We start from the raw sequence: 461,373 nt of genomic DNA on the forward strand, positions 1-461,373 counted from the left end.
ACTGCTTTAAATGATCGGACTCTTTTCCAAACTGGATAAACCTAAACGAACTGAAATTTGAGTCTTTGCCGATTTTACAGACTAGGACATTTTCGGAGGGATATTTAAAAGCACCATACCTGACTTTTATTTGTTTCAAGTATTTAATGGAAGGGTCTTTTTGACTTTCTCCTACAGCGAAACAAGAATCAATCAGATTAATAAAGCTCTTGCTGCCTTGGATATCGTTTCTATTGATCGGTGCAAACAGGTTCCTCTTTGGAGTATGGGCAATGAGCAAAATCGACCACCCATGAATCTTTTTCAGATTGTTGAGCCTTATTAAAAATGGAGTGGTATTCCTTGCCTTCTCATTATCTGAAATCACACAAGACAGATTATCTATTACGAGGATTTTAGCGCCGGACTTGGAGGCTTGAACCTCTATCTCTTTAAAAAGAAAGCTTTCATACTCTTCAAAAGCCTCATCAAATCCATATGGATTGATTTCTGCTCTCAGGAAAAGGTCACTGAATTCGAAATGATCAAAAAGGATATCTCTTTCCTTATCGTATTGAGCATATCTCATTTCAAATTGCTTGGCTGTCAATTCCAGGTCAAAGTAGATGACTTTAGATGCTTTCAGTTCCATCTCCAATCCCAGGGTTGGAACTCCTTTGGACACACTGTCGATAATTTGTACGGCAAGCAACGACTTACCTTGATTGGTATCAGCGAAGAGAATGCATAGCTCTTCCTCATACCAAAACGGGCCAAAGATCTTTTTGGGAATAGGCTTGGACTTGGCTTCATCCATCCATTCATTGGCGGATTTGATGATTAGGAATTCACCGGAACGGGAATCGTTCGATTTTGTATAATGATTTATTGAAGTCATATTTTTTAGGCAATAAGGTTTCGATTAGCATTTTGGGGTAAATACTACTTTGAATGATTTGTAAACTTTTGGAAATGATCCGGATGGTTATCAGGATCTAACTGGGAGGAGAGTCAGAGTGGTAAAAGTTCAATAAACCGCCTTACCTAGGTTGATTTTGATCAAAAGAATGTTCAACTTGGAATCATGTTTTTAATTGTGAAGAGGTTAAAAGCAAACCAAGGAACTGCTATTGCGCATTTTCAACAAAAGGAAAGGATGGTCATCCTTTCCTTTTTTAGTTCTCAAACTCCCCCTGAAAAAACCTATCCACCTCTCTCTGGTGAATAAATCGCCTTTTACCTCGGTACATGGAGCGAAACTCCTGCCCTTTGGACTCGGAAACGGATTCCATTTTTGAAATCGAGTAATGAGATTTAACGCCAGTTGCCTCCATGAATTCCTGAAGCGACAACCATTCATCTTTTACGGATTTACTAGCCGGATTAATGCTTGAGATTTTCTCTTCCAGATTCTTGAATTTCTCTTCCAGCCATTTTTGGCTAACAGCCGAAAACGGAATAAAAGTGTCTTGATTCATAATGATTTGAGTTTGATTTACTCAAATATAGAGAAAAATAATAAAATCGGTCACTGGTGTCCTTTTTTTTCAATGATTCAAATCAATTGGATTGAGTCGATAATAATGAAGCATTTCGGAATCAAAGCGATCATCCATCCATTTTTTTAAACCTGCAATATTCTGATTCTCATCAATTACCGCCATCCTAAATTGAAGCCTATTTACCTCCGGCCAATTAAATGATTTATAAATCCTGAAAAAATCGAATACCCGTCTGACTTCTTCAATTTCCATGAATCGCTGAAAAAGTGCTAGATCAAGATGCTTTAAACCTGACAAAAACCGGGTAGGACCGGCAGCATTTAACAAATCAATCAAGTCTTGATCAATTTCTGCAAGAATCTCTATCAATTCCTTTTCCTCAAAAACTTGATCAAAATAATCAATGACTTTCTCTAAGGCAGTATTCTCGAAGACCTCATTTACCACCATAGATGGCGTAAACTCAACCGCCAAGACATCCTCAAAATAGTCTCTAAGCAGTTCAATGTGCTTTACTTCGTCTTCAATTAGACTGATCACATCTCTATTGAATTTGCCAAGGATAGAGGACTCACCACCATTTTCATTCACAAATCGTATTCCCAACCTTGATGCAAATTTGGTTTTCGCATTCTTGTACCTTACCATGACATATAAAGGAAAGCTAGCAGATGATTTTCCAATCTTCTCAAGTTCCTTCCCGTGGTAATGTTTGATTGCCAGTTTAGTTTTCTTTTGCATACTTATCGCTGAATGAAGGAAAGGATTCTCTTATAGGTTTCCACGGTTCTTCTTTCGGTATAATATTTCTTAAGAACCGAGCCGGGCGAATGCCCAAATATCATTCTAATATCATTATCATCCATCCCCAGTCGATCTGTCCATGTTCCGAAAGTCTTTCTTCCTACCTTATTGGATAGCACATCAGGGAATTTAATCTTCTCTGCAAGGACTTTCAGGTTCTGATTAAACTTTTGCTCTGAAATAGCCACGCCTGCAGGAAACAAATATTCCCCCCCTTCTCGAAAGTACTTTTTGACGATCCTTTTTGCTGCGTCATTAAGCGGAATCCAAAACTCCTCTCCATTCTTCTTTCTTTCCCCCTGAAGCACCATGTGTTCAGGATTTTCTTTCAGCAAGTTCCAATCAAATCCATTTTCTGAACGAATTGCGATCAAATCATTATAATACAGGGCCGTATTGCAAAGCAAAAGAAAAAGATCCCTGGTGATTTCAAGTCTTCTCTCTTCAAGAGAAAATTTCATTTCAGACAGCAGTTCATACTGCTTATCATTAACGTATATGATTTTATCAGGCCTTTTGGTTGACTCGACATCCAGTCTTTCAAATATTCGCTTCTTAAAAAGAATCCCATACTGGTCACAATACTCTCGATAGATCACCTTCAAACGATCCACATATTTGGCAACCGTGGTATCGGAATTAATCTCCGTTGCATTGCTCCGCAAGAAATCTATGAATCCCAAAACATAGGCTTCATCTAAATCAGCCATCACAGCCTGGCTTTTGTAGCTATCAACCAAATTCTTTAAGGTCACATATACCTTTCTCGTTCCTTCAGCTTTCTTTTTGGTTGCTCCAAATTTGAGAGAGTAATCGATATAGGATGAAATTTTATCACTAGCCCCAGGAGCAATTGTTCCATTAACACCTTTTATTCTTTTGCCTTGGTGTTTTACCAGATATATGTTCTTCAGTTTATCAGCGGTCAGAACCTCACTCCGCTTATAAAAATCCTGGATGATTTCTTTGAGATGATGAATTTCCCTTGCAATTACCCGATTGTGAAAATCAGCATACAGATATTGACTATTGACCCATTTTAATGGTTTTCCTGACCAAGCATTTTTTGGAATCTTTTCAAGGTTGAGATTAAGGTAGTGCCTTCCTTTTCGATTAATGCACAAATAGATCGCTTCGCCGTCGGGCGACTTTTTACTTTTCGGATTCAAAACCGCGGAAATTTTGAAATCTATCATGGTTCAAAATACCGAAAAAATTCTAGGCGGACAAGAAGGGGGACAAATTGGGGGACAAAAAGGGGGACAAAATCATTAGAATTTATCAGAATCAAATAGATTCGAGATAGTTCTAAATGCCTGAAAAACAAAAAACTCCGAACAATTTTTACATTGTTCGGAGTCTAAAAGTAGCGGGAACAGGACTCGAACCTGTGACCTTCGGGTTATGAGCCCGACGAGCTACCAACTGCTCCATCCCGCGATATATCTTTTAAAGCTTAAAGCTTCTTTTTTCTTATCTAAATTTGCCCTTGCGGCTAATTGTGATACAAAAGTAGGTGTTTATTTTTGTAATGCAAACCTGTACACAAAAAAATATTTTAATGTTCATGCGAAAATTTGTCAGTTAAGTAATCTCTACTCATGAAGAACCCCATTTAAAACAAAGACAGCTATTTGTGTACCAATTGGTTATACCACATTATCTGATCATGGGACTTTAGCACTTAGCAAAGCCAAATTTTATTTCGCCAAATCACTTTAAACGTCAGGAGTGTCTAAAAATCAAGTACCTTTGTAAAAAATTTCTACAATGGATACACCAAAACATCAAGCAGGCTTTGTCAACATCATAGGAAAACCAAATGTGGGCAAGTCTACATTGATGAATATCCTTGTAGGTGAGCGACTTTCAATCATTACCTCTAAAGCTCAAACGACGAGGCATAGGATTATTGGTTTGACAAATGCCGATAATTATCAAATCGTTTTTTCCGATACTCCGGGAATGCTCAAGCCTCAGTACGAACTTCAGAAGAACATGATGAGCTTCGTGAACATCTCTTTGGAAGATGCTGACATCATTCTTTTCGTCACAGATCTATATGAGACAGATGCAGATATCGAGCATGTGATCGAGAAAATCAATGCGTCTGGTGTCCCTGTATTATTGGTTATCAACAAGATCGACCTTGCCAAACCAGGGCAATTGGAAGAAATAACTACTTATTGGACTTCTAGAATTAAGTCTGAGCTAGTCATTCCTATTTCCGCAGGCGAGAAGTTCAACACCGAGAAGATTATGCAGGAAATTCTGGATAGACTTCCTGAGCATCCTGCGTTCTATGACAAAGCGGAACTTTCTGATCGATCAGAACGGTTCTTTGCCTCTGAGATTATTCGTGAGAAAATCTTTGAGAATTATAAGAAAGAGATCCCATACAGCTCTGAAGTCTCTATCGAAGATTTCAAAGTGAAGAAAAATATAATCAGTGTTCGGGCTATCATCTACGTAGAAAGAGATAGCCAAAAAGGCATCATCATAGGCGACAAAGGTGCGGCATTGAAAAAAGTGGGAATACAAGCCCGTGAAGAACTTGAAAAGTTCTTTGGCAAAAAAGTCTTCCTCGAAACCTTCGTGAAGGTGGAGCAAGACTGGAGAAAAAATAAATTGAAACTGAAAAAATTTGGGTACGACCCAACCTAATCATGGCAAATATAGTAGCGATAGTAGGACGCCCTAACGTGGGCAAATCCACTCTTTTCAACCGACTGGTAGAAGAAAGAAAGGCGATTGAAGACAATATGAGTGGAGTAACCCGTGACCGTCACTACGGACATGCGCAGTGGGCAGGGAAATTCTACTCAGTAATTGACACTGGTGGATATGTAACTGGCTCAGACGACATGTACGAGGCAGAGATTCGCAAGCAAGTGAAACTTGCCATCGAGGAAGCAGACGTGATACTTTTCATTGTGGATTGTCACACTGGACTCACAGATTTGGATAGCGAATTCGCCAAAGAACTGAGAAGCAGCAAAAAGCCCATCTATGTAGTCGCTAATAAGGCTGACAACATGGAGAAAAGCTTTGCTGCCCATGAATTTTACGCTTTAGGTGTAAGTGACTTTGAAGTTTATCCAATCGCTTCTGCTAGTGGCAGTGGCACCGGGGAGCTTTTGGACGAAATGATCAAACATTTCGAAGATGAAGGAATAGAAGATCCAGACGCAGACACTCCTAAAATCTCAATTCTTGGTAGACCAAACGTAGGGAAATCTTCTTTCTTGAATGCCTTAATTGGTAAAGATCGCTCTATTGTAACTGATGAAGCAGGTACTACGAGAGACTCTATTCACACGCGTTACCAGCTTTTTGGACAAGATTTCATCATTACCGATACTGCTGGGATCAGAAAAAAATCCAAGGTGACTGAGGATGTGGAATTCTACTCCGTCATGAGGTCACTGAGAACATTGGAGGAGTCTGACGTTGTCATGGTCATGGTAGATGCCACCAGAGGTCTTGAATCGCAGGATATGAACTTGATTTCCTTAGCTATCAAGAATAACAAAGGTGTAATGATCATGGTGAACAAATGGGATTTGATCGAAAAGGATCATAAAACCATGGGAAAAATCAAAGATGATATGATAGAAAAATTGGGCGAAAATAAATGGATACCAATCATCTTCACATCTGTGCTTGAAAAGCAAAGAATCTTCCAAGCAATTGAGTTGGCCGTGAAGGTTTACGAAAACAAAACTCGACGTATCGCTACTTCAAAACTAAACGATGTCATGCTTGCTGAAATCGAAAGATATCCTCCGCCAGCATGGAAAGGAAAGTACATTAAGATAAAATATACTACCCAACTTCCTACCAGAAACCCAGTGTTTGCATTTTTCTGTAACCTGCCTCAATACATCAAATCGCCCTACACGAGATATCTGGAGAATCGTCTTCGTGAAAACTTTGATTTCGAGGGGGTTCCGGTAAAAATTATTTACAAAAACAAATAAAATATATTTGAACGGCTATTGTTTTATTGATCAAAACTGTAATACATTTGCGTTGTAATTAAGAAAACCACAAAAAATGAAAAAAGTATTTGCAATTTTCGCAATCGCTAGCATGTTCGCTGTAGCATCTTGCGGTAACAAAGAAGTAAAAGAAGAGACTGAAACTATCGAGGTAGTTGAAGAGCCAGTTGTAGAGGAAGTAATCATCATCGAAGCTGATACTACTGTAGTAGTTGAGACTGCTGAGGTTGTTGAGCCTGCTCAATAATTCTTCCTTTTCTAAATGTATTGAGTCCCGCACATGCGGGACTCTTTTTTTTGTACTTTTCTTTATGAGTAGCTCAGAACACCTGACGCAAATATTAGAACAAAAACTTCCCACCGCTGCTGTCGATTATGCGGTAGCACTTTGGGAAAAAGAACCTTTTTCATTTAAAACCACAGCGACCCGAAAATCAAAGCTTGGAGACTTCAGATACCGCAGGGATCGACAAATCCAAACTATTACGATCAACGCGGATCTCAATCCCTACCAATTCCTATTAACCTATATTCATGAAGTAGCGCATCTTCATGCCTTTGTCAAGTTCGGGATCGACATTCCTCCCCACGGAAATCAATGGAAATCAACTTTCCAACAATTAATGGCCCCAATTCTCTCAACCGCATTTTTCCCTATTGACTTGCTTATCCCTTTGCGCAAGCATATGAAAAGCCCAAAAGCAAGTTCAGCGGCGGATCTTTTTCTCATGAAAGAAATGAGCAAATACGATGAAAAAAGCCTCAACCAAGACATTATTTTCTTATCTGACCTGAAACCTGGAAATAGATTTTTACTCTCTGGTAGAGAATTTGAAAAGGGAGAAACACGAAGAACAAGAGTCTTATGTCACGAAGTCAAATCTGGCAAAAAGTACTTGATCGCCCAACTAGCTAAAGTAAAACTGATCGCTTAACTATTCACGCTCTTCTCCAATCTGGTTTTCAGGTTGAGAGAAATCTTTAGGCTGAGGAAGATCTTTAAGAGAATTTATCCCGAAGTACTCCATAAACTTATGGGATGTCCCATACAAAATCGGCCTACCAAGTCCTTCTGATTTTCCTTTGATGTCAACGAGCTCCTTTTCAAGCAATTTCTGCACAGAGTAATCACTATTTACACCTCTGATTTGCTCAATGTCTCCTTTGGTAACCGGTTGCTTGTAAGCAATAATCGACAAGGTCTCCAACTGAGCCGTAGACAATCTTTTCTGCGATTGCTGACGCAAAAGAATCCCTATGGAAATTTGATAAGCGGGTTTCGTCAAAAATTGATACCCTCCCCCCACGTGCTCGAGCTGAAAAGAAAACTCTTCAGATTGATATTTTTGGCTTATTTCATCAATTGCTTGAATCACATGCTCATCAGGAATGTCAGCTTCAAACATTTCACTCAAACACTTAACTATCTCCGCCTTCGGTAATGGTGAAGGAGCACAAAAAATCAATGCTTCAATATGCCTGTGGAGAAAATCCAAAGTTTACTTTTTTGAGAGTTTTGCTTCGATCGAATGCATGGTATGAGGGACAGCCATCAAACGCTCTTTAGAGATAAGCTTTCCAGTGTCTACACACACTCCATAGGTGCCATTTTTTATCCTGATTATTGCATTCTCCAAGTTGTAGATAAACTTCTGCTGTCTTGCAGCCAATTGGTTTTGGCTCTCACGCTCCAAAGTATCGGCTCCGTCTTCAAGCAATTTTGAAGTAGAAGCAGTGAAGTCTGTACCACTATCATTCTTTTTACTCAATGATTCTTTCAAGGAGAGTAACTCTTCCTTAGCGCTATCAAGTTTCTTCCGAATTATTACTTCGAATTCTTTCAATTCATCCTGTGAATATGCGGTCTTTTCTTCCTTGCTCATAGCCAGCTAAAATTAGGTAATAGTTTTGGGACGGTTCTTTTTAGAATTAGTTTCCTAAAATACAGGTACGCGTTGGATTTCCAAGAATTTCAACGTCGACTTTTAACCTAAAATCATGCCCTATCTTTTTAAAATTCAGGGTTTCCCCATTGAATTCAGACACCAACAAGTTCAGGAATGATTCTGTTTAATAAACAATACTTGGTTAAGAAAACACTTATACTTCATTTAAAAATCTGATAATCAAATCACTACAGTATTATCGTCGTATCACCTTATCAAAGCGAAAAAGAACCATATCAAATGATTAGAACTTTAACATCTTTAGCGAAGGATTAATCCAGTAATAAAAAATATATATCGCTAGTAATAATTTTTCCTCCAATTGAATCTGACTCCAAAAATTCTAGAATAAAAAAACCGTCATGCGACGGCTTTTTCTTCAAGTATCATTTTCTTTAATCTCGATTGGAGAACCAAAGGATCTATATCTATTCGATACTTCATATTTAAATACTGAGTAACCTCTTGAAGGTCTTTGCCATTCTGCAGATGAATTGTCTGCAGGGCTTGGGTGATAAGGTCTTTTTCCATGATTTTGGGGTGTTAAGCTTCTTAAGATACTATTTTCTGCTTTTGAAACCCGAAAATGAGCAGAAAAAATTAAAGCTTTGTCGCAATTACTACTGTTTTTCGAATTGTCTTTATCTGCCCAGACAAATCATATAACTCAATTAATAAAACATAATACCCTGGTCTTACGATATTTCCCTGACTATCCGTTCCTGTCCAGGTAAACAATCCAGAGGTGCCTAGTAATTCGTTTTGTGCTAACACCTGAACCAACATACCCGAAGTAGAATAAAGCCTAAAGCTTCCCATCCAGCCAGATTGATCAAGTTCATATCGGATAGTTGTAAATGTATTTCCATTACTTCCTTCTGGATCAAAAATGGCGGGATCAATTTGAATCAAATTCCCTTCAAATTCGCCGGAAATCACTTGAGAATTCTTTCTTCCTGGCGTCGCGTATTCTTCAATAGCCGAAGCAGAATGCCAATTAGCAGACAAAGAAGCCGGTGAAGCCGTAGAAAGCCGTTCAAGTGAAACACCCTTTGGGTCTCTCAATAACGGATGGTGAAGATCTTCCGAATAAGTGAATGAATCAGCAATAGCACCTGCAGAATCCAATAAAACTACCGTACCTCCAGCTATCGGGTAGCTGGGGAGCGTGGCCATACTGGCAAACTCCCCAAAAGCCGATTTAGGAAAATCTAGTTTTAGCATATCTGGATTAGTCGTGATGGCCAATAAACCTCTTGGGGCTAGAATCAACGAATTCAAACTGAGCTGCTTCACTTGATCAATTACACCAGAGTTATCAAGGTGAGCTAGCTTCCAGTGTTTGACTTCCAGGAAATTATCCGTCACATTGATCAATTCCACAAACTTAGATGAACCAATTTTCGGATTGAATAAAAGTTCGTTAATCAACACATCTCCGATTTTAGCTTGAACAGGCAAAACAAGCTTCAACGGCTCATCTTGGGTATATTCATTCCCTGAACAATCTATTAAGCCATTTATTTGCAGGCTATAACTTGTATTAGCAGCAACTTCCTCAGAAAAGAGAAGTTCAATCTGTTTGGAACCTAGCAGAGTGATAGAATCAATTTCCAAACTTGGCTCAAACACAAAATTTGTTTTATCAAAGACTGCTAGAATTGGTTTGGAAAAAATCAACAAAAGACTTTTCGGAGAAGTGAATTCTACCGAATTCAGAACTATTAGACTTACGTCAGGCGACAAATCGAATATAGAATTATGTCTGCCCGGAGTGCCTCTAAGCGGATCAACTGATGGCTTGATCAAATCGCTTTGCTCGCAAGCATAGAATGGGTTCGCAACTTCTAGGCTAAATCCTCCATTCGCAAACTCACTTCCTCTCCAGCTACTTGTTGAATAAGATACCTTATCAATTAGATTTCCTTGATCATTCTTTAGACTTAACTGATCAGCAGCGTTCAACAAGGTTGGCCAGCTTTTTATAGGAATTACTTTCCCAAAACCTTTCAAAAGCACAGCTTGATTCTCAGGTGCTAATAGCAAAAAATCTCCCGGCAAAACCCATTCATCCTGGAGATTTACAGAAGATCTGGAATTTGCCAAAGCAATTCCGCTAAGTCTGACAGGATATTCACCGGCATGAAAGACCTCCACATATTCCACATTTGGCAAATCCAAATCAGCTTTAGGAGCAGGCATGATTTCATTGATCACAAGTGTTTTGGGAGGTATGAATGTAGGATCAAAAAACTGAAAGGAAATCAGCGTGTCTAACAGGAAGTTTCCTTCCAAATCCGGTATTTGAGTTATCTGCAAATTATAATGTTTTCCTAATTCCAGTTTTTCCTGAAAAGTCAAGTACACCAAACTGTCTGCTTTCAGTTTAACTGAAACTGGTTCTTGTCCATCCAACTTATAGTTAATCAGAAACCCAGAAAAGACAGGATCAACTGCTTCATCAAACTGAACCTCTATTTCCCGCTCATCATACCCACGAATTCTAGTGACTTTTGGTGCAATTGTATCCACCACAAATTCACCAAACTCGAAATCATCCATCAACCATTTTGCGCAGCTACCAGAACCAGCACCGTAACGGATTTCCAAACGGAGATAAACTTCAGCATCCTCAGCAAATTCATCTGGCAAGAGCAGCTCAAATAATCTGAACTCCTGGTTCTCATTCCTAAATTCGTTTGCTCCACCCAAGATTTCTCGTCCAGAATAATTACCCTTCAACTCCTTCCCCCAACTATAATAAACTTGAGCGGCTCTATCACCAGTGCCATTTTTCAATGACTTCGCCCAAAAGTGGACTTTGGGATCAGTAAATTCTTGAGGAGAGAGCCGAATGATAACTTCCCCATCAAAAGTAGAAATTGGCTGCACTGCTAAGGCTTTGCTTCCATTTCTACCAAGCCCATTAGCCTGATAAATGCGAGATGAAGTCCCTCTTATCTCATTTGCATACCAGTTAGGCAAAAACTCATTAGGATAGTTTTCGATGATAAATACACTTTCAAAATCCTGAATCTGATTACTAGCATTGCCTCGCGAAGCCTCACTCACTGTGAAAACAGCTAAAACGATAAATTGCCAAATAAAAAATAAGCCAACCACAAGCATGTCAATTAAAAAGTCTACACTAAATATAATTATCAAAATGATCTCAAACCATCACTTTTATTGAGTTTTCTACAGTTTTGGCTAAAATATTTGAACGACAGGCCTGATAATGAATCTATAGCCCTTACTTTTGTGCTTCAAAAATTTTCAACAACTACTTTATATCTGAATATCTGATGAAATTAGCAGTGGTAGGAGCTACCGGCTTGGTAGGCTCAGAAATCCTAGAGGTGCTAGCAGAGCACAACTTCCCTTTTGACGAACTTCTATTAGTCGCCAGCGAGCGGTCTGTAGGTAAACAGATTGACTATAAGGGTAAACCTTACACTGTCATCGGACTTGCAGAAGCTGTTTCATTAAAACCAGAAGTAGCTATATTTTCTGCAGGCGGAGGCACTTCTACGGAATGGGCTCCAAAATTCGCTGAAGTAGGCACTATAGTAATCGATAATTCTTCAGCTTGGAGAATGGATCCGACCAAAAAACTGATCGTTCCAGAAATCAACGCCAAAGAACTTACTAAAGAAGATAAGATCATCGCCAACCCAAATTGCTCTACCATTCAAATGGTACTGGCTCTAGCCCCTTTACGTGAGCGCTACGGCATCAAAAGAGTAGTAGTGTCCACTTATCAGTCTGTGACTGGTACTGGCGTAGCAGCAGTAGAACAGATGATGGCTGAGCGTGCTGGTAAAAAGGCTGAAATGGTCTATCCTCACAAAATTGACATGAACGTACTTCCTCACATCGATGTGTTCCAAGAAAACGGCTACACGAAGGAGGAGATGAAAATGATAAAGGAGACTAAAAAAATCTTCAGCGACGATACAATCCAAGTAACTGCGACCACAGTGAGAATCCCAACTATGGGCGGCCACTCTGAATCAGTAAACGTAGAATTCAAAGAAGACTTTGACTTGGCAGAAGTGCGTGAGCTACTTGCGGCTGCTCCTGGCGTGATCGTGCAGGACGACCCAGCAAACAACATCTACCCTATGCCTATCACTGCTCATAAAAAAGACGAGGTATTCGTAGGTCGCTTGAGAAGAGATGAGTCTCAAGCAAATACGCTTAATATGTGGATTGTAGCTGACAACCTTAGAAAAGGAGCTGCAACCAATGCCGTGCAAATCGCTGAATACGCGTTGGCAAACGGTTTGATTTAATGGATTTGACCCACTATCATCGGGCCGACTTCCAACAATTTGTGCAGGATCATCTTACGGAAGATCCTGCACTTTTGCTTTTTAGATATCAGGGGAAAACTGATTTCGATCTAAAAGCTGCTGTGCAACAAATCTCTGCACGACAAAAAACAGCCAAGAAACTCCCTTCTTGGGCATCCAATCCTCAAGTGATTTTTCCAGCATCCATTTCTTTGGAGCAAAGTTCATCTGAGCAAACAGCAGAATTCAAGGCTAGAGACAGAAAAGGCAAACTCATGATAGACCTCACTGGTGGTTTTGGGGTTGACAGTTATTTTCTGAGCAACCATTTTGAGAAAGCCATTTACTGCGAACAGCAGGAGGAATTAGCTGAAATAGCAGAGCATAATTTAGAAGTGTTGGCACCTGAGAAATTCGACATTGTAAAAGGTGACGGCTTAGAATTTCTTGAGCAGACGGATAAGCACTTTGACCTAATCTATGCTGATCCTGCACGTAGGGGAAAAGGCAATCAGAAGCTATACAAACTTCAGGATTGTGAACCCGATGTGGTCAGTTCTTGGGAAATGATGAAAAGTAAGGCGGATTCGATCTTACTGAAAGTATCTCCTATGCTCGATATCTCTCAGGCGCTTACTGAGATTCCAGACATCCAGAAAGTGCAGGTGATCTCTGTAAAGAATGAAGTGAAAGAATTGCTTTTATATTGGAGCAAACGAGGAATCGAATCTCCTTTGAGCATAGCAGCTATTGATTTAGGAGCGAAAGAAACCAGTTTTTCATTTGAGCCAAGCGAGGAAGAGAGCATCAATTCTATAATTGGAGAAGTGGACAACTACTTGGTTGAGCCTTTTTCAGGAATATTGAAAGCTGGAGCATTTAAGACTTTTGGAGAGCGCTTTGGATTGAGCAAACTGGACCCAAATAGTCATTTGTACACTTCATCTGAAGTTCAGAATGATCTGCCAGCAAGAGTTTTTAAAGTAATTCAGGAAGTGCAGCCCAAAAAAGCTGAAATCAAAAAGCTATTTCCTGGTGGAAAAGTGAATGTGATCACACGTAATTATGCAACAGGCTCAGAAGCACTGAAGAAAAAACTAAGCGTAAAAGACGGTGGAGATGACTTTTTGATTGGAACCAAAACCCAAAGCGGATTTAAGGTTTTTTGGTGTAGTCTGGCTTAGCTAGAATTAAAATCCTGAGATTGGATTCGGGATTAAAAATCCTGAATAGTGTCAATATATATATACTAAAGTCCGAAAAAAGTCCAGCTTCTGGAGAAGCAGGACAACTATTAAAACTGTGCTCTCAGTGTAACCTCTGTGACCTTTGCGGTAAAAGAAAAATAAAAAAAAGTGAAGGATTACTCCTTCACTTCTTCATAATCGACGTATTCTCCGCCTTTGATATTGTTCGCTCGTTTTTCCTTTTGGTTCTGAGGGGCATAATCTACAATGATCTCATCTTTTGAAGCAGAAGCATGGCGCTGAGCGCGTTGCTCTTCTTTTGCAATATCATTCACATGCCTAGCAAATTTTGCCAATTTGCTTCTAAGAAAATATCGGATTAGTTGGCCAAGCAGCCAACCAACTCCGAGAACTATTACGAGAAATTTCCACACAATACTTTGTCGTTTTTTTAGTTTCTTATCTACTCAAATACAGATTTCTCTCTGCGTAGATTTTCAAGAAATAATCATCCATCAGATCATCTATAAAGTAGATCGACTCACCGGTAGACTTCATTTCAGGACCCAATTCCTTATTTACTTTCGGGAATTTATGGAAAGAGAAAACTGGTTCCTTGATAGCATAACCCTTTTTGTAAGGCTTGAATTCAAAATCAGTCACTTTTTTCTCTCCTAACATCACCTTTACGGCATAGTTTACATAAGGTTCTCTGTAAGCTTTGCAAATAAATGGCACCGTACGAGAAGCTCTTGGGTTTGCTTCGATGATGTAAACCTTGTCATTTTTGATCGCAAACTGAATATTGATCAAACCTACAGTTCTCAAAGCTAGGGCAATTTTCTCAGTGAAAATTTCAATCTGGCGAATCACCAAGTCTCCCAAATTATATGGAGGAAGCACAGCATAAGAATCGCCAGAGTGAATTCCCGCAGGCTCTATGTGCTGCATGATGCCGATGATATACACATTCTCACCATCACAGATCGCATCCGCTTCTGCTTCGATAGCACCTTCAAGAAAGTGATCGAGCAAGATCTCATTGTTAGGAATATCTCTCAAGACATCCACAACATGCTCTTCAAGCTCTTTCTCGTTAATCACGATCTTCATGCCTTGACCACCTAACACGTAGCTAGGACGAACCAAAAGCGGGAAACCAATAGTCTTACATAGCTCTAGCGCTTCGTCTGTATTGTGAATTGTACCAAACTCAGGATAAGGAACATCCAGGTCTTTCAAAAGAGAAGAGAATCTTCCTCTATCTTCTGCCAGATCCAGTGCTTCGTAGCTTGTTCCAATAATCTTGATTCCGTACTTCTCCAGCTTCTCAGCAAGTTTCAAGGCAGTCTGACCACCCAACTGAACAATTACGCCCTCAGGCTGCTCGTGAAGGATGATCTCGTAGATATGCTCCCAGAATACCGGCTCGAAATATAACTTGTCTGCAATATCAAAGTCTGTAGAAACTGTTTCAGGGTTACAGTTGATCATGATGGTCTCGTAGCCACACTCTTTGGCTGCCAACACTCCATGAACACAGGAATAATCAAACTCGATTCCTTGACCTACTCGGTTTGGACCTGATCCAAGTACCACTACTTTTTTACGATCAGATCTTACTGACTCATTTTCTGAGCCAAAAGAAGAGTAATAATAGGGTGTTTTCGCCTCAAATTCTGCTGCACAGGTATCTACCAATTTATACACTCGCTTGATTCCCATTTCCTTGTAGCGCTTGTCGAAGACTTCGCTTTCTAAGCAATCTAGCAAGTGTGCGATTTGACGGTCAGCATAGCCTTTACGCTTAGCCAGATCCATCAATTCAACAGGAATTGTAGCAAGTTTAAATTTCTCTATTTCTCTTTCCAGATGAATCAACTCCTCAATTTGCTTCAAGAACCACTTATCGATCTTGGTCAAATCTTGGATAGTTCTGAAAGAAATTCCGAGTTTGAATGCATCATAGATATGGAAAAGTCTATTCCAGCTAGGATTAGCTAAGGAATACAATATTTCTTCTTGGTTACGCAGTTCCTTTCCGTCTGCACCAAGACCATTTCTCTTGATCTCAAGTGACTGACAGGCTTTCTGAAGCGCTTCCTGGAAGTTGCGGCCTATACCCATCACCTCACCTACCGACTTCATGGATAGACCAAGTCTTCTGTCAGCTCCTTTGAATTTATCAAAGTTCCAACGAGGAACCTTTACGATTACATAATCAATCGTAGGCTCAAAAAATGCAGAGGTTGTGCCAGTAATGGAGTTTTTCAACTCATCCAAGTTATATCCTATCGCAAGTTTGGCCGCTACTTTTGCAATTGGGTAACCAGTTGCCTTTGATGCCAATGCTGAAGAGCGGGATACTCGTGGGTTGATCTCGATACCGATGATTTCAGAGTTATCAGGGCTTACTGAGAACTGTACGTTACAGCCTCCGGCAAAATTCCCGATGCTATTCATCATCGTGATCGCGAAGTTTCTCATGCGTTGATACGTCGTATCCGGCAAAGTCATCGCTGGTGCCACAGTGATGGAATCACCTGTGTGAACGCCCATAGGATCAAAGTTCTCGATAGAACAGATCACGATCATGTTGCCGATATTATCACGCATCACTTCCAGCTCGTATTCTTTCCAGCCAATGATACTCTGCTCGATCAATACTTCGTGAACTGGAGAAGCTTGAAGTCCATCGGAAAGTGCTTTTTCAAATTCTGCTGCAGTTTCCACGAATGCACCGCCAGCACCACCTAAAGTATAAGATGCTCTGATGATGAGTGGGAAACCAATTTCTTGTGCTATTTCATTTCCTTGGAGGAAAGAAGTGGCCGTAGCGCCTTTACATACGCCCACGCCGATTTTTTCCATCAGCGCTTTGAATTTTTCACGATTCTCGGCTGTATCGATGGCCTCGATGTCTACACCGATCATTTTTACTCCGTACTTGTCCCAGACACCACCTTTATCGCAATCAATGGCGAGATTCAATGCAGTCTGTCCGCCCATAGTTGGGAGAACTGCATCAATATCGGGGTGATCTTTAAGAATTTGTACGATGGATTTCTTTTCCAAAGGGAGCAAATACACATTATCTGCCGTGACCGGATCGGTCATGATCGTTGCAGGATTGGAATTGATCAGCGTCACAATGATGCCTTCTTCACGAAGAGACCTGGATGCTTGGGAACCTGCGTAATCAAATTCGCAAGCTTGACCAATAACGATGGGACCTGAACCAATGATGAGAACGTGCTTGATACTGCTATCTTTAGGCATTAGAGAGGGAGATTGAAGAGAAAGTTTTGCTTAAGTCCAAATTGGGGCAAAATTAAAAAAATAATCCGAAGGGGCATGGTAAAACGGTAAAGAAATCCAAAAAGCTTACTAAACACTGTGTAATAATAACCTGAATTTGTTTCGAAAAACGCAAAAAATTGAACACCAACAATTGGCAAACCAATAATTCACGTTTATTATTGTCGAATCATCAAGAACGCATAAAATATTATTAGCCTTCCTATTTTCCCAAAATAATCAACTTAGTAAACCATTCTATTGATGAACAAAAGAATAATCACACTTGGAGAAATCATGCTACGCCTATCCACACCTGGGCATGACCGCTTTATAAACACACAATCTTACGAAGTCAATTATGGCGGTGCAGAGGCAAATGTGGCTGTTTCTCTTGCTTTTTGGGGACTATCAGCGGCGCATGTCACTTCATTTCCAGACCATGAAATTGGAAAAGCAGCTGTAAACACATTGAGATTCTCGGGAGTGGACACTTCTTTTATTCGATTTAACGAAGGAAGAATGGGTGTTTACTTTGTAGAAAATGGTGCAATGCAACGCTCGTCAAAAATCATATACGACCGCTTTGATTCTGCTTTTGCTCAGGTCAACGTCAAAGATTTTAATTGGGAAAAGATATTCGAAGGAGCAGATTGGTTTCACTGGACAGGAATTACGCCTGCCATTTCCCAATCGGCTGCAGATCTCTGCAAAGCTGCAGTGCAAGCTGCTTCAAGGCTAGGTGTGAAAATCAGTGCTGACATCAATTATAGAAGAAATCTATGGCAATACGGCAAAGGTCCGATGGACATTATGCCTGAACTGATCAAACCATCTCATCTCATCATAGCTGGGCTTACAGACTTCGAAAACTGTATGGGAATCACAGAAACGGACTATTTGCAAGCTTGTGAAAAGGCAAAATCCATGTGTCCATCTTTAAAATATGTTTCGACCACACATCGTGATTCTATCAGCGCGTCTGAAAATGAGCTAAACGGAGTACTTTGGAATGTAGAATCTCTACTAGAATCCAAAACCTACGAAATGACTCATATCGTAGATAGAATCGGCGGTGGAGATGCTTATATGGCTGGGCTGATTTATGGCTTACTCCATTTGGATGATCAAAATGCGCTAGACTTTGCCATTGCGGCATCAGTACTGAAGCATTCTATACCAGGAGATGCAAACTTCGTCTCCATTGACGAAGTAAATCAGCTGGTGGAAGGAAAAAATGTAGGTAAACTTTTACGATAAAAATAAGTATGCGATTTTCAAACAGTGAAATGCTACAAGCCATGAGTGACACGGGGATGATCCCTGTTTTCAACCATGTAGATATAGAAGTGGCAAAAGGCGTACTTGACGCCTCATACAAAGCGGGAATTCGAGTTTTTGAATTCACTAATCGAGCGACAAATTCTCTGGAGGTTTTCAAAGAGTTATATGATTATGCTGGCAAATACTCAGATCTAGTGATGGGTATAGGTACTATTTTCACCACGGATGTTGCTTCAGACTTCATCGACGCTGGTGCGGATTTTATTGTTTCGCCAGCTTTGATCCCAGAGCTAGCCGTGTTCTGCAATTCAAAAGAAATTTTTTACGTTCCAGGTTGCGCTACGATGTCTGAGATATTTCAAGCGAAAAAACTCGGAGCTACACTGGTCAAAGCTTTTCCAGGAAATGTGGTAGGATCAGCATTTGTAGCTGCTGCTAAGTCTGTATATCCTGAGCTTCACATCATGCCAACAGGAGGTGTAGAACCTACGGTAGAAAACCTGAAAGAATGGTTTGATGCTGGTGTGTATTGCGTGGGAATGGGCTCTCAGCTATTCAAAAAAGACTGGATCAAGAATCAGCAATACGATCTCTTGCAAAATAAAATCGCAGAAACGCTGCAAGTGATTAAGAGCATTCGGTAAGAATTGTAAGTGGTAAGTAGTCACAGAACACTTCTTACCACTTACAAATTCTACTTTTTTGGGTGAGTGACTAACTCATAATACTGCTCTAGCATGGGCACTCCATAATTTTTTGATTTCATCTCACTGATCTTGCGGAAGCCCATCTTTTCATACAAACTAACGGCAGCTTCTAATCCTGAAGTAGTATACAAATAGGCTGCATCATAGTTACGATCATGATAGAAATCCATCCATTCCTTCATCAATCTGCTTCCGATTCCAAATCCACGAAATTCTTTCGCCAAGATAAAATACCTCAACTGCGCGCGGTTTGCAGGCCTATGCATGAGTAAAACAAAGCCCACCATTTTCCCTTCGCTCTCTACTACCCAAACTTTGTCTTTTTTCAAATTGTAAGCCCGATAGAATTCCAGCAAGCTTTCCATCACATAAGCTTCAAATCCAATCCCAAAATCATGCTCTTCTGAATAGACTTTGCCATGCAAAGCCGCCACCTGCCCAAGATCACCTGGCTCAAGTGTATTTCGTATTAAAAAATCAGGAGACTTTTGCATCCATTTAAAATAGGAAATAATGGTGGAAACTTAATCTTAGGAGCACTAAAAAAACCAAGTCCAGCTTCTGGAGAAGCAGGACAACCGCGAGCTTTGTGGTAAAACAAAAAAAATAGCCGCCCAAAATTGAACGGCTATGAATGTCTTAACCTTCGGAATAGTTGAAACTATCAACTTGCTCCTTGATCCAGTCGTAGTATTTTTCCTTGCGGAATTCTGTCCAATCCTTTTTGTATTTGGAATCTTCGATCAAAAACTTAAAGGCAGTATTTGCTTTTGGCTTGGTCAGCGAACTAACCAAATCATCAGCTAGATTTTTTTCTTTGACCCTCCGGTCAATAAAATCCTGCATCATCTGATGTTCTTGAGCAGGCTCCATTTGAGTAAACTCGGCATAATTGTCCGGGCTTTCTTCGATTTCATCCAAAACATCTTCTTCTGCCTCTGTCAGATCATAATTATAATAATCCTCATCATCCGGCATCTGATGAATTCTTTTCTTGTCGATCTGATAGAAACAGATCATTCCTTTGAGTAATTGGGTTGAGATAAGGTCTATCTCCTTTTCAGTAAGCGAAAGCATTGATGGTTTACAAAATTTTCAGAAAATAGTGAAAGTCGAATTCTGATCAAATTCTAGTTTAATAAAGCAATTGAAGCGCCAATATAGTTGGATTTAATCACTTGAATCAAGAATTATTGAAAGCATTTCACTATCAATTTCATGTCTACCCCGAAAAGTCAGCTTTTTCACTTCTTTCCCAAGGTTTTTGATCAAATCCTGCTGTATTTCAATACTTTCCGGAGTTACAAATTCATCCTGATCCCCCAAAACCAAGGAAAGTTTTGTTTGCGAAAATTTCTCCCGAGCATCTTCTAAAGCCATGTCCTGCGCAAATCCTCCTGCCCACAGGATCAATTGATCCACTTCTCCCGTCCATCTACTTGCCCAACGTGTGGCAGTAGCCGCTCCCTGAGAGAATCCCAGCAGATTGATTTTTGGCATATCCTGATACTGTGAAAGTAAATTCTCCATCAACAGATCTAGGTAATTATGGTTGTTTTGTATGGCTGTTTCCCGCTCATGCTTGGTCATCCAATTCGATCCTACTCTTCCCGAAAACCCAGTAAGATAGCCGTAATTCGTTGCTTCTGGAGCTATAAAAAGCCGATCGGAAGAATCGAAACCTTGAAACTTACGGATAAAAAACTCCGCTAACTGACCATATCCATGCAGCACCAGCCAGATTTCTTTCTCTTGAAAAGTAGGCTCATGTGAGACGGAATACTGCGCTTGATACTGAAAATTGATACTTTTCTTCAAAACTCTATATTTTGTCAGGTAGGTTATACTTAAATTCTTGGTATCAATAAATGAAATTAGATTTCGGCTTTTAACCTTTCTAAAAAGACTTTCCGATGTCAGCCTGAGCACTTGAGAGACGAGAGTCTCGAAATCGAAGGCCAGTTAAATAGAATAAAACAACATTTCGACTTCGCTCAATGTGACAAACGTCAATTATAAAAAAGCCTAGATACTCCATCAAGAAACTAACAGAATATTAAGCGTTCAGATCGTCAAATTTAAAAGGCAAAAGTGTCTGAATTCCTTGGAATCGGAATACGCTTCCATCAGGATTTTGAATCAGAATAGAAATTGGTCGATTAAATCGCATTTCCATTTCGTTGATCGTCTGTCGACAAAGCCCACAAGGCGAAACTCCAGCCCAAATTTCCTCGCCTTTTCTTCTCGCTACAATTGCGATTTCCTTCACTGCGAGATCTGGGAAATTGGCTCCGGCATAGCCAAGAACCAACCGTTCTGCACAAACTCCTACTGGAAAACTCACATTTTCCTGATTGCTGGACTGCAGGATTTCTCCTGACTCAAGTCGCACAGCAGCACCCACATGAAAGTCAGAATAGGGCGCATAGGCGCTTTCAGACACTTTTCTCGCCCGCATCATCAGCTGCTGCTCTTCTATTGTCAGTTCCTCCCAAGCCAGTTCTTCAAACTCAGCTTCAATTTTTATTTTCTTGCTCATCGTTGGTTAAATTGGAGTTTTCCTAACGATTAAGGTAGGGAATTGTTCCTTTTAATATTCTCACCATAATTTTTTACCCTAAAATATAATCTCCATTTTAGTCCGAGTAACTCCACATAACATGCATACAATTCTGATTTTAGGCGGCGGAAAATCGGCCATATTTCTACTAGATTTCCTGGCAAAAAGCTGTCAAACCAAATCCCGCAAATTGATTTTGGCGGACATCAATCTGGCTTCCGCTCAAGAAAAGCTTAAAAATCAACCAAATACCGAAGCTCGTCAGCTAGACATTGAAGATGTAGCTGCCCGGCAGGCGCTTATTAAAGAAACCGATCTGGTGATTTCCATGCTTCCTGCTTTTATGCATCCGCTGGTGGCTAAAGATTGCCTGGAATTCGGAAAGCACTTTTTCTCTGCTTCCTACGAGTCGGAGGAAATGCGTGAAATGAGATCAGGAATCGAAGCAAAGGGATTATTTTTTCTCAACGAATGTGGCTTAGATCCTGGAATCGATCACATGTCTGCCATGCAAATCATCAATCGGGCGAAGTCAAACGGTGAAGAAATCATCTCTTTCAAATCCTATTGTGGGGGCCTTCTCGCACCTGAATCAGAGGACAATCCCTGGAAATACAAGTTCACCTGGAATCCCCGAAATGTGGTGCTTGCAGGTCAGGGCACTTCACGCTACATAGAAAATGGCGATTTTAAGTTTGTCCCTTACCATCAGCTTTTCAACCGACTCGAGACAATCCAATTCCCGGGATTGGGAGATTTTGATGGCTATCCCAATCGGGATTCGCTCAGCTATAGAAAAGTGTATGGATTGGAAAATATCAGCACCATGCTACGCGGAACCCTAAGAAGAGATGGATACTGCAAAGCCTGGAATGTATTCGTCCAGCTGGGAATGTGTGATGATTCTTTCCAGATGAATCTGCCTAAAAGCACGACGCTGAGACAGTTTCTCAATTCATTTTTGCCTTACGACCCAGCCCTTTCTGTAGAAGAAAAACTGGGTAACTTGATCGCTGATTTTGATTTCCCTACTTGGGAGAAAATCCAGTGGCTGGGCTTTTTCGGGAATGATTTATTACCAAAAACAAGCGGCTCTCCGGCATCTATTCTTCAAGCTATTCTAGAGAAAAACTGGAAGCTTTACCCAGAAGACAAGGACATGATCGTGATGCAGCATCTTTTTGAAATCAAAACTCCAGAAGGCATCAAAGAAGTCCGATCAAGCTTAGTTTGCTTTGGGGAAGACGCTACCTATACAGCGATGGCGAAGACGGTGGGACTTCCGATGGCAATTGCTGTTGATCTATTTCTAGATGGAAAAATCAATTTAAAGGGCCTCCACGTTCCGGTAATCCCAGAAATTTACAATCCAGTTTTAGATGCGCTGAAAAGTCATGGAATTCGCTTCCGGGAAGAGGGGGAGCTATATAGCCCAACCTGAGTTTTTCAAACAACCCTATCCAAGCTGACTTATTTCACCCTTCCACTACTCTTCTGGGTTCCAATCTGCAGGAGGATTAACTACTGAATCATAGACTTCTCTGCAATCATCCGGAATAATCCCACGATTTTGTCTAAAATCCAGTTCTGCGCCCTTGATATACACACGACGGGAAGTCTCCCCTGCAGCAATAAAATAACCTAAGACCACCTCATTAGGATCATCCAAACTAATCATATTTCCCCGGATACTGGCCGGGGGCGGATCAAAGATAGAACCACTTGTCTCAGATTGCTGCTTTACCAGACGGAGAAATCGGTATGCCTCTGAGCTGATGCTTAATTGGCGCAAGTCAATCCGATACGTTTGTATGAATCTGACTCCATCGTCAGGAATATAAGCTACAGGAATTTTCGTGCTCAAGCCATTGAAATTATCATCCGTAGCAATGAAAATCGACTGATTTCCTACAAGCTCAGAGGTATAACAAATTGAGCAACAATCCTTAGGTGCTGGATCTCTGGTCTCTTTATTTACAAAGAGATCCGGCCTGGTCTCCAATACATAAGTAGCCTGTGCGTTTCTCCAGTAATAGAAATTATTCTCCTCGCCTGGATCATCTATATCTACAATCAATTGCACACCAGAGGCATTATTGATTTCTCCCTCCACCGGAGTAGTTACGGATTTATAGCTCAGTTTTTTGATCGCGGGTGGCTGTGTTACTTTTTCTGGAAAAGAAGTATACACCTTGCCATCGGAAAGCTGGATTTGCAAAGTATAAGAGCGACCAATAACTGCGAAAAAACTATCCGGTGCTTGATATTCCCCCCTGTTTTCGCTTTTTTCAGAAAAGAAGACCATATTGCCCAACTCATCCCTAGCAATCACCGTGGCGCCTGATACAGGCCTCACCAAGCCTTCAAAAATGCTTCCATAAGTGGCAGATTTGGAAAGGAAAATTCGATGTGGACCGGCTCCACTCGTGATCGTCCCATCCACAGTCAGAATCTGTGGACCTTCCTCCAGCTCAACCTCATAAGGTTGCACACAGCCAAAGCTGATCAGTAGTAATAGATAGAGTAATCTTTTCTGCATCATCTAGAATTTAATAGCGTAACTCAAACTAGGTAGCGGAACACCCAAAATTGATAATTGATTGGCTTGTGGAGGCGATCCTTGCTCATCCACGAAGAATAAAGAAAAGGCATTCTTTCTTCCATATACATTGAGCACAGAGAAGGTCCAATCCCCTTCAAAAAACCTCCCTGTACCATTTAGCTTGAAATTAAGAGCCAAATCTAACCGATGAAAATTCGGTAACCGCAGCTCATTTCTCCGATCAAAATAGGCAAGCGAAATTCCTGAATAATCAAATTTGGCTACTGGATAGGTCACCGGCCTTCCTGTGCTAAATCCAAAAGTAGCGGAAAGAGAAATATTGTTTCTAATCTTATAATTTCCGATGACAGTCACTTCATGCGGTTTATCGTAGTTGGAAGAATACCATTCGCCATCATTGATTGTATTTTCCTCAAAAGGAGTGATCACCCGACGCAAACTCCTCGAATAAGTATAGGCAACCCAGCCGGTCATTCTACCTAGATTTTTCTTGACATATACCTCCACACCGTAAGTTCTACCCTCAGCAGGCACCAGCTCAGTTTCCAAATGATCCTGCAAAATCAGGTTCACTCCGTCTTTATATTCCACCACATTCTGAATACCTTTGTAATAAACCTCCAGGGAAGTTTCGAAGATGTTCCCTTTCAGATTTTTATATAATCCCAGGGAATATTGATCCACTATCTGCGGCTCAATGAAATTATCACTCAGTTTCCACACATCGGTAGGTGCTATAGTTGCAGTATTTGAAATCAGATGGATAAACTGATACATACGATTATATCCAGCCTTGATAGAACTGCTTTTAGAAAGAGAATATCGCATGGAAACCCGTGGTCCCAAGCCATTATAATTGGTGATCTTTTCACCGTCAGTATAGGCTACTTCCCCTGTAGCTGTTCCTTCAGAAAGAGGTTTGTTCTCGTCGTATTGCTGCACTATCCTTGGCCCCAAATATTGAAACATGTCGTAGCGCAGTCCATAGGTAATCCCGAAACTTTCCCCAAGCTCAAATTCATGTTGAAAGAAAAGTCCTGATTCAATCCCTTGTTCATTCTGGACTTTTTTCGGTAAAATATCCTGCTCATCACCTGAAGGAGTAAGTTCACCTGGTTGAATTTCCAGACGCTTAAAATCCCCTCCGACATTTACTCTGTTCTTAGGAGAAAAGTCATAACTGAAGTTAAGCTTTGCGCCCAGATCTCTAATGTTAGATTTCAATTCAAAATCATTAAAGCCAGACTGGTTAAAAATTTCATAATCATACTGAGTAAAATATCCCAGCACATTCATAGCCAGTTTTTCAGTAAACTGACTCTTCCACTGTAAGGATTGGCTGGTGTTGGTCCAAGAAACTGTGGTATCTGAGGCAAATGCAAAATCATCGTAGCTACGGTAGAAGCTGTAAGTAAGCTCATTCTCATCTGAGATAGGGGCGCTTATGATCAGATTGGCATCGTTGAAGTTCGCTCGTGAATTCTTCAGATCTGGGTTTTTTAACGCCTTCAAAAACCAGTTAATATAAGAGCCTCGAATCCCACCTAAAACTGAAATCTTATCTTTTAGAATTGGACCGTTGATTGAAAGTTTGCCAGAAGTAGTCCCAACCATCAGATCTCCACCCCAGTTAGAAATACTTCCTGCTTTGGGTAAAATGTCTAAAATGGAAGATCCACGACCGCCATATTTGGACGGGATAAAGGATTTGTAAAGCGTGACATCATTCACAATATCAGCATTGAATGCTGTGAAAAGTCCAAAAAGGTGCGTAGGATTATAAATCGGAGCTCCGGCGAATTGCACCAAATTTTGATCTGGAGTACCACCTCGTACGTTCAATCCAGCAGCAGCTTCACCGACTTGACTTACACCAGGAAGTGTAGCCAAGGATCGGATGATATCCACTTCACCTAGAAAAGGAGGCAATTCCTTAATCGTATTCATACTTAGAGTGACCACTCCCATATCTGTAGAGCGAATGTTTTTCTCCGGATCTCTACCGAAAATCACCACATCATCCAGCTGGAAATCCTCCTGAATCATTCTGATTGCAATCCTGCCGTCTCCGACCGCAGTGATAGGAAAATCTATCGTCTGGTAGCCCACATAGCGGAATTGCAGATTGTACTCTGCCCTATCCAAAATCAGTTCGATGGTTCCGTTCGTATCTGTCACCTTGTTGATAGCCAATTCTGGGACAGTAGCTGTAGCTCCAATCAAAGGATCTCCAGTGATTTCATCTGTAATTCTCACCAAGATCTTCAGCCCTTTGATCTGTCCGATATCCCTCCCGATCACTTCTCTCTGAGTGGTCTGACCAAATGAAGCCTGAGTAGAAAGCAGAAATAAAATAAGTAAAAGTTTTTTCATAGATCCTGATTAAAATCCAGAAGGATTAAAGCGATACAGTTCCAGTGGGTAATTGCCAGGTAAAGTAATATCCGGAGCTCTCATGACGTAAATCTGATCGTCCTTGACAAAACTAGCGACCGTAATACTTTGGGAAACACCAGGAACTGAATTTTTGGAAGTCCAGGAAAAAGTCTCCAGATCAAGCTCCCAGAAATCACTAGCTCGTCTGTAGAGACCTACATACACCTTGGAACCAACCACTTTTGCAATGCCATACCCTTGCCCTATCGAGCCGGGATAGGTAGAAATAGTGTCCCAAGAAAGCTCCATTGGATCAAATCTCCACAGCACACCTTCCTTGCTGACGATGTAGGCATTGTTTTCATAAATAAAAATAGCATTTTCAGATGTGAAAGATTCCGGACTTGTACCGATGACTGTCCAGGATGCTGTGGCGGGGTTATACTTTCGAATGCTCAGGCCATCACCTTCCTTTCCACCCATCACATACAACTCACTTTTTATCTCAAAAGCCAGCGACTCCCTGCTGTCAAAAGGTAAATCCGCTAGTTGCTGGAAACCAGTTGTCGTGATTTTCCAAAAACTTCTAGTGATAGAAAAAGGCTCTCTGCTCAATACATCAATTCCCCCTCCTAGGTAATTTTCAGTGGCAAATGCAAAGGATCTAGGACTTCCCGGAAAGCTGATTTTATCCCAAGTTTCGGTACTGGGATTGTACCGTTGCAAGAATTCGTAGAACCGAGTTCTATTCACTGAGCCTAAGCCAACGTAGAATCCGGCAGAATTTTGAAAAGAAACGTTATCATAAATCCTGACCTCATCCGGAAATTTTCCAATCAAGGTATAATCTCCTGTTTGATATTCAAACGGTGAAGAGAACGTTAATTCTTGATCTTGGGTGGTGATTTTGATAGTCACTTTATCCGAATCTCCAATAGCTGGAACAACAACTTTTAGCCTGGATTCAAATAAGATTTCAGTGACAGTAGCCTCTACCTGACCAAAAAACACACGGGTATCTTTGTTGAAATTTCTTCCAATAATCAGTATTTCCATTCCCGGAGAACCAAAACTTGGGCTGTAACTCTCCAGTCCTGCACTTAGGGTATTAAGAGGGAGCACATTACCGAATAATATGCCATCACCTGTCTGGACGAATGACTTCACATAGTAACTTTGACCACTTTTTAGCTCGCTTACTTCACCAACAAATTTCCCAGGGCGTTTCTTTTCACCCAATGAAATAATGGTAGGCTGAGAAAAACTCTCCTCCTCCCCAATGTAGAACCCATGATCTGAAGCATTGATTGGTTGATTGGTGATTAATCTACCTAGTATTCGAGCCTGCTCTCCACTTGTGAAAAGGACCTCCTCTGTGACTATAATAGTGGTTCCGGAATCATCACTGCTGCAGGAGCACATCAAAAATGAAAGTGAAATAGCACACAGTAAAAAATATTTTTGCATAAACATCGGGTGACAGATTGGGTCAAAAATAGAAAAATTTGTTCTCAAACAACGAGGTCTATTTTTTTTACTAAAAAATCTGGTTAACAGCATAAAAAACACCCAAGAATTTCTAATTCAAACAAAATATGATTGAAATAAGAGATATAAGTAACCAGACTAGTTAAAATCTAAAAGAAATCCTCTGACGAGTTTGCAATAGCTTTCATGAGGAGTTCCATCTTCGTTTTTGATGAAAATAGCTGAAGTTTCTACCTCATTCTGATTTCTGGAAAAAGCACAAATCTCTCTTTGTATTCGTTTTCCGGGTTTGTCTTGCAGCGTGAATTTGATGCTAAGAAACAATCCATGCTTCTCCGCTTCTTTCTGAAAATCCTGCATTTGCCTTGGCGGAAGAATAATCCAAAACTTCCCATCATCTTTTAAATGCTGAATCACTTTTCCCAATAAATCATCAAAGGAAAGTTCGTCTGTGTGCAAAGCCATGTTACGCTGCACATCGGATGATTTCAAGTGATCAGGAAAATAGGGCGGATTGCTGACAATCAGATCATAGTTCTGCTGAGGTTCGAAGTCCTGAAATCTTCCCTTCCAAATTTCCATACGATCCGAAAAGGTATTGGAACGAAAATTCTCCAAAGCCTGAAAAGCAGCGTCCGAATCTATCTCAACCGCTTGAACTTTAGCTTCAGGAAAACGCTGAGCAAGCATCAAGGCAATGACTCCAGTACCAGTTCCAACATCTAAAATTTCTCCCGTAGAAATAGACGCAGCCAAAGTTCCAAGCATCACTGCATCTGTGCTGATTTTCATCGCACAGCGATCTTGATTAACTCGGAACTGCTGAAACTGGAACCAGGAATTGGCCATTTAAGTACGGGCTTTACTGAAGAAGCTCATGTTAAACCGAGGCTTATCATCCATCACGTTTACATCATCCTCCGATACCCGCTTCACACTCTCAATAGTATAGAATGCTTTCTCATCTATGCTTTTCACTTTGGCGATAAACTCCTTGAGACTATCTCTTTTCATCACGGTAAAAAGCAAATTCACCTTACCAAAACGTCCTTCTCCACCGACATTAGTAAAGCGGAAGTCACGGGCTTTCATGTACTCAATCAATTCCGGAAGTGGCTGTGGCGTGATTACACGAACCAACACTCTACCAAAAGCCAATTTCTCCTCAAAGTACATCCCCACATAAGTACCCATACCAAATCCACCAGCATAGGCTACATAGGACATAGGATTATCTATATTTTGAAAAATTTGCCCAATTGCAAGCAACCAAATCAAGGCCTCAAAAAAGCCAAGAACAGGAGCAATATTCTTTTTCCCATTCATCATAAACATAATCCGAAGCGTATTGATGGACACATCTCCCACTCTTGCACAGAAAATAAGCAAGGGCATGATCAGATAATCGAATAGTTGTTCAGAAATTCCGAAGGTTTGAAAGAATTCTTGCATGAGATTTGGTATTCAGATTGAACCCGCAAAACTACACCCTATTCCCAAGAGAGCGAAATAATATTTGGAATTAGATTTTACGATCTCTACCTGCCGACATTCCAAAGAATGTAAATACCAAAGCAAAGAATAAAAGGAAGAATATCAGGATGTTCCAATTGTCAAAAAGATCCAGCGATACCCCAAAAAGTAAGGGGCCCAAAGCCGCCAAATAATACCCTGAAGACTGCACCATGGCCGATAGTTTAGCCGTAGTATGATCCTCAGCTGTTCGCAAGGCTATCAGCGTATAGGCAATACTTAAGCTAGATCCCATACAAAAACCAACCACAGCTAGTGCTACATAGGTGATCAATTCATTATCTATAAACAGAGCCAAATAGCCAAACACATAGGCTATTCCTACAGCCAGAACGACCCAAGTTTGCTCCTTGAGTTTGATCAGAAAATTAGGCGCAAAATACGACCCAAAAAGAGAAACAACCTGCATGAGAGAAGACACTAAACCTGCCTGAGCAGGAGTCCAACCTCTGGAAATTAACATATCCGGAAGCCAGGTAATCAGGGTAAAATACATCACCGACTGCGAACCCATGAATATGGTGATCTGCCAGGCCAGTTTGGATTTCCATACATTTTTAGCAGGATCAGTCACCTGCTGCAAACTGGCTTTTGGTCTGCGAATCTGAGGAATCCACACAACCAGCGCGATCACCATGAACAGCGCCCAAAATGCAAGTGAGCCTCTCCATCCCCAGTTCCAGTCTACAGCCAATGGCACACTCACTCCTACCGCAATAGCCGCAAAGAGCGACATCATGGTCGCCAATAAAGCCGTCATCAAACCTAGCTTTTCGGGTAATCTGAATTTGATCAAAGGAATCAAAAGCACATTAGCAATTACAATTCCTATCCCAGTCAGAGCTGTTCCCAGAAACAACAGTTCTATTCCTCCCAAAACCCGCAGAATCACACCAAGCGTAAGTATCGAAATCCCCAGAAATATCGCTCTGCCCATTCCCAGACGCTTTCCAATCGCTGGCGCAAAAAGAGAAAAGGTGGCAAAAGTCAGCAAAGGAAGTGTGGTAAGAAATCCCGCGAGTCCATTGGACAATCCCAAATCCTCTCTGATAAATGGAATCAGTGGCCCCACTGAAGCAATGGAAGTTCGAAGGTTGATCGAAATCAAAAGGATTCCGGTGATAAGAATGGATTGAGAAGGAAGAGATTTAGTCAAGACTGAGTTGCAAAAATTAATGAAATAACATCGATGGCTTATGCTGGGAGAGCTAGAATAATTAAAAGTTGAAGATTTAAGTTCCAGAATTCAGGCTCGGTATAGAAAGTATCAATTTAGAAGTATCCATGGTTAATTCCCGCCCAGATCCACCTCGTTTCAGCTAGGTATTGCTTTAAGTAAATTTGTAGCTACCGCAATCAGAACAAAGAACTATCTCAATATAACTTATGCTTTTATGCGATACTGATTACAATGCCTGAAATTTTGAAATCGGCTGAGATGTAAACAGGAATATTTCACAATGACTGTTATGCCTTTCAATTAAAACATTGTTAATTTTTATAAATACCTGTCCTTCAGTGTTTCATTAGAAATTAAAAGTGATTAGATTTTAGTTCACAAAATCATTCCTGATATGAAATCGAGTACGGAAGCAACAAACACAGGGATGATTATCCTGCTTGCGAGATTCCATGTGACCATTGAAATCAAATTATAAACACATGAAAAAGTTGATCATTCTTGGGGCACTTGCTGCTTTTTCCCTTTCTCCAGAAGTAAATGCTCAATCTACTACTCAGCTCATTTCAGTAGCGGGAAAGCAAGTGAACACCAAAACTTCTGATTTAACCAAGCGAAAATCCCATCAGCCTATAGTTATTTTGGAAGCTGGAAACAGTGAAAGTCTAGCAGTTTGGGACAACCTGTTTGATCAGGTAGCTGAGTTTTCTCCTGTGTTAGCGTATGATCGACCTGGTTTAGGAAAGTCTTCGATTTCGGAAGGAACTCCTACTTTGGATGTTAGAGTGAAGGAGCTAGAATCTCTTTTAAAAAAAATGAATATTGAGCCACCTTATGTTTTGGTGGGCAACAACTGGGGAAATCTTTTGATTAGGGAATTTGCGGCAGCACATCCAAATGAAGTTGAGGGAATGGTGTATGTGGATCCCGTAATGGACACTGACAACCCAGACAAACTACGTGAATCACTTAACAGTCAAAACTTAGACGGCGAGCTCTTAGTCTCTGAATACCTAGCTTTTCAGCGTTTAAGTATGTCCAGAAGATCCCCAGGAGCTAAGCCGGAGAGTGACCTATTTTTGACTTTGCTAGCCACAAATCAATTGAATTGGTCATCCCAAGCTGTGCCTGAAGTAGCATCTCAGGTAATCATTGGAAGAAAAAATAATATCCAAACCATATTTGGACAGCAAACGGCCCATTACAAGGAAATAAAAGGCTTTCTAATTTCGAATAAGGTAGATTTCTTCGATCAGTACAGCCTTGAGAATCCTGAATATTCCTTGCTTTTGTCTTCTGGATCAATGAATTACCTGCCTATGCAAGAGCCTACACAAATCGCCCAGTCAATTCGTCAAGTGCTCTATGCCGATCCGATGACAAAAATCATAAAGGCTACACAAACCCTCAGTATAGAAGAGTTTGGTAGGTATGTATCTGACATGCAAACTTACATTCCTGCATCGCTTCTGAATGAGTATGAGATCAACATGCAAGCATACAATCTAATGCGATTTGATAAGTTCGAACATGCGTTGGTTCTCTTCAAAAACAACCTAGAAAACCATCCAAACTCCGCAAATGCTTACGATTCTATGGGCGATGGCTTGATGGCTCTGGGAAAAGTCGAAGAAGCTGTTCCGCTCTACAAAAAAGCAGTGGAGCTAGGCGCTCAACCTCAGCATAGTGATTTGGAACTTTTCAAAAAGAATCTCACCAAAGGAGAAGAAATGCTCACTGAGAAGGGAAAGTAGGTTTGGAGGATTAAATGATAAGGCATATAGGATTCATACCTACCATAAAACCGTTGAACTGTTAAAAGCTCGACACATCATGCATGAATTACCAATCCGAAGGTCTTTTGGCTTCATAGGCATCAATCTGATCCAGCAGATCTACAGGATCATCAGAGACAATTAATAATTCTTGCTGCTCAGGATACATAAAACCTTCCTTCATAGCATGGTCCAAAAAGTCAATCAATTTGTCGTAATAACCATTCACATTATAAAGAGCCAGCGGCTTTTGAATATAGTGCAGTTGATTGAGAGTCATGATTTCAAAAAGTTCTTCCAACGTGCCAATACCACCTGGCATAGCTATAAATGCATCTCCACGCTCTGCCATCAGCCACTTTCGGTCACGCATTGTCTCTACGATGATCAATTCTGTGCAGCCACGGTGCGCCACTTCTCTGTCAACCAATTTTTGAGGAATGATACCCAGAACTTCCTTGCCTGCTGCTAGCATTTCATCCGCAATCACTCCCATCAAGCCTACTCTTCCAGCCCCATAAACCAGCGACTGGTCACGTTTGATCATTTCCTGTGCCAGAGCTCTGGCACTTGCCTCATAGACTGTACTGTCTCCTTTTCGGGAACCGCAATAAATAGTGATTTTCTTCATGAGCTTGAAACAAAAGTAAAATCCAAAATTACGGGATTCCCTTTTTAATGCACAGGGAATAGGGAGGTTTTACAAAAGCTTAATGAGAAAGACTTGAATTGACTTAAGTTTTTATCAAATGAAATGTTGCCAAGAATCTTTAACCCCTATTTTTGAGTTATGAAAATTTGCTTTGCTACCAACAACCCCAAGAAAATCGAAGAAGTAAAAGCTGCGCTTGGCGATAGTTTCGAAATTGTGTCTCTGAAAGATATTGGTTGCTCTGCTGAGCTTCCGGAAACGGGTGACACGCTGGAGCATAATGCTTTTCAGAAGGCAAAGTATGTAAAAGAACATTTTGGAGTCGATTGCTTTGCTGATGATACTGGGCTGGAAGTAGATGCCCTAGAGGGAGAACCTGGAGTGTACTCCGGCAGATATGCCGGTGAGCCGCGAAGTGATGAGCGAAACATCGATCTCCTGCTCAAAAACATAGAAAATTCTTCTATCCGAACGGCTCGCTTTAAAACAGTCATCGCGCTTTTGGTGGGAGATGATGAATATAAATTTGAGGGAATTGCTGAGGGAGAAATATTGAAAACACGTACTGGAAATGGAGGTTTTGGATATGATCCAGTCTTTTCTCCGAAAGGATACACGCAGTCTTTTGCGGAGCTGACCATGGCCGAAAAGAACGCTATCTCTCATCGAGGAAAAGCCGTGAGTGAGCTTATTGCTTTTCTTAGCCATATATAATTCTGTATAAAAAAAGAAAATCAGTTTAACTTTGCCCCATGCAAAAACCATTCATCGTCGGCATTACAGGGGGCTCTGCTTCAGGTAAAACACTTTTTTTAGAACGATTGCTGAGTTCTTTTGAAGACGGTGAGGTTTGTTTGATTTCTCAGGACAACTATTACAAGCCAAGAGAATTGCAGCCGATCGATGATCACGGGGTACATAATTTTGACAGGCCTGAGAGTATAGACTTCGAAGGATATGCTTCTGATATCCGCAAAATCCAAGCTGGAGAAACGGTGCAGCGAGAAGAATACACTTTCAACAACTCTGCTAAAACACCTAAAATGCTGACTTTCAATTCTGCCCCAGTGGTAGTGGTGGAGGGTATTTTCGTTCTTTATTATCCTGAGTTGGCTAGCCTGCTAGATTTAAAGATTTTTATCGATGCGAAAGACCATATCAAATTAAAACGAAGGATCATCCGCGACAAAGTAGAACGTGGGTATGATTTGGATGATGTACTGTATCGTTACGAGCAGCATGTGATGCCTACTTACGAGAAATACATCAAGCCTTTTATGAATGATGCGGACCTGATCGTGCCGAATAATCACAATTTCGACAAAGCGTTAGAGGTCATTCGTACCTATCTTCGAGCTAAAACAACCTGAATAGCAATACATTAATTTTTCTAACTGATTGATTTCCAAATTATTGTTCTGAATACACTGTCTATAAACAGAAATTCCCGAATGAGAAACACTCATTTTAAATAATTGGCTATATTTGCGCCTCATGAAAGCAACTAATAGAAATAGCAACTTATTCCAGCAACGCCTCACGGTGATGCTTGCCTTGCTATTATGTTTGTTTATTTCAAGTGTAGAATATATCCCTGAAAATGGAGACTCTGCTAAAGTAGAGCAACAAGAAAAGCCAAATTCATCGGATCAAGATCAGACTTATCTAAATGTAGCTGTAGATGCTGTGGTACCCTTTGTGGTCAATGTAGCGCACAGCATTCTTTATCTTATTCATGATATAGTAAGTTTTGAAGGTTCTACTTTCATTACAGAGTCTACTTCAGTTGTTCAGCCAAATCAGCTCGTACAAATACTTTTTGAGCGAATCATATCCACCAAAGGACCCTAAGTTTCCTTCTATTTTCTGGTGAAATCCCGCTTCCTGATATTCAGGCAAGCCACAAATCTGTATTTATAATTAATTAATAATTTCAATTTCTCATGCAAAACAAAGGTGTCATTGTGTTTTTGACAGTGGTCGTTACAGCATTATGCCTGTACTATCTGTCATTCACATTTGTATCAAACAATATCCAGAAAGAAGCTCAGGAATACGCGACTGACGCGTCCGGCAATGTGGATTTTTCAAAAAGACAAAGCTATCTGGATTCTATCTGGAGAGCTCCGGTTTACAACTTCTTAGGTGCTGATTTTACTTTCCAGGAGGTAAAAGAAACAGAACTAGGACTAGGTCTTGACCTTCAAGGCGGTATGCATGTTACTTTGGCTGTTTCCCCTGTGGAAATTGTAAAAGGACTCGCTGGCAATCCAAAAGATGCTGCATTCAACACATCTGTAGAAGAAGCTCGTGAAGAGGCTAAAACTTCTTCCTCTAAGTATGTAGATTTATTTTATGCTGCTTTTCAGAAAAATAGCTCTGGCAAAAAGTTGAGTAGCATATTCGCTACAGCTGCAAACAGAGGCCGTATTTCTTTGGAAACTTCTGATTCCGAAATTCTTGAGATCATTGATAATGAAATTGAAAATGCGATCGAGCGTTCATTCAATATTCTAAGAACTCGTATTGATAGATTCGGTACTTCTCAGCCAAACATTCAAAGAATTCAAGGTTCTGGTCGTATTCAGATTGAATTACCTGGAGTAGACAACCAAGAGAGAGTAAGAAACCTCCTTCAGGGTGTGGCGAAGCTACAGTTCTGGGAAGTGGCTGAATCTAATGAAATTGGTGGAGCACTAGAAGCAGTAAACAATGCTTGGGTTGCTGCAAATGCTTCTTCGGAGACTGCTGCTGCCGACACTGTATCTACAGAGAATCTTACTGGTGAAGACTCTTTGAGAAATGCGCTTGAGAAGCAACTTGCTGAGATAGATCCTACTCAAGCTGGTGACAATAGCGTTTCGCCTTTGTTTAGCTTGCTTAAGCCTAACTATGGTTTGGCTTACGAACTACGAGACACGATGGCGATCAACCGTATCTTGAAAAATGAGGATTACAAAGCCTTGCTGCCAAGAGACATCAAATTGCTATGGGGTGTGAAGCCTTTTGCTGCAGAAGATGGCACTGAAACATTGGAGCTTTTCGCAATCAAAGTTGTTAGAGGGTCTGACGAAGCACCTTTAGAAGGTGATGTAGTAACAGACGCCCGTCAGGTGCTAGATCAAACTTCTAGACCTGCAGTATCCATGCAAATGAATGCTGATGGCGCTAGAAAATGGAGAAAACTGACTGCTGAAAATATCGGTAGAAGAATCGCTGTTGTTTTGGATGACTATGTATACACTGCTCCAGTAGTAAACGGCGAGATCCCAACGGGACAGTCTGAAATCTCTGGTAACTTCTCTCTTCAGGAGGCGCAAGATTTGGCTAACATCCTGAAATCAGGTTCTCTTCCAGCTCCTACTCAAATCGTAGAAGAAAGCATCATCGGCCCAACATTGGGTAAAGAAGCATTAAATCAAGGTTTGATTTCAATGGTAGCAGGTCTTGCTATTGTGGTTTTATTCATGATCGCATACTATGCTAAAGGTGGTTTTATAGCTATCGCTGCATTGATTTTCAACATCTTCTTCATCCTTGGCATCCTTGCACAGCTAGGAACGGCATTGACTTTGCCAGGTATCGCCGGTATCGTATTGACGATAGGTATGTCCATTGATGCGAACGTGCTGATTTTCGAACGTATTAAAGAGGAACTTCGAAATGGAGTAGGCCTGATGTCTGCAATCAGTGCAGGTTATGACAAAGCATTCTCTGCAATTCTAGATTCTAACGTAACTACTTTCCTTACAGGTGCTATCTTGTTTGCATTGGGTCAAGGACCTGTAAAAGGCTTCGCAATCGTATTGATGATTGGTATTGCTTCATCTTTCTTCTCTTCCGTATTTATCACACGAGTGATTGTATCATGGATGAGCAAAAAAGGAGATAAGAGTTCAATTAGCTTCGCTACTCCTTTTGCAAAAAATGCATTGGGCGCAATGAATCTTGATTTCTTAGGCAAGCGTAAAATTGCTTACATTGTCTCTACTTCAATTATTGTAATTGGTCTAGGTATAGCTGCTGTCAATGGATTGAAATTTGGCGTTGACTTTACTGGTGGTCGTTCATACATCGTAGCATTTGATGAGCCGATGGCTGCTTCTGATCTGAAATCAGGTTTAGATAGCGAGTTTGAAGGGTCAGTAGAAGTGAAAACTTATGGTTCTAATAATGTACTGAAAGTGACTACTTCTTACTTGGTAAATGAAGATGATGCTGCTTCGAATCTTGAAGTGGAAAGCAAAGTGAAAGAGGGTATAGCTTCTGTTACTGGATTAGCATTTACAGAAGATGCTGTATCATTAGCCGCTGGTCAATTCGCGATAACTGGATCTTCTAAAGTTGGGGCTACGGTAGCAGATGATATCAAAGCGTCTTCGGCTGAAGCGATGATTGTCGCATTGGTTGCGATTTTCTTGTACATCTTATTGAGATTCCGCAAGTGGCAGTTCTCCTTGGCAGCTATTATTGCCTTGATTCACGATACCTTGTTTGTAATTGCCGCCTTTGCGATCGCAAGTACATTTGGAGCTACGTTTGAGATCGACCAGGTGTTTATTGCAGCGGTATTGACCGTGATCGGTTACTCGATTAACGATACCGTGATTGTGTTTGACCGTATTCGTGAGAATATCGAAAATAGAGGTACAAACAAATTGGTGAAAGTCTTCAATGATGCCATCAACCAGACCTTAGGTCGTACATTGATCACTTCATTTACTACATTAATTGTTGTGATTGTACTATTAATATTTGGTGGTGAAGTATTGAGAGGATTCTCATTCGCACTATTCATCGGTATATTGGTAGGTACTTATTCTTCCATCTATATCGCTACTCCGATTGTAGTGGATTTGATGAAAAGAGAAATTGATAATGAGCATGCAGCTAAAGAGGCCAAAAAGCTTGCTTAAATAGCTATTCTCATTAATTATTTAAAGGAGCGGGTGTCATACTCGCTCCTTTTTTTTGCCTTATCGCAGATTAAAATCCTTATCTTTTGGGGAATTATTTCTACAAGTTTATTCCATTACTAAATTTTACAAAAATACTTTTCTATGAAAATATCTAAAGCAGACTTCGAAAGCATGAAAGCAAAATATGACAAAGAAGTCAAAAAAGGCAAGCCAGCTAAGGGCAAAAAAGGCAAAGACAAAGACAATCAGACTAGCTGGATATTTGTTGATAGAGGTACTTTAGAAGGATTATTAGCTAAAGCTGATGATAATCCAACAGTTGGCGGGGTTCAGTTTTACTTCACTGAATTTACCGAGGAAATGGCTGAAAAGGTTTACCCTGGTCAGGCTGTAGCCTATACAGGTCAGATGGCCCTGGTGATGCGTTCCGCCAATCTCAAAGAAAATAAATTAATAGGTGGAGAAGAGGATGAGTATGAAATAGGGGGGATGCTGTGCCCTTATATCTGCGAACCAGAACCTACAGATTCCTAGAAAATGGATAGCAGGTTCGTAGCGGCATTTCTAACTGAGTATTTGATTATAGTAGATCTAATCGGGCTATCAGGCATTTTCTTTTTTTTCCGACTATCAAATGATCAAAGGGTGCAAATGTACTTTTGGCTTCCCTTTATGATCTTGATTTTTACAGTGTTTTGTGAAAATATGGTAGCCTACACCTTGTATGATCATGAGTTTAATAAAACTATTAATGCCTATCTCGGAAATACAGAATTCCCCAGATACAATCTATGGTTACATAATATTACTAATTTGCTTGTATTAACGAGTCTCTACTTTTTTTTAATAAGGTACTGGATTGAGCCTTCTAAAAAGAAGTATATGAATTGGATGATTATTGGGTTTTTGATCAGCAACCAAATCTTACAATTTTCAGGAATAGAGCCTATTTTCTGGTTTCAACCTATAATTTTCTCCATAGGTGCAAATATGATTCTGGTGGGAAGCGGACTTTATTTTGTTGGATTTATGACAAACGATCTATACCTGAATTCAAATCCTCTGAGACTGATATCCTTTTGGCAGATGACGTTTATTCTCTTTACTTACTCTTTGACTTACATAAACTTTGTAGCCATGCCATTCTTGGTAACTCACAACTATGAACTTGGCAGATCTATGTTTCAGATCAATCTTATAATGAGTGTTTTTAATTTAGCAATACTATTGCTCACAATCGCTTCGCCTAAACTTCCTAAACTATTTGAGAAAGAGCCTTCTTATGGATTTAGTTGAAAGTCAGGTGTATATAATCATCTTTTCTACCTTATTTCTAGGAGGAATCATGTCCACTTTCGTGATTTCCATGGTGTTTATCCATAGGCAGCGTCAGGCGCAAAACCTCCAAAAAATGGATCAAGTCAAATCTGAACATGAGAAGACTTTGCTGAATATTGAAAATGAGATCCAACAAGAAACCCTGACTCATATAGGTAGGGAGCTTCACGACAATATTGGTCAATTACTTTCGCTGGCCAAGCTCAATTTTGGGTCAATAAAACCTGAAAAAATAGCCGAAGGAAGAGACATACTAGGTCAGGCAATACAAGAAGTACGTGGCTTATCTAAGCAATTAAATCTAGATTGGGTGGAGTCTATCAGTATCAATGAATTCATCGAGCAGCAGTTAGAAAGAATACAGAATACAGGTTTTTGCGAAACCTCTCTGGACGCAAATTTTGAACTTATCGACTTGCCAAAGGATCGGAAATTGGTGTTGATTCGCGTAATTCAGGAATCTCTTAACAATGCACTCAAACACGCTTCGCCGGAAAACATTCTAATTAGGATGCGTGAAAATGGAGAAATTAGACAAATTCTAATACAGGATGACGGTAAAGGATTTGACTCTTCTCAAAAATCCAATGGTAGCGGTATGTTCAATCTCAAGAAGAGAATGGAAACTATTGGTGGCGAATTTAACTTGACTTCTTCGGTCGGAAAAGGAACAGAAATAACTTTAACCTTGCCAAATTAGATTTTAGGGTATAATTTGAAGTTTAATCTTCCTAATACATTAATCCCTTCCACTAAATGATCAGGATCGCCCTGGCTGACGACCACAAATTATTTGCAAAAGGAATAGAAGGAATTCTTGAAGACGAGGATGACCTCCTTGTCGTCGGTGTCTTTCCCAATGGAAGAGAGCTCTGTGATTACCTAGCTGATCATGAGATCGATGTAGTGCTCACAGACCTTAATATGCCTATCATGGATGGATTTGGTGTGTTGGATCATTGCAAAGAAGTACACCCACATTTGAAGGTGATAGTTCTTTCTATGTATGATGAGGAGAAGATTTACAAAAAATGCATCAATCAAAAAGCCGATGCTTTTATACTCAAAGATGCAGATCCAGATGAATTGATTTTTACCGTTCATGAAGTTTATGAGGGTAGACACGTCCTGAATTTTGATCGGGTCAAAAAACAAGCTTTGCAAGGCGCCTATTTCGATGCGTTCAGAATGAAGTATAAACTTTCCCGCCGTGAAACAGAAATCATCCAACTGATTAGGGATGGAATTCAAAACAAAAGTATAGCTGAAATACTGAATCTTAGTAAGCAAACCGTCGAGACACATCGCAAAAACATACACCAGAAACTCCAAGTTAGTTCTCGAATTGAGCTGGTGAACAAGGCACACGAAATGAACCTATAATTATGAGTACTCCTATTAAAACAGCCATAGTAGGCTTCGGCTCTGTGGCTGAGAAAATGCATGCACCCCTGATAGCTGTATGTCCAGACCTTGATCTGGTAGCATCTGTGGAACGCCACACCAATCGCTGCGAAGAATTGTATTCTGGCATAACGACCTATAGGAGTTTGGATGAATTGCTAGCCGCTGATGTGGCTGATCTGATCGTGATCACTACTCCAAATGAGTATCACTTCCCGATGGCAATGCAGTGTCTGGAAGCCGGAAAGCATGTGGTGGTAGATAAACCGGTAACTATCTTCTCTCATGAAGCTGAAACACTAAATAAGCTCGCAGAAGAGAAAGGCTTGATTTGTTCCGTCTTTCACAACCGACGATACGACGGGGACTTCATGACCTTACAGAAGTTGGTTCGAAAAGGAGATCTTGGCGATCTTGTCTATTTAGAGTCTCATTTTGATCGCTTCCGCCCGGATGTTTCAGAGAATTGGAGAGAAAAGGAAGTGCCTGGCAATGGTATCACCTATGACCTTGGGGCGCATTTGATCGATCAAGTAGTATTGCTTTTTGGCTTGCCAAACTGGATTCAGGCAGATATTCGCAAACAAAGAACTGGTGCTGTGGCTGACGATTACTTCGATATTACTTTGGACTATGGATCTCTCAAAGCTAAAGTGACAGCAGGAGTGTTAGTCAATGTTGCTACTCCGAAGTTTTTGCTTTTGGGTAAAAATGGATCTTATCAAAAGTTCGGTTTGGATGTACAAGAAGCAGAATTCAAGCTGGGACATAAGCCCGAAGGCGCAAGTTGGGGTGTGGAAACTGAGGAGAAGTGGGGGAAAATTTTCCTCAATGAAGAAACCAAAGCATATGAGACCATCCCTGGGAATTACAGAATTCTATACCAAAATGTCGCAGATGCCATTTCAAAAGGCACTTCGCTAGACATCACGATTCCTCAGACTATCAGCGTCTTGAAGATAATTGAGGCATCTTTTAAAAGTGCAGAAGAGAAACGCACAATTTCAAAAGCAGAAGGGAATTGGTAATAGTTTAAGTTTGGCTCTTTTTTGGGGTAAGGGATTAGAAATAATTCAATACACATGAAAAAAGTATTCTTATTAGCATTCGCGCTTTTTGCTTTTATATCGATTTCTCAAGCTCAAGTAGCTGTAGGTATCAACTTCCAGAGTTCTGATACATTTATCACCGTAGGAACTGACCCTAACAATGAATTTTTCGGAGAAGCTAGACTTGGTATCGGACACGACATCGGGCTAGAATTGATGGGAGCCTATAATTTTGTGAGAAAAAGTGAAGTAAATGCCTATGTAGGCGTAGGATTGGGCTTATTAGGAGATCATCATCACAAGCATCACGACGATCATAACGATATTTATGTGGCTATTCCTGTAGGTGTATTGATTACACCATTCAACACTAAAAACTTGGGCTTTTTAGTAGAAGCAGCACCGGTTTTTGCAAATCACAATGACAGTTACCTCAGAGGGGGTGTCGGGGTTAAATATACTTTTAGATAATACCAATTTAACGACTGTTAATCAGGCCAAGATTCCTTGAAGAATCTTGGCCTTTTTTGTTTTCATTGAAAATTGGGCTAGTTCAGAATAAATTGAAAATTTGTCCGCCCTGAGATTTCAATTAGTTTCCCTATTTTTGCGCCTATGGCAAAAACAGAAACTCCTGCGGAAAACACGCAATTGAAAGATATTATTTCCCATGCCAAAGAGTATGGATTTGTTTACCCTAGTTCTGAGATCTACGACGGCCTTCAGGCAGTTTATGATTATGGTGCTTATGGCGTAGAGTTAAAAAACAACTTGAAGCGTCTGTGGTGGGAAACCATGACTCGCGTACAAGACAATATTGTCGGTATCGATGCGTCGATTTTTATGCATCCTACCACCTGGAAAGCTTCTGGTCACGTAGATAGCTTCAATGATCCAATGATCGACAACAAGGACTCTAAGAAGCGCTACCGTGCGGATGTGCTTGTAGAAGAGTATGCGGCAGTGTTCGAAAGAGCTGGAGATATAGAAAGAGCAAATGCTCTTACGGGTGCATTGGCGAGATTGCTGGAAGCAGAAGATCTAGCTGGAGTAAGAGATTTGATCACCAATGAAGGTATTAAGTGCCCTATCTCTGGCACGTCCAACTGGACAGATGTTCGTCAGTTCAACTTGATGTTCTCTACCCAAGTGGGCTCTGTGGCTGAGGATTCTACCACTATTTACCTGAGACCTGAGACTGCCCAGGGTATCTTTGTGAACTTCCTGAATGTGCAGAAAACTGCCAGAATGAAAGTTCCTTTTGGAATTGCTCAGATCGGTAAAGCCTTCAGAAATGAAATCGTAGCCCGTCAGTTTATCTTCAGAATGCGTGAGTTTGAGCAAATGGAGATGCAATTTTTTGTACGTCCTGGCACTGAACTGGAATGGTATCAGAATTGGGCAGACACTAGAATGAAATGGCATTTGGCATTGGGAACACCTGCTGAAAAGCTGAGAAAGCACGATCACGAGAAGCTTGCTCACTATGCAAATGCGGCTATGGATATCGAATTTGATTTCCCATTTGGCTTCAAAGAAGTGGAAGGAATCCATTCCAGAACTGATTTTGATTTGAAATCACATCAGGAATTCTCCAGAAAGAAGCAGCAGTATTTCGATCCGGAAGTGAATCAAAATTACATCCCTTTTGTAGTAGAGACTTCTATAGGAGCAGATCGATTGTTTTTGCTAACGCTTTGCAATGCTTATACCGAAGAGAAAACTGAGGAGAAAAGCAGAACATACTTAAAACTTCACCCAGCGATTGCGCCTGTGAAAGCAGCTATTCTTCCAATCACGAAGAAAGACGGCTTGCCAGAAAAAGGGAAAGAGATTGTTGAGTTGCTGAAATATGATTTCAACATTATCTATGAAGATGCTTCTTCCATCGGTAAAAGATATGCGCGTCAGGATCTGATCGGTACGCCATTCTGTATCGCGGTAGATCATCAGACGCTTGAGGATAATACGGTAACAATACGCCATCGTGATACTACCGAGCAGGAGAGAGTTCCAATTTCTGAGCTTCATGGAAGAATCGCTGAGGCAACTAGCTTTAGAAGGATATTTGAAAAGCTTTGATGTCGGATGCTTATTGTCCGATGACCGATGCAAAAAGCCCGTTTTGATTCGTCAGACGGGCTTTTTTCGGTTTCGTAGGCTCATGCTTAGCCTCCTGTCCCGATAGCTATCCGGACTGGGGGATAGATAAAAAGGTAAAAAGAAATTTGGGCTTTAGCCCAATCTTATCAATCCTGACTTGGGCTAAAGCCCATGAGGTTTTGGAATCCCTTTCAGGAATGGGCTAAAGCCACATTCCTATTCAAGTTGTGTACCGATTATGCTTTTCCTCCAGTTTTAGCTGAGGCATCAGCAGATACTACGGAGTAGTCTCATGCTTTGCCTCCTGCTTTAGCAGGGGGATAGATAAAAAGGTAAAAAGAATTTTGGGCTTTAGCCCAATCTTCTCATTCCCGACTTGGGCTAAAGCCCATGAGGTTTTGGAATCCCTTTCAGGAATGTGCTAAAGCCACATTCCTATTCAAGTTGTGTACCGATTATGCTTTGCCTCTTGTTTTAGCTGAGTCATCAGCAGATACTACCGAGCAGGAGAGAGTTCCAATTTCTGAGCTTCATGGAAGAATCGCTGAGGCGACTAGCTTTAGAAGGATCTTTGAGAAGTTGTAGGAAGACCAAAAAAATAGCCCTCTGAAAGAATTTAACCTTCAGGGGGCATTTTTTATACACTATTAACAGAGTTTATTAATTACAGCTTTCTGTAATGTTTGATAACGTTCCTTTTTTAGAGACAGTGTTCACTTTGAAATCAGTCCAAACATTGCTATTTGCAGATGAACCAGAACAATCAGGTGTCAAATCTACTGTCCAAGTATATTCTTGACAAGCAACCAAATCCATAGTGATTTGTCTAGTAGAACCATTTGTAGCCCATCCGTCCAAACCTGTTGCGGATGCAGCAACTCCTTGAGCAAATGTGAACACTAACGCAGCTGCTGACATATCTTCAGATGGAATGTAAGTAAAGACATATGCTGCATTATCACCATTATCTACATAAGAGAAGCTCTCTTCGCAATCTTCCGAGCAATACTCATAAATAGCATATGAAGTTGATTTTGAAAGGGATCCTCCAGGACCTCCGTTAGAAGCAAAGCTTACAGAATAGGAAGTGCAAGCAGTTTTGACATTCAAAGGATGGGTCACTTTATAAGAACGAATCTTACCATTTGTTGAAACTACAACATCACTAATACCTGCAGAAACAGCACCATCTTTTACCCAAGAATAAACTGTACTACCAATAGTAATTGAAGAACCATCAGCCCCATCCGTGCCATAAAAAGCATAAGTCACAACCAAGTCAGTTTCTGTATTCCATACTGAAAGGTCACCGTAATTTGTAGTTGTTGGTCCGGCTGTTTTTGAAACAACACTAGTTGCTACTTCAGGTACTTCAATGCACTCTGCACAAGAAAGTAAAGCCGCATTCTCATTTCCACCAGTACCATAAGGAGTCAGATTGAATCCGTTTTTAGCAGCAACCTCTTGATTAGACAAAAGGTCTTCATTTTCGTAAGTAGCCATTTGGCTACAGGCTCCTAAGAGCAATACCGAGGTCACTAACGCCAGCATTTTGGTTGTAAAAATTTTCATAGATGTATAAAGTTTTAGATTTATGATCGAATATAAATGTTTTTCAAATACAAATTAACGTTGTTGAAAATATATTTATACAAATATTTAAATCAGCTATGGATTTAATACAACCAATACGGATCGTATCTCCATAAAACCTAATTTATGATAGACTAATTATTTAGAAATTATAAGATTCAGCAGTGGTCCTTCTATTGATAGAGGTATCCTTTTAGGCATCAATAACTGCCATATTGATATTTTGAAGTCATTTATTTACTTCATTGATCTCTAATAAAGAGCAATTTATATGAACACCATAGGGAAACTAGAATAAAGTCTTTTTTCGAATCAACTAACCTGTAATCAAGTTTAAAACTTAAAAAAATAAAATATGATTATTTGAAGTATTCAATACTTACTAACGAATCTGGAGTTTGCGTTTTGGGTGAGTCCTTACCGCGAGGAGAAAAAATAGTCACAATCCATTTTCCAGTTCTATTCTTTTCATGAAAAAATCACTGAAGCTCCTAGCTTTAAAAGAGTTTTCGCAAAGCATAAAAAAACTTCTGAGAGCGACCTCAGAAATTTTTTAAGTTTTAATCGAAATCTACTGGATACCATATTGATTTATCACTTTCCTCTCTCAGTGTGCCATCATCCAGTTGTTTAAAAGTCAACTCTAAACCAAACTGATCGCTTTTTTCAATCTTGATTTTCTGTCCTTTGATCTTATAAGAAGTCCTGGAAATCACATCTCCCCCATACAAAACATCAGCTACTCCACCAGCAGATAGCGTAATAAATCTGCCACATCCAAACATTGGATCATTGTTAGAAGTACAACCTTCAGGAGTATTCGCGTACGACCCCAAAATATCCGGTTCGTCTAATTTGTCACAAGAAATAAAAACAAGTGCGACAAGAGCAAGTAGTAATAAGTTTTTCATAAAAAAGAAGTTAGATATAACATATATACGAATGTGAACTAATGATTGCTACAACGAGGCTAACATTTTCAAAAAATGCTAGTTTAGCGTATGAATAAAAGTTCATGACAAAGAAAGCACTCATCATAGGTTCAGGTATTGCAGGCATTGGTTCGGCTATCCGATTAGCGGTGAAAGGTTACGATGTGGAAGTATTTGAAGCTAATTCCTATCCCGGTGGAAAACTTAGTGAGATTCAACTTGGTGCATATCGCTTTGATGCTGGACCATCGCTTTTCACACTTCCCGAACAGGTAGATGAGCTTTTTCGCTTAGCGGGAAAAGATCCGAAGGGTTACTTTGCGTATGACAAGCTGAATGTCGCCTGCAAATATTTTTGGGAAGACGGCACCAGATTAAATGCTTATTCCGATCTCAATCAATTTGCGGAAGAAGTACAGAACAAGCTGGGCGAACCTACATCAACAATCAAAGAAGCACTCAAACAATCCGCTTTTATATACGATAGTCTAGCACCACTCTTTATGAACCGCTCACTTCATAAGTTGGACACCTGGACGAATCCTCAAGCGCTAAAATCCTATCTGAGGATGGGAAAGCTTGGGATTTTCTCGACCATGAACGAAGCAAATCAGAAGCAATTCACTCATCCAAAACTGGTACAGCTCTTCAATCGCTACGCGACTTACAATGGTTCAAATCCTTTTGAAACTCCTGCTACACTTAATATAATCCCTCATCTGGAATTTAATATAGGTGCCTTTTTCCCCAAAAAAGGTATGCATGACATCACGCTAAGCTTATTCAAGCTGTCTGAAGATCTTGGGGTAAGGTATCATTTTGGCCAGAAAGTAGAAAAGGTCTTAGTGGAAAATGGAAAAGCGAAAGGCATACGAGTAAAAGGTCAAGATCACTATGCTGACCTCGTAGTGAACAATATGGATATGGTCAATGCCTACAAGACTATCCTCAAAGATCAGAAGCAGCCCAAGCTTTTACTCAAGCAGCCCAAATCGAGCTCTGCGTTGATTTTCTATTGGGGAATCAAGCGTGATTTTCCTGAGCTGGATCTGCATAATATTTTTTTCTCTGATAATTACCCCTTGGAATTTGAGCATATTTTCAAAAAAGGGACGATATACGATGACCCTACTATCTATGTGAACATCACTTCTACTCATAAAGCTGATGATGCTCCAGCGGGATGCATGAATTGGTTTACGATGATCAATGTACCCAATAACCAAGGCCAGGATTGGGATCAGATAATTGCTGAAGCTAAAAGAAATATCATTCATAAGCTGAATCGCATATTAAAGACTGATGTGGAATCCTTGATAGAAGTAGAGGAAATCCTAGATCCTCGAACGATAGAGTCCAAGACTTCTTCAGCTCAAGGTGCCCTCTATGGCAATAGCTCAAACAATAAGTTTGCTGCTTTCCTACGTCATGCAAATTATTCCTCCTCGATAAAAAATCTCTACTTCTGTGGCGGATCTGTTCACCCTGGAGGTGGGATTCCCCTATGCTTACTTTCAGCGAAAATTATGAGTGATATGATTGAAGGATAGTCATGAGTGATCAGTATTCAGTCTCAGTTTTCAGATGATATTCGCAGCATGCCGCAATCCTGATAGTTATCGGGATCAGACTTGAACTAGGGCATTCATATAATAAACGCACCACTACGACTGATCCCTGCGACTGACCACTCACCCCTCCCTACTCATGATGATAAGGCTCGTTTCTTAAAATAGTGAAAGCTCTATACAGCTGCTCTATGAAAAATGGACGGATCATTTGATGTGAAAAAGTCATCTTTGAAATGGATATTTTGCCATTTGCTCTAGCATAGACTTCATCTGAGAATCCATAAGGGCCTCCAATCACGAAAATCAATTGCTTCAATCCTGAATTCATCTTCTTTTGGACATAACTAGAAAAATCGACAGAACTATAACTTTTTCCACGCTCATCCAACAAAATCAGCTCGTCTGAGGCAATCACTTTCTTTAAAATCAATTCCCCCTCTTTTTGCTTTTGGATGGCTTCCGAAAGGGATTTCGTGTTTTTCAGATCTGGAATGATTTCTATTTCAAACTTGATGTAAAAGTTCAACCTTTTCGCATACTCGTCTATAAGTTCTACAATTGCCTTATTGTCAGTTTTACCGATTGCGATCAATTTGATTTGCATGATCAAATATCTGAAAATTCTTTTTAACGGTTCCTGCTAAACACACTGCAAAATTATTTTAGGACAATTCGAATACGTAGCGGAGACCGAAAGCATAGAAAACATAATGCTTTTAGAAATTGACAAACAATTACTTACAAAGAATGTTGTAAGAACATAAACCAATTTCAACTAAAACAATTTACGAATATGAAAAAATTAGGAGTAGTATTTATGATGGCAATACTTGTAGTAGCTTCATCATTTAGCCCAAAATCAAATCCAATTCATGAAACAAGAATGGATGCGGACATAGTAGATTTGGCTATATCTCAAGATTTCCTAACCACATTGGTAGCAGCTGTGAAAGCTGGTGATTTGGTAGAAACCTTGAAAGGAGACGGCCCATTTACAGTATTTGCACCGACAAATGAGGCTTTTGCAAAGCTTCCTGCAGGCACAATTGAAAACTTGTTGAAGCCAGAGAACAAAGCTCAATTGGTGAAAATTCTAACCTACCACGTTGTCCCTGGGAAGATATTGTCTTCAGATCTCAAAAATGGTCAAGTGGCAAAAACTGCTGAAGGAAGTTCTATTAAAGTGACATTAATGGATGGCAAGGCGATGATTAATAATGCAACGGTAACTACCGCTGATATCATGGCAGATAATGGTGTAGTACATATCATTGACACGGTTATCATGCCTCCAATGTAATCGGAATCAATAGCTTGAATACTAGCCTGTCTTTTGGACAGGCTTTTTTTTTATTCGGGGTTGGTTAACTTTAGAATACTATTTCTAACCTCCACCCTTCTATGAAAAAGATATTTATCGCATTACTTTTAATCGTTGGCTTTTCCGAAGTTAAAGCACAAGCACTAACTTCTCCTTTTTTCCTTTCTGACCCGACACTTACTCCTGATGGAGAAACAATAATTTTCAGCTATGAAGGTGACCTGTGGAAAGTACCTACCGCTGGTGGGCAATCGACTAGGCTTACTGCCATGGAAGGCATGGAAAGTAAGCCTTCCGTATCTCCCGATGGCATATGGCTAGCTTTTTCGGCGGAGCAATTTGGCAATACCGATGTGTTCCTGATGCCGATTGGTGGTGGAGAGATCAAACAGTTGACCTTCCATGAGGCAACAGATGAGGTGGAATCCTGGAGCTGGGAAAGCGACAAAATCTATTTCACTTCAGATCGATACAATAGATTCTCAGCGTATGAAATTGATTTGGCTGGCTCCACGCCTAAGCGACTTTTTCCTCACTACTTCAATACTATTCACAATACCGTAATCAATCCTAAAACAGGTGAGATCTACTTTAATGAAACCTGGGAAAGCAAAAACTTTGCACATCGTAAGCGCTACAAAGGCGAATACAATCCAGATATAAAATCTTACAATCCGACCACAAAAGCCTTTACCCAATACACCGACTACGAAGGCAAAGACTTCGGCGCTACGATAGATCAGAACGGTGCCGTTTTTTTCATGTCTGATGAGGCAAATGGAGAGTATAATCTTTATACGTTCAAGGGAAAAACAAAAACTCAACTGACCGATTTCCCTACTTCTATCATGTGGCCTAAAGTGAGCGCTAACGGAAAGAAAATCGTTTTCAGAAAAGACTATCAGGTATTTGTTTACGATGTGGCATCAGGTCAAACCGCCAAGCCTGAGATCAGTGTTTTTCAAAATCAGACCTTAAGCAAGCAGATTTCCAGAAAGGTGGATGGAAATATGAGCTATTTTGATATTTCCCAGGACGGTGAAAAAATGGCTTTTGTGTCACGAGGTATTCTTTTCATCTCAGATGTGAAAGGAAAGTTTGTCAAACAAATCCCCACCGATCCAAAGGAAGCTGTGGAAGAAGTGAAGTGGTTGGCGGATAATAAAACCTTGTTGTATTCACGCACGGTGAAAGGCTACCATAATTGGTTTACGATCTCTGCTCAGAATCCTGGCAAGGAAAAGCAGTTGACAGAAGATAAAAACAAGAACAGAGAATTAACGCTGAACAAAGATCGTAGCCTCGGAGTCTATGTGAGTGGAAGAAATGAAATCCGTGAGATAGACCTGAAAACATTGGAAAGCAAGACGCTTGTGGAAGATGAGTTATGGGGGCTTTATACGCCTAGAGCTTTTTTCTCACCAGACGACCAATACGTTGTATTTTCTCCAATTCGCAATTTCGAGCGTGAAATAATGATCTATGACAGATCATCTAAGAAAACGCTGAACCTTACTGAGACTTTGGTGACAGAGACAAGCCCGGTTTGGTCGCCAGATGGCAAATACATTTATTTCATCACGGACCGCACGCATGCTAGCTATCCCTTCGGAACTACCGACGCGCATCTCTACCGAATGAAGTTGGACAAATTTGCTGACCTCTTTAAATCGGATAAAGTGGATGAGCTTTTCGTAGAAAAATCAAAAGATGAGAAGGAGAAAAAACCAGAAGTAACAGTAAAAGTAACAGCAGGTGATTTCATGGATAGACTGGAGCAAATCGGGCCGGGGTTCGGTCAGCAGTCATCTCCTTACCTTTTTCAAAAGGATGGAAAAACTCATGTTTTCTTTATCTCGAATCATGATGAAGGAACTCCAAAATTGTGGAAAACTACACTGGAAGATTTCGAGAAGTCAAAGACTGAGAAAGTAAGCGATGAGCAAATGGGCGGCTATGAAATCGTAGAAGCAAAAGATAAGCTCTACCTCCTGGCTGGTGGAAAGGTGAGTACGCTGGATCCAAACTCGAACAAAACAGAAGAGATCAAGGTCTCCGAAACATTTGCTAAAAATCTTCGAGACGAATTTGAACAAATGTACTATGAAGCTTGGGCAGGCATGGAACAGAACTTCTATGATGGTGATTTCCATGGACAAAACTGGCAGGAACTCAGGGATCGCTATGCTAAATATTTACCATATGTACATAGTCGTGAAAATCTTCGTGAGATTTTCAATGACATGCTTGGTGAGTTGAACACCTCACACTTTGGATTTTCATCCAATGGTGCTGAAGAAGAAATCTACTTGGGAAGTAAGACAATGGTCACAGGAGTGGTCTTCAATGAAGATGCGCCATTTGTTGTGGATAAAGTGCTCAAGGATAGTCCTGTGGATTTGGAGCCTCAACCAATTTTGCCTGGCGATGAATTGATCGCAGTGAATGGTATAACTGTGGATAAGTCCAAGAATCGGGAGACGTATTTTATCGCACCGACTATCGCTGAAGAGCTAGAACTTACTTTCACTAGAAAGGGGCAAACTATAAAAGTGAAGCTACATCCCACTTCCTATGGAGAGATGAAAACCTGGATGTACGATGAGTGGATGGACGAGAACGAAGCTTATGTCGATGAGAAAACGGAGAATCGCATTTCCTATGTACACATGAAGAATATGAGTGGTGGTGAACTAGATCATTTCCTACAATACATGGTTTCTAACAAAGCAAATCGAGATGGCTTGATACTGGATCTTCGGTACAATACTGGCGGAAATGTCCATGATGAAGTATTGAAATTCCTAAGTCAGAAAAGCTATCTCCAGTGGAAATACCGTGACGGAGCACTAACTAACCAACCAAACTTCTCTCCATCAGATAAACCGATTGTACTGCTGATCAATGAGCAATCTCTCTCCGATGCAGAGATGACTGCGGCTGGGTTCAAAGAGTTGGGTTTAGGGACTATTATTGGCACTGAGACTTATCGCTGGATCATCTTCACTTCAGGTCAGGGATTAGTAGATGGTTCTTTCTACAGACTTCCCGCTTGGGGATGCTACACGCTGGATGGCAGGAATCTGGAAAAAGATGGCGTAGAGCCAGATATCCGTGTGGATGAAGGATTTGTAGACAGACTTGAAGGAAACCAAAAGCAACTGGATAAAGCGATAGAGGTGATTTTGGGAAAGGTGAAGTAATACAAATTGAAATGATGCTAACTACAAAAACAATTAGTAAGGGATTTGTAACTGCTGGATTAATGAATATGGCAGTACTAGTCTTTTCAAGATTCTTCACCAACCCTGTCATTCCTGAATTTGATCCGGTTGTTATGTCAAATTTCGGATTGTTGATGATTGTTGTTTGGGGATTAGCCTATATATCAGTCGCAAAAAATTACCACCAGGTGAAATGGCTGGTGGGAGTCTTTGCCATTGAAAAACTCATTTATGGCTTTATTTGGATAAAATGGATGCTCAACAATAACGTTTCAGATGTTTTCGAAAAAGACATAATGGCTGGTATATTTTATTCTGTTTATGGGGTAAATGACTGGATATTTTTCATCTTTTTTTCATTCGTTTTCATCCGTTTGATTAAATCTGTAAACAGTTAATCAAACTCAGTGCATAACTCGCGTTATGACAATCAGCCGCTCAGCAAGACCAAGGTTGGCGTTTACTGAAAGGTTAACAGTGAACGAAAAAGCATCCGAACTACATCCCTTATGAAAAAAAAATTAGCTGTGTTTTTTGCTTTGATTGGATGGTTTGCAGTAATAACGCAATTCATCTTAATGCTTGAAAATAGAGTCACCTCTCTTCCAGAAACCGTGATTAGGTTTTTTAGTTTTTTCACCATTTTAACTAACACACTGGTAGCAATCTATTTTACTTTGGTTTCTATTGCTAAGAATCAAGAATCTAAACCGATTAATGCCCCTGGAATTCTTACCGCGATAACAGTCTATATCATCATTGTTGGTTTGGTGTACCAGCTTGTACTAAGGCAAGTTTGGGATCCTCAAGGATTGCAGATGATAGTGGATGAATTACTTCATACCGTCATTCCAATTCTAGTAATTATATTTTGGTCTATATATGAAAGAACTAAATCTATTAATTACTCTCAGATATTGAAATGGGCTATTTACCCATTAACATACTTACTATATGTCTTAATACTAGGAAGCTTTTCTAATTTCTATCCCTACCCATTTATCGATGTTGCCACTATAGGAATGACAAAAACTCTTCTTAATTCGACGGTCTTACTGTTGATTTTTTTAATGATCTCTGCCTTCCTGCTTATGGTAGGCAAATCAATTATTAAGCGATAAAGAGATTGCAGAATTGATTTCTAAAATCTCTACAGAACCTTATCTTATTCAGACCTAATGAGATGTACAAAAAAGAGGGGAGACTATCTATGATAATCTCCCCTCTTTTTATGATGTTATTTCCCTAAAGCTGATGGCAATTTACCAAGTTCTTCCTCCTCTTGGAGGGCCTCCTCTTTGCCAAGGCTGCTCAGTTTGCTCAGGCTGCTTGAAATTGCCCAATATGTAAGTGAATGTCAGCAAGCCGTAGCGCGTCAATACATTCGTATATACATCGGATACAGATACCGCTGAAATAGTACGTGAGATGCTATTATTCTGATTCAGCAAATCAAAGATTACAACCTTCATCTCTGCCTTATTATTTTTGGCAAATCTGTAGCCAGCCTCCATATTCCAAAGCCATACTGACTGATCAAATCCTTCGGAAAGTCCACGATATAGACTGTTGCTGACCGTATTTCCAACAAATAGCTTTCCACCATTAGGTGAGTAATACAAGCGTAGATTTGACTCTTGGATGTAATAGTTATTGTTCAAATTCTCTTGCAAGCTTGAATTTACAATCGTGTACGTTCCTGTAGTACTAATGGTAAAGTCAACATCCTTACTGATGTTAGAAGTAAAGGTGACACCCTGACCTAGATTAATGTTGTCATTGATGTTTTTCTCGCCATTGATAATACCTGGAGATCTGTTAAATCCAACTCGTGTGTTCAAGTTGATATTAGTCTTGATTCCTTTAATTGGAGCTCCATATGTCATAAACATCGTGCTGTTAAAGTTTCCGTCCAAGTTGACCGGCTGGGAAATCTGTCCTCCTGGACGCAATAATATTTCTCCATTGATCAAGGTATCCTGGGCAGCAATGTATGTAGCGCTACCAATGTAATTCTTGGTTGCAGATACGTTGGCAAATATGAAGAAGGTACGGTTTTTCTCCATGTTGAATTTGCCGATGTTTGCGAATATGCTGTTTTGGAAACTCTGCGCCAAATTAGGATTACCTACACTTAGGCTAAGTGGGTTTTGATTATTCACCACATTTTGAAGCTGACTTACTGAAGGTTCGTCCGTGCTTGTTCTATACCTTAAGCGGAAATTCAGTCCACTTTCTCTATTTCTAAAGCTAACACTTGCGCTAGGTAAGATATTATTGAAATCACGTACGAAAACACCCTCCGTCGGGAAGAAAGCCTCATTATCCAGTTTGGCATATTGGTAATCCAAATTGGCACTCAAATTCCAACCTGCACTATTATAAGCATAGCCTGTTCTTAATCTCTGTGTGATGAACTTGTTATTAAATTCATTACTCAACGCGGTATCCAAAACGGAAATATTCTCATCGTTCAGAACTCTTGTCTTTTGATTTGAATCAGTTTTATTGTTCCCCACCTGATAGCCAATAGTAGCAATTGATTTTTCGCTTAAAGGCTCTGTCAAGGTCGCATTTACTCTATAGTTGAATCCCTGGGAGAGTAGATATGTTTCTTGCAGTGTAGTATCTAATTGGTTCCTTCGATAATCTATACTAGCTCCTGATAGCTCGGAATCTTGGTTTCTATTGTTCCAAGATGTATTTACATCCGTAGAAAAAGTCCTCCCCTTCTTATCAAACTTATATCGGTAAGTCAAGTTGTTTCCGATATTATAGGAATTAGTCTTGGCATTCGTGATAGAGCGAAGCGAGGAAAGTGAATCTGTGCCGTTTGACAAAGTCAAGGCATCTCTATCACTGTATGTTTTGTTTGTTTGGAATGAAATATTCGGTGTAATAATTAATGAGTTTTTTTCATTCAGATCAGCTTCGATTCGGGCATTGGCTCTGTGATTGAAATTTTCCACAGAATTGATCAGGTTTTCCTGATAATTCTGAGTGGTTGTTTCATTGATTACAGTTTGACGATTGGTGATTTGTCTAAGGGTATTCTGTGTGTTATTGAAAAAGTAACTTCCTGTAAAGTTGACCTTAGTGCCCAATTTGTCACTATAGTTTAGACCCATAGCATTGGTAGTAATTGTACCAATGTCGTTACCTCCGTAAAAGTTGTTATTGCCACCGCCGAAACCTCCACGACCTCTACCGCCACCCCCGCCAGAAGAGTTTGCATTTACTCCGGCAAGATCATCGCTGGAGAAATTTTGTTGATTGATATTGTTGAAAAGCCCAAGGATAGAAACTCTTCTATCTCCGCTGAAGAGGTTTAAACTTCCTCCAGCATTGTATTTATTATCTGTACCATAACCCGCATATGCTCTACCGAACTGGCCGTTTTTACTGTCCTCTCTCAAAATTATATTGATAGTCTTCGTATATGTCCCGTCATCAAAGCCAGTCAATCGACTTTGATCAGATTTTTGATCTAATATCTCCACACGGTCGATGGCATCAGCAGGGAGATTTCTCAAAGCAATATTTGGGTCTGAGCCGAAGAATTCTCTTCCGTCTACCAATATTTTTTGCACTGCTTCACCTTGCGCTTGTACTTCGCCATTTGCAATAGTAATACCTGGCATTTTCCTTACGAGGTCTTCAGCCATTCCATTTTCCTTGGTTTTGAATGCGCTGGCATTGAAAGAAGTGGTATCTCCTCTCATTTCGCCAAGAGGATTCTGACCTTCTATTATCACTTCTCCCAGTACTTGAGCATCTTCTACAAGAGTAAACACGCCCAGATCAATTGGATCTCTTCCCGTATGAGTTTTAGTGATTGTTTCGTAACCAATAAATTTGATTTCGATTTTTACCGATGGAATTGCAGGTCTAACAATTTCAAAATAGCCTTTTCCATCCGTCACAGTACCGACCAAAAGAGAATCTGTAACTGTTTTGATGAGCACGTTGGCGCCCGCCATTGGAGTTTTTGTGACTCCATCCATGACGGTTCCTGTTAATTTTCTTTCTGGACGGCCTTCGCCCGTTGGTCGCTGTCCAAATGCTGATGAGCCAATTAATAGGCAAAAAATCAGTAAAATAAAGTGGTAGTTTTTCTTCATGTCGATGCAAATTTCTACTACTTTGACTTATTAAGAATGTCAAAGGTTTATTCTACATCTAAGGAAAAATAAGAATGGGGTTTGGGTTGGATAAATGGTATAAAAACCATTTAAAAATCATTACAACTAAACTTTACCCATCAGGTCAGCATAAGAGATTCCAAAATGACTGTTGTCGTAAATGACATCACCATTTTTAATCAATAGTACCTGAGGAGATTGATGAGGAACACGAAATTCTTTTGCCACCAAATCCGAGATTTCACGGCCTGCAATCAAATCTAAGTAATAGGGCTCCACTTTCTCAGCATCAGCGTCTTTCCACTTCCGGAGTAAACGATCCAAAGACATACTACTGATTGAGCATCTGGTACTATGTTTGAAAATCATCACAGGCTTTTCTTCGCTCAGCAATTTGATTTCCTGAATTTGTTCGGCATTAGTCAGTTTTTTCCAATTCATTTTATCGAATTCTTATTTTTGGGGCAATAGTTGCTGAGACTACTTAGGTTCTCAGCAAAACAAACTTGATTTATGAAAATACAGTTCCTTGGGCGGTCTATAAAAATTCAATTATCAGTTGTACTGCTATGCCTCGTTTTATATTCTTGTAAAAGCATAAACCCTGCCATTGACCCAGGACAACCTTCCACGCCTCCGCCGGCTACTGCGGAAATGAATGTGCCTCTCAAAATACCCAAAGCAACTTTGGATAAATTACTAAACGGTCAAATCCCTTCAATCCTGCTTCAGGAGAAAGGAATGGATATGGGAAGTGGAATTAAAGGAGATTTGCTGCTGAAAAGAAATGGAAAAATCAGCTGGACTGCTCTTGATAGCCAGCGGATACAGCTTACTGTTCCGATAAATATTACAGGAGAAGTGGGACTAAAGCCCAAAGGGCTGGGAAGTTTGTTTCAATCTAAACTGCCACTGAATGAGGATTTTTCACCGGTATTTGTGATAGATCCTGTAATCAATTCCAATTGGGGAATTGGAGCTGAGAGTTTCGAACTTGTAGATTTGGGCGGGAACCTGGCAGTGGAAGTACTGGGAATGCAAGTGGATCTAAGTGGACTATTGAGTAAAGAAATACGAAAATGGGGAAATGAAAATCTAACGGGAGGAAAAGAAATTGCAAGTTTAAAAACGTTGGTGGACCTGGCTTGGTCACAAGTAGGAAAACCATTTGAAGTAGATTGGACAGCTGGAAAAACGGCCTTTTCCATACAGCCTGAGCAAGTAAGATTACGTGAGTTTTTTGATAAAGAGGAGAATTTCAATCTATGGCTAGGTATGGATGGTAAGATTAATTCTCACCCAGTAGATGCGGCACCTTCCCGACCTTTCCCATTGCCGAAACTCAGCTCAAACCCAAACTCAGCAAATAGTCTTGAAATGCTGCTACCCTTGACGATCAGTTACGATAGATTGGATGCTATACTTAAAGAGAATGTGGAAGGGAAGCAATTTCGTGCAGATAGAAAGACTACACTGATTCCATCAAATATTAAAACCAAAGCATTTGGCGATTTGCTTGCAATCAGCATGGATTTCATTGCTGAGCAATCGAACGGAAAGTCTCTAAACGGAACCTTGTTCGCAGTGGGTAAACCAACCTACGATGAAACGACACAAAGTCTGATTTTCACTGACGTAAATTTCAAAATGGAAAGCGGAAGTCTAGGAGCTCAAACTAGCATTGGTCTTAAAAAGGGTAAAATCATTCGTCAGATAGAAAAGAAGGCTGTTTTTCCGATTGGAGATTTATTGGATGAAAGTGTCGGAAGTATTAAAGTCCGCTTGGGCCTGAGCACACCGATTTCAAATATGAATATTACTGATTTGGAAATAGCTCCAGATGGTTTTTATCCTACTGCCTATGGCTTAATGATTCAGATGAAAGCAAGTGGTAAAGTGAGTGTGGACTGGAAATAGATCCTATTTTACAATCACTTTTCTCACCAACACGTTCGATCCGGTGGATAATTGAATCAATATCATTCCTTTAGGTAGATGTTCTAACCTGACTTCTTTTGATCCATTGATCAGGTCAAGGGACTGAATCACTTGACCAAATGCATTGATGACTTGGAGGCTTTGATAATTTGCATCCCCTAGCTCCAAAGTTAAAGTGCCTGAAGAAGGATTTGGAAATATCCGAACAGTTAGATCCTCTTTCTCAGGCAAACCGGTAATCACATTGACATTCACATTGAGGATTCTGGCTTCACCCTCATTGCATTCATTTTCAGGAGTGACACTTAGCTGGAAATCGCCTTCTTTTTCCCAAAGAACTGTTACCTTTTCTGTCCCTTGACCTTGAAGGATTTTACCCCCTTCGCTAGAGATTACCCATTTAAAATTTACTCCCTCCTGCGCAGGAACCTCATAGTTTGTTTCCCAAAGTCCAGTTTGGGCCTCACCTGCGATTTCTCCAGGTTGATCTGGAGCCAAGTTCACCGAAATAGGTTTTAGAACAGCAGCAGCTTTTCCGCATGCATTTTCCTGAATCACAGAGATTTTTTGACTACCTGAGGTATTCCATTTTACCTGAATCTGAGAAGTACCTTGACCATCAAGCACTTCTCCCCCGCTTGTCTCCCAAGTATAAACTACCCCAGCTAGGTTTGGTAGGGTGTAAGTCTCAATTTCATGTAAACAAACGGAGCCATTTCCTTCAATTTGAATAGTAGAAGACGGAATAGCCGATACAATTACTTCCAGTGAGGAAGTTTTGCCGTTGCCGCAAAAATTCTCCATGCTTACATAGACACCATTTCTTCCAGGTTTATTCCATAGTACTTCCACCTGACTGGTTCCTTGCCCTGAGATAATCTCGCCGCCATCTGCACGCCAGACTAATTGGGCACCCGGGACCGAAGAACTTGAAATAGAATAGTTGCCGACCGTCAGACATAGCTGATTCTCTCCGGTAATCTCACTCAGTGATGTGGGTGGAATACATTCATACCTTAGAATCGTACCATCTTCTCCTACGGCAAAAGCAATAGTTGGAGTTCCTACACTTATGCCTGTTAGATTTCGGCTTGTTCCACTTGGGATTTTAACCCAAGATTCTCCCCCATCTTTTGTCTGAAGTACCTGACCATTGTCACCTGAGATAAATCCCAAATTCTTGTTCCAAAAGTCTACCGAAGTGAAATTCTCAGTAAAGGGAACATCAATCTTTCTCCAAGTCTTTGCCATGTCCACAGACTTGAGAATGACCCCTGCATTGCCTACGATCACAGCAGAATTCGAGTCTAGTTTCGCTAGGGCATTCAAATCTTCTGAAGTCAATTTTGGTAGATTCTCCCAAGTATTACCACCACTGGTCCAGCTTATCTGCCCATTATCTCCCATCGCAAAACCCACTTGGTAGTCAAAAAAGGTGATATCTCTGAGATTTTCGGTTGTGTTGGTGACAATACCAGCACGGTCCCAAGTGCCTCCTGAGTCAAAAGACCTCGCGATGTAGCCATTTGTTCCCGTGATGTAAAGTACTGACGGAGCAAAAAGATAAAATCCAGTGATTGTTTCTGGTGTTTGGGCATGTACAGGAACCCAAGTAGAACCGCTATTTGATGTTCGAAACATTTTTCCTGAATAGGATCCCACATAGCCAAAAGCTGTATTCCAATAGTCCAATCCTACAATATCAATTTCTTCTGGAACTGGTCGATACACCACACTGGTGGCACCATTGCTAGTGATATAATCAGCGCCTTTCTGACCGATAATGTGACCAACTCGGTCAGATTTAAAGTCGGTACCAGAGAAGTCATTTCGAATCCCTGCCAATCGCTGTATATAGGTACTTCCTGCATTGGTGGAAGAAATGAGATAGCCTTCCTGACCAACTGCAAACACAAGATTGCTTGCTGGCTTAAAAGCTAAGGCTTTGATGTTTCGAGTATTTGTAGCGCCTAAATTGGCTTTGCCAAACGTTGCTGCAGAGTTAGTAGATCGAAGAGCGGTAGCTAAATCACCAACTATGGTGACTATGCGTATGTCCAAAGGACTGATAGCTACTTTCTTTAAATCCGTAGTCACAGGAGAAATCTGCGGCAGCCAAGAATTACCTCCATCCAAGGTTTTGAGGATGATCCCTTCGTCTCCAACTGCATATCCTATAAGAGGAGTAGAGAAAGCAATCCCATTTATATTTGTCGATTGCCCAGAATTCAAAGAACTCCATTGATTACCTCCATCGTAGCTTCTTAAAATTACGCCTTGATTTCCTGCTACATAAGCAGTGTCAGCATTGATAAAACTTATGTCATTCAGACTTTGATTAGTACCAGAAGTAAGCTTGGTCCAAGTCTCTCCCTGATTGGTGGAAAGCAAGATTTGGCCACCACCTGATGTTGCGAGCAATCTATTCTCAGAGGATTTCGCTATGCTTTTCAGAGTTTGTGTGGTACCTGATGTTTTTTGACTCCAGGTATATCCTCCATCTTGGGTTTTAAGTATTAATCCAATATCCCCCACCGCTACTCCAGTATTTGCGTCCCAAAAGACTACATCCAATAACTTTCCTTCAAAACTTATAGGAAGCTCTTCCCAAGTAAGGCCACCATCTGACGTACGGATAATGAGATTTTCTCCTACGCTAAAACCCACATTACCATCCACCCAGGCGATAGCTTCAAGGTCTAGGCCCCAGCTTTGCATTCTGGCCCAGGTTTGGGAAAAAAGCTGAGTGCTAATCACCATCCCGATTAAAAATAGACCTAAGGTTTTTTGCATGAGCTTATATCGTTAAACAAAAATAAGTTATTTCAGGTCTTGTCAAAGAGAAGTGAACTACTTAAGCTAATTACACAGCTTAGAATACAAGGAATTCAGGGAAATCTAAGCTGTGATTTGTAGTTTTATCTTCTCTTAACTGCAAAATCTCATGAAGAACTTCCTATACTTTCTAATCCCAGCAGTACTTTTCTTGGCTTGCGGTCCACAAGAGCGTATTTCTAAGAGTGTTTTTGATGAGGTAAATAAAGGTATGGAGGCCAAGAAGCTTTCTGAAGCTCAAATTACTCAGGAGGCGATGATTTGGGGAGACTCCATAAGTAATGATGCACAACAGCAATTAATGGCAAATCTTCATAAAGCTGTGAACGAACAAGGAGCTGCAGGAGCTCTGGAATTTTGTAATGTAAATGCTGCCCCAATAATTAAGGAATTGAGCGAGAAATATGGAGTTTCAATTAGACGAACTTCATCTCGCGCAAGAAATCAAGACAATTTACCTACGGAAGAAGAATTCCCAATTCTGGATGCCTACCTGTTTAATGCTGAGAACGGCATCGAAAACGAACCAAACATTCAGACCATCGAAGGTGGGGATGTTTTGCTGTACACTAAAGCAATTGTCATTTCTACCGAATTTTGTTTGGCGTGTCATGGGTACCCTCAAAAGGATATAGAAATAGGTGTCTTAAGTAAGATAGATTCTCTTTATCCACGAGATCTTGCGCGTGGATTTGAAGTTGGAGATTTGCGAGGAATGTGGTCTTTGAAAATTCCAAAAAAAGCTGTAGTCCTACGTTTTTAGCAAACGATTGCAACTCCATTTTGAGGCATTTTTTAACTTTTTAGATACAAAATAATATTTCGTTATTCTTTAAATTATCTATTTTTTCATGAAATAATGCTATTATGTACGGTTAATTATATAGTTACAACTCCCATATGTCAAAATTCAGTCAATTATCAGCATTAAACAGTTTGCTTTTGCAAAAGCATTGGTGGAAATTGAATTGTTAAAATCTATTAAATATCAATAAACCCCTATGCCAATGAGAAACTTTACTCATTTTAAGCTTTTCAGCTTGACAATAATATTTTGTCTAGGACTGATTAGCACAGGATTCGCACAGACCCAGGAGGTGTCTGGTGTGATAATTTCAGGAGAGGATAATCTACCTCTGCCTGGTGCCTCCGTCCTTGTGAAAGGCACCACAAATGGTACCGTCACTGACATTGACGGTAGGTTTGCGCTCAATGTATCCGGTCCTTCAGATGTCTTAGTGATATCATTTATCGGTTTCACTCAAATGGAAGTTGCAGTTGGTTCTAGAACTGTATTTGATCTCACTTTGTCGCCTGACACAAAATCACTAGAAGAAGTGATTGTTGTAGGTTACGGTGAGCAGAAAAAAGAGACTATTACTGGTGCCGTTGCTACTGTAAAAGGTAAGGAACTAACCAAGTCTCCAGCTATGAACTTATCCAACTCCATTGCTGGCCGTATGGCAGGTGTGGTAGCGGTAAACAGAAGCGGTGAACCAGGTTATGACGGATCAAGTATCCGAATCCGTGGTTCCAATACACTAGGTAACAACAGTGCATTGGTAGTAATCGATGGTATTCCTGCAAGAGCGGGTGGTTTGGAACGATTGAATCCAAATGATATCGAAAGTATCTCTGTATTGAAGGATGCATCTGCTGCGATCTACGGATCAAGAGCAGCAAACGGTGTAATTCTAGTAACTACTAAAAGAGGTTCTGTTGGTGCACCGGAATTAACCTTCCAAGTGAATCAAGGACTTGCTCAGCCTGCACTGCTTCCTAAGTTGGCAAATTCCGCTGAGTATGCAAATGCGCTGAATGATTTGGATATCTATGCTCTTCCTACTTCAGAATGGGCTGCAGCAAATGAGGCGTATAAGCAGAATGGACAATACACTAGACCAAATGGTCAGGTGAGATCTGCTCCTTATACTCCTGCTGAGATTGAGCTTTATAAGAATGGTTCTGATCCTTGGAACTATCCTAATACAGACTGGTATGGCGAAACTCTAAAAACATGGTCTCCTCAGAGCATGTATAACCTACAGTTAGTAGGTGGTAGTGAGAACGTGAAGTATTTGACTTCTTTGGGCTATCAAAATCAGGATGGTTACTACAAGAATTCTGCAACAGGCTACAAGCAGTATGATTTCAGAATCAACTTAGATGCAAATGTGAATAAGTACGTTAAGGTAGGATTGGGAATTTTAGCGAGAGAGGAATCTAGATTCTTCCCTACTAGAGGTGCCAATGCAATTTTCCGTATGCAGATGAGAGGTAAGCCTAATCAGCCAGCTTACTGGCCAAATGGTAAGCCAGGTCCAGATATCGAAAACGGTGAAAACCCTGTGGTAATTACCACTGATCAGACTGGATATAGCACTGATAAAAGAGACTACATTCAAACTACAGGTACTTTGGAAATCAAAATACCAGGAGTGGAAGGTTTGAAGTTTACAGGAACAGCAGCTATAGATAAGTATATCAGAGCGACAAAAACATGGCAGATTCCATGGACTCTATATGAGAGAGGAAAAGGGTTCGAAGCAGACGGAGTCACTCCGGTATTGGTTCCAAGTAAAAGAGGTCCAGCTGAACCGCGTCTAAATGAAGGCAGCGAACAACAGTTAAACATTCTACTTGGTGGAGTGTTGAATTACGACAAGAAGTTCAATGACGTTCATACACTAAACATAGTAGCCGGTGTTAACCGTGAGACTATTGAGGGAAACAACTTCAATGCGTATAGAAGATTCTTTATATCTACTGCGATTGATCAGATGTTTGCCGGTGGTGATCTTCAGAAAGATAACGGTGGTGGAGCTTTCAATAGAGCTCGTCTGAACTACTTCGGTAGAGTGGCTTATAACTACAAGGAGAAATATCTTGCAGAATTCCTATGGAGAAATGATGGTTCTTACATCTTCCCTGAAGCTACACGCTTTGGTTTCTTCCCAGGTGTGATGCTAGGATGGGTTGTATCTGAAGAAAGCTTCTGGAAAAACTCATTAGGCAAGACTTTCGACTTCTTCAAAGTAAGAGGCTCTTGGGGACAGTTAGGTAATGATCAGATTGGTGAATATCAGTTCCTATCTACTTATGGATTTAGCTCCTATATCGTCGGTGGTGCTGAGACAAAAACTCTTTATGAAACAAGAGTTCCAAATACAGCTATTACTTGGGAAGTTGCGAATAACTCTAACTTAGGTTTTGAAGGTCAATTCCTTCAGGGCAAAGTTTTCTTCGAGTTTGATTTGTTTTACAACAAGCGTACAAATATCCTTTGGCAGAGAAATGCTTCCGTTCCACAATCTACTGGACTTAACCTTCCTGCAGAAAACATAGGCGAGGTAGAGAATAAAGGATTTGACTTGAACCTTGGTATTAGAGGTGGTAAAGGAGAATTCAAATATTCTGCAAGTGTAAATGGAGGCTATGCCAAGAATAATATTTTATTCTGGGATGAATCTCCAGGAGCTCCTGAATGGCAAAGATCAACCGGCCGACCTATGAACACTGGCTTAGTTTATCTATATGATGGTGTTTTCAAAGATCAGCAAACAATCGATGCTGAGACGATTGACTATACTTCTATTACAAATAACCTACGTCCGGGTGATATGAAATATAAAGATTACGATGGTGATGGTAAAATCACTCCGGATGATAGAGTTCGTTTGGATAATAACACTGTACCTACTTTCCAAGGAGGTATTAACTTATCCGCAAACTGGAAAGGTTTTGACGTCTCTGTTTTATTGCAAGGAGCAGCAGGAGCTAGACAGTACATCAGTGCAGGTGAGTCTGGAAATATTGGTAACTACCTATCTGATATCTATGACAACAGATGGACTATTGATAATCCTAGCAGCACTGATCCAAGAATTGCCAACAGAAATGATCAGTATTACTCTTCAGGAAACGATTATTGGTTTAGAAGTTCTGATTACTTGAGACTGAAAAACTTGGAGGTCGGATATAACATTCCTGCACATCTTACCGAGAAAATCGGAGTTAAGAATGCACGTTTTTATGTGAATGGTCTAAACCTGATCACATGGAGCAAGTCGAAAGTATATGATCCTGAGTCTGAGGCTTCTACTGGACAGTACTATCCACAAGCTAGAGTACTCAACACCGGTCTTTCTGTTTCATTCTAAATAACACGACATAATGAAAAGAAATATAAAACACTTAGTAATATTATTTGCAGCGAGCTTAACAATCGCCAGCTGTAATAGTGATTTCCTAAATACAGAGCCGCTTGGTGAAATATCCCAGTCTGCTGTATGGTCTGACCCTGCTTTGGCAGAGGCATTTGTAACTGGTACATATCAGGGATTTGGAAATGGAGGATTTGATGAGCAAATGCTTGCTTCATTGACAGATGAGGCGATGTTTACTCACCCTGGACGTGGTATCACTACAGTAACGGAGGCAAGAGTTAACTCTGCTGATCAGGGCTGGATAAACAACACCTACAGCTGGAGTAACATGTATAGCTACATTCGTAGAACGAACATAGCAATCGAAAACCTTTCTGATCCTCAATTCCCAAATGATGGTGGAATCGCGGATAGATTGCTTGGTGAAGCTAAATTCATGAGAGCTTATTACTATCACCAGTTGGCGAGATATTTTGGAGGAGTTCCATTAATTGATCGACCATACGGATTAGGTGAAGATACTTATGAGGAAGCAAGAGCTACTTGGGAGGAAACTGTAAACTTCATTGTTGCTGATTTGAACGAAGCAGCAACTTTATTAGAAGGAAAGAACATGGCTAAAGGCAGAGCAAATCAATTAGCTGCTTTGGCTCTGAAGTCAAGAATCCTACTTTATGCAGCAAGTGATCTTCATGATGGACCTACTGCTAAAGCTAATTCTGCAACTCTTTCAGGTTATACCAACTTGGATTTGGTCGCATATAGCGGAGGTAACAGAGCCGAAAGATGGCAAAAAGCTCAAGCTGCTGCTATGGAAGTAATTCAAAAAGGATCTGGTAACCTGTACGGTTTATCTGCTCCAGTTTCACATGAAGCAGGTATTACTAACTACATGAATAACTCTTTAGCCAGAAATGGTGGTGAAAAAGAGCTTATCATGGCTAGATACTTCATTAATGCAAAACTAGAGAACGGTGGACGTCAAGGTCTTTTCAATGGACCTAATGGCTATAACAACTGGGCAGGAAATAGCCCTGTTCAATTGCTAGTAGATGATTATGAAATGATGGATGGAACTGAGTTTGACTGGTCAAATTCAGCACATGCTTCTGCTCCATATGAAAACAGAGATGCCCGATTCTATGCTTCTATCCTTTATGATGGAGCTCAGTGGAAGCCAAGATCCAATGCAAACAAGCCTAAGGATCCACTTGGACAAATTCAGGCCGGTAAATATGAAGTAACTGATGCCTCTGGTGCTAAAGTGACTCACTTCGGATTGGATACTAGAAACAGTTCTATAGAAGATTGGAATGGTAGCTATACTGGTTACTATATCAGAAAGTTCACTGATCCAAATCCTGCAATTGTAGATCAAAACACTTGGCAAGAAATTCCTTGGCCTTTATTAAGATATACTGAGGCAGTATTGAATTACGTCGAAGCATCTATCGAACTAGGTCAGGAAGATGTAGCTCGTACCTATTTGAATCAAATCAGATTTAGAGTAGGTCAGCCAGCTATTACGGCTACTGGTGCTGCATTGAAAGATGCTTACCGAAATGAAAGACGTGTTGAGATGGCTTACGAGGAGCAAAGATACCATGATGCACGTAGATGGATGATTGCTAACGAGACTTTAGGAAGAAAAGCGAATATCATAAATATCACTGGTACACTTAAGCCAGGAAAGACGCTTTCTACTTATCGTTATGATACAGACGTTTATAACTATGTATACAAAGTTCTTCCAATTGATCCAGGAAAAGAAAACAGAACTTGGTTGGATAAAATGTATTTCGTTCCTATTGATAGAAATGAGATTAACAGAAACTCAAATCTGATCCAGAATCCTGGAATAGAATAAAAAGTAAGAATTCTATTAAATTTGATCTAAGCCATTCCATTTGGGGTGGCTTAGATTATTTATATTATGATCAACAGAAAGCTACTTTCAGCCTTTGCAATCAGTTTAATGGCTATTTCCTGCTCTGAGTCGGATAAAATAGCAAATACTGAATCCCTCAGCGAATCAAATACTCCTATCTTATTCCATTTGTTGGCTCCGGAACAGACGGGGATAACTTTTTCCAATAAAATCGAAGAAACTCTCAATCTCAACGTCCTCATGTACGAGTACCTCTACAATGGCGGCGGCGTTGCTGTAGGGGATCTTAACAGTGATGGACTGGAGGATATATATTTTTCTGCCAATGTAAGTGGCAATCAGCTTTACCTAAATCAAGGTGACCTCAAATTCAAAGAAACAGCTCAAGCTTCCGGAGCAACGGGAAGGTCTGGTCCCTGGAAGACCGGAGTTGTTTTCGTCGATATAAACGGCGACAAAAAATTAGACATTTATCAGTGCTACTCAGGCAATCTACCAACTGAGAAAAGAACCAATCAACTTTTTGTTAATCAAGGAAATGATGAAAATGGCATTCCTATTTTCAAGGAAATGGCCGAAGATTATGGCATAGCTTCAAATGCGCCAAGTACTTCAGCAAGCTTTTTTGACTACGATCTAGACGGTGATCTAGATCTTTTTATCCTAAATCATAACACTAAGTCCATCCAAAATCAGGATGTGAATTTGACCAAAGTATTACTTAAGGAAAAGCACGAAGCAGGATCACAATTTTTCGAGAACAGAGATGGAAAGTTTGTAGAGATTACACAGAAAGCAGGTATTTCTAGCTCTAGCCTTTCGTATGGTCTAGGAGTAGCGGTATCAGATATCAATCAAGATGGATGGCCGGATATTTACATTGGCAATGATTACTCCATGCCTGATTATCTCTACATCAATCAGAAAGACGGAACATTTAAGGATGAGATTTTAGCCCGACTGGGACATACTTCTCATTTCTCTATGGGAAATGATATTGCCGATTTCAACAATGATGGCTTGCCGGATATTTTTACGTTGGACATGCTTCCTGAAGGAAATGAAAGACAAAAACTTCTGCTCGCCCCTGATAATTTTGAACTCTTCCAACTGAATGTAAGCAAGGGATTTCATCACCAATACATGCGAAATATGCTCCATGTGAATTCTGGAGATGGCACTTTCCAGGAGATAGGACAACTGGCTGGCGTGTCAAATACCGATTGGAGTTGGTCTTCTTTGTTCGCTGATTTTGATAATGACGGTTGGAAAGACCTCTTCATCACCAACGGCTATTTGAGAGATTATAACAATCAGGACTTTCTGAAGTACATGGACAATTATGTTCGTACTTCGGGCGGTAAGCTAAAGCGAGAGGACTTGCTGAATATGGTGAAGAACATGCCTTCCTCTAATCTGACTAATTATATTTTTCAAAATAACGAAAACCTAACCTTCAAAAATCAAACCGACGCATGGGGAATAAGTCATGTGGCAAACAGCAGTGGAGCTGCTTATAGTGATCTGGACAACGACGGAGATCTTGACCTCATCGTCAATAATATCAATTCGCCTGCTTTTATCTACGAGAATCAAACCTCTCAGCAAAAAGCTGGGAATTACTTGAATTTGAAGCTTTCTGGATCAGGAACCAACTCTTCAGCATTTGGAGCTAAAGTAACAGTCTACTCTGGAGGTTCCATTCAGATTTTGGAACAAAATCCGTATCGTGGTTACCAGTCTTCTGTGTCTACTACCTTACATTTTGGACTGGGAGACGTTAAGGAAATTGATTCCCTTCAAGTCACTTGGCCTGGCGGAAAAACAACCACAGAGTATGGAGTTGCTACAAATCAAACATTAGAATTAATTGAAGAGGAAGCAGTCAATTCATCTGTCCCCAAGTCAAAACCCAGTAATTTTTTCCTAAGTGAAAAAGCAAAACTGACAACTGAAAAAGGTCGGGAGTTTAACGATTATAAGAGACAACCATTATTGATAAATCCTGTTTCTGGAAATGGTAAGGCGATGGTATTCGCAGATTTTACTGGCGATGGACGTGAAGATTTGTTTGTAGGTGCAGGCTCAAATGCCAGTGCTTCCTTATATACTCAAAGCTCTAGCGGATCATTTGCCAAGCAGAATACTAGTGTTTTTGCATCTTTCGCAAAATCAGAAGATTCAGACGCAGTGGCTTTTGATGCAAATGGCGATGGAAGTTTAGACTTATATGTGGCAAGCGGAGGGATGTATGACTTCAATGTCGGCGACAATGCACTTCGAGATCGACTCTATCTGAATGACGGAAAAGGCAACTTCAGTATAGCCTCAGAAGCACTACCGAGTGAAGCTTTTCCTACTGGCACAGTTCAAGTCTCGGATTTAAATTTCGATGGGAAGCCTGACTTATTTGTGGGGTGTAGAATCGACCCAGGGCAATTCCCAACTTCTCTAGGAGCTAGGATCTGGATCAATGACGGCAAAGGAAACTTCACAGATCAGACTAAGCAACTAGCTCCTACATTTGTCAATTTGGGTATGTTGACTGATTCTGGTTTTGCAGATTTGGATCAGGATGGAAAGCCAGAATTGATCGTAGTAGGAGAAGCAATGCCAATTCAGATTTTTTCATTTCAAAATGGCTCCTGGCAAGAAACTACGCTAAATTTCTTCGAAAAACACGAATTTGGCTTTTGGAATAACTTGACTTTAGCTGATTGGGATGGCGACGGAAATGTCGAGATTTTGGCAGGGAACCTCGGGACAAACTCACAAATCAAAGCTAGCAGTACTGAACCAGCGGAGATTTTATATAAAGATTTTGACAGAAATGGATCTACAGATGCCTTTCTTGGATACTATGTACAGGGAGAAAGGTATCCTGCTGCCAGCAGAGATGAGATACTTGGTCAAGTGCTTTTCCTCAAAAAGAGATACCTTGATTTTAAATCTTTTTCTAATGTAAAAATGAGTGAACTATTTACAGCTGAAGAACGGCAGGGTTCTAGCTCTATCTACATCAATCGTTTAGAGACTAGCTATTTTGTAAGATCTGTAAATGGAAAATTTGAGGCTAAAGAACTTCCAATTCAAACTCAATTCTCTCCGGTATTTGCTTCTGAAGCAGTAGATGTAAATGGAGACGGAAATTTGGACATGGTGCTTGGCGGAAATACCAGATACGGAAAGCTCTACTTTGGTAAATATGACGCTAGTCAAGGCGTGGTTTTACTTGGGAATGGCAAAGGACAATTCACTAATGCCAATAAATCCAAAAGTGGGCTCAACCTCACTGGAAATACTCGCAAAATCATAAAAGGCAATGGCCTTTTACTTATCTATTTGGATGAATCTACGGTGAACATTTATTCACTCCTTCCATCAAAAACGGACTAACTTTCAAACCCTATACTATTATATTTAATGCTAAAGATTTTTTCCTTAAACATGTTTAAGACAAAAACAAAATACACAGTGATTGGCGCTTTGATGCTGATGAGCTTTGATGTCAATGACGCAAATTTTGAATCCTATACCCAGAAAATTCCTGGGACTGAAGTAGCGTTTCAAATGACGCCAATTCCTGAAGGGACCTTCCTAATGGGCTCTGAAAATTCTGCGGACGAAAAGCCAGTGCACGAAGTGAAGATCGCCCCTTTTTGGATGGGAACACATGAAGTAACTTGGGATGCTTTTGAGCTTTTCCTGGATAAAAATTACGAGTTAGCCATTTCTGAAGGCCCGATCGGGGAGATCGTAGATGGTTTGACCAGACCAAGTATGCCCTATTTGGATATGACTTTCGGGATGGGCAAAGAAGGTAAGCCGGCTATCGGTATGACTCAGTACGGAGCCATCCAGTTTTGCCATTGGCTTTATTTGAAAACTGGCATTTTCTACAGACTTCCTACAGAAGCAGAATGGGAATATGCAGCGAAAGCAGGAACTGACACTAAGTACTTCTTTGGAAATGATGCATCTGCCATTGGAGACTATGCTTGGACCAGAGAAAATTCTGCAGAGACTACCCATCTTATTGGCAAAAAGAAGCCAAACCCTTGGGGACTTTACGATATTTATGGAAATGTGCTAGAATGGACTTCAGATCAATATGATGATGAATTCTACGCTAAATCTCCTTCAGTGAATCCTACTAATCCTTCAACAGAACTCTATCCAAGAGTGGTAAGAGGAGGCAGCTACGATACAGAAGCTTCTGAATTAAGCTCGACCAAGCGTTTTGTAAGCTCGGCAGACTGGAAGAGAATCGATCCACAGATACCTAAAAGTCAGTGGTGGTTTCCAGAAGCACCTTTCTTAGGATTGAGACTTGTTAGGCCTCAAATCCCGCCTAGTCCAGAAGAAATTATGGCTTATTATCAAGCCAAACCAATTACCGATTACTAACCCTTAATACCTATACTTATGAAAAACGAAAACTCTCGCAGAGATTTCATCAAAACTTCCGCTCTGGTTACAGGCGGATTGGTGGCCTCTAATTTTGTGTTGCCAGGTGCATATGCTGCTCCTGTCAATGAGTTGAAACTAGCATTAATCGGCTGTGGTGGTCGAGGAACCGGAGCTGCTTTTCAAGCCTTAGCAACGGGGCACAACATCAAAATTGTCGCTATGGCGGATGCCTTCAGAGACCGCTTAGACACAGCATACAATGCATTGAATGAGAAGTACGGAGATAAACTTGCTGTTTCTGAGGACATGAAATTTGTGGGATTTGATGGTTATAAGAATGCTATCGCTCAAGCAGATGTAGTTATTCTTGCTACACCTCCAGGCTTCCGTCCTATGCATTTCGAAGAAGCTGTGAAGCAGGGCAAGCAGATTTTTATGGAAAAGCCAGTAGCGGTAGATGCTGCAGGAATCAGAAAAGTATTGAAAGCAGCTGAAGAAGCAAAAGCTAAGAAATTGAACGTAGTAGTAGGTCTTCAAAGACACTACCAGGCGAACTATATAGAGACAATCAAGCGTATTCACGATGGCGAAATTGGAGACATCATCAATGGTCAAGTCTATTGGAATGACGGTGGCGTTTGGGTAAGAGAGCGTCAGCCAGGCCAAACTGAGATGGAATACCAAATGAGAAACTGGTACTATTTCAACTGGCTTTGTGGTGATCATATCAATGAGCAACACGTGCACAATATTGACGTGGCGAACTGGGTGAAGAAAGGACCACCAGTGAAAGCTGAAGGTACCGGCGGTAGACTTATTCGTACAGGTAAGGAAAACGGGGAAATCTTTGATCACCATGTACTGACTTACACCTATGCTGATGGATCTGTGATTCACAGTGAGTGTCGTCACTTCCCAGGAGCTCAAAACCGTGTGGATGAAAGCTTCCAAGGAACCAAGGGAACTGCTTATCTAAGTGCAGGAAATTACGGTACTCTGAAAGATTGGAAAGGCAATGTTCTTTATGATCACGACCGTAAGAATCAGCCAAATCCATATCAAGTAGAACATGATCAGCTTTGGGCAACGTTGTTCAAAGGAGATTATAAATTTGCAGATGCAGAAAACGCAGCAAATAGTACCATGACTGCGATAATGGGTAGATATGCTACTTATTCTGGCAAGCCATTGACGTTCGAAGAAGCCTTGAACGGACAAGTTGAGTTGATGCCAGAGAAATTAGCTTGGGATGCTATGCCTAAGGTATTGCCTGGTGCAGACATGTATTATCCTCATGCTATTCCTGGTAAAACTAAAGTAGTTTAATCATGGAAAGAAGAGGCTTTATAAAAAAAGTTGGCTTAGGAAGCACCCTATTGGGTGTTTCTGGAGCTATGAGTATGCCTTCATTTGCCGCTGGCAAAGCTGAGCCTACGTTCCATATGGATTTTGCACCTCACTTCGGAATGTTCAGAAATTCTGCCCCAGGTGGAATTGTTGATGAATTGAAGTTTATGGCGGATCAGGGTTTCAGGTCTCTAGAAGACAATGGAATGCTGGGACGATCAGTAGAAGAACAGACGCTTATCGGCAAAACACTTGAATCCCTAGGGATGAGAATGGGCGTATTTGTCATAGAAGGAGGCGAAAACTGGAAAACTGCGCTGACCACAGGTAAAAAAGAGCATTCGGATCTATTTGTAGATACCTGTAAGAAATCTGTGGAAGTGGCAAAGCGTGTGGGAGCAAAATGGATGACTGTAGTACCAGGGTATTTCGAAAGAAATCTTCCTATGGGAGTACAGACAGGCAATGTCATTGAAGCCTACAAACGTGGAGCTGAAGTATTGGAAAAAGAGGGATTGGTGATGGTAATGGAACCATTGAGTGATAATCCTGATCTTTTCCTCCGTCATGCTGATCAGTCCTATATGATTTGCAAGGCTGTAGATAGCCCTGCTTGTAAAATTCTCTACGATATCTACCACATGCAACGCAATGAAGGCAACTTGATTGCCACCATGCAGAAAACCTGGGATGAGATCGCTTACATTCAAATCGGAGATAATCCTGGCAGAAAGGAACCAGGAACAGGAGAAATCAATTATAGCAATGTATTCAAATTCATCCACGAAAAAGGTTTCAAGGGTGTAATGGGTATGGAACATGGAAATGCCTCTCCAGGAGTAGAAGGAGAGAAAGCCTTAATCCAAGCCTACAGAAAAGTTGACATAGTCTGATTTTAAAATTTATATGATTAAGAGAAAGTTACTAGCGCTATCATTATTGGTAGCGCTTTTTTCCTGCAAAAAATCTGAGGAAAACCTAGCAGGTAGCCCAACCGGTTGGGACATTCTTGAGACTCCTGTTGAATCATCGTTACGAGGTCTTTCTCCGTTAACAGTTGAAATAGCATGGGCAAGTGGAAGCGAAGGCACTTGGCTTAGAACAATTGATGGAGGTAAGACATGGGATCATGGAGTGATAGCTGGGCTCGATACGGTGGACTTTAGATCTATTCATGCCTTTGACGCAATGACTGCGATAGTTGTCTCAGCTGGTCAGCCAGCTGTCATTTATAAAACGATAGACGGAGGAAAAACCTGGGATCTGAAGCATCAGGAGAATGAATTCGCTTTTCTGGATGGTATTAGTTTCGCCTCATCTTCCCAAGGTTTTGTCATTGGAGATCCTGAAGGTGGAAAGTGGACTATTCTTCAAACTGCCAACCAAGGCAATACTTGGTACCCTTTAGACTCCTTGCCAGGTGCGGTGGACGGAGAAGCTGCTTTCGCGGCGAGCGCTACTTCTCTTCTCGCTGAGGGGAACGAACTTTGGCTGGGAACTGGTGGTACTGAGTCCAATCTTCATTTCTCAAAAGATATGGGTGCAAGTTGGGAAAAGTATAGTTCGCCTTTTATTCAAGGTGAATCCTCACAAGGCATTTTCTCTATCGCAAGTATGGGCAAAGGAGAAATTATCGCAGTAGGTGGAGATTATTTGAATGAAGGAATACAGGAAGGGAACGCAGGTATTTTTATTTCTAGCAAAAAAGAGTGGATAAAACCTCAGCAAGGACCAGGAGGATATCGATCTGGAGTTGTTTATTTTTCTCAGCAAAAATGGTTGATCGCCGTAGGGCCTGCAGGGTCAGATTATTCCATTGATGGCGGCATTACCTGGCAGCCGATTTCAGCAGATGGTTTTCATGCTGTAAAAAAGGGGCATGCAGATGGCTCGGTATGGGCGTCTGGAGCTAAGGGAAAAATAGCTAAATTGAAATATTAAAACAGCAGATTGGCTTTCTCGTAGATTAGTACCTATAGTCTTTGTACTAAAAGATTTGCATCTTGGTTAAGATTTATAGTGCCGGCGTGTACTATCTTTAACCTGAATCATAAAACCGATAAACCTGAATTTTATTAAACATGTTTGAAATTGTTCCTTCTATATGGCTAATCAATGGTAAATGTGTCCGTCTCAAGAGAGGGGATTTTTCCACTGAAGAAGTGATATCCAATAATCCATTGGAGATTGCTCAAGCTTTTGAAGCTATAGGATTGAAAAGAGTCCACTTGGTAGATTTGGACGGAGCACGTAGAGGGGAGCCTAAAAATTACCACATTCTAGAAGCCATTGCAGGATATACTGACCTGAAAGTTGATTTCACAGGAGGTATTTCTACAGATGGAGATGTGATCAAATGTTTTGAATTTGGCGCCAGTACGATCACAGTGAGTTCAGCGGCAGCGAATCATCCCGAGCGTTTCGCTCAATTCATACTTTCTTATGGCCGTGAGAAAATCAATCTGGCTGCTGATACAAACCCCGCTGATAATAAAATCAAAATCAGAGGCTGGTTAAAGAAAACTGAAATTGACCTGTTCGATCATATCGAATTTTTCTACGAAAGAGGTTTGAAATATCTAAAATGTTCTGATGTCTCAAGAGATGGAGTAATGGAAGGACCTAATTTCGCGCTATTTCAAAGTGTCAGAGATAAATTCCCTGAGATAAACCTAGCTGCAAGCGGTGGTGTGAGAGGGGTAGATGACTTCAGACGATTAAGAGACATGGGTGTGTCTGCTACAGTTTTTGGTAGAGCTTATTATGAAGGTATGATCAGCCTTCAAGACTTAGAAAAATTTATAGCAGAAGGTTGATTCAAACTGTTTGGCTAGACCTTGTCAGTGAGATACAAACCCAGAGAATTTAAGAATCAGAGATTTTCTTCCAATCCCAATATTTCTTCCAGATATTCTCTGGAATTAGACAACCTGGGCACTTTATGCTGTCCTCCTAGTTTACCTCTTTTACGCATCCACTTTTCGAATAGCCCGGATGGTGCATGATGAATTATTGGTTCTATCAAAGCCAATCCCTTGTGACGTTTGGCATCGTAATCAGAGTTGATTTCTCGCAAGTGCACGTCTAAAAGTCTGTCAAATTCTTTTGGATCTGAAGGTTCCTTCTGAAACTCTATAATCCACTCATGAGCTCCTTTTGATCCTGACCCGTCAAAATACACAGGAGCCGCCGTGAAGTTGGCAATTCTGGCATCAGTCTGTTCAGCGGCAAATTGAACTGCTTTTTCAGCATTTTCTACTATCACTTCCTCTCCGAATGCATTCAGAAAATGCCTTGTACGACCTGATATCCTGAATCGATAAGGCGAGGTGGAAGTAAACTTCACCGTATCACCGATTTTATATCTCCACAATCCACCATTAGTAGTGATCACTAAGGCGTAATTTTTATCCAGCTCCACCTGAGACAAAGGAATTACTTCTGGATCTTCATTGTCCCACTCTTCCATGGAAATGAATTCATAGAAAATTCCATAATCCAAAAGCAAAAGCAACTCATCAGAATCCTTCTGATCCTGTATCCCAAAGAATCCTTCGGATGCATTATATGTCTCCATATAGCGCATTTTTTCTGAAGGAATAAGTTCTTTGAAAAGACTTCTATAAGGCCCAAAAGCAACTGCCCCGTGGAAAAAGATCTCCAGATTAGGCCAAACTTCAGTAATGTTCTTAGCTTTCTTTAATTCAAGGACTTTTTGCAACAGCACAATAGTCCATGTCGGAACTCCAGCCATGCAGGTCACATCTTCGTCCATGGTCTCACGAGCCATTTTCTCAATCTTCGCCTCCCATTCGCCCATCAGTGCAGTTTCCTTAGAAGGAGTCCTAACAAAATATGCCCAAAAAGGCAAATTCTCCATGATCACCGCTGAGATATCACCTGCTCTAGCCGATCCTAGGGGATTGAGCGGATTGTTCTCTAAAGTACCGCCAATGGTGAGAATTTTCCCTGCAAAAAGTCTTGAATCTGGATAATTGGCCATATAAAGCGCGACCATATCCTTACCTCCCTTGTAATGACATTCCTCCAGGCTTTCGTGTGTTACGGGGATGTATTTACTACGGCTTGAAGTGGTGCCTGATGACTTGGCAAACCATTCTATTTCGGTATTCCAGATTACATCTTCGCTTCCTGCCATCGCTTTGTCGATGTAGGGTTTAAACTTATCATAATTCCGTATGGGTATTCTACTTGCAAAATCTGCATAGCTTTGAATTTCTGAGAATCCATGCTCAATACCAAAATCCGTTTTCTTACCTGCTTCTATTAACTCATGGAAAATAGTGTCTTGCACAGAAATAGGATTACGCTTGAAATTATCGATTTGACCTAGGCGGCTTTTAAAAATCCAGGTCATAAAAGAATTCAGAACCTCCATTAATTAAAAACTTTTCGTTTCAACTCAAAATTAGATCCCAAATATACTTTTCTAACCTGTTCATCGGCAGCTAGCTCTTCAGCTGTTCCAGCTTTCAGCAGTTTTCCTTCGAACATCAAATATGCTCTGTCAGTGATAGAAAGTGTTTCATTCACATTGTGATCAGTGATCAGAATGCCAATATTTTTTGTTTTTAGCTTAGCTACAATGGCCTGGATTTCCTCCACAGCTATCGGGTCCACACCTGCAAATGGCTCATCTAGCAAGACGAATTTTGGGTCTACCGCTAAAGCTCTAGCTATCTCTGTTCTTCTTCTTTCTCCACCCGAAAGTACCACTCCGAGGTTTTTGCGCACGTGTGTCAAGCTGAACTCTTCTAGAAGACTTTCCACTTTTTCTTTACGCTCCTGCTTCGGCATCTTGGTCATCTCCAGTACAGCCATGATATTTTCCTCTACTGAAAGTTTTCTGAAAACTGAGGCTTCCTGAGCTAAGTATCCTATGCCCAATTGAGCTCGCTTATACATGGGGAGGCTGGTGATTTTCTCTTGCTCCAAAAAAATATTGCCTTCATTAGGCTGAATCAAACCTACGATCATGTAGAATGAAGTAGTTTTTCCTGCTCCATTTGGCCCTAAGAGCCCGACGATCTCACCTTGGCTTACCTCCACGGAGATGTCATTCACCACCCGGCGACCTTTGTAGATTTTTACTAAATTTTCGGCTCGAAGAATCATATCAGTCAAATTTTATGTCTTTCACGTAGAGTTGCAAACTGCTCTTATCGCGAAATACATTTTCTCTCATTTCTGCAACTATATCAAATCGCATTTTCCCACGAAGCATATTTACTGTGGTCAAATCCGGATCTTTTGCCCGATCCGCCATCCCAAATCCAAGGCAAACTGGCGTGGTCACCTGACCATCTTGGACGATTTTGAATCGCAGATGTTTATCCTTCAGCACAGTCACATCCTCCGCATATACATTTGCTATTTGGAAGACCGGCTCCGTATTTCCTGGACCAAAAGGAGCCATTTGCTTCAAGATATTATAAAACTTGTAATTAATCTGATCTAAAAGCAATTCATCGTCAACTTCTATCACTGGCTTGCGATGAACTTCCTGAATTCTGCTCTTTACTACCGCCTCAAATTTCTCCTGAAAAGCAGGGACATTCTCCACAGGAAGCGTCAATCCAGCAGCATACATATGCCCTCCAAATTGATCTAGTAGATCAGTACATTCTTCTATAGCTTCATAAATATTGAAGTCCACTACTGATCTAGCGCTACCAGTTGCTTTTCCATTTGACTCCGTCAAAATGATGGTAGGTCTATAATATTTCTCAATACAGCGACTTGCCACGATTCCGATTACTCCTTTGTGCCAATCATCTTTGAAAAGTACTGTAGAATTCCACTCCGCTAACTCCTCACGAGAAGCGATCATTTCAAAAGCTTCCTTGGTGATGTTCTCGTCAAAATTCCTTCGGGTAGCATTCACCTCATCTACCACTTTGGCTCGCTCCATCGCGCCTTCCAAGTCTGAAGAAATCAGTAATTCCACAGATGCTTTCGCGTGCTCTAGTCTTCCAGACGCATTGATTCTCGGCCCAATTTTGAAAACTACATCCGAAATACCGATGTCCTTTTCCAAATTACTGCTTAGCATCAAGGCTTTCAAACCAGGCCTTGGCGTATTATTAAGTCGATCAAGTCCGTAATAGGCAAGAATCCTGTTTTCACCTGTAATAGGAACAATATCTGCGGCGATACTCACTGCCACCAAATCCAAATAAGCATCCAACAGAGAACTGTCCATTCCGCGTTTGATTGCAATCGCCTGAATCAGCTTGAAGCCAACTCCTGCCCCACTCAATTCTTTGTATGGATAATTGCAGTCACTACGCTTGGAGTCCAATACGGCTATGGCAGCAGGAAGCTCATCTCCGGGAGTATGGTGATCACAAATAATAAAATCAACACCTAACTCCGTGGCCAAAGCCACTTTTTCTATCGCCTTAATCCCACAATCCAACGCGATAATCAATTTGATATCATTTTCAGCTGCGAATCTTACTCCTTTTTCAGAAATACCGTAGCCCTCTTTGTAGCGATCGGGAATATAGAAAACTACATCTGGATAGAAGGTTTTTAGAAAACCGTACATCAGCGCTACAGCAGTCGTGCCATCTACATCATAGTCTCCATAGACCATAATCTTTTCGTCGCTGGCTATCGCAGCTTGAATTCTATCTACAGCCTCAGTCATATCCTTCATCAGAAAAGGATCGTGAAGGGAGGTAAGGGAAGGACGGAAGTAACTCTTCGCCTGCTCAAAACTCTCCACCCCTCGATTAATCAGCATGTTGGCCAATGTCAAATTGACATTGATCTCTTTGCTCAGCTGATCTATTGCTGGTTGTGAGGTTTTAGGCTTTTGTTTCCAGAGGTACTCCATGAAGCTAATTTAGTAAACTAAGTTTCTTGTGATTTTATTAATTAAAAGTATTGGTTCTATAATCGACTATAGAAGCCAAAAAGTTTACTTGAAGGCAAAAAAAGCTAGCCTTTTGTCTTTCTATATTTTCCCCAAAAATAAACCGGGAAAATAAGCGCTTTGAGCTTCCAATCATTTTTCTCAAACAAAGTCAAACTGGAATCCTCATGCACAGCACGATACATTTTTCCTGCAAACAGACAATGTCCAATCAGCAATACGAAAACGATGGCATAAATAATCAGTTCAGTCATGAAGGTTATATGTTGCAGTCATAAAGTTTGTCAGGCACTGGTGTTTCTTGACACTTCCTACTCCTATTTACGATTTTCGAATTTCGATATACGGCGACAAAGCAGAGTTGAACCCTGTGAGCAATCAGAACCATTCCACTTACAAATCCTACCACTTACTTTTTTTACTTCCGTCATCGGTCTTCAGACTTCAAGCCTTTTTCTGTAAAATTAAAGCTGCCCAATTATCCTTGCTTTGTTGAGAAATCAATTCTAATCCCAACGGCTTAGCACAGTTAGTCAAATCTTCAATGTCTTCTGTGTAGAATCCACTGATCAAAAGAAAACCATTATCCTTGAGCAAATCAGTGTAAATGTTCATCTCATCCAAGAGTACATTTTTATTGATATTGGCCAAGACGATATCAAATTCACCTTGTGGATTCACTTCTCGTATCGTGCCTAAGTCCATTCGGGTAGTCAATCCGTTCAGATCAAAGTTCTCGTTGCCATTGTCCACACACCAATCATCGATATCGAATGCTTCGACCTGGCTAGCTCCGAGTAAGTGCGCCATGATGGCAAGAATTCCAGTTCCAGAACCCACATCTAATACTCTTTTACCTTGGTGATCGATTTCGCCCTGATGGCGAAGCATCTGGAAAGTAGTCGCATGATGCCCCGTGCCAAATGACATTTTGGGATTGATCACAATCTCATGCTTAAACTCGGGTTGTGAGGAGTGAAAAGATGCTCGAACATAGACTAGATCATCCACAGCAATGGGGTCGTAATTTTTCTCCCACTCTTCGTTCCAGTTGACCTTAGGCATGATGCCTTCTTCCAACGTGATGTAGGCATCCACTTTATATTGAGCTATCACTTCATCGAAAGCCACTCGATCGAAATCTGATTCCAGCGTATAAGCATCGATTCCCTCCTCAGTTTCGAGGAAGGAATCAAAGCCTATCATGGATAGTTCAGCTATAAGGATTTCCCGGAATTGTTCCAGGCACTTGATTTTAAACTCCAGGTAATCCATTTTATATTAGAATGATTTGATAATGTCTACGAAATCACGAGACTTCAAAGATGCTCCACCGATTAATCCTCCGTCTACGTCAGGCTTTGCGAAAAGCTCCTGTGCATTTTTTGGGTTACAGCTACCACCATAAAGGATAGAAGTGTTTTCTGCGATGTCTTTTCCATATTTAGAAGCCACATGTCTTCTCAAGGCAGCATGCATGTCCTGCGCTTCCTCGGAGCTTGCAGTCTTACCTGTTCCAATTGCCCAGATCGGTTCATAAGCAATCACGATCTTAGAGAAATCCTCAGGACTCAAGTCAAAAAGACCTTCAGTCAACTGAAATTTCACGTTTGGCTCATGCGTGCCTGCAGTTCTGATCTCAAGAGATTCTCCACAGCAGAAGATTGGAGTCAAGCCATTTGCTAGCGCAAGCTTCACTTTTGTAGCAAGCACTTCATTGTTTTCTTTGAAATATTCACGACGTTCGCTGTGGCCGATGATCACATATTGAACTCCGAAGGAAGCAAGAATCTTAGCAGAAACTTCTCCTGTAAATGCTCCAGCTTCTTTATCAGAACAGTTTTGAGCTCCGATAAACACACCTTTTGCTTCTCCGATCAGTTTTTTAACTGGGAAAATATGAGGAAAAGGAGGATTAAGCACAGCGATAGCATCGCCAGAATGCTCGTCCTTCATCATATTCAATATTTCGGAAGTAAGAGTCTGACCTTCTTCGAAAGTCATGTTCATTTTCCAGTTGCCGGCTACGATTTTCTTACGCATAATGTGTTTTGAAAATTTAATAAGGTTTGATAAAAAAGAAACTAGGGATATTTTGGTCTAAAATTACGGAAAATGTCCAGTTGGGGAAAATATAAGCCAAATGAGTCAGGAAAAAACTCCTGGTCACAAGAAGAAGCTTTTGAAAAGCTTACCACCTTCTGTGCCTATCAGGAACGCTGTCCATGGGAAATCAGACGAAAACTCTACGATAAAGGCATATCTGATGAACCTGCAGAGCGATTGATAGCAGAATTGATCGCCGCAGAATTTGTAAACGAAGAGCGCTATGCAAGAGCCTTTGCCAGAGGAAAATTCAGACTAAAAAAATGGGGAAGAAACCGTATCCGGATGGAGCTGAAAATGCGGGAAGTTTCTGAAGAACTCATCCGAAAAGGCCTTTCTGAAATTGACCCTGAGGAGTATTACGATACACTTTTAACTCAAGCAGAAAAGAAGTGGGAGAATACTCACGAATCTGACACCTACAAAAAGAAGTTCAAAGTCACCCAATACCTGATGAACAAGGGCTTTGAGATGGATCTGATCAAAGATGCGATTGAGAGTTTGATTAGTGATCAGTCGTAGTAATCAAACACAATCATCAACCATTGGTGCAATCCCGATATCGGGATCAGACTTGTGCCTATTGAAATGCAGTCATCAGACTGCCTACTTATATCTAACCTGATAGAAGTATGAAGACTTCATTATGTTAGGTCCAAGTCACGAAACTTGAACCTAACATAACACTTACACCAAAGGTATTCTGCGACCGCGACTGATCTTTGCGACTGAAAACTCAATACTAATATCATCCCAATGTTAAGTTTTGGATTACTATATGTTTTAATGTTACCAAATTGTTAACTTTACGTAACACTGACCGTAACATTAGTAACATTAGCTTCATCCGAGATGAAAAAAGCATTACTCACATTTATTCTAATCTTTGCATTCGGCTTCCTAGCCATGGCACAAGAGGCCGTGGGAATGTTGGAAGAGTTAAGCTTTGATAGCAATTCAGAAAAGGCTCTTTGGGAAGCTGGTCAGCAGAATCCATATTTACTTTTTAGAGCAGTTCAAGCGGAAAAAGCCCCGTCAGATGAAAAATGGAATGAATTACTCGCTGAATTGGACAAGAAATTTAGTAGGAAAGGCACTCACCTGACTGTACTCCGCCAGGTTTTCGAAAAGTCACATCAGCAATTATTTAAGACGTATGAGCAACATTCCACCTTTAATGACATGTTGGAGCAAGGCAAGTTTGACTGTGTTAGCGGGTCTGCTGCCTTAGCATTGCTTTTGGATCGTTACAAATTTGAATACAAAGTAGTAGAGACTGATTATCACGTCTTCATAGTGGTGAATTATGAAGGAAAGGATATCATTTTGGAAAGCACGCTTCAAATAGGCGGAATGATCACAGCGCCATCAGAAGTCGCTTCATACCTTGAGGGATATAAGGCTGATGATTCGGTTAAGCTAAAATCTCTCAATCAAAGATTGGGCGCACCAAAAATAGATTTATCAGATAATGCAATTTTCAGAAAAGTCAACCTGACCCAGTTGGCAGGTTTGCAATATTACAATGATGCAATCTCACTTTTTAATGATCAGAGTTTCCAAAGAGCTTCACTGCAATTACATAAAGCACTTAAGCTTTACAACTCTGAGCGTATCGATGGACTTAAGGAATTAGCAGATAAGCAGGCAAATTTGTTAGCTAGCTCAAAATAAAAATGGCCTCCGTTGTATAGGAGGCCAAGATCCGTTGGAACAATCACCCCTATTGTCCAATCAGTCTCTCGAAAAATAACCTTATCAAAGTTTCCTAGGTAATTCAGGCCATTAATGCGGCAAAGAACCCTATAAGCAATGCTTTTCTAATCAAATCAATTATAACATCCTTTGTCATAGGTAGAAATACTTGTTCTCTCAAAAGTATCCTAACTTATCTAAGTGCGCTATACGACAAATGCCCTATTCTGAGAACAGGGCATTGTAAATAATTAGTGATGATGATGTCCATCTGGACCGTGCGCATGACCATGTTCGAGCTCTACGGGTAGTGCATCTCGTACGGAGATTATTTTACCAGCAAAGGATAAATCGTATCCCGCCAATGGAGGATTAAAATCCATATGAACTCCAGTGTAATCTATCTTGGTTATCTCACCACGAATCTGACCACCCTTATTGTCTTGCATAGGAATCACATTTCCGACACGTAAGAGATCCTTATTTACCTTTCCTTTTTCTTTGAAATTGGCTTTTGGAATAATGGTCTTTTTCTCCTCCATGTAATCTCCATAAGCATCATCAAAACCAAGATCTGCAGTAAATTCATCCCCGGCAGATTTACCTAGCAATGCTTCTTCGAATTTCGGAAATACCTCGCCTGCATTAAATAGAAAGTAAAAAGGCTTATCCTCAGGTACAGTCTCATAAGGAACCATTCCTGTCTCACCATCATCTACCTTCAGGTCGTAGCATACCGCTACCACTTTGTTCTTTTCTACTTTCATATCGTTATTTAATCTTTCTTCTAGCGGAATATATAAGCCAAACCTACTTGACCTACGAAATTCTTTCGGTCATATCCTGGAATAAAGTACTGATCTGGGCTGTTCTCCAAGTACCATTTATAATTCAGGGTATTTACATATTGTAGTCGTGCATTAACCAAAATACTTCCAATCTTCCAATCTCCGATCAAGGAAGGAACCAGATCCACATATTTGTTTCTCCAATCTTTAGAAGCCTCGTATCTGTAATAATAGAAGTCATTGTTATAAACAATCCTTTCCATCTGGAAACCAATTCTATTCATTTTATTCACCCAGGCAAATTCCATGAAAATCATATTACTAGCTGGGCCATTTCCAACTCCAAGCACCTGTCCATTGTGAGTATATCCATCCCTGACATAATCATGAATGTACCACGTATTTAAAGCTTTGATATCATCTCTGATAGTCTGTCCTGTTTGGGTCATTTCTGAACTGATCTGGAAATAATGCCCTGGCTTTTTTAAGCTCATTAAGTGTGAAAATCCAAAAGTAAATGCTCGCCCAGATTCTGGAGTAATCATAAAGTCACTCAACTTGCGATCATTATCACGCGTGCCATATTCTCCATAGAATTCAAAGTGACCTTCTGGACTTAGCCATCTGAAAAACCCGGAACTAAACTGCTGCCTCTTTTCTTGGATAGGATCCACGATATTCTGGGCTTTCTTTCTACCATTGAAAACTGGAAGTATATCAGCTAATGATGAAACATCTCTACGGTACATCTGGCTGGTAGATCCGTAGCCAAGAAAAAGGCCCGGGACCCATTTCGGCTGGTAAGTCAAAACTAATCCGGACATAAATCGCTTACTATTCTCAGGTTTTGGACTGTAGACGTTATTTTCTTGAATCCTGTAATCAGGCCATGGAGGCAAAAATCCAGAAGATTTCAAGAATCCACCAATCAGCTGTCCTTCAAAGGATCCAATTCCTGTTTTTACAGGTTTGCGTGTATTTGCTGTAAAGTGAATAAATCCTGGAGCATTATTTCCAAGTAGCAGTGAGCTCCTTCTTCCAGGCCCCCACCACAGATTTTCGGAAGAAATACCAAGTGAATACTCCTGAAAATTATAGCGTATACTGGACTGGCCTAAATACGCCCGTGTATATGAATCCTCGCCAAATCGCTCGGGCATATCTATTCGATTCATGTAGTCGTAATAGAAAAGAATCGTAGCCTGATGTTCAATAGGAAAGCCGTCATAGTCCTGGTTTTGAGCCATCAACAATTCCGGTTGAAACTGTAAACTAAAAGAACCATACTCCAAATATGCTCCAGGGCTAAGTATAGCCTGTATACCTCGATTTGGAATAAAAGCGCCATCGTTCACTCCAAAAGCATAGGTAGAGTTGTATTGAAACTTTGCAACGGCAGGCATCATCATGAATTTGCCTTTGTTATCCTTTCCGAAAATCTTATGAATTGTAGTAGCATTCATATCTACTACTGAACTATCTAAATCAAAACCATATTTTATCCCGAAGGCCGAAACTGGATAAAGAGGCCGAATCATAAATGAGGAAGCGGAATCTATATCCCCCAAAAGTTGAGCTCTTCGCAGATAATCATCTAAAACTGGTGTACCAACAGGCACAGTCTGTCCCACCGAATAATTGCTTAATAAAAGAATCAGCAACCATGTCCCAAAAAAGCTAGTTAGAATATTCCTTGTCTTCATTATTCTCATTTCAAAGTAAGGGCTTCAACAGTTACTTCTGCTAGGGACCAAGATTCGTCACATAAAGGATCTGGTGAGTTTTTGGAGACTAAGTCTGAATTCATATAGATCCTTGTACTAGTATTACTATGTTCAATTATTTTAGAAATACTATATCTAGTAGTATAATTTGGGAATGCTCCAAAGAGACAAAGACCAGGCATGTTTGTTTGAATTGCGCCAGATTTAGGTCTATTCTGTTTGAAATAGGTATCTGGATACGATTGATATAGACAATAAGTGGATTCACAAGGCGAATTAGAAAAGGATGTCCTGAAAACCTCTTCATTATCTACACCAAAGAACCATTGATCTGGACCTCCAAGCCCGTCAGATGGATTTCCATCCCAGCTGTCATGGATGAGAATTTCTAGTGTTACTTTCAGTAGATTGTGAGAGGGCAATCCAGTAAGATTAACCGCTATTTCTTCATTATGATAATAGCCGACTACCGTATCATTTTGAAAAATAAAAAGCCTTGCATTTTCAAAACCCTCTAGATTTAAGTCTGAAAAGTTATTGGTATAGACCACTTTTTCTGATTCCAGCGTATCGGTACAAGAGAAAAATGAAACTACGGTCGTAAGAAGTAAAAGGGCTTTCACTGCTTTTGGCCACTTATTGCAATCCATCAAATTCAGTTAGTTAAGAAAATATAGCATTGCAAAGAAACAAAAAAGGAGCCAAAACAGACTTACCTAAAGAAAGCTTATTTCGGCCGAAATCTCCAAAAGGATTTGTTATTTTTGGACTGAAACTAACAACAAGCGATGGCTACTTTTACCATAGTTGCAGGTGCACGACCCAATTTCATGAAAATCGCACCTATTATTCATCAATTTATCAAAAAGCAACAGGAGGGAATTCAAGTCAAATACAGACTGGTACATACTGGACAGCATTACGATAAGAAGATGTCTGGTGACTTTTTTGAGCAACTGAATATCCCTGAGCCAAATGCAAATCTCGGTGGAGGCGGAGGAACTCAAGCTGAGCAGACTGCAGCTATTATGGTCGCGTTTGAAAAGGAATTGTTAGAGAACAGACCTGATTTAGTATTGGTTGTTGGAGATGTCACCAGCACACTTTCTTGTTCTATAGCAGCCAAAAAGCTGCAGATAGACGTGGCGCACGTAGAAGGTGGAATCAGATCCGGTGATTTAAGTATGCCTGAGGAAATCAACCGTATGGTAACCGACAGTATCACGGACCATTTTTTCACTACTTCTGAGATAGCCAATTCTAACCTTCGTAAATGTGGTTTTGCAGAGGAAAAGATTCACTATGTTGGCAATACGATGATCGATACCCTCATGGCTCAGATGCCTAGATTTCAGAAACCAGAAGGTGAGATTTTTGATAAACTAATCTCAGGACAATTCTTTGTCATGACTATGCACCGTCCAGCTAATGTGGATCAGGAACATAAGCTAAAAGCTATGATTGAAGCCATATTGGAAGGAACAAAAGGGCTTCCAATCATTTTCCCTGTTCATCCAAGAACTGCCAAAAACTTACAATCCCTAGGAATAGATGCTCCGAACTTGCATATGAGTGATCCTTTGGGCTATCTGGAATTCAATTACCTAGTGAAAAATGCGAAAGGCGTAATCACAGACTCTGGTGGAATTACTGAGGAAGCTTCTGTGATGAATGTCCCTTGTATCACACTGCGAGACAATACCGAACGTGCGGAAACCATACATCTTGGCACAAATGAACTAGCAGGGACAGATCCTGCCAAGCTAAAGCCTTTCTTGGAAAAAATCATGAATGGTGAATGGAAGCAATATCAGGGAATTCCGCTTTGGGATGGAAAAACTGCTGAACGAATTGTGGACATATTGATTAGATCTTACCCAAATTCATAGAATGAAAACTCAAAGACGCATCGATTACCTAGTGAAAAGTCTACACCTTCTTCCACATCCAGAAGGAGGTTTTTACAGGGAAACTTATCGATCATCTGAAACTTTAAACACAGAGTATGGCAGTAGAAATCTAGCTACATCGATCTATTTTCTTTTGACTTCGGCCGATGTCTCAAGATTCCACCGTATCAAAAGCGACGAACTTTGGTTTTTTCATGAAGGGTCTGCGCTAACGATTCACTTGCTAAATGACACTGGTCATCAGGAACTAAGACTAGGATTGCCATATGAAAATGAAGAACAGCTACCCTATCAGCTGGTAAAGGCAAATACAATTTTTGGAAGTACCATTGATAGTCAGGATAGTTATGCACTAGTTTCCTGTGTAGTCTCTCCTGGATTTGATTTTAATGATTTTGAGCTTTTTGATAAAGAAACTTTAGCGAAAAAATATCCTGAAGCAATCCAAATTATCTCAAGGCTGACTTAACCCTACTTCCTAACTATTGAGATTAATCAAACTAATAAGCTTAATAATGCAAAAGGCTCCTTTCAGGAGCCTTATACTTTTTTGCAAATTTCACTTAGAAGCCTACATAAGCAGGAGGCTCTACACCTTCAGATCTAAGGTAAGCAATCGCCGCACCTCTGTGATGAGTAGAGTGATCCATCAGCAAAGCCATCACCTGACGTCTTGTCACATTGTTTCCAAAAACTTCAATAGTTTCTCCTGCATCAGCATCAGAAAGGGCCTTCATTGTAGCGGTTCCGTAGTCATAACTTTTGCTTACAAAGGCAGCCAGATCTTCTTTAGACGCCGTGGCAAGATCAATTGTAAATCCAGGGTCCCCTCCTTTAAGGTATCCTTGAGAGATGCCTGTGATTGCTGTTCCAATGTGATGAATTTGTTCTTTGAAGGACATTGCTGCTGGATCCGATTTATAATCCATACCTGAATCTGGCATTTTATTCAGCACGTCTATAGTGAATTGCTTACTATTTTGCCATTTGCTCAAAAACTCATCTTTTGTAGTTTGTGCTGTTGTGGCTAACGAAGCCATCATAAAGATGGCAACCATAAAGAAGCCTGATAGGAATTGTAGTGGATTTTTCATGTGTTTATAATTTATTTTCAATAGTCACATGGAATCTCGCAAATAGACATCACAGTATGTGACTCTTGGGTCATGCTCGATTTCATTTGAATAGAGATTGGTTATTTGGTTAAATTTCATTTATTCCCAAGCCAAATCAAACACTTTGTCTAATTTTAAAGCATGAGAAAACATCTTTGGATAGGTATATTGATAGTGGGAATAGCAGGTTGTGATGATACATATTTGCCAAAACCACCCGGTTACAATCGAATTGATTTACCTGCTCATTCTTTTGAGAAACTATCTGAGGGATACCCCTATCAAATTGACTATTCTACCTATTCTATAGTTGAAGCCGACTCTTTTAATATTGATGAAGAGGCTTGGCTCAATTTGAACTATGTGGATTTTGGTGCCAAAGTGCACTTGACTTATAAGCGAATCGATGGAGATAAGGTCAATTTTAAAAAATTGTCCAATGATGCTTTTAAGCTAACCTCCCAACATCAGGTAAAAGCCTATGGGATTGAGGAAGGGGTTCTAGTAACGCCAGAAGGATATACTGGGGTAGTCGCGGAATTGACTGGTGAGGTACCAACTCAGTTCCAGTTCTTTGTTACTGACTCTACCAAAAACTTTCTTCGAGGAGCTTTGTATTTCAACACTGCAATGAAAAATGATTCTCTTGCACCAGTAATAGAATTCATCAAAGTGGACATGGCCCACCTGATGAATTCCGTGAAATTTGAAGATTAACTAAGGTTTTTCCAGGATCTGATAATAATAATTCCTCCACCTAGTGCTATTGCTGCAGCAATAAACCCTCCAAGCATATTGCCATAAATGAAGAATCCTGTGGAGAATAAAGCGGCATATACCATCGCTGATCCTATCATCATCAACCCGATTTCTTTAGGCAATTGACCTATTACTTGTCTTTCCTCAGGATATCTGTCTAGCACTTTTTTCCATCCAAAAGCTGCAGGAGTTACTTTTCTATAGAAGGAAAGTAATACTTCGTCTTTTTCCGGAGCAGTAATGAAGGTCACAATCAACCATCCAATCGTAGTGATACTAACACTATATACTAATTTCAAATAAGCCTGATTTTCAGGGATCATTATCCAGTTTACTTTAGGATTGATCACTTCGAAAAATATAGCAACCACGAAAGAAATTGCCATTGCAGAGATTTCAGTGTATGCGTTTATTCTCCACCAAAACCATCTTAGGATAAAGATTAAGCCTGTTCCCGCACCAATTTGAAGTAGAATATTGAATGCATCCAAAGCACTGGAAAGGGCCAATGCGAGAATGGCAGAAAGACACATTAGAACAACCGTAGAGATTCTACCCACTGCTACCAATTCCTTATCCGAAGCTTCAGGCTTCAAAAACCTTAAATAGAAATCATTCACGATGTAAGAAGACCCCCAGTTCAAGTGAGTAGAAAGTGTGGACATCACCGCTGCTATCAAAGATGCCAGTACAAGACCGATCAAACCTGTTGGAAGAAAGGTCAACATAGCTGAATAAGCTAAATCATCTCCCAATTTATCCGCTGGGATGTTAGGAAATGCTGTTTGTAAATCAGAGATGTTTGGGTAAACAATCAGTGATGCAAGTGCTATCAAGATCCAAGGCCAAGGACGCAATGCGTAATGAGCGATGTTGAAAAACAAAGTTGCACCAATTGCATGCTTTTCATCTTTTGCAGAAAGCATACGCTGTGCAATGTATCCGCCTCCTCCAGGCTCAGCTCCTGGATACCAAGTAGCCCACCACTGAATTGCTATTGGCATTAAAAATAGTGGAATATATGCGTTTGGATCCGAGAAATCAGGAAGGAAGTCAAGCTTTCCAGAAACATTCTCATGAGTCAACAGACTGTTGATACTTCCAATCTCAGGTAGACCTATTATATAGTACGCTGCTCCAAATGAACCTATAATAGCGATGAAGAACTGAAAAAAGTCAGTTAATAAAACTCCTTTTAACCCACCTAGAGAACTATAAACTACCGTCACTACGGAAGCTATAAGTAAGGTTTGAACTGGAGTTAGGCCTAGCATTACACCACCGATTTTGATGGCGGCGAGGGATACTGTTGCCATAATCACCACATTGAAGAATACACCTAAGTAAATAGCGCGGAAAGCTCTTAAGAATGCTGCGCCTTTGCCAGAATACCTCAACTCATAGAATTCCAAATCTGTCGTTACTTCAGATCTTCTCCAAAGTTTGGCATAAACGAATACCGTGAGCATACCTGTAAGCAAGAAAGCCCACCAAGCCCAGTTACCAGCAACACCATTTTTTCTAACTATATCCGTCACCAAGTTTGGTGTATCTGCAGAGAAAGTAGTTGCTACCATAGATACTCCGAGCAACCACCAAGGCATGTTTCTACCTGAGAGAAAAAATTCTTTGGCTGAGGAACCAGCTTTTTTCGATGTATATAGCCCTATTAAGAGGGAAATGACAAAGAAAGCGGCAATGATAGCCCAGTCAATGGAGGTTACATTCATAGTATTTGGGATTAATGTATTCTTTAATTTTTTTGATAAAACGCCTTCTACTTAAATAATAAATTTCGCTAATGTATTTATTTTCTGCGAAATGGGAAAAGACTGACTCAGAAGTTTACTCAGTTTTTTGCCTTATTCCGTCAATTTCAAAATAAAAGGTATGGAAAAGATTATTTTTTTGGTTGGACGGACTGATTTCAATATGAATTCAATATGTTTTATTTTTTGCTCTCTAATTCTTTTGTGAGAATATCTTAATTCAAGCCCAATTTCTAATTCATGTTATGGAAGAACGTCCAAATGGAAAACCTTTGGATTCCTGAGGATTCCTGAGGATTTATCAAAATGACTAATTTTAGGGTATAATCTTAAAAACCGATCTAATTGGTCGGTTTTTTTTGTGGCAAATAATTCGGTTTTGGTCGCGATACTATAGCTTTGGGCCATGATTAAGGAACACATCGCAGGCATTCTGTCTAATTATACGTTTGAATCATTCGAAAATTTTGAATTCCAAGCCTTCGGAGCGGGTCTGATCCATGGCACGTATTTGATAGAAGCTGGAGATTCGAAATTCATTTTGCAGGAATTCAACAATGGCGTGTTTCAATATCCTGAGCGAATTTCTCACAATCAGCGCTTGGTCAAATCCCAAGGAGATGGTAATCTGCTGCCTTTTCAATTGCCTCTGCCTATACTCAACTCGGATAAAAAGCTGATTACTGATTGGGATGGAAAATTATTCCGTCTATTCGAATTCGTTTCTGGCCAGACGATCCAGCAAATTTCAGAATTGGATCAGGCTTATTTAGCAGCAAAAGCCTATGGAGTTTTTGCGGAATGGGGAAAAGTAGTCGATACATCCCAATTGCAAGAGTGTATCCCAAATTTCCATCGATTGGATTTGCGCTTCGCAAAGCTTGAGGAAGTTGCTACAGGAAAAGGAGCCCTTTCAAAAGAAAATCAGGAAGTATTGGATTTTTATCTTGGCCAAAAAGAATTGATTGCAGCCTATCAGAAATTCCAGGCAATTCTTCCTGCTCGTCTCACCCACAACGACACCAAAATCAACAATCTGATTTTTTCGCATGATCTTCAAAAAGTGGAAGCTTTGGTCGATTTAGACACCCTTATGAGTGGATACTTGATGTATGACTTTGGTGATTTGGTGCGCACCGTTGCATGTTCTGAGTCAGAGAGTAGCCAAAATTGGGGCGCTATTAAATTAGAAATTCCTGTTTTCGAGCAATTACTAAATGGCTACTGGGAAGGTATCAAATCCTTATCTACGGAAGAGGAAACGAAATCCTTGCTTTTATCGGGAGAAGTAATGACCTGCATTATGGGACTTCGATTTTTCGCGGATCACCTTCAAGGTAATGTGTATTATAAAGTGCAGTATCCTGAGCAGAATTTTCATAGAGCAAAAAATCAGATGCTTTTATTACAAAGTATTCAGGCAAATAAATCTGAATTAGAAGAAATCTGGAAGTCTGTCACGCAATCCTAAAATTGATTTCAGACAATTCCAGTCATTTTTTATTGGCATTTGGGCTGAGTGGGTTTAATTTGTCCTAACCCAAAAATCAATTTTCCTTGTCCGGTTTTTTTGACACCAAAATAGAATTTCTCAAAGGAGTAGGTCCACAGCGCGCCGCTCTGATTAACAAGGAGTTGAATATTTTCACCTTCGGGGAATTGCTACAGCATTATCCGTTTCGGTACGAGGACAGGACGAAGTTTTTTAAAATCCGAGAGCTGCATTCCGATATGGAATCAGTCCAGGTAATTGCCAAAATTCGAAAGGTAGAACTCGTAGGTATGGGGAATAAAAAGCGGCTCGTGGCTCAGGTAGCGGACGAAACTGGGGAGATGGAGATGACCTGGTTCAAAGGAATCGCTTGGGTTCAAAAAAATATTGCTCCAGGCGCTGCTTATGTTTTTTTGGGGAAACCTGCCCAGTTTGGCAGAAAGTGGAGCATCGCTCATCCTGAGATGGAGCCACTGACCACAGCAAATGAAAAAAGAAATAATTTCCAGCCAATATATTCTACAACTGAAAAGCTGAGAGCTCGATTTTTGGATTCTAGAGGGATTTCCAAAATCATGGAGCAATTGGTTCAGGTTTGCTACCCGCACATTCAGGAGACGATGTCTATTGAGATTTTGGAGCAATACCAACTCATTGGAAAAAAGGAATCTATTAGACAAATCCACTTCCCTACCAAGCCAGATTTGCTTCAGCGTGCTCGAAAGCGTTTGAAATTCGAGGAGTTTTTCTATTTACAACTTCGCCTACTCATGCTGAAAGTGGCTCGAGTGGAGAAGTATCGCGGTCAAATCCTCAACAATACAGAATTACTCACCGAGTTTTATACCAATCATATTCCTTTCGAATTGACCAATGCGCAAAAGCGGGTAATTCGTGAATCGTACGGTGACTTGAAGTCTGGCAAGCAAATGAATCGTCTGATTCAGGGAGATGTGGGAAGCGGAAAGACGATGGTAGCATTTATTTGCGCTCTGATAGCGATTAGCTCTGGAGCACAAGCTTGCCTGATGGCTCCGACGGAGATTTTGGCTACTCAGCATTATTCAGGTTTGAAAGAATTCGCTGATATGATGGGGCTGAAAATTGCTTTGCTCACCGGCTCCACAAAAAAGGCAGCGAGAAGAATCATTCACGAAGAATTGCTTTCCGGTGAACTCAAAATTCTAATTGGAACGCATGCGCTTTTGGAAGATATTGTGCAGTTTCAAAATCTTGCGCTGGCAATCGTCGATGAACAGCATCGCTTTGGCGTAGCTCAGCGAGCCAAGCTTTGGGCGAAGAATGAACAATTTATCCCGCACGTGTTGGTCATGACGGCGACTCCGATCCCACGGACGCTGGCGATGACACTTTACGGCGATTTGGATGTATCAGTGATAGATGAGATGCCTGCAGGGAGGAAGCCTATTCAGACAGTGCATCGCTATGATAAAGACCGTCTGAAGGTTTTTGGCTTTATCAACGAAGAGGTAAAAAAGGGAAGGCAAGTTTACATCGTTTACCCGCTCATCGAAGAATCTGCAAAGATGGATCTGAAGAATGTCATGGATGGCTACGAAAGTATCTCCCGTGCTTTTCCCAATTATCCGATCAGCATAGTGAATGGCAGCATGAAAGCTGACGCAAAGGAATACGAAATGCAACGCTTCGTGAAAGGGGAAACAAAGATCATGGTAGCAACTACGGTGATCGAAGTAGGCGTGAATGTGCCCAATGCTTCGGTGATGATCATTGAGAACGCTGAGCGATTTGGGCTGTCTCAGTTGCATCAGCTGCGTGGAAGAGTAGGAAGAGGTGCTGAGCAGAGTTATTGCATCCTGATGAGCAAGTATGAGCTATCGAAGGATTCCCGAGTAAGACTGGAAACGATGGTGCGAACCAACGACGGTTTTGAGATCGCTGATGTGGATTTGAGATTGCGTGGCCCAGGAGACTTGATGGGAACGCAACAAAGTGGAATTACGGATTTACTGATTGCTGATCTGAGCAAGGATGCTCCGATTTTGACTTTGGCGAGAGATGCTGCCCAGCAGGTTTTGGCTAGTGACCCTGAATTGAATCAGCCTGAAAATTTGCCGATACTCCGACAAATCAAGCAGCAAAAGAAGCATGCGGTAAATTGGAGCAGGATTTCATAGTGGATTGAAAGATTGCAATATTTGAAAATTGAAAAATTGAGCGTCAGCTTGTTTTTGAACAGCCTGACAAGTTACGCCCTCTGTGAAAATCTCTGTGCACACTGTGGTTAAAACAGTTTTGAGAATAAATTTTTACTTTTTCTTCGAAAAAACTTGGCCAATCCTCCTGAAAATCTGCTTCTCTTTTTCCCAGAAAAACTTAAACTGGCCGAAAATAAAGCCATAGATCAGCAAAATGATTTGGTATAACGGTAAGACTAATAGTAAGTAGAGGACAGTATTTAGAAATCCACCTTTCTCAACTCCAAAAAAATCTAAGATGGGATTTTTAATGAAAAGAATAGTGAAACCTGTACAGGCAAAAACTACCAAAACCAGAACCACCTGAAGAAGGCTTTCTAATTTCCACTTTGTTTGTAGGCGCTGAAGAAAGCCTGGCTTACCATTTTCTGCTGACATCCATCAAAAGTAATAAGAATCATTCTAAATAAAATAGCCGGCGCTAGGCCGGCTATCATTTTACCAAGTAAATAAGTCCTGATTGAGACTTTGGAGAGCCTCTTTTTTGAATTTGGAATCTACCAAAACAGAAACATTATGGCGACTACCTCCGAAAGAAACCATCCTTACAGGATATTCTATCAACGAATCGATGACGGATTGTATAGCACCTTTGCTTTCCGACACCATGTTCCCAACGATACAGATGATCGTCTGATCTCGGTCGATCTCTACAGTACAGAACGTGCTTAGCTCTTCCAAAATATGCTCCAAGTGACTCAAATCATCAATTGTCACTGATACCGCCACTTCAGAAGTAGTGATCATATCGATAGGAGTTTTATATTTCTCAAAAATCTCAAACACCTTTCTCAAGAAACCATAAGCCAAGAGCATACGGCTGGATTTTATTTTGATAGCAGTGATGCCGTCTTTAGCAGCAATTGCTTTTACCCCAATAGTCTCTACATCAGCCTTGATTAAAGTGCCGTGCGCTTCAGGCTGCATGGTGTTAAGCAGTTTCACAGGTACGTTGAATTGCTGAGCGGGCCAGATAGATGCTGGATGAAGAATTTTGGCTCCAAAATAAGCAAGCTCGGCCGCCTCGTCGAAAGACATCTCGGCGATTGGACGGGTTTTGTCTACGATTCTAGGGTCATTATTGTGCATGCCGTCGATATCTGTCCAGATCTCGCAAGCTGTAGCTTGAATGGCTGCAGCTACCAAAGACGCAGTATAATCACTGCCTCCACGCTTCAGATTATCCACTTCATTCAGGTGATTTTTGCAAATAAATCCCTGAGTTATAAAAATTGTGTCATCTGGGTGCTGAGCAAGAATTGCTTTAAGTTTATCAGATATTTTCTGTAATTCCGGCTCCGAATTTTCATCAATACTCATGAAATCAAACGCAGATAGAAATACTGCTGGTATCTCCAGTTCTTCCAAAAGTGTATGAAACAACTTAGTAGAAAGTAATTCTCCTTGAGCTAGAATATCACGATTGATTGCCTCATTGAAGGAGATTTTCAACAGAATATTCAAAAATTCAAAATGCTCCTTGATGATTTCCTGTGCTTTTTCTCTCGCCGATTCAGACTTCAACAGCTGAGGATAAAACTGATTATAATGTGCATGAAGCTCATCAATTCTTGATTTTGCCAGTGCTTTGTCAGCAGAAGCTAATGCCTCACCAATACTAACCAAAGAATTAGTCGTGCCGGAAAGAGCAGAAAGAACTACGATTTTTGATTCATCACCACTGGTGATCAGGTCTTTTACCTGGTGCATGCGTTCTGGACGGCCCACAGAGGTGCCTCCAAATTTCATGATTTTCATAGGGTCTATGCTTAAAAGGTTAATAGGTTTTTTCTTAGAATCCAAGCATTTTCACTGCTGTGATAGCTGCTTCGTCGCCTTTGTTACCATGTTTTCCTCCAGCGCGATCCATGGCTTGCTGCTGAGTATTGGGCGTCAATACTCCAAAAATTACTGGCTTATTGTATTTCAAGCCTACATTAGTAATTCCATGTGCAACTGCGTCACAGATGAAATCAAAATGCTTGGTCTCTCCTTGAATCACACATCCAAGACAGATTACAGCATCAATGCTTTCTTCTTGTGCTAGCCATTGAGCAGCGAGTGTAAGTTCAAATGAGCCTGGAACATTTCTACGAATGATGTTTTCTTTTTTTGCTCCATTTTCCAATAGTGTTTGGTATGCACCGGAATAAAGTGCTTCGGTCACATCTTCATTCCATTCGGATACGATGATTCCAAAAGTTTTATTACTGATATCCTGGATATTTTTGGAGGAATGAGCACTTAGACTTTTAAGGGAAGTTGCCATTGATAAGTTCTTTATGAAAATGTTTTAAACAAAAAAAGAGTAAGACCACAAGGCCTTACTCTTCTTAGTATGCTATTCAAGAAAGCATTACTTAGAGGCAAGACCTTCTAAGCGAGCTTTATGTTTTCGTGCTGAAGAAAATTCGAAAGACTCGAAATACTTGTCTTCGATCTCACCATAAGTAGCGATTGCCTCAGGGATTTTACCTGCTGCTTCGTATGCAATAGCAAGTTTGGTCAAATACTTAGGAGTGAAATACTTGTTTTCATCGTATTCAGCTGCTTTTTTGTAGCTAGAGATAGCTTTGTCTGTATTGCCAAGCTCCATGTTAGCATCTCCGATAAGAGAATAAGCTTTTGCCTGTACCAAGAAATCATCAGCTGAGAATTGTTCCAATTCTGTCAATGCTTCTTCGTATTTTCTCTCTGAAAGATAGATTGAGCCAATGTAGAAATGCGCCAAGTTAGCAGCATCTGTACGTGGATAGTCATCTGCAATGCTAATGAGTCCAGCATTAATACCGTCTCCATTCAATGCTAGTTGAACACTATCTTGCTCGAAGAAATACACAGCTTGGAACATCTCCTTCTGTGCTTTCTCATTTTGGTTCTGGGTATTGATCTGGAAAAACAAGATTCCTCCAATCAAAACCACTGCTGCGATTAATACACCAGCTAGTACCTTACTATTCTGCTTCAAAAAAGCTTCACCTCTACCAAGTCTTGTTGCTATCTCAGAAGGATCTTCCAAAATATCATTGTGATGATCAGGGTGTACTCTTTTACTTTGTTTCGTTGCCATGCTACTCAAATTTCAGCCGCAAATATACGGTTTTTATACTTTCTACAAAGCCCAATAAAAAAGCCATGAAAGCTTTCTGTCTTCATGGCTTTTAAGACGTTATGTTTTTCTTATTTATTCCATTACAAAAGGATAGTCTTCCTGGATGTAAACATCCTTGAAAGCATCCTGTCCGTCAGGCCAAGGTGATTCTTCAGCGAATTTCACTGCATCCGTCACCTTTTGTTTCACTCCTTTGATTATTTCCTCAATCTCTTCCTCGCTGAGGATCTTATTTTCTTTGATAGTAGCAAGTACCTGCTCCATTGGATCACGTTGCTTGTATTCCTCTACCTCCTCTTTGGTTCTGTATTTCTGAGGATCAGACATGGAGTGCCCTTTGTACCGGTAGGTTCTCATTTCAAGCAAAGTAGGCCCATCGCCTCTTCTTGCTCTATCTGCCGCTTCTGCTACTGCTTCGTGTACGGCTTCTACATTCATTCCGTCTACAGCAAAAGATGGCATATCGTAAGATTCACCCAAAGTAGAAAGGTCTTCCACATTAGATGATCTCTTTACTGCCGTACCCATTGCGTAGCCATTGTTCTCGATAACGAAAATCACTGGAGTTTTGTAAAGCATAGCCAAATTCAACGATTCGTGAAAAGCTCCCTGACGCACCGCACCATCACCCATATAGCAAATTGCCAGGTTTTTGGTGCCTTTATATTTTTCTGCGAAGCCCATTCCAAGACCCATAGGAATTTGTGCTCCTACGATTCCGTGACCTCCCATGAAATTTTTCTCTTTATCGAAAATGTGCATAGAACCACCTTTTCCTTTGGTAGTTCCAGTCGCTTTACCGAAAAGCTCAGCCATGATCGCTCCTGGATCAGTACCCAACCCAAGTGGGTGAGCATGACAACGATAAGCGGTAATCCACTTGTCGTCTTTGGTCAAAGCAGAAATAGCCCCAGAAGCACAAGCCTCCTGACCAATATATAAATGACAGAATCCTCTGATTTTTTGTTGACCGTAAAGTTGCCCCGCTTTCTCCTCGAACCTCCTCATTAAGAGCATGCTCTCGTACCAGAAAGTGTAAGTTTCCTTCGAATATTTTACTTTAGACTTAGTTGCTACTGTTCTCTTTGCCATATCGTAATGATGAAAATATGCTAATTTTAGGTCTCAAATATAATCAACCCACCCTAAATAACAGGCTACCGCCGAAATAATTACCCAATCTCATGCACTTGAAGTCTCTAGAACTCTTACAATTCAAAAATCATGAGAAGACCCGACTCCAATTTTCAAGCGAGATTAACTGCTTTGTGGGACTGAATGGTAGTGGAAAAACCAACGTATTGGACGGTATTCATTATTTGTCATTGACCAAAAGTGCCGTTCAGTCCAGCGATAGCCTGAATGTGCAGCACGAGAAGGATTTCTTTGCGATCAAAGGGCAATTTGAACTAGCTGAAGCAAAGCCGTTGGAAGTGAGATGTACAGTAGAATTGGGTAAAAAGAAGCAGATCTATCAAAATGGAAAGGCACTTGCCAAAACTTCCGAGCATGTAGGGATGATTCCTTTGGTCTTAATAGCTCCTGATGATACGGAGTTGATTAAAGGTGGAAGCGATGGACGAAGAAAGTTTTTTGATGGTTTGATATCCCAGCTTGATCATGCTTATTTGGATCAATTGATTCGATACCATCACTTTTTAAAGCAACGAAATGCTTTGCTGAAGAAGTTCGCCGAAACTGGAAGACGAGATTTAACGCTTTTGGATAATTATGATACAGAGTTAATAGAACTTAGCGTGAAACTTTCAGCTAGGAGAAATGAGCTTCTGACAGAAATGGCTCCTTTATTACAAAGTCATTATTCTGAGATCTCTCAGGGTCAAGAGCTAGTCAGTGTGATCTATGAAACGGAAGCATTGCGGGAGGACTTCAGTGCCTATTTTAAAAGCCTTCGGAAAAAAGATCTGATCACCAAAAATAGTAATGCGGGAATCCATAAAGACGATTTCGGTTTTATAATAGGAGAGCACCCTATCCGGAAAATTGGTAGTCAAGGACAGCAGAAGTCCTACATCATATCGCTTAAACTGGCTCAGTTCCAGATTTTCGAGATAGAAAAAGGCGAAAAGCCAATTCTCTTATTGGACGACATCTTTGACAAACTCGATGATCTGCGGATTGCCCAACTCATGAAGTTGATTTCTCAGCACACCTTTGGACAGATATTTTTGACGGATGCTAGACCAGAGCGGTCAAAGAAGATACTTTCGGAATTAGATTCGGAGGTGGCTTTCTTTTCGATAAAAGAGGGAGTTATTAATATCGAGATATAAAAAAAGGAGCCGAAGCTCCTTTATCTTATTTCCATAGATCAGCCGGATATTCTCCAGCATCATGTAGCTTCTTAAGTGAATCGATCACCACAGGCTTATCTTCTGTGTAGGTGACGCCAAACCAGATTTTTCCGCCTTCCAATATTTCAAAAGCAGCTTCATCAGCTTTGATGAGATTGTTGGCTACCGTTGGGATGTAGAATTCAGATTTTAGATTTTCAAGATTTGCCGGAAGGAATTCATTCCACATTTTCTCGATATCAGCAAAGACATCTTGATGAAAGCCCCAGAAATTCATACTTACCGGTGTGTCTTCAGAGATTTCCAACACTTCGTTTTCTCCTTTACTTATTATTTTCTCGCCTTCACGAGCGATAGAAGTTCTTTCTACCATGCCGATCAGATGACCTTTCTCATTGGTTTCGCAGACTCCACGGCTTACTGTGCCATTTTCAGAAAGCACATTCTGGATCGCATAGCCTACCATCGCATGGAGGTCAGATTTTACTTCAGTAGTCAGGAATTTCCCGATTGCATTAAAAGCTTCTTTGCCGTAAAAATCATCTGCATTGATTACAGCGAATGGCTCTTTGATTGCATCCTTTGCGCAAAGTACAGCATGAGCTGTTCCAAAAGGTTTCTTACGCTCTGCTTGCTTCAATTCAGCAGGTACAAAGCTATCAAGTGACTGGATTACAAAGTCAACTTCAATCTTGCCTTCGAGCTTTGGTAGGAATAAGTCTTTTGATTCTTCGAGAATTTCTTGGCGAACGATAAGAACAACTTTGCCAAATCCTGCTCTGATGGCATCAAAAATAGAATACTCAAGAATAGTTTCTCCGCTAGGTCCAAATCCATCGATCTGCTTATTTCCGCCATATCGGCTTCCCATTCCGGCTGCAAGTACTAGTAAGGTAGGTTTCTGGTTCATAGTAGGTTTATAAAACGATGGCAAAAATAAGTCTTTATGTCAGCAGGACAAGAGAATACCCATGTTTCTAAAAAAGCCATTGGTCTATATTTAAACCATATTATGAATTATATACATCAAATTTATCACCTAATGGTTTTATAAATGTCTTTAAGCTAAATATTAGATACAAAATCGTAGCAGACTAGATAAATTTTCAACCATAATAGGAATTAATTTAATTTTCTGTTTAGTTTTATGCCATAATCTCAAAAAACCATTAGACCCATTGAAAAAATGAAAAAAATTGAAGCGATTATCAGGACTTCCCGCTTTGACCAGATCCACTCCTGTGTGGCTGCGCTCGGTGTGAAGTTTCTCACTTTTTACGAAGTGAAAGGAATGGGCTTGGAGCATGCCAGGCTTGAAATGTATCGTGGGGTACCTTATGAGCCTGCATACATTCCAAGAACTAAGATTGAAATCGTCACGGTAGAAGAATTGGTGGAGCCAGTGATCAACTGTATCCTAACTGAGGGTAAAACAGGTCAAATCGGGGATGGGAAAATCTTCGTCTACGACGTGTTGGAAGCTCATCGTATCAGAAATAGCGATACAGGAGAACAGGCACTTTAATCTTATTCACTTATTCACCGAACCTATTTTATCAAATGCAAGACTTATTTACCGTCAATAACTTATGGATGATGATCGCCACTACCATGGTTTTCATTATGCACCTGGGCTTTGCCAGCTTGGAAGCTGGGCTTACGCGCTCAAAAAATACCGTTAACATTCTGTTCAAAAACACAATCATTCCTGCGATTGGGCTTTTGACTTATGCCTTTGTTGGCTTTAACCTAATGTACCCTGGTGCAGAATATGCTGGCTCATTCTTCGGCTTTGCAGGTTTTGGACTTACCCTTCCTGATGGATGGGATACCAGCGAGTATAATGCAGGGTATACCTTCTTTACCGATTTTATTTTCCAAGCTATGTTTGCTGCCACAGCAGCTACAATCGTTTCTGGAGCAGTAGCTGAGCGAGTGAAACTTGGGCCATTTATCTTTTTCTCCTTCTTATACGTAGGCATATGCTATCCAATCGTAGGAATGTGGAAATGGGGTGGTGGATTCCTTAATACACTTGAAACACCATTTTATGACTTCGCAGGATCCACGATTGTACATTCTGTCGGTGGATGGGGAGCCTTAATTGGCGCAGCTCTTTTAGGCCCTAGAATTGGCAAATATACCTCTAGAGGCATGACAGCGATTCCTGGCCATAATATTCCCTTGGCCACTTTCGGCGTATTCTTATTATGGTTCGGATGGTTTGGATTCAATGGTGGCTCAGTGCTTAGTGCCGATCCGGGATTGGTATCCAAAGTTTTCGTAACAACTTCGATGGCAGCTGCAGCCGGAGCTTTTGGGGCTCTGATCGTTTCTTACATAATGTTCAAAACATACGATATCACCATGGTATTGAATGGTATTTTGGCAGGCTTAGTGGGAATCACCGCTGGAGCAGATCAAATGAGTGTCAATTCTTCGATTATCATTGGACTGATTGGCGGTGGCTTAATCGTCTTGGCAGTAGTTTTCTTTGATAAAATCAAAGTGGATGACCCTGTAGGGGCGATTTCAGTTCACCTTGTTGGTGGGATCTGGGGTACTTTGGCTGTTGGGATCTTCGGCGATCTGGCAAGCGTTAGTCAGTTTTTCTCTCAGTTGATTGGAGTGGCAGCAGTAGGTGCGTTCTGTGTAATTTTTGCAGGAGTGATCTTCTTTGTCATGAAAAAGACCATCGGTATCCGAGTAGATGAAGCTGAAGAAACTGAAGGCCTGGATATCAATGAGCACAGTATGCGTGCATATCCTGACTTTGCTACGAAAGATTAATTAAAGAAAACCAACTACCATAATTGAAAAAGCCCCGTTCCAAAATTGGTCGGGGCTTCTTTTTAGTCAAAATGCTGGTTCGAAATATCTATTGAGAATTACATGATGGACTTTGCCAAACATTTGATAACACCAGTCTTTGAATTCTTGAATCTCTGTGGGTAAAATTAACCTTAGTCCTTTTCTCAGCTCACGTTCAAACAAATACTTGGAAAAGCTGACCTTTTGTAAGATAGTCTTCACATATTCGATCATAGTCTAAAGAGTTTAGGGTTTTAACTGATTTTAAGTTTCAATACGGAGGCTTTTCTATAGATGTTGCGTTATTTTAGAAATCAAAGAGTAGAATATTTCCTATTTTCGCAACCATGATTAAAACGCTTGCCCAATTCATTTTCGTATGTGGCCTCTTCCTAATTTCAGGATGGGCTATAGCTCAGGATGTTCAAATTGAGCTTGGACCTGCTGAGATCGGGTTGAATGAAACTTTCACAATCAAAGTAACACTCAGCAACGAGAAGATCAAATCCTACGACCAGTTTCCAGAGATTCCAAGTTTCCAAAAACAAGGAATCTCTCAATCTTCTTCGATGAACCTCATTAATGGACAGATGAGTAGTTCCAATAGTATTATTCAATACTACAAGCCTAGCAGAAAAGGAGATTTTACTTTGCCTTCTTTTGAGCTTAATATCAATGGACAAGCTTATTCTTCTGTTGGAAAAAAAATCACTGTAGGAGATGCTGCAAGTGCAAACAGCGGGAGTAATAATCTTTCTGATCCCTTTGCAGATTTCTTTGGACGTTCGGCTGTTGAAGACCCCGAGTATGTAGAAATGGATGACGATGCCTTTTTCTCCATTTCAGTAGACAAAGAGGAGATATATCAAGGCGAAGGATTTAATCTGAGCTTGGCATTTTATATGTCTGAGTCCAATCAAGCTCAGTTCAATTTTTACGAGCCCGGCAGACAGCTAGATGATATTCTAAAGAAAATAAAGCCCACAAATGCCTGGGAAGAAAACTTCAACATCAGCAATATTGATCCGGAACAAGTTACGATCAATGGCAAAAGGTGGACAAAATATAAGGTGTATGAAGCTACATTTTTCCCTTTTTCCGAAGGAGAAATAGCAATCCCAAGAATCCCATGGGAAATGATTAAATACAAAATTGCCAAAAACCCAACTTTCTTCGGGGCAAATAGACAGGAGGACTTTAAAACGTTCTATTCTAATGCAAAAACGATTAAAGTTAAGCCACTACCTCCACATCCATTGAAAAATGAAGTCAGTGTGGGACAGTTTCAAATCAGAGAAAACATCAAAAGTATAGACGTAGAGACTGGTCAGGGCTTTGACTACAACTTCGGTATCAGTGGAGTAGGAAATATCAATGCAGTATCAGCTCCTAAAAGACTTCCTATCGCCAATTTAAATACCTATGACCCAAACGTTCGTCAGCAGATTAATCGAGGATATGGTAGGGTCTCCGGAATCAAGGAATTCAATTATTACATTACAATCAACGAGGCTGGAGAAGTAGATCTTGGGAAGAATTTTGAATGGGTATATTTTGATCCAGAGCGTGCAGTCTATGATACGCTGCGACCTCAGGCAAAAATTACAGTCGTTGGAGAGAGTAAAGTCAATCAAGCAATCTCCAGTCAGCGACTAGGTGGGCTGTATGATCGAATTTCCACCGAAGACAACAGGTTTTTAAACGAGAAATATAAATACTATTTTACAGTCTCAATCAACGTGTTGTTGCTCCTAGCAGTGGCATTACTGGCTGTATTGATAATTAGAAAGAGATAATGGGCAATTCATTTGGAAAGCTATTCAAGATCACCACGTTTGGTGAATCGCATGGACTAGCTTTAGGGGTAATCATCGAAGGATGCCCAGCAGGACTGAAAATAGACGAGGCTAAACTTATCGCAGAGATGCAGCGAAGGAAGCCAGGTCAGTCCAAAATTACCACACAGCGTAAGGAGGAGGATGAATTTGAGATCAAATCCGGAGTTTTTGAAGGAGTGACCACAGGTACTCCTATCGGAATTGTGATCAATAATTCTGATCAAAAAAGTAAAGATTACTCTCACATCTCAGATAAATTTCGTCCTTCCCATGCAGATTTCACCTACTTCGAAAAGTATGGCTTGAGAGATTATCGTGGAGGCGGAAGAAGCTCTGCAAGAGAAACAGCCGCTCGTGTAGTAGCTGGAGCTATCGCCAAACAACTTTTGGAAACAAAGGGGATTAGCATCCAAGCTTACGTTTCTCAGGTAGGTGATTTGAAATTGGAGAAATATCATACTGAATTAGATCTGACTAAGGCAGAAGAAAACATCGTGAGATGTCCTGACCCAGTAATAGCTGAAGAGATGATCGAATTAATCGATTCGGTGAGGAAAGATCGGGATACAATCGGAGGTGTGGTTAGCTGCGTGATCAAAAACACTCCAGTAGGAATCGGCGAACCAGTATTCGATAGATTGCACGCGGAGCTTGGTAAGGCTATGCTAAGCATCAATGCTGTAAAAGGTTTTGAATACGGAAGTGGCTTCGAAGGTGTGAAAATGCGCGGATCAGCCCATAACGACACATTTGTTCGAGACGGAGATAAAGTGCGCACTTTGACCAATCATTCTGGTGGAATTCAAGGTGGCATATCCAACGGAGAAGATATTTATTTCAATGTGGCTTTCAAACCAGTAGCTACCATCATGACAGATCAAGAATCAGTGAATGAGGCTGGTGAAACTGTGGTAGTTTCAGGAAAAGGACGTCACGATCCTTGCGTGGTGCCTAGAGCTGTACCGATTGTGGAAGCAATGGCGGCTTTGGTCATAGCTGATTATATTTTATTGTCAAAAAGCAATAAACTGCAAGACTTCTAACCCAAATATGATGTTTAAAAAGATACCCTTACATACCCAAATTATCATCGGACTTGTTCTGGGGTTGATTTTTGGCTTAGTGGTCATCAAAACGACCATACCGAATTCCTTTACGATTGATTACATCAAGCCGATAGGGACAATTTTTATAAACTCTCTCAAAATGATAGCTGTGCCTTTAGTCTTGGCATCCTTGATTGTTGGAGTTTCTAATCTTGGGGATGTTTCCAAATTGAGTCGCATTGGAGGAAAAACAATAGGAACCTATTTGATCACAACTGTGATCGCTGTGACAATTGGGCTAGTCCTTGTGAATGTTTTCCAGCCAGGCAAAAGCTTGCCTCCAGAAACGAGGGAGAGTTTGATGAGCTTATACGAAGGGGATGCAGGATCACGGGTAGGTCAGGCTGCTGAATTACAGAAGCAAAGTCCTTTACAGCCTTTGGTCGATATAGTTCCGGATAACGTTTTCCAAGCCACCACTAATAATGCAGCGATGCTACAGGTAGTTTTCTTCGCTATTCTTGTAGGAATTGCTCTATTGCAAGTACAAAAAAGTAAGGCAGACCCCGTGATTGCGTTTTTCGATGGAATGAACGAAGTAATTATCCAGATAGTAAATTATATCATGATGATCGCTCCATATGGAGTATTTGCCTTGATGGCCTCCTTGATTGTGGAGATTGCAGGAGACAATCCCGATTCCGCAGTTCAGCTATTGATGGCTTTATTGAAATATAGTTTGGTCGTTCTCGGCGGTCTATTAATTATGATATTGGTCGTTTATCCATTGATTTTGATGGCTTTCACCAAGGTGAAATACAAGGACTTTTTCAAGGCAATCAGACCAGCTCAATTACTGGCTTTCTCTACTAGTTCAAGCTCTGCAACTCTTCCAGTGACAATGAAGCAAGTAGAAGAAGAATTAGGTGTCTCCGAAGAGATTTCCAGCTTTGTGCTTCCATTGGGAGCAACAGTCAATATGGATGGAACTAGCCTTTACCAAGGTGTAGCTGCGGTATTTATCGCGCAGGCTTTAGGGATGGAATTGAGTTTAACGCAGCAGCTGATGATAGTCTTGACAGCTACATTAGCTTCTATCGGTTCAGCCGGAGTACCTGGAGCCGGACTGATTATGTTGATTATCGTATTGGAATCTATTGGTGTTCCTGCTGCCGGTATAGCATTGATTATCGCTCCGGACAGAATATTGGATATGTTCCGAACAGTGGTGAACGTGACTGGTGATGCTACTGTGTGTACTATTGTAGCAAGTACAGAAGGTGAATTGCCAGATGGTTTGATAAGAAAGTCAAATCCATTGACGCCGAATGAATAGAAAACGTTAAGTACAAAAAAGGCTCCGTCATTAAATTGTGACGGAGCCTTTTTTGGTTATTGCCACATTCGCTTATATCCTAATTGGCTAACCCATTAAACATAGTGAACGTCTGCATCTACTATTCGTTGAATGTGAAGATGACATTGTCCATTACATCAAATTATTATTTAACTTAATACCATGGAAACCATTGTAATAGAAGTGGAAAATAGCAAGCAATCCAAGGAAATCAAGTCAGCATTAAATGTGAAATTTATTACTTCCGAAGGAGTCGAGAAATGTAAAGAAATCGCAGAAAGTGTGGCTCAGGGTTATAAAGAAATGCTTGACATAAAATCAGGCAAATTGAAAGCAAAAGATGCTAGGGATTTAATTGGCTAATTGTGACCTATAAAGTTAAATCTGTTCCTGAATTTGAGAAAGAGCTTAAAAAGCTATTTAAGAAGTATCATTCTCTTAGATCAGAATATATTAAACTCATAGAAAAACTTGAAATTAACCCTAGGCAAGGAACTCCACTTTTTAAGAACTGCTATAAAATCAGATTGTCAATTGCTTCAAAAGGGAAAGGTAAGTCAGGCGACGCTAGAGTAATAACTAATTTTGCTATTTCTGAAGACACGGTTTATTTACTTTCCATCTATGATAAATCTAACCAGGAGAACATAACAGATTCATACATAAAATCTTTACTTAAAGATCTTGATTAATGAAATTTTAGATCACAAAAAAGGCTCCGTCATAAATGTGACGGAGCCTTTTTTGGTTTAAATGAAATGTGACTTTTACTTCAAACCTCCAGTCATTTCTTCAGGTTTTACCCATTCAGTGAATTGTTCGGAAGTAAGCAAGTTAAGTGCGATAGCCGCTTCTCTTAGGCTAGTACCTTCTTTGTGCGCTTTCTTGGCAATTGCAGCAGCATTTTCATAACCTATATGTGGATTCAGAGCTGTCACCAGCATCAATGAATTCTCCAAATGTCTCTGGATCATCGCTGTATTAGGTTCAATTCCTACTGCGCAATGGTCGTTGAATGACACACATGCATCACCGATCAAGCGAGCTGAACTAAGGAAGTTAGAAGCTATCAATGGTTTAAATACGTTCAATTCAAAATGACCATTTGATCCACCAATTGAGATAGCAACATCATTTCCCATCACCTGAGCAGCGACCATAGTCAAAGCCTCCACTTGGGTTGGATTGACTTTACCTGGCATAATAGAAGATCCTGGCTCATTTTCAGGGATCAAAATCTCACCGATTCCAGATCTTGGCCCTGAGGAAAGCATTCGCACATCATTGGCGATTTTCATCAGGGAAACGGCCAATTGCTTCAATGCTCCATGAGTTTCTACCATGGCATCGTGAGCCGCCAATGCTTCAAACTTATTTTCTGCAGTCACAAATGGCTGCCCTGAAAGTTCAGCAATCTTCTTTGCCACCAGCTCAGAGTATCCTTTTGGAGTATTCAGGCCTGTTCCTACTGCCGTCCCTCCCAGAGCTAATTCTGAAAGATGTGATAAGGTGTTTTTCAAGGCTTTTAAGCCGTGATTAAGCTGGGCTACATACCCACTAAACTCTTGGCCCAGCGTAAGCGGAGTAGCATCCATAAAGTGAGTACGCCCAATTTTCACCACATCCTTGAAAGCTTCCACTTTCTCGGCTAGCGTATCTCTGAGCTTCTCCACACCTGGAATAGTAGTCTCCATCACCATCTTGTATGCAGCGATATGCATCGCCGTAGGATAAGTGTCATTTGAAGACTGAGACTTATTTACATCATCATTTGGGTGGATTTTCTTTTTGGCATCCTCCAAAGAACCACCAAGAAGAACATGTGCACGGTAAGCAATTACCTCATTAGAATTCATGTTAGACTGCGTGCCGGAACCTGTCTGCCAAATCACAAGAGGAAATTGATCGTCGTGCTGACCGTCCAAAATCTCATCACATACTTTGCCGATTATATCAGCTTTGTCCTGATCCAAAACACCCAGTTCAGCATTTGTCTGAGCAGCCGCTTTTTTCAAAATTGCAAAAGCTCTTGTGATTTCAATGGGCATGCGATTTTTCTCACCCCCGATTTTAAAGTTATTAATTGACCTTTGGGTCTGTGCGCCCCAGTATTTGTCAGCAGGCACCTCTACAGGTCCCATGGTGTCTTTTTCTATGCGGATGCTCATATGATATGTTTTATTGAATCTTTTTTACAGCGCTAAATTACGCCCAAAAGCCATTTTTCCCTAAAAATAGAAGGGTTAATCCTTCATTTGGAAATTGATCAACTGGTGAAAAACTTTACGTGTAGCTTTCACCTGCCTATTGAAGAAATACATGGCTACTACATAATTGGCTATACCTAATAAAAAACAGATAATGGCATAGCTGAAATTGGGAAGCAGAAATGAATAGAATGCCGTAAAAGCGAGCAAAATGATAGACCAAAACGCTATAAAAAAAAGTGCGCCAGGAAATAATCGGTAATTGATAAATAGGATACATCCTCGCGGAGTTGCTTCAATTTTCCCCAAAATCAAGGGGAGAAATGTATCTCCTTTGTCCACAACTTTTGAGATCCTGAACCCTTTTTGCCCAACTAAACCATTGAAAACTATATCTCCTCTGACTTGGGTTCTTTGATCTAAGAAATTAACCTCTCGTGTCACACGATTCAAGTGACTTAGCACTTCTTCTTTGGAAAGAGCGCTAACTAAGGTTTCGCTATCGTAGGGCAAAAGGTTCAAAATTGATTATTTAACGGCGATGCAGGAGATTTCTACATTTACATTTTTAGGAAGCTTACTTACTTCTACTGTTTCTCTAGCGGGAGGGTTCGATTTGAAGTACTGACCATACGCCTCATTGATCGTAGCAAATTCATCCATGCTTTTGATGAAAATACTGCATTTGACGATATCGCTGAACGTGAAATCAGCTGCTCTAAGAACGGCCTCCAGGTTTTTCATGACCGCATGAGTTTCCTCGGTGATATTCTCATTGATCAGTTCGCCAGTCTCAGCGTCTAGTGCAATTTGACCCGAAACATAAAGAGTATTTCCTGCCAAAACAGCCTGAGAATATGGCCCAATTGGTGCTGGAGATTCTTTTGTGAAAATGATTGTGTTCATTTGATTCTTGTTTATGCTTTTTACTACTAATATCTTATAAGTTTTTACTTCTTCTTCGCTTCATTCCAATACACATCCATTTCAGCCAAGGTCATATCGCTCAGGTTTTTTCCAGAGGTCTTCGCTGCTTCCTCCAAATACTGAAAACGTTTGATGAATTTCTTATTTGTTCGCTCCAAAGCTTCCTCAGGATTGATATCTATAAAACGAGCGTAATTAATTAGAGAAAATAGCAAGTCACCGAATTCTCCACTGGCTTTTTCTTGGTCGATTTCTTTATCTTCCGCTACATTAAATTCATCCTTGAATTCCTGCATTTCTTCCTCTACTTTCTCCCAAACTTGATGCTTTTCTTCCCAGTCAAACCCTACTCCACGAGCCTTTTCCTGGATACGCATTGCTTTGATCAGTGCTGGAAGTGATTTTGGGACGCCGCCAAGCACAGATTTATTTCCTTTCTCAGTCAGTTTTATTTTCTCCCAATTCTGCTTCACTGCTTCTTCATCCTCAGCGAGCGTGTCTCCATAAATATGAGGATGGCGACGGATTAGCTTTTCGCAGAGCGAATCGATCATCGTTTTCATATCAAAGTTGCCTTCTTCTGATCCGATTCGTGCGTAAAAAACAATATGTAGAAGTATATCGCCTAGTTCCTTTTTGATTTCGTCTGCATCACCTTCAAGAATTGCGTCAGAAAGCTCAAATGTTTCCTCAATAGTCAAATGTCTAAGACTTTCTGTCGTTTGTTTTTTATCCCAAGGACATTGTTCCCTGAGTTCATCCATTATTGTTAACAATCTGTCAAAAGCTGCCAATTTCTCGGCTCGGGTACTCAAATTTATCATGGGGGAGGAAACTATGCTAGGATTGTGAACGTTTTCAAAGTAAAGCCTTAAATTTGCGCAAATTTATCCGTTATGACAACCGTATTTCTTACACTAGGTTTTGTTGCACTATTCTTCATTTTGATGTCGGTAAGGCTTCTATTCCTCAAAAACGGCCAATTCAAGGGCACTTGTGCCTCACAAAGTCCCTTCTTAAATAAAGAAGGAGCCACCTGTGGGTTTTGTGGTAAGACCATGGACGGCGAAGCCGAATGTGGAAACCCTGACAACGAAGTAGACAAAGTCCTCGCTAAATTCAAGTAATAGTATTTCTGTCAATTGACTGGAATCATCTGTTTTTCACCTAATTATTAATTTTAAGTGTCACTAATAAAATCAATCTCTGGTATCAGAGGTACCATCGGTGGTAAGGCCGGCGATGGATTAACTCCCATTGATATTGTCAAGTTTGCTTCGGCTTACGGAGCTTGGGTACTAGAGAAAACAAACAATCCTAAAGTAATTATTGGTAGAGATGCTCGTCTTTCAGGTGAAATGGTCTCTGGATTGGTATCCGCTACGCTGCAAGGCATGGGAATCCACGTGATCGACTTAGGCTTGAGTACTACTCCTACTGTAGAATTTGCTGTTCCGTTGGAAAAAGCCGGTGGAGGAATTATCCTTACAGCTAGTCACAATCCAATTCAATGGAATGCTTTGAAGCTTTTAAATGCAAAGGGTGAGTTTATCTCTGATGCTGAAGGAAAAGATATTTTAGAGAAAGCTGAGAACGAAGATTTTTCTTTCGCGGAAGTAAAAAAACTTGGAAGATATTCTCAAATCAACGATTACATAGAGCGCCATATTCAGCATGTGTTGGATCTGGAATTGGTAGATGTTGAAGCGATTAAAGCCAGAAATTTCAAAGTAGTTGTGGATGGAGTGAATTCCACTGGTGGAATTGCAGTGCCTATGCTTCTAAGAGCCTTAGGAGTAACTGAGATTGAAGAAATGTACTGTACGCCTGATGGTCATTTTCCTCACAATCCTGAACCGCTTCCTGAAAATCTAAGAGATATTTCTCAGAAATTAGAAAGAGGAAATTATGATTTAGGTATCGTGGTAGATCCTGATGTGGATCGTTTGGCCTTCATCAATGAAGACGGATCTACATTCGGCGAAGAATATACCTTGGTCGCAGTCGCCGATTATGTGTTGTCAAAGACACCAGGAAATACAGTTTCAAATCTAAGTTCTACTCGTGCACTTCGTGATGTGACTGAGAAAAGAGCGGGTGTATACACCGCTTCAGCTGTGGGAGAAGTGAATGTAGTCAATCAGATGAAAGCTGTGGATGCAGTTATCGGTGGTGAAGGTAACGGTGGAATTATCTACCCAACTTCTCATTACGGCCGTGACGCTTTGGTAGGAATAGGATTGTTTTTGACACACCTAGCCAACTTCGGCAAAAGCATTTCAAGATTGAGAGCAACTTACCCTAGTTATCATATTTCAAAAAACAAAATAGAACTCACGCCTGAGATTGACGTGGATAATATTTTGCTTGAAATCAAAAAGAAGTATAAAAACCATCCAATCAACGATATAGACGGCGTAAAAATCGAATTTGAAAAGGAATGGGTACATTTACGTAAGTCAAATACGGAGCCAATTATACGGATCTACTCCGAGTCTGAGTCAGAAGCTACGGCTGAGCATCTTGCCAAAAAACTGATGCAAGACATCAAAGAAGTGGTAAACGCTTCGATGATTTAAGCCTTTGGCTGAAAGAATAAACAACACAAAATAGAGTGCCATGAAAGTTTATTTAGACAACGCCGCCACTACCGCCATGGACGATCGTGTGATCGATGCCATGATTCCATTTATGAGAAATCATTACGGCAACCCTTCCTCTGTCCATAGTTTTGGCAGGGAGGTTAGGTCAGCCATTGAGAGATCTCGAAAAAAGGTGGCTGAGTTGATAAATGCTACTCCAGCAGAAATTTTCTTCACTTCAGGTGGAACCGAAGCAGATAACACTGCGATAGTTTGCGGAATCGAAAGTCATGGAATCACTCATGCGATCACTTCCCCACTAGAGCATCATGCTGTGCTACACACGCTAGAAATGTGTGCAAAAAAAGGGCATATCAAACTTAGCATTCTGGATGTGAATGAAAAAGGTGAATTGGATATGAATCAGCTGGAAGAATTGCTGAAAGCTAATCCAAAGAGCCTAGTGTCTCTGATGCATGCAAACAATGAGATCGGAAACTTGAATGATCTAAATCACATCGGATCTCTTGCAAAAGAATACAGTGCATTTTTCCATTCTGATACTGTCCAAACCATGGGGCATTATGTTCATGATATGAAATCCTTTCCTGTGGATGCCATGGTGGCTGGTGGGCATAAATTTCACGGCCCGAAAGGTTCTGGGTTTTTATATGTGAAAAAGGATAAGAAAATCCATCCTTTGATTCTTGGTGGAGCGCAGGAGAGAAATATGCGTGGAGGAACTGAGAATGTCATTGGCATTATCGGAATTACAAAAGCATTGGAAATCGCCTATGAAGACATGGCTGAGCATCAAACTCATGTGGAATCAATCAAAAAGCATTTCATCCAAAGCCTAACTCAGGAGATTCCAGGAGTAGATTTCAATGGACTTTCTGCTGATCTGGATAAGAGTCTTTACACCGTTTTGAGTGTGAGCTTACCTCCTTCTGAAGTGAATAGTGGTATGTTGCTCTTCAATCTTGACCTGGAAGGTGTTTTAGCTTCTGGCGGATCTGCATGCAGTTCTGGAGCCACAGTGGGTTCCCACGTGCTAAGAGCGATTAATCACACACCAGAGCGAGATACCGTAAGGTTCTCATTCAGCCGATTTAATACAATAGAAGAAGTTGACTATACAGTCGGAAAGTTGAAAGAACTTTACGCGGTAGAAGCATAAAAAATAGGAAAGGAGCTCAAAAGGCTCCTTTTTCATTTGATTTTAGCTTTAAGAACTTCAGAATTCTCACTTCCCCTTGTACCCAATCGCATACCGCGTCCAAATCTCATAGATGGGATCACCTTTGGAACTGAGCCCGCTATGATGCCATTCTCCATCGATTACCTCATAGTTGAAGTCCAGATTAGCGCCTACTCGGCTGTCATCTCGGGAAAAGAAGGTGATGTTCTCGATGTATTTCCCGCCTTTTCCAGTGTAAGTTCCTCCACCAGTTCCCGAGAATTCTTTGGTCTCTGAGTTAAAAGCAATCCACTGAAATCTACCACCACTTAGGATTTTTACAGTTCTCCGAGCTCCGGGTGTAGATCGTGATATCTCACCATCTCTTTTTCTGCCCGTGATCACCCAGTTTCCTGTTAGCTCATCTTTTTGGTCAGATACTTTTTCCCAGATTTCCACGAGCATTTTTCCATTGATTTCTGAGGAGATTACCATCTTGTCATTTACCCAGTCTAAGGTGTACTTATTGGAAGTCCCTACTTGAAAAGGATCCAACGTAAAGAAATCTAAGGTTTCCATATATTTCCCATCATCGTAAGAAAACGGCCCACCGCCTGCACTTATAAAGTGGTTGTCAGCGACTTGTTTAGCTCCATAAGCGAAATAATCATCTTGATATACTTTGATGTATTCGATGTCTTTCACTTCTTGTCCATCTTGGTGCGTCAGTTTCCACGCTCCATCTAAGCTTTGTGCATCGACCAAACTGAAGAAGAATAGGCTTACAAAAAAAAGTACAGTTGCTTTCATGGTTTTTGAGAATTTTATTCACCTATTAATTTGAGCAAGATTCGGCAGAAAACCAATGGTTTCTTTATGTTACGGCTTGATCTTCTTTTAAATAGATAAGATTTTATACTATGAAAACATTTACGCTAGGAACTTCGAAAAGCCAAGTTTTGGAAATGATTCCTGAGCGGTCCATTCATAAAATCCACCTAGATGAGAAAGTAATAGCTCTAGTAAGACTAGGCGAAATTTTCTATGCCTTCCAAGCCGACTGTCCACACCGTGGGACGTCATTGATTGAGGGAACACTTACAAACCGAGGGGAAATCATTTGTCCATTGCATAAATACAGGTTTGAAATCAAATCGGGGAAAGTGAAAGTCGGCTCTTGTGGTGATTTGGAAATTTATCAAAATGAGCTTACTGAAGTAGGACTGAAAATTTGGCTCCCTTAGGCATAAGATAAAATATGCCACACATCACTTTTTTGACTTGAAAAATGAGTTTGTGAATCAGAATTTGAATTTTCTATCTACTTTATACATTCAATCACCCAAGTTCACATTATGTTAAAGAGAGGGATCCGCAAATGGGATCTGGTTTTTCTGATTATTAATTCTGTGATTGGAGCAGGGATTTTTGGTCTTCCTGCTAAAGCTTTCGCCCTATCCGGCCCATATTCTTTGTTGGCTTTTGGAGTTTGTGCAGTGGTAATGCTGGTGCTTATCTTGGTTTTCATGGAAGTGAGTTCACGCTTTGATAAAACTGGCGGACCATACCTGTACATCAAGGAAGCTTTTGGTTCCATGCCAGCCTTTGCTGTTGGATGGATTTTGATGCTCACACGACTTTTTAGCTATGCTACGCTGATCAATCTTCTGGTGATTTACATGGCATTTTTCTCTCCTATCTTCCAGGAAGAATGGATGCGAATTCTGATGATTGTGGGGATCACTGGAGTTTTGACTGGCATCAACTTGCTAGGTATCAAAGACTCAACTAGGACGACCAACATTCTGACTATATCGAAATTGGTGCCTTTGACACTATTTATAGTAATAGGTCTCTTCTTTCTAAATCAGGAAGCATTTGACTTCAGTGCTCCACCTCCCATGCCTGAGTTTGCAAATACGGCTTTGCTCTTGATTTTTGCTTTTGGAGGTTTTGAAGCTGGTCTTGTTATCTCTGGTGAAGTGGAAAATCCTCGCAAAAACCTGCCTTTTGCCCTGATGACCGGAGCATTGATTATTACGGTTTTCTATGTACTGATTCAAGTGGTAGCCATCGGGACACTTCCTGATTTGGCTACATCTGATAAGCCCCTTGCTGACGCTGCCACTCGCGTAATGGGATATGGTGGTGGATTATTTATCACAATAGGCGCAATAGTATCCATTCTAGGGACGCTGAATGTGCAGATCCTGAGTGGTTCGAGATTGCCTTTTGCACTCAGTGAATCTCAACAATTCCCGAAGATATTTTCCTTCATTCATCCCCGTTTCCGCACGCCCACGGTGGCGGTTTTATTCTTTGCATTCCTAATCATCATCGTCGCAACTGTCTGGGATTTCATGGGTTCGTTGGCAATCTCAGTCATCGCCCGATTACTGATTTACCTGTTGGTTTGTGGATCGCTGATTCGCTTACGCAAAAGCCAACCAGATGCTGATTATTATAAAGTAAAGTTCGGAATCCCACTTGCCATCGCTGGAATCGGCGCAACTATCTGGCTACTCAGCAGCACACAACTAGAAGAAATCACCGACATGGCACTGTGGACTGCCCTGGGTTTTGTGATCTATGGAGTGCATAAGATTTTCTCTAGAAAATTAGAACAGTAGTAAATCACCAACATTCTAGAATATTCCTACGCTTTTCTATCTCCGCTATCTTTGCATTTTTCAAAGAAGTATTCTACTTCCTTACTTTCTATCAGAAATCCCACCATACGGGAACAATTCCCTATCTTTGCACCCCTGATAAAAAAATCAAAACATGCCCATAAAATCGATGATTCAAAGGCATAGACATAGAAATCCATGAGTAAAGAAGTTCGCGTAAGATTCGCTCCATCACCTACGGGGCCATTGCATATCGGCGGAGTGAGAACCGCACTATATAATTACCTTTTTGCCCGAAAAATGGGAGGTAAGTTCCTCCTCAGAATAGAGGATACTGACCAAACTCGATTTGTGCCAGGCGCTGAAGATTACATTCAGGAGTCTCTGGCATGGCTGGGAATATCTCCTGACGAAAGCCCATGGAACCCTGGTGACTGTGGACCCTATCGCCAGTCTGAGCGAAAGCCTAGTTACATGCAGTATGCTCTTGACTTGGTAGAAGCTGGACATGCCTACTATGCTTTTGATACCTCAGAAGAATTAGAAGCCATGCGTGAGCGATTGGAGGCTGCACGAGTAGTTCAGCCGCAATACAATAATATCACCAGAACGCAGATGAAAAATTCACTGACGCTTTCGGAGGATGAAGTAAAGGCAAAATTAGCTGCTGGAGATCCTTATGTGATTCGAGTGAAAATCCCTCGCAATGAGGAAGTTCGCCTGAACGATATGATCCGCGGCTGGGTGATGGTTCACACCTCCACGCTGGATGATAAAGTGCTGATGAAATCTGACGGGATGCCTACTTACCACTTGGCGAATATCGTGGATGATCACCTAATGAAAATCACACACGTGATCCGTGGAGAGGAATGGCTTCCATCTGCTCCATTGCACGTATTGCTATACAAGTATTTTGGCTGGGAAGATACCATGCCTGAGTTTGCTCACTTACCGTTGCTTCTGAAGCCTGACGGAAATGGAAAGCTTTCCAAGCGGGATGGAGATAAGTTAGGATTCCCTGTTTTCCCTATCAACTGGGAAAATAAAGAGAATGGTGAAACTGCCGCTGGCTTCCGTGAGCAAGGATATTTGCCTGATGCGTTCTTAAACTTCTTGTCATTCCTTGGCTGGAACCCGGGTGATGCACGTGAAATTTTCTCTTTGGATGAATTGATCAAAGCTTTCTCCGTAGAAAGAATTGGCAAGTCAGGTACTAAGTTTGACATTGCGAAAGCTAAATGGTACAACGAGCAATACCTACGAGCCAAATCCAATTCAGAATTAGCAGAGTATGTAATCTCTGGTGCTTCTGCAGATGGAATCACTATCCTTCCAGAAACTGCCGAAGCCATTGTATCTCTTACTAAGGAGCGTGTGACTTTCCCTGCCGATCTATGGCAAGAATGTAAATTCTTGGTGACACCCCCTACTGAATTCGATGAAGCTATCGCAAGTAAAAGATGGAATGCCGATGCTGTTACAGTTCTAACGGGCTACGCAGAATTATTAGAAGGATATACTGGAGCATACGATGCTGAAAAGGCGAAGGCAATGCTGGGTGAAACCGCTGAAGCGAAAGAAATAAAATTAGGAAAAGTGATGCAGGCTGTGCGACTTGCCATAACTGGAGTTGGTGTTGGTCCTGATTTGATGGAGATTTTTGCTATTTTAGGGACTGAAGAAGTGGCCAAGCGTATCAGGTTTGCGTTAGCTTCTCTAGAGGTAATCGGCTAAAAACGTAAGCTATGACTAAGAAGAAAAAGAAAAATGAAGATCCGAAGGTTCATGAAGAATTGAACGGCTTCAAAATGGATATCAATTCCTTTGGTGAGATTTCTTCTTCCTTTTCTATTGATAAAATCAACGAATTTCTCAATAAGAATGTAGAGGATAAGAAGTTAAAAGATCGGGATGATTTGAAATCGGATGAAAAAGAGAAAAAATCCTAATATCATCAGTTCTGTATAATTACTAGAAGAGCTCCCAAAGTGGAGCTCTTTTTCTTTGATTTCCATATAGTAGCGTGACAAACTACGCTGACCAATGTATAATAGCTCATAAAAACATTACCTATTGATTGTGGAAACTAACATTCAATTCAAAATAAACTCAGAGCAAATCTATAATTCTTTACTTTTGAGCATGAATAGAATTTTCCTTACGGGTATTTTCATGTTAGCCTCCTTTGTAGCCTTGGCTCAGACAAGCGTCGGAATCCGTGGGGGCTATGCAACTTCTACCTATTCTTATCGAGCCACACCCTCCAACAGAGTAGCTTCTGTTGATGGAATCGGTGCGCCAACATTTGCCTTAGTATTTGAACATTTTAATTCAAAAAATGCCGGAATCGAGATAAATCTTCAATTTCTAAGAATAGGATTCAGTCAAATTGAAGATGTGGATATAGACCCTATCCTAACAAATGAAACTCAATTTGATTACTTAAAAGTCCCTATTCTTTCTAGTTTTTTCTTAGGAAGATCAGGAAGATTTCAAATTAAGGCAGGTCCACATCTGGGCTACATGCTCCAAGCGAAAGACATCAAACGAGAGTTTTCCGACACTACACCTTTAGAAATCCCTACCTATGGAGGTTCTGATGACAAACCCAGAAAAATCATGTATGGCCTCACGGCAGGAGCAGGAATTTCCAAACTTTTTGGCAAAAGCACATTGACTGGAGAAGTTCGATTCGCTTACGATTTCACCAATCCTGAAGGCCAAGAGCGTATTTTCGATATGAGTTCGACCAACTTGGAGTTTACTTTAGCCTATCTTTTTAGAATTAAAGATTCGAAAATTGAAAAATTGAAAGATTAAAAGATCCCAACTCGTAATTTTTCAATCTTATAATTTTCGAATTTTTCAATTCACTCTGTCATATATTGGAGTCATTGCCCGACTAACCTATGTAAATGAATCGCAGCCAGCTTGATCATATCTTAAAAGCCCACCATAGGGATGCATACCTTTGGGCTAGGCAATGTTGCTCTTTTGAGGATGAAATGGCCAAGGATGTGCTTCAACTGTCATACTTGAAGATATTAGAAGGACAGGCGAAGCTAAAGGATGCATCAAAGGCAAAGACCTGGCTCTTTTCTATCATCAGATATACTGCGATTGATGAGCTAAGAAAGGCTGGAAAAGTGGTTTCACTCATGGATTCGTACGATCCAATTGAAATCATAGAGGAAGTGGATGGCACTAACTACGAGGAAATAATCAAGCTACTTCCCGAAATGCAACGCGAAGTGATTTTGATGGTTTTTTATCATCAGATGACCATCGCTCAAAGTGCCGAGATCCTCCAAATCGGCCTAGGAACTGCGAGAACACATTACGATCGCGGGAAAAAGAAACTCAAAGAATTAATAACGAAAGTTCAAATCCAGGAAGAATATGGGAAATAACGAACAATTAGAACGGTTTTTTGACCAGATGAAAAAGCAGGATGAACAGTTAGAAATCCCAGCTTTTCCAGAAGTCAAAACAAGGAAATTCAGTTTTTGGATTCCTGCAGGGATAGCTGCATCTATGGCATTTGCCTTCCTATTTATCCAAAAACCTGAGCCTATCGAACCTGTATCTCCTGAAGTGGTGATCATTACGCTACAGGAAGACGAGAATCAAAATCAACATTTCACAATAGAAGAAAGCACATTTCTAGAAACCTGGGAATCACCTACTGCTTCTTTATTGACTGAATATTAAACTAATTAAAAATGAAAAAAATACTCATTTTATTTCTTACGCTGTTTGTAGGCTTTGCAAATGCACAAGACCTCTTTCAGAAAAATCTATACTCTGCCGACAGAGTGATGGAGCTGCGCAAGGAGCTAGAACTTACAGATGCTCAAGCAACCAAAATCAAAAAAATACATAGCGAAAATGCAGGCAAATTCAGCACCATGAAATGGGATCTAGATGATGCTACCGAGAAGCTCAAATTCCTTTTGGATGAATCCAAAATCAATGAGACTATTGTTCAAAAACAAATGGATCAGGTGCTAGCCTTAGAAAATTCCCTGAAGAAGCAGCAACTCAGCACCATGGTGTCCATCAAAAATGAACTGAGTCCAGAGCAGCAGGAGATTTTGCAATCGCATAGGTTTCACACAGTTTCGGATGTTAAGGTAGTCGGATATGGAGCAAACTCGGTTAGCTCGGCAAAAGTCCTACAAGGATATGCAAGAAATTACAAAATCGGTACTTCAAATAATATTGGATTACAAAATGTAGCCATTGCTACAAGCCCAAAAGTATCCGTACAAGTGGCTGGCACGAGTGCATCAGCACAGCCTCTGTATTACTTGGACACCAAAGATGGCATGAAACAATTGAAGGATTTTTCGTCCATTGACCCTGATAATATCGAAAGTATCAATGTCCTAAAAGACAAAGCCGCTGTAAATGCATTCGGTGAAAACGCCAAAAATGGAGTGATCGTTATCAAGCTAAAGGATGGCACTAAAAAGTAATTTTGATTATTGGTTTATATAAAAAAGGAGTCCGGTTTTCGGACTCCTTTTTTATGTTGATCTGATTTTGGCGGGATTCATCTTGGTTGGAAAAAAATCTGTGACGAATACACGATTAGAGACTTCATCAATAAAGAACATAATCTTAAGTTCAAATTGGCTACTAGCTCGGTAGAGAAGAAATCGAACAGCTTTGGTATCATCTATCAACATCTGCTCCCTCGAACAGCGATGTGGTTGATGGTGCAGTGAGTCTACTTTTTCAAAAATTTCAGTGTCAATTTCGAAAACTCGCCGAGGACTAAAGTTTGAATTCAGGTAAGGGTAGATTTCATCTTGGAATCTCAAGATTGAAGACCTAGTAAGGACTATTTCATATCTCTCTCCTTGAAACATTTTTCATTCATTTGTCTAAATTCCTCTAACGAATGAACCCTGCCCTCTTTAATATCCTCTAAAGATTCCTTCAATCTAACCTTCATTTCATCTTGGATGATTATATCCTCTATTCTTTCTAGGGTGGCGGTTTTTTCAATCTTCATCACACGTTGGATAAGATTCAGCTTGAGTTTTTCTGCGTTCACAAGTGTACCATTTAAAATTAAGAACTATCGAAATTACATTTTTTCCTGCAAATTATTTTTAATCCAAAAACTTCCAACTCGCTTTATGATCTTTTTTCAATGGATTTCCAGTGACTTTAGCACGAAGAATTTCTATCGGCATAGCGTTTTGGCTCATAATCAGATCGTGGTATTCTTTCTCTGTCATCTTACCTGAGTCCACCATTTCCTCACGCATCGCATATATTTCCAGTGCACCAATCATATAGGCAATCTGATACAATGGCCCGTAGCTTCCTTCAAAAGACCGGCGAACTTCCGCTTCAGCATTTGCACGCTCATGACCAACCTTGTCTACTAGCAAGTCTATGCATTCCTGTGGAGTCATATTTTCCAAGTGATAACTCAGTGAGAAAATGATCCGAGCACAGCGGTGCATTCTCCAGAAAAGCATCCCAACCTTATCTTTTGCATCTCTCGGAAAGCCTTTGTCCCAAAGAACAAATTCCCAATATAACGCCCAGCCTTCAGTCCAAAACGGAGTTCCAAACATGCGCCTATGAGTCATATTCCGTTGGTTCATAAACTGCTGTAAGTGATGGCCTGGAATCAACTCATGTTGAACAGTAGCTCTAGAAAAATGCGGATTATTGCCACGCATGCTCATCATCTTATCCTCATGGCTCATCTCAGAAGTAGGGTAAGCAATCTGAATTACTTCTCCTCCCAGAAAGAAAGGGCTAACTCGTTGGCGCTCGGCTGAGATCATGATGGTTCTCCAAGATTCCTTGGCCAAAGGCGGTACCGTGATCAGGTCATTGTCCTCCACGTAAGCAGTAGCTTCCTCAGCCAATCGAATAACTTCTGCAGGCCACTCTCCCGCTGGCAAATAAGTTTCCTTCACCATTTCCAGCGCAGCTTTCCAGTCATTCCCAAAACCCAATTCATTCGATGCTTTGAGCATTTCTTTCTCACACCAAGCAAATTGCTTTTCGGCTTCCTTTATTAATTCCTCAGGAGAATAGGCGATCATCTCAAATGCCAATTGCTTTTCCAAGGCATCTCTACCTATCGGCCTTCCTATAATTCCACTTCCATCGTCTTTCACAGAATTCGTATAATGCTCACGAAGGCCTTTTGCATAAGCTTTCATGCTTGCATCCAGTTTTTTCCAAGGCTCAGGCATCCACCAAGTAAACATCGGGTCATAGTCAAAATAATAGCCATAAGCTTCACCCGTCGTTCTACTCATAGCTTCTACTGCACTTGCCGCTAGATCCGCTTTCTGCCAGCTCGTATATTTTGGGGTTGAAGCAAGATTTTTCAATTGTGAGTCAACTTGCTTCGCAACCTCATTCCAAGTGGCTGCGAGTTGTTGAGGTTCTGGTATCACCGCTCTGCGCCTTCCCTGATAGAATTCTTCCAAAGGCTGAGCAAAAGCCAAAACTCCTTCGACTTCATCGAAGGAAGTCTTTTCTATAGCTAGTTCAGCAAGCTCTTTTTCCAGATAATTTCGGAAAAGCACATAATCGATTTTCCCATCTTCAGACAGAGAACCATAATTCACTTTACCGAGGTCAGTCAGATACTCCTGATTGAGTTTTTGAATTCTGGAAAAATATTCTTCAGAAAGTGAGTTGGAATACAACCTCCTTAGGGTGCCATAATCGGCCTGATACGTTAGGATCGTTTGCACTAATTCGGTCGAAAATCCATAAGTCGAGATTAGACACAAAATCAGAAATAAATAGATTTTTTTCATGTGTTTATATTTTCTTTTAAAATCCACATAGCCTGTCCCGAACTGCTTTCGGGAGAATCTCACATGGCTAATAATCATCCTAGTGTGTGACGTTTTCGGCATGTTCGATTTCATAAGACTAAGGAAAAGTGGAACCTTAAATTAAATCTTTTGTGTCTAAATACTTGAAATAGCCACCTCATAATTCTGCGTCAGAATAATTCTTTGATCAGCGGCAAAATTGATTTTTGACAAATTACCCAACCATTTTGTAATCAATTACTTATATTGAAGCAGATCAAAACCCATAATTTTCTAGAATTGAACCAAACAGCAATTTTTGAAAGTCATTAGGCTAATGATCTACCATTTAATTTTTACTCGTTGCTCCTTCTATGCACGGCAATTTTTTGGCCTGAGAAGGAGCGATTCCACCAAAAACTCACCATTATGGAATTAAAGATTAGTAATCTGTCAAAGACCTATCCGAACGGAGTTAGGGCTTTGCATGATGTTTCACTGAGTGTTCCTCAAGGGATGTTCGGTTTGCTCGGACCAAACGGAGCAGGCAAATCCACCCTCATGCGTACGATTGCAACACTACAAGATGTCGACAGCGGTAGTATTATGCTTGATGACATTAATGTCTTGGAAGACAAACAAACTGTAAGAGAACGCCTTGGTTATTTGCCTCAGGATTTTGGTCTATATCCTCGGATCAATGCCGAAGTAATGCTGGATCACATTGCCCAAATGAAAGGAATAGGCAAGAAATCTGAGAGAAAGGTCTTAGTAGAGAGTTTGCTGCAAAAAGTAAATCTCTTCAAAGACCGTAAAAAAGGGCTTGGTACTTTTTCAGGAGGAATGCGCCAGCGTTTTGGAATTGCTCAGGCGTTAGTCGGCAGTCCTTCACTGATCATTGTGGATGAGCCTACTGCCGGACTTGACCCTTCTGAGAGAAACAGATTCTACAATTTACTATCGGAAATCGGAGAAAATACCATCGTGATTCTATCTACACATATCGTAGAGGATGTAAATACACTTTGCTCCAACATGGCCATCATCTGCCAAGGCGAAGTACTGATGCAATGCAAACCAAAGGAGGGAATAGCTACGGTACAGGGAAAAATCTACAAAAAAGCCATCAACAAAGATGAGCTCGAAAGCTATAGAAATGGCTATCAAGTGATCTCTACGAAACTAATAGAAGGACGGCTGAGCTTGCGAATTCAAGCTGATACTGATCCTGCAAATGGTTTTGAGGCAGTGCCTGCGGATCTGGAAGACGTGTACTTCAGTAATATTTCGAAGAAAGTAGATCCTATTACTATCTAAGGTTTCAGATATGTTTTTAGACATCTTCATTTTTGAACTGAGATACCGGTTTAGTCGGCCGGCTACCTATATCTACTTTGGACTATTGCTGGTCGTAGCCATGCTGCTGATCGGGTTCGGAAATACTCCTGCTTCCGAAAAAGTTTTTCACAATGCTCCCATAGTCATCGCTAATCTGCAGCTTTTGATTTCTCTGTTTGGAATCTTGATAGCCTCTGCGGTGATGGGAGTTCCGCTTTATCGGGACTTGGAGCATAAGACGGGCACATTCCTATTCAGTTATCCCATTTCCAAATTCGCCTATTTCATGGGTAGATTCTGGGGCTCCTTTGTCACACTATTGTTTATTTCTTTGGGGAGTTTATTTGGGATCTTTCTGGGGAGTTTACTCGGTCCTACTTTCGGCACCGATGCTTTACGCTACGGACCCAATGAACTGATGAACTATCTTCATCCTTGGCTGACATTGACGCTCCCGAACTTATGGTTTGCAGCAACTTTATTCTTTGCCTTAATCGTTTTCACAAGAAACATCAAATCGATTTACTCGGGTGGAATCATAGTATTCATAGCTTATTTGCTGGCTAATTTCCTGGCAAGAGATATCGAAAACAAAGATCTCGTACAGCTCTTGGATCCGTTTGGGCTCAATACTTTCGATTATCAAACTCGTTATTTGACTCCATTTGAGCAGAATAATTTCATTCTGCCATTATCTGGAAATCTGCTCTGGAACAGGCTACTCTGGTCAGGCATAGGCTTGACTTTGTTTATTGCAGCTTATTTTAGATTCAGCTTTAGCTATTTCTTCAAAACTGTCCAGAAAAAATCTAAAAAAGAGGTTGAGAAGGCCTTCGTCCCAAACCTTTCTCAGGTGATTTCCAAAGCCAGTTTTGCAGGAAATTATCAGTGGAATAGCTTCCTCACACTCACGAAGATTGAGGTCCAAAATATCACGAAGGATATTTATTTCAGGTCTATTCTATTAGGTGGAATGGTCTTTTTGATACTGGATTTTTGGATCGGAAACACACTGTACAGTGTCCCGAACTTCCCTTCCACCGCCTTTCTGATGGAGTACAAGACCTTTGATTACAATCTCTTCGTCTTCATCATCATAGTATTTTTCACAGGAGAAACACTCCACCGAGACAAGGCTTCAGGGTATTCTGTCATCAATGATACTTTCCCTGTGAAAGACGGAGCTGTGATCGCTTCCAAGTTTTCCGGGATGGCGTTTGTTTGTCTGCTATTGACTACGCTTCCAATTATCGTAGGCATCATCATCCAGACGTTGAAGGGCTATTTTGACTATAACCTCGGGATTTATTTGGTAGATAGCTACCTCATCTCTCTTCCTGATTACCTACAAATGGTCATGCTGGTATTTGCAGTGCATCTTGTGGTGAATAACAAATTCGCCGGACATGCCGCTGCTATTGGAGTCTGGGTATTGATTATTGTTCTGCGAGACTTCGCCAATTATGATTTCAATCTTTTCTTTTTCTCCTATAAACCAGGATACCGATGGAGCGACATGAATGGATTGGGTCACTTTGGAGAGCCACTATTCTGGTTCAATCTGTATTGGACAGCTTTTGGAATCTTCCTGATCTTATTCTTCAGTATTTTCTTCAGCCGAGGCACGGAGAATTCAGTGAAAAGCAGATTCAAAACAGCCCGTAAAAAACTAGGCAAAAAGACCGCACTAGTTTCCTATGCATTTCTACTGGTAGCAATACTAACAGGAGCATATATCTACAATTCTACCGTATATGTCAATGCCTACCGGACTTCCAAGGAAGGAGAGCTCAGACAGGTAGCCTATGAGAAGCAACTGAAGCAATATGAATTTCTACCTCAGCCAAAAGTCACCAAAGTCAATCTCAAAGCTGACCTCTATCCACTGGAAAGAGATGCCTATTTCGAAGCTCAAGTAGAGTTGGTAAATAAGACCGATGTACCAATTGATTCTATACATTTCAATAGCACGGGGTTGACATCTTTTGAAATTTTATACAAGGGTACTGAATTACCTTACCGTTTCCCATTGGTATATGAGCCAGCCAAGTTTCAGATTTTTGGCAAAAAACAAGAGCGGGAATGGTACAAGATCACTGCACTCCCTAAAACCATGATGCCTGGCGATACGCTGGAGTTAGTCATCAAAAGCAAAGTGACCAACGATGAATTCCCAAATTCAGGTTTCGGAAGAGAGTTGGTTTACAACGGTACATTCCTCGCTGGAGGCATGCCTGATATAGGTTATTCATCAGGCAACGAGATGGACAGCGATGAAAAACGAAGGGAATATGAGCTACCAGAAAAACCGGAAGATCTACCTCCACATGACGATCCTTATGGACGAAGAACACTCTTATTCTCAGATGAAGCTGACTTTATCCAATTTGAAGCCACTGTAAGCACCATTCCAAGTCAAATTGCTGTGGCACCAGGATATCTTCAAAAAGAGTGGACCGAAGATGACCGACGATATTTCCACTACGTACAGGATACTCCGATTCAGGCATTTTTCTCTGTGCTTTCTGCCGAATATGAAATTCTAAGGGACAAAGCGTCTTTGCCTAATGGGCAGGAAATTGATATAGAGATCTATTATCAAAAAGGCCATGAATACAATCTGGATCGCTTTGTACAATCTTACAAAGATGGACTCACTTACTATTCAGAGACCTATGGTCCTTTTCAGTACAAACAAATGCGGATCTTGGAATTTCCGCGATACGCAGGTTTTGCTCAGTCATTCCCCAATACAGTGCCCTTTAGTGAGGACTTTGGTTGGGTAGCTGATTTCTCCGATCCAAATAGCTTTGACTATGTGTATTATGTAACGGCTCACGAGCTTGCCCATCAGTGGTGGGGGCATCAGATTACACCTAATTATACGCGTGGATCCAATTTGATCTCAGAGGCGTTGGCCGAATATTCTGCATTGGTACTTACTGAAAGAAAATACGGTAAAGAGAATATGAAGCGCTTTCTGAAGGATGAACTAGATGGATATCTGCGTGGAAGATCCAATGAGAGTAAAAAAGAAAATCTCTTTATCAACACTAATCGCTCCTACCAATGGTACCAAAAGGGAAGCTTGATTTTATACGGTTTGAGGGATTTGATTGGAGCAGAAGCGATAGATAGCGCCCTGTATAATTTCAATGCTGAGTTTGGCTTGAAGCTTACTCCTCCATTTCCAGGAAGTGCCGACTTATATAGGCATTTGGATGCTCATACACCTGATAGTTTGAAATACTACTTGGATGATACTTGGAACAAGATTACTCTTTATGACAACAAAGTCGAAGAAGTAACTGCAACGAAAATTTCCGATGGAGAATACGATGTTACTCTCAAATTGAAATCTCAGAAACTCTATGCAGACTCAGCTGGACAAGAATCTGATGCCAAATACGAAGGAGATTACATTGATATTGGAATCTTCGCAGCAGATGATCAAGATGAAAATGGAAAAGATCGGGTGAACCCATTATATGTTCAGAAATACAAAATTTCGCCTGGCGAAACGACTCTGACTATACGGGTGAAAGGCGAGCCGTCAAAAGCAGGCATTGATCCTTACAATAAACTCATTGATCGAATTCCTGACGATAACACTACGAGCGTAGAATTCAAGTAAAACAAAAAAGGTCGTTTCGAATTGAAACGACCTTTTTTACTATTTCCTCTTTCGAAGTAGTGCTACAAGTATCAAAACAAATATAGCTCCACCTACTACCCAAGCCCATGGCTGTTGGTACCATTCTTCTTTACCTATATTGACATCGATATCTAATCCGCCATCTTGTGCAAATGCCGCGACCGAAAAGAACATAGTCATTAAAAATAAAAATAGACTCTGCGAATACTTTTTCAGTTGATTTTTCATGGTTATCTGGTTTTTATTTGAATCTAATATTATAAGTCGCTGCTACACCGATAGTCTGAATATCAGCAGCAGGATCGGAAGTAAATACTTGATTATAAAAAGCGAAAATATTCCAATCATAATTATGATAACCTACTTGGGGACGGATATAAAAACCACCGTCACTAATTACATCACCCGTTAAAAATGTGTAACCCACGTCAGTTCCCACAAAGAATCCAGTAGGCTCAGGATAATATCTAAGCATTAGTCCTAGTGGAATAGCACCGAAGTCTTGAGCGCCTACTACATCCGAATTCTTAAAATACTTGGTAAAACCAGTCGCCACTCCAAGTCCGAAATTATCTGTCCTCATAAATTGACCTGCTACATCAAGTCCAAAAGCAAAGGAGGAATAATCTCCAATATCCCCAACAGGGATTCCCATATTAAGACCTAGTTTAAGCCAAGAGTTATCTTCATTGATATCTTCAATGTCTCTTGTTGTCTGTGCATATGTAGCAAATCCGACAACCATTAGCGTAAGTGATAAAATTAGTTTTTTCATAATTGGTTTGTTTTTCTTCTCTTGTAGCCAAACCGAGTGCCATGAGCGAAAATTATTTATTTCAACCTCCTCTAAAAGTAGCTTAATGGCTTCTATAGAGCTATTTAACAGTTTTTCACAAACCATAAGAAACGGAATAGGACTAAGATTACGACTTATCTCCGCGCCCTATTTCGGGTAATTATCTCCTCAATTATTGGGAAATAATTGAATCATATGTTCATATACGCCCCCTTTTGGTATCCTTTCCATTCGAATGGTGGAATGATTGATTGAACGAGTAGGCTTTCATCTTTTTTATAATCTAGAGGATGAAGTCTAAGTCATTAGTCTTATACAGATACAGTAGAAAGTACCGATCTCGGCGGCACCTCCTTCTTATCCTTCAGTCCCACTTTCCACATGGCGTGTACATCTAGCGCAAAGGCACCAAATTCCTCTATGACTTTGCCGCGCATTTTGTAAAAACCCTTGCCTTGAAATGGGTAACGCCTTAGAGAATTGGGGAAATGAACGGTATCCAGCCAATCACCTTTTGCATCGAGAAAAGTCCCAAAAGCCATATGCTCTCGCTTGATCGTACGCACATCTTTAGTAGTGACGAGCTGGCCGAGAACCTCAATTTGTTTCCCAAGTAAGCTTGGAAACTGATCCGCCAGCGTCATTCCTTTGCCGTCATTGGCTGCAAGCCGAAACATATCCGTCAGCGCAAACCCCAATACATTGATCTCGTCAAGCGCGTCTTCCAGCGGGTAATCCGGGAAATCCGGTAAAGTGAAGTCTATCGCAGGCTCTTTGAAAAGCGCAGGAGAATCTGGAAGAGCTGTCATATGCTTTTGCGCGAAATTGGCTTTCCAAAGCAGTTTTTTCTTTCCCAGTCCTGTAAATCCAAAAGCTCCCACACTGATCAGGATGTTCAGTTGCTCCGGTCCTGCATGCGTGCGCTCGATGAAGTCTTCCAAACTCAGGTAGGCGCCATTGGCATGTCTTTCTTCCAGGATTAAGTCACAAAGCTTCTTTTCCAGTTGCTGCACATGGATCAAGCCTACAAAAACCTCTTCGCCACGTATGTTGGTGAGGTAGTCGCTGCGATTCATACAAGGCGGATTTACCTTTGCACCGGTGCGTTTAAGTTCGTGGAAATAGAATTCCGTGCTGTAAAAACCTCCGAAATTATTGATCACCGCCACCATAAATTCCATGGGGAAATAGGTTTTCAGATACAGACTCTGGTAGCTTTCCACTGCGAAAGAAGCTGAGTGTGCCTTGGAAAAGGAATAGCCTCCGAAAGATTCCATTTGTCGCCAGACTTCGGCTGCGACAGTTTCTTCATGTCCGAGTTCCTTACAGTTTTTGAAGAATTTTTCACGGATCTCATTAAAGCGATTATGTGATCTGTACTTGCCGGACATGGCACGACGAAGAATATCCGCCTCGCCCATGTCCAAGCCAGCAAAGTGATGGGCTACCTTAATCACATCTTCCTGATACACCATCACGCCGAAGGTTTCCTCCAGCAGTTCCTTCATCTTGGGATGCAGATAGATGATCTTTTCTGGATCATGAAATCGCTCGATGTATTGCTTCATCATCCCTGACTGCGACACGCCCGGACGGATAATGGAGCTTGCAGCTACCAGCGTGAGGTAATCGTCACATTTCAACTTGGTGAGGAGCTGCCGCATGGCCGGACTCTCGATGTAGAAGCATCCGATGGTATCTGCTTTTCGGATTTGCTCCGCCACCTTAGGATCGCTCATGAACTCCTCTACTCGATGGATATCGATGTCAATCCCCCGGTTTTTCTTTACCAGCCGAATTGCTTCCTTGATATGTCCCAACCCGCGCTGACTGAGGATATCGAGCTTGAACAAGCCGATTTTCTCTGCCAAAAACATATCTATCTGCGCTGTGCAAAAGCCCTTTGGCGGCAGATCATTTACAGTGTATTGGTAAATAGGCTTCTCGGAAATCAGCATCCCGCCAGGGTGAATGGAAAGATGATTCGGGAAATTCTCCAACAGCTGTCCGTACTTCAGAATCGTTCGCTGGATTTTATCCTCATTCATCGGCTGATCCTTGCCTCGGACGAGCTGGTCGATTTCTTCTTTTGGTAGCCCAAATACTTTTCCCAGCTCACGGATTACCGCTCTGCGCTGAAAGGTGCTGTACATTCCCAGCAGGGAGACATGATCTTTGCCGTAGCGCTTGAAAATGTAATCGATGACTTCATCCCGGTCTTTCCAGGAGAAATCTATGTCAAAATCCGGCGGGGAAGTCCGGTGTGGATTCAGAAATCGCTCGAAATACAAATCGAGTTTGATAGGATCCACATCGGTGATTTTCAGGCAATAAGCCACAATAGAATTGGCACCGCTTCCTCGGCCTACGTAGTAAAAACCACGGTTTTGGGCATAGCGAATCACGTCCCAGACGATCAGAAAATACGCATTGAAATTCAGGTCGTTGATGATTTTCAGTTCTTTGACCACACGGGCTTTGGCTGTAGGGTTGTTCCCATAGCGGTAGTGAAGGCCTTCGAAGGCTAGCTTTTCCAGCAAAACCCGATCGTCTTCCCCGCTGGCACTGTAGTGCTTTTTGTTTTTGTCAGTGTGGAGTTCGGTTTTGATTTCACAGGCATCGATCAGCTGTAGCGTGTTGCTGATCATGCCGGGGAAATTCCGAAAAGCACTCATCAACGCTGCTTCCGAAACGAACATTTCATCCGGCGAAGCAAAGTCCTTTTCTCCCAACTTACTGATCAGCGTATTTTTGCCAATGGCTCGAAGCAGACGATGGATGTTGAAAGCCGTTTTGTCCTGAAAAGTCACCGGGTGGCGGATGATCCATTTCTTCGGAAAGGCTTCCACTTCCTGCTTTTTGATGCGATTCAGCTCGCTGGCCAGTACACCGATGAACTCATGTTCTTTTAGATTTTGCGCAGTAAAGCTTCCAAAAGGATAAATAATCAGCACTTGGGAAAAGCAATCCGGACGCTCAGGGAAAATCAAGTCTTGCTGTAAATGCTGAGACAAAAATCGATTGATTTCGAGTAGACCCGCGTCATTTTTCGCCAGTAACACATAGCAGAGCGTATCCTCGTTCCGGATCTCAGTTCCGACGATGGGTTTGATTTTCCTTTCCCTACAAAAATCCACAAAATCCCAGAGATCGGCCGTGCTATTGATATTGGTGAGGCCAAGGGAAGATAGGCCGCGCTCGGCTGCAGCATTCACGAGTTTCTCGGTGCTAAAGGTGCCGTAGCGATAGCTAAACCAGGTTTTACAAGTAATAAACATCTTAGGCGCGGGTTAGGGTGATGGCTCGGGTTAGGCTTTTTTCGCCGTAGCGGTTTTTGATCCAGTCGATGGCTTGGTACAGGTTTACACCTTCTTCGGTGTCTTGGAAAATGTCGATTTGCTGATGGCCTTGTACGAGGTGACTGACTTTCACTCCGACGAGACGTACGAGCATTCGCTTTTCATAGAGCTTCGCAAAGAGTTCCTTGGCTCTTTCTAGAAGTACCTCATCGGAACTGGTGTAGGAAATAATGCACTGACGGCTGACTGTGTCGAAATTGGCATAGCGGAGCTTCACCGTGATACAGCCACAGAGCTTTCGTTTTTGGCGAAGCTCAAATCCTACTTTCTCCGTCATCCGTACGAGTTGGCTATTCAGAAAAGCCATGTCGATGGTGTCCGATTCGAAGGTGTTTTCGGTGCCTATGCTCTTCTGCTCGGTGTAGGGAATCACAGGGGATTCATCAATTCCATTAGCTTTTCGGGAAAGGTCGATTCCTGATTTTCCTAGGAGATTTTGCATCATCCGTGGAGGAATCTCGCTCAGCAGTTTGATACTTTCCACGCCCATCCGCTCCAGCAGTGCGGAGGTTTTTTCGCCCACTCCCGGCATTCTTCGGATGGGAAGTGGCGCGAGATAGGGCTTTTCATTTCCAAAAGGAATTGTGGTCTGTCCGTTTGGTTTGGCGTCATGTGTGGCTACTTTGGATACGAGTTTGTTTACTGCCAAAGCACAGGAAATCGGTAATCCTGACTCTCGAACGATCCTTTCCCGCAGTTCCTTGGTGAATTTTTCACAGCCAAAAAACCTATCCATTCCCGTCATATCGATGTAAAACTCATCTATAGAAGCTTTCTCCATCAGAGGAACCTGCTCCTGAATGATTTCTGTAACCAGACGTGAATTCTGGCTGTAGCTGTCGTGATCGCCTTTGATGTAAAATGCAGAAGGGCAAAGCCTCCGCGCCAACTTCATCGGCATGGCGGAATGCACGCCGAATTTCCGAGCCTCGTAACTGCACGAAGCCACCACGCCCCGGTCGGAGCTACCGCCGATGATGACGGGTTTGTCATTGAGGGCACTGTTTTTCAACCGCTCCACAGACACGAAAAATGTGTCTAGATCCAAATGCACGATATGCCTTTCCATTTCTCAGATTACTTGCTATATTTGATAGTATTAGTATCATTTTATTGTCATTAATTGTATCGAATAAAAATGGGAAGTCAAAGCTTTTTCTGGGCGGCCAATCTGAAATTTCTCAGAAAGCGACGCAAATTGAGTCAGGACATGCTAGCTGAAAATCTTGGCATGACTCGCGCCAAACTGAATGCGCATGAAAATGGGCATAGTAAGTCTCCTGCTATCGAGGATTTGCTGTTGTGTGCAGATTACTTCCGGATGAGTGTGGATACGTTGCTGCGGGTAGACCTGTCGAAGCTCAGCGAACTGAAAATCCGTGATCTGGAAGCTGGAAATGATGTGTTTTTGAGTGGCTCGAAAGTTCGGATTCTGGCCACCACCGTGAGTTCAAGTAATGAAGATAATATAGAGCTTGTCCCGATCAAGGCGAAAGCTGGCTACTTGGGAGGTTTTGGAGATCCGGAGTATTTGAGTACACTGCCTGTTTTCAATCTGCCAAATCTGCCAAAAGACAAGAAATATCGAATGTTCCAAACCGAAGGAGACAGCATGCTGCCCATTGCGGATGGCGCGTATGTGATTGGCTCGTATTTGTCCGAGTGGCGACTTGCCAAAGAAACTCCCTGTGTGGTGGTGACGGCAAGTGAGGGGATCAGCTTTAAGATGCTGAGTTTTCAGGCCGAGGAAAGAAACTTTTTACTACGCTCCCTGAATCCTGTCTATACGCCATATAAAGTCTCTGCGGAAGAGGTTCGGGAGATCTGGAAATTTGAATACTATATGAGTGATGACTTTCCGCAGGAACCATTGACACTGCAGCAAGTCGGAATTGAGATCTCGGAGATTAATAGGAAGCTGGGGTTGATGCAGAAGGGTGAGTTGTAAGGGGTGTCTCTCGCGGCGGCGCAACGGCGCAGCGAAGGTTTTGTAAAGTGTCCCGCGAATGCGCAGAGGAACAATGAAGAATTTGTAACCTTGGAGTGTAGCCCTGAGTAAGAAAAATTTACAAAAGGAATATGACTGTGTCAGCCTGAGCGAAGTCGAAGGCTCTTTTAAAGTAAAAATTATTGTCCTCGACTTCGCTCGGACTGACACGATTTGCTGTGAAAAATATAATCCGTCATTAGTAGCAGAGTCGAAGGGTTATTTCTTGCGGCGACACAGCGAAGGATTAGGGTTTCCAACTGTTTGTTTTACAGCGACGCTCTCGATAGTTATTACAAGTTTGCTTATTCCAGTTTCCGCCAGCCTTTCGGGGTCATTTCTGTTAAACTTTTAAAAGTTTTATTGAAATGTGATAAGGTAGGGAAGCCTACTTGATAAGAAACTTGGGAGATACTTAAGTCTGTTTCTAAAAGCAATTTTTTCGCTTCAGTAACTCTTAGCTGCTGGACATATTGAGTAAAAGTTCTTCTCGTACGCAATTTGAAAAACCTACAAAAAGCCTCTTTGCTCATAAACGCTTGTTCAGCGACTTCCTCTAAAGAGATCTGTCTAGCACTATTGTCTAGGATAAATCTCATCACCTGATCCATTCGCCTACCGTCTCGCTCATTCATGGTTCTAAGCACAGGTATCTGATTTAATGCAACCAAATCATCAGAATTAAAGTCCAAAAGCGATAAAATATAGATGCAATGTTGCAGCCTCGTAAGGCCTGAAAACTCAGAAAATCTAGAAACCAACTCTGCTACTTTATCTCTTGTATCACCGTTTATTTTAAAGCATCCCGTGATTTTTTCATTCAGATGAGTGAGTTCAAGAAAGTCTTCCACCTCCGAAAAAGCCCTACTCATCGCTTTGAAATCAAAGAAAATAGTGTTCCCAGCGATCTTAAGATTGCTTTCTTCCTGAAAATAATCCGCATCACTCCGAAAAACATGCGGGATACTCTCGGGCAATAAAAACAAATCCCCAGGCTCAAATCTCCCAACATAGTCTCCAACTAGCAGCTGCCCTCTACCTTCCACAATGAGTGTTAATTGGGCTTGAGGATGCTGATGAAGATTATTGTAAAAATACTTCCCGCGATCTTCTTGGTACTGAATAAACGTTTTTTCAGACTTAGGGATCTGAAAGGAAATTACCTTACTCATATTCAAAACTAGTCTTGAATTATTAGATCTTATATAATATCTAACTATTTATATCAAAATAGAACCATTTTTTACTAAGTCAAGAAAGGAATACAGTATTGGAATACCCTACTTTTGAAAGAAAAAAAGATATGAACTGGAAAGGTGTATTCCCCGCTGTGACGACTAAATTCCATGCTGACGGAAGTTTGGATATGGAGCTATTTTTCAAAAACATTGACTTCCAACTGGAATCCGGAGTTCACGGGATCATCCTTGGTGGTACGCTTGGAGAAAGCTCTGTTCTTTCTCAGGAAGAAAAGATCACATTAACCCGCGAAACTGTCAAGTATCTTGACGGCAAAGTTCCTGTGATCTTGAACATCGCCGAAGGTGCGACTCAAGATGCACTTTTTTGGGCTGCTAAAGCGAAAGAACTTGGCGCTGCTGGCTTGATGATGCTTCCTCCAATGAGATACGCTGCTGACGCTCGTGAAGTAGTTACGTACTTCAAAGCTGTAGCGGATTCTACTGATCTTCCGATAATGATCTATAATAACCCTGTAGATTATAAAACTCTGGTAACCATAGATATGTTTGCTGAGCTTGCAGAATGCAAAAATATTGAGGCAATCAAAGAATCAACTCGTGACATTTCAAATGTGACTCGCATGAGAAATAGATTTGGAGATCGTTTCAAATTGCTTTGTGGAGTGGATACACTTGCCATGGAAGAATTGGTAATGGGAGCAGATGGCTGGGTGGCTGGTTTAGTTTGTGCTTTCCCGAAGGAAACTGTGACAATTTTTAACCTGATCAACGAAGGTAAAAACGAAGAAGCGAGAGAAATCTACCGTTGGTTCCTTCCTCTTTTAGAACTTGATATTCATCCTAAATTGGTACAATACATCAAACTTGCTGAGCAGCATTGTGGCATTGGAAGCGAGCACGTCCGAGCACCTAGATTGACTTTGATTGGTGAAGAAAGAGTAAGAATTGAGAAAATCATTACTGACGGCTTGGCGAAAAGACCTAAATTGTAGATTATAGTGTTCAGGCTATAGACCTAAGAAGCAAGATGTAGAAATCAGGAATTCTTCGTCCTTCCATCTTTCGACTTTGGTCTTTTTAACTCCAAAATTTCAACAATCAAACTTTACAATCTTATGAATCTCGATCTTATATTTTCAGCTGCGCAAGAAGCATTTTTATCTTACAAAAACCTCTCAGGAAACAAGAAAGCAGATTTTCTAGAAAAAATCGCTGAGATCCTTGAAGAGAACCGAAATGCGATTGTAATGATGGCAGTAAAAGAATCGAATCTTCCTGAAGGTAGAATTAATGGCGAACTAGGTCGTACAACTGGTCAGATTAAGCTTTTTGCCAATCAGCTCAGAGAAGGAAGCTGGGTAGAAGCGACTATTGATCCGGCAGACCCAAAGAGATCTCCTTTGCCAAAAGCAGACATCCGTAGAATGCTGATCCCTATCGGACCAGTTGTGGTATTTGGTGCGAGTAATTTCCCTTTGGCATTTTCCACTGCCGGAGGCGACACTATTTCAGCTTTGGCGGCAGGATGTCCTGTGGTCTATAAAGGTCACCCAGCACATCCAGATACTTCAAAATTTGTAGGCGATTGCATTTCTCAGGCTGTTAAAAAATCCGGTTTACCTGAAGGAGTCTTCGCTCACGTAGAAGGTGGAGTAAAAATGGGGCAAGATCTAGTGAAGCATCCATTGGCAAAAGCAGTTGCTTTTACTGGATCATACGGAGCAGGAAAATCGCTCTTTAATATAGCTAGTGACCGCGACGAACCTATACCAGTATATGCTGAAATGGGTTCTGTCAATCCGGTTTTCACTTTTCCACAGCGATTAACCAACGAGCTTGTTCCTATGGCTCAAAGCTTTGTGGGATCACTTACGTTGGGAGCGGGACAGTTTTGCACGAATCCAGGGCTGATTTTCGTACCTAAAGAATTGGCTGGTAGATTTGAAAATGCTGTTTCCGCGGCTTTGCAAGGAGCAGCTGGATCTCCAATGCTTCATGAAGGTATTGCGAGCTCTTATTATTCTGCACTAGATAATCTTAAAACACGTTCAGAACTGAATTGGGTGAAAGTGCCAGATGCTCAGCATTTGATAAACGTGAGTCCAGCTTTGGCTGAGATCAAAGCTGCTGATTGGATCGCAGATGACCTTTTCCAACAGGAAGTGTTTGGATCATTTGCTTTGATGGTAGTTTATGAAAATGAAGCTGAGCTTATCGAAGTTGCCAAAAAACTTCATGGACAGCTGACAATAACTCTTTGGGCGGATACATCTGAGCTGAAAGCAAACGCTGATCTGATCAATCTTTTGGAAGAAAAATGTGGTCGATTGCTATTTGCAGGAGTCCCTACAGGCGTAGAAGTTGGCTATGCGATGCAGCATGGCGGACCTTTCCCTTCCACTACCAGTTCAAACAGCACATCCGTGGGAGCTCATGCAATTAAGAGATTTGCCAGACCAATAGCTTTACAGGATATGCCTGCCGATTTGCTTCCTGATGCTTTGAAAGACGAAAATCCATTAGGAATTACAAGGCAAGTAAATGGTAAGTTCACGGTAGAGAAGATCTAAGGATTTACGAATTACGAAGTTTGATTTACGGGTCTTCCGAAACTTCAACCACTCTTCAATAAATTTGCCTTCAGGATTTTAAGTGTTGTCTGGATATCTTTGATCGCTAATTTTCCAATCTTTAAATATTTCAATTTTAAAATCCTGAATGTCGAATAACGAAGATTTCGCACCCACACGACACACTTTCTCCTGCATCGATGCCCATACTTGTGGCAATCCAGTGCGGGTAGTTTCGGGCGGAGTTCCCTTTTTGAAAGGGGAAAATATGCTGGAAAAACGCCAGTATTTTCTAGACAATCTAGACTGGATCAGGACAGGATTAATGTTCGAGCCGCGAGGACACGATATGATGTCTGGTTCCATGCTTTTCCCTCCACACAATCCAGAGAATGACGTAGCAGTACTATTCATAGAAACTAGCGGTTGTCTGCCAATGTGTGGACATGGAACTATTGGAACTGTTACGATAGCTATCGAGGAAGGACTGATTTATCCAAAGACTCCCGGAAAACTTAGGCTAGAAACTCCTGCTGGATTGGTTCTAGTTGAGTACAAACAAGAAGGAAAAAAGGTTAAATCTGTCAAACTGACGAATGTCAAAAGCTTTCTGGCAGCGGAAGGTTTGGAAATAGAATCTGACGAATTGGGAAAACTCATTGTGGATGTTTCTTACGGCGGCAATTTCTATTGCATCGTAGATCCTCAGGAGAATTTCCCTGGATTGGAACATTTCAAAGCCGAGCAATTGATTTCTATGGCTCGCTCACTTCGTCAGAAGATGAATGAGAAATACGAGTTTGTACACCCAGAGCATCCAGCCATCAAAGGACTTTCACATGTACTTTGGACGGGAAAAACACTTGATCCTACTAGCACTGCTAGGAACGCGGTATTCTACGGGGATAAAGCTATTGATCGCTCACCTTGCGGCACAGGAACCTCGGCTAGACTTGCTCAATGGTACGCCAAAGGACTTCTGAAACCAGGTGAAGACTTCATACACGAAAGCTTTATTGGCTCAAAGTTCATCGGAAGAATCGAAGAAGAAACAGAAATCGCCGGCAAACCAGCTATCATCCCAAGCATAGAAGGCTGGGCAAAAGTGTACGGATATAATACCATCATCCTGGACGACGACGATCCGTACGTGCATGGATTCCAAGTTATTTAATAGACATTAGACACAAGATATAAGTATCAAGACACTCGAAAGCACTGTCTATCGACTTAATACTTACTACTTGATACTTATTCATGAAACCAACCATCATCATAGGCGGCGGAATAATCGGACTATTTACCGCGTATTTCCTTCAAAAAGAAGGCATTGAAGTTCAGGTAATCGATCAAGGCGACATGAAAGTGAATTGCTCCACAGGCAATGCTGGCATGATCGTACCAAGTCATATTATTCCTTTGGCCGCTCCAGGGATGATCAGCAAGGGGATTTCATGGATGTTTTCTTCCAAAAGCCCATTTTACATTCATCCACGACTGGATGCAAAACTTTTGAAATGGTGCTATCAGTTTTATAAAGCTGCCAATCCTGCCCACGTGGAGCGATCTGTTCCGGTTTTGAAAAATCTGAGCTTGCTGAGCAAAGCACTTTATCAGGAATTTCGGGATGAGCACCCAGAATCCAAGATTGCCTTGCAGGAAAAGGGATTGATGATGATCTATCAGACGGAAGCCGTTGAGAAGGAAGAAATCGAATTTGCGCATCTTGCGAATGCTAATGGCTTACAGGCAGATATTCTAACACCTGAAGACATTCGAACCATTGAGCCAAACCTGGAAGTTAAAGCGCGTGGAGCAGTACGATTTCCTGGCGATGCACATTTGGATCCGGGGAAATTGTATGGATTTCTGAAAACCTATTTGCAGGAAAAAGGCGTGAAGTTCTTAACAAATACTCAAGTGACAGCTTTTGAGAAAAGTGGAAATACGGTCAAGGCTGTCATCACAGATCAAGGAAAAATTGATGCTGAGAAAGTAATTCTCTGTGGAGGTTCATGGTCTGGTGAGTTGGCGAATTTGTTAGGTTTTAATCTACCTATGATGGGTGGGAAAGGTTATTCTTTCCTTCAGGAAAATAAACCTGAGATCATGCAATCTACCATTTTGACTGAGATGAAAGTGGCAGTAAGCCCCTATGGGGAGCAGATTCGCTTTGGTGGAACGATGGAAATCGCAGGCACCAATCAAAAAGTAAACCTCAATCGCGTAAAAGGAATCTTCGAATCCATCAATCGCTATTACCCAGAATTCGAAGCTAAATTCCCCCAAGAAAATAAAATCTGGAAAGGATTAAGACCCTGCTCCCCTGATGGACTTCCCTACATAGGTTATGCTCCTGGCTATTCCAATGTGATGGTCAACAGCGGACATTCCATGATGGGAATCAGTCTAGCTCCTGCCTCAGGCAAAATCATCAGCGAACTACATCAGCAAAAAGATACTACCCTTGAGTTGACAGGTTTTGAAGTGGATAGGTATAGTTGAGCGGAAAGACGGAAGACCGCAGCAAACACGTTAGTTAAGTTTTTCCTCTTTTCTATGGGGTGAATTTATTGATGAAAATCTTAAGCCATTTCCTTAAATTGCTTCTATGAAATCCGAGGATAAAGATCTTGTGAAAGAGCCGTTCACAGAATATGGAGTGTATTCTTATGCGGACTACCTGACTTGGGAGATCGATGAAATGGTCGAACTCATCAAGGGAAAAGTGTTTCGTTCTGCTGCTGCAGCACCTAGAAAAAAGCATCAAGAAATCGTGCTTCAATTAGGCTCGCATCTTTTAAAACATCTTGAAAAGAAAACGTGCAAGGTATTTATCGCTCCTTTTGACGTAAGATTACCGGTCAAATCCAGAAAGAACGAAGATATATTTACGGTCGTTCAGCCAGATGTCTGTGTCGTTTGTGATGGTACAAAATTGGATGATGCTGGGTGTTTCGGCGCTCCTGATTTAATCGTGGAAGTGCTTTCTCCGGGAAACAATAAGAAAGAATTACAGAACAAATACGAAGTTTATGAGGAATCTGGCATTCAGGAATACTGGATTATTTCTCCATACGAAGAAACTTTGATGATCAATAAGCTAATCAATGGGAAATATGTTCCATCTCGACTTTTCACCCGTGGTGATATCGTAAAATCAGATTGCATCGCAGGATTTGAAGTCGATCTGGAAGAGTTTTTTGAGAAGATAGATTAGAAAAGCATAAAAAAATCCTGCTTCAAGAGAAGCAGGACAACTATTTTCCGTCTAGAAACCCAATCGATTAGGTGGTATAAACCGAGTTGAACATCACGTAATCCGTGGTCAAATCTGATCCCCAGCCTAGGCCTTCTTCCTCTCCCGTATTCAGCTCTAGCAACACTTTGATATGGGATTCACGAAGCAACTTTTTCATGTAAGACTTCTCAAACTCCAGCGGATTTCCTTTATCCAACACTTGTACCAAGTGATTTTGGTCGCCTATGAATAAGTTTACTTTTCTATAGTTGAAAGGCACACCAGCATTTCCTGCAGCTGCGATGATTCTGCCCCAATTCGGATCACGTCCAAACATAGCGGTTTTCACCAAAGTAGAATCTGAAATCGCACGAACCAGTGTTCTGGCAATTGCTTCAGTTCTCGCTTTAGTCACTTTATATTCTATAAACTTAGAAGCTCCTTCTCCATCAGACACAATCAGTTTCGCTAAGTGAGTTAGGATTCCCAAGAGTTTTTCCAAAAACACCTCATAACCTGGATCTTCTTTGCTGGTCACTTTTCTATTACCCGCCAATCCATTTGCCATCACAGCTACCATGTCATTGGTAGACGTATCTCCGTCCACAGTGATCATGTTGAATGATCGATCCACGCAGTAGCTCACTGCCTCTTGAAGCAGTTTCTCATCGATATGGAAATCCGTCACTACGAACGCTAGCATTGTCGCCATATTTGGATGGATCATACCAGATCCTTTGGCTACTCCACCCATGTTGATCATTACTCCATCGTACTCAAATTCGACAAATCCTTCCTTTGCAAAAGTATCCGTCGTCAAAATAGCATTGGCCACAAATGATCCCGCTTTCAGCTCATCACTCAGTTTAGGAATATTCACCTTAAGACCTTCCACCACATCTTCAGTAGGAAATTCCACGCCGATAATGCCCGTAGAAGCCACAATTACATCTTCTTCGGAGATTCCCAACATCTGTGCAGTCGTTCTCACCATCGCTTCAGCACCTTCTTTACCCTGATCGCCTGTACATGCGTTAGCATTTCCAGCGTTACAGATGATTACCTGTGCTCTATTATTTGCAAGGTTTTTTTCTGTGATTTTGATAGGCTCAGCACGCACTTTATTTTGGGTCAAAGTCCCTGCAGCTGCAGCGGGAACTTCTGAGTAAATAATCGCGAGATCCCTTTTCATGGACTTCACCCCTGTATGTGCACCCCAGCATTTAATGCCGCGTACATTAGTAATATTTTTGATCATCTTTTTCTTATTAAGGTTTTAATGGTACTTGGTTCAAACCTTCTGACTCTGTCAAACCAAACATTAAATTCATATTGTGTACCGCCTGACTAGCGGCGCCTTTTAGCAAGTTATCGATTGCTGAGATAACAATCACACGCTCAGTCCTCGGATCCCATACAGGGAACACATCGCAAAAATGACTTCCGCGCACATCTTTGATTCCTGGAGCCTCATTTCTCAATCTCACAAAAGGCTTGTCCTGATAAAAATCTCTGTAGATCTCAGTCAATTTCTCCTGATTCATCTCACCCTTAATTTTTGCATAAGCCGTCACCAATATACCTCTATCCACAGGAAGCAAATGCGGAGTAAATTGAACCGTCGTCTGATTGCCAGCCAAAGCTCCTAATTGCTCCTCGATCTCGATGGTGTGTCTGTGTCCAGCGATGCCATAGGCTTTGAAATTCTCATTCACATTAGAAAAATGTGTAGTGGCGCTCGCCTTAATTCCGGCTCCTGTAAGACCCGACTTAGCATCGATGATCAGAGATCTATCCTCTACCATCTGCTTCGCAAAAAGCGGAGCCATACTTAGAATGGAGGCAGTAGGGAAACAACCTGGGTTAGCTACTAGATTTGCTGACTTTATTTTATCTGCAAAAAGCTCTGGTAAACCATATACAGCCGTAGCAAACCCTTCTGGGTAGCTATGCTTTTTGTTATACCATTCTTCGTAAACTTCTTTGGTAGAAAGTCTAAAATCTCCCGAGAGATCAATGATTTTCGCACCAGAATCTTTCCATTTGGAGACAAAATCCATAGAAACCCCGTGAGGCAAAGCCAAGAAAATAACATCTAGTTTTTTCTTACTCACCTCTTCAGCGCTCACCAAAGGAATATCCAGTCTAGTAAAGAACTGCGGGTGCAAGTCCGAAAAAGGCTTGTCCACATGAGACTCTGAAGTGATCATTTCTATAGAAACTCCTTCATGATTGAGGAGTAATCTCGCCAACTCAGAACCTGTAAATCCAGACGCTCCGACTATCGCTACTTTTAATTTTTGATTGCTCATATTAGGCAGTAACTGTGGTTTCTGATAGGATTTCGTCTAGCTTCTCAAGGAAAATCGTCAGTTCATCTTTACTGATATTCAATGCTGGCACGAGTCTCAAAATATTTCCAGCAGTAGAATTCGCTACGATTCCTTCTTCCAATAAGCGAAGCACGTAAGGCTTGGACTCAGATTTCATTTTAACCCCAAGCATCAAACCCAATCCTCTTACAGATTCCAGTTCATCATGCTTTTCTATCAGCTCAGCTAATTTGCCTCTTAGCCAATCACTGGTTTCGGTTGCTCTTTTGCAAAGCTCCTCATCATTGATCACTCCGATGGTCGCTATTGCCGAAGCTGCTACAAGTGGGTTCCCACCGAAAGTCGTTCCGTGATCGCCAAACTCAATTGCACTCGCGACTTTCTCGTTGCAAAGAATGGCCCCGATTGGGGCTCCACCACCTAGGCCTTTGGCCAAAGTCATAATATCTGGCTGCACTCCAAAATGATCCTTAGCAAACCATTTCCCAGTTCTGCCGATTCCACATTGTATCTCGTCAAAAATCAACAAAATGCCTTTCTCATCACACAATTTCCTGAGTCCTTCCAAATACGCTTTCTCCGCAGGAACAACTCCTCCTTCACCTTGGATCGGCTCCACAATGATAGCTGCAGTGTCGGAATCAATGGCTGCTTCTACAGCCTTAAGGTCATTAAAAGGCACTTGAGCAAACCCAGCTGGGATGGGCTCAAATCCTTGCTGATATTTCTCTTGACCTGCAGCGATGGTTGCTAAAGTCCTTCCGTGAAATGAATTATGCATGGAGATAACTTTTCCACCTTTACCGTGCTTATGCCCATATCTTCTAGCAATTTTGATTGCTCCCTCGACGGATTCAGAACCACTATTCGTCAAGAAAACCCGATCCAAACCTGAGATTTTCACTAGCAATTCGCTCAATGCAACTTGCTGTGGACTCACGAAAAAGTTAGAAATATGCATCAACTGGGCGGCTTGCTCCTGAATCGCTTTCACTACTTTCGGATGGCAATGACCTACGTTATTCACAGCTATTCCAGCCAATAAATCAATGTATTCCTTACCGTCTGCGTCCCAGAGCCTAGATCCTTTTCCTTTGATAAAAGCTATAGGAAAGCGATTAAAGGTGGGTAGGTAATTTTCTTTGTCTTTGGTATATAAATCTTGATTTGTCATAGTCTATTGTAGTGTCAGAGTAGTTCCAATTTTCTCATTGTCAATCACATACTTTGCGATTTGCTCAGGCTTGGTGCCATTTAGAATAATTGCTTTTTTCACGCCTTCTTTCAAAGCCAGCATACAGGATTGGATTTTTGGGATCATTCCGCCTTGAATGGTCGTCCCCATGTGCTCCTTTACTGCACTTTCATTAAGCTTGTGAATAATCGATGCAGGATCTGGATAGTTGAGAAAAAGACCATCCACGTCCGTTAGGACAATAAGCTGATCAGCATTCACAGCTGCCGCGAGTTTCCCCGCAAAAGTATCCGCATTAATATTGTATGAAGTGCCATCCACACCATCAGCTACACATGCGACCACGGGCACATAACCCGCTTCGCACAGTATGTTGATCAGGCTATTGTCGATATGGGTGATTTCACCAACCAGCCCGAGATCCACCATACTACCGTCAGCTGATTGGTGCTGATACTTTATTGCCTGCACCATTCCTGCGTCCTTACCGGAAAGGCCAACGGCTTTTAATTTGTTTTGATTCAGCATGGAGATCAAGTCAGCATTGACTTCTCCGATCAGAGCTTTTTGAATTTCTGCGAAAGCAATGGCTTCCGTCACCCTGAGACCATCCACGAATTGTGATTGGATGGCTGCTTTTTCTAGTGCTTTATTGATAAATGGCCCACCTCCGTGTACCATGATGACTTCAAATCCCGCTTCTTGAAGCTTAAAAATCTGTGCCGCAATTTCCTGCTGCAACTGGGGATTGATCATCGCATTCCCACCATATTTGATGAGAATTCTTTGCTTAGACATTTCTACTTTTTTTATATTAAATTGATTTTTTCCGAACCTAGCTCTCCCTTATGGATGGACAGAAATGGAAATGAATCAGACCTGAATTACTACTTTTTAAAGATGAAAACTTGATAAATACTGGTTTTACTAATTTAACCTAACACTTTTAAAACAACCTTCGTTCCGAAAGAGGATATTTGGCAGATTAATCTAATGTTATTAGAATAGTTAAAATTAAAACCCCTAAAAGCCAAATTACAATTAATTATTTGGCCTGATAGGGTGACAGGCTGTCAGTTGAAAACAGAATTATTTCCCGCTAACTCAAAAAACCTAAGAGGATAACCAGTCAAGCTTTTTGGTTATTTACTCTCTTTCCAACACCTTCACCATCTTATCAAAACCCTTTTTGATCTCTGCGAATTGTCGATCTCTGGAAGCCTCCAGATTTTCTTTTGTGGCATTCGTCGCCACTTGGAATTGCTCATATATCTCGGAAAACTCAATGGATCTCTGATTGCCTTTCAGTCCCCAAGTTGCTAAGTAGGCGCCTAGCTTTTCTACTTTCAAGCCTACATGCGGCACAGCATAGCTCAAAGCGGTAATCGCTCCATGCAAACTCGTCCCGACATAGCACTTAGAATTTGCGATTAGGTACATGATGTCCCATATATTATCTGCATCAAAATAGGTATAAGGACTTTTCAAAAGCGATCCTATTTCTTGCAAAGCCTCATGGTCATCATGATCAAGCGCCTTCCCGATAGGACAAAGACAGATTTCCGTCTTTGCTTTTTGGTAGATCTCATCCAATCCACTTGCAATTACCTCTTCATGGCCACGTGTGGTTTTTTTATTTATCTGAGCAAAAACGTACTTCCCAGAGTGTTCGGCAACATATCCAGCAACTTCTTGTGTCACCATTTTGTGAAGAAAATTCAAAGGATAAAACTCCGACATCAAGATGGCTGAGTCAGGACAAAGATCAGCACTTAGGCCGCTTTCCTTCAAGTTATCCACTGTCAATTGATCACGAACTGCGAAATAATCTGCATTTTGAAGCTTCTCTTTCAAGAAATCATACTTCGAAAAAGTAGCAGCGCTTAAGCCAGAGCCACCCAGGGAATTCAAAGTCACAGACTGAACCCCGGCAAAATCAGATTTATCAAATACAAAAGGGAGAGTTGTCTTGCCCTTCAGGATTTTCTTGGTCCATGTATTCAAATCCAATACCTTGTTGACTCTCACGTGTCTTTTATTAATTCGCTGAAAAAGCGGATTCAATGCCGCATATAGTGAATTCCATGTTACGCCCAATGCCTCACCACCTGCAATAATCACATGTACAGGTTTATTGGGATCATTACATTGCTTATAAAATTCCTTGAGCCCTTTTGTCGGAAGTCCGCCGACACTGGATAGATCGCTTTCCACCAGACCGAAATATTCAAATTCGAAATCCTTCCCATAAGTACTCAACTGCCTTTCTATCACTAATGGAAAAAGTAAATCCCCGTAATTGTATCGGTCGAAAGCACCTATAATTAAGACTTTTGTCATATGTTTAACTAGTATAATTAAGATCAATCGAACTTACCCGAATAACAAATTCTTTAAACATTATTAGGCTGGAAGAGCGTTGACCGAAGACCGAAGTGGCCGTGACCATTCATCCTTGCAAAAAAGATACTTGATTTTAAATCCAGAGAAATTAAGCTCAGGAACTATTTTTGGTAAGTAGGACGTAAATTCAGTACAAAATCATCAAAAGACTATTTTGAGCACCAAACCCGTTGCCGTCCATCGTATTTTTTCAGGTTCAGTCTGGGGGATTTTAGCCAAAATTCTCGATGCCGCCGCAAAGTTTGTGACCATCCCATTATTGGTGGGTTATTATGGCAAGGCTGACTACGGATTGATCGCCTTGGCCTTTTCCCTAAATGCCTATTTAAGACTTATGGATCTAGGAATGAATGTGGGTTCTGTGCGTTTTTTCTCTATGTGGGAAGCCAAAGCTGATTGGGAAAACATAGGAAAAGCTTCCCGATCCAGCATTATTTTCTACGGTACCATCGGACTTGTGAATGCGCTGATTTTCATGTTTATGGCTAATTATGGCCAGTCATTCTTTAATCTCAATCCCGATCAGATTCCCACTTATAGGATCATGATGTACATACTTTCGGCAAGTACGGTTTTGAACTGGCTGTCGAATGTGATCATCCAGTTACTCAGCGCCAAAGATGAACTCGGCTACGTAAACCGAGTTACGGTGGTGAGTAGCATGCTGAACTTTATAGTGGCGATCACAGCCATTCATTTCGAGTGGTCACTTCCACAATATTTCCTTTTCTACACGATTTCTACGCTTGTTCCGATTCCACTTAATATTCTTCGTTTACGAGTTTTTCCAGTTCCATTAGGGCAATTACTCACACCAAAATGGGATGGGAAGATTTTCCGAGAAATCATCGGCTACAGTTCTGCAATATTTCTGATGGGACTTTTCCAACTTACAGCAAATGAATTGCGGCCTATTTTGCTGGCAAAATTCGCTTCTGGAATTGACGTACTGACAGATTACCGGGTGATTCAGACTATCGCGATGCTGATTATTTCCTTTGGTACGATCTTCCTTCAGGTGCTTTTGCCTTCAGCTAGTAAAGTCTATCAGGAAGGGAATCACTCCAAGATGGAGAAGATGGTTTTTACCGCAACTCGGTACATATCTATTTTCTTAAGTTTTATCGTTTTCCTTTTGGTGCTGAATTCTGAATCTATTCTAGTACTCTACATGGGGAAAGACTACCTCCATTTGGCCGTCTGGCTGAACATCTGGCTGCTCACTGTATTGCTCAATATGCACAATACTCCCGTCGCTAGTTTGGTGCTTTCTTCTGGAAAAACCCGCTTCCTTATTTATTCTTCTGCGACGGCTTGTATTCTATCGCTTCCGATCACGGTGATCCTAGCCCCTACTCTGAATGTAGGCGCGGCAGTGATTGGCTACTTGGTTTATATGCTGATTCAGATTGGTTTCTTTTATATTTATTATATTCCTAAAGTGCTTAAGCTAGATAGCAAGAAGATTTTCTTCGGAGCTTTTTCACCTTCCGTCCTAGGAGCTGTGATTGCTTTTGCAGTTGCTTACGGGTTTGGAAAATGGATAGAAGTGCCGGAAGGTTTACTTGGAATGACCATAAGTTCGGCGATTTTCACTACGGTTTTTGCAGCATTCCACTTTCTGTTTATCATCAAAGCCGCAGATATTGATTTTCTACGGACGAAACTTTTGAAAAGAAAACCATCTAATGAGCAAGAATAAATTTTCGATTTGTATTCCTGCTTACAAGAGCAAATACCTGCAAGAATGCATTGATAGCATCCTTGCACAGAAGGTTGTCGACTTTGAACTAATCATTTTGAATGACTGCTCTCCAGAGCCAATTGAGGAAATAGTCCTAAAAAATCAGGATCCTAGAATTCGCTATTTCAAGAACGAAAAGAATGTAGGTGCTTATGATTTGGTGGACAACTGGAATAAGTGTCTGGAGCTGTCCACTGGGGAAAATATCGTCATAATGGGTGATGATGACCGTTTAGCTCCAGATTATCTGGCTGAGTTTGAAAATTTGATTCAAACCTACCCAAGTTTAAATGTCTACCACTGCCGCAGCAAAATCATCGACGACGATGGAAATGATGTGATACTTACACCAGCACTACCTGCTTTCGAATATGTCTATGACTCGATCTGGCATAGACTGCGTCAACTTCGCTCAAATTACATCTCTGATTACGTCTATGATACTTCCGCGTTAAGAGCTCAGGGTGGCTTCTACAAACTTCCACTTGCCTGGGGTTCGGATGACATCACAGCCTTTATAGCTTCTGCGAAAAAGGGCATTGCTCATAGCAACAAACCCGTTTTCGAATACCGTAGCAATCGCCTTTCCATCACTACAACAGGAAATGATCTGCACAAAATGATGGCAGATGTAAGTTATTCTGAGTGGTTAGGAGATTTCCTGAAAAACAATCCTCCGCATCCTTCGGAAAAGGTGATTTATCAGCATTTACTGAAGGAAAAGGATAAGTACATGCACGATAAGCGGCTCTACACGATGATGCTGTCCATGCGTAGTAACCCTTTGGAAAAGGCTAAAAACTGGATGAATACTCGAGATAAATTCGGTTTATCGATAAAGGACATTGGCGTTGCTTTAGCGAAAAGCATGAATTCAAACCGCTCTTGATGCCGATGGATTCACCTACCAAAATCATCTTCAATCCCTGCGAGAACAAGGAAAATCAATACATCACTATTCTGGTCAATGGACTAGAGAAGCATGGGTTTGAAGTTAGCAAACTGGATGATTTTCTTTCTTCGAAAAAGCATTATCAATCTATCAAATTACTTCACTTGAACTGGTTTGAAAATCTGGATGATAGCAGCTCCTCAAGTATGTGGAAAAGCTATTTCAGAAAATTGGTTGTACTTGCGGCTATTAAGTTTGGGAAGAAAAAATTGGTTTGGACCATGCACAACAGACTTTCTCACGAGAAAAAGTCGGGCAAACTTAGCCGGGCTTTAACTCAAAAAATTGTGGCACAGGCAGATGCAATTATTATTCATTCTGAGGTTTCCAGAGGAATTTTGCGCAGCAAATACCCGAATCTCAAAAGCAAAATCATTCACATTCCACATCCTGACTTTGTAGATGTCTATGGGGCTATGCTTCCTGAAAGTTCGGAAGAAAGAACTCCACAACTCAAGCTTCTTTTTCTAGGTGCAATCAAACCCTATAAAAATATTGAATTGCTAATCGAAGTGGCAAGAAGATTTCCCCAGTCAGTTCACCTGACTATAGCAGGAAATCCAAATTCTGAAGCTTATCGAAGTGAATTACAGAAGTTGGCAGAGAATACTCCCAATATTTCGCTCGAACTTAAATTCATTCCTGACGAGGAATTGCCAAGCTATATACATCAGTCAGACTTACTCATTCTTCCCTATTCTCTGGATAGCAGTCTAAACTCAGGAACGGTCATTCTTGGATTTTCATACGGGAGAACCGTCATCTGCCCAAGAATTGGCACTATTGATGACTTAGATGGTGGCGAAAACGTATTTGACTATAGCTATGAATACGAATCTGAACACCTTGAAGCACTGGAAAAACAGATTCAAAAAGCCATAACTCTTCATCAAAACAACCCAAATTCTCTAATCGAAAAAGGTCATAGAATGCAGGGTTTGGTACTAAAGAAAAACAACAAACAAGACGTAACCGATAGTTTAATTGAGCTATATGAAAGCTTATTATGAGAATCAGCCTATTTGCAGGAATTACTATTTGGGTTGGTTTTTTATTTAGAAAATCCTCCTTGCCCCCTTTTAAAGGGGGAATTGCGAAACTTGAAACTCAGCCATCGATCCAATGGATCGAACTACACTAAAATAGAAAACATAAGCTCGTTAAACAGACATATCTTTTTCGGCTAAAACCAACACATGAAAATTCTATACATCAACTCTCTTTATAGCCCGCTGATCGAAGGTGGCGCGGAGATTTCCCTGAAACTGATCGTGGAAGGAATGAAATCTCTGGGTCATCAGGTCGTGGTGCTGAGTTTGATGCCTGAGAAAGGACTGAAGAAAGAGCAGGTTGATGGAGTTACAGTTTATCGGGCAGGATTGCAAAATGGGTACTGGCCTTATTCCAAAGCCAAGAAAAACAAGCTTTCTCGACTGGCCTGGCACTACAGAGATCAGTCAAATGAAGCGATGGCAGAAGTCGTTAAAGAAATCTTGATGGCAGAAAAGCCAGACATTGTCTCTTGCCACAACCTTGCTGGATGGTCGGCCGCAGTCTGGAACCCGATTCATGAAGCTGGCATTCCCATAGTTCAAGTTTTGCATGATCTGTATTTGCTTTGCCCAAACAGCAACATGTTTAAGAATGAGCAAACTTGTGAGAATCAATGCTTCAGCTGTAAACTTTTGCGCAGAAATCATGCAGAAAAATCAGCCCAAGTAAGCGCTGTGGTAGGCATCAGCAATAGCATTTTGCAGCGATTTATCGACTTTGGATACTTTACGAATGCCACTAAAAACATCATTTATAACACACGTACGATTTCAAACCCAGTTTTTAAGCCCACTAGAAAATCTGGCCAAGCAATGCGTTTTGGTTATTTGGGCACGCTATCTAAAGTCAAAGGATTGGAATGGCTGATCGAGCAATTCAAAAAACTGGATTTCGAGGCAAGTTTAAGAATAGCGGGAAAAGGGGATAGAGTGTACGAAAATCAATTAAAGGAACTGGCTAATGACTCCAACATTGAATTTGTAGGATATGTGAATTCCACAGAATTTCTAGCTGAAATGGACGTGTTGATAGTGCCGTCCCTCTGGGAAGAACCTCTGGGAATGGTTGCGATAGAAGCATTGGCAAACCATGTTCCTGTGATCGCAAATAAAAGAGGCGGACTTCAGGAAACGGTAAAAGATGGAATCAACGGCCTGTATTGCTACGATAGCGAGCCTGATTCTTTGAGCGCTGCTATGCGCCAACTCTATGAGAATCCTGAGCAGTACAATCAATTTAGCCAAGCGGCGAGAGCGTCCGTGGCTTCTATTTTGGATGCTGATCGAATGATCGGAGAATATGAAGCAGTTTTGAAGGAGGCCTTAACCAAGCCCAATCCTGAAATTTCGAAATGAGCACTCCTCCAATCACACTCACCAACCAAGCAGCTTTACTTGAAGGAAATGAATGGAAAGCCATCTCAATAGCAGAATCCCTGTTTTTGATTTCGCTGATTTCCATGTTCCTTCCAGTGAAGGTTTATCCGGTGATTTTTGTGATCACCTCATACTTTTTCTACAGAGAAACTCCCCAACTCACTTTCTCGAAGTGGTTTATAGCGCTGGCTGTTTTCAGCACTTACGCTGTGCTGAGTTACTTACTCAACTATCCTGGAGAACCGCTCGCTTTGACCAATATCATCAAGCTCGTCATCAATTTCTTCTTTCTGTTTTTTGCTATCAATTGGCTTGGTTCCAGGGATAACGAATCACTGATTAGCAAGCTTGATTCGGTACTTTTAGCCATTCTGGCACTGTCATTAGTTCAGCTTCTGATTTATCATCAAGCATATGATTTTAAGCTGATCACAGGAAGTGATTCTTCAGGTCAAGCGAGTTCACTTTACCGAGACTCACTTTATTACTGGGGTTTGGACGATAAAAATATGTTTGGAGCGCGCATAGCTCTGATCGGATTTTCGTTCATATGTATTCCTGTAGTCTTGAAAAATAGGCTGTCGATCTGGAGAATTGTCTTCGTGTTTTTGATCGGATTTCTCAGCTTATCCCGAACTCCAATCGTCGCTTTATTACTTGGCATCTTTTTCTTAATCTGGATTTCTGTGGAGAAAAAATGGAAAATCGGGTTGCTTGTTTTGGTAGCCATAGCACTTCCTTTTATCCTCCAAAAAGTAATTCGGGTAGACTCTCTGACCTCGTCCAATGATGGCATGGGAATCAGATTGGTTTATTGGAAAGCATTTTTCCAGCATTTCGACGCGATTTCTCCCTTGGGAAATGGCTTTCTCAGCGCACCTGGATTCCTAGGAAGTTATGCCGATTTCTACCGTGGAGAGCCCCATATTCATAACACCTTTCTCACCACTTATCTTGAATTAGGTATTGTAGGCTTCTTCTCATTCTTGGCATTTCTGGTTTGGTTTATCAAGGAGTGCTGGCAAAAAACAGTCAATTCAAAACTTTGGATAGCACTTTTTATCCCGATCCTCTCCATTATGATGATCCTATATTCTGGCTATGACAACGACGTAGTCATGTATTTATGTCTGATTTATCTCATCGGTTCACTGCGGGAAATCAGCTTTCAAAACATAAAACTCAGTCTATGAAATCTCGAAAAAATGTATTGATCGATAGTCGATGGGCTGGAAATACTGGAATAGGAAGATTGTATCAGGAGGTAATGAATTATGCCCCATTTGAGGCTACATGTGAATATGTGGAGAGTAAAATGGGTTTAGGGAGTTTACTGACGCCCTTGATGCTGGGTGAGGAAATAAAGAAGTCAAATGCGGACGTGTTCTACAGTCCGTCATTTATGCCACCTGCATTCTCCAAGACTCCATTTATTTTTACCGTTCACGATCTCATGCACTTGTTTTACTATACCAAGCTGCACAAGATTTATTATGAGCAGGTGATTGGGAGGCTGGCGCCAAAAGCGAAGAAGATCATCACAGTATCTCATTTCAGCAAAAAACAATTGGTGGAATTAATGGGAATACCAGAAGAGCTAATACAGGTGATTTATAATGGAGTAGATAGTCATTTCCTTGAAAATGAAGAAGAATATGAGAGCATTCGCCCCTATTTTCTCTATGTGGGAAATAGAAGAAAAAACAAGAATGTACCGGCTATGCTCACTGCCTTTGCAAAAGCGAGAATCCCAAATGACTTTATGTTCTTCCTCTCTGGCAATGCTGATGCGGAGCTTGATGCTCTTATTGGAAGTCTAGGCATACAGAAAAGGGTTCGGTTTTTGGGTTTTATAGAGGAAGCAGATTTACCCAAACTATACAAAGGTGCCCATGCTACTTTATTCGCCTCACTGATGGAAGGATTTGGTTTACCGGTCATTGAATCTATGGCCTCAGGTACTCCAGTTTTGACTTCGAATACAAGTTCACTTCCTGAAATCGCTGGGGGAGCTGCACTTTGTGTAGATCCGACTGAAATTTCTGCCATTCAAGCGGGCATAGAAAAACTCGTAGATGACGAGGATTTCTACGTGGAATGCATGGTAAAAGGTCTTGAGCGCGCAAGGGAATTTAGCTGGGAGAAAACGGCTGCAGAAACATGGGAAACCATTCTTTCTTGAAACAACATGAAAAACTACTTTCACACATTCATCTTCTTTACGCTGCTTTTTGCATTGCCCCTAGCAGGCATATGCCAATCTGGGAAGAGAATCAATGTGCTTGAAATTGGGATTTTGGCTAATTCAGAAAACGATCAAACAGAAGCCATTCAGGAAATTATTGACCAAGCTAAGGAAGGTGATACCGTATTTTTTCCCGAAGGAAAATACCTAGTCCGAACAATTCTGCTGAAGTCTGGGATAAACCTTCTTGCAGTTGGCATTATCAAGCATCATAAATCTGCAAAAACCGGGGAATATTCCATCGAAAAGCAAAACTCTCCTAACCCGTTGATATTGGGAAAAGGAGTGAAAAACGTTTCAATTTCCATCAAAGGAGAATCCAAAAATGAGGGAATCTATCTTTTGAAAAGTCAGCAAATCCGTATTTACAACACTGTATTAACTGGTGATTCTACGAAGCTAAGAGCATATCCTGGCGTCATGACTTTTCAGTGCAGCGGAATTGAAATTGCGAATACGAGAATTCATCATTTCGGAATGCCACGGACTGAAACTGACAAGTACCAACCTGGAACGGGTATTCGGATCATGTCTAGCAACACTATTTCCATTCATGATTCTGAGATTTATAAGAATGGTGAAAATGGGGTTTTTATCCATGGAAGCAGGAAAGTAGAAGTCATCAATAATGTGATTCGACACAATGGAATGTCTGCTATTCAGGTTGCTTTTGGGGATACTGGAAAGGAAAGAGACTATAATTTCTCCTACAATATCCTCGAGGAAAATGCTTCAGATGCGATAGACATAAATAACAGATCTAAGGAAAAAGCAAAAGATATCGAGTGTCTGATCACCGAGAATATTACCTGCGGAAATGGTTTTGTGAAAGGTGAATCCACCCCTGATGGTTCAGGCATTGCAACACTGATCAACGTTTCAAATGTCATTCTCTATAAAAATGAAGCTTATAGAAATAACCGTCCAGCGATCTACGTCGAAAGCTGTGGATTGATCTTGGCAAAGGAAAACTGGGCAGATAATCAGGTGGAGATCACGCTCGATTTGGAAGAATTACTTCTGGACAAAAACAGATTCAGCAGCATCAATTTGATCGCAAATACTAAGGCTCAGAAAATCCATCTTCGAAATAATACGCTAGGCTCACTTTCCTTGCCAAATGGAATTCAAGTGAATGAATTTGACGTGGAAAACAACCGCTTCTCGAATGCAACCTTCAACTTCAACATGGAAGGAACTATGCATCTGACAGGAAATACGATGGAGAACAATTCCGAAAACCCAGCAATTTTGATTGTGAAAGCGGATAATGCATTACTGGAAAATAATGAGATTGTGAGCAGAAACTCATCTGCGATTATCATTAAAAACACGGCTAAAAATATCCACATCATCGGAAATCAGATTGAATCATTCAACACAGCCATTTTTGATGATAGCTCAAAAGACCTCGTAGTAAAGAATAACAGGATCAAATCCATCGCCGGCGGAGAAGAAAATCAGGCATTTCGAAGTCATTTTCCCAATAACCTAACGTTGGTTGCGAATGAATATCACGGTATACAAAACACTGAAACCGTACTCCTTGTAGGAAAAGGAAAAGCTACCATTGGCAAGGAAAAACTAATTTCCGGAACAGCCAATTATGGGGAAGTAGAAATCACATACTATTAATTTTTAAGCTATGCAAGTCAATCTTTTTATCCCTACGCTGAATGCAGGAAAAATCTGGAAAGAAGTATTGGATGGTGTTGCTATGCAAAATTATCCCATCTCTCGATTGATAGTGATTGATTCTGGCTCTACGGATGGGACTTTGGATTTGCTCAATGAAGAAACATGCGATCTGATCCAAATCGACAAGAAGGATTTTGACCATGGCGGAACGAGGCAAATGGCTGTGGAGACATTTCCAGATGCTGATGTATTTATTTTTCTTACCCAAGATGCAATCCTTGCAGAGCCTGATGCGATTTCAGTGATGGTTAATGCTTTGGAAGAAAACCCTGACCTTGGAATGGCTTATGGTCGTCAGCTCCCCCATAAAAATGCGAAGCTGTTGGAAACTCATGCAAGACTTTTTAATTATCCAGCGGAGTCAAAAGTGAAGAGCATGGAAGATGCTGATCGATATGGCATTAGAACAATTTCCTGCTCCAACTCTTTCGCAGGCTATAGAAAAACCGCATTTTTTGCCGTCAACGGATTTCCAACTGGCTCTATATTAGGAGAAGACGTGCTAATTGCTGGCAAAATGTTATTGAATGGATGGAAGTTGGCATACCTTTCGCATTCTAAAATATACCATTCACATAATTATTCAGCCACTGAAGAATTCAAGCGATATTTTGACATTGGAGTATTCCATTTCAATAATCAATGGATCTTCGAAAAATTTGGCAGAGCAGAAAGTGAAGGATTCAAGTATCTTAAATCTGAACTCACCTATACACTAAAGAACAATCCATTTTTACTTCCAAAGTCGATGATTGCAACCTTGGGTAAATGGCTTGGCTATAAATTGGGACTACACTACCAATCACTTCCAGCTGGACTTCGCAAGTCATTTTCTATGACTAAAGCCTACTGGAATCGCTCCTGAACAATAAACCCATCAGGTAACAACCCTCACAATGTGTGGATAGCTTCCACATAATTAATGTTAACAATCTATTAAAAATAGCCCTATCTAACCAATTAGGCCTGTTTTTGCTTGGCATCCGTATTGGATATAACCTAGCGTCACAATATTTGACTTAAAATACTAAACCAATGATACGTAATTCATCCCATCAACAAGAGATTGTTTTTAAAGGCTACCAGTCGGGGCGTATTATTCCTGACCTATTTTCCCTTACGCACATCTCACGAAGCTCCGTTTCTCAGACTGTGAACGAAGGTATTGAGATCACAACCAGATTCGTTAAAAGGTCATTTGATATACTATTCTCTTCCTTTGCAATCCTTATTGGTCTGCCGGTGTTTCTCACTTTGATGTTGATCACAAAGCTTACATCTAAAGGGCCAATATTCTACAAGCAGGAAAGAATTGGTAGAAACGGTCAGCCGTTCTACATACTGAAGTATAGAAGTATGATTGTAGATTCTGAGGTGAATGGCCCGCAATTGACTAAGGATAACGATCCTAGGGTGACTAAATGGGGTAATTTCATGAGAAAAACTCACCTAGACGAGATTCCACAGTTTTTCAATGTACTTATGGGTGATATGTCAGTAGTAGGTCCTAGACCAGAACGTGCCCATTTTATCCAGCAGATTGTAGCCAGACAGCCACAGTATGTTCAGTTGCTTGCGCTACGTCCAGGAATTACCTCTATTGGACAGGTAGATTATGGCTATGCAGAAACTGTAGAGGAAATGTGTCAGCGAGTACTTTTGGATTTGAAATACTTAACTCAAGTTAATTTATTAACTGATTTGAATATTATAGGACAAACAGTCATGACTATGATTAACAAAAAAGGGAAATAAGTCACCCCTTAAATTGAATATATCATTGAAAGGAAACGTCAGGCATTTAGCCTGACGTTTTTTTTTCGCCATAAAACTATTTCGCAGATTATGTAAAAATGGAGTAATTTATGGACTGAGGATGATAGTTTAGAACTATATGTATCCTAGAAGAAACCGAAAAACTATGAAAAAGGCATTGTTAGAAGATCTTGCCTTACTGATTTTAAGGGTAGGCTCAGGTGCGATGATTCTTACGCACGGCTACCCAAAACTGATGAGACTTATTGGCGATGAGCCAATTAAGTTCTTGGATTTATTAGGAATAGGGTCTACAGCCTCCTTAGCTCTGGCTACTTTCGCAGAGTTCTTCTGCGGCATCCTACTAATCCTTGGTTTCAAAACTAGATTGGCAACCATCCCTTTGATGATAACTATGCTGACTGCTGCTTTTGTAGCACACGCGGCGGATCCATTTGGGCGGAAAGAGCTTCCATTGCTTTATTTTATTGTCTTCTTATTTATTTTGATTTTTGGTGCTGGTAAATTCTCTTTAGATGCATTAGGGAAAAAGAGTCTACTTTAACCAGCATCTCCTTATAGAAATCAATCAGGAAGAGCGAATGCCACATAAGCATCTCCGCTTTTGGTACCTTTCCCTCCTCCACACGCGATCACAAGAAATTGCTTACCACCCATTTCATAAACGGCTGGAGTAGCATGCCCAGAAGCTGGAAGCTTGGCTTCCCACAGAATCACGCCAGTTTCCTTGTCGAAAGCTCGGATCTTCTCATCCTTCGTTGCGGCAATAAATAACACTCCACCGGCGGTTACGACCGGGCCACCATAGTTTTCTGTACCTGTTGGGGCAAAACCTTGCGCACTCAGCGAATCGATTTCTCCCAAAGTCACCTGCCATTTTTTCTTACCTGTATTCATATCTATCGCGGTAAGCAATCCCCATGGAGGATTAGATCCATACAAGCCGTCTTTGGTTACCAACTTCTTATAACCATCCATGTAGTAGCGTGGAAAAAGCTGTGAAGGAGCACCTTCCATCTCTTGCTTGTCTCCTGCAGCAGGTGCTTTGTCTAGCAAGTAATCCAAAATAACTTTTCGGTTTTCATTAGAAATATGATCAAAAGCAGGCATGGCACCTCTGCCTTTGCGAAGCAAAAGATCCAATGAATCATAGGTGAATTTTTCTTTTATATCTAATAAACTCGGGATAGTAGGCGGATTCCCTTTTCGATCCAAGCCATGACAATTGCCACAGTAATTCGTGTAAGCTGATTTGCCTACATTTTCAAAATCAGCATTTGGAGTCATCCCGATTATCCAAGGGATTTGATTGGCATTCACATAGAAAGTCTGTGTTTCCGGGTCAAAAGAAGCTCCGCCCCATTCTCCTCCGCCGTCCATTCCAGGGAAAAGAACGATGGGTTTTTCAGGATGTGGAGGAGCCCAAGTATCTCCATAGATCGCTCCTTCGAGTTGACTTCGGATATCAGCTTCCCATTTGGGGTGAAGATTTAAAATACTATTTTCATCAAAAACCATCTTCATGAATGGTTCTGGAAAAGTTGGAATTGGCTGTGTGGCTGAAGAATGTTCACCAGGCATCAGAGATTGAGTAACCGGAGTTTCTACAATCGGCCAAACAGGCTCGCCAGTTTCCCGGTCAAATACATAAGTCATTCCTTGCTTGGAAATCTGCGCCACTGCATCAATCCACTTCCCGTCTTTTTGGATTCGAATCAGGTTTGGATTGGCAGGGAAATCCCGATCCCACACATCATGATGCACTGCTTGAAAATGCCATATTCGCTCGCCTGTTTGAGCATTTAGGGCGATCAAAGAATTCGCATAGAGATTATTTCCTTTGCGATAGCCACCCCAAAAATCATAGGTAGCCGAGCCTGTAGGTACAAAAACGATCCCCCGCTGCTGATCCACGGTCATCCCAGCCCAGTTATTTGCTCCACCGATCTGCTTGATATTCTTGGCATCCCAGGTTTCATAGCCAGGTTCTCCTTCCTGTGGAATCGTATGAAAAATCCATTCCCGCTTTCCTGTCTTAATATTATATGCTCGTATATGCCCAGGTGCCGCATCCAGACCTTCGGAAAGCCGCATCCCGATAATCAGCAAATCTCCATAAACCACTCCAGGAGCATTGGCCACAATCAAAAAATCCTCGCGATCTGTATCTAAGCCTTTGCGTAGATCGACTTTTCCCTGATCACCAAAACTCAAGATGGGTTCTCCTGTCTCAGCATTTAGTGCCATTAGCCAATTACCCGCTCCAAAAAGAATGCGCTTGTCATCTCCATCTTCCCAATAGCTCACCCCACGATTCGTTCCCGCCCAGGAATTCTCGCCTCCAAGTACCTGAAATGGGTCAAATCGCCAAACTTCCTCACCCGTCTCTGCATTAAGAGCGAACACATTCAATTTGGGTGTGGATCCGTAAAGCAAGCCATTCACGACAATTGGTTGGCATTGAATCTGCGAACTGGCAGTAGCATCCCCAGTATTATAAGTCCACGCAACTTCGAGTTGGGAAACGTTGTCGGGTGTGATTTGGGTCAAAGATGAATAGCGTGAACCGTCTTCTGGCCCTCCATAGTGGGACCAATCAGTATAGTCGATTTCTGTAGTTTTTGATTGGCAGGCTGAAAAAAGTAAAATTGAGCAGAGTGCAACTTTGATAATGGCTTTCATAAAATAGGCTGAGGTGGGTTTGAAAGCAAAATATCGGGAATTAACTGTTAAGATCACAGATAAGTGCATCTACACTTACATCAATGATGGAAGTTCAAATTGGGTGATTCCCCCTTTTTTTCAAAGGGGGTTGGGGATTTTGCAATTGAATAGGTGTGAAACTCAGCGGTTAAAATTGACTTTTAGAAAAATATAGATTCAAATTTCTTCATGCCAATTGTTACGCTTGTCCTTCCATTTGAATTCTTTTTCCCAACCAGCCTAGTACAAAAAAGATCACCAAGAAGCCTATTGCAGGAATGGATAAAATGATCAGCTGCCAAAAGAATGGGCTTGTTTCTGGTTGAAACTGGCCGAAAGCAGATTGAATCTCCCTATCCCATTCTTGAAAAATACCAAGCGATGCGAGATAGGCTATATAGATAAATATTGCCACCATAACTACTGAGAAGATCATTCCCAGACGGATAAATACTTTGGCAATCTGAAAGCTTGGATCGAATGAAATTGAATTGCTCATAAGTGAAAAGTTTTAATAAAAATGGTACTCAAATTCTTGTTAACCAATTATTTAACGTTAAATCCTTTTAAAATTATCATAAGGCTTAGATTTTCATTTGTTAATATCCAGTTTGAATTAATTTCTGACTATTTAGTTTTGTTACGTATGTTTAGTACATGAGATATGTTTCACTGATAATTTGGTCCTGCCTAATTTTGGTTGGTTTCCTTGGTTGTGCGGAGAAAGAGCTTGAAACTGGTTTAAGCGAAGAAGTTGTTAAAATTGACCTTTCTGAGGCGAGGGAAGCTAAGCTTTCCGAATTTTTTCAATCTGTGAGCTATACTTTGTTGGACTACACGGACGAGTTACCTATTGTAAATGGGTATAAAATGGTGGTTACCAAAGATGAAATATTTGTTGAAAGCCGAGAAACTGCCAAGGTTTTTGTTTTTGACAATTCCGGTCAGTTGAAAAATGTTATTGGACAATTTGGTGATGGGCCTGGAGAAATCCGCTTAATAGATGGCCTTTTTGTGAATGGAGACACGGTTCGAATCGACTCTGAATATGCATTTAAGTATGTTTTATTTTCGAAAGACGGGAAATTTATCAAGGAGGATAAACTCTCCTATCGAGCTTCGGCTATTTATGAGCCGGATTTTAGTTTGTATTATTTCCAGCATGGAGAAGGACCAGATCAATGGACTTATATCAGAGAAGATAAAAGTGGTGGCAAGCCCGAAGAAACAGTGAAAGGCTATTTGCCAATGAGGAAAGGCTTTGAGAAATTTACTTCTTTTGCAGGGCCAATTGGGTTTCTGAAAGATGTTGAAACAGAGGAGTTTTACTATACTGAACCCAATGACTATCAGGTGCAGAATTTTGATACCGAAGGTTATTATAAGAGGACAATACGCTTTGACTTTGGCAAGTATAACTGGCCTATGGAAATGAGATTGGAATTAGCTGGTAAAGGGAGGGAGCAGAATGACTATCTAAAAGAAAATATTGTTGTGGCTGGGTTGTATGACTTTTTCCCTTTTCAGAACCTTTTCTTTATGTCAGCAGGTACTTATGGGAAGACTTACTGGATCTTTACGGATAAAAAATTCACTTCTATTGATATAATCCAGGATTGGGAAAATGATCTGGATGGAATGAAACTTCGACAGCTCTCTTGGACAAAATCAGAAGATGAGATTATTTATCAGATTGACTCAAGGGCATTCTTCAATGATTATAAGGAAGCATTTAATGGGAAGTCAGTGGAATCCAAACCAGGAGATATTCATGAATTCTTTGAGAAAAATCGCGACAAACTACAGGAGGAAAAAATTGTGCTGGTGTCTTATAAGTTGAAATAAGTCATTTGGTTTCTGAGATGCATACTCTTTTCAAGTTGAAGCCCATCTTCTTCAAAATCAGAGACCTTAGGCTTCGACTTCGCTCAGCCTGACATGCAAACTTGATTTTTATACAAAAACTTTGAGCCCACAGCTGTTAATAGATTATACAAAAAAAGGAACCCATTGCTGAGTTCCTTTTTGATTTCAATCGTGTGAAATCTTACTTTCTCACTCTAATTTTTTCCTTGATACGTGCAGCTTTACCCTGACGTCCTCTTAGGTAGAATAGACGAGCTCTTCTTACTTTACCTTGTCTCAATAGATCGATTTGCTCGATCGCAGGGGAGATGATAGGGAAGATTCTTTCTACACCGATACCATTGGATATTTTTCTTACAGTGAAAGTCTCACCGTTAGAGTTAGGGTTTCTACGCTGGATCACAGTTCCTTGGAACTGCTGGATACGCTCCTTGCTACCTTCTTTGATACGTACGTGTACGTTGATGGTATCGCCAGCTTTGAATGAAGGGAATTTAGCTCTAACCTCGCTGTATTCCGCCTCTACTATTTTCATTAAATCGCTCATAGCTTTATGTTTTTATGCTTTCGCTGTTTGCCAACGCGTGGCTTATTAATTATTTCTTATACGATTCTGCATCGCTTATCCCAGTTCCTTTGTCACTGAGCAAGTCAGGTCTTCTCTCTTGGGTTCGGCGAACCGATGCTTCAAATCTCCATTCGTTTATCTTGGCTTCATGTCCTGACAGCAATACTTCCGGTACTTTCATCCCGTCATAATCGGCAGGGCGAGTGTATACCGGCGGTGCCAGCAGTCCATCCTGGAAAGAGTCTGTCAAAGCTGAGGTCTCATCATTCAGCACTCCCGGGATCAGGCGAATCAATGCATCAGCCACTACAGCTGCTGCTAATTCTCCTCCAGAAAGTACATAATCACCAATACTAATTTCCTTGGTGATGAATCGCTCTCTTACTCGCTCGTCCACGCCCTTATAATGACCACAAAGGATCAACAGGTTTTGGCTGAGCGAAAGCGCATTTGCCATGGGTTGGTCGAATCGAGCTCCGTCGGGTGTCATGTAGATGATCTCATCGTACGTGCGTTCCTTCTGAAGTGCTTCTATACATCGAGCGATAGGCTCGATGGACATTACCATCCCGGCTCCCCCTCCAAAAGCGTAGTCATCGACCTGCTTCTGCTTGCTAGTTGAATAATCCCGTAGATTAATCACGCGAATACTGGCTATTCCTTTGTCCTCCGCTCTTTTCAGAATGGAGTGTGCAAATGGTCCTTCCAATAATCCCGGTACTACAGTGATAATATCAATGTGCATGGGTTAGTCTTCCAGATAAATTTCAAGTAAACCTTCGGGTAATCGGCAGTAAACTTTTTTAGCTGCCTTGTCCACCTTCTGGATAATTCCGTCCTGAATTGGTATCAGCACTTCTTTTTCCTTGTGTGTTACTCCGAGGAGATTCTGTGTCTCCAGATCATAAACGATCTGAATAGGTCCGATCAGGCCGTCAGTCTCATCAAAGACTTCGAATCCGATCAACTCATGGAAGAAATACTGGTCATCTTTCAATTCAGGAAGCGCTGTCAAGGGAAGATAAACTCCCAATCCAACCAAATCTTCTACCTGATCGAGCGAGTTCAAATCCTCAAACTTCGCCAATGCTTTATTTCCAGGTTGGAGTACAAAGTGCTCCAGGAAAAACGGCACCAGCCGGGATCTTTGCTCTAAGAATAAGTGCTCAAGCATCTCATAATCCTCAGGATAATCGACATCAAGCATTATCATTACTTCTCCACGAAGTCCATGAACTTTAGACACGTAGCCTAATTGAAAGCTTTGGTCTTTATTCATGGGGATTTATATTAAGCTTTTGCTTCGTCTTCGCCAGCTTCAGGAGCTTTTTCTTCAGCAACAGGAGCCTTAGCTTCTGGAGCCTCTTCAGCAACAGGTGCCTTCTCTTCAGCAGCAGGAGCTTCTTCAACTACAGGTGCTTCTTCAGCAACGGGAGCTTCTTCAGCAACAACTTCCTCTACTACAGGAGCAGGGTTGTTAGCAGCTTCAGCAGCAGCTAGAAGAGCTTTTTGCTCATCTTCTCTTGCTTGAATACCGTCAAGTCTAGCTTGGTTCTTAGCAGTTTCAGCATCAAATGCTTTCTTACGGATATCCGCTTTAGCTGCAGAAATACCTTCAGCCTTACCAGCAATCTTCGTGTCTTTTTCGTTCAACCAAGCTTCGAATTTCGCATCTGCTTGTTCTTGCGTGATTGCACCTTTCAATACACCAATCTGAAGGTGTTTTTTCAGCATCACACCTCTGTAAGAAAGCATAGCTTTCACAGTGTCTGTTGGCTGAGCTCCGTTCAACAACCATTTAAGAGCGCGCTCATTGTTGATGTTGATAGAAGCAGGATTTGTGTTTGGATTGTAAGATCCGATCTTTTCGATGAAGCGTCCATCACGTGGAGCTCTTGCATCAGCTACAACCACGTCGTAGATAGCCATTTTTCTTCTACCTCTTCGTGCTAATCTGATTTTTACTGACATAAATTTTGTATGTATTTAGTGAGTGGATGGAACCCGTCCATCCTAATTTTGGAGTGCAAAGATAGTGTAAATCCTTGTAAAGCCATAAGTTGACTAAAGAATATTTGCCTAAAAGGAGTGTTTTGGGTTATCTTGTCCGATAAATCTATATTATCGCCTATTGCGCAGCAAATGACATGGTTCAATTTATATTTGCCTGCTGCAACATAACGAATAAGAGTTTCCAAAATTCTGGTTTTAATTTACAATCCTCAAACGAGAGGTTTTTGATAAAGATGGTTCCGTAGTTCAATGCCCGCCCGGCTGAAGCTATTCGGATGAGCGGATCAGGTTAACACGGTCGGACAGGCCCGCCCGGCTGAAGCCATTCGGACGGGGATAGAACAAGCGTTTCCTAAACGCTAGATCTAAGTTCGATTCTTAGCGGGGCTACTATAATTTTTTCAACTTAAATTTTCATTATATGTTCTACGCATATGTGCTAAAAAGTAAGATGCACGACTATTTTTATAAGGGTCATTGTCAAGACTTAGATAAAAGATTGGCTGAACATAATGCAGGAAAGACCCAATCAAATCGACCATATCTCCCATTTGAGATTGTGTATTTTGAAGAATTTGAAAGTGAATCTGGGGCAATACAGAGAGAGAAATATTTTAAAACCTCGAGAGGGAGAAAGTTTTTAAAAAAGATGTTGACCCCGTAGTTCAATGCCCGCCCGGCTGACGCTATTCGGATGAGCTGATCAGGTTAATACGGTCGGACAGGCCCGCCCGGCTGACGCCAGTCGGACGGGGATAGAACAAGCGTTTCCTAAACGCTAGATCTAAGTTCTCCGCCCGGATGACCCGGTCGGACGGGGATTCTTAGCAGGGATACTTCGTAGGATAATTCTAAAAAAAAATTCGTTTTGTAGGTGACTAATGATTCGATAAAAAGTCTATCTGATAGGCTCGATAGTCATTCAATTTCTTATTTCATTGCCTCTCTAATCTCCTCCAAAAACAACTTCACTTTCACTTTTGGATCACCTTCACCCAATGTTTCAAGTGGGATATATCCACGGTAGCTGGATTTCTGAATTATCGCCATGACTTTATCTACATCAGTTTTTTGCTCAACACCATTCACATACAGGTTCTCTTTTAATTGCCAACTGACCGCGTATGGAATGGCCTTTTCTATTTCCTCATAAGCATTAGAACGAAAACTTCCAATATCTAGAATCAGTCCAAACCAATCGGAGTTGACGCGATTGATGATTTCTATCGTCTCATAGGCTGTTTTCAGAAAATCATGGTGGTTTTGTATTCCAACAATAACCCCATGTGCTTTCCCAAATTCAACACATTCTTTAAGATCGGCCACCATATAATCGACTACTTTTTCTCGAGGGATATCTTTAACATCTGTTGTACCCGAGAAAACCCGGATAACAGGAGCTCCGAGCTTTTCTGCAGCTAAAATCCAATTTTTCACTAACTCAACACTTACTTTTCGCCTAGCAGGATCTGGATCGGTAAAATCATTACGCACACCCGTTCCGCTAATTTCAAGCCCCAGCAAAAAAGCCATTTGTTTGATATGATACAAATACTCATCGGAAGGGACTTCAGGATAACCCGGGAAATAGTAGGCGGTAATATCTACCGCATCAAACTGGTTGGCAGCACAATACTCCAATAAATCGTCCAAATTCATTTCGCCTTTCATCAGCGGGTCATTGAACGAATAGGCATTCAGGCTGGTCTTTAATTTTGTTGGAAGTTTTTGCTGCGACTTTCCTTCAAAAGGGAAACTTATGACCAAAAAAAGAAGGGTGACAAATATCCAAGGTTGGTCTTTATGATTTCGGTTCATATTCTTATAATCTATAAGTAAGTTATAACTCACATCGATAAGGTAAATATCCCTTACTTCCCGTCCTCACCAAAAACACATCCCCGCTCAAGGGATATTCCTTCAATTGCTCTGAGCTGATATTTTCCTGAGCCGTAGTGATCAAAAGCGTATCAAGATTTTCTCCACCAAAACAACAGGAAGTAACGTGAGGCACAGGGAGCTCGATTTTTTCTAGTAATTCACCGTTAATCGGATTCCAGCGATAAACTCCAGAACCTCCATAATGGGCTACCCAGAGCATGCCTTCCTCGTCAATGCACATGCCGTCAGGGAATCCCAATTCTTCCGGAATCTCAATAGCAATCCGTTCAAATTCTATTTCTCCAGTTTCCAAGTCAAATTTATACGCCTTGATCTGTCTGGTCGGCGTGTCGATAAAGTAAAAAGTCTGATTGTCCTCAGTCCAAGCCATTCCATTTGAAATGGTCAGCCGATCAAGTATCTTTTCTGGCTTTAGATCCTGGTCGACTCTATAAAGTGACCCAGCGCCTTCCGTAAATAAGGTGCTGAGAGTCCCGATCCAAATTCTTCCTTTAGGATCGACTTTCCCATCATTGAAGCGATGAAGAGGAAATTCTGATTCTACTTCGCAAAGCCAGGTTAGTTCTTCGGTTTCTAAATCAAATCTTGCCAGTTTTCGATCTAATCCCAGAATAAGGTTACCCTCCTTATCTTCCAAAACCACAGCCAAACGATGCGGGAAACTTCGGGTTATCGTCTCGTCAGTCTTGGGATTATGTTCAAATAATTTTCCATTTTCAATATCTACCCAGAAAAAACATTGTCGTCCTGCATGCCAATAAGGCCCTTCGCCGAGGAAGCATTGAGAGGGGATGGAGGTGTAGTTGTAGGTTTTCAAGATTTATAGTGTTGAAGAAGATGCAAATTTAATATGTGCGTTGTAAGGTTACAATGAACCAAGTGGAAACATTCCAAGTGCCATAATGAGCGAAGTCGAGGGGTCAGAGGTTCTACAAAATCTCGTAAATCCGATATCAAAAATCGTAAATCATTGGTGCCAATACTGAGCAATTTTCTTTTTCAAAAATGCTACTGATCGCTGGAGTTGGTCCATGCCATCCACGCCATCTTCTATGCTGATCCAGTTGTCAAATCCAACTCGCTTTAGTTCAGTGAAAATCGCATCGTAATCATTCAGGCCTTTGCCAACTTCCCCGTGACTGAGTCGAGCTGCATAGCCAGTCACACCGCTTTCCTCATTTTTCAAATCTTCAATAGTCCCATACTTCAAAAATCGATCACTGGCATGCATAGTGACTACTCGCTCCGATACCTCATACAATAAATCGAGCGGATCCTCTCCCGCCAAAAAGGCATTACTTGGATCATAATTCACGCCGAAATTCGGGTCTTTGATGCTATTGACCAACTTCGTGAAAAGGGCTCTTTTCTGTGCGAATTCAGGATAATCCCAAAAGTCATCCTTGTAGTGATTCTCCAGAATTAAGGTAATTCCCAGAGATTTGGCATAAGGAAGACAGGCTTGTATAGATTCTGAGGCAAACTTAATTCCCTCATCCTCGGAGAGTTCAGGGCGATATTGACCCGATAGTACTCGGCAGTATTTTCCACCAAGCTCGTCAGTCATCTCTATCCAGCGTTTCTGTTTCTGGATTTCTTTGTCCCGAAAGGCCTTGTCTGGATGCGTGAAATCCGGTGAACAGCACATCATAGGAATGACCATTCCCTTGTCCTCTACCATTCTTCGGAATAAGCGCCAGTTTTCTTCTTTTTCCATTTCTAGAAAACCTGCATACCACTCCAATCCATCAATTTCCAGTGCAGCGGAAAGTTCTATCCATTCCGATAATTTCATACTTCCATCCTTGCAAAGTGCTTGCATGAAAGCTTTAGGGAAGGCGGCAATTTTGGGCATGTTAGTTAAGTATTAGGTTCATTTATGTGGAATGGTACTCGCGTCTTTTGGAATATTTCTGCCAATCATGGGGAATTGCTCCAAATCAACCACTTGACCGCTGATCGGACCACTCTCATCTGAAAGCCAATAAATGGTTGCCGCAGCTATCTCTTCCGGCCAAATAATTCTCCCTGCAGGAGCATAGAGTTTAGATAAATCTTTGTACCAATTATCAGAAAGCCCATGTTCTTTTTTTCGCTCAATTTCTTTTTCGGTGAGTACCCAGCCAGGATTTATTTGATTGACCCGCACACCATTCTCACGAAAAAGGGAATCTCCCAGATTCCTTGTCATGGTCATTAATGCACCTTTGGAAATACTGTAGGCTAATAGATTATGCTCGCCGCTCCAGGCATTTATCGAACCTATATTCAAAACGGCTCCATGACTTTCAATCAAATGAGGCAAAGCAGATTTAATGAGAAACAAAGGTGCGATGGTGTTTACATCCAATATGCGGTTGAGAAACGCTTTATCTGTAGTCAAAAGGGTTGATGCCGCTACCACTGCAGCATTATTGACAATGCAGTCAAGTCTTCCCCAAGTAGCTATAGCCAAGTCAACCAGTCTTTGTCCTGCTCCTTCATTGGAAATGTCCTCTATGTGTAATTTTGCATGTTCAGCACCCAATTCAGAAACTACCTGAATTCCCAGATCTTCTTCCAATCCATGAATAATGACTTTTGCACCTTCTGACACGACCTTCTTGGCGATGGCTTTCCCGATGCCCATCGTACTTCCTGTAACGATAATTACTTTGTCTTTTAATCGCATCTTAAACTGGTTTTAGAACACTTTTTACTACTTCTCCACTATGCATTTTCTCAAATGCTTCATGCCATTCTGTTATCGGCCAGATGCCTCCGATAATGGGTTTTACGTCTAAAATTCCGCTGGAAAGTAAGCCAATGACTTTTTCCCAGATTGGCCAGTTGTGACTGAAACTTCCTTGCAGCCGCACATTTTTCTGCACTAATGGATCCAGAGAAAAATTGAATGGAGTTGGCCCCCAGCCTACTTTGGTGATTTGCCCATTTGGGCGCACTAGATCCATGGCAATTTTTAGCGTAGCACTGATTCCTGCAGCATCGATAATCAGATCTGCTCCAAGTCCATCCGTTTTTCTAGCCCACTCAGTAGCGTCATTTATGATAGGCGTGACTCCATAACTTCTCGCTATTTCAAGTCTTCCACGATCTTTTTCTAGACCTAGAATTGCCACATCTCCACCGCAGATTTTCGCAACAGCAGCACAAAGAATTCCAATGGTTCCTGGCCCTATGACGATTACTCGATCTCCGGGTTTGATGTGAGAATTGACCGCGACGGCATTGTAAGCAACGGAACAAGGCTCAGTCAAACATGCCTCTTCAAATGACAATCCATCAGGCACACGGTGTAAGCATCTGGCAGGAACTCTAACGAATCGTGTCATAGCGCCATTTACTCCATAGCCAAAACCTTTTCTGGTTGGATCCAGATTATATAAGCCAGTTTTGCTCATAGGGTTTTGAGGATCGATCACAGCAGCAGTTTCACTGACAACTCGGTCACCCACTTTCCAGCCAGTCACTCGATCTCCGACCACTGCGATTTTCCCTCCGAACTCGTGGCCCAAAACCACCGGATAGTTCACTGGCCAAGAATGATCGGAAGTCCACTGATGCAGATCGCTTCCGCAAACTCCCACATTTTCTACTTCCAATAGAATGTCCTCCTCTCCGATTTCTGGGACAGAGATTTCTCTGATTTCTACTGATCCTTTTGTCTCTGAAAAATTAACTACGGCGGCTGATTTACCTGATATTGACATGAAATAGTGGGTTTAAAAGTTGCTGATCGTTTGAGAATGTATAGCTGCGCAAATTTTCCGAAGTGACGCTTCAAGGTCGCCATCAGCAGTTTTGAAAGCATCTGCGTCTATTGTCAGTGGAGCGCCAAGTACAACTAGAGGGGCACCGAATTGTGGACATTGGATGGCTTGCTCCAAAGTAAGCCCGCCCACGGCCTGAACTGGCACTTTTACCGCTTTCACGACTTCTCGCAATTGATCCAGCGGACTTGGCATTCGATGACCAGCAGCGGCAATTCCCCGGCGCTCATCGTAACCGATATGATGAATCACATAGTCACATCCCAAATCCTCCAAAAATCTCGCTCCCTCCACCATATCTGGACAACCCAGATTGTCGCCCATTACTTTCACACCATAATCTTTTCCTGCCTGCACTACACATTTGATTGTTTCGGGATGAGCTCTTGCCATCACGACAACGTGCGTTGCTCCTGCTTTTGCCATCATTTCGGCTTCCAGATAGCCCCCATCCATGGTTTTCAAGTCAGCAACGATTGGTATTCCAGGGAAAGCTTCCCGCAATTTTCTGACTCCATGAAGTCCTTCGGCGAGAATCAGCGGAGTGCCGGCTTCCAGCCAATCTACTCCTGCCCGCATTGCCAAAGCGGCTGTTTCCAGTGCTTCATCTATGTCAGTTAGATCTAAAGAGATTTGTACTATAGGTTTCATTTTGGGTTGGGTTAAAAGTAAAGCAATGAAAAAACCATCCTGATATATATCGGCATGTACTAAGATTTTTAAGATAAGGAAATTTGGAAAAGATACTTTCCTGCTTTGGGATGAATGGAGGATTATATTCTGGAAATCAGTGAAAAAATCATTCATGAGATTGTTTACAGCAAAGTAGCGAAGGACGCAAAGGTTTTTTCGCAGAGACACTCTACTAATTCGTATTGAATCAATCTTTGCGAATTTCTCCTTGATCTTGGCGGCTTTTCGGTAAGTAAAGTCATAAAAAAAGCCCTGTTCTGGAAAGAAAAGGGCTTGTATAAAGTTGACGTAAAAATCAGGACCAGGCTTTTCTGAGGAATTTCAGCCAGTTGCCATGCATGACTTTAGAGATATCTTTTTCGGTAAAACCTCTTTTGCGAAGTAAATCAGGAATTGTATTCAGATCGCTGATGGTATTGAGATCAGCAGGACACTGCTCGGTACCAAAAGCTCCATCCAAATCAGATCCAATTCCTATATGATTAGAATTTCCAGCAATTTGGCAAATATGCTCCATGTGATCTATAACTGTATTCAATGTCACATTTCTTTCTCGTGGAGTAGATTTTCCTCTTTCCCATCCTGCACTAAGCATCCAAGCATCCATCGCTCCACCGATCACAGCCCCACGATCAATTAGTGCTTTGATCATTTCATCAGAAAACTGACGGTTATGATCTACCAAGGCCCGGCAGTTGTTGTGACTTGCCCAAACTGGGCCGTTGTAAATATCCAGTGCTTCCCAAAAAGCCAAATCGCACAAATGAGTTGCATCCAGGATAATTCCAAGTTCATCCATTTTGCGAATTAAAGCTTTTCCTTCCGAGTTGAGAGGCGCAGAAGCGTCAGTTCCATGTGCGTATCGTCCAGGGCCGTAATGTGCAGGACCAAGAGCTCGAAGCCCGCTTTCATAGGCTTTTTCCAAATAATCTACAGTCACTATCGAATCCCCGCCTTCTAGAGAAAGTATGAACCCCACTGGTTTGCTGGAATTATCTTCTCCATTGTCCCAAAGAGCTAAATGCGTATCCAACTCAACGAGATTTCTAATTTGGGCCATTTCGCCTTTTTCCACCATCGCCTGATACCAAGCCAGCTGACCTTGGGTCTGAGCCCAGGCTTGCTCTGGAGAATTCCAACCAGGAAGGGAATTTCCCGGTGCTACATAACGGGCGATTTGCGTAGCGACTACCAAACCGATGTTTCCTTCTCTTAAAGCAGGTAGGGAAACCACCGCATTTCCACGATCCGGCTTATCAGTAAGTTCCTTTTCCCGTGCATTTATTTCTGAAACTGGAAGTGTGAGATCACGATTCCATTCCAGTGCATTCATACTGAGATCAAGGTGGGCGTCGATTGTAAACATGGTTTAAAAGCTTTGAAGTACGAAAACTGTGGGAATTTTATGCAAGTCAAGAGGAATTTGCTTCCATTCTTGTGCTGTTTTGGTCAGGATCATTTCGTCTGAACCAGTAATATTTTTGGCGATACAAAGCTTGGTCTGAGGAGAAAGTACACGCAGTAAATCTTCCAACAATTGATTATTTCGAAACGGTGTTTCCATGAAGATCTGCGCTCTTCTTTCTCGAAGAGATTCAGCTTCCAGCTTCTTGATAGCGGCAGTTTTTTCTTTTTTGTCTATGGGTAAATAGCCATGAAAAGCGAAGGACTGGCCTGAAAATCCAGACCCCATCAATGCCATAAACATGGAGCTAGGACCTGCGAGAGGCACAACTTGAATGCCTTTTTTATGCGCATGTTCCACCGCCAAAGCACCTGGATCAGCGATACCAGGACATCCTGCTTCGGAGATAATTCCTATATCTGCACCATTCATAAGTGGCTGCATCAGTCGATTGATAAATTCTGGGGAAGTGCTCTTATCCAAAATTTCCATGTGAACTTCCTCTAAGTTTACACCGAGTTTCAAGCTAGAGATGTATAGGCGTGCAGTCCGCATGTTTTCAACTAGGTAGACTTTGGTATTTGCGATTACATCCTTCACCTGAGGTGAAATGACCACGTCTTGCGTATTGTCCGCCAGTATATTTGGAATGAGGAAGAGTTTTCCTTTGGGCATTTTAGATTGGTTGATTAAAAAAGAACGGAAAGTTAGGTGAAATGACGCTTTTGGGACTGGAAATTTTCTTAATTATGATGAACTGGTTGAGAGCAAGGCTACTTCAAAAACCGTCTAATTTCCTCAACCACTGCATCGGGCTGCTCTGCGTGAAGCCAGTGACCAGCATCTGCGATAAATTCCACTTCGTTGTTTGGGAAAAACTTATCGATGTCATCTAAGTCAGATTGCTGAACATAACTGGAATTTGCACCCGCCATGAAAAGGGTGGGGCCAGTGAAATTTTTGCCATCTGGTAAGGCAGTTCCTACTTCGTTGATATTCTCAGTAATGACAGGAAGATTGATTTTCCACATAAATCCATCAGAATCTCTTCCCAGACTTTTTAGCAAAAACTGACGCACTCCGATTTCGGGAATGTATTTAGCCAGCTCATCATCGGCTTCTTTTCTGGATTGAATTTCGGTAAGATCCAGCGCATTCAATCCCTCCAAAATATTTTGATGGTGTACCGCATAATATCGAGGTGCAATGTCAGCTACGATCAATTTATCTACTTTCTCAGGGTATTTTAGTGCGAAATTCATCACTGTTTTACCTCCCATGGAGTGTCCCATCAGGAAAGCTTTCTCCAAGCCTTCATTATCCATGAGCTCTTTCAGATCTTCCACCATCACATCGTAGTTCCACTCATCAGACTGCGGAGAATCACCGTGATTACGCTGATCAATGAGGTAAAGCGTATAGTTGTCCTTAAGCTCTTTGGAAATGCTAAACCAATTATCCGCCGAACCAAAAAGGCCGTGAAGTATGATTAATGGCTTTCCAGAGCCTAGTTTTTTAAAATTTAACTGCATTTTAGATTTACGATATGCGAATTACGATTTACGAGATCCTTTGAACCTCAAACCATCATTCCTGTTCTCTGACAATTTTTCAATTTTTAATCTTACAATTCAACACTACAATTCCAGTTTCCTTCTATACATCTGAATTGTGTTTTCCAGGCCATAATAAAGCGCATCACAAACCAAAGCATGGCCGATAGAAACTTCATCTAAGTAAGGAATGCTTTGTTTCAAAAAGGCTAAGTTTTGCAAATCCAGATCGTGTCCGGCGTTTAGTCCCATTCCCAATTCCCGCGCCAATTCCGCCACTTCTATGTAAGGTTTCACGGCTGCATCCCGGTCTTTGTGATAATTGGTAGCATAAGGTTCCGTATACAACTCCACACGATCCGTGCCTGTGAGTTTTGCGGGTTCGAAGTATTTGATTTCTGGATTAATAAAAATCGAAACTCGCACGCCAGACTCGTGAAGCTCGGCGACGATGTCTTTCAACATGCTCTGATTTGAAATCGTATCCCAACCATTATTTGACGTAATGGCTGTTGGAGGATCAGGGACAAGTGTTGCTTGTGCAGGTTTCACCAGGCGCACCAGCTCCATAAAACGCTGATCCGGATATCCTTCAATGTTGAATTCGGTCGTTACTACTTTCGCCAGATCCAGTACATCCTGATAGCGAATGTGGCGCTCATCCGGTCGCGGATGGACGGTAATCCCCTGTGAGCCAAAGCGCTCTGCATCAAGTGCTACTTTCACAACATTTGGATTATCTGCTCCGCGGGCATTGCGAAGGGTGGCGATCTTGTTAATATTTACGCTTAGCTTGGTCATATCCGAGTCGAAAAAGGTATTTTTGTCAGTATTATTAGAAGTGTAACGCAAACTTAGGACTAATGAGTTTAAAGCAGAAAATAGAAAGTGAAATAAAATCAGCAATGATTGCTAGAGACAAAATCCGTTTGGGAGCTTTGCGATCTATCAAGTCGCTGATTCTTTTGGAAGAAACTAAAAGTGGAGCGAAGGCTGACATCACTGAAGAGGACGAGTTGAAGTTGTTGACCAAAGCAGCAAAGCAGCGCAAGGATTCGGCAGATATCTATGAGCAGCAAGCACGCTTTGATTTATATGAGGTGGAAATGGCTGAGTTGAAAGTGCTTCAGGAATTCCTTCCAGTTGCGTTGACAGACGAGGAAATTTCTGCTGCTATCAAGGAAATAATAGCTCAGACAGGAGCTTCCAGCCCAAAAGACATGGGCAAAGTAATGGGAGTTGCAAGCAAGCAATTGGCTGGAAAAGCTGACGGCAAGGTGATTTCTGAGAAAGTCAAAGCCATACTGAACAGCTAAGTTGAGCCTAATAGATATTATCATAGTGATCATTCTTGGTCTAGGAACCTATGAAGGATACCGTAAAGGTTTCCTTCTTGGTGTTCTGGGCCTTTTTGGCTTTGTGATCGCAGTGATCTTGGGCCTTTATTTCATGTCGCCAATGAATGACTGGCTAGCTGAAAATGTCACAGAATTCAACCTCGGCTTTCCCATTTTTGGCTTTATAGTCGTCTTTGTACTTACGCTATTGTTCATCAAAGTTGCTGGCTGGATATTGAAACAGGTCATGGATATGGTTCTACTTGGACCGTTAGACGCGATAGTCGGAGCACTTTTTGGGGCCGTGAAAGCAGCTTTTTTTATCAGTTTGTTCTTTTGGCAAGCCAGTCTTTTCAAATTGGAGATGCCAAAGAAATGGACTAAGGATTCAGAAATGCTTTACTTCATTGAGCCAATAGCACCAGCAATTGTCGCTGCCATTGAGCCGTTTTTCCCAAGTATTGAAGAGAGCTTGAAGAAGTTGGAAGAGGTAGTGGAGAAAATCAAAGATGCTACTACTGATTGATAATTTTGATTCCTTCAGCCATATGTTGGCTGATTTGCTGAGACAGACGGGGGAGCAATTACTTGTGCTTCGCAATGATGTCTCGCTGGAGGAAATCAAAAGGTTGGAATTTGATGGGCTGGTCTTATCTCCTGGACCAGGCATTCCTCAGAATGCTGGAAATCTCAATAAAATCTTCTCAGCTTATTACGATAAAGTCCCTGTGCTGGGAGTTTGTCTGGGGCATCAGGCTATAGGTGAGTTTTTTGGAGCAACGCTGAAAAAGAATACTGTTCCAACTCATGGGAAAGTGCATCAAGTCAGAAAGACTAATGCTCATCCATACACTAAAGAACTACCTGAATCCTTCAAAGTAACACGATATCACTCTTTACAATTAGCCAATTTGCCAGAGGAACTCGAAGTGATTTTGGAGACTGAGTCTGGAGAAGTAATGGGGATGGCCCACAAAAGTTTACCGATTCTTGGGATTCAATATCACCCGGAAGCGCACCTGACTGAATATGGCTTGGCGCTTGTGAAAAGCTGGGTTCAAGCCACTAAAGTCGATGTTTTGTAACCCCCCTTATTTTTTGACAAGCCTACTTCTATAAAGCGTAAAATCTTCCTGCTCTTCTTCCCCCACGTATTTTTTCATCCACCAAATATCATCTCCGATTACAGAAAAATTATACGGGTTCATTTCTGGCAATGCTAAGGGAATGATATCGCCGTTCTGTGTGAGTACTACGGTTCGTGTTTTTGTTTCTTTGGATAGCTCCGCTCTTAATTCTTTTGATGCTTCTTTTGCAATTACTCGCGCTATATCATCTTTATTAGCCGGAGTAGGTTTGTAGCTGATCAACAAGTCATCTCCATATTTTTCAAGATTAAGTATTTGAGAAGGGTATGGAATGATCTTATAATCAAAAATTTGTGCGAAGCTCACCGCTCCCTTTTCGAATCCTTCGCCCGCTGCAAATCCCTCTAGGCTCAATGCTGTCTTTTCCTTCAAGACAGGAGATTCTCCAGACCAATCATACGTATATAAAATTGGCTCATTTTGAAACATGAGATACAGCAACTGAGATTCTTCATCATAGGAGAATACAGGTCTGAAATCAGCAAAGAAAAACACATTTCCATTTAAGAATTGAGAACCTTCTGGGAATGGCAACAAGGTTTTGGTTTCCTCTGTTTCCAGGTCAGTTAGAATCAAGTTTTTCCTTGTTTGGAGGAATTCAGGATCATAGTCACCAGGTGCCTCTTCGATTATGTCCAGTGAATAAAGCAAGTATTCCTTTCCGTCTTTTTCGATGACTTGGTACGTTTTGAAATGCGAAAAAGGTCCTCCCAAACCCCATTGGTTCTGATAAACCCCAAAATTCTGGACTATTTCACCATCTTTCTTGAAAACTTTCAGGCCATTCATAATATCCAAAATCACCAGATTCCCAGCCTTGTCTTGTGCGAAATTTCCTCCAGACATGGAGAAAGCTCCCGGCACATCACCTGTCTTGTCCCATTTATCTGTTGGATTTCCATCCCTGTCGAATAGGTAAACATCAGAAGAAGCTCCATCTCTGAAAATAATACCATCCTCGTCAGCCGTTTGAAAAAGAAAAACCCGTACAAGTATATCATGCACCGTCACTGAATCTAAGACCTCCAGTTCATAGCTGGGCAATTCATTCGAACTGTTTTCAGATTGATTATCTTTTGTCTGACAAGAAAAAATCAGACATACTACAGAAGTAAAAAGCCATTGAATCTTCATAGAGGTAGTTTTAAGAATACTATTATAAGAAATTTAAGTTAGTTGAACAGTCTCTATTCTCATTTTTAAACACTTTTATTGTAGCTACTGAAAAATCAATTATTCAACTCCTGCGAAATTCTTACCTTTGTAGCTGATTATGAAATCGAGCAATATTCTGAAAGTGACAAAGAGAAATGATTAAGTGCGCTGCGAGATTCCATCTGACGATTGAAAAACAATTATAAACAGATGAAAAAGAAGCCATTCACAGTTGTCTATGAGGACAACCACCTTTTGATAGTAAATAAAGCCGCTGGTCTATTGGTGCAGGGAGATAAGACGGGGGACAAAACCTTGACGGATTACCTCAAAGAGTACATAGCAAAGAAATACAACAAACCAGGGGATGTTTTTTTACACCCGATTCACCGGCTGGATCGTCCGGTAAGTGGATTAGTTGCTTTTGCCCGTACATCGAAGGGGCTGGAGCGCATGATGGAGATTTTCCGAAAGCGAGAGATACATAAAGTTTATTGGGCACTCGTAAAGAGAAAGCCAAGGGAAGAAAGTGGGAAACTGACCCATTATCTAGTCAAAGACGAACAGAAAAATGTGGTGACTGCACACGATCGTGAAGTACCAGGATCTCAAAAAGCTGAGTTGAATTACAAGACGCTTGGATTTATGAATGACCACTGGCTATTAGAAGTTCGCCCTATATCCGGTCGTCCGCATCAGATCCGCGTTCAGTTGGCATCTATGGGTTGCCCGATTCGTGGAGATATTAAGTATGGCTTCGCAAAGCCAAATCCAGATGCGAGCATCAACTTGCATGCATTCAATTTGATTTTTGTACATCCGATCAAAAAGGAAAAACTTTACTTAAGAGCCGCTGTGCCGGAAGAGGAATTCTGGGAGCAGTTCTTAGAATACGAAAGCATCAAGACGAAAGACCAGCACTTGGATAATTCGTTCAGTGGATAAGAATTTAACCTTTGAGATTTATAAAATCTCAAAGGTTTTTTTATGGGAATTTACCTCAAAGTTCACAGTGGTTCGGCAGGCTCACCAACCAAGGATTTGGCAAAGAGGCAGAGAGATTATTGGCCCTTATCTCTTATTTTTTAGGGATAATGACATATTATGGGTGGCTCTGTTTTTTATGGTTGGCTAAAAATCAATTATAGAATTGTTTAACTTTTGCCTATGAAAAATATCTTACTTATTCTCATCAGTATCTTACTTTTTGCGGCATGCTCAAGCAAGCAAGAACCGAAAACCATCTACATCGTTCGTCATGCAGAAAAGCAGTTGACAGGAAATGATCCTGAGCTTTCTGTCGCAGGAAACGCCCGTGCAGTAAAGCTTTCCCAGATTCTAGCAGATAAAGAGATTAAGCATATTTATAGCACCAATTATAAGAGAACTCGTCTAACGGCGACACCTACAGCTAGCGAAGCTGGTATTGAGATAGAAACGTATGAGCCGAAAAATCACGATACTCTTATAGATCAACTTAGGAAGCTGGAAGGAAATGCATTAGTAGTTGGGCACAGCAATACGGTGGGCCAAATCGCCAATTATTTTGTAGGTGATGGTAATAAATACCAAGATCTGGAAGATTCAGAATACAATTTTATCTATGTGGTCACGCTAGATAAGGAGGGAAATTCATCTGTGGTCACAAAAACATATAAGGATTATTGAATTGCGGGATTTTCAATGATTCTATAGGCCATTCAGTCTTCTCTTTCCCAATTTTTTCCCTACCTTAATTTGGTATTTTTAATGTCTATGAAAAGAGAAGAGAATATAAGTCAGCTTCAAAACACAAGTAAAATTTGGGATATTGCCGTGATCGGCGGAGGTTCCTCCGGCTTAGGAGTGGCCTTAGATGCCATTTCAAGGGGCTTATCCGTGATTTTATTTGAAAAATCCGATTTTGCCAAAGGCACCTCCAGCCGTAGTACTAAGCTCGTCCATGGAGGAGTGAGGTATCTTGCCCAAGGAGATGTAGGATTAGTGTTCGAGGCGCTTAAGGAGCGGGGGAAATTGTTACAAAACGCTCCACATTTGGCTCATGATCAGCCGTTTATTATCCCGATTTTCACAGCTAAGGATCGAATAATGTATAGTGTTGGCCTGAAGATCTACGATTGGATGTCAGGTCGATTGAGTTTGGGCAAATCTGAATTCATCTCAAAAGAGGAAACGCTGAAACGAATGCCGGGCCTTAAATCTGAAGGCCTTTATGGCGGAGTTGTCTATCACGATGGTCAGTTTGACGATGCAAGACTTGCTTTGAATCTCGCCCAATCGGCAGATGAGGCTGGCACCTGTGTGTTGAATTATGTCAGCGTGAATAGTTTAGTAAAAAATGAAGCGGGCAAGATCACCGGATTGCATGTTTCGGATAAACTATCCAGAAAAAGATATGAAGTGAACGCCAAAATGGTGGTGAATGCAACAGGAGTTTTTGCGGATAAAATACTGCAAATGGATAATCCGGAAGCTCCGAAAATGATACAGCCAAGCCAAGGAATACATTTGGTTTTGGATCTTGACTTTTTAGGCGGAAAAGACGCCTTGATGATCCCGAAAACAAGAGATGGAAGAGTACTTTTCGCAGTTCCATGGCATGGGAAACTGGTAGTTGGTACTACCGATACACTGCGTGAAAAACCAAAATTAGAACCAGAAGCGCTGCAAAAGGAGATAGACTTTGTGCTGGAAACTGCAGCGGGCTATTTGGCTAGAAATCCTACTAGAGCAGATGTAAAGTCAGTTTTTGCAGGTCTAAGGCCTCTTGCCAGACCAAAAGAAGGCAGCACCAAAACCAAAGAAATTTCACGTTCTCATAAAGTGATCTTATCAGAAAGTGGCTTGGTCACTTTGACAGGGGGCAAGTGGACGACCTTCCGAAAAATGGGAGAAGATACGGTGGAGTATTATACCAAAGTCACTGGAGAAAAGCTGAAGGAAAGCAAATCTCTAGACATGAAAATCCATGGAGCTACTTCCCGTGTTCCCGATGGACATTGGGGTGTTTATGGCTTTGATGCCCAACCTATTCAGGACCTAACTAAGGAGAACAAAGAATGGGGGGCAAAACTGCACCCTGATTTCCCAAATATCGAAGCCGAAGTAATCTGGGCTGTCAGAGAAGAGATGGCGATGAAAGTAGAAGATGCTTTGGCGAGAAGAATCCGCATGCTTTTCCTAGATGCCCAAGCCGCTATAGATACAGCACCCAAAGTGGCAAAACTGATGGCCAAAGAAATGGGCAAAGATGAAAAATGGATAGAATCGGAATTAGCTGAATTTACTAAAACAGCTTCCAAATACTTGATAAAAAAATAACCCAAAATGAGCCAAAATAAACCCTACCTAATGGCTCTAGACCAAGGCACGACCAGTTCTAGAGCTATTATTTTTGATAAAAAGGGCAAAATCGTTTCTGTAGCCCAAAAGGATTTTAAGCAGCATTTCCCAAAGCCCGGATGGGTGGAACATGATCCCGAAGAAATCTGGACATCCCAGTCTTCTGTGATGATCGAGTCGCTTGTCAACAAAAGTATACGAGCTAATCAAGTAGCGGCAATTGGGATTACAAATCAGCGTGAGACGACTATTATTTGGGATAGAAAGACAGGTAAAGCAGTTTATAATGCCATAGTTTGGCAGGATCGCAGAACAGCGGACTATTGTAATGAGCTCAAGGATCAAGGTCATTCCGAATCGGTAGTATCCAAAACAGGTTTGATCATCGATGCCTATTTCTCGGCCACTAAAATCCGATGGATTCTTGAAAATGTGAAAGGTGCACGAGAGAGAGCCGAAGCTGGAGAACTTGCTTTTGGAACGGTGGATTCTTGGCTAGTGTGGAAACTGACAGCTGGTAAAACTCATATTACAGACATTACCAACGCTAGTCGTACCATGCTGTTCAATATCCATTCTCAGGAATGGGATCAGGAATTGTTGGATCTATTTGGCATTCCTGCATCGCTTTTACCTGAAGTGAAAAGCTGTAGTGAAGTTTATTGTGAGACCGCTGGGGATGTTCTCAGCGTAAAAATCCCTATCGCAGGTATTGCTGGAGATCAGCAAGCGGCACTTTTCGGACAGCTTTGTACTAAGCCAGGAATGGCAAAAACAACCTACGGAACTGGCTGCTTTTTGGTGATGAATACAGGAAAAGAGGCCGTTAGATCAAAAAATCAATTGCTCACCACTGTCGCCTGGAAGATTGGAGATGAGATTAATTACGCATTGGAAGGTTCGGTCTTCATAGGAGGAGCAGCAATTCAGTGGCTAAGAGATGGAATCGGCCTGCTTGATCATGCAAAAGAAAGTGAGCGTTTAGCGGAAAGCATAGAAGGAAATGACGGCGTTTATTTTGTCCCAGCCCTTTCTGGATTAGGCGCACCTCATTGGGATCAAAATGCAAGAGGAGCGTTTTTTGGGATCACTAGAGGAACGGAAAAAGCTCATATGGCTAGGGCAGCGCTCGAAGCGATTGCTTATCAAGTATACGATGTGCTGAAAGCGATGGAAAAAGATGCAGGTAAACCAACCCAAGAATTGCGTGTAGATGGTGGAGCGACTGCGAATAATTTCCTGATGCAGTTTCAGGCAAACTTGCTCGATTGTGAAATCAAGCGACCTGAGATTATTGAAACCACTGCTATTGGAGCCGCATTTTTAGCAGGACTAGCTGTAGGTTTTTGGAAAGATCAGGAAGAGATCAACTCACTTTGGAATGCTGATAAGAGCTTTACCCCAAAAATGGAAAAAGGAGAACGAGAAAAACTGATACATTTTTGGCACAAAGCGGTAGAGCGCTCTAAAAACTGGGTAGAATAATGAATATATATCTAGCAGAATTAATAGGAACAGGCTTGTTAATATTATTGGGATCGGGAGTTGTCGCCAATATGCTTTTGTCAAAAACCAAGGGTTATGGCGGAGGAATCATGGAAATCAGTACCGCTTGGGCTTTGGCTGTTTTTGTCGGAGTAGTGGTCGCTGGCCCATATAGCGGCGCACATTTGAATCCAGCTGTTACGTTGGGATTAGCTTTGACAGGGCAGTTTGACTGGGCTTTAGCACCAGGATATATTATTGCGCAGGTTCTAGGAGCAATGATAGGAGTTGGAATAGCTTGGCTGATCTACAAGGATCACTACGATGCTACAGATGATGCCGGATTGAAAGCCGCTCCATTTGGTACTAGCCCAGCAATCAGAAACCTTCCATTGAACTTCTTTTCTGAAGTAATAGGAACGTTCGTCTTGTTATTAGTCATACTTTACAATGATGGTGTTGAAATCGGAGACGGCAACAAAACTCCTATTGGTATGGGCTCTTTAGGAGCAATTCCAGTGGCATTTCTTGTCTGGGTAATAGGTCTTTCATTAGGAGGAACTACAGGTTATGCGATTAACCCAGCCCGTGATTTCGGACCAAGATTGATGCACCAGATTTTGCCTATAAAGGGTAAGGGAAGCTCGGATTGGAGCTATGCTTGGGTTCCGATTTTGGGACCTTGTGTAGGAGCCGCTTTGGCAGCTGGATTGTTTTTGGTGGCGGGATCCTAATTAATTCTGGAAATTGTCTCCAAATAATTAATCCTCATTTTATTGCTAAAAAAGTAATTTAAGTGATCGTAATCACCAATTATACGTATATTTGGTGATTACGATCACTTAATATGCATATCACTCGTGTTTTATTCGAAGTACTTCAAGCTAAAATAGACTATAACAAGGTTATTTTATTGCTTGGACCAAGACAAGTAGGTAAAACTACGCTTGTAAAAAAATTGGCGGAGAGTATTTCATCAAGCTTCCTTTATCTAAATGGGGATGAAGCTAGTGTTCAAAACTCACTTACTGAGACTAGTATTTCGTTTCTAAAGTCTTACTTAGGGCAAAGTAAGGTAGTTGTGCTAGATGAAGCTCAGCGCATCCCAAATATTGGCATTGCCCTAAAATTAATCGTGGATAACTTTACTGATATCCAACTAATAGTTACAGGATCTTCTGCTTTAGAACTTTCAAATTCGATTAACGAACCTCTTACTGGCAGGAAATGGGAGTATAAAATGTACCCATTAAGCTGGATGGAAATAAATCATTCTTTGGGAATGCCAGAAGCTCTAGGGAGTTTGAATACCTATTTGGTTTTTGGAACCTATCCAGAAGTTGTTACCCAAAAAGGCAATGAAATTCCTGTGTTAACTAATCTTGCAACCAGTTATCTGTATAAAGATTTACTGAATTTTCAGGGGATTCGAAAGCCTGAACTTTTAAACAAAATATTACAGGCATTGGCTTGGCAAGTAGGCTCAGAAGTTAGTTTCAATGAATTAAGCAGGACCGTTCAAGCGGATAAAGTTACTGTTTCAAACTATATAGACCTTCTGGAAAAGGCATTTATCATTAGAAAACTTAACCCTTTTTCAAGAAATCTTAGATCCGAAATCAGCTCAAGTAGAAAAATATATTTCATTGATAATGGGATAAGAAATGCAATCATAGGTAATTATGCTCCAGTTTCGAATCGAAGCGATATTGGAGCACTGTGGGAAAATTACTTAATTTCTGAGAGACAAAAGCTTCTAGCATATCATGGATTCTATGGACAGACATATTTCTGGAGAACCTCTAGAGGTCAGGAAATAGACTATATCGAAGAAATTGATGGTAAGCTTTATCCATTTGAGTTTAAATGGAATCCAAAAGCAAAGGTGAAGTTCCCAGCAGCATTTCAGGAAACATATTCAGCTGAAAAACCCAGAATAATACATCGTGAGAATTATTGGGAATGGTTAAATTCATACTCATACACAAAAGCCTGAAATCTTCGCAGATCTCAGGCTTTTTGAATTTTCTGAAGTTGGAGATTATTTCAATATCTCTCGAGCAATTACCATTTTTTGAATTTCAGACGTTCCTTCGCCAATGGTGCAAAGCTTGGAATCACGATAGAATTTCTCCACTGGATAATCCTTTGTAAATCCATATCCGCCAAAGATCTGAACCGCATCATTAGAAACGGAAACCGCTACTTCAGAGGAAAAATACTTGGCTTGAGCTCCTGCCAAAGTCACTTTTTCACCACGGTTTTTAAGATCAGCAGCTTTAAAAATTAACAAGCTTGAAGCCTCAACCTGAGTCGCCATATCTGCAAGCTTAAAGGAAATACCCTGAAAGGAACTGATAGGTTTGTTGAATTGCTGGCGTTCTTTCGAATATTCAATGGAAGCCTCCAAAGCTCCTTCGGCGATTCCTTGACCTAGCGCTGCAATAGAAATTCTACCTCCATCCAATACTTTCATAGACTGGATAAAGCCATCGCCAACTTCACCTAAAACCTGACTTTCATGAATTTTACAATCCGTGAAAATCATCTCTGCCGTTTCAGATGCGCGCATTCCTAGCTTATCCTCTTTTCTACCTCCTTCAAATCCTGGAGTACCACGTTCTACAATGAATGCGGTCATACCATGTGAGTCCCCTATCTCTCCAGTTCGGGCGATCAGTACAGCCACATCACCAGAAACCCCATGTGTGATGAAATTTTTAGCTCCGTTGATAATCCAATGATCACCTTCTTTTTTGGCTACTGTGCGCATATTTCCAGCATCCGAACCAGTATTCGGCTCCGTTAATCCCCAAGCTCCAAGCCACTCGCAGGTAGCGAGTTTAGGCAAATATTTCTTCTTCTGCTCCTCCGAGCCAAAAGCCATTATATGACCTGAACAAAGTGAATTGTGAGCAGCCATGGATAGACCCACAGAAGGATCTAATTTGGATAGCTCTACAATTGCGGTGACATACTCTGTATAACCAAATCCGGAGCCACCATATTCTGTAGGAATAAGAACTCCCATAAGGCCTAATTCGCCGAGTTTCTTGAATACTTCCAATGGAAAAAACTGCTTGTCATCCCAGTCTTTTCTAAACGGTGTAATCTCCTTGGCGCCAAAATCACGAATCATCTGAGCGATCATCCGTTGATTTTCATTTTGGTTGAAATTTAGCATTTCTATGTTATTTGGGTTTATTTCCTTCTACTTCTATAAGAACCCTAAGATTCAGAAATAGTTTGGATTCAACAAATCCTAGAATTCCATAGCAAATTTTATATTTAACTCTTTCTCATTCATATATATAGGCATTCGGAGAAATAATCTTTGTATTCTTGCTCACTTTATATTTTCAACCACTTTTAATAGCACCTTGCGAGAGAAATATTTTTTGATTTATTTCCCATCAAATCAATTGTTTATGCATTCTTTTTGCCGTTTCTCAGGTATTTGTCTCTTCTTTTTATGTACACAAATGCTTTTTGCACAGACCAGCTCCGAACTGCTCGATAGTCTTAAAACTGAACTTTCCAAAGCCTCCACAGCCAAGGCTCGTTCCCTTATTCTTTCAGAACTGACGTGGTATTATGTTCCAGTTTCTCAGGATACAGCTATACTGTATGGAAAGGAAAATATTGAAATAGCCAAATCACTTGACGATCCAGCTATGTTGGGCCAGGCATATAGCGACTTGGGGTATGCCTATATGGAAAAGGGTGAGCTAATAGAAGCAAGAAAAAACTACCAAGAGGCACTAATTTTAAGATATCAAACTGGAGATTCAACCAAAATCTACGGCACTATAACAAACCTTGGCTCAGTCTATCAGCGGGATTTTCAATCCGATTCCGCGATGGCAAACTACCTCAAGGCACTCAATTTTTTTGAACGCTCAGGCAATGACCGCAATGCTGATTTCATAAGAAATAACATAGGGGTGATTCATTTGGAAATGAGGAATTATCCAAAAGCTTTGGAAATACTGCAGGAGGTCGCAGAATACAGAAAGGCTCAGGATGATGAATACAACTTGGCTCTTACCCTGATCAATATTGGCAACATTTATAAAAACCTCAAAGAATTCGAAAACGCAGAAAAAACCTATTTGGATGCCCTTCGGATTTTTCAGGAAGAAGAGGACGACTACAATTCTTCGACTACCTATAATAATCTTGCTACGCTATACAATGCGCAAGGTAAAAGTGAACTCGCTATTTCAATTGCTGAAAAGGGGCTTCTACTCGCAGATAAGGTGGGTGCTGATTATGATTATGCTCTTGTGGAGTCGAACCTCGCTAAATCATATCATGACCTGAAGGATTATCCAAAATCCAGAGAATATTACTTAAGTGCCATAACCCACTTCAAAGCTCAAAATGCCGAAAATGACCTGGCATCGATGTACTTATTGATGTCTCCAGTCTATGCAGCACTGGGAATGCCTGACAGCTCAGCTTACTACACAGAAGCCTATTCTGATTTGAACAAGAAGTTGACTGAGCAGGAAATCCAGCAACTCACCTCTGATCTGGAGGCTCGTTACCAATCTGAGCAAAAGGATGCTGCCATCTCCCGTCAACAGCTCGAGCTTCGAAATAAGAATTTTCAGCTCTATGGTTCTCTGGTTCTAGCTCTAGTTTTGGGTGTCGTAGGATATTTGCTTTACAGCCAGCAAAAGCTAAAAAACCGCCAACTTAAACAAGCAGGAAAGTTAAAAGTAGCTTTGGGACAAATAGAAACTCAGAATAAACTGCAGGAGCAACGCATGCTTATTTCACGAGACCTTCATGACAATATCGGGGCTCAACTCACTTTTATCATCTCAGCGATAGAAAACCTCAAATATTTTGATCCGATCAAGGACACACTCACACATCGATATGATTCCATCGCGAATTTCACGAAGCAAACCATAACAGAGCTTCGGGACACGATCTGGGCAATGAACTCCGGGCATATCACATGGGAGCAACTCTCAGCTAGAATTTCGGATTACCTACAGCGAGCCGGAATTTCTACGCTTGGTATCAACTTTGAATTTGAAGTGGATAAAAGCTTGGATCCAAACTTCCACCTGGTCTCATCCGAGGGGATCCAAATCTATAGAATAGTGCAAGAAGCAATTCAAAATTCGCTCAAATATGCCTATCCAAGTCAGATACTCGTAAGCGTCTCACAAGTTGATAACCTTCTCCAAATCACCATAAAAGATGATGGAACTGGATTTGACGAGTCAGAAATCAAAGCTGGAAATGGATTGTACAATATGCGTAAACGTGCTGAAGAACTTGGCGGAAAACTAGAGGTACTATCTCAAGCGGGGAAAGGCACTACAGTAACACTTTTAATGCCGAAGAAATAACTCGATCGGTGAATAAGTAGTGGCTATGAAGGAGGTCAAATAGTCCATTTGCCGTATTATCTCAGCCTATTAGATTACCTAGTTTTGAAAAGCTTCACCTTTTCATCTTTTAATGGTTCTATCCATTTTTGAAAATCACTTACTAGGCATTTTAGCGCTATTGGTTTTAGGCAGTATTGCACTGCTTCATTACCTATTGTTTCGGGAATATATTCGCCAAGATAGGATTCAAGTTAGACGTCTGCGCGAAATGGAGGGCTTGGTTCAAACCGAGATAAAACGCTCCCAAGGACTAAGCAATCAAGTCGGGGAGCTCTCCCAAATCAAAGAAAAAACTCAAGAACAATTAGAGATGATCAAACTCCAAGTGGAGGCGGTGAAGAAGTTTGAAAATCAGTAGACAAAAAAAGCCCCGAATCTCTCAATAAACAGGAATTCGGGGCTTTTGGTATTATTCGAATTTCAATTTAGCATTGCTTACTATATGCGAAATAATCTCTTCAATTACTTTTTCCATTAGTTCCTCGACTGGATGAAATGGTGTTCCGTCAAAATACTTAGCCGTGGTACCTGGGCCATCAGGGGAGCCATGATCTGCATCTATGGAATCTCTCCATTTATCTGCATGACGCTGCCACTCCTCTTGATCCACTACGGACGGCTCAGTGAACCAAACGTTCCAGGTAAGGATATTTCCTGATTGTAACATATTCCCAGCTCCTAAATTAAAAAGTTTCATGACGAGCTGGTTAAAATAATCCACATCAGAATTCCCTGTTGAGTTGATCTGACCTATCTCTACTTCCACATTTGATACTGTCCAAGCCACATCGCTATGGTCAGCAAATTTTGGACTTTCAAAACTTTGGGTGACACCTTTGCGAAGAGGGAAATCCTTTTGATTTGGGTTGCCCGGATCATACGTGTTGACTATAATGGCATTTGCCTTATTGAAAGGAAAAGGCAACCCGCTATCTTTAAACATCTTCCAGAGTAGTTTTACAAAGGGTTTTTGTGTAGCACTTGGACTAAACCAGATTTTTCCTACTACGGACATGTCAGCAGCCATTTCTCTGGTGTCTTCATTTGCCCATCCCCGTTGGCCGGTTACTGTTACTTCCACATTTAAGCAACCGATATCATTTATCCAGAGTCCCTGCTGTGGACAAATGATCGAATAAACCCGTCCTTCATCATTATAACCAAGACGGGAAATGTCTGGAGCAAACATTTGAAAACATCGCTTGGGATCCGTCATTCCTTTTTGAGTTTCCCAACTGAATTCAGGCCATAATACATCTTGCTGCCGTTGAAGTTTGTCGATGTTGTCCATATTGCCCAGCAATGGAAGAGAGGAGAGATCTGGGTCTGGATAAGAAAAAGCTTTATTTGTTCCTTCGAATCCGCCTTTCCAATCGTTGTTTGAATTTTGAGTAGTTGACATAAAAATTAAAAATTTGTGTGAATTGATTAATAAAATTAATCGCATGCTCCAAGCTCAAAAACTAGATTAGAATGACTCCCTTCTGGAAGTCTTTGTTTCGCATATATCAGGCATTGAATATAAATGCCATTCAAAAATTCGAGCTTCGAATGCGACTAAAAACTTCCTGAAGGTATTAAATTTTATCGAAAAATAAGTGGTAACTAGTTAGAAAAGTGAGGATTACCAATTAATTGGCCCTTTTCCCAAGTACTTCTCAGCAATCGGTAAATAATAACCCTTCACATCATCCAAATCATAGATTTTTGGAGACTTGGTATACAGGTCATATTGATTGAAATCCAAAATCCATTCCTTGTATTGTGCGTCTTGGGGAGCTTCAAACTGTGAATAACTTCCACCATTGTGCCAAGGATAAAAAGAGTGATAGCGTACCATCACCATTCCCGCTTCTGGAATCGTATTTTCAGAATGATTTTTCAAGACTTGGTAGAAATACTCATCATGTCCCCAAGCTAGTTGCAAATTGTCCAGTCCACAGCCTTTTTCATAAACTCCCAACTCTGTATTATATCGAGGATCTTTCATGTCAGGATTCAGCTCATTGAACTCGGAGTAAACGCAGGTATCAGGGAGTTTTGCCCCTACGACAAACACATCACCGACTAATCCCCATTGCTCGTCTTGGCTCGTGCCATCTTCATCAGATCCCCAGAGATACATCACTTTTCCCAAATCATGGATCAAGCCGACCAACTGCATCCAGTCAGGGCGATTGTCAGCACGTAACGCTTCAGCAGATTGGATCAGATGCTGCACATTTGGCAAATCAAGATCAGGATCACTCACATCGATTAGCGCGTTGAGCTTTTCCATCGCATCCCAAAGACTCATCGGCTTGTCAAACGTGAGGTATTTAGCCTTCATCTCCTGCACATAATCATAAGTTTGATACAGGCGCATTTTTCTGTAATGCTCCTTCACGGCAGCCTTAATGTCGACGTGATTATAATTTCTGAATTCCTTTTCTGTAGTCTCCATAGTATTAAGCGATTGTACCTAAAATTACATAAATAATTACTGTGATTGCAATCAAAACCCAGCCCAAAGTTTTGGCATGTTTCCAAGGGACAATACTCAACTTACCTGAATCTTCCATTACAAATGGGATTGCTACTGGATATTTTGCTGACACCAGATGCATCACGATCAGATTGAGGATAAATTCGATGCCCCAAATGTGAACAAAATGGATGTTGACTTTCAGCACCAAATCCATAAGAATGTAGAAAGCTAATCCGAAAATCAATCCTGCTTTGGCACCTGCGGCAGATACTTTTGGGAAAAAGAATCCAGCAATGATCACCGTTGCCATAGGGATAAAGAAGATCCCGTTGAGCTGCTGCAAAAGCTGATAAAGTCCCGCTGGCGCATTTGCAACAAATGGCGCAACCAGTATAGAGACGATCGCCAAAATAGCTGAAACCCACTTTCCTACTCGAACGAGCTGAACTTCTTTAGCTGCTTTCTTGATATAGACTTTGAAAATATCCAGACTGAAAATCGTTGCCGCACTATTCAGAGCACTATTGAACGTGCTCAAAATCGCTCCCATAATTACAGCTACAAAGAATCCTGTCATCCATGACGGAAGTACACGCTTGACCAATTCTGGATATACACTGTCCTGAGAATCAAAAAGCGTATCACCGAAATAGTAAAAACCGATAATCCCTGGAAGGACAATCACTAATGGAATCAGGATTTTCAAAATCCCTGTGAACAATAATCCCTTTTGAGCTTCTTTTAAACTCACCGCTCCAAGTGCTCGCTGAACGATGGATTGGTGCATAGTCCAGAAGTACAATTGGTTAATGATCAAGCCTGTGAAGAGCACTTCAAAAGGTAAAATAGAATCTCTCGATCCAGGACCAATCGAAGGTTCCTTACTGATCACATTGAATTTCTCTGGTGCATTGTTAAACACCTTCACTAAGCCATCGATCACATTCCCATCTCCGATATCCCAAAGCGCAAAAATGGGAACCAACAATCCCGCAATCAGCAATCCAAAACCATTAATGGTGTCTGTATAAGCGACCATTTTCAGCCCTCCAAAAATAGCGTAAACAGCTCCGATTACGCCCACCACGACGACCGTGAGCCAAATTCCTTCTGACTGTGTAATCCCTAGCGTTTCAGAAATCCCGAAGATAGATTCAATATTTATCGCACCAGTATAAAGCACAATAGGCAAAAGTGTCACCACAAATGAGATGATAAGTAGCAGGGAAATCAGGGCCTGTGTCATTTTATCAAACCTTTTCTCCAAAAACTCAGGAATGGTAGTGAGTCCCATTCTCAGGTATTTTGGGATAAAATACAATGCTCCGATCACTAGCGCGATAGCTGAGGTAACTTCCCAAGCGATTATAATCGCTCCGTTTTTATAAGCCGAACCGTTCATACCCACGAGGTGCTCAGTGGAAATATTGGTCAGCAGCATAGATCCGGCGATGACCACGCCTGTCAAGCTGCGACCTCCTAGGAAATATCCGTCTTGGGTTTGAAGGTTTTGTTTGCGAAGCATCCACGTAGAATAGATCGCTACAAAGCCCGTGAAAGCTAAGAAACTGAAAAGTGTAAGCAATTATTTTGGGTTAAGTGGGATTATCGAAATTGTATTCTGGAAAAATAGGAAATTAGAATTGCTGTGGCAATAAAAGATTAAGCTTACAGCAGCATTCTTCTTTGTGTGATTCAAATCGTAAACTACAGACTACAGAAATTTCCTTAATTTCCCTTTTGAATTCCTATTAGAGAATTTCAATTGCTACCAGCTAACCAATTTTAACTATGAAGGCTTTTTTCTTAGTACTACTCAGTGTTGTATTCTCGATTTCCAGTTTTGCTCAAGAGATCACCGGCCAATGGAACGGTGTCCTGAAAGTGCAGGGCGTGCAATTGAGACTAGTCTTTAATATTTCGAAAACAGCAAGTGGCTTCAGCTCTACCATGGATAGTCCTGATCAAGGAGCATTTGGAATTCCTGTCTCCTCCACCAGTTTCGAGAATGGCACTTTGATGATCGCCATCTCCAACGCGAATATCAAATACGAAGGAAGTCTCGGCGATGACCAAGTGGTTATCGGTGTTTTCACCCAAGCTGGTCAGTCTTTTCCAATGAATCTTTCTCGTGAAGAAATTAAAAAACAAGAAACGAAAAGACCTCAGGAGCCTGCAAAGCCTTATCCTTATGAGGCTCAGAATGTAACTTTTTACAATGAGCAAGCTGGAATCACGCTTGCCGGGACACTTACTTTGCCGCAAGCATCCGGCAACTTTCCTGCGGTAGTCTTGATCTCTGGTTCTGGTCCTCAAAACCGTGACGAAGAACTAATGGGACATAAGCCATTTCTGGTATTGTCAGATTATTTGACCAAAAATGGGATTGCAGTACTACGCTTTGATGATCGCGGAACTGCGGCATCCCAAGGTGATTTCAGTACGGCTACAAGCGCAGACTTTGCTACTGATGTAGCTGCTGCAGTTAAATATCTGAAAACAAGAACTGAAATAGATCACAGTCATTTAGGATTGATTGGTCATAGTGAAGGTGGGCTGATTGCACCTATGGTGGCAAATCAAAGTGAGGATGTTGACTTCCTTGTACTTCTTGCCGGCACAGGAATTCGGGGTGACCAATTGCTTTTGGCGCAGCAAGCTCTGATTGGGAAAGCCTCCGGAATGAGTCCAAATCAACTGGCAGAAAACGACATGATCAGCAGAAAGGCATTTGAGATCATGGTCAAAGACCAAAGTTCAGAAGACTTAAAAACCGAAATGTCGGCATATATGACTCAGGTTTTCCGCCAAATACCTGCAGAAAATATCCCTGGTGGAATGAGTGAGGAAGAATTTGTAAAAGCCCAAATAGATCAGTTAACGAGTCCATGGATGGAGTATTTTATCAAATATGATCCGGTTCCAGCATTGGAAAAAGTCACTTCTCCGGTATTGGCAATCAACGGGGAAAAGGATCTGCAAGTGCCACCAAAGGAAAATCTAGGAGCAATAAAAGCCGCGCTGGAAAAAGGCGGAAATAAAGACATTACCACAGTGGAATTACAAGGGTTGAATCACTTATTCCAAGAAGCTCAAACCGGCGCACCAAGTGAATATGGGACGATTGAGCAGACTTTTTCTCCTCTAGCAATGGAGGTTGTTTTGAATTGGATTAAAGAACGGGTGAATTAACTTTAAGTGAAAAGTGAGACGTAAGAGGTTAATGATATTTTTTATTTTCAGAAATCCAGTTTTCAAATTCAACGCTGCGTCGTTGCGTCGCCGCGAGCAACTTTTTACCAACTCGTAGGCTTGTAATCCTTCAGAAATTTCCCATTCCAATGCTTGCCCGTATTGATCCCATCAAATAGCGGATCCATTACTCGTGCTGCCCCATCGACGATATCCAGTGGAGGTTGGAAGTCATGCAAATCCTGCTTGCGCTTAGCCAGTTCCGCAGGATCCTCATCCGTCACCCAGCCTGTGTCCACGGCATTGGTATAAATCCCGAATTTTGGCAATTCCGCAGCCGAAGTAAGTGTCATCATGTTCAGCGCTGCCTTAGCCATATTAGTATGCGGATGGCGGGCTTCCTTGTGAAACTGATGGAATTTACCTTCCATGGCAGACACATTGATGATATGTTTTTTACCTGTATTATCCTTCTTCATGATATTCACGAGACGGTTACACAGCACAAAAGGAGCAACAGAATTCACCAACTGCACTTCCAGCATTTCATTGGTGTGAATTTCACCAAGCTTCAGTCTCCAGCTGTTTGTCTTTCTTAGATCCACTTGCTGCAGATCTGCATCGAGTTTGCCGATAGGAAAAATCTCCTCCGAACTCAAAGAATCATCTATGCTATAGGGAATTTGTGTCAATTGAGCAGAAGAAGTAAGACCGATTCCAAGCTGTTTCCCATGCCAGGATACAGGTAGATTTTTGTTGTCGCCTTCGGCAAATTCCTGACTGAGAATTCGTATTTCTTGCAAGCAAGCATGATGGTCTGATAGCAATTTTTGCGAATCTGGAGTAAGATCCGTCCAAGCCAAGGATTCATTTTCCATCAAGTGCTGATAAAAACCACTTGGTCTGCGCACTGTTTGCGCAGCATTGTTGATCAGCACATCTAGTCGATCGTATTGCTGCTCGATGTAATTACAAAAAATCTCAACACTTGGAATATGTCTTAAATCCAATCCGTGAACATGAAGACGATCTCCCCATTCTTTAAAATCAGGCTCTTTGGCGTAGCGCAATGCAGAATCTATAGGAAATCTGGTAGTGGCAATCACTGTCGCTCCTGCGCGTAGCATCATCAAGGTAATATGGTAACCGATTTTCAACCTAGATCCAGTCACCAAAGCCACTTGACCTTCTAGATCGGCGGTCTGGAAACGCTTGGCGTAATTGAAATCACCACAATTCGTACACATGGTATCGTAGAAATGATGAAGTCTCTCAAAAGAATTCTTGCAGACGTAGCACTCACGAGGTGTTTCGAGCAGGATGGCCTCGTCGGATTCCTTGCCTGTCAATGCCAGCATGCTTGGAGCTATGAAAATTGAGGCTTCACGCGCAGAACGAATGCCTGTTGTCTTTCGAGCCGTTTTGTCTTTATCAGCAATCTTCTTTCGATGGATCTTTTTCGCACCTTTTTTTCGCTCAGCAAGTTCCTCTTTGCTCGGTCGGGAAAATTGCCCCGCAGCCATGAGCAAGGCAAGTCTATTCTCGGTCGGAATAGCGAAAATCTGATCTGTATCTGCGTTCAACCCCTCCAAAATGGCGATGCATTGTTCAATTTGTTCGGGGGTGATTTTCACTGGGTTTACAGATTCTGTTTCCTTTTCCATGGTAGTGTTCTTACAAGGGCGCAAAAGTAAAGATTTAAAAAATGGGATTACCGATTTGGCTTGCGATTGAGCTTGAGAAAACTGCTGAACATGGTGACTTTCACTGAATAGCGTGAATTTTCAGGATCAATATTTAACATATAAATTGCTATTTAAACCCATCCTAAAAAGATAATTTATTACTTTTGCGCAGCAATGATCCAAAAACTCTTTCCATTAGACAAAAATTATATCCTTCGTCAGGCGCAGTCTGTGCTGGAAGAGGAGCTAATTGATCGAATGATTTTTGAATTGAAGCGATCCTATACTTCTCTGTATAATCCGCTTCAACTCATGGATACAACCTACGAGCAGATTCTTGATACGTTTGAGTTTCCCCGAGAACGTGCTCGCCTAATCTATCGCCAACTTAGTGGTATCTATCGCTACAAGCACGGCGATAATCAGCTGGAAATGCTTTTTGATGGAAGAACACACTTAGAAAAATTTCAAGAGGATTGGTCTGCAGCATTTATTGCCTATGTCAGCGAATTAGGTATTTACGAGCAGTATGTAAAAACCATGCTGAGAATGACTTTACTTTTTGATACTGATTCACGTGCCGAATGGGCAGAAAATCACTGCAAGGCTTTCATCAATCAACACTTCGAATTGAAAGTGGTGAAAAGACATGGTGAACTTCGCCTGAAAGTCGGTTGAGAATTAGAATAATTATAAAGCTTCATTTCGGAGGTCCTACTTCCAAGTAATCAACTTGTACTGATCTTCTTTCTGAAATCGCTCTGGTATTGAAAGCAGAATAGATTTGCGGATCGCATGAATCAACACGTTTTTGGTGAAGTTTTTGGCTACCACCAGACTTATTTCTCTAACTGGTTCTGGCGCATCAAACCTTCTTATCAAGCCAGATTCTTTTTTATCCAAAACTGCCATTTCGGGCACGAGTGTATAGCCCACACCCTTGTCTACCAATCGCATGAGAGACTCGATGGAGCCACTTTTAAATTCAAATCCAAAGTTGTTTTTGGAAGCCTTGCTGTTGCAAATAGAAAGGATCTGATCGCGAAAGCAGTGACCTTCGTCCAATACCAGGATTTGATTTGGATCCAGCATGGCAGGGATGATGTGGTTTCTCTTGAGAAAAGGATGTTCTTGGGGAAGATATAAGAGAAATGGCTCGTAGAAAAGTGGCATCTCTCGGATAGTTTTTTCCTCCAAAGGAGTTGCAAGCAAACCGACATCCAAGGTGCCTCGCTGTAATTCAAGAATGATTTCAGCGGTCTGCATTTCCCGAATAATCAATTTGGTTTGTGGATTTGACTTCACAAACTCAGGTAAAAATAATGGCAGTAAATAGGGAGAAATAGTAGGTATCACGCCTAGGGTAAATTCTCCTTGTAAGGATTCTTTTTCAGTGAGGACGAATTCCTTTAATTCTGATATTTCCTTAAGAATTTTTCTAGCCTTTAGGAGGATCAAATTACCTGCAGTTGTCGGCTGAAGAGGTTTTGTATCACGATCGAAAATTTTGACCCCAATCTCTTCTTCCAACTTTTTCACCTGCGTAGTGAGGTTTGGCTGAGATACATTGCAGCTATCTGCTGCAGTTACAAAATGCCTGAAGTTATCCAAGGCTACGATATACTCTAGCTGGGCTATTGTCATATAACCTAAAGTTATGAATAGATAAGAATTATTAATTTGATTTATGAGAAAATGTGATACAACTTTGTGTAACAATTTTGAAAACTAAAAACATATATCATATGAGCAATCGCATATTAGGCTTGGGCGCTGAATTCCCAGCTTTCGAAAAAACCGCAGTAGTATCTAGAGAAAAAGGACAAGAATTCAAGACAATCAGCAACGATATCCACACTGCCGATGGCAAATGGATGGTGATGTTCTGGTGGCCAAAGGATTTTACTTTTGTATGTCCAACCGAAATCGCTGAATTCAATAAAAACGAAGGTGAATTTGCAGACAGAGATACTGTATTGGTAGGTGCTTCTACTGATTCTGAATTCGTTCACTTGGCTTGGAGAAACAACCACGAAGATCTTCGTGACCTTAAATTCCCTATGCTAGCTGATACTTCTAAGTCTCTTGCAGAAGAACTTGGTATCCTGGAAGCAACTGAGAAAATTGCTTACAGAGCTACTTTCATCATCGATCCTCAAGGAATCGTTCGTTGGGTATCTGCTTACGATCTTTCTGTAGGTAGAAATGTAGAAGAAGTATTGAGAGTGCTTGATGCACTTCAGACTGACGAGCTTTGCCCATGTAACTGGGAAAAAGGTGAAGAAACGTTGAACCTGAACTAAATCAGACCTCAAATCTATTAACAGCAAAGGAGGTCTCAGGATCTCCTTTGCTAGTTTCAAACCTAAATCTTACACCATGGAAGTATTAAATGTAAATCAATCAGTAGTCGAGCTTTTAGAAGTAGTAGGGCTGAATGAAGAATTTACCAACGAATCTTTGAGAAATCTGGGCGATGCTGATTCCAGATATGTGAAAGATTTGAAACTCAATTTCAAGACTATCCTCAAAGGAGATAAGCTAAATCAAAAGGAAGTTGCTTTGATGGGCTTGGCACTTGCCGCTAACGCGGCAAACAACCCACTTCAGAGATTTTTTAGAAAATTAGCTGAGGAAAACGAAGCAACGGTAGCCGAGATCGGCGAAGCTGTAGCTTGTGCTTCTTTGTTGAGCAGCAATAATGTATTGTATAGATTCCGCCACTTCGTAGAAAAGGAAAAGTATGCCCAAATCCCTGCCAGGCTTCGCATGAACATCATGATGAATCCTGTGTTGGGTAAAGAGTTCTTCGAATTGATCTCTACCGCAGTGTCTGCTGTAAATGGCTGCCAGATGTGTGTGGCTTCTCACGAGAATCACCTGATCGAAATGGGAACTAGTGAAGAAAGAATTTTCGAATCGATCCGTATGGCTTCTGTCATCCAGAGCATGGTAAAAGTGATTTATTAAGTATTATAGTCCGGTATATAAATGCAAAAACCTCCTGAGTGATCGGGAGGTTTTTTTAATGTTTTAACCGCGGAGAAGGCGGAGTCCCGATGGCTATCGGGATCGCAGAGAGCACAAGGTGGAATTTTGTTACAGTTGTCCTGCTTCTCCAGAAGCTGGATTCGCATATATATTTAACACAAAAGCTCGCCAATATTATTCGAGAGCTTTTGTGTTACTGAAGACTGTTAACTATTATTTCCCCCATTCAGTATGGAAAATCCCCTCACGATCAGTACGCTCGTAGGTATGTGAACCGAAGTGGTCACGCTGAGCTTGGATCAGATTTAGTGGAAGTTTAGTCGAAGTGTAAGCATCGAAGTAACTCAACGCAGAGGAAAGTCCTGGAACAGGAATTCCATTTTTTGCAGCAAAAGCAACTACTTCACGAACTGCTGGCAAAGTGCCTTGAACTTTAGGCACGAATGAGGGAGACAATAGCAGATTCGGGATGGAATTATCCGCGGTATATGCCTCGGCGATATCCGCCAAAAGTCCAGCACGGATAATACAACCAGCTCTCCAGATCTTAGCAATCGTAGACATGTCTAGATCGTAACCGTATTCCTTGGAAGCGTACATCAGCTGATGCAAACCTTGAGAATAAGCGATGATGAATGAGAAGTACAGAGCTTGCTCTGCTTGAGCGATCAACTCTTCTTTGGCGATATGAGCCACTTCAGGTCGAGAATACAATTCGTCAGCCTGAACTCGCTCATCTTTCAATGCGGAAATCTCACGCATGCTTACCGCCATATCGATGGTAGGAACAGGAATACCCAAGTCCATTGCATTCTGAGAAGTCCACTTACCAGTTCCTTTTTGTTTGGCTTTGTCCAAAATCACGTCCACCAAATCTCCTGACGTCAAGTTATCCTTTTGGGTGAAAATTTCAGCAGTGATTTCTACCAAAAATGATTGTAATCGACCTTTGTTCCAAGTATCGTAAACTTGGTGAAGTTCTTCATTAGATAGATCACAGGATTTCTTCAACAAATCATAAATCTCAGAAGTCAGCTGCATCATGGCGTACTCAATACCGTTGTGCACCATTTTCACATAGTTACCAGCTGATTTTGGGCCAAGGTAAGCCACACATGGTTCACCTTTATATTTCGCAGAAACAGCTTCAAAAATTGGCTTTACATACTCATAAGCTTCTTTGTCCCCACCTGGCATGATGCTCGGGCCTTTCCTAGCGCCTTCTGCTCCACCTGAAACTCCAGAACCGAAGAAGTGAATTCCTTTTTCTTTCAAATAAGCTTCTCTTCTATCCGTGTCGGTGAAAAATGAATTTCCACCATCTATAATGATATCTCCTTTGTCCAGAAGTGGCAGAAGGCTTTCAATTGCCTGATCAACAATCTTCCCGGCAGGCACGAGGAGCATGATTTTACGAGGAGAAGACAAGGCTTGCACAAAAGTCTTAATATCAGTGGATGCACTTACCTTTTCTAGATTTCCACCCTCTTCTTTCAACGCATCAACTTTCTCCTGATCCAGATCGTAGCCAAAAGCTTTGAAATTATTGTCGGCGACATTCAAAATAAAATTTCGCCCCATTACCCCAAGGCCAACTAATCCAAAATCATAATTTGTGTACTCCATCGTTTCTTAGTGTTATTTTTCAAATCTGCTTCTATGCCTTACCGCTTGCAAGGTTAGAAATAAATATGGGTTATTTTTGCGTCTCTTGAGTCCAAAATTAATGGATTGAAGGTTGGCTTTCTAGTAAGATTGATAAATTTGTGATCGCCCAAAGTCGGGTTTTGATACAAAAAATATAAAAATACGCCCAAACTGATGAAAAAAACACAAAACCAGATGCTAATAATTTTTGGTGCGTCAGGTGATTTGACTGCCAGAAAACTGGTACCGGCAATATATAACCTGTACAAAGGAAAGCATCTTCCCGAAAATTTTGTGGTTTTGGGAGCTAGCAGAAGTGCAATGTCAAATGAGGAATTCCGTCAAAAGGTAGTTCAGGAGAGCGAGTTTTTGAAGGATAAAATCAGCAAAGAAGGCAAAGACTTTATAGCTGCTTTTGCTGAAAAAATGTTTTATGAGGACTTGGGCGATGATTATGACAGCAAATACTCTGGCTTGGCCAATAGAATTTACCAACTAAATGAAGAGAAGGGCTGTGAAGAGAATTATATATTCTATCTCTCCACACCTCCCAGTCTATATGAAGTCATCGCAAAGAATCTTTGTGAAGCAGGCTTGACACAGGAAGAAAAGGGCTGGAAACGCATCATTGTGGAGAAGCCATTTGGGTACAGTTTGGAAACTGCAAAAGAGCTTAACGAAGGCTTGCACAAATACTTCAAAGAACCTCAGGTCTATAGAATTGATCACTATTTAGGCAAAGAAACGGTTCAGAACCTACTTGTAACGCGTTTTTCTAATTCGATTTTCGAACCGACCTGGAATCGCCGATACATCCATCATGTGGAAATCACCAATGCAGAAACTGTAGGTGTGGAAAAACGTGGTGGATACTATGACAAGTCTGGTGCACTCCGCGATATGTTCCAGAGTCACTTACTTCAGGTCGTTTCGCTCATCGTAATGGAGCCACCGATCAATTCTAGTGCAGAGGAAATCCGTGATGAAAAGGTCAAAGCGCTGAAATCGCTGCGAGTAATGACTAGTGATGAAGAACTTTCTCATCATACAATGAAAGGCCAATATGTGGCCTCAACCATCAATGGTAAAAAGGTAAAGGGATATCGAGAGGAGGAAGGTGTAAATCCGGATTCCAAAACAGAAACCTTTGCTGCGGTTAAGTTTTTCGTTGACAATTGGCGCTGGAAGGATGTGCCTTTCTACGTCCGCACTGCCAAATATATGCCTACTAAGGTGACTGAAGTAGTGATTCACTTTAAGTCTCCGGCGCACGAAGTATTCAAAAGTCAGGATGTCTATAAAAAAGACAACAAGCTTATCATCCGTATTCAGCCAGACGAAGGTATTTTAATCAAATTTGGTGTGAAGGTGCCAGGATTAGGCTTTAATGTTGAGCAGGCCAATATGGATTTCTACTATTCTGACCTCGACTCAGCCGAGATAATGGATGCTTACGAAAGACTGCTTTTGGACGCTATGCAAGGAGATGCGACTCTTTACGCAAGAGCAGATGAAGTGGAAGCTGCTTGGAGATTTGTGGATCCAATCTTAAAGTATTGGGAAAATGAAGATGTCCCTACTTACGGCTATGCAGCTGGAACTTGGGGGCCAAGAAATTCTGATGACATGTTCGAAGGTCATTTTGGCTGGAGAAACCCTGGAAATCGTCTGACTGACGAAACAGGCTTCTGTATTCTATAAGTTTTAAACCGCAAAGGGCACAGAGGATTACGCAGAGAACGCAGTTTATGATAAACCTTTCGAAAAAAAGGGCTGAAAGCCTGCGATAACATAGCCCAGCCTGAAGGGCTGGGTAAATGATAAATTAACTATCTCAAAGCTCTGAAAGAGCGAAATAGTAATTCAAACCATTATAGTAAAGTCCCAAATCATGCATATTTAGGGATTTCATAAATCTACTAGACCAATGACACTTAATATATACGACACCAAAGATCAGGTTGCCAAGGAGTTTTCTGAATACTTCAGAGACTTAGCAAAGAGCGATCAAACCATCCACATCGCACTTTCCGGAGGTAGCACGCCCAAGATTATTTTCGATTATTTAGCAGCTCATTTTGGAAGTGAAATCGACTGGTCAAAAATCAACTTCTACTGGGGAGATGAACGCTGCGTAGCACCCGACGACTCTGAAAGCAATTACAAGATGACTGTGGATCACTTGCTATCGAAGATTGAGATTCCTACGGCAAATATTCATCGAGTTTTGGGAGAAAATGACCCAGAAAGTGAAGCCGTTCGGTACAGTCAAGTTTTGGACAAAGAGCTTCCAAAATTGAATGATATTCCTCAGTTTGACCTAGTCATGCTAGGAATGGGTGATGATGGACACACTGTTTCTATTTTCCCTGATTCTATTTCACTTTGGGATTCTCCAGAAAACTGTGTCGTAGCTACACACCCTGATTCTGGCCAAAAGCGGGTAACCATCACTGGTAAAATTGTCAATAATGCCAAAGCAGTTGCCTTCTTAGTAACTGGAGCTGGTAAAGCGGAAAAAGTGCAGGAAATCATCAAAAAGGACAAGGACTTTGCGCTATATCCAGCAAACTTGGTGCAGCCATCACATGGTGAATTGATCTGGTTTTTGGATAAGGATGCTGCGAAAGGTATAAGATAGCCTCGTTTTAAATACTTGAACATCAATTCTGCGGACGCAAACCGCAGGATTTTTTTTTGCTTTTCCCCCCAGTATTCAGGTCTGCTAAAACTTAATTCCTCAGCAACTTGTTGTGAGCTCATAAGAAAACTATTAACCAATCATTATAATGACACAAGTAAAATCATATGCAGCGCAGAAAGCTGATCAACCACTTGCACCTTTTGATCTAGAAAGACGTACTCCAGGCCCAACAGATGTAGAAATCGAAATATTGTATTGCGGAGTATGTCACTCAGACATTCATACAGCTCGAAATGAATGGGGAGGGACAATGTATCCAGTAGTTCCAGGTCACGAGATCGTTGGCAAAGTATCTTCAGTGGGTTCTGATGTCACCAAACATAAAGTAGGCGACACGGTAGGTGTTGGATGTTTTGTTGATTCATGTGGACATTGTAATAATTGCGCAGAAGACTTGGAGCAATACTGTGAAAACGGTAACTCTCAGACATATAATGCATTCCTTCAGGATAAAAAAACTATCACCTATGGGGGATACTCCACTCATATCGTGGTAACTGAAAAGTTTGTATTAAGCGTATCAGATAAGTTACCACTTGAAGCTGTGGCTCCTTTGCTTTGTGCTGGGATTACGACCTATTCACCTTTGAAGCATTGGAATGTAAAAGCAGGTGATAAAGTTGCTGTGGTAGGATTGGGAGGACTAGGTCACATGGCAGTGAAGATTGCTGCGGCAATGGGAGCAGAAGTGACCATGCTAAGCAGATCTCCTGAAAAAGCTAAGGATGCCGATGCCCTCGGAGCTCATCATTTCGAGCTGACTACAAATCCTGAGAATATGAAAAAGATGGCAAGCTCTTTCAATTTGATTATTGACACTGTTTCAGGTCAACATGATTACAATTCCTACCTCTCTTTATTGAAGACAGACGGTACGATGGTTCTTTTGGGTGTACCTCCTGAAATGGAACATATCCATGCAGGTTCACTGATTTTCGGAAGAAAAAGTCTAGTGGGTTCTCTTGTAGGTGGCATCAAAGAAACTCAGGAAATGTTGGACTTCTGTGCTGAGCACAATATTGTCTCTGATGTAGAAGTGATCTCTATCGATAAAATCAATGAAGCATACGAGCGCACCATCGCAGGTGATGTTCACTACCGATTTGTGATTGATATGGCTTCTTTGAAAAATTAAGAAGTGAACACATAAAAAAACGGCAATGATTGATTTCATTGCCGTTTTTGTTTTTTTAAGAGATTACTCTCTAATCCAAGCTACTTTTTCATCCATAGAATCTCTTTTGCCTTCCGGCCAATTATCCGTTGCTGGTTTGGCTACATAGAAAAAGCCCATTAAAGCATCTTCACCTTCCAGACCGTAGTCTTCTCTAGCTTCTTGCCAGAATGTCGGCCCACCTGTTCCCCAATATGCTGCCAACCCATGAGCAGAAGCAGTTAAGTACATGTTTTGAACTGCCATAGAAACTGCAGCAATCTCTTCCATCAATGGAATGCCTTCAGATCTTTTCAAGATGATAGCGATCATATGCGATGCTTTCAGTGGCCCTTGCTTAAATTTCTGATAAGTCGCTTCCAAAAATGGCGTCCCATTTTTCTCAGCGCGAAGCTTATACATGTCCGCCTGATAGTCTGCAAATTTCTTCAAACCATCTCCTGTGTACACGATAAACCTCCAAGGCTGAGTTAACTTGTGCGTAGGAGCCCAACGCGCATTTTCTAATAACTCCTCGATGACAGCATCATCTACTGGATCATTTTCTTTGAACTGCGCCGCAAACATGGATCTACGTCCACGGATAATTTTATTTACTTCTTCGATGTTGAAATCAGGCTTTTGCATATAATATGGTAATAGTTAATTCAAGTATTGAATGTGGTTAAGGATTATTAATCGACAAAAGTTTCCTTGATCACAGATTTACATTTTCTTATTTCTTGCGGTTTTAGCTTATCAAAGACTTTGATGATTCTTGATCTATCAATCGTCCGAACTTGATCTATAGCTATCATCCCTTTTTTGCTATCATGATATACAGCAACTCGGGTAGGGTATTTCTTTAGGTTAGTTGTCATCGGAGCGATCACAATTGTCTGGAGATGATGGTTCATTTCATCTGGTGAAATAACGACACAGGGCCTTGTCTTTCTGATTTCACTTCCTATCGTAGGATCCAGATTGACCAATACAATGAGGTACTGAATTATTTCCATTCCTCCAGATTTTCATCCTCCAATACATCATCGATCAACAGCTGATCATCACCTTGGGCATGCATTTCAGCAAAAGAATCTCCCCATCCCTCACGAACAGTTTTTATGGGTTTCAAAATAATCTGATCCTCTTCAAGTATGATTTCAACCTTATCGATTAAGCCATACTTTTCAATAATCGTTTTAGGTAGTCTGAGACCTTTAGAATTACCGATTTGAATAATTGATGCTTCCATAATTTCCTAATTTGTAATTACAAAGTTATAACATATTTTCTATGTTGACTATTTACTCTCAAGTAATGTAATGCCTCAGTCCAACCTTCCAGTCAATAGCTGTTTCCTTAATTCTGGATCAAATTTCTCTATCGCATACCTCAAAGCAGTCCGAGGCATGGTCGTGTAGTGCTTTCTTAAAAAACTCATTTCTACTTCAAAATCTTTATTGCCTATTTCCCGAAGCATCCAACCAACTGCTTTATGAATCAGGTCATGCGAATGATAAAGTAGCTTCTCAGCCAGAGCCAAAGCATCATCAAAATATCCTCGCTTAATCCAGTAATAACAACTGATCATTGCCACTCGCTGCCTCCACAAATGATCCGAATCCGCTAATTCATAAAAGAGAGATTTTTCTTTATTCAAATAATAATGCCCGAGAATATGATGGCAAGAGCTATCTACTAAGTCCCAGTTATTTACAGAATCAAGCTGCGACAAATAAAAATCCACCAATTCCTTATGTTCTGCCTCACTTTTCAATTTCTGGTAACGGTAAACAAGAATATAGACAGCAGTGAGTCTCACTTCATGATGGACATCCTGAAGAAGTTCCGCTATTTCAGCATACCTTATCTCTTTGAAAACTGCTTTAGCTACTTTCCTTTGCTCGGGAACAATCACTCCAAGAAACTGATCACCTTCACCATATTCGCCGGGGCCGGACTTGAAGAATCGCGGGAAAAATGCTGCTTTCTCAGGAATGGCCTTATCCGAAAGTGAAGCTTTGATTTGTTCTGTTAAAAGGCTCATGTGTAAAAGTAGGAAACCTTATACTTTTCTAAAAATCATCACCACCATCTCCTCCTTCTCTACTGCTCCTGTTTTCGCCAGCCTTCTCTTTGAATCCTCCAAATCTATAGGTAAATGCAAGAGTCCCAACACGAGTTTCTCGTTGGAATACCCGCTTCTCATCAAACCTAGGATTGTCCGTAGTAATTCTGAAATTTCTGGTATTGAAGATATCACTCACATTTACAGACACGGTGGCTTTTCCGTCGAGAAAGTCCTTACGCAAGCCCATATTCAAACTATACTGGGGTTCGATTTGTCCTTGTGGCAGCACTATCGGGCCTCGATAATTCCCTTGTGCCTGTACACTAAACCAATTCGGGATCAACCAATTTGCGAGCAAATTCAAGGTCCAACTGAAATTCTCATTGCTGAAATCTTGCTCTATGTTTTCCGCATTGATTTTAGAATAAAATAGATTTCCAGTCAAAGTAGCATCAAGATTATTGAAGACTTGAATCTGATTGATCAACTCAAAACCAGTACTGGATCTCGTATCTGCATTTTGTCTGCTTTGAATCGCAACGTTATCATCCGTTAGAATCGTGATTCGAGTTTCCACATCCGTACTGAAACGATGGTATACCGTCGCATTCAGCAAGTACTTGTCCCAGCCTTTCATATAGCCTACTTCATAGCTGTCAGTAAATTCTGGTTGTAGGTATGGGTTACCAATACTAAAATTGTACTGATCCCTCACTCTATAAATAGGTGCCAAATCCCAGATACTTGGCCTGGAAATTCTTCTGGTATAATTCAGCGTAAGTTCATTCTCCGGCGCGATGGTATAACTCAAAAATGCACTTGGAAAGACATTGAAGTAATTATTAGGAATGCTCTCTTTATTCCTAGCAGTTTCACCTAAAGTCTCGGTGTATTCACCCCTCAAACCAAGCTGATAGCCAAATTTCCCCTTAGTATTTCTATAAGTAAAATAAGCCGCATAGACGTGCTCATCAAAATCGTAAGTATCAGTCAGGGAATCAACCACTGCAGGTTCGAAGTCAGTAAACTCATCGCCCTGAGCAAATCGCTGGCTCCATTTCCAGTTTCCAATTGTAGCCTTCAGGCCAGTTTCTATAGACGCTCCATTCCTGAATGGCTTCTCATAGTCCAGCTGAGCTACGTATAGATTACTCGTTCTAGGACGATCATTTGATTGAGTCAATCGCTTGGCAGGCTCTGAATTTCCATCTGCGTCTATAAACTCCTGGTTATAAAACTCCGTTTGTTCACGGTTGTCATAAGAATAGGAAAGTGAGGTGTATAGTTTTTGCCCAAGTGAATCTATATCCCAAGTGTAATTTATACCTCCTTCATAGTTAGAACTCTTACTCAGTTCATCATTGACCCTCATAGAGCTTGAATCCAATAAACCGGTTACACTCAAATTACGCTGCATGATATCGGCATATTCTACTTCATCATCGAAATTGCCCTGGAAATACACTCCCAACAATGCTCTATCAGAAATATTGTAATCCACTCCTGCTCTAATTAAATGTGTCTTTTCTACTTCATAGCCATCCTGAACTTGCTCTAGTCTAGGAGAAAATCCATCCAGGTAATTATTCCTGCTTCCTTCACCATTCTCCCGCTGTCTTCTATTCTGCCAATTGTAAGAGGTGTAGAAATTGGCCTTTTCTGTTCCGTAATTCAAGTTTACGCCCGCTTGATATTTTTCACGGGTACCGACCGAAGCATTTACTTGTCCATTGAAACCTGTTTTTTCATTTTTCTTCAAAACAATATTGATTATCCCGCCTACACCTGTGGCGTCGTATCGGGAAGATGGATTAGTAATCAATTCTACTGACTTGATACTATTAGCAGGAAATTGCGACAAAATACTCTCTGCATCATCGCCAGAAAGATTTGAAGGACGACCATTGATATAGATCAGAATATTACCGCTGCCGCGCATGGTGATCCCTCCCTCGTCATCCACTTGAATAGAAGGCAAAGTACTAAGTAATTGCGAGGCTGTTTGACCTTCTGCTACGATGCTGTTTTCTACATTATAGGTACGCTTGTCGATATCGGATTCAAACATGGAAGTAACTCCCTCAACTACTACTTCTTGAAGATTTTGCGCATCTTCCTCAAGTGTGATTGTTCCAAGATTGACAGAGTTTTTATTTACACCTAGGTTAATTTTTTCATAAAACTCCAAGTAACCAATAAATCCTACCCTCAAAATATAATGTCCAGCAGTCGTAGAAAACTCAAAACTCCCATCTAAATCACTCATTCCCCCAGTGACAACTGCCGAATCCATAGGTGACAATAAAGCAATATTCGCAAACTCAAGAGCTGCTTCGCGCTTTCCATCCATCACTTTGCCTTTTACTCGAATCTCTTGAGCGAAGGCATCCAAGGACGACATCATAAAAAATATAATTATTGATAAGGGGGAAAATTTATTCATAACAACAGATAGAAGCAGTTTAGGTAATAGTGGAAAATCTGAAAAAGATTTTAAATGATTAATTATCAATCAATTACAACCGAATCTCTATATAGTAACCTCTAAATCAGCTGAAGGTTTCGCTTTTCTGGGAAAACTTGTTCTATGGGAAAATGTCTGGATAACATGAATTTTATCCGTTCAAGCGGTAGTCTATTTGTCAAACTTAAAGCAGGTAACTCTTCATAAAAAGATATAAATAGCCTGTTGATTATTGATTTACTTACCTTTAAAAATGATTCGATTGATTTACTCATTGGGCTGTATGCTTGTCACTACCCTTGCCAGCATAAATTCCATTGCTCAAACTAAAAAGGACAATATTCATACAAATAATCTCAAAGAATTAACCACTCTATTAGAAGCGTCAGCGCCTAAAGACTCATTAGCAGGAATATATTTAACGAAGATGATTAACCTCAGTGAAAAAGAGGAAAACTATGATTTGATGGCGGATCTGGCCATTCAGTTTTTTCACCACCCTTCACCTTCCATTCAAACTCCCGAGCTGAAAAAGCAGATTCTTAAAAGAGCAATTACCCATGAACTCGATGTAAGTGATTCTAAAAATAGAGGAACTCTACACCTGAAATTAGCTGGAACCTATTTCAACATTGAGCAATTTGATTCAGCTATTGTAGAATATGGAAAGGCAATAGATAGGTTCGAAAAAAAGGATTCTATTTTAATCGCAGATTCTTACTTTTTCCGTGGTCAGGCGAGAGATTACAAAGGTGACCTACTGGGAGGTATGCAGGACTATCAAACTGCGCGGGATATCTATCAGGCACTTGCAGACGGAGAATATGTTAATTATGTAGATGGAGGGATGGCTATTTTGTTTAGCAAATTTGCCATCTATAATGAGGCCGAAAAAATTAGAAGTTCACTGATTTCCACCTACAGGAAAAGTAAAAACACATTCAATGTTGCGATCCAACTTTACAATCAATCCGAAGATTTTGGGAAACAAGGAAGGTTCGAAGATCAACTGGACTACCTAGTAAAAGCCGATTCTCTGACCCCATTTGATCCACAGGATTATTATACCGAAAGCATGATTAAGCTTTCTCTAAGCAATTATTTTGGAGAGCATGGGAATTTGACAAAGCAGAAAGAATACTTTGCTCAGGCACAAGCAATGATTTCATATGTGCCTGAAGTAGCGACTACCAGTCCTGTTTACCTCAATGCTAAAGCTCAGTTAGAATATTCCAAAGGAAATGTATTAGCAGCAAACAAGCTTGTTCTAGAGTCTCTCAAGGCGGCCAAAGAGTCCAAAAATATGGATCATTTAATCAAAGCTTACCGTCTACTAGGAGAAACTTACCAAGACCTGGGTCAATCTGGCAAAGCGTACGAAATCCGGGAAGAATTGACACGCTATACCGACTCAATATTTGCAGCTAATCAAGCGACTACTTTTTCGTATTACCAGACACTTTATGAAACAGAAAGAAAAGAGAGAGAGATCCTGACAAAAACTCAGGAGATCGAATCGATCAACCAGGGTAACAGGGCCAAACTTAGAATTATTGCAGTCATCGTATTTGTGCTGATTATTTCAGCTGTATTAATTTTCCTCTGGAAAAACCTGCAACATGAAAAGAAGAAGAAACAAATGCAATCAAGATTTTCCCAGGAACTCCTGAAAAACCAGGAAGCCGAGCGAGTAAGGATATCCAAAGATCTCCACGATGGCTTAGGCCAAAGCCTTCTTTTGATCAAAAACAAAGTTGCACTTTCTAAAGACAACACTACCGGTGAACTATTGGATACAGCCATCAGCGAATTACGATCAATTGCCAGATCACTTCACCCAATGCAACTAGAAAAACTTGGCCTGAGTAAAGCCGCCGAACACTTATTAGATCAAATAGATCGCGAAACGGAAATATTTGTATCCTCAGAGATCGAAGAGCTAAAAGGAGTTTTGAAAAAAGAAGAAGAATTGCAACTATATAGAATCCTTCAGGAATCTATCAATAATGTCCTAAAACACTCTGAGGCCAGTGCATTGCGGGTTTTATTCAAAAAAATTGAAAAAGGCGTAGAGCTAAAAATCGAAGACAATGGCAAAGGGTTTGATTTTTCGGAAAAATTGAATGACTTTCAAAGCCTCGGGTTGAAAACACTAAAGGAGCGGATTGCCTCCATGCAAGGAAGTATGAAAGTCACTAGTGAAAAAGGCACTGGAACCAGCTTAAGTTTTATCGTTTATGTCTAGCCAAAAACCAACAGTAATCATTGCGGACGATCATCCCATTCTTTTGAAAGGATTGTACGATTTCTTAAGCGAAATGGGGCTGGACATCGTAGGTATGGCTAATGAGGGGCAGAGCGCACTTGATCATATTATCAAATTCAAACCTCAGCTTGCTATTTTAGACATGGAAATGCCTAAAAAAACTGGGCTTGAGATTGCAGCTGAATGCAAGAAATTAGGCCTCTCCACCAAAGTGATCCTTCTTACGCTTCATAAAGAAATTTACCTCTACCATCAGGCTAAAGAACTGAACCTGTCGGGATATATATTAAAGGAATTTGCATTAGATGACTTATCCAAAGCTGTTTCTACAGTTTTAGCAGGTGGGCAATTTTTCAGCGAGAAAATTTTCGAAGGTCTGAAAGAAAGTAAGTTCCAATCAGATGATAATCCTTTAACCCCTTCAGAGGTAAAAATTCTCAGATTATTAGCGGATGGACTTTCTACCAAGGAAATTGCCAACAAACTGTTTATATCAGAGCGCACCGTTGACAAACATAGGAGCAATATGATTGTAAAGCTTCAATTAGAAAAAAAACACAACTCTTTGTTAATCTGGGCTCAGAAGAATCGTGATATTATAGATTGAGAGCATTTTTGTCCTAAGTGAAATCAAAATATACGTGTTTCTACGTATTGAGTCGTCTCTTAATTTTAGCTAAGTTTGGTTTAAGATTTCAGCACAAACCAACTTTTTTTCCAAAATGAAAATATCTAGCCTACAGGGGGATTTTAAAGTAATCCAAACTATAAAAAATCATGACGAGTTACTTGTCTTAGGCTCTTGGCAGGATTTGGTTAGGATGTTTGATAGTAGCAGAACTTTTCTGGTGAATAGAGGTGAATCGCTTTTTGGCATCTACCTGTGCAAACAAGAATGCGCTGAGTTCATGAATAAAATAATTCAGGATATTGATTACAATGAGTGGGAAAACTTCAAGATGGAGACACCTAACTACCACAATCAATTCCAAGCATAAGGGTGATATTTTTTCAGCAATAAACTTCTAAGGCTGCGCGGATCATATGGTCAACGGTTTTTTCAGCTTCTTTATCAAACTGTCCGGTAGGTCGATTCGCTACGATCGCATTTAGGCTAAGCACTCGATGATTCAGCAGTTGACCCATAGCATAATAGCCGGCTGTTTCCATCTCAAAGTTAGTCATCTTCAAACCCGAAACTTCCAACATAGCCAAGCGCTCAATCATGTTCTCCATTTTTGGTTTAAGCCTGATTTCCCTTCCTTGCGGAGCATAGAAACCCGGAGCCGTAAGCGTTACTCCTCGAAAAAATTCATCAGGCAATTTTTGCAACAACTCAGTTGAAGCTGAGGCTTGGTATGGCAAAAAAGTAAGGTCAAGCGTTCCTTGCACCAAGGTTGCCCAATCCTGATTCCCTTCCAATTTTGGATAAAACTGCATCAATGTATCTACACCTACAGCAATCTCAGAAGCCAACAAGCTCCCAACTGGCAAATCAGCCTGCATACTCCCAGAGGTTCCCAAGCGGATAATTTCTAAGCTGGTTTCTGTAGGTTTTACTGTATGCGTTTTTAGATTCACGTTTACTAAAGAGTCCAATTCAGTCATCAGAATCTCCACATTATCCGTTCCCATTCCCGTACTCATCACCGTAACTCGCTTACCTCTCAGTCTTCCTGTATGAGTTACAAACTCACGCTTATTTCCCTTGAAATCAATCTGATCAAAGTATTGAGATACCAAAGCAACCCTGTCTGGGTCTCCCACAGTAAAAACAAGAGAAGCCAGGTTCTCTGGCTTCAAATGCAAATGATAAATGCTTCCATCAGCATTCAATATCAATTCGGATTCTGGAATTTGTCTACTCACAGTACAAGTTAAACAATTGATTTTTCTTTGACTTTACGGACAAGACCTTTATAAGGATTATACCCGTTAGTATTTTTCTGATAGTAACCCGTACCATCGTAGGTTCTTTTTTCAGGATTCTCCTTGCACTCTGAAGAGCAAGCTCCTTCCATTTCCCAACCACATTCTTCGCACATCGCAACGTGCGCATTACAGGTTTGATTGGCACAATTCACCATACGATCTGAAGGCGTACCACAAACGTGGCAGGTAGATACAATCTTCGGATTAACGGTATTCACATCCACAGCGATTCTATTGTCAAAAACGTAGCATTTTCCTTCGAAATCTTCTCCTCCAGCTTCCATTCCGTATTTGATGATGCCGCCGTGAAGTTGGTACACATCCTCAAAACCTTGCTCCAAAAGGAATGCAGATGCTTTTTCACACTTAATACCTCCGGTACAATAAGTCAACACTTTTTTATTTTTCAGATGCTCCAGCTCTTTGACTTTCTCAGGGAAATCTCGGAAGTTGTCAATATCAAGCGTTAAAGCATTTTTGAAACGCCCCAACTCGTGTTCGTAATTAGAACGAACATCCAGGATCACTACATCTTCTTGATCCTTCAGGGCTTTGAATTGCTCAGGATCGAGATGCTTACCTGTTTTTACGTTAGGATCGAGATGTCTAAGTGCACTGTGAACGATCTCAGGCTTGTATCGCACGTGGGTTTTGGTGAACGCGTGCTTGTCATGAGAATCAATTTTGAACTCTGTCTTTGCGAAGCGTGAATCAGCATGGATATAGGCCATGTATTTCTCGCAGTCTTCTGCCAAACCAGAAACAGTTCCATTCAGTCCCTCATCAGAAATGATGACTCTTCCACGGATGTTATTCTCTACACAAAACAGGTGATGCTGCTCGCGATATTCTTCAGGATTCTCAATTCTGGCGTAGCAGTAATAAAGGAGGATTTGGTAATTGGTGTTTTCCATAACTTGAGCCCTGTTGCGGCAGGGTGTTTAAGAATTTTATATTTGAAATTTAAAATTTCAAATCAGTACATACTATTTAACTTTTGCGGCAGGGTTTCCAAATACTGTTTCATTTGAACCGACCGTAGAGATCACCACTGATCCAGCACCTACTCGGGCGTTTTTACCGATAGTGACGCCAGATATGATGGTAGCACCAGAACCGATGAAAGCACCATCTTCTATAGTCACTTCGGAATTGATTACCGAGCCAGCACCGATTTGAACGAAATCTCCCAACTTAGCTTTGTGCTCTATGATCGCTGCCGAATTGATAATGCAATGGCTACCGATCTCTGCACCAGCACCGATATTCACATTGGCATTGATAAAATTACCATGACCAATTGTGGCATCTGTAGAGATAAATGAACGTCTATGAATGGCATTCACTGGCTGCACCTTGCGGCGATCATTCAATAGTTCCACTAAGAATTTACGGTACTTTGGATTTTCTTCTGCTATAAATGCTTCAGTCTTTTGACCGATGAGCTTCAAGAATCCGTCGTCTTCAGGATTTCCTAGAACCGAAACTGTGTTGATTTCTGTTCCATGAATTTTTTCATCCTCATCCAAAAATCCAAAGACAACTACATTGTTGCTATTGAATATCTCTAATGCGGGATGGGCGATGCCTTTTGCCCCAAAAATTATAACTGGTTTTTCCATAGTTTTCTGTAATTCAGGCTGCAAAAATACAGGAATTCACTGGCTTACCCAAGAATCACTTGGATTCAGTTTTGATCAGAGTTTGGGCAATTTTGCATTGGAGACATTTTTTCGGTTGGCAATAATTCTTAAACAAGCCGATCATTCCCTGAGAATCGAACCCATTCTCTGCTGTCCATCCGTGAGATTTAAATCTCCGGATGATATAATTATTTTCCGCTGAAACTTCCTGTAAAAGATCGAAACAACGTTCTTGCCAATCTGGCTCCTCAAAATATCGCCCATATGCAAACCATAGCGGAATGACATAATTGATAACAAGTAGCTCCAGCGCAGTACTGGAAATCCCCGAGCTCGTCTGTCTCTCTGATGGCTTTCCAAAACTGTAATGATACTGCCAATAATCACTGGGCTTCACTTTCAATAATTTCTTAAAATCTGCAAAATCTCTGGAATCCTGCAACACTGACTGGAGTAAACTAGGCGCGTTAGATAAAATAGCAGCTAATTGAGCAATTCTTAAAGTAGGAAAATTACTAGGTCGCACGCTCATAAACGTCCAATGTTGCCGCTTCATGGTGGCATCCCAATCGTATTTCTTGCGATAAAAATCATGTTCCCGAATCAAATGCTGCACATAAGGCTCTTCAGATTCTAATGGCAATAAGCCCGCTTGTCCTAAAAGTATTGCTTCCAAAACAGGCAATTGATTTCTATGTTTTTGGAGAGTTTTGTAGGAAACCAAAGCAGCCAATTCGCCCATGGCCTGGCTGTTGGTTTTAAAGCCAAAACAAACAAAAAGCCAACGGTAAGCCGTTTCTTCCCAGTTGTCTGTGGTTTCTTTGAGCAAATTTAGAATCAAGGAGGATTTCTCATGCAATCGCTCGACGAGTGATTTCTCCATTGCCGAAAAGCGAACAATCTCTGGCACATCCTTCAGTCCATGTGCGCAAGGCAAGTCAGATTTGTAATCGAGCATCTGCTCATAGTTCCTCCAGATATCTAGAAAAATCAAACCTTTCAGTTCCAATGTTGGCATGGAAGTACCATCATTTCTCAGAACTTCCTGATCATTTTCCCAGACCACGTGTAGGACTACAGAATTATAGGCAGGATTGCCACCGTGTTCGTGCTGCTTCCACTCGCTAGCTAATCGATGCACCTCCACATGACCATGAAGTATAACGTCATCAACAACTACGACAGAGTCACGAAAATCTGGCCCTTCACTGAGGTTATGAAAACCAACTTGAATTATTTTCAGAACCTCATGATCTGTTGTTCGAAGTTCTTTCTTGTCGAAGTACTGATACTTCCATACGAGCTGTAAAAAATCTTCTTTAAAATTCATAAAAGTCCAGGCTAAAAATCAAATGAATTTAACCAAAAGCTGAAAAATAAAAAAGTCAGGAAGTCCTGACTTTCAAAATATTACCTAACATAATTGAGGGTTAAAGATACTTCTCAAGCAAACTTGTCATCTCCGCCTGCAATTTCTTTGCTTCAGTTCTGGCTACTTTCGCAAAATCCCTTTCAGAAGAAGCGTAAATAATCCCACGGCTGGAATTAACTAAAAGCCCACAGCTGGAATTCATTCCATATTTGGCTACTTCGGCTAAGCTTCCACCTTGTGCTCCAACACCCGGAACGAGGAAGAAATTATCAGGAACTAGCTTTCTCACTTCCCCGATCAATTCTCCACGCGTTGCACCCACCACATACATTAGATTTTCAGGCGAACCCCATTCTTGGCTTTTCTCCAAAACAGACTGATAGAGTGGCTTGCCATTTTCATCCTTAATCAACTGAAAATCCATCGAGCCGGCATTGGAGGTCAAGGCAAGAAGTATCACCCATTTGTCTTCAAATTCCAAAAAGGGTGTCACGCTATCTGCTCCCATGTACGGCGCAACGGTCACAGAATCAAAGTTCATTTGCTCAAAAAATGCCTTTGCGTAAAGTTTGGAGGTGTTTCCTATATCTCCGCGTTTTGCGTCAGCGATGGTGAATATATCTTTTGGGATAAATTCCAGTACTTTTTGAAGTGTCTCCCAACCTTTTGGACCCAAAGCTTCGAAGAAAGCGATATTCGGTTTGTAGGCTACTGCATAATCCGCTGTTTCCTCGATAATCTCCTTGCAAAAGCTGTAGATCGGATCTGCTTCACTTTTCAAATGAGTCGGGATTTTAGCGAGATCAGCATCAAGGCCAACACATAGAAAAGATGATTTTTGCTGGATTTGGGAGAAAAGCTCTGCTCGGGTCATGGATTATAGGATTTTGACAAAGGTAAGAGATTCCACTTTAGATCGAAAAGTGATATGACAAACCAGATACTCAAAACGGTAATAGAGTATAACCTTCAATAGCGCACTCACGTCTAGGCATAAAAAAAGCTCCCGATTAGGGAGCTTTTAATGTTTATATGAAGAACTTCAATCGAATCACTTCCTGCTCAGAAAGGAATCGGTAATGTCCTCGTTTCAAATCTTTTTTATCCAATTTGGCATAGACCACACGATCCAAGGCAGTAACCTCGTATCCTAAGTGTGCAAATATTCTTCGCACGATGCGGTTTCTACCGATGTGGATTTCCAAACCAAGAATTCTACGATCAGCAGATAACACCTGCAAATCATCCACTGGTGCTGATCCATCTTCCAATTCCAGTCCCGCTATAACCGCCTCTTCGTCCTTTTTAGCCAAAGGCTTATCTAGCGTCACTTGATAGATCTTCTTAATCTCATTGGAAGGATGGGAAAGCTTAGCCGCTAATTCTCCGTCATTCGTGAATAACAAAAGTCCAGTGGTATTTCTATCCAATCGACCAACTGGGAATATCCGCTCTTCGCAGGCATTTCCAACCAGATTCATCACAGTCTTGCGATCCATAGGATCATCAGTAGTGGTAATGAAATCCTTCGGTTTGTTCAAAAGAACATAAACAGGCTTCTCTGGATTGATTTTGCGCCCCTGATAGACTACTCTGTCCGCACGCTTCACTTGCTTGCCCATCTCAGTGCACACAAGACCGTTCACAGTCACCAATCCTTGAGAAATCAATGAATCAGCTTCTCTTCGGCTACATATGCCGGAATTGGCAATGTATTTATTCAGACGCAGAAGGGTCTCGTCGTTTGTGAGCTTTGCTTTCTTCTGAGGCAATGCATCAAAATTGTAATCAGGTCTTTCCACATTGGCATCCTGATCTACAAAGCGGCTCTTTCCGAATCCTTTACGATCGGGCTTATCTGACTTGTAGGTAGGCTTGCCTTCGGCAAAAACTGGTTTTTGATCTCTGCCACGGCCTTTATATATCAGTCCGCCTGGCTTTTCAGAAGATGCAGGTTTACCAGATTTAGCATCTCTGTTGTAGGGCTTTGGAGCGTCTTGATCTTCTTTTTTAGTAAAAAATTGCTTTTTCCCAAGACTAGGCTTTTGAGAATCCTGAAAATCTGATCCTTGCTCTTTCTTAGGACCGAAGTTTGAATTGGAGGCAAACTTGGATTTAGACCCAAATTTCTTTTCCCCTAATGTTTTGAAACCGTCTTTTTTCTGTCTTGGTTTTTTGTCGAAGTCAGAAAAGTCATCTTCCTTTTTACCAAATGACTTCTTCCCTGGGCCAGCTTTCGAGAAGCTAGAATCTTTGGATTTATTGAATCCTTCTGATTTCCCTTTGTATCCTCCTCTTTGTCCTGAATTGGAAGAGTTGGAATCTTTTTTTCCTTCGCCGAAAAACGGCTTTTTTGAATTGTTATCTTTCATAGAATTGCAGCATCCCTGCTGGATTGATTGTATATTATTAAGCGATTGAAAACCAATCCCTTAATCGGGCTGCAAAGATACGTCCTATCTAGATATTTTTAATCATCAACTCCAAAAATATTCCTGAGGCACTATTTCTGGTTTTTGTAAAAGTATTCAGTTGCCTTTCGGACAGATCCCTCACCGAGAAGTAATCCTTTCGCTCTGTCCTCATCTAGGCCTGTAGCTTCCATGATCATCTTGGTACCACGAATCACTAACTTGGCATTGGATAGCTGCATATCCACCATTTTGTTGCCTTTCACTTTTCCCAGTTTGATCATAACCGAAGTGGAGATCATATTGAGAATTAGCTTCTGAGCTGTACCAGCTTTCATTCTGGTGCTTCCAGTGATAAATTCTGGGCCTACCACTGCTTCAATTGGGTGCTCAACTTCCTTGGAAAGAGGTGATTCTGGATTGCAAGTAATACTTCCTGTCAAAAGCCCTGATGAGCGAGCTGACTTTACGCCTCCGATCACATAAGGTGTAGTTCCCGAAGCAGCGATTCCTATTACAGTATCCTCCGCATTGAAACCATATTCCAAAATATCCTTCCAAGCCTGATTTGGATCATCTTCGGCATTTTCCACAGCTTTTCTGATCGCTTTGTCTCCACCGGCAATTAATCCTAACACTACATCAAATGGAACACCATACGTCGGAGGACATTCAGATGCATCTAGAACACCAAGTCTCCCGCTTGTTCCAGCACCTATATAAATCAATCTGCCTCCTTTTTCCATTCGTGGAACAATCTGCTCTACCAATGCGCTTATTTGAGGAATCACTTTCTCTACAGCCAGAGGGACTTTCTTGTCTTCTATATTAATATTATGTAGCAAATCCAACAAATCCATTTGCTCCAAATTGTCATAATGAGAGGTGCTTTCAGTTACTTTCATATTCATATTGCTTCTTGGTGGTAAAGTGTCAAGCCTGCGATCGGGCTTTCAATTATTAAATTCACATTAATCTGCACATCCGCGGCAGCTTTGCGAAGAATATCAGAGTTGTAAAAAGCAATAGAACCTACAAAATTCACTGGCTTCTCCCTGTAATCTTTGTACTTCATCACATGCTGCTTGAAAAACTCCTGAAAGGAATTGTAATAGAGCATATAGCAGTAAGGATTGGATTTATGCTCAGTGATAAATCTACAAAAACTTGCCATGTATCGATTGGGAAACGGCTTCTGATATACATGCTCCTGAATGGAGATAGTTGTTAGATTGAAACTATCAATTAAATCTTGTTTGATCTGTGCTGGCATTTCGTCATTGATAAAATCCTTCAACAACTTCCTTCCAATATATCCTCCGCCGCCTTCATCACCGAAAATATATCCTGGAGCAGGTCGTCTATCTACGATTTCCTTTCCATCATAATCACAGCTATTAGATCCAGTGCCCAAAATACAAGATATTCCAGGCTGATGACCACAGGTCGATTTAGCAGCAGCGGCGAGGTCATGATCCACTGTGATTTTTGCTTTTGGGAAAACAGTTTTCAATGCTGAAGAAACCTCGCTTTTCCGATCAGGAGTGGAGCAACCAGCGCCATAGAAAAATATCTCATCTATTTCGCTTTCTAGATTTATAAGGAAGTCATCCTGCATCTGAATAGCCATTTCCTCAGAGGTTTGATAATAGGGATTAAACCCAATTCCTCTATGCTGACTAATCCTACGGTCCGAATGAATAACTCTCCAGTCTGTCTTGCTGGAACCACTATCTGCGATTAAAATCATTTATGCTAATTGCCCAATGGCTTCAAATTTTTCAAAAACTTTTTCAGTGTGAGGAGCATCAGGAAGCTCCTCAGTCAAATCTTGCCCTGCCCAATGTTCGTAATGCATGCCCTTTTTCCACAGTCTAGAACTACTCACATCATAAATTACACCTAAGTAGGCTACCCATATTTCAGGTTTGTCCTGACCATTTCGCAAGGCTAATTGCTGCTTGGTATATATCTTCATCAAAGCAACTTGATCTGAGCATTGATCCAACGCTCTGGAATTTCACCTTTTTGAGCCATCTGATAGTCAGCATAGCTGCAAGGGACGGTACTCACTCGGTCGAATTTTTCTGTTTCATTGTGGGGAATTTCCATCCACCATTTGCTACTTCTTTTGCTTTTATAGAATACAAGTGTACTTGGTTTGGTGTCCAATGAAACAGTATACTTGGTGTAATCACTGCTTTTGAAAGAAAGACTGTCTTTGCGAGAATAAAATCCTTCCAAGAAATACCAGATCATCACAGATACCACTTTCGCAGTCTTATTTACTGTATCGTCATAGTATGGTTCATAGCCATAAATCCCAATAGAACTCAACTTCTCATTTGTTCCAGCAAACCAACAAATCTGACAAGCCTCTTCTGCGGTCAATCCGAAAGGTTCGGCATTAACTGCACCTGGAGCATCCGCAGACTGGATCGCACATAAGTCAAAGCTTAGCAAATCTGCATTTCTGATCAAAGGTTCTACCTCTTTGAATTCACTTCTCAACTCTCCCAAGCGAACATGCTCGAAGTAAAGCTTTTCCACTACGTTGATTAAAGATGGATCTACAAGAAAACTCTGATAAGCCAAATGTGCAGAAGAAAAGAGGAAATTAGGCTGATGAAGGATGATTTCCTGCGTATGCTGATCAGCGAGTGGACCATCTTCTTCCATATCCAGCTTCGCATCTACAGTCAATAAACTAACCAACTTCTTCATTTTCTGATAGGACAAATACTGTCCATAATCCAAGTCATGTGATCCTCCAAAATAGATAGGCAGAATCTGATGCTTCATCAAGTAGTCTCCTACTTCCTGCATATTTTGGTAGGTATCACTTAGCTTTTCGCCAGAAATCAAATCACCCAAATCTGCCACTCGATAAGCTCCAAATCCCTTCTTCAGATCATAAAGCTTCTCACGAATTTCACTGCTTCCTCTATCAGCACTTTCCACTTTGGCTAAACCACGATTTTCTTTGATTCCTACTAAGGCAATTTGAACTCCTTTGAGATCCGGAAATTCCTCTCCGAAAAAGTGAATCTGCTTGAAGAATGAATTGTCTGGGTATTTTTTCTGCCAAAGGTATTCGGCAATTGGATCAAAGTAGGATTGGATATTCATAATGGGCGATAGTCTAAAGTAAAAATAATCAAAAAAGGCTCTTAAACCCGAAATATGCATTAGACTTCCTATTACGAGCCAAAACTGCTTTAAAATCAATCGCTTCGCTCCAATTAACTCATTCAACATAGCGATGCTATGCCTTATTCGTTAAGTGGTTGATTTTTTTGAATTTTTGGCTCTCACTACAGATTCTAATTCAAAATTCGGGTTAAATAAAAAATCCCGCCTAAGCGGGATCTTTTGTTTTCTTATTATCCTCCGAAGTCATCAAATCGGATATTTTCCTCAGGAATTCCTAGATCATCCAGCAACTTCAATACTGCTGAGTTCATCAAAGGAGGACCACATAGGTAATATTCTACTTCATCTGGCTCAGGATGATTTTTCAAGTAATTATCATACAAAACTTGGTGAATGAAACCAACGTAACCGTCAGCTTCTTTATCATCTTCTGATTTCTTGATCTTCCAATTGTCTTCTGGAAGTGGTTCCGAAAGACCAATGTTGAACTGGAAGTTAGGGAAGTCTTTTTCGATATCTCTGAATTGAGGAACATAGAAAAGCTCTTTCTTAGATCTACCACCGTACCAGTAAGATACTTTTCTGCCAGTCTTCTCCGTATGGAAAAGATGGAAAATCTGTGCTCTCAATGGAGCCATACCTGCACCACCACCGATGTAAACCATCTCGCGTTGGGTAGGATTAATGTGGAATTCACCGTAAGGACCAGAAATTGTAACCTTATCACCAGGAACTCTAGAGAATACATACGAAGAACAAACACCAGGATTCACATCCATCCATTTGTTGTTTGCTCTATCCCACGGTGGAGTGGCGATACGAATAGTCAGCATGACGATGTTACCTTCTGCAGGGTGATTCGCCATAGAGTAAGCTCTGAATAGCTCCTCGTCATTTTTCATCGTCAAGTCCCAAAGACCGAACTTATCCCAGTCACTTTGGTACACATCAGCTGGGTGACCTAGATCAGGGTGTGGAGTGATATCCATTCCTTTGAAGTTCACCGTCACTATTGGCACATCGATTTGGATGTATCCACCAGCTTCGAAATCAAGAGTTTCACCTTCAGGAAGTTTCACTTTGAATTCTTTGATGAATGTAGAAACGTTGTAGTTAGAGATAACCTCACATTCCCACTTCTTGATACCAAAGATCTCTTCAGGAACTCGGATCTTCATGTCATTTTTCACTTTCACCTGACATGCTAGACGGACGTTTCCTTGCTGCTCTGCTCTGCTCAAGTGACCTACTTCGGTAGGAAGAACTTCTCCACCACCTTCTTCGACCACACATTTGCACATAGCGCAAGTTCCGCCACCACCGCAAGCGGATGGAAGGAAGATTTTTTGCCCTCCAAGTGTAGAAAGCAAGGTAGTTCCCGCTGCTGTTACAATTGGAGAACTCGCATCACCATTGATGATAATGCTGACATCTCCTGAATTGACCAGCTTAGACTGCGCAAAAAGGAGAATAAATACCAGTAGCAATATAATTACTGTAAAAGCTACGATGGATGTAATAATTACTGAACCCATGAAATTTTGGTTTAATTTTTCTTATGGATTGGCCCAATACGGGAGCACAAATATATTTATTAATCACTAAAAGAGACCAAATCGATGTTCAAATTTGGCCCGAATAATCAAATCCTTTTAGAGGTAACTCAATTAATTATTTAAAAGGTTTAGTAAGGTGGTCAATCGGCCTTTCAACTGACGACGATCTACTATGAAATCAAGGAATCCATGCTCCAATACAAACTCAGAACTTTGGAAACCTTTAGGCAAATCCTTACCAATCGTCTCACGAATTACTCTAGGACCTGCGAAACCAATCAAAGCTTCAGGCTCTGCGATATTGAAATCACCTAACATAGCATAAGAGGCAGTGACTCCACCAGTCGTCGGATCCGTGAGCATAGAAATGTAAGGAACTCCTGCTTGATCTAACAACGCAAGCTTGGCAGATGTTTTAGCCATTTGCATTAAAGAAAATCCAGCTTCCATCATTCGTGCACCACCGGACTTTGAAATCATCAGGAATGGAATTTTATTTTTCAGGGAGTGATCAATAGCTCTGGCGATTTTTTCACCTACCACAGATCCCATAGATCCTCCGATGAAATTAAAGTCCATACATGCTATAACGATATCCAATCCATTCATTTTCCCCACTGCAGAACGAACCGCGTCATTCAGCTCCGTTTTCTTGATCGTTGCTTCAATGCGGGAAACGTAAGGTTTGGTATCCGTAAATTTCAAAGGATCTCCTGAGGTCATATTGGCATCAAGCTCCTTAAATTTGTTGTTGTCAAAAAGAATTTCGAAATATTCCTTCGAACCAATTTTCACATGAAAATCATCATCAGGGCATACATAAGCGTTATTCTTGAGCTCTCTAGTATGGATGATATTTCCATTTGGGGTCTTAAACCAAAGGCCATCAGGTGCATCTTTCTTTTCAGCTGTAGATGTTTTGATGCCTTTGTCAGTTCTTTTAAACCAAGCCATATTGAGTTTTTAGGTTGTTTTTTGACGAGTCAAAGGTTACAAATTTAGTCGTAAAATCCGTTAAATAAAACCTCCTCGGAAATAGGTCGGGAATTCAATTTCGTAATGGAAAACGATACAATATGGAAAATCGCTTTCTCGGTGATTAATATTTACCTTATTTTGAGATTGTCCACAAGTAGAAGGTTTTTCATCGAGAAACTTACTCATACCCAAATAACTACTCATGAACCTAGCAGTTCTACTCCTCATTTCCGCTATCATTTTATTTTTGGCCTATAAGATTTATGGCAAATTTGTATACAGAAAATTTGGTTTAAATGATAAAAATCCTGCCCCTTCTCATACGCACAGGGACGGAGTGGATTATGAACCAAGCAAGCCTATTGTGGTTTTAGGGCACCATTTTGCATCCATTGCAGGTGCAGGGCCAATTGTGGGACCTATCATTGCGGTCACTTTTGGGTGGATACCTGCTGTCATTTGGATTTTGGTTGGCGGAATATTTTTTGGAGCAGTTCATGATTTGGGTAGCATGGCCGCCTCACTCAAAACTGATGGAAAATCTATAGGGGTTATCATCCGAAATCAAATCGGAATGAAGGGGAAGCAACTGTTTATTATCTTCAGTTTCTCCACTTTAATTCTTGTCATTGGCGTATTTGCTGACATTATCGCCAAAACTTTCGTCACTAATCCTGGGGTAGCGTCTGCTTCTATTCTATTTATTTTGCTAGCTGTCGTTTTCGGTATAGTGAATAAAATGGTAGGAGATAAGAAGACATCATTTATCATCATAACTATAATAGGTGTGGTCTTGATGTACTTCTTTGTGTATCTGGGGATGAAAATTCCATTTGTTTTGGATTACAAAATCTGGGTTTTGGCGCTCTTAGCATACGCATTCCTAGCATCAGTTACTCCAGTGGGAATGTTGCTTCAACCACGGGATTACCTCAATAGTTTTTTGCTTTATGGATTGATCATAGCTGCAGTTTTGGGCGTCTTCATTGCCAATCCGGAAATTCAGATGAGCAATGAAATTCATGTATCGGATGAAAATCTCGGATATATTTTTCCTGTTCTCTTTGTGACGATTGCCTGCGGAGCTATCAGTGGATTTCATTCTTTAGTTGCTTCAGGGACTACTTCTAAGCAATTGGATAAGGAATCTGATGCCAAATTGGTCGGATTTGGAGGCATGCTAATCGAGTCATTTCTAGCAATTATTTCTGTGGGAGCAGTAGTTATTTTATCCCGATCAGAATATATATCCCGTCTTGCTGGCGAAGGACCTGTTGCCCTTTTCTCTACAGGATTGGGAGGTATGATTGCTACATTGGGAGTTTCGGAGGAGTTTGCCATAGGTTTTGTAGCATTGACTGTTTCAGCATTTGCACTTACTACATTGGATACTTGTACCCGGTTAGCCAGATTTACTTTACAGGAATATTTCGAAGATGTACCTCAGGCTGCAGGTCAATACTTAGCAAAAAACCGATACGTTTCCACTGGGATTGTGGTGGTTTTCTCTATCCTTTTATTGCTCTCTGGTGAATTCACCACACTCTGGCCGATATTCGGCTCTGCAAATCAGCTACTCGCTGCACTTGCACTTTTGACCATCGCTGTCTGGCTGATTAAGAAAAATATTAATGCGCTCTTCGTGACCATTCCTATGTTCTTTATGTTCACCGTCACACTCGCATCATTAGGACTTTTTGCTTGGAAAAACTTCCAAAATGAAGTTTATGTACTTTCCATTATTGCAGCACTACTTTTTGTATTAGCAATATCCTTAATGGTTTTGGCAACAAAAAGTTTGAAAAAAGAAGTCAAAGAACCTGTAAAGGCTCTTTGACTTTCCGATAATTATAAAGAGTTGAATACCTCTTTTGCTTTCTTAGGAATTCTCACAGCTACTGTGAAATTGATCAGGTAATCCGCAAATGCTGCATCACCATGTACTACATTGTCGGGAGTCGAATTCTCAATGTCCGTTACACTCTGAGTTCTATTTCTAAATAAAGCAATTGGCACATTCAGTGTTCCCGTCACATTTCCTAGCATATAGCTGACGCCTGGCTCCACAGAAATAATGTAACCAGGTCTTTTGAAGCCCTCACTTCCACCAATGACATCGTGCACAGGAATCCCTTCAATTCTTCCACCAAGAGAAACGCCTAAGCCATGTATCTTTTCAAAGGAATGGAAAACACCGGTTCTCACAGCGAACTGATCCGGCACGCTCATGATTGCTTCATTCGGGCGACTTCTATTAGTTAGTGTTCCATTAGTTTCTCGAGGATTGAAGAGATAGAAACCATCGTAATACCAGAAGTTAGTGCTAGCGATATTCCAAAGTCCTTGGAAATCAACAATCAAACCTGTTCCACCATCGCCTAACTGGATCGATTGATCCACTGTCATTTCAGTAGGTGTTCCTTCATTGCCTCTATAAAAGGTACTTTTAGCTGCATAATCTCCGGTTGGGAATTTGATCCCAAGTCCAATTGCGGTGTTTCCCTTCTTGGCATTTTCGCCAGAAAGCAACCAGTATCCAGCACCGATTCTCATGTCTCCTAATCCTTTGGAATAGGAAGTGTGCCTTTCAATTCTATTATGCTCATAGAGTGAACTTCTTTCGTTGTATTGCAAAGGCAAGGAAACAATACCATAAAGTCGTTCTGTGAAAGCATAACTGACATTGATATCCAAGCCATGCTGCTTATTGATCACTTCTGTGTGGTCGGTCAGGCGGTTATGTTCTTCTTCAGTTCCCCTGAAATGTCTAAATGACTTAAAATAGCGGTAGCTGCCACTGATGTTCAGTTCGCCCTTATTGAGCATATTCCCCTGACCCACAGCATTGCCAAGTCCGGAAAATTGTCTGATGGCAACACAGCCTTGGGTGTATGAGTTAGTATAAGCGAGCATTATGACTGCCGCTACAAGTATTATTTTGGTATATTTTTTCATAAGTTTCTTATCTAATAATTAATTATCTGCGCCATCAGTTTTGGCGACCTCAATTGTGTATTGAGCTACATCTCTACCTTGAGTCGTACCCACTGTGGCATCAAAAGTCCAATGGATTCCTCCGTAAACTCTAGACATAGCTGCCTCTTCTGCCCATTTTTGGAATACACTTCCTTCCTGAGGAAAGAGATAAGTCAATACTTCTGCAGCTGCAGCTGAAAACACCGAATGCCCAGATGTATAACTTGGGAAATTTGGCGTACCCGCAATAGTCTCAAAACCCTTGATCATCTGTATGGGTCTAGGATAGTAATAGTAGTATTTGGTATCCCAGCAGCTAATTCCTCCATCCATTATTGCCATATTCATATAGGCAAATGCACGGGCTGTCCGAATTGAATTCAGCTTATATTTTAAAAAATATTCACCTGCTATATCATTCCAGTGGCCGGGGGGAGTGTATGTTCCTAAGCCGTCTTGCCAAAAATTTGCAATTCTTCTTCGCTCATGGGTTACATTATCTGCATAGTCTTCCAAAATCTTCACATCCTTTTGGAATGCTTCAGAACCTGGAGTCGGTGGCACTGGAGCTCTAGTATCTTCCACATTTGGGACGCTCCACATTTTCACCTTACCAAATAAAGGAGTCAAACCAACTGGTCGGACAGGACTTTCCAGATTTTCCCATTGCCAGCCAAATCGATCAAAAGCTGCAGCTCTTAGCGAATCTGAAACTGCTTTGGGTGCTTGGGCATACTTCATCCCGTCATTAGATGCACGTGCCAATGCAATAGATGCTATTTCTTCACCGATTTTCTTACCAGCATCTAGGTCACTAGGTACATTTTCTCCCGCTAGAAGTAGGCTTTCCAAATGATCTTTTTCCAATTGAAGAAGATACTCTGCTTCTAAAGGGAACATTGCAGTTAGAATTTTCCGCGAGACTGTTGCCAATACAGCACCCTCAGAAGGATAAGATGGAAGGTTATTGGGCACATAAGCATATGGAATTTCCGGATCTACCATATAAGGAGAGGGACGATCATACATGAATTTGTAATGCCAGGCAGAAATCATCCCGTCGTATTGAGCTACCGAAAGATAGGCCAAAGCCCTACTTGCATAGGGTGGATGAGCAAATGGAAAAACTGGTGGTCCCTCCGGATTTGCTGGATTTGGCAAGGTATAGGATTCGTCCACATTCGGACCAGGAATCAAATTGTACTTGGCTATTAATCCGAGTGCAACTTCATTCCATCTGATTACCGAATTGTTAGTCCATAAATTTACTTGTTTCCTTTGGTCAGATGACATTGCTGATATCATACTCTTTACTTCCGACAATTCACTTAAGTATTCTGCAGAACTGATTGAAGTAGGCTCATCTATAGTAATATCATTCCCATTAGAGATCAAAATAGGCTTCCAGCTACCTGCATTTTCATCAATACCTGAAAACTCATAACTCTCATATTCCAATTCGGTTTCTAAATCCATATTACAACTGGTCATCATGGCCATAGTAATAAGTATTATTGTTAGTTGAAGTAGTTTCATTCTTTCAATTTTTTGGGTGGAACAAGCCAAATTGGTAAGTAATACCTACGCTTATTGATGACATTTCTGGAGCATTTCTTCCATTGATAACTTTGCTATACGAAGCAACCAGGCCTAATCCTTTTGGTTTTTTGAAGAAATACTGGGCAAAGGCTCCCACTCGATTCATATCTACTTTATTAGTGGGTTGTGGCGCATTATAAGCTCTGATATCATCTCCAGACGTAGATTTAGAAGAGTTATAATTCAATTCTACTCTCAATGATTTGTTCATAAACCATTTGCCGATTACTGCTTCATAGGTCCAGGCACTAGGAACGTCCATCCAAGAAGTATAATAACTACCCTCATTGTAATAGTATTCCCGCTCAGCTTGTGTATAACCTTTCCAGATATATCCTCCATTTCCCCGAAGATAAAATCCATTATCCCACTCATATTCTACTAATCCTCTCCATGCAAGCTGGGGAGCTCCAATTCCTAAGCTGTAGGGTTGATAATCCGACAGGTAATTTGAGACTGGTGCAGAAAATGTCACAGATCCAAATGCGGTTAACTCACCTTTTTCACCTTTGTGACGGAACGCCTCATATTTAAGAGCTAATGTCAAGTCCTGAATTCCCTTTGCCCCAGCGAACTTACCGCCGTTTGGGGTGGTCGAATTTGTAGAGATATATGGCAAACCTACATAAGCGTCTAGGCGTTTTGTAATCCCGTAAGCCGCCATTACTAGTGCAGTTTTTCGCTGTACTTTTGCGATAGTTCCATTTTTTCGAAGGGTTTCTCCCTCCCAGTAATGATCAAATTGACCATAGTCAAAATTGAGCAAAAAGCAGATATCCCCTTTTGGCATCATCAAACCGTCTGTTGGGGTTTGTCCCACAGTCATATTGGACAGACCCAATCCTCCCAATAGGAGAATCAGCGTCCTTAAGTAATTTTTCATAGTTTTTATTATTGATTCCTAATAGATTAAGCATGATCTCTCTAGCTCTTTTTGCTGGCTTTTGAGAGAAATGCGCGATCGATCTTTAACTCAATTCCATTTAAATAGAATGAGCAAAAGAAAATAATCGTAAGAAATAAATTAGGAAAACTGGGGAGGGGGCGAATCAATACCCTCGTATCGATTACTATAGGCTAGAAAATCCAAAACTGGTTTCTGATCTATTGAAATTGAAAAATCTGATTTGAACGAAAAGGTGTCAGGAAGAAGATAGTCTTTTATAAAAAGTTTAACGCTTGTTTTACTATCCTCGCCATCAGGAAATTCATCATCTACTAATGAAGAAATCCACTTTTTAACAGTATTATCTAGCATTTTTCTGTCAGTGTCTGGAACCACGACGATCTGTAGCGTATCATTTTGGTAGCGCTGCTTGATCGCACGGAAATATTGACCATCCTTTTTAAATGAGGTATTGGTAGGCTGAAACTGTTCCTGATTAGCCATGTACGGTGCCGAAAGTGGAATTTCGATTAGTGTCTCCTGAACTTTCACGGAATTTTCCCCATAAATTTTTTCCTCCCACTTACTCTCAAGATGCTGATCGTAAGAGAAATAGAATGCATAGTAGCCAAAATGATATATGGCAAAGCATACAAAAAGAAATATGGAAAGGATCTTTTTCAATTATGAGTTTATTACAATTCGAAAAGTATTAAAATTCAATTTATAAAACCAACTCTTGCATAAATTAGTTGAAAGGATATTTCCTCAAATTATACTAAAACCAAATTATCATTCGTGAATTTAATTTATATGAAATAATATTCAAATATTTTTAAAACAATCAGAATAACAAGAGTAGCTGATCCGTATATTTTTAAGACTTTCAGACGGTTCATCCTATCCATAAACCAAAGCACAACTACTGGACGCACCAATCCTGCAACAAGACTAAAGAGGCAAAAATAGAACAGAAACCAAAGTAGGATTAGAATAGCTGACATCATGGAGTAAAACTAAAAAAGGAACAGCAATGCTGTTCCTTTTCATTTATATATCTAAGCGAGAATTACTTCTTGCGCTTGATCTCTTTCATCTCGTAACCTTCAATCGTATCTTCAATTTCGATGTTATTGAAATTCTTGATGGAGATACCACACTCATATCCAGCTTTCACTTCAGCTACATCATCTTTGAATCTCTTCAATTGATCGATTTCGCCTTCGTGGATTACGATACCGTCTCTGATCACACGGATCTTGTTCTTTCTGGTAATGAAACCATCCGTAACATACGAACCTGCAACAGTTCCGATCTTGGTGATTTTGAAGACTTCTCTTACTTGGATATTACCAGTAATAATTTCTTCAAATGTAGGCTCTAGCATCCCCTCAATCGCATCTTTGATCTGGTTGATCGCATCGTAGATGATAGAGTAATGTCTGATTTCGATTTCTTCTTGCTCTGCCAATTTCTTAGCATTAGAAGAAGGTCGAACCTGGAATCCAAGTATAATCGCATCAGAAGCAGAAGCTAGCAAGACATCAGATTCTGAGATCTGACCCACACCTTTGTGGATAATGCTCACTTTTACTTCGTCCTTAGAAAGTTTCAATAGTGAATCAGAAAGTGCTTCTACTGATCCATCCACATCACCTTTGATGATTATATTCAATTCCTTAAATGAACCGATTGCCAAACGACGACCGATCTCATCCAACGTAATATGCTTCTTAGTTCTTAAGCTTTGCTCTCTCTGTATTTGCTCTCTTGAGTTAGCAATGTCTCTTGCTTCACGCTCAGTACCATAAACTTTTATGATATCACCCGCTTGTGGAGCTCCACCAAGACCTAGCACCTGAACAGGTGTAGATGGCCCAGCTTCTTTCAGCTTTTTGCCTTTATGATCAAACATCGCTTTCACACGACCATAATGCTGACCTGCAAGTATGATATCTCCCACTCTCAACGTACCAGCCTGCACCATTATAGTAGAGACATATCCACGTCCTTTATCCAAGGAAGCTTCGATAACTGTACCAGCTGCATTTTTATCTGGATTAGCCGTAAGCTCTAATACTTCAGCTTCAAGAAGTACTTTCTCTAGAAGGTCATCGATACCTTCACCTGTTTTTGCAGAGATATCTTGAGATTGGTATTTTCCACCCCACTCTTCAATCAAGAGATTCATATTAGCAAGCTCTTCTTTGATCTTGGCTGGGTTGGCGTTTGGTCTATCTATTTTGTTGATCGCAAAGATCATAGGAACACCTGCCACTTGTGCATGGTTGATGGCTTCCTTAGTCTGAGGCATGATGTTATCATCTGCTGCAATCACAATAATTGCGATATCCGTGATTTTAGCACCACGGGCACGCATCGCTGTAAACGCTTCGTGACCTGGAGTATCTAGGAATGCAATCTTATTACCAGTCTTAGTCATTACATCGTAAGCACCGATGTGCTGGGTGATTCCCCCCGCCTCATCTGCAGTCACTTTAGACATACGGATGTAATCAAGCAAGGAAGTTTTACCGTGATCGACGTGACCCATGATGGTAACGATAGGAGCTCTTTCTAACAGTTCCTCTGGAGAATCTGGCTCCTCAACCTCAATTTCATCTTCGATTGATTTGGTGAATTCTACTTCGTATCCAAATTCGTCAGCAATGATAGTAATCGCTTCAGCATCCAATCTCTGATTGATGGAAACAAACATACCCAAAGACATACAAGCTGAGATAACCTGATTGACAGACAAATCCATCAATGCCGCTAAATCATTTGCAGAAATAAATTCAGTAACCTTTAAGATTTTAACCTCATCAGTTTCAAAATCCACATCTCTTACTCTTTCAGCTTTCTTATCTCTTCGGCTTTTGCCTTTCCCTCCTCCGGCGCTCTTACCCTGAAGACGGGCTAGTGTCTGCTTGATTTGATCTTGAATCTCTTTTTGAGTTGGCTCAGCTTTTTGAACTCTAACTGGAGGTCCAGTTCTTTGGTTTCCACCTGGACGATTGCCTGCAGGATGAGGACGATTACCAGGTCCACCGGCTGGACGGTTACCTTGGCCAGGTCCTCCTGGCTTGTCAATACGCTTGCGTGGTCGTTTTTTATCTCTCCCTCTTTCATCAGAAGAAGCAACTGGACCGCCTTTTTTCTTAGGACGATCTGCTGGAAGTTCTATTTTACCTAAAACCGTAAGTCCTTTAAGGGAATCTGCCTTTGCAGCGATTACTTGGTCCTTAGGTGCCGGTGGAACTGGAGTACTTGGTTGTACTGGTGAACTCGGCTGTTGTGGCGCAGGCTTCGGCTGTTCTTTTCTCACCTGAGGTGCAGGCTGAACATTCGGCTTTCTATCTTCCTGAGCCGGTCTTGGCTGAGGCTTAGATTGCTGACCAGGCTGAGGCTTCTTCGCATCCCCATGCTTTTGAGCATACTTATTTTGACCGTGCTGTTGCTTATACTTAGGTCCAGGAGCGATATTTTTGCTCAAGTCAATTTTACCCAACACTTTAATACCCTCTAATTTTGGAGGTTCGGTAGAAATTTTCTCTGGCTCGGCAGGCGGAGAAGGTGTAGAAGACGGCGCTGGCTTTGGCGCTTCGGCTGCTTTTGGGGCAGGTGCGGGCGTCGGAGCTGGAGCAGGAGCTGCAGGCTTTGGCTCTTCAGCTGCTTTTGGAGCTGGCGCTGGCGCTGGTGGTGCTACTGGCTTTGGCTCTTCTTTTGGAATTTCAGGCTCCATAGAAATAGGCTCATGGCGCTTCCCTATAGAGAGGTGCGATGCCTCCTCTTTATCTAGGGCAGAAGATTTGAATTCCTTATTCAGCATCTCAACTTGATTCATGTTGATTTTTGAATTAGGATTATTCTCCACCTCATAGCCCTTTTTAGCCAATGACTCAACTATGGTTGCCGTACCCACGTTGAGTTTTCTGGCTATTTGGCCTAAACGCATCATTTTTTCTTCTGACATAAGCAAAAATTTCTTTCGAAATCTTAAATAATTAGGGTATTATACGGGGATTATTTCCCGATTTATTGATCAAATTCTTGTCCGAGTATCCTGAATATCTCATCAACAGTTTCTTCTTCAAGCTCTGTTCTTCGAGTCAGGTCCTCTTTAGTCAAGCTCAATACGCTTTTAGCAGTATCCAAACCTGTCTTTTTTAATTCGTCGATGATCCAGCTGTCGATTTCATCAACAAACTCCATCAAATCGACATCTTCTTCTTCGCTTTCGTTCAACTCACGGAAAACGTCAATTTCATAACCTACCAATCTACTGGCAAGTTTGATGTTATATCCACCTTTACCGATGGCCAGAGATACCTGGTCTGGCTTAAGAAATACAGATAATCTTTTGGTTTCTTCATTCGCAGTGATGGAAGACACCTTAGCTGGACTCAATGCACGAGTGACATATAAATCCAAATTTTCTGTGAAATTGATTACATCAATATTTTCATTCTGCAATTCTCTTACTACAGCATGAATTCTTGATCCTTTCATTCCCACACAAGCTCCTACTGGATCAATACGATCATCGTATGATTCCACAGCAACTTTTGCTCTTTCGCCTGGCTCTCTCACAATCTTGATGATTGTAATCAATCCATCGTATACTTCAGGAACTTCGTTTTCGAACAAACGTTCCAAGAAAACTGGAGAAGTTCTAGAAAGAATAATCTTTGGGTTACCATTAGACATATCCACTCTGTGAACAATAGCCTTCACGGTATCACCTTTTCTGAAGCGATCTTTAGAGATCTGCTCTGCTTTTGGTAAAATTAGCTCGTTGCCATCACCATCCATTAGAAGAATCTCTCTTCCTAGAATCTGATAAACTTCAGCACTTACAATTTCACCTACTAGCTCTTCATACTTAGTATATAGAATATCTTTTTCGAGATCCTTGATTCTCTGGATCAATGTCTGACGAGCCATCTGTACAGCACGTCTTCCAAAAGCTTCCAATTCAATTTTCTCGTAAACTTCTTCTCCTATTTCAAAATCCGGTTCGATTTTGCGGGCTTCCGCAAAGCTGATTTTGTCTAAATCCCAAATATCCTCAGAGTTGTCGTCGACAATCTCACGGATACGGAATATCTCAAGGTCACCTTGATCAGCGTTAATGGTCACATCGAAGTTTTCATCTGTTTCAAACTTCTTGCGAATCATCGCTCTGAACACATCTTCCAAGATACGGATCATCGTAGGTCGATCCACATTTTTAGATCTCGCAAATTCAGCGAAGGATTCTATTAAGACTTTGGCATCCATTTGATTTATTTAAAAGATACTTGTACAATTGATTTCTTCATCTCTTCGAAAGGAAGAGAAACTTCCTCCTCTGTGGCTTTCTTGCCTTTTTCCTTTTTCTTTTTCACCAGTAGTTTCACACCGGTTTCTGATACTTCCAGTAGTTTACCTTCAATCTCTTCTCCCGAGGTCAAAGAAATCTTTAGCTCCCTGTTGATATTTTTCTGAAATTGTCTTCTACTGCTCAAAGGAAAATCCAATCCCGGTGAAGAAACCTCTAGAATATAAGCTTCAGGCATCATTTCTTTTGCCTCAAGTTCTTCAGAAACTGCCCTGCTCAACTTTGCGCAAGCTCGGATAGTCACACCTTCATCAGCGTCCAGAAGGATATTAAGAAGCTTTTTGCCTGATTTCTCAGACATCTTCACTTCTACAATGAAATGATTTTCATCCGGAAGATGCTTCTCTACAATCTCTTCGATAGCTTGTTTCAATTCAGTCATAGTATGCATAATGAAAGAGGGGACCATATGGTGTCCCCTCCAGAAACTTTCGAATACGACGCAAAGGTAAATATTTTTGTAGTAAAAACAATGAGGACGCTAAATCAAGAAATAGAGTTGTTTAGGTTTTTTTTCTGTGAAAAAACTTCAACAAACTAAACCCACCTGAGAATCATTTAATTTTGTTATTAAAAAATATCCCGATTCTATCAAATTTGTCCCATTAACATAATAATTTTGCCCACCTCCGTTTAATATGAGTGCTCAGCATAGTATATTAAACTCCTAACTCCAGTAAATTACAATCAATACCTAAAAATGGGATTATTTGACTTTTTCTCAAGTGATATTGCAATCGACCTAGGTACCGCAAATACCCTGATCATTCATAAAGATAAAATTGTAGTAGACGAACCTTCTATCATCGCAATCGACAAGACCACCAATCGTGTATTGGCAGTTGGACGTGAAGCAATGAACATGCACGAGAAAACGCATGAGAATATAAAAACTATCCGTCCATTGAAAGATGGAGTAATCGCAGATTTCTACGCCGCAGAGCAAATGATCAGAGGTTTGATCAAAATGATCCCAGGTCAGAAAAAAGGTTTATTCCCGCAGTCTCACCGCATGGTGATCTGCATTCCTTCTGGAATCACCGAGGTAGAAAAAAGGGCGGTACGTGACTCTGCAGAGCACGCTGGCGCTAAAGAAGTATATATGATCTTCGAACCGATCGCTGCGGCCATCGGTATCGGGATCGATATCGAAAAGCCAATGGGATCCATGATCGTGGATATCGGAGGTGGTACTACGGAAATCGCACTTATCGCGCTATCAGGTATTGTAGCTGATCAATCTATCCGAGTGGCTGGCGATACATTTACCAAAGACATTCTAGATTACATGCGTCGCCAGCACAACTTACTTATCGGGGAGAGATCTGCCGAGAAAGTGAAGATTGCTATCGGATCAGCCTTGACTGAGCTCGATGATCCACCTGAAGATTACGAAATCAGAGGACGTGACTTGATGACAGGTATTCCTAAAGTGATCAAAGTGTCTTATTCTGAGATTGCATTTTCGTTGGATAAATCAGTTTCTAAAATTGAAGAGGCCGTGTTGAAAGCATTAGAAATCTCTCCTCCTGAACTTTCTGCTGATATTTATGATAATGGCATTCACCTTACAGGTGGGGGAGCTTTGCTGAAAGGGCTTGACAAAAGACTTCATCAGAAGACAAAACTTCCAATACACATTGCTGAAGATCCGCTACGAGCTGTAGTAAGAGGAACAGGTACAGCCTTGAAAAACGTGCAAAATTTCCGAACAGTATTGATGACATAAACTCCGAATGCTACGCATCCTTCAATTCCTTTATAGCCTAAGGTCTTTTCTATTATTTGTTTTGCTTGAAGTATTGGCGATAGGATTAATTGTCTCCAATAATTCACCTCAGGGTGCAGCTTTCTTCAATAGTTCCAATGCAGTAACCGGATCCGTTCTTAAGACCCGCTCAGACGTCGTAGATTTCTTTTCACTCGCGGAGGCTAATGAAGCGCTCCTTGTGGAAAATGCCGCACTATTGGAGCATCTTAAAACTTTGAATTCAATACCTGATAGTATGACTATCCAGTTGGATTCAGCATTGGAGGCTCAGTTTACTTTCAAAGGCGCTCGAATTATTAGCAATTCTCTGCGTTTTTCTCAAAACCATATCACTCTTAACAAAGGGTCTAAGGATGGAGTAAAACCTGGAATGGGAGTATTTAACGAAGAGGGAGTTATTGGAAGAGTAAAGTCAGTATCTGAAAATTACTCAGTGGCCTTTTCTTTGCTCAACACGGAGCTTAAGCTTTCCTCTAAAATCAAGAGCAATAACTCTTTTGGAACGACTAAATGGGATGGAAAGAACTCCGAAAAATCTAAGCTTCTGTATGTTCCTCGTCACGTAAATGCTAATCCTGGAGATACAATTGTCACCACTGGATTTAGTGCAGTTTTTCCTGAGGGCATTATAATCGGAATTATAGAAAGTGTAGATCAAGGAGAAGACCCTAACTTTCTGGATATTGTAATAAAGCTTAGCACAGATTTCAGCAAGGCGCATTATGTCTATTTAGTAGAAAATGCTCGATTAGATGAGATTGATTCTCTACATATGAATTCAGATATAGAAAATGAATTTTAGAAGTCTGATTACTTACGTATTCTTGGTGATTTGTCTGTGCTTGGTGCAGATCTTACTATTGAAAAACCTCGCGCTTTTTGGTGTGGCTTTCTGCTTCATCTACTTACTGGCTATCTTGAGTTTTCCTATCTCCTTGCGTGGCTTTCCCTTGATCTTGATGAGTTTTGGCATAGGCTTACTCGTAGATGTATTCTACGATACACTTGGTCTTCATGCTTCGGCCGTGACACTCTTGGCTTTCTTACGCCCTTACTGGCTCAAAGCCATCAGTCCAAATGGCGGTTATGACGATGCTAATTTTCCCACCCTTCCTGAAATGGGAATTGGATGGTATATAAGCTATACGTTACCTTTAGTTTTTGCCTTCTCACTCATGTTTTTCATTGCTGATCAATGGGGAACAGGGGGATTATTTGGTGTATTAAACAAAAGCTTTTTCTCCTCGATATTTACAGTCATTATGGCTATAATTGTACAACTCCTGTTCTTCAAACGCAGGAGAGGAATCTAATGAACGACCAAAGGCCCGTAGTAATAATCATCTTTGTTTTCTTGATTGGTTTGGTACTATTAACCAAGCTTTTTATGATCCAAGTGATGGACGACAGCTTTATCCGAAAAGCTGAGCGGAATGCCATTCAACGAGTGGTAGATCATCCCTATCGTGGGTTAGTCTACGACCGCAATGGTAAATTGCTCGTTTATAACAATCCTATTTTTGATTTGATGATAGTCCCAAAGGAATTTGAGGTAGGTGATACTACTCGTTTCTTAAATCTTTTTGGGATAACAAAAGAGCACTTGATCGAGTCTTATCAAGCAGCACGAAAATATTCCTATGTAAAGCCTTCTACTTTCATCAAGCAGATATCTACCAATGATTTTGCTAAAATTCAAGACTTTCTAATCGATTACCCAGGCTTGTTTATTATGACTCGCTCAGTTCGTTCTTATCCAGAGCCAGTGGCTTCTCACGCCTTGGGATACATTGGTGAGATAAGCGGAAGACAACTTGAACTTGACAGCTCGGGCTATTATGTACAGGGAGATTATGTAGGACTTAGTGGAATGGAACGCTTCTATGAAGATGAGATGCGGGGAAAAAAAGGAGTGAAATACAAAATGGTCAACGTGCGGGGAATAGACAAAGGTCCGTTCAAAGACGGTGAATACGATACCGCATCAGTCGCTGGCCACAACATCAACTCTTCCATAGATATGGAGCTCCAGAAATATGGTGAGCTACTGATGCAAGGAAAAACTGGCTCTGTAGTAGCTATAGAGCCTAAAACAGGGGAAATTCTAAGTATGATTTCTGCACCATTTTATGACCCTAATTCCTTGACAGGTGCAGAATTCAGTAAGAGCTACAGAGCTTTGAATTCCCTAGAGACTAAGCCTTTGTTCAATCGTCCAATCATGGCGACTTATCCTCCAGGATCGATTTTTAAGATCGTACAAAGTCTTATCGGTTTACAAGAAGGAATTTTGACTCCTGAAACTACTTTTGCTTGTAATAAGTCTTTAGTTGCTTGTCACAATCACCCATCTCCAGTCAACTTATTTGGGGCAATCCGAAATTCCTGCAACCCATATTATCACCAGGCTTTCCGCCAAATTATCAATCAGGAAGTATCCAGCAATACCTATAAGGATACTGAAATTGGTCTGAATGCATGGCGAGATAGAGTGCTGAAATTTGGACTAGGAGGAAAATTGGGCGTGGACATGCCAAATGAAAAAGGAGGTGACGTGCCTTCTAGTAAATATTACGATCATTTCTATGGTAATGGTCGCTGGAAATACTCCACCATTTATTCTCTTTCTATTGGCCAAGGGGAACTGCTTGTGACACCACTTCAAATGGCTAATCTAGCAGCCATTTTTGCAAACAAAGGATACTATTACACGCCTCATTTAGTAAAAGCTATTGACGGAGACAAAAGTCGGATTCCTCAGGAATATCTTACCAAACATCAAGTAGGTGTAGATGCACATCACTTTGATATGGTACAGGATGCAATGGTTCAGGCTCTATACGGTACGGCTCAGCGAGCTATCATGAAGGATATTCAGATTGCCGGAAAAACGGGAACAGCTCAAAATCCTCATGGTGAAGATCACTCTGTGTTCATTGCTTTTGCACCAAAGGACAATCCTCAAATAGCCATTGCTGTTTACGTTGAAAATGCAGGTTGGGGTGGAAGAGCTGCAGCAAGTACTGCCTCATTAATGATAGAGAAATACCTTAAAGACAGTATCTCAAGACCTGATCTTGAGAAATATGTCATAACAGGAAACTTCATTTATTAATGCGCGAGAAGGACATCAACATAAATCGGGTGGACTGGATCACCGTTATGATCTATTTCGTATTAGTAATGATAGGCTGGTTCAATATCTACGCCGCAGTCTATGATGGGCAGGTGAACAAAAGCATCTTCGATACTTCAATCAATTCCGGCATCCAACTAGTGTGGATAGGGACCGCGATAGCGATCATTATCGTAATCATGGCGGCAGATTACCGTCTATTCGAAAATCTGGCAATTCCTATATATCTGGTAATGCTGGTATTACTGCTACTGACTCCTTTTCTGGGAAAAGAAGTAAATGGGCAGATACTTACCATTGGATTTGGTTCTTTCCGTATACAGCCCGGAGAGTTTGCCAAATTTGCGACAGCACTGGCCCTAGCCAAGTTTATGGAAAGACCCACCTTTGATCTCTCCAAAACCAAATATCAATTACAGGCATTTGGAGTGCTCTTACTACCGATAGTATTGATCATTCTTCAGCCAGATACTGGTACGGCCATGGTATATTTCTCGATGCTCATTATGTTCTATCGTGAAGGGCTGCCACAAAAATTCTACGTGCTTGGCATCGGTATAATTGCAATAGCCTTACTGGCACTAGGTATAGAAAACAATCTCTATTTAGCGGGTGCTATTGTGGTGATCGTTGCCATCCTGATTATGATGGGAAAAAAGACGCCTCAGCAAATAATCGCTTTCAGTGTAATAGGAATCGCATTAATTGCATTCACCTATAGCCTAGACTTTGTGGTTTCTAAACTTCCTGAGCACCAGCAAAATAGAATCATGGTACTTTTCAATCCAGACCTAGACCCGCTTGGTGTTGGATGGAATGTTACGCAATCCAAAATTGCTATCGGCTCAGGTGGACTTGCAGGAAAAGGTTATTTACAAGGCACGCAGACTAAGTTTGACTTTGTTCCTGAGCAACACACAGATTTTATATTTTGTACGCTAGGTGAAGAGTTTGGCTGGCTAGGCAGCTTTGTTGTCATTTCATTGTTTGTAGCCATGATTACCCGATTAGTGCTCATGGCGGAGCGCCAAAAAAACAGGTTTAATAGAATATATGGCTATTGTGTGATTTCGATTCTGATGTTTCACTTCATGATCAATATCGCCATGACCATAGGACTATTTCCAGTGGTAGGAATTCCATTACCTTTCTTTAGCTATGGAGGATCCTCGCTTTGGTCGTTTACAATTCTGCTATTCGTCTTCATCAAAATGGATAGTGCCAGAGCATTACAACTGGGAAGAATGGGCTAAGAAGCTAGCAGCTTTTTTAGCCAGATTTGCTTTTGTGGCTCTCTATTTTTAATGGCAAAGGGCGTATGGTATTGATGGGCCTTCAAAAAATTAATCTGTAGATCCTTCCACTGCTGAGGCGTAGAGATCACATTCATATTCTTCAATTCCTCAAATAATTTCTCACTTATCTCAGGATAATCCTGTCTTCCTAAGTAATCCAAATCGGCATCGCAAATAATCCGCTGAAGGTGATTTTTTGGACTTTGAGGAATTTTAGTAGCCATTACCAAGCCTTTCACTTGTTCAATCGCTTTTGGCTTCACACCCAAATCCTTCATAATAATTTCAGCCATCCCAGCTCCTACCTCTTCATGATTTGATGGGCCTTTGAGAAAACCCATGTCGTGGACTATTGCACCCATTCTCAATAGATAACGCTCTTCTAAAGACAACTTTTCCCGCTTTATATATTGATTACACACATTCAACACGTCCAGTGTATGATCAAGGGCATGATAAGTCAGAGACTTGGGCAAATTAGCCTCAAGATTAGATAAAACTCGTTTTCGAAGAGCGCGATATCCTTGCATGGAATGAAACAGGGCTGTTGGCTAAAAGGCCGTTTTTATTGCGTAGTACAAAATAAAAACAAACACTAGGCCAATATTAAATGATAAGTATCGAACAGAAAGGTTGACATTTTTGAATTTCTCAGCAGTAATCTTTGCATTAATGAATACCTGCTCTCCCAACTGATCAAAGAGCGGTCGCCTATTTGTACTCACTTTTTCCAATTCTTTTACGTAGTCTTTGATAGGGCCATAAGACGAAATAATATTCCCAAAGAAAAATACGCTCTTGTCAAAATTGGTCTCAATCTGAGGCATAAAACATCTGAAACTATAATAAATAGAGATGACACTGAATACGAACCATAGCCCCATAAAGCCATAAGTCAGGAAGTCAGAGGCAGCCAGTTCTATCAAATGCTCATAAAACTGAAAGAACACATTCATCAATAACCCATAAAAAGAAAGCACTAAGCCTGCTTTGATCTCAGAAGCTTTGATTAAATCACGTAGATACATGATTAGATACCAGTAGTTATCCACAGCATCTATGCCGGGTTCTAAGGGAGGGAGGTCTTTTAGGTCTTGAAGTTTCTTACGCATTGATTAAAAAAGTTGACTCAAAAATATCAACATGTAAAAACAAGATAATCTGTGAATTAAGCAATTCCTATAAATTAAGGAGATTTGATTTTACAAAAAGAAAAAAGAGCTAGAAACCAGCTCTTTGTTTTCTTCAAAATATTCCAAGTCTACACTTCAAACTTCCTATAAACCAGCAATAGAAACTCCTGCACTGGCTCGGATTCTGACTTCCAACCTAGTTCTCCTGAATATCGAGAATTCACCAATCCAATCGCCTCATCAAATGAATCGCACTTATCGATAGATTTGAGCGCATGCTTGAGTAAATCCGCATTTCCGTCGAAAAGCTCTTTTGTAAACATAAAACGCTGATTGATGGCAAGGCTTTCTGCAAGCTCGCCCATCACTCCTTTCATACCTTTATAAGAGAGCGTTTCAAATCTCGCCTTCAAATTATTAGGATTAAAAGCATGTTCTGCTCCATTTGCATAGCTAGGTGGTACTGGTTTGACTGGCTCTTCCATTTTCACTGGCTCAGAAACCGAATTTCTAGCAGGTGAAGCTTCCATTTCTACCTGATCAAAGAATGAGCTTTTAGATTCCTGCTCCCTATTTGATTCCGGTATTGCCGCTGGAACAGGCTCTGGAGAATCCTGAACTATATAAGCATCCAAATCAAAAGGTTTAATATCTCCGAGTGTAGCCAAAAGCAAATTCACCGATTCTAAAGTCTCATTAATTGCCTGATAATTAGCAGCAACTGCACGGAGGTAAGCACTTTCATCATGCCCAAAACCAGCCTTATCTACTAAAAACGTGATCGCTTGGTGATGCCATTTATAGTATTTCTTATTCTCTTTCAGAAATTCGTTGATCTTACCTGTTGGGGCTTTGGAGATCTCATTTTGATAAAATGTAACCGGATCAGTAGCAACCTGGATGGACTGTTTAACTGCAGTCTTTAAAAGTGGCTGAAGTTGCTCTTTCTCTATCTTGATTCTCTTTGAGAGGACGTTCATAAACTCAGTCAAGGCTTCATGCACCGAAATATCCCGATAATCGAAATAAGGATTACTCTTAAGCTTACCGAGTTCCTCTTGCCACAATTCGAATAGCCTTTTGATAATGAAGAAATTCACCTGAGTGCTATTGGTAAGCTGAACGATGTCCTGCCCCGTCATGTATTGTTTGGAAGAGAAAAACTGCCCGCAAACAATCGCGGAAAAGTCTTCGGCGTATTTTTCTAAATAATTGCTGTTAATTTGAGTTGTCATTGAAGAGTGGTGTTTACAAAAGTCAACGAACAAATGCCTCAAATCGTCATAGAAAATCTATTTAATCTGAGGATTAATTCTATTAGCATTCATCGTAAAGTTATCGAAATTATTCATGAAAATGGTATCGATTGGATGCATGCTTGTGGGAAAAAGGGTAGATGTACTACGTGTAAAATCATCCTGAAATCTGGCGAAGAAAATCTTTCACCACCTACGAAGGCTGAACTTGATTTTCTCAAACAAGGCAGACTACGTGTGGGAGAAAGATTGGCTTGCCAAGCGGAACTTCCAACAGGAGAGATTGTTGTCCGAGTGGGCAAATTCAATAAGTTCCCACATATAGAATATAGCCAATAGCATCAAGCATGTTTATAGAACCTTCAATTGGTAGACAAAAGTCCTCAGGAAATAAAGGTCAGATAGAGGTAATTTGCGGCTCAATGTTTTCTGGAAAAACAGAAGAATTGATTCGTAGACTGAATCGTGCCAAAATTGCGAAGCAAAAAGTAGAGATTTTCAAGCCGTCAATTGATAAGCGATACGACGAAAATGCTGTAGTATCTCACAATGATAACTCCATCCGATCAACACCTGTAAATTTTGCAAATGACATCTTATTATTAAGTGGTGATTGTGATGTAGTGGGAATTGATGAGGTTCAGTTTTTCGATGAGCAAATCGTTCCAGTGGCACAGAAGCTTGCCAATCAAGGAAAACGTGTGATTCTGGCTGGCTTGGACATGGATTTCGAAGGAAACCCCTTCGGTCCTATGCCAAAGCTCATGGCTATTGCTGAGTATGTCACTAAAGTAAATGCTATTTGCATGAAATGCGGAGATTTGGCGGCTTTCTCGTTTCGATTGTCTGATGCAAAAGAAAAAGTGGTGCTGGGAGAAAAAGAAAGCTATGAAGCACGGTGCAGAAAGTGTTTTTATGAGGATAAGAAATAGAAAGATGTTGGATGTTAGGTGACCGATGTTTCGGGAGACAAAGAGCAAAGACAACCATTAAACAAGGAAGGCCGAATGATGAAGTCAACTCCACTAGCCCTTAATTCCTACCTGAAACACCTAAGCAAGACAACTACTTCAAAATATGCTTAAAAAGACCCAAGGGATAGTTCTAGGTGCCATTCGATACAAGGAAACGAGTATAATCGTGAAGATATTTACACGGGAACTTGGCCTTAAATCTTATTTGGTAAACGGAGTACGTACTCAGGGAAATAAATCAAAAATAGCTTTATATCAGCCTTTAACTCTACTAGAGCTAGTCGTTTACGATAAAGACACAGCTGGTTTGCAGCGAATATCCGAAGCACAGGTACACAGAGCCCACCAGCTTATTCCTTTTGATTTTACGAGAACCGGAATTGCCCTTTTCATCACAGAAGTAATCAGCAAGTCCATCTATGAAAATTACCAGAACGAGTCACTTTTTGATTTTCTCAAAGAATGCATCATTCATTTAGATAGTAAAGAAGTGCACCTCGCCCAATTCCCTTTAGTATTCTTAATCGAAAAAGCCAGTTATCTCGGCTTTGCGCCACGAGAAGCTCTAGGTTTTTTGTCAGAAAGTCGCTCTCAGCCCTTTTCTGTTTCGGAACTCACTCAAGCCGAAAATTACCTCGCTGCCCTCATGAGTTCCTCTTTTTCCAATGAAGCCAAAATAGGAAAAATACTCCGCCAAAAGCTTTTGGATCACCTGCTTGACTTCTATAGCCAGCACTTGGACAATCCCGGGAACTGGAAATCTCTGGTGATTCTTAGGCAATTAAATGGCTAATGCCAGCTAATTGATTCAAATAACAGTCTATACAGAACAAATATTTGGTTAATACAAACGCATCGGTTAATATTGTGATATCACCGTGAATGAGCAAGTCAGCCCACTTTGACTTGAGTGTTTCCTGCAGATCTTTTTTGCTCAGAAAATCATCCACGATCTCAAATACCGCATTTACCACATTTTATTTATTTCATACCCTCTATATGTACAACATAGAAGAACTCAGAGTCAGGTTATTGTCTGAACTGAAGGAAATCGCTGAGGAGCTAGGTGTCAAAAGCCACAAATCTCTAAAGAAAGACGAACTCGTCTATGCTATCCTCGACCAGCAAGCTATCACCCCTGAGCAAGCCTTGCCAAAAAAGAAGCCTTCAGCTGCCACAGAGCCAGATAAAGCACCGGAAAAACCAGTAGAAGCACCAAAGCCTGCTCCTGCAAAAGCTACCGAAGAGCCGGAATACAAGCCTAAATTCAAGAGACAGAACGTAACAGCAGTACCGGAAGCATCCGAAACACCTGCCGCTACTCCTGCTCAAGAGTCAAAAAATACGGCAGACGCGCCAAAGCCTAAAGAAAATAAGCCGGACTGGAAAGCTAAAAAAGAAGCCCAACCAGAGAAAGTTGAAAGAAAGCCGTTGCCAAAATCTGAGGCAGTAGCCGAGGAGCCAAAGACATTCAGACCGAGACGTAAAGTATTCGAAGAAGCAGAAACTACTGCCGAAACTAAAAAAGAGGATAAGCCGGCAAATACACCTGCTCAAACTCAAGCAAAACCTGAGCAAGAAGTAGAACTCCCAAGAAGAAGAAACTTCAAGTCACCCGATGAGGTGATGGCTCCAGCAGCTGAGACAGTTCCTCATTCCAATCGTAGACGCCCAGGCGTAAATCCTCGTGAATTCGATGGAGTAATCGACAACGAAGGTGTCTTGGAAATGATGCAAGAGGGCTACGGCTTCCTTCGTTCATTGGATTACAACTACCTTGCTTCTCCAGATGATATCTATGTATCGCCTAGCCAGGTAAAACTTTTCGGACTGAAAACCGGTGATCATATCAAAGGATCTATTCGTCCTCCTAAAGAAGGTGAAAAGTACTTTGCACTTTTGAAAATCGCTACCGTCAATGGTAAGACTACAGATGAAATCAGAGACCGTGTTCCTTTCGAATACCTAACTCCACTTTTCCCAGAAGAAAGATTAAATTTATCTACCACAGGAGATAAATTCTCCACACGCGTAGTAGATCTATTTGCTCCTATAGGTAAAGGTCAAAGAGGTATGATCGTAGCTCAGCCAAAAACTGGTAAGACAGTATTGCTACAGCAGATCGCGAATGCGATTACAAAAAATCACCCTGAAGTTCACTTAATGATCTTACTGATCGATGAGCGACCAGAAGAAGTGACGGATATGGCTCGTTCAGTAAATGCAGAAGTGATTTCTTCTACATTCGATGAGACTGCAGACAGACACGTGAAGGTTTCTAATATTGTATTAGAAAAAGCAAAGCGTATGGTGGAAGTAGGGCATGATGTGGTCATCCTTTTGGACTCTATCACTAGACTTGCTAGAGCACACAATACAGTGGTACCAAGCTCAGGAAAGATCCTTTCCGGTGGTGTGGATGCTAATGCACTTCATAAGCCAAAGCGTTTCTTCGGTGCGGCACGTAACGTAGAGAATGGTGGTTCATTGACTATCATCGCTACAGCCTTAGTGGAAACAGGTTCTAAAATGGATGAAGTGATCTTTGAAGAATTCAAAGGAACTGGTAACATGGAACTTGCACTAGATCGTAAGCTTGCCAACAGAAGAATCTATCCTTCCATTGATGTGCTTAACTCAGGTACTCGTCGTGAAGATCTATTGATGGACAAAGAAGAAATGCAGCGTGTATGGATCCTTCGTAAGCTAATGAGCGACATGAACTCTCAAGAGTCTATGGAATTCTTGCTTCAGCGTATGAAAGGAACTCGCGACAATGCAGAGTTCTTGATCAGCATGAACAGTTAAAAAATAAAGTGTCTTTTCCTTAAGTGAAAACTATAGGAAAAGACACTTCAGTAAAACAACAAAGCCTTCTGAAGTTTCAGAAGGCTTTGTTGTTTTTATAGATCAAATGCTTTTTTGATTCTATCTACGTAGTCAAGTTTTTCCCAGGTGAATAACTCTACCTCAAGTTTGATTTCGTCTCGGTATGGAGAATAGAAGGTCTTTGTGACCACTTCATTAGTTCTTCCCATGTGGCCGTAAGCAGCAGTTTCCTCATAGATAGGATTACGTAGCTTCAAGCGCTGCTCGATAGCATAAGGACGCATATCGAAAAGCTCTTCAATTTTCTTCGCAATGTCACCATCGTGCATATCCACTTTAGCAGTTCCATAAGTATTGATATAAATACCCATCGGCTTAGCAACTCCAATTGCATAAGAAACCTGCACCAAAACTTCATCAGCAAGACCAGCAGCAACCATGTTTTTTGCTATGTGACGTGTAGCATAAGCTGCAGAACGGTCAACTTTAGAAGGATCTTTTCCTGAGAAAGCTCCTCCACCGTGGGCACCTTTTCCACCGTAAGTATCTACGATGATTTTTCTACCGGTCAAACCAGTGTCACCGTGTGGTCCACCGATCACAAACTTGCCCGTTGGATTGATATGATATTTGATTTCAGAAGTGAAAAGCTTCTGTATTTCTGGCTTCAGCTTCGCAACTACTCTTGGGATCAAGATCGAAATGATATCAGACTTGATTTTTGCAAGCATTTTGCCTTCCTCGTCAAAATCATCGTGCTGAGTAGAAACCACAATTGCTTCAATTCGCTGAGGCACATTATCGTCACTATACTCTATAGTCACTTGAGCTTTTGAGTCAGGACGGATATAAGTTATATCCTTATTCTCTCTTCTCAAATCCGCCAATTCACGAAGGATCATATGAGAAAGATCCAAAGCCAAAGGCATGAAATTCTCAGTTTCGTTGGTAGCATAACCAAACATCATTCCTTGATCACCTGCGCCTTGCTCTTCTGGATTTTGACGAACTACGCCTTGATTAATCTCAGAAGACTGCTCATGGATTGCAGAAAGTACTCCGCAAGAATTACCTTCAAACATGTATTCACTCTTCGTATAACCGATTCGATTGATCACGTCACGGGCGATTTTCTGCACATCAAGGTAGATATCAGAATTCACCTCTCCCGCCAAAAACACCTGGCCAGTAGTCACAAGAGTCTCACAAGCTACTTTGGAGTTAGGGTCGAAAGCCAAAAAATTGTCAATTAACGCGTCAGAAATTTGGTCTGCGATTTTATCTGGATGCCCCTCAGAAACGGATTCTGAGGTAAATAGATATGCCATAAATATAAGTTGGTAATGCGTATTTTAAAGGAAGTCCAAAAATACGGGAACTAGGTGAAATAAAAAACTAGAGTTAATGGATGAAGAAGGAATGTTGTGATGACTGGCTCATCTCTTCTTCACCAATCCCTCGGTAATCTCATTCATAGCCTTCACTTTGTATTCAAAGTCCCCTTTCAGCGTATCTCTGTAGGCATTAAGATTGTCTAGCAAATCATCGATTTCTTCGGGAAGAACTTCTTCCAAAAGCTGGCGAAAACGTTTTGCCGCCGTTGGAGATTTCCCATTGGTACTGATGGCGATTTTCAAGTTTCCTTTGGTGACGATTCCCCCCAGATAAAAATCACATAGATCAGGCGTATCAGCCACGTTAACCAAGAGAAATCGCTCTTTGGCTTCATCTCTGATTTGCCGATTGACTGGTTTATCATCCGTCGCGGCGATCACGATATGCTTTCCTCCAAGATACTTTTCGTGGTACACATCCTCAATCACAGTCACAGTATCTGTCGTGGAAGCTAGATCCAAAAAGTCCTGGGAAAATTCTCTAGAAACTGCAGTTACCTGCGCATTTGGACTTGACTTCAATAAAAACTGAAGCTTCTCCGTACCCACATTTCCTCCGCCGATCAGGAGCACGTTGAGTTCGTGTACTTTGAGAAATATAGGGTATAGGTGGTTCATTTTTTTAGAATCAAGATGTTAGAATCAAGACAATAGACTCGGGCAATTCTGGACTTCGACATTCCGAATTCATCATTCGGTCTTGGATATTACGTTGGAAAGTAACCAAAGCTTTTCTGTCGTGGCGCATTTCAAAGTCTTAAAACTGAAAAAACTTCTTGTGCTTTTTTTCTTCGGTCTTCCGTCTACCGTCTTCCAGCTACTGAAACCACTTCCCTATATACCTCTGCCAATTTCATGCTTTCACGCACTACCTCACCAATGATGATGATCGCTGGGGCTTCTACCTTGGCTTCTTCAGCTTTTTGCTCTATATCTGAAATATAGCCGGCTACGATCTTTTCCTCGCGCGTGGTACCACTTTGAATAATCGCTATTGGTAAATCAGCTTTTCCAAACTTACTATAAACCTTCGAAATCTCAGCCAATTTCCTAGTACCCATCAGCACCACAACAGTCGCCGTGGATTGAGCTGCTAGTGCCAAATCTTTGGAAAGTGCTCCCACTGAAGTGGTGCCTGTCACTACCCAAAAGCTCTCGGAAACTCCTCGTTTGGTCACTGGAATTCCAGCCGCAGCAGGAACTGCAATTGCCGAAGTAATACCGGGGATCATTTCAGTGCTGATACCAAATGCTTCTATATATTCGATTTCCTCTGATCCACGTCCGAAGACAAATGGATCTCCGCCTTTTAGACGAACGACATGTCCATGCTTTTTGGCTAGGCTGACGCAAAGTTGATTGGTATCTTCTTGTGGCTGCGAATGCTTTCCCACTCGCTTGCCAACAAAGATCTTAAGTGCAGTCTCTGGTGCATGATCAAGCAAAACCGGATCGATCAACGCATCATACAAAACCACATCGGCTTTGTTCAATGCCAATACGGCCTTGAGCGTGATCAATTCAGGATCACCTGGGCCAGCTCCGACCAGTGTTACTTTTGGTTGATTGAATGGTTTCATGCAGTCACCTCTTCCTCACGATAGCTTTTCAGCAAACCGTAGATTTCCAAAGTTTCATTGGCATATGCTCTTGCAAACTCTTCAGTAGGTTCATTTTGATTGATCTGGTAGATCTTCTCTGCGAATGTTCCTCCCAAATCGATTTTCCCACTTGCTACAAAAGCCTCGTCAAACTGAGCGATGATGTTCGCATAGGAATTCGCACTCAAGCTTTCGCTTAGCAAAATTGCTTTCGCAGCATTGATCAATCCTGCATAGTGATGGTAGATGCTATCTGACCAGCGTCCTTCTTCCAGACATTTTTGAGCGATATCGATTTTCTCTTTCGCTTCCAGAAGCAAGGTAGCAACCAAGTCAAGAACCACACCGGCACATTCACCCACACCAACTGCTATTTTATAATCTTCTGTATTTCCCCAATCCACATAATCGGCTGGAGTCACAGTAGAAGCATCACCTAATTCCTTCAATAAATCGTAGAAATAGATCTGCCCTTTTTCGTCGTAATAGCTCAAGAAATCAAGTCCATCTGCATTTGCTTCGAAATCATCTAGCAAAACCCGTAAAGCTTGAGGACCTCTTTTGCTTGGGATTTTTGTCACTTTATCTGCAAAACGTCCGTTTCCATCACCCATATTTCCACCTCCAAGCAATACTTGAAGTGCAGGGATGACAACTTTTCCAGATTTCATAGACATGCCCTGAAAACCAATATGAGCCATATTGTGCTGACCACAGGCATTCATACAGCCAGAAATCTTGATCACCAATTCCTGATTTTTTAGGTATTGTGGATACTCTGCGAGAATTACTTTTTCCAATTCTGCTGCAATACCAGTCGAGCTTGCAATTCCAAGATTACAGGTATCTGTACCAGGACAAGCAGTGATATCTCCCAAGGAATTATAGCCAGCAGAAGCCAATCCCAATTCCTTCAATTCTTTGTAGAAATAAGGAACCAAGTCCTCACGAACATCACGAATCAGGAAGTTTTGACGAAGAGTAAAACGAACCTCAGCGTTTGCATATTTTTCCACCAAATCAGCCAGTTTTCTAGCTTGATCTGTATAAAAATCTCCAAGCGAAACTCTTACACCCACAGACACATATCCCTTTTGCTTTTGAGGCAAAACATTAGTGAGTTTGAAATGCTCAAAATCCAACCCAAGTTCTTCCTCCACAGTCGCAGAAGGAGCATCAGGAAGTTTTTGCGCAGCTTCATACGTTTCAAAATCTATTGGGTAAGACTTAAATGGAAGAGCTTTTTTCTCATTTTCAACCAATTCCAAGAATGCCTCAACACCCATGTCTTTGATCAAAAACTTCATTCTGGCTTTCATACGCTTAGCACGCTCACCATGACGGTCAAAAATCCTGATCACCGCTTCTGCAAATGGAATGATCTGATCTGCTTCCACAAACTCAGAAAACACATCCGCGTGACGTGGCTGAGATCCCAGACCTCCACCTAGCATCACTTTAAATCCACGAACTTCCTGGCCATCGATCACTTTCACTTTCGGGATAAAACCTAAATCGTGTAAATAGCTCAATCCAGTATCCTCATCAGAAGAGGAAAAGGAAATTTTGAATTTCCTGCCCATTTCCTGAGAGATAGGATTTCTCAAAAAGTATTTAAAAACCGCATCTGCATAAGGAGTCACGTCAAATGGCTCATTTGGATCGATGCCCGCATTTTCTGAAGCAGTGACATTTCTTACGGTATTTCCACAAGCCTCACGGATAGTCACATCATCCCGCTCCAATTCCGCCCAAAGTTCAGGCGTACGATCCAAACTCACGTAGTGAATCTGAATATCTTGACGAGTCGTTATATGCAATCTTCCGGTAGAGTATTCATCCGAAACCTTGCAAATCCTACGAAGTTGATCGGAAGAAACACGGCCATAAGGCAGTTTGATTCGGATCATCTGCACACCTGGCTGACGCTGTCCGTAAACGCCACGAGCCAGACGAAGGCTGCGGAATTTTTCTTCGTCAATATTACCTGATTTGAAAAGAGCAATTTTCTTTTCTAAGTCGATGATATCTTGTTCTACTATATTATTTTCTAGTTCGGTTCTAAAGCTTTGCATGGCTGTAATAGGTTTAATGGCTGTGGTTGGAATTGAGAAGACGGTCACCCTGAGCGAAGTCGAAGGGTTTAATCATTCAATAAATCCAACCGAAACGGTATCGTATTCTCCTTCTTCAATCAGGATAAAACTCCCGTTCGCTTTATTTTCTTTGTAGGTATCAAAGTGGATCGGCTTGCTTAAGCGGAAATGCACTCGCCCGATGTCATTTAATTTCAATTGATCTGCAGTTTCAGTTCCGGTAAAATCAGTATGAATTCTAGATTCAATCTGATCTACTTTTGCCAACACGCGATTCACTCCATGTTGCAAAATATATTTCCCTCCTACTCTCAGCGGCTTACTATTTACCTGACAGATAGTTGCAGTAAGTTGCTTTTCGCTGCGTGGCACAGAAGAGCTTTTTACCAACATATCTCCGCGACTTAGATCCACTTCTGTATCCAAAGTAATGGCAATGGAACTTCCTGGAGCAGCTTCTTGAATTTCTTGGTCGAAATAGTGAATGCTTTTGATCGTGGAAGTATTCATAGAAGGCAATAGCGTTACCTCATCACCTACTTTTAGATTTCCACCATAGAGCATTCCAGAGAAACCTCTGAAGTCATGCCAAGCTTCTGTCTTAGGACGAATGACATATTGCACTGGAAATCTAGCTACAGAGTGCTCCTGCAAATCAGCAGGCTCCAACACTTCCAGATGATCCAAAAGCGTATTCCCTACATACCAAGGCATCTCTTCCGACTGGCGTGCGATGTTTTCTCCTTTCAAAGCAGAGACAGGGATAAAGGTGATCTGATCTTCTGTGAAGTCAGACTTAGCTACCAACGCATCAAAATCAGCTTTGATTTTCAAATAAACTTCCTCGTCATAATTGACCAAATCCATCTTATTGATCGCAACCACCACATGGCTGATACGAAGCAAATTGGAAATAAAGAAGTGACGGTAAGTCTGCTCAATCACGCCTTTTCTCGCATCGATCAAGATGATCGCTACTTGAGAGGTGGAAGCACCTGTCACCATGTTTCGCGTGTACTCCACATGACCAGGAGTATCAGCTACGATGAAGTTTGTCTTATCTGTATTGAAATATATATGCGCGACGTCAATCGTGATACCTTGCTCACGCTCCGCTACCAATCCGTCAGTTGCCAAAGAGAAATCCAGGTAATCGTAACCACGTTGCTTGGAGCTACGCTCGATTGCTTCGATTTTATCAGTTGTCAGCGATTTGGTATCGTATAGCAATCGCCCAATCAGCGTGCTCTTGCCATCATCGACAGAACCTGCAGTAGCGATTTTTATAAGTTTTCTATTTTCAGACATGTTGTTTCTAGTTTTCTGTTGTTCTGCTTCTCCAGAAGCTGGACTTGGCTTGACTCTGATACTGAGAGTTTAAAGTTTGATCAATGCTGCTTCTGGAGAAGCAGCATAACGGGTAGAATCAAACCTTCGAGGAGACCCTTCGACTTCGCTCAGGGTGACACCTCAAAGATTATCTTAGAAGTATCCGACTTTCTTTCTTTTCTCCATCGCGGCTTCGGATCTCTTGTCATCGATTCTAGCACCACGTTCGGAGATGGAAGAGTCTCTGATTTCTCCGACCACATCATCCAACGATACGGCTTCCGAAAACACTGCAGCAGTACAAGTCATGTCACCTACAGTTCTGAATCGTACCATTTTTACCAATACTTCTTCGTGGGCTTCTCTAAACACATGCTCATTGGCAGTCCAGATCATCCCGTCACGAAGGAATACCTCGCGCTCATGCGCAAAGTAGATCGAAGGGATTTCAATATTTTCAGTTTTGATATACTCCCAAACATCCAATTCGGTCCAGTTAGAAATCGGGAAACAACGTACATTCTGGCCATTATGGATTTTACCATTTAGCATATCAAAAAGCTCTGGACGCTGATTTTTCTCATCCCACTGACCAAAGTCATCTCGTACTGAGAAAACTCTTTCTTTCGCTCTAGCCTTTTCCTCATCTCTTCTTGCTCCGCCGATACATGCATCAAATTTGAATTCTTCGATCGCATCCAAAAGCGTGGTAGTCTGAAGAGAATTTCGGCTGGAATATCTTCCTCGCTCTTCACGAACTTTCCCCTGATCAATAGAATCCTGCACATTCCGCACGATCAGCTCCAATCCAAGTTCTTCTACAAGCCTATCTCTAAACTCTATGGTTTCAGGGAAATTATGACCCGTATCCACGTGCAATAAAGGGAAAGGAATTCTCGCTGGGTAGAAAGCTTTTTGAGCCAGTCTAACTAGCGTAATCGAGTCTTTTCCTCCAGAAAAAAGCAAAACTGGACGCTCAAATTGCGCTGCCACTTCACGAATGATGTGGATCGATTCTGCTTCTTTTGGATTAGGTATTAATAGGTTGTTCATGATATTTATTAATTACGAAGTACGATTTACGAGCTCAAATTGCACTTCAAATTTTATCTTTAAATTGTCTTCGACTTCGCTCAGACTGACTGCCCTTTCTTATGTCTTGAGTCTAAAATCTTGAGTCTTACTTGGCATGTAAGCCGCACTCTTTTTTCGAATCTTCCCACCACCAGCGACCAGCGCGGGCATCTTCGCCTTCCATAATCGCTCGTGTACATGGCGCACAGCCTATGCTGATGAAGCCTTGGTCATGTAGCGGATTATATGGAATGTTCTTCTCGGCTATGTATGCTATCATCCGGTCAAAAGTCCAATCCAGTAGGGGATTATACTTAATGATCTGATTGGCTTCGTCCCATTCGATGCGTTTCATATCGCTACGATTGGCAGATTGTTCAGCGCGAAGCCCTGTAATCCAAATTTCATTTCCTGCTAAAGCTCTTCTAAGAGGCTCCACCTTGCGGACAAAGCAGCAAGACTTTCTATTTTCTACCGAGTCATAAAACCCGTTGATTCCAATTTCAGAAACCAGTTTTTCTACAGAATCAGTAGTAGGATAATATACTTTGATGTTTTGCTTGTATTTAGCTTCAGTTCTAGATAGCAAGTCTAATGTCTCTGGAAAAAGTCTCCCTGTGTCCAGAGAAAAGATCTTTACAGGAATATTCCCGCTAGCGATCAACTGAGTGATCACCTGATCTTCCTGACCTAGAGAGGTAGAAAAAGTGACTTTGCCAGGAAATAAATCTACGATCAAAGCCAATCCTTCTTGTGCACTCAGTTGCTCCAACTGAGCTTCTAACTCATGCATATTTTTTCTCTGTGTCATTGGATTCTACTTTGGAGACGCTTTCCCAAGCTCGCTCATGGAAATAATACAGGATGATTTTTGAGAAGACCTCAACAGATCCAATGGACAGTGCCATTACTAACTGACCCGTCACGAAATACGAGATAATAATCGTATCGATCGTACCGACAATTCTCCAAGAGATCGACTTAAGCATGCTCTTCGCATTGCTATCTTTTCCGGGCTTGCTGGCAAACAGCTTTTTAAGTGGTTGGTCTAAAATCATACTGGTTTCATACGAGTTTGAAACCCAAAAGTATACAAACCCTATTTAATTTATAGGGTTTGTTATAAAAAAAATTTACTCTTCTTTTAAGATATCTTCTAAACTCTTGTTTTCCAGTATCTTAAGAGTCTCGTCTCTGACTTGGATCATTACTCTATTTATCCCACAAACAGCCTCATTTACACACTCAGCACAGGGCTCATAGTAATTTAAGCTCACACAAGGAAGCATGGCAATCGGTCCGTCTAGCAATCTGATCACACGAGAAAGAGGAATGTCTTTGGGTTCTTTGATCAGGTAATAGCCTCCACCTTTTCCTTTTTTGCTTCCAAGCATGCCAGCCTTCTTGAGTTCGAGTAAGATATTCTCCAAGAACTTATGAGAAATCCCATACTCCTCGGCAATCTCCTGGATTAGCACTGTCTTCTCATCCTTATGCTTGCCTAAATAGGTCAAAGCATGCAAGGCGTATTTTGTCTTTTTAGAAAGCATAAACAAAAATAAGCTTTTTCAGGGAATACCCTAGTACGGAAGTAGGCTTTAATAGATATGACAAAAAAAACGGGTATGAAACCATACCCGTTTAACTATTTATAATGAATCGTTACTATTTAAAGCAATTCCACACTTCTCTTTACAAAGGCAGTCAAGTCTTTGCCTTTTAGCAAGCCTTGGGACAGAAGTGCTAGATCAAATGACTGTTTAGCTATTTTGATCTTTTCCTCTTCGGTTGCTGCCTTCAGTACTTTGTCCACCGCAGGGTGATTCCCGTTAATAGCGACTTTGTAAGCGTCAGGAAGTGAGCCGTAGAAGCCCATTCCTCCGCCACCAGTGGCAGCCATTTCTTTCATTCTGCGCATGAATTCTTCCATAGTTATCGTCACTGGAAGTTCCTCAGGGCTTAAACCTTCCACTTCTACCGTGTAAGTCTTGTTGTTGATCGCTTTGTCGAAGATTTCCTTCACTTCCTTGCTCTGATCTTCAGTTAGTAAGTTGGCGTAAGTCTCGTCCTTCTGGATCAGTTTCTCAGCTACATCAGCATCTACACGCTTCAGTTGAGTTTTCTCCAGCTTGGATTCCAAGTTTTGGATAAAGTGACTGTCAATCGGTGAATCCATCACCAAGACATCGTAGTCTTTTTTATTGGCAGATTGAATGAAACTATCCTGCTTGTCCAAATCAGTTGCATATAAGATGACCGCTTGATCATTTTTATCTGTTTGGTTCGGCTTTATTTTAGACTGGTATTCTTCGATAGTGAAGAACTCCCCATTGGTATTCTTAAGCAAAGCGAAGTCTTTTCCTTTCTCATAGAATTTATCCTCGGAGATCATACCGTATTTAACGAAAAGTCCGATATCGCCCCATTTCTGCTCGTAAGCCTTTCTGTCTTTTTTGTAAAGCTCAGCAAGCTTATCCGCTACTTTCTTGGTGATGTATGAATTGATTTTCTTCACGTTGCTATCAGCCTGCAAAAAGCTTCTGGAAACGTTCAAAGGAATGTCCGGAGAGTCAATCACGCCATGAAGCAACATCAAGAACTCAGGAACGATGTCTTTCACCTCGTCCGTGATAAACACTTGACGGCTATATAGCTTGATCTTATTTCTCTGAAGTTCGAATTCATTTTTCACTTTAGGGAAATACAAAACCCCAGTCAAGTTGAATGGATAATCCACATTCAGGTGAATCCAGAAAAGTGGATCCTCAGACATTGGATACAGCTCCTTGTAGAACTTCAAGTAATCCTCATCAGTCAAATCACTTGGAGACTTAGTCCAGATTGGGGCAGTGGTATTGATGAAATTATCAACTTCTACTGACTTCCATTTCTTCTCGCCTTTGTCATCCACACCATCTTCTACAGATTCGGTTTTTGTGCCAAACTTGATTGGAACAGGAAGGAACTTCGCATATTTGTCCAAAATCCCCTGAAGTTTCCACTTATCCAGGAATTCTTCAGAATCGCTATTGACATGAAGGATAATGGTCGTTCCACGTTCTTTTCTATCTCCTTGAGAAATTTCAAAGGAAGTAGAACCGTCACAAGTCCACTTAGCAGCTTCTGCGCCTTCTTGGTAAGAAAGCGTATTGATTTCTACGGTGTCAGCGACCATGAATGCCGAGTAGAACCCAAGACCAAACTTACCGATGATCTCATTGGCGTCCTTTGCATCCTTGAATTTCTCTACGAATTCCTCAGCACCTGAAAAAGCCACTTGGTTGATGTACTTTTTTATTTCCTCAGCAGTCATCCCAAGACCGCGGTCAGAGATGGTGATGGTTTTCGCTTTCTCATCAAAACTCACTTCCACCGTAGTGTCACCAAGTTCGCCTGTGTACTGACCTAATGTCGCTAAACGCTTGATTTTTTGAGTTGCATCAACAGCGTTAGAAACAAGTTCTCTTAGAAAAATCTCGTTATCAGAATAGAGAAACTTCTTGATAATCGGGAAAATGTTCTCGGTATGAATCGAGATCGTGCCTTTTTCCTGCATGGCTATAAATTAGTTTAGTTAAACACAATGTTTGTCGGGCAGAGAATTGCAACTGTTGTTCCAAAGAAGTTTTGGTGTCAATTTGGCAGTTTCGATTTTGGATATACGATTTCGCATTTGCTACAGAATTAACCATGAGCTTCATTATAGAGATCTAGATTTAGCCAGACTTTACAACTTTTCCATCTTAAAACTCACCGATTCCCCTACCAATCACGGATTATGTTTTTTACTGGAAATCGTGTCAGTCCGAGCGAAGTCGAGGGCAATGAAAAAAGAGGTTTCGACTTCGCTCAGCCTGACACCGCCATCTCACTTTTGTAAATTTCAAATTTTTATTACTTAAAGTGACGCAATAGAATTTTTCAATCTTCCAATCCACCACGGCGGACAAGTTTTTACAATCCTCTTATCTTTGGAGCATGTGGAAAGAAATCTCGGTTCTGATCAGTAAGGAAGTCACCCTGGAGTGGCGACAGAAATTCGCGCTGAATGGGATTTTACTTTATGTAGTTTCGGCAGTTTTCATCACTTACTTAAGTGTGGGTGCCAAGCAGGGAAATATTTCCTCTCCAACTTGGAATGCCCTTTATTGGATAATTATTCTTTTTTCGGCTGTGAATGCCGTAGCTAAAAGCTTTGTGCAAGAGCACCAAGGCCGCCAACTTTATTATTACATGATTGCTTCTCCTGAGGCGATTATCCTTTCGAAGATCATCTACAATACTGGTCTAACACTGATCCTAGCACTTTTGGGCTATGGAGTTTTTTCAGTGATATTAGGAAATCCAGTCCAGGATCAAGGCTTATTTATCCTGAATTTAGTACTGGGAGCAATGGGTTTTTCGGCCAGCTTAACTATGGTAAGCGGTATTGCTTCCAAAGCGGGAAATAATGCAACCCTGATGGCTATTCTGAGCTTTCCGGTCATTATCCCAATTTTATTAATGGCCATTCGTATTTCCAAAAATGCCATGGATGGACTGGATTGGAACGTAAGTATGGATAAACTCATCACACTTTTAGCGATCAATGCCATCGTAGCCGTGACGGGATATATTCTGTTTCCTTATTTGTGGAGGTCTTGAGATTGAAAGATTGGAAGATTTGAAAATTGACTCCATAGAAAGTCTGAGATAAATAATAATGCTTGAAGTTCTTTGGAACTCGTACTTCGCAAATCGTAATTCTAAATTTCTCCAACCGGTTAAAAGACTTCACAAAAAGCGCCGTTTTCAGGAACTTATGCCTTATTTTTGCGCTTGAATTAGCAAAAATACCTTATGCGCCAATCCTGGTGGAAAATTCTTGCAATTGCCCTGCTGCTATACACGCTGATCGCAGGCTTGCTGATGGAAGCGCCACGACTTCCTATCCTCAACGAAACGATTCGTGCTCTTCATTTTCACGTAACCATGTGGTTCGGGATGATACTCATGCTGGTAGTGGCTGTTTATTATAGTATTAAATACCTTCGAACCAATGATATCAGAAATGATGATTTGGCGATAGAATTCACCAACTCAGCAATTCTATTCGGTGTACTTGGAATAGTAACTGGTATGCTTTGGGCTAAGTTTACTTGGGGAGATTACTGGAGCGGCGATCCAAAGCAGAATGCAGCGGCCATCGGAATTCTGATGTATTTCGCTTATTTAATTCTAAGAAATTCACTGACTGATTCTCAGCAGAGAGCTCGAATCGGAGCCATTTATAACATATTCGCCTTTGCGGCTTTTATTCCTCTTATCTTCGTATTACCAAGATTAACAGACAGTTTACACCCAGGAAATGGTGGAAATCCAGGCTTCAATGCCTATGATTTAGATTCCAAACTTCGGGCGGTTTTCTATCCTGCGATTATTGGATGGACACTCTTAGGCTCCTGGATCGCAACTGTACGCGTCAGAATGCGTAGGGTGGAGAGGACAATAGAAGACAGAATGATTAATTCCTGATTGATGAAATCGAGCATGTTGCGAACAACACAAATTGGAATGATAATAAACCATGCGAGATTCCATGTGGCCAATTCAAATCAATTTTAAACACATGAAAAAATTATTAACTATAGCTCTTTTGGTTTTCAGTCTTTCTGCTTTGGCACAAGAGAAAATCCCAGTAACGGAAGCTGACTACAGCAATAACGATGTAGAGATGGCAGATCTGATGCGATCAAATGGTAAAATTTACGTTTTGGTAGGCGTCATGGTGATCATATTCGCAGGTATCACAGTCTACCTGATTGGGACAGATCGCAAGATCAGCAAACTTGAAAAAAATCTTCATTCCTAAAATTATAAACACATGAAAAAAGGACATATAATAGGATTAGGAATCATAGCCATAGCAATTGTAATCATTATGACTTCGATCGGTGATGCAAGTAGCTACGAAAGCTTCACTACGGCAAAGGAAATGAAGCAGAGTGGAGAGGATAACGCTATCCACGTGGTAGGTCATCTCAAGAAAGATGCTAGTGGAGAAGTGACCGGCTTAAATGTTCGGGAGGATAAAGTTTCCTTCACTTTTATGCTTGTAGACAATGAAGGAGTAGAGCAAGAAGTATTTTACAATGAGCCAGTACCAGCAGATTTCACCCGCTCGGAATCCGTAGTAGTAATCGGTTCTTATAAGAATGATGAAATATTTATTGCCGATAAAATACTGATGAAATGCCCGTCTAAATACCAGGAAACTGAAGTGCAGACGGCAGGTATGTGAGTTAGAGCAGTTACAATAAAAAATCCATGATCAATACCTTTATCGGTAATCTTGGCCACTTCATGACAATAGTGGCCTTTGTCAGTGCACTGACTACCGCATACGCTTACATTCAGTATTTCCGCGCAAACGAAATAGAGAAGGCCAGTTGGAAGAGATTCAGTAGAATCAGTTTCGCTATCCATGGCATTTCTGCCGTGATGATTGCTGTGTCACTTTTTGAAATCATTTACAATCACCGTTTTGAGTACTTTTACGCTTATTCCCACAGTTCGGAAGCACTCCCAGTTCACTACATGATTTCCAGCTTCTGGGAAGGTCAAGAGGGTGCTTTTATTCTTTGGATGTTCTGGAATGTGGTGCTGGGTACAGTACTGATTTTCACCAACAAGTTCTGGGAAGCTCCTGTTATGATTGTTTTTGCACTCGTTCAGGCATTCTTGGTTTCCATGATTTTGGGTGTGGTAATTGGCGATTTGAAGATCGGTAGTTCTCCATTTATTCTCCTAAGAGATGCCACTCAGGCACCGATTTTCCAGATGAATCCTGATTTCGTGCCAGAAGATGGAACAGGCCTGAATCCTCTTCTGCAGAACATCTGGATGGTTATTCACCCGCCTACCTTATTCTTAGGTTATGCCTCTACCTTGGTTCCATTCGCCTTCCTAATGGGTGGTTTAGTTACCAAAAAATACACTGAATGGATTCGTCCAGCTTTACCTTGGGCAATTTTCTCAGCCATGATCCTAGGAATGGGAATCATCATGGGAGCCTACTGGGCTTATGTAACGCTAAACTTCGGAGGCTATTGGAATTGGGATCCTGTAGAAAATGCAGTCTACGTACCGTGGCTTATTTTAGTCGCAGCAATTCACTGTATGATTACCTTTAAGAAAAGTGCTACAGCGCTGAAGACCTCAATGGTCTTGGTTATCATGACTTTCATCCTGGTACTTTACGCAACATTCTTGGTAAGATCTGGCGTATTGGGAGATGCATCAGTGCACTCATTCACAGATCTTGGACTCTCAGGTCAGTTGCTGATCTACATGCTATTCTTCCTTATAGTAGCTGTTGTACTCGTAGTGAAAGAATGGAAACACATTCCGACTTCGGAGAGAGAAGCTTCGGTTTACTCCCGCGAATTCTGGGTGTTTATCGGCGCGACAACGCTTTCATTAATGGCTTTTCAGGTGATTCTACCTACATCCATTCCTGCTTGGAACGCTATAGTAGAAAGCTTTGGGGGTATATCGAATATGGCTCCTCCAGCCGATCAAGTCGAGTTTTATACGAAATTCCAGCTTTGGTTTGGAGTAGCACTAGCTATGCTCACGGCTGTAGGCCAGTTTTTCTGGTGGCAGAAAATGGATAAGAAAGCACTGAAAGATGCGCTTTTGACTCCTTACATTATTTCAGTATTACTTTCGGCCGCGATTATTGTCCTTACAAAAGTTTATGACTGGCAATACATCATCGTAGTACTTGCAGGTACATTTACGATCACTGCCAACTCGGTGATTTTAGCCAAGATCCTGAAGAAATCATCCTTCAAGCTGGCAGGTGGTTCTTTAGCACATATTGGTTTAGGTATGATCCTAATCGGGATCATGTTCAGCTCTGGGTATTCAGATACCATTTCCATCAACATGTCTGGACTGACCTATAGCAATAGCTGGGAAGATGAACTGAATAAAGAGCACGTACTTCTTTGGATCAATAAGCCTACTCAGATGAAAGACTATACGGTGATCTACCGTGGTCGTCAGAAGAAGGTAAAAGGTATCTCTGAATATGTTCCTGCCAAGATTTTAGAAGCTACAGGAAAAGTAAATGAAGCCCTTGCTTTGGAGGATTATAAAGATTACTTCAAGAAAGGCGATAAAGTAGATATTGTACTGGAAGAGAATGATTATTTCCAGATTGAATATTATCAAAATGAAGTGTTGAAATTCTCCCTAAGCCCAATGTCTCAGTTCAACGAAGGTATGGGCGGATTGATTTCTTCTCCAGCTTCAAGGATCTTTATAGACAAAGATCTCTATACCTATGTAGCAGCGATGAATGATCCTGAGGATCCAGACTGGAAAGAGGATGAATTATACGAGGTTGCGCCTGGTGAGCAATTCCATGTGGCAGATTATGTAACCTACTTTGACGGAGCCGATGTGCTGCAAGAGCTGGACGGCTATGTACTTCAAGAAGGTGATGTAGCCGTAAGAGCGAACCTTAGAATCCTTGATTACGATGTGGAGAAACTGCTTCAGCCCACCTTCATTATCCGTAATAATCAGGTAGGAAAATTACCTGTGATCGATACTGAATTGGGTATTAAAATCAGCTTGGAAAACATCTTACCTGAGGAAAATAAGTTTGTCTTCAAGGTCAATCAATACCAAAAAGACTATGTAGTGATGAAAGCAATAGTAAAGCCTTATATCAATGTACTTTGGATCGGGACAATCATTATGCTTACGGGATTCTCAATAGCAATCATTAGAAGATTTGATGAATTCAAAAAGATGAGAGATAAGGGACTGGAAGTATAAAGAATGAAAGTATATAACACAAAGAAGCCCGGCAATTATTCGTCGGGCTTCTTTGTTGGTGGTTAGTATGTTTTTGATTAATCTGCTTTGAACTTATCTACGATGTAGAGAAAAATATTAAAAGACAAAGTCGACGGTACTGGTTCGGCCTTTTTGCCCTCTCCACTTAAATGATTATCCTTTTTTATAGGAGAAATTTTATTGGATGTTGAAGTTAAACCAGTAGGATTTGGAATGCTTAATGAGTGGTTGTCAATAAGAATATCAGTATGATTTTCCACTAACGGCTTGTCAATAGGCTTTACATTATCCATCTCTGACTTCTCTTTCTCGCTTTGAGCCATAGTATCTCCTGCGTAAATACACATTCCCAACACAGAAATGCCAAAAAAGATAATTTTTTTAAAAGAAACTTTGGAAGTTGCGATCATAATTAGAAGAGGTTACCTTATATCTTACTTTGGGTTCTTGTAAAAGGTTCCTAAAATTAGGAAAAAAATCCACTATGCAAACGATTGAGTACAAAGATTTTGACAAAATAGAATTGCGTGTAGGCACTATTCTGAGAGCTGAACCATTCGAGAAAGCGCGTAAACCAGCTTATAAAATTTGGGTTGACTTAGGGGATGAAATTGGAGTGAAGAAATCTTCAGCACAAATTACCGTACACTATCAGCCCGAGAATTTGATTGGGCGTCAAGTTGTATGTGTTTGTAATTTTATTCCGCGACAAATAGCTGATTTTATGTCTGAGATTTTGATCACAGGATTCAGCGATGAAAAAGGAGATATTATACTTACATCTGTGGAGAGACCAGTACCCAACGGCGCTTTATTACACTAGCTTTTTCTAGAATACGGGAAATCCAGAGGGTTGGGATATTCGAATTCAAAACCAGTACTGAGGATTTTATCGCCAGAGATTAAGCGATCATCATCTTGTGAAGCATTTTGATAGCTTTTAGGCGGTTCAAATCCTAAATCGCGTACATTTTGGTCATACACATCTTTGCGTAGCGTATGAATAGGAGCCACGCCATTGTAGACTTCATTCCAAAGTTCCTTTTCGATGATCCAAGCAAGCATCCTAGAAGCGTCATTTCTATAGATGTAATTTACTCGAGTATGGCCAGCAATATTTTCTTTGCCAGCTACATATTTACCAGGAATCCGCTCATCTCCAAGTAGCCCTCCAAATCGTACAATAGTTAGATCAAAGTTTCTATCCTCAGAAAACATCAATTCACTTTTGAAAATGGTCTCATTTCCAGTAAGATCTTTGTCAAGGTATTCAGCCTCCGTATAGGCAGCTTTTCTATTTGCCTCAGGATACACACCGGAGCTGGACACGAATAAAACCTTCTTGATAGAAGATTGGTCCACCATGCTGCGCAAAAACTTGATTTGCTCTAAGAATAATTCACCAGTCGAGGTACGTGAGCGTGGGGGAATGTTGATCACCATTATTTGGCTAGAGAGCAATTTCTGAAAGCCTTTGCCCTGAGGGAAAGGAACCAGTGCAAATTGGATGGCATTAATACCTTCTTTTTGAATGCTAGCTGCTTTATCGGCTGAAGTAGTACTGCCAAATACGCTATGATCACTTGAGAGGATTTTTGCCAAAGGCAAACCAATCCATCCTAAACCGATAATTGATATTTCGCTCATAGAAAGGTCAGAAAAAAACCTCCCAGGAATATGGGAGGTTTATGATAGTTATTCCTTTTTAGGGATAGTCCCTAGAATATAATCCCATAATGGTGTACTAACACCAAACGCAACATCGGGATCTTTATAATGGTGGATGGCATGATGTACCCAGAGTACTTTCATGAAATTCTTTGGAGGCTGCACTGCATGTACCAAATAGTGAATCCCCAAATACAAAGCATAACCTAGTAAAAAACCTGGTAAGAAATAGTAAGCTAAATCCCCCATTGTCAATTTGAATATTAGGTAAAGAATGGCAGCATATGCAGCACTCACAAATGGAGGCATTGCCAATCTGTCTTTGTCCTTAGGATAATCATGATGTATACCATGAACTGTGTACTGCAATTTGTCCTTAATAGGAGTGTTCGGCTCCATATGGAAAAAATGCTTGTGCATCATGTATTCGACTAATGTGAAACCAATGTACCCTACAACAAATAGAAGTAGAGCTGTTCCTACTCCCACAGATGTTTTCTGAATTCCGAAATAAATTGAAATTATCCCGAGAACAATGAACATACTGATTGGCACTAATATATTGGTCCTTGAAATTTTCTCAAGAATTGGGTTCGAGAAAATTTGGGCTGTGCCGAAATTATCCGGCTTATCCAATCTTCCTATCTTTTTCATATGCTACTGATTCTAATTTTACTAAACTTTCTAAGATCTAATTTAGAATTTCATACAAAGGTAGTTCAAATCGACCTTTCGACACTGAGAAATTCATGACAATAATCACATTTTAATCAAATCTGTGCCATTGTTGTTTCAATAGTCTTTTGATAATAAGACACATAATGTGGTAGAATATTGGAAATATCAAACTCCTTAGCTCTTGCAAGTGCATTTTTCTTGAACGTCGGAAGATTCGCATCATCCAGAATGAAAAGTGCTTTTTCCTTCATAGTCTGGATGTCTCCAATATTACAAACGAAACCTGTCACTCCATCAATGTTCAATTCTGGGATTCCACCTGCATTGGAAGATAGAACTGGAACTTCACATGCCATTGCTTCCAATGCAGCAAGGCCAAAACTTTCTTTTTCTGAAGGCATTAAAAATAGATCTGCAACTGAAAGCACTTCCTCTACGGCATCTAATTTCCCTAGAAAGCGCACATCATCGCAAGTTCCTAATTCACGACAAAGTCTCTCCATTTTATCTCGCTCAGGACCATCACCAACCAAAAGCAATTTTGCGGGAATTTCTTTTCGGACTTCGTAAAACACTTGAATCACATCTTCCACCCGCTTCACTTTTCTGAAATTGGATGTATGTACCATCAACTTCTCGTCATTAGGGCAAATAGCTAATTTGAAATGTTCCTTTTTTTGTCTTTTAAAACGATCCAAATCGATGAAATTAGGAATCACTTCTATTTCCCGCTGAATATCGAAGAAAGCATAGGTCTCTTTCCTTAAGTCCTCCGAAACAGCCGTCACTCCATCTGATTGATTAATACTAAATGTAACAACAGGCTCATAACTAGGATCTTTTCCGACCAAAGTGATATCAGTGCCGTGAAGTGTGGTCACTACCGGTATTTGGATGCCTTGTGTTTTCAGAATTTGCTTTGCCATATACGCTGCCGAAGCATGGGGAATGGCATAATGAACGTGAAGCAGATCAAGTTTCTCGTATTTTACCACACTCACCATTTTACTAGCTAAAGCCAGTTCATAAGGTGCATGCTCAAAAAGAGGGTAGCTTTTAATGTCCACCTCATGATAGTAAAGATTCTCACTGAAAAAATCCAATCGGCTGGGTTGCTTATAGGTAATGAAGTGAACTTCATGACCAATTTTAGCTAGACCTATACCTAGTTCTGTTGCTACTACTCCACTACCTCCGAAGGTCGGGTAGCAAACAATGCCTATTTTCATAATATTTTTGGCTGGTTTATAACCTGCTTTTTAACACGCATTAACCCTAGTTTTGTTCAAATCCTAAGTTAATTATCCAATTATTAAATAATATTGAGCGAAAAGAGCTGAAAACCAATGCTTTTTACGCATTTATTTATTCTAGCCCAAACGCAAAAAACCCTTGAGAAAAATCTTTTCCCAAGGGTTTTTACTATTTAAATCACTAATTAATTATCCTTTTTTGCTTTCGTTTACCGCATGATGCGCTGCCCTAGCCGCAAAAGCCATGTAGGTCAATGTAGGATTCTGAGTAGAAGTAGAAGTCATCGAAGCTCCGTCAGTCACGTACACGTTCGGCACTGCATGAAGCTGATGGTTCCCGTTAAGCATGGAAGTTTTTGGATCTTTACCCATTCTCACTCCACCCATTTCGTGAATATCCAAGCCTGGAACACGATGATCATCACGCACAGAAATATCCGTGAAACCAGCCTTTGAGAACATTTCTGATATTTGCTCTTGATAATCAATGATCATTTTCTCGTCATTATCATCATAAGCCACATTGAATTTCAAGGTTGGAAGACCATACGGATCAAGCTTATCTTTGTCCAAAGCGATGTAATTGGATTCTTTTGGAATCGTCTCCCCCATCATGTGTGAACCAACTCTCCATGGGCCATCTGGTGGGGTTTTATTCAGCATACTATTTTTCAAATCCATTCCTACTCTTGCGTCGGCCACATAGCCTCCACCTCTGTAGGCACTAAATCCTCCTGCATAACCTCGTAGAAAATCTGTCTCCTGCTTTTTCACATTTCTGAATCGCGGAATATAGCCGCTAGTCGGTCGGCCACCAGAGGTAGTATATTCCATAAATCCATCATAAGAAGCACTTACTCCCGCTCTATAATTATGGAATGCGAAATATTTACCCAACACACCACTGTCATTTCCAAGTCCATTAGGAAATCTAGCAGAAGTGGAATTCATCAAAATAGCATTGGAGTTAATCGCAGCGGCATTGATGAAGATTACATCTGCATAAAATTCCTCCACTTCTTTGGTGTGGGCATCGATCACTCTTACGCCAGTTGCTTTGCCTTTTTCATCGTCATATATCACAGAGTGGACTACCGAATCTGGTCTCAAAGTCACATTTCCACTTTTCAAAGCCCATGGAATAGTAGAAGAGTTACTACTGAAATATCCTCCAAAAGGGCAGCCTCGCTGGCAAAGATTTCTGTTTTGGCAGGACGCACGACCTTGAGCAGTAAATTCTGGTCTTGGTTCATGAATGTGTGCACATCGAGAAGAAATCATGTGACGATCCCCATATACATCTTTCATTTTCTGAGCGAAGTGCTTTTCTACGATATTCAAATCATAGGCTGGCAAAAACTCTCCGTCTGGCAAAGTGTCAATCCCATCTCTATTTCCTGATACTCCCGCAAATTTCTCTACATGGCTGTACCAAGGCGCCATATCTTTGTATCGAATTGGCCAATCTACTGCAAAACCATCTCTTGCAGGTCCTTCGAAATCATAATCTGACCAGCGCTGAACTTGTCTCGCCCATAGCAGAGATTTTCCACCTACCTGATAGCCTTTGATCCAATCAAATGGCTTTTCTTGGATGTAAGGTTGCTCAGCGTCTTTCGCAAAAAAGTGCTCAGAATCTTCACCAAATGCGTAGCATTTGGCTACAATTGGGTTTTCATCCAATACTGCCTGTGGAAGTTTTCCTCTATGTTTGAATTCATAAGGAAGCATATTGGTAGTAGGATAATCCTTGATATGCTTTACATCTCTTCCTCTCTCGAGCAAAAGAGTTTTCACGCCTAAGTCACCAAATTCCTTGGCTGCCCATCCGCCGCTGGCTCCTGAACCGACGACAATGGCTTGATATGTTCGTTCTTGTTTGTTTCGAATATTCAGATTAGCCATTGATTCTAGATTTTTGAATTTCTGAGATTAGAGCTGAACCATTGTATGGACCAGGAATGAGTGAGTAAGGAATAACTTCTGTCTGAATGTACTCTGAGGCCATGTAGCCTTGCATAGTAAGTCGCTTGGTCGTATTAAGGAAATATGAAACAGCTTTGTCTTTCTCTCCTTCTGGAGTCTCAGCTGGCTTAAGATCTATGCCAGTTTGAATCAGGTCTTCTTTCTCCTTTGTGCTCAGCTGATCAAATTTTTTCCCAGCAGTGTTTTTGGTGAAGTCAGGGAAAGCAGTAAGTCCTGCGCTGAAAAGCATTTGATTTTCAGTATTCATGCAATCATTTACCATCACTAAAATGAAATCAGGCACTTCTAACTCTAGTGCCCCTTTTAATTCTCCGGCTGGTATAATTGTATCTGAGATTGCTCCCAAGAGTTGCTTTTGCGAAGCAGTAACCTTGAGATTCTCATATGCGGCTAAGATATCATCTGAACTGAAATCACAGGACGGAATGAAAGCCAGTCCTCCAGAAATCAATGCAAGATGCCTTAGGGCGATTCTTCTATTCATGGTTTATAGGTTTTGGGTTATAAATCGGGCCTTTAATGTAGGCAAATCAATGATTAATTACCACTTAATTTTGACCGGTTGCCTAGAACTCCTTTTAGCCAATCTTCATGAAGCACCAATAATTCAGATGCAACTTCAGGATGTTCCATTCTCAGATTTTTCGACTCAGTACTATCTTGAGAAAGATTAACTAGATAGAGTTTATCCTCATCCGTGAAGATCAACTTCTTTGCTGGATCTTGTGGGTTACCAAGCAGTTTCCAAGGCCCTTTCCTTACTGCCCAAGAGTTAGTAGTCGCTTCAGGATTTCCAGTAGCCCAGTGCATCACATCGTGACCTGAATCCACATTGTCATAGATTACTTCTCTTAAACTAATACCGTCCATTTCAGTCGGATTTGGTACATCAACCTCTGCCAGATCGGCGAGTGTTGGGAACCAATCCACGCTTCCAGCCCATTGGTTTCGAACTTGCCCTTTGGGAAGATCACCACCAGGCCATGAGATAATAGCCGGTACACGTAGGCCCCCTTCTAACATACTAAACTTGGCACCATTGAAAGGTCCAGCGTTTCCCCCTCCGAAATATGCCCGCTCCTCTGTACTATGTCCATGATCGGATTGGAAAACGATAATCGTGTTCTCCAACTGACCTGTTTGCTCCAAATGATCCAGCACATTTCCTACTAATTCATCCAAAGTAGAAATGAACGCAGCATACTCTCTACGCGGACTAGGCAAATCCTTATAATGCTCCAACCAACTTGGTCTTCCTTGATAGGGATAATGTGGCATATTGATAGCCCAATAGATGAAAAAGGGATCAGCAGATGGCTGGGTGAAATACTTCACTTCCTCTACCATCAGGTCTCCAAAGAATTCGCCTGGGCGATAGATCTCTTTATCATTTTGATACAAATCATGCAGGTTTGGCCCGCTCCAGAAAAAATAATGGGAATAGTTATCGATGCATCCTCTTTGATGTCCAAAGAAATAATCGAAGCCTTGACCATTCGGAAGTTTGTCTGGACTGTGCCCCAAATGCCATTTACCGATGGCAGCTGTTCTATAACCCGCAGGTTTGAAAAGCTCCGCCATGGTAATTTGCTCTGTAGGCATTCCAGATTTCCCCTCCGGATCATGATCCGGAATATCTACATTGCCATAAAGACCAGCATTATAATTATATCTACCTGTCAAAAGCCCTGCTCTGGAAGGTGAGCACACTGGAGCAACTGCATAAAATTGCGTGAACCGAACTCCTGAAGCAGCCAAGCGATCCAAGTTTGGCGTTGACAAATCCGTGGATCCATAACTGTTCAAATCCAACGTGCCCTGATCATCAGAAAGAATCACCAAGATATTCGGCTTAGAAGGAGCTGCTATAGAAACCTGCTGCTCCTTATTACAAGAGGAAAGAAGAATAACTGACCCGATGAGGGCTAATAATTTGCTGTTCATACTGAGGTGGAGGATTCTATTTTCCCGTATCGAATAATTTTTGAAAGAGTTAAACTTAACGAGTTAAGACTCCCACTTCTGCGAAAGTTGCTGGATTTTCATCAGCGGTTTTACTTGCTTTCAAGCGGATAAACCTTGCTTTTACTTCATCAAATCGAATGGTTTGCTCTACAGGGCTATTGACAATATTTGAGAATTCTCCAGCAGCGACTTGTGACCAAGATTTACCATCAAGGCTTGTTTCAAATATATAATTGGTAATAAATCCACTTGGATATCTTCCTTGCATTGGGAGATAGGTAAATCCTTTCAGGGATACAGACTCGCCCATGTCCACTGTTAGGCTATTATCATCACTCGTAAAGTAAGATCCTGCATTTTCATCAATTGCTTTCATGGATTGCTTGATAGTCCCAATCCATTTTGCTTTGGATAGATCCACGTCCACTCGAAGAGCCTCACTTTTCTTTCCAGACTCGGGCTCGATTGAAACAGCTTGCAAAGTGCTCGCTTTATCGACTTGAAAAGAAGCTGTGTATCTCTGGGTTTCGGCGCTAGGTTCTGAGCCATCTAGCGTATAATAAACCTCCAAACCTTCATCTGGAGATCTCAATGTAACTTCTCCTGTCGTAGCTCTAGAATAGCTCGGAGGAAGCAGAAGTTTAGGTGCATTGTAAATCCCTACTTTGGAGATTACTGGAATATCCTTTCCGTCAGTGAATTTAACCTGTATTTTAGAAGCCGACACATCTGGAAATCTAAGAATTCGCTTATGTCCAACCGTAGTCCCTTCAGCAATTTTCTCCCAGTTTCCATTCACTTCTTTCTCTAGTACGAAGGATTTCACTCGCTGACCAAGTGGAGTGTATTCTTGGATCATAAGTCTATTGAAGGTAGTCTCCTTGCCAAAATCAATTACTATTTTTCCAGTTTTCCCGCCATCAGGAGTAGTCCAATAGGTTTCGTAGTCATCGTCCAGCACATTTTCTACCTCATAACCTTTGCCCCGCTCATCATCTGCACTTGCTATTGCTTGAGCAGCTAGATTTACAGCAAAATCTTCTTTTACTTTCTTAGAAAGATTCATAATCGCCTCCACATCATTTTCATGAATCAAACCTCGGGTATCCACAGGAAAGTTGATTAGCAAGGAGGAGTTTCTGCCAATACTTTTATAATAGATTTCTAAGAGTTGAGGGAGTGTACGCACTTTGTGATCCTCATACTTATGATAGTACCACCCTGGGCGAATAGATACATCTGCTTCCACTGGAACCCAGTGGGTGCCATTCTCTTGGCCAGTTGCATACTTTTCTGGATACTCTGGCATTCCAGCGTAGACAGAATCACGCATAAGATTAGACCAAGTAGATTCGTAAGCAAAGCCATGCTCATTCCCGACCCAACGCACATCGGGCCCGCCGTCGCTGAACATCATCGCCCCAGGTTGTAATTCACGTACCAGCTTGTAGGTATTTGGCCAGTCGTAGTAAGTTAATTTATCAACCTTGCGGGCTTCATTTGCTCCGCCATAATAGCCATCACCCCCGTTTGCTCCATCAAACCAGACTTCGAAAATATCTCCATAATTAGAAAACAACTCAGTCAGCTGATTTCTCATGTAGGTAATGTATTCTGGTTTGCCATAGTCAGGGTGATTTCTATCCCAAGGCGAATAATAAATCCCGAACTTCAAGCCATATTCCTTACATGCTTCAGCTAGTTCTTTGATCAAATCACCTTTGCCGTCTTTCCAAGGGCTATTTTTGATAGAATGCTCCGTGTAGGCTGAAGGCCAAAGTACAAAGCCATCGTGGTGCTTTGCTGTGATGATTAGTCCTTTCATTCCAGCTTCAGAAGCTACTTTTGCCCATTGCCTTGGTTGAAGATCTGTCGGATTGAACATCTCAGGTTTTTCATCTCCAAAACCCCACTCTCTATCAGAGAATGTATTCATATTGAAATGCACAAAGCCGTAATATTCCAGTTCTTGCCAGGCGATCTGCTTTGCATCCGGAATAGGAAGAACAGCAGTCGGTGGAGCAACTTTTTCTTGACAGAAGGTAAGTATCAACAAAAGTCCTGGCCAAAGTATTTTTTTCATTGGAAGTAAATTATGCAAGAAAATTAGGGCTTATGCCTCAAGATCGAAAGAAGTTTCTAATCTAAAGACTTTAGAAATGATTTTTGGTGGAATGTCAATGTTATCTTCGCGCGAAACCCCTTAATTTGCGCTTATGTATAGAATTTTTACGTTGATATTTCTACTATTTGCCAGTTTGGCTCATGGTCAGATCCAGGTAAAAGTGGTGGATGCCAGTACCCGCCTACCAATTGACAATGTACGCGCCAGTTCCAATGGCACTTACTTAGCTACGAGTAATATCGGAGGGGAAATACAAATTTCTTCGGCTGAGAAAATGCTTATTCGCTTTGAAGTGGAAGGATATGACAGAGTGCAGAAGGAAATCAGCCCTGGAAAGCTGTCAATCGTCATGCTTACAAAGGAAATCATAAGCCTTTCAGAAATTACAGTTTCGGCATTTGAATCGGAGCGACCACTTTTGGAGCAATCTGCTGCAATCGCTGTAGTTTCAGAACAAGATTTCAACCGCTTCAATGAAACTTCCATTGTCAATTCATTCAATACAAAACCAGGCATCCGCATCGAAGAGAGAGCTCCGGCCAGTTATAGAATTTCTATTCGTGGGAGTTCACTACGGGCTCCATTTGGAGTGAGAAATGTAAAAGTATATTGGAATGAAGTTCCTTTCACTTCGCCTGATGGGACTACAGCTTTGAATTTATTAGATCTTTCCAATATCCGGAATGCCGAGGTCATCAAAGGTCCATCAGGAAGTATCTACGGTGCTGGAAATGGTGGTGTAGTAAATCTTTATAGTCCCGCAAATCCTAATGGAGGAAGAGTGTCCGCTGATTTTATGGTTGGAGATTTTGGTATGACTCGCTATAGATTGGGGATTTCTCAGCAAGTGGGAAATGGTGGATTTGAGGCTTCTTATGTCAGCCAAAAAGCAGATGGCTATCGAGAGCATTCAGCTATGGATAGACAAGTATTTCAGTTGGGGGGATTTTTCTCCGTTTCAGATAAACAGGAAATCAGAACCCAACTATTGATCTCCGACCTAAATTACCAGATCCCAGGAGCGCTCAATGCTGACCAACTAGCTGAAGATCCTACTCGAGCTAGATCTGGATCAGTAAATCAAAACAGCTCGATTTCCCAGCAATCTGTCTTCGCCTCTATCGGGCACTTGTATAGATTCACTTCGAAGATCAAAAACTCTACTACGCTTTACCTTAACACAAATGACTTCGAAAATCCATTTATATTGGATTACAAAAAAGAACTGGGTTTTGGATTTGGAGGAAGAACAAAATTCACTTTTGATGGAAAACTAGCTGGAAAAGACGTTAGAATAATAGCTGGAGGAGAATATCAAACCAGCTTGACAGATGCCCAGAATTTTGGAAATGTTAATGGCGTAGCAGACACCGTGAGATTTGCAGATAAACTTCGGGCAACCCAAGGATTTTTGTTTCAGCAGGCAGAATGGGATTTGTTGGAAAATTTTATGCTGACCTTCGCACTGAGCGAGAATTTCAGCAGCCTGGAGATCGATCGCCAAATCGATGCTTCGGGAGGAACTACAGGTTTGCAGACAAGAAAATTCGATCCGATTGTAGTTCCACGTTTTGCACTGAATTATCAGTTCAATGATTATTCAGGAGTTTATGGAAGTATAAGCAGTGGCTTTTCTCCACCGACCATTGATGAGGTTCGTACGAACGAGGGAAGTTTGAATCTTGATCTGGAGGCCGAAAAAGGTTTGAATTATGAACTTGGCTATAGACGAGGTAAAGGAAAGTTGAATCTAGACTTGACAGCTTTTTACTTCAAACTCGATCAAACCATCACGACGTACACTAATTCTCAGGGCGTAGTGCTTTTCAGAAATGCGGGATCTACGGATCAGAAAGGGATAGAAGCAGCAATTGATTATGCTTTGATAAGAAATGAAACTGCTTTTGTACGTAATCTGAAAATAGGTACTGCGTTCACCGGGAATTATTTCACATTCAATGATTATCAAAAAGGAGACAATGATTTCTCTGGAAATGACCTGACTGGAGTTTCTCCAAACACATTGGTTACCCGCTTGGACCTTCGAACGTCACCTGGGTTTTACCTGAACTTCACCCACCAATATGTAGATGAAATTCCTCTCAACGATGCGAATACAGTCTATCAGGATGCCTACAATTTGGTAAATATGAGATTTGGCTGGGCGCGAAGCTTTGCTGGAAAGTGGGAATTAGAAGCCTTTGCTGGTGCGGATAATTTACTAGACGAAAGCTATTCGCTGGGCAATGACCTCAATCCCTTTGGCGGAAGATACTATCAGCCTGCTCCGATAAGGAATTGGTATGGAGGAGTAAAAGTGGCGTTTGTGTATTAAGTATAGACGCTAGTAGCTAGACGTAAGACAATAGATTTTAGAAGCTAGAGCCAAGAATCAAGATCGGAGCAACTCCCCCTTGGATTCTTGGCACTTTTTGAACAAGGAGCTTCAATATAAGGGGGCGGGAGCTTTTTATAAAGCATTATCCTATTTTTTAGCTAAATGTTCGTACCTGAGGATTTGGTGTTCACAAGCGTACATACAATAAGCAAATTTTTTATCTAACTATCATATTTTCAGTAGGTTGTGAATTTGGGTCTCTTTTTGGCATATAGAGAATATAGATATTAAACTAAACTATTACTGCCATGTTATCTTCACTATTTTCCCAGAAAAATATTTGTGCTGCATTGGGCTTCTTTATGGCAATTACGATTGTTTGGAAAGCAGCAGTAGAAACAAAACTAGCAAAGCATACTGCCCTTATTGAATATACTAAACCAACTTACAATACAGGCGAGAATACATTTCAAAAAGCTGATCAAGCTTATGAGCAACGACAATTAAAGCCCAGAATAACGGTCTTTTAACAATTTAACAGGAAGCAATTCCTTAAGACAACCTTCGTAAGGGTTAATTTGGTTGATTGTTTGGTTAAACTAAAGAGGCGGGTTATTACCCGCCTTTTTGTCTTTATTTTAACTTTCTGTGATGGTACTTAGCTTCGCTAGGAAACTATTGTAGTACTGCCTGCCTACTTGCACCATTGCTCCAGATTGGAGTGTGATTTCTTTGGTATTGAAGCTTTCCACTTGCCCAAGATGAACAATGAAAGACTTTTGCACTCGCAGAAATAATTGAGATGGGAGAATTTCCTCTATCTCTTTCATTGATTTGCGAATATTGTAGTCTCTATTTTTGGTAAAAATAGTGACCATGTTGCCATTAGCTTCTATATAATATATATCATCATAAGATACACGTTCGAAAGCATTGTCAGCTTTGATGAAAACAGCATCAGTTACTAGATAAGGACTGTCATTTGAAGCGGTAACTGCCGCAGCTTCCGTTGTTGGCTTTGTACGCTTATTATAAAGTACAATCTCTACGATAGCATGAATATCATTTGTATTGAATGGCTTTACGATAAATCCAGCGGGATTTATTCTTTTGGCTCGCTCAATTATAGTGGGATCTGAGTATGATGTCACATAAACTAGCGGTGCATCCACCATTTGTTTTACAATCTCACCAAGTTCGATTCCATCTTTGTCTCCCTTTAGTTTGATATCCATGAATATCAAATCGGGACGATATTTTTTGATGATTTTAATACACTGATTAGCAGAATTTGCGATGTCTGTATTGACATAACCTAGGAGTTCTAAAATCTCCTGAATATTTTCTGCGATACTTACATCGTCTTCGACGATTAGAATCCGCTCTTCTTTCATAATTAGCTAGCAGATGTTGCGTTTTAGGGGTGTAAACTAATAATTGAGACTGCTTTTAGCAATTATTCTCTAGTTACAGATTTTCTCAGTGAAATCAAATGCTTTTATTTGGTTATGAAATAATTAAAGGCTCATCATTTCTTTAAATCTCGCTGCCTGTCTCCGGCTTACTTCGATTCTATCCCCACCTTTAAGTGTCACTACTAAACCTCCATTAAACCACGGCTCAATACCTTCCACCCATCCTAAGTTGATGATGTGTTTTCTACTTGCTCGGAAGAAAGATTTCTCGTCCAGACGCTCATCCAGAGCATTGAGAGATTTATGAATCATCGGTTTAAAATTGTCAAAATAAACCTTGATGTAGTTTCCATCAGATTCAAATAATCGAACATTCGATAGCCTCACAAACCAACAACGATCACCGTCTTTAACAAAAACTTGGTCGTCCAGCGTTAGCTTTTTATGGTTATAAGTAGACGGATTTTCCTCATTTTTGGTAAAACCGTCGATCTTTCCTTGAAGTTTTGTGATCGCTTCCTCCAAACGCTTTGGCTCGATTGGCTTCAATAGATAATCCAGTGCATTTACCTGAAATGCCTTCAAAGCATATTCATCATAAGCAGTGGTAAATATCACATGAGGCACATTATCCAGTTCTTCCAAAAGTTCAAAGCCGGTTTTCTCGGGCATTTGGATGTCTAGAAAAATGACGTCAGGATTTAGTTGATCAATTTTTTCTTTTGCATCATCCACGTTGACCGCTTCACCTACTACTTCTACACTTTCAAGTTGATTTAAGAGGGTGATTAGCTCCTTACGGGCTAATCTTTCATCATCAATTACAATGGCTCGCATTTTTGTTGAGTTGGTTATTCGAATGTAACTTTTTGTTTTGGAATCTTTATTTCAGTAATAACGAATTGATTTCCTGAGTTAAAGATACGGAAGCTTGCTTTATCACCATAAATAAGCTTAAGTCTTTGTACTGTATTACTTAATCCGTGACCTTGTTCGTCCTTTGATTTCAAAGATGGGGGCTGTGTAAGCTGGCCACTATTTTTTACTTGGATATACAAATCATCATTGAGACCCTCCCTACATTTGATCTCGATCACACCGCCTTTTACAAGATTAGATACGCCGTGCTTAATTCCATTTTCTACAATGGTCTGCAGCATCATAGGAGGAATTTTATAACTGTAGGACTCATCCTCAATGTGATAAACGACTTCGAGCCTTTCCTCAAATCGAATCGATTCAAGCTCTAAGTAGTCTTTTACAGTATTTAACTCATCTCCAAATTCTATGGTCTGCTTTTTATCCATCATCAATGAAAAGCGTAGCATATTCGAAATTCGAGTGATGGCAGTTTTTGCTTTTATAGGATCTTCATCGACTAAGGCTCTGACGCTGTTCAGTGCATTGAAAATGAAATGCGGGTTAAGCTGGCTTTTCAGGTGATTAAGTCTGATCTCATTTATTTTTGCTTCGTACTTAAGAGTGGAGTTGTAATTATCCAGGAAGTGAACCAAAAAGTACACTAGAAACCAAAGAGCGAAAAGTAATATCGCTTGGAAAAGGTTGGCTAAAATCACCAATATCTTAAAATCCAGTGCTGGACTTAACGTGCCAAAAGCAATGTTGATAAAGATTTGGGCTACTATATTGACAAATGACAACGCTATAATTGCCAAAAAAGATTGGAACAAAAGCTGAGGAATACTCAACTTAAACCAATTGTACGTTTTGACTATGTAGCGGAGAAAATGTGTGGAAATTAAGTTGGTCGCTGCCAGAACAATGAAAGCCCAGATTTGAACAGCTGTGACTCCCCTCGAAAGAGTAGCTAAGAAAATACTCACCAAGGCAAAACCGCCCCAACCAAGTACTTGCAATAACCAATACAACTTAATTCTGTTCATAATCGCCCAAAGTTAAATAACCAGACTGTATCCCCATTTTTAATTTGATAAAAGGAGGATAGCATTGATTTTCACCCTTGTTAGCTATTTAATTCCATTTTAAGGAATTTTCCTGTGTAGCTTTTTGCCGTGGCAGCGACCTTTTCAGGTGTCCCTTGAACTACGATTGTTCCACCCTTATTTCCTCCTTCAGGCCCCAGGTCTACTATATGATCTGCCATTTTGATCACATCCATATTATGTTCGATGATCAAAACAGTATTTCCTTTTGACACTAACCCATTTACCACTAGCATCAATAATTCTATATCTTGGAAATGTAGTCCTGTAGTCGGTTCATCAAGAATATAGAAAGTCTTACCCGTATCTTTTTTAGAAAGTTCTGTTGCCAATTTGACACGCTGAGCTTCTCCACCAGAAAGAGTCGTAGCGTGCTGACCAAGAGTAATGTAACCCAAGCCTACGTCATTTAGCGTCTTTATCTTTCTGAGGATTTTTGGCAGTTTATCGAAGAATTCTACTGCCTGTTCCACAGTCATATCAAGCACATCGGAAATCGATTTTCCTTTGTACCGGATCTCCAACGTCTCACGGTTATATCGTTTGCCTTTGCAGGTTTCACAAGGCACGTGTACGTCTGGCAAGAAATCCATCTCTATCAGTTTCATTCCGGCACCTTCGCAATCCTCACATCTTCCTCCTTTTACATTGAAAGAAAAACGACCAGGTTTATAGCCTCTGATTTTGGCTTCTGGGAGTTCTGTGAAAAGTGTTCTGATATCTGAAAATACGCCTGTATACGTAGCTGGATTAGAACGTGGCGTTCTGCCAATCGGAGATTGATCCACTTCTATCACCTTGTCCAAATGTTCCAAACCGCTTACACTTTCGTAGGGCATTGGGTTTTTCTTGGAATGGTAGATTTCCTGATTCAAAATAGGGTAAAGCGTCTCATGGATCAGGGTACTTTTTCCAGATCCAGAAACTCCTGTAATACAAATTAGCGTCCCTAGAGGTAATTTGAGATCAATATTCTTAAGATTATTCCCTGTTGCTCCTTTGATTAGTAGTTCTAATCCTTTCCCATCTCGTCGCTCTTTTGGAACTGGCAACCCTAGCTTTCCGGATAAATATCTGGCAGTGACCCCCTCTGTTTTCAATATCTCTTTTGGCGTACCATCAGCCACAATATGTCCACCATGACGCCCAGCTCCAGGCCCCATGTCTAGCAAATAATCTGAAGCTAACATCATGTCTTTGTCGTGCTCCACGACCAAAACTGAATTGCCAAGATCCCGCAAACTTTGAAGCGCATGAATTAGCTTTTCGTTATCACGCTGATGTAGTCCAATGCTTGGCTCATCCAAAATATAAAGCACTCCAACAAGCTGAGTACCAATCTGAGTGGCAAGTCTAATCCGCTGAGCTTCACCTCCAGAAAGTGTCCTTAAGGGTCTATTGAGTGATAAATAATCCAATCCTATATCGAGTAGAAATCCGATTCTTTTCCGAATTTCTTTCAGCACTTCAGATGCAATGATATTTTGCTTTTCGGAGAGTCTACTTTCCAGCCCAACAAACCATTCTCCTAGCGAACGAATATCCATCAAAGCTAACTGCCCGATGTGTTTTTCATCGATTTTGATGTGGAGAGCTTCTTTCTTTAGGCGATAACCATCACATTCTGGGCAGGTTTGAATAATGGTAAATTCACTTATCCAATCCTGTATTTTATCAGAACTTCCTTCTTGGTACTTCTTGAGGAAATTAATAATCCCTTCAAAGGTCGTATGCCATTTTGTACCAGGATGCTTCACCGAATCAACAGCCACTTCAATTTTATCTCCATTAAGAAGGATCTCCACGACATTATCCGGAAGATCTTTGATCGGAGTACTCATGCTACACTTGTAGTGCTTTAGAATAGCTTCTATTTTCTTGAAAATCCAAATATCTCTATACTCACCCAATGGAGCGATTCCACCTCTAGTGATGCTAAGGTTTGGATCAGGAATGATGCTTTCTCGGGTGATTTCTTCCGTTACTCCTAAACCATTACAGGTTGGGCAAGCTCCATATGGGCTATTGAAAGAAAATGTATTCGGTGCTGGTTCGTCATAAGACAAGCCAGTTTCTGGATCCATGAGATACTTGGAAAAGTGGTGAATTTCACCCTCTTCGTCCCGAATCATAAGGACTCCTTTCCCATGCTGCAAGGCAGACTTGAGAGATTGTGTAATGCGGAATCGATCGGATTCTTCAGCCACGATTCGATCGATAACAATCTCTATATCGTGGATTTTATATCGATCCACCTGCATTTTGGGCACCATCTCCATCACTACCCCATCTACACGAACTTTTGAAAATCCCATTTTTCGGATTTGCTCAAAAAGCTCTCTGTAATGTCCTTTTCTGCCTTTTACTACTGGAGCAAGTACGTAAAGCTTTTGGTCCAAAAAATTAGTAAACAGCAAGTCGATGATCTGATCTTCAGTTTGTCTCACCATTTTGGATCCAGTGAGGTAAGAATAAGCGTCGCCAGCCCTAGCATAAAGTAAACGCATGAAATCGTAAATCTCCGTTACCGTGCCCACTGTAGAGCGAGGATTTTTGGAAGTGGTCTTTTGCTCTATCGCAATAACAGGAGAAAGCCCGTTGATCTTGTCCACATCTGGGCGCTCCATACCTCCGAGGAATGATCTGGCGTAAGCTGAAAACGATTCCATATAGCGGCGCTGACCTTCGGCATAGATCGTGTCAAAAGCCAACGAACTTTTGCCACTACCACTCAGACCAGTTATTACCACAAGCTTATTGCGGGGAATTTTCAGGTCTAGGTTTTTAAGATTATGCTCTCGGGCTCCAAAAATCTCTATGTATTCTTCCTTTGCAGGAGTGACTTTACTCATAAATCGGCAGGCAATTTTAAACGGCAAAGGTACGGATTTTCAACCGCACCCGGTAGTAAACTTCAAAGAGTATAACCGAAGACCGTAAGATTGGTTCATTGATAGTTTACGAGTGGCAAATTGATCAATGTCACCTAGCGGAATTCCTATTTTAAAAAACTTCTTTACTTCGGAAAACTAGGGCTTCAAAAACCAATGCACAAAGCCACATTTGTCACAGACCAGATTCTGGGCGGATTTATTTGCCCAGTCCAGTTTGAAAAAAGTCATTCCCTTGGTGTTCATCAATGTTTCCCGCTCCCAAAACTTATCATTTTTGCAGACAGTGCAGATAAGCTTGTTTCCAAGTATCATTCTTTCGGTTGCAATTAATTTACTTCCCATAGTTCAGTCCAGTTTTAGTAATCACTCAGGCAACATAATTTCATAGGTTTTACCTCGCTTTATGTTCAAATCTTTATCCCGAAGCCAAGGATTATAAAGCTTCAGATCTTTATAAGTACTTCCTTGCTGTTTGGCCCAATTGGCGAGATTTTTAATATCCGAATTTACCTTTATAAATTTGAAATTAGGGTTTTCATAGTAATCTGATTCTCTCAAATGAAAACCAAATTCTCCTGGGTTTTCGAATATTACTTTAAATGCTAAAATCCGAAAAAGGTATCGACTAGTTTCATCATTGAGGTAGAGATCATAATAATTGAGGGCAAGCTGATCATCTTGTCTTCTGGCAAATCCCGACTGTCCCATATTATAACTGGCAGCCACTGCTGTCCAATCTCTGAATTTCGCATGTGCCTTATTGAGGTATTTTGCCGCTGCAAAAGTTGCCTTTTCTAAATGGTAACGCTCATCCACATCCTTTGAGATTTCCAGCCCATATTCTTTGCCTGTAGATTCTAATATCTGCCAAAACCCCTTTGCCCCAGCTGGAGAAGCTACATTCATAAGCCCTGATTCAGCCATTGCCAGGTATTTGAAATCATCTGGAACACCATTTTCCTTTAGCCATAACTCTATTTCAGGTAGAAATTTTGATGAGCGTTTCATCAGGAGGATCATATTAGATTGCCAATAGGCATTCACGTATATTTCCCGCTCAAGTCGCTCTTTTACATCTTCGATTTCCAAGGGTACTTTCTCACCTGCAAACGTCAATTCTTTAGGAATATCAAAAAGTCGCACGGTATCTCGAGACGGAATCGGCATAGTTTCCAGCAACTGAATATCAGCAACTCCAGGCACTGTAGTGACTTCATCTGGGGTTCTCCAGATGGCATAGCTAGCCATCGCAAGGCAAAGCACTATGAGGACGTAAAGAGATACTAGGTGAGATTTATTCATTTAATAAAATTAAGTTTCTAAGAGCGACAAGCTACCATTGCTCCATAAAAGAGGTAGGATTAGAAGTTTGGACTTAGTAGGTACTTGTTATAGAAGTCATCTATTACTTTCACTGCCTCGGTTGCATCTTCGACGACAGAGAATAATTCCAAATCTACTTCATTGATATAATGATGACTAAGGAGTGATTTTCTAATCCAATCTACCAATCCTGACCAGTAATCCTTACCTACTAATACGATGGGAAACTTCCCGATTTTATTGGTTTGGATTAATGTCAATGCTTCAAAAAATTCATCCATTGTACCAAAACCACCCGGAAGTACCACAAATCCTTGAGAATATTTGATAAACATCACTTTGCGTACAAAGAAGTAATCAAAGGTCATCAGCTTATCTCGATCAATGTAAATATTATCAAATTGCTCAAAGGGTAATACGATATTCAATCCTACAGATTTTCCTCCTTCAGAATGAGCTCCTTTGTTACCGGCTTCCATGATACCAGGACCTCCACCAGTGATCACTCCATAGCCATGGCGGACAAGTTTTGCAGCAATATCCTCGGCCATTTTATAGTGATGATGATCTCTAGGAGTACGTGCAGAACCGAAAACTGATACACAGGGGCCTATTTTAGCCAGCTTTTCGAATCCTTCTACAAATTCTGACATGACCTTAAAAATCACCCAGGAATCGGCACTTTTGATTTCACTCCAATCTCGCTCTTTGAAAGCTAACCGGATTTTATCTTCTGCATTTGTATTTTCTAAATTGCTCATATCCTGTTTTTTATTAAAGAAAACGATCTCTTCGCTGAAATGGACGCTGTATTGATCACTATTCATCTTGAATACTGGTAAACAGCTGACTTTCAATATAAAAAAATACTAGCATTAGAGAATCAATCCACAAAGTCTGGTGTAGTTTTGCGCACTATTTGAAAAATAAGAGATGAATCTCGCAGAAAAATCTCAAGCTACGCTGGACGTGTTCGGTGAGCTCGAGTCAGAAACAAAGCAATTTGTATCTGAGAGTGGATTAAGCTGTGTATCTGGATGTGGTTTTTGCTGCGCAAATCCAAAAGTACCGGCTTCCCCGTTAGAATTTCTTCCATTGGCCTTTGACCTCTATGATAAGGGATTGGCCGAATCAACCTTGGCATCGTTAGAAAGTAAGGATGAAGGAGACAGCTGCATCATGTACAAAGCACAGTCGGAAGATGGCAAGAAGGGATTTTGTGGAAACCATACCAAAAGAGGGATGATCTGCCGTTTGTTTGCTGCCTCGGCGCGAAGAACCAAATATGGCAAAAAAGACCTCATTATCTGCAAAGTTTTAAAGGAGGAGAAGCCAAAGGAATTTTTAAATACCAGCCAAAGAATAAACAAAGACATGGATATTCCGCTTGCAACGGCTTTCTATTCACGTTTGGATGAAATTGACCAATCCCTCTGCCAACAATTTACTATAAATGAGGCGATTGCTTTTGCGTTGGAATTAGTTTTGAGATATAAGTTCTACGAAGAGCAAGAAGTTGATGTGATCGCATAATTTTTTTGCTCCTGCCAATTGAAGTATATTGTGGCATATTACAAGGTAAACGTCTCACAAGTTTTTAATTATGCTAAAAATCGGAGAAATAATACAGACTGTCAAAGGGATAGTAGAGACCAAAATAGATATGGTCAAACTGGACATTCAGGATCAAATATCAGGGATCCTATCTCGTCTGGTTATTTTAATTTTGATGGGAGGGAGTCTTCTCTTGGTCCTTTTGTTTTTGAGTTTATCTCTCGCCTTTTTCCTAAGTCAGTATTTCGCATCCCCGCATATGGGGTTTCTGCTTGTAGGGTTATTATATCTTTTAATCTTATTAATTCTATACCTAATACGAGATAATGATTCTACCCAGGATCAAATGCAGAAAGGTCTAAAGGCTTTTATATTCAGGGCAAGAATTTTCAAAAAACGTCGAGAAAATGAGTAAGGACTTGGGAAAAAAAGAAGAAGAGCTAGAGCAGACATTGGCTAGACAGCTTGAGCTTTTTAAGGCAGAATCTGAAGACTGGTTAAAAATCGGTGGAGTAGTTATAGTCGGCGGATTGATCGCATTAGCTATAGTTAAAACTCGTGGTAAACGCAAAGATCGAAAAACTGAAGAAGCACTTGCAGTTCTCGAAAGAGAGGGATTACTTACCAAAGATATTGAGAAGAAACTAACTGAAAGGAGTTCCCACTCCACTTTTTGGCCAAGCATAGGTCAGCGTTTATTGATTCTAGGTCTTGCTTTTGCCAAGGAGAAGTTTCTTCCGAATTTATTTACTGCCGAGACAGAAGATGCTAAGGTCGAAGAAGAGGGTTACTAAAATTTTAAAGGATTTTCACAAAACTGGCAGGAAAGGATTGGCTTGGTTAGTTGATCCTGATAAGTTTAAAAATGCAGCTCTTTTCGAGGAAGAATATGCTTGGGTTAAGGGTTCTGATTTAGATTTAATTTTTGTGGGCGGCAGTCAACTTAGTCGAGATAATTTTAGAGAGGTAGTTATCTCACTTAAGAGCATTGCTGGAGAAATTCCAGTTGTTATTTTTCCTGGTTCTCAGATGCAACTAGCAGAAGAAGCAGATGCTATATTATTCCTTTCACTGATATCAGGCAGAAATCCGGAATACCTTATCGGCCATCAAGTACTTGCTGCTCCGATTGTGAGAAAAATGAAATTGGAAACCCTTGCTACAGCATACATGCTGGTGAATGAAGGCGAAATAACCAGTGTGCAATATGTAAGTCAAACACTTCCTTTGCCAAATTCCAAACCGAATCTTGCAAAAGCCACAGCCCTAGCCGGGCTTTATCTGGGAATGAAATTTTTCTATTTGGATGCAGGAAGTGGCTCAAAAAATCCCGTGTCAGCTGAGGTGATCGCTTCTGTGAAATCTGCGACGAATAACCCAATCATTGTAGGTGGCGGTCTCAATTCGTTGGCAAAAGTAAAGACTGCCTATGAAAGTGGCGCAGATTTACTTGTTATCGGTAATGCCATAGAAAAAGACCCAAGCTTTTTGGCCCAGGTCTTAGAATATAAAATGCTATTGAATATATCCTTAAACGTTAATTAAGGATTCTCTTCTCCTCATTTTTCCAGCAGGAACTCCATACATCATCTTGAATCTACGGCAGAAATAAGCAGTGTCTTTATAGCCTACTTCCTTGCCTATGTCTCTAATAGATTTCTTGGTAGTTCTTAACAGCTCTACTGCAGCTTCCATGCGCTGGTATTCTATGTAATCTTGAGGATTAATTCCCGTCAGCATTTTGAAATACTGTCCTACATAATCTTCAGACACATTTGCAACCTTGGCAAGAACCTTATTGGATAAATCACCACCAAGGTTCGACTTGATGTAATTGAACAAATCAATTAGGCGCGGATCCTTGAAATAGGTCGCATTGGTAGAAAGCTCTTCCAAGAATAATCTGTTCTTCAGAATATGACGAAGGAGTTCGATTACTAGTAATTCTGAGTGGGATTTCAATGCTCTTTCTTTTCCCACATTGCTCACTTCTACTTCTTTCATTAGATCCTCCATAATCGTAGCCAAACGATCATTGAATCGAATGATAAATGGTGGAATATCTAGTGAATTAAAAAAGTTAACAACATCAAATACTTTGGACTCAAACCCTACAATAGAAATACAATCATCTTCAGTGCTCTTGATTTCTCTGAAGCTTAAACTCTGAAGGTATTTTTTCTTGTTTTCCTGAAATTGTTCTTTTGAAATTTCCCCCTTTTTTGCACCACCGCCAATGGTTAATTTTGTTTTTTGGTCAGCAGGCAGGAAAAGCACCTCCCCCTCATTTAGTAGTTCCTGATCTTCTCCAAATTTTAAAGTCCCATGATGAAGAAGAATCAGAGTATTATCAGATTCCGTATAATCAATAACCGAGATTGGTTTTTCTACTCGGAAATTATTTCCTCGTATAAACCGAACATTGACTGATTCTATAACCTTGTTGTAATATTCCATGAATAAGTAGCATAAAAATAGAGCCGTAAAAATATAATTTTTCTAACGAAAAATCATGGATTTTCTATAGAAGGTGTTAAAAAAATAGAAAAGGGTATAGTTTTATTTAACTATATCCTTTTCTCAACAAAATAGTTACTATCGGAGGATGCCTCTAGATATGACTATTTTCTGAATCTCCGAAGTTCCCTCATATATCTGAGTAATTTTGGCGTCTCTCATCAGGCGTTCTACGTGGTATTCTCTTACATATCCGTAGCCACCATGAATTTGTACTGCTTCAATACTTACATCCATTGCCACTTGAGAAGCATATAATTTTGCCATAGCGGATGCAAGTGAATAATCCTCCCCTTGATCTTTCAGCCATGCAGCTTTGTAGACCAATAGTCTCGCTGCTTCAATGGTAGTAGCCATGTCTGCCAGTTTGAACTGAATAGCCTGATGTTGGCTGATTGGCTTGCCAAAAGTTTTACGTTCTTTGGAATAAGCTAATGCAAATTCATAAGCTCCGGCGGCTATGCCAAGCGCTTGCGCAGCAATCCCGATTCTACCGCCATTTAAAGTCTCCATGGCATATTTGAAACCAAAACCTTCCTCTCCAATTCTATTCTCTTTTGGCACTCTTACATCTGTAAACATGAGCGAGGTAGTGTCAGAGGCTCTGATACCCAGCTTATCTTCTTTGTGGCCAGACGTAAAGCCTTCCCATCCTTTTTCCACTATAAAAACAGAGATTCCTTTATGCCCTTTGCTGTTGTCTGTTTGGGCAAATACAAGGTAAGTGTCAGCTTTTGAACCATTGGTAATCCAATTTTTTGTGCCGTTCAATACGTAATGATCTCCGTCAAGGATGGCTTCGGTTTTTTGTGAAGTTGCGTCAGAACCTGCTTCTGGTTCAGATAGCGCAAAAGCACCAAGCTTCTGTCCCGAGGCCAATGGTTTAAGGTATTTCTCTTTTTGGGCTTCTGAGGCATATTTTTCCATTCCCCAGCATACGAGTGAATTGTTCACAGACATGGCTACTGAAGCCGAGGCATCTATCTTGGACAATTCCTCCATCGCTATGACATAAGAGACCGTGTCCATCCCACCACCATTGTATTTAGGATCAATCATCATTCCCATGAAGCCGAGTTCTCCCATTTTTTTAATCTCTTCAGCCGGAAATCTCGACTCAATATCTCGCTGTATTACTCCTGGAAGTAGCTCATTTTTCGCAAAATCTCTCGCCGCCTCTTGCACTGCGCGATGCTCTTCTGTTAGTTCAAAATGCATAATATTCTCATTGGGTTTAGCTATCTGCAAGGAATATATGGCAAAAAAAGAAGAGGGACAACGCTTGCCCCTCTTCCAAAATGTTATTTGATCTGGATCAATCCCGTCCTCCAAAGAAAACCATGATGTAATAGGCCAATGTAGTAAGTGCGGCAAGTGCAGCGACCACATAAGTCATTGCAGCCCACTTAAGAGCATCTTTTGACATCGCGTATTCATCAGGTGTTACGATATTCCGTGTTTTTATCCAAGCTAGCGCTCTATTGCTCGCATCAAATTCCACCGGCAAGGTCACCAAAGTAAAGAGGGTTATGATACTATAGGCACCCACTATCAGAAAGCCAATGATTTCATATGGGATTTGAATGAAAAAACCGCCCACAATAGATGCAATTAGGACAAAATTCAAAATCTTCCCTGCACTGTTTTGAATCGGTACCAGTGTGGATCTTAAATTCAACCAAGCATAGGATGTGGCATGTTGTACTGCGTGTCCACATTCGTGAGATGCTACTGCGGCGGCAGCGGCGTTTCTTCCATAATAGACGTCAGGACTTAAATTGACTGTTTTGTTTTGAGGATTATAGTGATCCGTCAGTTGGCCTTCTACAGATATGACTTGCACGTCTGAGATATTATTGTCTGCAAGCATCAGCTTGGCTATTTCCGCTCCCGATAGGTTAGCCTTTAGAGCCACCTGGGAATATTTCTTGAATTTGCTCTTGAGCTTTCTGCTCACTAGAAATCCAGCTAGGGCGAATACGACTACGATTAAAATAAGGAGTATCATAAGTTATTGTGTTTGCAGAGTTGAATACGTTTTAAGCTTTCACAGGTTTTGTCCAAGAGGGTAATTTCATCATTATTAACCAGCTTGCAAGGCCAGCTACTAGGACAAGGATTACCTGTGTTCCGTGGATAATAGCGGCGAAAATTTTCCCATCTACTTCCGAGATACCTAACTGTATCAAAATGAAGGCCACCAGTGCATGGAAGGTTCCAATCCCCCCTTGAACAGGCGCTATCATGCCAATACTGCCCATAACCATGACTAAGAGCACTTCACCTGAAGACAAATTGGCAGTGCTGGGAATACCGAAGGAAATGGTATACATGGTCATAAAATAAAAAAACCAAAGCAAAACTGAGCTTATCCAAAAGCCAGCTGGGTTAGATAGTTTAGCTATGCGATTGAATCCAGATAGGATTTCTCTGAAAAAATGTTGGGCTTTATTGATCAATCCATGGTCACGAAACCTCCTCAACAAATAGGCAATCAACAGAGCAAAAATTGCCATACCCCCGATTATAATTGGAAGATTGGAGAGGGCAATTTGCCATAAATACTTTATGTCTACCAACTGGCTGGCTAGACTTAGAAACAGCTCTCTTTCCACGAAAAAAGCCAGAATTATGGTAGTTACAAGACAGAGTAAATCAACGCTTCGCTCTACGATTACGGTACCAATCAAATAGCCAATAGAAACTCCATTTGTGCGCGTAAGGACACCGCATCGTGCGACTTCACCTGCTCTCGGTAATAGCATGTTGACTAAGTTGCCAATCATAACAGCGTGATACGCTCGTGTGAGAGATACTTTCTTAACTTCCTCTGTATCGATGAGTAGCGTCCAGCGCCAGCTTCTTACTAGGTATGCAAGCATCGAGATGGACAGGGATAATAAAATCCAGGCCCAATTACTTGACCAAATTTGGTCAAGCAAGGAATCAAAAGCGATATCCTTGTACAAAAACCAAAAAATCCAGATTGCAATTCCTAATGAAATTACAATCTGGATAAATTGCTTAATGTTTTTCCTCCCCATCAGATGAGTTTGTTTTGTTCGTCTGGGAATATCAAAACAGGCTTGAATTTTTTAGCTTCTTCTAATTCCATTCCTGCATAAGAAATGATAATTACTATGTCTCCAACTTGTGCTTTTCGTGCGGCAGGACCATTCAGACAAACTTGCCCTGAGCCTCTTTCTCCCGTGATCACATAAGTTTCCAGACGTTCACCGTTATTGACATTTACGATCTGCACTTTTTCGTTTTCGATAAGATTAGCAGCGTCCATTAAATCCTCATCGATTGTAATGGAGCCTACGTAGTGCAATTCCGCCTGGGTAATTTTCACCCGGTGGATCTTGGATTTCAGTACCTGAATTTGCATTGGTTTAATTTTGCGGCGAAATTAAGGAATTATTGGCAGGTTGTCGATTAATCTAATTTTTCCTAGATAAGCGGCTACACAAATTGATGATTTCTGACTTGCATCAAAATCAGGATAACTTGCAAAACTCTCCGGGTGAATTAATTCGAAATATTCTAAACTTGCCGATGGCATTTCCTCAAAATCATATTTGATTTGATTCTGCACCTCAAACCATGGCTTGCTGGCTAAAAGTTCCTGCTTGGCCTTAGCCAAACTGTTAATTAAAATCAAAGCATGCTCTCTTTCTTCTGGAGAAAGACGAACGTTCCTCGATGACATTGCCAAACCATCTTCTTCGCGCCTTGTGGGTACAATTACCAACTGGACATCCATCGAAAGGTCTTTAACCAATCTCCTAATGATTCCAGTTTGCTGCAGGTCTTTCTGACCAAAAAAAGCTTTGTGCGGTTTTATAATGTTGAATAATTTGGAAACAACTATGCCTACACCGTTGAAGTGACCTGGACGGAAAGCTCCCTCCAAAACCGTCTCTATATCTCCAAAATTGATGCTTAATTTGGGCTTTTCTATATAGATACTATCTGCGTTAGGAATAAAAACAAAGTCGACATGTTCATTTTTAAGTTTATCTAAATCCTCATCTATAGTAGATGGGTAATTGTTAAAATCTTCTAAACTATTGAACTGAGTGGGATTAACAAAGATTGAAACAACGACGATTTCAGATTCAGCTTTAGCTTTTCTTACTAAGTCCATATGACCTTCATGAAGCGCTCCCATAGTAGGGACAAAGCCTATTGATTTGTCGTTTTTAATGGATTCAAGCCAGTATTTGTTCCAATCGGCTCCAGTATGTACTACTTGCACTGGTAGAGGGTTTAGTATAGGTAAATAGGGGCAAATCTAGATTATTATTCAACAAAACAAGGCTTTTAGGGCTTTTTTTATTATCTTTGCGCAGTTGTTTTTTCACCTTCAACTTAAAATCCAATAAGCATGTCCAAATTACGTATTCTCTACGTTGCCAGTGAAATCAACCCTTTTCTCCAAACATCTGAAGTAGCTAATTTCTTAAGATCCCTTCCTCAAGCTATGCAAGAGCGCGGAATGGAGATTAGAATCTTGGTGCCTAGATTCGGTCTAATCAATGAGCGGAAGAATAGACTTCATGAAGTAGTGAGATTGTCAGGGATCAATATTGCTGTAGGCGAAGAAGAGAAACCTTTGGTGATTAAAGTTGCTTCAATCCCGAATGCAAAGCTTCAGGTGTACTTTATTGATAATGAAGATTACTTCCAGCGTAAGCATGTATTCCATGATAAGCAGCAGAAGTTTTACGAAGATAATGACGAGCGTGCGATTTTCTTCTGCAAAGGAGTAATCGAAACGGTGAAGAAACTAGGCTGGGCTCCTGATATCGTGCATTGTAACGACTGGATGACTAGCTTAATCCCAATGTATTTGAAGACCACTTATAAGAGCGAGCCTTTATTTAAAGACACGAAGTCTGTATTTGCGATCTACAACAACGGATTTTCCCATACCTTTGGTGATGATTTGTTAAACAAGGTTAAGATGGTGGACATTGATGACGCTATTTTAGCACCTTTGAAAAGCAAAGACTTTACAGGATTTATTAAGATTGGCATGGAGTACGCCGACTTAGTAGTCAAAGGCGGTGTAGTTTCCGCAGAATTAAACCAACTAATCGAGGATTTCTCAAAAGACAAGAAGTTTGACATCAGCATTGAAGCAGAATCAGAAGCACAGGCGCACGAAGAGTTATTCGACATATACACAAATCTCGCCGGTTAAATTGGCCTTTGGGGCCATCATTTCCTTATTTCTTATCAGTTCTTGTAGTGAGCCTGCCACAGTAGGCATCGAGCTAGCTCCCGGAAATAACCAAATCGGTGTGGTTTTCGAGGAGTTTGAACTCCCTGCCCAGGTAGTTTTACTTGACTCTTTTAACACTACCAATCAATCTATTTTGGTAGTGGGAGAAGAAGTGGATTCTTTCTTCGGAAAGACATCAGCAACAGGCTATACTAGGATGTATATAAGTACAGCCGCTAGACCTGATATTGATGCGATTCTAGACTCTGTTTATTTCAGTCTTAACATTTTGAATGTAGACGGGGTAAATTTAGACGAGTCAAAATCTTACTCCATCCATAAGTTGACAGAACCAATAAGAGACACCTTATATTATAATTTCAACGAGCTTACTTATGAAGCGAGCCCATTCTCCTCTGGAGAAATAGCATTTGGTGAGAAAACTGATACACTAGTATCATTTCAAGTGGATGAAGAATTTGCTGAGGAAATTTTCAGCAAGATGCAATTCGGTCTTGAGTTCAAAGATCTGTTCAGCTTTAGAGATTATTTTCCAGGAATTGCAGTAAAAGCAAGAGAGGGAGACAATTCCTCTATTGGGGTTGGTCTAGGAAGTTCTACAGGATTGAAAGTGTATTACCATAATGAGGGAGATACTGCTTCTACTGTATATAACATTAGTACCACATCCTCTAGGAGTTTCAATGGTCTCAAAAGCGATCGAAGCGGAACACCAACTGAGGTAGTAACTGATACGTATAAAGCTTATGATGTAGGCTCAAAAGTAGGGATGAAATCAATGCTTGGTATGGTGATTAAGTTGGACACAAGCCCATTTGATGCCTTTTTGGACACACTTGTTGGGGTCACATTCAATCAAGTAGCTTTAGAACTCGGAGAATTAGAAGCACAGCCAGATACACAAGTGCCTCCTGGGTCTATTGTCATACATTTTACTGATGCGTCTAATACGATCCTAGAAACATCCACGGGTATACGCTTTTCAGTACAAGCAGATGGCCAAGCGCAGGTTTATACAAATGAAGACGGAGTCATTGTGCCAAATACTAATGCCCCAACTGCTTTGATCTATGATTCGGAGAATAGGAATTATATCCAGTACATTACATCCCACGTGAATGCATTATTTAGAGGTCAGCTTACGAGAAAAGACTGGTTGCTTTATGCCAATTCGCCTAATTCAAGTGGAGATGATTTTACAAAGTCTTTACGTCAATTTGTATTAGACAAAAATAAGGTCAAAGTGAAAGTGATTTACTCTAAGTCCAGGTAGAAAAATCGATATTTAAGAAGTTATTATAATCCACTTTCTATTTTATAGGAAGTGGATTATTTTTTTTGGCACGAAAGCTGTTTCTTTGTCGAAGTTCAAATCAACAGCAAGAATTTTTAATTATGTGTGGAATCGTAGCATATGTGGGGCAGCAAGAAGCTTTACCCATTATTATCAAGGGTCTGAGAAGATTAGAATATAGAGGTTATGATAGTGCTGGAGTCGCACTCTTAGATAGCAATGGTCTAAGTATTTACAAAAAAAAGGGAAAAGTTTCCGAATTAGAGAAACATCTTGAGTCTACTTCTGACTTAGGATCTAAAATAGGAATTGGTCATACAAGATGGGCTACACACGGTGAGCCGAACGACACCAATGCACACCCGCATTACTCTTCGTCAGAAAAAATCGCAATGATCCACAATGGGATTATTGAAAATTATGAAGTCCTCAAGCAGGATTTGTTGAAAAAAGGTTATACGTTCCAGTCTGATACTGATACAGAGGTCTTCATCAAGTTTATAGAAGATATTCGGCTAAATAATCATTGTAGCCTTGAAGAAGCGCTTCGATTAGCTCTTCACAAAGTTGTTGGGGCTTATGCTATCGTATTAATTAACAAGGAAGAGCCTGACACCCTAATTGCTGCGAGAAAAGGCTCTCCATTGGTGATTGGAGTAGGAGAAGATGAGTATTTCCTAGCTTCTGATGCCACACCAATAATAGAGTATACCAACAAAGTGGTTTATTTGGATGACTTTGAAATTGCGGTAATTCGAAATAATCGTCTTCAGATTAAAACCATTGAGAATGTGGAAACTAATCCATATATAAATCAATTGGAAATGGAATTGGAAGCCATCGAAAAAGGTGGATACGATCATTTCATGCTAAAAGAAATCTACGAGCAGCCTAAGTCAATTGCTGATTGCTTGAGAGGTCGTTTAGATGCAAAGTCAGGCCGTCTGGTTCTCGGTGGGTTGCGTGACTACATGAATAAATTCCAGAATGCTGAGCGAATTATTATCACAGCTTGTGGTACATCTTGGCATGCTGGCTTAGTAGCTGAATATCTTTTTGAAGAATTTGCGCGCATTCCAGTTGAAGTAGAATATGCCTCTGAATTCAGATATAGAAACCCCGTTATCGGCGAAAAAGACTTTGTAATTGCAATTTCTCAATCTGGTGAAACCGCTGACACTTTAGCAGCCATCGAACTTGCAAAATCAAAAGGAGCAACGATTTTTGGAGTTTGTAACGTGGTGGGATCATCCATTCCTAGAGCAACTCACGCTGGCTCATATACACACGCTGGTCCGGAGATTGGAGTAGCCTCTACCAAAGCATTTACTGCTCAGATCTCTGTGTTGGCCATGATGGCTTTGAAGTTAGGCTACCAAAGAGGAACTCTGCCGGAAAGCAGATACATCCAGCTTTTACATGAACTTGAAGCAATCCCTGGAAAAGTAGAGCAGGCCTTGAAAACAAATGAAGCGATTAAGTATATCGCTGAGGAATATAAAGATGTGAGAAACGCACTTTACCTAGGTAGAGGATATAATTTCCCAGTAGCGCTAGAAGGAGCTCTAAAGCTTAAAGAAATTTCTTATATCCACGCAGAGGGATATCCAGCAGCTGAAATGAAGCATGGCCCGATCGCGTTGATTGACGAAGAAATGCCTGTTTTCTTCATTGCTACGAAAGATAGCTCGTATGAAAAAGTAGTAAGTAACATCCAAGAAGTAAAAGCTAGAAAAGGAAAAGTGATCGCAGTGGTCACTGAAGGCGATACTCAAGTGAAGGCAATTGCAGATCATGTGATCGAGATTCCAGAAACTCACGAGGCTTTTGCTCCATTGGTTGCTGTAGTTCCTCTACAACTGCTCTCCTATCACATAGCTGTGATGCGTGGCTGTAACGTAGATCAGCCAAGGAATTTAGCTAAATCTGTAACCGTAGAATAAAATGTAAAGGCTGCCCAAAAGGCAGCCTTTTCTAATTACGTTTTATGCATAGCAAGGATTTCTATAAGTGATTTTGCTACCACTGAAAGGTTGCCAATAGATTTCCGGAAAAGCATCATTAATTACTTTATCTGCATCGATGCATTCCTGGACGGGTTGCTAATTTTCACAGCTGAAAAAAAGAGAAATTATGAAAAGCAAATTCCATTAAGAGTTCATAGTCAAATAAGCTGCTTGGTACTACTTACATCCTCCTTCTGTCCAAGAAGTAACTCCAGATAAATCTGCATTACAAGCATTTGGATATGTTTTCAAGTCACAGCCGCAGACAGGATTATAATCTAAGGTACACGCTCCTTCCCTTATTCTGTCCTTGTCAATGCAAGTATCTATTGGCTTTCCTCTTCACACCCAAGGATACAGAAGAAACAAATTGTTACAAGGATGTTTTTGGCGTGTTTCATGAATATTAGAAGCAAAAACAGCGTAAAGAGCTACACGCTGTTATGTTTTATAGTTAGTGGAGGTATTCAGCCTCCGGATAAATTTACCTACTTTTGCGCAGCGAATAAAAAACTATGCTAGACAAGTTACAATCAATCAAAGAACGTTTTGAAGAAGTAGGTCAACTGATCATTATGCCGGAATCTATGGCAGATATGAGCAAATATGCCAAGCTGAACAAGGAATACAAAGACTTAGAAAAAATTGTAAATGTCTATGACGAGTATAGTTTAGTATTGCAAAACATTAAAAGTTCTAAGGAGATCCTTGACAAAGAAAAAGATCCTGATTTCAGAGAAATGGCCAAAGCTGAACTGGACGAGCTCAGACCAAGGAAAGAGGAACTTGAGAATGAATTGAAGCAGCTACTGATCCCTAAGGATCCAAATGATGCCAAAGACTGTATTCTGGAAATCAGAGGTGGAGCTGGTGGTGATGAAGCCTCCATTTTTGCTGGAGACCTATTCCGCATGTACCAACGCTTCTGCGAAATGCAGAATTTGAAGCTTACCGTTTTGGATCTAACCTTTGGCTCTGCTGGAGGATATAAAGAAATCATTGCCACTATTTCAGGCGGAGATGACGTGTATGGCCGAATGAAATACGAGTCCGGTGTGCACCGTGTACAAAGAGTACCTGCTACAGAATCTCAAGGAAGAGTTCATACTTCTGCAGCGTCTGTGGCTATATTGCCAGAGATGGACGAAGTGGAAGTGAACATCGACATGAATGATGTACGAAAAGACACCTATTGTTCCTCAGGACCTGGTGGACAATCAGTGAATACTACTTATTCCGCAGTGCGTTTGACTCACGAGCCATCTGGATTGATAGTAACTTGTCAGGATGAAAAGTCACAAATCAAGAACTTTGAGAAAGCGCTCAAAGTATTGAGATCTCGACTTTACGAAATAGAGCTTGCAAAGCATAACGATGCTGTAGGAGCACAACGTAGGTTAATGGTTGGGTCTGGAGATAGATCGGACAAGATTCGTACGTACAACTACCCACAATCCAGAGTTACTGATCATAGAATCAATAAAACTGTGTACAATCTACCCGAGGTAATGGATGGGCATATTGAGGATTTTATATCCGCTTTGCGATTTGCCGAAAACCTTGACACAATGAATAACAGCGGATTAGAAGAATAGGCTGGGCATTTGCATAAAATCCACTAGAATTTTATTGATTCTGCGATTAGCCTATTATCTTGAAGAATTAACCATCAGACTTTTATGATTATTACCGGAGAAAGAGAAATAAGATTAGTGACCTGGAATGAGGCTCATTTTCATCAACTCTATCCGTTGGCCAATAATCCCAAGATTGCCATGAATCTAAAGGATAGTTATCCTCAGCCTTATACAATTCATGATGCTAGATTTTGGATAGAACATAACCAGAAGTTTAGCCCTCCTCAAAATTTTGCTGTAGAGTTTGAGGGAAGACTGGCAGGTTCTGTTGGTTCTGAGAGAGGAAAAGATGAGCTCCGTACCAATATGGAATTGGGATTTTGGGTAGGTGAGCCATTTTGGGGTAAGGGAATCGCTACTGAAGCAGTGAAACTTTACACCAAGTATATTTTTGAGAAATTTGATGTTGAGCGAATTTTTGCCCAAGTCTATGATTTCAATGGTCAATCGATGAATGTGCTCGAAAAAGCAGGGTATTTTCCTGAAGCTATTTTGAAAAAAGCATTTGTTAAAAACAGCACGGTAGGAGATATTTTCCAATATGTAAATATCCGGGGCGAGCAATAGTTCCTAAATTACTTCGAATTATTATGAAAAAAAGCCGTCCAAATTAGACGGCTTTCAAGTTTAGATACTTTGAAATTTACTTCAATTTCTTCATCACATTCAACGCGTTCATTTTGATCTCATCATTATGAAATGTCTTGGAGATTTTATCGATTTTCGTTTTGAAAATATTTTCCATTTTCATCGCAGAGGCTGATCTCAATGCAAATTTTACCACCGAAGGATCACTATCATCCAATGACTTATTAAGAATAGCTTCAGCAGCTTTTGCACTTCTTTTTTGTGCACTAAAAGCCGCAGCAATTCTTACTGGAGCACTGCCTTTTTCAGCAGCCATTTCCAGAATATCATTTCCTGCTTCATCATCAATATATCCTACTAGATATGCAGCTTTAATGGATAAATTCTCATCAGCTCCTTGTACTAGTTCAGCGAGAAAAGGAAGTGCTGTTTTTCCAAATTTCTTTGCCCCAGCGGGATAATCCAACTCATCTTGTCTGAGAAAAGCAAGGAGTTCTTGCGCATCAAAATCCTGCACGGCTGTATTACTGTTTGACTTTGCCATAATTTTTTCAGTTTATAGTGGAGTAGTTAGACTAGAATTGCGCATTGTAGAGGATTCGCCAGATGTGAGATCAGGTGGCGGGTTTGTAATATTAAAAGTACCGTTGCCAGTCATCAGACGATTGTTGTCATTTACGTGATGGATGCCTAATACGTGTCCAAATTCATGTCCCAAAGTCCATCTACTTGCAGAACGAACGACCACACAGCCAGGCCTGCCTGAAGGGTGAGCCGCACATCCGTTATAGCCAGGAACTGTACTTCTTACAAAGTAAACCACTACGTCATTTGTACCAACAAAATTTCTGTTCCCAAAAAGAATTATCTGCTCTGAAGAAACTGAGCCCATGGTGCACCCACCCACATCCACATCTTTGAGTGTCGGCAGATTTAGATTTTCAGTAGAGGCACAATCTACTCTCACTCCAGCAACTGCATACACCTCTTGCATGGCTGCAAATTGCTCATTAATTGTAAATGAAACCGGAGTTTCCAGTATTTTCACATGTACTCGTACACGCTCTTTCAACACCCTCACTCCTGCAGTCGGAGACCAGTAGATACTTCCTCGCTGAAAATGAGAAATACGAGCTGCACCACCAAAAACTACTAATTCATCTGATGTAGGGTAACCTAACGCACTTCTTTCCCAGCCTAATGAAGCCCAGTGAGATCGAATAGCTCCGTGAACCTCATGTGCGCCTGTACTTGGTGACCAATAAATGCTTCCGCCTTGAAAATGATTGAAGCGACCAACTCCGTCTGGGCAGGTACTTTCATTTGTAAGAGGATACCGGAGAAAGCTTCTTTCCCACCCGAGACTAGAATACTTCGCTCGGATCGCTCCATGCACTTCCCAAGCACCTGAAGATGGACTCCAGTAAATGCTACCTCCCTGAAAATGGTTGAATCTCCCAATACCATCGGGACATGCTGATTCGTCTGTAAGGGGATAGCCCAGCAAGCTTCTCTCCCAGCCCATGGATTGCCATCTTGCGCGAATAAGCCCATGAACTTCATGCGCACCGATCGATGGATGATAGTAGATAGAACCATTTACAAAATGCTGATACTGCCCAACACCATCAGGACAAGTTCTGATCGTAGTTGTATTAGTGCCGAGCCAACCACTAGCCCCTCCCAAAGCCCAATACTTTTGGGTAATGGGATGAGCCTGAAAAACCTGTAGCTGTTTAAGCAACTCCACGTTTAGTTCCTTTGCCTGAACTAATTTTGGATCAATTGTTAGTTTTGCCATAGAATTAAAAGTTTATTGTGAGTATAAAAGTAAGAGGCAAATTTACTTTCAAGTAACTGAAAACAAGAGGATTACACCTCATGTTTTTTGCAAAAAATCTTAATTGAAAAAATAAGTTTAGTATAGATTATTGACAACCTAGCCCCACGATACTTTCAGAATCAATCTGTTACTAGTCTATCCTAAAGATATAAACCCCCAATTCTTTACTAGGTTGATTATTAGTGTTTGAATTACGCAGGACGTAAGTATAAAACCAACATACTTATGCCACTTTGGCAGCTGGAGCTTCTGGAATAAAAATTGATAAATCACTGTAAATCAATTCCCATGAAGCAACTATCCATATTTCTGAGACCTTTACGACGAATTATGTGGGCACTGATTGTGGCGTTTATGGTAGGAGTACACAATTTCTATAAACAAGAAATGGATTCTGCTGATACTATTGTCTCATCCATACAGATGGACGACGAGGAGGATGATTCCGCTCCAAAAGATTAAAAACCTGAGCTAAAAAATAAGAGCCAAGATTTTAAGTTCTTGGCTCTTTGTATAATTCCTATTTTTTCCCTTCGATAATCTTAGTCACCACTTCAGGATCAAGCAACGTACTCGTATCACCCATATTATCAACTGATCCTTCAGCTATCTTTCGAAGAATTCTACGCATGATTTTACCTGATCTTGTTTTCGGCAATCCAGGTACGATTTGGATTTTATCTGGTTTGGCAATTGGGCCAATGATTTTAGAAACCATCTCCTTAATCTCATTGATCAGGTTTTCTTCCGTTCTATTAGTCAGATCACAAATCACATAGGCATATATCCCTTGCCCTTTGATCTCGTGAGGATATCCAACTACTGCTGACTCAATAACTTTCGGGTGCTCATTGATCGCATTTTCCACTTCGGCTGTACCCATTCTATGTCCGGAGACATTGATTACATCATCCACTCTACCGAGGATTCTATAGTAGCCATCGTGATCACGCTTAACTCCATCTCCTGTAAAATACATCCCTTTATAGGTTGAGAAGTAGGTTTGCTTACAACGCTCATGATCTCCGTATGTAGTACGGATCATGGAAGGCCAAGGGAATTTGATGCAGAGATTTCCTTCCACAGAGTTTCCTGTCAATTCATTTCCCTCAGGATCTACTATACAAAGCTGTACACCTGGAAGGGGCAAAGTTGCAAATGCTGGCTTAGTTGGGGTGATGCCAGCAATAGGAGAAACCATGATTCCCCCCGTTTCCGTCTGCCACCAGGTATCCACTATTGGGCATTTATTTTTACCAATGTGCGTATGGTACCAATGCCAGGCTTCCTCGTTGATAGGCTCGCCTACTGAACCCAAAACTTTCAAAGAGCTTAGGTCATATTTTTCTATTTCTGCAGTTCCATAGGCTTGTAAAGCCCTAATAGCTGTAGGAGCAGTATAAAATATATTTACTTTATGTTTTTCTATTACAGCCCAGAATCTGCCTGCATCCGGGAATGTCGGCACCCCTTCAAACATCAGCGTGGTCGCTCCTGCCAACAACGGACCGTAAACGATATACGAATGCCCTGTAATCCAGCCGACGTCTGCAGTACACCAATAAACATCACCTTGGGAGTATTGGAATACGTTATCAAAGGAGTATTGAGAATAAACCATGTATCCACCTGTGGTGTGAACCACTCCTTTTGGCTTGCCTGTAGATCCTGAAGTGTAAAGAATAAATAGCATGTCTTCACTATCCATTTCCTCAGCTTCACATTGCTCAGATTCCGCTTCAATAACATCATGCCACCAGAAGTCGCGTCCATCTTTCATGGTCACTTCCTGTTTGGTGCGCTCGTAAACTATTACTGTTTCAACTGAGCTTTTCTCTAGTGCCTCATCTACTACTGACTTCACTCCAATTTTCTTGCTTCCACGGAAATTGCCATCAGAGGTCAAGATTGCTTTTGCTTCACAATCAATCACTCTATCTGCTAATGCAGAGCTAGAGAAACCTGCAAAAACAACTGAGTGAATCGCACCGATTCTAGCACAAGCAAGCATTGCAATAGCCGATTCCGGCACCATTGGCATGTAGATGATTACTTTATCACCCTTACCAATGCCTTTACTTTTTAGCGCATTTGCGAAGCGATTCACTTCGTGAAAAAGCTCACGATACGTAAGTGTTCTTCCAGCTTCATTGGGATCATTTGCTTCCCATATAATCGCAGGGCGGTCACCAATAGTATACAGGTGACGTTCAAAAATATTTTCAGTGATGTTGAGTTTTCCATCTACAAACCATTGTACATCCGGTTCATCGAAGTTCCATTTCAATACCTTAGACCAGCGCTTTCTCCAGTGAAATGAATCCGCAATTCTAGCCCAAAACTCTTCTGGCTGGGTTACGCTTTTTTGGTATTCGTAGAGGTACCCGCTTAGGGTATGTATTCGGTCACTCATGGTAATCTTGGTTTATTGTTTTCAATTCTAGGTAAAATACGCTCTAATTTAATGATCCTGTGCCTTACCAGCACCACGTGGAATCCTAATTTCCTCCACCATGTCCTGTACTTCTTGAGGCGGTGCTGGTGTAAGGTGGGATACAATCCCACATACAAGAAAATTAAGAATCATCCCAATCGATCCTATGCCTTCAGGTGAGACCCCAAACCACCAGTACTCAGCACTATTAGTTTCTGGACTGATAAATTTGAAAAAAACGATGTATCCTATAGTGAATACCAAGCCCGTAATCATGCCTGATATAGCTCCTTCCCTGTTAATTCTCGTTGAGAAAATACCCATGATAATTACAGGGAAAAAAGATGCGGCAGCCAAACCAAAGGCAAAGGCTACAACCTGAGCGACAAAACCTGGAGGATGGATTCCGAAATATCCCGCAAGAAGCACGGCACCTGCAGCTGCAATTCTAGCTATTCTCAGCTCCTTTTTATCCGAAATATCCGGTCTGAAAGTCTTGAACAAATCTCTTGAAACCGAAGTAGAAATCACCAAAAGCAAACCCGCAGCAGTAGAAAGTGCCGCAGCCATCGCTCCAGCAGCGACTAAGCCAACCACCCAGTTTGGAAGATTGGCTATCTCTGGACTAGCCAAAACCATGATGTCTCGATCTATGGTCAATTCATTGATAGCTGGATCAGCGACGTACTGAACTTTGCCATCGCCATTTTTATCATCCACACTTATTAGGTCGGTCTTTTGCCAAGTACTTATCCATTCAGGAAGCTCTGAAATGTTTTTCTCAGAAGTAGTTTCAATGGCGTTATAAATTCCAAAAGCTGCAATTGCAGGAGCTGTGGTATAGAGAATCGCGATAAAAACCAACGCATATCCAGCCGAAAGCCTTGCATCTTTTACCCTCGGAACGGTGAAAAAGCGAACAATCACATGTGGTAATCCCGCAGTTCCTACCATCAAAGCCAGCGTGATCATAAACATATCCGTGATGCTTTTTCTCCCAGAAGTATATGCAGCAAAACCAAGCTCAGTCATTACACCATCCAGCTTATCTAGCAGTGGCGTTCCATCTGCCACTGTACCTCCAAGCCCAAGCTGCGGAATTGGATTACCGGTCAACTGCATGGAAATGAAAATAGCAGGTACCATGTATGCGAAGATCAAGACGCAATACTGAGCGACTTGTGTATAAGTGATGCCTTTCATTCCTCCGAGTACTGCATAGAAGAAAACAATGCACATCCCGATAACTACTCCCCACTCGATTGGCACTTCTAGATACCTGGAGAAGACTATTCCTACACCACGCATCTGCCCAGCGACATAAGTAAAGGAGATAAATAAGGCACAGATTACAGCTACTACTTTCGCAGTGTTCGAGTAATAACGGTCTCCTACAAAGTCAGGAACAGTGAATTTACCGAATTTCCTTAGGTAAGGAGCGAGCAAGAGTGCGAGTAAAACATAACCGCCCGTCCAGCCCATGAGATAGACTGATCCATCATATCCGGCAAAAGAGATGATGCCAGCCATTGAGATAAAGGAGGCAGCAGACATCCAATCAGCGGCAGTTGCCATACCATTGGCCAGCGGTGAAACTCCTCCTCCGGCGATATAAAATTCTTGAGTAGATCCTGCACGAGTCCAGATAGCTATTCCTATATAAAGTGCGAATGAAAGGCCCACAAGAAGGTAGGTCCAGGTTAAAATTTCCATAGTTTTTTAGCTCAAAAAGTTATTCTTCGTCCACATCAAATTCCCTATCTAGGCGATTCATTCTCACCACATAGACAAAAATCAAAATCACAAAAACAAATATCGATCCTTGCTGAGCAAACCAGAAACCTAGTTTATATCCACCGAGCCTAATTTCATTAAGCTCGTTTACAAAAAGAATTCCACAGCCGAAAGAGACAACAAACCAGACTATCAGCAGCACAAAAAGTGTTTGTAGATTTTTACGCCAATAGGCTTTCATTTTTTCATTTTGGGCAGGCATAGGTTGGAGTTTAAGCTGATAAAATAAAACTTTCTTGAAGCTAGCGAATGCATCCATAGGAATGCAAGCTGTTTTCCACGAAATACTTGAAATTTTATCGCAAAGCCATAATAGAACATGAGATTCTTTGGATAAGAATCACAATTGCATAAAAAAAATCTGTATTGCTTAGGATACTTTTCGGCTATTTCAGGAAAAATTCTGAGAGAATTGCTAAACCTGCTGCAAAGAAGCTAACCAACAATTTATTCAACTGAAACTTGTGATGAGGGCTACTTTCAAAGAAAATAGTTGTAGAAATATGCAGAAAGCCTCCGGCAACTAAGCCATATAAAATCCCGATTCCCTGTTTTTCTAAAATGCCACTTTCAAATAAAAATGAACTTGACATCATACCGAGTGGCGATGCCAATGCAAAAAGTGTCAATAATATAAGTGTGGTTTTTTTACTTAAAGTACTTGATAATACGGCAGCCAGGGCAAAAGCCGCTGGACCTTTGTGAAGGACAATTCCCATCAAAATGGTTTTGCTATTATGCACATGCCCAAGAACTTCCTCGCCTTGGTCCATCAGCTCTCCGTGGGAAAGCAGAGTACCTTCGAGGAACGCATGAATAAAAAGGCCTAACATGACAGTGGTCATGGCTTTGCTTCCCTGATGTTCGTGGGTATGAATGTGGCCATGCTCGATCCCACTAGACCAAAATTCCAGCAATTGCTGTAAAAGGAACCCAATCAGAATATATAATCCCATTCGTTTGCTGTCGAATCCGCTGTCAAACAGCTCGGGTAAAATATGGAGAATGGTAATTGAAAACAGATAGGATCCAGCAAACACCAATACCAACCTAAAGTATTTCTCTCTAAAATTAGGAGCGAAAAAGACCAATGATCCTGCGATCATGGCGGTTAGAAATAGAAGTAAAAATTTGAATTCCATTGGCCTGAGTTACTTTCATTCTTCTGAAGAAAAGGAGAAACCTATAACTCAGGTAAAGGTAAGAAAATTCAATAATGTTGCATTTAAAATTAATTTTCCTGTGGAAAAGATAAGAATGGCTTCAGACTTTCACTGGCAAACGTCTTATATCCGCCATTTCCGTCATCGTAGATCAAAAAGACTTCAATTTCGCTAAGTGCTGAATCCAAGGCGATTGCTTTATCTTTTCCCATCACCATCATTGCAGTGGCATAAGCATCTGCGGTCATACAGTTATCGGCAACAACAGTAGCACTGAGCAACGTATGACTGACAGGATATCCTGTGGCTGGATTGATCGTATGTGATATTTTCACCGAATCGCGCACATAGAAATTTCGGTAGTTGCCTGAAGTAGCCATTCCTCGATCTTGCAAAGCAATGATGCTAATCAAGTCAGAGGCATTTGCAGATTCCTCCGGACGATTCACACCGACTTTCCAAAGTTCGCCCTTCTCATTCACCCCATTCGCTACCAGTTCTCCTCCTATTTCAACTAGGTAATTTGATATTGCTTTCTTTTTCAGAAAATCTGCCACCACATCAGAGCCATAGCCTTTTGCGATTGCTGAAAAATCAAGATAGATACCTGCTACTTTTTTACGAAGCTGCTTCTGATCAAACTCAATTTTGGCAAAACCCACTAAAGTCAAAAGACTCTTAATATCCACACTGTCCTTTAGTTCAGGGCCAGTTGGGCCAAATCCCCAAATATTTACCAATGGACCTACAGTAGGATCGAAAGCACCATTAGTGTTTTCATAGACCTTTTTGGAAGCCTCAAGAACTGGTAATAAATAGGGCAATTTGAAATCCAATGTATCTCCTTGATTGAATTGGCTTAGTTCGGAATCAGGGATATAAGTAGATAGGCTTTGATTGAAAACGACTAGCAAGGAATCAATCGAAGATTGCAAATCACGGCTTTTATCATCCAGATAAGTGATGTTATACGTCGTCCCCATCGTTTTACCCGAAAGGGTCATTTTCCCAGCTACCACTTCGACTTCTGCCTGAGTTACCTCAGTTTGATCACGATTCCTCCACAAATAAACCAACATGATGGAAGTGAGTAGGACAATTGAATAAATGATATTTTTCCGGGCGTTCGGGCGCATAATCGAATGAATTTGAATGCGAATTTAAGGCTTATTTTTCAGTTTCGATGGAAGCTGAAGGATTCAAAAATGCGATAGAAGGCATTCGTATTTTTCTATATTTGTGAGCGTACGGATAAACTATGAGAGAAGATTATTTAAGTGGTGATGATGAAAGTCTAAGCCCAAAGGACAAGGATTTCGAAAAAGCTTTAAGGCCCTTAAGCTTCGAGGATTTTACGGGGCAGTTCAAAATCGTAGAGAATTTACGGGTGTTTGTGCTAGCTGCCAAGCGCAGAAATGAGCCTTTGGATCACGTACTTCTGCATGGCCCTCCAGGCTTGGGGAAAACTACATTGAGCTACATTATTGCCAATGAACTACAGGCAGGAATCAAAATCACTTCTGGCCCAGTGCTCGATAAACCTTCAGATTTAGCAGGTTTACTGACCAATTTGGATGAAGGGGATGTGCTTTTTATAGATGAGATACACAGGCTAAATCCTATTGTAGAGGAATACTTGTATTCTGCGATGGAGGATTTCCGCATTGATATCATGCTGGATTCTGGCCCAAATGCTCGTTCCGTTCAGATTTCTCTGAGTCCATTTACACTGATAGGAGCGACCACACGATCTGGCTTATTGACCTCTCCGCTACGCGCGAGATTCGGTATCAATTCCAGGTTAGAATATTACGATGCTAAATTATTAACGGACATCGTCACACGATCCGCTAGCATTTTGCAAACACCAATTGATGAAGTCGCAGCCTATGAAATTGCAAGAAGAAGCCGGGGAACGCCAAGAATTGCGAACATGCTACTTCGTAGAACGCGTGACTTCGCTGAGGTGAAAGGTGATGGAAAGATTACGCTGGAAATCTCCAAAATAGCTTTAGATGCATTGGATGTGGACGTAAATGGTTTAGATGAAATGGATAATCGAATTTTGCTGACCATTATCGAAAAATTCAATGGAGGCCCTGTCGGTTTGAGCACCATCGCTACAGCTTGCAGTGAAGAGGCGGAGACTATCGAGGAAGTTTACGAACCATTTTTAATCCAAGAAGGCTATTTGAAAAGAACCGCTCGTGGCCGAATGGCTACGGAATTGGCGTATAAGCATTTGAAAATAAAACCAAATCTTGGAATGGGTGGATTGTTTGAGGGAATTTAATTTTCAAATTAAAGCAATGGAAACTAAAAGCTGGAAGGATATCAAAAATGACGTTTACGGTCTCAAAGGAACTGAGAGACGTGATCAGTTGGATAGAGATTTTGAAAGTTTTCAGATTGGTATATTACTAAGAAAAGCCCGTGAAGAACGGAAATTGACTCAATCTGAACTGGCAGAACTCGTGGATAGAAAGCGTGAGTACATTTCCAGAATTGAAAATAATGGAAGCAATTTGACACTGAAAACCCTGTTTGATATTGTTGAAAAAGGTCTTGGCGGCAAAGTCAAAATATCTATTGAATTATAACACACACAATATCAAGGCAAAAAAATAGCATCGAGTTAAATCCCGATGCTATTTTTTTTGTCTTATAAACCCTACGGTTTATTGAATTCTAGTCCACTATTAGAAAGAAAATGATACTCTAAAGTTAACTTTTGTACCCGGAGAAAGGCTGCTGAAGATTTGATTTTCAGCTTCGTATGATTTGTATACATACTCTTTCTTTGAATTCAGAATGTTATCCACACCAACACCTGCCTGAAGACGCTCATCAGCTCCGAAAGTTTTGTTGATATTCAAGTTCAAGCTATTGAATGGCACAGAATACGTATCCGTTCTGTTACCGAAGCCTACATATTGTAAAGAAGAACCTTGCACATTGTAGAAGACACCAGCTTCCCAGCCAGTTTGGTATGAGTTAAAGCTCAATCCCGTATTGATCAAGTATGGAGCCTGACCAGCCATATCACGAGTATCTTTGATCTCCTGACCTTCTCGAGCAGTCAATGATCTGGATCTAAACTCAGATTCAGACATTTTGATCTGAGATTTAGTGATCGTCACGTTCGTGTTCCAAGAGAAATTCTCGAAGCTAGGAGCTATGAATTTCAAAGATTTTCTGAACTCAAACTCCAAACCTGCAACAGTACCGTTACCAACGTTTCTTGGCTGGAAAGTTCCTGGATCCGCAAGGAATTGAACCATTTCGATAGGCTTCTCAAAAGTCTTGTAGAATGCACTTACAGATAGCATTTGTCCTCTATCCTGGAAAGCTTCCCATCTCAAGTCAAAGTTATTCACGTGAGTGGAAACCAAATTGCCATCCCAAAGAACTTCAGTTCCACCATTGGTAGTTTCTGGATAAAGACCACCGATGAACGTTCTACCCGTGATTGGATCCAAAATCTCTGCATAAGAAAGCTCCTTGAAAGAAGGTCTCGCAATAGTTCTAGAGGCAGATGCACGAAGGTTTTGATTCTCTTTCAGGTTGAAAATCAAGTTGACAGTAGGGAAGAAATCCATGTCATTCAACACTTCTACCAAATCATAATTGATTGTTCCTGTCTGGTTAGTTCCAGTATAATACTGATTGAATTTCTCAACTCTCAATCCAACGATTGCTTTCAAATTTTCCGCAGGATTAGCTTCCAAGGATGCATAACCTGCCATGTTTGTTGCGATAGAATTATAAGCGTTTGCATTGATAGGAATGAAATCCGCATTATACCTTACACCATTTCTATTATCCGCTCCGAAAAGATTGTCAGCAAGTAATATCTCATTCGGATCACCCGAGAACTCTGTGCTACCTGTAGCAAACTGGAAGCTTTGGATATTGAAATCACGTTGTTTGTAGACATAATTTCCACCAAACTTCACTTTTCCTTCTCTAGAGAAAAGAGAGACTTTCTTGGCGATATCGCCTTTACCTACCACACTGTATTCCTCCAGATTTCTCCAGATTCTAGCAGGAAGTCCTACCTCTGTAGAGATTGTATTGGTAGGCTCTCTGAATCTTGTAAATCTAATGTCTGGATCAGCAATGGTAGATCTAGTTGGAGCAAGTTTCCAGTTGATCTCCCAATCGTTTCCATTGATGTAATGCGTACCACCAAGCAAAACACTAGTCAAAGCTCTCTGGCTGTACTCCAAGTTGTACTGCTTAGCTTCGAAGTTGGCGCCTAGATTGGTATTGATAAAATTAAATTCACCAGCTTTTGATTCACCGTTTTGAAGGTGCATCAAGTTCAATTTGAATTTGGAATGATCCGTTTTCAAAGCGATTCCTGCAAGTCCTCCAAGTAATACATTGTTTACACCGAAGTCACCACGCTGTCTTTCCAAAGCCTCTAATTCCGTCTGGTCGGCTTCTCTAGGCTTAGCATATAAGTTGTATTGTGCATCCTGATAGAACTCAGTCTCATTCTTATAGGTCAAAGCGAAGTTATAACCCCAAGTTGCTTTTGGTCTGGCAAACTGATTTCCCAAGGAAAAGCTAATTCCCATATCCATTAGGCTATTGGTTCTGTATCCACCTAGCGTTTTATTGAAATTACCAAGAATCGATTGGTACTGCATTCCTTTAGTTCCATTTGGATTACCAACTGCATCACCATACTGAGGAATATCAGTTCTTCCATCTGTAGGAATAGCTCTAGTTCCATTGTCGAAACCTAAAAAGTCTGTATTACTACCGTCATACTTTAGGTAGTTAGAGTTGAAGTGCATCGATGGGTTGATGCCACCACTCAAGCTCAATTTCATTGTTTTTTCTTCAGGAAAATCTTTTGTTTCTATATCTACCACACCTCCCGTGAAATCAGCAGGAAGGTCAGCAGTGAAAGATTTAGAAACGATAATGTTGTCAATCACATTGGTAGGAAATATATCCATCTGGATTGTATTTCTATCTGGATCAAGACCTGGAATATCCACGCCGTTCAAAACAGTTTTGGTGTATCTGTCACCTAGTCCTCTTACATAAATATATTTTCCGCCTTCGATGGAAACACCAGTCACACGCTTAACAGCAGATGCTGCATCTCCATCACCTATCTGGCGGAAAGTACTAGCAGAGATTCCATCAATAAGGTTGGCAGCATTTCTTTTTACTGAAAGTAAAGCTGACTCAGTGGTTCTAATAGCCGAAGCAGAGACAGTCACTGTCTCAAGGTCGGAAGCTTCCTCAGCCATCAATAGATCGCTGATTACGTTCACTTCTCCTGCTTTCACTACTACCTCAGTAAGGTTAATAGAAGAGTAAGAAATGTAAGAAATCTGAAGTGTATAGCTTCCTGGAGCAACTTGGATTTCGAATTTACCATCGAAGTCAGTAACTGCACCAGTAGATGTTTCTTTCACTAAGACAGAAACACCATATAAAGGCTCACCTGTACCTTCTTCGAAAATTGTACCACGAATGGTACCGTTTTGGGCAAACGCGAAACCTGCAAATACTTGAGAAAGTATCAGCAGAACTAAAACCAGGAATCCCTTCATAAGTGGATTGGTAGATTGATTTTTCATACAGCAATTAATTTGAATACTTCAAAAGAAGGAAGAAAGTAACCTTGCAAGTCCTTCCTTCCTTCTTTTAAAAGTGTGTGTTATTTTAGATCAGATATAGCTCCTGAAGCTGAAGTCCAAGACCAAGTGCTAGCGAAGGCAGATTTGTCTGCACCTACTGTGTTTGCACCCGCAGCTACAATCGTAGCATACTCAGCAGTTCCGCTTTTAAATACTGTGGTAAGAGCAACACCGTCAGCTAGTGTAGCTTGAAGATTCATGAATTTTAAGTTTCCGCCTGCGAAAGTTGCCAACGTTTTGTCACCGCTTAGTGAAAGGTCACCACGTCCATCTGTAGTAGCTGGATCAGCGAAGTTGAAGAAGTAGATGTTTTCAAAAGTACCTCTTGCTCCATCTCTGAAATCACCTAGTTCAGAAACACCGTTTCCTTTTACAGTACCGTTTTTCAAAGTATGTCCTGCATTGTAAGATCCTTCTGGACCGTCGATTTCAAGTGCGTGATCTGTTTCGCCACCTGTCACTACAATGAAGTTGTCTAATGTACCAGCCCAACCTTGGTCAGTATCAAATCCATCATCACCTGCATTCCATACGATCGCATTCTTCACGTTTACAGCTCCACCGAACCATTCGATTCCATCATCTTGGTTACCGATGATTTCTACATTTTCAATTACAGTTCCAGAACCAACCGCACCTAAAGTAAGGCCGTTGATTTCGTTTCCTTCACCGATGTTAGCGCCACCGTGACGGATAGATATATACTTTAGGATACCAGAATTGTCAGCATTATCAGTTCCACCATAAAGGCCATTTGTATCGGAAGGTGGGATACCTTCGATTTGAGTCTCAGTTACATCACCTGCAAGAGAAGCTTTAGCTTTACCAAGGATGATCAACCCGCCCCAAAGACCAGAAAGGTTTGGCTCAAGGTTAGGAGATGAAATTTCTCCTGGAGTGATTTCATCCGCAACAGTAGTGAAGATGATCGGTGAAGTAGCAGTTCCTTGCGCATCGATTTTTGCACCTCTTGCGATAATCAATGCAGTAGCGTTAGATCCTGATCCAACTTCGCCCTTTACAATTGCACCTGGCTGGATTGTAAGTGTGTTTCCAGCTGTAACAGCAATTCTACCTCCAAGAACATAAGTTTTACCTGTCTCCCAAGTAGTGTTAGTAGTGATATTAGAATCTATCAGCAACACATCATCAGTACCCGGAATAATTGGATCTACTGGTTTGTCGTTTCCATCAATACAGCTAGTGAAACCAATCACTACTGCTGCAATCATGAATAATAGAGAGTTGAACTTTTTCATTGAGATTTATAATTGATTAGGATTTGCCTTATTTGATGATGCAAATCTGCCTCAATTTTCTACCTCAAGAGAATTTTTCGAATTATGCTTTTTTTAACAATACTTACAGAATTTAATATTGGAATAATAAAAAGTGCATAAAAAAAGGCTTCTCTCTCGAAAAGCCTTTTTTTGCTGAAATAGCAGTTATTTCAATGTTACCGATTTGTTAATCGGAACTTTCTCCATCAGGATTTTTACCAAGTCCCTGGTGTTTATTCCATCAGCTTCAGCCTCATAATTAAGAATTATTCGATGATTTAGTACATCTTCTGCTATTTCCTTGATGTCTTCTGGCAATACATAATCACGTCCATCCATGAACGCAACTGCCTTTGAAGCTAGATTCAAATTGATACTAGCACGTGGAGACACTCCAAATTGAATGTATTTCGCTTCTTCTTTAAGTCCATACTGCTCAGGGAATCTGGTCGCAAATACCAACTCTATAATATAGTGCTCTAATGGCTCGGCTATTTTCACTGCATTGATCTGATTGCGGATATCAAAAATCTCATCCTTGGAAAGTATCGCATTCACTTCAGAGCTAAATGACATATTCGCCATTCTCCGCATTACTTCCATCTCATCTGCCTTACTCGGATAATCGATGTGTACTTTCATCATGAATCTATCCACCTGTGCTTCCGGAAGTGGGTACGTTCCTTCTTGATCAACCGGGTTTTGAGTAGCAAGTACCAAAAACGGTCTATCCAACATATAAGTAGTATCACCGATAGTCACTTGCTTTTCCTGCATGGCTTCCAATAGTGCCGACTGAACCTTAGCCGGAGAACGGTTAACCTCATCCGCCAAAATCACATTGGAGAAGATCGGGCCTTTCTTTACTTCGAAACTGGCTGCCTGCTGATTGTAGATCATCGTACCGATCAAATCTGCCGGTAGCAAATCCGGTGTAAACTGAATTCTATTGAAATTAAGGTGAAGCACTTTGGCGAGGGTATTTACCGTCAAGGTCTTTGCCAAGCCGGGTACACCTTCCAAAAGAATGTGTCCATTGGTAAAAAGTCCAATCAATAGTCTATTGACCATTCTGTCTTGGCCTACTACTACTTTCTTAACTTCCTGTATTACGTCTGCTATTTTTTCCTGATGCATGGAATTTGAATCTTTGAGTGCTTTTAACCGGAGACTAAAATAGAGGTTTTTGTCCCAAAGGACAATCTTAAATCTTAGAAGCGGTAATGCCTTACGATTAAAGGGATTTTATGATTTTTTAAGATGCTTATTTCTCGCAGCGGCGCGGCGACGTAACGTTAGATAACCTTTGAGGTTTAGAAAACCTCGAAGGTTTTGATCGGGAAAGGACCTACCGTCTTGATTTATTTGCCTCTGTCTTCTTAAAACCAGTCAAGCCTAACTTATGATAAATCGTTTGTTCATCGAGCTCCTGTACTTCGCCTACTTTAAAATTAGCAATGGTCAATTTCTCCATAGACCAGCGCACAAGTCTTAGCGTAGGATACCCGATTGCAGCAGTCATCTTACGCACCTGACGGTTTTTGCCCTCTATCAAAGTCAGGGAGATCCATGTATCCGGAATCGAAGCTCTGTAGCGAATGGGCGGATCACGATCTGGAAGCGAAGGAATTGGATCCAAGGTTTTTGCTATAGCAGGTTTCGTCTTGTAATCTCTACCCTCCACATTGATCATCACTCCCTGCATTAGTCCTTTCAATGCTTCTGGCTCAGGTTCACCCTCCACCTGAGCGTAATAGGTTCGCTGGTGTCCAAAGCGAGGATTTAACAAATGGTGATTTAATGATTTGTCATCCGTAATAATCAGGAGTCCTTCCGAATCCTTATCCAGTCTGCCAACAGGATATACCTCCTTCGGAAAATCAAAAAGAGAGGCAAGTGTCTGCCCCTCTCCCGAAAATTGACATAAAACCCCAAAGGGCTTATATATAATATAGTATCTAGCCAAAGTCAGTTAATTAACTTCCGCAACCCACACAATCGATGCTGGAATCCGTTGGTTTCACGCCGTCACGTTCCATCTTCAAGTTGTGGATTTTGTCACGAACTTCCATATCTGCAAACATGTCACCGGTAATTTGTGATTCCAAAGCTTGGATTTGCTCGTTGTAGTTTTGAATTTGTACCTCGCTCATAAAAGTTATAGTTGTAGGGTTGAAATGATATCCTAAAATAGCTAGCGATCCTGAATAGTTCCTGATCCAAGCCGCATTTTTTTTTGTCAAAAATGATTCCAACTGAGCAGTAGAAACTTACCTTCAGAAAATATTAAACACTAATGTCGATTTCAATACTCAAAAATCTTCGCCAATATTTACATCAAAATCCCGAGATCGCAGGTGAAGAATCTGCCACAGCAGAGAAAATTTTAGCCTTTTTCGCAAAACTCAAACCAGATCAAACCATCCATAATCTAGGAGGAAATGGGCTTGCATTCGTTTTCAAAGGAAAAAACCCAGGTCCAAGAAGTTTGTTTCGAGCAGAACTAGATGCACTTCCAATTCAGGAAACAGGTGAGCCGAACTATAAAAGCCAAACAACTGGCAAAGCTCATCTTTGCGGTCATGATGGTCATATGACAATTATCTGTGGGCTGGGAGAGAAACTCGCTAAGCAAAGACCTGAGAAAGGCGAAGTGGTTTTACTTTTTCAGCCAGCAGAGGAAACGGGCGAAGGCGCCAGAAGAATCTTGGATGATGCGCAATTCCAACAGATCAAACCTGATTATGCTTTTGCATTGCACAACCTTCCTGGCTTTCCACTCCATCAAGTGGTAGTCAGAAAAGGAACATTTGCAGCTGGAAGCACTGGAATGACTATTACACTAACAGGCAAAACTTCTCACGCAGCACATCCCGACGCAGGAATCAATCCAGCTCAGGCCATTGCTCAAATGCTTCAAACACTTCCAAAGCTGACCGAGAAGCTCAAAACCTTTGCGTTAGTCACGGTCATACATGCAGAGATCGGAAGCTTGGCTTTTGGTACCAGTGCCGGAAAAGGAAGTTTGAGCTTGACTATCCGAGCCTTTGATCAGAATGATCTGGAAGGCTTGATCAAGATGATTACTGAGGAAGCTAAAAGAATTTCAAGTGCCGAAAAACTTGGTTGCGAATTCAGCTTTGTGGAGTCCTTCGCTGTTTCCAAAAACGATCCTAAAGCCGCTGAAATCGCTGAAGGAGTAATGAAAGGATTAAGCTTGGAGGTAATAGAAAAACCAGAGCCTTTCCGCTGGTCTGAAGATTTTGGCTTATTCAGTCAGAGCTGTCAATCTTATTTATTTGGATTAGGGTCTGGTGAAGACTGCCCGCAACTCCATGAACCTACCTATGATTTTCCCGATGAGTTGATAGAAACGGGAGTCAACGTTTTTAAAGGTATAGCACGAAAAGTGAATGGGTGAAAAAACTTCCAGGTTTTCAAAACAAGGAAAGTCTTCTATGAAGAAATTCACGCTACCTCTTTGGTAAAAAATCTGCATCCCAATTCAGACCAACTCTCCCCCTTTTTCACCGGAACCAATTCAGCTTCCAGAATATCCTCCCCTCTATAGCCTAAGCCTTGGAGTTCATCATCTCCGAGATATTCCCTCAGCTCTTGGGAGATATCTATGACCAATTTGTTTTTGATTAGGTAAGCTCCCGTCATAACTAGATAACGGGGATCATTATTTTCTGGGTCCGCAAACTTCAGTTGTGCGACCAGTTCAAACATAGATATCGGCGAATAGGAGGAATCTTGATCGCTTTCTTCTTCCCCATCCTCTAAATCCAGTGGAGTTTGTGGTAGACGATATACTTGCACCAAATACTGAAGAGCTTCTATGGCTTGTTCTTCAATGGACAAGTCAGATTCGAATAATTCGGTTGTTTTCTTATTCAGTTCTAGCTCAGAGTCCACCCATTCCTCCAGGCTAGGTATGCTATTTTGATTCATTGTATTTAAATTAAATTTGAATAAATATCCAGCCCAAGCTAGTAGCGGGCTGGATATAGTTTTTTTAAAAAAAGAATGTCTTAATCTTCAAAGGGACCTGGCCATTTTTTATAAGGAATCTCAAAAGGTTTAAATACTATTCCTCGATCCATTCCTAAGGATTTAATCTCTGCCATGACCACCTCATTCATCACAACGCTGTATGTATTCATACTTCTGAAGTTTAGAATAGGAAAAGGACAGGCTTCTTTAATTTCAATAGTTACGAAGGATAATTTACTAAGGTGATTTGGACGGTTATATTTGAAATCACACAATTCACCATAATTTTTGAATTTCATCAACTCCACATTATCCTGATACCTTTTGGTATTAGGAGCTTCACCCTCAATAATTTTAACATCGTTAAATTCAAAAACGGTTTTTTCAAAATCAATCCATTCGTCATCAAAGACCACTGTATCAGTGATCCAGTAATCATTAATCTCTTTTTTCCCATGCTTCAGTGGGCAGGGGTAAAACCTGATATTTCCCTCTCGGAAGCTTTCCAATAGCATCCTAGCTCTATCCGAAACTATATGTCGCATCGCCAAATCTGAAGAGGGATAATAGAAATCAGCAAGTTTAAGGTTGCCTTTTACTAATTGGGTAGGAATCTTAAGATCACTTAAATCCTTAACTTCAGGTACCTGATGCCCCAAACGGTTCTCATCCAAATAAACCGGATCATCTTTCACTGAAGATTTAGCCGTATTATAAATTGGTAGTAAATCAAAGTATTTCATTGGAAAATAAGTCTGTCAATTTTAATTGATGGATTGCTTTGAATGAGTTGGAATAAAGCTTCCATTTCCCCTTCGAGGAATGCTTTTGCCTGCTCAGGAGTGGCAGATGGATAATCGTTAATAAATTCCTCCAAAATATCAAAAATTTTATCATTATAATTAGGATGAGTTGTATTCTGCCATGCGTCCACAGCAATCCCATTACTAAATTCATTGATATGGAATGGGAATTCTGCTTTGGCTGCTTTTTGTATCACTGGGTGGTTGATATGTTCTATAGGTAAGATATGTTGGAATGATTAGTTGGAAATATCCTGCCCAGAGAAGCCTCAGGACAGGATGATTGATCAAGAATAAAATTGCTTTCTCAACCCATTTGGGCCAAACCATTCTTCGTCTGGGATTTCTAAGGGTTTGAATTCGATTCCCTTGTTCATTTTCTGTATTTGCATTTCATTCTTTAATTCTTCTGAAACAATTAAATATCTTGGGCCTGTTGTATGAATGGACAAAATATGGTGAGGACACCCTTTTTTGATAAAAATTTTAAAAGGGAATCTTTCATCCATATGCCACATTTTTTCGTTACGGAACTTGTTAAAATCATCCAGATCTTTGAATTGGATAATCTGTTCTGTGACTTCATATTTCAGCCGGATCTCACTTTCATTGCTAATTAGTTTTCTCTTTCTGAAAAAGAATTCAGACTTGGGAAAGTCCACCCATTCGTCATCAAAGGTCACTTTATCCGTGATCCAATAGTCGGAAACCATTTCCTTTCCACGCATTATAGGACAGGGATAATACCGGATATTACCTTTGCGATATCTTTCTATGAGAGCCTTTGCTCTAGTAGAAAGAATTATCCTACTAGAAAGATCCGCAGAGGGACTTAAAAAATCAGCCAATCGCTTATTGGCCTTGAAAATTTGAGTGGGAATCAATGAACTAAATAAATCTTTAACAATTTTTATCTGGGATTCCATTGCAGTTTCCCCATCTTTTATTTCAAAACCGGGGTCTCTTTTAGCAATAAAATAAGGGATATGTACTTCATAGTATTTCATCGGAATATCAAATCATTAATTTTTACGGTTGGATTATTTTCAATTAGTTGTGATAGCTCCTGCATTTTTCCTTGCAGAAAGACCATGGCTTGTTCAGGTGTGGCATTTGGAATTTCATTTTTGTAATTTTCTAAAATTGCAAAAACCCTCTGGTTATATTGTGGATGGGTAGTGTTTTGCCAAGCACCAACTGCAATACCATTGTCTATTTCATTAATGTGGAAAGGATTGTTTTTTGCCTTAGCTGCTTTTTGTACTACTGGGTGATTTACATGTTCCAAAGGTAAGATATGATGAGCATGTTTAGTAGGGTCAGTTAAACCCATAGATTTCCTAAGGCTTGTGCCACCAAATAGGATGATATTTCCATTCTTTGCCCAAACTTGGGTTATCCGTCTGGTAGTACCAGGTATTACACCTTTTAATCGTAGGGCACCTTTTACAGTTGTAGAAAATAATCCGATTACAGGAGTTGCAGCTAATAAACTTAAGTTTCCATTTAGTCTATCTCCTTCCAAATAATATAATCCAGCATTCAGAAGGTCAGCGGGAGTTCCAAATCCTTCAATCAAACCAATCCCGTCCAGCGCAAGGTGAATAGCCTCTTTGGCAGTTTCATAATACAGTTTCGCTGGCGTCCAACTCGGATTTGCTTGCTTTAGCATAGCATACTTAAGATCAAAGTAGGATTGGAACAGTCTTATAATAATATCATTTGAAAAGTCTGCGTCTGATTCAATCATTAGTCCCTCAATAGCTATTCCAAAGCTGGAATTAAAATTGCCGTTATATGCTCCATTCATTCCAGCAGAAATAGTAAACAAGGCTGCACTTACATTAATTTCTGTATCCGTTAGTATTGCTGCGCGAAAATCATTGGCAAACGTAGAATTATTGCTTAAATATTGAAGATGGAAATCAGTTAAAATCCCTCCCAAATCACGATCGATTGCAGTGGAAATCTTAGTCGGTGTAAATGCTGGAGTTCCAAAATCATCGATATCGCAATTGATGCATTCCATCAATGAATATGAAGGGGCTTTCCTTTGATTGGCCTCTGTACATGAAAAGGTAATCACCCAAGAAAATGAATCAGGTGTTGTACATGCATTACCTGGATGATCAATTGCTGGACAGTTTACAATTCTTACATATGAAACTGAGGCAGTGCAAGTTGTATAACTTCCTCCCCCTGCCCCACCAGGAACAGTCCAAGTTCCTCCCATACCGTCACTATCTCCACCACCGCCACCGCCTGAACTAGAGTTTAAAGTAAATTGATCACACACAACAGGATCTCCATTGGCATCAGATATACCTTGACACCTTTCCAAAAACCCTGGATTAGAATCATTAAAAAAGCTGGAAAAAGGAAAACGTTTAATAGTTAATCCTGAGGTTAATAGATTCTCAGTCTCCAGAAAAGTTTGGTATTGGATACTATCAAATTCGTATTGAAGGACATATTGATCCAGTACATTGTCTGCACTGTCCGCTACCATTACTAAGTTAAAGGTGCTGTATCTATCCCCCATTTCAAGAAATGGAATAGTGTAGGTTCGCCTATTTAGGGTGTCTGTTGTTCGCAGAGAAGCATCCGAGTCAAATATAAAGTCGGACATTTCTCTCATCTGGATTGACTCAATTACATTGAAACCAATTCGTTTTTCCAGGATTTTTCCCAAGGAACTGAGGTCATTCTTGTTAACTGACTCTACCTTGAATGGACTTTGGATTTGTTCAACGTTATCAGAATCAGGCATGACCTCCTCTAGTTGATTCATTTGGCAGCCCCAGAGTAGAACTAAAAAAGAAAATAGTATTAAGTTTTTCATAGATTTTTTTGTTTCAAAACTATGAAGGGAGGGGGGGGGGATTGTCAATACCCTGTATAGGGTATTTTTAGTGTATTATTGAAAAATAATGGGCTAAAACATCAAAAAAAATCAGCTTTTAGAGAAAAAGCCCAATGAAGGCGCTTCCATTTCCTCTGCGAAAACTTGGTTAGTGAGCTAGTCGAACTACTCCACTGCGGCTCAAAGATTTCAAAAAGAAAAAGCCGACTCTCGTCGGCTTTTAAATTTTTTAAAGATCTGAATACTCAGCTGGATAAAGCAACCTTGTATCATTTCTAGACACTGTGTTTTTATATTCCGGTAGGTCTTTCATAGCTGCCCAGGCAGGATCTGCTCCGAATTGCTTCCAATGTTCGTTTCTAACCTCCATGTTTTCGTGGGTAGTCATATACATTAGATTCGGCATATTTGCTCCAGCAATAGTTTCCGCGTAGAAAATTGGACTGCAATTTAATCTGCTGAAAATGTCCATTTCTCCAGAATTAAACATCTTCACTTTCTGCTTGTAAAGTCTCTCTGTTGGTCCTTCGTAGCTTCTCAGTTCATAAACTCTATCCTTTTTAGGAGTAGTGAGTGCTGACTCTGCATACTTCGGATGCTCAGACATTCCTTTTAAAATAGCAGTTTCAATTCTCTTGTAAGGAGGATTATCAAAAGCAGCATTGATATAAGCACTTCCTGCTGCCTGATAGACTTGATCTTTTGCCAGTTTTCCTTCCAACGCCAGGTACTCATCCATAGATTTGAATGGAATAAATAGATAAACTTTCGTGCCGGCATCTGGCTGTGAATCTATTGGCTTGAAAACACCAACTTTGGCAATTCCTTGCTTGTGCGCAGCAGGAATAAATGCTTTTGAAAGATAGTCATCTAGCATTGCTTCTTGCTCAGCATTTTCAATGTGGTACGTTCTCAATTCGTAGAAATCTCTTTTCTGTGCCATCAAGCTTGAGCTCATCATCAGGCAAATCGCAAAAAGAGAAAATGATAATTTTTTTAATAGTCTCATTTTATAGGTTTTAGGTTATGAATTGGTAATTAATTTGCAATCTAAGCTAAACTTTATATTCACGTGTCCTGCTCAATAAATCCTAAGAGAATTTTAAGATTGATCAGAACACGTGAACTTTAATAGAGAAAACCGCCTCCAGTCGGTTTTCTCTATTATTGATTGCTTTTAGCTTTCTTCATTGGGTTGCTACCAGTAGAAGCTCCTCTTGCAGCTCCGTTTCCTTTGAAAAGCTCAAATCTAGAAGGCTGATACTGTCTTGGCCAGTAATTACTGGACTCATCGATATCAGCAGTTTCTCTTTTAGGATCAAGGATGATTTGAGTGACTTCTTTCTTCTTCACAAATACCTTAGTAACCTGCGTCTCATTTTTTCTCCAGATTTCCACAGGGATTCTATCTATCTCAGAAGTACCATCTGCATATTGGAATTCCACGATGATCGGCATTACCAATCCACCTACGTTTTTGAAGGTGATTTCATAGAAGTTCAAATCGCTTTCCATTAGCTCTTTTTCCTTTGGAGAAAGACTTGCCATAAACTTATTATAGCTCGCCTCATCCTCTGGAGTGACGGTAAAAGGATTATAAGTAGTATAGAAATCTCTTGTTGAAGGATTTGCTTCAATTACTGTTTCCTTCACATCTGTTCTATTGAACTCTTTAGAAACATAGTCCTCCTCGCGATCTGCTTCAACCTTCATCGCAGCCTTTCTTTCAGCCGGAGTTTGATTATTCATTTTATACAACGCTACATTTTCAATAGCGATATCCACAGGCTCGGTGCCATAGAACCACCCTCTCCAAAACCAATCCAGATCCACAGCTGATGCATCTTCCATGGTGCGGAACAGATCATCAGGAGTAGGATGCTTAAACATCCAGCGATGTGCATATTCTTTGAATGCATAATCAAACAACTCTCTTCCCATAACCGTCTCACGAAGAATATTCAAGGCAGTCGCTGGCTTTGCATAAGCATTTGATCCAAAGTTGATAATGTTCTCAGAGTTGGTCATAATCGGCTCCAGTGTATTTACACTGCCTCTCATGTAAGGGACAATCTTATGGGCTGGCCCACGACGGGATGGGAAATTACGATCCCACTCCTGCTCTGCCATGAACTGCATAAAGGTATTCAAGCCTTCATCCATCCAAGTCCACTGTCGCTCGTCAGAGTTGACGATCATAGGGAAGAAGTTGTGACCAACTTCGTGAATGATTACACCGATCATTCCATTTTTCACAGCTTCCGAATAAGTCCCATCTGTATCAGGACGACCATAATTGAAGCAGATCATAGGATATTCCATTCCATTTGCAGCCTCCACAGAGATCGCTGTTGGGTATGGATAATCAAAGGTATGTGCAGAGTAAGATTTGATAGTATGGGCTACAACCCGAGTAGAATACTGACCCCAAAGTGGATTAGCCTCCTTCGCGTAATAAGACATCGCCATCACCTCTTTACCGCCTTGCTTTACAGCCATGGCATCCCAGATGAACTTGCGGGAAGAAGTCCATGCAAAATCACGAACATTCTCAGCCTTAAATTTCCATGTCTTTTTCGTAGTCGCTTTACCTTTTTCAAGCTCTGTAGCTTCATCCTGCGCACGGATGACCACTGGTGCATCGTAAGTTTTCTTAGCAGTATTCCATCTGTTCAGTTCGGTAGCAGAAAGAACCTGACTTGCATTTTGAAGTTCGCCGGTTGCTCCGACCATATGGTCAGAAGGTACGGTGATATTCACTTCATAATTTCCAAAAACCAAGGCAAATTCACCTGAACCCATGAATTGCTTGTTTTGCCATCCTTCAAAATCTGAATAAACAGCCATTCTAGGGAACCACTCAGCCATGGTGTATAAGTAATTGTCATCTCCTTCGAAATACTCATATCCTGGACGACCACTGATGTAACCTACTCTATTCGTAATGTTGAAAGTCCACTCTACTCCGAAAGTGAAGCTTGCCCCAGCTTTCAAAGGTGTAGGAAGATCAATACGCATCATGGTTTTATTCACAGTTACTGGAAGCGGATTGCCTTTGGCATCTTTTACTTCCAATACTTTATAACCAAAATCATCATTTGCCCAGATGAGTCCTTCTAGTGTACGAAGAGTCATTCTGGAATCGATGGAACTTTCGGCCGCTTTTGGAGTATCAGAATCTGCTCCTCGCTGATTTTCTTCCAGTTGCACCCATAGGTAAGTAAGCTGATCTGGAGAATTGTTGATATAGGTAACTTTCTCTGAACCTTTAATAGATTGATTGGCATCATCAAGCTCTACGTTGATCACATAGTTCGCCTGCTGCTGCCAATACATATGACCCGGAGCTCCAGAAGCAGTTCGGTAAACATTCGGTGTGCGAAGCATCGTACCGAGCTGCTCGAAACGCTCTGCATGATTCTGCTCAGATTGCTGCGCAAAAGCAGGGAAAATCCCCGAAATCGCCAGCGCTGTAAGTGCAAGTAGTTTTTTCATAGTTACTTAATTCTCAAATACACAAATTTTATATTTAGGCTTTATATTTTTTACCAAAATTTCGCTTCTAACATCAGCATCAAAGCCACGCCAAAAACCATAGATGCTACCACCAATGTCCATTCTTTCCTACTGACACCTGCTAACCCAACTAGTATGGAAGTTGTAAGAAGAAATGCTCCAACTATGACCAGTTGGCCTAGTTCTAACCCTAAATTGAAAGCAAGCAAGGGCTGCCAAATACTAGCTTCTTTGCCCAAAAGGCTTCGGAGATAGATAGAAAATCCCAGCCCGTGAATTAGTCCAAAGAATAGCGCGAAGATGTAATTGATGGATAATCCTTTACCGGAAGCAGGTTTTGGTCGGAGAATTGTAATGAATGCTGTGATCGCGATCGTAACTGGAATCAGAAATTCTATTAAATCGGAATTCACATTGATCAACCTAAAGGTGGCCAAAGCTAATGTCAAGGAATGACCAATGGTAAAGGCCGTGACTAAAATCACGACTTTACGCCAATCTCTAGGAATAAAAACGGCACAAAGCGCTAATACAAATAGGATGTGATCGTACCCATGAATATCAAGGATATGCTGAAGGCCAAGACGAAAATACAATTGAAATGAACTCATAGAAAGGGTGAAATACCTCTAAAGAAGTAAATTGCGCAATTATACGGCATATTTAGCAAAAAAGACAGACGACAGAATACCAAATGCAACAGTTTTACTTATACATGATCAGCTTGGGATGGCTGGTATTTGCCCATCCGTTTCACATTAGTTTGACAGAGATCAAATGGAATGATCAAACGGAGCATTTGGAGATTTCGCAGAAGATTTTCTGGGATGATCTGGAAATCGGCCTAAGTGGATATCATGGAAAATCGATTGATTTTTTAAACCCTGCCAATAAGGAATTACTGAACAACCAAGTCAAAACTTACCTGCTGGCGCAAAATCAGCTATGGATAGCGGATAAAGAAGTAAAGGTAAATTTCATAGGCTACGAAATCGAAGAAGATGCAGCCTGGTTCTACCTTGAATCTGAAAAAGTAGCGGAGCCCACTTCCATCAAAATCAGGAATTCGCTGTTGATTAAAGATTTTTCAGATCAAAACAATGTGATCCAAGTCTATTTTGGATCAAATTCTCCTAAAAGTATCATACTAGGAAAAGGGAAAGAGTCTGGAGTCTTGAGCAAATAGCGAAATGCTGGTTCTAAAGTAGAAGACAACGTTGCTTTTATAGATTAAAACTTCCTAAAGGGATAAGATTTAAAAATGGGTATGAAATTATCTTCCGCAAGCGTTTTACCGGTTTAGCAGATATCAGAGTATATTTTTCTCTGAGACCAATCCTATCTATTTGAATTTTAAACGCTTAAAATAAATCAATCAGGGTTTCCTAAATCCCTTAAAAAAAAATCAAAAAAAAGTCCGACCCAAGGGCCGGACTTTAATATCAGATTTTGATAGATTAATAACCTGGATTCTGCTCAATTGGAGCTGTATTATTTGTCTGAAGTTCAGCCAAAGGAATTGGCCATACAAACAAATTACTGCTATAAGCTAGCGAGTGGTCCATAGGAATTGCACCAGTTTCATAGAACTTAATGTTAGTAATTGATCTAGTAGTTGCTTTTTGAGGAATACCAGCCATCAAACCTTCACCAGACAGTCTGTGGATATCAGCCCATCTTCTTCCTTCAGCAAGAAACTCAATTCTTCGCTCATTGAAGATCGCATCAAGAACTCCAGCTCCTAATTCTTCTACTGTGTATGCAGGTACTGATGAAGGTAATGCACGACTTCTTACAGAGTTCACTAAAGTAACAGCCTCAGTCATTTTACTCGTTCTAGCGTATGCCTCAGCTGCGTTTAGTACCACTTCAGCATATCTTAAGATTACGTTCGGATCTGTGTAAGTAGTCGCGTCCTGATACTTATCGGTAAAAATACCTGTAGAGCTCTTAGTAGTAAGAGAAGTTCTACGAGTATCTTCCGCATGCCAGAAATCAGCTCTCCAGATAATTGGGCTGATTTTCACCAAACCTCTGGCTCCTAGATCTGGATTACCATACATAGATGGAAGTGCACCGTTTACTCCAGGATTAGCTTCTGCGGAATTGACAAAAGAGAATATGTTGTCCGTACTAGTGCCACCTCTGAAAGGTGTAGCAGGATTAGCTGTAACGGCATACTTGGAAGTTAACTTAGTGTACTCAGCCAATACACCTGGCCAGTCTTTCATATGCAACTTGATTCTTGATTTCAATGCAATCGCAGCTCCTTTATTAACTCTGAAAGCACCACGTTCAGGTAAGAAACCTTCAGCAGCATCTAGATCTTGAAGCAATTGTGCATAATCTGCACCTACAGTACCTCTAGGCACAGCTTCTCCATCAGGAACTTTGGTTACATCATCGATGCCAAAAGTTCTGTAAGGAATACCCATTGAAGACGGATCATCAGAATATGGTCTTGCAAAATGGATCAACAATTCGTGATGAGCCAAAGCTCTCATGAATAACATCTCCCCTTTGTAAGCATTTCCCACTTCAGCAGTCACTACCCCATCAGTTACAGCTATATCTAGGTTCTCCAAGATAATATTCAATCTGTTGATCATTCTGTAAAGAGAGATCCACATTCCTGAATTATTAGCAGAGTTAGGGCTGTACGAATTGTTGTACGTGATCTCATAGAAGGCCTGATCGTTATACATATCTTCACCTCTCATGTCACCCTGCTCTACGTTAGCCGCTCCGAAAGGATAGCCTCGCTGTACAGCATTGCTATAAAATCCTCGCTGAGCTGACTCATACACACCTAAGACAGCTGATTCTATACGCGCACCAGTAGTGAACGCTTCGGAATCAGGAATTAGATTAGCAGGTACTAACTCGGTCACCTCACATGCAGTGGTAAAGCCAAAAAGAGCCGCACCAGCTAGTGCCAATTTGATATTTTTTATTGCGAATTTTTTCATAATAATTCTTCTTTTCGGTTTGAGTGATTAGAAACCTACGCTAAGGCCGAGAGTATATGTACGTACGATCGGAGCCACGTTCCAATCCACACCGAAGCTAAGCTGACCTGAGTAAGAGTTCGCTTCTGGATCCAAGCCAGTATAGCTTGTAAATGTGAACGGATTCTGAACTTGAGCAAAGAATCTAGCATTAGAAATAGATCCTTTGAAAGCAGATTGCAATGCAGCCGCAGGCACAGTGTAACCAAGTACAATGTTCTGGATTCTTACATAGTCACCTTTCTCTACAAATCTAGAGTTGGAAGCAGAGTTCTGCCACATGTTTTGATCCTGACCAGAGTAAAGCTTAGGAACGTCAGTTACCTGACCACTTTCTGTCCATCTGTTAAGGATACTTGCTTGGTTGTTTGAGAAACCTTGACCTAAAAGACCTCTAAGAGATTCATTCATGATGTAATTTCCACCAGAAAATCTTGTAAAGATTTCAGCATCGAAACCACCGAATTTGAAATTATTAGACCAGCCACCTTGCCATTTAGGTAAAGTGTTGCCCAAATACTCTTGAGTAGGTCCTGAAGCCGCAGTAGCCACATCTGCTGGATTAGCAGGATCATATTTTTTGAAACCAAGCTTTCCTTGCACCAAGTTGTACTGAACGATGTCCTCACCTGAGTAATACATTGGATTACCATTGGCTGGGTTAACACCCGCCCAAACGAAACCATATAGTTGAGCTACAGGATTTCCAACTTCTGTTTTGTTATATGTGCCTGTCAATGGGCTAATCAAATTAGTAACCTCATTTTTGATGAAGGTGATGTTGAAATCAGTATCCCATGAGAATTTACCTCTGTTGATCACATTAGAATATACTCTAAGTTCAAAACCAGTATTCTCCATCTTACCTACGTTTTGGTTGATACTGTTTCCTGGCACGCCCAAAGAAGGGGCTGTAGGAGCGTCGAGAATCAAACCATCCACATTGTTTTTGAAGTAATCCGCAGAAACAGTTACTCTTCCAATGGTCATATCTAGACCTAAGTTCAACTTTTTAGAAGTTTCCCACTGCAGATCCTTATTAGCAATTCTATTGTAACCAATACCTGCACCTGCACCACCCAAAACAGGGCTATATCCACCATAAGCAGCAAAAGCATCAATTCCTGTGTTGCCTACTTCAGCGTATGACGCTCTTAATTTGAAATCAGAAATCAACTCAGAGTTGAAGAATGCCTCATCAGAGACTCTCCATCCCACAGATCCACCATAGAAAGTACCTCTTTGATTTTCTACTGCCAAATCGGAAATTCCGTCATTTCTCAAGGTAAATGAAGCCAAGTATTTGCCTTTGAAAGAATAGTTGAATCTACCGAAGTAAGAATCATAGCCTCTTTCTGTATAGCTACCGCCTGAGAACTGGTTGTTATAAGATCCTGAGATTAGGTTGTTTCTTCTGAAATAGTCATCTGAAATATCAGTACCCTGACCACTAAATCCATAATATTTGGCGAATTGGTACTCCAAACCTGCTGTTACATTCAAATTATGATCTTCTCCAATCACAGTCTGGTAGTTCAATGTATTCTGCCAGTTCCACTGGAAAGCTGGGTTAGTAGCCATATAAACGCTACCGTTTGAACTTCTACCATCACCATGCCTCGCATCTAAGGATTGGAAATCATCCGCCAATGTTAAATCAACACCGATTTGAGTTCTAGCTGTAAGTCCGTTTACAATGTCCACTTCTCCATAAGCATTCCCTATGATTCTGTGGGTACGGCTTCTATAAATGTTGTTTTGAATTACAAATCCAATGTTTGGAATGTTATTGTCAGGTCCAGCTAGGTTAGTTCCAAAACCAGTTGTAGCACCATTTGTAGTGACATTAAAACCATCAAATTTTGTATTTGCTTCATCGTAGATAGGCACGTTTGGCAAAGCACGGGTTGCATTGTAGATCGCTCCTGAAAGTGAGTTAGCTCCATTGTTAAGACCCAAAATCTCAGTGTAAGAATAGGACATAGAAGTTCCTACTCTGATAGCTTTTGAAATGCTGTGGTCAACATTACCTCTGAATGAATATCTACTCAATTCATTTGGTTTCACAGGTGATTCCTGATCTGTATAGCCTAAAGAGAAGAAGTACTTAGTCGCCTCTGATCCACCACTGATGGATAAGTTGTGCTGCTGTGTAAACCCTTTTCTAAAGATCAAATCTTGCCAATCTGTGTTTACTCCTGGGTTAGCCAATAGAGATTGATTCGCATTGGATCTTTTTTCATTTGCTATCGTCACCCACTCGTCACCAGTAAGAAGGTCGAAAGTTTCCACAGCTTCATTGAAACCCATAGAAGTACTGTAGTTCACTTTAGCTTTGCCGGCAGCTCCTCTTTTGGTAGTGATCAAGATCACACCATTTGCAGCTCTAGAACCGTAAATCGCAGAAGCAGATCCATCTTTCAACACATCAAAAGATGCAATATCAGCAGGGTTGATATTACCCAATGGGTTAGCGTTATTCACTGCAGATCTATCTGAGCTTACCATTGGTACGCCATCAATCACAATCAGGGGACTAGCACTTGATGTAAGTGAGTTAACTCCTCTAATACGGATAATCGGAGCAGACCCCAAGATACCGCTTGGAGTAGTCACCTGAACACCTGGTGCTCTACCAGCAAGCTGGGATTCAAAGGAAGGTGTCACCAAATTCTCGATAGATTTGGCATCAATTGACGCTACCGAGCCTGTGATTTCTCTTCTTTCCTGAGTACCATAACCTACTACTACTACCTCGTTAAGAGTTTTGACATCCACATCCAATGATACATTAATAATGGAATTGGAACCGATTGGCATTTCCTTCGTCAGGTAGCCAACAAAACTGAATACTAGAGTCGAAGCATCAGCAGGAACAGCGATAGAATAACTTCCATCTAGATCTGTGATCACTCCTTGCGTAGTACCTTTCACTACTACACTTGCTCCCGGTACGCCCTCTGGCTCTTCTGCCGAAGTGACCCTACCAGTAATCGTCTTGCTCTGCGCCAATACAGACGCCAGGGTCAGTATCGTGAAAGCAAAGGCTAATAAAACTTTCTTCATAGGTTGAACATTTACGTTTAGTTATATTTTGCTCACAATATCAAGCGAAAGTTTGATATGAAAAAGAGCACAAAACCCACGAAATCAACCCAATGAAGTATATTATATCGAAAATTTGCCGATTTAAGTAAAACTCAATTTACTAATCCCCAATTTTTACGTTATTCAGATTTTTATTTCAAATTTTCGGTTTTTTATTTCAAAAAAATCTGGCATTTCCTGAAACAATTCTCATTTCAATCCTTTAGGACCTAAATCTTTAGAAGGGCGATTCCTTCTCGATAAATCTTTTACGACATTTAGCCAAATAATATTCTTTTAACCAATTAGTTTCAATCAAAATCCATATAATTATATGGAGCCAAATTTGCTAAAGCAAATATTAAAAAAGAATATAATTTTGCTAAAAATTGTTTTTACCGAATTTTATAGTATTTTAAAAAAATCAAAAAAAATTGCACTTTTTTAACCAAAATCATCTTGGTACTCAATATCAGGATAAAAATCACCCTAGTTTAAACTTTTTATACAATTCCCACACACCTTCTGTCTTTTTCAAAAGGATAACGTGAGCTACTACCAATTTTTGAGTGAGGTTCTTTTCAGACGAAAAATGAACAATATTCTGAAACTGAGATTTCTTCAAATCCTTGAAAGCTATAGTCATATGAGGATGAAAATTTCGATCGCTAAGTTCATCTACCAGATTCAATTCCGTTTTACAAAATGTTTTTAAATCCCTTTGAAAATCATACAAATCTTGCCCGGCATCTACTCCTAGGTATACTACTCGCTCTCCAAAAGTTTTAACACCCCTTATGGTTACTGACATCGGCTCATAGGCGCCAATAAACCTGGTCAATAACTCGGTCAACTTTTCCTCCTTTGCCTCATTATATCTAAAAGGCATTTTTAACGTAATATGGGCAGGGGATTTTAGTGCATACTTGGCTTGGTAGCGATCTCTGATTTCATTCTTCAGATTTGTGACCCGCTCTTGAAACTCACCCTCTGGTACGATCGCCAAAAAATACTTTTGCATCACTTTCATATAATTCTAATTTTCCTTCAAAGGCCATATTGCCTATACCAAACTGGTTTCGGGAGAATCTCCCACTACCGATAATCATCCCTCCGTGTGTCGATTACTTGCTTGATTTCATCAGGCTAAATTACCTCGAAAAGGAATTCATGAGGCAAAAACAAAAAAAGTATTCGATAAACTGGATCAAAGCTTTAAATTAAGGGGAATAAACACCAAACAGCTATGAAGTATTTTTATAAGGCCATGATTGGTCTTGATCTAACTGAGATGGATGATATCCTGATCAAAAAAACGATTGTGTACCTAAAATTCCTTGGGATAGATAAATGCTACTTTGTACATGTATCCAAGAATTTAGCTGTACCAGATGAGATCCTGAAAAACCATCCTGAATTACTCGCTCCGGGGGATGAATCCATAGAAGCATCAATTCAAGCGAAGCTTGATGAATATGATTTTCCTGAAAGTATGGATATCGAAGTTTTTGCGGAAGAAGGTGCACATCCTTTAGAGACACTCTTACGATGGGCCAAAATCAAGGACGTTGATCTTATTATCATGGGCAGAAAAGAAAACCTGGAGGGAAATGGCTCTTTGGCCAAAGGAATAGCTAAAAAAGCTCCTTGCTCAGTATTGCTATTACAAGAAAGAAGACCTCCTGGACTACCAGAAAAAATCATGATTCCTTCAGATTTCTCTGACCATACAGATTTGATCTATGATTTCGGTGAACGAATCTCTGAAGAATTGGGAGCAGAGCTTATTCCAGTGCATTTATACGAAGTACCACATGGCTATTCCAAAACTGGTAAGACGTTTGAAGAATTTGCTGAAATCATGAAGGATAATGCTCAACAAGACTTCAAGCGCTTTATCCAAAAGTTTAACCATAAAGAATTGAGCTGTCATTTCGTACTTAATAATGGGGAAGGCCAAGGCAAAGCATTACTCGAAGAAGCCCAAATCCTCAATGCAGACATGATTTTGCTAGGCTCCCGTGGTAAAACCAAATCTGCCGCAATTCTTTTGGGAAGCGTAGCTGAAAAACTCGTATTAGTAAATAATATATTACCAATGTTGATCTTCAAGAAAAAAGGTGAGACAATGGGATTCTTTGAAGCCTTGTTTAAAGTCTAGACTGACTTACTTAGAAAAAAACAAACCTGATCCCCTTTGCCCTCCTGATTATATCGGAGGGCTTTTTTATCTAAAGCCACTAATTCTTCCTTGGAAAAAACATCAGTTGCAGATTTCTGATGTAAAGCAAAACCCCTTTCATACAGCTCTGTACCCCAGAATTGAAAAGCCGTGGAATCAAATAGCACTTCATCAAGTTCAAATCCAATAGCTTTTGAAAGCTTTTCGAATCCATAAACAGAAGGGATAATCAAATGTCGCGGCGCGTCTAGCTGTACCCAGAGCTCTCGCTTCTCTTGCCATATGGCAGCATCAGCAACAGGAGTTCTTATTAAAAGCTTTCCCCCTGGATTAAGCTTATCAAAACAAGCCTGTAAGGTTTCCAAAGGATTTTCCATGTGCTCAAAGGCATGGTGCATCATGATCAAGTCAAAGGAAATTTCACTTTCTTCTATTGGCTGTTTCCAAAGGTGAAGATTTGAGTTGATTTCACTATCCTTTTCCATAAAAGGATCAAATCCATGTAAATCTGTATAACCTGAGGCATACAACTCATAAAGCAACTGCCCATTTCCACAGCCTAGATCAGCTATTTTGGCATGAAAATCAGGAGATAATTTCTTCAGCCAATAGCCATAGATTGGCTCAAAAGCCTTCGACTTAGTCTTGAGAAACAAGTTCATTCGGGCCTGCTTGTACACTCTCCTAGGAAAGCTTGTGTACTAATGGTAAAAATGAATAGTACTCTGAGTGCGAATAATAAGCAGCTAGATCAGAAGGTACTTCATCTAGTTGAATAGATTTACAACTTTCACATTCGGAATAGGCAAAACTGCCTCCCATCCCAAACATGCGTTCACTTCCTTGAAAAGGAATAAGACCAGAACTTCCACAAAATTTGCAAACCTAAAGCAAATTAATAGGCATTGTCACGGGTAAAAATCAGCTCGCGAACAGTCTTGATCATTATGCCCATATCAAATAAAAATGACCAGTTATTGATATAAAATGAGTCCAAACGAACTCTAGAGCGAATCTGAAACGGATTTTCTATTTCACCACGGTATCCACTCACCTGAGCAAGACCAGTGATCCCCGGACGGATTTTGTGTCTGGAGTTATATTTTTCAATCTGTGTCTTGAAGGTTTGGTTCATAGGAATGGTATGAGGTCTAGGCCCGACCACAGACATGTCACCAAACAATACATTAATAAATTGCGGCATTTCATCTAAGGATGAAGCTCGAAGAAATGCTCCAGTTCTAGTGACACGTGGATCATTTTTGGTTGCCTGTTTCACATCCGAATAATCATTGGGAGTCATGGAGCGAAACTTCAAACAATTGAAAATCTTATTATTCACTCCATTCCTCTGCTGTATAAAGAAAACAGGGCCTCTCGATTCTAATTTTATTAGAATCCCCACCAAAGGAATAAGCCAGGAAAGGATAAAGAGAATCACAAAACTTGCAAACAAAACATCAAACACTCTCTTAGCAAAGCTATTCAAGGCATTATCAAGTGGTATTTCATTTACATTGATAACAAAAAAGTCCCCATATCGCGAGAATGACAAATTCTTTTCGAGCTGTAAACTTCCACCAGGAATCATTTTCACCTTGATATAATTGTCATCAGCAAAGTCTATCACTTTTTTGACCAGTGCGGACTCCAAGTGTTCATGGATATATATAAGATCTAAATCCAACTCTCCAGCTTCTCTGAAAAAATCTACAATTCCCCCTCTAGTCTGATTACAATCTGCTTGATCATCATAATAACCTATGAAATTGATCCCAAATTCTTTGCGGATTTTGAATACATCAGCGAGTAATGGACTTGTTCCACCCTTGCCCACGATAATGGCATTATGGTAATTATTGCCTTTGCTTCTATAATTTCGCAGCAGGATATGTACTCCGACACGGAACATTCCCATCAAAAGCAACATGCCGAGTCCTAATGACAGGACTGGGCTGACCTGCAAAGTCGGATTTCGGAATGGTAGCCAAACAATAGTAGTAGCGCAAACAAACCAAATCACAGTGATCAAAAGCCTAGTCAGCGTTTGCTCATATTCATCTGTACGCTCAATTTTGTAATCCTTTCTTAGTGCAGAGATCAAAAGCCACAAAACACTAAGTACTGAAATCGTACCCAACTCGTCGCCATCAAAAATCCCCACAAACTGAAGAATTGAATTACAAATCAGCAATGCTAGCAAGGAAGCTAAAAAGTCGCTAGCCGAAAATACCCATGGAAAATACTTGTCAAATCTTCTCTTCATAAAAATGCCACCTAAAAAAGGCTTTTTACCCTTCTAAAACCCAAATAGTTTATTTAGATACGCAATGAGATTCATTTCAGAGTCAAAATTAAGAAAAGAATCCTCAAGGCTGATTACTTTTGTGTTTATTTAATAGCTAAAACGCTCCAAGGGCAACCCATGAGTTTTATTTCAAATTTATTTTCACCTTCAAATAATCCCAAGTCTTTGGGAGCCAAATTTAGAAACCAAAGACAAAAAGATTTTGAAGAATTATTTTTTCAGAATTTTTCAAAAAGCGAGCCAATTCGAATCTTAGATGTAGGAGGTGCCGCATATTTTTGGGACAATAGCAGCCTTCCTGCACTTCCCAATATTGAAATAGTTCTGCTGAATCTTCAAGAGGAAAAGATCTTAAACCCAAAATTCAAATCTGTAGTAGGTGATGCTACGAATATGCCAGAATTTGAAGACAATAGCTTCGACCTCGTGTTTTCCAACTCGGTGATTGAGCATTTATACACTTGGGAGAATCAGCGAAAAATGGCAAACGAGATTATACGTGTTGGCAAAAAGCATTTTATTCAAACGCCTAATCGATATTTCCCAGTCGAAGCACATTATGCGATTCCTTTTGCCCAATACTTTCCTCCTAGTTTTCTTTACTTTTTACTTACAAAAACAAAACTAAGCAGGCTTCAAAAATGGGATCCTACAGCCGCTCAGCAGTACCTGGATGAAATTCGACTGCTAGACCAAACCGAAATGCAACTGCTTTTTCCTGGATCTAATATGTACCTGGAAAAATTTATGGGAATGATCAAATCAATTTCTGCTCACAATTTGGCTTAATCAGCAAATTGAAGTCGCACTAAATTGGCGTAAAATCCATCTTCTCTACTGAGCAAATCAACGTGATTGCCTTGCTCTACTATCTCACCGCCGCTTAGGACATATATTCTATCTGCTTTGCGGATAGTAGCCAATCGATGGGCAATAATGATAGTAGTTCTTCCTTTCATCAGCTCATCCAGTGCTTCTTGTACCAGTGATTCAGACTCTGCATCCAAAGAAGAAGTTGCTTCATCCAAAATCAATATGGAAGGGTCTTTCAAAATAGCACGAGCGATAGCTACTCGCTGTCTTTGACCACCAGAAAGTTTCACTCCACGCTCGCCAACCAAAGTATCTAAACCGTCTGGAAACTGGGATATAAACTGCCAAGCGTTAGCTTTTTTGGATGCCAAAATGATTTCTTCTTCTGTTGCTCCAGGCTTTGCGTAAGAGATATTCTCACGAATAGAACCTCCAAAAAGCAATACTTCCTGAGGCACCATTCCCACATGAGATCGAAGATTTTGCAAGTCCCACTCGTTCAATGCACGGTCGTCGACTAAGATTGATCCTTTCTGCACATCATAAAATCGCATCAGCAATTGAATGATTGTAGACTTCCCTGCCCCAGAGTGACCTGCCAGAGCTACTTTTTCTCCTGGATTCACATGAAAAGTAAGCTCTTTCAGCACTTCCATCTCTGGTCGCGTTGGGTAATGAAAAGCAACATGATCAAAAGCAATTTTACCTTGGAAATTTGTGGCCTTAATTCCTGTAACTGACTCAGGTTCCTCATCCAATATCTCTAACACTCGCTCCGAAGAACCAATAGCTTTCTGAACCTGTCCATATATATCTCCCAAACCTGCAATCGATCCACCTATAAAAGTGGTGTAGAGCACAAAAGAAACTAACTCGCCCACACTCATTTCGCCAGAACTGACTAAACTCGCCCCGTACCACATGACAGCTACAATACCCCCAAACAAGGCGAAAATAATGAATGAAATAAATGCCCCTCTGTACTTGGCAGCCCGCAAGGCGACTCCAACCATCCTATTCAAGCCACTTCCGTATCTGGCAGACTCGAACGCCTCACCGACAAAGGATTTGACTGTACTGATAGATTGTAGCGTTTCCTCCACTATCACATTTGCCGAGGCAAGTTCATCTTGCGTTTTTTTGGATAGAGTTCGGATAAATTTTCCAAAAACCATTGCTATCACAACCAATACTGGAAAAGTAGCAAGCATGAAAATCGTTAACTTCGGTGTATTGACCATCAGGAAAATCACACCCGCTACTAGCGTAACTACTTGTCGGAAAAGCTCAGCTAAAGTAACAGAGAAGGTATCCTGAAGCATACTCACATCAGAAGTGATCCGGCTAATCAATTCCCCCGTTCTACGCTTATCAAAAAATGTCATGGGTAAGCGCACCATTCTAGAGTACAATGCCAATCGAATATCGCGCATGGATCGCTCCGAAACTAAGGCAAAAAGCCATACTCGGAAGAAAGAGAATATACTCTGCACTGCTAGTATTCCTACCAATATCAGCGCAATGGAATTAATATCACTCACTATCCAATCTGTGCCCTGAGCAGTATCTATTAACTTTCCTGCAACAAAGGGAAATGTAAGTAGGGTAAGCGAGGAAAAAACTAGAAAAACCAATCCCAAAAAGAATAGTCCTTTGTACGGCATCAAAAAACTAAAAATGCCTCCTAGTTTGCTTAAATTCTGCTTATTCAATTTCCTCTTCTCGCTCTCGTCCAAAGCAGTTCCTCTTTTCTTAGCCATCCTTTGATTTTCGTATTAAGGGCACAAACTTAAGGTTTTTTCGCAAGGATTGCTTTCCCAAAAAAGAAAGGTTTCACGATCATGAATTACCAAGTACTCCTTAAAAAAAATTATCGCGCAATAGCACTACTGTAAACACCTGATGAATTCAGAAATAATTAGATCAGAATCTGAGGAGTTTACCTACTATCTGCCCAATTGTGCATCAACCAATTCCCGCTTCAGCTTACGCTCACGATCAAGCATATTCTTGCGGTGATTATCAAATTCTTCCTGCACCTCAGCCAAATCCTTCTGAGCTTTTCTGATTTTTTTGAAACTACTAAAATACTGAAAGGAGAATATGGCAAGAGCACTAGCGAGCACTGAAACTAAAATCCACATAAAGGAAGAATAAACTGCTTTATGAATTCCCATTCCAAGAAAAGAGAAATTATCCTTTTCAGCAATCGCCTCCTGCTTTTCAGTTTCGGCAGTAACTAAGATACTATTGAGATTTTTGATAGAATCTTTTTCACTCACTATCAAACCCTTAAGATCACCAACTTCTGTTCTCATTGTACGCATAGAGTCCAAAATATTGGATTTAAGCTGATCCAAATTTGTTCTTTTTACGACTTTATATTCCTGGAAATTATTAGAAACACTGTAGATGTATTCAAACTGACTATCAATAGTACCTGAGTCGAGTGACCCTTCCTCAGTAGTTTCAGTCTGGGCAAAAGTGATGAAAGGAATTATAATTAAAGAAATCGCAAGAAGTAAAAGGGGCAGTACTCTTTTCATTGGGTAATTAATTTACAAACTAGGGTGAAAGGCTTCAGTGTCCAATAAACATGCCTTGGAAGGCAAATGCAAGGGCATATTTTGTCGCTGGAAATAGCGTCAAGGTAAAATATAATTGTTTCTTGTTGATTATCAATAACTTAAAAAGTTTTTTGACTGACTATTTATTACCTCATTTTTTTATAAAGCTGAGAATGGCACAACTCTTAACATTTTGAGAATGCTTTTTTGGTGCGCAATTGAACTTCCTCTCACCTTATTGAATAAGAGAAATAGGGCCAAGTAGGATCTATTGTAAACCGTCTAAATCTCTTTGACAGTATCCACTTGTGAGGCAATCCAAGCGGGTCTTGAAGACGCAAAAAAAGTAATTACTATCATTGCTACACTTATCCAGAGGAAGTCGCTCCAAATCATTTTCACGGGATAGGCATCCACTACAGCTGAGGATATTCCTAGCGAAACCAATCCAAAAGTCTGCTGAGCCCAACAAACCAAATAGCCGAGGATCAAACCTATCGATGCACCACTAAATGCGATCAAGGCACCTTGCTTCAAGAAAATCCTTCTGATAAGTTTCTCAGGTGCCCCCATGGCTTTTAGTACAGCGATGTCCTTTTTCTTTTCGATGGCGAGCATACTCAGGGAAAAGAAAATATTGAATGAGGCTATCGCCAATATAAATGTCAACGTAAGGAACACAAATAGCTTTTCCATCTGAACTGTACGGATGAGGTCTGAGTGTTGTTCATCGGCATTTTTTACTAAGAAGCCTTCTCCAAGATGCTCCTTCAACCTCTTATGTACTTCCGCGATAGTATAACCTTTGGCGACTTTCACTTCTAGCGAAGTTCTTTTGTCACCGTATTTCAGTAGATCTCTGACGAAAAAAAGCGGTGCAATCACATATTCATCATCAAACTGTCGATCACCAATACTGAAATAAGCTACAGGATCTAATACGGCAGATTCATAGAATTGAGAAGGATCGATAGATGCGGCACTTCTAGGTGCCTTAGGATAATAGATTTTCAGAGGCACATTGACATTATCCAGATTGACCGAAAGAAAGAAACCTACACCCCTACCTAAAATAGCGGCTGGTCTAAGCTCTGTCCCCAAAGTAGTGTCTCCCCAAAAATAGCCTTTGGAAAACCTCTCCTGATCCAGGAAATTACCCGAAACACCTTTAATTCTGCCGATCATTTGATTACCGTTGTAATCCAACAAGGCATTGTCTTCGATAACCTCGGTAAGAATGGCTACACCTTCAAGATTTTTGATATTCTCCAGCCACTCTTCATCTGTCATAAAGCTTTTACCTACAACCGCCTCTATTTTCAGCTCCGCATCAAAACTCGCAAACATTCCCTTTATCAAATCCTCCAAACCGTTGAACACAGACATCACAATCACCAAGGCCATCGTGCCTACAGCGACTCCTATCATAGAAATCCTGGACAAAATGGTGATGAAATTCCGCTTCTTTTTACTGCGGAAATATCTGGCGGCTATGAAAAAACTAAGGTTCAACGATAGCTAGATTAATCCTCCTCTTCTTGGTCCTCTTCCTCAGGCGGTGCTGGGGGAATAGACAGATTAGAAATCACCTTGTCCATATGCTGCGCGTAGGCGGCAGAGTCATCTGGAAAAAAAGCAATCTCAGGAATAACACGAACCGATTTACCAATTCGCTTGGCTAGCTGATGTCTGATTTCCTTTTTGTGCGCATTGATCAGCTTGTAAGTCGATTCTGGGTCTGCTAATAAAAAGCTTAGGTAAACCTTTGCCAAACCCAGATCTGGACTCATCAAAACGCGCGTGATAGTCACCATAGCCCGACCGACTAGGTGTTTTGATTCTTTTTGAAATATATCTCCAAGCTCTTTTTGGATCAGCTTGGAATATTTTTGTTGTCTTTTACTTTCCATATGAAGTATTTGTGGTGCAAATTTAGCGAAATAGTTGGGCAAGCTTTAATTTTGGGCAAAACCTACCAAACACTCTTCTCCAATTTACCTTGTTCAGTTTTTTTAAATTAAATGATCCCTTCAGATTAATCGGCATAGGAATATACATTCTCCTGCTGACAATAGTCTATTTAACGCTTAATCCTTTCCCTCTTACCAATCCACAATTGACTTGGATGCTATTAGGAGAGCGTCTGGGACAAGGCTATTATTTATATCAAGACATCATAGATGACAACGGGCCTCTTTCCGCTGGGTTCTTTACTTTCATGGATTTGCTATTTGGACGAAGCCAATTCGCATATGAAGTTGTAGGAAGAGTACTGATATCTTTTCAGATACTCTATTGGAATTCCATGTTGATCAAGTTCAAGGCTTTTGATGTGAACACTTATCTGCCTGCCATCATTATGGCTGCACTATTCCATTTTTCTTTTGATTTATTGAGTTTAAGCCCAGCATTATTAGGTAGCTGCTTTTTGATGTTAGCGCTCGGCCAACTTTTCTCCCAGACAGTCCTGCAGAAAGACACGAGTGAGTCTACCTTATTAATAGGGATCTATGCAGGTCTGGCTACAGGATTTCATCCAAATTACATCCTGTTTTTACCGTACATGATATTCACAGGAATCGCTATCAGCAGCTTTTCCTTCCGGCAATTACTGCTGTCTCTAGTGGGATACGCACTACCACTCTTATTAATCTCTGTATTCTATTTTTGGAAAGATGGATTAGAAGAAGCTATTCAAATTTGGCCACTCACCTTTCTTTCTGAAAAATATGAGTATCAGTCCCTAATAAACTGGCTAATACTTGGAATTTATCCTCTATTGTTAGCTGTGGTGGGTTATTTCATTGCTACGGTTTTACGCGGATCTACGATCAACCAACAAAAGCAACGTCAGCTTGTCATTATCTGGTTGCTCTTTTCAGCAGCGGAGTTTTTCATTATCAAGAAGCAAGCTGCTTATCAGTTGGTAATATTGATTCCAGGACTCACCTACCTAATCACCCAGTTTTTTTTGAATATCAGAAAAGAATTTATAGCTAAAATCGCCTTCTATCTTCTTGTCCTAGGACTTCCTGCAGCAAGCTTCTGGTACTGGCAGCAAACTATTCCAGATTCAGAATATTTTGTAGCCAAAAGTGAAGCTGAATATTCAGGCGATATCCTTGTTATGGGCGACAACCTCTCACCCTACCTCACTTCTAAGCTAGGAGGACCATTTCTTAATTATCGATTAAGTCAGCTTTATCTTGATCAGGATCGTGATTTGAGAGAAAAGGCAAGACTTTTTCAGATGCTTCAAAAGCAGCTGCCATCGACTGTACTGGATCCAAATGGAGATTTTGAAAAATTACTCAAGCAATTTCCAGCTTTGGAAGTCCAATACAAAAAGACCTCTTCAGGGGTTTTTACTTTGAAAAAATAGACACCTGGCTTATCTATTCTAAAGGGATGAGAATACCTATGACTACAGATATTGAATAGGGTCAGGAAAGGTTAAGATGATCAGTGTTGAAAACGCTATTTCCACATCAAGAAAAACCAATAGGTCTAATTTTAGTTGGCTCCTTTCAGTTTTGCAAAATTGAGAAATAGAAAAATCCCAGTAACCATCCCAATTAATAATTTCGCAGTCTATTCAGGTAATTATTGGAAATCTCTGATTAAATCAGGACTTTAATTAGATGGTTTACCAGCATGCCGTCGGAAATTTCAATTTCACCTTCCCAGACCTTAAGACAGTTTTAGCAAAAGCTTCTCCTGAAAAATCCGGAGATCAAATGGCTGGTTTGGCTGCAAAAAGCGAGCAGGAACGAATCGCCGCAAAGCTGGTACTAGCAGATTTACCACTTAAGCATTTTTTGGCTGAAGAGATCATCCCATCTGAAGTAGATAATGTTTCCCAACTGATTCAGGATTCCTTTGATGCCAAAGCCTTCGAAGTAATCGGGCATCTCACCGTGGGTAGTTTTAGAGATTGGCTTTTGGATTATAAAACCGATGGAGAAAAAATCAAGCAGATCTCGCCCGGATTAACTCCAGAAATGGTGGCTGCGGTGAGTAAAATCATGGCAAATCAAGACTTGATTCTGGTTGCCTCCAAAATTGAAATTGTCAGCAAATTCCGAAATACCATCGGGCTTAAGGGAAATTTCTCCACCAGACTTCAACCCAACAATGCCACCGATGATCCGAAAGGCATAATGGCAAGTACCATAGACGGATTGATGTATGGAGTTGGAGATGCCGTAATTGGGATTAACCCAGCTTCGGATTCTGCAGATGCAACTTTAAAATTGTTGGAGATGCTGGATAAGCTTCGGCAACAATACGACATCCCAACTCAAACTTGCGTCCTTTCCCACGTCACTACCACACTCGAACTTATCAATAAAAATGCACCTGTGGATCTGGTTTTTCAATCCATTGGTGGCACAGAAAAAACCAATTCCAGCTTCGGCTTTTCCTTGGAAAATCTGAGCGAAGCATACCAAGCGGGGTTGGAAATGAATAGAGGGACGGTTGGAAATAACTTGATGTATTTTGAAACCGGGCAGGGAAGCGCCCATTCTGCCAATGCACATCATGGCATCGACCAGCAAACTTGCGAAGTAAGGGCCTATGCAGTGGCTCGAAAATACAATCCTTTTTTGGTCAATACCGTCGTGGGCTTTATCGGTCCAGAATATTTATATGATGGCAAGCAAGTGATCAGAGCGGGATTGGAGGATCATTTCTGTGGAAAACTGATGGGTTTACCGATGGGATGTGACATTTGCTATACAAATCATATCAGCGCGGATCAAGACGATATGGATAATCTTTTGACGCTGCTGGGAGTGGCTGGTTGCAACTTTATCATGGGAGTTCCCGGCGCAGATGATGTGATGCTGAACTACCAAAGCACTTCTTTCCATGACCAACTTTATATTCGACAAGTGCTGGGCTTGAAAAGAGCGCCAGAGTTTGAGGAATGGCTTTTCAAAATGGGAATGACAGACCAGTCCGGCAAAATCTTAGAAGCAAAAAGCTCACATAAACTTCTAAGTCTATGAGTGATGAAAGCGCTTGGGAAAAACTCAAATCCTACACAGACGCAAGAATTGCTCTTGGAAGATCGGGAGGAAGTTTGCCAACATCTGAATTGCTAAAATTCAGGAAAGACCATGCCTTGGCAAAAGATGCCGTCTGGACAGAACTTGATGTCAAGCTACTGGAGCGGGAAATCGAAGGCTTGCAACTTTCCATCGTGAAATTAAGCAGTCAAGCTGCGGATCGGCTTGCTTACATCAAGCGGCCGGATTTCGGAAGAAAACTTGATCAGGAATCTATAGCTAGAATCGCTTGCTTTCCAAAGACCGAACACGACATTTCCATCATCTTAGCAGATGGCTTATCAGCACAGGCAATTTCACTTCATGCCATTCCTTTTTTGAAGGAGTTTTTACCCACGATATCGGCATATTCTCTTGCTCCGATTTGCTTGGTAAATCAAGGAAGAGTAGCAATCAGCGATGAAATCGGCGAGCTATTTTCCAGTAAAATATCCATTATTCTAATCGGTGAAAGACCCGGACTCAGCTCCCCATACAGCATGGGAATTTATTTGACATACAACCCAAAAGCAGGGAATACAGACGAAAAAAGAAACTGTATTTCCAATATCCGAACCGGCGGATTACCCTATTCCTATGCTGCCGGGAAACTCGCCTTTTTGACCTCTGAGGCACTCAGATTAAAACTTTCCGGTGTCAATCTCAAAGACACTTTTGACAGCCAACTTTTAAAAAATGACAACAGAAAACAGTGAATTAAAACGAACGCTTGGACCTTTTATGCTTTGGGGTTTGGGTGTCGGCTATGTGATTTCGGGGATGTATTTCGGCTGGAACTTGGGACTCGCCGAGGGCGGAACCTTGGGTCTCGCAGTGGCTACCTTCTTTATCATCATCATGTATGTGACTTTCACTTTTAGCTATACCGAGATGGCCTGTGCCATTCCCAAAGCCGGAGGAGCTTTCGATTATGCACGATTGGGACTCGGGAAAAACTGGGGATTCTTGGCTGGAATGGCCCAAAGCATAGAATTTATCTTTGCCCCACCCGCCATTGCAGCAGCGATTGGAGCCTATTTCAATGTCTTTTTCCCTGAAATCGGTGTGACCACCATTGCCATCACAGCCTACCTTATTTTCACGGCGATCAATATCAGCGGAGTGAAATTCGCCGCCTATTTCGAACTCGTCATTACTATTATTGCGGTCATTGAGCTTTTACTTTTCTCAGGAGTCAGCTTCACTGCATTCGAATTTGAAAACCTGACTACCAATGCGCTTCCAAATGGATGGGGCGGAGCTTTTGCAGCGATTCCTTTTGCGATCTGGTTTTTCTTGGCTATCGAAGGTGTGGCCAATGTAGCGGAGGAAGCCAAAAATCCTCAACGGAATATTCTGATCGGATTTGGGTCAGCCATCTTGACCTTGGTGATTTTATGTATTCTGACCTTTACCTCCGCAATCGGAGTGGATGGCTGGGAAACGATCGTTTATCCTCCGGGAAGTACAGAACCCTCTGATTCTCCACTGCCTCTAGCCTTGGCAAAGATTGTAGGCGAAAGCAATATCCTGTACCATCTTTTGATTACGGTAGGACTTTTTGGTTTGGTAGCATCCTTTCATGGCATTATCCTAGCAGCTGGACGATCCACTTTGGAGCTTGGAAGAGAGCGTTATGTCAGTCCATTTGTGGGGAAAGTAAACGCCAAAACGAAAACCCCGATGAATGCCCTGATCGTGAATATGGGTATCGGGATTCTGGCTTTACTGACTGGAAAAACTGGTGAAATCATCACCATCGCCTGCTTTGGAGCACTGACTTTATACATCGTTTCGATGATAGCATTCTTTGCCTTGCGAAAAAATCATGCAGATCTTGAGCGACCTTTTCGCGTTCCACTCTTTCCTTATTTCCCAGCCATCGCTTTGGTCATTGCAGTAATTGCGATGGTTGCGATGAGCATTTACAATGTAGAATTAATGCTGATTTTTTGGGGATTGGTAGCTTTTGGGTATGTGAGTTTTCGGTGGTATCAGAGGGAGGGGTGAGCGAAAAATTCCCAGTACTGGATATTGGAACTCATGTTTTAGTTTTTATTTTAAAAGATTTAAAGAGGCTTAAGAGGAATTATTTTAAAGGTCAAAAATTATTTATTGTCGATAAAATTATTATGTCCACTGATTTTCAGTAGATTATATAAATTAATTCCAACCCTATTTATAATAGACATATACGGAATGTTCATATACATGTGTTAGTGGGCATAAAATGAACTAAATAAAAAAAGAAAGCTAAAAATCGATAACAGTAAGGAACTTAATAAAATAGGAAACCAAAAATGAATGAAACTTTCGCAATAAAGACTAAAAAAATTAAGTTCGATAATTCTGGATATTATGCTCTAGGATTAATAGCTCTTGCAATCTTAGGTTTTTGGCCTACCTACTTTTCAAAATTCTTAGATGGTACAGCGAACTTCAATTTTTATTTTCATTTTCATTTTGCCATGTCAGCACTATGGATTGCGCTATTGATAGTACAACCCATACTTATCAAGAAAAAGAAACTCTCAATTCATAGACAAATTGGTAAATTAAGTTTTGTCATTTTACCCTTGTTCTTAATATCAGTGATCTTACTAAAACATTATATGATTGGTGGTGAAGTTACTGAAGGTTCAGGGGCCAGTATGTGGTTTCTATTTAAAAACTTAATTGTTATTGGTATCATGTATATCATTGCCATGGTTAATAGGCGCAATGTGCAAATTCACGCTCGTGCTATGATTGCAACTGGTATCGTATTTATTGAGCCTACTTTAGGCCGTTTTATCATCATTACCCTATTACCAGAAATCAATTTTATGGTTGGGTTAGGAATTACGTTTCTCATAATGTACGCCCTGATTATTTCGCTCATCATTATTGAAAGAAAACAAACCAGCGGTCGCTGGGTTTTCCCTTTATTTTTAATACTATTAATGGTATTTCACTTCCTCTTTTTCTTTCAAGTAAGCTTTCCATTATTGGATTCAATTGCTAATTGGTTTGTAAGATTACCGATTACATAAGTAAAATTGAAGTTTAATAAAATACGAATTCACAACAATAGTTATTAGTAATTGCTTATTCTCGCCTATTTCTGAATCCCTACTAAGCGTAGTCTGAAACTACGTGTGGGGTATTATCTTTAAAAACAATAACCCGATCCTTAAAAGAAGTTTTTCCAAAGATTCCTTCTCAATCTGGAATCTATTCCCAATTTTAGGTATTCACTTTCTAAAATTCAGAAATAATGCGCCTTTTATTCCGAACACTATTTTTTACGGTTTTCATTCTTGGGTTTAGCCTATCTGGGTTTGCTCAGGATGAGATAAAATCGCTCAAAGTTATGACCTACAATATCTGGAATGGCTTTGACTGGGGAAAGGATACGGCACGAAATGAAAATTTGATCCAATGGGTGAAAGAACAAAATCCTGATGTATTGGCAGTGCAAGAACTCTGTGGATATGATGAAGAAAAGCTACGTAAAGACGCTGCTAAATGGGGACATCCATATGTTCAGATTTTGAAGGAGAAAGACTACCCAACTGCCCTGACGTCCAAAAAACCCATAGAATTGATAGAAAAAAATGTGGATAACTTTTGGCATGGATTGCTCCATGTTAAGACTTTTGGGATCGACTTTTTCGTAGTCCACCTGTCGCCTGCGGATAGTGATACCAGATTGAGAGAAGCCAAACAAATCAAATCCCGAATACAGGAACTGCAAAGTGATTCTTATATCATTCTAGGAGATTTTAACACCCAATCTCCTTTTGATGCCTATTGGCTCGAATCCAAAAAGGAATTGAAAGCAGGTATGCTAGCAAGGCAAAATGAGGAATACAGTAACTTGAGATTAGGGGAGTTTGATTATGCTCCCATGGCAGAATTCTTATCCATCCCCGCCATCGATCTAAGTTTGGGTAAAGCAGATCTGGAAGAAAGCTTTACTTTTCCTACTCCTGCCCTTATTGGCTTATATGATCAAACGCATGAAACTATCCTCCAATCTCGGGTGAGGATAGATTACATTTTGGCTAGCCCAACACTTGCACAGACCTGTTCCTATGTGAAAATTTTCAATCATGGTGCTGCAGAAAAGCTTTCGGATCATTTCCCGGTGATGGCAGAATTTCAGATTGACAAATAGGGATAAAGTTTCCTGCCCAAAAAAAGCCCAAACCTGAATTCTCAAGTTTGGGCTTCTTCGGTCCTCGGTCTTCTGTCTTCCAGCTTTTCAGCTACAAGCAATCTTGCTCACTCGATTCTGGTGTCTTCCACCTTCGAAGTCCGTGGTAAGGAAAGTCTCAGCTAGTTTTTCAGCTACTTCGTAAGAAATAAATCGGGCAGGAAGAGCAATTACGTTGGCATTGTTATGCTGACGGGAAAGAGCAGCAAGCTCTTCGTTCCAGCAAAGTGCAGCTCGGATACCTTGGTGTTTGTTAGCAGTGATGGCAACGCCATTTCCAGATCCACAAATCACAATTCCCAACTCAAACTCTCCAGCTTCAATAGCTGAACTCAAAGGGTGCACATAATCTGGGTAATCTACAGAAGCATCTGAGAAAGGACCAAAATCCTTTACTTCATAGCCCAAAGATTCAAGTTTAGCTATCATTTTAGCTTTGTACTCAACCCCTGCATGATCTCCTCCTATTGCTATTTTCTTTGCCATAACTAGTTAATTTATAAAGGCTTCGACTTCGCTCAGCCTGACATTATTGTCATCCTGAGCGTCCCGTATAGTTATCGGGATCGAAGGATATCTTGATTCTAGGTTCTTAATTCTTGAGTCTAGCTACTTGCTACTTAAATCTCGCGTCTCGATTAAAGCGCGTCATCTATCTCTTCCTGAGCTTTTTTCTTAGCTCTTTTCCTTTCCAGTCTTTTTGCGATCTGGATTCCAGCTTCATAGAGTACCAAAATCGGCATAGCAATCAGAATCTGGCTAATGACATCCGGCGGCGTAATAATCGCTGACAGTACAAGGATAACCACTATCGCATGCCTTCTGTAAGATCTTAGCATCCCTGAAGTCACCAAACCTGACATTGCCAAGAAATAAACTACTACCGGAAGCTGGAACATGATGGCTGAAGCCAGCACCAACATCGTCAAAGTGGAGATGTAGGAAGTAATATCAAATTCATTCAGAATGGAAGGATCCAGCTGATAGTTTGATAGGAAATTGATGGAAAGTGGAGAAAGGATAAAATATCCGAATCCAGCTCCTAGGAAGAACAACATACTCACAAAGAAAACCGCTCCTCGCGCAGCATTTTTCTCCTGATCGTATAATCCCGGACTGATAAATCTCCACACTTCCCAGAATACAAACGGGAATGAAGCAATGAATCCCACCACAAAACTGGAAGTCATGTGCATGGTAAACTGCCCTGTCATCTGTCTACTTTGGATAGTAAACGGCAATTCGTCAATACAAAGCGCAGGCAAACCTACGTAATCACTGAGTTGACAAAGCCATCTATAGGTGACAAAGTCAACCTTGGAAGGTCCAAGTATTACTATTCCGAAAACAAAGCTTTTGGCCAAAAAGGCCGCAACAGATAAAATCAGAATAGCAGCCACAGAACGAAGCAAATGCCAGCGTAAAGACTCTAAATGGTCCAGAAAGGACATTCCTCCTTCTTCTTCCTCTTCTTCTTGGTATTGATCTAATGCCACGGGTAGTATCTATAGTCTAGTATAATGGAAACTCATTCATCCAAGCATTTACTTCGCTACGGATGCTCGCCAATTCGGCCTCATTCTCATAGTTAGTCAAGGCTCTGTCAATCAAGTTGACGATTTTCACCATGTCATCTTCTTTCAATCCTCTCGTAGTGACAGCTGCTGTTCCTACTCTCATTCCTGAGGTAACAAACGGAGATTTGGTATCAAATGGAACCATGTTTTTATTGATGGTGATATCCACTTTGCCAAGTGTTCCTTCTGCTATTTTACCGGTAAGGTCTTTATTTCTAAGATCGATAAGCATCATGTGATTGTCCGTTCCTCCGGAGATGATTTGATATCCGAGACTTACGAACTGATCCGCCATTACGGATGCATTCTTTTTCACCTGAAGTACATAATGCATGTATTCGTCAGAAAGACATTCTTGGAAAGCAACAGCTTTAGCAGCTATAATATGCTCCAATGGTCCTCCTTGAGTGCCTGGGAATACGCCCATGTCAAGCAACGAAGACATTTTTTTGACTTCTCCTTTTGGAGTAGTTACTCCCCAAGGATTATCAAAATCTTCTCTCATCATAATCAAACCACCTCTTGGACCTCTAAGCGTCTTATGGGTAGTAGTAGTCACAATATGACAATGATCCAGTGGATCATTTAAAAGTCCTTTTGCGATCAAGCCAGATGGGTGAGAAATATCAGCCAAAAGAATAGCTCCAACTTCGTCAGCGATTTCTCTCAATCTCGCATAATCCCAATCTCTAGAGTAAGCAGAAGCACCACAAATGATCATTTTAGGAGAAACCTCCAATGCTTTTTCTTCTAACTTATCGTAGTCGATTCTTCCAGTCGATTCTTCTACTCCGTAAAAATGCGGGTCGTACAATTTACCTGAGAAATTCACAGGGGAACCATGGGTCAAGTGACCGCCGTGAGAAAGGTCAAAACCTAGAATGGAATCACCGGCATTGAGACATGCCAACATCACTGCTGCATTTGCCTGCGCACCGGAGTGAGGCTGCACATTGGCCCAGGTAGCTCCAAAAAGCTCTTTTGCTCGGTCGATTGCTAACTGCTCGATCTTATCCACCACTTCGCAACCGCCATAGTAGCGCTTGCCTGGAAGACCTTCTGCGTATTTGTTTGTCAGCACGCTTCCTGCGGCTTCCATTACTTGCTTACTGGTGAAGTTTTCGGAAGCAATCAGTTCGATGCCTCTCTTTTGTCTGTCCTCTTCTTCGTTGATAAGGTCGAAAACAAGCGAGTCTCTTTTCATAATCAGGGGTTTGAAAGCCAATTTTTATGGAATGGTAGCCAGAAGGGTACCTTCAAATGTGCCCAAAAATAGCCCGAAAGTCCCGATTATCCAATCCAAAAAAAGGATTGGGATTTTCTATTCTTAGGAATTGCTATTTTTGACTGATGATTGATTTCAAATTCCGCCCTGAAAGCTATTTTACCCAAGAAACTACTTCTGTTTTATTGGTGAAAATGAATTACCCCGAGAGTCAATGGGGAGAGCAAATTAGTATCTATGCACACTGGCTAGAAGGAAAGGTTCAGTTTGAGGCAGTAGATTTCTATGGAAATGACTACATGCTCTATCCTTCGTCTAGCTATGAGGCATTGACAATGGAGGATATGGTCTATTTACTGGAAGGGATGCAGGTGAATACTGATGGGATGGAAGGGAATATGGAATTAATCTTGGACGGATTTCCAGAAGTCGAAAGTGACTTCTATCCTGAGTTGGAAAAGTATTTTGAGGAAAAAAGAAAAAATGTAGGTTTGGATTAGAAATCCAACATCGCATGCTTTTGCTCAGAAACTTGGTGGGTTAGAAACCAATACTCGTACGTTTCAAAATCTAAACAATCAGAAAATTCCATTCCTTGAAATATGATTTTCTTCAAACAGCTTACAGGTAGCCAGGATTTCAGTTTTAAGGATTGTTCTTTTGAAAGCTGCGAAAGCTGAATCCATTTTCCTCCGTTGATAAAAATTGGTATAAGTTTGGTCATGTACTTCCAGTTATTTGGGTCAAAAGTATACTGATAATCAGCAAGGTACAATTATACAAAATTATTTTTATGTTAATTAAAATTACATATTATAAAATACAGGCATGACAGGAGCTTTCATTGCATTTTTATGTCTTTTATTGGGACTTTTTCTACAGAAACAATCTAATCTCCCACTTGAGAAAATTACCAAATGGGTCAATGCTTATTTGCTAAATATTGTCCTTCCAGCTCTGGCCCTTCTTTACATTCCCCAAATAGAGCCTAGTTGGGGTTTGCTTCTACCCATTTCCTCGGCTTGGTTTACTTTCCTTCTTTCCTGGTTGATTTTTGGTGTGCTGGGCAAGCTATTGAAATGGGATAATCAGACCACTGGCTGCTTAGTGATCGTAGCTGGATTGGCAAATACTTCTTTCATGGGATTTCCGGTGATAGAAGGACTTTACGGAAAAGAGGGTTTACCCATAGCGCTTTTGATTGACCAAGGCGGATCCTTTCTACTAGTTTCTTCCCTTGCAATACTGGTGGGTTCTATTTACTCTCATCAGGAGGGTAATCTGAGCGAGATTCCGCTAAAAATTCTTCGTTTTCCTCCTTTCGGATTTTTACTAGTCACTATCGCCATGAGTATTTTGGGATGGAAAACACCAGAATTTCTGATCCCTCTAGTTTCATTATTAGGCAAAACGATGGCTCCTGTTGCCATCTTCGCCATAGGTCTTAAATTTTCATTAGACTTTGACTCACTCAGTTCCAAGTTTTATTGGTTTGGAATGGGCTATAGGCTCTTACTTGCCCCCTTGATGGTTTGGTTGATCTATAGAAATTTCCTACCACAAAACAGCCTGGAATTAAAAGTCAGCGTGCTGGAAAGCGGCATGGCTCCCATGATCACTGGTTCTATCGTAGCCATACAATATGATCTAAAGCCAAAGCTTGCGACGCTTCTAGCCGGATTGGGCATCCCGATATCTATCGTGACAATTATGATATGGTATTATTTCCTGAGCTAATTAAGCCCAAGCCTTTTTCAGGTCAGTCAGGATTTCCACATGAATTTTCTCATTGGTCGCCAAAATCTGTCGTCCAAATATAAAATCTCTTCCTCCTGAGAAATCAGTCACTTTTCCACCAGCTTCTTCTACGATCAATGTACCAGCGGCCACATCGTAGGAATTCAGATTGTATTCAAAAAACCCTTCTACACGCCCAGAAGCAACATAGCAAAGATCAACAGCAGCACTACCAAATCTACGTGCTCCATGCGAAGACTTCATCAGCGATTTCAAAGCAACTAAATATTTGTCTATCAGATCAAAATTATTGTAAGGAAAACCGGTAGCTATCAGAGATGCAGAAAGTGTCTTAGCTGCGCTAACTCTGATACGCGTGTCATTACAAAATGCTCCGCCACCTTTCATCGCGTAAAAGCACTCATGAAGGTTCACTTCATACACCACTCCTAAAACAACCTCTTCCCGCTCCATCAAGGCTATGCTCACACAAAAAATCGGTACACCGTGCACGAAATTGGTCGTGCCGTCCAATGGGTCTATCACCCAGTTGAATTCTTCGGCTTTGGTAGTATTTGTGCCTTCTTCGGTGATAAAACCTGCTTCAGGAAGGATCTTAGATAATCTGTCCACAATAATCTTCTCCGCTTCCTTATCCACATAAGAAACCAGGTCATTAAAGCCTTTGTGCTCCACGTTATCCATGTTGAAATGCTGTCTTTCCTTGCGGATAAAAGCACCAGCTTCCTTGGCTATTTCTTGCGTCTTCTCGAGAAGAACTTTGAGTCTTTCAGTTGATATCATAAAAATTGGTAGTTAAATCAGGCTTTTGGATTCTTACCAGCCACCGTGAGGACAATTTCTCCTTTGAGGGTATTTGTCTCATAATATTCTATTAGCTCGGCTAGCGTGCCTCTAACGTTCTCCTCGTGGAGCTTAGTGATCTCGCGGGAGACGCAAGCTTGCCTGTCGGTACCGAAAGCTTCTGAGAGCTGCGCGAGTGTTTTCAAAAGACGATGTGGAGACTCATAAAAAATGATAGTCCTCACTTCTTCCACCAAGCCATCTATTCTTGTCTTTCTTCCTTTTTTGTGAGGCAAAAAGCCTTCAAACACAAATCGGTCATTTGGCAGTCCACTATTTACCAAAGCCGGAACAAAGGCAGTGGCTCCAGGAAGACATTGTACATCCAGTCCAGCTGCAAGTACTTCTCTCACCAAAAGGAACCCAGGATCTGAAATAGCAGGTGTACCAGCATCAGAAATCAAGGCAAACACCTCTCCTCGGTTCATTCGCTCTACTAATTTTTCCACGGTCTTATGCTCGTTGAAAATATGGTAGCTCTGAAGTGGTCGGGAGATTTCCAGATGTTTCAATAATTGCCCACTGGTGCGTGTATCCTCCGCGAGGATTACATCAGCACTTTTCAAGATCTCAATAGCCCGAAGCGTGATATCCTTCAAGTTACCGATAGGCGTAGGTACTAGATATAAGTTTACTGAATTTTCACTCATGCAGACAGTTCATCAATGGCTTTAGCCAATGCATGATCCTTCTTGGTCACCTTGTTCCCAGAATCATGCGTAGTCAATTCAATTTCTACTGTGTTATATACATTACTCCAATTGGGGTGATGATTGTGTGCCTCAGCCAAAAATGCCACTCGGGTCATAAAAGCAAAAGCTTCCTGAAAATCCTTGAATTTGAAGCTTTTCTTAAGTTTGTTATCTTCTTCGATCCACATAAGTCAAGTTAGTTAAAGTGATATTAATCCTTCTATTTCGGCAGCTTGCTCATAGAGAGCAATAATCTGATCCGCATTTTTCATCATAGCCTGAATAGTCGTACTCACGTATTTCCCTCCAGAACTCGCTTTGGTAGTAATTTCATGCGTTGGAAATAGCGCAGCAATCTGATTTTCCTTTCCACTAGGAACTATAAACTTAAACATATAAAGCTGAGGAAACTCACCACTTGCTTCTAATTTTTCTTTGAAGTTCTCTTTATCGAATTTCTTTTTGTCCATAGCTGGATGGGATTAGCAATTTACATTTCGAATATAAACAAAGAACCCATGCTGTTAGGCATGGGTTCCGAATCTAAAGCTAGATTCTATTAAAAGAATTTATATCTATAATCCTTGACGCCCGCCAAATCCTGCAGAGCCATCATAACTGAATACGTTGTTCTCTGAGAAGCATTTTGAGTCAATTGACCTTGATATGCAGAATAGTCACCTATCTCAGCTGCTGGAGTCAAAGAGTTCAATTTAGCTACGATCACACCTACGTCTTCACGAATAGGCTGAGTAAGCTCACCTTGCTTCACTCCGAAGATAGCTCCGATCGCTCGTGGAGCGAAACCAACACCTGGAATTACATTAGCGCTAAGCTTCAAATCAGGAATTTCGTTAAGAGAAGCTTCATTTGGATAGACAGCTTTCATATCTTCTAAAGTAGCCTTGCCAGCCAATTTAGACTTGATCACTTCAGCTTTTTTCTCATTTCTAACCTGAGCTTCTATTTGCTCTTTTACATCTGCCAATTTCACATCGCCTTCGTCTCTCTTGCTGACTAGGGTAGCTACTACATAAGCATTGTCTAATTCATAAACAGTAGAAACCTCGCCAGTAGAAGTATCATCTGCAAATGCCCAGCGAATAACTTCTCTAGCGTTTTGAAGGTTGTTGATATTTCTAGCATTGGCATCTACATTGACCGCTGGTAGAATTCTATAATTCTCAGTGGTTGCGTTTTCGGTGAACTCATTCCTGTTTCCTGCATTTGCAGCAAATGAATCAGCTTTTCTGAAAGCCTCATTTCTAGTAGCATCACTAGCAACCAATTCCAATTCTAAAGTAGCCACTTTAGTGTAAGTGGTTTTAGGCATTTCAGTCACTTTAATGATATGATAGCCATATTCAGTTTCTACTACATTCGGAAGAACTCCAGTTGATTTTGCAGCATAGGCAGCCGTAGCAAATTCAGCTACGAAGTCTTCTTTTGCAAACCAACCTAAATCTCCGCCTGTTTGAGCAGTTCCATCTTGGCCATATTGTCTAGCTGCGATTTCAAAGTTTCCGTCAGCTTGTACTTCGTCAAGAACAGTTTCAGCTTGAGCCTTTACCACTGCTTTGGAAGCATCATCCATTCCTTCAGTGCTGAAAAGAATATGTGAAGCTCTCAATCTTGGCGTTCCTTCGTATTGATCAGAGATCTTATAGGATACGTAAGTGGAGTTAGCTGTAATGAAAGGTCCATAAGTTTGGCCTGCCTGTATGTCTGATACATTATTGATCAAATTAGCAGGAAGTTCATCACCTGCTCTGATCGTCATAAAAGGAGCTTGTCCTTCAGAATTTCTCAATACAAAAAGTGAATCATTCTCTGCAGCTCTAAGCTCGTTGGTCAATTCATTGATATGAGAAATAACCTCAGCTGAATCTATTCCACTTGGCTGAATGCTAAAGCTTACATATTCAAGGCTAGCGGCATTTCCAGATTTGAATTTGCTTTTATTCTTAGTCAAATATGCTTGCATTTCGCTTTCTGAAACAGTTACATCTGCGTCAGCTACTGCATAGAATGGCACAAATAGGATAGAAGCATCCGCGATAGTATTCGCTGCTTTGTATTCCTCCTTAGCTTCAGCCTGTGTAGCAAACTCAGAAGTCGCTAGCATGTTGTCATATTTGATTCTCAGTCTAGAGTCGGCAAAAAGGCGCTCCTGCTGATTCCAATATGCCTGCTGAGCTGGATCTGCAGTCTCGAGAGACTGTAAGAAAGATACCAACTGACTTTTGTCAAACTCACCAGTCTGAGGGTTCACCAATTGCTGACGTAATTCTGGAACGATGTTTTTGCCCTGAACCATATCAACTAATTCCGCATCGGAAATCGTCAAACCTAATTTCTCATATTCTTCTTTGAACACACGCTCCACAATCATTGACTGCCAAGCCTGCTCTCTGATAGAATACATTTCTACTTCGGAAGGAACTCTACCCGTTCTCTGCTGATTCGCTACTTTGAATTCTTCAACACGGGCGATGTATTCCTCGTAGGTGATATCTTCACCTGCGATCTCGCCTACGATATTTTGACTGGAACTGAGTAAGGTCGAATTTGGACTTAATAAATCTCCTCCTAGGAGGAATAAAATTAATCCGCCGGCAATTACGCCGATCAATAGACCTGTCCTTTGTCTAATTTGTTTAATTAACGCCATTATTGTACTACGCTTTTTTAGAGTGTCGCAAAATAATAGCATTACTAACGAAATTCAAAATATATTCTGAATCAAACGCTTAACTAGAAAATTCCGGAGGTGTTGATTTTCACGCGAACAGTCTCAATTCTATGCTCTTGCTTGGTCACTACTGTAAAAGTATAGGACTCAAAAGTAATCGATTCTCCTTTCTTTGGAAGATTCTCTGTAAGCGAAAGAATCAGCCCAGATAGGGTCTCAAAGTCTCCAATGGGCAATTCCCAGTCATATTTATCATTGAGGTAATCGATTTCGTGACGCGCACTGAGCAAATATTCCTGTTCAGAAATTTTCTGTTCGATCAAATCATCGCTGTCGTATTCGTCCTCGATTTCTCCAAAAATCTCTTCAATAATATCTTCCATGGAAACTATGCCTGAGGTGCCTCCAAACTCATCTACTACCAAAGCGAGACTTTTTCGCTCCTGAATAAATTGAATCAACAACTCATTAGCCAAGGCAGATTCTGGCGCAATAATGATCGGAGTAAGGATTTCTTCGATGGTTTTGGGCTTCTTAAATAGCTCCAATTGATGGCAATAACCGATGACATCGTCAATGGATTCCCGATAAACAATCACCTTGGAATGTCCACTTTCTTCGAATACTTTTTTTAGCTCCTCCATTTCATCATCTACTTCTACACAGACGATGTCTGTCCTCGGCACCATGCATTCGCGCACTCGAACAGTTTTAAATTCTACCGCATTGTCAAAAATCTTGGTATCAATCTCCACATGTCCATCCTCTTTCCCTTTGTGAATGTGATTTTGAACAAAGCTGTTCAAGTCAGTCACCGTGAAGACTGGCTTGTCCTCACTATATTCTAAACGGAGTATTTTAGTGATGAAAAATCTCGACAGTCCTACTATAGCCCAAACCACTGGGTAAAAGAACAAATATATGATCCAGAAAGGCAGTGCGAAGAAATTCAACATGCTGTTTGGGTTCAGCATAAATAGGCTTTTTGGCAGAAATTCAGCGGTGACCAAAACCACAATAGTGGAAATCAAAGTCTGTAACACCAGGACAATCGCATCATTATTGAAGCCAAATGAGTCTTGTAGAAACATCTTCAACGGGTCTTCCATGAGGAATGCCATGAATATACCGTAGAGCACCAGAGAAATGGTATTTCCCAAAAGTGTGGTGCCGATAAATTGACCTGGGCGCTTTACAAAGACGCTAAGTACTCTTCCAGTCAGATCTCCCTGCTTATTTTGAAGCTCGATCTGTAGCTTATTAGCAGAAATAAATGCAATCTCCATCCCTGAAAAAAAGGCTGAAAACACAAGCGTGATGATCACATAAATCAACTCATAACTTATTTCCATGCTTAACGTTTTTTGCCAGATTTGGCCTTTTTCTTAGGTGTGGGTGGTTCTTCGGGTTTTTGCATTTTGCGATACTGGAACCAAAATAACAAGGCTACAGCAAACATAAAAATTGCATAGGAAGCTTCCACTCCCTGAGTGACCGTCTGGTGAATCCCTACGATCATCAATGCAAGTGAAAGGGATAATAATAATGCGTCAACTAATTTCATTCTGATTTTTTATAAAGCAGAGAAGTAATAAAATCAAATATTGTTTTAACAGGGAATTCCGTAGCCATTTTTTTATAATCCGTCTCCAGGTAATTCAACCTGACCATCTCGGGGATTTTTTAAGGAATAATTAGTAAAAGTCTCATCGGCTTCCAATCCAGATCCATAGAAAAATGTACCACCGTCCTGTACCCTTACAAACTTTTCAGTGTATATTCTCTTTCTTGGCTCCCAAAAAAGTTCTTCTGATTGGAGGTGTTGATCTTTGATCAGATTATGAACCTGTACATCTCCTTCTCCTCTCCAGACATTCTCCTGCTTTAAAAAATAACCCCGATCTGCTCTCAGCGTGGTGGTCAATTGCCCATCTGTCTCAAAAATCTGAATTTCGATCCCATCAGGAAATTCTAGGTTGCCATTGGCAAATTCAAGTTGCTTAGGCGCCTCAAGCTCAAAACGCACTATAGCCGAGTCACTTCGGATCAAATGCACATTGAGAGCCAGATTCATAGGCCCATCATACACCTCCATAACTGATGCGTCTACATCTTCCCTGCAGGAACTAGTCAATGTGATGACACTAAGTAGTACGAATGAAAGTAAACTATTCTTCACAGCTCAAAGATACTTGAAAATTGTTTCATGGCTACAAACGAAAAAAGGCAGCCCGAAGACTGCCTTTTAAATCAGTAATTTGATTAATCTCTTGTCGCCAAAGTTACAGTCTCACCAATCCAACATCCAGTGCTGAGGCTTTGACCCACTTGCATTCCTTCAGCAAACACTTCCTCTTTTGAAGGAAACTGAGCTCTTGCTTGAGCCATTCCACTAGAATTACCAGCTCTCTGATAAGCATTATAGGCAGCTAAGAATATCGCTCTATCCTTGATCACACTTACTCCTGCTCTACACTCATTGTAGGCATTCATGTACATACCCGCAATCATATTGTATACATCAGAAGTAATAGATGAATCTAGATTTGCAGCCTCTTTAGCAGCAGCTCTCGCAGCTGATTTCTTTCCTTGCTTCGCGTAAATTTTAGAAAGCTCCATCTGAGATTCTGCTTTCTGAGAAGTATTCTCCGCAAGACTCAATGCTTGAGTCCACATTTCTTCAGCCTTGGCAGTATTGTCCTCCTGCATATATCTCATGGCAATTACCTGAGAAGTAGAGAAAGATGGTTCCTTCGCATGCTTCATTTCCAATGCCTGCAAGAATGCATTAGAAGAGAAACACTTGTATTGTACAGAGTACTTGAAGATTTGATCTGCTAGTGCCTCGTTAGTAGGATCAGCAGTCAATTTTGGTCCCATTGTATTTTCAATGAAATCACAATCGATCAGTTCCATAGCAATTAATAATTGCTCAAGATTACTTTTTGGGCTAGATACATCGTCCCCTTCAGCTGCCGCTTTATCAAGAATAGCTTGAAGTTTATCATGAATTGAAAGAATCTCTTCGCCTGTATAGGCTTCATGATAGGCATAATTTCTGTAAACTAAATTAAAATATGCAGCTATTAGGTTAGGACTAAGTGTACCATTTAGTTCCATTGCTTTTTCGAAATCAGCAATTGGATCTTTCAACTTATCTTGATCATCCTTATAGTAGGTATACCCGTAATAAGCTTTATTTTCTATCCAATTTTTCTCATTGTTATATAATACACCTCGCTTTTCATACAAAATGATTACGGAATCCTGATAAACTCTCTTTTGAACCTCATCTGTCGTGGCTTTTGAAGCCTCATCATAGATCTTTGTTCCATTGATATATAGAGACTCATTCAGCTCAGGCACATTTACAAGCAGCCAATGAAGAGGTTTGGTAGCCTCCACGTATTGTTCAGATTGCATATAGTCAGTGTAAGCAGCATTTAGCTCTCTGGCTTTAGCTTCTTGAACTGGATCGGATGGAAAATTGAATACTTGAGCTTGGACCATCCCAGCAAGAAGCAGGGCACTTAGCCCTAGGACTGTAGATTTAATGTTCATTTTCATAATGGTTTAATTCGGCACAATTTAATCTTCATGTCTAAATTCAAGTTTTCAAACTCGCATTTAACCATTTTGATCGTATGGTTTGGTTAATTTTTTTATTCAAATACTCGTTTGTAGAACCAACTATTATCATTCAGTGACAAGCCAAAGGTGAAGTTTACATAACTTTCTCGGATGAGGCCATTGTTGGTGGTTCCTCGTTGTCCGACTTTCACTGCGAAGTTCACTAATGAAAGTTGATTTACAGGAAGTGAAGCTCCAAAGTTAATGCCAAGGTCATTTATATTTGTCTCGTTCAGGTAGTATGGCGTCTGCTGATACTCCAAACCGACGCGATAAGTACCTCTCTTCAGGCCGTTGTCAACAGATAGAAAATCAGGTATAATCTGGAATCCCAAACCAATCTTGATCGCTTCCTTCAATTGCAAGGGATCATCTAAGAGAGATCTGTAATTTTTGAAGTCTTGATATTGACCTTCCAAACCGATCACAAATTTGTTGTTTTTTTCATAAGAAACGCCGAATCCATAGCGATTAGGGATATAAATGCTCCCTGGTTCGTCATTCGCAATCAGGTCACCATCTGAATCCGGATCGCTAGCTTGGCCATATGATGCGAGTTTGGCAAAAGCTTTTCCATTAACGTCTCCTAAACGCTGATAAATGGCACCCAAATGTAGCTTACTCTTATCGTTCAATGGGAGGAAGTAATATGCACCTGCTTTGATGCCCACATCACTAACTGTTAATCTTTCATAATATTCTGTGGTGATACCAACTTGGCTTCCCTCATTATCAAAAAGTGCCAGTTGGTCCGTTCGGATCGTGGACCCAAAGATGTAAGAACCCTGAATACCTAGGCTCAGATTTTTAGCTACAATCATCCCATAACTCAAATAAGCTTCAGAGATACCGCCGTCACCTTGGATAGAATTTAAAGCATTTATATCTGTATTGCTTACTGGACTTTCTATAAACAAGCGATAATTCACACTGGTAATTTGATTCAATCCTAAGCCGAATGTCGCTTTATTTACTTTCACAGGAAGAGAGATTGCGATATAGGATAATCCACCACCATCAACATTTGACTTCTCAGTTCCGTTGTCAGCAGCGATTTTCTTATAATTCAGCGCAGCTTCAAAATTAAAAATCGTGTTCTTAGTAGTAAGTGCAGGATTGACCACATTAGGGTTCCATGCTGAACCGAAACTGATGCCAAGTCCCCCCATGGCTTGATTATTAGTTAGACCGGAATAATTAAATTCTCCGATACCAAGAGCACTATAGGTAGAAGCACTCGACTGAGCCTGAGCTTCTGTAAATAAGAAAAGGGTGCATAGTACACCCAGCAATTGCAATTTGATATTACTCAACATTGTGGTTTAGAATAGAATTCAATCCGTAAAGGACCAAATTTGGGACTACAAATATGAGGTCTTTTGCCAATGAATCAAAAGATTGGGCATCTCCACCACAAACAAAGACCTCGATTTCTGGAAATTTTTTGGTGTAGGCTTCGATTTGCCCACGCAACTCGAGCTCAATTCCATACCAAACACCGATCTGCATACACATGATCGTATTGTTGCCAATCAGTTCAGTAGGTTTTACTTTTAAATCTACTAGAGGCAATCTTGCCGTTTGTTCATGCATCGCCTTAGCTCGCATCCCAAATCCAGGACTAATTGCCCCTCCTAGATATGAATTACTTCCATCGATTAAATCAAAAGTAATACAAGTTCCCAAGTCTATTGCGAGAACCGGACCTTTTCCACGAACAGCCCAAGCTCCGATCGCTCCGGCAATACGATCCAAACCCAAACTGGCCGGTGTTCCGTACCCATTATAGATAGGTAACTTCGTCTCTGGACTGAGATAGGTAAATTGGAAAGGTAAAATATCCAGTAATTCTGGCTGACTCCATTTCACGGAACTCACCAAACAATGGTCAAAAGACGCTGAATTCCAGGAAGGTAAAGCTCTTTCAAGCCCCTCAAATACTTCTTCCACAAGCAGCTTATCTCCTTCAAAAAGAGCAGACTTGATTCGAGTATTCCCAATATCTATGATCAGATTTGTCATCCAGTTTAATTAATCTTTCGCAAAATAGTCATTCATAAAAACGAGGTAGTTCTATCCTTGTTAAATTATCTTTGTCTTAGTCTTCACTTAACATACTTTAACCCATGAGCCCTACAAACTACACCATGATCGGATTGATGTCCGGTACCTCAGGAGACGGGTTAGATATCGCGTATTGCAGCTATGAGCGTCAAAAACAATGGTCTTACGAGATTTTGGATGCAATCACGTTCCCATTTCCAAAGGAGCTGGGACAAAAGCTGCTGAACAGTCATAGTCTTTCCGCGCTGGAATTGGCGCTGCTAGACGTGGATTTTGGCAAGTGGATGGGTGAAAAAGTCAAAGAATACTGCAGCGAAAAGCAAATCAAACCGATGGCTATATGCTCACATGGCCACACCGTTTTTCATCAACCAGCCAAAGGTCTTAGCCTTCAGATAGGAAATGGCTGGGCATTGCATCAGGCTTCAGGAGAAAAGGTAATCAACGATTTCCGTATGCAGGATGTGCAGCTCGGCGGCCAAGGAGCTCCTTTGGTGCCGATTGGTGATCAATTACTTTTTCCTTCGATCGATTTTTGCATCAATCTAGGTGGGATTGCAAATATCAGTATGGAAGTAGCAGGACAGCGTATTGCTTTTGACACCTGCCCTTTTAACCTACTTCTGAATTCTCAGGCAAATATGCTCGGTGCTGAATACGATAAAAATGGAGCCTGGGCTAAAGAAGGAGATTTCAATCAAAATTTATTTGAAGCTTTAAATACCCTGCCTTATTACTCTAAATCGGAAGCTAAATCATTAGGTCGGGAGGATTTAGAAAATGATTTCATGCCATTGTTAATTTCTAGTGGTCTTTCTGAAAAAGACATTTTACGAACTCTTGTGGAGCATTATGCTTTTCAAATCGCCAAAGTGATTAAGCAATACCAAGACAATGACACACCTTCTGTGCTGATCACCGGCGGGGGCGCATACAATGCTTTTTTTATTAAGTGCCTTGATAACCAACTATATTCAAAATGGAATCATATAGCAGCTTCCTCCGAATTGATTGAATTTAAAGAGGCGCTGGTTTTTGGCTTTTTGGGCGTGTTGCGTATACGAAATGAAAACAATTGCCTGGCATCCGTAACAGGGGCAAGATCTGATTCATCTGGCGGATTAATTTTTGGCTAACTGCCCGTCAGACTTCATGCAACTAGAGAGGTTTATTTTCCTATTTTTGCCCAGCTATAAACCCAAATTACATGCAAGAATTACTTAAAAAGTTTGAAAACAAGAAACCGGAAATTACTTTTGAATGGAGTGACAGCGAAACAGAAGCCGAAGGCTGGGTAGTGATAAATTCCCTCAGAGGTGGAGCCGCTGGGGGTGGCACCCGCATGAGAAAGGGTCTAGATAAGCGGGAAGTAGAATCCCTAGCCAAAACCATGGAGGTAAAGTTTACCGTCTCAGGTCCTGCCATTGGTGGAGCAAAATCAGGAATCAACTTCGATCCAAACGATCCCCGTAAAGATGAAGTGCTACGGCGTTGGTACAAAGCGGTAATGCCTTTATTAAAAAGTTATTATGGAACAGGTGGAGATCTTAATGTCGACGAAATCCATGAAGTAATTCCTATCACAGAATCCTATGGTCTTTGGCACCCGCAAGAGGGCGTGGTAAATGGACATTTCCATGCTACAGAACCTGAAAAAATCAGAAAAATAGGCCAATTAAGACAAGGAGTATCCAAAGTACTTGAAGATCCGCATTTCACTCCAAATGGTCCTAAAAAATATACTGTAGCAGATATGATTACAGGATTTGGGGTAGCGGAAGCGGTGAGGCAATATTATAAAATCTGGGGCGGCGATATCAAAGGAAAGCGTGCTATTATTCAAGGATGGGGAAATGTAGGTGCTGCAGCAGCATGCTTCCTTGCCGTGGAAGGCGTAAAAATAGTGGGCATTATCGACCGAGATGGAGGAGTGATTAATGAGGAAGGTTATTCTATTGATGAGGTGCGTGAGCTTTTCTTAAATAGAAATGGAAACAAACTAGTTGCAGAAAATCAACTCCCATTTGAAGAAATAAATCAGAAAATATGGGATCTAACAAGTGAAATTTTCATCCCAGCTGCCTCTTCGAGACTAATCGCCCAAGATCAAGCAGAGAAAATGGTCAATGCTGGACTGGAAGTAATTTCTTGTGGAGCCAATGTGCCGTTTGCAGATCCTGAGATTTTCTTTGGCCCAACAGGTGTTTGGACTGATCAGCGCGTTTCTGTCATTCCTGATTTCATCGCAAATTGCGGTATGGCTCGTGTATTTGCTTACTTGATGAGCGATAACGCGGAAGTCACCGATATGGCAATATTCACAGATGTCAGTGAGACTATTGAGAAAGCTCTGAAAAATGTCCATTCCAAGAATCCACAAAAAATTAAACTGGCCGAAACATCCTTTAATATAGCCCTAGCACAACTCGTGTAAAACTATTCTTTGCCAATGAACTGTTGGAGTTAATTTTTGATTAATTCCAACAGGATGGCAAGTTTCGATTGTGCTGTATCAGGCAAAAGCTGTAGTTTAGCAGATGCCATTATTGAATAGCAGCAATTAAATATTTGCTTAAATTAACCGAAAAGAACACCCAGCATACCCTATCAACCTAATGAAGAATTTTATATTAAGTTTCTCCATACTTTTCGGAATATTATTTTTTGGCGCCTTAGAAACTCAATCTGCCTATGCCGAAAATACTGACACAGAGCAAGTCTACCTAGCTCAGGCAGATCATGGGGATACTGACCAAACCGTATCTCATGGAGAATCCATTGGTGAAGCAGCAGAAGAAGACCACCATACAGCACCTATTTGGCTGGTTATTCCATTTGTAGCATTGCTACTTATGATTGCCACAGGACCTTTATTTTATGAGCATTTTTGGCACAAAAACTACCCAAAAATCGCTATTGGATTCGCTTTGATGGTCGTTTTCTATTATTTATTTGTTTTAGGAAATGTGCATGCGCCCGTGCATGCTATGGCAGAATACATTCAGTTCATAGCATTACTGGCATCGCTGTATATTGCTTCAGGTGGAATCCTGATTGAGATAGACAAAAAAGCTACACCCTTTGCAAACGTATCCTTATTGATCATTGGTGCATTGATCTCCAATCTGATCGGAACCACTGGAGCTTCTATGCTGCTGATCCGCCCATTTATACGGTTGAATAAAGGAAATATTCAAGCCTACCATATCATATTCTTCATCTTCATGGTGAGTAATATTGGTGGCTCTTTAACTCCGATAGGTGATCCTCCTTTATTTCTAGGTTTCTTGAAAGGCATTCCATTCTTCTGGACGCTAGAGCATAACTGGCCAGCATGGATATTTGCTCTAATTGCGCTAGCTGTTGCCTTCTACTTTATTGACAAAAAATTTGGCAGGGCAAATGGTAACTCTGAATTAGAAGAGACTACTTATACCAACAAACTTTCCTTAATAGGAATGAAGAACTTTGGTTGGTTATTTATTATTATTTGCTCGGTGTTCCTAGATCCAAATGTGATAGAGGGTGTGCCGGCCATTGTGTATGAAGGCCAAAAATTCTCCTATATCCGAGAAATCATCATGCTGTCTGTCGCCTTTCTGTCTTACCGGTTTGCTGACCAGCGAGCCATCAAAGGGAATGAATTCAACTTCGAACCAATACGCGAAGTAGCATTTATCTTCGTAGGAATATTTGGTACTATGATGCCGGCCTTAGAGCTAGTAGGCGCCTTCGCAAAATCACCTGATGGCGCCGCAATGATCACTCACAACACGCTTTATTGGGGCACCGGACTTCTTTCAGGATTCTTAGATAATGCACCTACCTACCTAAACTTCCTTGCCGCAGCTATGGCATCCAAAGGTGCTTCTATTGGTAACATCGAAGAGGTTCGTCAGTTTGCTGCCGATGGGTATCATGACTCTGCATTTGAATTGATGGCCATCGCCATCGCCTCAGTATTCTTCGGAGCGATGACTTACATAGGAAATGGACCGAACTTCATGGTGAAGTCAATAGCTGAGCAAAATGGCATCAAAATGCCTTCTTTCTTTGGCTACATCATCCGATTCTCATTGCCGATCCTATTACCAATATTAATCCTAGTATGGCTGGTTTTCTTTGCTTTCGTAGAGGTCTAAACCTCAGCAAATCGGAAACAAGATTCCAAATGGTCATTGTATAATCCTGTAGCCTGCATGTGTGCATACACGGTGGTACTCCCTAGAAATTTGAATCCACGCTTCTTCAGGTCTTTTGCAAGTAAATCAGATTCTTTGGTGGTGGCTTGAGCCTCGCTCATGGATGATAGGCGATTTTGAATTGGCTTTCCTCCAACAAATCCCCAGATGTAGTTAGAAAAAGAGCCAAACTCCTGCTGTACTTCCATAAAGCATTTAGCATTATTGATCGCAGCACGAATTTTAAGCACATTTCTAATTATACTCGGATCTTGGAGTAACTCCTGCACATAGCTTTCTGGAAATTCAGCCACAACTTTATAATCAAAGTCCGCAAAAGCTTTGCGATAGCCTTCTCTTTTCTTCAAAATCGTAGCCCAACTCAGGCCAGCCTGAGCTGATTCCAGAATCAAAAATTCGAAGTGAACACGATCATCCCAAACCGGCACTCCCCATTCAGTATCGTGGTAAGTGACATAATCTTCGAAACCTAGACACCATGGACAGCGTGGCTTTTGATCAGAAACGAGAAAGGTGTTTTTCATAAAAATAGAATTAAAGAATAAAATTAATCAAGAATTGGGATAAGGAGGCAGAGAGCATTACTTTCTCGACTCAATTAGAATTCAAATATGATTGCCACCTCTACCCTTGAAATCAGCGCTAAGGCTTATCGACAAAATATACGCTACATCCGCTCAGAAATAGGCCCAAAGCCTACAATATCTGCAGTAGTGAAAGGTAACGCTTACGGTCATGGGATTTCACAAATGGTAGAAATAGCCGAAAAAGCCGGAATCAGACATTTCAGTGCTTTCAGCTCTGATGAAGCTTGGGAAGTATGGGCAAAATCTAAGAAAGGATCTGAGATCATGATTTTAGGCATGCTCCATTTTGAAGAACTGGAAGAATTAATCCGAAAAGGAATCAGCTTCTATGTTTTTGATTTTGAAAGACTCGAAAAAGCTATTTCGATTTCTAAGGAAATAAATATTCCTGCCAAAGTCCATGTCGAGGTGGAGACTGGATTTCACAGAACTGGATTTGATTGGATTCAACGTGAGAAGCTCGCTGAAATGCTCATAGAAAATTCTAACTATATTTCTATTGAAGGCCTTTGCACGCACTATGCAGGCGCAGAGTCTGTTAGTAATTTCGTTAGAGTAAAAAATCAAATTGCCAGATACCACGAATTCAAAGACTTTTTCAACAATCAAGGCATATCGTTCAAAACGTATCACACTGCCTGCTCTGCAGCTACGCTTATTTTCCCCGAAACTATCATGGATATGGTAAGAATAGGAATAGCAGGCTATGGCTTTTGGCCTACAAAGGAGACTTTTTTCGCCAAGCTTAATTCTCTTCCAAAGGGCAATAAAAACCCACTAAGGCGTTTGATTACCTGGAAAAGCACCGTTATGAGTCTGAAGGCTGTGAAAACCGGAGAGTTTGTAGGCTACGGAAATAGCTACATGGCCTTGGAAAATATCCGTCTTGCGATAGTTCCAGTAGGCTATGGACACGGATACAGTAGATTATTGAGTAATCAAGGTATGGTTCTTATTAAGGGAAATTATTGTCAGGTAGTAGGAACAGTTACCATGAATGCCATCGCCGTGAATGTGAGTAAGATCAAAGATCTTAAAATCGGTGATGAGGTAATTCTCATAGGAAAGCAGGGTGGAAAAGAAATCACAGTAGCCTCTTTTTCCGAATCCACTCAAATGGTGAATTATGAAATGCTGACTCGGCTTCCGAAAGACATTCCAAGGAAAATCATTCCTTAATAGAAAATCACCGTCTTGTTTTTGATCGGCATCACCTTGCGGTCTACGTGATATTTGATGGCTTTGGAAAGCACTACTTTTTCCACATCTTGCCCAATTTGGACTAATTCTGAAACGGTATTGTGATGCCTCACCCGCGCTACTTCCTGCTCGATGATTGGTCCTGCATCCAATTCTTCGGTGACGTAATGAGCAGTCGCGCCTATGATTTTCACACCTCTTTCGTAAGCGGCATGGTAAGGTCTAGCTCCTACAAAAGCCGGTAAAAATGAGTGGTGGATATTAATGATGCGGTTCGGGAAATGCTGTATAAACTCGGCAGATAAAATCTGCATGTAGCGCCCTAACACAACAAAATCAATTTGATTTGCTTTCATCAACTCCAGTTGATTAGCCTCAGCTGAGGCTTTAGTCTCCGCTGTGATGGGAATGTAATGAAAAGGAATCCCAAATGCCTCCACAATTTCCTTCAGACTCTGATGATTGGAGACCACAACAGGAATATCAACATCTAGCTGTCCCGCATGATGTCTTCCCAAAATATCAAACAAACAATGGGAAAGCTTGCTGACGAAAATCGCCATTCTAGGTTTGGGGAAATTGAAATGAAGCTTAAAATCCATCTTGAATCGCTCTCCAACTTCTTCCCTAAAGCGGGCAGCAATTTCATCTTTCTCCAAAGAAAAAGAATCCAACTCCCAAGCCGCTCTCATGAAAAACATACCCATTTCCTCATCTACGTGCTGATCCACTTCCAGAATGTTGCCTTCATATGCATAAAGAAATCTGGAAACTTCGGCTACTATCCCCTTTTGATCGGGGCACTGAATGATGAGTATGGCTTTTTTCATTTTTCAATAATTTGGTTACCGATAAAAGATTAAAGTGGCTTTATTTTTAGGAACGATTTGTGTAAAATGTGTTTTAGTGCATTTTTACATCGTGTAATATTTTATGTTTATTCTTTATTCCGTCAAATTGAATCTAATTGGTATTACCATTTGAGTTGGTACAATTTCGTTGTTACAGGAACCTGGTATCCAGTTAGGCATCGCGTTAACCAAATCCAATGCTGCTTTATCTGCCTTTTTCGTAATTCCTTTAAATATTTTTTTATTCGATAATTGGCCATCCGGTTCGACTATAAACGAAATAAAAACGGAACCTTCTATGCACTCTTTTTCTGGGTACATAAGATTTCCTTTTATATAGGTCACCATAGATTCTTTACCATCAGGAAAAGTCGGCATTTTGTCAACAATGATATAAATACTCCTTTTAAGTGTCGAATCAAACTTGGATTCACATTTGTCAGAATTCTGTGCAACCGATACAGAAAATGCACTTAAAATCAAGAGTGATAATATTAATATTTGTTTCATTTTCAGCAATTGACATACAACACATGTATTGACCTGACTTCGGTCTTCCAGCTCTTAAGAATTCCAGATCTCCCACGAAGCCTCAGCCTGTAGAATTAGCATTTCGTGGCCATTTTTCGCTTTGCCTCCAGCATCCAAACAAGCTTTCATCAGCGTAGTCACCGGAGGATTATAGACCAAATCATATACAAAATGAACAGAAGTAAACTGCTCCAAAGGAATAGCAGGCATACCTTCCTCATTTGGGAAAGTGCCAAGTGGAGTAGTATTGATAATCAAGTGATGATTCTTCATGATCTCAGGGTCTGAAGCCAGATCATCGTAAGTTATTTGATCCTCATCTTCTGAGCGGGATACATTCAGAAAATCAATATCCAAATCTATCAATGCCTGTTTGATTGCTTTCGAAGCTCCGCCTGTTCCCAAAATCAAGGCCTTGAGTTTAACTCCACCAAGCCAAGGAGAAAGCGAATTTTTAAACCCAATGTAATCTGTATTGTAACCTGTGCGAATTCCATCCTGGATATGAATGCAGTTTACTGCGCCGATTTCTTCGCAAGCCTCTTCTAGATCATCCATCAGCGCTATCACATCTTCCTTGTATGGTATGGTGACATTGATTCCTTCTATATCTGGATCATCACTAAGAATCTCCTCCAGGTCAAATGCATTAGGGATATCAAACAATTCATAGGAACAGCCCTCTATTCCTTCCTTTTCAAACTTCTCTTCGAAATATTTCTTAGAAAATGAATGTGTAAGTGGATGTCCAATCAGTCCAAATTTCCTCATGATTTCTTTAAGTATGCCGCTAGGCGATCAATCCCAAATACCAAAATAATTCCAAACAAAAATGCGACAACAGCCACCATTAATTTTGGCTCAAAACCTGTCTGCTCTAAATATTCACCGGGAAATAAATTCTTCGTCAGAAATGGCTTCTCTTCTCCACTAGATGAAGTACGGTAAGCTGTGACGAGTTTCCAAGGCCAAAGTTTATTGATTGATCCAAGCATAAAGCCCGAAAGTATACCAATGGTAATAGCATAAAAGCGCTTTAACAACCAGGAAATAACCCGGCTGAAAGATAGAAGTCCGACAATGCATCCTAAAGCAAAAATACCCAACGTAGCAAAATCACGCTCCGAAACAGCGTTTATAACAGGCTCGTATTTTCCCAAAATCAGCAAAATAAAACTCCCGCTAATTCCAGGTAGAATCATCGCGCAAATAGCAATAGCACCAGCTACAAAAGTAAACCAAAGTGCATCTGGGCTACTTGTAGGTGGTAACTCCGTGATGAAATATGCTGAAACTGTACCGATGATCAGAGCGATAATTACTCCCAAATTCCATTCTTTAATATCCTTCAGAATAAGAAAAGCGCTAATCAAGATCAATCCGCAGAAAAATGACCAAAGTGGAATGGGATGCTCAGCCATCAAATAGGTGATCAGCTTCGAAAGCGAGAAAATACTCGTCATTATCCCGAGAAATAGACTAAGTAGAAAAGCTCCATTCACAGCTGTAAAGAATGCTTTGAACTCAAACTTGAGCAACAACTTCAGACTATCCCCATTGAAGGAATTAATACTACGAAGCAACTCCTCGTAGATCCCAGTAATCAGGGCAATCGAACCACCAGATACTCCTGGTACAATGTCTGCCGCTCCCATACCCATACCTTTTAGGTAGGTGAGCACATATTTTCTGATAAAATCCATGGTCAAAAATAAAGGCTGATCGGAATATTCCAATCAGCCTGTAATGAGTTGAGTTGTATTACAATTTGATTTCTCCCAAGAAGTGATCAAACGTATCTCCTCTCAATCCCAATCGAATTGTTTCCAGAGGAATGATTTCGGAAGGACTGATATTTCCAAGGTTCACATTTGCGCCAATCAGCTTGATAAACCAAACCTGTTGAGATTTGATTGGAGCTTCCCAGATAATTCTTTCTTCAGGGATCTGAGTCAGAATTTCTTCCACTAGACCTTGCCTTACTTCTCCTGAATCTCTAAAAAGACCAACGTTACCGCCTTCTCTAGCTTCTCCGATTACTTTCCAAGCACCCGCGTCCAATTCTTTCTGCATCTGCTCGATCCACTTATATGGAGGGATAATTTTTGCAGCATCCTTGGATCCAACTTCAGAAAGCACGGTAACTTGCTTGGCTAGCGTAGTGATGTATTCACACTTCCTGTCGTGATTTAGAGAAATAGATCCATCTGATACCTCAGCGAAAGTAAGATCATATTTATCCAATACTTTTCTGTAATCGTCAAATTGACCTCTTACGATAAATGCTTCGAAAAGTGTCCCTCCTAGGTAAACTGGAATTCCAGCTTCCTTGTAGATGGCTAGCTTTTCTGTAAGGTTTTTGGTCACATAAGAAGTGGCCCAACCAAGCTTCACGATATCTACAAAATCGGAACAACTTTCAACAAAATCTTCGGTGGCTCTTAGGCTTAGGCCTTTGTCCATGGCCATGGTAAATCCTTTGGTTCGTGGCTTCTCAGTCCGAACGGGGATATTATTCAGCTCATAATTCATTAGCGAGGTTTTAATGTTAAGATTCGAGATTTTGCTCTCGATATTGGGCAATAATCTTGTATAAGGCTTTCTGCTGTTTAAGCTCTGGCATCAAATCATACATGATGCTATGCTTTTCAAAGTCCAAAGTTAACCCATTTTCCAAAAATGAAAACGCCTCTTTGTAATTGCCCATTTTGATTAGGTAAACTACCAGGCGATAATAAAGCTCTGCTTCCTCTGGCATCTCCTCAATTGCTTCACGAGTTACATCAATTGCTTCTTCGAAACGATTTTGCTCGAAGTATATAAGTGCCAGATTTACATAGGTTTCCAAAATACCTGGCTCCAAATTGATAGCTTCCTCATACGCTTCAGAACTAGCCTGCATGTTGCCCAAATTAAATTCAGCATCTGCAAGACCTACCCAATAATTAGAATTTTCTTTTGTAAGATTTAACGCTTTCTTGAAATAATGTATGGCTTCGAAGAATTTTTCCTTCTTCAGCATGCACATTCCTAGCCCAAACCAAGCGTCATCGTACTCCTCATCAAATTTGGCAGACTTCTTAAAATATTTGAATGCTTCATCTATTTTTTCAAGTTTCTCATAGGCAGCTCCCATGTAGCAGCAATTCTCCGCATTTGCACCTTCACAATTTATTGTATTCTGATAGGCTTCCAACGCAAGTTCATACTGCTGGGTATTCATTAAAGCATTACCCAGATTGAAATAGGCAGAGGCAAACGCATCATCAATCAAAATGGCATAATCATACGCCTTGATCGCATCCTCAAATCTACCTAGACGATTATAAACTACTCCTAGATTATACCAAGCGCCCGCACTGTAAGGATCCTGATCAATGAATTCCTGGTAGAAATCCAGAATTTCATCAAAAGAGCCTTCTTCCTCAGTAATCATCGCCAACTGGAAAAGTGCATCTTCGTGATTGATGCGACTCTTTACAGCTTCTTTGAAATAGTAGCTTGCTTTTTCATTGTTGTTTTGGACGCGGTACAGATTCCCTAAGGAATAGTATACCTCGGCCTTGTCTTCCGCTAATGGCAGGAAATTCTCCAACAACTCAATGCCATCCTGCGGTGTGCCTCCCAAAATATGGGCATTAGCCAAAGCAAGAATGATTTCCTCGTTGTTTGGAGATATATTATTTATGTTTTCCAATATGCCCAGTCCTTCTTCCAATTCATCATTGAATATCAGGCATTGCGCTTGGAGGAGCTTAATTTCTACAGAGAATGGAAATCGTTCCAACGAAAACTCAGCAGCACGAAGTGCCTTGAGAAACTTCTGTTGATCAAAGTAAAATCGGATGATATCTTCCAATTCTTCCTCTTCGAAATAAAGGTCCAGATTGGCTTGAAGGGAATTTTCAAATCGCTCTACCAGCTTCTTGTCATTTTCCCAATCATGATCGTGATCTCCAGTCATTAGGATGTGTTATGGTTTATTTAAGTTACCAATTAATTTGGTCTCTCAAAATCTCGATTTGTTAATTTTCATTCTACTCTTTCAGCGAAATTATGTCCTCTCACTTTAAAGCTTTTGGTAGAAACGATAGGGATCAAAAATAAGTTTACTTTGACCAGTTAAAGGTGTCTTCCAAGCTATGATAGTCATTATTAAGCAGCTTATTCACTTTAGTATTATCGAAAAATAGTTTTTGCTGTGAAATCATTGCTGTTTTCTTATTCAGCGGACTTTTACTCAATCCTATTTTTCTAAATATAGTATTGAAAAACACTGCAATTTTCAGCATGAAAGGACTTACTGCTTTAGAGGGTGCCTTTTTGCCAAACACGGCAGCCATTTTCTCAAAGAATTCTTTGTACGAAATCTGCTCATTATTTAAAATGAATCGCTCGCCCCAAACTTCTTTTTGCACTAATTCTCTTACTTGCCTGGCCGCGTCCCGTACATCGATGTAGTTCAAGTCTCCCTGAGGGTAATAAGAATTCTCTTCCAGCACATACTGGTAAATGTCTGAAGAACTGCGATTATCACTGACTTTACCTAATAAAATGGAAGGGTTCACTACGATCAAATCCAAACCTTCTTGCTCTCCACGCCACACTTCTAATTCCGCTAAATATTTAGATATACCGTAGTCTGTGTTGAGGGGAGATTCGACCCATTTAAATTTTTCGTCAATTTTGGTCAACTCAGGGCTCCTTCCGATCGCAGCGACGGAACTGATATGTACAAGCTTTTTCACTCCAGAATTAAGCATGGCATTGACCAGATTTATAGTACCATCCACATTACTACTATGCAAACTCTCTTCGTCATTTGCATCAAAAGAGACTTTGCCCGCGGCATGTACTGCTATATCCATTCCTTCGAGCGCCGACTCAATAGATTCAATATCAGAAAGCTCTCCTTCATGCCAGCAAATCGGGAAATTAATTTCTTCGAGCAATCTCAGTGATGAACTTGACCTACGAAAACCATGAATCTCACCAAGCGCAGCAAACTCTTTAGCCAAATAGCTTCCAAATAATCCTGTAATACCTGTAATAAGAATTTTCATGGACCAACCCGCAAATCAAAGAGTGGAATTTAGCACATCAAGTTGCTTGATTTTGCTGTATAATTTTGACTTTGGTAGAGTCTCCATCATATCCAGATAGCGTGGGTTGTGGCAGTCGGTACCAAAAAATTTCACTAACCCCATTTCTATCAGCATCTCACCAAAATCTTTTACAGGCTTGGAATAAAAACCAGTAAGTGATAGCAAGTTAATTTGAAAGAGGATTTGCCTGTCTGTCAGATCCTGAAGAAATCCCTTGTCGCCAATTAAGTACTGATAACGTTCTGGATGCGCGAGAATAGGCTTATAACCTGCCATTTCAAGTTGAAAGATAATCTCCAAAAGCATTTGAGGCTTATTGATAAAGCCCGTTTCTACTAAGATGTAATTGTCACCGAACGTAAGAACTTCCTCTCCATTTTTGATTTTCTCAAGGAAAATCTCGTCCATATAATATTCAGCAGCAGCTTCTATCTCAATGGAAATGCCTTCTTTTTTAACCGCTCTCCTTAGATCCTCCAGGCCCATATTTACGATTTCAGGCGTGTTGCGATAATACTCAGACATTATATGTGGAGTAGTGATGATTTTGCGCAAGCCATAATCAGACAACCGCTTAATCAAATGGAGAGATTCCTCCATACTTTTAGATCCATCATCGATACCGGGTATCAAATGCGAATGCATATCAACCTCCAACCAACTTAGGTCAAGGTTCTCATATACCTCCGGTTGTTTCTTAAACAGATCTAAAAATCCCATTACAATCCTCCTTCACTAATTTTAAATTCTTCTAACGTAGGCCATTCGGCATCTTTCTCAGAAGTAATCGGCTCATCAATCTGCCAGTCTATATTTAATGCTGGATCATTCCAAAGAATCCCCCCTTCACTTTCTTTGTTGTAATAATTGGAGCACTTATATGCGAAGATCGAATCTTCCAATACTGAAAATCCATGCGCAAAACCTGTGGGCACATACATCAGGTTATTCCTGCTTGAATCCAGAATGGCAGAATATTTCTCTCCAAAGGTGGAAGAGCCTTTCCTCAAATCCACGATTACGTCAAGAACTTTCCCCTGAATCACTCGTACCAATTTTGCCTGGGCAAACTCGCCTTTCTGAAAATGAAGACCTCGCACTGTTCCTTTCTGAGAGTAACTCTGATTATCTTGAACCCAGTCATGATCCACTCCTTCAGAGTGCAACCAATCTGCTCGGTACGACTCAAAGAAATAACCTCTCTGGTCCTCAAAAATCCTTGGAAATATCTCTAAAACACCTGTTAAGGTGGCTTTTTTTACTTGGGCCATTGGGATGTATTAGTTTCTGCTTTAAAAGGCAAAATAACCACCAGTCAAATCACTATCCTAATCAATTCTAAGGAAATATGTCGAACTTTACAGGAATCTAACATGCCAATTTAAAAAAATTGCCTCAATTGGCCATTTCTAAGCAATTAGGAAACTATAATTTAGCGTTTCGCATTGTTTCGATATAGCAATTAATTTATGAGTAAACATTCCCGCAAACTTCAAAAACTTCACGAAACAGGTGGCAAAGAAGAAACTGCCATCTTAGTAAGTGTGGTTCGTCAATATCAAACCGAGCAACAAACGGAGGAATATCTTGATGAATTGGCATTCCTGACAGAAACTCTCGGTGCAAAGACAGTTCATCGCTTTACCCAGAAAATGGAAAAACCAGATATCAAGACCTTTGTAGGCTCTGGAAAACTTGAAGAGATTCAAGCATATATCAAGCATTTCGAAGTAGATATGGTCATTTTTGATGATGACCTCTCACCTTCTCAGATGAGAAACTTAGAGAATGAATTGAAGGTCACGATCTACGATAGGTCACTTCTGATTCTGGATATTTTCTTAAAGAGAGCACAAACTGCCCAAGCTAAAACGCAGGTAGAACTTGCCCGCTTCCAATATCTACTCCCTCGATTGACAAATCTCTGGACTCACTTGGAGCGACAGCGAGGAGGTACAACTACTCGTGGCGGATCAGGTGAAAAGGAAATCGAAACTGATAAGCGAGATATCAGAAATCGAATCACTCTGCTGAAAGAGAAACTTCGTGAAATAGAAAAACAAGGAGAAACGCAGCGTAAAGGCCGAAAAGGAATCGTTCGAGTAGCCGTAGTGGGTTATACCAATGTGGGTAAAAGCACCTTGATGAATCTAATTACCAAGACAAATATTCTGGCTGAGAATAAACTCTTTGCCACGGTGGACTCCACCGTACGCAAGATGGTACTAGAAAATATCCCTTTCCTACTCTCCGATACTGTCGGATTTATCCGAAAACTTCCTACTCACCTCATTGCTGCTTTTAAATCTACCTTGGATGAAATCCGTGAAGCTGATTTACTTGTACACGTGGTTGATATTTCTCATCCGCATTTCGAAGATCATATCGCAGTAGTCACTGAGACATTAAATGAGATCAAGGCCGGTGATAAACCTATACTACTTGTCTTCAATAAAATCGATCTGGTGGAGACCATGCCTAGCGTGGAAGAAAGCATGAAAATGACTGAATTGGAATTAGAGGAAGCAGATTTCCACGATTTCGATGCTTTGGCGGAGGCTTATGGAAAAAAAACAGGGATTCCACCAGTATTCATGGCTGCTGCTAGCGGACAGAATGTTGAAGGTTTTCGACAAGCATTAATCACAGAAGTGAAAAAACAGCACCGAAAAATCTATCCTCATTACTTAGAAGACGAAACATTCACAATTGATGAATAGGAAATAGAAAAGACTATCATCACAGTGATAGTCTTTTTATTGTATGTGTACTTCAGTATACTTTTTATGAAATTTTGTTTACTCAGATACAATTTTTTGGCCTTAAATTTCTGCTAACCTTAGCATTATGAATACGGATTTCTCACAGTATGACATTTTTTTTGAATTAACTCCAGACTTAGTCTGCATAGCTGGTTTTGACGGATATTTCAAAAAAATAAACCCTGCGGTCAAGGAAGTTTTAGGTTATTCTTATGATGAATTGTATTCCAACCCAATCCATCATTTTATCTATCATGAAGACAAAGAAACTACTGCTCGAGAGAGGTCAGAATTACTTAAGTCTACCCCTCTAGTAAATTTCGAAAATAGATATTTAACTAAGTCAGGTGAAATAATCTGGCTGTCTTGGACTTCCCAACCTGTACAGGAAGAGCAAATAATTTTTGCTATAGCTAGAGACATCACACACAAAAAAGAACTTGAGACAGATAGAAATACCCTATTAACCAACCTTACGGAAATAAATAAAGATCTGCGGCATATAGGGCATATGACTTCACACGATCTAAGATCTCCGGTGAACAACCTCTTGTCTATTTATGAATTAATAGATTATTCAAAGATTACGGATAAAGAGACATTAGAGCTTTTGGAGCTTTTTAAAATGAGCTGCGAGGATTTACGGGAAAAACTTAATGTTTATTCTAAGGAACTCCGAGAAAAACAATCCCTATTCATCCCTGTTCAAGAAATTGACCTGAAGAAAGTGATACGAAATGTGTCAAAATCAATCAGTACACTTCTCAAAAACTCTGGCGCAACTGTAATAGGCAACTTTACAGAATTACCAAAAATCACTTCCAATGCCACCTATCTTGAGAGTGTATTTCTTAATCTAACTACCAATTCTATAAAGTATAGGAAAGTAGGAGTCAAACCAATCATTACGATTACCTCAACACGAGTTGAAGACAAAGTCCATCTGATCTTTTCAGACAATGGGCTGGGCTTTGATTTGGAAAAAGTTAAGGATAAACTTTTTGGGTTTCAGCAGACCTTCCATACCAATGAAGACAGTCGAGGTATTGGCCTTTATTTGGTATACAACCACATACAAAGCCTTGGGGGAACAATAGAAGTTGAGAGTAAGGTTGGTGAAGGAACCACTTTTAGAATAATTCTGAATTATTAAGATTTACAATGAAAATTATAGACTGCTTCAAATTTTTATGAAATCCTTAGACATAGCAGGACAGCTTTACCAATAATAATATTTTGTTTGGTGCGATTAAGCAAAAATCCACAACTTAGCATTAATGAATAAATCGATATATCTTTTTTTTACAGCCTCGCTACTTATTTTCTCCTGCTCTCAGAAAAATCAATATGGAAGTGATATTAGTACTGATTCGGAGCAAATTGAAGCTGGAAAGGTACTTTTTGAAAACAACTGCAGCAGCTGCCACAACTTCCAGCAAAATGGCATTGGCCCAAACCTGAGCGGAATCACACATAGTGTGGAAACTGAATGGGTCAGAAACTTCATTAAAGACCCAGCCAAAGTAATTGATGCTAATGATCCCCGAGCGGCTTCACTTTTCGAAGTATATAACACGTATATGCCTGCCTTTTCTGGATTGAAAGAAGAAGACCTCAATAATATATTAGCCTATCTCCATACCTATAAAACATTGCCTGACACAGTACCTCAGATAGGCTTAGAGAATCCAATACCCGATAGTATCCCAGATTCGGGGATCAGGCTGGAATTAGAATTTTATACGCAGATTCCCGCATCAAACCCAGAACCTCCACTAGCCAAAATCACTAAGCTCGAGTCAGAATCAGTATCCGGGCGAACTTTTGTAAGTGATCAGCATGGCACGCTATACGAACTAAAAGATGGGAAGTATTCGGTCTATTTACCATTAAAAGAACTTCGTACAAAATTGGTTTCCAAGCCAGGATTGGCCACAGGGTTTGGGAGCTATGCTTTTCATCCCGAATTCACAACCAATGGCCTTTTATATACTTCGCATACTGAACCTGCGGGAACTATGCCAGCTGATTTTACCTATGCCGATAGCATCAATGTAAAAATGCAATGGGTGCTAACCGAGTGGAAAACTAATAATCCTGATGCTCCTACCTTCATTGGAGAAGGACGGGAATTCATGCGTATAAATGTGGTGACTGTGATTCATGGCGTACAGGAACTAGCTTTTAATCCTAATTCCAAATCAGGAAGTGAGGATTATGGGTTTCTATATGTTGGAATTGGAGATGGTGGAGCTGCCGAAAGTGGATTTGCTTTTATTCCAGATCACCATGGATCAAAAGTTTGGAGCAGTATCATGCGAATAAATCCGGCAGGCAGGAATAGCACAAATGGAAAATATGGGATTCCTGATAGCAATCCTTTTGCAGGACAGGATGGAAAAGCGGGAGAAGTCTATGCCTATGGATTCCGCAATCCTAATCGGATATTCTGGGATACAAAAGGAAGGATGTTTGCTACTGAAATTGGCCATCACAATGTAGAAGAACTGAACCTAATCGAACCTGGAAACTTCTATGGCTGGCCTATAAGAGAAGGTACTTTTATTATTAATCCATACGCGGATATGCATAGTGTGTTTCCAATCACTGATCAGGATAAAAATCTACCTTCAACCTATCCAATTATTCAAATTGATCATGATGAGATAGCTGCCATTATCGGCGGGTACTTCATGCCTTCAGGTCCGCTCAAAGACAAATGGGTATTTGGAAATATTCCTAATGGTAGGCTACTTTTCGCAGATCTCAGTGACCTAAATAACGTAACATTCGCAAGCTGGGGAATAACCTATGAGGGTAAAGAAATGAGCCTAGAGGAACTTTGTGGAAGTAAGCGTGTGGATCTAAAATTTGGGCAAGATAAAACTGGACAAGCTTATCTGATGACCAAGGCAGACGGGAAAATTTATAAGATAAAAGACTAGAAATATCTGTTCAAAAAATCATGACTTGGAGTAGTTTGGTTTTTGAAACGAATTAGTAAATTGATATGCTATGTTTGAGTATACCAATCAATTATCCATGGATATTATTTTTTTCGGAAAGAAAATATCCCGCGAGCTATTGATAGCTAACCCTTGGCATTGTCTAACTGAAACCAGAAAGATTGACGCTTATTACAGCTTCTTCGAAGATGGAACTTCTGTCAAGAGTGAAAATGGTGAGGAACTTGAATTGGATTGGAGACTAACTCCTGAAGGAATTCTAGAATTCATCGATGACATTGATCCTCCGCTTCGATTTGAAGTGAAGTGTTTAGGAAATCAAATGATTGTATTCAAATACCCTGGCGACAACATGACTGGTTTGGTCCTGTTCACAGAGGAAAAGGCAAAAGAAGTACTTATCCCATTTTTGAACTAGTTCCCCGAAATATTCATCGAGCCTACGTAATAATCTTTATCCACAGTGATTTTTGCATTTTTCTGCGAAACATCAACTGGCTGCCAACGCTGAGTAGGCTTTAAGTTCATTTCCTCCCCATCCACATAGATCTTCACTGGCATATCGAAGCCATCGACTACATTTTCCCAACGGTAAAATAACTCGCCCTCTTCCAGATAATAACTGAAAATTGGAATTCTAATATCCCTTAAGTATTGATTAAAAACTGACGTAAGATTGATGCCTGCTTTTTGACTGATGTAGTTTTCGATCTGGCGGGTGGAAACAGTTTTGTGATAAAACTCAGCGTTTAGGCCTCTCAAGATTGCTCTCCACTTCTCATCGTCATTTACAACCTGCCGAATGGTATGTAGCATATTGGCTCCCTTGTAATACATATCGCCAGAGCCTTCTGAGTTTACATTATAAGTGCCAATGATCGGACTGTCATTATTGATGGCCATTCTGGTTCCAAGCACATATTCTTCGCTTGCCTCTTTTCCATAGAAATAATCCAGAAAAAGATTCTCAGAATAGGCAGTAAAACTCTCATGAACCCACATATCGGCGATATCACGATAGGTAATATTATTCGCAAACCACTCATGTCCTGACTCGTGGATGATGATAAAATCAAACTTCAACCCCCAGCCTGTTCCGCTCAGATCACGACCCAGATAGCCATTTGCGAAAGCATTGCCATAGGTCACCGAACTCTGATGTTCCATGCCCAAGTAAGGTGCTTCTACCAATTTGTAACTGTCTTCATAGAATGGATAAGGCCCAAACCAATGTTCAAAGGCTTCCATCATTCGAGGCGCATCGGCAAATTGCTTTTTAGCTTTCTTCAAGTTCTCCCGAAGCACATAATAATCCATGTCGAGTTCGCCTTTTTCACCTGCATATTTCTCTCCAAAATGGACATAATCGCCCACGTTGATATTGATCCCGTAGTTATTGATTGGGTTTTTCACTTCCCAATGATAGGTTTTGGTTTTGGCAACTTTGTCATGATCCGTTCCAATCAATCGCCCGTTGGAAACATCCATGAGATTTTCCGGAACAGTCACGCTGATCAAAACGCCCTGATCTGGTTCATCATACATGTGATCCTTATTCGGCCACCAGATGCTAGCACCTAATCCCTGATTGGAATTTGCGATAAAAGGAAGGCCATTGCTGTCCTTCTTCCAAGTCAAACCACCATCCCAAGGAGGACGAACTGCCTCCACAGGTGTTCCTGAAAAAGTCAGAACCACTTCCTTTTCCTCACCCACTTTTTGCGAAGCTTTCAACGTAATAAAATGTGCATTTCCCTCATGCTCAATTTCTAATTCGGTTCCGTCCTGCGCCGCTTTGGTGAGTTGCATCGGAGCTTGCAAATCGATTTGCATGCGCTTTGCATCTTCCAGCACTTTGTATCGTACGGTGTTTTTACCCGAAAGCGACTTGGTTTCTGGGTCTACGGTTACTTCCAAATGATAATATTGCAAATCCCACCAGGCTCGCTCAGGAGTGATCGTGCCACGAAGGGTATCCTGACGAGTGAATTCCTCTCCATGAGGAAACATCTGTGCTTGAGCACTAAGGCATAAGAGTAGGGAAAAACTAAGGAGTATAAATCTCATGGCTAAGTCAAAATTTGGGATTTGAACTTACAAGATACTTGGAACGATCAATTGGAAAGCCATAAATTTCCACGAAAGGACTTAATTTTAGTGAAATGAAGCTTGGTAACACTAAGCAAAGTGAAACAGAAGTCGACCCAATTACTATGAGCACGATCAATTATAACAATCGTAAATTCCGCGCAGTACAAAATACAGAAAATGGAGAGACTTCTGCTGAGACGGTTTTCATCTATCACCAAGAAGGCAATATTCTATCTGCCGAATACGCTGGTGGAAAAATCGTCAAAGGACATCTGATCGGTTTAGTGGATGAAGATGGCAACATCAGTATGCGCTATCATCAGGTAAATTCAGCTGGTGAACTCATGACCGGGATTTGCCAATCCAAACCAGAAATCCTCGAAAATGGTAAAATCCGTCTTCATGAAAACTGGGAATGGACCTCTGGCGATCGATCTAGAGGCGAGTCTGTTATTGAAGAGATTTGATTGAAAGTTGGATGAGGGATGCCGGGTGACCGATGCACCTAGCCACTAAAGTTAAATTGCTTCATATGCGATAACCTGCCTGTACACTACCGTTATATTAAGCTTTGAAAAAAATCTCAACAAACACTAAATTTGACTAACATATATTTTAGCTAACCGACTCAAAAAAAACCTACTTTGTACTTGAGACTTTTTACTTTGTACTTCCCCTTACATCCTTATCCTCCACTCCTTCGGGTAATAGTTGTTCACTCTATTACCTAGATTTTTAATCCAGCCGAGTGAAAGGTTTTTATAAACAATCAAAACCCAACCTTTCTGTAAATCAGGTATCAAGAACTCATTTTTACGCAAAAATTCGATGGCTTCGGCTTCTGAAAGTTCATGTGTAGGGAAGTTCTTTTTAGGCAAAATTGACAGTGCCCACTCATGATTGGGAATCCAGTCTTTTTTCTGCTTCTTCCCAATTTCTACCCCGAAATACTTCAAACTCAGATGATGAGATATCTTCTGAAAATGTAAATTCCAGTCTTTTGAAATCCTGAAAAAAGAATCATTCAGCGTATAGTATTTCCCCGTACCATCGAACCCTAACTCTTCATCTAAATCGCTTGATTCCCGATTAAAAACTTCTTTCAAATAGGGATGCTTAAAATCTTTTATTCGCTTAGGCTCTTGGATGTAAGCATCACCTGATCTCTTCCAAACTGTAATAAAAAACCCTTCTCCCTCTACTAAATGTGGGAAAAAGCGATAACCATAAAAAGTTTTTCCATCAGATTCTACCTCAGTTTCTTTAATATTCCAACTAGCTTCCAACGGAATTCGAACTGGCTCATAAGAAAATTCTTCCGTCAAAAACCGGATCATATCTTCATTTTCCTGCTCATTGAACGTGCAGGTGCTGTAGACCAAATACCCATCTGCTTTCACCAAAGCGCCAGCCTGATCCATGATTCGTTTTTGCCGGGCAGAGCAAAGCTGCACATTGTCAATGGACCATTCTTCCCTAGCCTGAGGATCCTTTCGAAACATTCCTTCTCCTGAACATGGAGCATCTACCAGAACCAAGTCAAAAAACCCTTCCAAAGGGGCAAAGTGCTCAGGATCATTATTGGTAACTACCGCATTTCCCAAACCCCACTTGATGATGTTTTCCTTCAAAATCTGAGCTCTGGGCTGTATTACTTCATTGGCGACCAACATTCCATCATTTCCTAAATAAGCAGAAAGCAAAGTTGATTTTCCTCCTGGCGCGGCCGCCAAATCGAGGTAGATTCCTTTAGGAATTTCCAGTGAATTAAGGATATGCTCTATAAAAATCGATGAGGCTTCCTGCACATAATAAGCACCTGCATGAATAGCTGGATCAAGGGTAAACGAAGGTCTCTCTTCGAGAAAAAAGCCCGTTTTTGACCATGGAATGGGCGTGTTTGGCCAAGAAAGTGAAAAAGATTTGGCAGAGTTTAATCTGATCGAAGTACGTGATGGGTTATTGATAGCTTCTCTAAATTGCTCAAATTCGGCTTTACCGAGTAGCTCGAGCATCTGGAACTCGAAGTCTTTAGGAAGATTGGTTTCTGGCATGGGACAAATATAAGTCAACAGTTCAGAGTCTCGGTAATCAGTTTTAAGAAACTAGGATACTTCACCAAATCTTAGAAATTGCTAGCTTGTAGAAAATCTGAAGAATTTATGGAAATCGCTTCAAAGGTTATCATCGGACTTATTGCCGCTCTTCATCTCTATTTTTTATACTTTGAAATGTTCGCTTGGGAAACAATTGGGAGAAAAACTTTTAAATCTCTACCACCAGAGTTATTTCCTAAAACCAAAGGTCTAGCTGCCAATCAAGGACTTTATAATGGTTTTTTGGTGGCTGGATTAATTTGGTCCTTGCTGATCGAGGATCCAAAATGGTCTTTTTATGTAGCGGTGTTTTTTCTCAGCTGTGTATTGGTAGCTGGAGTCTTTGGGGCATTAACTGCAAGTAAAAAAATCTTCTGGGTACAAGGGTTACCAGCATTCATCGCATTAATACTTGTCCATTTAAAGTAGAAAATTGACGGAAGTATCGTGTAGAATAGGAGATGAACATTCCATGCAAATTACTCAGGGCCTACTTAGTATTTCCTTCGATAATATCTCTATAGATTTAGCCAGTAGTTCAGCTTAAATACAAGTGATCGTTGCTTAGGCATAAAGTCCCCTGGGAAGTAATTATCTGTGTAAACGATAAACATATCTGAAACCGTAGCATACCGCCACTGTAGACGAGTATTAATATTCAGGTTGTCAATCTGATTATTGTATTGAATGAAGGTAGTCCAAAACAACTTCTTGGAAACTGTCAGGTCAATTCTCGGACCTACCAATAGCAAATTTGCATCTGCTTGTGGCTCTGGTAGTCTAATTTGATTGTAGCTGAAATTCATAGATATATTAGCAATATACCCCAGTCTTAGAGCCATTTCACTTTGAATTTTACGGATATTACCTGTGAAATATTGGCCGAATTCACTCATTAAGGTGATATTGAAAAACTTTCTCGGGTTACTTTTTAATTCAACTCCAATTGTATTTGTATTGTAATCCGTCCCAGCTGGCAAAGTTTCTCCTCCTGTTCTTGTAGGATCAAATTCCTTAAATAGATATATGTACCGATTCCGCTGTGTGATCGTGATTTGGGCTAGGTTTTGGAAGCGCACTTCGTATATGAATTTTAAGTCACGATCCGTCGTTCCCAGATTTTCATTGAACAATTGTTCATAATCAATCTTTGGCCCATGACGATTGATGATTCGGGACTTTGGAAAAAAAACATAGGCCAAATCTGGATTAATCCTTTTATAATCTACTCTAGGAGCATAGCCTACTAGGGGATTATAGCTTTCACCAATATCCAGATAACTCACAGATCCATTCCAGTGCAAATCATTATATCGAACAAATGCATTGAAGGTACCTGGGTTTTCTCCAACTTCTTTCTCGAAGGTTCGATGGTAAAAAGCTTTTCCCGTCCACCTATTATCTTCCGAAGCCAAATTATACTCTAGGCCTATTAAACGATTGTAGGCATTCGGGTCAAATACACTTTGATATTCATCCAATCCCAGTGATTCTCTATCCACGAAAATGAATCCAATATTTGATCGGGCAAAAACCTTCTTTTGCACCGCCAGCACAGAAAAATTCTTACCAGAAATACCTGCTTCATCATCACTGGCTGTCTGCATATTCATCATACCCACTCGCCAATCATCAGTAATTTTTCCACTGATTCTAGCTCCATAGATGATCTTGTTTTGAATATTCTGTCCCGTATTTTCATCTCGGTCTACGCCTATTCTTCTTGAGAAAAATGGTCTGGCCAGTGGATGTCCGAAGTTTGCAAAGAGATCACCATTTTCTAAAAAGAACTGGCGTCGCTCAGGAAAAAATATTTCAAATCGATCCAAATTAGTGACTTGCTCATCTACCTCCACTTGTGAGAAATCAGGATTAAATGTCAAATCTAGGTTTAGCGCTGGACCAATACCGATTTTTGCATCTCCACCAATCGCGGGGGTAGGTTTTTCCTTTGTTCCTTCCAGAAAGTTCCGCGACATCCTCGATGCCACATACGGAATAAGGGAAATATTAGCAGTATTTTTCTCCAGTGGTTCCTCAAAAATCAATTTGCGATTGAACGCGAGCGAAAGAACAGAAAATTGACGTGGTATGGGAGACCAAGTGCTTTTTTCACCCTCATGGCTATCTATTCTATAGAAATTCACATTCCAATTTTGAGCGCCATCCTTATAGCGTAACGTAGAAAGTGGAATGATAGCCTCCACCTGCCAACGGTCTTCATAGATCACAGCTTCGGAAAACCACTTATTATCCCAAGCCAAACTTAAATCTTCAGATTTAGACCCTCCATTAGAAACTAACCCTTCACGTTGAACACCATAAGGGTTTACACCAAACTGAAAGGCATTTGTTTTGTCATTAAAAGTGTCAAACATAAACGTAACCCCATCATTTGCGTCGCCACGGTAGTCTCTTCTGAGTGAAGTAGATACATATTTCCTCGGCTCCAGATTATACATTACTGCAGCGATGTATATATTTTCATCATCATAGGCGATTTTTATTCGTGTTTTCAACTTTGCTTGTGATGTGTCGGAAGGAAAATATTGGGTAAAATTCTCATTCCATCCTTCTGAGTCCCAAATTTCCTCATCCAAGACTCCGTCTAGGATAATAGGTTCACTCACTTTAAAAGCAAATGCATTGGGTGCGGGTTGAGATTGGGCAAAACCAATTTTACAAAACAACACAATAAATGCAAACAGCAGAAGATACTTTGGCATAGATAGATGACTTCCAACAAAAGTATTAGCCCGACTACCAATTTCAGCTTATTTTATACCAATGGTCAAAAAAAATAAGCTAATTCTATATTTCACCCCCTGCTTAATTCCCCAAAAGCTGTAAGAATCAAGCTTCTATTCCCTGCGTTTCTACGGAATTCACACAGATAAATTCCCTGCCAAATTCCCATATTGAGTTTTCCACCAGAAATGGGGATTTGAAGGCTGGTATCAAAAAAACTGGCTTTAATATGTGCAGGCATATCATCGGGGCCTTCATAAGTGTGGATAAACCGTGGATAAGATTCTGGAATTAAATCATTTATGAACGTTTGGAAGTCCTTTCTTACGGTAGGATCAGCATTTTCATTGATAGTCAATGCAGCAGAGGTATGTTGGATGAATACTTGCAAAAAACCCGTTTTTATCTGTGCTATTTCAGGTATTGCATCTTCTATTTCTTCAGTGATCAAATGATAACCTGCCGGAAAAGATCGCAAGCGAAGTTTGTGTTGGAAAAATTGAGTCATTTACAAAAATAGGATTCACCCAATCAGGACAAAATTCTCCATCAACTATTGCTTGTCAAAATACAACTTGGCTCCATCACAAGCATCCCAAGTTCCCGTAAGCTGTCCCTTGCTATTCAAGAAATATTGCTCCTGATCATTGCTACAACTGTGAATGAGCTGTGCATTTGCACTTTCGTATTGAAAAATAAACTTCCTCAATCCGTCTTCAAAACGCTCTTCGTAGGTTCCGCTGATCGATTGTTTTCCAATTGATTTCCTAAAAGTCCCATCAGATGAAAGAGAATAAACATAGGCAGAATCTCTAATGGAAATATAGCTCGGATTGGATACGCCTCCTTCTTGATAGCCAGCAATTACCCACTTCTGATTACCTGACACTGGATCAGGGTAATCATCAAAATCGCATGAAAATGCAAAAACAGCTAAGAGTAGAAATAGAATAAGGTGTTTCATTGAATTAATTGGTTGCTATACTTCTGGATAGCCTTTCAAATTCAATTACTCTGCCAATATTCTGGCAGAAAAATAATACTCCCTATTTTTTACTTTTTTTTGCCAAAGGATTGTATTCCAACGCCTTTTCAATCCAAAATTCCCAGTCTTCATCCATATCAAACCCCTCAGGATCAACATAAACAAATCCCTTCATAGGTCTTCCGGTAAATTCCATCGTTCGACAACCTGTCCGTTTCATACACAGATCTTGGGCGAATTCCCCGACTCTCACCATCATTCGATCTTCACCAGAAGTCTTATCTCTGTTCAAGCCAATGCACATTTTATCATCTACCATGAAAAGCATTCCTCCCATCATTTTTGTGGCAGTAAAGGCAACACCTCTACGCTTAAAACTTGAAGCCAATCGTTCAGCTAGATACTCATCATATGCCATGATTTAGTGAGGGTCGGGGTATAAATATGAGGGTACTAAATCTTCTCAATAAAATTCTCAAGCACTCCAACCTCATCAATTCCTATTCTCACTCGATCACCAGCCTCCAGAGTAAAATCATCTGGGACTATGCCTGTTCCTGTCATCAAAAAACAACCAATCGGGAAGGTATCTGCACGGAAAAGCCAACCAGCCAATTCTTGTGGCTTACGCTTCAGTTGGGTTAGAGCAGTCTCGCCTGCAAAAGCCAAAACACCAGCTCTGAAGATCTCCAACCTGATCGTCGCTGTTTCCTCTATGGCTTTATCCGTTATGAAAAGACAAGGACCAATCGCCGCACAACCTGCATAAACCTTCGCCTGTGGCAAATAGAGTGGGTTTTCTCCCTCAATACTTCTGCTACTCATGTCATTTCCGCAGGTATATCCTTGGATTTTTCCAGAAGGAGAAATCACTAATGTCAATTCTGGCTCTGGAACATCCCAAGTGGAATCCTTACGGATATTCACCGCAGATCCTGGAGCTGAAACACGGCTAGCTGTTGCTTTGAAAAATAGCTCAGGACGATCAGCATTATACACTTTATCGTAGAAATCTGCTCCACCGGCATCTTGGGACTCTTCCATTCTGGCAGTTCGGCTACGGTAGTAAGTCACTCCTGCAGCCCAAATTTCCTGATTTCCCATAGGGGATAAAATTCCTTTTGCTAGCAAATCCTCAGCTTCTTCAGCGGAAATCGCTTTCCAAGACTTGGACTGTGAGTTTAGATAATCTTTTAGATTTTCATGCGCCAGCAAAGCATCCCAGTCTAATTCAGGACCGAAAAAAGCTTGATTTTCTTGCTGTAAAAGTGTGCCCGAAGGCAGTTTGTATATTTTCATAGGTTATAGGGTTTGATTAGAAATTTAGGAAAAAGATTTGAGAGATAGGTAAAAGTAAAAGTAGGAAAGATGCTTGGTGAACCGACTTTTGAAGAATTGACAAACTTAATTTTCTAATCGGCAGATTTGCGAAGCAACTTTTCCCCATTACCTTTGCTCATAGATCATAGGGGGTGCCTTAATAAAACGGGCTGAGATCATACCCATAAGACCTGATCCGGATAATGCCGGCGAAGGGAAATGAACAAGCGTAGCAACAAACAAAATCAAACAACCGAAGCGGTACCCTTCTGGATTTAGATTTTGTCCATGCTAACGGGTAAACAATAACGGGGAGCTTCCCTAAAGCTTTCTCATGTTTCACTCAATCTCCCGAAAGGGTAAATAATCACATGAAAAAAGTATTTCTTGGCTTGGCTTTTTGCCTTGCCGCCATTTCAAGCTGGGCTCAGCAAAGCCTAAGCGGAAAAGTGCTGGATTCAAAATCCGGCGAAGCATTAGTAGGCGCCTCAGTGTGGGCAGAAAATCAGGGAAAAGGTGGCGTCTCAGACGAAAATGGCCTTTTTACAATCAACAAATTACAATCGGGCACAGTAGAACTTCGAGTTTCTTACATCGGTTACAGCACTGTAAAGCAAACTTTGGAAGTCCCATACATTGGTGAACTGACGATAAAACTCCATCCTACTGAACTTATGACAGAGGAATTCATCGTCTCAGCAACCCGAGCTTCTCAAAGTACTCCGACCACCTTCCAGGAAATCAGTAAGGAAGAACTTGCCAAGAGAAATCTCGGTCAGGATATTCCAATGTTGCTGAATTTCACTCCTTCCGTAGTGACCTTTTCAGACGCTGGGGCTGGAATCGGCTATACTGGGATGCGAATCAGAGGTTCGGATCAAAGCAGAATCAACGTGACTGTGAATGGTATTCCCATGAATGATGCCGAGTCTCATGGCGTTTATTGGGTAAATATGCCTGATTTCGCCTCTTCTGTGGATAATCTTCAGATTCAGCGCGGGGTGGGAACCTCCACCAACGGTGCGGCGACTTTTGGAGCTAGTTTGAACTTCCAGACTGATACCAGAAACGACGATGCGTATGCGCAAATTGATAACTCCGTTGGGTCTTTTAATTCACTCAAACATACAATCAAAGTTGGGTCAGGACTCTTGAACAACCGATTTGCTGTAGATGCGAGGCTTTCGAAAATCACTTCAGATGGATATGTGGATAGAGCTAGCTCAGACCTGAGCTCTTATTTTGTCTCAGCAGGTTATTTTGGAGAAAATCATGTAGTGAAACTGAATGTCTTTTCCGGAAAAGAAAAAACCTACCAAAGCTGGTATGGCCTCTCTGAGTCTAAGCTGAAAGACGATCGTAAATTCAATTATTACACCTACGACAACGAAACAGATAACTACCAGCAGGATCATTATCAGTTGATCTATGCAGGTAAAATTGGCAATAACTGGAAAACAAATGCTGCACTGCACTATACCTATGGCCGTGGATATTACGAGCAGTATCGGGAAGATGATGCCTTTGCCAACTACCGTCTTCCTAATGTTACTATCGGAGAATCAATCATCACCAACACTGACATCATCAGACGACTTTGGCTAGATAATGACTTTTACGGTGGAGTGGCTTCCTTCAATTATATCTCAGACGATGGACGCTGGGATGCGGTACTTGGTGGGGGAGCAAATCGCTACGATGGAAGACATTTTGGTGAAATAGTCTGGGCGAGAATAGCTGGAGACACTGAAATCCGAGATAAATATTACAACAACAGCGCTGTGAAAGATGACCGAAATGTCTATTTGAAAGCTACTCGAGAACTTACCACCGGATTAAGTCTGTATGGAGATCTGCAACTACGGGTGATAGATTATTCATTTGAAGGTCTAAATGACGATGGGCGAATCGTAGATGGACAGGAAAAATATACCTTCTTCAATCCAAAATTTGGTGTTAGCTATGAGAATTCAGGCAGGACTTGGTATGCGAGCTATGCTGTAGCCAATAGAGAACCAAAAAGATCTGATTTCACGGATAACCAGATCACGGAAATTCCAAAACCTGAACGATTGAACAATATCGAGGCAGGTCTACGTGCCAGAAGCGGGAGTTTCACTTACAATGCAAACTTCTACCTCATGGACTACAAAGATCAACTGATCCCAACAGGACAGATCAACAATGTAGGAGCTTACATTCGTGAAAACGTAGCAGATTCATATCGTGCAGGAATAGAGTTGGATGCAACTTATCAGGTATCGAAATCATGGATTTTAGGAGCAAACCTTGCGCTTAGCCAAAATAGAATCAAGGAATTCACTGAATACGTGGATGATTACAGCACTGCTGATTTTAGCCAGGAATCATTCACTTATACTGACACCGACATTGCTCTTTCCCCAAATGCTGTAGCATCAGCAATGATCGAGTTTAGACCCGTAAAGAATCTTTCGCTGAACTGGCTGAGTAAGTATGTTGGCAAGCAATTCTTGGACAATACCAGCAGGGATGCACGATCACTGGATGCTTTCTTTACCAATGATATCCGTATCAGCTACTCCGTTCAGCCACGCTTTTTCAAAAGTTTGGAGCTAAACCTTCTGGTAAACAATATCTTCAATGAGATGTATGAGCCAAATGGTTATACGTTCAGCTACTTCGTTCCTGGCGAAAGCCAGAAAGAATTGGTGACGGAGAATTACTATTATCCAATGGCTGGAACCAACTTTATGTTGGGTTTGAGCTTGAAGTTTTAAGGATTTATAATCAAGTAGGGGCGAAAAATCTTTCGCCCTTATTTTTTCAATTCTCCAAACCCTCCTTTAATTTCCTCCAAAGTCTCAACTGAATCTTTTTCCTTAATAAAATCAAGAGCCAAGAACTTGGTTCCAAATGAATCTCTCCAACCGATAATCCGTATATTGGAACTATGAAAACAATTGAGATCCAAACAGATAATGAGGAAATATTTGAAGCCTTTAAAAATCTTGCGAAGGCATTCAAAGTTGACTTCTTAGAAAAGGATATAGCTACATGCGATTCGAGTCCCTCTCCAAGTAATGATCCTTATTTCGATAACCCAAAAAATCTTGCTGAAATTGAAGCTGGAATAATTGATGTGAAAGAAGGGAGGGTAGTAAAATTGGATCGAATGGAGAGGAAAAAGTTACTCCACTCATGGCCTTTGAAATTTACTTTACCCAAAAAGCTCTCAAAGACATAGATAAAATAAAAAAGTCTGGCAACAGAAAGCTATTAGAAAAATTGGAAGGTTTGTTAGAAGAGCTGGAAGAACACCCATATACTGGAACAGGAAAACCAGAACTATTAAAAAACAATTATTCTGGTCTATGGTCTAGAAGACTAAACTTGGAACACCGACTAATCTATTCAGTTAACGGACAAACAATAACTGTGACCCTAATATCAGCTTTTGGTCACTATACAGAATAATTTAATGTGGGCTAAGAAATTTCCTTTAGTTCAATTTCTATTTTTCAAATCCCCAAACCCTTTTTTATTTCCTCCAAAGCCGCAACTGCATCTTTTTCCCGAGTGAAATCAAGCGCTAAAAACTTGGTTCCGTTGGCAAGCAAAACGCATTTATAAATTGTGACTTCTCGCGAAAGGGTAGGGCTAATCCCATTTGGAGTATTTGTACTTCGATAACTGTGAAGGATTAATTCAGCATGTTCGATCTTCGGAAGCTTTTGCCATTCTCCTATCCTGAACCAAAGGATGCTCTGGTATTCTTTGAATCTGCTCCTGTCAAAATCAATGAGAGTTCCCGAATAAGTAGACAAGCTTAAAAACCCGAGCGAAAGAATGGTTCCTACAATCATATATAATTTGAAAGAGTCGGTCTCCTTCCCAATAAAAAACGAGCTGACGCAGATGATCAACCCCATTGAAAGCAACACAATGCCTGTCAGGTGAGAGCCATTCCAAAGCGTTCGCTTTTTATAGTTGAAATGTTTCATAAGATTACGATCAGCTCGATTTGACATTCTTCCTTTTTTCATTGATAGATATCATCTGAAAAAACAAATTCAACAGAAACGCGACAGGTAGAATCAGTATCCAAAATGTATTGAACAGGAAGGATTCCGAAGCGTAAAAGGGATACTCATTTGTTCTGGAATGCAGATAATCCTGAAAAATCGTCACCAACAATACCAGAACCAAGACAACGAGATACTTCAGCGTTGCCTTGATTCTTGGTTTCTTTTGTTGATGCTTTGCATTCATTTTCTCTATGATTTTGAAGTGAGCAGCGCAAATAACTTTTCGTTCACGTAGTAATTTCCCGTGCCTAGTTTCTCCTTTCTCAGCACACCATCTTCCGCTAGTTTGTTGAGATAGTTGGCAGCAGTGATCCGAGACACACCCAAGTCGCGCACTATAAACTCAATCTTAGTATATGGATGCTTGAACAGATTATTCAACAGTTCCTGAGAGTAAAACTTATAATTATCTCGAAGCTGAGTTTTCATTTCAGCCATCAAAACTTTCAACTTTTCTATCAAATCTATGGTCTCCCGAGCTGTATTTTCTACCCCTCTGATCATATAGGTTAACCAACTTTCCCAATCTCCATTTTCACGTACGCCTTGAAGCAAGCGGTAATAATCAGCTTTATTTCGAATGATATGATTACTCAGGTATAGGATTGGAAGCTTTTGCAGGCCTCCCAAAATCAAGTACAAAATGTTCAAAATCCTTCCCGTACGCCCATTTCCATCATAGAATGGGTGAATGCTTTCAAACTGAAAATGAATAATAGCCATCTTCACCAGCGGATCTAGATCACTCAGCTCCGGACGATTGATAAACTGCTCCAGATTGGACATCAGTCTTAGAATCTCATCGGCATCTTGCGGAGGTAGGTAGACGGTTTCACCGGTCTGTGCATTTTTAAGTGCTGTGCCTGGCAGTTTGCGAAAGCCTGCATTATTCCCTTCCAAAGTCTCTTGAATCTGAAGAATTATCTGATTTGTCAATAGCCCTTGAGTCTCTACCAACACAAATCCACGCTTCATCGCCGCCACATAATTTTGCACTTCTTTGATCGCCGGAGACATGGACTCAAACTCCAGATCTGACTTGAAAAGCTCATCGTGCGTAGTGATTATATTCTCCACGGCTGAGCTATCCTTAGCTTCTTGGATAGCCAATGTATTCAGCAAAATCTCATGATTAGGAATAGAATAGACCAATCCTTTCAGCTCCGCCAATGCCGCATGTGCAGTAGGAAGCTGCTTGAGAATTGTCCTTGTTTCCAATTCTAGGTCATAAGGCAAAGGAGTAAGATTCCAGATCATATGTAAAGATTATCTCATTTTCTATACAAAGGTAATCTTATATGTAAAGAAAAGCTATGATTTCTTTACATAGCAATTAGCATATGTAAAAATTTCTCAATTTTCTTTACATATAGGAGGGGATATGTAAAGCGGCTTTACATAGGGTTAGAAAAAATATAGGGGCGAATAAATATTCGCCCAAAATATTCCATTCATAAAAGGGCGAAAGATTTTTCGCCCCTACAACAATGATCAATCTGGAAAAACACTTTTATCCATTCCAGGCACAATTCGAAGGGCATTTTTGTAGTACAGTTTTTTCAAGACCTCGTCAGAAAGACCCAAGCCATACATTGACCAGTAAGCATGGTACTTTTTGTAGTAAGGGAAATACTCATCTTCTGTTTCTAGTACGCGGAAGTAGGTATAATACTCCTCTTTGTTGTAAGCATCCTTACCAAACAGTACACGATCCTGATACTTTTCGAAGAATTCCTTAGCACGTCTCGGCTGACGACCAAACTCTGCGATCACTGCACCGATTCCGAAATTCACATTTGGATACTTCTCCAAGTGCGCACTTGCCGCATCTAGGTCATTCGCCATCCAGCCCATGTGAGCATTGATAAAAGTCGTCTTCGGATGCTTCGCAAATACATCGTGCTGCTCAGCCATTATCTGCTCAAAAGGCGCTGGGTCGTCCGCTCCTCGTTGACGGTTTGGATGAGTTTTTAGCTCCAACCAGCGCTCATTATTTGCATCCATCGGCTGCCAAAACTGGGCAGGGTCTGCCGAGTGAATAATCACTGGAATTCCCAATTCACCCGCTTTCGCCCAGACAGCATCCAAATCAGGATGATTTACAGGCACCCGATTTCCCTTATTATCCTGAACCGAAAAGCCCAAGCTTTTATAAATCTTCAAACCACTGGCTCCAGCAGCTACATCTTCTTCGAGTTCTTTTACGGCTATTCTAGTCCAATTTTCATCACCAAAACCTGCAAAATTCAGATTGGTAAAAACCATAAACCTCCCTGGAGCATGCGTATTAAATTCTTTCAGCATATCCTTGATGTATTGCTGCTGGGAATTGCTATCGCCACGCCCAAATCCTCTGCCGCTAAGATTCACCAACACACCCATGTTGATCTCGTCCATTTCAGAAATCAACTCATCTATCCTTTGCTTATTGACACCCCCTTGATGGCTATGAATATCCACGAAAGGAAACTTCGCCCGCTGTACCGGGTGTTCGGGTACTTTCAATGTCGAGGGTGGATTATATTCCTCAAAACTCATTTCCTGAGCCAAAGCAATATTTCCGACTATGAAAAATGTAAAAGCAATAAATAATTTGGTAGAGTGATTCATATGCTAATTAAATGAAAAGGTATGGCTTGCTTACGCAAAATTTTAGAGAAAAGTTAAGACACAAAAAAAATCCCGAGTAAAACCCGGGATTCAAATTTGTTATCGAGTTGTTCCTCCATTGATCACTTGACCAAAGAAGATCGCATTCATATAGAGTTTGTTCGTACCGAACCAAAATGCCCGGAAGTTCATATTATCCGCAAAAGCAACAATACGGCCTCTTCCTACTCCAGAAATCTGAATCACAGATCCGTTCTGAATTCCTGGAAGATTGGAAGGATGAAGATATCCAGACGCCAGTGGCTTATCTGTGTAAACTAATGGATTTGCATACGGATTTTCTGATGGCTCCATAAACAAGTTATCATTTCGGAACGTGTGAATATCTGAATTGACGTAACCGTAGCCGATTGGATGTGTCAGATCTAATGTCGCATTGAATATAGCTCCACCAGTTACTTTCGCTCCTCGGGCATTATCATAGTCTGCATAGCTTTTTTGCAGTCCCGCTTCTGGAGCACCACTTTCACGGAATTTGAAGTTACCTACTTCATTCTGGGAAAGGAATTGAATCGCTCCACCTTTCGCAAGTAGTGTTCCTCCACCTGAAATCCATGATTTGAGTGTAGCTGCACCTGATTTCCCAAGACTACTATAACTGCCATCTGGCATCAGAATCACATTGTATCTATCCAGAGTACTACCGCCAATTCTATCCATTGGCAGTAAAGTAATAGGCATTTCATAACGCTGATCCAACAAGTGCCAGATCTCCCCTGCTTCATAGCTATCCACTCCGCCTTCCACTAAAAGTGCGATTTCTGGTTTGTCTAGCGGCATCATATTTGGCGACCCAATGTTCAATCCTCCGGTATATCCGGTCGTCAAGCCGTAGATATCTACGGTGGATTCCTTAGCTATTTCGGATAGCTTGTTATAAAAAGCCTGATCATCCAAGCCCGTTGCGCCTTTGCCAATTAGCAAGGTCCCACGTCCAAACTTTTTGCCATCTGCAGAAGTGAATTCTCCGGTAGCTACTCTCACTTGAAAATCCGCATCCATCAATTTGTAAGCAGCTTTTGGAGCATAATAATCCGTCCATTCCATCGCATACTGATAGGCTCCTGCATCACCAATTACTTTTCCTGGAGCCAAAGCGATAGAACTTTTAGTGATTTCATTTACGCTTGCCAGATTCAAAATCTGACTATTCAACGCCATATAGTCCAAGTTAAAAGCCATCGGGTAAGTCCAAGCTGAAATGTCATAAAACAAGCTGTCTTTAAATGTATTTCTTGTTTCGAACATCGCCTTGATCAGTCTGTATTGAGGCTGATCTGCCGGTACTATGTATGAATTTTCTTTCTGAAATTCTTTTCCGTTCACGGTGATATCATCATTCAGACTAAAAACTTTGATGTCATGCTGCAGGATCAAATCTGCCAAATGATAGCTTCGTGCATCGTCATCCCTACTTCCAAAAATATAGGCTTTGTTTGTATCAGAGTCTACTTCCTTTTGAATATCCTTATAGAAATCCTTCATGAATTGATTCAACTCCTGACGCATTTCCTTTGCAGCTTGAAAGGAGGAAAGATTAGCTGTGAATTGGTTTCTAATGGTAAAAGGGAAGCTGAGCATACCGTTTACACTTTCTTGCAAGTGCCCTCTAGAACTAGCCTGCTCAAATAAAATCCCAATAGAACCCTGAACATCTGGGTACGTCGATCCCTTTCCATAATAGTAATCATCGTAGCTCTCCTGATTGAAATAAAGTGAACCAATCTGATCTAGCGCTTTTGCATGGTAAGTGCCAATTTTCTTCGTCAACTCAAAGTTTTTGGCCGGAGTAAGTGGGTGCATACGCGCAGGAACTCCCGGCTGGAAGAAAAATGTACTGTTGGTTCCCATCTCGTGAAAATCCAGATGAATGTTTGGAAGCCATTCTTGGAACACACGCACTCTATTCCTTGACTCAGGATGTTGTACTGGAAGCCAGTCTCTGTTTAGGTCAAACCAATAGTGGTTTGTCCTTCCACGTGGCCACGATTCGTTAAATTCTGCATTGTTCGGATCACCGTTCATGTTATACGACTTATGAGTATTTACCCAAGAAGCGAAGCGATTGAGTCCATCCGGATTGATAGCAGGGTCAAGTAGCAAAACCATATTCTCTAAATCTCCTGCGATTTCCTTTGCTGCCGCAAAATGGTAGGCAGCCAAAAGAGAAGCATTCGCTCCACTTGGCTCATTTCCATGAACCGAATAGCCCATAAACATCACAATCGGCATTTTTGAAATATCCAACGATGCTCCAGCATCCCTAAGTTTTTTCCGATCTGCCTTGATCTGGTCTATTTTTGCAAGATTAGACGGGGAAGTGATGGTCAAAAGAACCTGAGGTCTTTTCTCGTAAGTTCTGCCAGTTTCTTCGAAAGTCACACGATCCGAAGCAGCTGCCACAGCCTTCATGTACATCACTAGCTGATCGTGGCTCACGTGCCATTCACCCACTTCATATCCCAAAACTTCCTTTGGGGTCGGGATCGATTGATCGTATGTATATCCGGTTGGTAAATAATAGCTTAGATCGACTTGAGCATAGCTAGCGAGCGCAAAAAAGGATAAAAGCAGCGAAAGCAGACTTTTTTTCATAGAGATTGGTGGTTTAACTTTTAGCTAAATTGATACTTTGATTCCTTAAAAAAAGCTATTTTGGTTCAATGGTTAAAATAATTGAAGAATACACATGGATTTAATAGCTCCTGGCGAAGGCCAACTGTTTTGGCAAATTTCATTCCTCTTTTGCCTTCTGTATCTAGGATTTTGGGCTTATGCCCTTTTTGACGCCTTAAGTTCTGAATTTAGAGCCGCTCACAGTAAGTTTATGTGGGTGCTTGCTATTCTCTTTGCTCCAGTTATCGGTACATTTCTTTATCTGTCTATGGCTAAAAGTATCAGAAAAGACAGACGTAATTTCAATCCCTCTTTTTCAAAAAAATAATATAACTACTTACTAAATGGCACTTTCTTTTATTCAAAACATGGGCGGCGGCTTTATGATCATCTTTCTTCTTTTTGGAATACTCTATGCTATTCTTTGGGTTTACTGCTTGGTAGATATCCTTCGTTCGGAATTCAAAGATCCCAACATGAAAATTATCTGGATCGTGATTCTCCTATTTGCTCAAGGTATTGGCCCACTTGTTTACTTGGCGATGGGAAAAAGCACCAAAACCACAAATTACTCTTGATATGTTCGGACTTGGGATAATAGGATTGGCTATTTACGCTTTCACGATTTACGACGTGATCATGAGCAATTTTGCCAACCAAAACGACAAATTGATCTGGATTATTATTGTAGTGTTGGTTCCCCTTGTCGGCGCTGTACTTTGGTTTTTGATCGGTAGGGGAAAGAGGATTTAGTACGAGATTTCAATTTTAGCAATACTTTAAAATAGCGACTGAAATCAAATTGTTAAATTATTCGTTCAATTGAAATAAAAGCAAAAATCATGGTAACCGTAATTAAAAAGGGATCAGATAAGAAAGAGGTAGAGAAAGCACTATCCAAAGCTAAAAGCAAGAAAAACTTCGATGCTCACAAATACTGTGGAAGCCTTACATTAAAGAAGGACCCATTAGCCATTCAAAAGGTGATGAGAAATGAATGGGAATAGCTTACTTCTTGACACCAATATTATCCTTTATTTGTTAGCAGGCAATCAGACTGTTGCTGATTTTTTGAACAACAAAACAGTGTTTGTTTCATTTGTAACTGAATTAGAATTACTGGGGTATGATGGCTTAGAATCTGAAGGAAAGCTGATTGTTGAAAATTTACTGGAAGATTCTACCATCATTGACATCAATTCAGAGATAAAGAAGGTTGTGATTGAATTACGAAAAGCCCACAAAATCAAGTTGCCCGATGCAATAATTGCAGCTACAGCCTTTTACTTAAATATCCCTTTGATGACTTCAGATAAACGCCTTTCGAAACTCAAGGAATTGAACATCTTGCTTTTTGAAAAATGAGGTGTTTTTTAAGTGACTATTAACAATTCATGAAGTCAATTCACACACTTGGGATTTAATAATATAGTGTTATTAGATTTTGTGTTAATAACTAAATAATGGGTCTACAATTTCTACATAATGACTAGATGAAGTAAGATTAGAACAATTTGTGGCCGATTTAAACGAACAAGTTGGTTTAAATTATAATGTTGTTAAAGAAATATTTAAAGACATACCAGTAAAAGGTTCTGTGATTTCAATTTCAGAAAAAGAAAAATTAAATCCTGAAGAATTTATAAAACGCCTTTTCCAATCAGAAAATAATGAGTTATTGCCTATAAAAGATTTTTTACCAGTGCAAGGAATAGCTCAAGTTATTGTTGCTAAAGAAAGTATTATTCCATATTTCTCTAAAGTCGATAAATCAATTAGAGAAATGATTAAAAAATTGGAGAGCTGACAATTAGCCTATTCTTTTTTGGAGGCAATGCGAATATACCTTACTGAAGAAGACAAGTTTTACAATGTAACATTCCCTCTCCCATAAATCTCCTTCAAAGCCCCATTTAGCTCTGGACATTCAAAGTCAAATCCTGCTTTTTGTATTTTTTGTGAGGAAACTCGATTGCCTCCTAGCACTATCGCTGCCATTTCCCCTAGGATTAATCTTAGCACAAAGCCTGGCACTCCAATTCCCAGATATGGTTTCCCCTTGGCTTTTGCAGCAGCTTGAGTCAATTGCTGATTGGTCGCAGGATTAGGACCTACAGAATTGTAAACTCCCTGAAGTGTCGTTTTTTCCAAGGCAAAGACAAACATTCTCGCAAGATCCTCAATTGCAATCCAACTCATCCACTGATCTCCTTTTCCCAAAGGTGCAGCTACAGGCGGCTTCATCATTTCGCCAAGCGCTCCACCATTTGCATCCAGTACTATGCCTATTCTCAGCATTACCGTGCGTAGATGTAGCTCTTCCATTTTCTTCACTTCATTTTCCCATGCGACCACCACCTCAGCTAAAAAGTCTGATCCTGCTTTATGTGTTTCATCCATCAGGGACGTGCCTGTACTAAACCCGTAATATCCCACGGCCGAGGCAGATATAAATGAATTCGGTTTTTCCGTAGCTTTATCTACGGCATCATAGAGCAGTCTGGTACTCTGAATACGGGAATCCAAAATCAATTTCTTTCGCTCATCTGTCCACCGCTTCTCAGCAACTCCAGCTCCAGCCAGATGAATGATAGCATCTGCCCATTCCATCGCTTCGGGATCTATAGTTTGTTTTTCTATATCCCACAGAAAAGATTTTTGCTTTTGCTGTGATCTACTAAGCCAAACCACTGCATATCCCTTCAATTCCAGCAGCTGGGTAATTTTGTGGCCAATAAGACCAGAACCTCCGGAAATAAGAATATTTTTCATCTGTATATATATTGATTTTTAATGGTCAGATGGAATCTCGCATAATTGTAATCATCCCAGTGTGTGGTGAATACGACATGCTCGATTTCATAATTGGGTGATTTGTATTTAGATAACCCGATAACCTACAAATAAGTTGGCCTTCTCTGAATGATATAAGGTTATATATGCCTCATTAAATTCAATATCTATTCCTAATTTGGGCTAACTATTTGAAAAACCTAGTTTGAACAGCGCTTCTATTTTTCGATACATACTACTTTGGATCGTTTTAGGCCTCTTAGTTGGCTTACTTTCTGGCGCTGCATCTGCCATTTTTCTTATTACTTTGAATTGGGCTACAGATTATCGCGAGTCGCACCTTTGGATCATCGCATTACTGCCCATTGCAGGTTTCGTGATCGGCTGGAGTTACTACCGCTATGGAGAAAATTCGGTGAAAGGAAACAATCTTTTACTCGAGGAACTATACCGAACAGAAAAGCCAATTCCTCTCAGAATGACTCCATTGGTCCTATTTGGGACGATTTTGACACATTTATTTGGTGGATCAGCAGGACGTGAAGGTACAGCTGTGCAAATGGGCGGTTCCCTAGCAGATCAGCTTACCAAGTATTTTCGTCTGCATCCCGAGGATCGTAGGATCATCTTAATTGCCGGAGTTGCCGGTGGATTTGCTTCTGTATTTGGAACACCGCTGGCAGGAGCAATTTTTGCGCTTGAATGGATGCTACATCGAAAATTTCGATGGAAATCGCTGTTTCCAGCCCTTTGGACAGCTTTAGTCGCCAATTGGGTCTGTGCGTCGCTTTTTGGCGTAGGACATACGCATTATTTGGTAGATCTCGTACCTCCACATACTTTGGTCAACCTAATTTGGATCATTCCTGCTGGAATTGCCTTTGGGTTATCAGGGAGATTATTTGCCCAAAGCACTCATTTTTTTTCTCATCAATTTTCCAAGCACATCACTTACCCTCCACTTCGTCCGGTCATAGGCGGACTGTTGATTGCGGCATTTGTATACATTTCGGACAGTACGACTTATATAGGATTAGGCGTTCCGAGGATAGTTGAAGCATTCGAAACACCGCTTCCCTGGTACGATTGGTTGGCAAAAACAGGTCTGACCAGCTTCACTTTAGGAGCTGGATTCAAAGGAGGAGAAGTGACACCTCTATTCTTTACTGGCGCGACCCTGGGCAACGCACTCGCTACCTGGATCCCGCTTCCACTTGCTTTGCTGGCAGGAATGGGTTTTGTAGGAGTCTTTTCTGGCGCCACCAATACGCCCATGGCTTGCACCGTGATGGGGATGGAACTGTTTGGATACGAATCTGGAATATTTTTGGGTATTGCCTGCCTGATAGCGTATCTTTTCAGCGGGAGATCTAGCATTTATTCTTCACAAAATGTGGATAAAAAATTCCACTTATATCCTGCAGAAGGGATATTTACCTTTTCGCGAAAAAAATCAAAAAAGAATGATTGATATTGCTTTAAAGCCTATATCCAGCCCATGAAACTTAAGCTGAAAATCTTTACCAACCCTGATCGCAATATCATCTTTTTGAAAAAGGTGATAAAGGTGCAGGAAAAAGTAGTTCAGGTTAGCAGTATTCTCGCCTTTGGAATATTACTTTTTCACTTGGGCTATTCTATTGATCCTCAAGATCAAGTCGCTACTTCTACACTATTCAACATTTCACTAATCTTAATTGGAATAGGATACTTTGTTAAAGTATTATTAGTAGAAAAATCCATAATACCTGCCAGAGTAATTCTCGAATTGCTCCTTTCAATTATTCTAATCCTAACTGCCTTAATTCGTTGGAATGTGCTGGGAGATGAAATGACCCAACTGGTTTTAGACTTCACAGCGCATTATCACCTCATAAATGGATTAGTGATTGTTCTGTTCTTTATAGAGCTAAGCAAATTCAGCCTTACTGTAAATGAGCTAAAACTCAGTCCCTCACTGGTATTTATACTGTCTTTTGTCTTATTGATACTTGTTGGTGCTGGACTTTTGAGCCTTCCAGAAGCCACTTCAAGAGATATTAGTTTTATAGATGCACTTTTTACATCCACCTCGGCCGTATGTGTCACTGGATTGATTGTATTAGATACTGCCAAAGATTTTACCTTTTTCGGTCAGGTAGTCATTATGATTTTGTTCCAAATTGGCGGACTTGGAATCATGGTTTTCACGAGTTTCTTTGGCTTCTTTTTCAAGGGAAGTTATTCTATAGAAAACAGACTTTTCATTCGTGATTACATTAATGAAAACAATGTAAATGAGATTTATACCACCTTATTTAAGATCATCTCTTTTACCGTTTTAGTGGAAGGCCTTTGTGCAGTTATGATTTATCATTTTACAGATGCCGCGGAATTTTCAGGTAAGGGAGATCAATTGTTCTTCGCTCTTTTCCATGCTATTTCAGCTTTTTGTAATGCAGGCTTTTCCACGCTCAGCAATGGATTGTACCAAGAGGGTTTCCGAGAAGCTTACAATATGCATTTAGTGATTGCTTTGGCAATTGTGTTGGGAGGAATCGGGTTTCCAGTTGTTTTGAACTACTATTCCTACCTGAAGCATCTAGTAGTCGGCTATGTAAAAAGTGTATTAGGAATAGAGAAATACCGACATACCCCACGCGTTTCCAGCGTCAATACACGATTAGTAGTCTATACAACAGGAATTCTTCTGGCAGTTGGAATGGTCGTATATGCCATATCCGAGCAAGATGCTACCCTGAAAGGTCTGAGTACCTATGGCAAATTTGTCACCACAGTTTTTGGCGCAGTGACTCCACGAACAGCCGGTTTCAACACAGTCGATATGCGGGAATTAGCTGTTCCCACGATTTTAGTCTATCTCTTTCTGATGTGGATCGGTGCATCTCCAGGCTCTACAGGCGGAGGGCTAAAGACCAGTACTTTTGCAGTGGCGATGCTCAACACATTTAGTATTGCTTCGGGTAAAACCAGAGTGGAAGTATTCAGAAGACAAATTACCAATGAAACACTTAAAAAAGCTTTTGCGGTAATTTCCCTTTCGGTATTGGTAATGGGGTTTGGTGTCTTTTTACTTATGATTTTTGACCCCAAATTACCCATGATAGATGTTGCTTTCGAGGTGTTCAGTGCATTTTCAACCGTGGGACTTACACTGGGGATCACTCCTCAATTAAGCACAGGCAGCAAACTGGTATTGATGGCTATCATGCTCATAGGAAGAGTAGGGACACTGACTATTTTAGTGGCGATCGTCCGAAAAATCGGTGAGCAGCGGTACAAGTACCCTGAGGAAACCGTCTTTATAACTTAATTTTAAACGCATGAAATGAGTACGATTGAAAATTATCAACCGTGCGAATTCCTCCCGATATCGGGATGATCATTATAAATCAGCTACATATTTATGAAATATATAATCGTAGGCATAGGCAATTTTGGGGGATATCTGGCAAAGCGCCTGACAAATCTTGGACACGAGGTAATCGGCATAGATTCTAACGAAAGCAAGATAGAATCTATCAAGGATAGCATCACCCATTCCATCGTAATGGACGCTACAGACCAGGCTGCTGTTAAAAATCTTCCTTTGAAAGATACTGATATCGTAATCATTGCGATAGGGGAAGATGTCGGATCATCTATCATGAGTACTGCTATTTTCAAGCAGCTAAAATCAAAGCGCATAATCGCGAGAGCAATTAATGACCTTCATGAAACGGTCATTCAGGCTATCGGTGTAGACGAAATCATCCATCCCGAAGAAGAAACGGCTGATCGTTTAGCCAAGCGTCTTGAAATGAAAGGCGTTCTGGATTCCTTAGAGATCTCAGATGAATATAATATTGTGGAAGTGAAAGTACCCAAACGCTATGTAGATATGACCGTAGCCAAGGCTGACATTAGAAAAGAATATTATCTCAATATTCTCACTATTATAAGAATAGAGCAAAAGAAGAATCTCCTAGGTATTAATACGCCGCACAAAAATGTGATTGGTGTTGTTACCCCTGACTATAAATTTGCACATGAAGATATTTTGTTGCTTTTTGGAAAAATCAAAAACATACAGGATTTCTTGAACCTAGGAGATTAGAACAGTTTTTCTCCGCAGTTTTTGCAGTAATTATCCGTCAAAGGAAGCGGACTAAATCTGCATTTTGGGCAACTGTTATCTCCCAGCGCCTTTTCATCTTTTCTCTTTTGCGAAGCCATCTCAGAAGATACAATCCCGGTAGGCACAGCGATAATTGCATAGCCAAGGAGCATGATAAGTGAAGAAAGTAACTGTCCCAAAGGAGTCACTGGGTAGATATCACCAAAACCCACGGTAGTCAAGGTCACGATAGCCCAATACATACCGATAGGAATACTGGTAAATCCATGCTCTGGACCTTCAATAATAAACATGCATGTCCCCATTATCAAGACTATCGTCACCACAAAACCTATAAATATCAAAATCTTATGAGAACTGGCTCTTAGGGATTTGGTCAGATATTCTGCCTCAGCCACATAACGACCAAGCTTCAAAATTCGGATCACGCGCAAGAGACGTAAAGCTCTCACCACAGTAAGCAGTTGAGAATTGACCACAAAGAAGCTTAAATAGGAAGGTAATATTGCCAGCAAATCGACCATACCAAAAAAACTGAAAATGTAGCCACTAGGTTTTCTAGATAGCCAAACCCTCAACAAATATTCAATGGTAAATAGAACGGTAAATACCCATTCAAGAATTAGGAAAATCTCCCCGTACTGTGCTCTCAGACTGGCAACTGAATCTAAAATTGCCACGAAAATACTTCCAAAAATCATAAACAAGAGTACGATATCGAAAGTCTTCGAAGCCCAATCATCGGATTCAAATACTATATGAGCTAGTCGCTTTTTGGAGATTGCCATGAGGAAATTTAGAAAAATTTATAAGCCTAAACCAACCCTAGTCCAAGTAATATACCCGTTTCACCCGAGTACTGATATTAGTCAGCAATTCATAAGGAATGGTGCCAATCTGATCTGCCAGTTCTTTCAATGAGATTTTCTCGCCATAAATGATGGCTTCATCTCCTGCCTTCACTTCCATTCCGCTGACATCCACCATGCACATATCCATGCATACATTTCCGATGATGGAAGCCTTTTGCCCATTGATCAGTACATAGCCTTTTCCATTACTGAATCTGCGGTCGTAGCCATCAGCATAACCGATGGCAAGCGTGGCAATTTTGCCACCTGTAGCCAAAACACCTTTTCTAGAATAACCTATTGTCTCACCAGCTTCAAGTTCTTTTACTTGAGAAATAGTTGTTTTCAATGTACTGATTGCTCGGAGAGCCAAGTCATGCTTTCCTGTCACTTCTACGCCATAAAGACCAATTCCCAATCTAACCATGTCAAATTGAAATTCCGGAAAAGCTACTATTCCAGCAGAATTAAGCGCATGAACAAGAGGTTTGTAGGAAAGAATATCGATTACTTCATTCTTCATTTCTTCGAAATCCTTCAGCTGACTAAGAGAAAATTCTCTATGAATATCCTCATCAGCTCCAACCAAGTGAGTGTATATGGAAGCAATTTCCAATTGTGGGTTTGATTGTATTAAGCTCTTCAAACCGTCCAACTGCTTTCTCTCAAAACCCAACCTGTGCATTCCTGTGTCCATATCGAGATGGATTCTCATGGATGTATGATGAACAGTACACCAAGAAGCAAGGCTCTCAAAAAACTCCGGGCTGAAAACTACTGGCTCCAGATCAAACTCACTGCAGAGACCAAAGGATTCCTGCATGGCATTGAGCACCATTATTGGAAGCTTGATTCCTTGTTTGCGCAAAGCAACTCCCTCGTCTGAAAAAGCGACACCCAAGTAGTTCGCGCCCATCGTCTGGATTTGGTTGGCGATCTCTAGTGCTCCTCCACCGTAGGCAAAAGCCTTCACCATCACCATCACTTTGGTTTTTGGTGAAATCAGTTTTTTATAGAAATTGTAATTGTGTGTAAGCGCATTGAGATTGATTTCTAGCGTGGTTCCATGGATTCTCTGCTGAAGTCTATTGACCACTTCTTCAAACCCAAAAACCCGAGCGCCAGTGATCAAGATCATATCATTTGCGAAAGTCTCAGGATCAAGATTGTTCAAAAGCTCTTCCGTAGAACTGAAGCCTTTGAAAGCATTTGGAAATTCTTTCTCCAAAAAGAAAATCTCCTTGCCCACACCAAACAGCAGATCAAACTGATATTTCTTGATCAGCTCCGCCACTTCTTCGTAGATTTTATCGGGTGAACCTTGCTGAAGCAAATCCGACAAAATCAGAATCTTTCGACGTTTAGGTCTTTGCTGATGCATAAAATCCAGCGCGACTTTCAGCCCCGCCAAATCATTATTATAAGTATCATCGATCAATAGAGAGTCGTTGATACCCGGCTTCAGCGTAAGTCGCATATCTACAGACTTCAGATGAATGATTCCTTCTTGGATGGACTCTGCACTTTGCCCCAAGGTCATCGCCGCTACGATCACATGAGTAATGTTTTCCAATGAAGCCACATCTGTAAACGGCACCTGAAAAGTATGCGTGCTGAGATCTGATTTCATCAGAATTATTCGAGCTGCATTCCCTTTTACTTTCACTGATCTGGTAAATTCAGCTCCAGCTCGATCGGACCAACCTACGAGCTTATCCGTCGGAAAAAGAGCCTCTATTCGCTCAGAAACTTGCTTTTGATCTGTGCAGTAAATCAAGAAATTCGAATCCAAAAAAAGCGAAAGCTTCTCATTGAGCTTAGAATCCAAACTTTCAAACCCCTCTTGATGTGCTGTTCCGAGATTTGTGAATATTCCCAGATTCGGTTTGATCATTTCTTCCAAAGCGGCCATTTCGCCAGCCTTAGATATCCCGGCTTCCAGAATTGCTACTTGGTGGTAGCCCTCAATACCAAAGATCGAAAGAGGAACACCTACTTGGGAATTATAACTTTTCGGGCTTTTGGCCACAGCGTATTTCTGTCCCAAAATCTGCCCTAGCCATTCCTTAACGATAGTTTTACCATTACTCCCCGCTATGCTGACAACAGGATTTGTGAACAGGGATCGCTGAAATTGAGCTAAAAGCTGTAAGGCTCTCCGAGTATCTGAGACCTTGATAAAACAGAGATCCGGAAAGCTAAGCTCATCAAAATCATTATGCACCAAAAACGTCTTTACTCCCAATGCTGCTACCTGAGAAATAAAATCAGCGCCATCCGCTTTGGCTCCTTTCAGCGCTACAAATAGTGTTTTATCAGGATGAAGAATTTGTCTCGAATCAATGGCAATTTGAGAAATCAGCTGCTCACTATCTTGATGGATAATGCTTCCCTCTACGATTTCCGTAATTTGTTTTTGACTAATTTCCTGAAACATCTTGCTTCGCGCTTTTTTTCTTTTTCTTGAAAAACACCTGTTTAATCCATCTAGGAAGGAAAAATGCTCCCAAAATCAAATATGGATAGTAGGAAAGTAACCTCCATAAAATACTCGTGACAAATGTATAATTGGTCAAGAACTCTGTGAAGAACTGGCCAAAGAAAAATTCCGCGGTTCCGCTGCTACCTGGAGTCGGTGAGATCATCATCACAATCCACATGATCACTTGTCGAGCGAATACAATAACATGCTCGTAGGCAGCCAATGGCACAAATGCAGAAATAAGAGCATTCAGCATCAGATATCTTGAGCTCCAAATGAAGATCGTCGCTACGATAATTGGCAACCAATAATTCCATTTTTTTCCAGAAAGCTCTTTGGAAGCTGTAATAATCTGGTCTCCATATTCCTGAGCATCGTGCTTCCATTTCCGCAGCCATTTGATAGAAAAAATCTTAATGAGCACCCATTTAAAGACCCTAGGTTTATAAAATAAAGCTGCTGCCATCACCAAACTGTAGGATGCATAGAGAGAATATGAAATCCAGAAAATGGCTTCCATACTATTCTCAAGGTGCATCTCCAGTAGTTTGTTTGCAGGGAAAATATTCCCTTTTGCAAAAAATAGAATAATAGGAGCGCCGATCACAAAGAAAAGGTTGTCCAAAATCGCAGTTACCATCACGTATGCAATTGCTCTTCCGAATTTTATCCCTTCTTTATTCAAAATAAAAATAGCCACTGCCGTACCTCCTACTACCGAGGGTGTGACTGCAGACGCAAACTCCCAAAGAATAATAACGTAAATAGACCGCTTCCAGGTTAAGTGTCGGTCTGTGATCTCCCTTATTCTGTAAACATATCCTGCATCTCGAATTAAAATGACCAAAATTGCTACTACAACCCAAGGGATAGATGCATCAAATATCCCACTTAAAGAATCCTTGTTTACAGAAGGATCAAAGTAAAACATACCGAAAACAATGGCCAAGCCAATAATTACCGGCACCCAAATTTTATTCGGATTGAGTGTTTGAAAGATCTTTTTGTTATCCAATTTCATACGTTAGACAGCAGCTATTGGCTCAGTCTTTTCCACCCAAAAATTATTGAAACCATCACCTATGATGATAGTAACAAGAGAAAGTTGAAGTAATTCTAAGATTGCTAGAAAGGTATAAATCACAAAAATTTTATCGGGTTTGTAGCTGATGAATTCAGCGAATGGTACTTTTTTCTTAAAACTGATTTTCTCCAAGACGAAGTCTTTTTGCTGGGCAATAGTATAAGGATACTGAATCACGGTGTGTTTTGTTTCATCCACACGTGAAGCCATTTTGGCCATGGTCCGCTGGAAGACTTTCAGCAGTTTGTATAAATCCATATCCTGCATTTCAGCATCTACATCATCCACTTTGCTAAGCGCTTTCAATTCCGCTTCGATATTTCCACGCTTTTGCTTGGACAACTCTTCCCCTTCCATAGTGGAAAGTTCTTCTATAACAGACTTGTATTTTTTGTATTCGAGCAGGTTTCTGATCAATTCCTCTCTAGGATCTATTTCTTCTCCCGCCTCATTCAGATCTGGTCTAGGCAGCAACATTCTCGATTTAATCTTCATCAGCGTAGCCGCAAAGAGGATAAAATCACTGGCAACTTCCATCTCCATCTCCTCCATATGATGCACATAATCGAGGAAATCATGAGTAATCTTCGAAATAGGAATGTCATAAATATCCAGTTCATCCCGCTCGATGAAGAAGAGCATCAGGTCAAATGGACCTTCAAAGAGTGGTAATTTGATTTCGAAACTCAAAGGATATTTAAATTAATGGTTAATTTTGCCACCTTGTAGCCAAAGATATTCAATTAAGCTAAATTAATTGGAAACGGCAGGAGAAAGAGGCAATCGCCTTTACACTGAATTTACTAGATTGGAAAAACAAAGAAGCACATTTATTGTTATTCTAATTTGACCACATTACCGTTGTAAAATGCTTATTGAACCAGGAGAATTATTAGCTCAAATTAATAGCCCCGCAGACCTTAAAAAATTTCCTAAGGAAAAACTGGTTCAAATCTGTGATGAACTTAGACAGTTCATCGTGGATAATGTTTCCGTTTACGGCGGTCACTTTGGTGCTAGCCTAGGTGTAGTAGAGCTCACAGTTGCCCTTCATTATGTATTGAATACTCCCGACGATCAATTGGTTTGGGATGTAGGGCATCAGGCTTACGGTCACAAAATCCTTACTGAAAGAAGAACACGTTTTCATACCAACCGTCTTTACGGAGGTCTGTCTGGTTTCCCAAAAAGAAAAGAAAGCATCTATGATACATTCGGAGTAGGTCACTCCAGTACCTCTATTTCCGCAGCATTGGGAATGGCTGTGGCGTCAAAATATAAAGGTCTTTCACAAAAACAGCACGTAGCTGTGATAGGAGATGGATCCATGACGGGCGGAATGGCCTTCGAAGCCATGAATCATGCAGGAGTCAGCAACACCAATTTGCTAATTATTCTGAATGACAATTGCATGTCCATCGATCCAAATGTGGGGGCGCTGAAAGATTACCTTACAGACATAACCACTTCCAAAACCTATAATAAGGCTAAAGATGAAGTGTGGAAGATATTAGGCAAACTTAGCAAGTTTGGAACTAGTGCTCAGGATGTGATTTCCAAAGTAGAAGGTGGAATCAAATCAGCTTTACTGAATCAAAGCAATCTTTTCGAATCATTAAATCTTCGATATTTCGGACCAGTAGATGGTCACGACGTCAATCATTTGGCAGAAGTGCTGAAAGATCTCAAAGATATTCCTGGACCAAAAATCCTTCATTGTGTCACTATGAAAGGTAAAGGATACGCTCCAGCAGAAAACGGAAATCAAACGACTTGGCATGCACCAGGAACTTTTGATAAGGTAACTGGGGAAATATATAAAACTACACCTAGCACTCCACAAGCGCCAAAGTATCAGGATGTCTTTGGACACACCTTGGTGGAACTGGCTGAGCTAGATGATAGAATCATGGGTGTAACTCCGGCCATGCCGTCTGGATCGTCCATGAATATTATGATGAAAGCAATGCCAGACCGTGCTTTTGACGTAGGAATTGCAGAGCAGCATGCAGTGACTTTTTCAGCTGGATTGGCTACACAAGGACTCGTTCCTTTCTGTAATATCTATTCTACGTTTATGCAGCGTGCTTACGATCAGGTGTTACATGACGTATGTATCCAAAATCTCCCGGTAGTTCTTTGCTTGGATAGAGCAGGTTTTGCGGGTGCTGATGGACCTACGCATCATGGCGCTTATGATATTGCTTTCTTCAGATGCATTCCAAATTTGGTCGTTTCGGCTCCAATGAATGAGGAAGAACTTCGAAATATGATGTATTCTGCTTCGATTCATAATGGACCATATTCTATTCGATACCCACGCGGAAAAGGTGTGATGCCAGAGTGGAAAACTCCATTTGAGCAAATTCCTGTAGGTCAAGGAAGAATCGTAAAAGAAGGCGAAGAGATCGCCATCCTAACGATTGGACACATCGGAAACTATGCTGTAGAAGCCTGCGAAAAACTTGAAAAAGAGGGTTTAAATCCTGCTCAGTACGACATGCGATTCGTGAAGCCTCTAGACGGGGAATTACTTCATGAGATTTTTGGCAAATTCAAAAAGGTAATCACTGTAGAAGATGGGTGCCTTATGGGTGGCTTTGGGTCGGCAGTGATCGAGTGGATGATGGATAATGGATATCAAGCCCAAGTGAAGCGTCTAGGCATCCCAGATCATATCATTGAGCATGGAGAGCAGATCGAACTACATCGTGAATGCGGTTTTGATCCAGAAGGAATAGCCGAAGCCGTGAGAAATATGGCTGAGGTATCCAAAACAGTCTAAACAATGTCTTCTATTCATTTTTTTGAAAAAGGCCAAGGTCAGCCTGTGATTCTTATCCATGGATTCTGCGAAATCTCTGAGATGTGGAGAGAGTTTGCAGAGGCACTTTCCTCTAATTTCAGAGTGATTTGCCCTGATCTCCCTGGTTGTGGAAAATCACCTTTGACACTTACCCATGCAAGTTTGGAAGAAGTTGCGGTTGTGTTGGAAGATTGGATAGAAGAAGAAAACATCCAAGATCCCATCGTCATCGGACATTCTTTGGGAGGGTATGTGACTTTAGCCCTGCTAGAACTAATGGGCTCAAAGCTAAAAGCAATTGGGCTTTTTCATTCTACTGCCTTTGCCGATGATGAAGAGAAAAAGGGCATGCGTGATCGAACAGTCATTTTTCTGAAAAAACACAGAGTAGATACCTTCGTCACCTCATTTGTGCCTCCACTTATCCCTGAGCACAAAAGAGATGATTTTCAAGCTGAAATTGCAGTAGCTATAGCTCAAGCAAAGCAATCCACTTTGGAAGGATTAATTGCCTATACCAAAGCGATGCGTGATAGAAAGGATCGTTTTGAGGTGTTAAGGAATTTCACTGGGTCAAAACTCATGATCGCCGGTACGCTAGACGGAGCTGTCAAAATCGATGCTAGTCGCAAACACAAACTAGCTGTCTCGGAATATCACGAACTTGATGGTGTCGGCCATCTAGGAATGATCGAGCAAAAAAATGAGTGTATTGAGATTCTGAGAGGGTTTTGTGGGAACTTCACTAAAGGGTAAATAGATTTGATTTGGCTTAAATAGCCAATTTAAATTGGTTAGAAGATTTACCGATACTATAGAATTCAAAGTCTTAAAAGAGAGTATAGCAATATGTCGCCGGCCTCGACTTCGCTCGGCCACCGGCAGTTCTTAAGAAAGGGAGGGGGAGGAAAAGCGTGGCTCCGCCACGCTTTTCCTCCCCCTCCCTGTATAACTTAGCTTTCGGTTGGTGAGCTTGTCGAACCAATCGAACTCCCTTTACTTAGCTCTTTCAGTTTTTGAAAATCTCTACTTATTAATGCTTCTTTCTTTGCGCGAGACCATTTTTTAATCTGAATTTCTCTTTCAAATGCTTCATCAATCCTATCAAACTCCTCAAAGTACGCTAGCTTAACTGGTAAATGCTTTCGCGTAAAATTAGAACCTTCGCCGAGCTGATGCTCTTGCATTCTTAACTCAAGATTTTTTGTGCTCCCCGTATAATATGATCCATTTCCACAAATCAATATGTACATGAACGCTTCCATTAGTCATCGATTAGAGTTTTCATTTAAAACTAAATAGTTGATAAAAAATCACAACTTACTCCCAAGCACCCCCATCAACTTTTCCAAATACTCCTGATCTACCCCATCAAAATCATCCAATTGATCGGAATCCACATCGAGCACCATAGCGACTAATCCACCTTTGAAGACGGGAACTACGATCTCTGACTTGGAAGCCGAGCTGCAAGCGATATGTCCTGGAAAAGCATCCACATCTGGAACAAGAACTGTTTTCCCTTCTTGCCATGCGGTACCACACACCCCTTTTCCCATAGAAATCCTCGTACAGGCGATCGGTCCCTGAAATGGCCCCAATACTAACTGATTCTCTTTGGCCAGGTAAAAACCAACCCAAAAGAAGTCAAATGCTTCTTTCAGCGCTGCAGAGATATTGGCCAGATTCGCGTAAAGATCTGGCTCACCAGTAATCAAGGCTTCGATCTGTGGTAAAATCGCTTCGTATTTTTCAGCTTTTGTCGCCGACTCGGGAATGTATAGACTATCAGACATGATGATATATTCTTAAGGTATCTTCCAAGATCTCTATGGTCTCGGAAACTGGGGCAGGTGGAATAGGAGCTGCTATTCCACTACCAAATTTATTACTGCTTGTAAACACACGGGCTTCGTCCCAAAGTTCGGAATCCAAAAACTTATTCAATAAATAACTACCCCCTTCGATAATTACGCTTTGAATATTCCGCTTATGAAGGTCTCCCAAAATATCCTGAACCTGAAATCCTGAGTTCAACTTCACAAACTCTAAAGTTCCTATCTCTTCAGATTTCTGCGTATTGTAGCAAATCGTAGGAACAGCCTCATCAAAAAGTTTTAGCGTATTTGGAAGCTCTAACCTACTATCAATTACTAGTCTGAGTGGATTTTTGCCAACCCAATCTCTAACATTCAGAGCTGGATCATCATATTTGGCGGTATTTTTCCCTACCATAATCGCATCCTCTTCTGCTCTCCATTTATGCACAATTCTGCGACTGGAAGCATTTGTAATCCATTTGGAAGAGTAATCTTCCCTAGCCACAAAACCATCTTGAGTCTGTGCCCATTTCAAAATCACATAGGGCCGTTTCTTCTCTATTTGAGTGAAGAAGCGCTTGTTTTGAATACGAGCTTCTTTCTCCAAAACTCCTGTTTCAACTTCAATTCCTGCATCTTTTAAAATCTGAATTCCCTTTCCCCCCACCAAAGGATTGGAATCAAAAGCAGCAATAATGACTTTCTTCACCTTATTCTCTACCAATAGATTAGCACAAGGAGGCGTTTTTCCATAATGCGCACAAGGCTCCAATGTCACATATACAGTGGAATCGGTTAGTAAGTCAGGGTTTTTTACTGAGTTTATTGCGTTTACTTCAGCGTGCGCTTTGCCATATTCCTGATGGTAGCCTTCTCCTATTACTCTGTCTTCATGCACGATCACGCAACCCACCATAGGGTTTGGACTTACTTTCCCCCGGCCAAATTCCGCCAGTTCAAGTGCTCTTTGCATGTAGCGTTCATCAGAGATCATCAAGGCTTCTTTTTAAAAGTAAATTGCTTGAGTACACTGTCCTTTTTCACATCCACGTCTATAGAAAAAGTCGTGTCTTGATAGAGTTCGTCTTTTGGATCGAAGTAGAGGGTATACTTTCCCTCCTGAACCTTAAAGATAAATTTCCCTGAAGTATTTGTATGAGTAGAAATTGTATCCTTTCCATCAGATAAGTAAATCGCTGGGTAAAGAGTTGTTGGTTTCAATGTCCCGCTCAATTTAGCTGTTCCAGTTCCTATGCCTAGAGTAAAAAATGGATCCAATTCGTAGGTAAGAGGCGATTCTGAAGTTTGAACAATTGACTTTTCAAGATCTAAATCCAGGTAGACGTCATAGGAATAACCTTGTTCAATATCAATCGCTGTGGATAATGGTATTTTGTTATTAGAGGGATCTGATAACCCCAAAACATACTTTTTCTCTTTCAAAAACATGGAGTGATTATCTCCCAGTATAATGGTGGCATTGATAATTTGACCAATTGGAAGCTCACTTCTACCGATAAGTAACTCATTATCGCCAACCAATTCACTCACCTTTATTCGCTTATCTCCGGACTTATATTCGAAGAAAAAAATCTGACTTTGAGACTCTCTACCCTCCACCAAAACTTCTATATCTACGCCTTTGATCTCTACAAAAACAGAATCCCATTTTGCGGGACTATCTACCAAAATCAGGTTGAGTAGTGCTCGGGGACTAGAATCAGGATCTTCACAGGAAGCGAAGAATAGCACACAGACAATAGGGAAGAGATAAAAGTGCAGTTTTTTCACAGAGCAAATTTAGGTCAAATCTATTGAATACAGCGATTCAAGAGAATGTAGATAAAAAAAAGACCAGCCGAAGCTGGTCTTTATATCTTATTTCGCGGTCAACACTACCGGTGGTACACTGGTAATCTTACCTTCTTCAACTACAACTCCTTCTTTAACGGTAATATTATACAAATCATTTGGGGTAAATGTTAGTGTATAAACACCATCATCTAGGCCTGTAATTTTATAATTACCATTTGCATCGGTAAATGTATTCATTGTATCATCTCCTTTTTGGGCTGTTACCTGAACTGGCTGCCCTTCGATAGGAAGAACTTGTCCCATAATTCCAGCAGAAATTTCATCCAAATATGCTCTCAAAACAGGTTTAAGTATGATTTGTCCAGAATTACCTGCCTCTACAATAGACTTAGCTGCATCAAAATCGATGATCAAATTATAAGACATTCCACCATGGATATCCTCGTCCACCTTAATTTTCAATCCGCTTTGTTGAGCACTTGGAGTTTTCATTTCAAAACGTTCACCGTTTTTGATCACATAATTATTTTCTCCAAGAATCATTCTGATCTGATCTATTTGCCCTTCAGGAAAATCTTCTGTACCTAATAATTCACTATTTCCTCCTGTCAAGTCCAACAGATTAATAGGTTGACTTTCGTCATAGACTATTTCTACCCAAGATGACTCATCATTATCGTCATTCAAATCATCATCGGCCCCATCTTCATCCACCTTTACGCGTAAAGACAACACTTCAATCCAGACTTCATCGTAGGAAGCTGGAGCATCTACTAGGTAAAAATTAACGCGGGCAGATCCACCACTTGGAGTATCATCATCGGAGGAACAAGCCAATGCAAAAAAAGCAAGGCCAGCCATCAAGAGATAAGAAAATATATTTTTCATGTTAGTTGTGATTGGTTTAGAGATAAGGTTTGCCAATCACCGTGCCAAGTCAAAAATGATAAATAGTAAAGTAATGTGTAAGGAGCTTCCTATTTTTGGGGATGATGAAATGGGAGCGCCTTTTATCCCGAGGCAGATTTGGAGATAGCCCGGGATTTATACCAACACAAGTGGTTCGAAGTGAGTTTGAAGTGGATTATGACAGGATCATTTTTTCGGCTCCCTTTCGAAACCTTCAGGATAAAACTCAAGTATTCCCTTTGCCTGAGCAGGCATTCGTGCATACCAGACTGACTCACAGTCTTGAGGTCTCCAGCGTAGGAAGATCTCTGGGAAAAGCTGCAGGTGAAATGCTCTTGGAAAAGTACCCTCAACTGAATAAAACGGCTATTTCACCATTTGAAATCGGTGCAATTGTGGCTGCTGCTGCGTTGACTCACGACATTGGAAATCCACCTTTTGGCCATGCTGGAGAAGAGGCTATTTCGGACTTTTTCAAATTTCACCCTGCAGGAAAATGCTGGGAATCTCACGTTCGCACGGAGCAACTAGCAGATCTCTGCAATTTTGAGGGGAATGCGCAAGGCTTCAGAATGCTTGTTTCAAAGCAATTTGGGCTGAAACTTACGTATGCGACTTTGGCTGCCTTTACCAAATACCCTCGACCTAGCATGATTGCGCAACGGGATATTGCCCGTAGAAGTCAGAAGAAATACGGCTTCTTCATCAATCAAATGGCAGATTTTGAGCAAATGGGCGCTGTGTTAGGAATGGAGAAATCCAGTCCTGAATGCTGGTATCGACATCCATTGGCATTTTTGGTAGAAGCTGCAGATGATATTTGCTATAGCATCATCGATCTGGAAGATGGCTGCACGCTGGGTTTGGTAAGCTTTGAAGAAACTGTGAAACTTCTAGCCCCGATTTTGAAGGACAAGTTTGATCCCAAAAAACTGAAGGAACCTAGAACGGTAGCGCAAAATCTTGGCGCTTTACGTGCCTTAGCAATTGGGGAGTTAATCAGCGAATGTGTAGACGTATTTGCCAAATATGAGGAAAGTATGTGCAAGGGGAATTTTGATAAAGCATTGACTGATATCATTCCTTCAGCCAAAGCACTTCAAAAAATTACCGAAGTTTCCGTAAAAAAAATCTATCGCTCTCAAATCGTTTTGGAAAAAGAAGCTGCCGGATTTCAAGTATTAGAAGGTTTATTGGAAGTTTTCTCCAAAGCGCTCTATCACCAATTTTACGATCCGGAAAATTTCTCCGGTCAAGACAAAAGTATACTTCGCCTTTTGCCTGAAGACTTTCCTATGAAAGGATGGGGAGCCGAGGTCAATCCTTATCCTTTACTTCGGTCATTAGTGGATTTCATTTCTGGAATGACAGACAAATATGCACTGAACCTTTATCGTAGAGTGAAGGGAATTTCTTTCCCAGGTTCTTAAATTACAGAAGTACTACGGCTAGTCTTCCTGAATGGAAAGTTCAGTCGCAGATTGAAAAAGGCACCACGGCTTAAATCTTGTTATTATTTAGACTTAAAGGGCTAAACAATACGTATCTAAAGCCTGTCTGTAATCGATATATTTCAGGCAAACTCACCTATTCGCTTAATAAAACCCATTTATGAAAAAGACACTGATCATCATTCTAGGTGTATTTATATTTTTGATAGCTGCGGCCGTTGCTGTCCCATTTATCTTTAAAGACAAAATCGCTGCCCGAATTGACCGGGAAATTGCCCAATCTGTGAATGCTAAAGTCATTTATGACATTGACAATGTGAGCTTAAGCCTTTTCCGAAGATTCCCGAATGTTTCTGCCAGAATCAAGGATTTTGATATAGTAGGAAATGCGCCATTTGAAAATGACACCCTAGTTTCTCTTCGGGAACTTGCTATTGATTTCAATCTTAGATCTGTACTTTTCGATGACTACCCAACCTTAACTGGAGTGCATTTGAACGGTGGGAATGTTTACATCAAAGTGCTGGAAGATGGAACAGCCAATTATGACATTACTTTTCCTTCGGAAGAGTCATCTGCAGAATCTACCGAAAGCAATTTCAAAATAGGAGTGGACGAGATGGAAATCAGCAATCTCAATTTGGTATATGACGATAGACAACTAGATTATTTCATGGCTTTGGGCGGAATCAATGCAAAAGGATCCGGCGATTTCACAGCCGATGTCTATGATCTACCACTTGAATTGGAAGCTCTTATTGCAGACATTACTTATGAGGACATCAGCTACCTTTCCAACAAAACTTTAAAAGGAGAAACGCTTCTGAATATTGATTTGGAGAAAATGAAATTCACGCTGGGAGAAAGCAATTTCCGGTTAAATGATTTACTTTTTGGATTGAGTGGCTATCTCGCCATGCCAGGTGATGATATTGAAATGGATTTTGCCATTGAAGGCAAGGACAATGAGTTCAAAAGCATTTTGTCTTTGGTTCCAGGTATTTACTCTGAGAGTTTTTCCAGTTTAAAAACTTCGGGAACCATGGATTTCAACGGAACAATCAAGGGAATTTACAATGATGTAAAGATTCCATCTTTTGATATCTCGCTGAAAGTAGCTGACGGCATGTTCCAATACCCAGACTTGCCAAGACCTGTGAAAAACGTAAATCTTGACCTTCAAGTCAAAAACGAAACGGACAACATCGATAATACTTCCATCTCAATTCCTACGTTCAACCTAGATTTTGGCAGCAATCCTATTTCCGGAAAATTGTATCTATCCGATCTGGTTAGCTATACCATTGATGCAGCTCTGAAGGGCAAACTAGACTTGGAAGAACTGACTTCTATTTTCCCAATAGAGGGCATTGCTTTGAAGGGAAATCTGGATGTGGATGCTACCGCAAAAGGTAAATATGATTCTGTTGCAGGTATAATCCCTGCGATCAATGCAAAACTGCTTTTGGCTAATGGTTATGTGAAAAGTGCGGATTATCCTGCACCAATCGAGAAACTTAACGTGAACGCTTCAGTCCAAAATCCTAGTGGAAGTATGAAGGATTTTCTGGTTGACCTGAGTCGTTTTGGTTTTGAACTGGAAGGAGAAGCAATCAACGGAAACATGAAAATCCGAGATTTCGACAAGTTGATCTGGGATGGAGAGATTATAGGCGGAGTTGATCTTAAGAAAATTCTGGCCATTTTCCCCATGGATGACATGAATATGGAAGGCCGGATTCAAGCAGATATCAATACAAAAGGTTCTTATGCTGCTGTGGAAGCCAAGAAGTATAATCAATTGGAAACTCGCGGATCGATGGATATCAGCAATTTCAAATATTCTTCAACGGATGTTCCACAAGGAGTTCAGATTGCTAAGGCAAAAGCAGAATTCACTCCAGAGCGCATTAATCTCACCGAATTCGATTCTAAAATCGGTGAAAGTCCACTTCAAGCTACAGGCTCACTTTCCAATTACATGGATTATTTCTTGGGTGAAAATGGCACCTTGAAAGGACAATTGACCATGAACAGCAGCAAGTTTAATGTGAATGAATGGATGAGTGAAGATGCATCCTCCGACACGACAAGCGCTAAGCTTTCGGTGATTGAACTTCCAAAGAACATTGATTTCAACATGACTGTGGCAGCCAATGAAGTGCTCTATGATAATATGAGTCTCAAAGATGTGAAAGGAAATATGTCATTGAAGGATGGCGTTCTGACCTTCTCAGATGCTACTATGAAAACTATGGGCGGCACTATTGGTTTGGCAGGTAACTACGACCCAAGAGACCTCACCGCTCCTGCATTTAATTTCAACTTGAACATTGCTGAACTCAGTATTGCTGAAGCATTCAAGTCTTTCAATACAATAAAGGCTTTTGCTCCAATTGCTCAAAACCTGACTGGAAAATTCAATTCCAACCTAAATTTCTCAGGAAAACTCGGACAAGATATGATGCCTTTATTGTCCAGTCTGGATGGAAAAGGATTGCTGAAAGTGGCCGAAACAGCCTTGAAAGACAGTAAAATCCTAGAAGGAATCACCAGTCTTACTAAACTAAAGGATGTCAATACACTACAGATGAAAAACATTTCCATCCCAATCACCATTGAAAATGGAGTAATGGATGTGAAGCCATTTGATGTGAAGCTTTGGGATTATCAAGCGACAGTGCAGGGAACTGCAGGTTTTGATGGCTCAATAAACTACTTAGTTAACATGCTGATTCCTGCAGGCAAGTTTGGTGCTCAGGCAAATTCTCTGCTTTCCAGCATCACAGGAACTGCAATGGATGAGAACACCACGATTCCAATAGCCCTAAATCTTTCCGGAACATATAACTCGCCAAAAATATCCCTGGCAGGCGGTAACAGCATAGAGTCTTTGCTGACAAATGCCCTTAAAGCACGAGTTAGCGGAGAGGCTGCAGGCCTACAAACAAAAGCAACAGAGCAATTTAATGCAGCACAAGACAGCGTAAAGCAAGTGCTCAAAGCGAAATCAGCCGTAGCTCAAGATAGTGCCAAAAAGGAACTTGAAAAACAGGTGGATGTAGCCAAGGACAAAGCTGTCGACGAAGCGAAGAAGCTGTTGAAAGGCTTTTTCCCGAAAAGTACTCCTCCCGCAAAACCAGATACTACGACTGTGAAAAAGGATTAAACTTGGTGCGCCCTTGATTATGGTTAGTCAGGCTGAGCGAAGTCAAAAACACTAATATATAATCTTCGACTTCGCTCAGTTTGACACACCATCTATTTCTCAATCAAACGAAAGTTCTCAATTTTCTTCCCTTCCAGTTGATTTTGCCATCGATCCAAAACAGGCTGCTCTAAGTGAGCTTCTCTGTATTCGTCGGGATTCATGATGGGAATTCCTTTTATGATTGGATAAAGACGGGTACATGTGGCACAGGTGAGCCAGCCTTCGATGATATTCTCTTTCTCATCCTTGAGGATTATTTTCAATTCCAGGTCTTGCTTATCAAAAGGACAGCAGAGTTTTTCTATAGTATCTAATTTCATGTGTTTATGATTGTTTGTAAGCGGTCACATGGAATCTCGCATGGTAAATAATCATTCCATCGTTTGACAGTTTGGTCATGCTCGATTTCATTTTTTTAGGTCAGTTAGTAATTGTTGGTACTGAGAAATGGCCATGCCAGGATCAGAAGCGCTCATCACACCAGATACAACAGCGATGCCATCAAAATCTAAAGATTGAAGCTTTGAGATGCTTTCAGTAGAGATTCCTCCAGCTAGGAAAATTGGGATTGACGTATGTTGTCTTGTATTTCTAACTGTTTCAAACTCCACCAAATCACAACTATTGGCTGTGGAAGACGGAAACATAGAACAGAAAGAGAGGTAGTCAACATCTGCAAAAATGGCTTTCTGAATCAATTCAAAGTCATTATTTACAGTGATCCCAATGATTTTTCCCTGCTGCTTTAGCTGTGGAATTGATGATAAATGTTCACCAGTTAACTCGTCAAAATGCACTCCATCCAATCCAAACAGTTCGGCCCATTCAGGATGATTATTCATTAGAATAGGAATTCCTGAGCGGCTACAGATCATTTTAATTTTACAGATCAATGATGCCACTTGATCGTGGGATTGAAAATTGTCCCAAATCTGTAGCGCACATGGCTTCGCCGAAACCGCTTTTTCCAATGATTCTAAAAGCTGGTTTTCTTCCATAGAAGGGTCAATCACCAGGTATATTCCGGAGTTAATTTTCGTTTGTTTCATCATTGCCATCCAGCTTTTAGTGCATTAAAATAAGCTGCCCAATAGGGATCAGTTTCCTGATAGACTAGGGGAGAGGTAGTCCCGGACTTTTGGATTTGAATACCAGATATACTTTCATTCACTCTTCCAACTTCAGTGCATAGAATCCTTTCTTCAGCAAGTCTCTCGATCACCTCTTCAGATTTTTTGGGATCGTAAGCAATGATCATGGATCCCGCACCCACACAGTAGCGGGGATCGAGCCCAAACAATCCTGCAATGGCAGCCGCTGTGTTTCCAATCGGAAGTAACTCATCCACGATTAATCCTCCTTTATCAGAGGCTACGAGCATTTCATAAATAGCTCCTAAAACTCCGCCTTCAGTCACATCATGCATTGCATGAATCCCAGGGAATTTCTCCTCCGTTCCAGCTGCCACTAGCGCATCCTTGAGCGAGGAGGTCTGGTAAAATTGCTCACAAGCTGATTGGTAAACTTCTGTACCAAGTTTTTTTGTAATTGTTTCTGGAAAACTCATTCCCAAAATCGCTGTTGCGGTCAATGCGCAGGACTTCGTCACCAAAATCACGTCACCTTGACGAGCTCCTGTAGCGCAAATCATATCCGATTCTCTTGCAATCGTGATCAAAGTACCGCCTCCGACAAAAGTCGAGTTTTGTCCCTGTACAAATCCCGTATGGCCACCTGTGATTGCAATACCTATTTCTTTGCAATAGCTATCAATATGACCCCAATAAGTGCTGAAATCTGTATTAGAAAGCGTTTCGGGCAGATTCAGCACAAACTGTCCGTATTGCGGAGCAAAGCCGGTAGTAGCCATATCGTTTGCCATCAGGTGTACACTGAGCCAGGCTGACTCCTGCAGGCCCAAAGAGGGAATCAGGGAAAGAGGATCGCTGGTAGCCGCCATCGCCAAACCTCCGGGAAGTGAGGTAATCGATACGTCCACTCCAAAAGCTGGCCCTTGCCTCACCTCTTTTCGTGAAGTGCCCAGTCTTCCAGCCAGCAAATTCTGGTAGCCTTCATGATTGATTTTGCCCAAATCAGACATCAATCGACATCATTAAATTTAACGTATAAACCGAAAAAGTCTCCATAGGGAACACTCCATTGCTGGACAGGAAACCATTTTGGCAGACCAGTGCATGACCACTCAATGGTGTAGTCTCTGCCTTCCAAAGCTTCTTCAATGATCTTAATGAGCATGGCTGGAGTGTAAAAAGTAGCGGTGACATAGAAAGGGTTTTTACCAAAAACCTGCTGAACTCTTCGTCGAAGCACCTTCGGGGAATTCCGATTCATCATTCCCATTGCAATGCCGTACTTGGCCACGCGGGCAGATTCCCGAATCACTTTCACCGGATCTTTGTAATACTCAAACGTAGTGATGAAAGCCAGTGAGTCAAACGTATGATCCTTAAATGGCATGTGGTGCGAATCCGCCATGACCAAGTCGCCATCAAACAAATGAACAGCTTGGGAAAGCATCAATGGAGAAATGTCACCTCCGGTTGCTTTGATGCCGATTTCTTTCCACCAACGCGTAAAACGAGTCGTGCCACAGCCAAATTCTAAGAGAGTTTTTACACGTTTGTCTTTGGACACCAGCTGTTCCATGACTTTCTTTTGCCAGACTTCAGCACGCTTGTAGCGCCCTTCATACCAAAGCTCATAAGTGTCGGTGTGTGCACGATTGAAAAACCATTCAGGTCGATTTTGCCAGTTTTTCTGCTCTTCAGGCAGTAATTCGAAATTCTTTTTCTCTAGTTCCATAGGGGATTTTAGGTTGCAAAAATGTTAACTGCATTTCCTGCGGTCAGACAACCAAGAGAAAACAAAGGCGTTTTCTGGCTTAAGCATCCCTACGTTGGCATGATCCAAATCAGGTAATTCGGGTATTTTCTCAGCCTTACCAAAAGGAAGGCACCCCGTGCAATTGTTTCAAATATAGACTAAAAACTAGGGACAAAAAATGTATTTAACTTTCAGATGATTCATAGACCATAGTCAACAGGCGAGAATGATTTTTCTTCTATCTCCTGCTTTCCTTCTCCATTCTTTTATAAATCCACTCCCCTAAAAAGCAGGTTCCAATAATACCCAGAGCAATTAGTACCCCAAGCATATTTGTAGCAAACTGCTGCACTATCAACACCACAGTAGCTACGCCACACAGAATCACGCCAAGAAGTGTGATTGATTTTTTGCTTTTTATCTCTGCGGAGCGCTTATACGCCACCAAATTCACCATGGAAAAAATCAGTAGAAAACCAATACTACCTGCAATAGAAATGCTCTCCAATTCAAGCGTATTCGTGATAAGTAGAGTCAAGACTGCTGTAATCATCAATCCGACTGGCTGATTCCAAAATTGACTACTCAATTCATGTGGAAGTTCATCATCTTCTGCAATTTCATAACTCACACGGCTTCCACCGTAAAGGGAAGCGTTGATTGCTGAAAAGGTAGAAATCAAAGCTGCGATGGTAATAACTGTAAATCCTATCTGCCCAAGCATAGGCTTTGCAGCTTCTGCCAGGACATAATCTTCTGCTTTTTCAATGTCTCCAAAAGGCAAGGAACCAACCGTGACGATCGCTATGACGATGTAAAGTATAATCACGAAAATCACAGAATAATAGTACGCCTTTGGGATGTTTTTCTCAGGATTCACTATATCTGGAGCAGCATTAGCGATCAATTCAAAACCTTCATAAGCCACAAAAATTACCATTCCACCAGTCAGCAATTGAACTGGGCTTTCCCAATTAGAAAAGGAAAACTGGCTTAGGTTTTCATTCCCGATCAATCCATAAGCACCCACTCCGACAAAGCCCAAAAGTATAATTAACTTGATAATGACCGCATAGGATTCTATCGCTCCAACTACCTTGATGCTGTAGTAATTAATTAACGTAGCAAGAACGATCACCCCAGTAGCATAAATATGGAAATCCAGCTGCTTGTCTCCGGCGATTTCATAGAGATTTGGGGCATAAGAACCAAAAGCCGAAGCATAAAGGGAAAGCATGATGATGTAACTTATCCACAAGAGGTTATTCATTCCTCCGCTGAAAATAGTCTTGCCAAAACCTTCATTAATAAATTTGACTGTACCCCCACGATCTGGAAAAGCAAGGGAAAGCTTCACATAACTGTAAGAAGTGACCAAAGCAAGAATTCCGGCAATCAGAAATGCGACTGGCGTTCCGCCTTTAGCCAAGGATACGGCAAGGCCAAGCACGGCAAAAATTCCTCCTCCCACCATTCCACCTATTCCGATAGAGATGGCTTCTTTTAAACTGACTTGATCAGAATGCTTCTCAGGCATAGACTATAAAAATATGGTAGAGTGATTCAAGTTAAAATAATCTTCACCCACGGATGAATAAAAACAAATTTTCTTACCGACAGGCATAAAAAAAGCAGGAGTTTTAGGCTCCTGCTGATTCAAATTAGATTAATTGTTTTTCTTACTTTCCTTTTTCGCGGCTTTATCAGCTCGCTTTTCTTTCAGAGTTTTGGTAGCCGCAGATTTATCGTTCTTAGGTTTACCTTCTGGTTGCTTAGCCATAGTTTCATTGGAGAAATGATGTAACTGATTTCCGTTAAGGTAGCGGGAATTCTGCAATTCGCGAACTGGCTTTGAAAATATTTTTCAGCAGATCAGTATAATCAGTTTTAAAATTTATTGGGCTTAAACCATATGCCATGTTGTGGGTTTATTGGCCAACTAAATTCACGAATTGGGATTTCAAAATTGAAAATGAATTTATATTTAGATTGTTCAGAGCTGATTTGATGCTTTACTAAATTTATTCTGCCCTATCGAGCAGGGCTTTTTTATTACGGGTTTTCATCACTTTTGTGAACATAAAGATTTGTCAATTCTGCCCTCTGCGCAAACCACTATGGCCACTGTGGTTTAAATGAAAAATGCCTCCGAACTCTTTCAATTCGGAGGCATTGGTACTTAATGCATCACAACATTAAAATGGGTATTTACCCTGATCAATCATATAATCAGCAACTTGTCTTCTCAACTCTTTTGTATTGTAAAGCTCTGATTTGGTGAATCTCTTCAGTCCCATCAGCATTACTTTTTGCTCATCGCCTTTGGTGAAACTACCAATCGCTTCTTTGGCCGCTACATTGATTTTGTCAACCGCCTCAGAAAGATAGATCTGAGCCATCGCGATTTGATTCTTACAGGCTTCTTCTCCTTTCATAGAGACAAGCTTCTCTGTACGAAGAATCGCTGACTCACTAGCGTATATTTCAATCATCACATCAGCAAGATTCATCATGATTTCCTGCTCATCTTCGATCTTGTCCTGAAGCGTCATTGCCGCTTTTCCACCTACCATTAGGAATACTTTCTTCAGCTTTTTCAGCACTTCTTTCTCAGCCGCAAAAAGCTCGGATGTGTCAATCGTTTCAAATGACGGCACAGAGATCAGTTCTTTGGACACAGCCATGGCAGGATCGAAAATGTTAATTTCTCCTTTCATCGCACGTTTCAAAAGCATTCCGACCATCAGCATGCGATTGATTTCATTCGTTCCTTCATAGATTCTGGATATTCTAGCATCACGATAAGCACGCTCCATCGGCGCATCGGCAGAGTAGCCCATGCCTCCGTAGATCTGAACCCCTTGATCCACTACATAATCCAACACTTCGGACCCATGCACTTTTGCAATCGCACATTCGATAGCGAATACCTCAACACCTTTCAATTTTGCTTCTGTCGGATCCATCCCTTCAGCTTCGAGCGCATTGATTTTATTTTCAATATCCTGACCAGCTCTGTAGCAAAGTGCCTCTGCGGCGTACGATTTGGTTGCCATTTCAGCAAGCTTGGATTTGATCGCGCCAAAGCTGCTGATACTTACTCCAAACTGCTTACGCTCGTTGGCATAATTGATGGCATGTGAAGTCACCGTACGAACTCCACCAAGTACTCCTGCGCCGAGTTTTACTCTACCGATGTTTAGGATATTCACAGCGATTTTGAATCCGTTCTGACGATCAGAAAGCATATTCTCCACTGGAACTGGACAATCGTTAAAAAATACCTGACGAGTGGAAGAGCCTTTGATGCCCATCTTTTTCTCCTCTTCATTCATCGTTATTCCGCCAAAAGATTTCTCTACAATGAAGGCTGTAAGGTTTTTATCATCTTCTATTTTGGCAAAAACGATAAATAAATCTGCAAAACCTGCATTTGAGATCCACATTTTCTGACCGTTTAGAAGGTAGGTTTTACCATCTTCAGAAAGTGTCGCTTTGGTTTTACCACTATTGGCATCAGATCCTGCATCTGGTTCAGTGAGGCAATAACATGCCGCCCATTCGCCAGTAGCGAGCTTTGGAAGGTACTTTTTCTTCTGATCCTCCGTGCCGTAATACAAGATCGGTAGCGTACCAATGCCAGTATGCGCACCATAGGTAGTAGAGAAAGAACCTGCCGCGCCGATGATATCCGCAATCAACATGGACGTATTGAAACTCATCCCCATTCCTCCGTACTCTTCAGGAACCGTGATTCCCAAAAGGCCAAGCTCTCCGGCTTTTTTGAAAATAGCAGGAACAAGATCTGGGTCTTTCATGCTATCGATCTCATAAATATTAGGTGTGATCTCCGTATCTATAAAATCCTGACAGGCCTGAGCCATCATTCGTTGTTCTTCAGTAAATTCTGCGGGGATAAAGATGTCTTGTGCATCAGTTTCCTTGATTAGGAATTCTCCTCCTTGGGTTGATTTTGTGGCCATTGTTATAAATTAAGACTTTAGACTATAGATGTAAGACATAAGACCTAGCTCGATTTGGAATCAAACTTTAGAATCAAGGCATACAACATTTTTTGTATTTCAGTGATTTCGTTTGTGACAAAATCAATTTTATCGAAATCAGTAAATTCCAATTCTACGCTTACATAGAGCTGGGTTTCCAGTTCGCAAATTGAACCATGAGCAATACCGAGAAAATGCACAAATTCCTTATCTGTTCTTCTTCCTCCGCCTTCAGCAATATTTGAAGGAACAAAAACAGAAGCTCTTCGCATCTGGGAAATCAAGCCAAATCTTTCCTCATTTGGAAAGTCTGCAGTTAGCTTATAGATGTGAGCACACAGTTTAATTGCTCTCTTCCAGACAAATAATTCTTTGTAATTATGCATGAATGATATTGATAAATTGGAACAATCATATTTAAAAGACTTGCGCTAAAATCTAATGTCTTCTGTCTAGCGACTTATGTCTTATTATTATTTCAAGAGCTCGTAAACCCCAGCAACGCCCTGACCACCACCTACACAAGCAGTAACTAGTCCGTACTTCTTATTCTGGCGACGAAGTTCATTGAACATTTGAATGGAAAGTTTTGCTCCCGTACATCCCAGCGGGTGACCAAGAGCAACTGCTCCACCATTTACGTTTACAATATCTGGATTCATGTCTAACGCTTTGATTACAGATAATCCCTGAGCAGCAAAAGCTTCATTCAGCTCGATCAAATCAATGTCATTCAAGGTTAAACCTGCTTGCTTCAATGCTTTTGGAACGGCTACTTTTGGGCCTATTCCCATTATCCTAGGATCAACTCCAGCAGCGCTATAAGACATCATTCTAGCAATTGGCTCAATATTCAACTCCTTCACCATTCGCTCAGACATCACGACTACGAAAGCCGCTCCATCAGAAGTTTGGGATGAATTACCTGCTGTAACCTGACCGCCATTTTTAAAAGCCGGCTTCAATCCTCCCAAAACCTCCATTGTAGTGCCTGGACGAGGTCCCTCATCCGTATCCACTACATATTTTCGGGTTTTCTTTTTGCCTTTTTCATCGAGATACGTTTCTTCCACTTCTACAGGAACAATCTCATCTTTGAATTTCCCAGCGGCTATCGCTGCTAATGCTTTCTCGTGAGACTTGACAGAAAATGCATCTGATTCTTCCCGAGTAATGCTGTATTCCTTTGCCAATTCCTCAGCTGTCAAACCCATACTGATGTAATAGGAAGGATGCTCAGTTGCTATTTTATAATTCAAAACTGTTTTGTAACCCATCATTGGTACAAGTGACATAGATTCTGTCCCTCCAGCGATGATACAATCCGCCATTCCAGCTTTCACTTTTCCTACTGCCAATGCGATAGCTTCGATCCCCGAACCGCAATAACGATTCACAATAAATCCAGGATTCTCTATTCCTAAAGCAAGAAGAGAAATCATTCTTCCCATTTGCATTCCCTGTTCCGCTTCTGGAACAGCATTTCCTACGATCAGGTCATCTACCATTTTGGCTTCCAAGCCTGGTGTATTAGCTACCAAATGCTTGATCACATCTGCCGCCAGATCATCTGGACGGTAAAATCTAAATCCGCCTTTTTTGGCTTTCCCTACCGCCGATCTATATCCATTTACTATATATGCTTCCATGTTATTTTCGAGTTATTTGAGTGTTGAGTTACTTGGTACATCGTACTAAAGACATCAATTGCGCAACGGCTTTCCTTTGAACAATATGCTATGAATTCTCTCCAGCGTTTTCTTCTCACCAGTCAAACTTAGGAAAGCTTCTCTTTCCAAATCCAGTAGATATCGCTCCGAAACTTCTGTTGGTGAAGACAAATCACCTCCAGACATCACCCAGGCTAATTTTCTAGCAATCTTCGCATCATGATCAGAGATATATGCACCATACTGCATTCCCGTCACTCCCGCGTCAAACAACGCAAGCGACTCCTTACCCAATACCTTGATATTTGTCTGCTCGATAGGCTGCGTGTAACCTGCTTCATGCATGGATAACACTTTAGTTTTTGCCTCAGCTAGTTGACGCTTTCTATTCAGCGTGATTCCATCTGATTTTCTCAAATAACCCAGATTTCTGGCTTCTTCGGCAGAAGTGGAAACTTTTGCCATGGCAATGTTCAAGAAATACTCTTGCAATTGATTCAATTCTACGTCTCCTGCGACAAGACTATTTGAGAATCTCAAGGTCATCTCTTTGGTACCGCCACCAGCTGGTATCAAACCAACTCCTACTTCCACTAATCCCATGTACAATTCCGCATGAGCCTGCACGTGATCAGAGTGAAGCGAAAGCTCGCATCCACCTCCCAAAGCCATATTATGCGGAGCTACTACAACTGGAATAGATGAAAAACGCGCCCGCATCATGGTGTTCTGAAACTGCGCAATCATCAAATTAATCTCATCGTAATCCTGATCTCCTGCAAACATGAAGAGCATCGCAAGATTCGCTCCTGCGGAGAAATTCGCTCCTTCATTTCCGATCACAAGACCTTTGTGGGACTTCTCCGCCATACCGATCGCAGTATTAATTCCTTCGATCACTTCGGCACCCATGGAATTCATTTTGGTATGGAACTCCAAGCCGATCACATCATCGCCCATATCATAGACAGATGCTCCTGCATTGTTCCAGATTCTCTTTCCAGCAGCTTTCAACGTATCCAAAATGATGAATTCGTCCAAGCCTGGAATTTCTAGATATGATTTGCTTGGAATGTCATAATAGTGCTTTTTACCATTTTCTACTTTGTAAAAAGAATCATTTCCAGCTTCGAGCATCTCGTAAACCCATGCTGCAGGCTTCTCTCCAGCGGCTTCCATTTTGTCCACAGTTTCTTTGACACCGAGAACATCCCAAGTCTCGAAAGGTCCAAGTTCCCAACCGAAGCCAGCAGAAACTGCCTGATCTATTCTATACAATTCATCAGAAATCTCAGGAATACGATTTGAACAGTATCTGAACAAATCATAAAAAGAAGCACGGTAAAATTCCCCAGCTCGATCATCAAAATTCACCAAGAATTTGATCCGCTTTCTTAGATCTTCAAATTCCTTCGCAGCTTCTAAAGCTTTGAATTTTGGCTTTTCAGCATCCTTATATTCGAAAGTTTCAAAATCAATTTCCTTCAGCTCTTTTCTTCCATCTTCATGACGGATCATTTTGAAGTAACCTTGACCTGTCTTATCTCCAAACCACTTATTGTTATAAAGTACCTCAACAATTTTTGGAAGCTTGAATTTCTCCCGAGACTCGTCGTTTGGTAAAGCTTTATAGAGATTATTGGCAACATTCACGGTAGTATCCAATCCTACCACATCCATAGTTCTGAACGTAGCTGATTTGGCTCTTCCTATTACCGTTCCTGTTAATTTATCTACTTCTGAAACTCCAAATCCCATTTTTTCGATGGCATGCATTGCAGAGATTATCGCGTAAACTCCAATTCTATTGGCAATAAATGCTGGCGTATCCTTACAAAGCACCGTTTCTTTTCCAAGGAACTTGTCACCGTATTCCATCATGAATTCCACGATTTCCGGCTTCGTTTTAGGCCCAGGAATAATTTCCAAAAGCCTCAAATATCTTGGTGGATTGAAAAAGTGTGTTCCAACAAAATTCTCCTGAAAATCTTCAGATCTTCCCTCACACATCATGTGCATCGGAATGCCAGAAGTATTGGAAGTAATAAGCGTACCTGGCTTACGGTACTTTTCTACCTTCTCAAAAAGTGACTGCTTGATATCCAAACGCTCTACGATTACCTCAATTACCCAATCGTAATCTTTGATTTTCGGAAGATCATCATCGAAATTCCCTGTGGTAATCCTCGCAGCAAATGCTTTATCGTAGATAGCTGAAGGATTTGACTTCAGCGTACTTTGCAAAGCACCCGTTACTATCCTGTTTCTAACAATAGGATCTTCCTTTGTCAGTCCTTTTTTCTGTTCTTGCTCTGTGAGTTCAAAAGGTACAATGTCCAATAAAAGTACCTGAACGCCGATATTGGCGAAATGACAGGCAATTCTGGATCCCATAACTCCCGAACCTAAAACGGCAACTTTTTTAATGGTTCTGTTCATAATTTTGGGCTTTTGGTCTTATTAACCTAGTGGCGGTTATTGGTTTATAATTCAAATATTGGTTTGTTGATATCTACGCCTTTATCAGTTTGTACCTGATCTATTACGAGTTGTATCTTTTCAAATACGCTAAAAAAGCCATTTAGATCTTCTTCACTCACTACTTCGCGTACGTGCTCGTTAAATTCTCTGATGGTGTTAACAGAAATTGCTTTTATCCTTTTGCCTTCTTCAGTAAGGTAAATCCTGACGGATCGCTTATCTACCAGATCTGGCTTTTTGAAAATCAATCCCTTTTCCTCCATCGTCTTCAGCATACGAGTAAGACTTCTAGTCTCCAAACCAATTTGCGGTGCAATCTTGGTTGCTGGCGTTCCATCATTCGAATTGATATTGATCAACACAAAGCCGATAGCAGTAGTAAACCCTTCTGCAGCGGCTTGCTGATTATACATTCTAGAGATAGCATGCCAAGCACTTTTTATATGATAATCAACTGTTTCTTCTCTCTTCATCTCTACGGAATGCTCCAATTTTAACGATTCATAAGTTACAAAAAATAATGTATGCATGCATACTATATTAGAAAAAAGTTATGCATGCATCACAAATTAAACCTCGTAAAATCTATTATTTCAGAAATATTCTGTAAGAAATGACTGCTATTCGGTGATAATTCAGAAGGAATTGAAATAAATTATCCTGTCACTAAAAATTTCTATCTATTTTAAAAAATTATGAATTTTTTAAAATAGTAATTTATCAATCGACATATAGTTCCTCTATCTCCTTTTCAAATTTCTGATGAATGACTTTTCGCTTTAGTTTCATCGTTGGTGTCAATTCTCCTGATTCTATACTCCATGGATCTTGCAATAGCTTGAAGCGTTTGATTTGCTCCCACTTCCCGAAAAATTTATTTAACTCTTCAATTTCTCGATTGTACTTGTCAATTATTTCTGGCTTCTCAATCATTTCGGCATCGCCGGTATAAGGAATCCCTTTGTGTTGACAATAATCCTTCAATGCATCAAAACTTGGAATAACTAGTGCGGATGGATAATTTTTGTTTTCTCCTACTACTATCAACTGATCTATCAAGCTGGATTCTTTGAATTTGTTCTCCATTGCCTGAGGGGCGATGTACTTCCCCCCGGAAGTTTTGAACATTTCTTTCTTCCGATCGGTAATTTTAAGATACTCGCCGTCCATCTGCCCGATGTCACCTGTATGAAACCAGCCGTTTTGAAGCACCTCTTCGGTGAGTTCGGGCTGTTTGTAGTATCCTTGCATGACATTGGGCCCTTTGACTAGGATTTCGCCGTCTGAAGCGATCTTCACTTCCACATCGGAAATTAATTTTCCAACATAACCTATCCTCATATCCTTCAACGTGCAAACCGAAGCTGAAACTACCGGAGAAGTCTCCGTGAGGCCATATCCCTCGCATACTTTAATCCCTGCAGCCCAAAACACACGGGCCAATCTAGGTTGTAACGCAGAAGCTCCAGAATTAATCTGCAGCACTTCACCACCTAATGCCTCTCTCCATTTACTGAAAATCACTTTGTTGGCTAGTTTGAGCTGAAAGTCATACCATGCTCCAGGACTTGTATTGGGATCGTATTTCAACCCTAAATCCAAAGCCCAAAAGAAAAGTGATTTTTTTACTCCTTTCAATTCATACCCTTTTGCCACTATTTTATCATAAATCTTCTCCAATAATCTTGGGACAGTATTGAAAGCATGTGGTTTGACTTCCTTCATGTTTTCACCAATGGTATCCATATTCTCGGCATAGTAAATAGAGAATCCTATATAGAAAAAACAGAAAAATCCTGTCCGTTCATATATGTGGCAAAGTGGTAGAAAACTCAAAACCCTAGAAGTCCCATGCTGTGGGGTCATTATATTGGAAATACCAATAAGATTTGAAAGCACATTAGAATGTGAAAGCATGACACCTTTTGGCCGTCCAGTGGTACCAGAAGTATAAATGATGGTAAAAAGATCGCTTGGTTTAACTTGCTCCTTAGCTTTTTCCAACCCCAAAATATCCTCATTAACGCCTATAGCAAGGAAGTCTTCCCAGAAAATAGCTCCTTCTACTTTTTCAAAGCTATAGATCAATCGATCTCCTGAAGCAGCTTTCGCCTTTTCGTAGATTACTTCATCACCCACAAAAATCATCTTCACTTCTGCATGATCAAAAATGTATTCATAATCGGCAGAAGTGATTGTCGGATACATAGGAACTGAAATAGCTCCAATCTGCTGCAAGGCTAGATCTATAAAATTCCATTCTGGACAATTATTCGAAATGATTGCAACTTTCTCTCCAGGCAAAATCCCTACTTTAAGAAATGCCAAGCTCAAATTATCTGTGACTTCTTTTACATCTCTTGAAGAAAAAGATTTCCACTTACCATTCACTTTTTTTGACAATGCTATTTCCTTGTCATACGTAGCAATTTGGTAAGGAATTAAATCAAAAAGTCTGGTCGGTTCCATGAAGGTTCAATTTTGGGATACCTATAATATTACCAAAATACGAGAGCATTACAAAGAGTTATCCACGCTCTCTTTTTATAGTAGTTGTAAAATAGATTTTTAAAAAAATTCTTTATTAAGGTTATTAGGACTGTTGATTTGTGGAAAAGATGGGTAATTATTCTTCTCCACGATTACTATAAGCTAACCTTAGTGTTTCCCACTTCTTATCCCCTTTTTATCCACATGTAAGTGGTTGTAATTAAAGTGAGTAAGTCAATTTGTTGTTTTCTGTGGAAGAACACTGGTTTATTCACTGTTGGGAATTAGCCTGTGGATAGAATGATTTGTTGTGGTGGATAACTGTTGGCTTTTCCCCAAAATACCTACTCGGAGTAAAAGTGCGATGGTGGTAGGTGGATAAGTGTGTACTTATCATTGCCTATTCTTTTCTTATCCACAGCTAAATTGGTACTTATCCACGTCTAATTTTGAGTGGATTTTAGACCTGTTTTTGGAGCTGCTCTGATGATTTGATCTGTCAAAGTCCATCCACCTCTGATAGATATATTCCTATTTCCTGTTTCTGGATCTACGTAATTGAATACCCTTTCCGCATTTCGTTTTTCTTCAAAATTGGCTGGATCCCATCGTTTATTGCCATTTGCATCTTCTATAACACGGATTTGATAGTTACCTGCTTCTATTAAGGCAAAAGCAAACTTATTTCCTGTTTCTATATAAGTCTCTCTTTTTGGTTCACCTTTACTGTCCAATAGCTGGATAATAAATGGTGCTTCTGCTCCTTCGATTGTTCCTTCGATAGCATCTGCCAGCGTTTCTTTTTTCAATTTCTTGTAACTAGCTGATAGTTCCACTTCATTGAATTGTCCTTCAACATCGATAAAAGTAGAGTCGGAAGCCTTCAATGTGAATGATTCGAATAGTATTGAATCTGGTATGCTAAGGTTAATTTCCAGTACATCTCTCCTTAGAGAGTCTTTGAAGTTTAGCATTTCTGGAGTTATAGAAATAACAGAAGCTGTATCGTACGCTAAGTATAGAGAATCGTAATTGATGCTTTTAAGAGGCTTACTGAATGTTAATTCTACTGGTAGCTTTTGGTAAAAGCTTTTGCCAGAATTAGGTATAACAGTTAGTTTTTCAAGCTTTCTATCCGATTCTTCAAATTTCGCCCAGATAAGGGAATCAACTTGGTACCCTACAGAATCTCTTAGATTGATTTTGAATGCTAAACTATCCGTGATAGGTTTTCCTGAATATAAATTAATCCTTTTGTCTCCCAGAGTATAGAAAATTTCACTGCCTAGTTTTTCATTTTCTAAAGTGATTTTGACAGGATTTTTATTCAAAACTATGGTATAATTTGTTCCTAATGGGGAAGATCTTAGTAAGTGAATTGGATTTTGGTCGCCTTTAGATAAGTTGAATTGTATACCGTCAATATTTTGATCAATTGTTATTGTCTCCTTTATGAAATCATATGCTTCTGATTTGTATTCAGCCTTTAAGCTATTGTTGTCATCCTGCCATGCGTATGCTAGATATTTACCGGCCTTGATATTGGTGATGTTGAATTTTCCAATTGTATCGACCTGCGTCAAATAGTATGGTGCAGCAGTAAATACGTTTGTTGTATCCTCTATTGGATATAAACCCACAATGGCATCATCTAATTTGTCATTACTTTCAGGAAAATAAGAATTGACAGTTCCTGAGAATTTAAGGCTATCAATGCTTGCTCCTGTGGAAAATACCAGCTTTAGATTTTCTGTTGGATTTCCTTCTGAGAGGTCTGTAATGGATTTCTGAAAGTTGAATACATATGTGGTACTATCTTCCAGCTCCTGATTTAGATCTATGACTAGTGTGTTCTTAAGAGCTGTGAATATTACCTCATCCTTGTTTACTCTTGGTGTAATCAGGATGTTTTTAGTGGCATTATCAAGTTTAATATATTCATCGAAAACAATGGTGATTTTCTCTGGCTTGGTATTCAGGCTTTGATCTGTTGGAGTCATCACCATTACCTTTGGAGGATCTTCATCTCGTGGCCCACCCATAGGTGTGCTTTGTTTTGCACAGGAAAAAGCTAATAGGCTTATAATTAAAAGTATGATTAGGTTAGTATATCTCACTTCTTTTTGAAAACGAATAAGTTACTTGAATGATTTCCTGTGTTTTTAGCTGCTTCTTTATTTGATTTTCTACCGGCTAAGATTGCCTTCCAATATTTTTGGATTATTGACTGTTGTGGATTTGTATAACCTTCTGACAACAGGGAGACATAATAGCTGTCAAAGTTCATTGGCATCTTTTTTACTAATTGTAAATCAAAGATCTCTCCGAAACTTTCAAGTGCTTGTTGGTTGAAATGATAAAGGTGTCTTGGAACATCCCATCCTGCCCAGCTAGTACCATACTTTATAGCATCATAACTTTCTGGATTTGGAACAGCTATAATTATATAACCATCTGATTTCAAGTGTTTTACAAGTAATTTAACTGTCTTTCTTAGAGAATGGATATGTTCTAACACATGGTAGAGTGTAATAACATCATATGAACCTTTTGGTAGGTCATTTATAGATTGATATACCCTCTTATTCAATTTTGTGTTTGCCAAATTCCTTGCCTTCTCGTTTGGTTCTATTCCAGTCACTTTCCAGCCATTTTCATATGCTTTGGTTAGTAACTCACCCGTTCCACAGCCATAGTCAAGGTATTTTCCTTTAAGTGGCGTTAATTGATTTAGATGTTTTACTTTTTGAGATACTGTATATTTCCTTACTTGTTGGTAGGCAAATTGAGTTAAGTTTTTTGCTTTATCGTCATGTGAGAAATATTCTGGGAAGTCGTAATAAGGATTAATTGTTTCTTCCGTTGGTCTGGGGTTGGTGAATTTCAAACCACAGTTTGTACAATTACAAATAATGAAAGACTCTTGGCTTACGGCGTAATCTTTTATTTCCTGAGAATTAAGAAATAGTCCACTCTTGCAGAGTGGACATTTAGTAAGTCTTTCAAGCATTTTATCTTCCAAGGTAAACGGTGATTATAGATAAGTCTGCGGGAGTCACTCCAGAAATTCTTGAAGCTTGACCCATTGTCTCAGGTCTTATTTTATTCAGTTTTTGTTTTCCTTCGGCCGAAAGTGCAGGAATAGCTATGTAGTCAAATTTTAATGGAATCTTGAAGTTTTCCATGTTGCTTAACTTATCTACCATCTGTTGTTCTTTCTCTATATAGCTATCGTATTTGATTTGAATCTCTGCTTGTTCTAGGACTTCAGTAGGGTATTTGGATAGATATGCATCAATTTCAGTATTGAAGGTTTTTAAAATCTGAAGACCAATTTGTGGTCTTTTCAATAATTTTTCAGCAGATATTTTCTCTTTGATTGTAGAAGACCCTATTTTTTCAAGACCTTCATTTACACTTTCTGGAGAAAATTTCTTTTGTTTTAGATCATTAATCAGTTTTGCAGTTTCTTCCTTTTTAATATTCATTTTAGCTAAACGTTCATCTGAAGCCAAACCAATATCAAATCCTTTTTGAGTCAATCTTAGATCTGCATTATCTTGACGAAGTAGTAGTCTGAATTCAGCCCGAGATGTAAACATTCTATATGGCTCCTCAGTACCTTTATTAATCAAATCGTCGATTAATACACCTATATAAGCATCTGATCTTTTTAGTAAGAAAGGATCCTTTTCTTGAGCTTTTAGACTTGCATTTATACCTGCTACTAGACCTTGACATGCCGCCTCCTCATATCCAGTAGTTCCATTTATTTGTCCAGCGAAATACAGGTTTTCCATCAATTGAGTCTCTAAAGTGAGTTTCAGTTGAGTTGGAGGGAAAAAGTCATATTCAATAGCGTATCCTGGGCGGAACATTTTTGCATTCTCAAATCCAGCTATTTTTCTTATAGCCTTATATTGTACATCTTCTGGAAGTGAAGTTGAAAAGCCATTTATGTACATTTCTACTGTATTCCATCCTTCTGGTTCTACGAAGATTTGATGTCTATCTCTCTCAGCAAATCTATTTATCTTGTCTTCAATGGAAGGGCAATATCTAGGCCCAAGGCCTTGTATTCTGCCATTGAACATAGGAGATCTGTCAAAACCTTCTTCCAACGTGGAATGCACTTCTTTATTTGTATATGTAATCCAACAGGTTCTTTGCTCCTTTAGAGTGGTTGTAGAATCTGAATAGCTAAATTTTTCGGGGTTTTCATCCCCATATTGGACCTCCATTTTGGTGTAGTCCAGGCTTCTTCCATCTACTCTAGGAGGAGTGCCTGTTTTCATTCTTCCTGATTCGAAGCCTAATTCTACTAATTGTTCGGTAATTCCCTTTGCTGCTGCTTCTCCAGTTCTTCCTCCTCCAAATTGTTTTTCGCCTATATGGATTAATCCATTAAGGAAAGTTCCATTGGTTAAAACCACACTTTTGGCTTGAATTTCTAAACCAATACTAGTTCTAACTCCTTTTAATTCTCCATTTTTTACCACTAGACCTGTGATCATTTCCTGCCAGAAATCCACATTTGGGGTTTGCTCAAGCGCTAATCTCCACTCTTCAGCGAATTTCATTCTATCGTTCTGAGATCTAGGTGACCACATAGCAGGACCTTTTGATCGGTTTAGCATTCTAAACTGAATCATGGATTTATCAGAAACAATACCTGACATTCCTCCTAAAGCATCTATTTCTCTTACAATTTGTCCTTTTGCTACGCCACCCATTGCTGGGTTGCAAGACATTTGAGCAATAGTATTCATGTTCATAGTACATAGTAGTACTTTGGAGCCCATGCGTGCTGCAGCGTGAGCTGCTTCGCAACCGGCATGCCCTGCTCCTACTACTATGACATCGTATATTGGAAACATTGTATCCTTTTTTGTTTACTGTTCCACGTGAAACGCATGTGAGTTTTTACTTATTGAAGAACTGTTTCACGTGGAACGTTTATAACTCCTGGAATAAATTAATCGCAAATTCCTCTTTGCTTCTCATTAAACCTGCCTCTTCTTTTGTTTTGTCTTTGTAACCTAACAAGTGAAATAAACCGTGACTAATGACTCTACTAAGCTCCTTTTCTTCCTCAACCTTTAAAGTTTCTGAGTTTTCTTTTACTCGTTCTATACTTATAAAAATATCTCCTTCTATAATTCCTTTATCTTCCGAATTGTCAAATGTGATAATATCTGTATAAGTGTCATGATCTAAATATTCTACATTGATGTTGAGAAGGTACTCATCTGAGCAAAAAACATAATTAAGTTCATTAATCTTATGTTTTTCAGCTTCAGCGAGTTTTTTTAGCCAAACTTTCCTTTTCCTTTTTTCTTTAAGGGAAAATGATACTTCTTCAGCAAAGAAATTAATTGCCATAGCTTAATTCATGTAAAATGATAAAACAGTCTTTGTGCCGTTTTCTTCAAATTTGACGTCGTCAGAAAGGTGTTTTATAAGGAAAATCCCTCTACCACCTATTTTTTCAATGTTTTCTGGTGCTGTAGGATCTTTCAGCTCATTGTAGTCAAATCCCTTTCCCTCATCCTGAATAGTGAATAAAAGCAATTCTTCTTCTAATTTTAATTCTAGATGCACCAATTTATTTTTATCACTTTGATTTCCGTGAATGATTGCATTACTAATGCATTCTGTGACGGAAATCATAATGTTACCATAGATATCATCATTGATCTCAAAGTTTTCACGAGCATTGTCGATGAAACTTTCAATTATTTTTATGTTCTCGATAAGAGAAGGAATAGAAATTTTTATGCTTTTCATCATAATTGTATTCAATGAGTAGTATCTACTTATTTTATTCGACTTCGATTAATATTGGACAATGATCGGAATGCTTAGCATCTGCTAATATGATTGAGCTTTTCAGACGATCATTCATAGGTGCAGTTGCCATGTGGTAGTCGATTCTCCATCCTAGATTTTTAGCTCTAGAATTTGCTCTATAGCTCCACCAGGTATAATTGTCTGGCTGATCATTGAACTTTCTGAAACTATCAATAAAACCTGATTCTGTGAACTTATCCATCCAAGCTCTCTCTTCTGGTAAAAAGCCAGATGTGTTCTTATTTGATTTTGGATTATGTATATCTATTGCCTTATGACATATGTTATAATCCCCACTTAAAATGAAATTTGGATTACTTTTCTTCAAATCCTGAGTGTAACCATATATATCATCTAGAAATTCATATTTGAATGCCTGACGAATGTCTCCAGTTGTTCCAGATGGAAAATAGGCAGTTAGAAATGAGAAGTCCTCAAAATCAACTTGTAGTAACCTTCCTTCGTCGTCATATTTTGAATATTCCATTCCATGTTTTACTGATTTTGGCTTTGTTTTAGTCAAAATTGCTACTCCACTGTAGCCTTTTTTAACAGCTGGATACCAGTATATTTCGTAACCTAAATCTTCAAAAACAGTAGCGTCTATTTGGTCTAAATTTGCTTTAACCTCTTGTAAACCAATTATATCTGGATTAACTAGCCTAAGCCAATCTATAAAACCTTTGTTCATTGCGGCACGAATGCCATTTACGTTATACGATACTATCTTCACAAGTTATTCAATTACTATTTCGTATTCTTTTTCAAAATATTCTAATACCTGAATCTTTAAAAGCTTCTCCTGATCTAATAAATCAAAATGGGGAAGATCCTTAGTTAATTTCCAATGAGGCCAGCCATCCTGATCTACATAGTCAAGTTCATAAAAGCCATCATAGCTCAACACCTTACAAACAGCTATGTGCATTAGATCTTGCTTTTGCTCTTTACTAAATATCTTATTGCCTTGTCCAAGTTCTTGAACACCAATAAGAAAGAGTACGCCATTTAAGTCCGCGGGTTTTTTTCCTATTGTTTCTTTGAGGCCTTCTAGTAGTTTGGACCAACGTTTTTCTAGCTCTAGATCTCGTTTGAACATTATAAATTATTGATTTTCAAGTGTTTCCCAATATTCTGCTGCTCTTCTCAAGTGAGGAATTACTATTGTCCCTCCTATCAAAGTAGCAATTGAGAATACTTCAAATATTTGCTCTTTCGTTAAGCCAACTTCATGGCACTTTCCTAAATGATATTTTACACAGTCATCGCATCTCAATACCATAGAACAAGCTAGTCCAATCATTTCCTTAGACTTTATATCTACTGATCCTTCTGCATACGCATTAGTGTCAAGATTAAATATACGCTTGATTACTTTATTGTCCTCAGCCAAGATCTTATCATTCATCTGGCTGCGGTACTCGTTGAATTCCTCTATGAGATTCATTAACTTAACTGTTTAGGAAAGAATTAAGTAGCAAATATACCACTATTTGCCCTTGGCAGATAGGAACAAGCCTTTTTCACAATGCGTTTATTTTTTGTAAAAGATTTTTTGGATTTAGTTTTTCCACGCAATTGTCTTCTTTGCGGTAGGTCTCTTTATGACCATGAGAATAACCTGTGCACAATTTGTAAAGGAGCACTTCCTGTGACAAGCTATCATTTGCGGCCAGTGGATAATGATTTATGTGATAAGGTGAAAGGTTTAAGCACTGAAGGTATGGTGATGGCCTATCTTAAATTTACCAAAGGAGGAAATAGTCAGAAGCTCTTACATCAGCTCAAGTATAGAAATAAGCCTCATCTAGCGAAGGAATTAGGAAGTATGTACGGCAAAATTCTGAACCAAAATGGTTTTGCGGGCTACTGGGATGTTATAATACCTGTGCCATTGCACCCATTGAAACAAAGTCGCAGGGGCTATAATCAGAGTGAGCAATTTGGATTAGGCCTTAGTGAAGCCCTTGCTCTGAAGTTGGAAAATGGTTTACAGCGCGAAAAATTTACAGAAACCCAAACTCAAAAATCGCGTCTCCAACGAATGGACAATATGGACGAGGTATTTCAAATTTCTCCTTACACTTCTATTTCTGATAAGTCTATTATGCTCGTAGATGATGTGATGACCACAGGAGCAACATTATGCGCATGTGCCAACGTACTTTTGGCGAATGGAGCAAAAAATGTAGATTTGGTTACTATCGCCGCTGGAGGATAAATATTATGATTGATATAGAATTATTGAAGTACCCGATTGGTAAATTTTTGAAACCTGAAAATATTTCGGATCAAAATCTAAAAGAAGCTAGTGCTTATCTAGGTTCATATCCACAGTATTTGAAAGAAACTGTGAAGGGTTTTTCTGAAATACAGTTAAACACCCCCTATCGCCCTGGAGGGTGGTCAGTGAGGCAAGTAATTCATCACGTTGCCGATTCTCATATGAATGCGCTGACGCGCTTTAAATTGGCTCTGACAGAGGTAAATCCTACTATTAAGCCTTATGATGAAGCTGCATGGGCAAAAATGTCTGATTATTCATTACCAATTGAATCATCTCTCAACTTGATTGTTGGAATACATTTTAAATGGGCTGTTATCCTAGAAAGCATGACACCATCAGATTTTCAAAAGACTTATTTCCATCCGGAATCCCAATCTTCTGTTCCTCTTTCTGAAGTTACACTTATGTATCAATGGCATTCCATGCATCATTTGGCGCATATTCAGCACTTGATCATTCGTGAGAAATGGTAAGTAATTTCATCTTCCAATCACAAATTCTATCGAATTATTGATTTTAGCCAGTATTTTCAAGCATGAATATTTCCCTAAAAAATCAACGAATACTCGTCACGGGCGCTTCAAGAGGTATCGGTAGAGCGATTGCAAAGCAACTTTCACAATCTGGCGCAGAAGTGATAATCCATTATAATAATAATGTGAGTGAGGCAGAGAAGCTAAAAGGAGAGTTAGTAAATCCCGCTTTCATTGAATCCTGCGATCTATCTGATGTAAATCAAGTTGTTGGCTTCATTCCAAAACTGGTAGAAAAATATGGGCCGATTTCTGGGTTGGTAAATAATGCAGGTATTTCTAAATCAGCACCCGATAATCTATCCACACATGAATGGGTCAAGATCTGGCAGGAGACTATTCAGGTAAATACTACAGCTCTTGGTATCCTATGCAAAGAGTTTGTAGATCACGCATTGGGTAATCAAAATGGCAGAATAGTCAATATCTCCTCCAGAGCCGCTTTTCGTGGTGATACTACGGATTATATAGCTTACGCTGCTTCAAAAGGCGCTATTGTCAGTTTGACAAGATCCATTGCCAGACATTACGGCAAGCAGGGAATTAAAGCATTTTTGATCGCACCTGGTTTTACAAGAACAGATATGGCTGATGAAATTCTATCTGAATATGGAGAAGACTTCGCATTAAATGACATTGCCCTGAAAGAGTTGACAAAGCCTGAGGATATTGCGCCAATGGTGACCTTGCTTTGCTCTGGACTTGCTGATCATGCTACTGGAGCTAGTATCGATATCAATGCAGGTTCGTATGTACATTGAGACTGATACTTAACCCTAAGCAAATTTTACATGCCTAAAAGGCAAAAACCAAATGAAATTTTCACACCAGAATTAGTCAAAGTCTTTAAGATTTTTGGCTTGATATCTATTGGTTTAGTACTACTTCTTTCTTTTTTCAATACGAAGCGGGCAAATAACTCTGGGGATGATCTGACTTTCCGTATGACTTCTTCGAGTCGTTTATATTTTTTGAATGTCAGTGCTATCAAATATGATAGAGAAAGTAGATCAGATGCAGGAATGCTCCTTTTTCGTTATGGGAAAAGAGAGATTTCTGAGACGAGCCCCTTGCTTGATTTAGTGATTATTCTAAATAGCCAAAAAGATGAGGCCTACCTTTATTTAGAACCAGGAAATATTGATTGGCCCTTGGAAATTCGCGCTTCTCAAGGAGGAAAGGAACAAACATTTCATCTTCAAAACACAAATAATTCTGAGTTTCTAGCCTATGTGAGGGAGCTCCAACCTTGGATAACCGCCGATGCCAATTTTGAAATTAAGAAGGACTCAGCTTGGACTCCTATTTGGTCAAAACCGCAAGAAATGGAAGCTGTAAAAACTATATTGGAAGACTATTTCAGATTGATAAATGAACGAGAATAATCCTATGGAAAACCCTAATAAACAGTTAGAACAATTCAAGAAATTAATTGGCCAAAAGCTGGATAAAATGCCCTCAATGGCTGGAAATTGGCTTGGTGGGACACTTTTGGAAATTGAAAAAGGATTTATCAAAGTATCCTATACAATCACTCCTGCAATGTGTAATCCCGCCAAAATACTTCATGGGGGTGTAGCTTCGCTTATGATGGACGATGTGATTGGAATAGCAAACTTTGCTACAGGTTCTGAGTATCTGATGACCAGCATCAACTTGAATGTAGACTTTTTATCTTCAGCAAAAATTGGAGAGAATGTAGAAGTTTCTGCAAAATTAGTTCGTTCCGGCACAAACCTAAATCATTGGGACGCTGTAATCACTAAAGATTCAGGTAAACTTGTGGCAAAAGCCAGCTCTAACATGATTAAGACTCATGTAAAGCTAAGTGAACTTGGGTTTTAACCTTTTGCACAACTTAATTTCACACAAATGAAAAAACTATTATTTCTATTCTTTTTTTTAGGATCTGTCACACTAGCACAAGCTCAATGGACTACTGCATTTCATATTAGTAACAGGCCTTTCGCTGCTGTTAACAAGCAATTAGGAGAAAAATGGCTTCCAGAATTTAGGGTGGATGTGGATAATAGCTTTGAATACACCGGCTTAGAATTAGTGGTAAATTATCTTTTCATTCAAAACGATACCTATCAATTTTATGGAGGGTTAGGAGCCAGAGTTAATTATTTTTCTGGCATAGTAATTCCCGCTGGTTTGAATATTTATCCATTTGAGAATAAGAATTTTGGTTTCCAAATGGAATTATCTGGAATAGTAGGAGAATTGAGTTACCTCAGAGGTTCAACTGGAATCAGATACCGCTTCAATAAAAATTAGAATTGCTCCATTTTCACCATCAGGTCCCACACCGCTATTCCTAAGGAAACAGAAATATTCAAGGAGTGCTTGGTTCCTAGTTGTGGAATTTCCAAGACTGCATCACAAGCATTAAGCACTTCTTCTTCTACCCCAAAAACTTCATTTCCGAATACTAACGCATATTTTTTACCTTTTTCCGGAGTAAAATCATTCAACTTTACTGAGCGATCTACTTGCTCCAACGCGCAAATCTGATAGCCTTCAGCTTTCAGTTTATCCATGGCCATCATAGTATTCAGGCAATATTCCCATTCTACTGATTCGGTTGCTCCCAAAGCAGTTTTCTGAATATCACGATGAGGGGGAGTTCCAGTAATGCCGCAGAGGTAGATTTTTTCCACACCAAATGCATCACCTGTTCGGAAGGCAGAACCCACATTATTTAGGCTTCGAATATTGTCCAGAACGAGCACGATCGGCGATTTATCCATTGTCTTAAACTCCTCTACAGAGACTCTTTCGAGCTCTTCCATGCTTAATTTTTTCATCCTTTTTTGTTCTGCTTTGTGAATGGCTTATTTTCGGGCATATTCCCTTCGAATACTCTTCCCAAAATTAGTATAAAAGTAAGCATACCCCCATGAGTAAGTCAAAAGACGGAAAAGAAACGCCCTTAATGAAGCAGTATAATGCGATAAAAGCCAAGCATCCAGGTGCCTTGTTGCTTTTTCGTGTTGGGGATTTTTATGAGACATTCGGAGAAGACGCAGTTCGTGCAAGTAAAATTCTGGATATCGTTTTGACGAAAAGAGCTAATGGATCAGCTTCCCATATAGAACTTGCGGGCTTTCCTCACCATTCTTTGGATACCTATTTGCCCAAATTAGTGCGTGCTGGGAATCGCGTGGCCATTTGTGATCAGTTGGAAGATCCTAAGTCAGTGAAGGGAATCGTTAAGCGAGGGGTGACGGAATTAGTGACTCCAGGCCTTTCTTTCAATGATCAGGTTCTTGACACTAAGAAAAACAACTATCTCGCTTCCATTGCATTTGGTAAGGACAAGCATGGAATAGCTTTCCTAGACCTTTCCACAGGTGAATTTATGTGTGCCGAAGGGACTTCATCTTATCTCGAAAAGCTGATCCAAAGCTTTGCACCTTCAGAAATTATTTTTTCTAAATCAGCTAAAAAACTTGCTGCTGAAATGCTGAAGAATGATTTCATCACTTTTCATTGTGAGGATTGGGTTTACCAATATGACTTTACTTACGAAAAGCTCAAAACTCATTTTGCCACAGCCAATCTGAAAGGATTTGGGATAGAGGAGATCGAAACTGGAATCATAGCAGCTGGTGCGATTTTGTATTATCTGGAAGAAACTGAGCATAAAGAAATTCAGCATATCTCTTCCATTTCAAGAATTGCAGAGGAGAAATATGTATGGTTGGATAAATTCACCATCCGAAATTTAGAATTGGTATTTCCACAGCACGAAGGCGGTGTTCCTTTAATCAATATCCTAGATCAGACAGTGACGCCGATGGGCTCGCGTATGATGAAAAAGTGGATGGTGCTTCCATTGAAAGAGAAATCTACGATAGATGAACGGCTGAATGTGGTTGATTTCTTTTATCAAAATGAAGCGCTGATAGCCGAAATGGTCGATCCGTTGAAGCATATCGGTGATCTGGAGCGATTGATTTCCAAAGTGGTGGTCGGTCGTGCAAATCCGCGTGAGATAAATCAAATCAAACGTGCGCTAGTAAACATTTTACCTATCAAAGAACTTCTCAAAAATCAGAAGAATCCTACACTGCAGCGACTTTCTGATCAGTTACATCCATGTGAATTTCTAAGAGAAAAAATAGACAAGGAGCTCAAAGAGGATGCTCCCATGCTGACGCATCAGGGTGGGATAATCAACGATGGCGTAGATGCAGAGCTGGATGAATACCGTGGTTTGGCGAATACCGGAAAGGATTTTCTGGTGTCTATTCAGCAGCGTGAAGTGCAGAAAACAGGAATTTCCTCTCTTAAAATTGCTTTCAATAGGGTTTTCGGCTACTATTTGGAAGTGACACATTTACATAAAGACAAAGTGCCTGCGGAGTGGATTCGTAAGCAGACTCTCGTAAATGCAGAACGATACATCACGCCAGAGCTGAAAGAATACGAGGACAAAATCCTGAATGCTGAGGATAAAATGATTGCGATAGAGCAGCGATTTTTTCTAGCATTAGTACAGGAGACTGCTCAGTTTGTCACACAAATCCAGCAAAATGCCAGAGTTCTAGGTACGCTGGATGTCCTACTTTCTTTTGCGCAGGTGGCGCTCTCCAGCGGCTATTGCAGACCAAAAATCTCAGATACAGAAACCCTTGAAATCAAAGACGGCCGTCATCCTGTGATCGAGAAGCAATTGCCTCCAGGAGAGAATTACGTACCGAATGATATTTACCTGGATCACGATTCACAGCAGATCATGATCATCACTGGTCCCAATATGGCCGGTAAGTCCGCCCTGCTGCGTCAAACCGCCTTGACAGTCCTAATGGCTCAGATGGGAAGCTTTGTGCCTGCATCCTTTGCGAGAATAGGCATTATCGATAAGGTGTTCACACGTGTGGGGGCTTCGGATAATCTTTCCAAGGGTGAATCTACCTTTATGGTGGAGATGACCGAGACAGCCAGTATTTTGAATAACCTATCTGATAGAAGTTTGGTGCTGATGGATGAAATTGGTCGCGGTACTTCTACTTATGATGGGATTTCCATTGCCTGGTCTATTGTGGAATACTTGCACAACCATCCGACATTTAGAGCTAAAACACTTTTTGCAACGCATTACCACGAATTGAATCAACTTGCCGCTGATTTTCCTAAAATCAAGAATTTTAATGTTTCTGTGAAGGAAGTTGGAAACAAAGTGATTTTTATGCGAAAGCTGAAGCCTGGAGGAAGTGAGCACAGCTTTGGTATTCACGTGGCTCAGATGGCAGGTATGCCTAATCCAATCGTATTAAGGGCGGCTGAAATTATGTCTCATCTGGAAAAAGATAAGGACGTAGCCGAGCAAAAGGAAAAAGTGAAATCTATACCTAAGAATAATTATCAGCTAAGCATGTTTGAGCTGGATCCTAAGTTCCAAGAGGCAAAAGAGTTAATTGAAGGAATTGATATCAATGCGATATCTCCGATTGAAGCTCTTCTCAAATTGCACGAGATTAAAAAGAAAATTGAAACATAAGCCTTCAGTTTTCGTGTGTTACTTTAGTTTATATTGACTAGATTTTTTTATGGATAAATTATTGCTGAAAGATTTGCGTAAGCAGAATAAATACACTCAATTTTTCCAAGAGTGGAAAGAGCAGAAATTCGAGGAACATCCAGATGAACAAAGGAAAATGGATGAGCTTGAACTTTTGAGTCAGAATATTGGCATGAAAGAAGGCTTAACCATTGCTTGCTTTGACTATAGAAATTTGAGCTTAGCTTTTTTTACCGGGAATGTAGGAGAGTTGACAGGCTATCCTGCCTCTATGTTCCGAGAAAAAGGCATGGAAACTACCTTTAGTATGACACATCCTGAGGATAGATCTGAGCTTGTTCGTTTTCAAAAAATAGTTTTTGATAGTTTTCATCAACTTTCACTAGTAGAAAAATACACCTTTGAATTTTCATATACTACGCGATGGGTTCATCGTATTACGAATAAAGTCACCTGGGTGTTAGGAAAAGCTAGGCCTTATTTGATAGATTCTGCTGGTAATTTTGCGATGGATTTACATATCATTGTGCAGCTTCATACTCCACCCAAAATCATGGGGTATGACTGGAATTATTCCTTCCAAAAAGAGGATGGGACACGAGTATTTGTAAGTAAGAATTCTCCTAATAGTAGAATAGTCACTTTGACTAAAAAAGAAAAAGAGATCGTAAAATTGATTTTGGATGGTAAAGAGTCCAAAGAAATCGCGGAGAACTTGAATATTTCTGTAAATACAGTGGGCACACATCGAAAAAACATCCTAAAAAAGCTAAATGCTAGGAATGTAGGAGAAATGGTAAAAATATTATCAATATATCCGTTTTGATATAGATCTGAAAATCAATGATAAGCGGTATTGTTAAAAGTATTTGTGAAAAAATTAATTAGCAGGTTCTTGCATATTTATAGATGACGCTTACCTTTGCATCCACAATTCAACTGGATCACGTTTCAGTTAACAACAAAAGCGAGAGTAGCTCAGCTGGTAGAGCACGACCTTGCCAAGGTCGGGGTCGCGAGTTCGAATCTCGTCTCCCGCTCAAAAAGCCCTTGATTCAAGGGCTTTCTTGTTATAGGGTATTTATAGCTTGGAAACGTCCAAGCGAAGCCTAGATTGTCTGATCCCGATTGCTATCGGGAGAAGCGCCAAAGATAAAATCTATATTTTAGGGTATAGATTAAGCCGGGATGGTGGAATAGGTAGACACGCAAGACTTAAAATCTTGTGAGCGTAAGCTCGTGCGGGTTCGATTCCCGCTCCTGGTACATAAGCCTCGTAGAAATACGGGGCTTTTTGTTTAAATTTTGTTTGTGTTTACTGTCTATGCCATATCAAGTATTGGAAAAACCTATATCTATGTAGGCATGACTTCTAATTTGGAAGACCGACTTAATCGGCACAATTCGGGATATGAGAAAACTACCCGACCCTACCATCCATTTCGGCTAATCTATCAAAAGGACTTTCTGACTAGAGCCTTAGCACGTGAACATGAAAAATTCATTAAGACAACTAGAGGGAAGCGTACCATTTTGTAGTCTTAAAATCTTGTGAGCGTAAGCTCGTGCGGGCCTGCCTGTAGCAGACAGGTTCGATTCCCGCTCCTGGTACATAAGCCTCGTAGAAATACGGGGCTTTTTGTTTAAATTTTGTTTGTGTTTACTGTCTATGCCATATCAAGTATTGGAAAAACCTATATCTATGTAGGCATGACTTCTAATTTGGAAGACCGACTTAATCGGCACAATTCGGGATATGAGAAAACTACCCGACCCTACCATCCATTTCGGCTAATCTATCAAAAGGACTTTCTGACTAGAGCCTTAGCACGTGAACATGAAAAATTCATTAAGACAACTAGAGGGAAGCGTACCATTTTGTAGTCTTAAAATCTTGTGAGCGTAAGCTCGTGCGGGCCTGCCTGTAGCAGACAGGTTCGATTCCCGCTCCTGGTACATAAGCCTCGTAGAAATACGGGGCTTTTTGTGTTTATAGGGATTACTCCAACTAGGCTTAAACCATCCCTCCCCAAAAACTTCATTCAGCACTCCATTTAACAAACGCTAAGGAACTTGCATGCCCTGTTTAGGGCTTATTCTATAGAATAAAATTATATTTGGGGCGGAGGCGATTTCTTCGGTAGTGAAACCCTTGATATGCATTTGGGTTATTTGTTCACTCCTCCTTTTCATTCCAATAAACATTATTGATGCAAAACATTCCATTATATATTGGCAATAAGCCTTTTCCAGGGTCAGGTAAGAAGTTTAATAATTACAATCCAGGAACTGGGGACTTGTTAAATGAAGTGACTAGCGCTTCTACAGCCGATTTCGAGAAAGCGATAGAATCTGCTAAGAAAGGACTTAAGATCTGGTCTGCCATGTCTCCAACTGAGCGGGGAAGGATTTTGCATAAGGCTTCTCGTATTCTACGTGAAAAAAACGATGAATTGGCGCTACTGGAATCTCAGGATGCCGGTAAGCCTATTCGTGAAGCGCTTGAAGTAGACGTGGTCTCTGGAGCAGATTGCCTGGAGTATTACGCAGGAATTGCTGCTTCTATGCATGGAGATCATATTAATTTGGGTACTGATTTTGCCTATACCCGACGCGAGCCTCTTGGGATTTGTGCTGGTATAGGTGCTTGGAATTATCCGCTACAGATCGCTTGCTGGAAATCTGCCCCTGCATTGGCTTGTGGCAATGTCATGATTTTTAAACCTGCAGAACTTACTCCAGTTACAGCCTATAAACTGGCAGAAGTTTATAAGGAAGCTGGTCTGCCAGACGGGGTTTTCAACGTAGTGCAAGGAGATGGCGAAGTAGGGCAAATGATGACTTCTCATCCAGATATAGCCAAGGTATCTATTACTGGTGAGGTAGGTACTGGGAAGAAAGTAATGGCAGCCGCAGCTGCTACTCTCAAGCATGTGACTTTGGAGCTAGGCGGGAAGTCGCCAATTATTGTTTTTGAAGATGCTGACCTAGAAGAAGCTGTGAATGGAGTTTTACTGGGCAATTTTTATACTCAAGGTGAAATATGTAGCAATGGTACCCGAGTATTTGTGCATGCTGCTATTCGTGAGAAATTCCTTGAAATACTAGTAGAGCGCACCAAAAATCTTAAGGTAGGCGATCCTGCTGATCCAACGACTCATGTTGGCGCTTTGATTAATAAAAACCATTTTGAAAAAGTGATGGGATACATCGCTTTGGGAAAAGAGCAAGGAGCTGAAGTGATTTTCGGTGGCAATCAGGTAAATGTACCTGGATGTGAAGGAGGCTATTTTGTAGAGCCTACTATTTTCGCCAGCGCTAAAGATGAGGTACGAATCGTAGAAGAAGAAATCTTCGGTCCTGTGATGTCCATATTGACTTTTACAGAAGAAGAAGACGTATTGCAACGAGCAAATAATACTCCTTTTGGACTTGCGGCTGGCGTATATACAAATGACTTAAGAAGGGCTCACCGCATGGTGGCCAAATTGCAGGCTGGAATATGCTGGGTCAATACCTTCAATATCACTCCTGTAGAAATTCCTTTTGGGGGATACAAGCAGTCGGGAATTGGACGGGAAAATGGATTGGCAGCAATAGAGCATTATTCCCAGCTCAAGACAGTTTATATCGCCATGAAAGACTTGGGAAACCCTTTCTAGAATCTTGTTCTCTGACAGAAAAATTGTCTAAGGGCCAAAACAAACAGTATTTATGAAATATGATTTTATAGTAGTCGGTGGAGGTTCTGCCGGGGTAATCACTGCTTATCGACTTGCAGAACAAAAGGCCGGTAACGTACTACTTATAGAGGCAGGAATCTCTGACGAAAAACGTGAAGACGTACTTCAGCTAGACCAGTGGCAATCGCTACTGGAAGGTGAGTTGGATTATGATTTTACGATTACTCCCCAAGAGCAGGGCAATTCCAATATGAGGCATAGTCGTGCCAAGGTAATGGGAGGCTGTAGTTCTCATAATTCGGCGATTGCATTTCAGGCACCAGATTATGATTTTGAAGTTTGGACTGAATTGGGATTAGAGGGCTGGACTCCTGAAGATGTAAGGCCCTTTTACGATAAGGTTTTCGAAAAAGTGAATCTAGAACTATCCGATTCTGGTAATGCTTGTGGCAAAGCCATGATAGACGCCAGTGAAGAATACGGGATTCCTAAGCAGGATTTTATCCAAGGTGAATACAAAGAAGCAGCTGGTTGGTTTTCTCTGAACAAAAAAGGCAATACCAGACATTCGAGTTCTGTCGCCTACTTGCATCCATACGATCAAATTCCCGAAAACCTCACCATACTAACTGAGACTTTTGCGTATCGCTTGCTTTTTGATTTAGACAAAAATGTAACTGGAGTAGAAACTAGCAAGGGTGTTTTCGAAGCAGCTAAGGAAGTGATTTTGTCAGGAGGAGCATTTCAGACGCCACAGCTATTGATGCTATCTGGCATTGGTCCAGCTGAGCATTTGCAAGAATTGAATATCCCAGTGTTGGAAGATTTACCTGGTGTTGGAAGTCATTTGCTGGATCACCCGGAAGGAGTGATTATGTGGGAGTCTGCCAAACCAGTTCCTGCTGAAACGGCTCAGAAATATGAAATAGGCATTTTTAGCAAGACTGATCCTAGTTTGCCGATAGCAGACATAATGTTCCATTTAGGAACTGAAGCTTTTGATATGCATACGGTACCTGCAGGATTTCCTACCTCAGAGGAGGCATTTTCTCTCACACCAAATGTGATGCAAGCCAAAAGTGAAGGAACAGTGAGATTACAATCCACAGATCCAGAAGCATCGCCATTGATCGATCCTAAATACTTTACGGATCCTGAAGGTTACGATATCAAGGTGATGGTGGAAAGCATAAAAATCGCCCGTGAGATAGCAGAGCAGCCCGCTCTTAAACCTTGGATTAAGCGTGAACTTGCACCGGGATCAGCGATTCAGACTGACGAGGAAATTGAAGAATACATATACAAGACGCACAATACGGTCTATCATCCTGCTGGAACTTGCAAAATGGGAAGCGATGATGATATCAATCGGGTAACCAACAACAGACTACAAGTGAAAGGTATTGGTAAACTTCGCATCGCTGATGCATCGGTGTTTCCTACTATCACTAGCGTCAATCCGAATATGACTGTGATGATGATTGGCGAGCGTTGCGCTGACTTTATCATTCAGGATCATTCTTAAATATTTCCCCCTTCAGACACTAAAGCTGAAGGGGGAAAATATTCATTAACCCATTTTTTTAAGTGCTAGAGGAGGACAGATTTTCTGAGTTAATCTAGATACCACTATGATGCTGATTAGTCCACATGCCATCGCTAGAGTTCTAAATGGGAAAAGAACTGCTCCATCCGCTTGAGTCATAGGATAAGGGATAATAGATTCTATACCGAAGGCAGGTTCTCCAGCTCCAAATCTTAATATTACCGAAACAACTAATCCAGCTATCGCTCCGTATCGATTTGCTTTCTTGTCGAAGAGTGCACAAACCAAGGGTGGGAAAAGAAGACAATACACTAAATCACTGCATAAAAACCAGAGCGCATAGACACTTTGTACCTGTAAGGCAATTAATGTAGCAGCAATACCAATGATCCAGATTACTTTCTTGATGACCTTGGCTAGCGATTTTGAATCAATGTTTGGCTTGTAAAGCTTGCGATATAGATTCCATGAAGCCATGGATGAAGCCGATAGTATGGAGGAATCCACAGAAGACATGACTGCAGCAGCAATGGCGCCAAGACCAATGGTGGCAACTATAGGATTGGTAAGGTATCGAATCACGTATGGCAGTGTAAGTGCAGCATCTTCAGGTGGAGCAATACCAATGGCATTCCAGTCCACTACATTTCCTATCACTCCAATCATTATTGCCGGAACTGCAGCTATCAAGCATACGAATCCTGCTATTATAGAAAGGCGCATGGCTACTTTTTCATTTTTGGAAGCCAAAACTCTCTGGAAATACACTTGCCAAGGAATTCCTCCGAAAATCAGAAGTAGGGCAGAATCCCACCAGTTCCAATAGTAATCTCCCCAGAGCTCATTTTTATAGCCATCTAGTGGAGGGAATAGATTTGCGTAAATGCCTTTGTTCTCCTGATAGGTTGCCCAAGCGTAGTCCCATCCACCGACTTTGTCTAGTGCAAATGGAACGACTAGGATAAGTCCGAAGAACAATAAAATCATTTGGATGACATCTGTAAAAGCTACTGCCCATAATCCACCGAGCGCAGTATAAGCAATGGCAATAGCAGCTGAAAGAATAATGGAAGGGACAAAGTCCATTCCAAGTACCGTCCCAAAAGTGGTACCCAATGCGGTAAGAATAGCCGAGGTCCAAAACAACTCACCAGTGATAGCAGGAATACTTAGCGCAGCTGCGACTTTTTTTCCAAAACGCTGTTCCAAGGGATCAATCATGGTTTTGAACTCATAACGTCTCATTTTCCGGGCAAAAAATAAGCCTCCAAAAATGAGGCTTAGTGCATATCCCCAGGGTGCTTGTACCCAGGCGAGTCCAGATGAACTGGTATACTCAGCTGTCCCATTGATGTAGCCTCCTCCTACCCAAGTAGCACTCATAGTGAATATAGCAACCCCTAGAGGAAGGGAACGTCCAGCCAACATGACACTGTCTTCGGTATCCTGGCTTTTCATATTTGCTGCATAGGTTCCTATGTAGAAAATAGCTGCATAGAAAAACATCATAGCAATGAATCCTGGCCAGTAGACAGGTCTGCCCATCCAATGCATAATGGCACCGGCGAGCAATAAAACAAGCATAATAATTAATGAGGGGAGTAACTTTTTAAGCATTGGGGGGTGTGCTTTCTGAACTTGAATATTGACATGCCGATTGGCGTTGGATTTATTCAAGAAATTGAATCCAACAGAAAATATATTCGGCAAAGTGTGATTAGAGAGCTGCAAGCTACTATTTTTAATGGGAAGGGTAGTCTGTTTTCCCAGTTTTACTAGGATTAGGGCCTATTGATAGCCAAATCGAAGGTTGTTTTAACTTTAGGGCGATAGAATATTTTTATCCTCCGTATTATTTTTTTGTATTTTGAGACCTATGGAAGAATTAGAATTTTTATCAACAGACTGGCCTACAGTAAAGCATTGGCTAATTATTGGAAGCATCTCGCTTGTCACTTTTTTGATTTTTCTTTTTCTAGCCAGAAAATCACGGACGCTTTTAAGTAGAAGATTAATAAAGAGAATGGATGACGATCTGCTTGCTAACTTTTTAGCAGGGGTTTTTGGATCTATAGTAATTCTGATCGGATTGCTTTTCGTATTCCGAATCATAGGTTTGACGGGAGTAATATCCGGAATGCTGGCAGGAGCTGGGATATCGGCCTTTATCATAGGTTTTGCACTGAAGGATATTGGGGAAAATTTCCTTGCGGGAATCATCTTGGCGTTCAAGCGTCCTTTTCGTGTAGGAGATATAGTCGATATTAATGGGATGCGCGGCCAAGTGCTTATGCTAAATCTTCGTGATACGCAGATCAAAACCGGAGATGGTAAAGACGTCTTTATTCCAAATGGACTTATCCTGAAAAACCCGCTGATCAACTTCACCATAGACGGTTTTCTACGCTATGATTTTATTGTGGGACTGGATTATGGCTCGGATTATGAGAAAGCTGTTGATTTGATACGTAGTACCATTACATATGTGCCTGGAGTGTTGGGTGAAAGTAAAGCTCCAGAAGTATGGGTGGTTGAGCTAGCTGAAAGCACTTTAAATATCCAAGTTACTTTCTGGGTGAATACTTTTGAGCGAACTATCTCGGATGCAGTGGTCAAAAGCTCTGCGATTTTGATGGTGTTGACCGCATTAGAAAAGGCCGGCTTTAATATGCCGGCCCGTATCGTGGAATTGAAGAATTATCAAGGTAAGGAGTTGAAAACCTCCGTCCCTAATTCTTTATGACTTGATGATTCCAGCTAAATCAGCCGGTGAATAGGCTACTGATTTCAGTGTTTTTCTATCGCCTTCTCTGAATACCAAGAACAAATCGCCTTCTTTTTCATAGAAGCATTCTGTGCCTTTCGCATTGTAGTGTGCTACGGTTGCTTTTGCTTCGTCTTCGGTTTTGCAGGCTTTGCTCATATTGGAGCGTTGCACTTCGTCAAAGAGCGTTTTGAATTTTTCTCCCAATCCAAACTCCAAAATTGCTCCTGATAGCACGTACTGCAAGTCGCATAATGCGTCAGCTACCTCGACCAAATCATTATTTGAGATAGCTTCTTCTAGTTCCTTTAGCTCCTCCGCCAAAAGTGAAACTCGTAGGTCACATCTTACTTTCTCAGGGATAGTTGGAGAAGGCAAAACGGGATGTTTGAAAGTTTCGTGAAATAAAGCGACAGAAGTAAGTGATTTAGGATCTTGCATTTTTTTGAGTAGTTGAAAGGTTGAAATAACTAAAAAAGACCGGAAAAACCGGACTTTTACAATGGAATACTAGAAGGATTCTATGGCTGCTTCTGAAAATCGATCAGCTAAAGAAGTTTCGTTGAGTTCAGAAATGTGCATTTACACTTTATTAGGCACTTCTATAATAGATAATTATTCTAAATACGAATGAAACTAGGCTTTATATGACTTATTTGAAATTGAGAATCAGACAATAAGTCTGTTTTTGTGACAAGATGTTTAAGTTTGTGTTTCAACATTGGCTTGGATGGGTTTTTGTCCCAATGTCCACAACAATTTTCCATGGAAATTTCATTTTACAAATATCAGGGAACTGGCAATGACTTCGTCATGATCGATGATCGTGTACAGAAGTTTGATGATACGGATTTGAAGTTAGTCAGTAAGCTATGCGACCGAAAGTTTGGTGTAGGTGCTGATGGGTTGATTTTGATCCGTAATCATGCAGATTATGATTTTGAGATGATCTATTTCAATGCCGATGGAAGCCAGAGTATGTGTGGCAACGGCGCGAGATGTGCAGTTGCCTTTTCTGCATTTCTGGGAATTTTGGAAAAAAAGACAAGTTTCCTAGCCATTGACGGAGCACATGAAGCCATTCTAAAAGATGGTTTGGTTCAATTGCTAATGGGTGATGTAGCTGGAATAGACGAGAAAGGAGCTGATTCCTTTGTCAATACAGGTTCGCCGCATCACATCCGTTTTGTAGAAGATGTTCAGAATTATCCCATTTTCGCAGAAGGCAAAAAAGTCCGCTACGATCAAATGTATGCTCCAGCTGGTACCAATGTCAATTTCGTGGAAAAAGTGAGTGCTGATGAAATCTTCGTCCGAACGTATGAGAGAGGCGTGGAAGACGAGACACTTTCTTGTGGAACTGGTGTAACTGCTGCTGCGATTGCCTTTGGCAAAGAATTGACAGCAGCTACGATCAAAATAAAGACCCTTGGTGGTCAACTATCTGTGAAATTTAAAGCTTCCGAAAATGGAGCTTTTAAAGAAGTCTGGTTGATAGGTCCTGCGGAGCAGGTTTTTGCCGGAAAAATAAATCTTTAGCCAGCCATTGGAGTTCTTCTCCGAAGGACTGGTTTTATTATCAATTATAACAAAAAGGGCTTAATTTTGAAGCCCTAATAGAGAATTACAATAAGCTAGCATGTTAGATATTATAGCAAAAGGACTTGCAAAAGTATTTGGAACCAAGTCCGACAGAGATATTAAAGAACTTCTTCCGATCGTTACCCAGATCAATGATGTTTTTTCTACATTAAAGAGCCTCAGCGATGACCAATTGCGAGCCAAAACCGACGAAATCAAGGTTGAAATCAACGCTCACCTCAAGGAGTTCGATGATAAGATCATTACTATCAGATCCAAGGTAGATGAGTTGCCTGCGAAAGCCATTCATGAAAAAGATCAGCTTTTCAATCAAATTGATCAGATAGAAAAAGAACGAAATGAAGCCCTAGAGGTCATTTTGGAGAAAGTTTTGCCGAAGGCTTTCGCAGTAGTGAAAGAAACAGCAAGACGCTTCAAGGAAAACGGAAAATTAGTTGTGAAGGCTAACGATCGGGATCGTGAACTTTCTGCAAGCAAGCCGAATGTAGAGATCCAAGGTGACGAAGCGATTTGGCATAACAAGTGGATTGCCGCAGGTACCGAAGTAGTTTGGGATATGATCCACTACGACGTACAGCTGATCGGTGGTATGGTACTCCACAAAGGAAACATTGCGGAGATGGCAACTGGTGAAGGTAAAACATTGGTTTCTACCCTACCTGCTTACCTTAATGCTCTTGCTGGTCGTGGTGTTCACATCGTAACTGTGAATGATTACTTGGCCAAGCGTGACTCCGAATGGAATGCGCCACTTTTTGAATTCCACGGATTAAGTGTGGATTGTATAGATAAATTCACTCCCAACTCAGCTGGACGTAAGAAAGCCTATAGATCGGATATCGTTTACGGTACCAATAACGAGTTTGGCTTTGACTATCTAAGAGACAATATGGCTCGTGAAGCGGGCGATTTGGTTCAAGGAAAGCATCACTTCGCAATGATTGATGAGGTCGATTCTGTGCTGATTGATGATGCGAGAACGCCATTGATTATTTCTGGACCTGTGCCAAAAGGTGATGTCCATGAATTTGATGAAATGAAACCTCGAGTTTCTACCCTAGTTGATGAGCAACGTAAGTTGGTTCAGGGTTTCTTGACTTCTGCCAAGAAAATGATTGCTGATGGCAACGATAAAGAAGGTGGATTGTCTCTATTCCGTGCGTTCCGTGGAATGCCGAAGTATAAGCCATTGATTAAATACCTTTCTGAACCTGGTGTTCGAGTGATTCTTCAGAAGACTGAAAATCATTACCTGCAAGACAATAAGCGTCAGATGCCAGAGGC

General features: G+C 40.7%; 429 protein-coding genes, 3 tRNA genes and 2 riboswitches (2 of these 434 only partly in view). Of the genes, 189 read left to right on the forward strand and 243 right to left on the reverse strand.

The window, feature by feature from the left end; all coding sequences use genetic code 11:
- The 5 genes from ESV85_RS01070 to ESV85_RS01090 form a co-directional block, all read right to left on the reverse strand.
- Window positions 1–877, reverse strand: partial view of an AAA family ATPase gene (locus ESV85_RS01070; RefSeq protein WP_103923792.1) — the 5' portion only. 146 nt of this gene lie to the left of the window's left edge; 877 of the gene's 1,023 nt are visible here — the first part of the coding sequence; it begins with the start codon at window positions 875–877; the stop codon falls past the left edge of the window.
- Window positions 878–1,154: 277 nt separating this feature from the next.
- The gene (locus ESV85_RS01075; RefSeq protein ID WP_103923791.1) at window positions 1,155–1,457 is read right to left on the reverse strand and encodes a hypothetical protein; all 303 of its coding nucleotides are present in this window, start codon (window positions 1,455–1,457) and stop codon (window positions 1,155–1,157) included.
- A gap of 69 nt (window positions 1,458–1,526) precedes the next feature.
- Window positions 1,527–2,222, reverse strand: coding sequence for a hypothetical protein (locus ESV85_RS01080; RefSeq protein WP_146914386.1), 696 nt, complete (start codon window positions 2,220–2,222; stop codon window positions 1,527–1,529).
- A 2-nt stretch (window positions 2,223–2,224) separates the two neighbouring features.
- Window positions 2,225–3,481, reverse strand: a complete 1,257-nt coding sequence (locus ESV85_RS01085; RefSeq protein ID WP_146914387.1) for a tyrosine-type recombinase/integrase — start codon at window positions 3,479–3,481, stop codon at window positions 2,225–2,227.
- Window positions 3,482–3,652: 171 nt separating this feature from the next.
- Window positions 3,653–3,725, reverse strand: a tRNA-Met gene (locus ESV85_RS01090).
- A gap of 330 nt (window positions 3,726–4,055) precedes the next feature.
- On the opposite strand from ESV85_RS01090, the gene era reads away from it, so the two are divergent.
- The 4 genes from era (at window position 4,056) to ESV85_RS01110 (ending at window position 7,221) form a co-directional block, all read left to right on the forward strand.
- Window positions 4,056–4,949, forward strand: coding sequence for a GTPase Era (gene era / locus ESV85_RS01095; RefSeq protein ID WP_146914388.1), 894 nt, complete (start codon window positions 4,056–4,058; stop codon window positions 4,947–4,949).
- A 2-nt stretch (window positions 4,950–4,951) separates the two neighbouring features.
- A complete protein-coding gene (der, locus tag ESV85_RS01100) occupies window positions 4,952–6,265 on the forward strand; it encodes a ribosome biogenesis GTPase Der (protein WP_146914389.1) in 1,314 nt (437 codons plus the stop codon).
- A gap of 76 nt (window positions 6,266–6,341) precedes the next feature.
- The gene (locus ESV85_RS01105) at window positions 6,342–6,533 is read left to right on the forward strand and encodes a hypothetical protein (protein ID WP_146914390.1); all 192 of its coding nucleotides are present in this window, start codon (window positions 6,342–6,344) and stop codon (window positions 6,531–6,533) included.
- Window positions 6,534–6,597: 64 nt separating this feature from the next.
- Window positions 6,598–7,221, forward strand: a complete 624-nt coding sequence (locus ESV85_RS01110) for a SprT-like domain-containing protein (protein ID WP_146914391.1) — start codon at window positions 6,598–6,600, stop codon at window positions 7,219–7,221.
- Here the strand turns inward: ESV85_RS01110 and scpB are convergent, their stop codons facing one another.
- From scpB to ESV85_RS01125, 4 genes are all read right to left on the reverse strand, one after another.
- Complete coding sequence (scpB, locus tag ESV85_RS01115) at window positions 7,222–7,782, reverse strand: SMC-Scp complex subunit ScpB (RefSeq protein WP_146914392.1); 561 nt, start codon at window positions 7,780–7,782, stop codon at window positions 7,222–7,224.
- A gap of 3 nt (window positions 7,783–7,785) precedes the next feature.
- Window positions 7,786–8,169: a TraR/DksA family transcriptional regulator gene (locus ESV85_RS01120; RefSeq protein ID WP_146914393.1), complete on the reverse strand. Its 384-nt coding sequence runs from the start codon at window positions 8,167–8,169 to the stop codon at window positions 7,786–7,788.
- Window positions 8,170–8,592: 423 nt separating this feature from the next.
- Complete coding sequence (locus ESV85_RS22165) at window positions 8,593–8,763, reverse strand: hypothetical protein (protein ID WP_191321872.1); 171 nt, start codon at window positions 8,761–8,763, stop codon at window positions 8,593–8,595.
- Window positions 8,764–8,832: 69 nt separating this feature from the next.
- The gene (locus ESV85_RS01125; protein ID WP_191321873.1) at window positions 8,833–11,355 is read right to left on the reverse strand and encodes a lamin tail domain-containing protein; all 2,523 of its coding nucleotides are present in this window, start codon (window positions 11,353–11,355) and stop codon (window positions 8,833–8,835) included.
- A 182-nt stretch (window positions 11,356–11,537) separates the two neighbouring features.
- On the opposite strand from ESV85_RS01125, the gene ESV85_RS01130 reads away from it, so the two are divergent.
- Both ESV85_RS01130 and ESV85_RS01135 read left to right on the forward strand, forming a co-directional pair.
- Complete coding sequence (locus ESV85_RS01130) at window positions 11,538–12,527, forward strand: aspartate-semialdehyde dehydrogenase (RefSeq protein WP_146914395.1); 990 nt, start codon at window positions 11,538–11,540, stop codon at window positions 12,525–12,527.
- On the forward strand, window positions 12,527–13,711 hold the full coding sequence (locus tag ESV85_RS01135) for a class I SAM-dependent methyltransferase (protein ID WP_146914396.1): 1,185 nt from the start codon (window positions 12,527–12,529) through the stop codon (window positions 13,709–13,711). The genes ESV85_RS01130 and ESV85_RS01135 overlap by 1 nt, the downstream gene beginning before the upstream one ends.
- 179 nt (window positions 13,712–13,890) lie before the next feature.
- Here ESV85_RS01135 and ESV85_RS01140 read toward each other — a convergent pair whose 3' ends face one another.
- On the reverse strand, window positions 13,891–14,148 hold the full coding sequence (locus tag ESV85_RS01140) for a DUF4834 family protein (protein ID WP_146914397.1): 258 nt from the start codon (window positions 14,146–14,148) through the stop codon (window positions 13,891–13,893).
- Between the two features lie 25 nt (window positions 14,149–14,173).
- Window positions 14,174–16,993 carry a carbamoyl-phosphate synthase large subunit gene (gene carB, locus ESV85_RS01145; RefSeq protein WP_146914398.1) on the reverse strand — a complete coding sequence of 940 codons (2,820 nt, stop codon included), beginning with the start codon at window positions 16,991–16,993 and terminating at the stop codon, window positions 14,174–14,176.
- Between the two features lie 282 nt (window positions 16,994–17,275).
- Between carB and ESV85_RS01150 the strand changes: the two genes are divergently transcribed.
- Together ESV85_RS01150 and ESV85_RS01155 are read left to right on the forward strand one after the other, a co-directional pair.
- Window positions 17,276–18,271: a sugar kinase gene (locus ESV85_RS01150; protein ID WP_146914399.1), complete on the forward strand. Its 996-nt coding sequence runs from the start codon at window positions 17,276–17,278 to the stop codon at window positions 18,269–18,271.
- An 8-nt stretch (window positions 18,272–18,279) separates the two neighbouring features.
- Window positions 18,280–18,939: a bifunctional 4-hydroxy-2-oxoglutarate aldolase/2-dehydro-3-deoxy-phosphogluconate aldolase gene (locus tag ESV85_RS01155; protein WP_146914400.1), complete on the forward strand. Its 660-nt coding sequence runs from the start codon at window positions 18,280–18,282 to the stop codon at window positions 18,937–18,939.
- A 50-nt stretch (window positions 18,940–18,989) separates the two neighbouring features.
- Here the strand turns inward: ESV85_RS01155 and ESV85_RS01160 are convergent, their stop codons facing one another.
- From ESV85_RS01160 to ESV85_RS01175, 4 genes are all read right to left on the reverse strand, one after another.
- The gene (locus ESV85_RS01160; RefSeq protein WP_146914401.1) at window positions 18,990–19,496 is read right to left on the reverse strand and encodes a GNAT family N-acetyltransferase; all 507 of its coding nucleotides are present in this window, start codon (window positions 19,494–19,496) and stop codon (window positions 18,990–18,992) included.
- Between the two features lie 145 nt (window positions 19,497–19,641).
- Window positions 19,642–20,079: a UPF0158 family protein gene (locus ESV85_RS01165; protein ID WP_146914402.1), complete on the reverse strand. Its 438-nt coding sequence runs from the start codon at window positions 20,077–20,079 to the stop codon at window positions 19,642–19,644.
- Between the two features lie 93 nt (window positions 20,080–20,172).
- Complete coding sequence (locus ESV85_RS01170; protein ID WP_146914403.1) at window positions 20,173–20,820, reverse strand: alpha/beta hydrolase; 648 nt, start codon at window positions 20,818–20,820, stop codon at window positions 20,173–20,175.
- A 238-nt stretch (window positions 20,821–21,058) separates the two neighbouring features.
- Window positions 21,059–21,541 carry a cytidine deaminase gene (locus tag ESV85_RS01175; RefSeq protein WP_146914404.1) on the reverse strand — a complete coding sequence of 161 codons (483 nt, stop codon included), beginning with the start codon at window positions 21,539–21,541 and terminating at the stop codon, window positions 21,059–21,061.
- Between the two features lie 121 nt (window positions 21,542–21,662).
- Here ESV85_RS01175 and ESV85_RS01180 point away from each other — a divergent pair, with 121 nt between their 5' ends.
- A complete protein-coding gene (locus ESV85_RS01180) occupies window positions 21,663–23,003 on the forward strand; it encodes a saccharopine dehydrogenase family protein (protein ID WP_146914405.1) in 1,341 nt (446 codons plus the stop codon).
- A gap of 45 nt (window positions 23,004–23,048) precedes the next feature.
- Here ESV85_RS01180 and ESV85_RS01185 read toward each other — a convergent pair whose 3' ends face one another.
- The 6 genes from ESV85_RS01185 to ESV85_RS01210 all read right to left on the reverse strand — a co-directional run bounded on the left by ESV85_RS01185 (window position 23,049) and on the right by ESV85_RS01210 (window position 30,678).
- The gene (locus ESV85_RS01185; protein WP_146914406.1) at window positions 23,049–24,101 is read right to left on the reverse strand and encodes a DUF4249 domain-containing protein; all 1,053 of its coding nucleotides are present in this window, start codon (window positions 24,099–24,101) and stop codon (window positions 23,049–23,051) included.
- Between the two features lie 3 nt (window positions 24,102–24,104).
- On the reverse strand, window positions 24,105–26,498 hold the full coding sequence (locus tag ESV85_RS01190) for a carboxypeptidase-like regulatory domain-containing protein (protein ID WP_146914407.1): 2,394 nt from the start codon (window positions 26,496–26,498) through the stop codon (window positions 24,105–24,107).
- A gap of 9 nt (window positions 26,499–26,507) precedes the next feature.
- On the reverse strand, window positions 26,508–27,968 hold the full coding sequence (locus ESV85_RS01195) for an IPT/TIG domain-containing protein (RefSeq protein ID WP_191321874.1): 1,461 nt from the start codon (window positions 27,966–27,968) through the stop codon (window positions 26,508–26,510).
- A gap of 159 nt (window positions 27,969–28,127) precedes the next feature.
- The gene (locus ESV85_RS01200; protein ID WP_146914409.1) at window positions 28,128–28,838 is read right to left on the reverse strand and encodes a tRNA1(Val) (adenine(37)-N6)-methyltransferase; all 711 of its coding nucleotides are present in this window, start codon (window positions 28,836–28,838) and stop codon (window positions 28,128–28,130) included.
- Window positions 28,839–29,441 (reverse strand): DUF2179 domain-containing protein, encoded by a 603-nt coding sequence (locus tag ESV85_RS01205; RefSeq protein WP_146914410.1) that lies wholly within the window; start codon window positions 29,439–29,441, stop codon window positions 28,839–28,841.
- Between the two features lie 70 nt (window positions 29,442–29,511).
- Window positions 29,512–30,678 carry a CynX/NimT family MFS transporter gene (locus ESV85_RS01210; protein WP_146914411.1) on the reverse strand — a complete coding sequence of 389 codons (1,167 nt, stop codon included), beginning with the start codon at window positions 30,676–30,678 and terminating at the stop codon, window positions 29,512–29,514.
- Window positions 30,679–31,184: 506 nt separating this feature from the next.
- Here ESV85_RS01210 and ESV85_RS01215 point away from each other — a divergent pair.
- On the forward strand, window positions 31,185–32,456 hold the full coding sequence (locus ESV85_RS01215) for an alpha/beta fold hydrolase (protein WP_146914412.1): 1,272 nt from the start codon (window positions 31,185–31,187) through the stop codon (window positions 32,454–32,456).
- Window positions 32,457–32,544: 88 nt separating this feature from the next.
- On the opposite strand, the gene ESV85_RS01220 is transcribed toward ESV85_RS01215, so the two are convergent.
- On the reverse strand, window positions 32,545–33,108 hold the full coding sequence (locus ESV85_RS01220) for a TIGR00730 family Rossman fold protein (RefSeq protein WP_146914413.1): 564 nt from the start codon (window positions 33,106–33,108) through the stop codon (window positions 32,545–32,547).
- A 159-nt stretch (window positions 33,109–33,267) separates the two neighbouring features.
- On the opposite strand from ESV85_RS01220, the gene ESV85_RS01225 reads away from it, so the two are divergent.
- The 12 genes from ESV85_RS01225 to ESV85_RS01280 all read left to right on the forward strand — a co-directional run bounded on the left by ESV85_RS01225 (window position 33,268) and on the right by ESV85_RS01280 (window position 44,527).
- Window positions 33,268–33,843: a non-canonical purine NTP diphosphatase gene (locus ESV85_RS01225; RefSeq protein WP_146914414.1), complete on the forward strand. Its 576-nt coding sequence runs from the start codon at window positions 33,268–33,270 to the stop codon at window positions 33,841–33,843.
- Window positions 33,844–33,881: 38 nt separating this feature from the next.
- Window positions 33,882–34,499 (forward strand): uridine kinase, encoded by a 618-nt coding sequence (locus ESV85_RS01230; protein WP_146914415.1) that lies wholly within the window; start codon window positions 33,882–33,884, stop codon window positions 34,497–34,499.
- Window positions 34,500–34,623: 124 nt separating this feature from the next.
- Complete coding sequence (locus ESV85_RS01235) at window positions 34,624–34,980, forward strand: hypothetical protein (protein ID WP_146914416.1); 357 nt, start codon at window positions 34,624–34,626, stop codon at window positions 34,978–34,980.
- Window positions 34,981–35,072: 92 nt separating this feature from the next.
- A complete protein-coding gene (gene secDF, locus ESV85_RS01240; RefSeq protein ID WP_146914417.1) occupies window positions 35,073–38,045 on the forward strand; it encodes a protein translocase subunit SecDF in 2,973 nt (990 codons plus the stop codon).
- Window positions 38,046–38,189: 144 nt separating this feature from the next.
- On the forward strand, window positions 38,190–38,582 hold the full coding sequence (locus ESV85_RS01245; RefSeq protein WP_146914418.1) for a molecular chaperone DnaK: 393 nt from the start codon (window positions 38,190–38,192) through the stop codon (window positions 38,580–38,582).
- 348 nt (window positions 38,583–38,930) lie between these two features.
- Window positions 38,931–39,344, forward strand: coding sequence for a hypothetical protein (locus ESV85_RS22435; protein WP_223275883.1), 414 nt, complete (start codon window positions 38,931–38,933; stop codon window positions 39,342–39,344).
- Complete coding sequence (locus tag ESV85_RS01255) at window positions 39,331–40,086, forward strand: sensor histidine kinase (RefSeq protein WP_146914420.1); 756 nt, start codon at window positions 39,331–39,333, stop codon at window positions 40,084–40,086. Before ESV85_RS22435 ends, ESV85_RS01255 begins: the two co-directional genes overlap by 14 nt.
- A gap of 56 nt (window positions 40,087–40,142) precedes the next feature.
- On the forward strand, window positions 40,143–40,769 hold the full coding sequence (locus tag ESV85_RS01260; RefSeq protein WP_146914421.1) for a response regulator transcription factor: 627 nt from the start codon (window positions 40,143–40,145) through the stop codon (window positions 40,767–40,769).
- A gap of 2 nt (window positions 40,770–40,771) precedes the next feature.
- The gene (locus ESV85_RS01265; protein WP_146914422.1) at window positions 40,772–41,818 is read left to right on the forward strand and encodes an oxidoreductase; all 1,047 of its coding nucleotides are present in this window, start codon (window positions 40,772–40,774) and stop codon (window positions 41,816–41,818) included.
- A 54-nt stretch (window positions 41,819–41,872) separates the two neighbouring features.
- Entirely contained in the window at window positions 41,873–42,310 is a 438-nt protein-coding gene (locus ESV85_RS01270; protein WP_146914423.1) for an outer membrane insertion C- signal, read from the forward strand.
- A gap of 144 nt (window positions 42,311–42,454) precedes the next feature.
- Window positions 42,455–43,921, forward strand: a complete 1,467-nt coding sequence (locus tag ESV85_RS01275) for a glycine--tRNA ligase (protein WP_146914424.1) — start codon at window positions 42,455–42,457, stop codon at window positions 43,919–43,921.
- 411 nt (window positions 43,922–44,332) lie between these two features.
- On the forward strand, window positions 44,333–44,527 hold the full coding sequence (locus ESV85_RS01280; protein ID WP_146914425.1) for a hypothetical protein: 195 nt from the start codon (window positions 44,333–44,335) through the stop codon (window positions 44,525–44,527).
- 75 nt (window positions 44,528–44,602) lie between these two features.
- On the opposite strand, the gene ESV85_RS01285 is transcribed toward ESV85_RS01280, so the two are convergent.
- Entirely contained in the window at window positions 44,603–45,514 is a 912-nt protein-coding gene (locus ESV85_RS01285) for a hypothetical protein (protein WP_146914426.1), read from the reverse strand.
- Between the two features lie 581 nt (window positions 45,515–46,095).
- Window positions 46,096–46,446, reverse strand: a complete 351-nt coding sequence (locus tag ESV85_RS01290; RefSeq protein ID WP_146914427.1) for a hypothetical protein — start codon at window positions 46,444–46,446, stop codon at window positions 46,096–46,098.
- A gap of 104 nt (window positions 46,447–46,550) precedes the next feature.
- Between ESV85_RS01290 and crtD the strand changes: the two genes are divergently transcribed.
- Entirely contained in the window at window positions 46,551–48,017 is a 1,467-nt protein-coding gene (gene crtD / locus ESV85_RS01295; protein WP_146914428.1) for a 1-hydroxycarotenoid 3,4-desaturase CrtD, read from the forward strand.
- 151 nt (window positions 48,018–48,168) lie between these two features.
- On the opposite strand, the gene rlmH is transcribed toward crtD, so the two are convergent.
- The gene (rlmH, locus tag ESV85_RS01300) at window positions 48,169–48,642 is read right to left on the reverse strand and encodes a 23S rRNA (pseudouridine(1915)-N(3))-methyltransferase RlmH (RefSeq protein ID WP_146914429.1); all 474 of its coding nucleotides are present in this window, start codon (window positions 48,640–48,642) and stop codon (window positions 48,169–48,171) included.
- Between the two features lie 189 nt (window positions 48,643–48,831).
- Here rlmH and ESV85_RS01305 point away from each other — a divergent pair, with 189 nt between their 5' ends.
- The 4 genes from ESV85_RS01305 (at window position 48,832) to ESV85_RS01320 (ending at window position 53,704) form a co-directional block, all read left to right on the forward strand.
- Window positions 48,832–49,338: a fasciclin domain-containing protein gene (locus ESV85_RS01305; RefSeq protein ID WP_146914430.1), complete on the forward strand. Its 507-nt coding sequence runs from the start codon at window positions 48,832–48,834 to the stop codon at window positions 49,336–49,338.
- Window positions 49,339–49,439: 101 nt separating this feature from the next.
- Window positions 49,440–52,562, forward strand: a complete 3,123-nt coding sequence (locus ESV85_RS01310; RefSeq protein WP_146914431.1) for a S41 family peptidase — start codon at window positions 49,440–49,442, stop codon at window positions 52,560–52,562.
- Between the two features lie 14 nt (window positions 52,563–52,576).
- Window positions 52,577–52,981, forward strand: a complete 405-nt coding sequence (locus ESV85_RS01315; protein WP_223275884.1) for a hypothetical protein — start codon at window positions 52,577–52,579, stop codon at window positions 52,979–52,981.
- 111 nt (window positions 52,982–53,092) lie between these two features.
- Window positions 53,093–53,704, forward strand: a complete 612-nt coding sequence (locus tag ESV85_RS01320) for a Pr6Pr family membrane protein (protein ID WP_146914433.1) — start codon at window positions 53,093–53,095, stop codon at window positions 53,702–53,704.
- 141 nt (window positions 53,705–53,845) lie between these two features.
- Here the strand turns inward: ESV85_RS01320 and ESV85_RS01325 are convergent, their stop codons facing one another.
- Window positions 53,846–56,704: a TonB-dependent receptor gene (locus tag ESV85_RS01325; protein WP_146914434.1), complete on the reverse strand. Its 2,859-nt coding sequence runs from the start codon at window positions 56,702–56,704 to the stop codon at window positions 53,846–53,848.
- Window positions 56,705–56,830: 126 nt separating this feature from the next.
- Window positions 56,831–57,166: a bacillithiol system redox-active protein YtxJ gene (ytxJ, locus tag ESV85_RS01330; protein WP_146914435.1), complete on the reverse strand. Its 336-nt coding sequence runs from the start codon at window positions 57,164–57,166 to the stop codon at window positions 56,831–56,833.
- A 72-nt stretch (window positions 57,167–57,238) separates the two neighbouring features.
- On the opposite strand from ytxJ, the gene ESV85_RS01335 reads away from it, so the two are divergent.
- A complete protein-coding gene (locus tag ESV85_RS01335) occupies window positions 57,239–58,642 on the forward strand; it encodes a DUF4403 family protein (protein ID WP_146914436.1) in 1,404 nt (467 codons plus the stop codon).
- 3 nt (window positions 58,643–58,645) lie between these two features.
- Here the strand turns inward: ESV85_RS01335 and ESV85_RS01340 are convergent, their stop codons facing one another.
- Window positions 58,646–61,381 (reverse strand): YCF48-related protein, encoded by a 2,736-nt coding sequence (locus ESV85_RS01340; RefSeq protein ID WP_191321875.1) that lies wholly within the window; start codon window positions 61,379–61,381, stop codon window positions 58,646–58,648.
- Window positions 61,382–61,607: 226 nt separating this feature from the next.
- On the opposite strand from ESV85_RS01340, the gene ESV85_RS01345 reads away from it, so the two are divergent.
- From ESV85_RS01345 to ESV85_RS01385, 9 genes are all read left to right on the forward strand, one after another.
- Window positions 61,608–62,261: a DUF3365 domain-containing protein gene (locus ESV85_RS01345; protein ID WP_146914438.1), complete on the forward strand. Its 654-nt coding sequence runs from the start codon at window positions 61,608–61,610 to the stop codon at window positions 62,259–62,261.
- 244 nt (window positions 62,262–62,505) lie between these two features.
- Window positions 62,506–65,658, forward strand: coding sequence for a SusC/RagA family TonB-linked outer membrane protein (locus tag ESV85_RS01350; RefSeq protein WP_146914439.1), 3,153 nt, complete (start codon window positions 62,506–62,508; stop codon window positions 65,656–65,658).
- 13 nt (window positions 65,659–65,671) lie between these two features.
- The gene (locus ESV85_RS01355; RefSeq protein ID WP_146914440.1) at window positions 65,672–67,531 is read left to right on the forward strand and encodes a RagB/SusD family nutrient uptake outer membrane protein; all 1,860 of its coding nucleotides are present in this window, start codon (window positions 65,672–65,674) and stop codon (window positions 67,529–67,531) included.
- A 66-nt stretch (window positions 67,532–67,597) separates the two neighbouring features.
- Complete coding sequence (locus ESV85_RS01360) at window positions 67,598–70,948, forward strand: VCBS repeat-containing protein (RefSeq protein WP_146914441.1); 3,351 nt, start codon at window positions 67,598–67,600, stop codon at window positions 70,946–70,948.
- Between the two features lie 51 nt (window positions 70,949–70,999).
- Window positions 71,000–71,959 carry a formylglycine-generating enzyme family protein gene (locus ESV85_RS01365; RefSeq protein ID WP_146914442.1) on the forward strand — a complete coding sequence of 320 codons (960 nt, stop codon included), beginning with the start codon at window positions 71,000–71,002 and terminating at the stop codon, window positions 71,957–71,959.
- A gap of 18 nt (window positions 71,960–71,977) precedes the next feature.
- Entirely contained in the window at window positions 71,978–73,288 is a 1,311-nt protein-coding gene (locus tag ESV85_RS01370; RefSeq protein ID WP_146914443.1) for a Gfo/Idh/MocA family protein, read from the forward strand.
- A 2-nt stretch (window positions 73,289–73,290) separates the two neighbouring features.
- Entirely contained in the window at window positions 73,291–74,202 is a 912-nt protein-coding gene (locus ESV85_RS01375) for a hydroxypyruvate isomerase family protein (RefSeq protein WP_146914444.1), read from the forward strand.
- A gap of 13 nt (window positions 74,203–74,215) precedes the next feature.
- Window positions 74,216–75,250, forward strand: coding sequence for a YCF48-related protein (locus ESV85_RS01380; RefSeq protein WP_146914445.1), 1,035 nt, complete (start codon window positions 74,216–74,218; stop codon window positions 75,248–75,250).
- Window positions 75,251–75,390: 140 nt separating this feature from the next.
- Window positions 75,391–76,125, forward strand: a complete 735-nt coding sequence (locus ESV85_RS01385) for a HisA/HisF-related TIM barrel protein (RefSeq protein ID WP_146914446.1) — start codon at window positions 75,391–75,393, stop codon at window positions 76,123–76,125.
- Window positions 76,126–76,181: 56 nt separating this feature from the next.
- Here the strand turns inward: ESV85_RS01385 and ESV85_RS01390 are convergent, their stop codons facing one another.
- From ESV85_RS01390 to tpiA, 6 genes are all read right to left on the reverse strand, one after another.
- The gene (locus tag ESV85_RS01390; RefSeq protein WP_146914447.1) at window positions 76,182–77,708 is read right to left on the reverse strand and encodes a GH3 auxin-responsive promoter family protein; all 1,527 of its coding nucleotides are present in this window, start codon (window positions 77,706–77,708) and stop codon (window positions 76,182–76,184) included.
- Window positions 77,708–78,445, reverse strand: a complete 738-nt coding sequence (gene lptB, locus ESV85_RS01395) for an LPS export ABC transporter ATP-binding protein (RefSeq protein WP_146914448.1) — start codon at window positions 78,443–78,445, stop codon at window positions 77,708–77,710. Before lptB ends, ESV85_RS01390 begins: the two co-directional genes overlap by 1 nt.
- Window position 78,446: 1 nt before the next feature.
- Window positions 78,447–80,171, reverse strand: coding sequence for a single-stranded-DNA-specific exonuclease RecJ (gene recJ / locus ESV85_RS01400; RefSeq protein WP_146914449.1), 1,725 nt, complete (start codon window positions 80,169–80,171; stop codon window positions 78,447–78,449).
- Window positions 80,172–80,275: 104 nt separating this feature from the next.
- A complete protein-coding gene (locus ESV85_RS01405) occupies window positions 80,276–80,464 on the reverse strand; it encodes a hypothetical protein (protein ID WP_146914450.1) in 189 nt (62 codons plus the stop codon).
- Between the two features lie 190 nt (window positions 80,465–80,654).
- Window positions 80,655–81,485, reverse strand: coding sequence for a 50S ribosomal protein L11 methyltransferase (gene prmA / locus ESV85_RS01410; RefSeq protein WP_146914451.1), 831 nt, complete (start codon window positions 81,483–81,485; stop codon window positions 80,655–80,657).
- A gap of 6 nt (window positions 81,486–81,491) precedes the next feature.
- A complete protein-coding gene (gene tpiA / locus ESV85_RS01415; protein ID WP_146914452.1) occupies window positions 81,492–82,253 on the reverse strand; it encodes a triose-phosphate isomerase in 762 nt (253 codons plus the stop codon).
- 72 nt (window positions 82,254–82,325) lie between these two features.
- Here tpiA and ESV85_RS01420 point away from each other — a divergent pair, with 72 nt between their 5' ends.
- Window positions 82,326–82,838, forward strand: coding sequence for a regulatory protein RecX (locus ESV85_RS01420; RefSeq protein ID WP_146914453.1), 513 nt, complete (start codon window positions 82,326–82,328; stop codon window positions 82,836–82,838).
- A gap of 330 nt (window positions 82,839–83,168) precedes the next feature.
- Window positions 83,169–83,990, forward strand: coding sequence for a hypothetical protein (locus ESV85_RS01425; RefSeq protein ID WP_146914454.1), 822 nt, complete (start codon window positions 83,169–83,171; stop codon window positions 83,988–83,990).
- A 272-nt stretch (window positions 83,991–84,262) separates the two neighbouring features.
- Here ESV85_RS01425 and ESV85_RS01430 read toward each other — a convergent pair whose 3' ends face one another.
- Genes ESV85_RS01430 through ESV85_RS01440 form a run of 3 tightly spaced genes read right to left on the reverse strand, consistent with a single transcriptional unit; the run spans window position 84,263 to window position 87,173 of the window.
- Window positions 84,263–84,778, reverse strand: a complete 516-nt coding sequence (locus ESV85_RS01430) for a peptidylprolyl isomerase (RefSeq protein ID WP_146914455.1) — start codon at window positions 84,776–84,778, stop codon at window positions 84,263–84,265.
- A 20-nt stretch (window positions 84,779–84,798) separates the two neighbouring features.
- On the reverse strand, window positions 84,799–86,502 hold the full coding sequence (locus ESV85_RS01435; RefSeq protein ID WP_146914456.1) for a capsule assembly Wzi family protein: 1,704 nt from the start codon (window positions 86,500–86,502) through the stop codon (window positions 84,799–84,801).
- A 5-nt stretch (window positions 86,503–86,507) separates the two neighbouring features.
- Entirely contained in the window at window positions 86,508–87,173 is a 666-nt protein-coding gene (locus ESV85_RS01440; RefSeq protein ID WP_191321876.1) for a hypothetical protein, read from the reverse strand.
- 138 nt (window positions 87,174–87,311) lie between these two features.
- Between ESV85_RS01440 and wecB the strand changes: the two genes are divergently transcribed.
- Together wecB and ESV85_RS01450 are read left to right on the forward strand one after the other, a co-directional pair.
- Complete coding sequence (wecB, locus tag ESV85_RS01445; RefSeq protein WP_146914457.1) at window positions 87,312–88,412, forward strand: non-hydrolyzing UDP-N-acetylglucosamine 2-epimerase; 1,101 nt, start codon at window positions 87,312–87,314, stop codon at window positions 88,410–88,412.
- 1 nt (window position 88,413) lies between these two features.
- The gene (locus ESV85_RS01450) at window positions 88,414–88,902 is read left to right on the forward strand and encodes a cupin domain-containing protein (RefSeq protein ID WP_146914458.1); all 489 of its coding nucleotides are present in this window, start codon (window positions 88,414–88,416) and stop codon (window positions 88,900–88,902) included.
- Window positions 88,903–88,996: 94 nt separating this feature from the next.
- Here ESV85_RS01450 and ESV85_RS01455 read toward each other — a convergent pair whose 3' ends face one another.
- Window positions 88,997–89,527, reverse strand: a complete 531-nt coding sequence (locus ESV85_RS01455) for a DinB family protein (RefSeq protein ID WP_146914459.1) — start codon at window positions 89,525–89,527, stop codon at window positions 88,997–88,999.
- Between the two features lie 162 nt (window positions 89,528–89,689).
- Here ESV85_RS01455 and ESV85_RS01460 point away from each other — a divergent pair, with 162 nt between their 5' ends.
- Window positions 89,690–90,265, forward strand: a complete 576-nt coding sequence (locus ESV85_RS01460; RefSeq protein WP_146914460.1) for a gliding motility lipoprotein GldD — start codon at window positions 89,690–89,692, stop codon at window positions 90,263–90,265.
- Here the strand turns inward: ESV85_RS01460 and ESV85_RS01465 are convergent.
- Entirely contained in the window at window positions 90,262–92,037 is a 1,776-nt protein-coding gene (locus tag ESV85_RS01465) for a sodium:solute symporter family protein (RefSeq protein ID WP_146914461.1), read from the reverse strand. The genes ESV85_RS01460 and ESV85_RS01465 overlap by 4 nt on opposite strands.
- Window positions 92,038–92,482: 445 nt before the next feature.
- Here ESV85_RS01465 and ESV85_RS01470 point away from each other — a divergent pair, with 445 nt between their 5' ends.
- Window positions 92,483–93,547 carry a phosphotransferase enzyme family protein gene (locus ESV85_RS01470; protein WP_146914462.1) on the forward strand — a complete coding sequence of 355 codons (1,065 nt, stop codon included), beginning with the start codon at window positions 92,483–92,485 and terminating at the stop codon, window positions 93,545–93,547.
- Window positions 93,548–93,633: 86 nt separating this feature from the next.
- Window positions 93,634–95,727 (forward strand): ATP-dependent DNA helicase RecG, encoded by a 2,094-nt coding sequence (recG, locus tag ESV85_RS01475; protein WP_146914463.1) that lies wholly within the window; start codon window positions 93,634–93,636, stop codon window positions 95,725–95,727.
- A 132-nt stretch (window positions 95,728–95,859) separates the two neighbouring features.
- Here recG and ESV85_RS01480 read toward each other — a convergent pair whose 3' ends face one another.
- The 5 genes from ESV85_RS01480 to pdhA form a co-directional block, all read right to left on the reverse strand.
- Complete coding sequence (locus ESV85_RS01480; protein ID WP_146914464.1) at window positions 95,860–96,186, reverse strand: DUF6787 family protein; 327 nt, start codon at window positions 96,184–96,186, stop codon at window positions 95,860–95,862.
- 60 nt (window positions 96,187–96,246) lie between these two features.
- Window positions 96,247–97,566, reverse strand: coding sequence for an aspartate kinase (locus ESV85_RS01485; protein ID WP_146914465.1), 1,320 nt, complete (start codon window positions 97,564–97,566; stop codon window positions 96,247–96,249).
- Between the two features lie 34 nt (window positions 97,567–97,600).
- Window positions 97,601–98,077 carry a 6,7-dimethyl-8-ribityllumazine synthase gene (ribH, locus tag ESV85_RS01490; RefSeq protein ID WP_146914466.1) on the reverse strand — a complete coding sequence of 159 codons (477 nt, stop codon included), beginning with the start codon at window positions 98,075–98,077 and terminating at the stop codon, window positions 97,601–97,603.
- Window positions 98,078–98,164: 87 nt separating this feature from the next.
- Entirely contained in the window at window positions 98,165–98,878 is a 714-nt protein-coding gene (locus ESV85_RS01495) for a tetratricopeptide repeat protein (RefSeq protein ID WP_146914467.1), read from the reverse strand.
- A 114-nt stretch (window positions 98,879–98,992) separates the two neighbouring features.
- Complete coding sequence (gene pdhA / locus ESV85_RS01500; protein WP_146914468.1) at window positions 98,993–100,012, reverse strand: pyruvate dehydrogenase (acetyl-transferring) E1 component subunit alpha; 1,020 nt, start codon at window positions 100,010–100,012, stop codon at window positions 98,993–98,995.
- A 92-nt stretch (window positions 100,013–100,104) separates the two neighbouring features.
- Between pdhA and recF the strand changes: the two genes are divergently transcribed.
- Complete coding sequence (gene recF / locus ESV85_RS01505; RefSeq protein WP_146914469.1) at window positions 100,105–101,214, forward strand: DNA replication/repair protein RecF; 1,110 nt, start codon at window positions 100,105–100,107, stop codon at window positions 101,212–101,214.
- A gap of 25 nt (window positions 101,215–101,239) precedes the next feature.
- On the opposite strand, the gene ESV85_RS01510 is transcribed toward recF, so the two are convergent.
- Window positions 101,240–102,145 (reverse strand): NDP-sugar synthase, encoded by a 906-nt coding sequence (locus tag ESV85_RS01510; RefSeq protein WP_146914470.1) that lies wholly within the window; start codon window positions 102,143–102,145, stop codon window positions 101,240–101,242.
- Window positions 102,146–102,421: 276 nt separating this feature from the next.
- Here ESV85_RS01510 and ESV85_RS01515 point away from each other — a divergent pair, with 276 nt between their 5' ends.
- The 7 genes from ESV85_RS01515 (at window position 102,422) to ESV85_RS01550 (ending at window position 108,979) form a co-directional block, all read left to right on the forward strand.
- On the forward strand, window positions 102,422–102,760 hold the full coding sequence (locus tag ESV85_RS01515; protein WP_146914471.1) for a P-II family nitrogen regulator: 339 nt from the start codon (window positions 102,422–102,424) through the stop codon (window positions 102,758–102,760).
- 35 nt (window positions 102,761–102,795) lie between these two features.
- Window positions 102,796–104,025, forward strand: a complete 1,230-nt coding sequence (locus tag ESV85_RS01520) for an ammonium transporter (RefSeq protein ID WP_146914472.1) — start codon at window positions 102,796–102,798, stop codon at window positions 104,023–104,025.
- 368 nt (window positions 104,026–104,393) lie between these two features.
- The gene (locus ESV85_RS01530; RefSeq protein WP_146914474.1) at window positions 104,394–105,842 is read left to right on the forward strand and encodes a BatD family protein; all 1,449 of its coding nucleotides are present in this window, start codon (window positions 104,394–104,396) and stop codon (window positions 105,840–105,842) included.
- A complete protein-coding gene (aroC, locus tag ESV85_RS01535; RefSeq protein ID WP_146914475.1) occupies window positions 105,842–106,927 on the forward strand; it encodes a chorismate synthase in 1,086 nt (361 codons plus the stop codon). Before ESV85_RS01530 ends, aroC begins: the two co-directional genes overlap by 1 nt.
- 10 nt (window positions 106,928–106,937) lie before the next feature.
- Window positions 106,938–108,266: a dicarboxylate/amino acid:cation symporter gene (locus ESV85_RS01540; protein WP_146914476.1), complete on the forward strand. Its 1,329-nt coding sequence runs from the start codon at window positions 106,938–106,940 to the stop codon at window positions 108,264–108,266.
- 183 nt (window positions 108,267–108,449) lie between these two features.
- A complete protein-coding gene (locus ESV85_RS01545) occupies window positions 108,450–108,650 on the forward strand; it encodes a hypothetical protein (protein WP_146914477.1) in 201 nt (66 codons plus the stop codon).
- Between the two features lie 2 nt (window positions 108,651–108,652).
- Entirely contained in the window at window positions 108,653–108,979 is a 327-nt protein-coding gene (locus tag ESV85_RS01550; protein WP_146914478.1) for a hypothetical protein, read from the forward strand.
- A 75-nt stretch (window positions 108,980–109,054) separates the two neighbouring features.
- Here the strand turns inward: ESV85_RS01550 and fumC are convergent, their stop codons facing one another.
- The 4 genes from fumC to mazG form a co-directional block, all read right to left on the reverse strand.
- A complete protein-coding gene (gene fumC / locus ESV85_RS01555) occupies window positions 109,055–110,455 on the reverse strand; it encodes a class II fumarate hydratase (RefSeq protein ID WP_146914479.1) in 1,401 nt (466 codons plus the stop codon).
- A 75-nt stretch (window positions 110,456–110,530) separates the two neighbouring features.
- Entirely contained in the window at window positions 110,531–111,016 is a 486-nt protein-coding gene (locus ESV85_RS01560; RefSeq protein WP_191321877.1) for a hypothetical protein, read from the reverse strand.
- 6 nt (window positions 111,017–111,022) lie between these two features.
- Window positions 111,023–111,400 carry a RidA family protein gene (locus ESV85_RS01565; RefSeq protein ID WP_146914481.1) on the reverse strand — a complete coding sequence of 126 codons (378 nt, stop codon included), beginning with the start codon at window positions 111,398–111,400 and terminating at the stop codon, window positions 111,023–111,025.
- Between the two features lie 44 nt (window positions 111,401–111,444).
- Window positions 111,445–112,245, reverse strand: a complete 801-nt coding sequence (mazG, locus tag ESV85_RS01570; protein WP_146914482.1) for a nucleoside triphosphate pyrophosphohydrolase — start codon at window positions 112,243–112,245, stop codon at window positions 111,445–111,447.
- A gap of 72 nt (window positions 112,246–112,317) precedes the next feature.
- On the opposite strand from mazG, the gene ESV85_RS01575 reads away from it, so the two are divergent.
- From ESV85_RS01575 to ESV85_RS01585, 3 genes are read left to right on the forward strand one after another with little or no spacing between them, the layout of a single operon-like run.
- Complete coding sequence (locus ESV85_RS01575; protein WP_146914483.1) at window positions 112,318–112,548, forward strand: hypothetical protein; 231 nt, start codon at window positions 112,318–112,320, stop codon at window positions 112,546–112,548.
- Between the two features lie 57 nt (window positions 112,549–112,605).
- Window positions 112,606–114,000 (forward strand): phosphoglucosamine mutase, encoded by a 1,395-nt coding sequence (glmM, locus tag ESV85_RS01580; protein WP_146914484.1) that lies wholly within the window; start codon window positions 112,606–112,608, stop codon window positions 113,998–114,000.
- Between the two features lie 40 nt (window positions 114,001–114,040).
- Window positions 114,041–115,183: a cysteine desulfurase family protein gene (locus tag ESV85_RS01585; protein ID WP_146914485.1), complete on the forward strand. Its 1,143-nt coding sequence runs from the start codon at window positions 114,041–114,043 to the stop codon at window positions 115,181–115,183.
- Window positions 115,184–115,249: 66 nt separating this feature from the next.
- Here ESV85_RS01585 and ESV85_RS01590 read toward each other — a convergent pair whose 3' ends face one another.
- Entirely contained in the window at window positions 115,250–115,993 is a 744-nt protein-coding gene (locus ESV85_RS01590) for a hypothetical protein (RefSeq protein ID WP_146914486.1), read from the reverse strand.
- 110 nt (window positions 115,994–116,103) lie between these two features.
- Between ESV85_RS01590 and ESV85_RS01595 the strand changes: the two genes are divergently transcribed.
- The 8 genes from ESV85_RS01595 (at window position 116,104) to ESV85_RS01630 (ending at window position 122,294) form a co-directional block, all read left to right on the forward strand.
- The gene (locus ESV85_RS01595) at window positions 116,104–116,427 is read left to right on the forward strand and encodes a Rieske (2Fe-2S) protein (protein WP_146914487.1); all 324 of its coding nucleotides are present in this window, start codon (window positions 116,104–116,106) and stop codon (window positions 116,425–116,427) included.
- A 111-nt stretch (window positions 116,428–116,538) separates the two neighbouring features.
- A complete protein-coding gene (locus ESV85_RS01600; protein ID WP_146914488.1) occupies window positions 116,539–117,813 on the forward strand; it encodes an APC family permease in 1,275 nt (424 codons plus the stop codon).
- Between the two features lie 198 nt (window positions 117,814–118,011).
- Complete coding sequence (gene gltX, locus ESV85_RS01605) at window positions 118,012–119,550, forward strand: glutamate--tRNA ligase (protein WP_146914489.1); 1,539 nt, start codon at window positions 118,012–118,014, stop codon at window positions 119,548–119,550.
- 11 nt (window positions 119,551–119,561) lie between these two features.
- Entirely contained in the window at window positions 119,562–119,765 is a 204-nt protein-coding gene (locus tag ESV85_RS01610; protein ID WP_146914490.1) for a hypothetical protein, read from the forward strand.
- A gap of 193 nt (window positions 119,766–119,958) precedes the next feature.
- Complete coding sequence (locus ESV85_RS01615) at window positions 119,959–120,636, forward strand: outer membrane beta-barrel protein (RefSeq protein ID WP_146914491.1); 678 nt, start codon at window positions 119,959–119,961, stop codon at window positions 120,634–120,636.
- Window positions 120,637–120,731: 95 nt separating this feature from the next.
- A complete protein-coding gene (locus tag ESV85_RS01620; protein ID WP_146914492.1) occupies window positions 120,732–121,226 on the forward strand; it encodes an RNA polymerase sigma factor in 495 nt (164 codons plus the stop codon).
- Window positions 121,216–121,527, forward strand: a complete 312-nt coding sequence (locus ESV85_RS01625) for a hypothetical protein (protein ID WP_146914493.1) — start codon at window positions 121,216–121,218, stop codon at window positions 121,525–121,527. Before ESV85_RS01620 ends, ESV85_RS01625 begins: the two co-directional genes overlap by 11 nt.
- An 11-nt stretch (window positions 121,528–121,538) precedes the next feature.
- Window positions 121,539–122,294: a Spy/CpxP family protein refolding chaperone gene (locus tag ESV85_RS01630; RefSeq protein ID WP_146914494.1), complete on the forward strand. Its 756-nt coding sequence runs from the start codon at window positions 121,539–121,541 to the stop codon at window positions 122,292–122,294.
- A 368-nt stretch (window positions 122,295–122,662) separates the two neighbouring features.
- On the opposite strand, the gene ESV85_RS01635 is transcribed toward ESV85_RS01630, so the two are convergent.
- Together ESV85_RS01635 and ESV85_RS01640 are read right to left on the reverse strand one after the other, a co-directional pair.
- Complete coding sequence (locus tag ESV85_RS01635) at window positions 122,663–122,878, reverse strand: hypothetical protein (RefSeq protein ID WP_146914495.1); 216 nt, start codon at window positions 122,876–122,878, stop codon at window positions 122,663–122,665.
- Window positions 122,879–122,936: 58 nt separating this feature from the next.
- Window positions 122,937–124,619 (reverse strand): DUF885 family protein, encoded by a 1,683-nt coding sequence (locus ESV85_RS01640; protein ID WP_146914496.1) that lies wholly within the window; start codon window positions 124,617–124,619, stop codon window positions 122,937–122,939.
- A gap of 429 nt (window positions 124,620–125,048) precedes the next feature.
- Between ESV85_RS01640 and ESV85_RS01645 the strand changes: the two genes are divergently transcribed.
- Both ESV85_RS01645 and ESV85_RS01650 read left to right on the forward strand, forming a co-directional pair.
- Window positions 125,049–125,936 carry an ABC transporter ATP-binding protein gene (locus tag ESV85_RS01645; RefSeq protein ID WP_146914497.1) on the forward strand — a complete coding sequence of 296 codons (888 nt, stop codon included), beginning with the start codon at window positions 125,049–125,051 and terminating at the stop codon, window positions 125,934–125,936.
- Between the two features lie 10 nt (window positions 125,937–125,946).
- Entirely contained in the window at window positions 125,947–129,591 is a 3,645-nt protein-coding gene (locus ESV85_RS01650) for an ABC transporter permease/M1 family aminopeptidase (protein ID WP_146914498.1), read from the forward strand.
- A gap of 39 nt (window positions 129,592–129,630) precedes the next feature.
- Here the strand turns inward: ESV85_RS01650 and ESV85_RS01655 are convergent, their stop codons facing one another.
- The 4 genes from ESV85_RS01655 to dinB form a co-directional block, all read right to left on the reverse strand.
- Complete coding sequence (locus ESV85_RS01655) at window positions 129,631–129,840, reverse strand: hypothetical protein (RefSeq protein ID WP_092899237.1); 210 nt, start codon at window positions 129,838–129,840, stop codon at window positions 129,631–129,633.
- A 13-nt stretch (window positions 129,841–129,853) separates the two neighbouring features.
- Entirely contained in the window at window positions 129,854–130,387 is a 534-nt protein-coding gene (locus tag ESV85_RS01660) for a hypothetical protein (protein WP_146914499.1), read from the reverse strand.
- 332 nt (window positions 130,388–130,719) lie between these two features.
- Entirely contained in the window at window positions 130,720–133,686 is a 2,967-nt protein-coding gene (locus ESV85_RS01665) for a DNA polymerase III subunit alpha (RefSeq protein ID WP_146914500.1), read from the reverse strand.
- A 1-nt stretch (window position 133,687) separates the two neighbouring features.
- Complete coding sequence (dinB, locus tag ESV85_RS01670) at window positions 133,688–134,836, reverse strand: DNA polymerase IV (RefSeq protein WP_146914501.1); 1,149 nt, start codon at window positions 134,834–134,836, stop codon at window positions 133,688–133,690.
- A gap of 69 nt (window positions 134,837–134,905) precedes the next feature.
- On the opposite strand from dinB, the gene ESV85_RS01675 reads away from it, so the two are divergent.
- Window positions 134,906–135,715, forward strand: a complete 810-nt coding sequence (locus tag ESV85_RS01675; RefSeq protein WP_146914502.1) for an XRE family transcriptional regulator — start codon at window positions 134,906–134,908, stop codon at window positions 135,713–135,715.
- A gap of 344 nt (window positions 135,716–136,059) precedes the next feature.
- Here the strand turns inward: ESV85_RS01675 and ESV85_RS01680 are convergent, their stop codons facing one another.
- Window positions 136,060–136,926 carry an AraC family transcriptional regulator gene (locus ESV85_RS01680; protein WP_146914503.1) on the reverse strand — a complete coding sequence of 289 codons (867 nt, stop codon included), beginning with the start codon at window positions 136,924–136,926 and terminating at the stop codon, window positions 136,060–136,062.
- A 131-nt stretch (window positions 136,927–137,057) separates the two neighbouring features.
- On the opposite strand from ESV85_RS01680, the gene ESV85_RS01685 reads away from it, so the two are divergent.
- The 5 genes from ESV85_RS01685 (at window position 137,058) to ESV85_RS01705 (ending at window position 142,746) form a co-directional block, all read left to right on the forward strand.
- Complete coding sequence (locus tag ESV85_RS01685; protein WP_146914504.1) at window positions 137,058–137,948, forward strand: dihydrodipicolinate synthase family protein; 891 nt, start codon at window positions 137,058–137,060, stop codon at window positions 137,946–137,948.
- A gap of 96 nt (window positions 137,949–138,044) precedes the next feature.
- Window positions 138,045–139,526, forward strand: coding sequence for an aldehyde dehydrogenase (NADP(+)) (locus ESV85_RS01690; RefSeq protein WP_410488842.1), 1,482 nt, complete (start codon window positions 138,045–138,047; stop codon window positions 139,524–139,526).
- Between the two features lie 148 nt (window positions 139,527–139,674).
- Entirely contained in the window at window positions 139,675–140,700 is a 1,026-nt protein-coding gene (locus ESV85_RS01695) for a 4-hydroxyproline epimerase (protein ID WP_146914506.1), read from the forward strand.
- Window positions 140,701–140,783: 83 nt separating this feature from the next.
- Window positions 140,784–142,031: an NAD(P)/FAD-dependent oxidoreductase gene (locus ESV85_RS01700; RefSeq protein WP_146914507.1), complete on the forward strand. Its 1,248-nt coding sequence runs from the start codon at window positions 140,784–140,786 to the stop codon at window positions 142,029–142,031.
- Window positions 142,032–142,137: 106 nt separating this feature from the next.
- Window positions 142,138–142,746 (forward strand): Uma2 family endonuclease, encoded by a 609-nt coding sequence (locus ESV85_RS01705; RefSeq protein WP_146914508.1) that lies wholly within the window; start codon window positions 142,138–142,140, stop codon window positions 142,744–142,746.
- A gap of 67 nt (window positions 142,747–142,813) precedes the next feature.
- On the opposite strand, the gene argJ is transcribed toward ESV85_RS01705, so the two are convergent.
- The 5 genes from argJ to ESV85_RS01730 all read right to left on the reverse strand — a co-directional run bounded on the left by argJ (window position 142,814) and on the right by ESV85_RS01730 (window position 148,635).
- Window positions 142,814–144,025: a bifunctional glutamate N-acetyltransferase/amino-acid acetyltransferase ArgJ gene (gene argJ, locus ESV85_RS01710; RefSeq protein ID WP_146914509.1), complete on the reverse strand. Its 1,212-nt coding sequence runs from the start codon at window positions 144,023–144,025 to the stop codon at window positions 142,814–142,816.
- Window positions 144,026–144,035: 10 nt separating this feature from the next.
- Window positions 144,036–145,079 (reverse strand): N-acetyl-gamma-glutamyl-phosphate reductase, encoded by a 1,044-nt coding sequence (argC, locus tag ESV85_RS01715; protein WP_146914510.1) that lies wholly within the window; start codon window positions 145,077–145,079, stop codon window positions 144,036–144,038.
- Between the two features lies 1 nt (window position 145,080).
- Complete coding sequence (locus ESV85_RS01720; protein ID WP_146914511.1) at window positions 145,081–146,274, reverse strand: aspartate aminotransferase family protein; 1,194 nt, start codon at window positions 146,272–146,274, stop codon at window positions 145,081–145,083.
- Window positions 146,275–146,277: 3 nt separating this feature from the next.
- Window positions 146,278–147,093 carry an acetylglutamate kinase gene (gene argB, locus ESV85_RS01725; protein WP_146914512.1) on the reverse strand — a complete coding sequence of 272 codons (816 nt, stop codon included), beginning with the start codon at window positions 147,091–147,093 and terminating at the stop codon, window positions 146,278–146,280.
- 348 nt (window positions 147,094–147,441) lie between these two features.
- Complete coding sequence (locus ESV85_RS01730) at window positions 147,442–148,635, reverse strand: polysaccharide pyruvyl transferase family protein (protein WP_146914513.1); 1,194 nt, start codon at window positions 148,633–148,635, stop codon at window positions 147,442–147,444.
- 217 nt (window positions 148,636–148,852) lie between these two features.
- On the opposite strand from ESV85_RS01730, the gene ESV85_RS01735 reads away from it, so the two are divergent.
- From ESV85_RS01735 to ESV85_RS01780, 10 genes are all read left to right on the forward strand, one after another.
- Window positions 148,853–150,400: a lipopolysaccharide biosynthesis protein gene (locus ESV85_RS01735; protein ID WP_146914514.1), complete on the forward strand. Its 1,548-nt coding sequence runs from the start codon at window positions 148,853–148,855 to the stop codon at window positions 150,398–150,400.
- Window positions 150,387–151,331: a glycosyltransferase family 2 protein gene (locus ESV85_RS01740; RefSeq protein WP_146914515.1), complete on the forward strand. Its 945-nt coding sequence runs from the start codon at window positions 150,387–150,389 to the stop codon at window positions 151,329–151,331. The genes ESV85_RS01735 and ESV85_RS01740 overlap by 14 nt, the downstream gene beginning before the upstream one ends.
- A 5-nt stretch (window positions 151,332–151,336) precedes the next feature.
- Window positions 151,337–152,404 carry a glycosyltransferase gene (locus ESV85_RS01745; protein WP_191321878.1) on the forward strand — a complete coding sequence of 356 codons (1,068 nt, stop codon included), beginning with the start codon at window positions 151,337–151,339 and terminating at the stop codon, window positions 152,402–152,404.
- Between the two features lie 186 nt (window positions 152,405–152,590).
- Window positions 152,591–153,802 (forward strand): glycosyltransferase family 4 protein, encoded by a 1,212-nt coding sequence (locus ESV85_RS01750; RefSeq protein ID WP_146914517.1) that lies wholly within the window; start codon window positions 152,591–152,593, stop codon window positions 153,800–153,802.
- Window positions 153,799–155,016 (forward strand): O-antigen ligase family protein, encoded by a 1,218-nt coding sequence (locus tag ESV85_RS01755; protein ID WP_146914518.1) that lies wholly within the window; start codon window positions 153,799–153,801, stop codon window positions 155,014–155,016. The genes ESV85_RS01750 and ESV85_RS01755 overlap by 4 nt, the downstream gene beginning before the upstream one ends.
- The gene (locus ESV85_RS01760; RefSeq protein ID WP_146914519.1) at window positions 155,013–156,005 is read left to right on the forward strand and encodes a glycosyltransferase family 4 protein; all 993 of its coding nucleotides are present in this window, start codon (window positions 155,013–155,015) and stop codon (window positions 156,003–156,005) included. Before ESV85_RS01755 ends, ESV85_RS01760 begins: the two co-directional genes overlap by 4 nt.
- A 6-nt stretch (window positions 156,006–156,011) precedes the next feature.
- Window positions 156,012–157,703 (forward strand): right-handed parallel beta-helix repeat-containing protein, encoded by a 1,692-nt coding sequence (locus ESV85_RS01765; RefSeq protein WP_146914520.1) that lies wholly within the window; start codon window positions 156,012–156,014, stop codon window positions 157,701–157,703.
- Between the two features lie 10 nt (window positions 157,704–157,713).
- Window positions 157,714–158,631 (forward strand): glycosyltransferase family 2 protein, encoded by a 918-nt coding sequence (locus ESV85_RS01770; RefSeq protein ID WP_146914521.1) that lies wholly within the window; start codon window positions 157,714–157,716, stop codon window positions 158,629–158,631.
- 170 nt (window positions 158,632–158,801) lie between these two features.
- Complete coding sequence (locus ESV85_RS01775) at window positions 158,802–159,521, forward strand: sugar transferase (protein WP_146914522.1); 720 nt, start codon at window positions 158,802–158,804, stop codon at window positions 159,519–159,521.
- Between the two features lie 166 nt (window positions 159,522–159,687).
- On the forward strand, window positions 159,688–160,086 hold the full coding sequence (locus tag ESV85_RS01780) for a DoxX family protein (RefSeq protein ID WP_146914523.1): 399 nt from the start codon (window positions 159,688–159,690) through the stop codon (window positions 160,084–160,086).
- 20 nt (window positions 160,087–160,106) lie between these two features.
- Here ESV85_RS01780 and ESV85_RS01785 read toward each other — a convergent pair whose 3' ends face one another.
- Together ESV85_RS01785 and ESV85_RS01790 are read right to left on the reverse strand one after the other, a co-directional pair.
- On the reverse strand, window positions 160,107–162,224 hold the full coding sequence (locus tag ESV85_RS01785; RefSeq protein ID WP_146914524.1) for a PQQ-binding-like beta-propeller repeat protein: 2,118 nt from the start codon (window positions 162,222–162,224) through the stop codon (window positions 160,107–160,109).
- A 220-nt stretch (window positions 162,225–162,444) separates the two neighbouring features.
- On the reverse strand, window positions 162,445–162,744 hold the full coding sequence (locus tag ESV85_RS01790; protein ID WP_146914525.1) for a hypothetical protein: 300 nt from the start codon (window positions 162,742–162,744) through the stop codon (window positions 162,445–162,447).
- Window positions 162,745–162,941: 197 nt separating this feature from the next.
- Between ESV85_RS01790 and ESV85_RS01795 the strand changes: the two genes are divergently transcribed.
- Window positions 162,942–164,090: a 6-bladed beta-propeller gene (locus ESV85_RS01795; RefSeq protein ID WP_191321879.1), complete on the forward strand. Its 1,149-nt coding sequence runs from the start codon at window positions 162,942–162,944 to the stop codon at window positions 164,088–164,090.
- Window positions 164,091–164,292: 202 nt separating this feature from the next.
- Here ESV85_RS01795 and rplS read toward each other — a convergent pair whose 3' ends face one another.
- The 4 genes from rplS to ESV85_RS01815 are packed head-to-tail and all read right to left on the reverse strand — an operon-like array spanning window position 164,293 to window position 166,650.
- Window positions 164,293–164,658, reverse strand: a complete 366-nt coding sequence (rplS, locus tag ESV85_RS01800) for a 50S ribosomal protein L19 (RefSeq protein ID WP_091692379.1) — start codon at window positions 164,656–164,658, stop codon at window positions 164,293–164,295.
- A 49-nt stretch (window positions 164,659–164,707) separates the two neighbouring features.
- Window positions 164,708–165,424, reverse strand: coding sequence for a tRNA (guanosine(37)-N1)-methyltransferase TrmD (gene trmD / locus ESV85_RS01805; protein WP_146914527.1), 717 nt, complete (start codon window positions 165,422–165,424; stop codon window positions 164,708–164,710).
- A gap of 3 nt (window positions 165,425–165,427) precedes the next feature.
- Window positions 165,428–165,958: a ribosome maturation factor RimM gene (gene rimM, locus ESV85_RS01810; RefSeq protein WP_146914528.1), complete on the reverse strand. Its 531-nt coding sequence runs from the start codon at window positions 165,956–165,958 to the stop codon at window positions 165,428–165,430.
- 11 nt (window positions 165,959–165,969) lie between these two features.
- Window positions 165,970–166,650 carry a 30S ribosomal protein S16 gene (locus ESV85_RS01815; protein ID WP_146914529.1) on the reverse strand — a complete coding sequence of 227 codons (681 nt, stop codon included), beginning with the start codon at window positions 166,648–166,650 and terminating at the stop codon, window positions 165,970–165,972.
- Between the two features lie 463 nt (window positions 166,651–167,113).
- On the opposite strand from ESV85_RS01815, the gene ESV85_RS01820 reads away from it, so the two are divergent.
- On the forward strand, window positions 167,114–167,356 hold the full coding sequence (locus ESV85_RS01820; RefSeq protein ID WP_146914530.1) for a GIY-YIG nuclease family protein: 243 nt from the start codon (window positions 167,114–167,116) through the stop codon (window positions 167,354–167,356).
- Between the two features lie 266 nt (window positions 167,357–167,622).
- On the opposite strand, the gene ESV85_RS01825 is transcribed toward ESV85_RS01820, so the two are convergent.
- From ESV85_RS01825 to ESV85_RS01870, 10 genes are all read right to left on the reverse strand, one after another.
- Window positions 167,623–168,510 carry a sugar phosphate isomerase/epimerase family protein gene (locus ESV85_RS01825; RefSeq protein WP_146914531.1) on the reverse strand — a complete coding sequence of 296 codons (888 nt, stop codon included), beginning with the start codon at window positions 168,508–168,510 and terminating at the stop codon, window positions 167,623–167,625.
- Window positions 168,511–168,532: 22 nt separating this feature from the next.
- Window positions 168,533–169,411 carry an SMP-30/gluconolactonase/LRE family protein gene (locus tag ESV85_RS01830; protein WP_146914532.1) on the reverse strand — a complete coding sequence of 293 codons (879 nt, stop codon included), beginning with the start codon at window positions 169,409–169,411 and terminating at the stop codon, window positions 168,533–168,535.
- Between the two features lie 150 nt (window positions 169,412–169,561).
- Window positions 169,562–170,449, reverse strand: a complete 888-nt coding sequence (locus tag ESV85_RS01835) for a sugar phosphate isomerase/epimerase family protein (protein WP_146914533.1) — start codon at window positions 170,447–170,449, stop codon at window positions 169,562–169,564.
- Between the two features lie 18 nt (window positions 170,450–170,467).
- Complete coding sequence (locus tag ESV85_RS01840; RefSeq protein WP_146914534.1) at window positions 170,468–171,265, reverse strand: SDR family oxidoreductase; 798 nt, start codon at window positions 171,263–171,265, stop codon at window positions 170,468–170,470.
- A gap of 1 nt (window position 171,266) precedes the next feature.
- Window positions 171,267–172,304, reverse strand: a complete 1,038-nt coding sequence (locus ESV85_RS01845; protein ID WP_146914535.1) for a zinc-binding dehydrogenase — start codon at window positions 172,302–172,304, stop codon at window positions 171,267–171,269.
- Between the two features lie 12 nt (window positions 172,305–172,316).
- Window positions 172,317–173,015, reverse strand: a complete 699-nt coding sequence (locus tag ESV85_RS01850; RefSeq protein ID WP_146914536.1) for an orotidine 5'-phosphate decarboxylase / HUMPS family protein — start codon at window positions 173,013–173,015, stop codon at window positions 172,317–172,319.
- A gap of 337 nt (window positions 173,016–173,352) precedes the next feature.
- The gene (locus ESV85_RS01855) at window positions 173,353–174,423 is read right to left on the reverse strand and encodes a dipeptidase (RefSeq protein WP_146914537.1); all 1,071 of its coding nucleotides are present in this window, start codon (window positions 174,421–174,423) and stop codon (window positions 173,353–173,355) included.
- 3 nt (window positions 174,424–174,426) lie between these two features.
- Window positions 174,427–175,137, reverse strand: a complete 711-nt coding sequence (locus ESV85_RS01860) for an SAM-dependent methyltransferase (RefSeq protein WP_146914538.1) — start codon at window positions 175,135–175,137, stop codon at window positions 174,427–174,429.
- Window positions 175,138–175,235: 98 nt separating this feature from the next.
- On the reverse strand, window positions 175,236–175,994 hold the full coding sequence (locus tag ESV85_RS01865; RefSeq protein WP_146914539.1) for an alpha/beta fold hydrolase: 759 nt from the start codon (window positions 175,992–175,994) through the stop codon (window positions 175,236–175,238).
- Between the two features lie 105 nt (window positions 175,995–176,099).
- A complete protein-coding gene (locus ESV85_RS01870) occupies window positions 176,100–176,816 on the reverse strand; it encodes a pyridoxine 5'-phosphate synthase (RefSeq protein WP_146914540.1) in 717 nt (238 codons plus the stop codon).
- A 62-nt stretch (window positions 176,817–176,878) separates the two neighbouring features.
- Between ESV85_RS01870 and ESV85_RS01875 the strand changes: the two genes are divergently transcribed.
- From ESV85_RS01875 to ESV85_RS01885, 3 genes are read left to right on the forward strand one after another with little or no spacing between them, the layout of a single operon-like run.
- The gene (locus tag ESV85_RS01875; RefSeq protein WP_146914541.1) at window positions 176,879–177,331 is read left to right on the forward strand and encodes a GatB/YqeY domain-containing protein; all 453 of its coding nucleotides are present in this window, start codon (window positions 176,879–176,881) and stop codon (window positions 177,329–177,331) included.
- Window position 177,332: 1 nt separating this feature from the next.
- Window positions 177,333–177,878 (forward strand): CvpA family protein, encoded by a 546-nt coding sequence (locus tag ESV85_RS01880; RefSeq protein ID WP_146914542.1) that lies wholly within the window; start codon window positions 177,333–177,335, stop codon window positions 177,876–177,878.
- Complete coding sequence (locus ESV85_RS01885) at window positions 177,862–178,437, forward strand: anthranilate synthase component II (RefSeq protein ID WP_146914543.1); 576 nt, start codon at window positions 177,862–177,864, stop codon at window positions 178,435–178,437. The genes ESV85_RS01880 and ESV85_RS01885 overlap by 17 nt, the downstream gene beginning before the upstream one ends.
- A 6-nt stretch (window positions 178,438–178,443) precedes the next feature.
- Here the strand turns inward: ESV85_RS01885 and ESV85_RS01890 are convergent, their stop codons facing one another.
- On the reverse strand, window positions 178,444–179,634 hold the full coding sequence (locus tag ESV85_RS01890) for a hypothetical protein (RefSeq protein ID WP_146914544.1): 1,191 nt from the start codon (window positions 179,632–179,634) through the stop codon (window positions 178,444–178,446).
- Window positions 179,635–179,865: 231 nt separating this feature from the next.
- On the opposite strand from ESV85_RS01890, the gene ESV85_RS01895 reads away from it, so the two are divergent.
- The 6 genes from ESV85_RS01895 (at window position 179,866) to ESV85_RS01920 (ending at window position 186,478) form a co-directional block, all read left to right on the forward strand.
- The gene (locus tag ESV85_RS01895) at window positions 179,866–180,600 is read left to right on the forward strand and encodes an RluA family pseudouridine synthase (RefSeq protein WP_092894135.1); all 735 of its coding nucleotides are present in this window, start codon (window positions 179,866–179,868) and stop codon (window positions 180,598–180,600) included.
- 222 nt (window positions 180,601–180,822) lie between these two features.
- On the forward strand, window positions 180,823–181,323 hold the full coding sequence (locus ESV85_RS01900) for a SixA phosphatase family protein (RefSeq protein ID WP_146914545.1): 501 nt from the start codon (window positions 180,823–180,825) through the stop codon (window positions 181,321–181,323).
- Window positions 181,324–181,410: 87 nt separating this feature from the next.
- Window positions 181,411–182,976: a glycerol-3-phosphate dehydrogenase/oxidase gene (locus ESV85_RS01905; protein ID WP_146915145.1), complete on the forward strand. Its 1,566-nt coding sequence runs from the start codon at window positions 181,411–181,413 to the stop codon at window positions 182,974–182,976.
- Window positions 182,977–182,982: 6 nt separating this feature from the next.
- Complete coding sequence (gene glpK, locus ESV85_RS01910; protein ID WP_146914546.1) at window positions 182,983–184,482, forward strand: glycerol kinase GlpK; 1,500 nt, start codon at window positions 182,983–182,985, stop codon at window positions 184,480–184,482.
- The gene (locus ESV85_RS01915; RefSeq protein WP_146914547.1) at window positions 184,482–185,216 is read left to right on the forward strand and encodes an MIP/aquaporin family protein; all 735 of its coding nucleotides are present in this window, start codon (window positions 184,482–184,484) and stop codon (window positions 185,214–185,216) included. The genes glpK and ESV85_RS01915 overlap by 1 nt, the downstream gene beginning before the upstream one ends.
- A 113-nt stretch (window positions 185,217–185,329) precedes the next feature.
- On the forward strand, window positions 185,330–186,478 hold the full coding sequence (locus ESV85_RS01920) for an ATP-binding protein (RefSeq protein ID WP_146914548.1): 1,149 nt from the start codon (window positions 185,330–185,332) through the stop codon (window positions 186,476–186,478).
- Between the two features lie 45 nt (window positions 186,479–186,523).
- Here ESV85_RS01920 and ESV85_RS01925 read toward each other — a convergent pair whose 3' ends face one another.
- Window positions 186,524–187,666, reverse strand: coding sequence for an acyl-CoA dehydrogenase family protein (locus ESV85_RS01925; RefSeq protein ID WP_146914549.1), 1,143 nt, complete (start codon window positions 187,664–187,666; stop codon window positions 186,524–186,526).
- A gap of 244 nt (window positions 187,667–187,910) precedes the next feature.
- On the opposite strand from ESV85_RS01925, the gene ESV85_RS01930 reads away from it, so the two are divergent.
- Both ESV85_RS01930 and ESV85_RS01935 read left to right on the forward strand, forming a co-directional pair.
- Window positions 187,911–189,851 carry a sensor histidine kinase gene (locus tag ESV85_RS01930; protein ID WP_146914550.1) on the forward strand — a complete coding sequence of 647 codons (1,941 nt, stop codon included), beginning with the start codon at window positions 187,911–187,913 and terminating at the stop codon, window positions 189,849–189,851.
- A gap of 112 nt (window positions 189,852–189,963) precedes the next feature.
- On the forward strand, window positions 189,964–190,251 hold the full coding sequence (locus tag ESV85_RS01935) for a hypothetical protein (RefSeq protein WP_146914551.1): 288 nt from the start codon (window positions 189,964–189,966) through the stop codon (window positions 190,249–190,251).
- Window positions 190,252–190,302: 51 nt separating this feature from the next.
- Here the strand turns inward: ESV85_RS01935 and ESV85_RS01940 are convergent, their stop codons facing one another.
- The 3 genes from ESV85_RS01940 to ESV85_RS01950 all read right to left on the reverse strand — a co-directional run bounded on the left by ESV85_RS01940 (window position 190,303) and on the right by ESV85_RS01950 (window position 193,945).
- Window positions 190,303–191,295 carry a hypothetical protein gene (locus ESV85_RS01940; protein WP_146914552.1) on the reverse strand — a complete coding sequence of 331 codons (993 nt, stop codon included), beginning with the start codon at window positions 191,293–191,295 and terminating at the stop codon, window positions 190,303–190,305.
- A 222-nt stretch (window positions 191,296–191,517) separates the two neighbouring features.
- On the reverse strand, window positions 191,518–192,336 hold the full coding sequence (locus ESV85_RS01945; RefSeq protein WP_146914553.1) for an inositol oxygenase family protein: 819 nt from the start codon (window positions 192,334–192,336) through the stop codon (window positions 191,518–191,520).
- Between the two features lie 4 nt (window positions 192,337–192,340).
- Window positions 192,341–193,945 (reverse strand): solute:sodium symporter family transporter, encoded by a 1,605-nt coding sequence (locus tag ESV85_RS01950; RefSeq protein WP_146914554.1) that lies wholly within the window; start codon window positions 193,943–193,945, stop codon window positions 192,341–192,343.
- A 206-nt stretch (window positions 193,946–194,151) separates the two neighbouring features.
- On the opposite strand from ESV85_RS01950, the gene ESV85_RS01955 reads away from it, so the two are divergent.
- The gene (locus ESV85_RS01955; RefSeq protein ID WP_146914555.1) at window positions 194,152–195,552 is read left to right on the forward strand and encodes an alpha/beta hydrolase family protein; all 1,401 of its coding nucleotides are present in this window, start codon (window positions 194,152–194,154) and stop codon (window positions 195,550–195,552) included.
- 104 nt (window positions 195,553–195,656) lie between these two features.
- Here ESV85_RS01955 and ESV85_RS01960 read toward each other — a convergent pair whose 3' ends face one another.
- Window positions 195,657–197,216 (reverse strand): SDR family NAD(P)-dependent oxidoreductase, encoded by a 1,560-nt coding sequence (locus ESV85_RS01960; protein ID WP_146914556.1) that lies wholly within the window; start codon window positions 197,214–197,216, stop codon window positions 195,657–195,659.
- Window positions 197,217–197,411: 195 nt separating this feature from the next.
- Here ESV85_RS01960 and ESV85_RS01965 point away from each other — a divergent pair, with 195 nt between their 5' ends.
- Window positions 197,412–197,915 (forward strand): hypothetical protein, encoded by a 504-nt coding sequence (locus tag ESV85_RS01965; protein WP_146914557.1) that lies wholly within the window; start codon window positions 197,412–197,414, stop codon window positions 197,913–197,915.
- A 36-nt stretch (window positions 197,916–197,951) separates the two neighbouring features.
- Here ESV85_RS01965 and ESV85_RS01970 read toward each other — a convergent pair whose 3' ends face one another.
- Complete coding sequence (locus tag ESV85_RS01970) at window positions 197,952–198,881, reverse strand: hydrogen peroxide-inducible genes activator (protein ID WP_146914558.1); 930 nt, start codon at window positions 198,879–198,881, stop codon at window positions 197,952–197,954.
- A gap of 113 nt (window positions 198,882–198,994) precedes the next feature.
- Here ESV85_RS01970 and ESV85_RS01975 point away from each other — a divergent pair, with 113 nt between their 5' ends.
- Window positions 198,995–199,540 carry a peroxiredoxin gene (locus tag ESV85_RS01975; protein WP_410488843.1) on the forward strand — a complete coding sequence of 182 codons (546 nt, stop codon included), beginning with the start codon at window positions 198,995–198,997 and terminating at the stop codon, window positions 199,538–199,540.
- Window positions 199,541–199,616: 76 nt separating this feature from the next.
- The gene (locus ESV85_RS01980; RefSeq protein WP_146914560.1) at window positions 199,617–200,207 is read left to right on the forward strand and encodes a carboxymuconolactone decarboxylase family protein; all 591 of its coding nucleotides are present in this window, start codon (window positions 199,617–199,619) and stop codon (window positions 200,205–200,207) included.
- A 234-nt stretch (window positions 200,208–200,441) separates the two neighbouring features.
- Here the strand turns inward: ESV85_RS01980 and gndA are convergent, their stop codons facing one another.
- Window positions 200,442–201,854 carry an NADP-dependent phosphogluconate dehydrogenase gene (gene gndA, locus ESV85_RS01985; protein WP_146914561.1) on the reverse strand — a complete coding sequence of 471 codons (1,413 nt, stop codon included), beginning with the start codon at window positions 201,852–201,854 and terminating at the stop codon, window positions 200,442–200,444.
- A gap of 195 nt (window positions 201,855–202,049) precedes the next feature.
- On the opposite strand from gndA, the gene zwf reads away from it, so the two are divergent.
- From zwf to ESV85_RS02000, 3 genes are all read left to right on the forward strand, one after another.
- Entirely contained in the window at window positions 202,050–203,576 is a 1,527-nt protein-coding gene (gene zwf, locus ESV85_RS01990) for a glucose-6-phosphate dehydrogenase (protein WP_146914562.1), read from the forward strand.
- 226 nt (window positions 203,577–203,802) lie between these two features.
- A complete protein-coding gene (gene pgl / locus ESV85_RS01995) occupies window positions 203,803–204,516 on the forward strand; it encodes a 6-phosphogluconolactonase (RefSeq protein WP_146914563.1) in 714 nt (237 codons plus the stop codon).
- Window positions 204,517–204,664: 148 nt separating this feature from the next.
- Entirely contained in the window at window positions 204,665–205,714 is a 1,050-nt protein-coding gene (locus ESV85_RS02000; protein WP_146914564.1) for an NAD(P)-dependent alcohol dehydrogenase, read from the forward strand.
- A gap of 63 nt (window positions 205,715–205,777) precedes the next feature.
- On the opposite strand, the gene ESV85_RS02005 is transcribed toward ESV85_RS02000, so the two are convergent.
- From ESV85_RS02005 to ESV85_RS02025, 5 genes are all read right to left on the reverse strand, one after another.
- Window positions 205,778–206,380 (reverse strand): nitroreductase, encoded by a 603-nt coding sequence (locus tag ESV85_RS02005; protein WP_146914565.1) that lies wholly within the window; start codon window positions 206,378–206,380, stop codon window positions 205,778–205,780.
- Between the two features lie 47 nt (window positions 206,381–206,427).
- Window positions 206,428–206,751, reverse strand: a complete 324-nt coding sequence (locus ESV85_RS02010) for a type II toxin-antitoxin system PemK/MazF family toxin (protein WP_146914566.1) — start codon at window positions 206,749–206,751, stop codon at window positions 206,428–206,430.
- The gene (locus ESV85_RS02015; protein ID WP_146914567.1) at window positions 206,742–206,987 is read right to left on the reverse strand and encodes an AbrB/MazE/SpoVT family DNA-binding domain-containing protein; all 246 of its coding nucleotides are present in this window, start codon (window positions 206,985–206,987) and stop codon (window positions 206,742–206,744) included. Before ESV85_RS02015 ends, ESV85_RS02010 begins: the two co-directional genes overlap by 10 nt.
- A gap of 75 nt (window positions 206,988–207,062) precedes the next feature.
- Window positions 207,063–207,782: a DNA alkylation repair protein gene (locus ESV85_RS02020; protein ID WP_146914568.1), complete on the reverse strand. Its 720-nt coding sequence runs from the start codon at window positions 207,780–207,782 to the stop codon at window positions 207,063–207,065.
- A gap of 28 nt (window positions 207,783–207,810) precedes the next feature.
- On the reverse strand, window positions 207,811–210,210 hold the full coding sequence (locus ESV85_RS02025; protein ID WP_223275885.1) for a TonB-dependent receptor domain-containing protein: 2,400 nt from the start codon (window positions 210,208–210,210) through the stop codon (window positions 207,811–207,813).
- 313 nt (window positions 210,211–210,523) lie between these two features.
- On the opposite strand from ESV85_RS02025, the gene ESV85_RS02030 reads away from it, so the two are divergent.
- The 3 genes from ESV85_RS02030 to ESV85_RS02040 all read left to right on the forward strand — a co-directional run bounded on the left by ESV85_RS02030 (window position 210,524) and on the right by ESV85_RS02040 (window position 213,534).
- Complete coding sequence (locus ESV85_RS02030) at window positions 210,524–212,515, forward strand: sensor histidine kinase (protein ID WP_146914570.1); 1,992 nt, start codon at window positions 210,524–210,526, stop codon at window positions 212,513–212,515.
- Window positions 212,508–213,143: a response regulator gene (locus tag ESV85_RS02035; RefSeq protein ID WP_146914571.1), complete on the forward strand. Its 636-nt coding sequence runs from the start codon at window positions 212,508–212,510 to the stop codon at window positions 213,141–213,143. The genes ESV85_RS02030 and ESV85_RS02035 overlap by 8 nt, the downstream gene beginning before the upstream one ends.
- 115 nt (window positions 213,144–213,258) lie before the next feature.
- Complete coding sequence (locus ESV85_RS02040) at window positions 213,259–213,534, forward strand: hypothetical protein (RefSeq protein ID WP_146914572.1); 276 nt, start codon at window positions 213,259–213,261, stop codon at window positions 213,532–213,534.
- A 13-nt stretch (window positions 213,535–213,547) separates the two neighbouring features.
- Here the strand turns inward: ESV85_RS02040 and ESV85_RS02045 are convergent, their stop codons facing one another.
- The 12 genes from ESV85_RS02045 to accD form a co-directional block, all read right to left on the reverse strand.
- Window positions 213,548–214,405, reverse strand: a complete 858-nt coding sequence (locus ESV85_RS02045) for a nucleoside phosphorylase (RefSeq protein WP_146914573.1) — start codon at window positions 214,403–214,405, stop codon at window positions 213,548–213,550.
- An 8-nt stretch (window positions 214,406–214,413) separates the two neighbouring features.
- Window positions 214,414–215,382, reverse strand: coding sequence for a rhodanese-related sulfurtransferase (locus ESV85_RS02050; protein ID WP_146914574.1), 969 nt, complete (start codon window positions 215,380–215,382; stop codon window positions 214,414–214,416).
- A gap of 72 nt (window positions 215,383–215,454) precedes the next feature.
- Window positions 215,455–216,090, reverse strand: a complete 636-nt coding sequence (locus ESV85_RS02055; RefSeq protein ID WP_146914575.1) for an acetyltransferase — start codon at window positions 216,088–216,090, stop codon at window positions 215,455–215,457.
- Window positions 216,091–216,145: 55 nt separating this feature from the next.
- Complete coding sequence (locus tag ESV85_RS02060) at window positions 216,146–217,441, reverse strand: DUF2851 family protein (protein ID WP_146914576.1); 1,296 nt, start codon at window positions 217,439–217,441, stop codon at window positions 216,146–216,148.
- Window positions 217,442–217,541: 100 nt separating this feature from the next.
- Entirely contained in the window at window positions 217,542–218,357 is an 816-nt protein-coding gene (pyrF, locus tag ESV85_RS02065) for an orotidine-5'-phosphate decarboxylase (protein WP_146914577.1), read from the reverse strand.
- Window positions 218,358–218,511: 154 nt separating this feature from the next.
- Window positions 218,512–219,855 (reverse strand): pseudouridine synthase, encoded by a 1,344-nt coding sequence (locus ESV85_RS02070; protein ID WP_146914578.1) that lies wholly within the window; start codon window positions 219,853–219,855, stop codon window positions 218,512–218,514.
- A gap of 131 nt (window positions 219,856–219,986) precedes the next feature.
- Entirely contained in the window at window positions 219,987–220,799 is an 813-nt protein-coding gene (murQ, locus tag ESV85_RS02075; protein ID WP_146914579.1) for an N-acetylmuramic acid 6-phosphate etherase, read from the reverse strand.
- Between the two features lie 2 nt (window positions 220,800–220,801).
- Complete coding sequence (locus ESV85_RS02080) at window positions 220,802–221,644, reverse strand: N-acetylglucosamine kinase (RefSeq protein ID WP_146914580.1); 843 nt, start codon at window positions 221,642–221,644, stop codon at window positions 220,802–220,804.
- The gene (locus ESV85_RS02085) at window positions 221,645–221,872 is read right to left on the reverse strand and encodes a cytochrome b5 domain-containing protein (RefSeq protein ID WP_146914581.1); all 228 of its coding nucleotides are present in this window, start codon (window positions 221,870–221,872) and stop codon (window positions 221,645–221,647) included.
- Window positions 221,872–223,023, reverse strand: coding sequence for a formimidoylglutamase (locus ESV85_RS02090; protein WP_146914582.1), 1,152 nt, complete (start codon window positions 223,021–223,023; stop codon window positions 221,872–221,874). The genes ESV85_RS02085 and ESV85_RS02090 overlap by 1 nt, the downstream gene beginning before the upstream one ends.
- 254 nt (window positions 223,024–223,277) lie before the next feature.
- Window positions 223,278–224,582, reverse strand: coding sequence for an NADH:ubiquinone reductase (Na(+)-transporting) subunit F (gene nqrF / locus ESV85_RS02095; RefSeq protein ID WP_146914583.1), 1,305 nt, complete (start codon window positions 224,580–224,582; stop codon window positions 223,278–223,280).
- Between the two features lie 132 nt (window positions 224,583–224,714).
- A complete protein-coding gene (gene accD, locus ESV85_RS02100) occupies window positions 224,715–225,557 on the reverse strand; it encodes an acetyl-CoA carboxylase, carboxyltransferase subunit beta (protein WP_146914584.1) in 843 nt (280 codons plus the stop codon).
- Window positions 225,558–225,783: 226 nt separating this feature from the next.
- Here accD and ESV85_RS02105 point away from each other — a divergent pair, with 226 nt between their 5' ends.
- On the forward strand, window positions 225,784–227,418 hold the full coding sequence (locus ESV85_RS02105) for a carbon starvation protein A (protein ID WP_146914585.1): 1,635 nt from the start codon (window positions 225,784–225,786) through the stop codon (window positions 227,416–227,418).
- A gap of 11 nt (window positions 227,419–227,429) precedes the next feature.
- Here ESV85_RS02105 and ESV85_RS02110 read toward each other — a convergent pair whose 3' ends face one another.
- From ESV85_RS02110 to rimP, 7 genes are all read right to left on the reverse strand, one after another.
- Window positions 227,430–228,536 carry a hypothetical protein gene (locus ESV85_RS02110; RefSeq protein ID WP_146914586.1) on the reverse strand — a complete coding sequence of 369 codons (1,107 nt, stop codon included), beginning with the start codon at window positions 228,534–228,536 and terminating at the stop codon, window positions 227,430–227,432.
- A gap of 18 nt (window positions 228,537–228,554) precedes the next feature.
- A complete protein-coding gene (locus ESV85_RS02115; protein ID WP_146914587.1) occupies window positions 228,555–230,093 on the reverse strand; it encodes a phosphatase PAP2 family protein in 1,539 nt (512 codons plus the stop codon).
- A gap of 4 nt (window positions 230,094–230,097) precedes the next feature.
- A complete protein-coding gene (locus ESV85_RS02120) occupies window positions 230,098–231,039 on the reverse strand; it encodes a transporter (protein WP_146914588.1) in 942 nt (313 codons plus the stop codon).
- 141 nt (window positions 231,040–231,180) lie between these two features.
- Window positions 231,181–231,726: a hypothetical protein gene (locus ESV85_RS02125; RefSeq protein WP_146914589.1), complete on the reverse strand. Its 546-nt coding sequence runs from the start codon at window positions 231,724–231,726 to the stop codon at window positions 231,181–231,183.
- A gap of 385 nt (window positions 231,727–232,111) precedes the next feature.
- Window positions 232,112–235,018 carry a translation initiation factor IF-2 gene (infB, locus tag ESV85_RS02135; protein ID WP_146914591.1) on the reverse strand — a complete coding sequence of 969 codons (2,907 nt, stop codon included), beginning with the start codon at window positions 235,016–235,018 and terminating at the stop codon, window positions 232,112–232,114.
- A gap of 62 nt (window positions 235,019–235,080) precedes the next feature.
- Window positions 235,081–236,325: a transcription termination factor NusA gene (gene nusA / locus ESV85_RS02140; protein ID WP_092894182.1), complete on the reverse strand. Its 1,245-nt coding sequence runs from the start codon at window positions 236,323–236,325 to the stop codon at window positions 235,081–235,083.
- Between the two features lie 5 nt (window positions 236,326–236,330).
- Complete coding sequence (gene rimP, locus ESV85_RS02145; protein ID WP_146914592.1) at window positions 236,331–236,807, reverse strand: ribosome maturation factor RimP; 477 nt, start codon at window positions 236,805–236,807, stop codon at window positions 236,331–236,333.
- A gap of 318 nt (window positions 236,808–237,125) precedes the next feature.
- On the opposite strand from rimP, the gene ESV85_RS02150 reads away from it, so the two are divergent.
- From ESV85_RS02150 to rodA, 5 genes are read left to right on the forward strand one after another with little or no spacing between them, the layout of a single operon-like run.
- Window positions 237,126–238,154, forward strand: a complete 1,029-nt coding sequence (locus tag ESV85_RS02150; protein ID WP_057939075.1) for a rod shape-determining protein — start codon at window positions 237,126–237,128, stop codon at window positions 238,152–238,154.
- A gap of 7 nt (window positions 238,155–238,161) precedes the next feature.
- Window positions 238,162–238,998 carry a rod shape-determining protein MreC gene (gene mreC, locus ESV85_RS02155; RefSeq protein WP_146914593.1) on the forward strand — a complete coding sequence of 279 codons (837 nt, stop codon included), beginning with the start codon at window positions 238,162–238,164 and terminating at the stop codon, window positions 238,996–238,998.
- On the forward strand, window positions 238,988–239,509 hold the full coding sequence (locus tag ESV85_RS02160) for a rod shape-determining protein MreD (protein WP_146914594.1): 522 nt from the start codon (window positions 238,988–238,990) through the stop codon (window positions 239,507–239,509). The genes mreC and ESV85_RS02160 overlap by 11 nt, the downstream gene beginning before the upstream one ends.
- Window positions 239,509–241,311, forward strand: a complete 1,803-nt coding sequence (gene mrdA, locus ESV85_RS02165; protein WP_146914595.1) for a penicillin-binding protein 2 — start codon at window positions 239,509–239,511, stop codon at window positions 241,309–241,311. Before ESV85_RS02160 ends, mrdA begins: the two co-directional genes overlap by 1 nt.
- Window positions 241,311–242,585, forward strand: coding sequence for a rod shape-determining protein RodA (rodA, locus tag ESV85_RS02170; RefSeq protein WP_146914596.1), 1,275 nt, complete (start codon window positions 241,311–241,313; stop codon window positions 242,583–242,585). Before mrdA ends, rodA begins: the two co-directional genes overlap by 1 nt.
- On the opposite strand, the gene ESV85_RS02175 is transcribed toward rodA, so the two are convergent.
- From ESV85_RS02175 to ESV85_RS02185, 3 genes are all read right to left on the reverse strand, one after another.
- Entirely contained in the window at window positions 242,582–243,157 is a 576-nt protein-coding gene (locus tag ESV85_RS02175; RefSeq protein ID WP_146914597.1) for an HD domain-containing protein, read from the reverse strand. The two genes, rodA and ESV85_RS02175, sit on opposite strands and share 4 nt — an antisense overlap.
- 21 nt (window positions 243,158–243,178) lie before the next feature.
- On the reverse strand, window positions 243,179–243,739 hold the full coding sequence (locus tag ESV85_RS02180; RefSeq protein WP_146914598.1) for a Pycsar system effector family protein: 561 nt from the start codon (window positions 243,737–243,739) through the stop codon (window positions 243,179–243,181).
- Window positions 243,740–243,888: 149 nt separating this feature from the next.
- A complete protein-coding gene (locus ESV85_RS02185; RefSeq protein WP_146914599.1) occupies window positions 243,889–244,995 on the reverse strand; it encodes a hypothetical protein in 1,107 nt (368 codons plus the stop codon).
- A 33-nt stretch (window positions 244,996–245,028) separates the two neighbouring features.
- On the opposite strand from ESV85_RS02185, the gene ESV85_RS02190 reads away from it, so the two are divergent.
- From ESV85_RS02190 to rho, 4 genes are all read left to right on the forward strand, one after another.
- A complete protein-coding gene (locus ESV85_RS02190; RefSeq protein ID WP_146914600.1) occupies window positions 245,029–245,355 on the forward strand; it encodes a 2Fe-2S iron-sulfur cluster-binding protein in 327 nt (108 codons plus the stop codon).
- 8 nt (window positions 245,356–245,363) lie between these two features.
- The gene (locus tag ESV85_RS02195) at window positions 245,364–245,948 is read left to right on the forward strand and encodes a thymidine kinase (RefSeq protein ID WP_146914601.1); all 585 of its coding nucleotides are present in this window, start codon (window positions 245,364–245,366) and stop codon (window positions 245,946–245,948) included.
- A gap of 145 nt (window positions 245,949–246,093) precedes the next feature.
- Window positions 246,094–246,783 (forward strand): DNA repair protein RecO, encoded by a 690-nt coding sequence (gene recO, locus ESV85_RS02200; RefSeq protein ID WP_146914602.1) that lies wholly within the window; start codon window positions 246,094–246,096, stop codon window positions 246,781–246,783.
- 206 nt (window positions 246,784–246,989) lie between these two features.
- Window positions 246,990–248,798 carry a transcription termination factor Rho gene (gene rho, locus ESV85_RS02205; protein WP_146915147.1) on the forward strand — a complete coding sequence of 603 codons (1,809 nt, stop codon included), beginning with the start codon at window positions 246,990–246,992 and terminating at the stop codon, window positions 248,796–248,798.
- 95 nt (window positions 248,799–248,893) lie between these two features.
- On the opposite strand, the gene metK is transcribed toward rho, so the two are convergent.
- The 10 genes from metK to htpG form a co-directional block, all read right to left on the reverse strand.
- Window positions 248,894–250,147 (reverse strand): methionine adenosyltransferase, encoded by a 1,254-nt coding sequence (metK, locus tag ESV85_RS02210; protein WP_146914603.1) that lies wholly within the window; start codon window positions 250,145–250,147, stop codon window positions 248,894–248,896.
- A 108-nt stretch (window positions 250,148–250,255) separates the two neighbouring features.
- The gene (locus tag ESV85_RS02215) at window positions 250,256–250,831 is read right to left on the reverse strand and encodes a bifunctional precorrin-2 dehydrogenase/sirohydrochlorin ferrochelatase (protein ID WP_146914604.1); all 576 of its coding nucleotides are present in this window, start codon (window positions 250,829–250,831) and stop codon (window positions 250,256–250,258) included.
- 185 nt (window positions 250,832–251,016) lie between these two features.
- Window positions 251,017–251,793, reverse strand: coding sequence for a uroporphyrinogen-III C-methyltransferase (gene cobA, locus ESV85_RS02220; RefSeq protein WP_146914605.1), 777 nt, complete (start codon window positions 251,791–251,793; stop codon window positions 251,017–251,019).
- Window positions 251,790–253,889, reverse strand: a complete 2,100-nt coding sequence (locus tag ESV85_RS02225) for a HEPN domain-containing protein (RefSeq protein ID WP_146914606.1) — start codon at window positions 253,887–253,889, stop codon at window positions 251,790–251,792. The genes cobA and ESV85_RS02225 overlap by 4 nt, the downstream gene beginning before the upstream one ends.
- Before the next feature lie 72 nt (window positions 253,890–253,961).
- Entirely contained in the window at window positions 253,962–255,218 is a 1,257-nt protein-coding gene (locus ESV85_RS02230; protein WP_146914607.1) for a sulfate adenylyltransferase subunit 1, read from the reverse strand.
- 174 nt (window positions 255,219–255,392) lie between these two features.
- A complete protein-coding gene (cysD, locus tag ESV85_RS02235; protein WP_146914608.1) occupies window positions 255,393–256,292 on the reverse strand; it encodes a sulfate adenylyltransferase subunit CysD in 900 nt (299 codons plus the stop codon).
- A 127-nt stretch (window positions 256,293–256,419) separates the two neighbouring features.
- Window positions 256,420–257,124, reverse strand: a complete 705-nt coding sequence (locus tag ESV85_RS02240) for a phosphoadenylyl-sulfate reductase (RefSeq protein WP_146914609.1) — start codon at window positions 257,122–257,124, stop codon at window positions 256,420–256,422.
- Window positions 257,099–257,371 carry a DUF2061 domain-containing protein gene (locus tag ESV85_RS02245; RefSeq protein ID WP_146914610.1) on the reverse strand — a complete coding sequence of 91 codons (273 nt, stop codon included), beginning with the start codon at window positions 257,369–257,371 and terminating at the stop codon, window positions 257,099–257,101. The genes ESV85_RS02240 and ESV85_RS02245 overlap by 26 nt, the downstream gene beginning before the upstream one ends.
- A 75-nt stretch (window positions 257,372–257,446) precedes the next feature.
- Entirely contained in the window at window positions 257,447–257,863 is a 417-nt protein-coding gene (locus tag ESV85_RS02250; RefSeq protein WP_146914611.1) for an RrF2 family transcriptional regulator, read from the reverse strand.
- Between the two features lie 119 nt (window positions 257,864–257,982).
- The gene (gene htpG, locus ESV85_RS02255; RefSeq protein WP_146914612.1) at window positions 257,983–259,869 is read right to left on the reverse strand and encodes a molecular chaperone HtpG; all 1,887 of its coding nucleotides are present in this window, start codon (window positions 259,867–259,869) and stop codon (window positions 257,983–257,985) included.
- A 422-nt stretch (window positions 259,870–260,291) separates the two neighbouring features.
- Here htpG and ESV85_RS02260 point away from each other — a divergent pair, with 422 nt between their 5' ends.
- From ESV85_RS02260 to ccsA (ESV85_RS02280), 5 genes are all read left to right on the forward strand, one after another.
- Complete coding sequence (locus tag ESV85_RS02260; protein ID WP_146914613.1) at window positions 260,292–260,957, forward strand: heme exporter protein CcmB; 666 nt, start codon at window positions 260,292–260,294, stop codon at window positions 260,955–260,957.
- A gap of 195 nt (window positions 260,958–261,152) precedes the next feature.
- Window positions 261,153–261,827: a cytochrome c biogenesis protein CcsA gene (ccsA, locus tag ESV85_RS02265; RefSeq protein ID WP_146914614.1), complete on the forward strand. Its 675-nt coding sequence runs from the start codon at window positions 261,153–261,155 to the stop codon at window positions 261,825–261,827.
- 94 nt (window positions 261,828–261,921) lie between these two features.
- Window positions 261,922–262,164, forward strand: a complete 243-nt coding sequence (locus ESV85_RS02270) for a CcmD family protein (RefSeq protein WP_191321880.1) — start codon at window positions 261,922–261,924, stop codon at window positions 262,162–262,164.
- 12 nt (window positions 262,165–262,176) lie between these two features.
- The gene (locus tag ESV85_RS02275; protein WP_146914615.1) at window positions 262,177–262,593 is read left to right on the forward strand and encodes a cytochrome c maturation protein CcmE; all 417 of its coding nucleotides are present in this window, start codon (window positions 262,177–262,179) and stop codon (window positions 262,591–262,593) included.
- Window positions 262,594–262,619: 26 nt separating this feature from the next.
- Window positions 262,620–265,142 carry a cytochrome c biogenesis protein CcsA gene (ccsA, locus tag ESV85_RS02280; RefSeq protein WP_146914616.1) on the forward strand — a complete coding sequence of 841 codons (2,523 nt, stop codon included), beginning with the start codon at window positions 262,620–262,622 and terminating at the stop codon, window positions 265,140–265,142.
- 77 nt (window positions 265,143–265,219) lie between these two features.
- Here ccsA (ESV85_RS02280) and ESV85_RS02285 read toward each other — a convergent pair whose 3' ends face one another.
- Window positions 265,220–265,573 carry a hypothetical protein gene (locus ESV85_RS02285; RefSeq protein WP_146914617.1) on the reverse strand — a complete coding sequence of 118 codons (354 nt, stop codon included), beginning with the start codon at window positions 265,571–265,573 and terminating at the stop codon, window positions 265,220–265,222.
- A gap of 74 nt (window positions 265,574–265,647) precedes the next feature.
- Here ESV85_RS02285 and ESV85_RS02290 point away from each other — a divergent pair, with 74 nt between their 5' ends.
- Window positions 265,648–265,986 carry a tRNA-binding protein gene (locus ESV85_RS02290; RefSeq protein WP_146914618.1) on the forward strand — a complete coding sequence of 113 codons (339 nt, stop codon included), beginning with the start codon at window positions 265,648–265,650 and terminating at the stop codon, window positions 265,984–265,986.
- Here the strand turns inward: ESV85_RS02290 and ESV85_RS02295 are convergent.
- The 7 genes from ESV85_RS02295 to ESV85_RS02325 all read right to left on the reverse strand — a co-directional run bounded on the left by ESV85_RS02295 (window position 265,983) and on the right by ESV85_RS02325 (window position 274,796).
- Window positions 265,983–266,810: an NAD(P)H-binding protein gene (locus tag ESV85_RS02295; RefSeq protein WP_146914619.1), complete on the reverse strand. Its 828-nt coding sequence runs from the start codon at window positions 266,808–266,810 to the stop codon at window positions 265,983–265,985. The genes ESV85_RS02290 and ESV85_RS02295 overlap by 4 nt on opposite strands.
- A 48-nt stretch (window positions 266,811–266,858) precedes the next feature.
- Window positions 266,859–267,485, reverse strand: coding sequence for a sterol desaturase family protein (locus ESV85_RS02300; protein ID WP_146914620.1), 627 nt, complete (start codon window positions 267,483–267,485; stop codon window positions 266,859–266,861).
- A 116-nt stretch (window positions 267,486–267,601) separates the two neighbouring features.
- On the reverse strand, window positions 267,602–268,738 hold the full coding sequence (bshA, locus tag ESV85_RS02305; protein ID WP_146914621.1) for an N-acetyl-alpha-D-glucosaminyl L-malate synthase BshA: 1,137 nt from the start codon (window positions 268,736–268,738) through the stop codon (window positions 267,602–267,604).
- A gap of 213 nt (window positions 268,739–268,951) precedes the next feature.
- The gene (locus ESV85_RS02310; RefSeq protein WP_146914622.1) at window positions 268,952–270,667 is read right to left on the reverse strand and encodes a GMC oxidoreductase; all 1,716 of its coding nucleotides are present in this window, start codon (window positions 270,665–270,667) and stop codon (window positions 268,952–268,954) included.
- On the reverse strand, window positions 270,660–271,232 hold the full coding sequence (locus tag ESV85_RS02315) for a gluconate 2-dehydrogenase subunit 3 family protein (RefSeq protein ID WP_146914623.1): 573 nt from the start codon (window positions 271,230–271,232) through the stop codon (window positions 270,660–270,662). Before ESV85_RS02315 ends, ESV85_RS02310 begins: the two co-directional genes overlap by 8 nt.
- Before the next feature lie 53 nt (window positions 271,233–271,285).
- On the reverse strand, window positions 271,286–272,692 hold the full coding sequence (locus ESV85_RS02320; protein ID WP_146914624.1) for a sulfatase: 1,407 nt from the start codon (window positions 272,690–272,692) through the stop codon (window positions 271,286–271,288).
- A gap of 55 nt (window positions 272,693–272,747) precedes the next feature.
- The gene (locus ESV85_RS02325) at window positions 272,748–274,796 is read right to left on the reverse strand and encodes an alpha-L-fucosidase (protein WP_146914625.1); all 2,049 of its coding nucleotides are present in this window, start codon (window positions 274,794–274,796) and stop codon (window positions 272,748–272,750) included.
- A gap of 133 nt (window positions 274,797–274,929) precedes the next feature.
- On the opposite strand from ESV85_RS02325, the gene ESV85_RS02330 reads away from it, so the two are divergent.
- Together ESV85_RS02330 and ESV85_RS02335 are read left to right on the forward strand one after the other, a co-directional pair.
- A complete protein-coding gene (locus ESV85_RS02330; protein ID WP_146914626.1) occupies window positions 274,930–277,173 on the forward strand; it encodes a TonB-dependent receptor family protein in 2,244 nt (747 codons plus the stop codon).
- Between the two features lie 311 nt (window positions 277,174–277,484).
- Entirely contained in the window at window positions 277,485–277,706 is a 222-nt protein-coding gene (locus ESV85_RS02335) for a hypothetical protein (RefSeq protein ID WP_146914627.1), read from the forward strand.
- Between the two features lie 108 nt (window positions 277,707–277,814).
- Here ESV85_RS02335 and ESV85_RS02340 read toward each other — a convergent pair whose 3' ends face one another.
- The 7 genes from ESV85_RS02340 to ESV85_RS02370 form a co-directional block, all read right to left on the reverse strand.
- Window positions 277,815–278,570 (reverse strand): LytR/AlgR family response regulator transcription factor, encoded by a 756-nt coding sequence (locus tag ESV85_RS02340; RefSeq protein WP_146914628.1) that lies wholly within the window; start codon window positions 278,568–278,570, stop codon window positions 277,815–277,817.
- A gap of 123 nt (window positions 278,571–278,693) precedes the next feature.
- Complete coding sequence (locus tag ESV85_RS02345) at window positions 278,694–279,428, reverse strand: LytR/AlgR family response regulator transcription factor (RefSeq protein ID WP_146914629.1); 735 nt, start codon at window positions 279,426–279,428, stop codon at window positions 278,694–278,696.
- Window positions 279,429–279,442: 14 nt separating this feature from the next.
- On the reverse strand, window positions 279,443–280,495 hold the full coding sequence (locus ESV85_RS02350; RefSeq protein ID WP_146914630.1) for a sensor histidine kinase: 1,053 nt from the start codon (window positions 280,493–280,495) through the stop codon (window positions 279,443–279,445).
- Between the two features lie 80 nt (window positions 280,496–280,575).
- On the reverse strand, window positions 280,576–283,407 hold the full coding sequence (gene uvrA, locus ESV85_RS02355; RefSeq protein ID WP_146914631.1) for an excinuclease ABC subunit UvrA: 2,832 nt from the start codon (window positions 283,405–283,407) through the stop codon (window positions 280,576–280,578).
- Window positions 283,408–283,584: 177 nt separating this feature from the next.
- The gene (locus tag ESV85_RS02360; protein WP_146914632.1) at window positions 283,585–283,791 is read right to left on the reverse strand and encodes a hypothetical protein; all 207 of its coding nucleotides are present in this window, start codon (window positions 283,789–283,791) and stop codon (window positions 283,585–283,587) included.
- A gap of 21 nt (window positions 283,792–283,812) precedes the next feature.
- Window positions 283,813–284,751, reverse strand: a complete 939-nt coding sequence (locus tag ESV85_RS02365) for a lytic transglycosylase domain-containing protein (RefSeq protein WP_146914633.1) — start codon at window positions 284,749–284,751, stop codon at window positions 283,813–283,815.
- A gap of 59 nt (window positions 284,752–284,810) precedes the next feature.
- Window positions 284,811–285,533: a TIGR00730 family Rossman fold protein gene (locus ESV85_RS02370; protein WP_146914634.1), complete on the reverse strand. Its 723-nt coding sequence runs from the start codon at window positions 285,531–285,533 to the stop codon at window positions 284,811–284,813.
- 172 nt (window positions 285,534–285,705) lie between these two features.
- Here ESV85_RS02370 and ESV85_RS02375 point away from each other — a divergent pair, with 172 nt between their 5' ends.
- The 4 genes from ESV85_RS02375 to ESV85_RS02390 all read left to right on the forward strand — a co-directional run bounded on the left by ESV85_RS02375 (window position 285,706) and on the right by ESV85_RS02390 (window position 287,871).
- Window positions 285,706–286,305, forward strand: a complete 600-nt coding sequence (locus tag ESV85_RS02375; protein ID WP_146914635.1) for a YkgJ family cysteine cluster protein — start codon at window positions 285,706–285,708, stop codon at window positions 286,303–286,305.
- A gap of 70 nt (window positions 286,306–286,375) precedes the next feature.
- Entirely contained in the window at window positions 286,376–286,741 is a 366-nt protein-coding gene (locus tag ESV85_RS22730; protein WP_146914636.1) for a phage holin family protein, read from the forward strand.
- Window positions 286,734–287,120, forward strand: a complete 387-nt coding sequence (locus tag ESV85_RS02385) for a hypothetical protein (protein ID WP_146914637.1) — start codon at window positions 286,734–286,736, stop codon at window positions 287,118–287,120. The genes ESV85_RS22730 and ESV85_RS02385 overlap by 8 nt, the downstream gene beginning before the upstream one ends.
- 37 nt (window positions 287,121–287,157) lie before the next feature.
- The gene (locus tag ESV85_RS02390) at window positions 287,158–287,871 is read left to right on the forward strand and encodes a geranylgeranylglyceryl/heptaprenylglyceryl phosphate synthase (RefSeq protein WP_262713331.1); all 714 of its coding nucleotides are present in this window, start codon (window positions 287,158–287,160) and stop codon (window positions 287,869–287,871) included.
- Here ESV85_RS02390 and ESV85_RS02395 read toward each other — a convergent pair.
- From ESV85_RS02395 to panC, 6 genes are all read right to left on the reverse strand, one after another.
- On the reverse strand, window positions 287,857–288,783 hold the full coding sequence (locus ESV85_RS02395) for a helix-turn-helix domain-containing protein (RefSeq protein ID WP_146914639.1): 927 nt from the start codon (window positions 288,781–288,783) through the stop codon (window positions 287,857–287,859). The genes ESV85_RS02390 and ESV85_RS02395 overlap by 15 nt on opposite strands.
- Before the next feature lie 138 nt (window positions 288,784–288,921).
- Complete coding sequence (locus ESV85_RS02400; protein ID WP_146914640.1) at window positions 288,922–290,061, reverse strand: acyl-CoA dehydrogenase; 1,140 nt, start codon at window positions 290,059–290,061, stop codon at window positions 288,922–288,924.
- 97 nt (window positions 290,062–290,158) lie between these two features.
- The gene (locus ESV85_RS02405; RefSeq protein ID WP_191321881.1) at window positions 290,159–290,851 is read right to left on the reverse strand and encodes a zinc metallopeptidase; all 693 of its coding nucleotides are present in this window, start codon (window positions 290,849–290,851) and stop codon (window positions 290,159–290,161) included.
- A gap of 31 nt (window positions 290,852–290,882) precedes the next feature.
- Window positions 290,883–291,887 carry a lysylphosphatidylglycerol synthase transmembrane domain-containing protein gene (locus ESV85_RS02410; RefSeq protein ID WP_146914641.1) on the reverse strand — a complete coding sequence of 335 codons (1,005 nt, stop codon included), beginning with the start codon at window positions 291,885–291,887 and terminating at the stop codon, window positions 290,883–290,885.
- A complete protein-coding gene (gene panD, locus ESV85_RS02415; RefSeq protein ID WP_057936936.1) occupies window positions 291,887–292,234 on the reverse strand; it encodes an aspartate 1-decarboxylase in 348 nt (115 codons plus the stop codon). Before panD ends, ESV85_RS02410 begins: the two co-directional genes overlap by 1 nt.
- 21 nt (window positions 292,235–292,255) lie before the next feature.
- Window positions 292,256–293,104, reverse strand: coding sequence for a pantoate--beta-alanine ligase (gene panC, locus ESV85_RS02420; protein ID WP_146914642.1), 849 nt, complete (start codon window positions 293,102–293,104; stop codon window positions 292,256–292,258).
- 129 nt (window positions 293,105–293,233) lie between these two features.
- On the opposite strand from panC, the gene ESV85_RS02425 reads away from it, so the two are divergent.
- From ESV85_RS02425 to glmS, 3 genes are all read left to right on the forward strand, one after another.
- Window positions 293,234–294,052 (forward strand): glycogen/starch synthase, encoded by an 819-nt coding sequence (locus ESV85_RS02425; protein ID WP_146914643.1) that lies wholly within the window; start codon window positions 293,234–293,236, stop codon window positions 294,050–294,052.
- 1 nt (window position 294,053) lies between these two features.
- On the forward strand, window positions 294,054–295,367 hold the full coding sequence (locus ESV85_RS02430) for a DUF4270 family protein (RefSeq protein ID WP_191321882.1): 1,314 nt from the start codon (window positions 294,054–294,056) through the stop codon (window positions 295,365–295,367).
- 122 nt (window positions 295,368–295,489) lie between these two features.
- Window positions 295,490–297,331: a glutamine--fructose-6-phosphate transaminase (isomerizing) gene (gene glmS, locus ESV85_RS02435; RefSeq protein ID WP_146914645.1), complete on the forward strand. Its 1,842-nt coding sequence runs from the start codon at window positions 295,490–295,492 to the stop codon at window positions 297,329–297,331.
- A gap of 240 nt (window positions 297,332–297,571) precedes the next feature.
- Here the strand turns inward: glmS and ESV85_RS02440 are convergent, their stop codons facing one another.
- Entirely contained in the window at window positions 297,572–297,724 is a 153-nt protein-coding gene (locus ESV85_RS02440; RefSeq protein ID WP_146915153.1) for a Kazal-type serine protease inhibitor domain-containing protein, read from the reverse strand.
- A 185-nt stretch (window positions 297,725–297,909) separates the two neighbouring features.
- Between ESV85_RS02440 and prfA the strand changes: the two genes are divergently transcribed.
- On the forward strand, window positions 297,910–298,989 hold the full coding sequence (prfA, locus tag ESV85_RS02445; protein ID WP_146914646.1) for a peptide chain release factor 1: 1,080 nt from the start codon (window positions 297,910–297,912) through the stop codon (window positions 298,987–298,989).
- Window positions 298,990–299,073: 84 nt separating this feature from the next.
- Complete coding sequence (locus tag ESV85_RS02450; RefSeq protein ID WP_146914647.1) at window positions 299,074–299,598, forward strand: GNAT family N-acetyltransferase; 525 nt, start codon at window positions 299,074–299,076, stop codon at window positions 299,596–299,598.
- A gap of 76 nt (window positions 299,599–299,674) precedes the next feature.
- Here ESV85_RS02450 and ESV85_RS02455 read toward each other — a convergent pair whose 3' ends face one another.
- Window positions 299,675–300,163 carry a HEAT repeat domain-containing protein gene (locus ESV85_RS02455; RefSeq protein ID WP_146914648.1) on the reverse strand — a complete coding sequence of 163 codons (489 nt, stop codon included), beginning with the start codon at window positions 300,161–300,163 and terminating at the stop codon, window positions 299,675–299,677.
- 12 nt (window positions 300,164–300,175) lie between these two features.
- Window positions 300,176–301,420 (reverse strand): LGFP repeat-containing protein, encoded by a 1,245-nt coding sequence (locus tag ESV85_RS02460; RefSeq protein WP_146914649.1) that lies wholly within the window; start codon window positions 301,418–301,420, stop codon window positions 300,176–300,178.
- 330 nt (window positions 301,421–301,750) lie between these two features.
- On the opposite strand from ESV85_RS02460, the gene ESV85_RS22170 reads away from it, so the two are divergent.
- Entirely contained in the window at window positions 301,751–301,924 is a 174-nt protein-coding gene (locus tag ESV85_RS22170; protein ID WP_191321883.1) for a hypothetical protein, read from the forward strand.
- A 58-nt stretch (window positions 301,925–301,982) separates the two neighbouring features.
- On the opposite strand, the gene acs is transcribed toward ESV85_RS22170, so the two are convergent.
- From acs to ESV85_RS02485, 5 genes are all read right to left on the reverse strand, one after another.
- Window positions 301,983–303,875, reverse strand: coding sequence for an acetate--CoA ligase (acs, locus tag ESV85_RS02465; protein ID WP_146914650.1), 1,893 nt, complete (start codon window positions 303,873–303,875; stop codon window positions 301,983–301,985).
- 48 nt (window positions 303,876–303,923) lie between these two features.
- Entirely contained in the window at window positions 303,924–305,609 is a 1,686-nt protein-coding gene (locus tag ESV85_RS02470) for a sodium:solute symporter family protein (protein ID WP_146914651.1), read from the reverse strand.
- Between the two features lie 19 nt (window positions 305,610–305,628).
- Window positions 305,629–305,892: a DUF4212 domain-containing protein gene (locus tag ESV85_RS02475; protein ID WP_092894561.1), complete on the reverse strand. Its 264-nt coding sequence runs from the start codon at window positions 305,890–305,892 to the stop codon at window positions 305,629–305,631.
- 184 nt (window positions 305,893–306,076) lie between these two features.
- Window positions 306,077–306,832, reverse strand: a complete 756-nt coding sequence (locus ESV85_RS02480; RefSeq protein ID WP_146914652.1) for a ZIP family metal transporter — start codon at window positions 306,830–306,832, stop codon at window positions 306,077–306,079.
- 89 nt (window positions 306,833–306,921) lie between these two features.
- The gene (locus ESV85_RS02485) at window positions 306,922–307,989 is read right to left on the reverse strand and encodes an FAD:protein FMN transferase (RefSeq protein ID WP_146914653.1); all 1,068 of its coding nucleotides are present in this window, start codon (window positions 307,987–307,989) and stop codon (window positions 306,922–306,924) included.
- 122 nt (window positions 307,990–308,111) lie between these two features.
- Between ESV85_RS02485 and ruvB the strand changes: the two genes are divergently transcribed.
- Window positions 308,112–309,146, forward strand: coding sequence for a Holliday junction branch migration DNA helicase RuvB (gene ruvB, locus ESV85_RS02490; protein WP_146914654.1), 1,035 nt, complete (start codon window positions 308,112–308,114; stop codon window positions 309,144–309,146).
- Between the two features lie 16 nt (window positions 309,147–309,162).
- Window positions 309,163–309,453 carry a helix-turn-helix domain-containing protein gene (locus ESV85_RS02495; RefSeq protein WP_146914655.1) on the forward strand — a complete coding sequence of 97 codons (291 nt, stop codon included), beginning with the start codon at window positions 309,163–309,165 and terminating at the stop codon, window positions 309,451–309,453.
- A gap of 99 nt (window positions 309,454–309,552) precedes the next feature.
- On the opposite strand, the gene ESV85_RS02500 is transcribed toward ESV85_RS02495, so the two are convergent.
- The 5 genes from ESV85_RS02500 to ESV85_RS22175 form a co-directional block, all read right to left on the reverse strand.
- Window positions 309,553–312,456: a TonB-dependent receptor gene (locus tag ESV85_RS02500; protein ID WP_146914656.1), complete on the reverse strand. Its 2,904-nt coding sequence runs from the start codon at window positions 312,454–312,456 to the stop codon at window positions 309,553–309,555.
- A gap of 80 nt (window positions 312,457–312,536) precedes the next feature.
- Window positions 312,537–313,775 carry a hypothetical protein gene (locus ESV85_RS02505; RefSeq protein WP_146914657.1) on the reverse strand — a complete coding sequence of 413 codons (1,239 nt, stop codon included), beginning with the start codon at window positions 313,773–313,775 and terminating at the stop codon, window positions 312,537–312,539.
- 186 nt (window positions 313,776–313,961) lie between these two features.
- The gene (locus ESV85_RS02510; RefSeq protein WP_146914658.1) at window positions 313,962–314,933 is read right to left on the reverse strand and encodes an AAA family ATPase; all 972 of its coding nucleotides are present in this window, start codon (window positions 314,931–314,933) and stop codon (window positions 313,962–313,964) included.
- Between the two features lie 211 nt (window positions 314,934–315,144).
- A complete protein-coding gene (locus tag ESV85_RS02515) occupies window positions 315,145–315,762 on the reverse strand; it encodes a pseudouridine synthase (RefSeq protein ID WP_146914659.1) in 618 nt (205 codons plus the stop codon).
- 10 nt (window positions 315,763–315,772) lie between these two features.
- On the reverse strand, window positions 315,773–315,949 hold the full coding sequence (locus tag ESV85_RS22175) for a hypothetical protein (protein ID WP_175499628.1): 177 nt from the start codon (window positions 315,947–315,949) through the stop codon (window positions 315,773–315,775).
- A gap of 143 nt (window positions 315,950–316,092) precedes the next feature.
- Here ESV85_RS22175 and ESV85_RS02520 point away from each other — a divergent pair, with 143 nt between their 5' ends.
- Complete coding sequence (locus ESV85_RS02520; protein WP_146914660.1) at window positions 316,093–317,217, forward strand: amidohydrolase; 1,125 nt, start codon at window positions 316,093–316,095, stop codon at window positions 317,215–317,217.
- 47 nt (window positions 317,218–317,264) lie between these two features.
- Here ESV85_RS02520 and ESV85_RS02525 read toward each other — a convergent pair whose 3' ends face one another.
- The 8 genes from ESV85_RS02525 to ESV85_RS02560 all read right to left on the reverse strand — a co-directional run bounded on the left by ESV85_RS02525 (window position 317,265) and on the right by ESV85_RS02560 (window position 325,585).
- On the reverse strand, window positions 317,265–317,750 hold the full coding sequence (locus ESV85_RS02525; RefSeq protein WP_146914661.1) for a hypothetical protein: 486 nt from the start codon (window positions 317,748–317,750) through the stop codon (window positions 317,265–317,267).
- Window positions 317,751–317,830: 80 nt separating this feature from the next.
- A complete protein-coding gene (locus ESV85_RS02530) occupies window positions 317,831–318,535 on the reverse strand; it encodes a hypothetical protein (protein ID WP_146914662.1) in 705 nt (234 codons plus the stop codon).
- Window positions 318,532–318,822, reverse strand: a complete 291-nt coding sequence (locus ESV85_RS02535) for a hypothetical protein (protein ID WP_146914663.1) — start codon at window positions 318,820–318,822, stop codon at window positions 318,532–318,534. Before ESV85_RS02535 ends, ESV85_RS02530 begins: the two co-directional genes overlap by 4 nt.
- Window positions 318,823–318,882: 60 nt before the next feature.
- Window positions 318,883–319,602 (reverse strand): hypothetical protein, encoded by a 720-nt coding sequence (locus ESV85_RS02540; protein WP_146914664.1) that lies wholly within the window; start codon window positions 319,600–319,602, stop codon window positions 318,883–318,885.
- Window positions 319,599–321,386: an AHH domain-containing protein gene (locus ESV85_RS02545; protein ID WP_191321885.1), complete on the reverse strand. Its 1,788-nt coding sequence runs from the start codon at window positions 321,384–321,386 to the stop codon at window positions 319,599–319,601. Before ESV85_RS02545 ends, ESV85_RS02540 begins: the two co-directional genes overlap by 4 nt.
- A 301-nt stretch (window positions 321,387–321,687) precedes the next feature.
- The gene (locus ESV85_RS02550) at window positions 321,688–322,467 is read right to left on the reverse strand and encodes an NIPSNAP family protein (RefSeq protein ID WP_146914666.1); all 780 of its coding nucleotides are present in this window, start codon (window positions 322,465–322,467) and stop codon (window positions 321,688–321,690) included.
- Between the two features lie 155 nt (window positions 322,468–322,622).
- Entirely contained in the window at window positions 322,623–324,953 is a 2,331-nt protein-coding gene (locus ESV85_RS02555; RefSeq protein WP_146914667.1) for a M1 family metallopeptidase, read from the reverse strand.
- A gap of 50 nt (window positions 324,954–325,003) precedes the next feature.
- Window positions 325,004–325,585, reverse strand: a complete 582-nt coding sequence (locus ESV85_RS02560; protein WP_146914668.1) for a HupE/UreJ family protein — start codon at window positions 325,583–325,585, stop codon at window positions 325,004–325,006.
- Window positions 325,586–325,668: 83 nt separating this feature from the next.
- Here ESV85_RS02560 and ESV85_RS02565 point away from each other — a divergent pair, with 83 nt between their 5' ends.
- Window positions 325,669–326,160: a DUF6702 family protein gene (locus ESV85_RS02565; RefSeq protein ID WP_146914669.1), complete on the forward strand. Its 492-nt coding sequence runs from the start codon at window positions 325,669–325,671 to the stop codon at window positions 326,158–326,160.
- A gap of 271 nt (window positions 326,161–326,431) precedes the next feature.
- Here the strand turns inward: ESV85_RS02565 and ESV85_RS02570 are convergent, their stop codons facing one another.
- From ESV85_RS02570 to ESV85_RS02580, 3 genes are all read right to left on the reverse strand, one after another.
- Window positions 326,432–327,943 carry a RagB/SusD family nutrient uptake outer membrane protein gene (locus ESV85_RS02570; protein WP_146914670.1) on the reverse strand — a complete coding sequence of 504 codons (1,512 nt, stop codon included), beginning with the start codon at window positions 327,941–327,943 and terminating at the stop codon, window positions 326,432–326,434.
- 27 nt (window positions 327,944–327,970) lie between these two features.
- Window positions 327,971–331,048 carry a SusC/RagA family TonB-linked outer membrane protein gene (locus tag ESV85_RS02575; protein ID WP_146914671.1) on the reverse strand — a complete coding sequence of 1,026 codons (3,078 nt, stop codon included), beginning with the start codon at window positions 331,046–331,048 and terminating at the stop codon, window positions 327,971–327,973.
- A 505-nt stretch (window positions 331,049–331,553) separates the two neighbouring features.
- Entirely contained in the window at window positions 331,554–332,099 is a 546-nt protein-coding gene (locus ESV85_RS02580; RefSeq protein ID WP_146914672.1) for a 2'-5' RNA ligase family protein, read from the reverse strand.
- Window positions 332,100–332,315: 216 nt separating this feature from the next.
- Here ESV85_RS02580 and ESV85_RS02585 point away from each other — a divergent pair, with 216 nt between their 5' ends.
- Window positions 332,316–333,230, forward strand: a complete 915-nt coding sequence (locus ESV85_RS02585; protein WP_146914673.1) for a universal stress protein — start codon at window positions 332,316–332,318, stop codon at window positions 333,228–333,230.
- Here ESV85_RS02585 and ESV85_RS02590 read toward each other — a convergent pair.
- Together ESV85_RS02590 and ESV85_RS02595 are read right to left on the reverse strand one after the other, a co-directional pair.
- Window positions 333,227–333,913 carry a class I SAM-dependent methyltransferase gene (locus ESV85_RS02590; protein WP_146914674.1) on the reverse strand — a complete coding sequence of 229 codons (687 nt, stop codon included), beginning with the start codon at window positions 333,911–333,913 and terminating at the stop codon, window positions 333,227–333,229. The genes ESV85_RS02585 and ESV85_RS02590 overlap by 4 nt on opposite strands.
- Window positions 333,914–334,146: 233 nt before the next feature.
- The gene (locus tag ESV85_RS02595; protein WP_146914675.1) at window positions 334,147–335,517 is read right to left on the reverse strand and encodes an exopolysaccharide biosynthesis polyprenyl glycosylphosphotransferase; all 1,371 of its coding nucleotides are present in this window, start codon (window positions 335,515–335,517) and stop codon (window positions 334,147–334,149) included.
- Between the two features lie 159 nt (window positions 335,518–335,676).
- On the opposite strand from ESV85_RS02595, the gene ESV85_RS02600 reads away from it, so the two are divergent.
- The gene (locus tag ESV85_RS02600; RefSeq protein WP_146914676.1) at window positions 335,677–336,348 is read left to right on the forward strand and encodes a methyltransferase domain-containing protein; all 672 of its coding nucleotides are present in this window, start codon (window positions 335,677–335,679) and stop codon (window positions 336,346–336,348) included.
- On the opposite strand, the gene ESV85_RS02605 is transcribed toward ESV85_RS02600, so the two are convergent.
- The 4 genes from ESV85_RS02605 to rbfA form a co-directional block, all read right to left on the reverse strand.
- Window positions 336,345–338,132: an ABC transporter ATP-binding protein gene (locus ESV85_RS02605; RefSeq protein ID WP_146914677.1), complete on the reverse strand. Its 1,788-nt coding sequence runs from the start codon at window positions 338,130–338,132 to the stop codon at window positions 336,345–336,347. The genes ESV85_RS02600 and ESV85_RS02605 overlap by 4 nt on opposite strands.
- A 186-nt stretch (window positions 338,133–338,318) precedes the next feature.
- Complete coding sequence (locus ESV85_RS02610) at window positions 338,319–338,918, reverse strand: hypothetical protein (protein WP_146914678.1); 600 nt, start codon at window positions 338,916–338,918, stop codon at window positions 338,319–338,321.
- 303 nt (window positions 338,919–339,221) lie between these two features.
- Window positions 339,222–340,451, reverse strand: coding sequence for an FtsX-like permease family protein (locus ESV85_RS02615; RefSeq protein WP_223275886.1), 1,230 nt, complete (start codon window positions 340,449–340,451; stop codon window positions 339,222–339,224).
- Between the two features lie 11 nt (window positions 340,452–340,462).
- The gene (gene rbfA / locus ESV85_RS02620; RefSeq protein WP_146914679.1) at window positions 340,463–340,849 is read right to left on the reverse strand and encodes a 30S ribosome-binding factor RbfA; all 387 of its coding nucleotides are present in this window, start codon (window positions 340,847–340,849) and stop codon (window positions 340,463–340,465) included.
- Between the two features lie 215 nt (window positions 340,850–341,064).
- On the opposite strand from rbfA, the gene ESV85_RS02625 reads away from it, so the two are divergent.
- The 6 genes from ESV85_RS02625 to ESV85_RS02650 all read left to right on the forward strand — a co-directional run bounded on the left by ESV85_RS02625 (window position 341,065) and on the right by ESV85_RS02650 (window position 348,149).
- Window positions 341,065–342,321 carry a hypothetical protein gene (locus ESV85_RS02625; protein ID WP_146914680.1) on the forward strand — a complete coding sequence of 419 codons (1,257 nt, stop codon included), beginning with the start codon at window positions 341,065–341,067 and terminating at the stop codon, window positions 342,319–342,321.
- A gap of 259 nt (window positions 342,322–342,580) precedes the next feature.
- Entirely contained in the window at window positions 342,581–343,951 is a 1,371-nt protein-coding gene (locus tag ESV85_RS02630; RefSeq protein WP_146914681.1) for an ethanolamine ammonia-lyase subunit EutB, read from the forward strand.
- A complete protein-coding gene (gene eutC, locus ESV85_RS02635; RefSeq protein WP_146914682.1) occupies window positions 343,948–344,706 on the forward strand; it encodes an ethanolamine ammonia-lyase subunit EutC in 759 nt (252 codons plus the stop codon). Before ESV85_RS02630 ends, eutC begins: the two co-directional genes overlap by 4 nt.
- Window positions 344,687–346,000, forward strand: coding sequence for an ethanolamine permease (eat, locus tag ESV85_RS02640; protein WP_146914683.1), 1,314 nt, complete (start codon window positions 344,687–344,689; stop codon window positions 345,998–346,000). The genes eutC and eat overlap by 20 nt, the downstream gene beginning before the upstream one ends.
- Window positions 346,001–346,290: 290 nt before the next feature.
- Window positions 346,291–347,022 (forward strand): hypothetical protein, encoded by a 732-nt coding sequence (locus ESV85_RS02645; RefSeq protein ID WP_146914684.1) that lies wholly within the window; start codon window positions 346,291–346,293, stop codon window positions 347,020–347,022.
- 224 nt (window positions 347,023–347,246) lie between these two features.
- A complete protein-coding gene (locus ESV85_RS02650) occupies window positions 347,247–348,149 on the forward strand; it encodes an endonuclease/exonuclease/phosphatase family protein (protein WP_146914685.1) in 903 nt (300 codons plus the stop codon).
- Window positions 348,150–348,236: 87 nt separating this feature from the next.
- Here the strand turns inward: ESV85_RS02650 and rpiB are convergent, their stop codons facing one another.
- The 3 genes from rpiB to glyA form a co-directional block, all read right to left on the reverse strand.
- Window positions 348,237–348,674 carry a ribose 5-phosphate isomerase B gene (gene rpiB / locus ESV85_RS02655; RefSeq protein ID WP_146914686.1) on the reverse strand — a complete coding sequence of 146 codons (438 nt, stop codon included), beginning with the start codon at window positions 348,672–348,674 and terminating at the stop codon, window positions 348,237–348,239.
- Between the two features lie 152 nt (window positions 348,675–348,826).
- Window positions 348,827–349,684: a twin-arginine translocase subunit TatC gene (gene tatC, locus ESV85_RS02660; RefSeq protein WP_146914687.1), complete on the reverse strand. Its 858-nt coding sequence runs from the start codon at window positions 349,682–349,684 to the stop codon at window positions 348,827–348,829.
- A gap of 16 nt (window positions 349,685–349,700) precedes the next feature.
- Window positions 349,701–350,969, reverse strand: coding sequence for a serine hydroxymethyltransferase (gene glyA, locus ESV85_RS02665; protein WP_146914688.1), 1,269 nt, complete (start codon window positions 350,967–350,969; stop codon window positions 349,701–349,703).
- A 146-nt stretch (window positions 350,970–351,115) separates the two neighbouring features.
- On the opposite strand from glyA, the gene ESV85_RS02670 reads away from it, so the two are divergent.
- Window positions 351,116–351,490: a UDP-glucuronosyltransferase gene (locus tag ESV85_RS02670; protein ID WP_146914689.1), complete on the forward strand. Its 375-nt coding sequence runs from the start codon at window positions 351,116–351,118 to the stop codon at window positions 351,488–351,490.
- Here the strand turns inward: ESV85_RS02670 and ESV85_RS02675 are convergent.
- Window positions 351,487–351,714, reverse strand: a complete 228-nt coding sequence (locus tag ESV85_RS02675) for a hypothetical protein (RefSeq protein WP_146914690.1) — start codon at window positions 351,712–351,714, stop codon at window positions 351,487–351,489. The two genes, ESV85_RS02670 and ESV85_RS02675, sit on opposite strands and share 4 nt — an antisense overlap.
- A gap of 104 nt (window positions 351,715–351,818) precedes the next feature.
- Between ESV85_RS02675 and ESV85_RS02680 the strand changes: the two genes are divergently transcribed.
- Complete coding sequence (locus tag ESV85_RS02680; protein ID WP_146914691.1) at window positions 351,819–352,727, forward strand: AEC family transporter; 909 nt, start codon at window positions 351,819–351,821, stop codon at window positions 352,725–352,727.
- On the opposite strand, the gene ESV85_RS02685 is transcribed toward ESV85_RS02680, so the two are convergent.
- The 11 genes from ESV85_RS02685 to ESV85_RS02735 all read right to left on the reverse strand — a co-directional run bounded on the left by ESV85_RS02685 (window position 352,728) and on the right by ESV85_RS02735 (window position 362,627).
- The gene (locus ESV85_RS02685; protein WP_146914692.1) at window positions 352,728–353,531 is read right to left on the reverse strand and encodes an inositol monophosphatase family protein; all 804 of its coding nucleotides are present in this window, start codon (window positions 353,529–353,531) and stop codon (window positions 352,728–352,730) included.
- Window positions 353,532–353,548: 17 nt separating this feature from the next.
- Entirely contained in the window at window positions 353,549–354,241 is a 693-nt protein-coding gene (gene rsmI / locus ESV85_RS02690) for a 16S rRNA (cytidine(1402)-2'-O)-methyltransferase (protein WP_146914693.1), read from the reverse strand.
- Window positions 354,238–354,471, reverse strand: coding sequence for a 4a-hydroxytetrahydrobiopterin dehydratase (locus tag ESV85_RS02695; protein WP_146914694.1), 234 nt, complete (start codon window positions 354,469–354,471; stop codon window positions 354,238–354,240). Before ESV85_RS02695 ends, rsmI begins: the two co-directional genes overlap by 4 nt.
- Before the next feature lie 12 nt (window positions 354,472–354,483).
- Window positions 354,484–354,753, reverse strand: coding sequence for a DUF493 family protein (locus ESV85_RS02700; protein WP_146914695.1), 270 nt, complete (start codon window positions 354,751–354,753; stop codon window positions 354,484–354,486).
- 89 nt (window positions 354,754–354,842) lie between these two features.
- Window positions 354,843–356,954, reverse strand: coding sequence for a SurA N-terminal domain-containing protein (locus ESV85_RS02705; RefSeq protein ID WP_146914696.1), 2,112 nt, complete (start codon window positions 356,952–356,954; stop codon window positions 354,843–354,845).
- A gap of 83 nt (window positions 356,955–357,037) precedes the next feature.
- Window positions 357,038–358,327, reverse strand: coding sequence for a hemolysin family protein (locus ESV85_RS02710; protein WP_146914697.1), 1,290 nt, complete (start codon window positions 358,325–358,327; stop codon window positions 357,038–357,040).
- A 2-nt stretch (window positions 358,328–358,329) separates the two neighbouring features.
- Complete coding sequence (locus tag ESV85_RS02715; protein ID WP_092894301.1) at window positions 358,330–358,539, reverse strand: hypothetical protein; 210 nt, start codon at window positions 358,537–358,539, stop codon at window positions 358,330–358,332.
- Window positions 358,540–358,611: 72 nt separating this feature from the next.
- Window positions 358,612–359,154, reverse strand: a complete 543-nt coding sequence (lptC, locus tag ESV85_RS02720) for an LPS export ABC transporter periplasmic protein LptC (RefSeq protein ID WP_146914698.1) — start codon at window positions 359,152–359,154, stop codon at window positions 358,612–358,614.
- A gap of 83 nt (window positions 359,155–359,237) precedes the next feature.
- Window positions 359,238–360,536: a hypothetical protein gene (locus ESV85_RS02725; RefSeq protein ID WP_146914699.1), complete on the reverse strand. Its 1,299-nt coding sequence runs from the start codon at window positions 360,534–360,536 to the stop codon at window positions 359,238–359,240.
- Between the two features lie 101 nt (window positions 360,537–360,637).
- Complete coding sequence (locus ESV85_RS02730) at window positions 360,638–361,921, reverse strand: hypothetical protein (RefSeq protein ID WP_146914700.1); 1,284 nt, start codon at window positions 361,919–361,921, stop codon at window positions 360,638–360,640.
- Window positions 361,911–362,627, reverse strand: a complete 717-nt coding sequence (locus ESV85_RS02735) for a type III pantothenate kinase (RefSeq protein WP_191321886.1) — start codon at window positions 362,625–362,627, stop codon at window positions 361,911–361,913. The genes ESV85_RS02730 and ESV85_RS02735 overlap by 11 nt, the downstream gene beginning before the upstream one ends.
- A 104-nt stretch (window positions 362,628–362,731) precedes the next feature.
- Between ESV85_RS02735 and ESV85_RS02740 the strand changes: the two genes are divergently transcribed.
- The 3 genes from ESV85_RS02740 (at window position 362,732) to ESV85_RS02750 (ending at window position 366,811) form a co-directional block, all read left to right on the forward strand.
- Complete coding sequence (locus tag ESV85_RS02740; protein WP_146914701.1) at window positions 362,732–363,805, forward strand: anhydro-N-acetylmuramic acid kinase; 1,074 nt, start codon at window positions 362,732–362,734, stop codon at window positions 363,803–363,805.
- A gap of 71 nt (window positions 363,806–363,876) precedes the next feature.
- Window positions 363,877–365,103, forward strand: coding sequence for a Glu/Leu/Phe/Val dehydrogenase dimerization domain-containing protein (locus tag ESV85_RS02745; protein ID WP_146914702.1), 1,227 nt, complete (start codon window positions 363,877–363,879; stop codon window positions 365,101–365,103).
- Window positions 365,104–365,284: 181 nt separating this feature from the next.
- Window positions 365,285–366,811: a sodium:proton antiporter gene (locus ESV85_RS02750; RefSeq protein WP_146914703.1), complete on the forward strand. Its 1,527-nt coding sequence runs from the start codon at window positions 365,285–365,287 to the stop codon at window positions 366,809–366,811.
- Here ESV85_RS02750 and ESV85_RS02755 read toward each other — a convergent pair.
- Entirely contained in the window at window positions 366,808–367,395 is a 588-nt protein-coding gene (locus ESV85_RS02755; RefSeq protein ID WP_146914704.1) for a DNA-3-methyladenine glycosylase I, read from the reverse strand. The two genes, ESV85_RS02750 and ESV85_RS02755, sit on opposite strands and share 4 nt — an antisense overlap.
- A gap of 87 nt (window positions 367,396–367,482) precedes the next feature.
- Here ESV85_RS02755 and alr point away from each other — a divergent pair, with 87 nt between their 5' ends.
- Window positions 367,483–368,637: an alanine racemase gene (alr, locus tag ESV85_RS02760; RefSeq protein WP_146914705.1), complete on the forward strand. Its 1,155-nt coding sequence runs from the start codon at window positions 367,483–367,485 to the stop codon at window positions 368,635–368,637.
- On the opposite strand, the gene purU is transcribed toward alr, so the two are convergent.
- The 9 genes from purU to rfbC form a co-directional block, all read right to left on the reverse strand.
- Entirely contained in the window at window positions 368,634–369,488 is an 855-nt protein-coding gene (gene purU / locus ESV85_RS02765; protein ID WP_146914706.1) for a formyltetrahydrofolate deformylase, read from the reverse strand. The two genes, alr and purU, sit on opposite strands and share 4 nt — an antisense overlap.
- Window positions 369,489–369,602: 114 nt before the next feature.
- Window positions 369,603–370,019 (reverse strand): TonB family protein, encoded by a 417-nt coding sequence (locus ESV85_RS02770; RefSeq protein ID WP_146914707.1) that lies wholly within the window; start codon window positions 370,017–370,019, stop codon window positions 369,603–369,605.
- Between the two features lie 54 nt (window positions 370,020–370,073).
- Window positions 370,074–370,811, reverse strand: coding sequence for a shikimate dehydrogenase family protein (locus tag ESV85_RS02775; protein WP_146914708.1), 738 nt, complete (start codon window positions 370,809–370,811; stop codon window positions 370,074–370,076).
- Entirely contained in the window at window positions 370,808–371,743 is a 936-nt protein-coding gene (locus tag ESV85_RS02780) for a DUF368 domain-containing protein (RefSeq protein ID WP_146914709.1), read from the reverse strand. Before ESV85_RS02780 ends, ESV85_RS02775 begins: the two co-directional genes overlap by 4 nt.
- A 58-nt stretch (window positions 371,744–371,801) precedes the next feature.
- A complete protein-coding gene (locus ESV85_RS02785) occupies window positions 371,802–372,572 on the reverse strand; it encodes a phosphosulfolactate synthase (protein WP_146914710.1) in 771 nt (256 codons plus the stop codon).
- A gap of 16 nt (window positions 372,573–372,588) precedes the next feature.
- A complete protein-coding gene (locus ESV85_RS02790) occupies window positions 372,589–374,004 on the reverse strand; it encodes a tetratricopeptide repeat protein (protein WP_146914711.1) in 1,416 nt (471 codons plus the stop codon).
- A gap of 145 nt (window positions 374,005–374,149) precedes the next feature.
- On the reverse strand, window positions 374,150–375,103 hold the full coding sequence (locus tag ESV85_RS02795; protein WP_146914712.1) for an NAD-dependent epimerase/dehydratase family protein: 954 nt from the start codon (window positions 375,101–375,103) through the stop codon (window positions 374,150–374,152).
- Between the two features lie 15 nt (window positions 375,104–375,118).
- Window positions 375,119–375,865, reverse strand: coding sequence for a tyrosine-protein phosphatase (locus ESV85_RS02800; protein WP_146914713.1), 747 nt, complete (start codon window positions 375,863–375,865; stop codon window positions 375,119–375,121).
- Window positions 375,865–376,416, reverse strand: coding sequence for a dTDP-4-dehydrorhamnose 3,5-epimerase (gene rfbC, locus ESV85_RS02805; RefSeq protein WP_146914714.1), 552 nt, complete (start codon window positions 376,414–376,416; stop codon window positions 375,865–375,867). Before rfbC ends, ESV85_RS02800 begins: the two co-directional genes overlap by 1 nt.
- A gap of 198 nt (window positions 376,417–376,614) precedes the next feature.
- Here rfbC and hflX point away from each other — a divergent pair, with 198 nt between their 5' ends.
- From hflX to ESV85_RS02825, 4 genes are all read left to right on the forward strand, one after another.
- The gene (gene hflX / locus ESV85_RS02810) at window positions 376,615–377,865 is read left to right on the forward strand and encodes a GTPase HflX (protein WP_146914715.1); all 1,251 of its coding nucleotides are present in this window, start codon (window positions 376,615–376,617) and stop codon (window positions 377,863–377,865) included.
- Window positions 377,866–377,992: 127 nt separating this feature from the next.
- On the forward strand, window positions 377,993–379,060 hold the full coding sequence (locus tag ESV85_RS02815; protein WP_146914716.1) for a PAS domain-containing sensor histidine kinase: 1,068 nt from the start codon (window positions 377,993–377,995) through the stop codon (window positions 379,058–379,060).
- 124 nt (window positions 379,061–379,184) lie between these two features.
- Window positions 379,185–380,852, forward strand: a complete 1,668-nt coding sequence (locus ESV85_RS02820; protein ID WP_146914717.1) for a PQQ-dependent sugar dehydrogenase — start codon at window positions 379,185–379,187, stop codon at window positions 380,850–380,852.
- 70 nt (window positions 380,853–380,922) lie between these two features.
- Window positions 380,923–381,291 (forward strand): hypothetical protein, encoded by a 369-nt coding sequence (locus ESV85_RS02825; RefSeq protein WP_146914718.1) that lies wholly within the window; start codon window positions 380,923–380,925, stop codon window positions 381,289–381,291.
- Here the strand turns inward: ESV85_RS02825 and ESV85_RS02830 are convergent.
- Window positions 381,288–382,940 (reverse strand): M1 family metallopeptidase, encoded by a 1,653-nt coding sequence (locus tag ESV85_RS02830; RefSeq protein ID WP_146914719.1) that lies wholly within the window; start codon window positions 382,938–382,940, stop codon window positions 381,288–381,290. The two genes, ESV85_RS02825 and ESV85_RS02830, sit on opposite strands and share 4 nt — an antisense overlap.
- A 146-nt stretch (window positions 382,941–383,086) precedes the next feature.
- Between ESV85_RS02830 and ESV85_RS02835 the strand changes: the two genes are divergently transcribed.
- The gene (locus ESV85_RS02835; protein WP_146915157.1) at window positions 383,087–383,431 is read left to right on the forward strand and encodes a n-acetylglutamate synthase; all 345 of its coding nucleotides are present in this window, start codon (window positions 383,087–383,089) and stop codon (window positions 383,429–383,431) included.
- A gap of 210 nt (window positions 383,432–383,641) precedes the next feature.
- Here the strand turns inward: ESV85_RS02835 and ESV85_RS02840 are convergent, their stop codons facing one another.
- On the reverse strand, window positions 383,642–385,018 hold the full coding sequence (locus tag ESV85_RS02840) for a methyltransferase RsmF C-terminal domain-like protein (protein ID WP_146914720.1): 1,377 nt from the start codon (window positions 385,016–385,018) through the stop codon (window positions 383,642–383,644).
- 108 nt (window positions 385,019–385,126) lie between these two features.
- Between ESV85_RS02840 and ESV85_RS02845 the strand changes: the two genes are divergently transcribed.
- A complete protein-coding gene (locus tag ESV85_RS02845) occupies window positions 385,127–385,489 on the forward strand; it encodes a DUF1304 domain-containing protein (RefSeq protein ID WP_146914721.1) in 363 nt (120 codons plus the stop codon).
- An 89-nt stretch (window positions 385,490–385,578) separates the two neighbouring features.
- Here ESV85_RS02845 and ESV85_RS02850 read toward each other — a convergent pair whose 3' ends face one another.
- From ESV85_RS02850 to ESV85_RS02870, 5 genes are all read right to left on the reverse strand, one after another.
- The gene (locus tag ESV85_RS02850; RefSeq protein ID WP_146914722.1) at window positions 385,579–387,786 is read right to left on the reverse strand and encodes a carbohydrate binding family 9 domain-containing protein; all 2,208 of its coding nucleotides are present in this window, start codon (window positions 387,784–387,786) and stop codon (window positions 385,579–385,581) included.
- Between the two features lie 92 nt (window positions 387,787–387,878).
- Window positions 387,879–388,316: a secondary thiamine-phosphate synthase enzyme YjbQ gene (locus ESV85_RS02855; protein WP_146914723.1), complete on the reverse strand. Its 438-nt coding sequence runs from the start codon at window positions 388,314–388,316 to the stop codon at window positions 387,879–387,881.
- A 45-nt stretch (window positions 388,317–388,361) separates the two neighbouring features.
- Window positions 388,362–388,772, reverse strand: coding sequence for a hypothetical protein (locus ESV85_RS02860; protein WP_146914724.1), 411 nt, complete (start codon window positions 388,770–388,772; stop codon window positions 388,362–388,364).
- 82 nt (window positions 388,773–388,854) lie between these two features.
- Complete coding sequence (locus ESV85_RS02865; RefSeq protein WP_146914725.1) at window positions 388,855–389,211, reverse strand: TfoX/Sxy family protein; 357 nt, start codon at window positions 389,209–389,211, stop codon at window positions 388,855–388,857.
- A 35-nt stretch (window positions 389,212–389,246) separates the two neighbouring features.
- Window positions 389,247–390,092 (reverse strand): fumarylacetoacetate hydrolase family protein, encoded by an 846-nt coding sequence (locus ESV85_RS02870; protein ID WP_146914726.1) that lies wholly within the window; start codon window positions 390,090–390,092, stop codon window positions 389,247–389,249.
- Window positions 390,093–390,251: 159 nt separating this feature from the next.
- A riboswitch (TPP riboswitch) is annotated at window positions 390,252–390,348 on the forward strand.
- Window positions 390,349–390,484: 136 nt separating this feature from the next.
- On the opposite strand from ESV85_RS02870, the gene ESV85_RS02875 reads away from it, so the two are divergent.
- From ESV85_RS02875 to ESV85_RS02885, 3 genes are all read left to right on the forward strand, one after another.
- Window positions 390,485–392,872: a TonB-dependent receptor gene (locus tag ESV85_RS02875; RefSeq protein WP_146914727.1), complete on the forward strand. Its 2,388-nt coding sequence runs from the start codon at window positions 390,485–390,487 to the stop codon at window positions 392,870–392,872.
- A 173-nt stretch (window positions 392,873–393,045) separates the two neighbouring features.
- The gene (locus ESV85_RS02880; protein WP_146914728.1) at window positions 393,046–393,339 is read left to right on the forward strand and encodes a hypothetical protein; all 294 of its coding nucleotides are present in this window, start codon (window positions 393,046–393,048) and stop codon (window positions 393,337–393,339) included.
- Window positions 393,294–393,569: a Txe/YoeB family addiction module toxin gene (locus ESV85_RS02885; RefSeq protein WP_146914729.1), complete on the forward strand. Its 276-nt coding sequence runs from the start codon at window positions 393,294–393,296 to the stop codon at window positions 393,567–393,569. The genes ESV85_RS02880 and ESV85_RS02885 overlap by 46 nt, the downstream gene beginning before the upstream one ends.
- Before the next feature lie 44 nt (window positions 393,570–393,613).
- Here ESV85_RS02885 and ESV85_RS02890 read toward each other — a convergent pair whose 3' ends face one another.
- The 5 genes from ESV85_RS02890 to ESV85_RS02910 all read right to left on the reverse strand — a co-directional run bounded on the left by ESV85_RS02890 (window position 393,614) and on the right by ESV85_RS02910 (window position 399,445).
- Entirely contained in the window at window positions 393,614–394,096 is a 483-nt protein-coding gene (locus ESV85_RS02890; RefSeq protein WP_146914730.1) for a hypothetical protein, read from the reverse strand.
- Window positions 394,097–394,106: 10 nt separating this feature from the next.
- Window positions 394,107–394,364 (reverse strand): hypothetical protein, encoded by a 258-nt coding sequence (locus ESV85_RS02895; protein WP_146914731.1) that lies wholly within the window; start codon window positions 394,362–394,364, stop codon window positions 394,107–394,109.
- 5 nt (window positions 394,365–394,369) lie between these two features.
- Window positions 394,370–395,437, reverse strand: coding sequence for a Fic family protein (locus ESV85_RS02900; RefSeq protein WP_146914732.1), 1,068 nt, complete (start codon window positions 395,435–395,437; stop codon window positions 394,370–394,372).
- 234 nt (window positions 395,438–395,671) lie between these two features.
- Complete coding sequence (locus ESV85_RS02905) at window positions 395,672–396,790, reverse strand: amidohydrolase family protein (RefSeq protein ID WP_146914733.1); 1,119 nt, start codon at window positions 396,788–396,790, stop codon at window positions 395,672–395,674.
- A gap of 99 nt (window positions 396,791–396,889) precedes the next feature.
- Window positions 396,890–399,445, reverse strand: coding sequence for a M14 family zinc carboxypeptidase (locus ESV85_RS02910; protein WP_146914734.1), 2,556 nt, complete (start codon window positions 399,443–399,445; stop codon window positions 396,890–396,892).
- Between the two features lie 94 nt (window positions 399,446–399,539).
- On the opposite strand from ESV85_RS02910, the gene ESV85_RS02915 reads away from it, so the two are divergent.
- From ESV85_RS02915 to ESV85_RS02935, 6 genes are all read left to right on the forward strand, one after another.
- Window positions 399,540–399,794, forward strand: coding sequence for a PLDc N-terminal domain-containing protein (locus ESV85_RS02915; RefSeq protein ID WP_146914735.1), 255 nt, complete (start codon window positions 399,540–399,542; stop codon window positions 399,792–399,794).
- A 16-nt stretch (window positions 399,795–399,810) separates the two neighbouring features.
- Window positions 399,811–400,044, forward strand: coding sequence for a PLDc N-terminal domain-containing protein (locus ESV85_RS02920; RefSeq protein WP_223275888.1), 234 nt, complete (start codon window positions 399,811–399,813; stop codon window positions 400,042–400,044).
- Between the two features lies 1 nt (window position 400,045).
- Window positions 400,046–400,219, forward strand: a complete 174-nt coding sequence (locus tag ESV85_RS02925) for a PLDc N-terminal domain-containing protein (RefSeq protein WP_146914736.1) — start codon at window positions 400,046–400,048, stop codon at window positions 400,217–400,219.
- 89 nt (window positions 400,220–400,308) lie between these two features.
- Complete coding sequence (locus tag ESV85_RS22180; protein ID WP_191321887.1) at window positions 400,309–400,473, forward strand: hypothetical protein; 165 nt, start codon at window positions 400,309–400,311, stop codon at window positions 400,471–400,473.
- Entirely contained in the window at window positions 400,460–400,831 is a 372-nt protein-coding gene (locus ESV85_RS02930; protein ID WP_146914737.1) for a type II toxin-antitoxin system VapC family toxin, read from the forward strand. Before ESV85_RS22180 ends, ESV85_RS02930 begins: the two co-directional genes overlap by 14 nt.
- A gap of 151 nt (window positions 400,832–400,982) precedes the next feature.
- Entirely contained in the window at window positions 400,983–401,273 is a 291-nt protein-coding gene (locus ESV85_RS02935; protein WP_146914738.1) for a hypothetical protein, read from the forward strand.
- Window positions 401,274–401,332: 59 nt separating this feature from the next.
- On the opposite strand, the gene ESV85_RS02940 is transcribed toward ESV85_RS02935, so the two are convergent.
- Window positions 401,333–402,238, reverse strand: coding sequence for a TIGR01777 family oxidoreductase (locus ESV85_RS02940; RefSeq protein WP_146914739.1), 906 nt, complete (start codon window positions 402,236–402,238; stop codon window positions 401,333–401,335).
- Window positions 402,239–402,464: 226 nt separating this feature from the next.
- On the opposite strand from ESV85_RS02940, the gene ESV85_RS02945 reads away from it, so the two are divergent.
- From ESV85_RS02945 to ESV85_RS02955, 3 genes are all read left to right on the forward strand, one after another.
- Window positions 402,465–403,730 carry a voltage-gated chloride channel family protein gene (locus ESV85_RS02945; RefSeq protein WP_146914740.1) on the forward strand — a complete coding sequence of 422 codons (1,266 nt, stop codon included), beginning with the start codon at window positions 402,465–402,467 and terminating at the stop codon, window positions 403,728–403,730.
- Window positions 403,731–403,757: 27 nt separating this feature from the next.
- Window positions 403,758–405,572: a TrkH family potassium uptake protein gene (locus ESV85_RS02950; RefSeq protein WP_146914741.1), complete on the forward strand. Its 1,815-nt coding sequence runs from the start codon at window positions 403,758–403,760 to the stop codon at window positions 405,570–405,572.
- Window positions 405,573–405,665: 93 nt separating this feature from the next.
- Window positions 405,666–406,355: a potassium channel family protein gene (locus ESV85_RS02955; protein ID WP_146914742.1), complete on the forward strand. Its 690-nt coding sequence runs from the start codon at window positions 405,666–405,668 to the stop codon at window positions 406,353–406,355.
- Here ESV85_RS02955 and ESV85_RS02960 read toward each other — a convergent pair.
- Genes ESV85_RS02960 through ESV85_RS02975 form a run of 4 tightly spaced genes read right to left on the reverse strand, consistent with a single transcriptional unit; the run spans window position 406,352 to window position 411,483 of the window.
- Complete coding sequence (locus ESV85_RS02960; protein WP_146914743.1) at window positions 406,352–407,164, reverse strand: ion transporter; 813 nt, start codon at window positions 407,162–407,164, stop codon at window positions 406,352–406,354. The genes ESV85_RS02955 and ESV85_RS02960 overlap by 4 nt on opposite strands.
- A 37-nt stretch (window positions 407,165–407,201) precedes the next feature.
- Window positions 407,202–409,664 (reverse strand): bifunctional UDP-N-acetylmuramoyl-tripeptide:D-alanyl-D-alanine ligase/alanine racemase, encoded by a 2,463-nt coding sequence (locus ESV85_RS02965; protein WP_146914744.1) that lies wholly within the window; start codon window positions 409,662–409,664, stop codon window positions 407,202–407,204.
- A complete protein-coding gene (locus tag ESV85_RS02970) occupies window positions 409,648–410,730 on the reverse strand; it encodes a YbhN family protein (RefSeq protein WP_146914745.1) in 1,083 nt (360 codons plus the stop codon). The genes ESV85_RS02965 and ESV85_RS02970 overlap by 17 nt, the downstream gene beginning before the upstream one ends.
- A 3-nt stretch (window positions 410,731–410,733) precedes the next feature.
- The gene (locus ESV85_RS02975) at window positions 410,734–411,483 is read right to left on the reverse strand and encodes a segregation and condensation protein A (RefSeq protein WP_146914746.1); all 750 of its coding nucleotides are present in this window, start codon (window positions 411,481–411,483) and stop codon (window positions 410,734–410,736) included.
- Between the two features lie 178 nt (window positions 411,484–411,661).
- On the opposite strand from ESV85_RS02975, the gene dxs reads away from it, so the two are divergent.
- Window positions 411,662–413,578, forward strand: a complete 1,917-nt coding sequence (gene dxs, locus ESV85_RS02980; RefSeq protein ID WP_146914747.1) for a 1-deoxy-D-xylulose-5-phosphate synthase — start codon at window positions 411,662–411,664, stop codon at window positions 413,576–413,578.
- Between the two features lie 3 nt (window positions 413,579–413,581).
- Window positions 413,582–414,355: an alpha/beta fold hydrolase gene (locus tag ESV85_RS02985; RefSeq protein WP_146914748.1), complete on the forward strand. Its 774-nt coding sequence runs from the start codon at window positions 413,582–413,584 to the stop codon at window positions 414,353–414,355.
- Window positions 414,356–414,552: 197 nt separating this feature from the next.
- On the opposite strand, the gene ESV85_RS02990 is transcribed toward ESV85_RS02985, so the two are convergent.
- The 5 genes from ESV85_RS02990 to ESV85_RS03010 all read right to left on the reverse strand — a co-directional run bounded on the left by ESV85_RS02990 (window position 414,553) and on the right by ESV85_RS03010 (window position 418,122).
- The gene (locus tag ESV85_RS02990) at window positions 414,553–414,864 is read right to left on the reverse strand and encodes a GIY-YIG nuclease family protein (RefSeq protein WP_146914749.1); all 312 of its coding nucleotides are present in this window, start codon (window positions 414,862–414,864) and stop codon (window positions 414,553–414,555) included.
- A 48-nt stretch (window positions 414,865–414,912) separates the two neighbouring features.
- The gene (locus tag ESV85_RS02995) at window positions 414,913–415,395 is read right to left on the reverse strand and encodes a GAF domain-containing protein (protein ID WP_146914750.1); all 483 of its coding nucleotides are present in this window, start codon (window positions 415,393–415,395) and stop codon (window positions 414,913–414,915) included.
- Window positions 415,388–416,413 carry a bifunctional diaminohydroxyphosphoribosylaminopyrimidine deaminase/5-amino-6-(5-phosphoribosylamino)uracil reductase RibD gene (gene ribD, locus ESV85_RS03000; protein ID WP_146914751.1) on the reverse strand — a complete coding sequence of 342 codons (1,026 nt, stop codon included), beginning with the start codon at window positions 416,411–416,413 and terminating at the stop codon, window positions 415,388–415,390. Before ribD ends, ESV85_RS02995 begins: the two co-directional genes overlap by 8 nt.
- A complete protein-coding gene (locus ESV85_RS03005; protein ID WP_191321888.1) occupies window positions 416,413–417,210 on the reverse strand; it encodes a DUF4382 domain-containing protein in 798 nt (265 codons plus the stop codon). Before ESV85_RS03005 ends, ribD begins: the two co-directional genes overlap by 1 nt.
- An 87-nt stretch (window positions 417,211–417,297) precedes the next feature.
- Window positions 417,298–418,122 carry a DUF4382 domain-containing protein gene (locus ESV85_RS03010; RefSeq protein ID WP_146914753.1) on the reverse strand — a complete coding sequence of 275 codons (825 nt, stop codon included), beginning with the start codon at window positions 418,120–418,122 and terminating at the stop codon, window positions 417,298–417,300.
- Window positions 418,123–418,226: 104 nt separating this feature from the next.
- Here ESV85_RS03010 and dgt point away from each other — a divergent pair, with 104 nt between their 5' ends.
- Both dgt and ESV85_RS03020 read left to right on the forward strand, forming a co-directional pair.
- Window positions 418,227–419,573 carry a dGTP triphosphohydrolase gene (gene dgt, locus ESV85_RS03015; protein ID WP_146915159.1) on the forward strand — a complete coding sequence of 449 codons (1,347 nt, stop codon included), beginning with the start codon at window positions 418,227–418,229 and terminating at the stop codon, window positions 419,571–419,573.
- A gap of 181 nt (window positions 419,574–419,754) precedes the next feature.
- Entirely contained in the window at window positions 419,755–422,763 is a 3,009-nt protein-coding gene (locus ESV85_RS03020; RefSeq protein ID WP_146914754.1) for an AsmA-like C-terminal region-containing protein, read from the forward strand.
- Window positions 422,764–422,855: 92 nt separating this feature from the next.
- Here ESV85_RS03020 and ESV85_RS03025 read toward each other — a convergent pair whose 3' ends face one another.
- From ESV85_RS03025 to ESV85_RS03115, 19 genes are all read right to left on the reverse strand, one after another.
- On the reverse strand, window positions 422,856–423,125 hold the full coding sequence (locus tag ESV85_RS03025; RefSeq protein ID WP_146914755.1) for a Trm112 family protein: 270 nt from the start codon (window positions 423,123–423,125) through the stop codon (window positions 422,856–422,858).
- A gap of 87 nt (window positions 423,126–423,212) precedes the next feature.
- Window positions 423,213–423,857 carry a thiamine phosphate synthase gene (locus tag ESV85_RS03030; RefSeq protein WP_191321889.1) on the reverse strand — a complete coding sequence of 215 codons (645 nt, stop codon included), beginning with the start codon at window positions 423,855–423,857 and terminating at the stop codon, window positions 423,213–423,215.
- A complete protein-coding gene (locus tag ESV85_RS03035) occupies window positions 423,854–424,906 on the reverse strand; it encodes an AIR synthase-related protein (RefSeq protein WP_146914757.1) in 1,053 nt (350 codons plus the stop codon). The genes ESV85_RS03030 and ESV85_RS03035 overlap by 4 nt, the downstream gene beginning before the upstream one ends.
- Window positions 424,906–425,628 carry a class I SAM-dependent methyltransferase gene (locus tag ESV85_RS03040; protein ID WP_146914758.1) on the reverse strand — a complete coding sequence of 241 codons (723 nt, stop codon included), beginning with the start codon at window positions 425,626–425,628 and terminating at the stop codon, window positions 424,906–424,908. Before ESV85_RS03040 ends, ESV85_RS03035 begins: the two co-directional genes overlap by 1 nt.
- A 69-nt stretch (window positions 425,629–425,697) precedes the next feature.
- Window positions 425,698–425,796, reverse strand: a riboswitch (TPP riboswitch).
- 91 nt (window positions 425,797–425,887) lie between these two features.
- Window positions 425,888–427,186: an APC family permease gene (locus ESV85_RS03045; RefSeq protein ID WP_146914759.1), complete on the reverse strand. Its 1,299-nt coding sequence runs from the start codon at window positions 427,184–427,186 to the stop codon at window positions 425,888–425,890.
- 658 nt (window positions 427,187–427,844) lie between these two features.
- The gene (locus tag ESV85_RS03050; protein ID WP_146914760.1) at window positions 427,845–429,632 is read right to left on the reverse strand and encodes an acyl-CoA dehydrogenase family protein; all 1,788 of its coding nucleotides are present in this window, start codon (window positions 429,630–429,632) and stop codon (window positions 427,845–427,847) included.
- 44 nt (window positions 429,633–429,676) lie between these two features.
- Window positions 429,677–430,039, reverse strand: a complete 363-nt coding sequence (locus tag ESV85_RS03055) for a four helix bundle protein (RefSeq protein WP_146914761.1) — start codon at window positions 430,037–430,039, stop codon at window positions 429,677–429,679.
- Between the two features lie 87 nt (window positions 430,040–430,126).
- Window positions 430,127–431,302, reverse strand: a complete 1,176-nt coding sequence (locus ESV85_RS03060; RefSeq protein ID WP_146914762.1) for a thiolase family protein — start codon at window positions 431,300–431,302, stop codon at window positions 430,127–430,129.
- 54 nt (window positions 431,303–431,356) lie between these two features.
- Window positions 431,357–433,762: a 3-hydroxyacyl-CoA dehydrogenase/enoyl-CoA hydratase family protein gene (locus ESV85_RS03065; RefSeq protein WP_146914763.1), complete on the reverse strand. Its 2,406-nt coding sequence runs from the start codon at window positions 433,760–433,762 to the stop codon at window positions 431,357–431,359.
- Window positions 433,763–433,806: 44 nt separating this feature from the next.
- Complete coding sequence (locus ESV85_RS03070) at window positions 433,807–434,277, reverse strand: MarR family winged helix-turn-helix transcriptional regulator (protein WP_146915161.1); 471 nt, start codon at window positions 434,275–434,277, stop codon at window positions 433,807–433,809.
- A gap of 247 nt (window positions 434,278–434,524) precedes the next feature.
- Window positions 434,525–436,273 (reverse strand): AMP-dependent synthetase/ligase, encoded by a 1,749-nt coding sequence (locus tag ESV85_RS03075; protein WP_146914764.1) that lies wholly within the window; start codon window positions 436,271–436,273, stop codon window positions 434,525–434,527.
- 464 nt (window positions 436,274–436,737) lie between these two features.
- Window positions 436,738–438,336, reverse strand: coding sequence for an Ig-like domain-containing domain (locus tag ESV85_RS03080; protein ID WP_223275889.1), 1,599 nt, complete (start codon window positions 438,334–438,336; stop codon window positions 436,738–436,740).
- A gap of 71 nt (window positions 438,337–438,407) precedes the next feature.
- Window positions 438,408–439,316, reverse strand: a complete 909-nt coding sequence (locus tag ESV85_RS03085; protein WP_223275890.1) for a class I SAM-dependent methyltransferase — start codon at window positions 439,314–439,316, stop codon at window positions 438,408–438,410.
- Window positions 439,306–441,171, reverse strand: a complete 1,866-nt coding sequence (gene mnmG / locus ESV85_RS03090) for a tRNA uridine-5-carboxymethylaminomethyl(34) synthesis enzyme MnmG (protein ID WP_146914766.1) — start codon at window positions 441,169–441,171, stop codon at window positions 439,306–439,308. Before mnmG ends, ESV85_RS03085 begins: the two co-directional genes overlap by 11 nt.
- 79 nt (window positions 441,172–441,250) lie before the next feature.
- Entirely contained in the window at window positions 441,251–441,676 is a 426-nt protein-coding gene (gene ybeY / locus ESV85_RS03095; RefSeq protein WP_146914767.1) for an rRNA maturation RNase YbeY, read from the reverse strand.
- 3 nt (window positions 441,677–441,679) lie between these two features.
- Window positions 441,680–442,081 carry an ATP-binding protein gene (locus ESV85_RS03100; protein ID WP_146914768.1) on the reverse strand — a complete coding sequence of 134 codons (402 nt, stop codon included), beginning with the start codon at window positions 442,079–442,081 and terminating at the stop codon, window positions 441,680–441,682.
- Between the two features lie 34 nt (window positions 442,082–442,115).
- Window positions 442,116–442,877 (reverse strand): exodeoxyribonuclease III, encoded by a 762-nt coding sequence (locus ESV85_RS03105; RefSeq protein ID WP_146914769.1) that lies wholly within the window; start codon window positions 442,875–442,877, stop codon window positions 442,116–442,118.
- Between the two features lie 3 nt (window positions 442,878–442,880).
- The gene (locus tag ESV85_RS03110; protein ID WP_146914770.1) at window positions 442,881–443,243 is read right to left on the reverse strand and encodes a hypothetical protein; all 363 of its coding nucleotides are present in this window, start codon (window positions 443,241–443,243) and stop codon (window positions 442,881–442,883) included.
- Between the two features lie 6 nt (window positions 443,244–443,249).
- On the reverse strand, window positions 443,250–443,591 hold the full coding sequence (locus tag ESV85_RS03115) for a carboxymuconolactone decarboxylase family protein (protein WP_146914771.1): 342 nt from the start codon (window positions 443,589–443,591) through the stop codon (window positions 443,250–443,252).
- An 81-nt stretch (window positions 443,592–443,672) separates the two neighbouring features.
- Between ESV85_RS03115 and ESV85_RS03120 the strand changes: the two genes are divergently transcribed.
- From ESV85_RS03120 to ESV85_RS03145, 6 genes are all read left to right on the forward strand, one after another.
- Window positions 443,673–444,365: a ComF family protein gene (locus ESV85_RS03120; protein ID WP_146914772.1), complete on the forward strand. Its 693-nt coding sequence runs from the start codon at window positions 443,673–443,675 to the stop codon at window positions 444,363–444,365.
- Between the two features lie 5 nt (window positions 444,366–444,370).
- Window positions 444,371–444,904 (forward strand): YfiT family bacillithiol transferase, encoded by a 534-nt coding sequence (locus ESV85_RS03125; RefSeq protein ID WP_146914773.1) that lies wholly within the window; start codon window positions 444,371–444,373, stop codon window positions 444,902–444,904.
- Between the two features lie 62 nt (window positions 444,905–444,966).
- On the forward strand, window positions 444,967–445,725 hold the full coding sequence (locus ESV85_RS03130; RefSeq protein WP_146914774.1) for an SDR family NAD(P)-dependent oxidoreductase: 759 nt from the start codon (window positions 444,967–444,969) through the stop codon (window positions 445,723–445,725).
- Between the two features lie 30 nt (window positions 445,726–445,755).
- Window positions 445,756–446,349, forward strand: a complete 594-nt coding sequence (locus ESV85_RS03135; RefSeq protein WP_146914775.1) for a hypothetical protein — start codon at window positions 445,756–445,758, stop codon at window positions 446,347–446,349.
- Window positions 446,350–446,353: 4 nt separating this feature from the next.
- Window positions 446,354–446,809 (forward strand): PaaI family thioesterase, encoded by a 456-nt coding sequence (locus ESV85_RS03140; protein WP_191321890.1) that lies wholly within the window; start codon window positions 446,354–446,356, stop codon window positions 446,807–446,809.
- 27 nt (window positions 446,810–446,836) lie between these two features.
- Window positions 446,837–447,244, forward strand: coding sequence for a hypothetical protein (locus tag ESV85_RS03145; RefSeq protein WP_146914777.1), 408 nt, complete (start codon window positions 446,837–446,839; stop codon window positions 447,242–447,244).
- Here ESV85_RS03145 and ESV85_RS03150 read toward each other — a convergent pair.
- Complete coding sequence (locus ESV85_RS03150) at window positions 447,241–447,774, reverse strand: RNA methyltransferase (RefSeq protein WP_146914778.1); 534 nt, start codon at window positions 447,772–447,774, stop codon at window positions 447,241–447,243. The genes ESV85_RS03145 and ESV85_RS03150 overlap by 4 nt on opposite strands.
- Window positions 447,775–447,866: 92 nt before the next feature.
- Here ESV85_RS03150 and mutS point away from each other — a divergent pair, with 92 nt between their 5' ends.
- The 8 genes from mutS to ESV85_RS03190 all read left to right on the forward strand — a co-directional run bounded on the left by mutS (window position 447,867) and on the right by ESV85_RS03190 (window position 455,702).
- Window positions 447,867–450,473, forward strand: a complete 2,607-nt coding sequence (mutS, locus tag ESV85_RS03155) for a DNA mismatch repair protein MutS (protein WP_146914779.1) — start codon at window positions 447,867–447,869, stop codon at window positions 450,471–450,473.
- Window positions 450,474–450,522: 49 nt separating this feature from the next.
- Entirely contained in the window at window positions 450,523–451,320 is a 798-nt protein-coding gene (locus ESV85_RS03160; RefSeq protein WP_146914780.1) for a response regulator transcription factor, read from the forward strand.
- Window positions 451,321–451,461: 141 nt separating this feature from the next.
- Window positions 451,462–451,534 (forward strand) — tRNA-Gly (locus ESV85_RS03165).
- A 142-nt stretch (window positions 451,535–451,676) separates the two neighbouring features.
- A tRNA-Leu gene (locus ESV85_RS03170) sits at window positions 451,677–451,760 on the forward strand.
- Between the two features lie 45 nt (window positions 451,761–451,805).
- Window positions 451,806–452,033 carry a GIY-YIG nuclease family protein gene (locus ESV85_RS03175; RefSeq protein WP_092894394.1) on the forward strand — a complete coding sequence of 76 codons (228 nt, stop codon included), beginning with the start codon at window positions 451,806–451,808 and terminating at the stop codon, window positions 452,031–452,033.
- 117 nt (window positions 452,034–452,150) lie between these two features.
- Window positions 452,151–452,378, forward strand: coding sequence for a GIY-YIG nuclease family protein (locus ESV85_RS03180; RefSeq protein WP_092894394.1), 228 nt, complete (start codon window positions 452,151–452,153; stop codon window positions 452,376–452,378).
- A gap of 326 nt (window positions 452,379–452,704) precedes the next feature.
- On the forward strand, window positions 452,705–454,156 hold the full coding sequence (betB, locus tag ESV85_RS03185) for a betaine-aldehyde dehydrogenase (RefSeq protein ID WP_146914781.1): 1,452 nt from the start codon (window positions 452,705–452,707) through the stop codon (window positions 454,154–454,156).
- 52 nt (window positions 454,157–454,208) lie between these two features.
- On the forward strand, window positions 454,209–455,702 hold the full coding sequence (locus tag ESV85_RS03190) for a GMC family oxidoreductase (protein ID WP_146914782.1): 1,494 nt from the start codon (window positions 454,209–454,211) through the stop codon (window positions 455,700–455,702).
- A gap of 45 nt (window positions 455,703–455,747) precedes the next feature.
- On the opposite strand, the gene ESV85_RS03195 is transcribed toward ESV85_RS03190, so the two are convergent.
- A complete protein-coding gene (locus tag ESV85_RS03195; protein ID WP_146914783.1) occupies window positions 455,748–457,340 on the reverse strand; it encodes a sodium:solute symporter family protein in 1,593 nt (530 codons plus the stop codon).
- 259 nt (window positions 457,341–457,599) lie between these two features.
- Here ESV85_RS03195 and ESV85_RS03200 point away from each other — a divergent pair, with 259 nt between their 5' ends.
- On the forward strand, window positions 457,600–458,466 hold the full coding sequence (locus ESV85_RS03200; protein WP_146914784.1) for a mechanosensitive ion channel family protein: 867 nt from the start codon (window positions 457,600–457,602) through the stop codon (window positions 458,464–458,466).
- Here the strand turns inward: ESV85_RS03200 and ESV85_RS03205 are convergent.
- On the reverse strand, window positions 458,461–458,928 hold the full coding sequence (locus ESV85_RS03205; protein ID WP_146914785.1) for a nucleoside triphosphate pyrophosphohydrolase family protein: 468 nt from the start codon (window positions 458,926–458,928) through the stop codon (window positions 458,461–458,463). The genes ESV85_RS03200 and ESV85_RS03205 overlap by 6 nt on opposite strands.
- Before the next feature lie 324 nt (window positions 458,929–459,252).
- Between ESV85_RS03205 and dapF the strand changes: the two genes are divergently transcribed.
- Window positions 459,253–460,026 (forward strand): diaminopimelate epimerase, encoded by a 774-nt coding sequence (gene dapF, locus ESV85_RS03210; protein ID WP_146914786.1) that lies wholly within the window; start codon window positions 459,253–459,255, stop codon window positions 460,024–460,026.
- A gap of 100 nt (window positions 460,027–460,126) precedes the next feature.
- On the forward strand, window positions 460,127–461,373 hold the start of the coding sequence (gene secA / locus ESV85_RS03215; protein WP_146914787.1) for a preprotein translocase subunit SecA. The gene runs 2,134 nt beyond the window's last position; 1,247 of the gene's 3,381 nt are visible here — the first part of the coding sequence; it begins with the start codon at window positions 460,127–460,129; its stop codon lies off the right edge, out of view.

It is taken from the genome of Algoriphagus aquimarinus (genome assembly GCF_007997215.1).
Lineage (GTDB): Bacteria > Bacteroidota > Bacteroidia > Cytophagales > Cyclobacteriaceae > Algoriphagus > Algoriphagus aquimarinus_A.

What these genes read in the sequence shown, in the direction of transcription:
- ESV85_RS01075 (WP_103923791.1), bottom strand. Translation starts at nt 1,457, where the DNA reads ATGAATCAAGACACTTTTATTCCGTTTTCGGCTGTTAGCCAAAAATGG.
- ESV85_RS01080 (WP_146914386.1), bottom strand. Translation starts at nt 2,222, where the DNA reads ATGCAAAAGAAAACTAAACTGGCAATCAAACATTACCACGGGAAGGAA.
- ESV85_RS01085 (WP_146914387.1), bottom strand. Translation starts at nt 3,481, where the DNA reads ATGATAGATTTCAAAATTTCCGCGGTTTTGAATCCGAAAAGTAAAAAG.
- era (WP_146914388.1), top strand. Translation starts at nt 4,056, where the DNA reads ATGGATACACCAAAACATCAAGCAGGCTTTGTCAACATCATAGGAAAA.
- der (WP_146914389.1), top strand. Translation starts at nt 4,952, where the DNA reads ATGGCAAATATAGTAGCGATAGTAGGACGCCCTAACGTGGGCAAATCC.
- ESV85_RS01105 (WP_146914390.1), top strand. Translation starts at nt 6,342, where the DNA reads ATGAAAAAAGTATTTGCAATTTTCGCAATCGCTAGCATGTTCGCTGTA.
- ESV85_RS01110 (WP_146914391.1), top strand. Translation starts at nt 6,598, where the DNA reads ATGAGTAGCTCAGAACACCTGACGCAAATATTAGAACAAAAACTTCCC.
- ESV85_RS01120 (WP_146914393.1), bottom strand. Translation starts at nt 8,169, where the DNA reads ATGAGCAAGGAAGAAAAGACCGCATATTCACAGGATGAATTGAAAGAA.
- ESV85_RS22165 (WP_191321872.1), bottom strand. Translation starts at nt 8,763, where the DNA reads ATGGAAAAAGACCTTATCACCCAAGCCCTGCAGACAATTCATCTGCAG.
- ESV85_RS01130 (WP_146914395.1), top strand. Translation starts at nt 11,538, where the DNA reads ATGAAATTAGCAGTGGTAGGAGCTACCGGCTTGGTAGGCTCAGAAATC.
- ESV85_RS01135 (WP_146914396.1), top strand. Translation starts at nt 12,527, where the DNA reads ATGGATTTGACCCACTATCATCGGGCCGACTTCCAACAATTTGTGCAG.
- carB (WP_146914398.1), bottom strand. Translation starts at nt 16,993, where the DNA reads ATGCCTAAAGATAGCAGTATCAAGCACGTTCTCATCATTGGTTCAGGT.
- ESV85_RS01150 (WP_146914399.1), top strand. Translation starts at nt 17,276, where the DNA reads ATGAACAAAAGAATAATCACACTTGGAGAAATCATGCTACGCCTATCC.
- ESV85_RS01155 (WP_146914400.1), top strand. Translation starts at nt 18,280, where the DNA reads ATGCGATTTTCAAACAGTGAAATGCTACAAGCCATGAGTGACACGGGG.
- ESV85_RS01160 (WP_146914401.1), bottom strand. Translation starts at nt 19,496, where the DNA reads ATGCAAAAGTCTCCTGATTTTTTAATACGAAATACACTTGAGCCAGGT.
- ESV85_RS01165 (WP_146914402.1), bottom strand. Translation starts at nt 20,079, where the DNA reads ATGCTTTCGCTTACTGAAAAGGAGATAGACCTTATCTCAACCCAATTA.
- ESV85_RS01175 (WP_146914404.1), bottom strand. Translation starts at nt 21,541, where the DNA reads ATGAGCAAGAAAATAAAAATTGAAGCTGAGTTTGAAGAACTGGCTTGG.
- ESV85_RS01180 (WP_146914405.1), top strand. Translation starts at nt 21,663, where the DNA reads ATGCATACAATTCTGATTTTAGGCGGCGGAAAATCGGCCATATTTCTA.
- ESV85_RS01185 (WP_146914406.1), bottom strand. Translation starts at nt 24,101, where the DNA reads ATGCAGAAAAGATTACTCTATCTATTACTACTGATCAGCTTTGGCTGT.
- ESV85_RS01190 (WP_146914407.1), bottom strand. Translation starts at nt 26,498, where the DNA reads ATGAAAAAACTTTTACTTATTTTATTTCTGCTTTCTACTCAGGCTTCA.
- ESV85_RS01195 (WP_191321874.1), bottom strand. Translation starts at nt 27,968, where the DNA reads ATGCAAAAATATTTTTTACTGTGTGCTATTTCACTTTCATTTTTGATG.
- ESV85_RS01200 (WP_146914409.1), bottom strand. Translation starts at nt 28,838, where the DNA reads ATGGCCAATTCCTGGTTCCAGTTTCAGCAGTTCCGAGTTAATCAAGAT.
- ESV85_RS01205 (WP_146914410.1), bottom strand. Translation starts at nt 29,441, where the DNA reads ATGCAAGAATTCTTTCAAACCTTCGGAATTTCTGAACAACTATTCGAT.
- ESV85_RS01215 (WP_146914412.1), top strand. Translation starts at nt 31,185, where the DNA reads ATGAAAAAGTTGATCATTCTTGGGGCACTTGCTGCTTTTTCCCTTTCT.
- ESV85_RS01220 (WP_146914413.1), bottom strand. Translation starts at nt 33,108, where the DNA reads ATGAAGAAAATCACTATTTATTGCGGTTCCCGAAAAGGAGACAGTACA.
- ESV85_RS01225 (WP_146914414.1), top strand. Translation starts at nt 33,268, where the DNA reads ATGAAAATTTGCTTTGCTACCAACAACCCCAAGAAAATCGAAGAAGTA.
- ESV85_RS01230 (WP_146914415.1), top strand. Translation starts at nt 33,882, where the DNA reads ATGCAAAAACCATTCATCGTCGGCATTACAGGGGGCTCTGCTTCAGGT.
- ESV85_RS01235 (WP_146914416.1), top strand. Translation starts at nt 34,624, where the DNA reads ATGAAAGCAACTAATAGAAATAGCAACTTATTCCAGCAACGCCTCACG.
- secDF (WP_146914417.1), top strand. Translation starts at nt 35,073, where the DNA reads ATGCAAAACAAAGGTGTCATTGTGTTTTTGACAGTGGTCGTTACAGCA.
- ESV85_RS01245 (WP_146914418.1), top strand. Translation starts at nt 38,190, where the DNA reads ATGAAAATATCTAAAGCAGACTTCGAAAGCATGAAAGCAAAATATGAC.
- ESV85_RS22435 (WP_223275883.1), top strand. Translation starts at nt 38,931, where the DNA reads ATGAATTGGATGATTATTGGGTTTTTGATCAGCAACCAAATCTTACAA.
- ESV85_RS01255 (WP_146914420.1), top strand. Translation starts at nt 39,331, where the DNA reads ATGGATTTAGTTGAAAGTCAGGTGTATATAATCATCTTTTCTACCTTA.
- ESV85_RS01260 (WP_146914421.1), top strand. Translation starts at nt 40,143, where the DNA reads ATGATCAGGATCGCCCTGGCTGACGACCACAAATTATTTGCAAAAGGA.
- ESV85_RS01265 (WP_146914422.1), top strand. Translation starts at nt 40,772, where the DNA reads ATGAGTACTCCTATTAAAACAGCCATAGTAGGCTTCGGCTCTGTGGCT.
- ESV85_RS01270 (WP_146914423.1), top strand. Translation starts at nt 41,873, where the DNA reads ATGAAAAAAGTATTCTTATTAGCATTCGCGCTTTTTGCTTTTATATCG.
- ESV85_RS01275 (WP_146914424.1), top strand. Translation starts at nt 42,455, where the DNA reads ATGGCAAAAACAGAAACTCCTGCGGAAAACACGCAATTGAAAGATATT.
- ESV85_RS01280 (WP_146914425.1), top strand. Translation starts at nt 44,333, where the DNA reads ATGAGGTTTTGGAATCCCTTTCAGGAATGTGCTAAAGCCACATTCCTA.
- ESV85_RS01285 (WP_146914426.1), bottom strand. Translation starts at nt 45,514, where the DNA reads ATGAAAATTTTTACAACCAAAATGCTGGCGTTAGTGACCTCGGTATTG.
- ESV85_RS01290 (WP_146914427.1), bottom strand. Translation starts at nt 46,446, where the DNA reads ATGAAAAACTTATTACTACTTGCTCTTGTCGCACTTGTTTTTATTTCT.
- crtD (WP_146914428.1), top strand. Translation starts at nt 46,551, where the DNA reads ATGACAAAGAAAGCACTCATCATAGGTTCAGGTATTGCAGGCATTGGT.
- rlmH (WP_146914429.1), bottom strand. Translation starts at nt 48,642, where the DNA reads ATGCAAATCAAATTGATCGCAATCGGTAAAACTGACAATAAGGCAATT.
- ESV85_RS01305 (WP_146914430.1), top strand. Translation starts at nt 48,832, where the DNA reads ATGAAAAAATTAGGAGTAGTATTTATGATGGCAATACTTGTAGTAGCT.
- ESV85_RS01310 (WP_146914431.1), top strand. Translation starts at nt 49,440, where the DNA reads ATGAAAAAGATATTTATCGCATTACTTTTAATCGTTGGCTTTTCCGAA.
- ESV85_RS01315 (WP_223275884.1), top strand. Translation starts at nt 52,577, where the DNA reads ATGCTAACTACAAAAACAATTAGTAAGGGATTTGTAACTGCTGGATTA.
- ESV85_RS01320 (WP_146914433.1), top strand. Translation starts at nt 53,093, where the DNA reads ATGAAAAAAAAATTAGCTGTGTTTTTTGCTTTGATTGGATGGTTTGCA.
- ESV85_RS01325 (WP_146914434.1), bottom strand. Translation starts at nt 56,704, where the DNA reads ATGAAGAAAAACTACCACTTTATTTTACTGATTTTTTGCCTATTAATT.
- ytxJ (WP_146914435.1), bottom strand. Translation starts at nt 57,166, where the DNA reads ATGAATTGGAAAAAACTGACTAATGCCGAACAAATTCAGGAAATCAAA.
- ESV85_RS01335 (WP_146914436.1), top strand. Translation starts at nt 57,239, where the DNA reads ATGAAAATACAGTTCCTTGGGCGGTCTATAAAAATTCAATTATCAGTT.
- ESV85_RS01340 (WP_191321875.1), bottom strand. Translation starts at nt 61,381, where the DNA reads ATGCAAAGCTGGGGCCTAGACCTTGAAGCTATCGCCTGGGTGGATGGT.
- ESV85_RS01345 (WP_146914438.1), top strand. Translation starts at nt 61,608, where the DNA reads ATGAAGAACTTCCTATACTTTCTAATCCCAGCAGTACTTTTCTTGGCT.
- ESV85_RS01350 (WP_146914439.1), top strand. Translation starts at nt 62,506, where the DNA reads ATGAGAAACTTTACTCATTTTAAGCTTTTCAGCTTGACAATAATATTT.
- ESV85_RS01355 (WP_146914440.1), top strand. Translation starts at nt 65,672, where the DNA reads ATGAAAAGAAATATAAAACACTTAGTAATATTATTTGCAGCGAGCTTA.
- ESV85_RS01360 (WP_146914441.1), top strand. Translation starts at nt 67,598, where the DNA reads ATGATCAACAGAAAGCTACTTTCAGCCTTTGCAATCAGTTTAATGGCT.
- ESV85_RS01365 (WP_146914442.1), top strand. Translation starts at nt 71,000, where the DNA reads ATGTTTAAGACAAAAACAAAATACACAGTGATTGGCGCTTTGATGCTG.
- ESV85_RS01370 (WP_146914443.1), top strand. Translation starts at nt 71,978, where the DNA reads ATGAAAAACGAAAACTCTCGCAGAGATTTCATCAAAACTTCCGCTCTG.
- ESV85_RS01375 (WP_146914444.1), top strand. Translation starts at nt 73,291, where the DNA reads ATGGAAAGAAGAGGCTTTATAAAAAAAGTTGGCTTAGGAAGCACCCTA.
- ESV85_RS01380 (WP_146914445.1), top strand. Translation starts at nt 74,216, where the DNA reads ATGATTAAGAGAAAGTTACTAGCGCTATCATTATTGGTAGCGCTTTTT.
- ESV85_RS01385 (WP_146914446.1), top strand. Translation starts at nt 75,391, where the DNA reads ATGTTTGAAATTGTTCCTTCTATATGGCTAATCAATGGTAAATGTGTC.
- ESV85_RS01390 (WP_146914447.1), bottom strand. Translation starts at nt 77,708, where the DNA reads ATGGAGGTTCTGAATTCTTTTATGACCTGGATTTTTAAAAGCCGCCTA.
- lptB (WP_146914448.1), bottom strand. Translation starts at nt 78,445, where the DNA reads ATGATTCTTCGAGCCGAAAATTTAGTAAAAATCTACAAAGGTCGCCGG.
- recJ (WP_146914449.1), bottom strand. Translation starts at nt 80,171, where the DNA reads ATGGAGTACCTCTGGAAACAAAAGCCTAAAACCTCACAACCAGCAATA.
- ESV85_RS01405 (WP_146914450.1), bottom strand. Translation starts at nt 80,464, where the DNA reads ATGACTGAACTGATTATTTATGCCATCGTTTTCGTATTGCTGATTGGA.
- prmA (WP_146914451.1), bottom strand. Translation starts at nt 81,485, where the DNA reads ATGGATTACCTGGAGTTTAAAATCAAGTGCCTGGAACAATTCCGGGAA.
- tpiA (WP_146914452.1), bottom strand. Translation starts at nt 82,253, where the DNA reads ATGCGTAAGAAAATCGTAGCCGGCAACTGGAAAATGAACATGACTTTC.
- ESV85_RS01420 (WP_146914453.1), top strand. Translation starts at nt 82,326, where the DNA reads ATGTCCAGTTGGGGAAAATATAAGCCAAATGAGTCAGGAAAAAACTCC.
- ESV85_RS01425 (WP_146914454.1), top strand. Translation starts at nt 83,169, where the DNA reads ATGAAAAAAGCATTACTCACATTTATTCTAATCTTTGCATTCGGCTTC.
- ESV85_RS01430 (WP_146914455.1), bottom strand. Translation starts at nt 84,778, where the DNA reads ATGAAAGTAGAAAAGAACAAAGTGGTAGCGGTATGCTACGACCTGAAG.
- ESV85_RS01435 (WP_146914456.1), bottom strand. Translation starts at nt 86,502, where the DNA reads ATGAAGACAAGGAATATTCTAACTAGCTTTTTTGGGACATGGTTGCTG.
- ESV85_RS01440 (WP_191321876.1), bottom strand. Translation starts at nt 87,173, where the DNA reads ATGGATTGCAATAAGTGGCCAAAAGCAGTGAAAGCCCTTTTACTTCTT.
- wecB (WP_146914457.1), top strand. Translation starts at nt 87,312, where the DNA reads ATGGCTACTTTTACCATAGTTGCAGGTGCACGACCCAATTTCATGAAA.
- ESV85_RS01450 (WP_146914458.1), top strand. Translation starts at nt 88,414, where the DNA reads ATGAAAACTCAAAGACGCATCGATTACCTAGTGAAAAGTCTACACCTT.
- ESV85_RS01455 (WP_146914459.1), bottom strand. Translation starts at nt 89,527, where the DNA reads ATGAAAAATCCACTACAATTCCTATCAGGCTTCTTTATGGTTGCCATC.
- ESV85_RS01460 (WP_146914460.1), top strand. Translation starts at nt 89,690, where the DNA reads ATGAGAAAACATCTTTGGATAGGTATATTGATAGTGGGAATAGCAGGT.
- ESV85_RS01465 (WP_146914461.1), bottom strand. Translation starts at nt 92,037, where the DNA reads ATGAATGTAACCTCCATTGACTGGGCTATCATTGCCGCTTTCTTTGTC.
- ESV85_RS01470 (WP_146914462.1), top strand. Translation starts at nt 92,483, where the DNA reads ATGATTAAGGAACACATCGCAGGCATTCTGTCTAATTATACGTTTGAA.
- ESV85_RS01480 (WP_146914464.1), bottom strand. Translation starts at nt 96,186, where the DNA reads ATGTCAGCAGAAAATGGTAAGCCAGGCTTTCTTCAGCGCCTACAAACA.
- ESV85_RS01485 (WP_146914465.1), bottom strand. Translation starts at nt 97,566, where the DNA reads ATGAAAATCATGAAATTTGGAGGCACCTCTGTGGGCCGTCCAGAACGC.
- ribH (WP_146914466.1), bottom strand. Translation starts at nt 98,077, where the DNA reads ATGGCAACTTCCCTTAAAAGTCTAAGTGCTCATTCCTCCAAAAATATC.
- ESV85_RS01495 (WP_146914467.1), bottom strand. Translation starts at nt 98,878, where the DNA reads ATGGCAACGAAACAAAGTAAAAGAGTACACCCTGATCATCACAATGAT.
- pdhA (WP_146914468.1), bottom strand. Translation starts at nt 100,012, where the DNA reads ATGGCAAAGAGAACAGTAGCAACTAAGTCTAAAGTAAAATATTCGAAG.
- recF (WP_146914469.1), top strand. Translation starts at nt 100,105, where the DNA reads ATGCACTTGAAGTCTCTAGAACTCTTACAATTCAAAAATCATGAGAAG.
- ESV85_RS01510 (WP_146914470.1), bottom strand. Translation starts at nt 102,145, where the DNA reads ATGAACCAGAAACCTACCTTACTAGTACTTGCAGCCGGAATGGGAAGC.
- ESV85_RS01515 (WP_146914471.1), top strand. Translation starts at nt 102,422, where the DNA reads ATGAAAAAAATTGAAGCGATTATCAGGACTTCCCGCTTTGACCAGATC.
- ESV85_RS01520 (WP_146914472.1), top strand. Translation starts at nt 102,796, where the DNA reads ATGCAAGACTTATTTACCGTCAATAACTTATGGATGATGATCGCCACT.
- ESV85_RS01530 (WP_146914474.1), top strand. Translation starts at nt 104,394, where the DNA reads ATGATTAAAACGCTTGCCCAATTCATTTTCGTATGTGGCCTCTTCCTA.
- aroC (WP_146914475.1), top strand. Translation starts at nt 105,842, where the DNA reads ATGGGCAATTCATTTGGAAAGCTATTCAAGATCACCACGTTTGGTGAA.
- ESV85_RS01540 (WP_146914476.1), top strand. Translation starts at nt 106,938, where the DNA reads ATGTTTAAAAAGATACCCTTACATACCCAAATTATCATCGGACTTGTT.
- ESV85_RS01545 (WP_146914477.1), top strand. Translation starts at nt 108,450, where the DNA reads ATGGAAACCATTGTAATAGAAGTGGAAAATAGCAAGCAATCCAAGGAA.
- fumC (WP_146914479.1), bottom strand. Translation starts at nt 110,455, where the DNA reads ATGAGCATCCGCATAGAAAAAGACACCATGGGACCTGTAGAGGTGCCT.
- ESV85_RS01565 (WP_146914481.1), bottom strand. Translation starts at nt 111,400, where the DNA reads ATGAACACAATCATTTTCACAAAAGAATCTCCAGCACCAATTGGGCCA.
- mazG (WP_146914482.1), bottom strand. Translation starts at nt 112,245, where the DNA reads ATGATAAATTTGAGTACCCGAGCCGAGAAATTGGCAGCTTTTGACAGA.
- ESV85_RS01575 (WP_146914483.1), top strand. Translation starts at nt 112,318, where the DNA reads ATGACAACCGTATTTCTTACACTAGGTTTTGTTGCACTATTCTTCATT.
- ESV85_RS01585 (WP_146914485.1), top strand. Translation starts at nt 114,041, where the DNA reads ATGAAAGTTTATTTAGACAACGCCGCCACTACCGCCATGGACGATCGT.
- ESV85_RS01590 (WP_146914486.1), bottom strand. Translation starts at nt 115,993, where the DNA reads ATGAAAGCAACTGTACTTTTTTTTGTAAGCCTATTCTTCTTCAGTTTG.
- ESV85_RS01595 (WP_146914487.1), top strand. Translation starts at nt 116,104, where the DNA reads ATGAAAACATTTACGCTAGGAACTTCGAAAAGCCAAGTTTTGGAAATG.
- ESV85_RS01600 (WP_146914488.1), top strand. Translation starts at nt 116,539, where the DNA reads ATGTTAAAGAGAGGGATCCGCAAATGGGATCTGGTTTTTCTGATTATT.
- gltX (WP_146914489.1), top strand. Translation starts at nt 118,012, where the DNA reads ATGAGTAAAGAAGTTCGCGTAAGATTCGCTCCATCACCTACGGGGCCA.
- ESV85_RS01610 (WP_146914490.1), top strand. Translation starts at nt 119,562, where the DNA reads ATGACTAAGAAGAAAAAGAAAAATGAAGATCCGAAGGTTCATGAAGAA.
- ESV85_RS01615 (WP_146914491.1), top strand. Translation starts at nt 119,959, where the DNA reads ATGAATAGAATTTTCCTTACGGGTATTTTCATGTTAGCCTCCTTTGTA.
- ESV85_RS01620 (WP_146914492.1), top strand. Translation starts at nt 120,732, where the DNA reads ATGAATCGCAGCCAGCTTGATCATATCTTAAAAGCCCACCATAGGGAT.
- ESV85_RS01625 (WP_146914493.1), top strand. Translation starts at nt 121,216, where the DNA reads ATGGGAAATAACGAACAATTAGAACGGTTTTTTGACCAGATGAAAAAG.
- ESV85_RS01630 (WP_146914494.1), top strand. Translation starts at nt 121,539, where the DNA reads ATGAAAAAAATACTCATTTTATTTCTTACGCTGTTTGTAGGCTTTGCA.
- ESV85_RS01640 (WP_146914496.1), bottom strand. Translation starts at nt 124,619, where the DNA reads ATGAAAAAAATCTATTTATTTCTGATTTTGTGTCTAATCTCGACTTAT.
- ESV85_RS01645 (WP_146914497.1), top strand. Translation starts at nt 125,049, where the DNA reads ATGGAATTAAAGATTAGTAATCTGTCAAAGACCTATCCGAACGGAGTT.
- ESV85_RS01650 (WP_146914498.1), top strand. Translation starts at nt 125,947, where the DNA reads ATGTTTTTAGACATCTTCATTTTTGAACTGAGATACCGGTTTAGTCGG.
- ESV85_RS01655 (WP_092899237.1), bottom strand. Translation starts at nt 129,840, where the DNA reads ATGAAAAATCAACTGAAAAAGTATTCGCAGAGTCTATTTTTATTTTTA.
- ESV85_RS01660 (WP_146914499.1), bottom strand. Translation starts at nt 130,387, where the DNA reads ATGAAAAAACTAATTTTATCACTTACGCTAATGGTTGTCGGATTTGCT.
- ESV85_RS01665 (WP_146914500.1), bottom strand. Translation starts at nt 133,686, where the DNA reads ATGTTTATTACTTGTAAAACCTGGTTTAGCTATCGCTACGGCACCTTT.
- dinB (WP_146914501.1), bottom strand. Translation starts at nt 134,836, where the DNA reads ATGGAAAGGCATATCGTGCATTTGGATCTAGACACATTTTTCGTGTCT.
- ESV85_RS01675 (WP_146914502.1), top strand. Translation starts at nt 134,906, where the DNA reads ATGGGAAGTCAAAGCTTTTTCTGGGCGGCCAATCTGAAATTTCTCAGA.
- ESV85_RS01680 (WP_146914503.1), bottom strand. Translation starts at nt 136,926, where the DNA reads ATGAGTAAGGTAATTTCCTTTCAGATCCCTAAGTCTGAAAAAACGTTT.
- ESV85_RS01685 (WP_146914504.1), top strand. Translation starts at nt 137,058, where the DNA reads ATGAACTGGAAAGGTGTATTCCCCGCTGTGACGACTAAATTCCATGCT.
- ESV85_RS01695 (WP_146914506.1), top strand. Translation starts at nt 139,675, where the DNA reads ATGTCGAATAACGAAGATTTCGCACCCACACGACACACTTTCTCCTGC.
- ESV85_RS01700 (WP_146914507.1), top strand. Translation starts at nt 140,784, where the DNA reads ATGAAACCAACCATCATCATAGGCGGCGGAATAATCGGACTATTTACC.
- ESV85_RS01705 (WP_146914508.1), top strand. Translation starts at nt 142,138, where the DNA reads ATGAAATCCGAGGATAAAGATCTTGTGAAAGAGCCGTTCACAGAATAT.
- argJ (WP_146914509.1), bottom strand. Translation starts at nt 144,025, where the DNA reads ATGATCAAAAATATTACTAATGTACGCGGCATTAAATGCTGGGGTGCA.
- argC (WP_146914510.1), bottom strand. Translation starts at nt 145,079, where the DNA reads ATGAGCAATCAAAAATTAAAAGTAGCGATAGTCGGAGCGTCTGGATTT.
- ESV85_RS01720 (WP_146914511.1), bottom strand. Translation starts at nt 146,274, where the DNA reads ATGACAAATCAAGATTTATATACCAAAGACAAAGAAAATTACCTACCC.
- argB (WP_146914512.1), bottom strand. Translation starts at nt 147,093, where the DNA reads ATGTCTAAGCAAAGAATTCTCATCAAATATGGTGGGAATGCGATGATC.
- ESV85_RS01730 (WP_146914513.1), bottom strand. Translation starts at nt 148,635, where the DNA reads ATGACAAAAGTCTTAATTATAGGTGCTTTCGACCGATACAATTACGGG.
- ESV85_RS01740 (WP_146914515.1), top strand. Translation starts at nt 150,387, where the DNA reads ATGAGCAAGAATAAATTTTCGATTTGTATTCCTGCTTACAAGAGCAAA.
- ESV85_RS01745 (WP_191321878.1), top strand. Translation starts at nt 151,337, where the DNA reads ATGGATTCACCTACCAAAATCATCTTCAATCCCTGCGAGAACAAGGAA.
- ESV85_RS01750 (WP_146914517.1), top strand. Translation starts at nt 152,591, where the DNA reads ATGAAAATTCTATACATCAACTCTCTTTATAGCCCGCTGATCGAAGGT.
- ESV85_RS01755 (WP_146914518.1), top strand. Translation starts at nt 153,799, where the DNA reads ATGAGCACTCCTCCAATCACACTCACCAACCAAGCAGCTTTACTTGAA.
- ESV85_RS01760 (WP_146914519.1), top strand. Translation starts at nt 155,013, where the DNA reads ATGAAATCTCGAAAAAATGTATTGATCGATAGTCGATGGGCTGGAAAT.
- ESV85_RS01765 (WP_146914520.1), top strand. Translation starts at nt 156,012, where the DNA reads ATGAAAAACTACTTTCACACATTCATCTTCTTTACGCTGCTTTTTGCA.
- ESV85_RS01770 (WP_146914521.1), top strand. Translation starts at nt 157,714, where the DNA reads ATGCAAGTCAATCTTTTTATCCCTACGCTGAATGCAGGAAAAATCTGG.
- ESV85_RS01775 (WP_146914522.1), top strand. Translation starts at nt 158,802, where the DNA reads ATGATACGTAATTCATCCCATCAACAAGAGATTGTTTTTAAAGGCTAC.
- ESV85_RS01780 (WP_146914523.1), top strand. Translation starts at nt 159,688, where the DNA reads ATGAAAAAGGCATTGTTAGAAGATCTTGCCTTACTGATTTTAAGGGTA.
- ESV85_RS01785 (WP_146914524.1), bottom strand. Translation starts at nt 162,224, where the DNA reads ATGAAAGCCATTATCAAAGTTGCACTCTGCTCAATTTTACTTTTTTCA.
- ESV85_RS01790 (WP_146914525.1), bottom strand. Translation starts at nt 162,744, where the DNA reads ATGAGCAATTCAATTTCATTCGATCCAAGCTTTCAGATTGCCAAAGTA.
- rplS (WP_091692379.1), bottom strand. Translation starts at nt 164,658, where the DNA reads ATGAGCGATTTAATGAAAATAGTAGAGGCGGAATACAGCGAGGTTAGA.
- trmD (WP_146914527.1), bottom strand. Translation starts at nt 165,424, where the DNA reads ATGCACATTGATATTATCACTGTAGTACCGGGATTATTGGAAGGACCA.
- rimM (WP_146914528.1), bottom strand. Translation starts at nt 165,958, where the DNA reads ATGAATAAAGACCAAAGCTTTCAATTAGGCTACGTGTCTAAAGTTCAT.
- ESV85_RS01815 (WP_146914529.1), bottom strand. Translation starts at nt 166,650, where the DNA reads ATGTCAGTAAAAATCAGATTAGCACGAAGAGGTAGAAGAAAAATGGCT.
- ESV85_RS01820 (WP_146914530.1), top strand. Translation starts at nt 167,114, where the DNA reads ATGTTCTACGCATATGTGCTAAAAAGTAAGATGCACGACTATTTTTAT.
- ESV85_RS01825 (WP_146914531.1), bottom strand. Translation starts at nt 168,510, where the DNA reads ATGAACCGAAATCATAAAGACCAACCTTGGATATTTGTCACCCTTCTT.
- ESV85_RS01835 (WP_146914533.1), bottom strand. Translation starts at nt 170,449, where the DNA reads ATGCCCAAAATTGCCGCCTTCCCTAAAGCTTTCATGCAAGCACTTTGC.
- ESV85_RS01840 (WP_146914534.1), bottom strand. Translation starts at nt 171,265, where the DNA reads ATGCGATTAAAAGACAAAGTAATTATCGTTACAGGAAGTACGATGGGC.
- ESV85_RS01845 (WP_146914535.1), bottom strand. Translation starts at nt 172,304, where the DNA reads ATGTCAATATCAGGTAAATCAGCCGCCGTAGTTAATTTTTCAGAGACA.
- ESV85_RS01850 (WP_146914536.1), bottom strand. Translation starts at nt 173,015, where the DNA reads ATGAAACCTATAGTACAAATCTCTTTAGATCTAACTGACATAGATGAA.
- ESV85_RS01855 (WP_146914537.1), bottom strand. Translation starts at nt 174,423, where the DNA reads ATGTTTACAATCGACGCCCACCTTGATCTCAGTATGAATGCACTGGAA.
- ESV85_RS01860 (WP_146914538.1), bottom strand. Translation starts at nt 175,137, where the DNA reads ATGCCCAAAGGAAAACTCTTCCTCATTCCAAATATACTGGCGGACAAT.
- ESV85_RS01865 (WP_146914539.1), bottom strand. Translation starts at nt 175,994, where the DNA reads ATGCAGTTAAATTTTAAAAAACTAGGCTCTGGAAAGCCATTAATCATA.
- ESV85_RS01870 (WP_146914540.1), bottom strand. Translation starts at nt 176,816, where the DNA reads ATGACCAAGCTAAGCGTAAATATTAACAAGATCGCCACCCTTCGCAAT.
- ESV85_RS01875 (WP_146914541.1), top strand. Translation starts at nt 176,879, where the DNA reads ATGAGTTTAAAGCAGAAAATAGAAAGTGAAATAAAATCAGCAATGATT.
- ESV85_RS01885 (WP_146914543.1), top strand. Translation starts at nt 177,862, where the DNA reads ATGCTACTACTGATTGATAATTTTGATTCCTTCAGCCATATGTTGGCT.
- ESV85_RS01890 (WP_146914544.1), bottom strand. Translation starts at nt 179,634, where the DNA reads ATGAAGATTCAATGGCTTTTTACTTCTGTAGTATGTCTGATTTTTTCT.
- ESV85_RS01895 (WP_092894135.1), top strand. Translation starts at nt 179,866, where the DNA reads ATGAAAAAGAAGCCATTCACAGTTGTCTATGAGGACAACCACCTTTTG.
- ESV85_RS01900 (WP_146914545.1), top strand. Translation starts at nt 180,823, where the DNA reads ATGAAAAATATCTTACTTATTCTCATCAGTATCTTACTTTTTGCGGCA.
- ESV85_RS01905 (WP_146915145.1), top strand. Translation starts at nt 181,411, where the DNA reads ATGAAAAGAGAAGAGAATATAAGTCAGCTTCAAAACACAAGTAAAATT.
- glpK (WP_146914546.1), top strand. Translation starts at nt 182,983, where the DNA reads ATGAGCCAAAATAAACCCTACCTAATGGCTCTAGACCAAGGCACGACC.
- ESV85_RS01915 (WP_146914547.1), top strand. Translation starts at nt 184,482, where the DNA reads ATGAATATATATCTAGCAGAATTAATAGGAACAGGCTTGTTAATATTA.
- ESV85_RS01920 (WP_146914548.1), top strand. Translation starts at nt 185,330, where the DNA reads ATGCATATCACTCGTGTTTTATTCGAAGTACTTCAAGCTAAAATAGAC.
- ESV85_RS01925 (WP_146914549.1), bottom strand. Translation starts at nt 187,666, where the DNA reads ATGCTAAATTTCAACCAAAATGAAAATCAACGGATGATCGCTCAGATG.
- ESV85_RS01930 (WP_146914550.1), top strand. Translation starts at nt 187,911, where the DNA reads ATGCATTCTTTTTGCCGTTTCTCAGGTATTTGTCTCTTCTTTTTATGT.
- ESV85_RS01935 (WP_146914551.1), top strand. Translation starts at nt 189,964, where the DNA reads ATGGTTCTATCCATTTTTGAAAATCACTTACTAGGCATTTTAGCGCTA.
- ESV85_RS01940 (WP_146914552.1), bottom strand. Translation starts at nt 191,295, where the DNA reads ATGTCAACTACTCAAAATTCAAACAACGATTGGAAAGGCGGATTCGAA.
- ESV85_RS01945 (WP_146914553.1), bottom strand. Translation starts at nt 192,336, where the DNA reads ATGGAGACTACAGAAAAGGAATTCAGAAATTATAATCACGTCGACATT.
- ESV85_RS01955 (WP_146914555.1), top strand. Translation starts at nt 194,152, where the DNA reads ATGAAGGCTTTTTTCTTAGTACTACTCAGTGTTGTATTCTCGATTTCC.
- ESV85_RS01960 (WP_146914556.1), bottom strand. Translation starts at nt 197,216, where the DNA reads ATGGAAAAGGAAACAGAATCTGTAAACCCAGTGAAAATCACCCCCGAA.
- ESV85_RS01965 (WP_146914557.1), top strand. Translation starts at nt 197,412, where the DNA reads ATGATCCAAAAACTCTTTCCATTAGACAAAAATTATATCCTTCGTCAG.
- ESV85_RS01970 (WP_146914558.1), bottom strand. Translation starts at nt 198,881, where the DNA reads ATGACAATAGCCCAGCTAGAGTATATCGTAGCCTTGGATAACTTCAGG.
- ESV85_RS01980 (WP_146914560.1), top strand. Translation starts at nt 199,617, where the DNA reads ATGGAAGTATTAAATGTAAATCAATCAGTAGTCGAGCTTTTAGAAGTA.
- gndA (WP_146914561.1), bottom strand. Translation starts at nt 201,854, where the DNA reads ATGGAGTACACAAATTATGATTTTGGATTAGTTGGCCTTGGGGTAATG.
- zwf (WP_146914562.1), top strand. Translation starts at nt 202,050, where the DNA reads ATGAAAAAAACACAAAACCAGATGCTAATAATTTTTGGTGCGTCAGGT.
- pgl (WP_146914563.1), top strand. Translation starts at nt 203,803, where the DNA reads ATGACACTTAATATATACGACACCAAAGATCAGGTTGCCAAGGAGTTT.
- ESV85_RS02000 (WP_146914564.1), top strand. Translation starts at nt 204,665, where the DNA reads ATGACACAAGTAAAATCATATGCAGCGCAGAAAGCTGATCAACCACTT.
- ESV85_RS02005 (WP_146914565.1), bottom strand. Translation starts at nt 206,380, where the DNA reads ATGCAAAAGCCTGATTTCAACATCGAAGAAGTAAATAAAATTATCCGT.
- ESV85_RS02010 (WP_146914566.1), bottom strand. Translation starts at nt 206,751, where the DNA reads ATGGAAATAATTCAGTACCTCATTGTATTGGTCAATCTGGATCCTACG.
- ESV85_RS02015 (WP_146914567.1), bottom strand. Translation starts at nt 206,987, where the DNA reads ATGGAAGCATCAATTATTCAAATCGGTAATTCTAAAGGTCTCAGACTA.
- ESV85_RS02020 (WP_146914568.1), bottom strand. Translation starts at nt 207,782, where the DNA reads ATGAGCCTTTTAACAGAACAAATCAAAGCTTCACTTTCGGATAAGGCC.
- ESV85_RS02025 (WP_223275885.1), bottom strand. Translation starts at nt 210,210, where the DNA reads ATGATGTCGTCCTTGGATGCCTTCGCTCAAGAGATTCGAGTAAAAGGC.
- ESV85_RS02030 (WP_146914570.1), top strand. Translation starts at nt 210,524, where the DNA reads ATGATTCGATTGATTTACTCATTGGGCTGTATGCTTGTCACTACCCTT.
- ESV85_RS02035 (WP_146914571.1), top strand. Translation starts at nt 212,508, where the DNA reads ATGTCTAGCCAAAAACCAACAGTAATCATTGCGGACGATCATCCCATT.
- ESV85_RS02040 (WP_146914572.1), top strand. Translation starts at nt 213,259, where the DNA reads ATGAAAATATCTAGCCTACAGGGGGATTTTAAAGTAATCCAAACTATA.
- ESV85_RS02050 (WP_146914574.1), bottom strand. Translation starts at nt 215,382, where the DNA reads ATGGAAAACACCAATTACCAAATCCTCCTTTATTACTGCTACGCCAGA.
- ESV85_RS02055 (WP_146914575.1), bottom strand. Translation starts at nt 216,090, where the DNA reads ATGGAAAAACCAGTTATAATTTTTGGGGCAAAAGGCATCGCCCATCCC.
- ESV85_RS02060 (WP_146914576.1), bottom strand. Translation starts at nt 217,441, where the DNA reads ATGAATTTTAAAGAAGATTTTTTACAGCTCGTATGGAAGTATCAGTAC.
- pyrF (WP_146914577.1), bottom strand. Translation starts at nt 218,357, where the DNA reads ATGACCCGAGCAGAGCTTTTCTCCCAAATCCAGCAAAAATCATCTTTT.
- ESV85_RS02070 (WP_146914578.1), bottom strand. Translation starts at nt 219,855, where the DNA reads ATGAAAGATAACAATTCAAAAAAGCCGTTTTTCGGCGAAGGAAAAAAA.
- murQ (WP_146914579.1), bottom strand. Translation starts at nt 220,799, where the DNA reads ATGAAAGTAACTGAAAGCACCTCTCATTATGACAATTTGGAGCAAATG.
- ESV85_RS02080 (WP_146914580.1), bottom strand. Translation starts at nt 221,644, where the DNA reads ATGATTTTAATCGCAGATAGTGGTTCCAGCAAGACAGACTGGAGAGTT.
- ESV85_RS02085 (WP_146914581.1), bottom strand. Translation starts at nt 221,872, where the DNA reads ATGAAGATATATACCAAGCAGCAATTAGCCTTGCGAAATGGTCAGGAC.
- ESV85_RS02090 (WP_146914582.1), bottom strand. Translation starts at nt 223,023, where the DNA reads ATGAATATCCAATCCTACTTTGATCCAATTGCCGAATACCTTTGGCAG.
- nqrF (WP_146914583.1), bottom strand. Translation starts at nt 224,582, where the DNA reads ATGGGTTCAGTAATTATTACATCCATCGTAGCTTTTACAGTAATTATA.
- accD (WP_146914584.1), bottom strand. Translation starts at nt 225,557, where the DNA reads ATGGCTTGGTTTAAAAGAACTGACAAAGGCATCAAAACATCTACAGCT.
- ESV85_RS02105 (WP_146914585.1), top strand. Translation starts at nt 225,784, where the DNA reads ATGAACCTAGCAGTTCTACTCCTCATTTCCGCTATCATTTTATTTTTG.
- ESV85_RS02110 (WP_146914586.1), bottom strand. Translation starts at nt 228,536, where the DNA reads ATGAAAAAATATACCAAAATAATACTTGTAGCGGCAGTCATAATGCTC.
- ESV85_RS02115 (WP_146914587.1), bottom strand. Translation starts at nt 230,093, where the DNA reads ATGAAACTACTTCAACTAACAATAATACTTATTACTATGGCCATGATG.
- ESV85_RS02120 (WP_146914588.1), bottom strand. Translation starts at nt 231,039, where the DNA reads ATGAAAAATTACTTAAGGACGCTGATTCTCCTATTGGGAGGATTGGGT.
- infB (WP_146914591.1), bottom strand. Translation starts at nt 235,018, where the DNA reads ATGTCAGAAGAAAAAATGATGCGTTTAGGCCAAATAGCCAGAAAACTC.
- nusA (WP_092894182.1), bottom strand. Translation starts at nt 236,325, where the DNA reads ATGGATGCCAAAGTCTTAATAGAATCCTTCGCTGAATTTGCGAGATCT.
- rimP (WP_146914592.1), bottom strand. Translation starts at nt 236,807, where the DNA reads ATGACTGAATTGAAACAAGCTATCGAAGAGATTGTAGAGAAGCATCTT.
- ESV85_RS02150 (WP_057939075.1), top strand. Translation starts at nt 237,126, where the DNA reads ATGGGATTATTTGACTTTTTCTCAAGTGATATTGCAATCGACCTAGGT.
- mreC (WP_146914593.1), top strand. Translation starts at nt 238,162, where the DNA reads ATGCTACGCATCCTTCAATTCCTTTATAGCCTAAGGTCTTTTCTATTA.
- ESV85_RS02160 (WP_146914594.1), top strand. Translation starts at nt 238,988, where the DNA reads ATGAATTTTAGAAGTCTGATTACTTACGTATTCTTGGTGATTTGTCTG.
- mrdA (WP_146914595.1), top strand. Translation starts at nt 239,509, where the DNA reads ATGAACGACCAAAGGCCCGTAGTAATAATCATCTTTGTTTTCTTGATT.
- rodA (WP_146914596.1), top strand. Translation starts at nt 241,311, where the DNA reads ATGCGCGAGAAGGACATCAACATAAATCGGGTGGACTGGATCACCGTT.
- ESV85_RS02175 (WP_146914597.1), bottom strand. Translation starts at nt 243,157, where the DNA reads ATGCAAGGATATCGCGCTCTTCGAAAACGAGTTTTATCTAATCTTGAG.
- ESV85_RS02180 (WP_146914598.1), bottom strand. Translation starts at nt 243,739, where the DNA reads ATGCGTAAGAAACTTCAAGACCTAAAAGACCTCCCTCCCTTAGAACCC.
- ESV85_RS02185 (WP_146914599.1), bottom strand. Translation starts at nt 244,995, where the DNA reads ATGACAACTCAAATTAACAGCAATTATTTAGAAAAATACGCCGAAGAC.
- ESV85_RS02190 (WP_146914600.1), top strand. Translation starts at nt 245,029, where the DNA reads ATGCCTCAAATCGTCATAGAAAATCTATTTAATCTGAGGATTAATTCT.
- ESV85_RS02195 (WP_146914601.1), top strand. Translation starts at nt 245,364, where the DNA reads ATGTTTATAGAACCTTCAATTGGTAGACAAAAGTCCTCAGGAAATAAA.
- recO (WP_146914602.1), top strand. Translation starts at nt 246,094, where the DNA reads ATGCTTAAAAAGACCCAAGGGATAGTTCTAGGTGCCATTCGATACAAG.
- rho (WP_146915147.1), top strand. Translation starts at nt 246,990, where the DNA reads ATGTACAACATAGAAGAACTCAGAGTCAGGTTATTGTCTGAACTGAAG.
- metK (WP_146914603.1), bottom strand. Translation starts at nt 250,147, where the DNA reads ATGGCATATCTATTTACCTCAGAATCCGTTTCTGAGGGGCATCCAGAT.
- ESV85_RS02215 (WP_146914604.1), bottom strand. Translation starts at nt 250,831, where the DNA reads ATGAACCACCTATACCCTATATTTCTCAAAGTACACGAACTCAACGTG.
- cobA (WP_146914605.1), bottom strand. Translation starts at nt 251,793, where the DNA reads ATGAAACCATTCAATCAACCAAAAGTAACACTGGTCGGAGCTGGCCCA.
- ESV85_RS02225 (WP_146914606.1), bottom strand. Translation starts at nt 253,889, where the DNA reads ATGCAAAGCTTTAGAACCGAACTAGAAAATAATATAGTAGAACAAGAT.
- ESV85_RS02230 (WP_146914607.1), bottom strand. Translation starts at nt 255,218, where the DNA reads ATGTCTGAAAATAGAAAACTTATAAAAATCGCTACTGCAGGTTCTGTC.
- cysD (WP_146914608.1), bottom strand. Translation starts at nt 256,292, where the DNA reads ATGAACAACCTATTAATACCTAATCCAAAAGAAGCAGAATCGATCCAC.
- ESV85_RS02240 (WP_146914609.1), bottom strand. Translation starts at nt 257,124, where the DNA reads ATGACACAGAGAAAAAATATGCATGAGTTAGAAGCTCAGTTGGAGCAA.
- ESV85_RS02245 (WP_146914610.1), bottom strand. Translation starts at nt 257,371, where the DNA reads ATGATTTTAGACCAACCACTTAAAAAGCTGTTTGCCAGCAAGCCCGGA.
- ESV85_RS02250 (WP_146914611.1), bottom strand. Translation starts at nt 257,863, where the DNA reads ATGCTTTCTAAAAAGACAAAATACGCCTTGCATGCTTTGACCTATTTA.
- htpG (WP_146914612.1), bottom strand. Translation starts at nt 259,869, where the DNA reads ATGCAGGAAAAAGGCACGATCTCGATTCATACCGAGAACATTTTCCCG.
- ESV85_RS02260 (WP_146914613.1), top strand. Translation starts at nt 260,292, where the DNA reads ATGTGGAAAGAAATCTCGGTTCTGATCAGTAAGGAAGTCACCCTGGAG.
- ccsA (WP_146914614.1), top strand. Translation starts at nt 261,153, where the DNA reads ATGCGCCAATCCTGGTGGAAAATTCTTGCAATTGCCCTGCTGCTATAC.
- ESV85_RS02270 (WP_191321880.1), top strand. Translation starts at nt 261,922, where the DNA reads ATGAAAAAATTATTAACTATAGCTCTTTTGGTTTTCAGTCTTTCTGCT.
- ESV85_RS02275 (WP_146914615.1), top strand. Translation starts at nt 262,177, where the DNA reads ATGAAAAAAGGACATATAATAGGATTAGGAATCATAGCCATAGCAATT.
- ccsA (WP_146914616.1), top strand. Translation starts at nt 262,620, where the DNA reads ATGATCAATACCTTTATCGGTAATCTTGGCCACTTCATGACAATAGTG.
- ESV85_RS02285 (WP_146914617.1), bottom strand. Translation starts at nt 265,573, where the DNA reads ATGATCGCAACTTCCAAAGTTTCTTTTAAAAAAATTATCTTTTTTGGC.
- ESV85_RS02290 (WP_146914618.1), top strand. Translation starts at nt 265,648, where the DNA reads ATGCAAACGATTGAGTACAAAGATTTTGACAAAATAGAATTGCGTGTA.
- ESV85_RS02295 (WP_146914619.1), bottom strand. Translation starts at nt 266,810, where the DNA reads ATGAGCGAAATATCAATTATCGGTTTAGGATGGATTGGTTTGCCTTTG.
- ESV85_RS02300 (WP_146914620.1), bottom strand. Translation starts at nt 267,485, where the DNA reads ATGAAAAAGATAGGAAGATTGGATAAGCCGGATAATTTCGGCACAGCC.
- bshA (WP_146914621.1), bottom strand. Translation starts at nt 268,738, where the DNA reads ATGAAAATAGGCATTGTTTGCTACCCGACCTTCGGAGGTAGTGGAGTA.
- ESV85_RS02310 (WP_146914622.1), bottom strand. Translation starts at nt 270,667, where the DNA reads ATGGCTAATCTGAATATTCGAAACAAACAAGAACGAACATATCAAGCC.
- ESV85_RS02315 (WP_146914623.1), bottom strand. Translation starts at nt 271,232, where the DNA reads ATGAATAGAAGAATCGCCCTAAGGCATCTTGCATTGATTTCTGGAGGA.
- ESV85_RS02320 (WP_146914624.1), bottom strand. Translation starts at nt 272,692, where the DNA reads ATGAACAGCAAATTATTAGCCCTCATCGGGTCAGTTATTCTTCTTTCC.
- ESV85_RS02325 (WP_146914625.1), bottom strand. Translation starts at nt 274,796, where the DNA reads ATGAAAAAAATACTTTGGCCAGGACTTTTGTTGATACTTACCTTCTGT.
- ESV85_RS02330 (WP_146914626.1), top strand. Translation starts at nt 274,930, where the DNA reads ATGTATAGAATTTTTACGTTGATATTTCTACTATTTGCCAGTTTGGCT.
- ESV85_RS02335 (WP_146914627.1), top strand. Translation starts at nt 277,485, where the DNA reads ATGTTATCTTCACTATTTTCCCAGAAAAATATTTGTGCTGCATTGGGC.
- ESV85_RS02340 (WP_146914628.1), bottom strand. Translation starts at nt 278,570, where the DNA reads ATGAAAGAAGAGCGGATTCTAATCGTCGAAGACGATGTAAGTATCGCA.
- ESV85_RS02345 (WP_146914629.1), bottom strand. Translation starts at nt 279,428, where the DNA reads ATGCGAGCCATTGTAATTGATGATGAAAGATTAGCCCGTAAGGAGCTA.
- ESV85_RS02350 (WP_146914630.1), bottom strand. Translation starts at nt 280,495, where the DNA reads ATGAACAGAATTAAGTTGTATTGGTTATTGCAAGTACTTGGTTGGGGC.
- uvrA (WP_146914631.1), bottom strand. Translation starts at nt 283,407, where the DNA reads ATGAGTAAAGTCACTCCTGCAAAGGAAGAATACATAGAGATTTTTGGA.
- ESV85_RS02360 (WP_146914632.1), bottom strand. Translation starts at nt 283,791, where the DNA reads ATGGGAAGTAAATTAATTGCAACCGAAAGAATGATACTTGGAAACAAG.
- ESV85_RS02365 (WP_146914633.1), bottom strand. Translation starts at nt 284,751, where the DNA reads ATGAATAAATCTCACCTAGTATCTCTTTACGTCCTCATAGTGCTTTGC.
- ESV85_RS02370 (WP_146914634.1), bottom strand. Translation starts at nt 285,533, where the DNA reads ATGAGCAATTTAGAAAATACAAATGCAGAAGATAAAATCCGGTTAGCT.
- ESV85_RS02375 (WP_146914635.1), top strand. Translation starts at nt 285,706, where the DNA reads ATGAATCTCGCAGAAAAATCTCAAGCTACGCTGGACGTGTTCGGTGAG.
- ESV85_RS22730 (WP_146914636.1), top strand. Translation starts at nt 286,376, where the DNA reads ATGCTAAAAATCGGAGAAATAATACAGACTGTCAAAGGGATAGTAGAG.
- ESV85_RS02385 (WP_146914637.1), top strand. Translation starts at nt 286,734, where the DNA reads ATGAGTAAGGACTTGGGAAAAAAAGAAGAAGAGCTAGAGCAGACATTG.
- ESV85_RS02395 (WP_146914639.1), bottom strand. Translation starts at nt 288,783, where the DNA reads ATGGAATATTACAACAAGGTTATAGAATCAGTCAATGTTCGGTTTATA.
- ESV85_RS02400 (WP_146914640.1), bottom strand. Translation starts at nt 290,061, where the DNA reads ATGCATTTTGAACTAACAGAAGAGCATCGCGCAGTGCAAGAGGCGGCG.
- ESV85_RS02405 (WP_191321881.1), bottom strand. Translation starts at nt 290,851, where the DNA reads ATGATACTCCTTATTTTAATCGTAGTCGTATTCGCCCTAGCTGGATTT.
- ESV85_RS02410 (WP_146914641.1), bottom strand. Translation starts at nt 291,887, where the DNA reads ATGGGGAGGAAAAACATTAAGCAATTTATCCAGATTGTAATTTCATTA.
- panD (WP_057936936.1), bottom strand. Translation starts at nt 292,234, where the DNA reads ATGCAAATTCAGGTACTGAAATCCAAGATCCACCGGGTGAAAATTACC.
- ESV85_RS02425 (WP_146914643.1), top strand. Translation starts at nt 293,234, where the DNA reads ATGTCCAAATTACGTATTCTCTACGTTGCCAGTGAAATCAACCCTTTT.
- glmS (WP_146914645.1), top strand. Translation starts at nt 295,490, where the DNA reads ATGTGTGGAATCGTAGCATATGTGGGGCAGCAAGAAGCTTTACCCATT.
- prfA (WP_146914646.1), top strand. Translation starts at nt 297,910, where the DNA reads ATGCTAGACAAGTTACAATCAATCAAAGAACGTTTTGAAGAAGTAGGT.
- ESV85_RS02450 (WP_146914647.1), top strand. Translation starts at nt 299,074, where the DNA reads ATGATTATTACCGGAGAAAGAGAAATAAGATTAGTGACCTGGAATGAG.
- ESV85_RS02455 (WP_146914648.1), bottom strand. Translation starts at nt 300,163, where the DNA reads ATGGCAAAGTCAAACAGTAATACAGCCGTGCAGGATTTTGATGCGCAA.
- ESV85_RS02460 (WP_146914649.1), bottom strand. Translation starts at nt 301,420, where the DNA reads ATGGCAAAACTAACAATTGATCCAAAATTAGTTCAGGCAAAGGAACTA.
- ESV85_RS22170 (WP_191321883.1), top strand. Translation starts at nt 301,751, where the DNA reads ATGAAGCAACTATCCATATTTCTGAGACCTTTACGACGAATTATGTGG.
- acs (WP_146914650.1), bottom strand. Translation starts at nt 303,875, where the DNA reads ATGAGTGACCGAATACATACCCTAAGCGGGTACCTCTACGAATACCAA.
- ESV85_RS02470 (WP_146914651.1), bottom strand. Translation starts at nt 305,609, where the DNA reads ATGGAAATTTTAACCTGGACCTACCTTCTTGTGGGCCTTTCATTCGCA.
- ESV85_RS02475 (WP_092894561.1), bottom strand. Translation starts at nt 305,892, where the DNA reads ATGCCTGCCCAAAATGAAAAAATGAAAGCCTATTGGCGTAAAAATCTA.
- ESV85_RS02480 (WP_146914652.1), bottom strand. Translation starts at nt 306,832, where the DNA reads ATGGAATTCAAATTTTTACTTCTATTTCTAACCGCCATGATCGCAGGA.
- ESV85_RS02485 (WP_146914653.1), bottom strand. Translation starts at nt 307,989, where the DNA reads ATGCGCCCGAACGCCCGGAAAAATATCATTTATTCAATTGTCCTACTC.
- ruvB (WP_146914654.1), top strand. Translation starts at nt 308,112, where the DNA reads ATGAGAGAAGATTATTTAAGTGGTGATGATGAAAGTCTAAGCCCAAAG.
- ESV85_RS02495 (WP_146914655.1), top strand. Translation starts at nt 309,163, where the DNA reads ATGGAAACTAAAAGCTGGAAGGATATCAAAAATGACGTTTACGGTCTC.
- ESV85_RS02500 (WP_146914656.1), bottom strand. Translation starts at nt 312,456, where the DNA reads ATGAAAAATCAATCTACCAATCCACTTATGAAGGGATTCCTGGTTTTA.
- ESV85_RS02505 (WP_146914657.1), bottom strand. Translation starts at nt 313,775, where the DNA reads ATGAAAAAGTTCAACTCTCTATTATTCATGATTGCAGCAGTAGTGATT.
- ESV85_RS02510 (WP_146914658.1), bottom strand. Translation starts at nt 314,933, where the DNA reads ATGCATCAGGAAAAAATAGCAGACGTAATACAGGAAGTTAAGAAAGTA.
- ESV85_RS22175 (WP_175499628.1), bottom strand. Translation starts at nt 315,949, where the DNA reads ATGAGCGAGGTACAAATTCAAAACTACAACGAGCAAATCCAAGCTTTG.
- ESV85_RS02520 (WP_146914660.1), top strand. Translation starts at nt 316,093, where the DNA reads ATGTCGATTTCAATACTCAAAAATCTTCGCCAATATTTACATCAAAAT.
- ESV85_RS02525 (WP_146914661.1), bottom strand. Translation starts at nt 317,750, where the DNA reads ATGAATCAAAATAGCATACCTAGCCTGGAGGAATGGGTGGACTCTGAG.
- ESV85_RS02530 (WP_146914662.1), bottom strand. Translation starts at nt 318,535, where the DNA reads ATGAAATACTTTGATTTACTACCAATTTATAATACGGCTAAATCTTCA.
- ESV85_RS02540 (WP_146914664.1), bottom strand. Translation starts at nt 319,602, where the DNA reads ATGAAATACTATGAAGTACATATCCCTTATTTTATTGCTAAAAGAGAC.
- ESV85_RS02545 (WP_191321885.1), bottom strand. Translation starts at nt 321,386, where the DNA reads ATGAATCAACTAGAGGAGGTCATGCCTGATTCTGATAACGTTGAACAA.
- ESV85_RS02550 (WP_146914666.1), bottom strand. Translation starts at nt 322,467, where the DNA reads ATGAGACTATTAAAAAAATTATCATTTTCTCTTTTTGCGATTTGCCTG.
- ESV85_RS02555 (WP_146914667.1), bottom strand. Translation starts at nt 324,953, where the DNA reads ATGAAAAAACTACTTGCACTTACAGCGCTGGCGATTTCGGGGATTTTC.
- ESV85_RS02560 (WP_146914668.1), bottom strand. Translation starts at nt 325,585, where the DNA reads ATGAGTTCATTTCAATTGTATTTTCGTCTTGGCCTTCAGCATATCCTT.
- ESV85_RS02565 (WP_146914669.1), top strand. Translation starts at nt 325,669, where the DNA reads ATGCAACAGTTTTACTTATACATGATCAGCTTGGGATGGCTGGTATTT.
- ESV85_RS02570 (WP_146914670.1), bottom strand. Translation starts at nt 327,943, where the DNA reads ATGAAAAAATTCGCAATAAAAAATATCAAATTGGCACTAGCTGGTGCG.
- ESV85_RS02575 (WP_146914671.1), bottom strand. Translation starts at nt 331,048, where the DNA reads ATGAAGAAAGTTTTATTAGCCTTTGCTTTCACGATACTGACCCTGGCG.
- ESV85_RS02580 (WP_146914672.1), bottom strand. Translation starts at nt 332,099, where the DNA reads ATGAAAGTGATGCAAAAGTATTTTTTGGCGATCGTACCAGAGGGTGAG.
- ESV85_RS02585 (WP_146914673.1), top strand. Translation starts at nt 332,316, where the DNA reads ATGAAGTATTTTTATAAGGCCATGATTGGTCTTGATCTAACTGAGATG.
- ESV85_RS02590 (WP_146914674.1), bottom strand. Translation starts at nt 333,913, where the DNA reads ATGAACTTGTTTCTCAAGACTAAGTCGAAGGCTTTTGAGCCAATCTAT.
- ESV85_RS02595 (WP_146914675.1), bottom strand. Translation starts at nt 335,517, where the DNA reads ATGAAGAGAAGATTTGACAAGTATTTTCCATGGGTATTTTCGGCTAGC.
- ESV85_RS02600 (WP_146914676.1), top strand. Translation starts at nt 335,677, where the DNA reads ATGAGTTTTATTTCAAATTTATTTTCACCTTCAAATAATCCCAAGTCT.
- ESV85_RS02605 (WP_146914677.1), bottom strand. Translation starts at nt 338,132, where the DNA reads ATGGCTAAGAAAAGAGGAACTGCTTTGGACGAGAGCGAGAAGAGGAAA.
- ESV85_RS02610 (WP_146914678.1), bottom strand. Translation starts at nt 338,918, where the DNA reads ATGAAAAGAGTACTGCCCCTTTTACTTCTTGCGATTTCTTTAATTATA.
- rbfA (WP_146914679.1), bottom strand. Translation starts at nt 340,849, where the DNA reads ATGGAAAGTAAAAGACAACAAAAATATTCCAAGCTGATCCAAAAAGAG.
- ESV85_RS02625 (WP_146914680.1), top strand. Translation starts at nt 341,065, where the DNA reads ATGCTATTAGGAGAGCGTCTGGGACAAGGCTATTATTTATATCAAGAC.
- ESV85_RS02630 (WP_146914681.1), top strand. Translation starts at nt 342,581, where the DNA reads ATGGTTTACCAGCATGCCGTCGGAAATTTCAATTTCACCTTCCCAGAC.
- eutC (WP_146914682.1), top strand. Translation starts at nt 343,948, where the DNA reads ATGAGTGATGAAAGCGCTTGGGAAAAACTCAAATCCTACACAGACGCA.
- eat (WP_146914683.1), top strand. Translation starts at nt 344,687, where the DNA reads ATGACAACAGAAAACAGTGAATTAAAACGAACGCTTGGACCTTTTATG.
- ESV85_RS02645 (WP_146914684.1), top strand. Translation starts at nt 346,291, where the DNA reads ATGAATGAAACTTTCGCAATAAAGACTAAAAAAATTAAGTTCGATAAT.
- ESV85_RS02650 (WP_146914685.1), top strand. Translation starts at nt 347,247, where the DNA reads ATGCGCCTTTTATTCCGAACACTATTTTTTACGGTTTTCATTCTTGGG.
- rpiB (WP_146914686.1), bottom strand. Translation starts at nt 348,674, where the DNA reads ATGGCAAAGAAAATAGCAATAGGAGGAGATCATGCAGGGGTTGAGTAC.
- glyA (WP_146914688.1), bottom strand. Translation starts at nt 350,969, where the DNA reads ATGAAAAGAGACTCGCTTGTTTTCGACCTTATCAACGAAGAAGAGGAC.
- ESV85_RS02670 (WP_146914689.1), top strand. Translation starts at nt 351,116, where the DNA reads ATGATTGATTTCAAATTCCGCCCTGAAAGCTATTTTACCCAAGAAACT.
- ESV85_RS02675 (WP_146914690.1), bottom strand. Translation starts at nt 351,714, where the DNA reads ATGACCAAACTTATACCAATTTTTATCAACGGAGGAAAATGGATTCAG.
- ESV85_RS02680 (WP_146914691.1), top strand. Translation starts at nt 351,819, where the DNA reads ATGACAGGAGCTTTCATTGCATTTTTATGTCTTTTATTGGGACTTTTT.
- ESV85_RS02685 (WP_146914692.1), bottom strand. Translation starts at nt 353,531, where the DNA reads ATGATATCAACTGAAAGACTCAAAGTTCTTCTCGAGAAGACGCAAGAA.
- rsmI (WP_146914693.1), bottom strand. Translation starts at nt 354,241, where the DNA reads ATGAGTGAAAATTCAGTAAACTTATATCTAGTACCTACGCCTATCGGT.
- ESV85_RS02695 (WP_146914694.1), bottom strand. Translation starts at nt 354,471, where the DNA reads ATGTGGATCGAAGAAGATAACAAACTTAAGAAAAGCTTCAAATTCAAG.
- ESV85_RS02700 (WP_146914695.1), bottom strand. Translation starts at nt 354,753, where the DNA reads ATGGACAAAAAGAAATTCGATAAAGAGAACTTCAAAGAAAAATTAGAA.
- ESV85_RS02705 (WP_146914696.1), bottom strand. Translation starts at nt 356,954, where the DNA reads ATGGCGTTAATTAAACAAATTAGACAAAGGACAGGTCTATTGATCGGC.
- ESV85_RS02710 (WP_146914697.1), bottom strand. Translation starts at nt 358,327, where the DNA reads ATGGAAATAAGTTATGAGTTGATTTATGTGATCATCACGCTTGTGTTT.
- ESV85_RS02715 (WP_092894301.1), bottom strand. Translation starts at nt 358,539, where the DNA reads ATGAAATTAGTTGACGCATTATTATTATCCCTTTCACTTGCATTGATG.
- ESV85_RS02725 (WP_146914699.1), bottom strand. Translation starts at nt 360,536, where the DNA reads ATGAACATTAAATCTACAGTCCTAGGGCTAAGTGCCCTGCTTCTTGCT.
- ESV85_RS02730 (WP_146914700.1), bottom strand. Translation starts at nt 361,921, where the DNA reads ATGTTGAGTAATATCAAATTGCAATTGCTGGGTGTACTATGCACCCTT.
- ESV85_RS02735 (WP_191321886.1), bottom strand. Translation starts at nt 362,627, where the DNA reads ATGACAAATCTGATCATAGATATTGGGAATACTCGAATCAAGTCTGCT.
- ESV85_RS02740 (WP_146914701.1), top strand. Translation starts at nt 362,732, where the DNA reads ATGAGCCCTACAAACTACACCATGATCGGATTGATGTCCGGTACCTCA.
- ESV85_RS02745 (WP_146914702.1), top strand. Translation starts at nt 363,877, where the DNA reads ATGCAAGAATTACTTAAAAAGTTTGAAAACAAGAAACCGGAAATTACT.
- ESV85_RS02750 (WP_146914703.1), top strand. Translation starts at nt 365,285, where the DNA reads ATGAAGAATTTTATATTAAGTTTCTCCATACTTTTCGGAATATTATTT.
- ESV85_RS02755 (WP_146914704.1), bottom strand. Translation starts at nt 367,395, where the DNA reads ATGAAAAACACCTTTCTCGTTTCTGATCAAAAGCCACGCTGTCCATGG.
- alr (WP_146914705.1), top strand. Translation starts at nt 367,483, where the DNA reads ATGATTGCCACCTCTACCCTTGAAATCAGCGCTAAGGCTTATCGACAA.
- purU (WP_146914706.1), bottom strand. Translation starts at nt 369,488, where the DNA reads ATGAAAAAAGCCATACTCATCATTCAGTGCCCCGATCAAAAGGGGATA.
- ESV85_RS02770 (WP_146914707.1), bottom strand. Translation starts at nt 370,019, where the DNA reads ATGAAACAAATATTAATATTATCACTCTTGATTTTAAGTGCATTTTCT.
- ESV85_RS02775 (WP_146914708.1), bottom strand. Translation starts at nt 370,811, where the DNA reads ATGAGGAAATTTGGACTGATTGGACATCCACTTACACATTCATTTTCT.
- ESV85_RS02780 (WP_146914709.1), bottom strand. Translation starts at nt 371,743, where the DNA reads ATGGATTTTATCAGAAAATATGTGCTCACCTACCTAAAAGGTATGGGT.
- ESV85_RS02785 (WP_146914710.1), bottom strand. Translation starts at nt 372,572, where the DNA reads ATGAATTATGAGCTGAATAATATCCCCGTTCGGACTGAGAAGCCACGA.
- ESV85_RS02790 (WP_146914711.1), bottom strand. Translation starts at nt 374,004, where the DNA reads ATGACTGGAGATCACGATCATGATTGGGAAAATGACAAGAAGCTGGTA.
- ESV85_RS02795 (WP_146914712.1), bottom strand. Translation starts at nt 375,103, where the DNA reads ATGAAAATTCTTATTACAGGTATTACAGGATTATTTGGAAGCTATTTG.
- ESV85_RS02800 (WP_146914713.1), bottom strand. Translation starts at nt 375,865, where the DNA reads ATGGGATTTTTAGATCTGTTTAAGAAACAACCGGAGGTATATGAGAAC.
- rfbC (WP_146914714.1), bottom strand. Translation starts at nt 376,416, where the DNA reads ATGGCCCAAGTAAAAAAAGCCACCTTAACAGGTGTTTTAGAGATATTT.
- hflX (WP_146914715.1), top strand. Translation starts at nt 376,615, where the DNA reads ATGAGTAAACATTCCCGCAAACTTCAAAAACTTCACGAAACAGGTGGC.
- ESV85_RS02815 (WP_146914716.1), top strand. Translation starts at nt 377,993, where the DNA reads ATGAATACGGATTTCTCACAGTATGACATTTTTTTTGAATTAACTCCA.
- ESV85_RS02820 (WP_146914717.1), top strand. Translation starts at nt 379,185, where the DNA reads ATGAATAAATCGATATATCTTTTTTTTACAGCCTCGCTACTTATTTTC.
- ESV85_RS02825 (WP_146914718.1), top strand. Translation starts at nt 380,923, where the DNA reads ATGTTTGAGTATACCAATCAATTATCCATGGATATTATTTTTTTCGGA.
- ESV85_RS02830 (WP_146914719.1), bottom strand. Translation starts at nt 382,940, where the DNA reads ATGAGATTTATACTCCTTAGTTTTTCCCTACTCTTATGCCTTAGTGCT.
- ESV85_RS02835 (WP_146915157.1), top strand. Translation starts at nt 383,087, where the DNA reads ATGAGCACGATCAATTATAACAATCGTAAATTCCGCGCAGTACAAAAT.
- ESV85_RS02840 (WP_146914720.1), bottom strand. Translation starts at nt 385,018, where the DNA reads ATGCCAGAAACCAATCTTCCTAAAGACTTCGAGTTCCAGATGCTCGAG.
- ESV85_RS02845 (WP_146914721.1), top strand. Translation starts at nt 385,127, where the DNA reads ATGGAAATCGCTTCAAAGGTTATCATCGGACTTATTGCCGCTCTTCAT.
- ESV85_RS02850 (WP_146914722.1), bottom strand. Translation starts at nt 387,786, where the DNA reads ATGCCAAAGTATCTTCTGCTGTTTGCATTTATTGTGTTGTTTTGTAAA.
- ESV85_RS02855 (WP_146914723.1), bottom strand. Translation starts at nt 388,316, where the DNA reads ATGACTCAATTTTTCCAACACAAACTTCGCTTGCGATCTTTTCCGGCA.
- ESV85_RS02860 (WP_146914724.1), bottom strand. Translation starts at nt 388,772, where the DNA reads ATGAAACACCTTATTCTATTTCTACTCTTAGCTGTTTTTGCATTTTCA.
- ESV85_RS02865 (WP_146914725.1), bottom strand. Translation starts at nt 389,211, where the DNA reads ATGGCATATGATGAGTATCTAGCTGAACGATTGGCTTCAAGTTTTAAG.
- ESV85_RS02870 (WP_146914726.1), bottom strand. Translation starts at nt 390,092, where the DNA reads ATGAAAATATACAAACTGCCTTCGGGCACACTTTTACAGCAAGAAAAT.
- ESV85_RS02875 (WP_146914727.1), top strand. Translation starts at nt 390,485, where the DNA reads ATGAAAAAAGTATTTCTTGGCTTGGCTTTTTGCCTTGCCGCCATTTCA.
- ESV85_RS02880 (WP_146914728.1), top strand. Translation starts at nt 393,046, where the DNA reads ATGAAAACAATTGAGATCCAAACAGATAATGAGGAAATATTTGAAGCC.
- ESV85_RS02885 (WP_146914729.1), top strand. Translation starts at nt 393,294, where the DNA reads ATGGCCTTTGAAATTTACTTTACCCAAAAAGCTCTCAAAGACATAGAT.
- ESV85_RS02890 (WP_146914730.1), bottom strand. Translation starts at nt 394,096, where the DNA reads ATGAAACATTTCAACTATAAAAAGCGAACGCTTTGGAATGGCTCTCAC.
- ESV85_RS02895 (WP_146914731.1), bottom strand. Translation starts at nt 394,364, where the DNA reads ATGAATGCAAAGCATCAACAAAAGAAACCAAGAATCAAGGCAACGCTG.
- ESV85_RS02900 (WP_146914732.1), bottom strand. Translation starts at nt 395,437, where the DNA reads ATGATCTGGAATCTTACTCCTTTGCCTTATGACCTAGAATTGGAAACA.
- ESV85_RS02905 (WP_146914733.1), bottom strand. Translation starts at nt 396,790, where the DNA reads ATGAATCACTCTACCAAATTATTTATTGCTTTTACATTTTTCATAGTC.
- ESV85_RS02910 (WP_146914734.1), bottom strand. Translation starts at nt 399,445, where the DNA reads ATGAAAAAAAGTCTGCTTTCGCTGCTTTTATCCTTTTTTGCGCTCGCT.
- ESV85_RS02915 (WP_146914735.1), top strand. Translation starts at nt 399,540, where the DNA reads ATGGATTTAATAGCTCCTGGCGAAGGCCAACTGTTTTGGCAAATTTCA.
- ESV85_RS02920 (WP_223275888.1), top strand. Translation starts at nt 399,811, where the DNA reads ATGGCACTTTCTTTTATTCAAAACATGGGCGGCGGCTTTATGATCATC.
- ESV85_RS02925 (WP_146914736.1), top strand. Translation starts at nt 400,046, where the DNA reads ATGTTCGGACTTGGGATAATAGGATTGGCTATTTACGCTTTCACGATT.
- ESV85_RS22180 (WP_191321887.1), top strand. Translation starts at nt 400,309, where the DNA reads ATGGTAACCGTAATTAAAAAGGGATCAGATAAGAAAGAGGTAGAGAAA.
- ESV85_RS02930 (WP_146914737.1), top strand. Translation starts at nt 400,460, where the DNA reads ATGAATGGGAATAGCTTACTTCTTGACACCAATATTATCCTTTATTTG.
- ESV85_RS02940 (WP_146914739.1), bottom strand. Translation starts at nt 402,238, where the DNA reads ATGAAAAATATTCTTATTTCCGGAGGTTCTGGTCTTATTGGCCACAAA.
- ESV85_RS02950 (WP_146914741.1), top strand. Translation starts at nt 403,758, where the DNA reads ATGAAACTTAAGCTGAAAATCTTTACCAACCCTGATCGCAATATCATC.
- ESV85_RS02955 (WP_146914742.1), top strand. Translation starts at nt 405,666, where the DNA reads ATGAAATATATAATCGTAGGCATAGGCAATTTTGGGGGATATCTGGCA.
- ESV85_RS02960 (WP_146914743.1), bottom strand. Translation starts at nt 407,164, where the DNA reads ATGGCAATCTCCAAAAAGCGACTAGCTCATATAGTATTTGAATCCGAT.
- ESV85_RS02965 (WP_146914744.1), bottom strand. Translation starts at nt 409,664, where the DNA reads ATGTTTCAGGAAATTAGTCAAAAACAAATTACGGAAATCGTAGAGGGA.
- ESV85_RS02970 (WP_146914745.1), bottom strand. Translation starts at nt 410,730, where the DNA reads ATGAAATTGGATAACAAAAAGATCTTTCAAACACTCAATCCGAATAAA.
- dxs (WP_146914747.1), top strand. Translation starts at nt 411,662, where the DNA reads ATGCTTATTGAACCAGGAGAATTATTAGCTCAAATTAATAGCCCCGCA.
- ESV85_RS02985 (WP_146914748.1), top strand. Translation starts at nt 413,582, where the DNA reads ATGTCTTCTATTCATTTTTTTGAAAAAGGCCAAGGTCAGCCTGTGATT.
- ESV85_RS02990 (WP_146914749.1), bottom strand. Translation starts at nt 414,864, where the DNA reads ATGGAAGCGTTCATGTACATATTGATTTGTGGAAATGGATCATATTAT.
- ESV85_RS02995 (WP_146914750.1), bottom strand. Translation starts at nt 415,395, where the DNA reads ATGTCTGATAGTCTATACATTCCCGAGTCGGCGACAAAAGCTGAAAAA.
- ribD (WP_146914751.1), bottom strand. Translation starts at nt 416,413, where the DNA reads ATGATCTCTGATGAACGCTACATGCAAAGAGCACTTGAACTGGCGGAA.
- ESV85_RS03010 (WP_146914753.1), bottom strand. Translation starts at nt 418,122, where the DNA reads ATGAAAAATATATTTTCTTATCTCTTGATGGCTGGCCTTGCTTTTTTT.
- dgt (WP_146915159.1), top strand. Translation starts at nt 418,227, where the DNA reads ATGAAATGGGAGCGCCTTTTATCCCGAGGCAGATTTGGAGATAGCCCG.
- ESV85_RS03020 (WP_146914754.1), top strand. Translation starts at nt 419,755, where the DNA reads ATGAAAAAGACACTGATCATCATTCTAGGTGTATTTATATTTTTGATA.
- ESV85_RS03025 (WP_146914755.1), bottom strand. Translation starts at nt 423,125, where the DNA reads ATGAAATTAGATACTATAGAAAAACTCTGCTGTCCTTTTGATAAGCAA.
- ESV85_RS03030 (WP_191321889.1), bottom strand. Translation starts at nt 423,857, where the DNA reads ATGATGAAACAAACGAAAATTAACTCCGGAATATACCTGGTGATTGAC.
- ESV85_RS03035 (WP_146914757.1), bottom strand. Translation starts at nt 424,906, where the DNA reads ATGTCTGATTTGGGCAAAATCAATCATGAAGGCTACCAGAATTTGCTG.
- ESV85_RS03040 (WP_146914758.1), bottom strand. Translation starts at nt 425,628, where the DNA reads ATGGAACTAGAGAAAAAGAATTTCGAATTACTGCCTGAAGAGCAGAAA.
- ESV85_RS03045 (WP_146914759.1), bottom strand. Translation starts at nt 427,186, where the DNA reads ATGCCTGAGAAGCATTCTGATCAAGTCAGTTTAAAAGAAGCCATCTCT.
- ESV85_RS03050 (WP_146914760.1), bottom strand. Translation starts at nt 429,632, where the DNA reads ATGGCCACAAAATCAACCCAAGGAGGAGAATTCCTAATCAAGGAAACT.
- ESV85_RS03055 (WP_146914761.1), bottom strand. Translation starts at nt 430,039, where the DNA reads ATGCATAATTACAAAGAATTATTTGTCTGGAAGAGAGCAATTAAACTG.
- ESV85_RS03060 (WP_146914762.1), bottom strand. Translation starts at nt 431,302, where the DNA reads ATGGAAGCATATATAGTAAATGGATATAGATCGGCGGTAGGGAAAGCC.
- ESV85_RS03065 (WP_146914763.1), bottom strand. Translation starts at nt 433,762, where the DNA reads ATGAACAGAACCATTAAAAAAGTTGCCGTTTTAGGTTCGGGAGTTATG.
- ESV85_RS03070 (WP_146915161.1), bottom strand. Translation starts at nt 434,277, where the DNA reads ATGAAGAGAGAAGAAACAGTTGATTATCATATAAAAAGTGCTTGGCAT.
- ESV85_RS03075 (WP_146914764.1), bottom strand. Translation starts at nt 436,273, where the DNA reads ATGGAACCGACCAGACTTTTTGATTTAATTCCTTACCAAATTGCTACG.
- ESV85_RS03080 (WP_223275889.1), bottom strand. Translation starts at nt 438,336, where the DNA reads ATGGGTGGGCCACGAGATGAAGATCCTCCAAAGGTAATGGTGATGACT.
- mnmG (WP_146914766.1), bottom strand. Translation starts at nt 441,171, where the DNA reads ATGTTTCCAATATACGATGTCATAGTAGTAGGAGCAGGGCATGCCGGT.
- ybeY (WP_146914767.1), bottom strand. Translation starts at nt 441,676, where the DNA reads ATGGCAATTAATTTCTTTGCTGAAGAAGTATCATTTTCCCTTAAAGAA.
- ESV85_RS03100 (WP_146914768.1), bottom strand. Translation starts at nt 442,081, where the DNA reads ATGAAAAGCATAAAAATTTCTATTCCTTCTCTTATCGAGAACATAAAA.
- ESV85_RS03110 (WP_146914770.1), bottom strand. Translation starts at nt 443,243, where the DNA reads ATGTTCAAACGAGATCTAGAGCTAGAAAAACGTTGGTCCAAACTACTA.
- ESV85_RS03115 (WP_146914771.1), bottom strand. Translation starts at nt 443,591, where the DNA reads ATGAATCTCATAGAGGAATTCAACGAGTACCGCAGCCAGATGAATGAT.
- ESV85_RS03120 (WP_146914772.1), top strand. Translation starts at nt 443,673, where the DNA reads ATGCGTTTATTTTTTGTAAAAGATTTTTTGGATTTAGTTTTTCCACGC.
- ESV85_RS03125 (WP_146914773.1), top strand. Translation starts at nt 444,371, where the DNA reads ATGATTGATATAGAATTATTGAAGTACCCGATTGGTAAATTTTTGAAA.
- ESV85_RS03130 (WP_146914774.1), top strand. Translation starts at nt 444,967, where the DNA reads ATGAATATTTCCCTAAAAAATCAACGAATACTCGTCACGGGCGCTTCA.
- ESV85_RS03135 (WP_146914775.1), top strand. Translation starts at nt 445,756, where the DNA reads ATGCCTAAAAGGCAAAAACCAAATGAAATTTTCACACCAGAATTAGTC.
- ESV85_RS03140 (WP_191321890.1), top strand. Translation starts at nt 446,354, where the DNA reads ATGGAAAACCCTAATAAACAGTTAGAACAATTCAAGAAATTAATTGGC.
- ESV85_RS03145 (WP_146914777.1), top strand. Translation starts at nt 446,837, where the DNA reads ATGAAAAAACTATTATTTCTATTCTTTTTTTTAGGATCTGTCACACTA.
- ESV85_RS03150 (WP_146914778.1), bottom strand. Translation starts at nt 447,774, where the DNA reads ATGAAAAAATTAAGCATGGAAGAGCTCGAAAGAGTCTCTGTAGAGGAG.
- mutS (WP_146914779.1), top strand. Translation starts at nt 447,867, where the DNA reads ATGAGTAAGTCAAAAGACGGAAAAGAAACGCCCTTAATGAAGCAGTAT.
- ESV85_RS03160 (WP_146914780.1), top strand. Translation starts at nt 450,523, where the DNA reads ATGGATAAATTATTGCTGAAAGATTTGCGTAAGCAGAATAAATACACT.
- betB (WP_146914781.1), top strand. Translation starts at nt 452,705, where the DNA reads ATGCAAAACATTCCATTATATATTGGCAATAAGCCTTTTCCAGGGTCA.
- ESV85_RS03190 (WP_146914782.1), top strand. Translation starts at nt 454,209, where the DNA reads ATGAAATATGATTTTATAGTAGTCGGTGGAGGTTCTGCCGGGGTAATC.
- ESV85_RS03195 (WP_146914783.1), bottom strand. Translation starts at nt 457,340, where the DNA reads ATGCTTAAAAAGTTACTCCCCTCATTAATTATTATGCTTGTTTTATTG.
- ESV85_RS03200 (WP_146914784.1), top strand. Translation starts at nt 457,600, where the DNA reads ATGGAAGAATTAGAATTTTTATCAACAGACTGGCCTACAGTAAAGCAT.
- ESV85_RS03205 (WP_146914785.1), bottom strand. Translation starts at nt 458,928, where the DNA reads ATGCAAGATCCTAAATCACTTACTTCTGTCGCTTTATTTCACGAAACT.
- dapF (WP_146914786.1), top strand. Translation starts at nt 459,253, where the DNA reads ATGGAAATTTCATTTTACAAATATCAGGGAACTGGCAATGACTTCGTC.